This window comes from Sphingopyxis sp. PAMC25046, from assembly GCF_004795895.1.
Lineage (GTDB): Bacteria > Pseudomonadota > Alphaproteobacteria > Sphingomonadales > Sphingomonadaceae > Sphingopyxis.
In genome coordinates this window covers 2,835,330-3,291,253 of record NZ_CP039250.1, presented here as the reverse complement: position 1 = coordinate 3,291,253, position 455,924 = coordinate 2,835,330, and the positions used below count along the sequence as shown (strand labels likewise).

Here is a 455,924-nt window from a genome sequence, read left to right as displayed (position 1 = left end):
GTTCCGCATCCGGACATGGGATCATGCCGCCTAGCCTTATGGCGTGTCGCAGAGGCGATTGATCCAACATGGGTTAAGTCGAGATTTTACCCTCTGTTGTACAAGTAGCGGGCCATTTCGGCAGCGGGGAGAGTGGGTCGTGATCTCCGAAGATGTCTGGGCGGCGATGCTCGAGGCCGAGGACAGCAGGGGCGAGGGCGCCGAGGATTTCGCGGTAGCCCATGCTGCAGCAGCGCGCGCTATCGGCGATATGGAGCAGGCGATCATTTGGGATCAGGCAGCCGCGGAACTCCATATTCTCCATCGTATAAACCGGAAATGGGCGCGTCCGCGGTCAACACCCTTCGGTGGTAATCCGGGGGCCAGCGCCTGACCGTCGAATTTGGCCCCGACAGGGGTGGAATTCTGCGGTTGGCTCGTCTCGCGTTGACCGCGATACTTCGCCGCTACACGGCGGAGCTGTTCTTCTCAGGTAAGAGGATGAGCGTGCGATCTTCGACGCGCCCGGACTTGAGGCTCGACAGGAAATTATTCCCCAGCGGTCGGTATCGCCGCTCGCCGGCGAGATCGCCGCTTTGAAGTTTTTCGCATGCATCGGCCCGATGGCCCTGTGTTCGATCGTGCCCGAATCGGCGCGGACGGTGCCGTTCGCGGTTTTCATAAGAATCGGGACAAGGGTCGGGTCGGGTTCGATAGCTGCGCGCCGCGCGGTGCTCGCCGAGAGCGCAGTCACGCTGGCTCCGCTGTCACCAGCATGCGGATCTTCGTGGCCCCGGTCGTGGCATCGACCCAGAAATGCCCGTCGCGGCCATCGGGATGCGTAATTCTTCGCCGCTGACTTGCTGGCGCTCGATGTCGAGCGCGGCAGTGACCCGGGAGAGGCCGGGGTCCAAGGGAGCCTGCTGGAGGACAAGGAAGATCGCGAAAGCGAGAATGGCGAAGGAGAAGAGCGCGCGCAGTGCGCGGCCGACGTAGGGAATGTTGAACAACAGGATGAGGATGGGCGCGCCGCCCATGTCATATAGGGCGAGCGCGTCCCAGGAAAGGTTCGTGGTAACCGGCATCGCGATGATCTCGGCCAAGGAAGCGTGTCGCGAAGCTGAACAGCTGGCAAAAGGGCCGCGCACGTCGGCGCGACCCAATCTTGCTCATTTGGTTCAGCTGAGTTTCGGACTTACAACGCCGGTCGAATAGCGCAGATTATTTTGCACATGCTTGACCCCGGTGACGTCGTCGGCGAGGTCCTCGGCGCGCCGTTTCGACCGACGATCCTCGACGGTTCCCGCCAGCGTGACTTCGCCGTCGGCGACGCTCACCTCGATCTCCGAAGCGTCGATCCAGACATCCTCGGTGAGCCGGTCGTTGACATCCTCGCGGATCCGCTCGTCGGAACGAATATAGCCTTTCGGGCCGCGCCCGCGATGGTCGAGCTCGCGGCGACGGCGCGCATCACGGTCTCCAAACCAGGAGAGCAACTCGTCTCCGGCGCGGTCGAGAAATCCGCGCTCGTCGGGATCGTAATCGGGACGGCGCGATTGCGGATAATTTCCGTAAGGCGAGTACCCACCCGACGGCGGGTAGCCGAACTCGCTGGGCCAATAGCCGCCTCCGCCTGGACGCCGCTCGCCCCGCGCCTCGGCCGCCGCGTCGTAATAATCTTCTCTCCGGGACGTGCGTTCATAGCGCGGCCAGTCCGAGCGCTCGATGCTGCGGACCGGGCGGCGGTAGTCGCCGGCGCGCTCGTCCTCCCAATTGTCGCGGCGATAGCCCTGCTCGCGATAGGGACGGCGCGGGCGGCGCTGCTCGCGCCCGTCTTCCTCGATCGCCACATAAGCGCGCGAGGCGTCCTCGGCGCGGCTGCGATTGTAGCCTCGAGGCGAGGCGCCGGTGTCGGGGCTGCTGTTGTCGCTATAGTCCCAGAGCGGGGTGCGGTCTTCGAACCTGTCCATGATCCATCTCCTATAGTTGAAGTGGCGGGCAGGTTGCCGGGGAGTTTCAGCAACCCCCCGTCCCACCCAACCGACGCATGGCATCGGGGCAAGTTCCCCCGCCGCCGCGGTATGTCGCGGTCCGGCAACAAGGCATCGGCCGGGCGCGTTGGAACGGCGAACGCCGCGGATGGTTCTTTCGTCGATGGCGTAGGTGCATGGAGGAAGATGATGACCGACTGGGTGACCGATCTTGTCGAACAGATGGGCTATCTCGGCATCATCTTTCTGATGTTCCTCGAAAATCTCTTTCCACCGATCCCGTCGGAGGTGATCATGCCGCTCGCCGGCTTCGGGGCGGCCGATGGCAAATATCATATCGCGCTCGTGGTGCTGGCGGGTCTCGCGGGCACCATGCTCGGGGCGCTTTTCTGGTACGGCATCGCGCGCAGTATCGGCGACAAGCGCCTCCGCCGCTGGGCCGACCGGCACGGGCGCTGGATCACCCTCAGCGGGCGCGATATCGAGAAACTCGAAAAATGGTTCTGTCGTCATGGCACCTGGGCGGTGCCGCTTGCACATCTGATACCGGGGCTGCGCACCCTGATATCGATCCCGGCAGGTGTTTTCGCCATGCCGCTTCCCCGCTTCCTCTTTCTCACTGCGATCGGCGCCGGGATATGGACCGGCGCTCTCGCTGCAGCCGGCTATCTGCTCGGTGCGCGCTTCGAGGGTGTGGAAAAATATATGGGGCCCGTCAGCACCGCGATCATTGGCGCCCTGGTGCTCGTCTATGTCTGGCGCGTGATACGGTTCGAACCCGAACAGGCGGCCTGATCAGTCGATGATCTCGTCGCTCGCCAACGGCGAGCGCAGTGTAAGCGGGCGCGGGCCGGTGACCCGCCAGACGGTGTTCGAGAGATCGTCGGCGATCCAGAGCGCGCTGCGCGCGGGGTCGAAGGTTACGCCGACGGGACGACCACGCGCTTTTCCGTCCTTGATGAAACCGGTCACGAAATCGCGCGGCTTTCCCGAGGGGCGCCCGTCCGCGAAGGGGACGAAGCTGACCTTGTATCCCGCGAGCGTCTGGCGGTTCCAGCTGCCATGCTCGCCGACAAAGGCGCCTCGCTCATAGCCTGGGAACCCCTCTCCCGTTGCAAAGCTCAGCCCGAGCGGGGCGACGTGCGAGCCGAGCGCATAATCGGGCGCGATCGCGGTCTTGACGAGGTCGGGTTTTTGCGGGCGGACGCGCGGGTCGATATTCTTGCCCCAATAGCTGTAGGGCCAGCCGTAGAAGGAGCCCTCGCGCACCGAGGTCAGATAGTCGGGGACGAGTTCGGCGCCGAGTTCGTCGCGTTCGTTGACCACGGCCCAGAGCTGATTGCTCGCCGGCTCGAAGGCGAGGGCGGTCGGATTGCGGATGCCCGAAACATAGACGCGGCTTGCGCCCGAGGCGGCATCGACTTCCCAGATCACCGCGCGGTTTTCTTCGACACTCATCCCGCGTTCGCCGACATTGCTGTTGGAACCGATGCCGACATAGAGCTTCGTCCCGTCGGGACTGGCGGCGAGCGACTTGGTCCAGTGGTGATTGACCGCGGACGGCAGCTTGGTCACCTCTTCGCCCTTGCCGGCGATGCTGGTGACCCCCTCGCGATACGGGAAGCGCAGCAAGGCGCCCTGATTGGCGACGTAAAGACTGTTGCCGACAAGCGCGAGGCCATAGGGCGCGTCGAGGTCCTTGATAAAGGTGGTGCGAAGCTCGGGATTGCCGTCATTGTTCGCATCGCGGAGAAGGGTGATCCGGTCGCCACCCTTCACGCTGCTCTTGCCGAGGCTCTTGATATAGCCCGCGATGACATCCTTGGGCCGCAGCTTCGGTGCATGCCCGCCCGATCCTTCGGCGACGAGAATGTCGCCGTTGGGCAGAACGAGGATCTGGCGCGGAATCTCGAGATCGGCCGCGACCGGCGTGATCGTGAAGCCCGCCGGAACGGTCGGTCGTTCGCCATCCCATCCTTGCGGCCGCGCGATCTTCATTGGCGGGACGAGCGTTTCGTCGAGTGCCGGGAGCTTCGGGTTGGCCCCTGTCTGGTCGAGTTTTTCGCCGCCGCTGCCGCAAGCCGCGAGGCTGACGAGGGCGAGCGATGTGGCAAGGATCGAGGCGCGGCTCATGCAGCATTCCTCCCGCGGCTGTACGCAATGCAGCCTGCTGCGAGCGCGGCGATGGTCGAGACGATCGACAGGAGAAGGCCGGTCGTGCCGACCGAGCTCCAGGCATCCTGGCTGTGTTTGAAGGCATTGACGAGACCCGCGACCCACATGGTCAGGACGAGCAGGAGATAGGCGAGAAAACGTGCCCGGTAGAGGGTACGGCGCCGACGGATGAAGGCGATCGTGGCCCAGAGCAGAACCGGCGCTCCGACGACGAGCGCGCCGGTGATCGCCCACGCCGAGAAATTGCTCCACTGCATCTCGGCGGTGTTCAAATAGGTGATGTCGAGAAGCAGGGCCGAGCTGAACAGCGCGACCGGGAAGGCGAGCAGCAAGCCATGCAGTGGATGAATGCGGCTGTCGCTGCGATCGGGGTGGGTCGCCAAAAATCGTCTCCGGCCTGTTGCAGCCCCCTCTGGAACAATGCGCTTCGGCGCAATTGGTTTCGCGGAGCGCGGAACCCTGATCGAGGCGGGCACGTTGGAATTTCCGGAAAGGGCGCACGTCGGTGCAAAAATGGTTACCCTATTGCGGCGCTGCGCCGGCGCCGGCCGAATGGCTGGCGCGCTGGAACTTCGATCCGCTGCTTTTGTCGGTGTTGCTCTTCGTCGGGCTCTGGGCCGGCCGGCGAACAGATGCCGCAACGACCTTTTGGGCGGGAATGGGAGTGCTGCTTCTCCTTTTCGTTTCACCGCTCTGTGCGCTGTCGTCCGCGCTCTTCTCGGTTCGCGTCGCTCATCATGTCGCGCTGACCGCGATGGCCGCGCCGCTGCTGGCCTCTGGCTGGCGAGGGCTTCCGGCGCCTGATCGCCCCGCCATATGGGCAGCGCTTCATATTCTCCTGTTCTGGTTCTGGCACGCGCCCGCACCTTATGCCTCGGCGCTGGCGAACGATGGCCTTTATTGGGCGATGCAGCTCAGCTTGCTGGCGAGCGCCTTTCTCTTCTGGAGCAGCCTGCGAGCGGCCACGGCGCCGATGGCGATCGGTCTGCTTCTTGTCATGATGGTGCAAATGGGGCTGCTCGGCGCGCTTATCACATTCGCATCCTTCCCGCTCTACCCACCGCACTATGTCTCGACCCAAGCCTGGGGCCTGGCACCGATCGAGGACCAGCAACTCGCCGGGCTGATCATGTGGGCGCCCGCGGCGCTCTTCTATCTCGCCGCGGCGCTCTGGAGAGCATGGGGACTGCTCGCGCCTGCGACAGCGCGGGCGCGATGATCGAGCGCCTCCAGGCCTGGGCCGCGCGCTATGCCGACGATCGCCGCTACTCGCCGGTCGGACAGATATTTCATTGGGTGATGGCGAGCCTGATCCTGTTCCAGCTCGGATGGGGCTGGTACATGAGCCGCATCCCCGCAGGCGGGGAAAAGCTCGACGCCTTCCGCACCCATGCCGAACTCGGCCTCCTCATGTTCGTTCTCGCGGTCCTGCGCGGTACATGGCGGCTGTTCATTCCGGGGCCGATCAACGATGCCGACCGTCTTGGCTGGCAGACCGCCGCCGCCTATGTGACGCATATCCTGTTCTATATCTGCTTCTTCCTGCTGCCGCTGAGCGGCTGGGCGATGTGGTCGACGGTAAAGGGCGAGGAACTGCGCGTCGCGGGGCTCATTCCTTGGCCCTATATGCCGTTCGAGACACTGGCGCCCCGGGTTCAGTGGTGGATCCTCGACTGGGCGGAGGGTATTCACGCCCTGATGATCATCTTGCTGGTTGCGCTGATCCCGGCGCATGTGGGGGCGGCGCTGAAGCATCATTTCTGGGATCGGCACGACGTGCTTCGCGGAATGTTGCCTGACCTTGATGGCGGCCCGCCCCGAGGCCCGAGGCATAGATCGAAACCGCGCGCGCCTCGCGCGCCGAAAGCCGCCGGCTGATTTCGCGCATCTCGCCAAGCGGGTCGTTTTTGCGCTTTGCCGTCCGCCAGGCGATGAGCTGCGCTTCGAGGTAATGAGCTGGTTGTCCAGCGAGCGGGGGATTGGCGGCATCGCCTTCGCCTCGGCCGCCATGGCAACTCGCGCAGGATGGAAGACCGCGAGCCGCGTCGCCCTCGCGATAGAGGCGCCCGCCCGCCGCATCGGCCGCTCGCGCCGGCGCCAGGGGGGAAGGAAGCGCGGCATAATAGTTTGCCACTCGCGACCGGTCGCCATCGCTCAGCTTCAGTGCAATTGTCCGCATGGCCGCGTGATCCCGCCGCCCATTCGCATAATCGTCGAGTTGTCGGTGAAGATAGCCCGCGTCCAGTCCGGCGAGGCGCGGGCTGTTCTTGCCGTCACCTTCCCCCGCAAGGCCATGGCAGGTGAAACAGGCTGCCGCTGCGCCGCCGTCGCCGCCGCTGAACGCGACCGTCTCGCCGTTGGCGCGGAAGCGATCGCGGTAGGGAGGCGCGTCGCATCCCATTAGCGAGACCAAAAGCAGAAGGGAGGCGGCGCGCACATCTGGGGAACCAATTTCGCCGCGAGGTGGTTCCCTTGTCGTGCCTTGGGCGATTGAAAGCTGGATTCAGAAAGGGGGCGCGGCGGTCGTGACTTTACTATCGCTCGCGGCCTGCGACGCCGCACCCATCGAATCTCCGGTGGCCGCCGATGACCAGATCGTTCGCGGCGAAGCTGCGGCGAGGCGCCTCGGCTGCGGGGCTTGCCATGACATGCCGGGGGTCAACTGGCCGAAAGGCAAGGTCGGCCCGCCGCTCGAACACTTTGGCGAACGCGCGTTGATCGCGGGCGCCGTTCCCAACGAACCGCCACTGCTCGCCAAATTTTTGCGCGACGCCCCGGCGATCGTCCCGACAAGCGCAATGCCGGCAATCCCGATGAGCGATACCGACGCCGATGACATCGCCGCCTGGCTCGGAAGCCTGCGTGAGTAGTGCCGGCTCATCGCTGTCGCCGGGATGGCCGCCCGCGGTGCTCGACCCGGCTGGTCCCTATTCGGAGCCGGTGACGACATTGGCCTGGGCCTTGCTTCTTGGCGGCCTGGCCGTTTTCTTGGTCGTGCTGATGGCGCTCGGTATCGCCCTGTTCGGCTCGCAGAAGCTCAAAATTCGGCTGGGCGGCGAGAAGGCGATCTGGATTTTCGGCTTCGCTTTTCCATCGGTCGTCCTGACGGGACTGCTCGTCTGGGGTCTCGTGCTGACCTCTTCGCTCTCGGCAATGCGCATTCCCTCCGATGCGATGCGGGTGAAGGTCATAGGAGAGATGTGGTGGTGGCGCGTTCATTATCTCGACGACGACGGCCGAGAGGTGCTGCGCGACGCCAACGAGCTGCACATCCCCGTCGGACAGCCTGTGCTGCTCGAACTCGAAGCCGCCGATGTCATCCACAGCTTCTGGGTGCCGCGGCTCGGCGGCAAGATGGACATGATCCCCGGCCGTACCAACCGCTTGCTTATCGAGGCGAAGCAGCCGGGCGTCTATAAGGGGCAATGCGCCGAATATTGCGGCGGGCCCCATGCGCTCATGGGGTTCGTCGTCGTCGCGCATGCGCGCGGGGACTTCGAGCGCTGGCGCGCGTCGCGCCGGCCCGCGGTTGCACCTGGCGGGGAAGGGCGGGCGCTTTTCCTTTCGAGCGGGTGCGCGGCTTGTCATACGATCCGCGGCACGGCGGCCAATGGCCTTGCCGGACCCGACCTCACGCATGTCGGTTCCCGGCAAACCCTCGGCGCAGGTATCTTGCCCAACAATCCCGGCACCATGGCAGGATGGATCGCCGACGCTCAGGCGATCAAGCCCCGTAACCGGATGCCCGCCTATCACCAGTTCACCGGCGAGGAGCTTCGCGCTCTCACCGCCTATATGGTCAGCCTCAAATGAAGTCGGAAACGGGATTCGATCCCGCGCAATACGACCGATTTCCGACGACCGAGCCGCGCCCCGCCGGCGAAGAGGAGGCGTTGCGCCGCGTCTGGCACGCCCCTTCGGGTTGGCGGCGGCTGACCGTCGTCAACAATAATTATATCGGCACCTGGTATCTCGCGACGGCCTTTCTCTTCTTCCTGCTCGCGGGGGTGCTCGCGCTTGTGATGCGCGTGCAACTGGCGGCGCCATTGCTCGATATCCTGCCGCAGGAGACCTACAACCAGTTCTTCACCATGCACGGTACGGTGATGATGTTCCTGTTTGCCGTTCCCGCGGTCGAGGCAGCGGGGGTTCTGCTCCTCCCGCAGATGCTCGCGGCGCGGGACCTGCCTTTTCCGCGCCTCTCGGCCTATGCTTTCTGGGCCTATGCGGTCGGCGGCTTATGCTTCTTCGCGTCCTTGTTCGTAGGGCTCGCGCCCGATGGCGGCTGGTTCATGTATCCGCCCTATACGTCGAAGACCTATTCGCCGGGGATCAACACCGATTTCTGGCTGCTCGGAATCGGCTTCATCGAGATCAGCGCAATCGCGGGCGCTATCGAAATCATTGTCGGGGTGTTGCGGACCCGCGCGCCCGGAATGACGCTCGACAAGATGCCGATATTCGCCTGGGCGATGCTTGTCTTCGCGGTGATGATCGTGATCGCCTTTCCCGCCGTGATTTTGGGGACGCTGCTGCTCGAGATCGAGCGCGCCTTCGGATGGCCCTTTTTCGACGCGACCCGCGGTGGCGACCCTGTGCTCTGGCAGCATCTCTTCTGGTTCTTCGGCCACCCCGAGGTTTACATCATCTTTCTTCCGGCGGCGGGAATGATGAGCATGATCATCCCCACGATCGCGCGCACCGAAATCGTCGGCTACCGCCTGATCGTGCTGGCGATGCTCGCGACGGGCTTCATCAGTTTCGGCGTCTGGGCGCATCATATGTTCACCACGGGCATGCCGCCGATGACGACGGGTTTCTTCTCCGCCGCCTCGATGGCGGTCAGCGTGCCCGCGGGCATCCAGGTCTTTTCGTGGATCGCGACGCTCGCGATCGGGAAGCCGCGCTTCAATGCCCCGGGGCTGTTCGCGATGGGCAGCGTCGTTGTCTTCGTGACCGGCGGGCTGACGGGCGTGATGGTCGCGCTCGTCCCCTTCGACTGGCAAGCCCACGACAGCTATTTCATCGTCGCGCACCTCCATTATGTGCTCATCGGAGGTATGGTTTTTCCGTTCTTCGCCGCGCTTTACTACTGGATCCCGATGACAAGCCGGCGCGCCCTGTCGGAGCGGCTCGCCAAATGGATTTTCGGCCTGATGTTCGTCGGGATGAACGTCGCCTTCATGCCGATGCACCTCGCCGGCCTGATGGGCATGCCGCGCCGTATCTACACCTATCTGCCGGGGCAGGGGTGGGAATGGCCGAATCTGATCTCGACCGCAGGCGCCTTCATGCTCGCGCTCGGGATCCTCCTCTTTCTCTACGACCTGGCGCGTAACTTCCGCTTCACGGTCGATGACGATGCGGGCAATGTCTATGACGGCGGCACGCTCGAGTGGCTGCCGACCGGTCTCTACTCGACGCGCTCGATCCCGCTCGTAAAAAGCCGCGAGCCGCTCTGGGACGATCCCGGCCTTGCCGGCGATGTAGCGAAGGGGCGCTATTTTCTGCCGCGTTCGGCGACCGGTCTGCGCGAGACGATCATCACCAGTCCGCTGCGCGCCGAGCCCCAATATCTCCAGATCATGCCCGGGCCTTCGGCCTGGCCGGTCGCCGCCGCCGTCTTCACCGCGGGCTTCTTTCTGGCGCTTACCGTGCAGGCCTACAGCTTCGCCTGGACCAGCGGCATACTTGCCGTGGGATCGGTCATCCGCTGGCTCTGGGAGACCGACCGCCGGGTCGATCTCGAAAGCGTCGATATCGGCGCCGGCATCCATATTCCGACTTATGTGACAGGGCCGCGCAGTCACGGCTGGTGGGCGATGACCATCCTGCTGATCGTACTCGGCATGGTCTTTATCATGGCGCTGTTCAGCCACGCCTTTCTCTGGTCGAACCAGCAGGGCTTCTGGACCGCCCCCCTGCCGCTCTCGGTTTCGATCCCGGCGCTGGCGCTGAACATTCTGGCCGTGGCGGTAGCGATCGCTGCGCGGCCGATGCTCGGTAAGGGGCCGGGTGCGGCGGTCGCGGCCTTGCTGGCTGCAGCAACGCTTGCGGCGGCGGGGCTATGGCTGGGCGCTATCCCTTGGCTCGATGCGGGATTCGATCCCGCGATGAGCGGGCAGGGCGCCACGGCGCTCATGCTGCACGCGCTGCAGGCGAATTCGGTGGCGATTGGCGGGATGCTCGCGCTTTATTGTGCCGCGCGCGCGATGGCCGGACTGCTGGGCGGCCCGCGAAACAATACGATCGACCTTGCGGTGCTTTTCCTCGCCTACACCGGCATTCAGGGATTTGTGGCTGCGCTCTTCCCGCATCTGTTCGCGGCGCTTTGACGATGCGGAGCTGGTTCATCATTTTGGGCGGACTTCTCCTCTGGTTCGCGCATTTCATGCTGCTCTACGCAATCGGCGAATTCGTCGGTGCCGGGGCTGCGGCGCGCCTGCTCGTCGTCGCTGCAACCTTGATCGCGCTGGCGTTGGCGGCGGGTCTTGGTTGGCGGCTTATCCGCAAGAGTTCGTCCGATCCCTTCGATGCGTGGCGCGACCGCCTCGGGCTGGGCGCGCTCGGCCTCGGCACGATCGGCATCGTCTGGCAGGCTCTGCCGGTGCTGTTCGGCAACTGACGCGCTTCAGACGATGAGCCGATCCCATGCGCCATAGCGTCCCCGCACCGGGCCGCGGCGGAAGCAGAGGCCGATGAGCGCCAGTCCGCCGATCACGCTGGCCGCGAATCCCGCCATGTCGGTCTGATAGAAAAAAGGAACCGCGACGAGCACGGCGCCAAGCAGCGCGTTGAGATAGCGAACCGGCCGCGCGACTTCGGCGGCGGCCACCGATATAACGGTGAGCGCGAGGAAGCCGATAAGGTGGTGCGCATTCGCAAGATCGGGATCGGCGCCGATCGTGAGGCGCGAGAAAAGCAATGCGAAGCCGATGAGTCCCGACAGCGCCAGGTTCCATGGCAGGTTGACACCGCCGAGCCACATGTCTCGCATCACCGAAACCGGTCCGGCGTCGAGCGTGTCCACCGGTGCTTCGTCCTTGCCTTCGTCGGTGTCGCCGAACAGGAAGACCCGCAGCATGCTTTTTCCCGCGCGCTTCCGCCGCCGCATGAACTGGAGCGTCGCGAGGAGCTCGTCGAGCGAATAGGGAATCTGAACCAGCATCGCCGCCGCGCCGATCAGCGCAAGCGTGCTCCATGTCCCGATCGAGATCGGCTGGATGATCACGAAGAAGATCGAGGTGATACCGAGCGGAGCGATCATGAGCCCGAAAAGCAGCACCAGCCAGGGCATGGTGCGCCAGCGTCGCTGCGAGCCGACGATTCCGGTCACGATCTCTAGCATATAGGTATAGGCGCCGACCGCGCCGTCCGACACCGGCCAGGCTTCGGACACATGGCTGGTGATGATCTCCTCGGTGCCGTTGCGCGGGTCGTCGGCGCGGCCCGCGAAGAAAGGCTCCCAGACGGCATCGATCGTGCCGAGCTGATAGCCGGCAAGATAGCGTGCGACGATCAGGCCGAGGACGGCGAGCGCGATGATCGGCAGCCGCTGCGTCCACTCCGACGGGTTGTAGCTCCATCCCGGCGGCACGACGGGACCGCTGGAACGCGCAACGATCGACGGGCCGGATTCGGGTTTTGCGCCAACGGCAAATCCGAAAATGAGGGCTCCAACGAGCGTGTCCGACAGATAGGCCCCGCCGTTGCTCGTCCAGAAGAGGAAGGGGGCCGCCATCACCAGCGCGCCGAGCGCGGCGCATGGCCAGCGTGCCCATGCCAGCCGCCACGATAGCGACAACGTCGCGAAGACCATGACTCCCGCACCCAGCAGCGCCTCGCTCCATGCGAGCAGCGGCTCGCTGACCCCGACCAGTGGAGGTTGGAACAGCAGCCAGCAGCCGAGCGCGATATTGACGAAATGGGCCCAGCGATTTTCGGCATGCTCGGCGCGGTATCGCGCTTCGGCATCGCTCCGCAGCGCCTCGGGATCGCGCCCGATCTCATCGGCCTCGAGCACGAAGGGCGGCGGTGTCAGCCCATTCGCCTCGTACCAGCCCTTGGGATCGTCTTGCAGTGCCGCGACCATTGCAGGCAGAGCATGTTTCAGCCGGTGCCGCGGTTCCCACCCGAGCCACTCGCGCGCGCGGCGGATGTCGAGTTCGTAATGATCGTCCGCCATCCGCACCATGAACGGCCGGATGAAGGGACGCTCGCCCTGATCGATAGCGTCGGGGACGACGGGCTCGAGCTTGTCCTGCGCCCAAGCCCCCGCCGCGGCGAGTGGCTTCGGTACGCGGATCGTGGGCCAGTCGGCGCTGCCGTGGAACAGATAGCCGAGTTCGTCCTGCAGCGCGTCATAGCCGACCGCGCGTTCCTCGCCGATCAGGATCACGGCATCGTCGGGCAGGGCGGTTCGGCGCTCGACCGTTCGGCGAAAGGCATCGACCATGTCGTCGCGGTGGACCATCGCCTGGCCGGTGAGCGTCGATCCCGAATAGAGATAGCTTTGCAGATCGCGTTCATAGATGCGCGCGATCTGGTTCGCGAGCGTCGGCACCGACGTCTTTTTATCATAAAGGCCGGCGAGATGGAGCAGGACATAAGAGATCGCGCCATGCTCCTCGCGGATCACTTCTTCCGCGGCGGCCTTCGATTGAGGATAGGCCCAGCGCGGATCGACCGGTTGGCTCTCGTCGATCGGGCGTCCGGGGCTTGTCGGCGCGTGGACGAGCATCGTCCCCGCATAGACGAACTGCTCGACGTCGAAGTCCTGCAGCGCGCGGAGCAGGTGGCGCGTGCCCTCGACATTCACCTTTCGATAGAGCGGATTGTCCTCGCCGGTGAAATCGAAATAGGCGACGAGGTGGATGACGCTGGCTATTCGACCGCCGAATTCACTGCGGAACTGCTCGAGGGCGTCATCGACCGACGCGCGGTCGGTGATGTCCATCGCGATCAACGGGAAGTCCGTCGCCGCATCGGGCTGGTCCAATCCAACGATGCGATAGTCGGGGGCGAGCGCCTGCGCCAGCGAGCAGCCGATATTGCCCGCCGCACCGGTGATCAGCACGATGGGTTTTCCCATGCGGCGCCCCTCCGTTCGCGATTGCCACTCCTTTAAGGACCAATTGGGAGCGGTGTGGGTTCCCTGAAGATTTGAAGCCTTGACCGCTCGGCGGAACATTGGTCGTTGGAAAGCGCTCTAAACGAAGCGGACGCCGACAACCGGTCCGCCAAGACAAGGGCGGTGCAATTGCCGATCGATCTCGCCACGCTGTCGGTACCTTCGCTCGCCGCCATAATGGCGGTGGCAGCCGGTCTCGTCTGGCTTGCGGGCACGAAGGTCACCCATTTTGTCGCAGCAATCGCCCGACGGACGGGTATCGGCGAAGCCTTTGCCGGCATGTTGCTGCTTGGCGGTATCACATCCTTGCCCGAATTAGCGACGGCGGGCACCGCCGCCGCGAGCGGCGATGCCCTCCTCACCGTCAACGACCTGCTTGGCAGTGCGTCAATGAACCTCATGCTGCTTGCTATCGGCGACTTCATATATGGCCGCGACGCCTTGACCTCGGTTGCCGGGCGCCCCGTGACACTGATGCAGGGAACGCTCGGCATGATATTGCTTGCCGGGGTGGCATTCGCGATCGCGACCGGCGACATGGTGGTTCCGCTGCTCGGGGCGGGCCTCGCTACGCTGATCCTTGCGGTCGGCTGCGTGCAATCGCTGCGCATTTCGCGGCGCTTCGTCGATAATCCAAACTGGAAGATCACCAATTTGCCGAGGGTTGATGCGGTCGAAACTCCTGAAACTTCGCTCTCAAATTCGCGGCTCGCGGTCGTGACTTTCGTCGCCGCGCTGGGTGTGCTGGTCGGCGGTGCGGCGCTCGCGATGTCAGGCAGCGCGCTCGCCGACAAGACTGGGCTTGGTAGTTCGATAGTCGGCTTTGTTCTGGTGGGTTTCGCGACCTCTCTTCCGGAACTCAGTTCGGTGCTCGCAGCGCTCCGGCTCCGGCGCTACCAGATGGCCATTGGCGACATATTCGGGACCAACCTGTTCAACATCCAGATATTGTTCGTCGCCGACCTCGCCTATCGCGACGGCGCCCTGCTCAATGCGGCGGGGACGTTCGAGATCGCGGCCTGCTCCCTTGCAGCATTGCTGACAGGCGTTTTTCTGGTCGGCCTGCTCGAACGCAATAATCGGACAATCGGGCGCATCGGCTTCGACAGCGCGGCGGTGCTTGTGCTGTTTGCAGGCGGTATTGTCGCGCTTGCTACGATATAGCCCCTGCCTAACTACGTCGTGGAACGCATCCAACTTGCAGCGGTCAGCATTCACTTGGTGCATGGCAGAAGTACGCCTAGCCGAAAACGCAATCGCACCTGAACCAGATGGCTTGGGCAGAAACGTTCTCGCTTCAAAGGGAGGATGTTTGAGATCGCAGTTCTGATTTCATTTGAATGCTCTCCGTGCCAGCATTTGCGAGATTTGAAGTGATCGATTTCAGTAGGACACTGAGACAGTGTCGCCTGGGCCGGCTGAAATCTGCTGATTTCGCCGTGAGGCGCGAAGTAGGCTCGAGTATTCATCATCCGCATGTTGCAGATAATATGCCTGCTGCGCGCCTCAGCTAAGCCCTAACCTCCTTCGAAACCGCGTCCCGAAAGCGACCGTTCCTTCGGGTCGGAGCGAGAGCTTGGCTTGACGCCCAATTTCGGTCGCTAAAATGGCCGTCAGCGAAAGCCATCTTCAGAAAACCGTCGCGGCACAAATTATCCCCATCGCCATCTCATGCTCGCTTGCAGGGGCCTTGATCTTCCTTGTCCGCAGCTTTGCGCCGTTCATCGCGGCGCTGCGCCATTCGCCGAAGGGGTTCTCTGACAATCGAAGAACATTCCTAAGGCTGCGCGCACGTCCGCAGATCGCGGGCGATCGCCATGCGCGCCAAGGGAAGCGAATTCGCTCGGGCGCCATGGGCTTTCTACAGGGAGTGCATGACATGAAAAAGAATGTTCGCGGGCGCCTGCTGGGTACGGGCGCCGCGTCCTTTGCCATTGGGATGGCGCTGTTTTCGGGATCGGCAGCAGCGCAGGAAGTGGCGGGCGACGGCGCCAGCGAGGGGGAGGCCATCGTCGTTACCGGATCACGGATCGCGCGGCAGGATGTGGATGCCCCGGTTCCCCTGTCGGTCGTGAGCAACACCGATCTGCAATATGACGCGGCGCAGAATATTCAGGACACGCTGAATGAAATGCCGCAGGTGGCGATCGGCCTGACGCGCGCCAATTCGAACTTTCTGATTTCCGGGACCGGGGTGGCGACGATCGACCTCAGAGGGCTGGGGGATTCGCGGACGCTTGTGCTGGTCAATGGTCGCCGCATGGTCGGCGGGCTTCCGGGCGATTCGGCAGTCGACGTCAACAATATCCCCACCGATTTCGTCGAACGCGTCGAGATCGTAACCGGCGGATCGTCGGCGGTCTATGGGTCCGATGCCGTCGCAGGCGTCGTGAACTTCATCCTGAAGGACCGGTTCGAGGGGGTTTCCATCCGCGGTCAGGCGGGCCTTACCGGGCGGGGCGACAATGCGCGCTTTATGACGAGCTTTACCGCTGGCACCAGCTTTGGCGCCGATGATCGCGGCAACATTCTGGTGAACTTCACCTATGACCGCGACGACGGGCTGCTGTCGCGCAAGCGTGCGCGATCGGCGCAGGATTGCGCGGGCCTGATCTGCGGCCCCGCCTCGTACAGCAGCTATGCGTCGCAGGGCTGGTTCAATCTTGTCGATGCCGACGGCGTCGCCAACAACGCCTATCAGGGCGGTAGCCTGTTCACCTTCGATCGTGAGAACGATGTGGTGGCCGGTTTTCCGACCGGTTCGGGTTACAACCGCAACAACGACCGCTATATTTCGGTGCCGGTTGAACGCTATCTTGCCTCGGCCATCGCCAATTTCGAGATTGCCGACGGCGCGAAGCTGTTCGGCGAGCTGACCTATGGCCGGGTTCGTTCAAACAGCCGGATCGAGCCCTTTGCACTTGAATGGACCGACGTCTACACCGGCGCCGACGACCTGGGTATGTCGATCACCAACCCCTTCATTCCCGCCGAGGTTGCGGCGGCGATCGCGGCGCGCAACAGCGACGCCGACCCCGACAATGATGTGGCCGCGATCCAGTTCCGGCGCCGCCAGAACGATGTTTTTGACCGCAGCAACGTCGTGCGGCGCGACACCTGGCGCGCGGTTGCGGGCATTCGCGGCGAGCTGGGGTCGCGGTTCAAATATGAAGCCAGCTATGTCTATGGCTATATGAACGATTACAACGCCAGCGAGGATATCGACAACCGCCGCTATCGCAACGCTCTGAATGCGGTCCGGGTGGGGCCGGGCGATGTTCTGGGCATCGACATCGTCTGCGCCGACGCGGCGGCGCGCGCCGAGGGTTGTATTCCGATCAACCTCTTTGGCTATGACACGGTGGATCCGCGCGCGGCGGCCTATGTCCAGGCCGTTATCCCCAAGTCGCAGGAGATCACGAACCAGCAGCATGTGGCGACCGCAACGATCAGCGGCACGCCGTTCGATCTGGGCGCGGGCGATGTCGGATTTGCAGTTGGCTTTGAATATCGCAAGGAAAAATCGGTCAGCGACTGGGATACGCTGACCAACACGGGCGGCAATTCGGGCAACCAGACGCCGGACCTTGTCGGTAGCTATTCGGTCAAGGAAATCTATGGCGAAGTGAATGTCCCGCTGATCCGTGACAGCTTCGTCGACCATTTCGGCCTGATCGCGGCGGCGCGCCTGTCCGATTATTCGACCGTCGGCAGCGTGCTGAGCTGGAATGTCGGTGCCGAGCTTCAGCCGTTCGAAGGGCTGCGCCTGCGCGGCGTCTATGCCGAAGCGAACCGCGCGCCGAACACATCTGAACTGTTCAGCCAGCCATCCGAAACTTTCGCGTCGGTGGCCGATCCCTGCAATGGTGTGACGGCATCGACGTCGAACGAATATGCGGCGGCCTGCCGCGCGGTCCCGGCCATTCAGGCTGCGATCGCGGCGAACGGCATATTTGAATATACGCTCGCCGACTTGCAGGGAATCAACGGTTTCCAGGGCGGAAACCTGGACTTGCAGGAAGAGAAGGCGCGAACCTTCACGATCGGCGCGGTGATCACGCCGGTGCAGGTGCCCAACCTGTCGCTGACGGTCGATTATTACGACATCGCCATCGACCGGGCGATCAACACGATCGATCGCACCTATTCGATCCAGCAGTGCCTGCTGACCAACCTGCCGCTCTATTGTGACAATGTCGTGCGCAATGCGAACACGGGCCGGGTGACGCGGGTCGACGGCCAGCTGATCAATGTCGCCGGATACAAGAACAGCGGCATCGACTTCGGCCTGCGTTACTGGACCGCGCTGGGCATCGCGCCCGACGACCGGCTGTCGATCACGGCGAACTATACCTACCTGATCGAAAATTCGACGCAGGCCGATCCGGTCGCGCCGGTCGAGGACGCCGCCGGCACGTTCGGGCAGGCTTTCTCGCGCCATCGTTTCACCGGCCGGGCCGCTTATTCCGTCGATGATGTCACCTTCAGCTGGCAGACCAAGTTCATGAGCGGGGGCGATTATGTGCTGAACTTTACCAGCAACAATCCCGACATCCTCGCGCTGAACAAGATCGACGATTATTGGCTGCACGACCTGCAGGTCAGGTACGAGATCGATGACAGGTACAGCTTCTATTTCGGCATCGACAATGTGTTCGACACCCAGCCCCCCTACCTCCCGGGAACCCCTTTCGGGACGCCGACGGGGCTTGAGACGGGCGACGCGTTTGACCTGTTCGGCCGCGCCTTCACGATCGGTGCCAATTTCCGCTTCTGATACGTCACGCCGAAGCGGGAAGGGGGCGGGTTCTCGCGAACCCGCCCCCTTTTTTGTCCTAGGCACATTGAGCGGCTGCAACGAAGGCGGTCGTCAGCGCGCCAGAGCGTCGAGCGTCGAATAACAGCCGTTCGGCCTGAGCTTGTCGAAGGGCCGTTCTTTCTTTCTAACGCCGAAGAAAAGGACGGTGCTTCGACAAGCTCAGCACGAACGGCTTTGGGGCAGTGAAGCCGATTTAACACACCCCGCTCTAATCCCCAGCAGGCGGGCGATATTCCTGGAGCTGGGGGCTTTTGGGTCGCTGCGGAGCGGGCTGTGTATTGGCGCGAGGGGGGAGGACGGGGCCTTCGCCGCCTTCGGGCGTCCCGCGCAGTCGATGGTCGGGATTGGTACCCAGACGCCCCTCATATTCGGAAAGCGGCGGGGACTTCGGGCGCTGTGCGGGATCGTCGCGGCGCGGCAGTTGCGACGGATCGAGCAGGCGCGGGTTGGCCATTCGCCAATCGATCGTTTCGAGCTGCTGCTGGCGCGCCCGATATTCGTCGGGTGCGTTTTCGCGTAGGAACGCCTGATAGCCTTCTTCGGCGAGCCGAACCCTTGTCGCTTCGCGCTCGGCCAACCGGATCAGCTCCTGATTGCCCGGATTTTCGTCGCGCCGCCGCATGGCGTCGGCATATTGGCGGCCCGCCTCGCGCCGGTCGCGTTCCAGCGCCTCGCGTTCCTGAATCGGATTGCGTTTCCTGCGCGGCGTGTCGTCCTGATGCTTTTCTTCGGCAGACTTGCGCTTCACGCCTCTGCGCGCTGGCGGTTGGTTGGGACGCTCGCCGACCGTGATATGCACCGTGTCCTGATCGGGGATAAGGACCGGGCCACCCAGCCACCGGCGCGATCTCGCGTCGTCGCGCAGATCGCGGTTCATTTCCATCAGCACGCCTTCCCAATGGGCGAGGGCGGCGGGATCTTCATTCTGCATCGCGCGCACGAAATCGCGGTCGGTGCCCAGCTGCTGCGGCGACGTGGCCTGCCAGCGCGCGATGACTTCGGGCGGCACGGCCGAGCTTCCGGCCGGGCCCGCTTCGCGGGCGCGCCGGATTTCGCGCGGGTCGATTTCGCCGCGCCTGCCGCGCTCCAGATTCTCGCGCGCTTCGCGCCGGCTGTTTTCGATCTCGCGCCGCGACTCCGCCGCCGCCTGGTTCGGGGTGGGAGGGAGCGTCTGCGCCGCAGCGGAGAACGGCAGGGTCAGGCTGACGAGAAGCTGGGTGCGGGAAGAAAGGGGCATGGGGCGTCCATTACATGATCGATCGAAATGCCAAGCTCGACGCCATGAAAACGGCAACGAGGTCCGCGACGAACGCACGAGCCGGGTGACGAATGGCGGGCGTTTCTCCGCATCCTTGCCTCGATGCAGCGAACCGCGCGCCTTGGTCGCATGAGCGGGCCATTTGTCGCGGCGCCGGTCCCCTTGCCGGTCGAGGGCGGTCATATCCGTGGGTGCCAATAAGCAGTCCCGCTTGAGTGGCGATGCCGGGGAGCGCGGTTCCGCGCGTTCCCCGGCATCATTTCGCTGTCAGCGCAAAGGCCCGGATCGCTTTGCGATCGCCGACGGCGGCATGGCCGTCACGCTGCGCCCGGTTCGAACGGTGCGTATGTCGCCTCGTCATAAGCGCGGAACCTTTCGGATCCGCGCGTTTCGATCCAGCCCACGGACAGAGCGCGCGCGGCGCCGGCGGCGTCATCGGCCAGGAGAGCCTCACGGATTGCGGCACAAGGCACGGCGGCCGCCTCACGGCACACGACCGGGCCGGGCGGCAAGGGCGCTGAGCGCCACAGCAGGCGCAGCGTGGCGGCGCGTGCGGGCTGCGCCGCTTGCAGCTTGCGCCATGGCTCTTCGGCCGATGCCGCAAGATCGGCCCGCCCGGTCAGCAAATCCTGAAGCGCGGCATCATGGGTGCCCGAACGGCGCGTTTCGGCAAAGCGGGCGGGCGAGATGCCAAGCGTGCGCAATTCCGCCGCCTGGACAAGCGCACCCGACGTCGATCCGGGCAAGACTTCGCTGTATCGAATATCGGCCGCCTTTGCGACAAGGTCGCCAAGGCTGGCGATACCGGTATCGGCGCGCGTGAGCAGCACGCCGCGATATTTTTCAAGTATTTCGGGCGGAACGTCGAGCACCGCGACAGCGGTGACGGCAGGACAATCGCGCATCGTGACATAGGCGCCGAGATTGGTCATCGCCACGTCGACCCGACCGTCGCAAACTGCCTGCGACAGCGCATCCGGATTTTCGAACAATTCGATCCGCACCGGCCGTTTTGCGGCCCGTTCGACGCGATCGGCCAGGGGGGCGAGCGCGGCGCGGCGGTCGACACCGGGGTAGTGGTAGGATGCGACAAGGAGCGGCGCATCGGCGGCGGGCTGGACGAACAGGGCGGACAGGAAAGACAGGATCATAGCGCCGCGACTTTCGACATCGCCATCAGGCGAGCAAGGAGAAAGAGTTGCCGAAGTTGTGAAGGAGGACGGGCAAAAGCAAGCTTCCTGTCCGCCGACGCAACCAGACCGCAAGGAACGCGGGAACCGCCGTCAGCGCCATTATGATCGCGTCGAACGAGAATTGCCCGTCCGAATATCCGAAAGCGTGCGCCATCCCGAACAACATACAGGAAAGCACGGCGCCCCAGCCCCAGTCGACACCAAGAAACCGTTTTCGGCCCCGAAACGCCTGGTCGAGAGCGAGCAGCAATATGCCGCGATAGAAGAGTTCTTCCTCGATACCCGGCATGGTCAGCTGAAACGCGGCGGTTTCCACGTCCGCGGGCCCGCCGGGGAAGGCAAGCGCGATGGCGACGAAAAAGGCGCAATAAAGGGCTGCGACCGGCATTGCGGCTCGCAGACTCCCCGGTTCCTGCGAAAGCGTAAAGCCGGCACGGCGCCAGCCGAAGGCCGGCAACGAAGCGATGGCGAGCGTTGCGCAAAGGGCGAGCAGCTTGCCCTGCCAGTTCCACGATCCGCCGATCATTTCGGGAAGCAGCCCATAGGCGCGGGTCAGAAGCAAATCGTTGAGCGCCACGAGCAGGGCCGCGACCAGAAGCCAGCGTAAGGAAAACCGCCGACGATCGGCATAGCCGACCACCAGTCCCACCAGCAGGAGCACTGCCAGCGTTCCTCCCAAACCTATCAAACCGTTCACGCTGCTGCCTTTCGTCCTTGAGAGCGAATACCGGACGGGCTCCCGCGGATGTGCAACAGGTCGGGGCACGGCGGTTGACAAGCGGGTTTGCGACGAACGCTGCGACCATCCGACGAACGGCGCGGGTTCGATCCGTAAACGGCCGCAGCGTCGCCGAAGCGAGTCAGGCGTTCATCAGGGTCAACCGTTCGGCCGGACCTATGCCGATCAATCGCTGCCGAAGCGGTTTCAGATAGGTGCGTCCGACCTGCACCGTGGCGCCCGACCGGAGCAGGATCTGAATATCGCCATATCCGCGGTTGCGGACGGCGCTGATGCGATCGAGCCGGACGATCGCCGAACGGCGAACGCGAACATAGCGGTCATGCCCCAATCGGTCGTGCAGCGCGCCGAGCGTGGTTCGGAGAAGAAACGCGCGTTCGGCGTTGTGGATATGGACATAGTCGCGTTCCGATTCGGCGCGCTCGATGTCGCCGGTGCGCAGCCGCACGAACTCGCTTCCCCGCATCGCCCAGATCTCTTCGCGGTCGCGCAGATCGTGCGGCGGCTCCGACGATATGCGCATTTCCTCGAGGCGCCGTTCATAGTCGCGGGCCTCGGCCGACCGGCGCTGGTGTTGCACCAGTGTGCCGACACGCGCGATGGCCTGTTCGAGCCGCGCATGGGTTACCGGCTTCAGAACATAATCGATCGCCTGGGCCTGAAACGCCGTCACGGCATGTTGTTCGAACGCGGTCACGAAAATGACGAACGGGCGATAGCCCTCCATATGGAGCAGCTTCGTCGCCAGCTCGAGCCCGTTTGTCCCCGGCATTTCGATATCGAGCAGGACGATGTCGGGCTGCCGCTCCGCGATGAAGGCCAGCGCAGCGTCGGGATCGCCGCTCGACCCGATCAGGCGGGTGCCCGGGATATCGCCAACGAGCAGCGCCAGCCGCGCGAGTGCGAGCGGTTCGTCGTCGATCGCGACAATATCCAGCGGCCGTTCGATGCGCCCTTTCATTGCGGGGTCCCCGCAGGTGCGGCGAAACGCCGGTAAGGAATGACCAGTCGGACGCAAAAGCCGTCGGCGAGGACTTCGGTTTCCACATGCCCGCGGCCGGCACCGAACAAGGCCACACGATCCCGAACATTGGCCAGGCCCACCCCGGTGCTGTCGGGGGCGATCCGAGGCGTATCGGCGCCCATGGCGACGCGCCGGTCGGTGACCGTAATGGCGAGCATGTCGCCCGTTCGTTTGACGTCGGTCTGGACATGAATGGCGGTGTGCGGGGCCGCGAGGCCATGTTTGACGGCATTTTCGGCCAGCGGCTGAAGGATGAGCGGCGGGGTGGTGGCGTCCCACGCATCGGGCGCGACGCTGAAAGCAAAGGTCAGGCGATCGCCGAAGCGCAGCCGTTCGATGGCCAGATAGGATTCGGTGGTCGCGATTTCGTTCGCCAGGCTGACGTCGCTTTCCGCGGCCCCCATCATCGTCGCGCGCATGAAGTCGCTGAGGCGGCAGATCATCGCATCGGCGACGCGGTTTCCCCCTGTCGCGACCAGCGCCGCGATCGAATTGAGCGCGTTGAACAGGAAATGCGGATTGAGCTGAAGGCGCAGCGCCTGTGCCTCCGCGCGGCGCCGAGCGCCCAGCGCCTCGTCATGCCGCCGGGCCGCGACTTCGACCGAATGCCGGGCCTGAAGGAGCGTCAGGGCGAGCAGGCAGCACAGGAAATGCAGCGTATAGACATAAATTCCGAAGCCGAACTGTCGGTGCTCGGTCGGGACATAGGCCTGCCAGTCGGGAAACAGCATCGCCGCCGCAACGCGGACGGAGGAATAATCGACCAATCCCTGTACCATCGCGGCGCCGACAGCGGCCGGAATCAGGGCGACCGTCGTCGGAATGGCGCCGAAGGCGAACAGCAGCCGCCGCCGGAGCCATTCGAGCGCCAGTGTCAGGAGCGGAGCGGTGAGCATCATCGGGAGGCTGATGACGATATTGCTGACCAGCGTGGATCGTCCACCGGCCCACATGATCAGGTCGATCGCCAGATAGCTTGCGATCCAGATGGCGAAGACCAACGGATGCGCCGCGGCGGACACGTCGGCGCGCTTTGACTTATGGGAATCGGCAAATGGCTGAATCATGGTGCCCGTCGCTGTTCAATGACGGGTGGCGGTTTGGATTGCCGGCGCCGCAAAAGCCATGATGGCGGCCTGATGGCCGGCTGATTTTCTGACGATATATCGCGTTCAAATCATGATTCTTTTTCGATGAGGTGCGACCATTGATCGCGTGAGTACGCCATTGGTCGCGGCGCCTATCCCGGTAGCGGTGTCGGTCGGCCAATGCGCCGTGCGCCATGTGGACTCCCCGGTCGCGTGGTGATGCCGGAGCGTGCCGTGTGCGCGCTCCGGCAACCATTCAGGTCATTGAAAAGGTCCCCACCCGTGAAACTCACCCACCCCCGCATCGCCCGTCCCCGCGTCTCCTGCGCGCCCAGCCGCACGTCGTTGCTGGCGAGCGCCGCCGGTATATCGATCATCCTGGCTTCGGCGGCACAGGCGCAGACGGTGGATGAGTTTGTTTATTTACCCGAAGGCCAGACGCAGCAGGGCGATGTTGCGACGAGCGCCGCAGGAACGCGCGTCATCCTGGGCCTTGACGGCGGGCGCCTGGACTCGGCGACGGGCGACGTCAATCTGGGCGCGACGCCGACGAGCCCGGAACTGCTGACCGGCGACTTGACGATTTTCGGCGCGGTTGACGAATTGTGGCTCCTAGCGAAAGGCGAGGCGACCGCCAGCGTCTTCGAAGGCACTGCGCGACTCCAGAATGGGCAGGAGTTTGGCTCGGTTGGGTACGAAGCGTCGGGCAATGATTCGATCCTGACGCTCACCGCACCGGAAGCAGGCGTGAACAACGAGATGGAGCAAACGCTCAACCTGGGCGGCGACGGCACGATTTATGTCGATGCGGTGGTCAATACGACAGGCACGCCAGGTCGATCGGCCATCGTGGTTCGTGACGTCTCGACATCGCGAGGGCTTGGCGAAGGGGGCGACGGAAAAATCGACCTTGTCATTCGAGCAAATCAGAGCGGACAGGCGAACAGTGAGTATGCGCTGATCGACGCTCGCAACGCGGGCACCGTGGGCGTCGTGAGCAATGCTACGGTGAGCACGACGAGCGGAACGGCCCTCAACGCGGGTAACGCGACTGTATATCTGGAGGCCGGCTCTACCGTTCAGATTCGCGAAACCTCGCTGACCACTGCCCCGGGATCGGCGGCGATCCGCACCAGCAGTTCGGTCGATAATCTTGGCACGATCTCCGGCATCAACACGCGCGCCGCGGGCGGCACCAACGCGAACGCGATCGATGCAACCGACGCGACAATCGTCAACCGGCGCAACGGCGGCCAGGTCGGCAAGATTCAGGCGTCGGGCGACGCGATCTTCACGCGCGGCGATACGCTGATCCGGAATGACGGCGAAATCTCCAGCCTGTTCGGCGCTGCCGTGCAGGTTCAGGGGATCACTTCGACCACCGTGTTGCGCAACGGAGCGCAGGGATTGATCCGTGTCGGTAGCGCGTTCGAAAGCACGGGCACGAGCACGACAGCCTATCAGGGGGTGAGCGGCACCGACGTAATTGTGAACGAGGGTCAGATCGTCGGCGATATCGACCTTGGCGGCGGCAACGACATCTATCTGGACAAGGGGAATGGCGCGGTGACCGGCGCGATCGATGGCGGCGATGGCGATCACGACGCCTATGGGCGCTCCTTTTCCGAGAGCGGTACCATTGCCCTGGCGAACGGCTCACTCAACGCCAATGGCCGCACCGGCTTCGAAATGCACGGCATTGAGGCGGCAGGGACCGATACGGTCGTTACTGTGACGGCCGAGGGCGCGCTTGAGAACGGCCTGCACATCATCGGCGACGGCACCGTCGTCAACGACGCCGACATCACGGTTGTGGGCGTCAATTACGGCGTGTTCATCCGCGACATCGCGAATGTCGCGGGCAACGGCACCTTCGTCAATCGCGGCAACGTGACCGCCGCCAACTATGCGCTATGGTCTGAAAGCGCCGGCGGCACCATCCGCAACGAAGGCCGGCTCGCCGGTGCGTTCGGCGTCACGATCGACGCCGACGAAGATGCGAGCGGTGACGAGCTGAATTTCGTCAACACCGGCGACATCGAATCGACCTCGGTCACATCGAACACGGTCAACATCTTCCTCGATAAGGGCGATCATATCGCGCGCATTTCGAATGGTGCCGATGGGCGCATCCGCAATCTGGCGGGTGACGCACGCAACGATTCCGCAATTGCGCTCAACGTCCGTTCGCGCGCGCGGGTCGAACTCGACAATGACGGCGAGATCAGCGCGCAAAGCCGCACCGACGGCGGCGCGCGGATCGAGGCGATGTCGATCGACATCGACAACAGCGGCACGATCGAAGGCAGCGGCGCGGGCGGCAGCGGCCTGACACTCATTGCCAACGGCAGCGCATCGGGTAGCGACCCCGAAACCGTGGCGTCGGTTCGCAACAGCGGCATGATTCGCGCGAATGGGGGCAGCACGGGGATCGATGGCGGTACCGGGCTTGCCTATGGCTTTGGCGCCCATCTGCGCGGCGACAATGCTATCGTCGAACTGGACAACGAGGGAGCGATCGATGCGACGGGTGCCGGGTCGGTTGCCGTGCTGGTCCACGCCGACAATCCCGACGGCGCGGGGCGCGCCCACTTTCGCATGACGAACAGCGGCACGATCCGCAGCAGCGGCACCGATACGGTTTTGCCACGCAACGAAAGCGTGCGTCGAACCGCGATGGACATGCCGTCGGCGCTCACGGACGCCGATCTGGATCGCACCGTGGCGAGTGCCATCCAGACCTATGGCACCACCGATGAGATCGTCAACGAAGGCAATATCATCGGCAATATCGACCTAGCCGATGGCGACGACCGCTTCGAGAATCGCGGCACGGTCGAGGGCGATGTGCGGATGGGCGAGGGCGATGACACCTATGTTTTCGCGCTCGGCGGGACGCTGACCGGAACGGCTTTCGGCGGCGACGGCACCGATACGCTGCTGATCGACGGCAGCGGCAGCGAAAATGGTCGGCTCCACGCTGCCAAATATCGCCAGTTCGAGCGGATCGAAGGGCTGGCGGGCGCGCAGCAGGGCACCGGAATCCTGTCGATCGTCGGCGATTTTGACGTCGATACCGTCGGCCTTGCCAATATTTCGGTTCAGGTCGATGCGGGCGACACGGTCAGCAGCCAGGGCGGTGTAACCTTCACCGGCAGCGACGGGGCCGAACGCATCACCAACAATGGCACGATCGCGGGCAGCGTCGATCTGGGGGCGGGCGACGACATCGTCGTCAATTCGGGCACGATCCAGGGTGACGTACTGCTGGGCGCGGGCAATGACCGCTATGTCGCGCGCGCAGGCAGCGTCATCGAGGGCCTGCTCGACGGCGGCGAGGGCATCGACACGTTCGAATTCCTGCTTGCCGGCGACACGGGCAATCTGCCGAGCGGGCTGACCGGGTTCGAATCCTATGCCGCGCGCGGGCAGGGAACGATCAACGTCACGCTCGACCAGGACATCGACACCATCGAACTGCTCGACGGCGCGAACCTGATCCTCAACGACGGCACGGGCACGATCCAGAATATCGTCGGCGACGACAGCAACAATGTCGTGACTGTAACGGGCACGCTGGCGGGCGGCGTGAATCTCGGCGGCGGTGACGATGTGCTGAACCTGACGCTGGCGGGTGTGCTGTCGGGCGCGCTCGACGGTGGGGCGGGCAACGACACGCTCAATCTGACGCTCACCAACGCATCGACGATCAACGGTATGAACGGGTTCGAGGTCGCCAACATTTCGGGCGAGGCCCAGCTGACGCTCGGCAATCTGGGCGCCGGACAGACGGTCAATTTCGACGGATCGGACAATGAGCTGATCATCGCGTCGGGCGCGGCGTTCGACGGCACGGTCAACGGTGGCGAAGGCCGCGACCTGCTCCGTATCCAGTCGGGCGACGACGAAAGCCGCACGGTCATCGCATCGCAGATCCAGAATTTCGAGGATCTGGAGTCCGAGGGGCCGGGCACGCTGGCGCTGCTCGGTGGCGCCTATAGCTTCCAGACCGTCGGCATCGACGGCGCGCTCGAGGTCGGAGCGGGCAGCAGCCTGACGTCGGTCGAGGGCGTCACCTTCGGGTCCGGCGACAACCGCTTCCTTCTCGCCAGCGGCGCGACCGTTGTCGGCGGAGTTGACGGCGGCGACGGCGACGACCTGCTCCAGCTCAACCAAGGCGAAGGAACGGTGCGCACGCTGTCGTCGGTCGGCGCGACCAATTTCGAGCGGCTCGCAAGCTCGGGGGCGGGGGAATTGCGGATCGATCTCGACTCGGCCTTTGACTCGGTGTCGATCGACGGCGGGCAGACGACGATCGTCGCGGGAACGACGCTGACCGCGCCGGTGATCGGCGGAGCGGGTAGCGACACGCTCGCGGTGCTGGGCTCGCTTGTCGGCGATGTCGATCTGGGCGCAGGCGACGACCGTTTGATCCTCGCCAATTTCGATCCGGCCAACAGCTATTCGGGCGGGGCTGGGAGCGACACGATCGAGCTTCGCACGACATCGACCTATGAGAACCCGCTCGCATTCAGCGGCGACGAAGTGTCCGACTTCGAAAGGCTCGCGGTCAGTGGCGGCGTGGTGTCACTCACCGACGATACGAGCTGGGACGGCATTTCGATCACCGGCGGCCGCCTGATCGGTCAGGCGGGCACGACGATCACCTCATCGTCGGCAATCCTTGTCGGGACGGGCGCGACCTTCGGGTCGGCGGGCATCGTCAATGCCGATATCGACGTGCGCGGCACGCTGTCACCGGGCGCGTCGCCCGGCACGATGATGGTGAATGGCGATGTGATGTTCCGCACCGGATCGAACCTGCTCCTTGAACTGACGCCGACGGTCAGCGACCTCTTGAACATTTCGGGGACGATGACGATCGAACAGGGTGCGGCGGTCGACATCACCGGCGTGCTGCAAGGGGCACCGGGCGAGCTGCTCGACCTAGTCGTGGCCGAAGGCGGGATCGAGGGTCGCTTCACCACGATCAACAAGTCCGCCACGATCTTTGGCTTCGTCGTCCAGAACGGCAACCGCCTGCAAATCCGCAGCGAGTTCGAAAATGACGCCGACTATCCGTCGAACGTGCGGACCAGCATCGATTATTCGAACCAGGTGCTGCGCGGCGGTTATGGCGTGCAGGCCTATACCGACGCGCTGAACGTGCTGACCGATGCCGAGGGCCGTGCGAACCAGACCGCCTTTGCACAGCTCACGGGTGAAGCCTATGCCTCCGCGCTCCATATCGGTGCCGATGCGGCGCTGACGCTGTCGGCGAGCACGCGCCAGATGGTCGCCTTTGCGCCGAAGCGCGATGGCCTGTTCCTGTTTGGGCAAGCGGCGATGGGCGACGGCAAGCTGCGCGGAAGCGCGCGGACCGGCGCATCGGGCGGACACAGCAGCACCGACGGCGTCTATGGCGGCATCGGCTATGGTTTCGATGAAAACAGCCAGGCCGGCCTGTTCATCGGCTCGCTCGACACGCGGCAGAGCCTGGGTGCGCTGGGCGCCAGGACAAAGGCCGACGGCTTCGCGATCGGCGCCTATGCCAATGCGCGGCTTGGCGGGTTGGGGATGCACGCGATGATTGCGCGCGTCGGTTCGGATGCGACGACGACCCGCTCGCTGCTCGCCGCGCCCTCGTCCGACGCGGTCGGCCGTTACGACCTCGACAGCTGGGTTGCCGACCTGACCGTCGATTATGGCGTGGCGCTGGGCGACATTCGGTTCGCGCCGCGCGTGGGCCTGACTTATGTTGATACCAAGCGCGATACGGTGGTCGAAAGCGGTGCGGGTGCCTTTGCCCTGTCGATCGACGAAAAGCGTATGCGCGGCCTTTATGGCGACGTCGCGTTGCAGCTCTCGTCGACTATGGATGCGGGCGGCACGGCTTTTACGCCCTATATCGAGATGGGCTATCGCTTCGCGCTCGACGGCATGTCGGCCAGTGCGACCGGCGGCTTCACGGGTGCGCCGGGTGCGGGAATGCGCGTCGACGGCGCGCGGCTCGACCGCAGCGCGGCCAATCTTGCCGCGGGCGCGTCGATCGATCTGGCGCCGTCGGTGCGGGTCAATGTCGGCTATAGCCGCGACCTTGCGAACAATGATCGCGGAACTTTCTCCGGCGGCCTGTCGATCCGGTTCTGATCACCCTTTTCCGTCGCCGGCGCGTCTGGTTCGACGTCCCGGCCCTTGACCCCGGTCGCACCCAGGTGCGGCCGGGGCTTCTTTGTTCGCCCGCTCGTCGCATCGTTCCGCCGTTCGTCGCGCACGTGCTTATGTCGCGCGGCCGGGCAGGGCAGGCGAGACCCGTCCGGCGTGACTGGTAGGGCTTGATGTACCGCCGTCCGCTGATCCCGATCATCACAGGAGATAGCAATGAAACCTGTATTCTGGGTAGCTCTGCCCGCACTTGCCCTTGTCGCACCTGCTTCGGCTGCGACCCCCACCGACGAGCAACCGGCGACGGCTGCGGCGCCCGAGCAAGTCGCCCCGCCCAAGGCGTGCAAGAAGAAAAAGAAGGGCTTGGGCGGACTGCTGCGGGCGGCGCGCAGTTCGGGTCTCGTCAGCGTTGTCGCGGGCAAGGCGGGCACGGGCGGTGCGCTTGTCAATTCGGCCGCGAACACCGCGATCGACGTCGCCGATGCCACCAATCGCATGGCTCCGCCGGCAGAAAAGCCGAAATGCTGAAGCCATCCAAGGCCCTGTTGATCGTAGGCGGTGTTCTGTTGCTGGCCGGGTGCAGCACGGCCAAGAACGATGACGCGAGCGAGCGATCGACGCTGAGCGCGAGCGGTGAACCGCTGCGCGCAGGCCTGTACCGCGTCGTCCAGACCGGCGACGTCGATCATCAAGACGAACGGTGTATCGGCGCGGCGGACGTCGCGGCGGGGCGTTTTGCCGTGCCGGGCACGATCGAGGACGGCTGGACGGTCGACACCAACCGCATGTCGGGCGGCATGATCGAGGTCGCGGCGCGGCATCCGTCGGGCAGCCGACTTAATATCGAGGGGACGTTCCAGAAGGAATCCTTCGATGTCGAAGGCACGATGGAAATGGAGCTGAATGGCGAAACGCACGTCATTCGTACGCGTCAGGTGGGGGAGTTCGTATCACCGGCCTGCCCCGCCGAGGCGGCCTGACGGAACGGGTATCGCGGCGATGCTGATAAGCCGGTACGGCCTTGTGGCCACCGCCGTTTCGTTTGCGCTGGTGCCGGCGAGTGCGATGGCGCGCGCGTGCGAAGACCCGCTCCAGTCAGCGGCAGAAGCAGTGTCGCAGCTGCCCGGCGACGTGCCGTATCAGGTACCGGACGAGCTTCAGGCGCTATATGACGAAGCATCGGAGCTGGCTGAAAGCGACCCCGAGGAATGCCTGGCGGTCGTGCGGCGGATGAATGCGTTGATGGCACGCCACAGCGGAGGCGGCGGCGCGGTGGTCCCCGTCGAGATCGAGGAACCGGCCGACGCGGGAGGCCCCGATGCGATCCTGGCGGATTTGCACCTCAACGACGCGGAACGGCTGCGTCGGCGGATCGAACGCGCGTCGGACGATGAGGGCGAGCAGTTGCAGGCGGTTGGCGACTATCGCGACGCCACGCGGCACTATGCGGGCGCGATGCGTGCTTTTGCGGTGTCGCGCCGGAGCGCCCCGGCGGATCTGGCCGAGATCGAGACCGCCGTCGCGGAGATCGACACGCTGACGAGGGAGTTCGAACAGATCGTCGTCGTGAATGCGCCCGACGATGTGATGCACGCCCGGCTGGAAGATGCGGTGCGCCGCGTGGTCGAGGCGCGTCGCGCGCTCGAACGCGCGTGGCAGCGCTATCACGCCCGTGAGGCCGCAAAAGCCGACGGTTACATCGCGCCACTGGGGTCTCCCGAATTTCAGCCGGCGCCGCTGGTCGATGATTTCATCGCACCGCTGGGCGATGCCGAAACGCGCGCGGCGCAGATCCGGCTACGCAATGCAGAACGCGCGCTGAAACAGGTTCGCAACAGCTGGGACCCACATGTTCACCGGACCGACTGGACATTTCTCGACATGCGCGAGGGGTACAAGCAGGCGTATAAGGACGAATATGCGGCGTTCGCCGACGAGTTGAAGGCCTTCGACGCGACGCTCGACGCCTATATGCCCGATCGCGTCGCGGACTTCACGCGCCGCCGCGTCGAATTGTCGGAACGGCACGAGCGGCGACTCGACGCGATTTTCGAGCGTTATGCCATTCGTTGAATTTCCGAGGGTTTCATGATGTCCCGTTTCCTGTTCGCCGTTGCCCTGCTGTTCGCCGCTCCAGCCGCCGTGCAGGCGCAGGCACCCGTGAAGGGCGCCGTCCAGGGGCAGGTTGCCGATGAGCAGGGGCGGCCGGTCGCCGATGCCGAAGTGACGGTGCGTTATCAGTCGAATCCCGGCGGGGTCAGCATCAGCCGGTCGGCGCGGACCGACCGGCAGGGGCGCTACCGGATCGACCTTCGCCAACTGCCGGGTGTATGGACCGCCCACGCAAAGGCGACGCTAACCATCGATGGATCGCGCATGACGGTCGACCTTGTTCCCGACAATAGCGCGCCCTTTGCCGGCAATGTCGGCGCGGTGCGCAATTTCCGGCTGCGTTTCGTCGAGCAGACGCCCGACGATGCCTATGGCGTCGGCGGGATGCTCGTCGTCCAATCGGCGGTCGGCGATTATACGCCGCTGGACGAGGTGACGGTGACGCTGCATCCCGCCGGCGGCGGCACGCCGGTCGAAAAGCGGCTGCGCAGCACGGGCGAGGGTTGGGTCGTCACAGGACTGCGCCCAGTATCCTATCGCGTCACCGCGAACCATCGCGGGCGGCCAATGCTCGTCAGTGCCGCGCTGACGCCGCAGCGCGACTATGACTGGCAAGCTTCGGTCGTTGGGCGTTTCGAACGGACAGGGCCGGGCATTTACCAGCTGCGGATCGAGGTGCGCAGCCGATGAAACGCGACGATCACTCGAGGGTGATCAGCATCAGGTCGCGGTCGCCGGCGATCAGTTCCGGGGTGACGATATCGCCGTCGGGGGCAATTGCGAACGGCGTACGTGGAGCCTGACGCAGCGCCGCAAGCCGGCGGCTCGCCCCGGCCCATGTCGTCAGCCATAGTTCGGCTGTGAGACCCGCTCCGCGCACATGCACAATGCCATCGGCGCGCGGCGCCCAACTTTCGACCGCTTCGACTTCGATGTTTGTCGGCAGCGGCCGGACGGAGCCCGATGCGGTATCGATTTCGACAATGCTGTTGATGCCCATCCGCCGCGCAAACAAGCGGTCGCCTGCCCGCTCGATGATGGCAATCCCCGCCGTGTTGCGCACCGGGGTGCTGCGCCCCGATCGCAGGTTGTGCCTGACCAGATGCCAGCCCGAACCGCTGACCGAGGTGAAGAAAAGTTGGTCGTGGTTTGGTGACCAGAGGGCGCGTCCCTTTGGTGCGCCGTCGCTGGTGATGCGGGTCAGCCCGGAGCCGTCGTGTCGCATGGAATAGACGTCGGTCTTGCCTTTAACGACAGCCAGAAAAAGAACCTGCTTGCCATCGGCGGACCAGCGCGGCGCGAAAACATAGCTAGCATTCATATCGGTCAGCCGGAGGAGTCGCCCGCCGGATTGGCGTACCCACAATTGGTTGGTGCCGTTGCGATCGGACGCGAAAACCGTCGCGCCATCGGCGCTGACATCTGGATCCCAATCGACGCCTTCGGGAGCGATGAGCGGCGTTGACGATCCGCCATCGCGACCGATCCGCGACAGCGATGCCTGTATTCTGCCCGTTTCGACCGCAATCGATCGCCCCTGCCGATCCGCCGACAACCGCCCGAGCGGCAGCATCCCCAATGTGACGCGGCGCGGTTCCGATCCGCGTACCGTGTCGATGGTCCAAAGGCCAAAGTCGCCGCCACGATTGCTGCTGAAAAACAGCGTGCGCTGGTCATTCGCCCAGGTGAAGCCCGTCGCTTTCCATCCGCCATCGGCCAGCGCTTTTGTCGCTCCGGTCCGTGTATCGAGCACATATATGGAATCGCTGCCGAGGGCAGCGGTGCGGCGAAACGCGATCCGGCGGCCATCGGACGACACCGTCGGAGCGCCGTCGCCGAGCATGTCGGCGGGTGGATTGGTCAGCGCGCGTGCGCGTCCGCTGGTAATGTCGACCGCGATGAGGCGTCGTGCGCGCGATCCCGCTGGCCGGTTCTCGATAACCAGCGCGTTCGGGGTTAGCCAGGCCAGCCCCGCATAGGCATCCGCGCAGCTGCTGACTATGCGTTCCGAACCGTTGGGCGGCGCCATGACGACGACGGAACATTCGCCTGCCGCATCTTCGCGCAGGAAGGCCAGGCGGGATCCGTCGGGACTCCAAGCAGGCGCATATTCATCGGCGTTGGGTGTTTGGGTCAGGCGTACCGGGGTGGCGTCGCCGACGCTGACGTTGCGCAGATAGATGTCGCGCGGTTCCCAGAAGCCTCGCCCGGCGGTGTAGGCCACCGCCAGCCCGTCGGGCGACATGGCGGGAAACATTTCGATGCCGGCTTCCTGTGTCAAGGGGCGTATGCCGCTGGCCGACCAGTGTTTCGGCGCACCGGATTGGAATGCCAGCACGCCCGCGACGCCGACTATCGCCACGACCGCGATCGAGGCAGCGGCCTTTGCGCGGAAGGAAATCCGCGGCCGCGCCGGTGGCGGTTCAGGTGTAGCGGCGGCAGTCTGTGGACTTTCCGGTACTAACAAGCGATAGCCAACGCGCGGGATCGTATCGACCGACACGCCTTCTTCGCCGGCGAGCGCCTTGCGAAGCTGGCTCACGCTGCGGTTGAGCGAATCGTCACCGACGATCCGGCCTTCCCAGCACAGTTCCAGCAGTTCTTCGCGGCTGACCACGCGCCCTTCGGCGCGATGGAGTGCGACAAGCACCTGCATCACGCGCGGCTCAAGCGTCATGACATCGTCGCCCCGGCGCATCTCCAGCGCCGCCGGAGTAACCTCCAGCGTTCGCAACCGAAATGGCAGTTCGATCGCAAGTTCGATCGGACGCGCCGGGATGGAAGACATCTCGTTCATTGCCGCCTGGACCATGCCGAAGGACAAATCGTCAATCGGACCCTGCGTAACGACTTCGTCGGCTGATGAATAGGTGTCGTTGGCCGCCACTATGCGCGGTGGAGCGCGCCGGCCGGAGCCAGACCAGTTCAAGACGCGGGCTTCGCCGGGGGCGATGCGGTGAAAGCTGAACCCACCGAAAGCGTGGCGTCGAATCCTTTGCGGGTGCTGCCCGGTGTGATTCCGCGCGGGCGGCTTTCGCTCTGGACCCGGATGGGCCGGGGACCGCATGTCTCCTCCGCTTCCGGCGTCTCGCGGCTGCAGGCCCAGATCGCACCGCCCTCGACATGAAAGGATATGGCGAGCGTTTTGTCGGCGGGCAGAAGCTGCGACATGGCAGGGAAGGGTGGGCCGAGCGACGTCCATTCGCTCTTCCCCGCATGACCGTTGCCGGTCAGCGCGAGCACCGGCGCGGTGGACCGTTCGCGTTTTGCCGCTAGCAGCAATTCCGCCATGCCCTTTTCGCGCGCCGCCGACGTTCCCGGTCTTTCGCTGGGGTGGTCGAACGCCACCACGGCTAGATCGCCGTGTGTGGCTTTCATCTTTCGCAGAGCCTCGATCAGACCGAAGATCGCCTGACTGGCGCGGCCATCGCGGATCATCCAGGCGGGGGAGGCCAGCAACGCGGCCTTTGCGCCGTCGTCGCCGTTGGAGGCGAGATAGGCGTCGAGCGCCGGTTGTTCGGCGGGCAGGAATTCCAGCCCGACGGTCAGCGGCGTGCCCGCCGCGGCGTAGGCGCACACAAGGTCGGCGAAGGCGGCGGGGATTTCGGCGGTGCCGTGCGCCTCGCCCATGATCACAAAGTCGGGGCGCTGGACATCGCCCAGCGCTTCGACACCCGGCAGAGGCGTGCAGGTTGCTTCGACAGGCTCATCGGATACGGGGGCGGCAATTGCCAAAAGCGATAAAAGGATCGTCTTCATTTCATATCTCCCGAGGCACGATCGCGACGCTTCAATAGTTCATTGTCAGCGACAGGCGGAAAGCGCGGCGGCTGGGGCGGTCGAGCAGTTCGGAGCGCGCCGCGACCCAGCTGTCGGCATTGAACAGGTTTGTCACGCGTGCGCGCAGTGCCACGTTGGCCTTGCCGATCTCGAATCCGTACCGCGCGCCGACATCGGCGGTGGTCAGCGACGGCGTACGCAATCCGCTCCGCGAGGAGACGCGCCTGCTCGACGAATGGTTGATCTGTCCGTCGAACGACAGACCTTTAATCCCGGCAACCGAGTAAGTAAGGCCGGTCATCGCCTGAAATTTCGGCAGGCCGACAGCCTCTTTCGACCACACGCCGGTCTCGACCGGATCGCCGCTGCGCCGGGCGTCGAGCCAGACCGCGCCCGATACGATGCGCAGCCGCGGGGTTATATTGCCTGTCAGCGACAATTCGGCGCCGCGGTGCTGAAGCTGGCCGAACAGCCCGAAGACATTGTTCGCATCGAAACCCGGCGCGGCCTTCTTGATCGAAAAGAGCGAGCCGATCAGCGTCAGCCCTTCGGACGGGCGCCCGCGAAAGCCAAGCTCCTGCTGGGTCGAAATCGCCGGGGGCAGAATGGCGTTGCGGTTGGCGGCATTGTCCGGCGCGGCGCCCGATTCTTCCAGCCCGCGCGTTGCGCTGGCGAATACCGTCCAGTCGCGGGTAAGCGCGAAGGCGACCGATGCGTCATACAGCCACGGGCTTTGCGTCTTGGCCTCGCGCGGGCGAGCCGGGGCGGCGATTTCGCGCTGATGCCACGTCTTCTGGAGGCCGGCCTTCAGCCGGAGCCGCCCGGCCATCAGTTCATAACCGATGGCGCCGCTATACTGGTCGATCGCGTCGAGAGTCGTCGGCAGTGGCGGTAGATCGGGTTCGGGCGACGGCGCGATGCCGCCATCAAGATTGAAAGCGCCAAGATCGACCGAAACGCCGGGGGCGAAGCGGTTGCGCGTCTGGCGGCTGCGCAGTTCCGCGTACAGCCGATGCCCCTCGGCCGGACGCCAGCCGCCGCCGAACGATGCCGACCAGGTCTGATTGTCACGCGGACGGTTCGAAAAGCCGACGGCGCGGCCGACGCCGTCTTCATCGATCAGCAATTGCGTGAAGTCGGCACGGTCGAGATCGAGGCGCGAATAGATGAGCGATCCTTTGATGTCGACGACGTCGGAAATCGGTGTCGATCCTAAAATGCCCAGGTTGAGATCGGCGCCGTCGTGATCGCTCCAACTCGTGACATAGCGGCGGGGATGTTTCATTTTGGGCGGGAGCGCCGCGCCCGTTGCGCTGACGCCGAAGAAGCCCTCAAGGTCGAAGATGTTGAGGGAGGCAAAGCCGGTCAGGCTGGTGCCCTCGGCAGGACGCCACTCGGTCACCGTGCCGAAGCGATAATATTTCGGGGACAGGCCCGACGAGCTTTTGCCAAGCAGCGTCTGCGTTCCGATCAGGCCGCCCAGGCGGCCGTCGGCGCTGGTCTGGGCCAGGCGAAGGTCGTAGGAGCGCCCGCCATATTCTCGGAGCATGACTTCAGCATGGACGGCGGACGCTTCGAAGGGCGAACGCAGCCGATATTCGACCACGCCAGACGGCGCGGCAAAGTCGGCGTCGAGCGCGTTATAACCGACCCGCGTGACCACGCCCGACAGGACTGTGTCGATAAGGCCGCCCGACTTCGCAAAATAGACATCGTCGATCCGGTAGTTGCCGGCATCCTGCAAATTGAATCCGCGCACCTGGGTTTCGTTGTAGAGTCCAATCTGTTCGACACCGATGCGGATGCCGAACGCGTCGGCGGCGCGCTCGACCGCGCGCTCGTCGGCTTCGTCCGCGGTCTGGGCGTGAACGGGAAAAGCGATCATGGCGGCGACAGCCGTCAGCGCGCGGCCTAGCGGCCACGGGGATAAATTGAACATCGTCTATGCCTTTGGTCTGAAATCCGAAAGTGCCGCAGCGGCTATCGAATCGGAGGCACGAGGGCGATGATGGCGGGCTGATGATGTCCCGATATTTTGACGATTATCGTAGAGCGGCCCCTTTTGGGATGGCGACGATCAGCTATCCATCGCCGCACGGTGAAGGAGTATCACGGTGCCTGTCGAGCCCGCGCGCCGGTCGATGGAGATCTGCTGGTATTCCGCGGACTGCATCCATCCTTGGAAAAGCTCCTCCGTTTCGAACTCGATCAGGATGGCTTTCTGCGCGCACCATTCGCCTTCGATGACTTTGGGATTGGTGTCAGCAACCAGAAGGCGGCCGTTGAAGGCTCGAAGAGTTGGCAAAAATGCGTCGCGGTAACGGTTGTACCGGATAGGGTCGGTTATCCTAATCTGAGCCAGCGCATAAACCGTCACGATCTTTCCTCCTGTCGCTTGTCGCCCGCCAGATCGCGGATGCATTGCTCGCGTATCGACCATAATCGCTGGACCGGCATGGAAATACGCTTCTGTTCAGCCCAGATCGCAAGCGCGCCGCGGTGAAGGGCCTGCTTTTGGTCAAGTTGATCGAGTGGCAGCCGTGCGAAGTCGGAATATTCGGGTAACGGATCACTCGGCGGCAAGCCGGTTAGGTCAAATATCTTTCCCTCAAACCCGATGAGGCAATGCGCCTCGCGAATAGACGCCAACCCGGCACGGGCGAGGGTTTCGGCAACGGCCGGATGGGTTTGTCCGCTCATGTCAAAGAAACAGACGAGCAACTGCAAGGGACATCCCTGTTCGTGGCTCAACGCGGCAAGGAAGGCGTGCTTGGTCGTGCAAGTCCCTCGCTGTTCGATCGGTACCAGGCGGTAATCGATAGGCCGACTGTTCCGCCCGTAAGGCAAGTCGGCAATCCAGCGCGCTGCATCATGGAAATTGCCGACATTCCCCAGCAGGCGGACAAGCGGTCCCAGCCTATCCAGCGCGAAATCCGGAAGCTCGTCAAACCGCGCTGACATCGTTTGCTGGTCCCGCCAATGGCTCACTGTTCGTCCGCCTTCGAATCCCACGCTGCCAGGGTGAGTGCCGACCCATGGGCGGCAATTTGGAGAGTTGGACCGCTGAAGCACGGATGGGAATAGGAAAGCTCATATACTCAAGAGGGACGGCACGCGCGCCTAAGCAATCGGGTGGACGACACCTGGCCGAATTCCACGACGAACTCATGAAATAGGATGTAATCGGCGCTCGAACACGTCGATGATGATCATGGTACCGCGACAGCACCGGCAGATTGGCGGAAGCATGCATTGCCTGTAGCCTCCTCGGTCGGTGGAGGAGCGACGTTGAGCAGGCGGCCGACTGTGTCATCTTGCCGAAAAAACGAGCCTACGGCCATCGTTCAGCGCACACAGCCGGGTGAGGAACAGGCAAGTATCGCACCACAGCCAGATTATGCCTAGCGCCAAGATGCTGATCATTGCAGCGCGGCGTGCTTTGACCAGCACAGCCAGGTTTCGTGAACGAAGCCAGCCAGAGCAAAGCTGTGGCGAGGCTGACGAAGCGAAGGCGCGACCGTTTGCTCTTGTCGTACTGGATGGCGACTCTGTGTCAATTTATGAGTTTATTGAACAGCCGCTCGAAATTGCCGCTTGTCGAGAATGTGTTACGAAAACTTCGTGAGATCTGAAGTGATTGATTTCAATAAGACAGAGAGATAATGTCACCCGAATGGCAGAATTCTGCCGTTTTCGCTGCGAGGCGAGAAGTTGATTCGAGTAATCATAATCCGCGTGTCGGGGGTTCGAGTCCCTCCTCCGCTACCAGAAAAATCCCAGCTTTTATGAGGGTTTCAGGGCAAAAATCGCCTTGGAACATTGCCGAAACGGCGTTGCGCTTTGTTGCGCCGTTTTCCGGGCTTTTGTTCCCCTTACGGGCCAGTCCGTGCAACACGAATGCGGGCTTTGTCGCGCTCGGCATCGGCCTGTTCAATTCGATCATGTTCCCGGTCATCTCACCCTGACGCTCGAACGCTCGAACGCTCGAACGCTCGACCGCGCGCGCCGAAGCGACGTCGGGTCCTCCTTTGCACCGCCATCGTCGGGCGGCGCGGCCATCCCCTATCTTGGCGGCTTGCTATCGGACGCCATGGGTTATGGCCTTGCTTTCATCCTCCCCGCCGCGTGCTATGCGGCGCTCTGCCTCTTTGCTATCGCTGCACAGCGCACGCCAGCCCGCCAAGCCAGTGCAGGCGCAACCGTCCACTGATGCGGCCAGTAGCGCTTTCGCCGCCGACGCAGCCCCCGTGCGACTTTGGAGATCCTAATGACCCGTTCGACCTTTCTCCTGCTTGGCGTATCGGCGCTGGCTGCCACGGTGGTGGCGTGCGGCGACGCGAAGATGCCTGGCGATACGCAGGCCACGACCGCGACACCGCGCACGTGCCCGGCGATCGCGGACACACCGGTGCAACTTGCCGGCGGCACCTTCGAAATGGGCGAGGACGACGTCTATGCTGAGGAAGGCCCGGTGCGGAAGACGACGGTCGCGGGCTTCTGGATCGATCCGCACGAGGTTACCAATCGCCAGTTCGCCGCGTTCGTGAAGGCGACCGGCTATGTCACCGTCGCCGAAAAACCCGTCGATCCGAAGCAGTTTCAGGTGCCCGTCGAGCAAATTCCGGCCGATATGCTGAAGGCCGGGTCGGCGGTGTTCACCCCGCCCGATTTTCCGTCGAACAACTATGCCGACTGGTGGAAATATGTTCCGGGGGCGAACTGGAAAAAGCCCTACGGTCCGACCGGTGCGGACCAGGTCGCCAACGAACCCGTCGTGCACTTGGCGTGGGACGATATGGTCGCTTATGCCAAATGGGCGGGCGGGCGCATTCCGACCGAGGCCGAATGGGAATATGCGGCGAGCGCCGGGCAGCGGTCGAAAAACGTCCAGCCTGAAGAAGCGAACAGCTGGCAGGGCGCCTTCCCGAACTACAATGCCGAATCCGACGGCTTCAAGGGCGTGTCGCCGGTCGGTTGCTACCAGCCGAACGCCAACGGCCTCTACGACATGGTTGGCAATGTGTGGGAGGTGACGTCGGACTTCTTCAAACCGGGCCATAACCCCTACGACAAGGATAATCCGAAGGGGCCGAGCGAAAACCACGCCTATGATCCGCTCAACCCGGGGATGCCGTCGCGCACCGTCAAGGGCGGCAGCTATCTTTGCGCGCCCAATTATTGCCAGCGCTATCGCCCGGCCTCGCGGCAGGGGCGCGATCCGGGGCTTGGCACGAGCAACGTCGGCTTCCGCCTCGTCTACGATCAGGCACCGAAGGCGTGAGGCTCAACCGTCGCGACTTCATCGGCAGCGCCGCTGGCGCCGCGCTCGTTACAACGATGGCGCGCGCGGCCGAAACCGAGACGCTCGACGCGATCGCACGGCGGCGCGGGTTGCGCTTCGGAACGGCTGCATCGTTCGACCAGCTTCGCCGTGCCGACAGTCGCGCCCTGATCGCGCGCGAATGAGGATCGCGCTCTCGGCTCCCGTTACGGGTGCGACGCAGTTTACGGCGTATACGTCAGTATCGAACATGATGAAGCCGTTGGGATCCTTGCTTGCAGGCGCGGCTTTCGGTTCTGAAATGACGACGGAGCTATTCTGGGGCGCCATTGTGCTCATATGTTTGTTTTCTGTATTCGTAATAAAAATTTCCAAAAATCCGAGAGTTAATATGCGGGGGCGGTTCAACCTTTTCTTGTAAAAGCCTGATTAAATTCTACCTTCAACGTTATCCATACTATCGTTGCAACCGATTGTTTGTAGCAGAAGCCACGCCGACCACTCTCAACAAGACCTTCGGTATCTCGCGGCTATTGGTCAAACTTACACAGACTCGGCTCGTCTGGTCATGAAAACGCGGCTATTTTGGCCAATATTTGCGGAGGAAAGGGGGTTCCGCCACGGCGGAAATCGCGCCGGACGGAAGGCGCAAGGGCGCAGCGAAAAACCTCTCGCTCATGATGCCGGCGCCATCGGCTCGCCGGTCAATTCGGCGCTTGTGACGCCCTCGTCGCAATTCTCCCTATCGCCGCACTCGCTGTAGCTCTTGCAGATCGCTGCCACGCGGACGTGCAACCGTTCCGACAAACTCTCGCCTTTGGGCATATCGGGTCGGTCGAAGATGACGCGCCGCATTCCGGGTTCGACTGCCTCCCACGCCGCGCGCAATAGCCGCGTTGCGGGGGCGAGTTCCGCCACGCTGGGCCGGCTGGCCGCAGTCTCGCCCGACTCGATATATTTAAGATCGAGCAGAAGGCCCTCAACCTCTTCAAGGCTCGACAGGAAAGCTGTCATATGCCGAGCCAGATTCTGATGCGCGGCAAATTCCTCGGCCAGCGCGACGCCGAGAAATTCGGTGTGATGACCACCTCGCGGCCACCAGATTGCGCCTTCCTCAAACTGTCCCGCCATCGGCGCGAGATCAAGCGGCCGGTTCATGCGCGGCAGCAGTCGGCCGAGGCGAACGATATTCGCTTGCGCCTCATCGTGCAGGGGAGCGAGGGCTTCGCCCAGTCTGCGGGCGCTTCGGCGGCGGCCTGGCTCGCCGCCCGCTCCAACGCGACGAGGAACGCGCCGAAATGGCGGTCGAAATCCTCGAAGCTGTCCTCGACATATTGCGCGGCGGGCGGTTCGCCTGCCCATGCCTCCTGATCGGGATAACAGGCGGGAAACTCCTCGCGTTCATAGGCAGCAAGGTCGACGTCGGTGCAGGCGCCGAGCAGAAGAGCCGCGGGAGCCAGAACCACGGCAGCGAGGGTCTTCCCGATCATCCCGCGGTTTCCTCGTACATTGCCACCACTTGTCGTCGAAGGCGGCTGGCAAGGCCCGTGTGCCAGCCATCATCGAAAATGCGCAATGCCGGCTGCCGAAAATCGGCTTCATAAGCTTCGGCGAGCGCGCCGTCCGCGAGGATGCGCAGCGCGCCGATATCGGTCTCGGGCGCTGCTTGCGAGGGCATTGGTACGGCCAGCATCGCGCATGCGAAGAGGGCGGTCGCGGCCAATTTCGCCCCTGCAACCACACGCGGCCGAAGCGACATCCTATTTTTCATAGGTGTATATCGTCCGGCAAACCCAAGCCCGCTTGCCGCTTTCGCCGGTCGTGCGGCAGCTTCGCATGCCGCGATCGACCACCTTGCCGCCTTCGGCCTCGGCGCGCCGGTCGCCGCGCAGATACAGATAGTTGGCGGCAACGAACTCGGTATCGCCAAAGCCCTCGGCGTCGAACAGAAAGCGGCTCGCGGCGGCCGGTTCGGGCCCATGGGACTCGTCGCTGTCCTGTCCGCGCGGAACCAGATATTTGGCCGACACCCAGCCGGTCAGGCATGGCCCCTCATAGGGGCGGACGCTTCCGACATTTTCTTCGGCGCGACACTTGTCGTCGGCCGGCAAATAGCCATTAGCCTGATAAACGATGCCGATCCAGCTGCCGCTGTCGTTCTGGTCGCAGATATAGACGGGCGCATCGTCCTTCAGCTTGTCGATGCGCTGGGCCTTGACCGTGGGGCCTTCGCGCACGGCAAGGAAGTCGTCGGCACCGCCGGGCAGGTTCGCGACCGATCCGATACCGCGGCACGCATCGGCGTGGGGGCCGCCGGTGCCAACGCGAACGGGACGCCGCAGCGAGGCAGGGACCTTCGCCGGCGCCGGTTCCAAATCCCCCTTTTTCGCCGAAACGCCGGTCGCCGCCGGCGGCTCACGCGGCGGCGCGGCATTTTGCTGTCCGAACAGGTACATGACCGCACCGACGAGCAGTATGATCACCGCGACCAAACCCCCAATTGTCTTGTTCATATGCCTTCACCCCCGATCAGATGCCGAACTCGGGACCGCAGCCATGGCCAGCCGGGCGGCCGCCGCGCTCGTGCCATCGGCGCTCCGCCGCAGCATCATCGCCGCACCCTCACGGATAGCCCGAACCTTGATAGGTCGGGTGCGCAATGCAGCGGCGGCCGTCGAGCGTTGCGTCATAGGTGTAAGCGCCTGCCAGTGATGGCGGACGCCCGTCCGAATACCAGGTGGCGTTGAAGCCGCGCCCGCCATTGGCCCAATGCGGGCAGCGGTAGGCGCTTGAATGGCGGCGGTCGCGGGGATGCCCGTGGCGATATCGCTCGTGCCTCCCGCCATCATGCTCCAGCCGTCGGAGCGCCGCCCGCTTCGCCTCCAGGCACACGCGATCATGTCCGGCGAAACGCCCGTCGCGATAGACCGAGCATTGCTCGTAATCGCCGTCGGAGAGCGACTGGGCGGACGCCGGCATTGCGGACAGCGCCGCAAGGCACAGCATAAGGGTCGCGACGCGTGCGGGCGTCATTTTTTGTGCCGCTCGACATAAACCGGCAACTTGCAGTCCCAGTGCTGGTTCACGCCCGGCGGCGGGGTGTAGATGCACTCGCCGAAACTGATGCTCTTCACCGTATAGTGATTGTAGAGGTTCTTGGCATATTTGATGGCGTTCTCGCGCGCGGCGGACTTTGTCGGCCCGGTCTGAAGTACATATTCCGTGGTGCGCTGGGCCCAAGCGGTAACCGGCAAGCCGGTCAGACATGCTGCCAAAACTGCGATCGTGACCTTGTTCATAATGATTGCCTTTCCTTCGGTGTGAAACTGTCCGAGCCAAGACTTGGTAGTCACCCGGCACTGCGAACGACGACCGCGCCGCTAACCACGGCGCGGCTCGTAATAGATGTTGACGGAGCAGAGGTAGCGGCCTTCCCTGCGGTTCCGCTCGGTGCATTCTCCGCACTGTCCGAAACCCAGAACCTTCACGTCGCGATAGACGCGAAGCCCGCTGGCCGTGGCGCGGTAGCAGGCCTGTTCGTGCGTATCGCCATAGCCGTGAACCTTCTTCACTTCCTCGGCGGCGATCGCTTGAGCCGCGAATGCAGCGCTGAGCGCGCCGAGCGAAAAGAAAATGCGTTTCATGGCAGATCTCCCTCTTTGCAAAAGCGGCGTTTCAACTCCTCGGCCCTCGTCCGCCGCCACGTCCCTCATTGCGAACCCGAGCGCACCAGAACCTCGTAGGTCAGTCGGCAACGGTAACCGGCGGTCGGCCCATCGCCCTTCGACGCAATCGGAACACAGACACAGCGGCCGATGTTCAGCCCGAGATATTTGCGCGCCTCGGCGGCCGCGCGCACGCGCGCGGCGGCGCAGCCCCCCGCTTCGTCGCGCCCTTGTGCATCGACCGCCCGCATCGTCCAGCGCGCGTCCCGCGCGGCGCCGGGATCGGACCAGAGTGCGAGCGGGGCCGAGGCGATCATGACATAGGCAATGCGCGCAGACATCAGCGCGATGATGTCCCCCAGCCGTCGCGTCGCGCGGCATTGGCTTGTTCGATGGAACGCATCAGCCCGTCGTATCTCGACCGCCGAACCATGCCATTGAAGGACGCCCGGCACTGATATTCCTTCATGCGGCCGCTACCGCCGGGCCTCGGCCTCGAGGTACAGGAACAACTTCCCGCTTCGAAAGAGCGCATATCCGCAGGCGACGGATTGCGTGTCGCGATGAGGCACGCTTCCCGTTCGCTGATCGCCCAATAGGATATGCTCGACCCCGAAATAGGGACCATCGGGTCCGATTGCGCCGATGCCGCCCCGGCGCCGACTACGATAGCGGCGGCCGCGGCCACGGCGCTCATCCTGATCAGCTTCATTCAGCATCTCCCCTCGCACTGCGCTCCCCCGCGCCACGAAGAAAATGCTGATGCCTGCCGCGCCAGAAATCTTTGCTTCGCCCCTGAAAAAAGTTGAAACTTGTTTCCGGCAGATTCTGAAAATTTTGAATTACATGCTTTTTCAGCTGGTTGATGGAAATCAACGCATTGCGTTCACATCCGCCCCGGCGAGGCTTTTCGCCTCCGCCAATGCCGGATAGGTCGGCGGAAGCTTGTCGGCAGCGTCCAGCGCCGACAAGCAGGCGCGTCCGGCCTGCCGCGCGGCGGCTGCGTCACGGCGCGCCAGCGCGATTCGGCCGGCAAGGCAATCCAGCCGCGCGCGCCAAGGGTGGTCGGGCATGAAGCCGCCCCGGTCCATCGCCATGTGCGCACGGCGCCGTTCATCTTCCGCCTCGTCGGTCTTGCCGAGCGCGGCGAGCGCACGCGCCCATCGCATGTGGAAATAAGCCGCCTTGGCGTCGCGGCCATAGAGCACCCGCGCACCGATCCGCCGGGCTTCGCGGAGCAAGGCCTCGGCCTGCTCGACCCCGCCGGTCTGCGCCTCGGCCAATGCCAATTCGCCCATGACATAAAGCGTCCAGAAATGATCCGAACCCAGCGTCTCGCGATAACGTGTCAGCATCGGGCGCAGGATCGCGCGCGCCTGATCGGGCTCCCCGCGCCACAGATGGGCGATGGCCCGGCTGTAGGCGGGCGATAGCGATTCGGGATGGTTGCTTCCCAGCGTTGCATTGAAAATCGCCTCCGCGCTGGATAAATGCCGGTCCGCTTTCGCAAAATCTCCGCTTGCCACCAGGAAATCGCCATAGTCGGCATAGGCCCAGGCCGTCAGTGGATGACGGTCGCCCCATGTCGCCTGACGGATGGTCAAATGCCGCCGGTATGCGCCATCGGCCAGTTCAAAGCGTGCGAGTTTTCGCAGCGACAGCGCCTGAAACCATTCCGCATCGGCACGCTCGGCGGGAGACAAGCCCGCGGAATCGGTCAGCACTCCGGCAAGCGCCGTGGCGGCTTCGTCATATTGGCCAACCTCGAACTGCAATTTGGCGCGCACGATCTGCGCCGCGCCAAGCAGCGGCGAGCCCGCCGAGCGGGCAACCTGTTCGGCGCGCAGGCAGATTCGGTCCGCCCGGCGCGTTTCGCCGGCGAGGCGCAGATTCTGGCACAAGGCGATATCGACCGGGATATTCTGCCGCGCATATCCTCCGTGCAGGCGGGTGTTGAGCGCTTGGGCGCGATCGAAATGGCTGACCGCCTTTTCATATTCGCCCCATCCCGAAAAGGCTTGCCCGACCATGCGGTGCAGGACGGCGCGTGTCGCCGGATCGTCGCGCAGCCGGTCGTCCATCGTGGCGGCCGTCCGCTCCACCACCTGCCGCAGCGACCGGTCCTGCTGCGTGGACGCATAGGGATCGGCTTCGGCCAAAAGGTCGGAAGAGAGGAAGGTCAGCAGCGCCTCGACCTCGCGCTCGCGCTCGGCAGCCTGCTGTTGCGCCGTGGACGCCCACCACAGCGCCGCTCCAGCCACGACGAGGCTCAAGCCGAGCGACAGGACGCCCGCCGTCGTCAGCGCCCGCTGACGACTTTCGAACAACCGGGCCCGGAGGCGCGTGGCGATGCCGGCGCCATGTCCCGCCTCGGGAGGCGGACCATGGAGGCGTTCTACCGGTCCGGTCAGCCGGTATCCGCTACCATAGATCGCCTCTATCCGTCGGCCGTCCTCGCCCAGCGCCTGGCGCAAGCGTCCGATTGCCTTGGCGAGCGAATTTTCATGCACGAGCCGCCCCGGCCAGCCGATTTCGAGCAATTCATCCTTGCCGAGAGGTTCATCGATGCGACGCAATAGTGCCGCAAGTAAAGCGGCGCAGCTGCGATCGATCTCGGTCGCCTGCCCGTCGATCGCCAGCTTGCCGCCTGCTTCAGCGAACATGACGCGACCAAAGCGCCACCGACAGGATTCGCTGTCTTCTGCCCCCATGGGCCTTTCATAGCCCCAAATCGCAAACGCACAATGAAGCTTCCCGGCTAGCAGTCAGTTTTACCTTGAAGGAAGGGAGGGTAGTAAAACTGCATCGTAGAATGTTTCAAATCGCAATCTCCAGCGAGCTGGAACAATGATGTGCCAACGGCAACTTGTCGGGGCCCCGTCTTCGCGGGCATGACGAAGTAAGAAATGGAATGATAGTCACCGGCCGATTCTCGCCGCGGCCGCCGGCGACCGCGAACGTCCGCTTCCCGAGTTTCTTCACCCGACAGCCGCCCGTCTCCAACCGGCCAGCGTCCGCGTTACAGTTTTGCGTCAATGGGGTACGGCCCCAAGCTCGAACCCGGTCTTGTCGTGCAGCGCAAATTTGTCGACGATGTCGGCGCTCGCGCGATTGTAGCCAATGACTTCAACTGTGCGCCCTTCACGCCGCAGGCGGGCGATGATCTTATCGAGCGCGCCGACCCCAGAGATGTCCCAGAAATGGGCTGCGGACACATCGATCAGGATTTTGGATGCGCTTTCGTCGTCTTGAAAGCTCCGCGTGAAGCGGTCGACCGACGCGAAGAAGATTTGGCCCGTCACGAAGTAGGTCGCGCTGTTTGCGTGGGGGCCGATCTCGCGCCGCACCTCGAACATCCGCTGCACCTTCGCGGCGAAGAAGATGCCCGATAGCAATACACCCGCGAGCACACCGAGCGAGAGGTCGTGCGTTACCACGACAACGACAACGGTCGTAACCATGACGATCGAAGAGGTCGGAGGATGACGGCGAAGATTGGCGATCGAGTTCCAGCTGAAGGTGCCGATCGACACCATGATCATGACGGCGACCAGCGCCGGCATTGGCATGCGGCCGACATAGGGACCGAGAACCGCGAGCAGGACGAGCAGCGTCGAGCCGGCGGTGAAGGTAGAAAGGCGCGTGCGTCCGCCCGACGTAACATTGATGACCGACTGACCGATCATCGCGCAACCGCCCATTCCGCCGACGAAGGCGGCGGCGATGTTGGCAGTACCTTGCCCGGCGCACTCGCGACGCTTGTCGCTGTCGCTGTGCGTCATGTCGTCGACGATCTGCGCGGTGAGAAGCGATTCCAGAAGGCCGACCGCAGCCATCGTCAGCGAATAGGGAAGGATGATCTGCAGCGTTTCCAGCGTGAGCGGGACGTCGGGCAGGACGATGCTCGGGAGGCCCTCGGGCAGCCTGCCCATGTCGCCGACGGTGTTCACCGGCAGTCCGAAGCCGATGCTGATCACCGACAGGATGAGAATGGCGACGAGCGGTGAAGGGACGGCCTTCGTCAGGCGAGGTAGCAGGTAGATGATCGCGAGACCGCCGACGACCATTGCATAAGCCTCCCACGTCACATTGGTGAGCTGCGGCAGCTGCGCCATGAAGATCAGGATAGCGAGCGCGTTAACGAAACCCGTAATCACCGAGCGTGACACGAACTGCATGACGAGGTCGAGCCGCAGCAGCCCCGCGACGATCTGGATGACTCCCATCAGGATCGTTGCGGCGAAGAGGTATTCGACGCCATGTTCCTTGACGAGAGGGATGACGAGGACGGCGACTGCGGCGGTTGCCGCCGAGATCATGCCCGGACGGCCTCCGGTGAAAGAGATGACGATCGCGATCGCGATCGAAGCGTAGAGGCCGACGCGCGGATCTACACCGGCGATGATGGAGAAGCCGATTGCCTCTGGGATGAGTGCCAGCGCGACGACGATGCCGGCAAGAATATCGGCGCGCGCGGTGGCGCCGCCGGCGAACCATTGCTGGCGGTAAGCGGTAAGTCCGTTGAACATGAAGAGCTCACATCAAGACACACGGCGCCCAGAGTGACGCATTCACTTTATCATGTGCGATGTTGTCCGGCGGATCGGCGGCCGGAATAGCCACCCGGAGTTGCACCGGGTCCTTGCGAATGGCGGCCCTCTATCCTGAGGCCTGCGTGTATTGCAAGTGTGCGCTTACACCGCTGTTTCGAAGTCGCTCGTGGAAACTCGCCGTTTCCAGACGTCGCTTGAGTTCGCTGTGGATCGAAATCAGCGAAAGCCCGCTTTCGTCGAACACGCTCCAAAAGCTGCCTGCCCACTTCCGGCCATTGACGCGGATCAATGACTAACGTCGCAGCGCGTTCCAATCTCGCACCATTGAAGGGAGATTATACGATGCGTAACATTCTGGTTCAGGCTGACAATGACGCAGGCATGGCGACCCGGATCGAAAGCGCGCTGGCGATCGCCCGCCGCTTCGGGGCGCATCTCAGCCTTCTGATCAGCTCGCCCTATCAGCAATTCATCGCTTCAGATCCTTTCGGAGGACTTTATCTCGTGAAGGAACAGCTGGCGCAGGCGCAGGTGGCCGACGCCGAGCTGGAGAAACGGCTGAGCGCCGAACTCGAGCGCGAGGATGTGCCATGGGACGTCGCGGTGGCCGACGGCGATGCCCTGTCGACCCTGTCGCTGGCCGCAACGCTGTCCGACCTTGCGATCGTGTCGCTCGGCGCCTGTGATCGCCGCGGCCATCGAGGCCCGACGATCGCCGCCGATCTGGCGCTCACGGTGCCGGTCCCGGTCCTTGCGCTGCCGCCCGAAGCGGCGCCGTTCTATCTCGACGCACCGGTTATGGTGGCGTGGAACGGCAGCCCGCAGGCGGCCAATGCCTTGCGCGCCGGCGTGTCGCTGATGGGCGATGCCGCGAACGTCACGCTCGTCGCGGTCGGCGATGACGAGGGCCGTGTCCCCGCAGAAGACGCGCTTCGCTATATGTCACGCTACGGCGTGCATGCTGAACTTCGGCGCGAGCCCAGGGGCGCCCACACCGCCGAGGAGGTGCTCGAACGCCTCGCGGCCGAGATCCGGCCCGGCCTGATCGTCATGGGGGCGTTCGGCCGGCCGCGGCTGCGCGAAACCTTGTTCGGCGGCGTGACGCGCTACCTGCTCGAAGCCGCGCCAGCGCCCTTGCTGCTCGCGCACTAGCGCTTCGGCGCGCTTTCCAAACCGGCCGCCTTATTGTACGGCGGACCCGTGACCGATTGCGCAACCTGTGTTGTCCGAAACCGCGCAATTTGCGCGAGCCTCGACGCGGCGGAGCTCGCCGCGCTGGGCAAGATGGGCCGCCGGCAAAAGGTCCGCGCCGGGCAGACCCTCCTTTGGGAAGGCGACGGTGCGCCCGTGGTCGCGAATGTGCTCGAAGGCGTGCTGAAGCTCGTCGTGTCGACCGCCGACGGGCGCGAGCAGATCGTCGGCGTCGTCTTTCCCTCCGATTTCATCGGCCGCCCCTTCGGCAAGGAAAGCCCGTACAGCGTCACCGCGATGACCGACGCCGAGGTGTGCATCTTCAACCGCAATAATTTCGACGAATTTGCGAGCTCGCACCCCGATCTCCAGCAGAAATTGCTCCGCCGCACCCTCGACGAACTCGACCGTGCGCGCCACTGGATGATGCTGCTCGGGCGCAAATCCGCGTCGGAAAAGGTGGCATCCTTCCTGCTCGAAATGTCCGAACGCCTGTCGGGGCAGGGGTGCCAGTCGGGCGCGCGCAACGGATTCGAACTGCCCTTCGGTCGCCAGCAGATCGCCGATATCCTGGGCCTGACGATCGAAACGACGAGCCGACAGCTTACGCGGATGCGCGCCGACGGCGTCGTCGATCTGCCCTCGCGCCGCGAGATCGTGATCAACGACCGTGCGGCGATGGAGGTCATGGCGGGATAGGGCCTCCGCTCAGAAGCGGAAGGCGACCCCGGTGCTGATCACCCACGGATCGAGCTTGTGCCGCGTTTTCAGCACTTCGGTGCCGCCGGCATACCAGGTCGCGGTCGGACGCAGGAAATAGCGTTTGGCGTCGATCGACAGCGCCAGCCCCTTGCCGCCCAGCGGAATGTCGATTCCGGCCTGCAACGCGGCGCCGAGCTTGTCGCCCATCTTTTGCCGCGTCGCGCCCAGCGCGCGCGTCGTCGCGCCCGGCTTTTCGTCGATAAAGATGAAATAGCTGGGGCCGGCGCCGACATAGGGCCGGACGCCGCCGTCCTTGCCGAAATGATATTTGAGCGTCAGCGTCGCGGGCACGATCTTCGCGTTGGACACCAGCGTCGCGCCATCCAGCGCGCCGCGCCCGTCCACATCATGCTGCGTCACCCCGGCGATGGTTTCGAGCGAGATGGCGTCGGAGACGAAATATTCGATCGCGACCGTCGGCGTGACATTGTCGTCGGCCTTGGTCTGCGTGCCCGCGGGCAGGCCGATCAGGTCGGTCTTGACGTCGCTGATCTTGCCGTCGGGGGCGACATAGGTCGCGAGCAGCTTGAACTGGACGTCGCCCGCCTTGGCAAAAGCCTGGCCGGGAAGCGCAAGCGCGGCGGCGAGCGCGATGAGCGGGAGCGTTCTGGTCGTCATGGATGATCCTCCTGTTTGGACGGCGCATCCCTGCGTCGGGTCCGGCTGCCGCGCATTGATGCGGCGCAACAAGTTCGTTGATCCCGATCAATGTTTTGGCCCGAGCCCGCGTCCATGGCTGCGGTGAAGCGCGCGGCAGCAAAGCCGCGCCAAGCAGGGACAGAGATATGGACGGTCTGGTAACAAGGGCGGGGGGCTGGTTGGGATTGACCCTGCTTGCCTTCGTGGCGGCGGCGCTGGCGGTCGATGCGCCGTTTGCGGTGCATATGGTGATCGTCGCTCTCGCGTGCCTCGCGATGCTGTGGGCCACCGTCACGCGCGCCGACTATGGCGCGATTGCGCGCGGGATTTTGAAGATGCCCGCCGACCAGGGCGTCTACGACGACGATCCGGTGCGCTGGGGCGTCGTCGCGACCCTGTTCTGGGGGATCGCGGGGATGGCGGCGGGGCTGTTCATCGCGCTCCAGCTCGCCTTCCCGGCGCTCAACCTCAATCTCGAATATACGACGTTCGGGCGCCTCAGGCCTCTCCACACCTCGGCGGTGATCTTCGCCTTCGGCGGCAATGCGCTGATCGCGACGAGCTTTTACGTCGTCCAGCGCACCTGCCGCGCGCGGCTGGCTTTCCCGGCGCTCGCGCGGTTCGTGTTCTGGGGATATCAGCTGTTCATCGTGCTCGCCGCGACGGGCTATCTGATGGGCGTCACCGCGGCGAAGGAATATGCCGAGCCCGAATGGTATGTCGACCTGTGGCTGACGATCGTCTGGGTCGCCTATCTCGCGGTCTTCGTCGGCACGATCGTCAAGCGCCGCGAACCGCATATCTATGTCGCCAACTGGTTTTACCTGAGCTTCATCGTCACCATCGCGATGCTCCACATCGTCAACAATCTGTCGATGCCGGCGAGCCTGCTGGGATCCAAAAGCTATGCCGCCTTCGCCGGGGTGCAGGATGCGCTGACGCAGTGGTGGTACGGCCATAATGCGGTCGGTTTCTTCCTGACCGCGGGCTTCCTCGCGATGATGTATTATTTCGTGCCGAAGCAGGCCGAACGGCCGGTCTATTCCTATCGCCTTTCGATCATCCACTTCTGGTCGCTGATCTTCCTCTACATCTGGGCGGGGCCGCACCACCTTCATTACACCGCGCTGCCCGACTGGGCGCAGACGCTGGGCATGGTCTTTTCGGTCATCCTGTGGATGCCGAGCTGGGGCGGCATGATCAACGGGCTGATGACGCTGAACGGCGCGTGGGACAAGATCCGCACCGACCCGATCATCCGCATGATGGTGATGGCGCTCGCCTTTTACGGCATGAGCACCTTCGAAGGCCCGATGATGTCGATCAAATGGGTCAACTCGATGTCGCACTACACCGACTGGACGATCGGCCATGTGCACAGCGGCGCGCTCGGCTGGAACGGCATGATCACCTTTGCCTGCGTCTATTATCTCGTGCCGCGCCTGTGGGGCCGTCCGCGCCTTTACAGCCTGCGCATGGTCAACTGGCACTTCTGGCTCGCGACCGTCGGGATCGTTTTCTACGCCGCGTCGATGTGGGTCGCGGGCATCATGCAGGGACTGATGTGGCGCGAATATGGCGCCGACGGCTACCTCGTCTACAGCTTTGCCGAAAGCGTCGCGGCGATGCACCCGATGTACCTGATCCGCGCCGCGGGCGGGGCGATGTATCTTGCCGGCTTCTTGATCATGATCGCCAACGTCTGGGCGACGATCGGCGGGAAGATTCGCGCCGAAAAGCCGATGACCGAAACCCCGTACAGCGCCGCGGCGGACCGCCCGCTTGTGCCCGTTCCCGCCGAATAAGGAGCCTGCGACCATGGCCACCAAACCCGCCGAAAAGGGCTTCAGCCACAAGAAGGTCGAACGCAATGTGACGCTGCTCGGCGCGCTCGCGCTGCTCACCGTGACCATCGGCGGCATCGTCGAGATCGCGCCGCTGTTCTGGATCGACAACACGGTCGAAAAGGTGGAGGGAATGCGGCCCTATACCCCGCTCGAGCTCGCCGGCCGCAACATCTATATGCGCGAGGGCTGCTACACCTGCCACAGCCAGATGATCCGTCCGTTCCGCGACGAGGTCGAACGTTACGGCCATTACAGCCTCGCGGCCGAGAGCATGTACGATCATCCGTTCCAATGGGGGTCGAAGCGTACCGGACCCGACCTTGCGCGCGTCGGCGGGCGCTATTCGGACGAATGGCATAAGGCGCATCTGATCGACCCGCGCAGCGTCGTGCCCGAATCGATCATGCCGCCTTATGCTTTCCTGGCGGAGCGCGACCTCGACACCGGCGACATGGCGAACCACCTGACCGCGCTCTATCGCGTCGGCGTGCCCTATACGACGGCTGATATCGAAAAGGCGAACGACGACATCCGGGCGCAGGCCGATCCCGAAACCGGGGCGGGCGACCTCCAGAAACGCTATCCCAAGGCACAGGCGCGCGACTTCGACGGCGATCCGTCGCGCGTGACCGAAATGGACGCGCTGGTCGCCTATCTCCAGATGCTCGGTACGCTGGTCGATGTCGAAAAGGCGGCGCCGCAGGAACGGTCGGGCGAAACGGAGGCGGCGCGATGAGCTACGACGCGCTGCGCCATTTCGCCGACAGTTGGGGCCTGCTCGCCATGGCGCTGCTGTTCCTCACCCTCATCGCCTGGCCGTTCCGCAAGGGCGCCCGCGCGCGCAACGAAAAGGCCGCGAACATGATCTTCAAGGACGACGAGCATGGCTGAGCACAAGCGCATCGACGAAGCCACCGGGACGACCACGGTCGGTCACGAATGGGACGGTATCGAGGAACTCGACACGCCGATGCCGCGCTGGTGGCTATGGACCTTTTACGCGACGATTGTCTGGGGGCTCGCCTATGTGATCCTCTATCCGGCCTGGCCGATGGTCGACAGCGCGACAAAGGGCGTGCTCGGCTGGTCGAGCCGCGGCGACCTCGAAAAGGAAATGGCGGCCGATGCGAAACGTCGCGCGCCGACGGTGAGTGCGATTGCCGCGACCGCGATCGCCGATCTGCCTGCGAAGCCGGAACTGATGCAGGCGGCGGTGCAGGGCGGCGGCGCGGCATTCCGCGTCCATTGCGTTCAGTGCCATGGCGCGGGCGGGGCGGGGGTGAAGAACCTCTATCCCAGCCTGACCGACGACGACTGGCTGTGGGGCGGCGATCTGGCGAGCATCGAATATACGGTGACGCATGGCATCCGGAACCCCGACCACAAGGACACGCGCACCAGCCTGATGCCCGCCTTTGGCCGCGACGGCATTCTCGACGCAGGGCAGATCGACGACGTCGTCAGCTTTGTGCGGGTGATCAGCCGGCAGGAAAAGGCGGGCGCCGCGTCGGCGCGCGGCGCGACGCTGTTTGCCGACAATTGCGCGGTCTGCCATGGCGCGGGCGGCGAGGGCGGGCGCCAGTTCGGCGCGCCGAAACTGACCGACGCGATCTGGCTTTATGGCGGCGATCGCGCCGGCCTGACCACGACGGTCAACCAGCCGCGCAACGGGGTGATGCCGCGCTGGAACAACCGGCTTGATCCCGTGACGATCAAGATGCTGTCGGCCTATGTCTATTCGCTGGGCGGCGGCGAAAAGGGGCTGGCGCCGGTCGGCGAAGGGCAGGGAGCCGATGGCCAGCCCTGAGGACCTCTCCGGCCAGCCGGCGCCGCTCTACGAAGCGCGGAAGGGCGTTTACCCGAAGGCGGTGAACGGCCCTTTCCGCCGCTTCAAATGGGCGATCATGGCGGTGACGCTCGCAATCTATTATGCGACGCCTTGGATCCGCTGGGATCGCGGCCCGCATGCGCCCGACCAGGCGGTCCTCGTCGATCTTGCGAACCGGCGCTTCTACATGTTCCAGATCGAAATCTGGCCGCACGAATTCTATTATGTCGCAGGACTGCTCATCATGGCGGGGATCGGGCTGTTCCTCGTCACCAGTGCGGTGGGCCGCGCCTGGTGCGGCTATGCCTGTCCGCAGACCGTGTGGACCGACCTGTTCCAGCATGTCGACCGGCTGGTCGACGGCGACCGCAACGCGCAGGCGCGGCTCGCGAACGGCCCGTGGACATTCGAAAAGCTGTCAAAGCGGACGGTCAAATATCTGATCTACCTCGTCATCGCTTTCTGGACCGGCGGCGCCTGGATCATGTATTTCGCCGACGCGCCGACGCTGACGCTGGATTTCTGGACCGGGCAGGCGGCGCCGATCGCCTATGGCACCGTCGCCGTCCTCACCGCCACGACCTTCATCCTGGGCGGCTTCATGCGCGAGCAGGTGTGCATCTATATGTGTCCCTGGCCGCGCATCCAGACCGCGATGATGGACGAAAAATCGCTGCTGGTAACGTATAAGGACTGGCGCGGCGAACCGCGAGGCAGCGTCAAGAAGGCACAGGCGCATCCCGGCGCCTTCGGCGACTGCATCGATTGCAACCAGTGCGTCGCGGTGTGCCCGACCGGGATCGACATTCGCGAAGGGCCGCAGATCGGCTGCATCACCTGCGCGCTCTGCATCGATGCCTGCGACGGGGTGATGGCGCAGGTCGGGCGGCCGCGCGGCCTGATCGACTATTGCACACTCGACGATGCCGCGTCCGAAAAGGCGGGCGGCGTCGCGCAGCCGGTGCGCAAGACGCTGATGCGGCCGCGAACCTTGCTCTATCTCGGCGTGTGGAGCGCGATCGGCGCCGCGATGCTCTTCTCGCTCGGCCAGCGCACCCGCCTCGATCTCGCCGTGCAGCACGAGCGCAGCCCGCTCTACGTCCAGCTCTCCGACGGCCAGATTCGCAACAATTACACGCTGAAGCTGCGCAATATGGAAACGCGGCCGCGCCGGGTGGCGGTGACGGTCAGCGGGCTTCCGGGCGCGGTGCTGTGGACGAATGTCGGCACGCGCGAAAATGCGGCGCAGCGGATCGAGTTGGCGCTGCCCGCCGACAGCGTCACGAGCGTCAAGCTGTTCATCGCGGCGCCCGGCGCGGGCCCGGCGCGGCAGGATTTCACGATCGCCACGCGCGGGCTCGACGGCGATCCGCGCGGCGACAGCGACACCATCCAGTTCGACCGGCCGGAGACAGGACAATGACCGACACCCCGACACCCCGGCGTTTCACCGGCCGGCATATGACGACGATCCTCGTCGCTTTCTTTGCGGTCGTGATCGCGGTCAATGTCACCATGGCGCGGTTCGCGATGTCGACCTTCGGCGGCAAGGTGGTCGAGAACAGCTATGTCGCGAGCCAGAATTACAACCGGTGGCTCGAACGCGCCGACGCACAGGCCCGGCTGGGATGGGATACGGGGGTCACGCTCGACGCGGGCCGGCATGTCCTGCTGACGATCCGCAAGGAGGGCCGGTCGCTGGAGGGGGTTCGGGCCTCCGCGACCGTCAATCACGCCGTTGGGCGCACCGCGCCCGTCGCGCTCCGTTTCGAGCCGGCGGCGGACGGAAGGCTGCGCTCGGTCGAGCCGCTGGCGGTGGGGCGCTGGCGGCTCGACCTCATCGTCCGACGCGGCGCCGACGAAGCCCGCTATCGCGAGGATCTGCGATGAACGCCGCCGCTCTCGTCGAACGCGACTTTGCCGTGCCCGACATCCGCTGTGTCGGTTGTATCGCCAAGCTGGAACAGGGGCTGGTGCGCGACAAGCGCATCGCCGCGGCGCGCGTCAACTTTACCGAAAAGCGCGTGCATCTGTCCTATATGCCCGACACCGACATGCCCGACCTGATCGGCGCTTTTTCGACCCTGGGGTTCGAGGCGCATCCGATCGGGAACGGTCCCGGCGAGGCCGACGCCGAAGCCGAAACGAGCCGCGAACTGCTGCGCTCCGTCGCGGTGTCGGGTTTTGCAATGATGAACATCATGCTGCTCTCCGTATCGGTCTGGTCGGGCGCGGCGGGGGCAACGCGCGACCTGTTCCACTGGCTCTCGGCGGCGATCGCGCTGCCGACCGTCGCCTATGCCGGGCGGCCCTTCTTCCGCTCGGCATGGCGGGCGCTCCGCCACGGCCACACGAATATGGACGTGCCGATCAGCATCGGCGTCGCGCTCGTCTGCGCGATCAGCCTGTACGAGACTGCGACCCGCGGCGCGCACGCCTATTTCGACGGCGCGGTCATGCTGCTCTTTTTCCTGCTTTGCGGTCGCTGGCTCGACAGCGTGATGCGCGACCGCGCGCGCGGCGGCGTGACGGCGCTGCTGCGCAACATGGGAAGCGGCGCGACGGTGCTCGGCGACGACGGCCGCAGCCGCTGGGTCGACGCGACCGCGCTGGCGCCCGAGATGGTGATGCTCGTCGCGGCGGGCGAGCGGCTGGCGGCGGACGGCGTGGTCGTCGGCGGGGACGGCCAGCTCGACCTTTCGCTGCTCACGGGCGAAAGCGCGCCGCAGCCGGTCCAGCTCGACGACAGGGCCCATGCCGGCACGTTGAACCTTGACGCGCCGATCCGCGTGCGCGTGACGGCGGCGGGCGCCGACACTGCGATTGCCGACATCGCCCGGTTGATGGGCGAGGCGGCGCAGGGCAAATCACGCTACGTCCGCATCGCTGACCGCGCGGCGCGGCTTTATGCGCCGGCGGTCCATTGCCTTGCGCTGATGGCATTCGCCGGCTGGATGGTCGCGGGCGCGGGCTGGCACGACAGCCTGCTGATCGCCGCCGCCGTGCTCATCATCACCTGCCCCTGTGCGCTCGGCCTTGCCGTGCCCGCGGCGCAGATCGTCGCGGCGGGCGCGCTGATGCGCGCGGGCGTACTCGTCAAGGACGGCTCGGCGCTCGAACGGCTTGCCGAAGTCGATCTTGCGCTCGTCGACAAGACCGGGACGCTGACGCTCGGGCGTCCGGAGGCCATTGGCCTCGACCGGCTCGACACCGGCACGAAATCGTTGATCCTCGCGTTGTCGCAAGCCAGCCGACACCCGCTGAGCGAGGCATTGACGCGCGGACTACAGCGTTATGACGTGCGTCCCGCCGAGGTGACTTCGATAACGGAGACGCCGGGCTTCGGGATCGAGGCGCAATGGGCGGGCGGCATCGTCAAACTTGGACGGCCACAGCGCGGCGATCTGGGCGACGCGCTCGCGACCGAGTTGTCAGTCGATGGCGACGCGGTCGCGACGATCCGCTTCGCCGACCGCCTGCGGCCCGACGCTGCCGAGGCGATCGACGCGCTGGGGCATCACGGTGTCGAGGCGATGATCCTGTCGGGCGATCGCGCCGAAGCCGTGGCGCCGGTTGCGCGCCAGCTCGGCCTGACCGCGCAGACGGGAATGAGCCCGCAGGACAAGCTGGACGCGATCGAACGCCAGGCCGGACTCGGCCGCAAGGTGCTGATGATCGGCGACGGCCTCAACGACGGCCCCGCGCTTGCCGCAGGCCATGCGTCGATCGCGCCGGGATCGGCGAGCGACGTCGGCAAGAATGCCGCCGACTGCATATTCCTCGGCGACCGGATGATGCCGGTGGTGCAGGCGGTCCAAATGGCGCGGCGGACCCAGACGGTGGTGCGACAGAATTTCCTCCTCGCCATCGGCTATAATGCCGTGGCGGTGCCGCTTGCCTTCATGGGGCTCGTCACGCCGCTCGTCGCCGCGATCGCGATGTCGGGATCGTCGCTGATCGTTGTGGGCAACGCGCTGCGATTGAGGGGGGCGATCCGGTGAACGGCCTGGCCTTCCTCATCCCGATCGCACTTGGCCTGGGGTTGCTCGGTCTTGCCGCCTTTTTCTGGTCGCTCCGCAAGGGGCAGTTCGACGACCTCGATGGTGCCGCGCTCCGTATCTTTGTCGAGGAGGAGGAAGAGTCGGTATGAACGTCCGCAACATCTTTCTCGCGATGGGGGCGGCCGCGCTCATGCAGCCGCCGATCGCGGTCGAGGCGCACATCCTGACCTTGCCGTCGTGCGGCGGCGCGGCGCACCGGATGATCGTTCCGGGCGATCCCGCCGACCCCGACCAGCGCCGCAACTGCGCCAAGGCGTGCCATGCCGTCACCGACCGGCGGAGCAAATCGGACGGCGTCAAAAAGCGCTGCTGTTGATGCGCCTGCGTTGATCCCGGTCAATGACCGGGCGCGGGCGCGGGCGTAGTAGGCCCCTATGTGGTCCTATCACCCCGATCTGCTCGCCAAGCCGGTGCCGCGTTACACCAGCTATCCCACTGCGATGGAATTTACCGGCGACGTGGGCGCCGACGATTATGCGCGCGCGCTCGACGCGATCGAGGCGGCGACCCCGATCTCGCTCTACGTCCATATCCCCTTTTGCGAGCAGATTTGCTGGTATTGCGGCTGCAACACCGGGGCGGCCGGGCGCAAGCAAAGGCTGGCCGACTATCTCGTCGCGCTACGCGCCGAGATTGCCCTCGTCGCAAAACGGCTGGGCGGGCGCGGACGCGTGCAGCGTATCGCGTTCGGCGGCGGCAGCCCGAACGCGATCGCACCGGTCGAACTGGTCCGCCTGCTCGACCGCATCCTAACGGTGTTCGACGCGCACCGGCCCGAGGTGTCGATCGAGCTCGACCCGCGCGGCTTTTCGGCCGAATGGGCGCTGGTGCTCGCGGCCGCGCGCGTCACGCGCGTCAGCCTCGGCGTCCAGACCTTCGCCCCGCACGTCCAGCAGGCGATCGGCCGGATCCAGCCCCTGTCGCATATCGAACGCGTCGTCGCGGCGCTGCGCCTGCGCGATATCGACGCGATCAACTTCGACCTGATGTACGGATTGCCCGGCCAGTCGCTCACCGACCTCGACGCCACGCTCGACGACACGATCCGTCTTGAACCGAGCCGGATCGCGCTGTTCGGCTATGCCCATCTGCCCGACATGATCCCGCGCCAGCGGCGGATCGACGCCAGCGGACTGCCCGACCTGCGGCTTCGGTTCGAACAGGCGGAGCACGGATACCAGCGCCTGACCGACGCGGGCTATATTCCCGTCGGGTTCGATCATTTCGCCCGGCCCGGCGACCCCCTTGCGGTCGCGGCGGCGGAGGGGCGCGTCAGCCGTAACTTTCAAGGGTTTACCGACGATGACGCTCCCGTTCTCCTTGGCTTTGGAGCGAGCGCAATCAGCCGGTTTTCCGACCTTATCGTCCAGAATGAGAAGCGGGCGGGACCGTATCGCGATATGGTCGGTGAAGGCCGTCTGGCCGCCGTGCGCGGCGTATCCATCGACGATTCGCAGCGGATGCGAGGGAAAAATATCCGCGACATTTTATGCGCCGGACGAACCCACGTCGGACCAGAGCGCGGGGAGCGGATACGGGATGTTCTCGCCGATTACGAGCTTCGCGGTGTCGTCGAATGGGAGGCGGGCGATCTGGTGATCCGCGATGAAGGCTTGCCCTATGCGCGCCATGTCGCGGCGCAATTCGACAGCGTGAGAGGGACCATCTAATTCGTTGAGGCTGCGTCTGCTTTTTCCGCCCTCTGGCTCAAAGCGGCCAGTCCGCCCTGGACAAAGGAGACGATGATGACCCTGTATCAGACCACCGATCGACGCAGCTTCCTGGCGCAGGCCCTCGCCGGGTCGGCCGTGACCGCGGTTCTCACGATTCCGGAGCCCGCCCCCGCGCAACGGACAGCAGGTGGCGGCCAACTCGCGGTCGATTGGGTCGAGGCATCGGTCGGGCCATACCTTCGGACAGGGGGGACTGCCGACATCGATAGGCGCGCAGGCGCTTTCGAGTGCTTTGTGGCGCGGAACGGCGAAACTCAAGCGTTGCTCTGGCGGCCGGCGTTGGCCGAAGGAAACAATCATGGGAAGGTCAGGATTTGACCAGGCCCACCGGGGAGCGAATGCTCTGCAGGCGGACAGTCGAGATCTGTCGGGCGTGCAAAACCTGCGGCGCCGCAAGCGCCATTGAAGAAGAATGGAGGATTTCGCCTTGCCATTCATCGTGCAGCATGGAGTTGATCGAATAGGGGGCACGAATGGGAGTTCGGGAAAGTAGCAGGCTGGGGTTCATGTTGGTCTTGGCCGCGGCGGCGCTCGCGAGCGGTCATCCGGCGGCAGCGGAAATCAGCTTTTCGGTGACATTGCCGAAATCCGCTGCCGGTGAACCGGTAACCGGACGACTTATCGTGGTTGCGGCACGCCGCGGAGTCGATGGAGCGCCTGCCAAGGTCGAGCCGCGCCAGATGATCGGCATGAACGGCCCACCGGCCTTCGGCACGGATGTAGAAGGTTTGCGTCCTGGTTCCACCGTGACCATCGATGCAAAATCGGACGGATTTCCGTTCGGTCTCGATCGGCTCCCCGCAGGCGATTACAGCGTGCAGGCCGTGCTCATTCCCTACAAGAAGGCGAAGCGGGCCGATGGGCACACGATCTGGGTGCCGATGAGCGACCAACGCGTCATCGCGCCGATGTTCCCGGGCAACCCCTACAGCAAACCCGCCGATGTCCGGCTTGACCCGGCTGCGAAGGCCCCTGTTGCACTAACGCTCACCGAAAGGATCGGGCCCATCGCGCGCGAGCCCGACACGCCGTGGATCAAACGCGTGCGCATCAAGAGCAAGATTCTGTCCGATTTCTGGGGCATGCCGATGTATATCGGCGCGGAAGTGCTGCTGCCGAAGGATTTCGACAAGCATCTAGGGGCGCGCTATCCCGCCATCTATACCTACGGTCATTTCGGCGGATCGTTCAATTTCGACACCGATCCAGCGAACGATAGCGAGGCCGCACGCCGCGCTGCCGCCGATGCTAACGTCAAGACCGGCTATCAGTTTTCGCAGGAATGGAACGGCGAAAATTTCCCGCGCATGGTTGGCGTCACGCTCGAAACACCCGGACCCTATTTCTTCGAATCCTACGCGCTCAATTCGGCGAACAACGGCCCGTGGGGTGATGCGATCACCCAGGAATTGATGCCCTATCTCGAAAAGACCTTTCGCCTGATCGACCAGCCCTACGGCCGGATCGTCGAAGGCGCATCGACGGGGGGCTGGGAGGCGCTCGCGCTGCAACTCCATTATCCCGACCTGTTCGGCGGTGCGTGGATCTTCAACCCCGACCCGATCGACTTCACCCGCTACCAGCTCACCGACATCTACAAGGAGGACAATATGTTCACCTTGAAGATCAACGACTGGATCACGCAGGAAAAGCCGTTCCGCCGCAGCCGCGAAGGGCATCCGCTCGTCGATCTGCGCACGCTCGCGGCGCTCGAGGGCATGCTCGGGTCGAAAGGGCGGAGCTATTACCAGCTCGGCATCTGGCAGGCGACGCACGGCCCGGTCGGCGCGGACGGCTATCCCGTCATGCTCTATGACTACAAGACCGGGGTCATCAACAAGGACGTGGTCAAATATATGCGCGAGAAGGGCTTCGACCTTTCGGGCTATGCGCGCGACAACTGGGCGACGCTCGGTCCGAAGCTGCGCGGCAAGCTGCATTTCTTTGCGGGCGAGATGGACGATTTCTACCTCAACCTCGCGGTCTACCGGTTCGAGGACATGGTCGCCGAGGTCGCGGGCAAGGACTATCCGATCCGCTTCGAATATGGACGGCCGAAAAAGGGACATAACTGGCACCACACCGACTGGGCGGGTGTCGTCCGCGAGGTCGCCGATCACGTCCGGAAGAATGCGCCCGCCGGCGCACCGGTGGATCAATGGAATTATTGAGGAGACAGCGGGTGGTCGAGATTGCCGGTAAGCGCCTTGCGCTCGTCGCCGCAGGGTTCATCATGGGGGCTGCGGCACCGACCGCGCTCGTGATGGCCGACGGCGGACCGCCGAAGGCCGTGTTCGACGAGATCAGCGTGAAGCGCGTCAACATCGTCGAACCCGACGGAAAATATCGCCTCGTCCTCGCCAATTCCGAACGCTTTCCGGGACTGTTCATGGAAGGCAAGGAATATAAGCACCACAGCCGCGACGGCGGCGGGATGCTCTTCTTCAACGACGAGGGCGACGAGGTCGGCGGGCTGACCTTCGGCAGCAAGACCGTCGGCGACAATCGCCGCGCCTCGGGCTCGCTGATGTTCGACCAGTATAAGCAGGACCAGACCGTCGGCATCCAGTACAGTGAGGCGAACGGCAAACGCACCGCCGGGTTGCGCGTCTGGGACCGCCCCGACTGGTCGATCAAGCCGCTGATGGAAATGAGCGCGCGTGCCGCCGCCGCCGACGACGATGCCGCGAAGAACCGTATCCGCGAAGAAATGCGCGCCTATGCGATGGCGAACGGCGGCCCCGGGGCGGAGCGCGTCTTCGCCGGTAAGGCGACCGAAGATGCGATCGTCCGGCTCGCCGACAAGAGCGGCAAGCCGCGCCTGTTGCTCAAGGTCGGCGCCGATGGCGAGCCGAGCATTGAGTTTCTCGACCCGTCGGGAAAGGTCGTCAAACGCATCACGCAATAAGCGCCGCATCTTCCGCATCGGTTCGGGATCGCGGTTCCCGGGTTCGATGACGCGCGGCTTATTTAAGATATTGATTATTAAGAAAAAAATTCACAATTATGTCATTTTCGCTTGACGCGTGCATCGAATGCTGATGCCATCGGGCCATGGATCGTCAGGCTCGTCTCCGCTGGTTTGCACGCGAAGTGCTTCCGCACGAGCCCGACTTGCGCAAGTGGCTTGGCGGGCGCTTGCGCGGCCTCGATTCCTGCGATGTCGATGAAGTCGTGCAGGAGGCCTATGCGCGTCTATGGACCGGCGATCCCGATACGATCCGCAACGCGCGCGCCTATCTCTTTGTCACTGCACGGCATATCGTCGGCGAACATCTTCGCCGCTCGCGTATTGTTGCGATCGACCTGGTGGCGGATTTGGACTCGCTGAACATCATTGACGAAGAGATGAGTGTGCACCGACGTCTTAGTGGACAGGAAGAACTGGCGCGTTTGTACGAAATATTGCAGACGCTGCCGCCAAAATGCCGACAGGCCTTCGAGCTCAAAAAGTTTCAGGACTTTTCGCAGCGCCGGATCGCCGAACATATGGGAATCGCCGAAAGCACCGTCGAGAAACATCTCGCCAAGGCGCTTCGGCTCGTTTCCGACGCAATGAAAGAGGCGCCAGTGGGCGCACAGGATGGAAGACAGCGTGAGCGCAGGTTCTGGAAATGGGGCTGATATCGACACCCAGGCGACAGCCTGGGCGGTCCGGTCGGCGGAGCGCCCGCTAGACAGCGCCGAGCAGCAGCAGCTCGACGCGTGGCTGGAATCCGACGGCCGGCATCTGGGCGCCTATGTCCGTGCGCAGGCGCTGTGGCTCGACATCGACCGGATCGCGGCGCTCGACGGCGGGACGCAGCGTGATGTTCCCGCGCCTGTTCGCGAGCGTCCCTGGGGACGCTATGCGATGGCGGCTTCGGTCGCGCTGGCTGCTTTCGGCGGCACCGTCGCCTATGATCATTGGGCCGGCCGTATCTCGACCGAGCGGGGCGAGGTGCGCAGAATTGCGCTTGAAGACGGATCGATCCTGACGCTCAACGGCAGCTCGGCGGTGCAAGTGCGGTACGAGGACGATATCCGGCGGATTATTCTTCGCCGCGGAGAAGCGTCATTCGAGGTCGCGCATAACAAGCAGCGGCCGTTCGTTGTCAGTGCCGAAGGATTGGACGTTCGCGCGGTCGGCACCGAATTCGTCGTCGGCATCGAGGATGGCGGCGTCGAGGTCACGGTCGAGGAAGGTGTCGTCGCCGTGGGCGGCAAGGCGAGCGGGGCGGTCCAGCCGCGCTATATTCGCCGCAACGAACAATTTGTCGCCGCCGCGACCGGGCCACGCAAGGCGGTGCTGGATGCCGCCGATGTCGAACGCCGGATTGCGTGGCGCAACGGCGTGCTCGTCTTCAATGGTCAACAATTGGGGGCGGCGGCCGAGGAGGTGAACCGCTATTCCAATTTACGGGTCGTGATCGAGGACCCCACGCTCGCGCGCGCCGAGTTCATGGGCGTTTTCAAACTCGGCGATGCGCAGGCGTTCGCCGGCGCCGCGGCCGAGGCCTTCAACGGCGAGGTCGTGCGTCGCGGGGACGAACTCGTTTTGGTGCGTCAGCAGAATTCTCCGTCGCACTGATAGCGGATTTCCGGATGCCGTCGCTCATTTGCTTATGGAAGCGCAGAATCGCTCCGGGGCATGAGGGAGGCAAGACGATGTGGGGGCAGGCAAGCCGGTTGAACAAGCGCACTGCGCTGATGGTTGGTGTGGCGACGACGATGCTTTGGGCGGCACCCGCCGCGGCTCAGCAGCGGCAAAGCTATTCGATCCCTTCGGGCGATGCCGCGCAGACGGTCCAGCGCCTCGCCGTGCAGTCGGGCGTGCAGGTCATGGTGCCTGACGCCGATCTTGCGGGGATCAAGACGAATGCGGTGAACGGCAACTATACGCCGATCGAAGCGCTCCGGCTGATGCTCGCGAACAAGGGACTCGAAGTCGTCCAGAACGCCAAAGGCGCGGTAGTGATCCGCCGCGCGGCAAGCCGCCCGCAAGCCAGCGTCGGTACCGAAACCACCGGGGAAGAGATCATCGTCACCGGCTCGCGCATCGAGCGCGCAGGCTTCGACACGTTGCAGCCGGCAATGGTCGAGGATGCAGAGGAAATTGAGCGGCGCGGCTACGTCAATGTTGCGCAGGCGCTGGAGGCGAACCCGTTATTCGGGACGTCTGACAGCAGCGCCGTTGGCGGAAATCAGGCGATCAACGGAACCGGGCAGCGGTTCGTGAACATGTTCAGCCTGGGGTCGCAGCGGACGCTGACGCTGGTCAACGGACGCCGCTTCGTTTCGGCGAATTCAGCGGCGGCGAGCGGCAACGCCTCCGCGGGCTCTCAGGTCGATCTCAACCTTATTCCGACAGGGCTGGTCGACCGGGTCGAAACGATCGCGATCGGCGGCGCGCCGATCTACGGCTCGGACGCGATTGCCGGCACGGTCAATATCATCCTGAAGGACAATTTCGACGGGCTGCAGATATCGGGGCTCGCCGGGCTCAACGAAGATGGCGATTCGCACCAATATGCCATCCGCGGACTCGCGGGGACGAACTTTTCCGAAGGCCGGGGCAACATCGTCGTCGGGCTGGAATATTCGAAGCAGAGCGGCCTGCTGTACGGCGACCGCTTCGGCGGTTTCCGGAATACGATCCCCAATCCCGAAAACACCAGTTCGACCGATGGTATTCCCGCCCTCAGTGTCGTCGACGATTATCGCTTTGCCGTGTTCACCGAGGGCGGCCTGCCCTATTTCGATTCGGGTGCCGGAGGACTGCTCGGTGTGGATGGGCCGGGCGTATCATTGCCGGGTTTCGGGATCGCGCCCAACGGTAACTATATCTTCGACGCCCAGGGACGTCCGCTGCAATTCGGTGCGAATGGTGAACTCGTCCCCTATGATGTGGGAACCGTGGTCAGTGATATTCTGGCATCGGCCGGTCTCGGCGCATTGGGCGTCTTTCCGCTCGCGACGTCGGGTGGGGATGGATTCAGTCTCGCCGACAATACCTCGCTGCTCACCCCGACCGACCGGGTGCTCGGAAACCTGCTCGCGCACTACGATGTGACGCCCAATCTGCGCGTCTTTTTCGAAGGCGCCTATGCTCGCAGCAAGGTCGTCCGCCTGTCCGATCTCACCTCCGTGGCCGCGCCCGGCCTGATCGGTGGGCCGAAGCTGACTTTCTCGGTCGACAACCCGTTCCTTTCCGATCAGGCGCGTTCGATCCTGCAGGCGAACGGGCTCACCACCTTCAACCTCAACCGAAACCTCAACGACATCGTCCAGCGCGAGCCGCAACAGACGGTGCAGAACCTCTATCGTTTCGTGGGCGGGCTCGAAGGGCATTTCGACGTCGCCGGCGAACGCTGGAACTGGGACGTCTCCTATAATTACGGACGCGTCCGCAACAATTCGCGGGTGACCTACGTCAATCCCGAACGCTTCCTGGCCGCGGTCAACGCTGTCGAAGCGCCCGACGGCTCGATCATCTGCGGCGGCAACGCGCCGGCGGGCTGCGTGCCGATCAACCTGTTCGGTTACGGCTCTCCGAGCGACGAGGCGGCCGCCTATGTCAGCGAGGCCGGACGGTCGAAGAGCACGAACACGCAGACGGTGCTGACCGCGAACCTCGGCGGCAAGCTGCCCTTCGGCATTTCGAGCGAACGGATCGCGTTCAATATCGGCGTCGAGCGCCGCGTCGAGAAGGCGGTCTTCGCGCCCGACGCCGTCCTCCAGGCCGGCGACCGGCTGCTCGGCGAGGGCATAGGCGCCTATTCGCCGGTTTCGGGCAAGTTCGGGACGAGGGAGGTCTATGGCGAACTCGTCGTCCCGCTGATCTCGGACGACCAGAATTTTCCGCTGATCCGCAGCGCCGAATTCGACGGTTCGATCCGCTATGTCGACCATTCGATTGCGGGCGGCGCGATCACCTGGTCCGCTGGCGGCCGAATCGCACCCAAACTCGGCGGGATCGGCGAAGGGTTGACCTTGCGCGGCGTTTATACGCGCGCGATTCGCTCACCGGCGATCAGTGAATTGTTTGCGGCCAGTTCGCCGGTGACGAACACGCTGAGCGATCCGTGCAGCAAGGATAATTACAATCGCGGCAACAATCCCGACGTCCGCGCCGCCAATTGCGCGGCGGCGCTCGCCGCCGTCAGTGCGCCCGCGCCAAATGCCTTTACGCCCACGACCAATATCCGTTCAGCGTCGGGCAGCCTGTCGGGCAATGAGAATCTCGACAACGAAAAGGCAAAGAGCTGGTCGCTCGGGCTCGTTTATCAGCCGCCCGCGATTCCCGGCTTCCGGTTCGCGGCCGACTGGACCGACGTCCGGCTGACCGGTGGGATCGAAAATCTCGATATCAATTCGCTGATGGCGTCCTGCTATGACAGTGCCAGCTATCCCGCGACCGATGCCTGCGGCAATTTTCGTCGTCTGACTGCCGCGGATATCGCGGCGGGGAACGGCACGGGCGGGGCGCAACGTAATCCCGGCGACATCGCGAACGGCTTCACGACCGGCTTCGTAAACACGTCGACGCTCCACTTCGCCGGATTGATCGTTGCCGCCGACTACGGCTTCGACATCAGCAGCCTGATACCGAGTTCCGGCGGGCGCAACGCGATGCGTCTGGGAACCAAGCTCTTCTACACCGACACCTACGAGCAGGTCCTCTTCGCAGGCCAACCCGTAACGGAAGCGGCGGGGACAGTCGGGCTGCCGAAATGGCGCGTTCAGAGTTATGTCGGCGCGACGCTCGGCGATGTCGATCTCGATGTCCAGGTCCTTTGGCGTGACAAGACCAAGTTCAGCCTTGACCAGACGATCGAGGATACGCCGATCAACGACGTCGGCGCCTATACGCTGGTCAACGGGACGATCGGCTTCAATGTCGGTGAACGCTTCCGGTTGCAACTGATCGTCAACAATATCTTCGATCGCGAGATACCCTATGCGGCGCTCGCCCGCCGCAGCTTCGGGTCGTTCGACTTTCTCGGCCGCGCCTATTTGCTGACCGCGAGCGCCAGCTTCTGACGCTCCTGCGGGGCGGCGCGCCTGCGCCGCCCCCGACACCGCCCATATGGGGAAAATAATGCTTAAATATCTGCTGCTCGGCATCGCGCTGGCCTGCCACGCCGCTCCGGCGTCGGCCGACGAAAAGTCCCCGAAACGCTACACGATCGAACAGCTGATGGATTCGGACACGATCGGCGGTCTGTCCTGGTCGCCCGACGATACGAAGCTGATCTTCACGAGCAACCGCACCGGCATCGCCAATATCTACGAAATGCCATCGGGCGGCGGCGCCGCGACGCCGCTCACCAATTCGGTCAAGGAGACGGTGCGCGCGATCGGTTATTTCCCGAACGACGAGCGCATCCTGTTTTCGAGCGACCAAGGCGGCAACGAACTCGCCCATATCTATGTTCGCGAGCGCGAGGGCACCACGCACGACGTGACACCCGGCGCGAAGCATGTCGCGCGCTTCGTCGAATGGGCGCAGGACGGCAAAAGTTTCTTCGTCCAGACCAACGAGCGCGATCCGCGCTTCTTCGACCTCTACGAGATTCAGGCCGACGGCTACGCCAAGACGCTCCTGTTCGAGAATGACAAGGCCTATCAGGTCCGCGCGGTCAGCCCCGATCGCCGTTATGTCGGGCTCAGCCGCATCGTCGATAATGCGACGAAACATTGCTATGTCTACGACCGCACCGCGGCGAAGCTGATCCAACTCACCGTCGAGGGCAAGCCCGTCGCCTGCGAACCGCAGACCTTTTCCGACAAAGGCGCACAGCTCTTCTACACCACCGACGATGGCGGCGAGTTCGCCTTTCTCGTGCGACAGGACCTTGCGACCGGCAAGCGCGTCACCGTTTTCAAACCCGACTGGGACGTGGAGGGCGCGGACCTGTCGCGCGATGGCAGGACGCTGATCGTCTCGGTCAACGAGGATGCGCGTTCGCGCCCCTATCTGTTCGACGCCGCGACCTTCAAACCGCTGCACCTCGCCGATCCGATGCCGGGCGCGAGCAGCGGCCTGCTTCTCGCCAACCATTCGAAAAAGGCGCTCGTGAGCGCCTCGAACGGTGCCACGCCGGGCGACATCCTGCTGCTCGACCTTGCTACGGGTGAACGGATGCCGCTCCTCAACGCGCGCGCGCCCGGCGTGGCACCCGACGACCTGATCGCGGGCGAGGTCGTGCGCTTCAAATCCTATGACGGCGTCACGGTGCCGGGCATCCTCTATGTGCCGAAGGGCGCTAAGAAGGGCGACGCGCTCCCCGCCGTCATCCATGTCCACGGGGGGCCCGGCGACGAAAGCCGGATCGGCTATCGCCCCTTGCAGCAATATCTCGCCAATCACGGCTATGTCGTGTTCGAGATCAACAATCGCGGCAGCAGCGGGTCGGGACGGACCTTCTACCATCTCGACGACCGCAAGCATGGCGATGCCGATCTCGACGACGTCGTCGCGGCGAAAAGGATGCTGATCGACACCGGCCTTGTCGATTCCGCCAAAGTCGTGATCCAGGGGCAAAGCTATGGCGGCTATATGACGCTCGCCGGGCTCGCTTTCCGACCCGATGCCTTTGCGGCGGGAGTCGACATTTACGGCGTGTCGAACTGGCCGCGCCTGCTCGCCAACACGCCGAGCTGGTGGGAAGATCTGCGCCGGCTGCTGTTTACCGAGGTTGGCGATCCTGAAAAGGACGCCGAATATCTCCGCAAGATCTCACCCGTTTTCCACGCCACGAATATCAAAAAGCCGCTGCTCGTGCTCCAGGGCGCGAACGACCCGCGCGTGCTGCCGGTTGAATCCGAGGATATCGTCGCCAAGGTGAAGGCGAACGGCGTACCGGTCGATTATGTCGTCTTCCCCGACGAGGGGCATGGGTTCCGCAAGAAGGCGAACCAGATTGTCGCCTATCGCAAGATACTGGAATTCCTCGATACACATGTGAAAGGTGCGCCGGCGAGGACGGCCGCCGCCGAAACAACGACGGTTTCGCCGCTCGGCGATTTCCCGATCGGCCAGTGAACGACCTTCGTCTCAGCCGCCGCGAACTGATCGCGGCAGGGGCGCTCGCCGCCGCGACGCCGGTATGGGCGACGGCGCCGCGCGACGAGAGCGCGCGCCTCGATGCGTTCTTCGAAAGCGTCTTCCAGCGCGACCTCGCGCGCAATCCCGCGGCGCAGTCATCGATGGGGATTACGGGCGGCGGCGCGGGCTGGTGGCCCGATGTCAGCCAGGCGCGCGCGGACGAGAATGTCGTGCTCGTGCGGCGCGACCTCGCCGAATTGAAGCGCTTCGATCGCGCGGCGTTGGGTCACGAGGCGCAGCTCAGCTATGATCTGTTCGCCTATGACGCCGAGGAGGCGATCGAGCGCCACCTCTGGCGTGGCAATCATTATCCGGTCTGCCAGATGCGCGGGCCGCAGCGCGACATTCCGCAAACGCTGATCAACAATCATTCGATCGCCAGCGTCGCCGACGCCGAGGCCTATGTCGCGCGCCTCCACGCGGTGCGCTCCTATCTGGCGGCAGTCGTCGCGGGGCTCGAACGGCAGGCGGCGAACGGCGTCGTCCCGCCGCCCTTCTCGGCGCCGCTTGTCATCGGCAATTGCGAGAAGCTGATTGCCGGCGCGCCGTTCCAACCCGGCACCCCCGACAGTCCGATCCTCGCCGATTTCCGTGGCAAGCTGGAGAGTCTTTCGATCGGCGAGGTCGAAAGGGCACGGCTTGTGAAGGCGGCCGAGGCTGGGTTGATCGAAGGGTTCGGTCCCGGTTTTCGTGGCCTCATCGACCATCTGCGCGCGATCAAATGCGGTGCGAACTGCAATGCCGGCGTCTGGCGCCTCCCCGATGGCGACGCCTATTATGCCGCCCAGCTCCGCTGGAACACGACGCTGCCGCTCTCGCCAACCGAGGTCCATCGCATCGGGCTCGAAGAGACTGCACGTCTGCACGGCGAGATGCGCGCGGTGGCCAAGCGCGCGGGATTTGCGGGCACGCTCGCAGAGCTTTTCGAGCATGTTCGCAGCAATGATCGTTTCTATTATCCCAACACCGCTGAGGGAAAGGCGGCCTATCTCGATTCGATGCGCGCGAAAATTGCCGCGGTGACCGCGCGGCTCGGCGAGCTCACCAATCATGTTCCGAGCGCCGACGTGCTGGTGAAGCCGGTCGAGCCCTGGCTCGAAGCGTCGGCGGGCACCGCGGGCTATTTTGCGCCCTCGGCCGACGGATCGCGCCCCGGCATCCTCTACGTCAACACGCGCGACATGCGGAATCTACCGATCTACGAGCTGTCGGCGCTCTCCTATCACGAAGGCGTGCCCGGCCATCATCTCGAAAAGGCGGTGACGCGCGCATTGACCGGGCTGCCGAAGTTTCGCGCCTTCGGCGGCTACACCGCGTTCAGCGAGGGTTGGGCGCTGTTCGCCGAGCAGCTACCGACCGACATGGGGCTTTACGACGATCCGTGGCAGGAGTTCGGGCGCCTTTCGATGGAGTTGATGCGCGCGGGCCGCCTCGTCACCGATACCGGCGTCCATGCGCTGCGTTGGAGCCGCGAAAGGGCGGTGGCGTGGCTCGACGAAAATACGCCGGCGAACCATGCCGACAATGTCACCGCGATCCAGCGCTACATCGTCACGCCGGGGCAGGCCTGCGCCTATGAGATGGGCAAGCTCAAGCTGGTCGAACTGCGCGACCGCGCGCGGACGAAGCTAGGCGACCGCTTCGACCTTCGCGGCTTCAACGACAATGTGCTCGGCAGCGGGCCGCTTCCGCTTCCGATGCTCGAACACAAAATCGATGCGTGGATCGCAGCGGGAGGACAGGCATGATCTGCAGGCGCCACTTCATCGGCTCGGCGGTGCTGGTGGGTGCGACTTTGATCGCGCCGCCGGTCTTTGCAATCCAGACTGACGAGGACGCGCGGCTCGACGCCTTTTTCGAGGCGATCTTTCAGCGTTCGCTGGATCGCAGCCCGACGCGCCAGTCGGCGCTCGGCATTCGCCGCGATCAGGACAAGTGGGACGATATCGGCGAGGCGCGTGAGCTCGAGGACCACAAGCTCCGCCAAGCCGACCGTGCTGTGCTGAAAAGCTTCGATGCCGCGAAGCTGTCACCGCAGGCGGCGCTCAGCCTCCGCATGTTCGCGCGCTCGACAGAGCTTGCGCTCCGTAACTTCAAATGGCGCAACCATGATTATGTGATGACCCAGATGGGCGGCGTGCATACGCGGGTACCGAGCACGCTCACCAACAGCCATCCGATCATGAATAAGGCCGACGCCGAAGCCTATATCAAGCGGCTCGACGCCGTCGCGCCGCTGATGGCGCAGGCGGTTGAGCGGATGGGGACGCAGGAAGCAAAGGGAATCCGACCGCCGCGCTTCGTCTATGGTCTCGTCATCGAACCCTGTCTCAACTTGCTCAAAGGCGCGCCGTTCGCGGGTGAGGGCGACAGCCCGATCCTTGCTGATTTCCGGGGCAAGGTTGCGAAAGCGGACCTGCCCGACGCCGAGCGCGCCGATCTTCTCGCGCGGGGCACGGCGGCGTTGCAAGGCGGCTTTGCTAGTGGTTATCGCGCGCTGATCGCGCATTTGCGTGCGGCCGAGGCGAAAGCCGACGAGACTGCGGGCGTCTGGAAACTGCCGGACGGGCAGACCTATTATGCAGCGCAGCTCGAAAGCTATACGACGCTGCCGCTGAAGGCGGCCGACGTCCACGCGCTCGGGCTCCGCGAGGTCGCAAGCATTCACGACGCGATGCGCGCGATCATGAAACAGGTCGGTTTCGCCGGCGACCTGCCGGCTTTCTTCGCCTTCATGCGCAGCGATCCGCGCTTCTATCATCCCGACACCGATGCGGGGCGCGCCGCCTATGTTGCCGAGGCCGGTGCGCTGCTCGGCGAAATTCGCGCGCGACAAGTCGAACTGTTCGAGCATCTGCCGAAGGCGCCGGTCGAGGTCCGAGCGATCGAGGCGTGGCGTGAGAAATCGGCGCCCAAGGCGCATTATCGCAACCCCCCGCAGGACGGATCGGCGCCGGGCATCTTCTATATCAACCTCGCCGACATGAAGGCTCAGCCGCGCTACCAGCTCGCCGCGACGCTCTATCATGAGGCGATCCCGGGGCATCATGTCGAAACCTGCATCGCGCACGAGATGGAAGGGCTCCCGAAGTTCCGCCGCTTCGCGAGCATCGCCGCCTTTTCGGAGGGCTGGGGTCTCTATTCGGAACTGCTGCCGAAGGAGATGGGGCTCTATGCCGATCCCTATTCGGACTTCGGGCGCCTTTCGCTGTCCCTGATGCGCGCGTGCCGCCTGGTGGTCGATACCGGCATCCATTCGCTGCAATGGACGCGCGAGCAGGGCATTGCCTATTTCGACGCGAACATGCCGTCGAGCCATTACGATAACCAGCGTGAGGTCGAGCGCTATATCGTCATCCCGGGACAGGCGACCTCCTACTATATCGGGATGCAGAAGATCATCGAGCTGCGCGCCCGCGCGCGCGCCGGCCTCGGTGCCCGCTTCGACCTGCGCCGCTTTCATGACGTGGTACTGGGCGCGGGGCCGCTGCCCTTGCCGCTGCTCGAAGAACGTATCGAGGCCTGGATCGCTGGGGGAGGACAATCGGCATGAAGAGACTATTCGCGACCTTGCTGGCGCTCGGCAGCGCGGCCGTCGCGCACGCAGCACCGCCGCATTACGATGTTGCGGCGAAATTCGATCCCCAAGGCGCGCTCGACGCCGACGTCACGATCACGCTCAGCGACGGCGAAGCCGAAAAGGCCTTCCTTCTGTCGGACCGCTTCGCTCTCCAGCCGATGGACCTGCCGCCCGGCGTCACCATGTCCGTCGAGCCGTCGACCTCGCCGATGCCCGCGCTCAACAAATACAGCTTCCGCTTTGCGGCGCCCGCCACGGACCCGGTCAAGCTGCGCTTCCGCTACGCGGGACCGATCCTCACCGAGCATGACAGCGGCAACAAGCCGCTGCGGCCCGAAGGTTATGAGCTGTTCATCGACCATATGTGGTTTCCGGTGGGTGCCGACATCCAGACGCGCTTCACCGTCGACGCGGCGATTGACGGGCTCGACCCCGATCTCGTCGTCGTTGCGCAGGGCGATGTGACGCGGACCGCGACAGGGGTGCGGATCCACCGCGACTTCCTCGACATCGACCTGCCGATGGTCGCGATGCACGGCTTGCAGCGCGCCGAGGCGCATGGCGTCGAATTCTATTCGCGCGACCTGTCGACCCAGCTTTCGGGCTGGTACGTCAAGCATGCCGAGGGCGCCGCGCGCTATTTCGAAGCGATGTTCGGCCCGCTGCCGCGCAAGGTGCGGATGGCGCAGGTCTGGCGCGAGCGTTCGATGGGGTATGCGCGCACGGCCTATACGGTGTTGTCCGAAGGCGGGCGCAACACCCCCGACATCACCGAGGTCAATCCCGGCCGTTATGTCGCGCACGAGATTGCGCACGCCTGGTGGATGCTGGCCAGCCCGCTCACCGACGATTTCTGGCTCGTCGAATCGGCCGCCGAATATATGTCGATGCGCTATGTTGAGCATGCTTTCGGGGCAGAGGAACTGGCGAAGAATATCGCCGCCAAGCGCGACGCTACGAAGGACGCGGGTCCGGTCATGGGGCATGGCCGGCCGAACCGGATTCAGCTTTACGGCAAGGGGCCGCTCCTGCTGCTCGATCTTGAGCATCGCATCGGTCGCCCCGCGATGGACCGGCTGATGATCGCCATGGCGAAGGAGCCCGTCCACACGACGCCGGTCTTCCTGAAGCACCTGACCGCCATCGCCGGCGCCGACGCGGCGCGCGAGTTCGAGAAGGCGCTCCATACATGATCGTCTCGCGCCGCGCGCTGATCGGCGGCGCGGCGGCGCTGGCGTTCGCAGGCCCGGCACGCGGGGCTGATTTCGGCGCGGCGCGCTACGGTAAGGCGATGGTGATCGACGGTCTATCATCGCTGGGCGCGCTCGATCCGAAGGCGCCGGGCATCGCGGCGCAGCTTGCGACCTACCGCGCGTCGGGACTGACCGTGATCCACCAGACGGTGGGTGCTGCGGGCAATACGCCGGGCCGCTATGAGGAAACGCTGCGCCGCGTCGCGCGCTACACGCGCTTTATCGAGGCGCTGCCCGATCATCTGCTGCACGTCCGCACGGCGGCCGACCTCGCGGCGGCGCAGGCGAGCGGGCGGCTCGGTGTCATCTTCGGCTTTCAGGATACGGTGCCGCTCGAAACCGAGGTTGAACGGCTCGACCTGTTCAACCTGCTCGGCGTGCGGATCGTCCAGCTCACTTACAACAAGCGCAACCTCGTCGGCGATGGCTGTCTTGAGTCCGGTAATGCCGGACTCAGCGATTTTGGCCGCGAGGTAGTTGCGGGGCTCAATGCGCGGCGGATGATCGTCGACGCAAGCCACGCCGCGCAGCGCACGATTGCCGAGGCGATTGCGACCTCGTCGGCGCCGATCGCGATCAGCCATACCGGCTGCCGTGCCTTGAACGACGTGCCGCGCAACACGACCGACGCCGACCTCCGCGCGTTGGCCGACAAAGGTGGAGTCGCCGGCATCTATTTCATGCCGTTTCTGCGCGCCAGCGGCCAGCCGCGCGCCGCCGACGTCATCCGCCATATCGAACATGCTGTAACGGTCGCGGGCGAGGATCATGTCGCGCTGGGAACCGACGGCGGCATCCGCGGCATTGAACTCAATGCCGACTATGCCGAAGGTCAGCGCCGTTTCTACGAAGAGCGCAAGGCGCTCGGGATCGCGGCACCGGGCGAGGCTCCCGACGTCTTCAATCTCATCCCCGAATATAACGAGCCCGCGCGTTTCCTGAAGCTGGCCGACGATCTCGCCGGGCGTGGCTGGCCGGCGCGGCGGATCGAAAAGCTGCTCGGCGCCAATTTCGCGCGGCTATGCGCCGATGTCTGGAGCCGCTGACCCGGGGCGCCTCCCTTCGCCGCGGCGGCGCAGCAGCTCTGCCGCGCCCAACAACAGTGTCGAAGCGATAATCAGCAGCGTCGCCGCAGCGGCGATCGCCGGGCTGATTTGTTCGCGTACTCCCTCGAACATCTGGATCGGTAGCGTCCGCTGCTCAGGCCCCGCGATAAACAATGCGACGGTCGTTTCGTCGAACGAGGTCATGAAGGCAAAGACCGCGCCGGCAGCGACCCCGGGGGCAATCAGGGGGATTAGGACACGAAGAAGAACGACGAGCGGCGGCGCGCCGAGGCTCGCGGCGGCGCGCAACAGCTCGGTGTCGAGCCCGCGCAGCGCCGCATGGACCACGATCACGACGAAGGGCACCGCAAGCGCCGTGTGCGCGACGATCAACCCGAGCGAGCCGTTGACGAGGCCGAGTGGCGCGAAGAGAAAATAGAAAGCGATCGCGACCACCACCACCGGCACGACGAGCGGCGCGGTGATCATTGCGACGATCGCCGTCTTGGCGCGCGAGCGCATGTAGGCGAGTCCGATCGCCGCGAGCGTGCCGAGCGGGGTGGCGATCAATGTCGTGGCGACGGCGATCTTCAGGCTGTTGCCGAACGCATGCGTCCATTGCGGTGATCCGGCGAGCGTCCGATACCAGCGCAGCGAAAACTCGCCCTCGGGAAACACGAGAAAAGTGGTCGGATTCAGCGACAGTGGGATCACCGCAAGGATCGGCAGCACCAGAAAGGCGAAGACGAGCGCCGAAAAACCGATGAGCGCCGCACGGCCCGCGCGCTCCGACCGCGAACGACGGGCGCTCATGCCGGCACCGTGCGGACCATCGTCCGCCCCGCGAAGATCATCAGCAACAGCGGGAGCAAGAGCAGCAGGCTGAGAGCCGCCGCCATGCCCCAGTTGAGCGACTGGTTGGTGTAGAAGGCTATCGACGCGCTGATCATCTGGTCGCCGCCGCCGCCGACCAGCGCGGGGGTGACATAATAGCCGAGCGCGAGGGTGAAGACGATGATCGCGCCCGCGCCAACGCCGGGCAATGTCTGCGGCAGATACACCGTGAGGAAAGCACGGAGCGGCGGCGCGCCGAGCGAACTCGCCGCGCGCATCGCGGTCGGCGCAATGCCCTTCATCACGCCATAGAGCGGCAGGATGAAGAAGGGCAGCAGCACATGCGTCATCGCGATATAGACGCCGAGCCGGTTGTAGATGAGCTGGAGCGGCGCATCGATCAGCCCGACGGCCTGCAGCGCTTTGTTCACGACGCCGTTGGTCTGGAGCAGCACCGCCCACGCGGCGGTGCGCACGAGCGCCGAGGTCCAGAAGGGCAGGAGGACAAGGATCAGCAGCGGATTGGCCTTTCGCTCGGGAAGCGAGGCGAGCAGATAGGCGACCGGATATCCGAGCGCGGCGCAAAGCAGCGCGACGATCGCGCTGATCTTGAAGGTGCGTAGATAGATGTTCGCGAACACCGCCTGCTCGGCAGGAACGGTGACGATGCGGTCGTCGGCGTTCAGCCGGCGGTCGAGCGCTGCGAGCAGATAATGGCGGGTGAGCGGTCCGTCGGCGTGGCGCATCGCCGCCCATATCCCGGGCTGCCCCCATCGCGGGTCGATCCGCGCGAGGTCGGCGACGCTCGCTCCCGGCGTGCCCGCCGCCAGCCGATCGGCGGTCGCGTAGAGCAGGCTGCGCGATCCGACCATGTCGTAATTGAGCCGGTTGGCGGCTTGGTTGAGCGTTCCCGCCTGCCGCGCCGCGTTGATTTCGCGCGCGACGGTCGCGGCGAGAGCATCGGGAGGGGCGCCCGCGCCGTCCCACTGCCGGAGCGCCGCCGCGCTGTCGGGCCAGACGCGCTCGAGATCGCGGTCGATCACCGCGCGCGACAGCATCATCAGCACCGGCGCGACAAAGCTCGCGAGCAGGAACAGGAGCAGCGGCGCGACGAGCGCGACACTCCACCAGCGCCGGAGCCTCGGCAGTTTAGAGCGGTTTTCGGCCATTTCATATCACCGTGATTGGGCCAGGCAGTTCGCTGGCGAGGCGCGGCGCGCGGCAGGGGCGGGTCGCCCCTGCAAGCGACGCAACGCGGCCAGCGGACTGCCTGGCCCAACCGCTCCGCGGCGGGCCGATTTTGGCCCATTGCTGCGTCGAGATGTCTTGGAATATCGACATATACCTACGCCATCTCTCCTTGCACTGAGCCAAAATCGGCTCCGTCACGGCGACCTGAAATGGTCGAAAACCGCTCTAGCGCGCGACCCAGGCATTGAACCGCTGGGTGAGCTGGTCGCCATATTCGACCCAGAAATTGGCATCGAGTTCGAGCGCGTCGGCCATGTTCGCCGGGTCGCTTGGCGTGTCGAGCTTGAGTTTCGCATCGACGCGCCGGTTCGCCTCGACATTGGTAAGGCCGGTCGGGATATGGCTCGCCAGTCGCATCTGGTTTTCAGGGCGCGTCATATAGCGGAGCAGCTGCGCCGCTTCGGCCTTGCGCGGGCTGTTTGCGAGGATCACCCAATAGTCGACTGCATAGATATTGCCGTGCCAATCGAGCTTGAAGTTGCGTCCCTCGGTGCGATTGGCGACGATCAGTCGCCCGGGGCTCGTCACCGACATCACCACTTCGCGCGATCCGAGAAGGTCGGGAACCTGCGAAATCGACGACCACCAGACGACGTTCGGCTTGATCTCGTCGAGCTTGCGGAACGCGCGGTCGATCCCCTCGGGCGTGCGTAGCGTCGGATAGACCTGATCGGCCGGCACGCCGTCGGCCATCAGTGCGAATTCGAGCGAATATTTGGGCGTCTTGCGCATACCGCGCTTGCCCGGAAAGCGTTTGATGTCCCAGAAGTCGGCCCAGCTCTGCGGCCCCGGCCCGCTGATGCGGTCGCCGTCATAGCCGATGACATAGGACCAGAGCATCGCGCCGACGCCGCAGTCGTGTACCGCGGCGGGCAGGAAGACGTCGCGTCCGCCCAAGGCCGCCCAGTCGAGCCGCTGGAACAGCCCTTCCTCGCAGCCGAGGATCAGATCCTCGGTCTCCACCTGCACGATGTCCCAGCTCGCGTCTCCGCCGACGACCTTGGTACGGATCACCCCGACGCCGCCGCGCCAGCTATCCTCGCGCAGCGAAATGCCGGTGGTACGCGAAAATGAGGTCCAATAAGCCTTGCGGTGCGCATCCTGCGACGATCCGCCCCAGCCGACGACGGTGAGCGGACGGAGTTCGGAACTCGATCCGCATGCTGCCACACTCGCGGTGAGCGCCGCGATGCCGAGAAGGCGTGCCCAGGCCTTCATGCGACTTCTCTTTGCTGCAAGGCGGCACGATCTTCGGCGGGAAAGGCGAAACAGCGGTCGGTGCACCAGCCGACCGGAATCCGCTGTCCGGGCGCGATCCCGGGTGTGGCGGGCGTCCGGATGAGGAGCGAGCCGCCGCCATCGAGCGCCGCGCGAATGCGGCTGTGATCGCCGTGATAGGCAAGCTCCTCGACCCGCGCTTCGATGGCGTTGCAGCAGGCAAGAGGGGCGGAACCCGTCTCGACATGCTCGGGACGGATGGTCGCGACCACGGCGTCCCCGGCCGTCATAGCGCCCGTCGCCAGCGCGCGGACGATCTGCCCGCCGGGCAGCCGGACGGCGCATCGATCGTCGTGCCGTGTCACCACCGTGCCCGCCAGCATATTGTTCTCGCCGACGAAGCCGGCGACGAAGGCATTGGCTGGCGTTTCGTAGATCGCGTCGGGCCGCCCGACCTGCTGGATGCGCCCCGCCGCGAACACTGCGATCCGGTCGGACATCGTCAACGCTTCGCCCTGATCGTGCGTGACATAGACGATGGTGAGCCCTAGCGCGCGTTGGATCCGCTTGATCTCGATCTGCAGATGCTCGCGCAACTGGCGGTCGAGCGCGCCAAGCGGTTCGTCCATCAGCACGAGGTCGGGTTCGAACACTAGCGCGCGCGCGAGCGCGACGCGCTGGCGCTGCCCGCCGGAGAGCGCATCGGGGCGCCGCGCGCCGAGCCCGTCAAGCTTTACCAACGCGAGCGCATTCGCCACTTTCGTTGTGGTCTCGGCGCCCCTTATCCCGCGCACGCGAAGCGGGAAGGCGACATTTTCGGCGACGCTCATATGGGGGAACAGCGCATAATTCTGGAAAACGACGCCCATGTTGCGCCGATATGGCGGACGGTCCGTGAGCGACGCACCGCCGAGCAGTATCTCACCTGCGCTGGGGGTTTCGAACCCTGCGAGCATCATCAGCGTCGTCGTCTTCCCCGACCCCGATGGGCCGAGCAGCGTCAGAAACTCGCCGCGCTCAATCGCAAGGTCGAGATCGGCGACGGCAGCCGGGCCACCCGCGGCATAGCGTTTCTCGACGCCGCGAAATTCGACGAGAGGGGGCGGCGCGGTCATTGCCCGGTCCGCGCTCTGTAGACGGCGCCCAACCGCCTGATCCCTTCGTCGATCTGTTCGGGGGTGGTAAAGCTGTAGGACAGGCGGATATGATTTCGCGGCGCAGCGGCGCTTTGCGCGGCGAAGAAGCGGCTGCCCGCGATCAGATGGACCCCGGCCTCGTGGGCGCGCGCGGCGAGAAGGTCGCCGTCGACATGCTCGGGTAGCGTCAGCCAGACATAATAGCCGCCCTCGGGCACCGCGACGACCGCACCCCGAAGCTCTCGCATCACGGCCGCAACGATATGGTCCCGGCGTTCGCGGTAGGCGCGCTGCACGCGTGCGATATGGTCCGGGAACTCGTCCGAACGCGCGAATTCGTAAATGATCCGCTGGATGAGCGGCGACGAGCCGCCTTCGGATTTGAGCTGGACCATCCGGGCGACGAGCGCGGGATCGGCGGCGACCCAGCCGATCCGGAGCCCCGGAGCGACGAGCTTGGAGAATGTGCCGAGGTGAAAGACCGCCCCGGAGCGGTCGAGCGCCTTCAGTAAAGGCGCATCGGGCCCATCGAAGCGTACGCGGCGATAGGGGCTGTCCTCGACGATCGGAATGCCGCGCATCTCGGCCAGCGCAACAAGCGCTTCGCGGCGCGCGGCCGGCATCGTCGCGCCGGTCGGATTGTGGAATTCGGGGATGTTGTAGATGAATTTGGGCGGCGCCTTGCCTGCAGCAGCGCGGGCATCGAGCACCGCCTCTAGCGCGTCGGCGTCGAGCCCCGCCTCGTCCTGCCCGATCTCGATGAACTCGGCGCCGTAATTGCGGAAGATCGGGATGGCGGTGAAATAGGTCGGTGCTGTGACGACGATAGCGTCGCCTTCGTCGAGCAGCAGGCGGCAGACGAGGTCTATGCCTTGCTTCGCGCCGTTGGTGATCAGGATATGATCGGCGGTCAGCGCGCAGCCGTCATCGTTCATCCAGTTTGCGAGCCATTCGCGCAAATAGGGCTGACCGCGTCCCGACGCATATTGCAGCACCTCTTCGCGGTGGCCGGTCAGCGCATTGCTGGCGAACCGGCTGAGGTCGGGGAGAAGCTGCGGCGCCGCGAAACCCGAATCGAACAGGATGATCTCGTCGCCGAATTCGGACGGAAAATGGGGAGCGGGAAGCTGCGTCGAAAGATGTGCGGCCCGGCGCGCCAGGCAATTGTCATTCCACAAATTTCAGCCCCTCCATAGCCCCGCCCGCCGCGGAACAACTCACCCTGCCGAGAACGATGATCCAGAGCGGCAAATCCGCCATCGCCGGACGGTCAAAAAACGAGTGGCGGATTTGTGACGCTCGTCGCTCGTTTCAGATGGGGGGAGGCGCGACGAATGGCATCGACGATGAAATATCTGGGCGGCGCGTGCATCGTGCTGATATCGATGGCGACCGTCGGCATTTCGCTCGCAGCCCACGGCGCGCCCGACGATCCCTTTCCAAGCACCTATCATCCCGCCGCATCGGCGCCGCTGGCGATCGTCGGCGCGACCGTGTTGACCGGAACGGGCACCGAAATTGCCGATGCAACGGTGCTGATCGCCGACGGCAAGATCGAGGCGGTCGGACCGTCTCTCCCGGTGCCTAATGGTTACGGCGAGGTCGACGGCCGCGGCAAATGGCTAACCCCCGGCATCATCGATGCGCATTCGCATCTTGGCGTCTATCCTTCGCCCGCGACGCCCTCGCACGAGGATGGCAATGAAGCGGTGTCGCCGAACACCTCCGAGGTTTGGGCCGAACATTCGGTGTGGCCGCAAGACCCGAAGTTCCGCCTTGCGCGCGCCGGCGGGGTAACCAGCCTGATGATCCTGCCCGGTTCGGCCAACCTGTTCGGCGGCCGGTCGGTCACGCTCAAGAATGTGCCGTCGGTGACGACGCAGGGAATGAAATTTCCGGGCGCTCCCTATGGCCTCAAGATCGCGTGCGGCGAGAATCCGAAGCGCGTCTATGGCGGCAAGGGGCGTTCGCCGGCGACGCGGATGGGCAATGTCGCGGGCTATCGTAGGGCATGGATCGATGCCGCCGACTATGTCCGCCGCTGGGACAAATGGGAAGCGGGCGGGAAGGCGGGCGACCCGCCGAAGCGCGACCTGCAGCTCGAAACGCTCGCGGGGGTGCTGCGCGGCGAGATCCTCGTTCAGAATCATTGCTACCGCGCCGACGAGATGGCGGTGATGGTCGACGTCGCGCGTGAGTTCGGTTTCAAGATCCGTACCTTCCACCACGCCAACGAGGCGTTCAAGATCGCGCCCCTGCTCGCACAGGAAGATATTTGCGTCGCGACCTGGGCGAACAGTTGGGGCGCCAAGATGGAATCGCTCGACGGGATCGAGGAGAATGCACCGATGGTCGACGCCGCGGGGGGCTGTGCGATCATTCATTCGGACGATGGCCTTCTGATCCAGCGGCTCAACCAAGAGGCGGGCATCGCGATGACCGCCGCCAATCACACCGGCCTGTCCGTCAGCCGCGGCGAGGCGATCAAATGGATCACGGCCAATCCGGCGAAGGCGATGGGGATCGCCGACAGGGTGGGCACATTGGAGCCGGGCAAGATGGCCGACGTCGTATTGTGGAGCGCGAACCCGTTCAGCGTCTACGCGCTTGCCGAGCGGGTATGGGTCGACGGGGTGGTCCAATGGGATCGCTCCGATCCACGCTATCAACGCCCGTCCGATTTCGTCCTCGGCCAGCCGGGGCAGGGGTTCGCGCGATGATCCGCCTGTTTGCCGCCGCGCTGGCGCTCGGCGCTGCGACGCCGGCCGCCGCGCAGACCGTCGCGATCACCGGAGGCCGCCTGATTACCATGGGACCGGCCGGCGAGATCGAGCGCGGCACAGTCGTGATAACACGCGGCCGGATCGTCGCGGTTGGCGCCGATGTCATGGTGCCGGCCGGCGCGAAAATCGTCGATGCCACCGGCAAGATCGTGACCCCCGGCCTGGTTGCGGCGGGGACGGCGCTCGGGCTGATCGAAGTGCGCGCGGTCGAAACGACCGACGATCGCGCCACCGACGCCAATGAGGTGAGTGCGGCCTTCGATGCCGGCTATGGACTCAACCCCGATTCCTTGCTGATCCCGGTCGCGCGATTGGGCGGCATCACCCGCGCGATCGCGACGCCGGCCTATAAGGACAAGGGCGGGCGCGAACTGCTCTTCGCGGGGCAGGCGGCGGCGGTCGCGCTCGATGGCCGACCGATGCTGATGAAGCGCGGGGTCGCGATGATACTCGACATGGGCGATGCCGGCGCCGAGCGCGCGGGCGGGGCCCGCGCCGCCGAACTGGTCGCGCTACGCGCGCTATTCGCCGAGGTGCGCGATTACAAGGCGCGCCGTGCCGCCTACGACCGCGGTGAGACACGCGACTATATGCTGTCGCGCGTCGACATGGAGGCGCTGATTCCCATCGTTGAGGGCCGCATGCCGCTGCTCGTCACCGTGAACCGCGCCGCCGACATCCGCGATGCGTTGGCGCTTGCGCGCGAGGAGGGACTGCGGTTGATCCTTGAAAGCGCGAGCGAAGGCTGGCGCGTCGCGGACGAGATCGCCGCCGCGGGAGTTCCCGTGCTTTTGACGCCGGTCGAAAACACGCCCGCGTCGTTCGAGATGCTGGGCGCCACCTTGTCGAACGCCGCCCGCCTCGCCGCAGCCGGAGTAGTCTTTGCGATCGAAGGCAACGGCAACCACCGCGAACGCGAGGTGCGATACAATGCGGGCAACGCCGTCGCTAACGGGCTCGACTGGAAATCCGGGCTCGCAGCGATCACGATCAACCCTGCGCACATCTTTGGCCTCGCCGACCGCATCGGATCGCTCGAGCCGGGTAAGGAGGGCGATGTCGTGATCTGGGACGGCGATCCGCTCGATACGCTGTCGCGCCCGACCGCGGTCTTTATCCGCGGCGCGGCGCAGCCGATGACCTCGCGGGCGACCGAGCTTCGCGATCGCTATCTTCCCGCCATATTGCCTTCTGCCAACGGAGAAACACCATGAACGCCAATCGCCTTCTCGCCCTTTATTCGGGCGTGCTTACCGCCGCCGCCGCGGTCGCCGTGGCGACCAGCGCCGGTGCCGACACCCCGCCCGCCAAGGCGGTGTTCGACGAGATCGACGTCAAGCGCATCAACGTCCGCGAAGATGACGGGACGATCCGTATGATCGTGTCGAATACCAGCCGCTCGCCGGGCATCATCATGCACGGCAAGGAACGCCCGCATCCGAGCGGCAACCGTGGCGCGGGGATCATCTTCTACAACAACGAAGGGTCCGAAAACGGCGGCCTGACCTTTAGCGGCCAGAAGGGTCCCGACGGCAAGATATCGGGAGGCGGCCACCTGAGTTTCGACCAATATGAGCAGGATCAGGTGATCCAGCTGACCCAGAACGAATATAATGGGCGGCGCTGGGCCGCGATGGTCGTCAACGATCGTCCCGATGCGGCGCTCGATTTCGACATGGCCGAGCGGCTGTCGAAAATGCCTGACGGCCCCGAAAAAACCGCCGCGCTTCAGAAGGTGCAGGCCGACGGCACCTTCGGCCGCCAGCGGCTCTATGTCGGCAAGACGCGCGACCGCGAGTCGGCGGTCATGCTGAACGATGCGATGGGGCGTCCGCGTATCCTGATGAAGGTCACCCCCGACGGCAAGGCGTCGATCGATTTCCTCGACGACAAGGGCGGGGTGATTCGCTCGGTCACCCCAGACGCCAAATGAGGCACGCCGCGCTCGTCCTTGTCGCGGCAACTGCGCTCGCCGGCTGCGCCGCGTCCGAACGGCGGCCGTCGGCGCCCGCCGCCGACGCGGCGCCCACGATCGACCGCGATGCCTATCCGAGCACCTATCATGCACCTGCCGTAGAGCGTATCGCCTTGGTCGGCGCGACGGTGCTGACCGCGACCGGCGAGGAAATCGTCAATGGGACGGTGCTGATTGAGGGCGGGAAGATCGCCGCCGTTGGTACCGCGCTAGCGGTGCCGAGCGGCTATCGAACGGTGGACGCGCGCGGTAAGTGGGTAACCCCGGGCGTCATCGACGCGCACTCGCATCTCGGCGCCTGGGCACAGCCCGAATCGGTCGAGGCGCATAACGACGTCAACGAGATGACCGATCCCAACACTGCGCAGGTCTGGATCGAACATTCGATCTGGCCGCAGGACCCGGGTTTCGACGCGGCGCGCGAAGCAGGGGTCACCACGATGATGATCCTGCCCGGTTCGGGTAATTTGTTCGGCGGGCGCACGGTGACATTGAAGAATGTGCCTTCGGTAACGATACAGGGGATGAAGTTTCCCGGCGCGCCGCAGGGCCTGAAGATCGCGTGCGGCGAGAATCCCAAGCGCGTCTATGGCGGGCGAGGCCGTTCGCCGGCGACGCGGATGGGCAATGTCGCGGGCTATCGCAAGGCGTGGATCGACGCGCAGGACTATGCGCGCCGCTGGGACAAGTGGGAGAAGGGCGGCCGGAGCGGCGAGGCGCCGAAGCGCGACCTCCAGCTCGAAACGCTCGCTGGCGTGCTGAAGGGCGAGATTCTCGTCCAGAACCACTGCTACCGCGCCGACGAGATGGCGAACATGATCGATATCTCGCGCGAATTCGGGTTTAGAATCCGCGCCTTTCATCATGCCAACGAAGCCTACAAGGTCGCGCCGCTGCTAGCGAAGGAAGATATCTGCGTCGCCACCTGGGCCAGTTGGTGGGGGTACAAGATGGAGGTGTTCGATGCGATCGAGGAGAATGCGGCGCTCGTCCACGCGGCCGGCGGCTGCGCTATCATCCATTCGGATGATCCGATCGTCATCCAGCGTCTGAACCAGGAGGCCGCAGCCGCTTTGTCGGCGGCTTGGCGTGCGGGCATTCGGATCAGCAAGGCCGACGCCATCCGCTGGTTCACCGCCAATCCGGCAAAGGCGCTTGGTATCGCCGACCGCGTCGGAACGCTCCAGCCCGGCAAGAACGCCGATGTCGTATTGTGGAGCCACGACCCGTTCAGCATCTACGCACGGGCCGAAAAGGTCTGGATCGACGGCGGGATCGTCTTCGACCGCGCCGACGCCGGCTATCGCCGCCATTCCGACTTTCTGATCGGCCAACCCGGAGAGACGCGATGACCCGCCGCTTGAACGCCCTCGTCGCACTGCTGCTGGCGACCCCGGCCTCGGCGGAAACGATCGCGATCGTCGATGCGCGGCTGATGACGATGACGGGCGCCGGCGAGATCGGTCGCGGAACGATCGTGATCCGGGACGGGAAGGTCGCTGCGCTTGGCACCGACGCTCCGGTTCCAGCCGATGCGCGCGTGATCGATGGCCGTGGCGGGGTCGTCACACCGGGACTCATCCAGGTCGACAGCACCTTGGGCGCCGTCGAGGTGAGCCAAGTCCCGACCAGCGCCGATCGAGCCACGCACAGCAGGACGATCAGCGCGGGATTCGACATCTCGCAGGGGCTCAACCCTGATTCGATTCTGCTCCCGGTGTCGCGGCTGGCGGGAATCACCCATGCTGTCACGACGCCGCTTTACGATGATCGCGGTGGGCGCTCGCTGCAGTTCGCCGGGCAGGCAGCGGTGATCGATCTCGCGCAGCGCCCGCAAATGGTCACGCGGCCGCGCGCCGCGATGGTGCTCGAAATGGGCGAGGGCGGGGCCGAACGCGCCGGCGGTGCCCGCGGCGCGGCGATCGTCGAACTTCGCGCGACTCTGGCTGACGTCCGCCACTTCGCGGCGCACCGCGCCGCGTACGATCGCGGCGAAGGGCGGCCGCAGGCGCTTTCGCGCGTCGATCTGGATGCGCTGATCCCGGTCGCCGACGGACGCATGCCGCTGATCGTCAAGGTCGATCGCGCCTCAGACATCGTCGAAATGATCGCGCTCGCGCGCGAGGAGAGGCTGCGCATCATCCTCGATGGCGCGGAAGAAGGATGGCGCGTCGCCGACAAGATTTCCGCGGCGAAGATCCCCGTCATTCTCGACCCGCTCGCCGACTTGCCACGCAGCTTCTCCCAGCTTGGGGCGACGATGGAAAATGCCGCGCGACTACACGCCGCTGGCGTCATCGTGATCCTGAAGACGGGGAGCGGCGTCGCGCATCGCGCGCGGGAGCTGCGTTACGGTGCGGGAAATGCCGTCGCCTGGGGATTGCCCCATGATGCAGCTGTTGCGGCGATCACGATCAATCCGGCGCGCGTCTTCGGCGTTGCCGACCGCATTGGATCGCTCGAAGTTGGCCGCGCCGCCGACTTGGTGTTGTGGAACGGCGATCCGCTCGAACCGCTGTCGCAGCCGCAGGCGGTGTTCGTCGAGGGGATCGAGAAGCCGCTTACAGCTCGCCCGCTCGAACTGCGCGACCGCTATATGTCGCCGTCGCCCTGAAAGCCGGCCGGGCTAGGGTAAGGATTTCCCGTCGATATCGACGAGTTCGAGGGTCGGGAAACGCTCGCGGAGCGCCCCCACCCATTGCTTCGAATCGCCCGCGACGACGATCGTGGCCTGATCGGCGCGCAGGTGCGCCTCGATCGCGGCGGCAATGCGCTCGGGTGACGGTGCCAATGGCGAGCGTTCGGCCGCCAGCGTGTCCAGCGCCGCGCCGCTGGAAATCAGCGTTACCAGATAATCGGCAAGGCCCGCGGCGCGCTCGTTTTGTCCTGACAGACCGTTCGCGAGATAGGTGGCGCGCTCGCCCGCGCGCCCGGCGTCGACCGGCTCGCGGCCAAACCGGCCGATCTGGTCGAGAATCAACCCGACGACTTCGTTCGCTGACGCAGTCTTGGTTTGCGTGACCGCCATCAGATATGCTGCGTCGCGGCGGCTGTCGAGCAGGCTGCCGGCTCCATAGGTGAGGCCCCGTTTGACGCGGATCTCTTGCGTAAGCCAGCCTTGGAAGCCGCCGCCGAGCGCGGCGTTGGCGATGCGAAGCGACGGCCAGTCGGCATCGCGTCGTCCGGCGGTCGGCAGCGCCACGATAACGGCGGCCTGCGCCACGCCGGGCATGTCGACCGCGACCACATGCGGGCTTGTCGATACCGTGCCGCGCGGCGTCGCCGTGGGTGCCTTTCCGGCTTTCCACGATCCGAAGCTGCGCTCGGCGAGTGCGAATGCGGCATCGGGGGTCAATGCGCCGGTGACGATCAGCGTTGCGGCATTCGGGATCCATGTTTCGCGCTGCGCCGCCGCGACATCGTCCTGCGTCACGGCACCAAGGCTCGTGGCGGTGGGAACCGCTCCATAGGGCGCCTTGCCGAAGAGCGCGGCGGGGAGGGCGCGGAGCGCCGTCTGCATCGGTTGCTTCGTGGCTACCGCGATCGCGGACAATTGCTGGCTGCGAACGCCGTCTAGCGCATCGGCGGCGAAGTCCGGCCGTGTCGCGACATCGGCGAGGATGCGTGCCGCTGCCTCGATATTCGCGGTCGGCGCATTGACCGAAAAGACCGTCGCGTCGGCATCCGAACCCGCGCCGATTGTGCCGCCGAGCGCCGCGATCTCGCTCGCGATCCGCTCGGCGCTGCGTCCGCCCGCGCCCTTCAGTGCCAGCGCTGCGGCGATGTCGCCGCGCCCGGCCTGTCCCGCCGGATCGGCCGCATCGCCGCCGTCGATCACCAGCCGCACGCTGGCGAGCGGAACCTTCGACGACTGGGCAACGACAACGCGCAGCCCGTTGGTGAGACGGCGTTCGGCCAGCGTGGGCAATGCCGACGGAACGGCTTCGGCTGGTTCGGGACGTGCTTCGCGAGCGCCTTCGCTCGCGATGGCGACCGGCGGCTGGCTCGCGGGCGGGATCGTCGGACCCATCTTCGACACGTCGGGAGAGGCGTCGCCGGCATAGCCCGGGGGGCGCTGGCTTTCGTCGCGATAACGGAGCGTCACCCGCTTCCCGTCGTCGAGCCACTTCTTCGCAACGCGCTGGACGGCGGCGGGCGTCATGCGGCGGATGGCGTCGAGCCGCGCGTCGGCTAGCCCCGGATCGCTGGTCAGCGCGGCGCCGCCGCCCAGTTCATAGGCGCGGCCGCGCGCAGTCTCGCGCCGCGCGAGCGCATCGCCGAACAGGCCGTTCTTGACCGCGTCGAGTTCTTCGGCGGCTAGCGGCGTATCGCGGAGCCGGGCGATCTCCGCGCCAAGCGCCGCATCGGCATCGGCAATCTCGCGCCCCTCGGCAAGCGTCACGACGAGCGCGAAGGCATGGCCGTCCCGCGCGGGAAGATTGTAGCTGGTAATTTCCGAGGCGACCCCCTTTTCGTCGACGAGGTAGCGGCGCAGGCGCGAAGCGGCGCCGCGCGTGAGCACCGCCTCGATCAGGTCGATGCCCGCCGCGTCGGCGTCGGCGGCGAAGGGCGCGCGCCAAGCGAAGGCGACCGCAGGAAGCGGGACGTTCGGCGCATAGGCGTCGATCGTCCGCGCCACGACCGGGCGACCCTTTGCAGGGTCGCGCGGAATGGCGCGGTCGGGGCGCGGTATCGAGCCCAGATAGCGGTCGGCCCAGACATCGAGCTTCGCCGGGTCGAAATTGCCCGACACCACGAAGACCGCATTGTCAGGCCGGTAATAGGCCTCGTGAAACGCTTGCACATCGGCGAGCTTTGCCTGGTCGAGATCGGCGATGGTCCCCCCGATCGGCCGTGCATAAGGGTGACCGTCGAAGGTGAAGGCGGGAAGCAGCATATAAAGAATGCGCCCATAGGGTTTCGAGAGAATGCGCTGACGCAGTTCCTCCTTCACGACGTCGCGTTCGGAGTGGAATGATTTCTCATCTATCACGAGATTGCGCATCCGCTCGCCCTCCAGCCAGAGCATGCCCTCAAGCTGGTTCGCGGGCGCGGTGATATAATAATCGGTATAGTCGAACAGCGTCGAGGCGTTGCTGTTGCCGCCCATCGCATTGACCGCCTCCAGCACGCCGCCGGGCAGGTTGCGTGTCGTCTTGAACATCAGATGCTCGAACAGATGCGCGAAACCGCCGCGCCCCGGCGGGTCGTCGCGCTGGCCGACGTCGTACCAGATGTTGATCGAGACCGTCGCAGTGCCCGTGTCACGGATCGCATAGAGCGTCGCGCCATTGGCAAGGACGCGCTTGGTGAAGTCGAGCCGCGGAACCTCGAGCAGTCGCGGCGCGGTCGTCTCGCTCTCGGCTGCTGCGACGGATGCGAAGGAGAGCGGGCTCGCGGCGAGGAGCAGAACGGTCAAGAAACGGCGCATCGGATTTTCCTCTGCTTTAGTGAAACGGGCCGGTCTTCACCGGAGCAGTGACTGGCCGCCCTGGCGGATCACCCGGCCGCGCTGCATGACGAACAAGGGTTTTTCGGTGACCCGAATATCGGCGATCGGATTGCCGGGCACCGCTACGATATCGGCGGATTTTCCGACGCTGAGCGTCCCGATCTCGGCATCGAGGCCAAGGAGGCGCGCGGCGTTGCTCGTCCCTGCGAGCAGCGCGGCGGCGGGCGGCATGCCGGCGTTGACCATCAGGCTGAACTCCATCGCGTTGCGGCCATGGCCGTCGGGGCGAACCGTCGCATCGGTCCCCAGGGCGATCGGCACGCCGAGGCGCAGCGCGGTCTTGAACATGCCCGTATGCGCTGCGGCGGCGACGCGCGCCTTTTCCGCGATGTTCGAGGGATAAGTGTCGGCGTTCGTCTTGACCCAGTCGAGCGCCATGAAAGTGGGAACGAGGAAAACGCCTTTTGCCTTCATCCGCTTCAGCGTGTCTTCGGACAGGAAGCTGCCGTGTTCGATCGAATCGACTCCAGCCTCGATCGCGAGTCGCGAGGCGGTGTCGCCGTGCGAATGCGCCGCCACCTTGCGGCCCCAATGATGCGCTTCGCCGATCGCGGCGTTGAGTTCCGCGGGCGTGAACTGCGGCACGTCGACGGGGTCGTAGGAGAGCACCCCGCCCGAGGCGCAGACCTTGATGACGTCGGCGCCCCATTTGATCTGGTTGCGCACCGCCTCGCGGCACTGGTCGGCGCCGGTGCAAACGCCTTCGCGCGGTGTCAGCGGCGCGACGCGCTGCGCAGGATAAGGCGCGCGGTCGCAGCTTCCGCCGGTGGCGGTGATGGCGTTGCCCGCCGCGAGAATCCGCGGGCCCGGAGTCAGGTTCGCGGTGATGGCGTTGCGGAGTCCGACGTCGATGAACTCGCGCGCGCCGACGTGCCGCACGGTGGTGAATCCCGCTTCGAGCGTGCGGCGCGCGTTGGCGCCGGCGTAAAAGGCCATTTCGGTCGGATTGCGCATCAACTCGTTGAGCGACTTGCGATAATAATTCTCGTCAGGTTCCAGTGTCAGGTGCGAATGGACGTCGATGAATCCCGGCAGCAGTGTCGCGTCACCGAGGTCGATCGTCCGCGCGTCGTCGGGGATCGCCGCATCGCGACCGACGCCGACAATCCGCCCGGCCTGCACCACCACGACCGCATCGGTGCGCATCCGTTCGCTCGTCGCATCGAACATCCGCGCGGCGCGCAGGACCAGCGTATCCTGCGATTTGTCTTGGGCAGATCCCGTGATCGCCGACCCTGCGCACAGGAATAAGGCGGCGGCGGCAATCGCGCGTGTGATGCTGTGGGCGGTTTTCCGCATGGTTTTCCCCCGCGACGTTCCCGTGCCGAGCGCCGGGATCCGCATGCTGTTGATTATACGAGCGACGATGCGCCCCAATCCGCCATCCTCAATGGCGGATTTCGACGGTCCCACTCATCATTGTGCTTGTCCAACGGCATTTTCAGGGAGGCGCGCCATGTCCAGCACTCGCATCGAGGGGTCTTTCGTCGCGACGGTAACACCGTTCGATCGCCGGGGAGAGATAGATTTCGGCGCCTGGCAGGCGCTGCTCGACCATCAGCGGCAGCACGGAACGCGCGCGATCCTCTTCATGGGGTCGACCGGCGAACCCTCGCTGCTTTTACCCGAGGAGAAGAAGCGCATCGTCGTCGAAACGGTGAAGATGCGGGCGGCCGGCATGGCCTTCTTTTATGGCTGCACCGGGCCGTCGACCGAGCAGGTGATCGAGAATGTTCGCTTCGCCGCGGCGAACGGCGCCGATGGCGCGATCATCGCCGCACCGCCCTATATCTGCGCGTCGGAAGCCGACATCGAGCAATTCTACCTCGAGGTCGCCGATGCGGTCGACTTGCCGCTCGGCATCTATAACAACCCGCCGCGCGTCAAGACCGACCTGCACTGGGAACAACTGCTACGGCTGTTCAGGCATCCCAACATCGTGATCCATAAGGAATCGACCGCACGCGTCGGGCAGATGGCGCAGATTCTGGCCGCGGCTCCCGACGTATCGGTGATGTGCTGCGATTCGCCCAATCTGGGCCTCGTCGTCCCGACGATGGCCCTCGGAGGACATGGAACGGCGAACATGGGGGGCAATATCGCGCCTGCGGAAATGGCTGCAATATCGACCCCGTGGACAGGCGCGAAGGAAGCGGAGACATTTCGCAAGCAATATCTGGCGCTGCTTCCGCTGCTCCATTTCAACTATTCCGCGATCAACCCCGTGGCAATCAAATCGCTGATGCGCGCCTGCGGCCTGCCCGTAGGAGGGTTTCGCAAGCCGCTTCGCGAACTCGGAGACTCGGAACTCGAAGCGGGACTGCGCATAATCCGGAATATTGGTCTGGCAGAGAAATATCGCTATTCTCTCGGCTAGGACGACCGTGAGGGTCAGATTTTTTTGGGAGTTCTGCTTGCCTTCCATCTAAAGCAAACGAGACGCCACAAACAAATTTAATCTAACTAATCCGGCGGGCGCCAGCTCTCCGTCCGGGGTTTGGGATTTTTATGTTTCTTTGGCGCGCCATCGATTCTTTTCCAAATGGATCGTGCGCCGGGATCGTCGACGGGTTCATCGCAAAGCAGGCTGACCAAATTCCGGATTTCGTGGCGCATCTCGTCTGCCGAGCTGTAAGAGTCGGGATAGCCGGTCGCCCCCGATGCCGCTGCTTGTGCCTGTCGTGCCTCTGAACAGCTTTGCGGCGTCTTTACCTTGACCACGGCAGCGGGCGGCGCGCTGTTTGCGGTGGGCGCGATGTCCGCCAACAGCGCCAGGCAAAGAATGATTTTCATCGCGGTTCCGAACGCAGTCGCCAATCGAACGGTGGATTGTGCCCTTGACAGCTCTGGCCAACTCTCCGGAACCTGCGATCGCCTGTTCGAGCCTCCCGCGCGAGAACCTCAGGAAGAAGCGCGATGCACGTCACAGCAAAATCTCCCACAACCAGTCTCCTTTGTCGGATCAATTATTGCCAAGGACGCCGCCGAGGCTGCGGCGGATGGCGTCTTCGGCGCGGCGGCCGACCTCGTCCTCGGCGGCACCTTGGACGCGGGCGCCCAGACGCTTGAGCTCTTCGGGGGTGCGGACCTTTTTCTGCTCGCTAACCGTGCCGGCGCTCGCCATGCCCTTGATACCGGTGATGCAGCAATTGTTCGACGACAGAAGTTCGGGATTGCCGTCCCATTTGAGATAGCAGGTGCTGGCTTCCTGGCTGACAGTCCAGGCCTGGCACCGGCCGTCGCGGTCGCACGCCGCCTTGCAGCTTTTCCAGTCGTCGCGGCGCGCCAAGCCGAACTCGCGGTGATCATAGCCGAGCAGGTTGACGTTGAACATCGGTTGCCATTCCTCGGCCGGCGCCGCGGCGACCGTGGCGGGCCGGACCGGCGTGGCGGGGGCGGCCGCTGCGCCCTGCACCGGCGAGCGCGTGCAGACGATTTCGGCAAGATTGCCCTGGCCGTCGATATTGTAAGCGGACGCGCGCGCAAAGGCACGGCTCTGGCAAAATGCCTGCGCGCTTTCGCCCTGGCAGGCCGCGAGATCTTGCGGCTTCTTCTTGCTACACGCGCGGATCAGCTTTCCCTTGGCCGACAGCGGTTGGCAGAAAAAGCCGGTGCTGGCGCCTTCGCTGTCGACGCACGGCGTGTCGACGGCCTGCGCCGTCGCTGCCGCGCCAACGACCGTGACGGGGGCGATGGGAGTGGCGGTGGAGGCCGTCACGACCATCGACGCGGCAAGGGCAAGACCCGAAAGTCGGATACGGTTCATAATCTTCTCCATCGAAGCGGATTGGAACGGGCGACCGAGACGGTTCGGGCCGCCTTTGCCGCTCTACCTACCAAGCGGCGCGGAACGCTCCCATCCCCAGTTCGTGGGATGCCGCCGCCGCACCGCGCCGCCTATGCCGGGTCCGATTTTGGCCGGACAGGAGTGGTGCATATGGCAAGGTTCCTTGGTCGGGCGGGCTGGGCCGCCGCCGTCGCGATTTGCGCCGCGTCGCCCGTCACGCGCGCGGAACCGGCCCCGGCGCCGGCGATCGATCCCGGGCGCTATGACACGCCATGGGGGGCGGGCGCGATGCGGATGAACGGCTCCACCGCGATCCTGACGCTCGACGACGGGTCGGTTTTCTGGGGTTCGCTCGGTAACGGCGGCCGCAGCTGGGATGGGCGCTGGGTCCGCGCACCGCGATCGGCACGCCCCGACCGCGCGCATCGTCCGTGCAGCGACGCGCGCGGCCCTGTGCCCTCGTCATTCCCGGTGCCTTCGGGCGTTTATTGGGGCCGCTTTACCGCGCATTCGGTGCGATCGACAGGCAACCGCGCGTTGGTGCTGAATTGGAGCAACTGTGCCGAGACACCGACGGGCAGCGCAAACCGTTTCAACATCGTCGAACAGGCGCCGCGTCCATACACCGAAGCGGCGCCGCCGAGTCGCGCCGTGCCGTCGCTGCCCTATGACGGCCCATGCAATTCGATACGCGCTCGTGCGGTTGCGACGATCGCACCTTGCAATCTCGACTTCGCGCGCCCGTTTCGCCTGACCTTGCAGCGCGCGATGCAAAAGCCGGTCGGCCGCATCACCTTCACCCCACTGGTCGACGATCCGGTCGCGGTACTGGCGGCGGTTCGCTCGAACACTGTGCTGCCGGTGCATCCGACCGCGCGCGAGGTCTATCAGGTGGTGCGCGGGGACAAGCTGCACATGCGAGGCAGCTGGGCCGACGTCACCCCGCCAGCGACGATCTGCGAACATGATTTCTGGATCGTCAATGTGATCGACGGGAACGGCCAGCGCCATTCGGGCAATGGCGTCGTCGTGATGAGCTGCGGGCCGCATCGGCTGGGGCGCGAGGGTCCCGTCGCGACCCCGGCGCTTGAACCGGTGCAGCAGCGGCGCGACAAGGGGAAATAGGATGGCCAACCGCACGACGATATTCGCCGGCGCCGCTGGACTCGCGGCATTGCTCGCCGGGCTCGCCTGGGCGGGCGGTGCATTTTCGCCGCCGCCGCTCACGGGTCCGCCGCCACCCGCATCGCGCGGCCCGTTCAGCGGTTGCATCCCGACCGACATGGGCATGGCGACGCGCCCGGTCGACCAGCCGCGCCACGCGGGTGATCGCTATATCTATCGCGACGGGACGCAGGTGCGCGATACCGACCTCGACGGCCGGCCGGCGACGCTGCTTCCCGACGGGTCGCTCCGCTACCCCGACGGTACGACGGTCGCACACAACAGCGATACGGGCGAGACGACGATCACGCGCCCTGACGGGGAGGTGACCCGAACCAATATCCGCATGCCCGCGCTGGTCGATGGTGACTTCGTCTGGGGCGATGGCGTGCGCCTGCCCGGCACCGATCCGCGGGGCGGCGCAGGAAAGATCGCTCCCGACGGCTCGGTTTCCTTTCCGGACGGCACCGTCGTTACGCACGACCCGGCGACCGGGCTGACCAAGACCCGGTATCCCGACGGCCGGATCACCGAAGTGCGGGACCCCGGAACGCGCCGCGGCAGCGACGGCAATCTGCAATGGAATGATGGGTTGACGACGCCGCGAACCGATCCGTCGGGGGGCGAGGCGAGTTCGACCGCCGAAGGGTGGATCCGCTATCCCGACGGTACGATGATCAGCCACGACCCGACCAACGGCGAAACCAAGATCGTCCGCCCCGACGGCAGCATCGTCACGCACAATTCCGACACCTGTGAAACCAAGGTTATCGCCAGTCCCGGCGGGTGCCTCGGCGCACCGCCGGTGATCGACCAGTGCCTGATCGGGAACTGGCGCCAGACCGGCGGCGGCCCGCTCGAATGGGTGAAACGCAATCTGTCGATGGGCAAGGTGCAGATGCCTCGCGCCGAGGTGACTCCGCTCGACCTGACACTGAAATCGGACGGCAGCTTCCAGACCAAGAACGGCTCGATCGACCTCGAATTTTATCGGCCCGATGATCCGACCACGACTTCCGAAGACCCGGTGACCGGAAAGGCACGCGGGCGGATGGCCCCGACAACGGGGTTCTGGAGCGCAAAAAACGGTGAAGTACGCGCCTGCTTCGACAGCGGTGACCGCACGACGGGTGCGGTGACCGGCAGCACGCCCAAACATAGCGTCACGACGCCATTCGGATTTCCGGGCGCGGCAGGAGCCGACGGCGTAGTCAGCTACACTTGCGACGGCAACAGCTTCAAGACCTTCCAACCGATGCCCAAGGGCACCCCCATGGAATATTCGTTCACCCGCATATCGAAATAATGACGGCGGGCCGCCAATCTGTGAAAAGATGCGGCTGGGAGGGCAGGTCATGATACGCATCGCGATCATCGAGGACGACCCGCTGATTCAGGCCGGGCTTGGCACGGCGATAGGCGCGTCGGGCGATTGTGTCGTTGCCGCGACGGCGACCGCCTATGCCGATGGCACGCGGATCGTCGAACATGGGGGTTTCGATGTCCTCGTCTGCGACCTTGGCCTGCCCGACGGCGATGGCATCGATCTGATCCGCCACGCCGCAATGCGCGATCCTGCTACCGACATATTGGTGCTGACGATGTTCGCCGACCATGGCAAGGTGATCGAGGCGATCAAGGCGGGGGCGCGTGGCTATCTGCTCAAGGATCAGCGGCTCGACGATTGTGTCGAGGCGATCCGCGAGATTCGTCGGGGCGGGTCGCCGATCAGCCCGATCATCGCGCGCATCTTGCTCAAGCGGCTGCAACCGGCGGTGTCTGCGGCCGACGAGGACGAGAAGCTGTCCGAACGCGAAAGCGAAACCCTCCGCCTCTTGTCACGCGGCTTCACCTATTCCGAATGCGCCGGGATCATGGCCATCTCGCCGCACACCGTCGGCACGCACGTCAAGCATATCTATCGCAAGCTCGAGGTCACGTCACGATCGGAGGCGGTTTACGAAGCGACGCTTCGCGGCATGCTCGATGACAATTAGGCAGCTGTTCCGGACTATCCTGTGCGTCCTGCTCGCCGTTTCCGGGGCCTCGGCCTTGGGTGCGGCACAGGGCGAGGCGATCAACGGCGCCGCGGCGGACGTCACGGCCCACGGGCGGACGATCCGATTCGCCGATGCCGATTTCGTCCTCGCGGCGCAGGATGTTGTGCCGCGCGAAGGGTGGCACCGGCGGCCGATGCCGCAGATCTGGCTTTCGGGCGAGGCGCGGCGCCTGCAAGCGGAGCGACTCGGTGTCTGGGCGCGTATGCGTTTCGACCGGAGCCGCGTCGATGGCGACCATCTGGCGATCCTGACCGAAAATAACCGCGAGAAGCTCACCGTTTATTTCAACGGCGTCGACATCTATCGCAATTATCGCAGCGAGACGGCTCCTGCGATGGGATGGAACCGGCCCTATCTGATCACCGTGCCCGACGCACTCGTACGCCCGGGGGTTAACGAGATTATCCTTCACGTCGCGTCGCGAAAAGAGTTCAACCTCGGCGTCGGGTCTGTGTCGATAGGGCCACGCGAGACGCTGGCCGCGCGTTATGCCGATCGCTATTTCTGGCGTATCGCGGGCGCGCGCGGCGCCAATTATGCGCTGATCTTCCTCTCAGCAATTATCTTCATCATGTGGCTGTGGCGCCGTAAGGAGATGGAGTTGTTCTGGCTCGCAATGACCGGGCTCGCCTGGTTCGTGCGCGATTATCATTTCTTCGCCGAGGAAGCGCCGTTCGATCCGTGGCTGTTCCAGCAGATCACCTATTATTCGCTCTATCCCGCGATCATATTTTCACTCTGCTTTTGCGTCGAATTCATGAAGCCGGCAAAGCGGCGACGGATCATCGCCGCGCTGCTGGCGCTCGGCGTCTTCCTGTGCCTGTTCCGCATGCTCCTCGTCCGCTCGACCGAAACCGATATTGCGAGCAATTTGATGACGCTGGGGATCGTCATCGCGATGGTCGTCGTCCTGTTCATGGCTTGGCTTCGTCGGCGCACGATGGAGCATCTTGTTCTGATCGTGGCGCTCAGCGTTACGACGGCCTTTGCGGTGCACGACGTCGGTCGCATACCCAACATCCTGTGGTGGGACGGCCTCGGCTTCCACGCTCAGCCTTATACCGGGCTCGCGCTGTTTACCGCGTTCCTGTTCTCGATCGGGCGGCGCATCCTGCGCGCGCTCGATTTGGTCGAACAGACCAATATCGAGCTGGAGCGCCGCGTCGAACGGGCGACGGCGGCGCTGGCCGACAGCGAGAGCGCGCGACGCCGGATGGAGGTCGAGCGAGCGATCGATTCCGAACGCGAGCGGCTGATGCGCGAGATGCACGACGGCATCGGGTCGAACCTGGTCACCGCACTCGCCATTGCGCGCCGCCGCAAGCAAGATCCAGTAACGATCGCAACGCTTGAGCGCGCGATCTCGGACCTCAAGCTGACCGTTGATTCGCTCGCTCCGGTCGATGGCGACGTCGTGACCTTGCTTGCCAATTTGCGGCATCGGATGGAACCCGACTTGCAACAGGCCGGCGTCGCGCTCGAATGGAATGTCGAACCTTGCCCGCCGCTCGAATGGCTCGATGCCGCCAACGCGCTGCACATGCTGCGGATCATCCAGGAAGCACTGAGCAATATATTGACGCACGCGCATGCCAGCCGGATCGTCATTCACCTGCGACCTTTGGCCAGAAGAGCGATCGACGGTGTGTCGATCGATATCGCCGATGACGGCCGCGGCTTTGCGCTGCAAAAATCGGCGACGGGTAAGGGACTGGGCAACATGCGCGCCCGCGCTCGCGCGCTACACGGCGAATGCATACTTGCATCGACGCCGGGCGAGGGGACGCGGGTTACGCTGTGGTTGCCCGTATGCCGGGACGGACTAGTTGCCCAAGCGGGATGATTGCGGTTGGGCCGCGCGGGAGCGGCGTTGGTACGACTGCTTTCGGAGCCCGGCTTCCGCTGAGCAGGCCGTCCGGAATCGGACAATGTCAGTGGAAAGGCTCCCGCCTGATATTCTGGTTGTTTCTAAAGATATTGGCCGGGTCATACCGGTTCTTGAGTGCCAACAGCCGCGTAAAATTGTCACCATAGGCGAACTTTACGGCCTCGGCTCCCTCATCGCCCATCACATTTACATAAGCCCCAGGCCCGGAACCTCGAAGGGAATCGTTCAACTCGGCGATCCACGCGCGCGTTGGGGACAGCGACTCCGGTCCCGCGATTATCGATGTAAGGCCGTAAGCGATGCCCCTTTCGCGTAACGGAAACGCTGTCTTCGATTGCTCGGTAGCGGTCACAGCGCCGTGCAGCGGCACCAGACCATGCATATAGGGGCCAGGCGCCTCGGCAAGGGCCCGAGCGAGCGTATCGATCGCCACCTCATCGAACGCGGCCCGGAATCCAGCGCGATTAGTGGACGGCAGAAGCGGCATTTCTGGCGGTCCTTGCGTTTGGAGATCGGCATAGGGCAGGCGCCCGACACCATTTTCGATGACGTAAGGCGAAGCGACAAGCGGCGCGATGTCTGCGGCCGCCTGTTCGGGTGACCCGAGGTGACAAACCTGGATCATCAGCAAGGGCCGCCCCTCGTCATCGGGCACCAGCATACCGAGCATCACGAGATCGTCGGGAGCCGCTGCGCACAAATCGGCGTAAAGATGCAGCATTGCGCGCGGATCGGCGCTGCGCAGCGTAACGAAGCCGCCGGTGACCAGGGTGACGGGGTGAAGGCGGAAAGTGAGGCGGGTGGCGACGCCGAAATTGCCGCCGCCGCCGCGGATCGCCCAAAAAAGATCGCCGTCGGCTTCCTCGCTAGCGGTCACCACACGGCCGTCGGCGAGCACGATCTGCGCCGAGAGAAGATTGTCGCAGGTCAATCCCAAGCGCCCCATCAGCGGTCCGACGCCGCCGCCGAGCGCAAGGCCGCCGATACCCACCGTCGGGCACTGTCCGAGCGTCGTCGCGCGGCCCTTCGCCGCGGTCGCGCGGTCGATCATGCCCGCCAATGTCCCGCCCCCGACGGTGGCCGATCCGCCATCGGCCGCGATCTCGATGGAGCGGAGGCCCGACAGGTCGAGAACCACGCCGCCGTCGTTGAGACTGTGCCCGGCATAGCTGTGTCCGCCGCACCGAACCGAAAGCGGGGCAGCCGCCTCCCGCGCGGCGAGCACAGCCCGCCGGACATCATCTGCCGAGGTGCAATGCGCGAATAGCGCCGGGCGTGCCGTCGCCCGTGCCTGGTAGATTTTTGAAAGCCGCGCGTAATCGGACGTGTCGGGGCGGAATACGGTGCCGGCAAACCGCCGTTCGAAGTTCGCAAGACCGCCGGACTCGGCGACGGGATTCGATGTCATGGCGTCGCCGCGCGAGGCGCCAGCGAGCCATGATGCGAGCGCCGCGAAAAGAAAGGCGCGCCGGTCGAAACGAGTCGTTGCCACTTGCTCCTCCTTATGTGTCAGCGCCGGACGATCAGCGAGGCCTGGTCGATATAGAGATCGAGACGGTTCGCGTCGCGATGCGGTTCGACGAGGAAGGTGACGCCGGGCCGAGCATTCATGATCGATCCGCCTGCGGTCATCAGATCCACCTCGACCGTCGGGATGCGGGCATAGTCGCAGTTGATCCTTACCCGGCCGGGGCCGATGCGAACGACCGTTATCGTCACATTACCGCGCGAGGAGCCGCGCACGTCGGAGGTAACGTCGCCGTGCCATTCGCCCTCTACCGACCGCGCGAGATCGGCCTTTTGCGGGGCGTGATAGGCAGGCGTGGCGACGGGCGTCATCGTCGGCTGACCGGCGATCGCGGCGGACAGCGGCAGCAGAAGCGACAGGACAGACATATCGGATTCCTTTGATATCTGGCGTTGCGACAATGCACCGGGGGTGCGTAGTGCAAATCATCCGTTCGTAGGACACGCTTGCCGATGGCTGACTAGGACAGCGCGATCATGCGTTGCAGGTCGGTCTGCCGGCGCACGCCGGTCTTGTCGAAGATGCGTTGCAGATGCGTACGCGCCGTCGTCCGCGCTACGCCGAGGCGACAGGCCGCGTCCTTGAGTTCCAGCCCCTCGACGAGGCAGTCGAGCAATCGGTTTTCGGCGGGTGTCAGCCCGAAGCATCGCGCCGCACGTCCGGTGCGTGCGCTCGTCGCGGGCGAACGCGCGAGGAGGATGAAAATGGGTGCGGGCGTGCCGTCGCCCATGCGGATCACTTCGGCTTCGAACGCTCCGGCCGCCAGCGACAGCCCCGCCATGCCATATCGTCGCGCCGCAGCGATCGCCCGGTCGATCCGGATCATGTCGCGCTGGCACGGCGCGGCGAGGCGGCCGAAGCTGCGCTCGACCGGCGCCCCGGCGTCGAGCAGCGCGGCGGCCGGGCGGTTGGCGTCGAGCAAGCGGCGGGCGCCGTCGATCAGGATGATCACGGGTTCGGCCGTGGTTGCGTCGTCATCGGGCCGTGCCGGTGCGACGTCGGCGATCATCGAACGAAGATGCGTCATGGCTCTCTCTCCTCTGCGGTTGGCAAAGGGCGAGACAGGAAGCGCGCGCGAATCCGGCCAGCGGCGGGATAATATTTTTCGCTCTCCTGCAAAGCTATGACGCGCGGCGCCGGCGAAGGCGCCAGCAGAGGGCGCGGCTGCAGGAGAGGGTGCGATGGAACGAAATCGGTGCGAAGGCGGCGCGGCGGACGATAATCGCGCGCTATGGAAAATTCGTGCCAGATGATAGGGTTGGCTCGATGCGGCAGCCCAGTTCATCCGAGTGGTCCACGATCTGGCGCCTGTTCGACCGGCTGGTGTCGCTGCCGGCGGACGAGCAGGAACCGGCACTCGCACGCGCGGCGGTCGAGCCGTTCGTCGCCGACCAGGTGCGCAGCCTGCTGCGCGCCGGCGACAGCCCGGGGCCGCTCGACGGGCAGGCACCCGGCGCCGAGCGGGCGACGACGGCCGAATATTCCTCGCTTGCGTCCGGCACGACCGTCGGCGCGTTCCGCGTCCTCCAGTTGATCGGACGCGGCGGGATGGGCGAGGTGTATCTTGCCGAACGGACGGGGTCGGGGTTCGACCAGCGCGTCGCGCTGAAGATGCTGCGCCCCGAAGCGGTCGCGCGCGCATCGCTTTTCGAATCCGAACGCCAGCTGCTCGCGACACTCGAGCATCCGGGAATCGCGCGGCTGATCGACGGCGGCATCGCGGACGACGGGCGCGCCTATATGGCGATGGAATATGTGGAGGGCGAGGATATCGGACGATGGTGCGCCCGCACCAAGGCGGGGTTGGACGAGCGGCTGCGCCTGTTCCTCGCGCTGTGCGATGCGGTATCCTATGCGCATGCGCGGCTGGTCGTGCACCGCGACATCAAGCTCGCCAACATCCTGATCGATACTGGCGGGCGCCTCCGCCTGCTCGACTTCGGAATCGCGCGTATCGCCGACGAGGCCGCAGGCGATCATACGATGACGCTGGCGATGCTTACCCCCGATTATGCCGCGCCCGAACAGCTCGAAAACGCGCGTGTCACTGTGGCGACCGACGTCTACGCGCTCGGCGCCGTGCTCTACGAATTGTTGACCGGAACCGGGCCGTGGCGCGCCGGCGCGGGATCGGTGTCCTCGATCATCCGCCGCGCGCTGCACGACGACCCGGTGCCGCCGAGCAAGCTGGCGCGCGAAGTCGGGGAGAGCCCGGTGCCCGCGCCGCGCATCGCCGGCGATCTCGACGCCATCGTGATGAAGGCGATGCGCCACGCGCCGGCGGATCGCTATGCGAGCGTCGCCGACCTTGCCGACGACATCCGTCGCCACCAACGGCTGCGCCCCGTGCGCGCGCACGCGGGATCGTCCGCCTATCGCGTGCGCCGCTTTGTCCAGCGCAACACGCTGGGCGTCGTGGCGGGGGGCGCGCTGGCGCTCGCATTGCTCGCGGGGGCGGGCGGCATCGCGTGGCAGGCGCGGCAAGCCGCGATCGAACGCGACATCGCGCGCGCCGAGCTGCGCCGGTCCGAAGCGGCATTCAACGCGATCAGCTATTTGTTCCGCAATGCCAGCGAGACGGGCCAGATCGGGTCGGTGACGGCGCGCGAGATGCTCGATGCCAGCGCCCGAAAGCTGATCGCGACGAGCGACCCCGACGATCCGGACACCGCCGACGCGGTCATCACGCTCGCCGATCTTTATATCCTGACCGAGGATGTTGCAGGAGCCGAATCCTTCCTGCGCCAGGCAATGGATGCGGGCGTGGGCCGGACGGATACTGCGGCGACCGCACGTATCCAGCACCGGCTGGGGCAGGCCTATGCCGCGACCGGCCGGCCCGATGAAGCGCGAGCGCTGCTCGACCGCGCCGACGGCATGTTCCGTGCCGATCCCGAACGCTTCCGCACCGAAAGGGCCGATGCGCTCGGCGCGCGTGCCTATATGTTGCGCGTCGCGGGCAAGCGCGATGAAGCGATCAAGCTGCTCGAAGACGGAATGCCCGCGGCGGAAGCCGCCTATGCCGATAATCCGCGCGAGATGCTCACGCGCTATGCCAACTTGGGCGCGCACTATATCGAGTCGGGGCGCATCGACGATGCCGAACGGATATTGGACCGCGGCGCGGCCTTGGCGACGCGCGAGCGAATGGAGGCCAGCGCGCCGGGGCTGATGATCCTGACCCACCGCGCGACGACGCGGGTGTATCGCGGGGACCTGAAGGGAGGGCTCGCGGGCTATGAGCGCGCCGCATCGCTGCGCCGCGAGCTCTACGGGTCATCGGCCGGGCTGGGGTTCGCACTGATGCAGGCGGGCGGAATCGAGCTGGCACTGGGGCAGGACGCGAAGGCGCTCGCGACGTTCGACGAAGCCTGGCCGATGATCGACAAATATCTCGGTCTGGGGTCGCCGCCCGGCTTGGCACTGCAATCGACGCGGGTCGAGGCGCTCGCCAACCTTGGCCGTCGCGACGACGCGCGGCGCAGTCTGGCCCGTGCCGAAGCCGATTTCGCGAAACTCGGTGCGCCTGCCGATCGGAACCCCCCTTTTTTAAGGGCGCGCGCTGCGGTGCGGATAGCCGACGGCCAATACGATGACGCGCGCGCCGACCTCGATGCGGCGGAGAAGCTGTTGACCGCGCTGGGCCGGGCGGCAGGGCCTTCGCTGCTGATCGTCAAGCAGCACCGCAGCCGGCTGCGCTGACGCCCGCCTCGGCCGGCCGGGCAAAACGCGCGGCGAGGCGCGCGTCCCTCCTTCGAACCTATGATCCGCGCTGCGGCGAGCGGGCCCAGCCTGGCCCATGCTGCTGCGGGCGCCGGTCCGGCGGCGGCGCGTTCCAAGCCGCACGCTTCCGACCGGCGCTACGGAAGCCTGCCGATCATGAAGAGGTGAAGATGCCTAAATTGGTGAAGAAGGCGACAGGCCAGGTCCTGACCGACGTATCGTTCAGCCGGGTGGCGGGGAAAGCCGTCGTGCTGGGTGCCCGCGAGGCGTTGCAGAAGAAATATGACGCGCTGGGCGGCGCGCGGACCTTTGGCAAGCCGCCGCCGCCGATATCCGCGGGGCGCCGCTGGGATTTCGGCAACCAGTGCCTCGTTTACAACCACCGCGCCAAGGCGGCATTTCATATCAAGGGCGCCATCTATGCGAAGTGGAAGGCGCTGGGCAGCAAATGGCTTCCCGAAACCGACGAGATGACGACGCCCGACGGTGTTGGACGTTACAATCATTTCGACGGCGGTATATCGATCTATTGGTCGCCGATGTCGGGCGCCTGCGCGATCTGGGGCGATATCCGCAAACGCTGGGCCGAGCTGGGCTGGGAGCGATCTTACCTCGGCTATCCGACCAGCGACGAAGGCGACATCGACGAAGGCGGCCGGGCCAACAGTTTTCAGCATGGCTGGATCTATTGGTGGAAGGATATGGGCGCGATCGACCTGCGCGACATCGTCGTTACCTATGTAGGAATGCATGCCTATTCGGAATCCGACCAGGACCAGTCATCGGGATCGGATGAGCCTTATATGCTGTTGTCGGTCATCGCCCCGAAAAAGGACGTCGCGACGTTCCGGTCTCAGACGTACGACGGGGTCGACGATCGCACCGTGCGGTCGGACCGGGTCGAACTCTATCGTGGCCCCGCTTATGGGCTGACCATCGGCGTGGTCGGGATGGAACATGATTTCGGCAGCCCGGAAGGCAACCGCAAGGCGATCGAGCAAATCGTGATGACGAACCACGAGGTCGGCAAGTTCCTGCTCCAATTCATCCCGCTCGTTGGTCCGATTATCTCCAAGATCGCCGGGCCGGCTCTCGATGGGGTGATGCCCAAACTCGCGTCGGGGATCGCGGCCCTGCTCGATCTTCAGGACGATTTGATCGGCAGTGATACCATCGCGCTATCTACCAGACGGCTGGTGACGCTCGCCACGCGCGGCAATGTCTACAAGGCGGAAAAAATCCTGCCCTACAAGCTCGAAAGCGCGATGATGGCGGCGGGCGGGGCGCGGTACAAGGCGCTGTTCACAGTCGACCCGGCCTAGTCGGGGAGAGACTATTCGCCCGCCATCTCGCGATGGACCCAGGCGCGCGCCTGGGTCCATCGACGCCGCACGGTGCGTTCGCTGATGCCCATGACGTCGGCGGTTTCGGCTTCGCTGAGGCCGGCGAAGAACCGGCAGTCGATGAGCTTTGCGAGTTCGGCGTCGAGCGCCGCCAGTTCCTCCAGCGCCTCGCCGAGCGCGATCAGCTCGCGATCGTCTTCGGAAAAGACGATGTCGTGCGCCTCGCCGATCGGCATCGCGCGCACGCCGTCGCCGCGCTTTGCCGCCTTGCGCGCAAGCGCCGCGTTCACGAGGACATGGCGGATCGCGGTCGCGGCGGTGCCCAGGAAATGCTCGCGACTTTCCCAATCCTCGCGCTTGTAGAGCTTGATATAGGCTTCGTGCAGCACGGCGGTCGTCTGCAGCGTCATCGGCTGCCCGGCGCGGAAACGTTCGCGGCGCGCGATGTCGCGCAAATCGTCGTACAGCGTTTCCATGATGGCATTGGTGCGTATCATCGTGCGCGTCGCTCCACCGTTCGCGGTATTCCTTATCGCAAATGCTCATAAGCGACCAGCATCATGGAAAAATTCCGCGCGGGCTCCTTCGATCCTATGATTTTCCGGGCGCCCGCCCGCTCTAGCCGTGGCTCCTCTTCAACGCGCCGTACCCGGCGCATCGATCCAGGAGAAGGACAATGGGTAACAAGAGCAAACTCCTCGTCGCGGCTGCGCCGCTTGCGCTTGCCGGACTGGGGCTGATGCCGATCACCGCATCCGCCGCGCCACAGCCATGCGAATATGTCGCCGGCAGCGCGGGAGCCGACAACTCGCCGGGCAACGATGACGATACGCCGCCGACGATCGTGTGCGGCGAATCCTCATTCGGCGGAACCGGCTCGACCGTTGTCGGTCGCGGGGAAGTCAGCAATGGCAGCATCGGGATCGGGCAATTCGTCATCGTCGAGCCCGACACCAACTTCAGCGACACCAACATCTCCAACGGCGCCGTGTTTCCCGACGCCAGCGTCGGGATCGGGTATCGCACGCGCGTCGACGGCGATCGGAACGTCGCGGTCGGCGCCAATTCCCGGATCGGCGGCGTTTTCGGACAGTTCAACAGCGTCAGCAGGGCGACCGCGATCGGATCGACTACCCTGGTGCTCGGCGAGGGCGGCGTCGCGGTCGGCGCGTCTTCACAGGCAATAGCCGACGGCTCGACGGTCGTTGGTACGCAATCGGCCGCCGCCGGCGAAGGAGCAACCGTGCTCGGCTATCAGTCGGGCACCGCCTCCATCGGCGGTGTTGCCATTGGCCGGAACAGCCGTGTCAATGAGACGCAGTTCGGCACGATCAGCACGGTCGAAGTTCCCGACCTGGTGGGCGGGGTTGCGGTTGGCGATCGCTCGCGCGTCTCCGGCAACAATGGCCTCGCGCTCGGGGCCTATTCCGTCGTTGGTATCCGTAACGCCTTCGAACCGGTGGCCAATGGCACTGCGGTCGGTGCGGCGTCGAATGTCGCGGCGGAAGGGGGCACGGCGCTCGGCGCGCGAACAAGCGTTACCGGAGCGAACGGCATCGCGATCGGCAACGGTGTCGGCGTGGCCAACAGCGGTGCGATCGCGATCGGCGCGAGCAGCGCGGCGAGCGCCGACAATGCGACCGCGCTCGGTACCGGTGCGGTAGCGAGCGGGAGCAATGCGGTCGCGCTCGGGGCGGGGTCGGTCGCCGACCGGGCCAACAGCGTTTCGGTTGGCGCAGCGGGCGCCGAACGCCAGATCACCAATGTGGCGGCGGGCACGGCGGCCACCGACGCGGTCAACGTCGGCCAGCTCAACGCAGCCGTCGCCGGCGCGAACGGAAGCTCCGCTGCGGCGCAGACCACCGCCAACGCTGCGCTCGTCGATGCGGCTGCAGCCCAGGCGACGGCCGACGGTGCGCTGGCCGATGCCGCTGCGGCGCAAGGCACGGCGGACACGGCGATCGTGCGCGGTGGCACGCTCGGCCAAAGTGCGGCCGCCGCGCTCGGCGGCGGGGCGACCTATAACGGCGCGACGGGGATGATGACGGCACCGAGCTACGGCGTCCAGGGGGCGAGCTATGCCGATGTCGGTTCGGCGATCGGCGCGCTCGACAGCGGATTGACGCAGCTCAGTGGCCGCGTCGACCTGCTCGAACTCGCAAACGACCGCAGCTTCGATCGCGTGAATGGCGGCATCGCGGCGGCGATGGCGCTGGGCGGCACGATGGTCGTGCCCGACAGCGATGTGTCGGTGTCGTTCAACCTCGCCACCTATCGGGGCGAACAGGGCTTTTCGGGCGCCGTCGTCGTGCGCGCGGCGCCGCGTGTTTATGTCAACGGCGGTTTTGCCGGTTCGACCGTCAAGGGATCGACCGGCGGCAGGGTCGGCGTCGCGTTCGGGTTTTGATAGACCCGCTCCTATTTTCCTCGAGTCCGATGGGAGAGAGGGCGTTCGAGCTTTGAGCTCCAACGCCCTCTCAGCCTGCGATCTCCGCGCCGCAACAAAGTTGGTGCTTCTGCCGCCAGCGTGCTTCTCAGTCTCAGCCTCTCCGGCTATCGTTTCCTTCACGGACATTAAGGGAGCAGTATTCATGACCGGCAATGTCCACGACGCGGAGCGCCGACTGCGACTGGCCATGCTGGCAGGCAATGCGGAAGCGCTCGAGAATATGCTCGGCGAGCGCTTGATCTTCACCGACCAGAATGGGAACCGTTTGTCGAGGGAAGAAGATATAGCGGCGCACCGATCGGGCCTGCTCGACATTACGGCGATCGATTTTACAGGTGCTCCGGTCGTTCACGAATATGGCGACACGGCCACGGTGTGCGTTACCGCCGATCTTGCAGGTTCATATGGCGGGGCAGAATTCTTCGGCACATTCGCTTATTCGCGCGTCTGGCTGCGAACGGATGGCGAATGGAAGATTATCCTGGCGCATTGCTCGGCGCTTCCGTCGGAGGGTTAGCAATTCGCCAAGGCCCCGTGTCATGCTAATGTGTTCGGCCGCGAACCCTTTGCTCGACCGCGTCACGCGGACAAGGCCACCAGTCCGCAATTGGCCTCATCCAAATCTCTGTCTATCCAACGCCTTCCGCACGGCGGCGCTGCGAAGCTGCTTTGCCCTGCGCGTCAAAAGCTTGCGCGGCAATTTCGGGGAAGGCGCCGTTGAAATACGCCGTGGCTTCGGCGCCGATGGACCTCAATTCGTCGACCAGCGCGAGTATGTCCGGACGGCGTTCACCCGCACGGACGGCGAGATAATGTCCCCGCGTGCTGGCTATGGCCGGAAATGGTAGCGGCTGCAGGCTTTTGTCATAAAGTGCCGATGCCGCCATCGGCACGCGCAGCAAGATTACGCCAAGTTCCTGACGGGCGGCTTCGATCGCGACATCGTGATCAAGGAATTGGCGTTTCGATCCCAATAAGGCTCTTTGTATCCCCGCACGACGACCCCATTCCTGCCAATCCGAGCTGTCACCGTCGATTAGCAAAGTCTCTTTCATCAGATCCCGCGCTGAAATCCCGGCCAACCGCGCCGCGAGTTCAGGTGTGGCGGCGGGAATTGCGACGTCGGGGAAAAGGAGATGTGTATCGACACCGGGCCAAGATCCGGTGCCATATCGCACCGCGATGTCCATATCGCGGTTCTGGACTTGCGCCATACGATGCTCGGGAATGATTTCTATCGCGCGCGCGGGAGCGATCGGTTCGAGGCGGCGTAGCTGTGGCATCAGCCATAGCCGGACCATCGATGGAAGTGCGGATATGCGGATGGCGCCGGGATCGCGCCGGCTGCCAAGTTCGGATCGAAGAGCTTCGATCGCGCTTAGCGATCGCTCGGCGCGACGCAGGAAGATAATGCCTTGGGGCGTCGGCCGAACGCCGCGGCCGAGCCGTTCGAACACGGGCGTTCCAAGCCACTGTTCAAGTGAAAGTATCCGGCGACTGACGGCGCCGTGCGTTATTCCGAGGCGTTCCGCCGCAGCAGTCATCGAACCTGTTCGGGCGGCCTCTATCGCCGCGATCAACGCCTCCGAGGTCGGGATATTCAACAACTTCTACTCCTCAGCCCGATAGCAAGGAGTGAGTTTAGAACACAGAAGCATATCGCCTGACAAACTATCTCGACGATCTCCCGATAGATAGGAATGGCGGCGATCGGAGAAGAGATTCATGTTCCAGCCAAAAGGGCTCAGGCCCGTATCATTCGACAGTTGTGAAGCGATCGTCATCGGCCCTGGGTGTATTCGCCGCGATCTGCCCTCGCGTTCCGGCGTCCGCACATGGATTGTCGAAATGGCCCCCGGCAGCGAGTGGCCGCATGTCGACCATCATGGCGACGGGGGAGAGGACGTCTTCATTCTGGATGGGGAAGTTATCGAGGGCGACCAGCGGTTCGGTGTCGGCACCTATCTGCATTTCGATCCCGACAGCCAGCACCAGCCGCGGACGGAGATCGGCGTGCGGCTGATCGGGTTCAATCTCCTGTGACCTTGTCCTCGCCATACCAGATCGATGCAAGCTCAAGCCGGCGCCAAATGATCTGCGGTGGGATGGCTGCGGCAGCGACCGTCGCATCGTTAGGGCGCACTGCGGCGCGCGCGGCGGCGCCGCCGCAACTGCGTGTCCAACGCCTGGCCTGGGCGGGCATGCGCCTTCAGCTGCCTGCCGCGACATTGTTCATCGACCCCCTGATCGATCCGGCTGTCTGGGGTGCTTCGCTTTCCGACAAGCTGATTGCCGTGGACGATCCGGTCGGCGAAACTACCATTTTGATCACCCACAGGCATTCGGATCATGGCGACGCCGTCGCCATTGCAACAGCGCTGAAAAGTGGAGGGACGTTGGCATATGCCGCCGGCACCCCCACTTTCGGCGGGCTTCCGGCCAATGTGCGCCAGCGCTCGTGCCCCCTTTGGGAGCCGCAAATCTTCGGCGATTTTACTGCGACCCCGGTTCCTGCAGCCGATGGTTATGGCGATCTTCAGGTTTCATGGGTCGTATCGGGCGGTGGACGCAGAATATTCCATGGTGGCGACACGATGATGCACGGTAGCTGGTGGCGGATAGGCCGGCAGTTCGGTTCTTTTGACGCTGCGTTTCTTCCCATCAACGGTGCTGCCTTTTCATGGCGCAAGCCTGCGACGGACGAACCCGCCGTGCTCACGCCGAAACAGGCTGTTGCCGCGGCCACAATCCTTGGTGCGGAGCGGATCGTGCCGATCCATTACGGAGTTATTGGCGCCGACGGCTATTCGGAAGTGCCCGATCCCCTTGGCGCCTTGCGAGATGCGAGCCGGCTCGGTGGATCAGCCGTAACAATCCTGAAACCGGGCGAGTGGTTGAATTGGAAAACGTGACCGCTGTCGGAATGCTTTCCTCACCTTCCGGAATAAATCATTGTCCCGCTTCGAAATAAAGCCCTTCTCGCTGACCGTCGCAGAAGATGTCCTTGTCGACTTGCGGCATCGGCTCCGCGCCACGCGTTGGCCCGACGAAGTGAGTGCGCAAGCATGGCAATATGGTCCTCCGGTCTCCTACATGCAGGATGTCGTTCGATACTGGCTCGATCGATATGACTGGCGACAGCAAGAGGCGCGGATCAATGGATTCCATCAATATGTCACCGAGATCGACGAAATCGCGGTCCACTTCATTCACGAGCGAGGAATCGGACCAGACCCCATGCCGCTGGTGCTTACCCACGGTTGGCCCGGAAGCTTCGTGGAGATGTTGGGCATCATTCCGATCCTGACCGATCCCGTGGCCCATGGCGGACGCGCCGAAGATGCGTTTACCGTCATTGTTCCCTCGATACCCGGCCACGGCTTTTCGGGCCGTCCGACGAAACCAGGCATGAACTATTCGGTGGTCGCCGATATGTGGGTCACGTTGATGGAGCGGCTCGGTTACAGCCGATTCGGGGCACAGGGGGGCGACTGGGGATCGTGGGTCAGCGCTGCGTTGGCGTTGCAATACCCGGACCGCATTCGCGGCGTGCATCTGAACTATCTGTCGACCCGCTTCCGGCCGGACATAAGTTCCTCGGACCGGCCTATCGGCGACGAGGAGCAAGATTATCTCGACCGGGTCGGTAAATGGGCCGAAGCCGAAGGCGCCTATATCGCAATTCAGTCGACCAAGCCGCTGACCCTTGCGTACGGGCTCACCGACTCCCCGGCCGGGCTTGCGGCATGGTTGTTGGAAAAATTCAGATCGTGGAGCGATTGCGTATCGGTTCCGCAGGAGGCCATCGCATTGGACGATCTCTTGACGGACGTCATGATCTATTGGGTAACCGAGACAGCCCATTCTGCGGCGCGCTTCTATAGCGGCTCGCGGGAGCGTCCGTTTCATCTCGCGGCCGGTGAAAAGATATTGCCGCCGTGCGGCGTTGTGACCCTGCCGCGCGAATTGCCCATGCCGCCGAGGAGTTGGGCGGAGCGTGCCTTCAACATTGTCCACTGGACCAGCTTGCCACGGGGAGGGCATTTTGCAGCGTTCGAACAGCCCGAGCTGCTTGCCGACGACATACGCGCATTCTTTCGTCCTCTTCGAAAGTGATCAGCCGCGTAATCCGGAAACGGGTCGGGCAAGGGCCTTTTCAACGTTGCTGACGCAGAATGACCGGCGACTATCGGGAAACGCGAGGGAGACCGGTCGGTCTTCCGTGTATTGATCGCAAATGGAGAGGATATATGCCCGAACCGGCCAGCCTTTTGACCTTCGCCGCCATCGCTCTCGGCATGGTCCTGACACCTGGTCCGAACATGATCTATCTCATATCGCGGTCCATCGCTCAGGGTAAGGACGCCGGCTTGATTTCTCTGGGTGGTATTGCGCTGGGTTTCGTTTTCTACATGCTTTGTGCGGCGTTTGGCATCACCGCCCTCGTGATGGCGGTGCCCTTTGCCTATGATGCGATCCGCATCGCGGGGGCGCTCTATCTGCTATGGCTCGCCTGGCAGGCGGTTCGCCCCGGAGGACGCACGCCCTTCGAGGTCAGGAGCCTGCCTCACGACGGCCCCCGCAAGCTTTTTCTCATGGGGTTTCTGACCAATTTGCTGAATCCCAAGATCGCCGTGATGTATTTGTCCTTGCTGCCGCAGTTCATCGATCCGGCGCATGGCAGCATATTGGGGCAGGCGCTTGTTCTGGGCGTGACTCAGATCATCATCAGCATATTCGTCAACGCCGTAATTGCGATCTCCGCCGCGTCGATCGCCGTGTTTCTGACGCGGCGTCCGACATTCGCCATCGTGCAGCGCTGGATGATGGGAGCGGTGCTCGCCGGTCTCGCCGTCAGGATGGCGACGGAAGCTCGCCGATAGGCTGGTCTGTCGTAGCGGGGTCTTGCGTGGCGTGCGAGCGGATATGATCCCATACCCAACGGCCAGCGCATCAACCTAGCGCATGGTTTTGTTACCAAAAAGCAACTGGACGAGCGCGCCTACGGTATCGACTTGCTGGAACTTCGATTTGCGAATGACACGGTGACCTGATCGCTCGCTCTTCTGACCCAAGGCATTGGCCTTCGAATGTCTGGCGACAGTATCACCGGTATCCGGCAAGCCGACTCCCGGAGACCCTCCGAACCAGCGGAACGGACCCAGCTCCAGCGTGTGCGGATCATAATCGAACCACACCACGCAGCCGGATGGTTTGACTGCCAGCCTGGTGTTAAACGTCTCTCGCCCCAATCGGTTGGAGCCCACTCCACAAGTCGCACGGAACCGCGCCGCTTTGCGGCTGGGCTCTTTCACCTTGCTAGAATTGACAGTCCCGCAGGACTATATGGTGCGGTCGAGAAGACTCGAACTTCCACGGCCTTTCGGCCACAACGACCTCAACGTTGCGCGTCTACCAGTTCCGCCACGACCGCACATCATGATGGTCCGGATCGGGTCCGGCACCAGGTAGGAGCGGGCGCCTAGCAAAGCTTTTCGGGCGATGCAAGCGAGCATGGCGCGATTTATTTTTGCGGGGGCGAACCGCGGCGCCGGTGGCCGCTGCCGCGCGGTCCTGCGCTTGTCACCAAATCGACTCAAAAGAGTCACGCAACTGTCACCGCTCTGGCGTCAGACCGTCATCGAATCACCCTAGTGGCGGCGTCACCGGGGGCGAGGGGCAGTTTCGCTCGCCCGCGGCATGTTTTTCATCAGGGGCGCTGCGGCGCACACCGGGAACGGAGATTTTCATGGCGGCTTTCGCACGCATTCGTTTGGTCATGCTCAGCGGCGTGGCCTGTTCTATCCTGGCCGCCTGCGGTGCCGATGGCGTTGCCTCGCCCGGCGAAGGCGTGATTGTCATTCCCGCGCCCACCCCCACGCCCACCCCGACGCCGACCCCCACCCCGACGCCGACCGGCGTGACCCCGGCCGCGAACTGCCCGACGATCGCCGGTCCCGACCAGTTGTCGAACCTCGGCACGATCAGCGGCCCCGGTGGCGAATGGCGCAATTGCGGCTTCCCCGCGCGCTTCACTGCGACGACGGCAATCCCCAAGGTCGCAGGCGTGATCTATTCGCTTCCCGGCCGCGTCGATGTCGGCACCGACCAAGGTGCTGCGAGCACCAACACCGTCGCGACGCTGACGATCGACCCGGGCGTCACCATCTTCGGTTCGACGGGCGTGTCCTATCTGGTCGTCAACCGCGGCAACAAGATCGACGCCGTCGGCACCCCGACGCAGCCGATCATCTTCACTGGACGCGGCAATGTCGTCGGTTCGGCGGGTGACGATACGTCGCAGCTCTGGGGCGGTGTCGTCCTGCTCGGCCGTGCGCCGGTCACCGACTGCCTCGCACCCGGCGCCGCCGAAGGCACCGTCGCTTGCGAACGCGACACCGAAGGCACGTCGAACGCGCTCTATGGCGGTGCGCAGCCGGCGGACAATTCGGGCCGCATGTCCTATGTCCAGATCCGCTTTTCGGGCTTTGTCCTCAGCGCCGACAAGGAGCTTCAGGGCCTGACCCCGTCGGGTGTCGGTTCGGGCACCCAGTTCGACCATATCCAGATCCACAACAGCTCGGACGATGGCATGGAAGTCTTTGGCGGCCGCCCGAACTTCAAGCATATGATCGTCACCGGCGCCGAGGATGACAGCTTCGACACCGACGTCGGTTACAAGGGCAACATCCAATATGCGATCGCGATCGGCCGCGCCGGCGGCACCGTCGGCGACTCGATGATGGAAATCGACTCGGACGGCAACGAACAGGCGGTTCCGCGTCAGAATGTGACGATCTCGAACTTCACCTTCATCCACCGCAACGCGACCAACAGCAATGCGGCCGCGATCCGCATCCGCGGCGGTGCCGACTACACCTTCGCGAACGGCCTGCTGACGAGCGATACGTCGTGCTTCCGCATCGACAGCACGTCGACGACGCAGACGACGGGCACCGACGAACAGGGGCCGCCGCGCTTCTTCTCGGTCTCGGCGAAGTGCAGCGCCGCCCGCCCGTTCCGCGGCGGCGGCAGCCCGGCCGTGACCGATGCCGAAGTCCAGGCGATCTTCACCGCCGGTACGAACAACCGCTTCGACTACACGCCCAGCCTGACCAGCCTGTTCATCAACGGCGCGACCGAGACGGGTTTCGCCGCGTTCGACGCCAAGACGATCAACGCCTTCTTCGACACGACGGCCTATGTCGGCGCGGTCCGCGACGCGAACGACACCTGGTACCAGGGCTGGACCTGCAATTCGGCGACGGCGGACTTCGGCACGTCGAGCGGCAGCTGCAGCGCCATCCCGACGACCTGATCGCTCGCGATCCAAACGGGGAGCGGGCACGCCTGACGGGCTGGCCCGCTCCCTTCCTGCATATTCCTTGGGGATTTTCACCATGACAAAGCGGCCGATCTTCGCCAGCCTGCTTCTCCTTAGTTCCGCGCTCGTCGCGCCCGCCGCGCTCGCGCAGGACGCCGGCGCCGAACCGGCTGCCGATACGCCGCCCGCCGCCGATGCCGCGGCTGCCGACGACACGACGGCGCTCGAAGAAGAAGAAGCGGACATTTCGATTCCGGGCGGCGCCGATCAGGAAATCGTCGTTACCGGGCGCTACACCCCCAATATCGTCCGTGCGACGCCCGAAGTCGTGTCGTCGCTGTCGTCGGCCGACATCGCGCGCACCGGCGAAGGCGATATTTCGGGCTCGCTCCAGCGCGTCACCGGCCTGTCGGTCGTCGGTGGCGGTTTCGTCTATGTCCGCGGTCTCGGCGACCGCTATTCGCTGGCGCTGCTCAACGGTTCGCCGCTGCCCAGCCCCGAACCCTTGAAGCGCGTCGTTCCGCTCGACATCTTCCCCACCAACGTCATCGACTCGACGCTCGTGCAAAAGAGCTTCTCGGTGAACTTTCCCGGCGAATTCGGCGGCGGCGTGATCAACCTCACGACCAAGGCTACCCCGCGCGAAACCTTCCTCACTTTCTCGGGCGGCATCGGCTGGGACAGCGAGACGACCAACGAGCTTGGCTATACCTATTATGGCAGCGACAGTGACTGGACGGGCTTCGACGACGGCACGCGCGACGTTCCGCCGCTGCTGAGCGCCGCGCTGAAAAGCGGCAAGCCGATCCTCGAAGGCGCCGATTTCTCGCAGGACCAGCTCGAAGCGATCCAGATGGAGCTGGTGAACGCCGAAACCACGCTGCTGCAACAGAACAACCATATCCCGGTGAACTGGTCGGCGGGCATCACCGGCGGCACCACGATCCAGCTTCCCGATGGCGAACTCGGAATCATCGCGACCGCGGGCATCAGCAACAAGTGGCGCACGCGCGACACGTTGCAGCAGACCTCGGTCAACGACGACCTCTCGGGCGACCCACAGACGAGCTATAACCGCGTCATCACCGACAATCGCGTCGTGGTGAACGGGCTGCTCGGCTTCGGGCTCGAACTCGGCGATCACAAGATCCGCTGGACCAACCTTTATATCCGCGACACGTTGAAGCAGGCGCGCCTTGCGCTCGGCACCGACGCCAACCAGTCGGACCGCGACATCCTGAAGCAGGATACGGCCTGGTACGAGCGCCAGCTGATCAACACGCAGCTGGTCGGCGAATTCAAATTCGACCGGCTGAAGCTCGACCTGCGCGGCGCCTACGCCAATTCGCAGCGCGAGGCGCCCTATGAGCGCGGCTTTACCTATGTCCGCACCAACCAGCCGGGCGACCCGGTGGGCGACAAGTTCGTCAACGACCTCGGCGGCAACCGCGGCGACGCGACGATCGCTTTTTCCGACCTCAACGAGGATCTGTGGTCGGGCGGGGTCGACCTGTCGTACGAAATCGCGCCGCGCATCTCGGCGACGGTCGGCTATGCCTACACCGACACGCACCGCATTTCGGAACGCCGCACCTTCCAGTTCCGCGCTTCGAACCTGCCGATCGAGGTGCAGCAGCTGCGCCCCGACTATCTGCTATCCGACGCGACGATCCAGCTGTACGACATCTCGCTGCTCGAAACCTCGGCGCAGGACGGCACGGCGGCCTTCGATGCGAAGCTGACCACCCATGCCGGCTATGCGCAGGTCCAGGCCGAGCTGGTGGCGGGCGTCAACGTCAACGCCGGCGTGCGCTACGAAGAGGCGAAGCAGACCGTCGTCCCGATCGACCTGTTCGGCACCGGATCGTCGGCGATCGTCGAAACCAACCTCGACAATGATTACTGGCTCCCCGCCGTCACGCTGACCTGGGAAGTCGCGCCCGATATGCAGCTGCGCCTCAACGGGTCCAAAACGATCGCCCGCCCGCAGTTCCGCGAACTGGTGGCACAGGTCTATCAGGACCCCGAATCGAACCGTCTGTTCCGCGGCAACCCGTCGTTGACCGACAGCGAGCTGTGGAATGCCGAAGCGCGTTACGAATGGTATTTCGACAAGGACCAGCGCCTGACGGTCGCCGGCTTCTACAAGTCGATCGACAATCCGATCGAGACCTATACCTCGATTTCGGACTCGTCGGTGAACAGCAGCTACGCCAATGCACCGAAGGCGACCCTGTATGGCGCCGAGGTCGAGGTGCAGAAATATGTTCCGCTCGACACGCTGTCGGATTCGCCCTTCTGGCAGAGCCGCCGTCTCGTGCTGATCGGCAACTACACCTACACCAAATCGGAGATCAAGGTCGGCGACGGCGACACGACCGTCATCAACGGCGTGGTTCAGGATGCGGCGAACTTCTTCTTCGACGGCGCGCCGCTCACCGGTCAGTCGGACCATCTGGTCAATTTCCAGATCGGGCTCGAAGATCAGGACAAGCTGTCGCAGCAGACCCTGCTCTTCACCTATGCCAGCCCGCGCGTGACCAGCCGCGGTCCGTCGGGCCAGCCCGACCTCAAGGAAAAGCCCGGTATCCAGCTCGATTTTGTCGCGCGGCAGGGGATCAACCTGCTCAACAAGGAAATCGAACTGAAGTTCGAGGCGCGCAACCTCACGGGGCGCAAATATCAGGAAGTCCAGACGTCGGGCGACAACAAGATCTTTTTCAACCGCTACAAGCTGGGCCGGACCTTCTCGCTCAGTGCTTCGATCAAATTTTGAGGCGTAACCTCCCCCCTGCCGCGAAGCGGTGGGGAGGGGGACCGCGCGCGTAGCGCGTGGTGGAGGGGCTCGGGCGCGGCCCCACGGCCCCTCCGTCAGCCCTGCGGGCTGCCACCTCCGCACCGCTTTGCGGCAGGGAGGATCATACCCCGCCCACCGCACCGGACTCGCCCGGCTGACAAAAAACTGTAATCTTGCCGTCAACTGATTGTCACCAATCGCCCCTAGGCGATTCGCGAGACCGCTTCTTCAGTTTGGGGGACAGGGAAAACTTCATGGCAACGCTGATGTCCGGATCGGCCGTTCGGCTGCCGCGCGCGCTGCCTTCATGGCTCCGCGTCCGCAGGCGGACCCCGCGCGAAATCTGGCCGCACCTGCTCGTCGGTCTGCTCGGCGCGCTCCTGGTCTGGCAAGGCGTCCGCCTGCTGTGGACGCTGCTGACGCCGCTGTCGCCGCTCGGCGCATGGCAGCCGCAAACCGCCGTCATCGCATCGCCCGCCGAACGGCGCGCGCTTTTCACCAGCCTCGATCCCTTTTTCCGCGGCCAAATCCAGGGTCCCGCCGCCGCGACCGTGACCTCGGCGGGGCTCACCCTCTTCGGGATCAATCTCAACGAAGCGACGGGTGGCGGTTCGGCGATCATCGCGGGCGAGGACGGGGTGCAGACGAGCTACGCCGTCGGCGACGAGATCGCGCCGGGCCTGAAACTCGCCGGCGTTGCGTTCGACCACGTGCTCCTCGACCGTGGCGGCGCGCGCGAAAGCCTGTTTCTCGACCAGAGCGGCGAGGCGCCCGTCGCCGCCGCGGGGACCGCGCTTCCGGCGCCGACGCCCGAAATCGGCGCGGCGCCGTCGGCCACCAGCGGGGAAATGACCCCCGCGGCGATCAAGGCGGGCGTCGCCTTTGCGCCGCGCACCGAGGAGGGCCGCGTCACCGGCATCGTGGTTCAGCCGCAGGGCGACGGGGCGACCTTCCGCGCTGCGGGCCTCCGCCCCGGCGACGTCATCCGCTCGGTCGGCGGCCGCCCGATCACCTCGGCCAGCGACGTCGCGGGGCTCGCCAATCAACTGGCCCCGGGCGGGCGCCTCGCGCTCGAGGTCGAACGCGGCGCCAGCGTCGTTCCCGTCGCCATCTTCCTTTCAAAGAATTAGGTTCTATGCGTCTCAAACTGTCCTTGATGCTCGCCGCCGCGCTCGTTTCCGCCACCCCGGCACCCGCGGTCGCCCAATATACGCTGAACGTGCGCGATGCGGACATTCGCGCCTTCATCCAGGATGCGGCGCGGATCACCGGGCGCACCTTCGTCATCGACGGGCGCGTCAACGGCAAGGTGTCGGTCGTCACCGACCGGCCGCTGTCGCGCAGCGAATATTTCGAGATTTTCCTCGCGACCCTGCGTTCGAACGGCCTGGTCGCGGTGCCGGGCCCGAACGGCAGCTACCGCGTCCAGCCGATCGACGGCGCCGCGGCACAGCCCGGCCGCATCGGCAGCGGCGGCGCGGCGCAGAACCAGTTCGTCACCGAAATCATCCGTCTGAGGCACATCGACGCGGTTGCGGCGGTCGAAACGCTGCGCCCGCTCGTCAGCGCGCAAGGCTCGCTCACCGCGAACCGCAACGCCAACAGCCTCGTCGTCGCCGACTTTGCCGACAATATCCGCCGTATCCGCGCGCTCGCGAGCAGCATCGACCGCGACAGCTCGAGCAGCCAGATCGTCACGCTAAAGAACGCCGGGGCACGCGAAATCGCCGCCGCGCTCGCCGCGCTTGTCCCCGCGGCGGGGGAGGGCGCGCGCGCGCCGGTTGCGATCGTCCCGATCGACAGCAGCAACGCGATCGCGCTCAGGGGCGACCAAGCGCTCGTCGCGCGCTTCGTCGCGATGGCGAACGATCTCGATGCGAAGGCGGCCGGCGGCACCGAACTGCGCGTCTATTGGCTCGAACACGCCAATGCCGAAACATTGCTGCCGACGCTCCAGCAGCTGATCGGCGGCGGCAGCGATCCGGCGCAAAAGGTAGGGCTGCCGCCGGCGTCCTCATCGACCTCGTCTTCGGACGGTGGTAGCGCACCCGCCCCGGCCGCCGCTGCGCCCGCCTCGACCGGCGCAGGCGGCAGCGGCAGCATCTCGACGCGCGGCCCGGCGATCGTCACGCGCTACGAAGGCGCAAACGCGATCATCGTCGCCGCGAACAGCGAAGTGCAGCGGATGCTCGGCGAACTGATCCGCCAGCTCGACAGCCGGCGCCAACAGGTTCTCGTCGAGGCGATCGTCGTCGAGATCGGCGACGATGCCGCGAAGCGCCTCGGCGTCCAGTTCCTCCTGGGGGGCAAGAATATCCCGTTCGTCGCGACCAGCTACAGCAATGCGCAGCCGAACATCCTGACACTGGGCGGCGCCTATGCTGCGACCAAGCTCACCGAGGACAAGACGACGGTCGACGGCGAAACCGTCGTTACCCAGACGACGAGCGCACTCGGCAACAGCCTGCAGGAAGCCGCCGCCGCGTCGCTGCTCGGCGCGAGTGGCGGTTTCGCCGGCTTCGCGGGCGACATCGGCAAGAATACGGTCTTTGGCGCGATCATCAACGCGGTGAAATCGGATACGACGTCGAACCTGCTCGCGACCCCTCATATCGTCACGCTCGACAATCAGGCGGCGAAATTCCTCGTCGGGCAGGAAGTGCCGATCACGACGGGCGAAGCGCTCAGCGACAATTTCGACGAAGCCTTCCGCACCGTCCAGCGCGAAGAGGTCGGCATCAAGCTCGACGTCACGCCGCAGGTCAACGGCGCGGGTGAGGTCAAGCTCTTCCTCCGTCAGGAAGTGTCGAGCGTCGCGGGGCCGGTGTCGTCGCGCAACAGCGACCTCATCATCAACAAGCGTGCGTTCGAAACCGTGCTGACCGTCGACGACGGCGAGATTCTCGCGATCGGCGGCCTGCTCAACGATGACGAGCGCAAGACGATCGAGCGCATCCCGCTCCTCAGCGATATTCCGCTGATCGGCGAATTGTTCAAATCGCGCAGCCGGACGCGATCGAAGACCAACCTGATGGTCTTCATCCGCCCGACGATCCTCAAGAGCCGCGAAGACAATGCCACGCTCACCGCGCGCCGCTACGGCTATATCCGCGACTTCCAGCTTCAGCGGAATCCCGATGTCGAACCCGCGATCGACACGCTGGTGCGCGACTATATGGGGACGACCCCGCCGTCGTCCCCGACGCCGGCCGACGTGACGGTCGGCCCGGTCAACCTGCCCGAACTGCGCCGCCCCGATGGCAGCGTGGTGACGACCGATGTTCCGCCCTCGACGTCCGAGGCGCCCGCGTCCCCTGCCGGAGACTATCCGTGACCGACATCGAACCGGCGGCGCCTCCCCCGGCGCCGGTTGATATTCCTTATGGTTTCGCGCGCGCGCATGGCGTCGTCATCGCGCCGGGCGAAAACGGCGTCTGGCTCGCGACGCTGCGCGAGGGCAGCGATCCCGCCGTGCTGATCGAGGTCAAACGCTATCTCGCGCAGCCGCTGCGCGTCGCGACCGCCGACGTCGCCGATTTCGACCGGCTGCTTTCGGATCATTATGCGGTCGACAGTTCGGCCGCCGCGATGGCGGGGTCGATGGGCGACGGCGATCTCGACCTCGGCATCCCGAGCGCGGAGGATCTGCTCGACAGCGCCGACGATGCCCCCGCGATCCGCCTGATCAACGCGATCATCGCGGAGGCAGTGCGGCAGGGGGTCAGCGACATCCATATCGAGCCATATGAAAGCGGGCTCGTCGTGCGCATGCGCGCCGACGGCGTGCTCCGCGAACATCTGCGCATGCCGCCGCACGTCGCCCCCGTCGTCGTCAGCCGTATCAAGGTCATGGCGCGCCTCGACATCGCCGAACGCCGCGTGCCGCAGGACGGCCGCATCGGCCTGACGCTCGCCGGCAAGGCGGTCGACGTCCGCGTTTCGACCTTGCCCAGCCGCGCGGGCGAGCGCGTCGTGATGCGTATTCTCGACAAGGACAGCGCCGGGATCGACTTCGACGTGCTCGGGCTGTCGGGTGCCGCCGACCAGATATTGCGCGAGGCGCTCGCCGAACCCAATGGCATCATCCTCGTCACCGGCCCGACAGGCTCGGGCAAGACGACGACGCTCTACGCCGCCTTGAAGCAGCTCAACGACGGCCAGCGCAACATCCTGACCGTCGAGGATCCGGTCGAATATGCCGTCGACGGGGTCGGCCAGACGCAGGTGAACGCCAAGGTCGGGCTCGATTTCGCCGCGGGCCTCCGCGCGATCCTGCGCCAGGATCCCGACGTCGTGATGGTCGGCGAAATCCGCGACCGCGAGACCGCCGACATCGCGGTGCAAGCCTCGCTCACCGGCCACCTCGTCCTCTCGACCGTCCATACCAATGACGCTGTCGGCGCAATAACGCGACTTAAAGATTTGAAAGTAGAGCCTTTTCTTCTGGCATCGACCCTCCGCGCCGTCCTAGCGCAGCGCCTTGTGCGCAAACTTTGCGACAATTGCCGCGAACCGGTCCAGGCCGACAACAGCGTCGCCGCGATGCTCGGCCTCGACATCGGCACGGTGATCTGGCGCCCCAAAGGCTGCGAGGCGTGCGGCGGAACCGGCTTCAAGGGCCGCATCGGCGTGTTCGAGGCGATCAAGGTCGACGAGACGGTGCGCCGCTACATCTACGCCGGCGGCGACGAGGCGATGATCGCCAAGCACGCCTTCCTCAAATCGCCGACGCTCGCCTCGGCGGCGCGGTCGATGGTCGCCAAGGGGCTGACGACCGCAGAAGAGGCGATCCGCATCGCGCGGCGCGAGGATGTCGATGCCTGATTATCGCTATGTGGCGATCGATCCGCAGGGCCGCGAGCGCAAGGGACGGCTGACCGCCGCGAACGACGAGGCCGCGCGCGCCGATCTGGTGCGGCGGAAATTCCACATCGTCGCGGTCGAAGCCGCCGGAGCGAAACCCGCCGGCCGCTCGCTGCTCGCGTTCCGCAAGACCAAACTTTCAGCCAAGGAACTGGCGCTTTTCACCCGCCAGCTCGCGACGCTCGCCGAGGTCGCGCCGCTCGAAGAGGCGCTGCGCACGTTGACGCGTCAGAGCGAGGCCGAAAGCGCGCGTGCGATTATCGGCGACGTCCACGCCGGACTGCTCGAAGGCCGCCGTCTCGCCGACGCGATGGGGCGCCAGCCCGCCAGCTTTCCCCCGCTCTATCGCGCGATGGTCGCGGCGGGCGAAACGACGGGGAGCCTCACCATGATCCTCGCGCGCCTCGCCGATCTGCTCGAGCGCCAGGCCGAAGTGCGCGGCAAGCTGATCGCCGCGCTCGCCTATCCGATCGTGCTCGCGGTCGTTGCGATCGGGGTGGTCGCGGCACTGATGATCTTCGTCGTCCCGCGTGTCGTCGAGCAGTTTACCGACACCGGCCAGCAGCTGCCTTTCCTGACCCGCGCGGTGATCGCCATCTCCAGCTTCGCCGCCAATTGGTGGTGGCTGATCGCGCTGCTGATCGCCGCCGCCGCATTCGGCTGGACCGCCGCGCTGCGCCGTCCGACGTTCAAGGCGGCGGTCGACGCCCGCCTTCTCCGCCTGCCGCTTTTGGGACGCCTTCTCCGCGACCTTTACGCGGCGCGCTTCGCGCGTACGCTGTCGACGATGGTGTCGAGCCGCCTGCCGCTCGTCGAAGGGCTGAAATTGACGGTGCCGACGATCCGCAATGCCGCGCTCGCCGGCGCGACCGCCAATATCGTCGATCAGGTGCGCGCCGGCGGCGGTCTTTCGGCCGCGCTCCGCGATGCCGGCGTCTTTCCGCCGCTGCTCGTGTATATGACCGCCAGCGGCGAAAGCGCGGGCCGGCTCGAAGTGATGCTCGAACGTGCCGCCGATTATCTCGAACGCGAATTCGACCGCTTCACGGCCGCGTCGATGGCGCTTCTCGAACCTGTCATAATTGTCGTTATGGGGTCGTGCGTTGCCCTTATCATCCTCGCCATTCTGCTTCCGATCCTTCAGTTGCAGAATCTAGCCGGACTATGAAAATGTCGCTGATGAAGCTATTCCTCCACCTGATGCTCGATACATCCTTTTCGGATCGGGGCCGTCCCCCCGTGCACCGCCGCCGCAAGAAGGACGAGCGCGGCTTCACGCTGACCGAACTCATGGTCGTCATCTTCATCATCGGACTGCTCGCGACCGTGGTGATGATCAACGTCCTGCCGAGCCAAGACCGCGCGATGGTGACCAAGGCGAAGGCCGATATCGCGACGCTCGAAAATGCGCTCGAACAATATCGCCTCGACAATCTGGTCTATCCAGCCTCCACCGACGGGCTGAACGCGCTCGTCACCGCGCCTCCGGCGCTGGCCCAGCCCGAACGCTATCGCCGCGGCGGCTATATCAAGAAACTGCCCGCCGATCCGTGGGGGCGCCCCTATAATTATCAGGCGCCGGGGCCGAACGGGAAGGCGTTCGACGTCTGGTCGCTCGGTGCCGACGGCGCCCCCGGCGGGACCGACGATAATGCGGATATTCGCAGCGACGCCTGAGGCGCGCCCGCGTCCTCACGCCAACGGCTTCACCCTCGTCGAACTGATGGTCGTGCTCGCGATCGTGGCGCTTGCCGCGACCGCGGTCGTGCTCACCATTCCGGGCGAGGAACGCACGGTGCGCAGCGAAGCCGACCGGCTCGCGGCGCGCCTCGCCGCGGCGCGCGATGTCGCGGTGATCGAGGGGCGCGGCGTCGCGGTCAATTTCGCGCCCTCGGGCTATGGGTTCGAACGGCGGATTGCCGGTGAATGGCAACCATTGCCGGGCCGTGCCTTCGAACAGCGAAACTGGCCCGGCGACGTCCGCTTCGCTGCGGGTGACGGACGCGGCGCGGCGCGGCTGCTCTTCGACCGCGTCGGCACCAGCCCGACGCCGCAGGCCATCGTGCTCGCGGGGGGGGATGCGCGCGAGGTCGTCCGCGTCTCCGCGACGGGGGAGGTCAGCCGTGGCCGGTGAGCGTGAAAGCGGATTTACGCTGCTTGAAATGCTGGTCGCGCTCAGCGTCATCAGCATAGCCGCACTCGCGCTCGTCCGCCTCGACGCCTATGCGGTGCGCACCGCGGGCGACCTCGACGAAAGCACGATGGCGGGCATCGTCGCGCAAAACCGCGCGGTCGAGTTATGGACCGACCCCGCGCCGCCGACGATCGGCAACAGCGCGATCGGCGTCGCCAATGCCGGGCGCAACTGGCGCGTCGAACAGCGCGTCGCCAAGACCGCCGACGACGCGTTGCTGCGCATCGATCTGCTCGTGCGACCCGAAAGCGGGCGGGGACAGGCAGCGTTGACGATCATCCGGCCGTCGCGATGAGATTGGGCGTCGTGTCTATTTTCCCGTTCGCCCTGAGCTTGTCGAAGGGCCGTTCCTTCTTTGCGAAGTCGAAAAGGAAGAACGGTGGTTCGACACGCTCAGCACCGACGGACGTGGGGGCAGCGCTAAACGGCTTCACCCTCGTCGAGATGCTCGTCGCGCTCTCCATTTTCGCGGCGATCGCGGCGATGGGCGTCGCTCTCCTGCGCAGCAGCGTCGACACGCAGGACGCGGTGCAGGAACGGCTCAAGGCGATGGGCGGGATCAACCGGCTCCGTGCAGTGATGGCGAACGATCTCGCGCAGGCCGTCCAACGCTCGACGCGCGGTCCGGCGGGCGAGGCCATTCCGGCCTTCATCGGATCGTCGAACGGGTTTGCCTTCGTTCATGGGGGCGCGGGCGCACTCGCTGGTAGCCCGCGTCCCGACGTCGAACGTGTCGGCTATGCACTTATAGGGGGCGAGTGGCGCCGCGCGACGCAGCCGATGCTCGACGGCACCGCGCTCGGCGACGGCGACCGGCTCGTCGACGAGGTTGCGGCGGTGGCGGTGCGCTATCGCGACGAACGGGGCGCTTGGAACGAAAACTGGACGTCGGAGCCGGGCGACCGGTTGCCCCGCGCGGTCGAGGTGCGGCTGACGCGCGTCGGGCGCGAGGCGCTCGCGATGACGTTCCTGACGGCTCCGACCCTTCCGCCGCCGCCCGCCGCCGAGGTGCCGGCACCATGAAGCGTCAGAGCGGGGATGAGCGCGGCGCGGCGCTGCTCAGCGTATTGCTGCTCGTCGCGGTGATGGCGGTGATCGCGGCGACCGCGCTCGACCGCTTGACGCTCGCGACGCGCATAGCGGGCAGCGCGGCGACGGTCGATCAGGGGCGTGCCTATGCCTTTGCCGCCGAACAGATTGCGCTGCGCCGGGTCGCCGATCTCGTCGGGCGCGACCCGGCCAAGCTGACGCTCGCCGGCAATTGGCTAGGCCGCGATTTCACGCTGCCGCTGCCCGGCGGCGAAGCGCGGGCGAAGCTCACCGATGCGAACAATTGCTTCAACCTCAACAGCCTCGTTGCCGAAACGGTGCCGGGACGGTTCAGCCAGCGGTCGGGCGCGATGCGCCAGTTCGGCGAATTGATGACGCTGCTCGGCATCGAAACGGGTGAGGCGCAGGCGATTGCGGGCGCAGCGGCCGACTGGATCGACAGCGACAGCAACGAAGGCCGGCTGGGCGCCGAGGATAATGTCTATCGATCGATGCAGGGCGCCTATCTGCCCGCCAACCGCAAGATGGCCGATGTCAGCGAATTGCGCGCGGTGCGCGGGGTCACCCCGAAGATCTATGCGCGGCTGAGGCCCTGGATCTGCGTGCTGCCGGTGACCGATCCAGTAAAGCTGAACGTCAATACGCTTGCGCCCGAACAGGCGCCGCTGGTCGCGATGCTGCTGCCCGGCGAAATCGGTATCGCCGACGCACGGGCGGCGCTGGCGGCGCGCCCCGCGGGCGGCTATGGCAGCAGTGTGCGATTCTGGGAGGCGAGTGTGTTCGAAGGCCGCAAGCCGCCGAACGATGTCGCCGAACAGGCGGGCGTGACCAGCCGCTGGCTTGCGCTGACGACGAACGTGACGATGGGGGACGGTTTCTTGACCGCAGTTTCGCTGATCGATGCCAATGGCGGAGCGCCGTCTGCCGGAATGACACCGCCGGTGATCGTGCGCCGCGATTGGGGCGAGGCGGACTAGGGCATGAATCCGCATACGGCACCGTCGAGGTTTGAAGCGATTTTGTTCAGGGCAAGGAAGCGAGACGCAGGCATATGAGTATATTCCAAGGCTCGCTGACGCAGCCATGGACAAAATCGGTCAAATCCCGGAGGGACGCCGAAATGGCTTCGATCTCGTCTCCGCGCGGCCTTGCAGACGGAACCACCGTCCGCTGCGGCCACGCGAAGCCGATATCTTCGCCATTTCGGCGCCTCGACGGCGCCGTATGCGGATTCATGCCCTAAATGTCGCGCACGCTGGTTCTCTGGCTGCCCCCGGTGGCAGCGCTCGGCGAGGAAGGTGCGCCGCACCCCGCGTGGCTGCGCATCGATGATGGCGTGATCGTCGATTCGGGACAGGACGACGGCTGGGTCGGCGCCTGGGAAAAACCGGAGGACGACGATGCCGACGACCGGCTGGTCGCGCTGGCGCCCGCGGCCGACGTGCCGCTGCGCTGGCTCCACTATCCCGACGCCGCACCCGCGCAAGCCGCCGCCGCGGCGCGGATCGACGTGCTGAAAGACAGCTTGGGCGATGCGGCATCGCTGCATGTCGTCACGGGTCAGCCGGCGAGCGAGGGGCAGGCCGTCCCGGTGGCGGTCACGACCCATGCCGCCATGGCCGCGTGGACCGACTGGCTGAAGGCGCGCGATCTGGCGCCCGTCGCCGTCATCCCCGCCGCCGCCGCGGTGCCGCCGCCCGAGCCCGATATGCTGTGGACCGCAGAGGTCGGCGGCGAGCAGATCGTGCGCAGCGCCGACCGCGCCTATCGCTCGGATCCCGAGCTCGACGCGCTGATTGCGGGTAGCCATGACATCGCCCCGCTAGACCCCGACAAGATGCGCGAGGCGCTGCTGCTAACGCTCGCCGCGCCGCCGCTCGATCTGCTCAGCGGCGGATGGAAGCCCAAGCGAAGCTGGGCCGTCGATCCGGCGCTGCTGCGGATAGCGAAATATCTGCTGATCGCGCTCGTCGTCTTGAGCCTGCTCATTCCCGTCGTCCATGCGGTGCGGCTCGTTTCCGATACCGGCCGCGCCGACGAGGCGGTCGTGGCGATGGCGAAAAAGGGCGGCGTGACGGCGAGCGACGCCGCCGCAGCGGAGGCGGAACTCGACCGCCGCCTTGCGGCCGCCGGCGGCGGACCGCTCGCTTTCTCGGTTCCGGCCTCGGCGCTTTACGATGCGATGAGCGATGCACCCGGCGTGTCGCTCAAAACCCTGTCGCACCGCACCGACGGGACGTTGACGACGACGCTCGCGGCGCCGCGCGTCGAGGATATCAACCAGGTGCTGTTGGCGCTGCAAGCGCGCGGTTACCGCATCACCGCGCAGCCGATGGCGGGCAGCGATGGCCAGCAGATGGCCAATATAACGATCCGGGCGGTACCATGACCGACAAGCTCAAAAATTGGTGGAGCGGCCTTTCGCTACGCGAACGCTGGCTTGTCGGCGTTGCGGGCGTGCTGGCGCTTGGCGTGCTCGTCTGGGGTCTCGCCCGTCCCGCGGTTGCCGCGTTCATCGATCTCGAAAGCCGGCATCGCGCGGCGATCGAGCGCGAGGGACGGGTCAAGGCGAAGGTGCAATTGCTCGCCCGACGCCCGGCGAAATCGGTCGCGACGGCGGTCGATGCCGTGGCAGTCGACCAGTATCTTGCGCAATCGGCGGGTGAGATCGGGCTGACGCTCGACCGCAACGAAGCGCGGGGCGCCGGGCAGGCGACGATCGCCATCGCGACCGCCAAGGCGCCGGTGTTGATCGATTGGCTTGCTTCGCTCGAAGCGCAGGGCTTCGTCGTCGATCAACTGACGATCACCCCCGCCGCCGATGGCACCGTCGGGTTGACCGCCGAACTTCGGAAGGGCGGGCGATGACGGCGCGCAGAGGATGGGTCATCGCTGGGGTGGTGTTCGCGCTGCTGCTGCTCATTGCGACCTTTCCGATGCGGCTCGCGCTTGCCTCGTCGGGCGCGACCGATGCGGGGGTTGCGGCGCGCGACGTTCGCGGCTCGGTGTGGTCGGGCGAACTCGTCGAAGCGCGGTTCGGAGCCTTGCCGCTCGGCACGGTACGCGCAAGCCTCTCGCCGATCGCGCTTCTCGGCGGGAATGTCGAGCTGGCTTTCGCGCGCACCGACGACAGATTGGGGGCGCTCGCCGGGCGCCTCCATGGCAGCGATCCGCGCGGAGTGTCCGATGTCAGCGGCACGACGGCGATGGCGGGCGGGCTGGGCGCGGTCCCGGTGGACAGGATCAGCTTCGAAGGCGCGACGGTGCGTTTCGACGATACGGGCAAATGCGTCGTCGCCGGCGGCCGGATCCGGCTTGTGGTCAGCGCGCCCATCGCGGGCCTCGATCTGTCGCGCGGCCTGTCGGGTCCGCTCAGCTGTGCGAACGGGCGTGCGCAAGCTGCACTTGCCAGCCAGTCGGGAATGGAACGGCTGACGCTGTCGTTCGACGGCAGCGGCGCGTATCGCGCGCAATTCGCGATCAATGTCGACCGCGACCCGGCAATGGCCGCGGCGCTAGCCGCGCTGGGGTTCCGCGCCGGCGTAGGCGGCTTCGTGCTGGCGACCGCGGGCCGCTTCTGACGTGACCCTCCTCGATGCCTTGCCCTTCGGCATGGGCATCGCCCTTGCTGCGCTGGCCGGGCTGATCCTCGGCAGCTTCATCGCGACGCTGGCGCTGCGCTGGCCTGCGGGCCGATCGGTGTCGGGACGATCGCAGTGCGACGCGTGCGGACGGCCACTCGGCGTGCCCGATCTCATCCCGCTGCTTTCTTTTCTAGCTGCGCGTGGGCGCTGCCGCACCTGCAGCGCGCCGATCGATCGCTTTCATTCGCTTGTCGAGGCGGGGTCCGCGCTGATCGGTGCGGTCGCGCTCGCCCTGATACCCGGGACCACCGGCTGGCTATGGGCGTTCTTCGGCTGGTTGCTGCTGCCGCTCGCACTGCTCGATGCGCGACACTTCTGGTTGCCCGACCGACTCAGTGCGCTGCTGGCGGTCGCGGGATTGCTATTGGCCGAGCCCCTGTTCAACGCCGCCCTGTTCGATCGCTGGATCGGTGCCGTTGCGGGCGGAATAGTGCTCGCGTTTCTGGCCTGGGCTTACGGGCGGACGCGCGGCGCCGAGGGCATGGGCGGCGGCGATCCCAAGCTCGTCGCGGCGATCGGTTGCTGGACCGGATGGCAGGCATTGCCGCTGCTGCTACTGCTCGCCAGCGCCGGGGGGATCGGCTGGGCATTGTCCTTGCAGCGAAAAGGGGACCGGTCGCTTGCCGAGCGACGGATCCCCTTCGGTGTCTTCCTGTGCGCCGCAGCGTTCGCCGCGGTGCCGGTCTGGCGCTGGGTTACTGGCCGATAACGACCGTCACCGCGCGGCGGTTCTTGGCATAGGCTGCTTCGGTCGAACCGAGTTCGGCCGGACGTTCCTTGCCATAGCTGATGACGTTGATGCGGCTCGGGTCGATACCGAGCGACGCAAGATAATTTTTCGCGGCGTTGGCGCGGCGTTCGCCGAGCGCGATGTTATAATCGCGGGTGCCGCGTTCGTCGGCATGGCCTTCGAGCGTGACGCGAACCGCGGGATTGCGCTGGAGCCACTGCGCTTGGCCCTGCAGCGTCGCCTGGTCCTGCGCGTCGACATTATACTGGTCATAGTCGAAGAAGACGCGGTCGCCTTCGAGGCCGACGCTGGCGAGGAAATCTTCCTGCGATCCCGGGATTACGCCGGTACCGGTTCCGGCGCCGGGGTCGGTTCCGGTGCCTTCGGGGGCGGGTGGCAGCGTGTCAGGGGCCTTTTTCGCGCAGGCGCCAACAGCAAGCATGGTGATCGCCGCGATCATCGCGGTGCTTTTCCGTATCGTCATGTTTTCTGTCCTCTTGTTGTTGTTGGTAAAATCATTCTGCGGGCAAAAAGAACCGGCTGGACGCGATATTTGAACCCGAGCCGGGCGTTTTGGTTCCGCGCCGCTCAAGGCAGGACGGGACCCCAGCTTGGATCCGATCCGTCCTGCGGCGTCGGCAGGCGGCGCAGGTTCACGCCGGTCAGGTCGACCTGCCACAGGCTCGACTTGCCTTCGCGCCCGCGCGTCGTGCGGAAAAACTGGATGACGCGGCCGTTCGGCGACCAGGTCGGCGCCTCGTCCTGCCAGCTGTTGGTCAGCATCCGCACCCCGCCGCCCGACGGGGTCATCACGCCTATGCGGAACTCGCCGCCGCCCATGCGGGTAAAGGCGATCAGGTCGCCGCGCGGCGACCATTCGGGAGTCGCGGCACGGCCGCCGCCGAAGCTGATCCGCTGCTGGTTCGATCCGTCGATGTTCATCGTATAGATTTGCTGACCGCCCGACCGGTCGCTTTCGAACACGATCTTCCTGCCGTCGGGCGAGAAGCTGCCGCCAACGTCGATGCCCGGCGTGTTGGTGAGGCGTACCGGCGTGCCGCCGTTGGCCGAAATGCGATAGATGTCGGTGTTGCCGTTCACGGCCATCGAATAGAGGATCTGCGTGCCGTCGGGCGACCAGCGCGGCGCGAAGGTCGCGTTCGAGCTTTCGGTCACCAGCTTTTGCGACCCCGACGCGACGTCGTAGATGAAGACGCGGACGCGATTGTTCAAATAGCTGACGTAAACGATCTTCTTGTAATCGGGTGAGAAGCGCGGGCTGATCGCGAGCGCCTGACCGTTGGTGATGAAGCGGTGGTTGCCGCCGTCAGAATCCATGATCGCCAGCCGTTTGATGCGGTTCCCCTTGGGTCCGCTCTCCGCGATATAGGCGACGCGGCTGTCGAAGAAGGGCGCTTCGCCCGACAGGCGCGAATAGATCGCGTCGGCGCATTTGTGCGCTGCGCGGCGCCAGTCTGCGGGCTGGATCTCAAACCCCTTGCGCACCAGCTCGCTGCCGAGCGCGGTGTCGTAAAGATAGCAGCCAACGATCAGGCTGCCGTTCGACCCGGCATCGACGAAGCCGTGAACGACGTTCTCGGCGCCGCGCGTCTGCCATTCGGCAAAACGCGGCGCCTGAACCTCGGCGCGGGTGATCGCGCGGACCCCGTTCGGACCGATCGGTTCGTAAAGGCCGCTGCGCTCGAGGTCGGCGGCGATGACTTCGGCGATCTGGCGGCCGAGGCTGTCGGTGCGCAAACCCGCGACGGTCTGTACCGACGCGGTGGCGAGCGGCGGGATGCCGATGACCGTGCGTTCCTGCGACAAGGTGCCCTCGATCGTCTCGCGCGGTGTGGTCGTCGGCGTAACCGCGGGCGGCGTCGGTGCGGTCTGGGCGAACACCGGGGCGGTGGTCAGCAGCAGCGCTAGCGAAAGGCTGATCGGACGGAGAAGCATGTCTCTTACCTCTTGATGAAATCGAGCGTGTAATTCTGCCAGAAGCTGTAATTTTCCTCGGGCAGTTCGAAGGGGGCGGCGAGTTCCACCGCGCGTTTCGCGCATTCCTGATGGCGCTGGATCTGGAATTTGTTGCTGTCGTTCTCGCCCGACGTGGTGACGCTGGTGAAGCCGGCGAGAGCGCCCGATGGGGTCAGGCGGAACTTCACGACCGTCTTGAGCTGGTCGACATCGACCCCCGAAACCCGGCAGCTGTTCCAGCGTGGCGCGACCGCCGATTTGATGCTGACGTCGATTGAGCGGCGAACCTCGGCGGCGGTGGCTGAGGCCGGAGCACCCTTGCTCGACGGCGATTTGGGCTGGGACTTCGAAAGCCCTTCGGCGATGCCGTCGAGTCTCCCGGTCGGGCGCGCGGTGCGGTCCTTTGCGGGCGGCGCCTTTGGAGCAGCCTTGGGCTGCGCCGTTTTCGCTGCAGGGGGCTGTTTCGGTGCTTGTTTCGGGCGTGCTACCTGTTTGGGCGTTGGGGCTGGAGTCGGCCGCACCACGGGCTCGGGGAGCGGCGGTGTCGGCATGGGCTCGGGCGCGGCGATATCGACATCGTCCTCTTCGCCCAGTCGGGCAGCGGGCGGCGTCTCGCTAATCACCGGCGCGGTCGATCGAACCGCGGTTTCGGCGATCAGATCGACTTCCATAGGCGGATTGTCGAAGCGCCGCTCGCCGGCGGTCCATTGGACCGATAGCAAGCCGATGATCAGGACATGCGCGCCCACCGCGATGGCAAAGCCGCGTCCTTCCTTCCCCCTCACTGCCCGGTGTTCGGCCATCGTCCTAACCTAGGTCCCGGTTTCTGAACCGTCGGTGACCGCCGCTGGGGCGGCCGGTTCGGCGTTGGCGCCGGTGGTAACCAGCGAAATCCGCGTCAGGCCGGCGCGGTTGAGCTCGCCCATCACGCGCATCACGCGGCCATAATCGAGCCCCTTGTCGGCGCGGAGCATGATCTGGCGCGGTTTGTCCTGGCCTTCATTCTCGCGCGCGATCGCATCGAGCCGGGCAGGCAGTTCGGCCTCGGGCACCACCTCTTCGCCAATATAGAGCGTGTCGTCGGCACCGACCGACAGCTGGATCGGCTCCTGATCCTCGGTTTCAACCGGCTTAGCCCGGCTTTCGGGCAGGTCGATCGGCACGGCGGAGGCGAGCAGTGGGGCCGTGATCATGAAGATGATCAGCAACACGAGCATCACGTCGACAAGCGGGGTGACGTTGATCTCGGCCATGGGCGCGCGTCGGTTGCCACGGCCGCGCCGGCCGCCAACGCCGCCCGAGGATCCGGACATCGCCATCAGGCTTCGACCTCCAGTTCGCGGCTGAACGTCGCATGCAGCCCGTCGGCGAAGCGGCCGAGCCGCGATTCGAGCCGATTCAGCCGCTGCGAAAAGGCGTTATAGGCGATGACGGCGGGAATCGCCGCGAACAGCCCGATCGCGGTCGCGAACAGTGCTTCGGCGATGCCCGGGGCGACGACGGCAAGACTGCTGTTATTTTCCGCCGCGATCGCGGTGAAGCTGCGCATGATTCCCCAGACAGTGCCGAACAGGCCGACGAAGGGCGCCACCGAACCGATCGTCGCCAGCGTCCCGATCTTTTCGGCAAGGCGGTCGACTTCGCCCGCGACTGCGCTGTTCATCGCGATGCCGAGGCGTTCGCGCGTTCCGTCGCGATCGATAGTCTTCCCCTTGGTCGACCGGCGCCACTCGCCGATACCGGCCGACAGCACTTTCGCGCTCGGGAGGTCCTCGTCGCTGTTCTTGTCGAAGAACTTGTCGATATTGTCGGCGCGCCAGAAATCGCGCTCGAAACGTTCCGACGCACTCATCAGCTTGCCGACCCCGCGGCCGTGGGTGAAGATCACCGCCCAGACATAGATCGACGCGAGGAGCAGGCCGATCATCACCGCCTTCACGATGATGTCGGCCTGCAGGAACAGCGCCACGGGGGACAAAGTCGCCGCGTCGGCGGCCAGCGAGATATTGTCTAGCAAGGGAAAGTCTCTCCATTCATGATGGCGGTAAATCGGTCGGCCCACCCCGCGGGCTGGCGGCGCGGCCGGCCCCCCGGCGACAGAAAGGCAGCGGTGACCTGCCCGTCGGTCAATGTCTCGCCGCTTAACGTGTCAGTTCCGCGAAGGATGCGCTGCGCGATAATCACGCTGGCTCCGCGCACGGCTTCGACGGTGCTGACGACAAGCAAATCATCGTCGAGCCGGGCGGGATTACGGTATTTGATGGCGAGAGCGGTCACCGCCCAGGCGCCTTCACCGCTCTCCATCGCCGCGCGCTGGTCGATGCCGGCGAGGCGCAGCATGTCCGACCGCGCGCGTTCCATATAGCGCAGATAATTGGCGTGATAGACGATGCCTGAAAGGTCGGTGTCTTCGAAATAGACGCGCGCCCGGTAATGATGCTCGGCCGCGACGAAGGCGCCGGGGACAAAGGGAGGCGGGGCGTTTACCATCGTCCCGACCGATAGCCTCGCAACGACTCGTCGCAAAGCCCTCATAAACGATTCGTCGCAGATCGGGAGCAGTTTGCGGAATGAAAGCCGCAGAAAACCGCCTATTTCGCCTGATCGAAAAGTCCGTCCTGCGACCCCGCGGGCGGATTGAGCCCCAGATGCTTCCACGCGCTGGCGTTGAGCATGCGCCCGCGCGCGGTGCGCGCGATGAGTCCGGCCTGCAGCAGATAGGGCTCGATCACATCCTCGATCGTGTCACGCGGTTCGCTGAGGCCCGCCGCCAGCGTCTCGACGCCGACCGGACCGCCGCGATAGATGTCGGCGATCATCGTGAGGTAGCGCCGGTCCATCGCATCGAGTCCGAGCGCGTCGACTTCGAGCCGGTTGAGCGCCGCATCGGCGGCTCCCGCGTCGACGACCGCATGACCCGCCACGGTTGCGAAATCGCGCACGCGCCGCAGCAACCGGCCCGCGATGCGCGGCGTCCCGCGCGAGCGTTTGGCGATTTCGAGCGCGCCGTCGGACGCGATCGGCAGCGCCAGCAGGCGCGCGGCGCGCGAAATCACCTGTTCGAGTTCGCCATGGGTATAGAAGTTGAGCCGCACCGGAATGCCGAAGCGGTCGCGCAGCGGCGTCGTGAGCAACCCCTGCCGCGTTGTTGCGCCGACGAGGGTGAATTTCGGTAGGTCGATCCGCACGCTGCGCGCCGAAGGCCCCTCGCCGATCATGATGTCGAGCGCGCGGTCCTCCATCGCGGGGTAGAGGATTTCCTCGACCGCGGGCGACAGGCGGTGAATCTCGTCGATGAAGAGGACGTCGCCATCCTCGAGATTGGTGAGCAATGCTGCAAGGTCGCCCGCCTTCGCGATCACCGGGCCGCTGGTCGAGCGGAAACCGACGCCGAGTTCCTTGGCGACGATCTGCGCCAGCGTCGTCTTCCCCAGCCCGGGCGGCCCATAGAAAAGCACATGGTCGAGCGCATCCGAGCGCGCCTTCGCCGCCTCGATGAAGATGCGCAAATTCTCGCGCGCCGCCGCCTGTCCGACGAACTCGGCGAGCGACTTCGGCCGCAGCGCGGCGTCGGCATCCTCGGGGGTGCGGATGGGGGTGGTGAGGGCGGGCTCGGTCATAAACGTTCTATTGCCTCGCCGACGATGCAAACCCAAGGTTCCTGACGATCCTCATAGACCGAAAATTGCAGCTCGAAATCATGGCCCGGTTCGAAATTGCCGATCGGCACGGCGTAGCTGTCCATCTCCGGACGGTTCAGGAACCAGAGCGTCGAGCCGCAATTACCGCAAAAATAGAAGTCCGCGAGAGTGCCGCTGCCGCCGGGGTGCTGGTACAATTTCGCTTCGCCCTCTGTGCGGATATTCTCGACGGGGAAGCGCGCTTGCGCGGCAAAGGCGCTGCCGCTCCGCGCCTTGCAATTGCGGCAGTGGCAGACCGAGACGCGGATTGGCTCGCCGGTGCAGGCGATGCGGAGCTGGCCGCAGCGGCACGAGGCGTTACGGATGCGCTCGGTCACTTGGCAGCCTTTTTGAGCGCGACGCGGACGAGCGCGTCGAGGCTGGCGCCCGCGCCCAATTCCTCGTTGGCAGCCGCAACCGCTGCGCTTGCTTCGCCGGGTTTGAAGCCGAGGCCGGTGAGGGCAGCGGCCGCATCGCCGAGCGGGCCCGATGCGGCGGACAGGGTGGGACTCGAACCGGCAATGCCGCCGAGCGCCCCCGCCTTGTCCTTCAGCTCATGCGTGATGCGCTGCGCGAGTTTCGGCCCGACGCCGTTCGCGCGCGCGATCATCGCGCTGTCGCCGCTGGCGAGCGCGCGCTGCAGGTCGCCGATTTCGAGCGCCGAGAGGATGGCGAGCGCGACCTTCGCGCCGACGCCCTGCACGCTGGTGAGCAGGCGGAACCAGTCGCGTTCCTCGGCCTTGGCAAAGCCGAGCAGGCGCAGGAAATCCTCGCCGACGAGCATTTCGGTGTGGATGGTGACGTCGCCGCCGACCGGGCCCAGTGCGTCCAATGTGCGCGCCGATGCTTCGACCAGATAACCGACGCCGCCGACGTCGATCACCGCATGGCCAGCGCCGCTGGAATCGAGCCGTCCGGTGAGTTTCGCGATCATGCGCTCCTGCCTAGCGCGAGGAGAACGAAAAGGGAATCATTATCGCTTGGTCGAACGATCAGGGCTCGTCGCGTGTTCGAGAGATGGACAGCCCGAAAGGATCGAAAATGAGCTACGCCCGCTTTGGCGCCATGATCGCTATATCCACGGTCGTTATGTTCGGCCTCATGTACCTGAACAGCTATGCGCTCGATCATCAATATTTCAGCCAGACGCGAATGTGGATGGCGCTATTGATGGGCGCCACCATGGCAATCGTCATGATCGGCTTCATGTGGCGCATGTATCGGGGCCGCCGCGTCAAGATCGCCATCGTGACCGCGTCGCTGCTGATCGGCGCCAGTTCGCTTTGGCTTGTGCGAAGTCAGCAAGCCGTGGGCGATGTCGCCTATATGAAGGCGATGATCCCGCATCATTCGATCGCGATCCTGACGAGCAGCCGTGCGCAGATTCGCGATGCGCGGGTTCGCGAGCTAGCCGACGAGATCATAGCGGCCCAGGTGCGCGAGATTGGCGAAATGAAGGCGCTGATCGCCGATATCGAGGCGCATCCAGTTCCGGACAATGCGCGCGAACGGCCGCCGGTAGCCTTGGAGCCCTAGCGCCCGCGGTGGTTCGCGTGGCAGATTGCGACGGCGAGCGCATCAGCAGCATCGGTCCCTGCGACTTTCGCGCCGGGGAGCAGGACGCGCAGCATTGCCTGTACTTGCTCCTTTGCCGCTCCGCCGGTTCCGACGATCGCCTTCTTGACGAGGCGCGGCGCATATTCGGCGACGGTCAGCCCGCCGCGCGCGCAGCCGAGCAGCACGACGCCGCGTGCGTGGGCGAGCTTCAGCGTCGATTGCGGATTGTCGTTGACGAAGACTTCCTCGACCGCGGCGCACCCGGGTCCATAATCGGCGATCACTGCCGCGAGCGCGGTGTCGAGGTGCGCGAGCCGGTCGGGCAGGGGCGCCTTGGCGTCGGTCTTTACCTGTCCGTTGGCGATATGGCTGATCCGGCTGCCCTCGATGCGGATGACGCCCCAGCCGGTACAACTGAGCGACGGGTCGAGGCCGAGGATGATCATGATATTTCCTCTCCCCTTGGGGGAGAGGGATGCGCAGACTTGTGGGCTTTGCCCGCTAGTCGCAGCTGGGTGAGGGAAGAGCCACGCCACATTCTCTCACCAAGCCAGACAAGCCGGCAAGCCTTCCTATCCTCTCCCCCGAGGGGAGAGGATTTCATCAACCCAGTTTCTCCATCACCGCGTCGGGGATTTCGTAATTGCCCCATACGGTCTGGACGTCGTCGTCGTCGTCGAGCGTGTCGATCAGCTTGAACAGCGTCTGCGCGACGCTCTCGTCGGCCACTTCGCTCTTTAGCGTCGGGCGCCACGCGAGCTTGACGCCTTCGGCTTCGCCGAGCTTGCCCTCGAGCGCCTTTGCGACTTCGTGCAGGCTGTCGACGCTGGTCCAGATGTCGTGGCCGTCCTCCGACGATTCGACATCGTCGGCGCCCGCGTCGAGCGCGGCTTCGAACACCGTGTCGGCGTCGCCGGCGCCGGTGCCGTAGTTGATCAGGCCGAGCCGGTCGAACCCGTGGCTGACGCTGCCCGAGGTACCGAGATTGCCGCCATTCTTGCTGAACGCAGTGCGGACGTTGGTCGCGGTGCGGTTGCGATTGTCGGTCAGCGCCTCGACGATCAGCGAGACGCCGCCGGGGCCATAGCCCTCGTAGCGGATTTCCTCGTAATTATCGCCGTCGTTGCCCGCAGCCTTGTCGATCGCGCGCTGGATATTGTCCTTCGGCATCGACTGCGCCTTGGCGGCGTTGACAGCCGCGCGCAGGCGCGCGTTCGCGTCGGGATCGGGCAGGCCCATCTTCGCCGCGACGGTGATTTCGCGGCTGAGCTTCGAAAAGAGGCTGCTGCGCTTTTTGTCCTGCGCACCCTTGCGGTGCATGATGTTCTTGAATTTACTATGGCCGGCCATGGCTCTCTTCTTTGGGTCTGGGAGGAACTGGAGGCGCGCTTACATCAGGACCGAACGTCAAAGCAACCGCTGCCACCACCCGACATCGCGCCAGCTACCCATTTTCCAACCGACCTCGCGGTAGATTCCGATCGGGGTGAAGCCCATTGCTTCATGCAAGCCGATGCTGGCGTCATTCGGCAGGGCAATTCCGGCAAAGACTGCATGGACATTGCGATCCTTGAGAATTGGAAACAGCGCCTCGTAAAGTTGCCGTCCAATTCCCGTGCGGGCGAAAGCCGCATCGAGGTAAATCGCGACATCGGCCGAGGTCGCATAGGCTTCTCGCGTGCGGTGCGGCGATCCGTAGGCATAGCCTGCAATTTGGCCTTCGACCTCCGCAACCAGCCAGCCATGGCTTGCCCCGTAATCTTCTATCCGGCGCGCCATTTCAATCGCTCCGGGCGGATCGCATTCGAAACTGACCCAATTGTCGATGACATAGGGCGCATAAATCTCGGCACAGCGCGCGGCGTCGGCCAACGCAGCTGGACGGACGTGAGCACTCACCCCAGGCTCACCCCAGCGTCACCGCCGTTCCCGACGCGCTGACCATCAGCATCGAGCCATTCTGGCCGAGCACCTCGTAATCGAGATCGACGCCGATCACTGCATTGCCGCCGAGGCGCGCGGCTTCGGCTTCCATCTCGGCAATTGCTTCCTTGCGCGCGCGGGCGAGGACATCCTCATATTTTCCCGAGCGGCCGCCGACGATGTCGGTGATCGACGCGAACAGGTCGCGGAACAGGTTGGCGCCGACGATCACCTCGCCGGTGACGATGCCCAGATATTCGCTGACCGGGCGGCCCTCGACATTGTTCGTGGTGGTGCTGAACATCGTCACTCTCCTGTTGGTTGCGTCGGCGTCAGTCGATTCCGAGCGCCGATTTGTAGACGTCGAGAATCGCTTCCATTTCCTTGCGGTCGTGCACCGGCAATTTGCGCAGACGCACGATCTGGCGCATGATCTTCGGATCATAACCCTGCGATTTCGCTTCGTTATAGGTGTCGCGGATGTCGTCGGCGATGCCCTTTTTCTCTTCTTCCAGACGCTCGATGCGCTCGATGAAAAGGCGCAGTTGTTCGTCGGACACGGTGGCTTCGCTCATTTTATACTCCGCTGGATTGGATGGATTGGAGGCGAGAATCGCCTCGGCGCGTCCCTAGCGAGGTCAGGGATTCTTCGCCATGCTTTCTTCCATCCGCGCGAGCTGTTCGGGCGTGGCGGCGGTATGATGGCGTGCTTTCCACTCGGCAGTCGGCATGCCGTGGACGATCGCGCGGCCCGCTTCCTTGTCCATATTCCCCGCCTCCGCGATCCAGTCGCCGAGGCAGTTGCGGCAAAAGCCCGCGAGCCCCATCAGGTCGATGTTGGCGGCATCGCTGCGATGCTGGAGCAGGCGGACGAGGCGGCGGAATGCGGCCGCTGCAACCGCGTCGTCAAGCTCGTCGAGCGCATCGCCGCCGGTCGTCTGATCGTCGCTACAGGACATGGTTCCTCCGTTGAATGATTGAATAGCTATACGGTTGTTGCCTAGACAGCATCAAGGCGGCATTGCCCTAGCGCCCTATAATCATCGGAGCATTTGTGGTTCAGAGCTTTACCCCCCGCCAGCGCAAGGTTCGCATCCTGGCGACCCTCGGTCCCGCGAGCGCCAATGCCGAGATGATCGCCGAACTGCACCGCGCGGGGGCGGACGCCTTTCGCGTCAATATGAGCCACGGCGATCATGCCGGCCACGCCAAAGTTATCGCCGCGATCCGTGCGCTCGAAAAGGAGACCGGCCGCCCGACGACGATCCTCGTCGATCTGCAGGGGCCGAAGCTGCGCGTCGGCACGTTCAAGGACGGCCCCGCCGAACTGGTGAAGGGCAAGGCCTTCGTGCTCGACGCCGACAAGACGCCGGGCGACGCGACGCGCGTCCACTTGCCGCATCCCGAATTGTTCGCGGCGGCCGAACCCGATACGCGCCTGCTGATCGACGATGGCAAGCTGGTGCTCCGCGTGAAGAGCGTGGCGCCGGGCCGGATCGAAACGATCGTCGAGGTCGGCGGCAAGATTTCGGACCGCAAGGGGGTCAATGTTCCCGACGTCGTCGTCCCGCTCGCGGCGCTGACCGAAAAAGACCGCAAGGACCTGGCCTTCGCGCTCGAACAGCATGTCGACTGGATCGCGCTGTCGTTCGTCCAGCGGCCCGAGGATGTCGCCGAGGCGCGGCGGCTGATCGGCGGCAAGGCAGCGTTGCTCGTCAAGTTCGAAAAACCGTCGGGCGTGCAGCGGATCGAGGAGATTCTCGAGCTCGCCGACGCAGCGATGGTCGCGCGCGGCGATCTGGGCGTCGAGTTGCCGCCCGAGGCGGTGCCGCCGCTGCAAAAGCGGATCGTCGCCACCGCGCGGCGCATGGGCAAACCGGTGGTCGTCGCGACGCAGATGCTCGAATCGATGATCGTTTCGCCGTCGCCGACGCGCGCGGAAGTGAGCGATGTTGCCACGGCGGTGTACGACGGGGCCGACGCGATCATGCTGTCGGCCGAGACCGCAGCGGGCGCCTGGCCGGTGGAAGCCGTCACCATGATGGATTCGATCGCGCGCTCGGTCGAAAGCGATCCCGATTATTTTCGCCGCCTGCATTTCACCGAGACGGTGCCCGATGCGACGACCGCTGACGCGCTCGCCGAAGCGGCGGGCAGCATCATCACGACGATCGCCGCCGATGCGATCATCTGCTTCACCGCGTCGGGATCGACCGCGCGCCGCGTCGCGCGCGAGCGGCCGGGCGCGCCGCTGCTCGTGCTGACGCCGAAGCGCGAGGCGGCGCGGCGCATGGGTCTGCTGTGGGGCGCGCATGCGGTGCCGACGAAGGACATCGGCAGCTTTGAGGAGATGATTGCCAAGGGCAAGCGCATGGCGCTGCGCCACGGCATCTGCAAGGCGGGCGCGAAGCTCGTGATGATGGCGGGCGTTCCGTTCGGCACGCCGGGGTCGACCAACGTGCTCCACGTCGCGACGCTGACCGGCGACGAGCTTCGCGGGTATAGCTGACAAATAGTTCCTCCCTGCCGCGATGCGGTGGGGAGGGGGACCGTTCGCGAAGCGAATGGTGAGGGGGCGCGACGTCGCGCCATAAGCCCCTCCGTCAGCCCTTCGGGCTGCCACCTCCCCATGGCTTCGCCACAGGGAGGATCGTTCAGCCATAGTCGATTCAAATCGGCACAAAAGTTACCGGCCGATTCACAAAATTTTCGGCGTGATTCAGAACGGGACGTTTAAAAATGGTAAATGGACTTTGCACCATTGACGCCGCGCGGCATAGTTGGTGCAAGTAGCGCGTCGGACCCGCGTTGGGGGGCTCCGCATCGCCATTTCGGAGGTCCATTTCGCGTGTCCGCACCGTTCCGTTTTCCGCGCTTTTTTGTCACCAGCCCGGCGCCTTGTCCCTATCTGGCGGGCAAGACCGAGCGCAAGGTGTTCACCGAACTCAGCGGTAATAACGCGAACGAGCTGAACGACGCGCTCGGCCGTATCGGGTTCCGCCGCAGCCAGTCGGTCGCCTATCGCCCGAGCTGCGCCGATTGTTCGGCATGCGTCTCGGTGCGCGTCTGCGCGAGCGAATTCACACCGAGCAGCTCGCAGAAGCGCAACCTGCGCCGCAACGGCGACCTGGTCGCCACGGCGTGCAAGCCGTGGGCGACCGAAGAACAATATGCGCTGCTCCGCTCCTATCTCGCCTCGCGCCATCCCGACGGCGGCATGGCCGACATGGACGAGCAGGATTTCGCCGACATGGTCGAGCAGACCCCCGTCGATAGCTATATGATCGAATATCGCGAGCCGACGACCGACGGCAGCAAGGGGCGCCTCGTCGGCTGCTGTTTGACCGACCGGCAGGGCGACGGCCTTTCGATGATCTACAGCTTTTTCGACGCGCACCATCCGATGCGCGAGGGGCTCGGCACCTATATCATCGCCGACCATGTCCAGCGCGCGGCGCGCGCCGCGCTGCCTTATGTCTATCTCGGCTACTGGATAGAAGGGTCGGCGCGCATGGCGTATAAGGCGCGCTTCCGCCCGCTCGAAAAGCTCGGCCCCGACGGCTGGTCGCGCGTCGAGGAAACGCAGTCCGACCGCATCGCGGCGATGTTCGAACTCGCCTGAGCCACTCTCCTTGTCGAGATAGTTGATAATGGCTCGCAACTGCCGATTCTGGCGGCCGGGCGGTTGACCTTTTCCCGCTTTCAAGCGCATAGCTCGTCGCGAGGACGATAAGTCCGGGTCGCATCCGTGGTTAGCGTCGCTTAGGGGTTAAGCGATTGGGGGGAATGGGATGCCCGTGTATGCGTTCACCGGTATCTTGATCATTCTCCCTTGGCGAGGGGATGTTTCCGCATGAGCGAGGCGGTCAAGGTCGCGATCATCGGCTCGGGGCCCGCAGGCCTCAGCGCCGCGTCGCGCGCGGGGCAGCTCGGGCTTAGCCACATCCTGCTCGAAAAGACCGATCACCTCTCCGACACCATCTTCAAATATCAGAAGGGCAAGCGCGTGCTCGCGACCCCCGAGCGGCTCGACCTGCGATCCGACTGCCGCTTCGCCGAAGGTGCGCGCGAATATATCCTCGACAATTGGGACGAGGATGCCGCGAACAACAAGGTCGAGGTCGCCTATCACGCCGAAGTCGCCGAAGTGAGCGGCGAGAAGGGTGCCTTCGCGATCAAGACGACGAAGGGCGACGTCTATCGGGCAGAAAATATCGTGCTCGCGATCGGCACGCAGGGCAATCCGAACCGGATGCGCTGCGAAGGCGCCGACTTGCCGCACATCATCTATCAGGTCGACGATCCCGAGGATTTCAAGGACAAGCATATCACCGTCGTCGGGTCGGGCGATGCGGGGATCGAAAATGCGCTCGGCGTTGCCGAGGAAGCACTCGAAAACACTGTCACGATCCTCAACCGCTCGAAGGATTTCGCGCGCGCCAAGGCGAAGAATGTCGCCGACATGATGGAGGCGGGCGAAAACGGGCTGATGAGCATCCGCACCGAGACGCAGCCGAAGAAGGTCGAGCCCGGTTTCCTGACGCTCGAGACACCCGACGGTGACGAGACGATCCCGTGCGACGTGATCGTTGCGCGGCTGGGGTCGGTCGCGCCGCGCGGCTTCGTCGAGTCGATGGGGATCGAGTTCACCGGGCCCGATCGGGAGGCCTTTCCCAAGCTGTCGCCGACCTTTGAATCGACGGTGCCCGGGATCTTCGTGATCGGCGCGCTCGCGGGTTATCCGCTGATCAAGCATTGCATGAACCAGGGCTATGACGTCGTCGAGTTCATCAATGGCAATAATGACCTGACCCCGGCGGACGAAAAGGATCTGGCGGCAATCCTTGCCGACCTGCCGCAGAAGAAGTCGGTCAGCGAGTGGCTCGACTATCTGCGCACGCGCGTCAGTATCTTCAACGACGTGTCGCCGCTGCAGATGCGCGAATTCATGCTCGATTCGACGGTCGCCTTCTACCGCAAGGGCGATGTCGTCTTCGAGAAGGGCGAACCCGGATCGTCGCTGTTTGCGATCGCCGACGGCTTTGCCGAGGTCGAGGTCGGTCCGGGCGTGACGGTGCCGATCGAACAGGGGTCGATATTCGGCGAGGTCGGGCTGATCTCTGGCCGCAAGCGCGGCGCGACGATCCGCGCGGGTGCGGACGGCATCTTCGTCGAGGTGTCGCGCACCGCGGCCTTGAAGTTGATGGCCTCGGTCCCGGGCGCGAAACGCGCGATCAACCGCATCTCGCTCGAACGGCAATTGCTTCAGATCTTCAAGGGCGGGCTGACGGTTGACGATCTCGGTCCCGTCGTCGACACCGCCGAGGTCGAGCGTGTGCCCGCGGGCAAGGTGGTGCTGACCGAGGGCGAGCAGGGCGACGACGTCTATGTCATCCGGTCGGGGTCGATGGTGGTCGAGAAGGACATCGGCGGCAAGCCGATCTTCCTCCGCTATCTGCCCGCGGGCAGCTTCTTCGGCGAAATGGGCGTGCTGAGCGGAGCGCCGCGCAATGCCACGGTCAAGGCCGCCGTCGGCGCCGAGCTGATCAAGCTGACCGGCGAGAGCTTTCGCAAGATGCTCGCCGCGCGGCCGCAGGTGCGCGAGGCGACCGAGGCGGCGGTGGCCGAGCGCGCGGCGATGAACAGCTTCATCGAATCGCGGAAAGCGACCTATTCGAGCGTAGTCGATCTTTATTCGGACACCGCGAGCTTCATCATGAAGGAGGGGCTCGGCGAGGCAACCGACGCGCTGCTGATCGACGAGAATCTGTGCGTCGGCTGCGACAATTGCGAAAAAGCGTGTGCCGACAGCCACGAAGGCCTGTCGCGGCTCGACCGCGAGGCGGGCAAGACCTTCGCGCATCTGCACGTGCCGACGAGCTGCCGCCACTGCGAGCATCCGCATTGCATGGCCGACTGTCCGCCGAACGTGATCCACCGCGGTCCCGACGGCGAAGTGTTCATGGAGCCCGGCTGCATCGGCTGCGGGAACTGCATGCGCAACTGCCCCTATGGCGTGATCCGCATGGAAGCGGCGCCACCCGAGAAACCGAGCCTGCTGCGCTGGCTGCTCACCGGTTTCGGCCCCGGGCCGGGCGAGCCGTCGGCCAAATGGACCAAGAAGCAATTGGGCGACGAGAAGCCCAAGAAGATCGCGGTGAAGTGTGACATGTGCAAGGGCATATCGGGAGGTCCCGCGTGCGTCCGGGCGTGCCCGACCGGCGCCGCGATCCGCGTGTCTCCCGAGGAATTCCTGTCGATCGCGCGGCTCGAGGAGGATGCGGACTGATGGCGACGCTTTTCGAGCGACGCCGTAACAAGGCGACGCAGACCGAACGTGTCCGCGAACGGCGGCACGAGGGTTTCCTTCGCTATGCGGGCTTTCGCTGGGCGAAGATTTCGGGCGGGCTGTGCCTGCTGATCATTGTCTCCTACGCGCTGATCGACGTCACGCCGCGGCATAATGGCGGCAGCTGGTACGGCTATACGCTCGGCACGATCGGGGCGTTGCTGATCCTGTGGCTGACCGCGCTCGGCTATCGCAAGCGCAAGATGACGAGCAGCCACTGGTCATTGAAGGCGTGGACGTCGGCGCATGTCTACCTCGGGCTCAGCCTGATCGTCATCGGCACCTGGCACACGGGGTTCCAGCTCGGCTGGAACGTCCACACGCTCGCCTGGGCGCTGATGATGCTGGTGATCCTGTCGGGTCTTTACGGCGTGATCGTCTATGCGACGCTGCCGCAGGCGCTGTCGAACAATCGCGACGAGATGACGCAGATGCAGATGCTCGAGGCGATCCGCGCCTTCGACCGCCAGTTGCACAGCGCCGCGCAGCCGCTGACCCCCGAAGATACCGCGCCGGTGCTCGCCGCGCTCGACGAGGATCCGTTCGCGGGCGGCGTCCGGGCCCGGCTGAGCGGGCGTTACCGCAATTGCGCGACCGCTGCCGCCCATCGCGCCCTGTCGGCGTCGCGCAGCAGCGAGCCCGAGGTGCGCGAAAAGGTCGTCGGGCTATTGTCGCAGAAGCAGGCCGCGCTCGCCCGGCTGCGCAAGCATCTTCGCATCCGGGCGCTGCTCGAAATCTGGCTCTATGTGCATGTGCCGCTGACCTTCGCACTGATTGCGGCGCTGTCGGCGCACATCATCAGCGTCTTCTTCTATTGGTGAGGCGCGGACGATGAGCTTCATTCTCCGCCGCATCGCGACGACCAAGACCGGCAAGCAGATCGTCCGCGATCAGGCGCTGCCGGGCGACACGATCACGCTCGGGCGCGAGAGCGGCAATATCATCCACGTCGCCGACCTGGCGGTGAACCCGCACCATGCGACGATCAGCAGCGCCGACGGGCGTCATGTGCGCGTCGCGGCGCTCGAGGGGCTGGGCTTCGATTTCAACGGCCGCAGCGTCGATGTGGCCGACATCGACAGCGCGGCGGGCGCCGAACTGCGCTTCGGGGGGCACCGGCTGACGATCGCGCGCGAGGATGACAAGATCATCCTGCTGGTCGAACGGATAGACGAACTGTCGCAATCGTCGAAGGACGTCGACGAGGCGAAGGCCTTTTCACTCGCGGGGACGATGCCCGGCAAGCGCATCGCGGCGTGGGCGTTCGGCCTGTTGATGCTGCTCGCCTTCCTGGTCGGGCCGATCTGGGCGTGGTACAGCTACCGGCAAGTGGACGAGCGTCCCGACGGCTATCATGCCGATAGCGCGTGGCTCTCGGGCCCATTATCGAGCGCGCACGCGAGCCTGAAGAACGACTGCCAGTCGTGCCATGTCGAGCCCTTCGTTGCGGTGACCGACAAGGCGTGCGTGGGGTGCCACACCGGCGAGCACAAGGCGATGAGCGCAGCGCACGCCAATGCACCGACTGCGATGCTGCTCGCCGCGCGCCATCCGCCGGGGGTGGGCGAGCGCATCCTTGCTGGGTTCGCCAAAACCTTCAACAAACCGCAAGGCCGGTGCGTCGATTGCCACACCGAGCATGAGGGCGCGGGGCCGATGGCGGCGACACCGCAGAAATTCTGTGCCGATTGCCACGACGGCATGTCGGCGCGGCTCAAGATTGCCGGGCATCCGACGACGCTTGCCGACGCCAGTGATTTCGGGACGAGTCATCCCGAATTCCGCCCCCTCGTGCGCCCCGGGCCGGGCGGCAAGCTGGTGCGCACGACGCTGGCCAAGGGGACCGTCGATTACAACGGCCTTAAATTCCCGCACGACATGCACTTGCAGGCGACCGGCGGGGTCGCGCGCATGGCGGCGAGCTTCCGCGGCCGCCATGATTTCGGCAAGAAGCTCGAATGCGAAAATTGCCATCGCGTCGAGGCCGATGGCGTGCGGGTCAAGCCGGTCGAGATGGAGCGCGACTGCGCGATGTGCCACAGCCTTGCTTTCGAGACCGTGGGAGGGGTGACGCGAACTTTGCGGCACGGCGACCCCGGGCAGGTCGTCGCGGACCTTACCGCTTATTACCGCTCGGCGCCGCCGGCGCGGCCACTCCAGCTTGGCGGGATGCAACGGCGGCGGCCGGGCGCTTATGCCGAGGGGCAGGTCTATAATATTTATTTCAACGAGGTCGCGGTGCGACCGTCGCGCGCAGGAGATGCGGTGCGCGCGGTCTTTTCAAAGGGCGGCGCCTGTTACGATTGTCATACGATCTTCGCGCCGCAGGCCGGGAACAGCTGGCGCGTCGCGGCGGTGAACCAGACGCCGCGCTATCTGCAAAAAGGCTGGTTCGACCATGACGCGCACAAGGAAACCGCCTGCGCCGATTGTCACGTCGCGGCGCCCGCGTCGAAGGCGTCGACCGACCTGCTCGTGCCGGGCGTCCGCCAGTGCCGCGACTGCCATGTGGGCGAGAATGGCGCGCGGCTGGTGAAGGTCGAAACCGCAACCGAATCGCCGTGCGCGATGTGTCACGAATATCATTCGGACGGTGGCAAACCGTGGATGCCGCAGCGCCAGCGCAAGAAAAATGTGACCGCAATCACAAATAAACCTCTGCGCGCTACCTATGGTGTGAGCCTGATCACAGGAACCGGGGGGCGGGGCCTTTACGAAGTGACGTGGCGCACACCCGCCTTGCATGGGGCCAGACGGGGCGGATAGGTTTTGGGCGGCAGGGGGCAGGGGCCGATATGCTGATCGCACAGATCACAGATATCCATATCGGGTTCGATCCGGGCAATCCGGCCGAATATAATCGCGAGCGGCTCGACCGGGTACTGGACATGCTGATCGACGGGCCGAACCGCCCCGACCTGCTGCTCGCGACCGGCGACATCACCGACCGCGGCGACGGGGAAAGCTATCGCGAACTCGCGGAGATTTTCGCGCGCTGCCCTTTCCCGGTCTGGCCGAGCGTCGGCAACCACGATCTGCGCGACAGTTTCTACGCGCACTTCCCGGATTTCGACGACGGCAACGGCTTCGTTCAATATACGGTCGAGCTTCCCGAGCTCCGGCTGGTTACCGTCGACACGCTCGAGGAAGGGCGCCATGGCGGCGCCTTCTGCGAAAGGCGCGCGGCGTGGCTCGACGCCGAACTTGCGAAGGATAGCGCCAAGCCGACCTATATCGTGATGCACCATCCGCCAGTCGAAAGCGGGATCGAATGGATGAACACCAACCCTGACGAACCTTGGGTTGCGACCTTCACCGAGGTCGTGCGCCGCCACAACCAAGTGCGCGGTCTGATCTGTGGCCACCTCCACCGCAGCGTGACGGTGGCGTGGGAGGGGCGGACCATAGCGATCTGTTCGTCGACAGCGCCGCAGGTGTCGCTCGATCTTCGCCCGATCGACGAGAATCGTCCCGACGACCGCCCGATGATCGTTGCCGAAGAGCCCGCCTATGCGCTCCACCGCTGGAACGGGCGCGAACTCGTCAGCTTTTATGACAATGCGGGCGCGCGCCCGACGCTCGCCAAATATGACATGCGGTTGCAGCCGCTGGTGCGCGAGTTGAAGGCCGAGCGGCCGGGTCAGTAACCCAGCGTGAGGTCCACGCGCGGTTCGACGGCTTCGCCCTTTTTCCAGCGACCCAGATTTTCGAGGAAGCGCTGCGCCGAGCGGACGAACATCTTGTCCTGCGCGCGTCCTGACAGATGCATCGTGATGTGCGCGTTGTCGAGGCTCCACAGCGGGTCGTCGGCGGGCAGCGGCTCGGGCGTGGTGACGTCGAGGAAAGCCGACGCGATCTGCTGGCCGTCGAGCGCGGCGACGAGCGCGTCCTGATCGACAACGCTGCCGCGTGCGATGTTGATGAGCGTCGCGCTCGGCTTCATCGTGGCGAGTTCGGCGGCGCCGATCATGCCATCGGTTTCGGGTGTGGCGGGGACGGCGAGGATCACCCAGTCGAAACCGCCGAGCCGTTCGCGCCACTGATCGGGGGAGAGCGTATTCGGACCGGGCGAACGGCGCACCACGGTGACGTCGACCGCGAACGCCTTCAGTCGTTCTTCGACCAACTTGCCGATCGCGCCATAGCCGAGCAGCAGCGCCTTCGACCCGAACAGCTCGACCTTGCCCGGCGAGTCCATAAGCCATTCGCGGCGTTCCTGCGCGCGGACGACGTCGCGATAGCCTTTGGCGACGGTGAGCATGCCCATCACGACATATTCGGCGATGGTGATCGCGTTGATTCCGGCGCCGTTCGTCACGATCGTCCCGCGCGCCTGCAGCAGGTCCAGCGGCATGCCGTCGACCCCGGCGTAGATCGAATTGAGCCATTTGAGCTGCGTCGCGGCGGTGATGACCGCGGCCATATCCTTCTTGTCGTACATGTCGAACCAGCCGATCTCGGCCCCGGGCGCCAGTTCGAGCGCCTCCTCCTTCGACGCGAAAAAGCGCGGTTCGACCCAGTCGGGCAGGCGGTTTTCGACGAGCGGGCGGATCAGGCCCGACAGGACGGTAACGGTTTTCGACATTTGGCCTCTCTTCGGTTCTGTTCTGCAACCGATCATGGCGGGCGAGAAGCTAGTTGTCGAGCCGCCACTCCCAGCCGAGCGGATCGCCGTCCATGACTTCGACCCCCGCGGTGATGAGCGTGTCGCGCAGCGCGTCGGAGGCGGCGAAGTCCTTGGCGGCGCGGGCTTCCTTGCGTTTATTCAAGGTCGCTTCGATTTCATCCTCGCCGATCGCGGCTGCCTTGGGGCGCACGCGCAATTCGCTGCGATCGATCGTAAGGAGGTCGAGGCCGAGCACCGCGTCCATCGCGGCGAGCGCGCCGCGTTTCTGGCCGGCGTCGATCTTTTTCATCGCCGCCGTTTCCTCGAGCAACGTCAGCGCGACCGGCGTGTTGAGGTCGTCCGACATCGCCGCGTCGAACCTGTCGAGCAGATCGGCGAGGCGGCGGTCGGTTACCTCGGTCGCTTCGGTCTCGCGAACCGGCGCGGCGGCCATCACCAGCCGCTTCAATCGCGTCAGCGCCGCACCAAGCCCCTCCCATGAAAATTCGAGCTCGCTGCGATAATGCGCCTGCAGGCACATCAGGCGATAGGCGAGGGGGTGATAGCCCTTGTCGATGAGCAGCTGAACGCGCAGGAACTCGCCGCTCGACTTCGACATCTTGCCCGAGCGTTCGACGAGAAAATTATTGTGCATCCAGAAGCGCGCGCCGCTGGCGTCGCTGCAACTGTGCGCCTGGTTCTGGGCGATTTCGTTCGGATGGTGGATCTCGCGGTGGTCGATCCCCCCGGTGTGGATGTCGAAGGGGAAGCCGAGCAGCGCCTCGGACATCACCGAGCATTCGAGGTGCCAGCCCGGCGCGCCTTTGCCCCACGGCGAATCCCATTCCATCTGGCGTTTTTCGCCCGGCGGCGTCCTGCGCCATATCGCGAAGTCGGCCGGATGGCGCTTGCCGTCGACCGGGTCGATGCGGCTCTCGCCCTCATCGGTGCCGTGGCGCGCGAGGCGGCCGTAATGGCTGACCGTCGACGTGTCGAAATAGAGGCCGCTTTCGAGTTCGTAGCAATGCTTGTCGGCGATCGCCTTCGCGAACTCGATCATCTGCGGCACATAGTCGGTCGCGATCGACCAGTGCGCGGGCTGGCGGATATTGAGTGCTTTCACGTCGGCCCAATAGGCCTTGGTGTAATGCCTTGCGATGTCCCAGATCGACTGGGCTTTCTCAGCCGCCATCTTTTCCATCTTGTCCTCGCCCGCGTCGGCGTCGTCGGTCAGGTGGCCGACATCGGTGATATTGATGACGTGGGTGAGTTTGTAGCCCTTGTACGACAGCGTGCGGCCGAGCGTGTCGGCAAAGACATAGGCGCGCATATTGCCGATATGCGGGTAATTATAGACCGTCGGACCGCAGCTGTAGACGCGCGCTTCGCCGGGGTGGACGGACTCGAAGATTTCGAGGCTGCGCGTCAGGCTGTTGAACAGCTTGAGCGGAAGGGCGGGGGCGTTGGTCATGACCGCGCCCATGCCTTGCTACGCCGGTCGACGTCAACCGAAACGCTTGTTACTGCGCGGGCGGCGTCCAGAGATCGTCGTTGCCCGCGCCGGTCACCGGATCGTCGAGAAGCGGTGCGCCGGTTAGCGGGTCCACCTCGCGCATCGTGATCAGCGGCTGCGGCAGGGTGTTGCCTTCGCCTGCGCTGTCCTCGTCGCCGTCGATCTCCTCGATGACATCCTGCACCGGGAAATTATTGTCGAAAACGACGGTGGCGCAGACGTTCGGGCTAGAGATAAGGCAGCCGTTGACCGTCGACCCCCGATCATAGCTGCCGACGGTCGGCACCGCGCCGGCGACGGTCAGAAGCTGGAGCGTGTCGAGGCCGGTCACCTGGCCGTTCGGGCCAAGCTGCACGCCGTTAACGACGATGCGCGAGCGCCCCTGGGTGACGACGTCGAGCCCGCCGGTGCCGAAGGTCAGCCCGCGGCGCTGGGCGAGGTCGGTTCCTGCCCCGCTGTTCTGGACATAGAAGCCCCCGACTACCTCGGCGCGGATGCCGCGTGCGAAGAGTGCGCCTTCGTCGAGGAGGACGCCGTCATTCTGTGCGAGCCGCGTGTTGATCGCGCTGGTCGAGGTGGCCGCGCCGACATCGGCGATGGCTCCGGCGGTGGCGACGATGACGTCTTCGGAGACCATGTTGAGCTGCCCCGCGGGGCCGGCGCCGTTCACGAGCCGCACGCTTCCTTGGCCGAGGACGACTTCGAGCGCATCGCCCGCGACGAGATTGAGCGTGTTGGCGTCGGTGAGACCGGTCAGTTCGGCATTGCCGACCACGCGCATCTTGCCCGGCGTGCGGATGGTCAGCGCGCCGTTCGCGCCGAGATTCGAGTTCGATGCACCTCCCGCCATGGTGAAAGTGTCGACGATGAGGTCGGGCGGGGCCGCCGACCCGACCGAGGTTCCGCCGGCGGCCTGTACCGCAGGCGCGAAGATTTCGATCTGGCTGCCATAGAGGCGGGTCAGCTCTTCGGCGTCGATATGATAGCCCGTGACACTCGTGCCCGATGCGCCGCCGACGAAGGTCTGGTTGTCGCTATTGTTGTTCGCGACCGACAATTGCTGGGTTACGCCCGCGGTGCCGACGCGGCCCGCCGAGCCTATCGCTATGTTCGCCGAGGCGAGCGCGATCGACTGGCCGGTGACGACGCCGGTGATGCCGAGCGATGCGAGCGCGCTCGCGTCGATGCTGCCCGCGACGGTCACGCTGTCGAGATTGAGGAACCCGCCCGAATTGGCGAGGATCGCGTTGGCGGCTGTGAGCGTGCCGATGCTCATGCCTTCGGCTTGCGTTCCGAAGTCGGCCGTTCCGGCGACGTCGGCGCTTGCAATCGACAGATCGCCCGTCGCCCGGACGTAAGCGTCGCCGACGTCGGTGTTGAGGGACGCAAAGGCCAGGTCGCCGCCGCCTTCGATGCGGATCGCATCGGCGCTGGCATCGATCGGGCCTGCGGCGAGCAGGCTGCCAATACGGATATCGCCGTCGCTGCTGTTCAGGCTGGTCGCGCCGAGCACATTGGCCGCATCCACATCGATGCCGGTCGCGCCGGTCAGCGCGACATTCTGGCCTTGGACCGAGGTGAGACCGATGGCGTTGCTCGCCGTCAGCGTCACGTCCCCGAGCGCGCGAACGCCGCCGCCCGCAATGCCCGCCGTCGACGACATCACGATGTCGGCGCCGCTTCCGTCGCCGACGCCGATGGTGAAGATCGGACTTCCCGAACCCGAGGACAAGCTGAGGATACGCGTGTCGGCGCCCGCGCCGGTCGCGCTGACATTGACTGCGTCGATGTTTCCCGGCGCGTTGACGGTGAGGTCGTCGCCTACGCTGACGTCGGTCAGGCTGGCGGTCGTTCCGGCGACGACGAGCATGTCTTCGCCCGCGATGCCGCCGTCGATCGATGCGCCGCCCCCCGCGCTTATGCCGAACATGCGCGCCGCGGAGCTGTCGGTCAGCGCGGCGTCGCCTGCGGCGATGATGAACAAATTGCCTTCGGTGACGAGACCGTTGCCATCGACATAGCCACCGTTCGCCTGCGCCGAGGCATCGATGTTGCCATCCGAATTGAGAAAGATGTCGCCGCCCGCGATGAAGCTGCCCGAAAGATCGTCGGCGGAGAAGATCGAGATCGTGCCGGCGACGTCGGCGCCGTTCACCGAAACCGCGCCGCCGGTGCCGAAGGCGAAGAAGGAGGCGTCGCCCGTCACCGGGCCGCTCAGCGCGATGCTGTTCGCGAACAGGTTGATGTTGCCGCCGGCCGCGATCGATCCGCCGCTGATACCCTCGGCGCCCGGCGCCGTCCCGTCCGCCGACAGACCGACCGTCAGGCCCGCGTCGATATTGTTGAACGCAATCGATTGCCCCGAAACCTGGACGAAGCCGCCCGCGCTCGAATTGCCGAGATCGACCGCGCCGGGCGAGGTGATATCGATATTGCCGCCGGTGATAATCGAATTGAGGCCGGTTGCGAAGCTGGCGGCGTTCGCGGTGAAATCATTGACGGCTTCGGCATGTTCGACGGTCGTCGCGCCGGTGCTGGTGAGCGTGATGTCGCTGCCGGCGAGGCCGTCGACGCCGATCGTTCCGTCGGTGGTCAGCGACAGCGCGCCGCCCGCGGCGATCAGGCTGTCCGGCGCGCCGCTGATGCTCGTGACCGCATTTGCGGTCAGGCTGTCGCTTGCGCGCAGCGTCGGGCCGCCGCCTTCGCGCGCATCGTGGCGGATGTCGATCTGGTCGCCCGCGTCGATGGTCAGAATGCCGTCGACATCGACGATGCCGTTCGACTGGGCATGGACGCCGACGGAGCCGTCTGTGGTCAGCGAGACGTCGCCCTGGCTGACGATCGTGCCGCCGGTCGGCGCGACGAAGATTCCCGCGAGCGCGGTGTCGGTGTCGTTGTTCGTTGGGGCGGCGATCCCCAAAGCTTCGGCATCGAGGCCGGCGAAGCTGATCGTGCCGCCCGCACGCAATTCGATGCGCCCGGCAAAATCGCCGTTCGCCGCAATGCTCGTAGGGCCGAGGTCGATCTGGCCGGCACCTGAAGCGCCGACCGCCGTTTCGATCACGACGCGGCCACCTGTGGTCTGCCCCGAAATGCCAAGCGCGCCATCCACGCCGCCACCTTGGCCGTTGCCGCCGCTGCCGCCCTCGCCCGAAAGGCCGCTCGAAGTGATATCGACCGTTTCGCCGTTCGAGGTGATCGTCCCGCCGGTTGCGGCAAGGCGAACGGTGCCGCCGGTTCCCGCGCCGCCGTCGCCGCCGTTGCCCGACTGATTTCCCTCACCGAAGCTGCTGTTGCTGCCGAGGCCGCCCGCGCCGCCGGAGCCGCTGCTCGATAGCGAGACGGCGTCGTCGCCGCTGTCGAGGCCAAGTGCTACGGTGCCGCCTTCGTTCGCCGCAATCTCGATCGCGCCGCCTTGCCCGTTGCCGCCGTTGCCGCCGTCGGGGGCGGCCGCCGGGAAGGAGCTGAAACCCAGCCCGCCCGCGCCGCCGTTGCCGCCGATGCCGCCGGATACGAGGTTGCTCTGGATCGCGGTCAGGCTCGCTCCCGCGCCCTCGGCCGCGATGCGCGAGGTGCCGCCGGTGCCGTTGCCGCCGCCGCCGCCCGCGCCGTCGGCACCATTGGCGCCATTGCCGCCGGTGCCGGTCGAATCGATAATGACCGCGAGGTCGCCGGCCTCGAAGCCGGTGACGATCGCCTGCGCCGTCCCGCCGAAGCCGTCGCCGCCATTGCCGCCGACATTGTGATCGCCGCCCGCGCCGCCGGAACCGAGCGCGACGCTGCTCGCCGCGCCGACGCCGTCGATGGCGGTTTCGAGCGCGATCGTCGCGGTGCCGCCACGGCCGGTGCCGCCGGTGCCGCCGACGCCGATGCCGGTCGAGGGAGCGCCGCTGCCCGAGAAAAAGCTGTAGCCGCCATCGCCGCCAATACCCGATGCGTCGGCGATCACGCTGCTCGCGGTCGTCGTGCCCCCGCGCACATTGACGGTCGCCTCGCCGCCGATGCCCTCGCCCGCGTTGCCTGCGTCGCCCACTATCCCGTTGAAGAAGCTGTCGAATTGGCCGCCGTCGCCGCCCGTGCCGAGCGCATTCGCCTGAATGACGCTGGCATCGACGACCGCTGTGCCGTCGATGCTGATCGTTGCGGTGCCGCCACGGCCGACGCCGCCATCGCCGCTCGCGACGATGTTGAGTGGGTCGAAATCGTCACCGGTCACACCGATACCGCCGGTGCCGCTGGCCGAGGCGATAATGTCGGCCGCGGTGATCGTGCCGCCCGACAGGTCGATCGTCGCGATACCGCCGACGCCGGTTCCCGACGTGCCTTGCACGGCGCCACCGAAGCCGTCGGCGGCAACGCTTATGTCACCAACCGACACGGTCCCGCCCGTTTGGCTGAAGGTGGCACTGCCGCCGGTTCCCGTTGCGCTGTCCGCCCCGCCGCCGCCGAGGCCATTCGCCGAGAGATCGAGGACGCCGCCGGTGAGGGTGCCGCCCGCGACCTCCACCGTCATCGTGCCCCCCTGGCCGTTGCCCGCGGGAAGTTCGACGCCGGGCGGTGTTTCGCTCTCGGCCTGGGTCTGGCCGCCGGCCGACGCGAACAGGTCGCCCGTGTCGATGCGGCTGCTGTCCGTCGCATCGGCTTCGACGCGGATCAGGATCGCGCCACCGGCGCCGGTCGGATCGGCCGCGCCGGATGTCGCCGCGCCGCCCGAGCGGCCGTCGGCGAACAGGTTGGCGCCGATACCGAGGTCGATCGTGCCGGCGTCGGCGATCAGCTGGATCGTGCCGCCGGTGGCCGCCGTGCCCGCCGCGCTGATGCCCGTCGTGGCGCTGGCGTCGAAACGGTTGGTCGCGTCGAGCGTTGCGACAAACTGTCCGCCGTTCTGCGCGAAGATGTCGATCGTGCCGCCCTGCGCCGTGCCGCCCGTGCCGGTAACATTGGCTGTGTTGCCGCTGGCATCCACGTCATAGACCTCGGCCTGGATCGTTCCGCCATCGGCGAGAAAATCGACATTGCCGCCGATGCCGTCGCCGGCGCTTTGCCGGACGGTGTCGGACATGCTTCCGCCCATCGCCTGTGCGGTGAGGCGGTTGCCGGTGGTGATCGTCCCTCCGGCGGTCGCGCTCACCGCGATATTGCCGCCCGTGCCCGCTCCAAAATTCTCACCGGCGGGGTTGAACGGATAGGGGTTCATGCCGACGGCGAAAAGGTTGATGAAGCCGCTGCTGCCGATCGTCGACCCGTTCGTCGCGGTCAATGTCACATCGTTCGCACGCGCGTTGCCCGACTGGCCGGTCGTGCCGCTGGGGGTGGTGGCGGTTCCGGCAGCCGCGGACGCGTCGAGCACGACCTGGGTGAACTGCGCGTTGGCGCCGCCATCGACGATCAAGCGGGCCGAACCGCCCAGCGCGTCGCCGCCGGTCGTATTCTCGCTTCCTCGAGCGTTGCCGCCACTCCCGATACCGAAGGCGCCGAGATTGCCCAGCGACACGACCGAAGTCGCGTCGGCGTTGATCAGTATTTCGGCCGTCCCGCCCGTTCCGTTGCCGCCATTCTGGGTCTGGAAGCTACCAAAACTCCCGCCGCCTTCGCCCGTCGCGTCGACGAAGCTTTGCGTTGCCGAGAGGAAGGATCCCGCGCCCGACACCGCGATGCGCGCCGTGCCGCCGGTGCCGTCGCCCGACTGGGTCAGGCCGAAGCCGCCAAATCCGCTCGCGTCGAGCGAAAGCAGGGCTGCCGGTCCGACGCTGCCGCCGCCCGCGACCGTCAGGCTGGCGGTGCCCCCGGTCCCGCTGCCGTTGACGGCGGGAGCGGTGCTGAAGCTGTTATCCCCGCTTCCGACCGCGTTGATGAAGATATTGCCGGCGGTCAACGAGCTGCCGCCGTTGCTCACCGAAATGCTGGCGCTGCCCCCGCGTCCGTTGCCGCTTGTGCCGCCCGCGTCGAGGTCGCCGAAGCCATTGGCTTCGACCGTGACCCCCGCGGTCGTCACGCTGCCGCCCGTGATCGTCAGGCTGGCGGTGCCGCCCTGCGCATCGCCGGTGACCGCGTCGGGCGTGCCCGAGGCCGAGATGGTGAGCGCGCCGGGCGTCGAGAGCGTCCCTCCGGTGACGTTTATCGCGGCGTTGCCGGGCGTTCCGCCACGGCCGCCCGACTGGACCGTGAGGGTCCCCGTCGCGCCGCCCGACTGATTGGCGCCGATAGAAACCGTCGCGCTGGCGTCGCCGATGAAGGTCCCGCTGCCTTCGACGAAGAACTGTCCTTCCGCTGACAGCGGCGTGGGCGATCCGGGCAGCACCTGTGTCGGCCCGGCGGCAAAGGTGCCGCTGGCGCGCGCGATCGTATTGCTGCGGAACAGCGTATCGCTGGCGGCGATGTTCGCCGCGGTCGCATTGGCGGGCGCCGCGGCGATTTCGCCGCCGACGATATTATAGCCCGCCGACAGGCGCACCGCACCGTCGGGATCGACCTGCGCCGACAGTGCGTCGTCATAGCCGATCGCGCCCGAAACCAGCATCGTCACCGCGTCATTCTTGGGAATGGCGACCATATAGATACGGCTCTGGTTGCCATTGGCGTCGAGGTGCGCCGGACCGGTGGTCGTGCCCGTATGGGTGATCGCGTCACCGCCTTCGGCGCCGACGGTCACGTCGATGTCGAAGAGGCCGCCGTTGATGCGGATATTCGCCTGCTCGGCGGCGACATAGGCGGCCGATCCGTCGACGCGGACGGCACCGGCCTGCACCACGCGCGGCGCGACCAGCGCGACATAGGAGCTGCCGGGACTGCCGACGATATCCGCATTGATCGCGCCGTTCACGGTGATCGCCGACGTGCTGCCCGACGCGCCGCTGAAGCGGATCGTGCCGCCGGGACCGAACAGGCCGCCGGTCGTCACGATGTCGTTCGTCGTGAGCAGCAGGCTGCCGACGTTGACCACTCCGCTGGCGCCGATCAGGATGCCGCCCGCGTTGTAGAACCAGATATTGCCCCCGCGCGGGCCGCTGGTTGATCCCGTATAGGAGTTAACCGTCCCGTTGAGGGCGATCTGGCGGCCGAGCGATCCGCCGCCGCCGTTCACGAAGCGGTTGAGGACGGTATAGTCGCCGGTGCCGACGAAATTCATATTCTCGCCAGCGGGCAGAAAATCGATCGCGCCGCCCGTCGGCGCGGTGTCGGTCGGCACCCAGTTGATGATGCTTTCCGTCCCGCCGACATTCACCGTCGTCGTGTTGGTCGCGCCATCGTTGCCGATCGAGCCCGTGCCCGATACGAAGCTGCCCGAACCGGCCACTTGCGCTTGCGCCGGGCCGCCATGGGCAAGCGCGGCGATACCGGCGGCGATCGCGCAACTGGTCAGCAGGTGCTGCTTGCCTTTACGGACGGGCGAGAAGGTGGCGGTGGCACGCATGGCAGTGGTCCTCGATGCAAAGATCATGGTCAGCGCGCCCCTACGCCGAATTGGGTGGTCAGCGACACGAGCAGTCGCGGATCGGGCCGTTCGGTGAGGAAGCCGCCGCGGTTGAGCGGTACCGCGAGCGTGACGTCGAGCCGGCCGAGGTTGCCATAAGCGACACGCACGCCGCCGCCCGCTGAATAGAGTTTTTGCGGATCGAGTCCGTCGAAGGCGGTATCCTTGTTCCACACCCAGGCGGCGTCGAAAAAGACGAAGGGCTGAAAGGCGAAGGCGTTCGTATTGGCGGGAACGAACGAGCCATAGCGCGCTTCGAGCGCCACCGCGACGCCGCTGTCGCCGATCACCGTGCCGGGGTCGAAGCCGCGCCCGACGGTGAAATTGCCGCCCGAAAATTCTTCATAGGCGAGCAGCGGGTCGGCCGCCCATTGCGCGCGCGGCGCCGCCGACAGTGTGAACGCTTTTGCGGGCCGCCATTCGGCGAGCGCGTTGGCTCGAACGAGGAATGCGTCGGGCTTGCCCTCGATGCGCGTCAGCGGCACCGCGCCGGGCAGGAAACAGGCCGTGCCGCCCGGGCCGCAATCGTCGCTGGCGCCAAGGAAATCCAGACCCTGCCGCGCTTCGAGCGAGGTGGCGAGCGACCAGCGTGGTTCGCCGGGGTTATAGCCGCCGCGACCAGCGATCGAGGCGGGGTCGATCCAGCTGGCGTCGGCGCGCAGGCCCAAGACACGCAGCCGGTCCTTGTTGAGCGGCACCCCGGTCAGGCTGATGTCCTGATCGATGATGTCGAGCCCGCCGCCTACGCTCAAGCGCCGCGCCTGCGTCAGCACGAGCGGATAGGAACCGAACAGGCTGACGATCTGGGTATTCGACTTGATCGGCAGGCCAGCAAGGTCGGGACGTGTCCAAGCATAGGTGTAGCTGGCGCCAAGGCGCAATCCTTCGCCGCCGACGCGGAACTCGTGCGACGCCTGGACCACTTTCTGTTCGTCGAAATCGGGCGTCGCATAGAAGCTGACCGTGGTGAGGTCGCCCATGCCGGTCAGGCCGGCGAAGCGCGCGCGTGCATTGCCGCCCCAGCGGCCGACGTCGCGCGATCCCATATTTTGCGCATTGAAGTCGAAGGTTACGGGCGTGCGCGTGACGGTCACTTCGCCGATGACCTCGCCGGCAACCGCGCCGGGACGTAGCGTCAGCCGTGCGTCCATCCCCGGGATGTCGCGCGCCAGCAGCAGGTAACGTTCGGCATCGGCGATATTGAACACCGGCGCGTCGTCGAGCCGCGCGAGATAGCGTTGCAACAGCCCTTCGTTAGCGCCCGCGTCGCCGCGCACTTCGATGCGCGTCATCCGCGCCGAAAGGATGTCGAGCCGGACGATGCCGTCGCCGATCGTCTGCGGCGGCACGCGGACCGCGGCGAGATAGCCCTGCGACCGCAGGATCGTCGCGGCGCGGTCGCGAATCTCGCACACCGCGGCAATCGACAGCTCCTGTCCGACGCGATCGGACCAGCTCGGAGCGAGCAGGCTGTTGTCGATGCCTTCGACGCGCGAAAACTCGACCCCGCGCAGCGTGAAGCGGATATTCGCGAATTCGGGACTGGCAAGCGGGCAGGGCGCGCGTTCGATGCCGTCGTCGATCGCGACGATCTGTTCGCCGGGCTGCGCGGCGGGGGGCAGCGCCGGGCGCTGGATTTCTTCGCGCGTCGGGATTTGCGGCGTTGCCTGTGCCCATAGAGGGGCAGGCAGCGCGGCCGCGATCAATCCCGCCGAGCCGGCCAATAGCCTGCGGATCGCCGCGTGCCTGGACCTTGCGGCCCCATGAAATCCCATATCCCCCGACACGGCCATCACCACCCCTTGCGTTCGGGCGCACCCGATTGCGGGGCGCCCATTTCATTGGCTCCGCCGATAGCCCGACGCAGCGAATTTCGACCCAGGGAAGGTTCCGCCACGCGACAGGCGGTATTTCCCGGGAATAATATCAGACGGATAGGGCGCGTTCAATCGCGGCCTTTACCTCTGCTCAACCCGCCTCCGCTTCCGACATCGTATCGACGAGGCGGTTGAGCTGCGGCGTGCAACCCTTGCTCATCAGCATGTCGACCGACCCCTCGGGCGTATCGGGGGCGTTTTCGACAGCGGCGAAACGCACCGTCACCGGCTGCGCCAGCCCGCCGCCCGAAAGGCGGTATTCGGCGCCATATTGCACCGGCAGGACGTCGGTCGGCCATTTGCGAAAATTGGCGCCATCGACGATCGCGACGGTCGTCTTCTTGCCGCCGCTTTCGATCTCGAGCGCGGTATCACCCTGCATATTGGGGCGCCATAGCATCAGCAATGCGGGATCGAGGACGCAAAAGGTCCCACCCTCGCGATAGTCGAGGAGCCAGAGATTGGGCGCGCGATGCTCGGCCGGGATCGGGTCGTCGGGGCCGCGCGAAAACCCGCCGCGCGACCGCATCGTCGGCCCCTTGGCGAGCATCCGGCTGACATTGCCGCCCAGCGACTGGCTCGCCTGCACGGTGCCGGTGGCGCCAAAGGTGCCGGGACCGGACAGCGTCCGCGTCTTTCCCGACTGCATCAGCACGATCCGGTCGCCGGCGACGAGGGTCAGCTTGTCGGTCGATTTGAGCCGCGCGCCGGCCGGATATTTGGCGGCCGACGGGCCGGTCGAGCGGACGACCATCGATTGCGCGGCGGCGGCGGTGACCATGGTCATGGCGGCGACGGCAGCAGCGGCGGTCAGGCCGAGGCGGCGTATCGGGAAGTCAGGAAAGGACATAGCTTTCTCCCTTTTCGGTCTCGTTCAGGCGTTCGATCAGGAACAGGATGGAAGCGTCCTGGGCGAACTCCGCGGCCAATGCTGTGGCGGCGGTCACATAGGCATTTTTATCGCCCGCCGCGTGCGCCGCGACAAGCGTGGCGATGCGGGCGCGCCGTTCCGGGACAAGATCGGGGCGCGGGGTGAGGACGTCGACCGGCTGCGCCCTTCCGCGCAGCGTCACGCGGCCCATCGGGACGAGATCGTCGCGGCCCGAACGGGCGGCCGCCTCGGCAGAAATCAGCACGCCGGTCTTCAGGCCCTTGTTCGCCGCCTCGAGCCGCGAGGCGGTGTTCATGCTGTCGCCGAGCGCGGTGTACTGGATGCGCCCTTCGCCGCCGAAATTGCCGACGATCGCGTCGCCGACATGTAGGCCGACGCGCGTCATGCCGATCGGGGGCAGGTCTTCGGCGGCGAGATCGGTGCGGAATTTTTCGCCCGCTTCGTACATTGCCAATGCCGCGGCGGCCGCCCGCTCGCCGTCGTCGGCGCGGCTGAGCGGCGCGCCCCAGAAGGCGACGATGGCGTCGCCGACGAACTTGTCGATCGTCCCCCCGTGGTCGAGCACGATGTCCGAAAGGCGATCGAGATATTCGTTGAGCAGCCGCGCGACGGTCTCCGGCGTTACCGCGTGGCTCAGTTTGGTGAAGCCTTCGAGGTCGGTGAAGACGCAGAAGATGTTGCGTCGCTCGCCGTGCAGCGAAAGCTGGTCGGGATCGCGCAAGATCTGCGCCGCGACGTCGGCGGGCAGATATTTGCCGAGCGCCGACTGGGCGAAGGCGCGCTGGCGCGATCCTATCGTGCGCGCCGCGGTGCCCACCGCGGCATAGCCGAACAGCCAGCCGACCGCCCAGCCGAAGGTCGGCAGCGTCGTCGTGTCGATGCCGCGCCCGTGTAGCCAGAAGGGGAAGGCGACGAAGAAGGTCATCTGTCCAAGGAAGGCCAGTGCGACCCACCGCGCGCGCAGGTCGATCAGGCTGGTGAGTCCGCCTGCGGTGACGATCAGGATCGCGAGCACCCAGAGCGCCGGCGCCCCTATCGGGCGCGGCCACGCGTTATCAAGCTGTTGCGCGAGCATATGCGCGTGCACCTCGAGCCCGATCATCGTTTCATGCTGGCCGGTGATCGCGTCGGGAAAGCGGCTCAATGGCGTATTGAACTGGTCATTGTCGATGATGTCGCCACCGATCAGCACATAGCGCCCCTTCACCAATTCGGCGAAGCCCGCGCGCATTTCGGCATCCATCGGCATCGCGAAGGTATCGATCGGGATGTTGGCGAACACCGGCTCTTCCTGCCCCGCGGCGGCGCGCGCGGGGACAAGAAAGCGGATGCCGCCCTGATAATCGGCGTAGGCCGGATCGACCGGGGCCAGCGCGTTCGCCATCAACGGGGGCAGATTTGCCGGTCGATGGGGCCATTTGCGGATCACGTCGTCTTCGTCGGTACGGAACAGGACGCTCGTCGGCCCGGTCTTCGCGGTCGTCACGTCGGCTATGAAGGATTCCAGAAACTTCTGCTGCTCGTAAAAGATGGTGTTCGGGTTGCTCGCCTGTTCGGCATAGGCGAGCCATGTCGGCGTCCGCATCGCGCGGAGCTGCGCCTTCAGCGCTTCGTCGTCGGGACGCGGCGAATCGAACGCGATATCGATGCCGATCGCCTTCGCGCCCATCTGGTCGAGATTGCCGAGCGCGTTCGCGAGCAATGTCCGGTCGAGCGGCGAGCGGATGCCGGTGTTGAACAGCGTTTCGTCATTATAGGTGACGAGGGTGATGCGCCTGTCCTGTTCGACCTTGGGCGCCATCAGCGTTGCGCGCGCATCATAGAGCGCACGCTCGGCGGCGTTGATCAGGGGCATCTGCCAGCTGAAACGCGCGATCAGGATCGCGACGACCAGAAAGGCGATCGTCGCCGCCATCCGTGACGGACCGAGCTGTACGACCAGCCGCCGCACACGCTTGCCGAGCGGCACCGTAGCGCGCCGGTCGTCCTGCGCGAGCGAGTCCGGGGCGGGGATGATGGTTTCGGGCGCGTTCATCGGATTAGCGGCCGGCGCGGCCGGCGGCCTCTCCCCTTCGCGCGGTGGTTGTGACGCGGTCGAGCAGCTTTTGACCGCCGTCGCCGATGATCGCGAAGCCCGCCCAATAATAGGGGTGCGAGGTCTGCTGGTCGTCCATCAATCGCATCTGCGTCGCCCACAATGCGTCGGCAACGCTTGCCCCCTCGCCGGCGGTGAACAGGCCCCCGATCAGCCTTTTGGTCGCGTCGAAATCGTCGGGCGCGGGCCAGTGGCTGGCGATCACCGAGCGGCCGCCGGCGCCGATGAAGCTGCGCACGAGCCCGTCGAGCGCGCTGCCGCCGCCCGAAAGCCCCGTCTCGCGCGTCGCCGCGACGCTCGCCGCCCCGGCGGTATCGCAGGCCGACAGGATGACGAGGTCGGCGTCGATCCGGAGGTCGAAGATTTCCTGGAAGGTGAGGAGGCCGTCCGACTCGCCGCCGCCGAACGAGGTGACGAGCGCCGGGCGCGCCGGACATGACGGGCGCGGCGCGGTGACGAGGCCGTGCGTCGCGAAATGAATGATGCGATAGTCGGCGAGGTCGGCGCGGCTCTTGACCGCCGTGTCGGTGAAGGCGCCTCCCGTGAGAAGGGTTCCGGCGGCGCGGCCGACGGCATCGCGCGCGGTGATCAGCTCATCGGCCGAGATCGGGCGGCCCCATTGCGCGACGTCCCACAGGCAGTCGGCGTCGACGCTGCCGTCCGCCGCGCCGCGGGTGCCGAGCGAGGGTAGGCGGCCCTCGACGGGCAGATTCTCGCCGAGCCCGAAATATTGACGGTTCGCCTTGGACGGCGGCGCTTGCCGCGCGTTGCGAAAACCGAGCGTCGATACCGCGGTGCTTGGCCGTGTGGCGCGGCCGAGCCAAGCGATCTGGCGCATGTCGAACGGATCGGCGTCGGGGTCGAGTTTCCGCTGTTCATAGTCGGCGAGCCCCGTGTCGGCGGTGATCAGCAGATTGATCGGCAGTCGCAGCATCGCGCCGTCAGGTTCGAAGATCAGGTGCGGCACCGCCGGTAGCTTTGCAGCGACGGGACCGAAGAGCTGGCCGTAGAGCTTGTACGAGGTTGCGGCATCGAAGGGATAGGTAACGCGGCGGCCATTTTCGACGATCGAGATCGTCGATCGGATCGTGTCGACCGCCCGGTCGAGCTCCGACGCGCCGATGTCCGATTTCCAGAGTTGCGCGCCATCCGGTTCGATCAACAGCGCATAGACGCCCTCGCCGACGACGAGCATCTTCAGATAGGCTTCGTCCGGCCGCAGCACCTGCTGCAATTCGGCAAGGTCGAGCTTGCCCGACGCGACGACGCGATATTGCGGAAAGGCCGCCAGCTGGACGAGGGTTTCGGACTGCTGGAACGCCAGATTGTCGAGCTGCGTCCTGATGTCGGCGCGCAGCGCACCCACTTCGGGCGTTTCGGGAAGCTGCGCGAGGCGGGCGTCTTCGATCCGTGCGCGCTCGATGTCGCGGTTCAGCGTCGTCGCCTGACGGAACAGCCGCGCGCCGTCGTCGCTGCCACTCGACAGTTCACGCGCCAGCACCGCCTGCGTATCGGCGACGCCGGGGCGGATCTGAAGCTGGCTCGCGACAAAGAATTCGCCGACCGCGGCCGGGTCTGTCGCCGCGCGGTTCGCCAGCAGCCGGTAATAGGGTGCCATCATATTCGCCATGCCCGCGGTAGAACGCTGCGAGTTCGCGAGCGCGGTGACGACCTCGCCATAGATTCCTATCGCCTTTTCGTCCTGCGCGTGACGGGTGAGGAAGGCGGCATAGCGCGCGCGCGCCGAGGCGAGCGCAGTGGTTTCGGGATATTCGACCGCGAGCAGGTCGACCGATTGGGTGAAACGCGCGTCGGCGCTGCCGATGTCGCCGATCGCTTCTTCGGCCAGGGCGAGTTCGCCGAGCATCTGCGAGCGCAGCCGGATGATTGAGGTCACGCGGCCCTGACGCACGGCCAGCGCGTCGCCGAGTCCTTTCAGTTGGGCGGTTTTCGCGGCCTCGGCATTGCCGCGGAGCCGTTCGACGGTGCCGAGCAGGTGGACCGCCTGCGCGTCGATGATTTGCGCGCGCTCGGTCGGGGTAAGCCGCTCGCGATCGTTCGCCTGACGGACGAGGCGGGCATTGTCGCCGCTGTTGACGCCGGCGACGATTTCGGGGGTCAGTGTTACCGCGTCGCCTGCAACCGTCACGCCGGTGGTCAGCGGGGCGATCGGCGCCTGGAGCAGTACCGCCGCGCGATCATAATCGCGCTGGTTGAGCGCGTTGATCGCGCGGAAATTGCGGCGGAGGCGGAGCTGGACCGGGTCGCCGGTCGGGATCGCCTCGACCTCGGCGAACAGGCGCTCGGCTTCCGCGAATTCGCCAAGGTTCGAGCGTTGCAGCGCGCGGTTCAGCGTGAATTCGGTAGGGTCGATGCCGGCCGCTGCCTGTTCGCCCTCCGCCCGGCGCGACAGCGCCTCGAAAAATTCGGCGGCCTCGGCATAGTCGCCGCTATGGTTGCGGCGATATCCCTCGGCGAGCGCCTTGTCGATGTCGATCGTCCCCGCGAGCGTGCGCGCGAAGCCGTCATTGTCGCCGACCGAGATTGTCGCGACCTTGATCACGCCGGGGGCGACCCGGCGCTGGCGCACCGATTCGAGCGCGATCCTGAGTGCATCGTCATAGGCGGCGAAGCCTTCGACGCTGTAGCTTGTGTCGCCGTCGGTTTCGACCCGCGTCGTCCACGCGACGTCGCTGTTCGCGATCTTGCACGTGCCATCGGCGGCGCAGACGATCGTGCCCGCACGGGCGCGTTCGATCCGTGCGCGCGCCGTATCGGCGTCGGCGCGCAGCACGCGCACCGTGCCGACGGGCTGGCTGGCATCGCGGCAGATGATCGTCCAGGCGCGGTCGAACATGCCCTCGATCACGCGGTCCTGGACGGTGGCCTGCACCTCGCACAGCGAGCCGCCCTGTTCGCCGATCGCAAAACTGTCGCGGAGCGTCGGATCGCCTCCCTGCGCCCGCGCAGTTCCCGGCGCGGCCAAGGCCAGCGCAGCCAGAACCGGCGCGAAATGCGAACGTCGAGCGGCCATTACCCAATCCCCCAAACACAAGCGCGAAGGCGCCGTGCCGACGCGATGCCGGCAAGGCGCAGTCTCCATTGCTGCGGTACGACCCATTCCCTTGACGACAAACCCTAAACCCTTCGTAAGCGAAAGGGAAGTGATCTGCCGCACAGGCGGCTTGCGCCGCCGGGGTGGCCGACCTATCTGCAAAGGGAGATTCATTGGCACGAGGACAAGATGAGCGCATTCGACGATCGGGAACGGGCTTTCGAAACGAAATTCGCACGCGACCAGGAGGTGCAGTTCCGGATCACCGCGCGCCGTAACCGGCTGCTCGGTGAATGGGCGGCCGAGCGCATGGGACTGACCCCCGAGGAAACCGACGCCTATGCCAAGGCGGTGGTGCAGGCCGATTTCGAGGAAGCGGGCGACGAGGACGTTATCCGCAAGCTTGCGGGCGACCTGACCGCCGCGAGCGTCGAGATCAGCGACGCCGAAATCCGCGCTGCGCTGAACGACAAGACCGCCGAAGCGCGCCGCCAGTTCATCGACAGCCAGAACTGAGGCGATCGTCATGGGAATGCGCGAGGATGATCTGCGGGCGATGATCGTCGCGGCCTTTCCCGACGCGGAGGTGACGATCACCGACCTCGCCGGCGACAACGACCATTATGCGGCGCATGTCGTCAGCGCATCCTTTCAGGGAATGACCCGCGTCGCGCAGCACAAGGCGGTTTATGCCGCGCTCGGCGGGCGCATGGGCGGTGAACTTCATGCCTTGCAATTGACGACCGCGATCCCCTCATAGGGGGAAGATGTTTTGCGGGCGCGATGGCGCGCCTGACCGGAGACCGACAATGACCGACCCCGCTACTCACGACCGCATCGCCAAGCTGGTCGCCGACAACCCCGTGCTGCTCTTCATGAAGGGCACGCCGCTCTTTCCCCAGTGCGGCTTTTCCTCGCGCGCGATCGCGATGCTCGACCGGCTCGGTATCGCATATGAAACCGTCGACGTGCTGCAGGACATGGAAGTCCGCCAGGGCATCAAGGAATTTTCGGACTGGCCGACGATCCCCCAGCTTTATGTGAAGGGCGAGTTCGTCGGCGGCAGCGACATCATGATGGAAATGTGGGAAGCAGGCGAACTGCACACGTTGATGGACGGGATTCCCACGCGCGCCGAATAAGGGGGCGTTCCCGGAGAACAAAAGCCCGCCGGAGCTTCGGTTCCGGCGGGCTTTTTTGTCCGCTTTGGGGTGGTGAGTGGATGACGACATAAGGAGGCTTCGGCGTCTTCATATTCATAGGCGAGAATCTCGGCGGCGAGGCGCTTCGGCCGTTGGCCGCTCGTCTGCGCGGCGCGATCGAACATCGCTTTGATCTCTTCATTCTCGAACAACCGCGCGTACATCGCCGTGGTGATCGCGAGGCCGTGTTTTTCGAGCGCGGGGGCGGTCGATTTGACGGTCGCCTGCGTGTGGACTGCCAGGCGCGCTCGCCGAGGCGCTCGCCGCGTTCATGACGGTGCTCGACCGCTACAGTCCGGCCGACCTCCTTTCGAAGCGTGCGAACCTGGCCGCTCTGTTCGGCATGCCAGAAGTTTCGAGGGGCTGAAAAAGCGTCCGGGGGGCGGGGCCTTTCGGCCGCTCCGCCCCCCGTCTGCATCGGGGGTAAGTGGGGTTTTCCCGGGCGGGGGCAGGGGGCATCAGGGACCAGACCGATGCCCCCCACCGCTCCATTTGAGCGGAACACTCGGGAACACATGATAATATACAAGTGCTGTGCCAGTTTCGGGGCTTTGCGGATTCCGGCGCAAGACGCTGGTTAGCAATTTCTTACCGATGACGAACGGTGTCAAATATTCCGACACAATACCGTTCAGCTTCGTTCAGCAAGCGTTCAGCCCTTTGACTACATTTGTAGTCGCATCAGATCGACGGGTGCCAATGGGAGGGGTCCGCATGGCAGAACGAGCAAGCGAGTCGGAGATGCAGGTGCTGTCGGCGCTGTGGGACAAGGCCCCGCAGACCGCCGCCGACCTGACCCGGCGTATCGGCACCATCAACGGCTGGACGCAGGCGACGGTCAAGACGCTGCTCGCGCGGCTGGTCCAGAAGGGTGCGGTGACGGCCGAGGCCGACGGCCGGCGCTATCTCTACAGCCCCGCGATCGAGCGCGCCGACGCCGTCGGCGAGGAATCGCAGCGTTTCGTCGATCGCCTGTTCGGCGGCCGCGTCAGCCCGCTGATCGCGCATCTCGCCGACCGCGAGGCGCTCTCCGATACCGACATCGCCGAGATCGAGGCGCTCTTGAAGAAGCTCAAGTCGTGAGCGCCGCGCTGCTGCTGGGCGCGTGGGGCGACACGCTGATGACCACGGCGGTTCTCGTCCTCCTGGTCCTGATCATCCGCAAACCCTTTGCACGGCATTTCGGCCCGCGGCTGACCTATGCCTTGTGGGTGGTGCCTGCGCTGCGGCTGGTGCTGCCGCCGCTGCCTTTCGCCGACCCGGTGATGGTGATGTCCGCGCCTGTGGCTGAGGCGGTAGAAATTGCGCCGGTCGGCTTGCCGGTCGCCGCGCCCGGAGCGGTCGCCGAGCCCTTCTGGTCGCTCGCCGAACTGACCCCGCTCCTCTTCGCCATTTGGGCGGCCGGAGTGGCTGCCGTGCTGGCCGCGGCGATGGTGTCGCACCGCCGCTTTCGGCGCGAGGTTCTGAACGATGCCGTCGAACTGAAGCCCATCGGGGCCATCCGGCTGGTGATGTCCGATGCGGTCGACGGCCCGGTCGCCTTTGGCCTGTGGCAGCGCTATGTCGCGGTGCCGCACGATTTCTTCGCGCGCTATGTTGCCGAGGAGCGCGCGCTGGCAATCGATCACGAGCTGTCGCACCATCGCCACGGCGATCTTTGGGCAAACAGCGTGGCGCTCGTGCTGCTCGCGACCCAATGGTTCAACCCCTTCGCCTGGCGCGCGATCCGCGCCTTTCGCTTCGACCAGGAGGCCGCGTGCGACGCGCGCGTCCTGAGCATGGTCGATCGGGAGGAGGCCGATCGGGAGGGTCGCGACCGGACGGCGAGCTATGCGACCGCGATCGTCAAGGCGGCGGTCGGCCCGCGCCTGTCGCTCGCCGCACCGATGGCGGTGCACGACAATCTGCAGGAGAGGCTGACGATGTTGACGCGGCAGGATATTTCGAAAAAGCGCGGCCTTGTCGGCCGGCTGCTCGTCGGCGGCGCGACGCTGGCGGTGCTCGCGACGACCGCGACGCTCGTTCCGGCGGGCATCGTCGTGGCAAAGGCGCAGACGGCCGATGTCCCCGCGCCGCCCGAAGCGCCGCTGCCGCCCGAAGCCCTCGAGGCCCCGGGCGTCATGGTCTTCACCGAGCATCGCGACGATGTCACGAACGACGAGGGCGGCAAAAAGCGCGAAGTCCATCGGATCGTGATCCGCGAGGACGGCAAAAAGGCGCCCGCCGCCATGTCCGCCCGCATCGATGGCAAGGACGAGGCGCGGCGTATCGAAATCCGCACCCCCGGCAGCCTTTCGCGCGACGATGTCCTCGCGACGCTCAAGGAGCAGGGCATCTCGGGCAAGCGCGCCGAAGCGATCGCCGACAGGCTGGAGGCGAAGCGCAAGGAACGGATCCGCACGGTCATGGCGCCGATGCCCCCGATGCCGCCCCTGCCGCCGATGCCGCGCGTCGCTTGGTCGATGGACGGCAAGACGGTGATCATGGGCAAATGCGGCGACGGCACGAAGGCAGCGCCGCTCGTCAAGCAGGAAGAGACGGACGGCAACAAGCACAGCAGCGTCCATATGTTCTCCTGCGGCGACACGGCGGAGAGTCGGGCAGCACGGCTGTCGGCGCTCAAGAAGGCGCGCGATAGCTTCGCCCAGGCCAAATGGGCGCACACCATGTCAGAGGAGATGCGCGCCAAGGTCGCCGCCGATCTCGAAAAGGCGATGGCCGATATGGAGAAATCGGGCCACTGAGCCCGACCAGCTTCGACGCCGGCCTTTGCTCCCCGGTGGGGCCGGCGGCAGGGGCGGGGAAGGGAGCGGCCCATGTCGCTCCCTTTTTCGCGTCCCGATTTTTGGCCTTCGTCCCTTTTCCTTCGCGGCGTGCGATGCCACATGGGCGGCATGAGCGACGAAAAGCCATGGCCCGACAGCATCCGCGCCGGCGAGTGCGAACAGCATGAGCCGCTGGTGCGCCGCGTGCTCGCGCCGAACCCCTCACCCTATACCTTCACCGGCACCCAGACGTGGATCGTCGGCGCGGGCAGCGATGTGGCGGTGATCGATCCGGGTCCGACCGGCTCGGGGCTGAGCATCGGCGATCCCGCCGACATCAACGGCGCGGGGCATGTCGATGCCATCCTGCGCGCGGTGGAAAGCCAGCGCGTCGCGGCGATCCTCTGCACCCACACCCACCGCGACCATTCGCCTGCCGCCGCGCCGCTTAAGCAAGCGACCGGCGCGCCGATCATCGGCTGCGCGCCGCTGGCGCTCAACGACGATGGCCCGCGCGCCGATTCGGCGTTCGACTCCGACTATGCGCCCGACCGGATCCTGACCGACGGCGAGCGGATTTCGGGCGACGGCTGGACGATCGAGGCGGTCGCGACGCCGGGGCATACGTCGAACCACCTTTGCTTCGCGCTCGTCGAAACGGGCGCGCTGTTCACCGGCGATCATGTCATGGCCTGGTCGACCAGCGTGGTCAGCCCGCCCGATGGCGACATGGCGGCCTATATGGCGAGCCTGTCGAAACTCTATGATCGCGGCGACCGCGTCTATTACCCCGCGCACGGGCCGGCGGTCACCAAGCCGCGGCAACTGGTGCGCGGGATGCTCGGCCATCGCAAGCAGCGCGAGCGGCAGATATTGCGGGAACTCGAAAAGGGCACAAGCGTCATCCCCGATATGGTAAAACATATGTACAAGGGGCTCGACCCGCGGCTCACGGGGGCAGCCGGCCGTTCGGTGCTCGCGCATCTGATCGATCTTGAAAATCGTGGCCGCGTCGCGCGCGAGGCCGAAAGCTGGAGGCTGGTGGCGTGAGCAAAGGCCTTTTCCGCGCGGTCCTTGTCGTGCTCCTCGCGCTGGCGCTGTTCTTCGGCTGGCGTGCGTGGCAGGACTGGCAGCGCGGCTATGATCCCGAAACCGTCGTCGCCGCGAGCCTGCAGGGATTGCAGGAACAGAATGTGCTGGTTCCCTTCACCGCGCGCTATGTCGCGGTGGTGACCTCGACGCAGAGCCGGCTCGGGCTCAGCGCGAAGAAGACGCTGATCATGCCGGGAACGGTCCGCTACGAGCTCGACCTCGGTAAGCTCAAACAGTCGGACCTCGACTGGGACGCGACGACCAACGCGCTGACCGTCACGCTGCCGCCGCTGCGCCTCGCGGGTCCCGAGATCGATATCGATGCGATCAGCGAGTATCGCGACGGCGAAATCCTGCTGACGCTGACCGACGCCGAACAGACGCTTGACGCCGCCAATCGCAAGCGCGCGCAGGAAGAGCTGATCAAGCAGGCCAGGGGCACGACGCCGATGCGCCTCGCGCAGGGCGCCGCGCGCACCGCGATCGAGCAGAGCTTCGCGATGCCGCTCAAGGCCGCGGGCATCGACGCGAAGGTGACCGCGCGTTTCGCCAACGCATCGGCTGGGTAAAAACCGGGCTTTTCGTGCTTTTTCGGCCACGCTATTCTCCCGCCGGGTCGGGTAGGGGAAACGGGCATGGCTACAACGACAGGCGGCGCCGCGCGCGTCGAGCTTTTCTGGCATCGCATGGCGATCGGCCTCGCGATATTCATCATATTTGGTTTTCTGCAATTTGCGCTGCGCGGCTTCGTCGATCCGGTCGCGGCGCCGTTTTGGGTGCATGTCCACGGCGTGGCGATGCTGGCGTGGCTGGCGCTGCTGATCGCGCAGCCTACGTTCGTTTCGCGCGATAATCTGGCGCGGCACCGCCAACTGGGGCGGATCGGCGGGCTGCTGGCGATCTTTATCACCGGCCTCGGCATCTTCACCGGCGTCGCATCGCTTATCCTGAACCGCTTCCCGCCCTTTTTCACGCCGCCCTATTTCCTCGCGCTGACGGTGACCGAGTCGTTGGCCTTCGGTGCGATAGTCGCGTGGGCGCTCCGGCGGCGGCGCGCGACCGACTGGCACCGGCGGCTGATGATCGGGGCGACCATCGTGATTCTCGAACCAGCGCTGGGGCGGCTGCTCCCGATGCCGCTGATGATAGGCTGGTCGGACATTCCGGTCGGACTGGTGCAACTCGGCGTCGTCGGCATCGTCGCGCTTTACGACCGCCGCACGCTTGGCCGGGTGCATCCGGCGACGAAGGCGGTCGCGGCGGTTGTCATCGCGGTGCGGCTCACCATTTATCTCCTGTCGATGACGCCCCCCGTCATCGCGCTCGCGGAGCGGCTGGCTGGCGGTTGACCGCGTTGCCCTGTCGCGGGGCAGGGTGTAGGGGGGCGCCAAGGCTAAGCCATATAAGGAAATGCCATGACTGCTCCCATCCGCGAGAATCTCTCGGGCCTCGACCTTCGCGCCGAAATCGAACGCCTCCGCAAGGAACGCAACGCCGTCATTCTCGCGCATTATTACCAGAAGCCCGAGATTCAGGACCTCGCCGATTTCGTCGGCGATTCGCTCGAGCTGTCGCGCAAGGCGGCGGATACCGATGCCGAGGTCATCGCCTTTTGCGGCGTAAAGTTCATGGCCGAGACCGCGAAGATATTGTCGCCCGAAAAAACCGTGATCCTGCCCGACATGGACGCGGGTTGCAGCCTCGAGGACAGCTGTCCGCCCGCACAGTTCAAGCGCTTCCGCGAAGCGCACCCGGATCATATCGCGCTGACCTACATCAATTGCTCGGCGGCGGTGAAGGCGCTCAGCGACATCATCGTCACCTCGTCGAGCGCCGAGACTATCATCAGCCAGATCCCGCCCGAACAGAAGATCATCTTTGGCCCCGACCGCCACCTCGGCGGCTATATGAATCGCAAGTTCGGGCGCGACATGCTGCTGTGGCCTGGCGTGTGCATCGTCCATGAGGCGTTCAGCGAGACCGAACTTTTGAAGCTGAAGGCGCAACACCCGGGCGCGCCGGTCGCGGCGCACCCCGAATGCCCGCCGCACATCGTCGACCATGCCGATTATGTCGGCTCGACGAGCGGTATCCTTCAGTTCGCGAAGAGCTTTCCCGGCGACACGCTCATCGTCGCGACCGAGCCGCACATCATTCACCAGATGGAACTCGCACTGCCCGAGAAGAATTTCATCGGCGCGCCGGGAGCCGACGGCAACTGCAACTGCAACATCTGCCCCTATATGGCGCTCAACACGATGGAGAAGCTCTACCTCGCGCTACGCGACCTTCAGCCGCGGATCGAGATGGACGAAGACCTCCGCCTCGCCGCGCGCAAGAGCCTCGACCGGATGCTCGAAATGGCGTCGGGCACGGTGGGCAAGGGCGATCTGGGGCGCGCCTGACGCGCGAGTCGTCGACTCGATTCGGGATGAACAAGCCGATTCGTGTTTCCCGGTCCGCGTCGGCGAATCCGAAAATGCTGCGGCGCTGTTACAAAAATGCTGCGGCGAATCCACTTGTTGCTAATGCCGGACTTATCCACAAGCGTGGGCCCTTTTGGGCGGCTTTCGGCGCATTTTTTGTTGGCGGCCCGAACGCTTCATGTCAGCTTCAAATCATCGGACGATAGAGACGTCGGACCACCGGGACATCAAGGGTAGTTGCAAGACTAGCCGGAAGAGAACGGACGGACAGACGAGGAAATCGACCGGTAGCCTGATCACGGAACGTAGCGATTCCCACGAGTTGATACGAACCCGATCGGGTACAGGAAATGCAGTCCATCGCTTGGACAGCGACCGCTTCGGCGGACGCAAGAAGAGATGATGAAGGGCTTTCCAGGTGCGGCCGGCCCCCGAAAGGGGGCCGACCAAACCGTCGCCGGATTGCTCCGGCGGGCATCGCGACGCATCGTTTTGCGGGCCGCTGATCGCGAGAGAAGCGGACCGGGATGAAGCGAAACGGAGCCGGCAGGGCAAAACCGGATAGTGGGGGTTGGCAGCGATGTCGGCCCCCATTTCGCATGGCCGGCCGGTCCGGCGTCACGCGGCACGGCATCGCCTTCTTTCCTAATTTGCTCCGCGCCGCACACACGCGCTCCTCGAGCCGTTGCCCCCTCAATTATTTTCGCGGCGGTGACGTTCGTCACACCAGCGTCAAATGCGGCTGCTTAGTGCCATAGCGCGACCCGGAGACGTTCCCGATCAGGAACCGATCCCCCTTTTCCCGGCCGCGCCCAGACGGGCCGGCCGGGAACCTTTCGATCCCCGACGGCATTGTCCCGTTATCGCTGAAGCGATGTCCGGACACGACCGGACGTTTCGATAATTGCCGGCCGTCGGCGCGCGCCCGGCCGGTTCAGGGAAGGGAAAATCATGGGTTTGATCATCACATTGATCGTCGGCGGTATCATCGGCTGGCTGGCAAGCATCGTCATGCGCACCGATGCGCAGCAGGGCATCATCCTGAACGTCGTCGTCGGCATCGTCGGCGCGTTCCTCGGCAATTTTCTCGGCAGCTTTTTCGGTATGGGCGCCAGCCTCGACACCTTCAGTCCAATCGGGCTCCTCTGGGCGTTCATCGGCGCGGTGGTGCTGCTCGGCATCATCAATCTGATACGGCGCGGCAGCGTCCGCTGACTGGCGCGGCGGCGGGTCACCGCCGCCATTCCGCTAGGCGATTTCATATATTTGGGTTACCAATGACAGGCCTGCAGGGTCAGGCGCCAACACGATCGTAGGGGTGATCTTATGACTTGGATTATTGCAATCATCATGGGCGGCATCATCGGCTGGCTTGCCAGCATAGTGATGCGCACCGACGCCCAGCAGGGCATTTTCCTCAACATCATCGTCGGCTGCGTCGGGTCGATCCTCGGCCGTTTCCTGTTCGGCAGCTTTCTTGGCGGCGGCCACCTGCGTGGGGACGCCTTCGATCCGATGACCTTGCTTACGGCCTTTATCGGCGCCGTGATCCTGCTTGCGATCGTCAACCTCTTGCGCCGCGGACGCGTACGCTGACCGCCGAACGGCGATAGCCGGCCCCGGCGGGGCCGGCGCGGAAAAGAGGGCGGTCGCCGCAAGGCGGGCCGCCCTTTTTCATGCCCACAATCACTGGAATTCGCGCGAGAATGCGTCTATGGCGCGTGCTCCGGGGCGCAGGGGGGATGGCGAAGTTTCGCCTCTTGCCAGTGGTGATTTAATTAGGTAATACACCTACAGAGGATTGATCCTGTTGTGCGGGATCGGGAGGGCAGGCGCGTCCGCGCCTTCCGCGTCACGATGCCGCGCAGGGCAGGGAGGGTTTTGGGCGTGAACTACGAGCGGAAAGTGGATTCGATGGACAGCCTGGCGGGCACGCAAAGCTTTTACGAAGAGGTCGACGGCAGCCGACGCAAGCGGACGCGGCTGATCATTGCGGTCGTGCTGATCGTTGTGGCGCTGGCGGCCGCCTACTATGCCTATTCAAGCGGCAAGGGCGCTGCCGATGCCGGCGGCGGCGAAGCGGCAGCGGTTCCGAACATCACCGTGATCATTCCGGGCCGGGTATCGGTCGAAGCGGCCATTGCCGCAAACGGCACGATCGCGGCGCGCCGGGAAATGCCGGTCGGCGTGGCCGGGGAGGGCGGACAGGTCGTCCGCGTACTTGTCGAGCCCGGCCAGTGGGTCGGCGCGGGACAAACGCTCGCGGTGATCGACCGTTCGGTGCAGGCGCAGCAGGCGGCAAGCCTCGCGGCGTCGATCCGTGTCGCGCAGGCCGACGCCGATCTCGCGCAAGCCGAACTCGAACGCGCGCAGGCGCTGGTCGGCCGCGGCTTTATTTCAAAGGCCGATATGGACCGCAAGCGCGCGACCCGCGATGCCGCAAATGCGCGCGTGCGCGTGGCGCAGGCGCAATATGCCGAAGCGACGGCGCGCAATGACCGGCTCAACATCGTCGCGCCGGCGGCGGGGCTGGTGCTGACGCGGCAGGTCGAACCCGGTCAGATTGTCGGTTCCGGCAGCGGTGTGCTGTTCCGTATGGCGCGCGGCGGCGAGATGGAGATGCTCGCGCAGATGGCCGAGGCCGATCTGGCGCGCGTCAAGGTGGGGACGCGTGCGACCGTCACCCCGGTCGGGACCGATGCACAGATCGCGGGGCAAGTGTGGCAGGTGTCTCCGGTCGTCAACATGGATACGCGCCAGGGCATGGTTCGCATCGCGGTTCCCTATTCATCGGTGCTGCGTCCGGGCGGTTTCGCCGACGCGCGGCTCGTGTCGGGCACGGCGGAAGCGCCGCTGCTCCCCGAAAGCGCCGTGCAGAGCGGTGCCGAAGGCAATTTCGTGCTGATCGTCGGCAAAGACGACAAAATCGAGCGCAAGCCGGTGAAGGTCGGCGCCGTCAGCGATGCCGGCGTATCGATTGCGTCGGGACTCACGGGCAACGAACGGGTGGTGACGCTCGCCGGCGCCTTCCTCAACGTCGGCGACAAGGTGAAGCCGGTACTGCAGAAGTCGTCGTAATAATCCGGTCATCGGTATCGCATTCGCACAAGGGCGTCTGAGTCATGAGTTTCCGCAACATTTCCGCTTGGTGCATTCGCAATCCGGTGCCGCCGATCGTCCTGTTCGTGCTGCTGTTGCTCGCGGGGCTCGTCAGCTTCAACCGGATGGACGTCAACGACAATCCGGATGTCGAATTTCCGGCTGTGCAGGTGATCGTCAGCCAGCCCGGCGCGGCGCCGACCGAGCTGGAGACGCAGGTTACCCAGCGCGTCGAGGCGGCGGTTCGCGGCGTGAGCGGCGTCGACGAAATGTCGTCCTACGTCAGCGAGGGCAGTAGCCGGACGATGGTGCAATTTGCCATCGGTACGCCGATCGACCGCGCCTATAATGATGTCAACCAGGCCGTGCAGCAGATCCGCAGCGACCTGCCCGACGGCATCCTCGAGCCGCAAGTCGTGCGCGTCGATATCGCCGGCGGCCCGATCACCTATTTCGCGGTCGAGGCGACCGACATGACGCTGGAGCAGCTGTCGTGGTTCGTCGACAATACGATCGCGAAGGAGCTGCTTTCGATTCCGGGGATGAGCCAGGTCCGCCGTTCGGGCGGTGTCGATCGCGAAATTCGCGTGATCCTCGATCCCGCGCGCATGCAGAGCTATGGCCTGACCGCGAGCCAGGTGAACCAGCAACTGCGGCAGGTAAATGTTAACGCCGCGGGCGGGCGCACCGAGATTGCGGGCTCCGAACAGGCGGTGCGCGTGCTCGGCAACGCGGGTAGCGCGTATCAGCTGGGCGAGACGCGCATTTCGATCGGCGATGGCCGCACGATTCGCCTCGCCGACGTCGCCAAGGTCACCGATGGCTATGCGGAGCAGCGCAACCTTGCGAAAATCGCGGGACGCCAAGTGCTCAGTTTCTCGATCGAGAAGGCGAAGGGCGCGTCGGACGTCACGATCCATGACGAGACGATGAAGAAGCTCGAAGAGATCAAGAAGAACAATCCCAAGGTCGACTTCAAGATCCTGTTCACGCGCACCGAATATACCAAGGAGCAATATCGCAGCTCGATGGCTGCGATGATCGAGGGCGCCGTGCTTGCGGTCGTCGTGGTCTTCCTGTTCCTGCGCGACTGGCGCGCGACGCTGATCAGTGCGCTCGCGATCCCGTTGTCCGCGATCCCGACCTTCTGGTTCATGGAGATGATGGGCTTTTCGCTGAACGGCCTGTCGCTGCTCGCGCTGAGTCTGGTGGCTGGGGTGCTCGTCGACGACGCGATCGTCGAGATCGAGAATATCGTTCGGCACATGCGCATGGGCAAGACGGCCTATCAGGCATCGATCGACGCCGCCGACGAGATCGGGCTGGCGGTCGTAGCGACGACGATGTCCATCGTCGCGGTGTTCCTGCCCGTCGCGCTGATGCCCGGCGTGTCGGGGCAATTCTTTATCCAGTTCGGGATGACGGTCGTCTTCGCGGTGCTGATGAGCCTTGCCGTCGCGCGCATGATCACCCCGATGATCGCGGCCTATTTCCTGTCGGCGCAGGGCGAGCAGAGTCACGCTGAGGGACCGTGGATCGATCGTTACGAACGGATTCTCGGCTTCACGCTCGACAGCTCGAAGCAGAAGGTCGTGAAGTCGGGGTACGAGGCGTTTCCGACGCGGCTGACCTTCTTCCTGGCGCCGTTAATCGTGGCTGGCATCGCGGTGCTGGCCTTGACTTTCCAATATTTCCAGCCGGTCCCCGCAGGTCAGGATGCGCCCAACCCGGCGCTGCATTTCCTGCTGATGACGCCGCTGTCGGCGATCATGGCATTCTTGTTGACCAGCCTGTTGATGATTTTGGGCGGGGCGCTTGCTTATGCTGCGGGTATGCGCGGTTTTGCGTTCACCAATTGGGCGAAGTTCATGCTCCAGCGCGCCTATGCGCGGTTGTTCGACCATCGCGTGTGGATCGTGGGCATCGGCATCCTCGCCTTTGCGTCGAGCATCGGGCTGTTCATGATCCTGCCACAGCAGTTCCAGCCGACCACGAACAGCGATTACAGTCAGATCCGCTATGAACTGCCGCCGGGCTCGACGCTTGCACAGAGCGAGACGATCGCGGACCAGATCAACGCCATCCTGCGCAACGACCCGGTGGTCGAGAATGCCTTTTACGACGTCAATGTCGGCGGTGGGAATGCGTTCCTGACGCTGAAGAAGGATCGGCCGGTGACGAGCGTCGAATGGGAACGCGGCCTGCAGCCCAAGATGGCGGCGATCCCCGACGCGCGCGTGTCGTTCCAGAGTCAGTCGGGCGGTTTTTCGGGCCGCGACATCACTTTCATCGTCGGCGGCGACGATCCGGTGGCGCTCGAACGCCATGCGCGCAAGATCGTCGATGAGATGAGCAAGCTTAAGGAATTGCGGGCGGTTCGGGTCGAGGGTGATATTCCGCGCCCCGAAATCATCGTTAATCCGCGCATGGACCTCGCCGCCGAACTGGGCGTGACGACCGCCGCGCTCAGTCAGACGATCCGCATCGCGACGCTCGGCGACATCGACCAGAATGCGGCGAAATTCTCGCTGTCCGATCGCCAGATCCCGATCCGCGTGCTCCTGTCCGAAGATTCGCGGCGCAGCCTTGCGACGATCGAGAATCTGCCGGTTCCGACGTCGCGCGGGACGACGGTCCCCCTGAAGGCGGTCGCCGAGATCGGCTTCGGTGCCGGGCCGACCGAGCTTCGTCGTTACAACCAGACGCGGCGCATCGTGATCGGTGCCGACCTCGCACCCGGGCTGGTGACGGGCGATGCGCAGAAAAAGATCGACGCGTTGCCGTCGATCAAGAAAATGCCGCAGGGAATCCGCAAGGTCATCCAGGGCGATGCCAAATGGCAGGCCGAAATGCTGCAGAACTTCATGATCGCGGTCGTGTCGGGCCTGATGCTGGTGTTCGCGACGCTGGTGCTGCTCTATCGCCGCTTTCTGTCGCCGCTGGTCAATATGTCGTCGCTGTTGCTGGCGCCGCTCGGCGGCCTGCTCGGCCTGCTGATCACGGGCATGGAAGTGTCGATGCCGGTGTTCATCGGCCTGCTGATGCTGCTCGGTATCGTGGCCAAAAACTCGATCCTGCTGGTCGATTTCGCGATCGAGGAAATGGACAAGGGCATCGGCAAGACCGCCGCGCTGATGGATGCCGGCCGCAAGCGCGCGCAGCCGATCGTGATGACTACGGTCGCGATGGTCGCAGGCATGATCCCCACGGCGATATCGCTGTCGGGTGACGGCGCGTGGCGCGCGCCGATGGGGGTGGTCGTGATTGGCGGGCTGATCCTGTCAACGCTGCTGACGCTGCTGATCGTGCCGGCAGGCTTCAGCCTGGCCGACAGCATCGAAAGGCGCATGGGCCGCTTCTTCTCGCGCAACCTGCTTACGTACAAGCCGGGCGACGACACGCGGCCGCACGCGGCGCCCGCGCCAGATCCGGCGGAGTGACATGAACGGCAACCGGCGCGGTGACCGACCGCGCCGGTTGCAACCTTTGCCCTGTTTCGCCATTTGGTTTCCATGACCGATATCGCTTCCAGCCGGCCGATGGGCGTCGCCATCGCGGCGAAAGGCTCCAATATCCGCGTCGTTGCGACGGGCATGCTGATCGTGATGGCGCTCGTCTTCATCGGCGCCAAATATTATCAGGACGTCCATCCCGCGATCGGATTCGTCCGCGCCTTCGCCGAAGCGGCGATGGTGGGGGGACTCGCCGACTGGTTCGCGGTTACCGCGCTGTTCCGCCACCCGATGGGTCTGCCGATCCCGCACACCGCAATCATCCCGCGCAACAAGAACCGCATCGGCGATACGCTCGCGCGCTTCCTGCTCACCAATTTCCTGCTGCCGCGTCTGATCGCGCGCAAGATGCAGACGGTCGACGTCGCGGGTGCGGTCGGCAAGTTCCTGTCCGAGCCGGGCGAGGGCGGCGGGCGGCTGCGGCTCGGCGCGTCGCGGATCATTGCGGATGCCTTGGGCGCGCTCGACCAACAGCGGCTCGGCGGCATGGTCAAGTCGGCGATCGCCGATCGGCTTCGCGAACTCGACGTCGCACCGCTGCTCGGACAGGCGCTGCAGGCGGCGCTCGCCGAGGGGCGGCATCAGCCTTTGCTCGACGCGATGGTCAAATGGGGATCGAAGACACTCGAACTCAATGAGCATCTGATCCACCAAATGGTCCACGACAATAGTAACGCGATCGTCCGCTTCACCGGGCTCGACGAGAGCATCTCGAACCGCATCGTCGCCGGCCTGTCGAAACTGCTGAGCGAAATGGCGGTCGACGAGACGCACCCGCTGCGTATCCGCGTCGAGGAAGGGCTCGCCAAGATGGCGCTCGACCTCCAGCATGACCCCGAGGTCAAGGCGAAGGTCGCCAAGGTTCGCGACGAACTGCTCGAGAACAAGGCTGTCAAACGCTGGCTCGACGGCCTGTGGGAGCAGGGGCGCACCGCGTTGCTCAAGGCTGCGCGCAACCCCGACACGATGCTCGCGGGCCGGATCGGCGAACTTGTCACCCAGTTTGGCGCGATGCTGGGCGAGGATGCGGGCATCAAGCGCACACTCAACCGCTATGCGCGCCGCGCCGTCGTCGGTATCGTCGACAGCTATGGCGAAACCGCGCTCAAGCTGGTGTCGGACACGATCCGCGGCTGGGACGCGAAGACGATCACCGACCGGCTGGAAAATGCGGTCGGCGACGACCTTCAATATATCCGCATAAACGGCACGCTTGTCGGCGGGCTCGTCGGGGTGCTGATCCACACCGTCGACGTGTTGATCTAGGCGCTTGCCGCCAACCCTTCGCGGAAAGTGGGATAGCGCGGCGTCCAGCCGAGCAAGCGTTTAGCTTTGCCGTTCGCGACGCGGCGGTTCTCGGCGTAAAAGGCACGCGCGGCGGGCGAAAGGCCGGCTTCTTCGAGCGATTGTAGCGGCGGCAACGGCGCATCCAGCATTGCGCAGCCCCATTCGACGAGCCGGTTCTGGTGGCAGGGTTCGTCGTCGGCAAGATTGTAGATGCCCGCGGGCCCCCGGAATGAGGCGATCACGCCTCTCGCTATATCGTCGATATGGATTCGGCTGAAAATCTGGTCGGGCAGGTCGATCCGGTGCGCGCGACCTTCCCGGATGCGATTGAGGATCGAACGTCCGGGCCCGTAGATGCCGGGCAGGCGGAAGACGCACACATCGCTGCGCAACGCCGACCATGCCGCATCGGCGGCGTTGCGGTCGGCGCGGCGGCCTTTTACCGGCGCGCTCTCGTCGACCCACGCGCCGCGCGTATCGCCATAGACACCGGTCGAGGAAAGATAGCCCGTCCATGTCGCGGGCGCGAGCGCGATGGCCCCGCCATAGCGGTCGAGCACGGGATCGCCGCCTTCGGCCGGGGGGACCGACGAGAGGATATGCGTCGCGCCGCGCAATGCCTTGTGCACTGCGCGCTCATCGTCGAAGGCGATGCCGCCTGCGCGCCCGTCGCGCGTCGTTCCTTCGACGTCCCACCCGCGCGCGCGCAACCGTCCGGCAAGATGGCTCGCGGCATAACCCATTCCGAAAATCAGCATATGGCTCATCGCGCGCCTTATTGCGCGTCGGCGGCGTCCTGCCTAGATCGATTGGATGACCGACCTCTCTTCCACGCCCGCCATTCCCGTCACCATCCATCGCGGCGATTATCGCCCGCCCGAGTGGCAGGTTCCGGACATCGCGCTCGATTTCGTGCTGGGGCTCGACGAAACGAAAGTCGCTGCGGCGCTGTCGGTCGTGCGCCATGCCGATGCGCCCGCGCCGCTCATGCTGCGCGGCGACGGGCTGACGCCCGCCGCGATGCGCGTCGACGGCGAGAGCTGGAACGACTGGCGCATGGATGGTGACGACCTGATCGTCGATCTGGGTGAGCGCACCGCGGCGACGGTCGAAATCGAGACCGTGATCAACCCCGCGGCGAATACCCAGTTGATGGGCCTTTACGCCTCGAACGGCATGCTCTGCACGCAATGCGAGGCCGAGGGTTTTCGCCGCATCGCCTTCCACCCCGACCGGCCCGACGTGCTGAGCCGCTACAAGGTTCGATTGGAAGGCGACAAGGCGGCGTTCCCGATCCTCCTGTCGAACGGCAATTGCGTCGATCGGGGCGACGGGGAAGGCGGCACGCACTGGGCTTTGTGGGAAGATCCATGGCCGAAGCCCTCCTACCTCTTTGCGCTCGTCGCGGGCGATCTCGTCGTCAACAAGGACAGCTTCACGACGATGTCGGGGCGCGTGGTCGAACTCGGCATCTGGGTGCGCGTGGGCGACGAGGGTCGCACCGGCCACGCGATGGACGCACTCAAGAACAGCATGAAGTGGGACGAGGAGGTTTATGGCCGCGAATATGACCTCGACCTGTTCAACATCGTCGCGGTCGGCGATTTCAACATGGGGGCGATGGAGAATAAGGGGCTCAACATCTTCAACACCCGCTACATCCTCGCCGACCCCGATACCGCGACCGACCTCGATTATGACGGGGTCGAGGGCGTCGTCGCGCACGAATATTTCCACAATTGGTCGGGCAACCGCGTCACCTGCCGCGACTGGTTCCAATTGTCGCTGAAGGAAGGCTTCACCGTCTTTCGCGATCAGAATTTCTCGGCCGATATGGGATCGCCGCCGGTCAAGCGCATCGAGGATGTTCGCCTGCTCCGCGCGGCGCAGTTTCCCGAGGATGCGGGGCCGCTCGCGCATCCGATCCGCCCCGACAGCTATCAGGAGATCAGCAACTTCTATACCGCCACCGTTTATAACAAGGGCGCCGAGATCATCCGGATGATGCACACGATGGTTGGCGCCGAACGGTTCCGCAAGGGCACCGACCTCTATTTCGAGCGCCACGACGGCGAAGCGGCGACGTGCGAGGATTTCGTCCGCGCGATCGAGGATGGCGCCGGCTTCGACCTTACCCAGTTCCGCCTGTGGTATGGGCAGGCGGGCACGCCGCGGATCACCGCGCGGATCGAAACCGACGCGGCGACGGGCGATCGCACGTTGCATCTGGCACAGCTCGTCCCGCCGACGCCGGGACAGCCCGACAAGGCCCCGATGCTGATCCCGCTGCGTATCAAGGCTTATGATCCAGACGGCCGCGATGGCGATGAGGCGGAGCAACTCGTGCTGCTCGATCGCGCCGAAATGGCGGTGCCGCTGGGCCAGTACCGCAGCCGGCCGATGCTTTCGATCAACCGCGGTTTTTCGGCGCCGGTGATTGTCGATTTCGCGCGCGAGGACGGCGAGCTCGCCTGGCTCGCCGCGCACGACGACGATCCGTTCGCGCGCTACGAGGCGTTGCAACAGCTGATGCTCGATACACTTGTTGCCGGGGTTTCGGGCAAGGGCGGTGGCAGCGGCGCGTTGATCGAAGCCGTGGCGCAGACGCTGGCGGGCCGCGCCGACGACCCCGCCTTCGTCGCCGAAGCGGTACTGCTTCCCAGCGAAGCCTTTATCGGCGACCAGATGGTGACGGTCGATCCCGATGCGATCCGCCGCGAACGGCTGGCGTTGCAGGCTGCGATCGGTGCCGCGCTCGAAAAGGAATGGCGTGCGGTCCTCGCGGGCGATGCGCCCGCGGCGACCGACCTGTCGCGCGCCGCCAAGGGCGGACGGCGCCTGCGCGGTGTGGCGCTCGCCTATCTCGCGGCGGCGGGTCTCGACGATGCCGCGGCGCTGGCTTTTCGCATCTTTTCCCGCGCCGACGGGATGACCGAGCGGCAGGCGGCGCTCGCGACGCTTGCGCATGGCGATAGCGAAGAGCGGGTAGCGGCGCTCGACATCTTCTATCAGCGTTATCGCGACAATCCGCTGGTGCTCGACAAATGGTTCCAGGTGCAGGCCTGGTCGCTGCGCCCCGATACCGTCGATGCGGTGAGGGAACTCGCGCGGCATCCCGACTTCACGCTCGCGAACCCCAACCGCGTGCGGTCGCTCTATGGCGCGCTGACAGGCAACCAGGCCGCGTTCCACCAAGCTGACGGCGCGGGCTATCGGCTGATCGCCGATCTCGTCATCGCGCTCGATCCGAAGAACCCGCAGACCGCGGCGAGGATGATCCCGCCGCTCGGCCGCTGGAAACGGTTCGACGAGGAACGGCAGGCGCTCATGCGTGCCGAGCTTGAGCGCATCCTCGCACAGCCCGGGCTGTCGCGCGATGTGACCGAGCAGGCGTCGAAAAGCCTGGCCGGCTGATCCTACCCGTCAGGCGGGGGCGAAGAGCTTCGTCCCCGCGACGCCGATGACGATCAGCGCCATGAAGCCAAGCTGTACCGCGCTCACCTTCTCGCCGAACAGGATGATACCGCCGACGATCACGCCGATCGCGCCGAGCCCGGTCCAGATCGCATAGGCGGTCCCGGCCGAAATGCCGCGCATCGCAAAAGCGAGCAGCGCCATGTTGAGAAAGCTCAGCGAAACGGGAACGATCGAAGCCTGCCAGCTGCCGATCGTCGCCGCCCATTTCAGGCTGAGCGCCCAGATGATTTCGGTAACAACGGCGATCGCGAGGATGACCCACGCCATGGCATGGTCCTTTCAAGTCTGCGGGCTCGAAAGGACGGGCGCAGCCGGAAACCCGAAAGAGGCTGCACGCAGCGGCAGCGACCTGCCGCGGCCGCGCCTCTAGGCGCGCCGTGCGCCAAAGGCAAGCGGCGCGTGCTCAGCCCTTCGCCAGCCAGGCGAGGAGCTCGGCGTTCAGCCGTTCGACATGCGTGAGCGGCAAGCCGTGTGGGGCGCCCCCGTAGATGCTGAGCGTCGCGTCCGGAAGGAGCGCGACGGTCGCCCTTGCCGTCAGTGCGAGCGGCGCCGAGGCGTCGCGGTCGCCGTGGATGACAAGCGTCGGGACATTGATTTTCCGCACGTCGGTCCGGAAGTCGGTGGCGAAATTCGCTTGCGCGAGCTGCGCCGCGCCGAGCAGCGAGGTCGACATCATCATATTCTGGCCCCACGTCACCATCGCAGCAGAGGTCTCGGAGGTGAAGAAGGGTTTGGTGTTGGCGGCAATCCACGCCGGGAAGTCGCGCGCAAGCAGGTCGGCGCCCGCAGCGAGTGTCGCCGGATCGATGCCATCGGGATTGTCGGGACGCTTCACCAGGCAAGGCGTGATCGTGCCGATGAGCACGACGCGCGCGACGCCGCGGCCGCCATGCCGCGCAAAATAACGCGCGACCTCGGTGCCGCCCATTGAATGCGCGACGATGGTCACGCCGTCGAGCTTCAGCCCGTCGATCACCGCCGCCAGATCGTCGGCGAGCGTGTCATGGTCATAGCCGCGCCCCGGATCGGCCGAGCGGCCGTGCCCGCGCCGGTCATAGGCGATCGCGCGATAGCCTTTGCGCGCGAGTGCGAGCATCTGGTAACCCCAGAAATCGGACGGCAAAGCCCATCCGGAGAGAAATAGCACGGGCCGACCCGCGCCCCAGTCGCAGACGAACAGCGAGGTCCCGTCTTTTGCGGCGACGAAGCTCTCGGCGGGCCGTTTGGCGTCCGGGATTTCGGCAAACGCGCGCGCCGGCGCGAAAAAGGCGCCCGCCGTGGCGATGGCTGCCAATGTCATGATTTCGCGTCTGTGCATCCGTCCCTCCTGTCGATCTGATGGAGCGACGATAGGGCAGAGGCGAAGGCTAAGCGATTACCTTAGGGGTAATCGAAATGGATACGGGCGACGGAAAAGACTCCTAGCCGCCGAGCCAGCCCGCGACGTCGACCGCGACCTTGTTCGCGGCGCGGGTCAGCGCCTCGCCGACGGGCTTCGCCTCGACCTTGCCGCCGATCGGCTCGCGCGCCTCGAAGCGGCGCTGGGTGACCGTCTTGCCGCCCGCCGCGACGAGCATCGCCTGATAGGCGACGACCGCCTCGTTCGCGCGCGCATCGACGCCGAACTCCATGAGCTGGCCCGCAAGCTGTTCGCCCGGCGCGGTCAGATATTGCCCTTCGTCGAGCACGACGCGCGAGGTTCGCGCTGCGACGGTCTCGGACACCAGGCGCTGGAACAGGCGCTGCGGCGCCTCCACCCATTGCGCGTCCTTGACATAGGCGATGCTTGCGTCGTCCTGTTGAACCGGAATGCGCTGGGTGCGCAGTTTCTGAGGCGCGGTCGGAATCAATATCGTCAGCGTCGATGCTTCGGCCGCTGTGCGCGCCGCCCCCGCCGCGGGCGCCGTATCGGGATCGAGCGTCAGCAGGAAGGGAGGGGGCTTGCCGCCTAGACTGAAGCAGGCCGAAAGCGTTGCCGCGCCAAGCATGGCGAGCAGGGGGGTGCGTAGGCGGCGGATCATGGCGGTCGTCATTCCTTGTAATCGGGGAGCTTGCTGCCGCTGATTACAGCGCCCGCACCCTGTTGGTCGAGCTTGTCGGTCAGGCTCGACAGCGAGGTTGAAGTACGGCGCAGGTCGCGAATCAGCGCGTTGGCTTCGGGGATCGTCGTTTCGCTGAAGGTCTTTAGGCCGGGCCGCGCATCGGCAATCGCGCCCTCCAGCGTCTTCATCGATTCGTTCGCGGAGGCGAGCGTGTCGCGCAGATTGCGCATCGCGGGGTCGACGTTGCGGTCGATCGTCCCCTGCGTCGCGGCGGCGAGGCTCCCGATCTGCTCGGCGGCCTGACCGGCCTGCTGAACCGCGATCCGGGTGTCGGCGAGCGCGCGTTCGAGCGCCGGGCCATTGCGCGCGAGCGTCGCGGTCATTGCTTCGACATTGTTCAGGATATTGGCGAAGCTTTCCTGATTCTTGTCGTCGGCGAGTTCGGCAAGGCGTTCGCTCAGCGTCGATAGACGTTGAAGCAACTGCGGCGCAGTGTTGAGCAGTTCACCGAGCCCGCCTACGCGCGTCGGGATTACCGGCTTGCCCGCCGGCCCCTTGTCGGTGATCGGCGGCGCGCCCTTGACCGCACCGTCGAGCGAGATCTGCGACACGCCGGTGAAACCGACTCCTTCAAGCGCGGCGGTCGTGCCCTGCAGCACCGGGACGCCTTCGTTCACCTCGATCCGTACGCGCACGAACTGCGGATCGTCGGGCCAGAGGGCGATCTCGCGCACCTGACCCGACGGAACACCGGAGAATTGCACCTGTGCACCCTTGTTAAGACCGTCCACCGACTGTTTGAAAAATATGTCATACTCGCGCTTCGTTCCGCCGCTGTCGTTGGCGAGCCAGACGACGAACACCGCGAGCGCCGCGGTGAAAAGGAGGACGAAGGCGCCGACGAGGACGTTGTTCGAGCGTGTTTCCATCAGCTGTTCCTATCGCGCGCGCGCGGTTTGGTTCCCGCCCGCCGCAGCACGGCCGCGCGGCCCATTGAAATAATCCTGTATCCACGGATGCTCGGTGGCGAGCAGTTCGGGAATGGTGCCCACCGCGATCACCTTCTTTTCAGCGAGCACCGCGACGCGGTCGCAGGTGGCGTAAAGCGTGTCGAGATCGTGCGTGATGAGGAAGACGGTCAGGCCCATCGTGTCAGCCAGCTCGCGGATCAGCTCGTCGAACTTGGCGGCGCCGATCGGGTCGAGACCCGCGGTCGGCTCGTCAAGGAAGAGCAGCGCCGGATCGAGCGCGAGCGCGCGCGCGAGGCCTGCGCGCTTGACCATCCCGCCCGACAGCTCGGCCGGATATTTGGGGCCCGCATCGGGCGGCAAGCCGACCATCTCGACCTTGTAAGCGGCGATCTCGTCGAGCAGATTCGCGTCGAGCCGGGGATAATATTCGCGCAATGGAACCTGGATATTTTCGGCGACGCTGAGCGTCGAGAAGAGCGCGCCGCCCTGGAACATCACGCCCCAGCGCCGCCGCAGGTCGCGCGATTCCTCTTCGTCGGCGATCGTATCGAGCGTCTTGCCATAGACTTCGATTTCGCCCGCGGCCGGCGTCTGCAGCCCGATGATCGAGCGCATCAGCACGGACTTGCCGGTGCCCGACCCGCCGACGACGCCGAGAATCTCGCCCGAGCGCACGTCGAGATCGAGCCCGTCGTGGATCACCGCGTCGCCGAACTGGTTCTTGAGTCCGCGGATACAGATGGCGCGCTCGAACTTTTCGGGCCGCACGGCGTCGGCGGCGGCAAGCTCCTCGCGGATTTCGATGTCGGTCTCTTCGGCCATCAATTCCATCCCAGCGACGAGAAGAAGACGGCGAACATCGCGTCGAGGACGATGACGAGGAAGATCGCGGCGACAACGGCCGAGGTCGTGCGCTGCCCGACCTCTTCGGCATTTTGGCGCACCTGCATTCCCTCATAGCATCCGGTGACGCCGATCAGGATGCCGAACACCGGCGCCTTGATCAGCATGATCCAGAAATCGGTCATCGGGATGATTTCGCGCAGACGCTGAATATAAGTGAGCGGCGGAATGTCGAGCCCGACCCAACAGAAGAGACCGCCGCCCGCGATCGCGCACAGGCTGGCGTAAAAGCCGAGCAGAGGCATGGTGATCGTCGACGCGGCAACGCGGGGCAGCACGATCGCCTCCATCGGCGACACGCCGATGGTGCGCATCGCATCGACCTCTTCGGTCAGCTTCATCGTGCCGATTTGCGCGGCAAAGGCCGAGCCGGAGCGGCCCGCGACCATGATCGCGGTCATCAAGAGGCCGAGTTCGCGGATCGAGGCACGGCCGACGAGATTGATCGTAAACACCTCGAGCCCGAATTGTTCGAGCTGCACCGCGCCCTGCTGGGCAATGACAATTCCGATCAGGAAGCTCATCAGGCCGATAATGGGCAAGGCGTCGACGCCGACAGTCTGGAAGCGCGTGACGATGGCATTCCAGCGCAGACGGCGGCGTGCGCGAATCTGGTTGAAAAGGGCGACGATCATAGCGCCGAAAAAACCGATGATGCCGAGCAGTTCATGCCAGATCGCGACGCTTGCCGTCCCGACTTGTTCGAGCATCCGCATCCACGCCGGGCGGCGGTCGCGGTGGACGCGATATTCGCTCTTGTCGCTGGCGAGCGCGTCGAGCAGGCGCTCGGCCTCGGCGCTCGCGCCGACGACCTGCGAACCATGTTCCTTGGCGGTGCGCGTCACGATCCACGCGCCGACGGTGTCGATCCGGTCGATCGCCGACAGGTCCAGCGTCGCGATCGCGCCGAGCGCGTCGAGCCGCGCCGGCACGTCGCCCAGGCGGGCGAGCGTCAGCCGGCCTGTAAAGCGGACTTCGGCGCCATCGGCACCATCGCTATGTTCGAAATCCGCCCTGGCCACCATCGTGCGGGCGACATTGTATTATTTGCCCCACCACGGCAAGCGAATCCATGGTCGGGCTTGTCGGGTCTTGGCGGTGAGATGTCCCCCAACTAAGGAACAGGGATGGACGATCCGCTTGTCACCGCCGTTCCTGATTATACGCATCGCGTCGCGGTGTACGACATGGACCGGACCATAACGCGTTCAGGGACTTACAGCGGGTTCCTCATCCATGTTGCGCGGCGTCGTCAGCAATGGCGGCTGTTGCTGCTGCCGCTGGTCGCGCTCGCGGGCGTGGCCTGGTCGCTGCGCTTGATCGATCGGTCGCGATTGAAGGCGATCAACCTTCGTTTGCTTGTCGGGAAACGCTTTCGCCGCGCCGAGATCGCGCCGCTCGCCGAAAGCTATGCCGACAAGGTGGTGTCGCGCGGCTTGCATCCGGCGGCGCTCGAACAGATCGCAGCCGACCGGGAGGCGGGATACCGGCTGCTGCTCGCGACGGCGTCCTTCCACCTCTATGTCGACGCGATCGCGCGGCGGCTGGGGATCGACGACGTGCTCGCGACGCGGCTCGACGAGCCCGACGGCGCCGACCATATCCACGCGCGGCTTGCCGGCGACAATTGCTATGGCGACGCCAAATTCGCGCGCATTTCCGACTGGCTCGCCGCGAACGACATCACCCGCGAGGCGGCGCATGTGCGCGCCTATTCGGATCATGTCTCGGACCATCCGATGCTGTATTTCGCCGACGAGGCGGTCGCCACCACGCCGTCGCGAGGGCTCAAGCAGCTCGCGCCCAAAATGGGCTGGCAGGTCGTCGACTGGCGCGCAAGGCGCGGGCGTTAGACCGCGTCCAGCGCCTGTGCGAAGTCGGCGATCAGGTCGTCGGCGTCCTCGATCCCGATCGACACCCGCACCAGATTGTCGGTGATGCCCAGCGCTTTCTTGCGCTCGTCGGGGACCGACAGGTGGGTCATCGCGGCGGGGTGGCTCGCGAGCGTTTCCGTGCCGCCGAGGCTGACCGCGAGCTTTGCGATCTTGAGCGTGTCGAGGAAGCGGAAGCTTTCGGCCTCGCCGCCCTTGATGAAGAGCGAGAAGGTCGATCCGGCGCCGGTACAATGGCGGTCGAAAATATCCTTCTGGCGCGGATCGGTGATGAAGCCGAGATAGCCGAGACCCTCGACCTTCGGATGATCGCGAAGATAGGTGCAGACCTTCAGCGCATTCTCGCCCGCGCGGCTCATGCGCAGCTCGAGCGTTTCGAGGCTGCGGAGCAACATCCAGGCGGTGTTGGGGTCGCAGATCGTGCCGATCGTGTTGCGCATCGGGCGGATGATGTTGATCAGCGCCTGGTCGCCCGACACGCCGCCGGCGACGAGGTCCGAATGGCCGCCGGCATATTTGGTGAGGCTGTAGACGACGAGCTCGGCGCCCTGCTTCAGCGGCTTTTGCCACAGTGGCCCGAGGAAAGTGTTGTCGATCGCGATCGCGGGCTTCGTATCGTCGGCGAAGGCGGCGTCGCGCGCGGCGCGAACGGCCTCGACATCGACGAGCGCGTTGGTCGGGTTCGCCGGGCTTTCGAGATAGACGAGCGCAACCTTGCCACCCTTTTCGTCCGCAAGCGCTCTGGCGCGCGCGAGGATTGCGTCGAGTTCGTCGCGCGTCGCACCCGCCGGGAAGTCGACGAAGCTGACGCCGAAGCGCGACAGTATGCGCGCGATCAGCGTTTCGGTCGCTGCATAAAGGGGGCCGGAATGGACGATCACGTCATTCTGGCCGACGAGCGCGAGGAGCAGGGTGGCGATCGCCGACATGCCGCTGGAAAAGACGAGGCTGTCGTCGGCGCCGTCCCATACCGCGAGCCGGTCCTCGAGGATTTCCTGATTGGGGCCGTTGAAGCGCGAATAGACGAGGCCGTCGGCGGGCCCTTCGCGCTTGCCGGTGATATGTTCGAAGAAGCGCTTGCCCGCCGCCGCGCTTTCGAACGCGAAGGTCGAGGTCAGGAAGATCGGCGGCTTCAGCGAGCCTTCGGAGAGCACGGGATCGTAGCCGAGTCCCATCATCAGCGTTGCGGGGCTGAGGTCCTTGTTGCCGATTTTCTTCGTGTTCGTCTTGGGTTTGCCGCGCATGGCCATGGGGGAATGCTCCTTGATTGTCGCGGTCCTTATAGCGCGCAAAGTTTCGTTTGAAACTATATTGCGTGGCTCAGGTGACCGCCGCGATGGCCCAGATCACCCCGATGAGGAGCGGAACGCCGATGATGTCGAGTGCAATACCCGCCTTCAATATGCGCGGCAGCGCGATATGGCCGGTCGCCCAGGCGAGCGCGTTCGGGCCGGTCCCCGACGGCAGCATGAAGCCCCAGCTGGCGGCCATCGCGACGGGCAGCGCGAGCAGGATCGGGTCGACCCCCGTCGCCGCGATCAACGCTGCGAGCACGGGCATGATCCCGCTCGCGGTCGCGACATTGCTGGCAAATTCGGTGATCAGGATGGTCAGCGCGACGATCGTCGCGGCGAGCAGGATCGTCGGCACGCTGCCGAGCGGCGCAAGCACGGCGCCGAGCCAGGCTGCGAGGCCGCTCGCGGTTATTGCTGCGGCGAGTGCGAGGCCGCCGCCGAACATCATGATGACGCCCCACGGCGCGCGGTCGGCCTCTTTCCAGAGGAGGAGCGGGCGCCCGGTGCCGTCGGGCAGGATGAAGAGCAGCAGACTGCCCGCAACGGCGATCGTGCCGTCGGTGAGCGCGCCGTCGGGCAGCATCGGTTCGAGCCACGGCTGCGCGATCCAAGCGACGAGAACGAGGAGGAAGATCGGGACGACGCGGCGCTCGGCCGCCGACCAGATCGCCTGATTGCCCAGCGCGGTCGCTGCGGCGGTACCGTCGAAAGGATGCTCGGCAAGGCGTTGGACACGCGCGAGAATCCACATCGCCATGGGCACCGACAACAGCACGATCGGCACGCCGTAGATCGCCCAGTCGAGGAAGGAGATGCGCATGTCGAGCGCCTTTTCGATCAGCCCAGCGGCGATCGCGTTGGTCGGGCTGCCGACGAGCGTGCCGAGCCCGCCGAGCGAGGCGGCGAAGGCGATGCCCATCATCACGGCGCCGGCGAAACCCTCGGTCTCGCCGTCCTGCACGCCGCCCGCGCGCACGACGGCGAGCGCGATCGGGATCATGATCAGCGTCGTCGAGGTGTTCGAGATGAACATGCTGAGTAGCGCGGTCGCCGCCATGAAGGCGAAGAGCAGGCCCGATGCGGTCGGCGACGCGCGCTTGAGCAATGCGAGCGCGAGCCGCCGGTGCAGCCCGACGCGCTCGATCGCGAGCGCGAGGAAGGCGCCGCCGAGGATCAGGAACAGGATCGGCGAATAATATTCCTTCGCGATGTCATTGGCGTCCATCACGCCGAAGGCGGGCACGGTGAGGAAGGGGAGGAGCGCGGTGACGGTGAGCGGCAGCGCCTCGGTCATCCACCAGATTGCCATCAGCACGGTGAGCGCCGCGACGCGCCAAGCGGTGATTTCCATTCCGGCGGGGGCCGGGAGCAGAAGCATGATGCCGAAGACGACGAGCCCGCCGATCAATCCCAGCCAGCGCGTGCGCGTCATCTTGCCTCTTATCCTCCCGCCAGTCCGATCACCGATAGCTGGCGGCCATAGGTATTTTCCCCCTTATGGCACGCGCGGCGATAGCTGAAATAATCCTGGGGATTGGCATAGGTGTCCTGCCCGCCGATGGCAATTCGCGTGACGCCCGCCGCGGCGAGGCGCGCCGCGACATAGGCGGCGATGTCGAACATCGCGTGGCCGGGCTTGCCGGCGGCGAAGAAGCGTTCGTTCGCGGGATCGTCGCCGACGAAGCGCTGAACGAAGCCATCGTCGACCTCGTAGGAGGCGCGGCCGATGCAGGGGCCGATCGCGGCGGCGATATGGGCTCGGCGGGCGCCGAGGCTTTCCATCGCATTCAGTGTCGCGTCGGTAATCCCGGCGAGCGCGCCTTTCCAGCCCGCGTGCGCCGCGCCGACGACGCCGGCGTCGCGGTCGGCGAAGAGCACGGGGACGCAGTCGGCGGTCAATATACCGAGCAGGATGCCGGGCGTGCGCGTCGCATGGGCGTCGGCTTCGGGGCGTGCGGCGAGATCGCTGCCCGCATCGACGATCGCGCAGCGATTGCCGTGAACCTGATAGAGGCCGGAGAGTGCCGCATCGGGCAACGCAGCATCGACCACGCGTCGCCGGTTCTCGCCAATCAGCACCGGATCGTCGCCCGAGCCGAGGCCGCAGTTGAGCGAGGCGAGATCCCCGCTCGACACGCCGCCGCGGCGGCCGAAGAAACCGTGCGCGACGCCGTCCAGCGTGGGCGCGGTGACGAAGGGCGCGGTCACAGGTCGAGCCGGAAGATGCGGTCCTCGTCGACATGATTGCCGACGCGAAAGGCGTTGCGGCCGACATCGACGAAACCGTAGCGACGGTAAAAGGCCTGCGCGCGCGGATTTTCAGTGAACACCGAAAGATAGAGGATCGACGCGCGCGCGCGCGCCCATTCGATGCCCCAATCCATCAGCGCGACGGCGATGCCGGTGCCCTTCGCGGCTTCTCCGACATAAAGCTGGTGGAGTTCGGTGGCATCGTCGCCCGGCTGACCCTCAGGCAATTCGAAATCGATCGGGCCCATCTTGATGAAGCCGGCGATCGCGCCCGCATCGTCATGGGCCAAGGCAATCGCCCAGCCGGGATCGGCGATCTGGTCGCGTATGCGTTCGGGCGGGTTCCAGCCCGCGAGGAAGGCCGCAAGGTCGGCGGGATCGTAGATATGCCCGAAAGTGTGGGTGAAGGCCGTGCTCGCGAACAGCGTCAACTCGCCGACGTCCTCGTCGCGGGCCAGAGTGATGGTCGTCATGCCGGTTCCTCGATTGCCCCGAAGCCTTGGGGTCGCGGCCAGCCGGGGGCGGTGGCGGCCATAACCTTGAACAATTCGCCCATCGCTTGCGGCTCGACGAGCCGGTCGCGTTGCGCCCTCAGCTCGTCGGCGCGGCCGGGTGCCGTGCTCGCGAGCGCCCGCAACCGCGCGTCGATGCCCATCGCCTGCAGCCATGCGCCCTGGCCGACCGGGCCGGTCACCACGACCCCGCCGCGCCGCGCCGCATGCGCGAGCGGCGTGAAATCGACATGGGTGGTAAGGTCGACGTTGCCGGGATCGGCGAAGGGATCGGCGAATCGATGCGCCTTCACCGCCTGCAACGTGTCGCCGGCGGCGGGCCCGCGATAGCCATAGTCGACGACCAGCATCGCGCCGCCGTGACGGACGAGGCGAAACGCGCAGTTCTGCATGATCGTCGCCGATGCGGGGGCGGTTTCGACGATATCCCCTTCGCCACGGCCGCGTAGAGCCACCGGAACATGATCGTCGGCGGGGGCGGCACCGGGCACGGCCGTCAATTTGCCGTCGACGCGCTCGACCATACGCTCGCGCCAACCATCAGCGGTGCGGACATATTGATGCGCCGGCAGCGCGTCGAAAAATTCATTGGCGATGATGACGATCGCGTCTTCGCCCGGCAGGTCGGCGATGTCGTCGTGGTGCATCGCCGCCGGCAGGCGCGCCGACTGCGCGGCTCGCAGCGCCGGGCTCGTCTCGACGAGATGGACGCCCTGCGGCGTGCATCCGAAGCGCGCCATCGCGCGCAGCGCATCGGCAGCAAGCGTGCCGCGGCCCGGGCCGAGCTCGGCATAGCGGAACGCCGGACTGCCCGCGCGCGACCAGAGGTCGGCGATCCAGATGCCGATCATCTCGCCGAACATCTGGCTGATCTCGGGCGCGGTGGTGAAATCGCCGGCGGCGCCGAGCGGATCGCGTGTCGCATAATAATGCGCGTTTGCGGCCGCGATATAGTCGGCAACGGTCATCGCTCGCGCCGCCGCGATGTCGCCGATCAGCTGCTCGGGGTTCGGCGTCCCGTCACGCAACGCTGTCGAGTCCGGCGACCGGTTCGACGCGCTGGCGGCGCCCCTTCGCGGTCGCGACGAGCCATGCGCCGGCGAGAAGCATCGGGATGGTCAGCGTCTGCCCCATCGTCAGCCCCCACGACAAGGTGCCGAGCTGGACGTCGGGCTCGCGCACGAACTCGACCGCGAAACGGCTGAGGCCATAGATGATCGCCGCCATGCCGAACAGAAAGCCGGGCTTGTAGCGCGCATCGGTGCGCCAGAAGAAGAAGGCGAGGATTGCGAACATCAAGAGCCCTTCGAGCCCGGCTTCGTAAAGCTGGCTCGGGTGGCGCGGATCCATCGTGCCGCTGCCCGGAAAGATGATCGCCCACGGCACGGTCGTCGCCCGGCCCCACAATTCGCCGTTCACGAAATTGGCGAGGCGGCCGAAGAAGAGGCCGAAGGGGACGACGCAGGCGATATAGTCGCAAAAGCGCAGGAAGCTGAGCTTTTCCTTCTTCGTCACATACCAGATCGCCACCAGCACGCCGATGACGCCGCCGTGGAGTGACATGCCGCCGTCCCACAATTTGAAGATTTCGAGCGGCTTCTGGATATAATTGCCGAGGTTGTAAAAGAGCACATAGCCGAGCCTGCCGCCGAGGATGATCCCGAGCATCGCATAGAAGATCATGTCGTCGGCATGGCGCCGCGCCATCGGCGCGCCGGGCTGCGCGATCAGCTTCAACAGATACCAGTAACCGACGAAAATGCCGGCGAGATAGGCGAGCGCATACCAGCGGATGGGGAGGCCGAAGACGCTGAATGCGATCTCGCTGTTCGGCCCCATCAAATCCTGAAAGTTAAGATATTGCGTTGCTTCGGCTAAGGTTGCAAAAAGAAACATATCGTCGCGCTGTCCTTCCCCAGGAGAGGCCTCCCCATAAGGGGTAAGGCGAGCGAGACCAAGAGGAGAGATACACGATGCCATCTGCGCTCGATTTGCGCCTGGAAGCCGCTTACAATCTGATCACCGGCCCGGGCGGACCGATCCAGGTCGGGTCCGTCGAACGCTTTGGCCGCGAGCTGCCCGTCATCACCAACGCGCCGACGAATCTGGCCGACTATTTCGCCTTTTTTTGTGCGCAGCATGGCGATGCGACCTTTCTGGTCGAGGGCGACGAACGGCTGAGCTTCAAACAGGTCTATGCCGCTGCGCGCAAGGTCGCCGCGGCGCTCGTCGAAGGGCATGGCGTCGAGCGGGGCGACCGCGTCGGCATCGCGATGCGCAACGCCAATGCCTGGTGCGTCTCATACCTCGGCGTGTTGATGGCGGGCGGCTGCGCGACGCTGCTCAACGGCTGGTGGCAGGGCGGTGAGCTCGCCGCGGGCATCGAGGATGCCGAAGCGAAGCTGGTTATCGCCGACGTCCAGCGCGCGGCGCGGCTCGCGGAACCGGGCGTCAGCCATGGCGCCAAGGTCATCACCCTCGATCTTTCAAAGCCGATCGACGAAGCGATCGCCCCGATCACGAGCGCGGGCGGCAGCGCCGGGACGGCCTTGCCCGCCCTCACCGGCGACGATCTTGCGACGATCCTTTTTACCTCGGGTTCGACGGGCCAGTCGAAGGGCGCCTATTCTCGCCATCATGCGGTGGTGCAGGCGATCTTCAACTATGTCACCCAAACCGCAAGCATCGTCCATCTGCTCACGCAGGACGGGCTGATGTCGGACATCCAGCCCGCGACGTTGATCTGCACCCCGCTGTTCCACGTCACCGCGGAAATTCCGGTATTCCTCCAGAGCATCGCGATCGGGCGCAAGCTGGTTCTGATGCCCAAGTGGAATGCGGACGAGGCGATGCGGCTGATCCAGGATGAGAAGGTCAATTATTTCGTGGGCGTTCCGCTGATGAGCTATGAGATTCTCGTCAGCCCGAACCGCAAAAATTATGATTTGTCGACGTGCAAGAGCTACGCCGGCGGCGGCGCGCCGCGTCCGCCTGAACATGTGCGGCGCCTTGCGTCCGAAATGGGTGAGGCAAAGCCGCTGCTCGGTTACGGTCTGACCGAAACCAATGCGGTCGGCTGCGGCATCATAAACGAGAATTATGTCGACAAGCCGCTGTCGACTGGCCCCGCGTCGAAGCCGCTCGTCGATCTTGCGATCCTCGACGACAATGGCGAACCGGTGGCGCAGGGCGGCGTCGGCGAAGTCTGCATCCGGTCGGTCGCCAATTTCGAGGGCTATTGGAACAATGAGGCGGCGACGAAGGCGGCCTTTTTCGACAATGGCTATTTCCGTTCGGGCGACCTCGGCTATCTCGACGAGGACGGCTATCTGTTCATCGTCGATCGCAAGAAAGACATCATCATTCGCGGCGGCGAGAATATCAGCTGTCAGGAAGTCGAGGCCGCGATCTACGAGCATCCCGAGGCGAACGAATGCGCGGTGTTCGGGCTTCCCGACGAGCGGCTCGGCGAATGCGTCGGCGCGGTGGTGTGGATGAAGCCGGGCAGCAGCGTGACCGCCGAGGATCTGGTCGCCTTCCTCAGCGCGCGCCTGGCGCCGTACAAGGTGCCGTGCAAGATCTGGATGTCGAACGACGCGCTGCCCAAGCTCGGCAGCGAAAAGATCGACAAGGTCAGCTTGCGGAACCGCTATCGCGACGAATATGCTGCGGAGGTTGCCGCGTAACCAATCTAAGGAAGGAAGCGAACCGGGACCATGGCCGAGGCTGAAACTCCCGTCGCTCCCGAAAAGCCCCAGCCGGTGCGCGTTTATCGCCACCGGCTGCCGACGCGCATCTGGCATTGGGTCAACGCCGCCACGCTGCTGATCCTCCTGATGAGCGGGCTGATGATCTTCAACGCGCATCCGCGCCTCTATTGGGGCGACTATGGCGCCAATTTCGATCGCGCATGGTTCACGATCGGATCGACCGCCGACACGGGCTATCTGCGCATCAGTGACTGGAAGATCGATACGACTGGCGTGCTCGGCCGCTGGACCAATGCCGCGGGTGTGGAAAAGACCTGGGCCTTTCCGGGCTGGGCGACGATCCCGACGAGCTACAGCCTCGCCGACGGGCGGCGCTGGCACCTGCTGTTCGCGTGGATATTGTCGGTCGGGCTGGCGCTCTATATGCTGTGGATGCTCTTTGCCGGGCACTTGCGCAAGGACCTGCACGTCCGCCGCGCCGAATGGTCGCCGCGCCACATCTGGCACGATGTGAAGGAGCATGCGCGGCTGCGCTTCCCGAAGGGCGAGGCCGCGGCGCGTTACGGCATATTGCAAAAGCTCAGCTATATCGGCGTGATCTTTCTCGCGCTGCCGCTGATGATTGCGACGGGGCTCACCATGTCGCCGGGAATGAACGCGGCCTGGCCGTGGCTGCTCGATATCTTCGGCGGGCGCCAGTCGGCGCGCTCGATCCACTTTATCATCGCGTGGGCGCTCGTGGCATTTTTCGTCGTCCATATCGCGATGGTCCTGCTCGCGGGGCCGGTCAACGAACTGCGCTCGATGATCACCGGATGGTTTCGCCTGCCACCCGAGAAGGATGAGCGCGCATGAGCGATATCATCCTCCCGCGCCGCCAACTCATCGCGCGCGCCGGCGGACTGGCCGCAGCGGCGCTGCCGTTGTTGTCGGGCTGCGACGCGATCAACGACGCGCCGGTCGTCCGCAAGATATTGTCGATGGGTGAGGAAATGAATCGCGCTAGCCAGCGCGCGCTGATCGATCGCGATGCGCTCGCGCGCGAATTCAGCCGCGCCGACCTGTCGCCCTATTTCCGGCCGAACGGTACGCGCCTCCCCGCCGGAGCCGACTATGCCGCCCATGCCGCCAGCGGCTTTACCGACTGGCGCGTTCGGGTCTCCGGTCTCGTCGCGCGTCCGCTGTCGCTGTCGATGGCCGACATCCGCGCGATGCCGCAGCGCACGCAGATCACGCGTCATGATTGCGTCGAGGGCTGGAGCGCGATCGGACAATGGACGGGAGTCCAGCTTGGCCGCATCCTCACAGCGGCCGGGGTAAGGGAAAGCGCGCGCTATATCGTCTTCCGCTGCGCCGACCGACTCGGCGACGCGCCCTATTATGAAAGCTGCGACATGGTAGATGCCTTGCATCCGCAGACGATTCTCGCCTGGGCGCTCAACGATGCGGTGTTGCCGATCGCCAACGGCGCGCCACTGCGCCTGCGCATCGAGCGTCAGCTCGGCTATAAGCACGCCAAATATGTGAACGCGATCGAGGCGGTCGCGAGCCTCGACGGCGTCGGCGCGGGCAAGGGCGGCTATTGGGAGGATCGCATCGATTATGAATGGTATGCCGGAATTTGACCTCGGCCCCGTCGCGGTGCAAATATTCGGCGCATAAATATGTCGATTCTGCGTCCGTTTCTCTCCCGGATCATTCGTCAGGGGCGGCTTGTCGTTGTCGCTCCCGATGGCTCGCGCGAGGAATATGGCCTGCCGGCCGACGGTCTCCCAAATGTCACGATCCGCTTCACGAGTCGCAAGGGGATGCACCGCATCATTCTCGACCCCCGCCTCGGCGCCGCCGAAGCATTCATGGATGGCGAGATGGAGCTGGTCGAGGGCGACATCATGGAACTCGTCGCGCTCATTCGCTCGAACACGCCATGGGACCGCGGCGCGAAGCTGCACGACAAGACGTGGCTGGGCCGGCGCGCCGAGTGGGTGAAAACGCGGATCGGCTCGATCAACCGCCGGCGCCAGTCGCGCGCCAACGTCAAGCATCACTACGACATCGGCAACGATCTCTATCGCCTCTTCCTCGACGAGGACATGCAATATAGCTGCGCCTATTGGCCGCGGCCCGGCATGACGTTGGAGGAGGCGCAGGTCGCGAAAAAGGCGCATATCGCGGCGAAGCTTGCGCTCGCGCCGGGGCAGCGCATCCTCGACATCGGTTGCGGCTGGGGCGGGATGGCGATCACGCTGGCGAAACTCGAAAAGGTCGATGTCCTCGGTATTACCCTGTCCGAAGAGCAGCTGGCGCTCGCGCGTCAGCGCGCGCAAGCGGCGGGGGTCGCCGACCGGGTGACCTTCGAACTGATCGACTATCGCGACCTCGCCGCGCGCGAGGCGGGGCGTTTCGATCGCATTGTGTCAGTCGGCATGTTCGAGCATGTCGGCGCCCCCAATTTCGACACTTTCTTTCGGGCCGCCGCCAATCTGATGACCGCCGAAGGGGTGATGCTGCTCCACACGATCGGGCGTTTCGGCAAGCCGGGATCGACCGACGCCTTCACCCGCAAATATATCTTCCCCGGGGGCTATATCCCCGCGCTCAGCGAGACGTTGGCGGCGAGCGAGAAGAGCCGGCTTATTGCGACCGATATCGAAACGCTGCGCCTGCATTATGCGCTCACCCTGCGCCAATGGTATGCGCGCACGCTTGCGCACGAGGACGAGATCGTGGCGACGATGGGCGTTCGCTTCTTTCGCATGTGGTGCTTCTATCTCGCCGGCGCGACATCGGCGTTCGAAAGCGGCGGGATGGGCAATTACCAGATCCAGTTCGCGCGTAGTCGCCATGCGCTGCCGCTGACCCGCGACTATATGGGCGAGGCCGAGCGAGGCTATGTCGGGTAGCGCTCGTTCATGACGTCCCAACTCAGCGTAACAAGCTGTTCGAGCACGTCGATGTCCACATCGGCGAGCTTGTTGATGTAAAGGCAGGATTTGCCCGCCCTGTGCTTGCCGAGTCTGGCAAGGAGCGCGTCGGCCTCGGGCTGGCGATCGCAGTAATTTCCCATCAGATAGAGCGTCGTCGCGGCCTTGCGGGGTGAGAAGCCGGCGCGGCACATCGTTCCCGAATGGCCGCTATCATAGACATAGTCATAGCTGCCATAGCCGATGATCGACGGACCCCACATCTTGGGCGGCTGGCCGGTGACGCGTCGGTGGATCGCATCGATGATGGCGGCTTCCTCACGGCGCCTCGCGTCGGGCACCGCGGTGATGAAATCGGCGACCGAAACCTCGGTCGCCTGGGTCTTGATTTCGGCTTTGGTCATGGCGTTTCTCCCGGGCGCCGACGATAGTCTGCGCGCGGCGGAGCGCCAAGCCGGTTGCGCGTTCGCCGGCTCCCTGCTAGCCGCGCCCGCGTCTTTCCCTCGCCAAAGGTGCACCATGTCCGAGTCCTTCAAGCGCGTCGTCCTCGCCTATTCGGGCGGCCTCGATACCAGCGTCATCCTGAAGTGGCTGCAGGTCACCTATGGCTGCGAGGTGGTGACCTTCACCGCCGACCTCGGGCAGGGCGAGGAACTCGAACCCGCGCGTGCCAAGGCCGAACTGATGGGGATCAAGCCCGAGCACATCTATATCGACGATCTGCGCGAAGAATTCGTGCGCGACTTCGTCTTCCCGATGATGCGCGCCAATGCGCGTTACGAAGGCGATTATCTGCTCGGTACGTCGATCGCGCGACCGCTTATCTCGAAGCGGCTCGTCGAGATCGCGCGCGAGACGGGCGCCGACGCGGTTGCGCATGGCGCGACAGGCAAGGGCAACGACCAGGTGCGCTTCGAACTCAGCGCCTACGCACTCAACCCCGACATCAAGGTGATCGCGCCGTGGCGCGAATGGGACCTGACCAGCCGCACCGCGTTGATCGACTTCGCCGAGAAGAACCAGATTCCGGTGCCCAAGGACAAGCGGGGCGAAAGCCCCTTCTCGACCGACGCGAACCTCCTCCACACCTCGTCCGAAGGCAAGGTGCTCGAGGATCCGTGGGAAGAGACCCCCGACTATGTCTATTCGCGCACCGTCAATCCCGAGGACGCGCCCGACACGCCCGAATATATCACGATCGATTTCGAAAAGGGCGACGGCGTCGCGCTCAACGGTCGGGCGATGTCGCCCGCGACGTTGCTTGCGGCGTTGAACGACCTTGGCCGCAAGCATGGCATCGGCCGCCTCGATTTGGTCGAGAACCGCTTCGTCGGCATGAAGTCGCGGGGGATGTACGAGACGCCCGGTGGGGAAATCTATGCCCGCGCCCATCGCGGCATCGAAAGCATCACCCTTGATCGCGGCGCCGCACACCTGAAAGACGAGCTGATGCCGAAATATGCCGAGCTCATCTACAACGGCTTCTGGTTTGCGCCCGAGCGCGAGATGCTGCAGGCAGCGATCGATCATAGCCAGGCAAATGTCACCGGCACCGTGCGGCTCAAGCTCTACAAGGGCAACGCGAGCGTCGTCGGCCGCAAGTCGCCGTTCAGCCTCTACAGCGAACGCCATGTGACGTTCGAGGACGATGCCGGCGCCTATGACCAGAAAGATGCGGCGGGCTTTATCAAGCTCAACGCCTTGCGCTTGAAATTGCTCGCGAAACAGGGCCGATAAGGCGCGCGACATGACCGCGACCCGCTTCTTCTCCGACAATGCCGCGACCGTCCATCCGGCGGTGATGGAGGCAATGGCCGCCGCCAATCGGGTTGATACGGCCTATGACGGCGACGCGCTCAGCCAGTCGCTCGACGCGGCCTTTTCAGAACTTTTCGAGACGGATTGCGAGGTTGTGTGGATCCCGACAGGGACCGCAGCGAACAGCATCATCCTCGCGCATTTCGTGCGGCCGTGGCAGGGCATTCTTTGCTACGAAGAGGCGCATATCGAGGTCGATGAATGCGGCGCGCCGACCTTTTATTCGGGAGGCGCGAAGCTGATGCCGCTGCCGGGGCGCGGCGCGAAGATCGATGCCGCCGCCCTGAAGGCGCGGATCGCGGGAATCCGTCAGGACGTGCATCAGGTTCAACCGGCGGCGGTCAGCATTACCAACGCGACCGAATATGGCCTCGCGTGGCGTGCCGACGAGATCGGCGAGATCAGTGCGATCGCGAAAGGTAAAGGGTTGAAGTTGCATATGGATGGCGCGCGTTTTGCCAACGCTGTCGCCTTTCTCGGCTGCGCGCCCGCCGACGTCACATGGCGCGCCGGGGTCGACGCGCTGTCGTTCGGCTTCACCAAAAACGGCGCGATGATGGCCGAGGCGATCGTCTTTTTCGGCGGCAGCGGCGGCCCCGGTGTGCGTGAGCTCAAGAAACGCGGCGGCCACCTGCTCAGCAAGGGGCGCTTCGTTGCAGCGCAGATCCGCGCGATGCTGCGGAACGATCTGTGGTTGGCCAATGCACGCGCCGCCAATGCCGGCGCGGCGAAGCTGGCGGCGGCGTGCGGCAACCGCTTGATGTATCCGGTCGAGGCGAACGAACTGTTTGTCCGTATGACCGCAGAAGAGGCCGCCAAGCTGCGCGCCGCCGGGTTCGATTTCTACGACTGGGGCGAAGGCGCCGCGCGCCTGGTCGTCAGCTGGGATCAGGATGCCGAAGCGGTCGCGCCGCTGGCGGCGGCGATCGGCCAGCTATGAGCGACGAGCAGCCGACGCTGCTCAGCCCCCGCGTCCTGTTGCCCTTCGCGCTGGTCACGTTGATCTGGGGGTCGACCTGGATCGTAATCAAGGGGCAGCTCGGCGTCGTTCCGCCGAGCTGGTCGGTGACCTATCGTTTCGCTGTCGCGGCGATCGCGATGTTCGTCTTTGCCGCGATGCGGCGCGAGCAGATATGGATCGGGGCCCGCGCGATGGTCTTTGCGGCGGTCCTCGGTGCCGCGCAGTTCGCGCTGAACTTCAACTTCGTCTATCGCGCCGAGCAGCACATAACCTCGGGCCTTGTCGCGGTGCTCTTCGCGTTGCTGATCGTGCCCAACACCTTGCTCGGGCGCGCCTTTCTGAAGACGCCGCTCGAAGGGCGCTTCCTCGCGGGGGCGGGCATCGCGATCGTCGGGGTCGGGCTGATGATCCTGCACGAATATCGCGCGGCGGCGGTGGGGGCGGGCGAGGTCCTGCTCGGCACCGCATTGACGCTTGCTGGCGTGATGAGCGCGTCGACCGCGAATGTGATGCAAGGTACGGTCTTCGCGCGCGCGCAGTCGATGGTGGTGATGATCGCCTGGGCGATGCTGTTCGGCGCACTCGCCGACGGCAGCTATGCGTGGATCACCACCGGCCCGCCGGTGATCGAGTCCACGCCCGTCTATCTTGGTGGCGTGCTTTATCTCGGCATCATTGCGAGCGCGGTGACCTTTCCGCTCTATTTCAACGTCATCCGGGCGGTCGGGCCGGGGCAGGCGGCCTGGTCGAGCGTACTGATCCCGATCATCGCGATGGGGTTTTCGACCGTATTCGAAAATTATCATTGGGCGGCGCTGTCGATCGCCGGCGGCATCGTCGCGTTGATTGGGCTGGTTATCGCGGTCGCAAAGCGGCCCGAGCGGCCGTCGGTCAGCGGAAATACGGTATCGATGCCGGTGCAGCAAGAAGACCGGTTGCCATAGCTGTATTGCTGTAATAATACGGTGATGTGAAAATGTTTGCCAGCACGTTGTTGCTCCTCGCCGCGCTTCCGGGCGCACCGGCTTTCGCGCAAGGCGCTTGCCAGCCCGGCACTTATGCGGCCCCCGATGGCGATTTCGTGGTACTTGCGAAGCTCCCGTCGATCCAGGCGCCGGGGCTGCGCTACCTGTTCCGCGATGGGCGGCGTGGCGCGACATCGGACCCGGATGCGCCACTCGCTTGCGATGCCGGTCGGGTGAATGTGAAAAACACGGCCTGGCAACCGGTCGCGTTCCGCGAGACGCCGGCGAGTTTTGACAGCGTCGGCACGAAAATGGCGGGCATGCTCATCGAGCCGCCGGGCGCGGACCCGATGCGCCCGCTCGTCGTGATGGTGCATGGGTCCGAACGAAGTTCGCCGATCGGGGGCCTCTATGGATATGCGATGGCGGCACAGGGTGTTTCGGTCTTCGTCTATGACAAGCGCGGAACGGGGGGATCCGATGGCGAGTATACGCAGAATTTCGAACTGCTCGCTACCGATGCGGCGCATGCGCTCGAAAAGGCGCGGGAGATGGCGGCGGGCCGGTTCGGTCGCGCGGGCTTTTTCGGCGGCAGCCAGGGCGGCTGGGTCGCCCCGCTCGCGGCGACGTTGACAAAGGCCGACTATGTGACCGTCGGCTTCGGGCTCGTTGCATCGCCGATCGAGGAAGACCGCGAGCAGATGGTGTCCGAAGTGCGCGCAGCTGGGCTGGGCAAGGATGCCGAGGCGCTGGTCAACCGCTTGTCGCAGGCTACCGCAGGGCTGCTGCTGTCGGATTTCGACACCGGCTACGAAGCGCTGGACGCCGTACGGCGCGAGATGGCGGACAAGGCATGGGCGGCGAAGATCGAGGGCGAGTATAGCGGGGCGATCGCGCGCATGCCGAACGAGGAGCTGAAGCGGATCGGGCGGGCGCGCTTCGACAACCTCGAACTGATCTGGGACTATGACGCGGTTGCGGCGCTACGGAAACTCGATACGCCCTTGCTGTGGGTGCTTGCGGGCGATGACCGCGAGGCGCCGATCGAAACCACGCGCGGCGCGTTGCTCGAGCTGGCGAAGGAAGGCAAGCCGTTCGACGTCTATCTCTTCCCTGGCACCGATCACGGCATGTTCGAGTTCACGACCGCCGCCGATGGATCGCGCACGATCACCCGCATCACCGACGGCTATCTGAAGCTGCTCGGGGACTGGATCAAGGGCAGCGCAAGCGGGGCATATGGCCGCGCGGAGAGACTTACCCAGCGCTGATCCGTTCGATATCGGCGCCGACGGCCTGGAGTTTTTCCTCAAGCCGCTCGTAACCGCGATCAAGGTGATAGACGCGATTGACCTCGGTCGTTCCTTGGGCAGCCAGGCCCGCGATGATCAGGCTCATCGAGGCGCGCAGGTCGGTCGCCATCACCGGCGCGCCGACGAGATGGTCGACGCCGCGGACGATCGCGGTGCGGCCCTTGACCTGGATGTCGCAGCCCATGCGCGCAAGCTCGGGGACGTGCATATAGCGGTTTTCGAAGATCGTTTCGGTGAACAGCGAAGCGCCCTTGCCGAGCGTTGCCATCGCCATGAACTGCGCCTGCATGTCGGTCGCGAAGCCGGGGTAGGGCGCCGTCGAGAGCGTGACGGGTTCGGCGCGGCCCGACATCGCGACGCGGATGCCCGCCTTGGTCTCCTCGACCGTCGCACCGGCGTCGCGCAGCGCGGCGAGCGTCGCGTCCATCTCGTCGGCCTTCGCGCCGACCAGCTCGACATCGCCCTCGGTAATGACCGCGGCGCAGGCATAGCTGCCCGCCTCGATGCGGTCGGCCATCACGCGATAGGTCGCGCCGTGAAGCCGGTCGACGCCCTCGATCGTCAGCGTTTCGGTGCCGATCCCGTCGATATGCGCCCCCATCGCGACGAGGCAGTTGCACAGGTCGACGATCTCGGGCTCGCGCGCCGCATTTTCGAGCACGCAGGTGCCCTTGGCGAGCACTGCCGCCATGACGGCATTTTCGGTCGCGCCGACGGACACGACGGGGAAGGTGAACTTGCCGCCGGGGAGGCGTCCGCCGCCGGGCGCGCTCGCCTTCACATAGCCCGACGCGAGCTCGATCTCGGCGCCGAAGGCTTCGAGGGCCTTGAGGTGCAGGTCGATCGGACGGTTGCCGATCGCGCAGCCGCCGGGAAGCGACACGGTTGCCTCGCCCGCGCGCGCGAGCAGCGGGCCGAGTACCAGAATCGAGGCGCGCATCTTGCGCACGATGTCATAGGGGGCGACGGTTGAGGTGAGGGTGGTCGCGCGCGCGGTCATCACGCGGCCGAAATCCTCGGGTCGCGATCCCTCGATCGTCGTCGAGCAGCCGAGCTGGTTCAAGAGATGGCCGAATCCGTCGACGTCGGCGAGCCGCGGCAGGTTCCTGAGCGTAAGCGGCTCGTCGGTGAGCAGCGCGCAGGGCAACAGGGTAAGCGCCGCATTCTTGGCGCCGGAGATGGGGATACGGCCCTTGAGTCGCTGGCCGCCGCGAATGACGATCTGATCCATCGGCTGTCTTTAGCGCATGCGCGGGACCGCGCAAGCGGACTGGCCATGCCGGCGATGGCGGCCGCCGCACGGTGCCGCGAGGATAGTTAAGTTGCGGTACGAGCGAATAGCTTTCGTCGTGGCTTTCCCATGGAAAATGTGAAACTATTCGTGCCCATATCGGGCCTCGACAATCGCAGCGTTTACGTAAAACGACTTTTCACAGGGGAGAAGGTCATGCGGAATAATGTCGTCACGGTCGTGACTGCGGCCACTTTGATTGCCAGCCAACTTGTGGTGCCCGCGATGCCGCAAGCCACGACCTTGCCCTATCCGCCACCCGGCGGCCCGCAGATCCAGCCGCCGCGCCCCGGCTATGGCGATGGCCATGCCGGAACGATTCGCTGCGAATCGCGGAACAACCGGGTCCAGCGCTGCAACGTCCGGACGAACAATCGCGTCGAATTGATGCGGGTCATCGGCGGGCGCTGTTCGAAGGGGCGCGACTGGGGTTTCACCGCGACGCAGATCTGGGTGTCGGGCGGGTGCCGCGCCGAGTTCCGCTACGGCTATGCCAATAATGGCGGCAATCCGGTGCCGTTGCCGCAGCCGGTCGACGATTATGCGGGGACGATCCGCTGCGAGTCGCGCAGCAACCGCTATCAGCAGTGCAATGTCGCGACGAACGACCGCGTCGAACTGGTGCGCCGGCTCGGCGGGCGCTGCAACGCCGGGCGGCAATGGGGCTACACCTCGAGCTATGTCTGGGTGAACAACGGATGCCGCGCCGACTTCGGCTATGGCTATCGCAACGTCCGGCCGCCCGAGAAGGACAAGGACAAGGGACCGAGCACCGGGCTGATCATCGGCGGCATCGTCGTCGCGGGCGGGCTGCTCGCCTTGCTCGCGAGCCAGGGCAAGAAGAAGAAGGCCGAGGCCGGCGAGCCGGTGCAGGATGACACGGCCACGCCGACCTATCCGGCGGGTCCCCCCGCGACGCTCAGCGCCAATCTTTCGTCCTTGCTGAGCGCGGCGCGGCCATCGGTGCAGAATTGCATGAACGATGCGGCGCGCCAGATCGGGGTGACCGGCGGCACGCGGCTGTCGTACGACCGGTTGGTCCACCTCGAGCAGGGCAATGGCGGCTGGCGCATCCGCGCGGCGATGACCGCCACCTATCCCGATGGCACCAAGCAGATCGAAATGTATTGCCGCGCGACGCCGACGCAGATCATCCAGCTCGACTTCAGTTAGACAGGAGGCGGGCGCCCGCTATTCGGGTGACGAATTTCGGGTGAAGGCGGAGCGGCGGAATGATGAAGGAAGGCGGTGCGGCCGCGGCGATTTGGTCGCGGGCTTATCCGTTGCTGACGGTAACCGCGCTGTTCTGGGCGGGCAATTCGATCGTCGGGCGCGCCGCACGCGACCTGGTGCCGCCGGCTGCCTTGTCCTTCTGGCGCTGGACCTTCGCGCTTTTGCTGCTGCTGCCGCTCGCATGGCCGCATCTGAAGCGCGACTGGCCGGTGCTGCGCGCAAACTGGCCGATCGTCGCGCTGCTCGGCGCGCTCGCCATCGGATCGTTCAACATTCTGCTCTATACGGGGCTGCAGAGCACGACCGCGCTCAATTCGATGCTGATCCAGTCGGCCCAGCCCGCGCTCGTGCTGATCGCCGGAGCGCTGGTTATGGGCGATCGCACCAGCTTGCGGCAGGTTGCGGGGGTGCTGATTTCGCTTGCAGGCGTGCTCGCGATCATCGGGCGCGGCGATCCCGCGATGCTGTGGGGCCTCCGGCTCAATATCGGGGACGCGATCATCAGCATGGCGGTCCTGCTCTGGGCGCTTTATTCGGTGCTGCTCCGCCGCCGCCCTGAGGTGCATCCGCTGAGTTTCCTCGCCGCGTCGATGGTCGTCGGCGTCGCGGTGATCGCGCCTTTTTACGCGCACGAACTTTGGTCGGGGCGGCTGATGGTTCCGGCGATGGGGAGCGCGCTCGCGATCGCCTATGTCTCGATCTTCCCGTCCTTTCTCGCCTATCTTTTTTTCAATCGCGGGGTCGAACTGATCGGGTCGGCGGGGACGGGGCAATATATGAATGTCATGCCGCTGATGGGCGCGGGGCTTGCGATGCTGTTCCTCGGCGAGGCGTTGCACCTGTTTCATGTCGCCGGGTTGGCGCTGATCGTTGCCGGCATCCTCGTCGCCGGGCGCCCGCCGCCGGCGGCGCAAGCCTAATCTTTGGCTTGGCCGAGCACTTCTTCGACCTGCGCAAGCCGGTCCTTGCCAAAGAACATCTCGCCGCCGACGAAGAAGGTCGGAATACCGAAAACGCCGCGCGAGACCGCGGCTTCGGTATTTGCGGCCAGCTTTGCCTTGATCGCGGGCTCTCCCGTGCGCGCGAGCAAAGCCGGGCCGTCGAAGCCGTTCGCCGAGAGGTAGGGCGCGATTATCTCCGGATCGTCCATCTTCAGGCCTTCTTCCCACATCGCGCGGTTCACCGCGTCGACATAATCGTCGAGATTGCCCTCCTCCTCGGCGACGATCGCGCCGCGCATGATGAGCAGCGTGTTGACCGGAAAATGCGGGTTGATGCGGAATTTGACGAGGCCGTGCTTCGCGATGAAGCGGCGCATTTCGAGATTCTCGTATGCGAGCTTCGCGGGCGCGTCGGCGTACTGGATCATCGGCGCCTTGTTGCCCGTCGCCTTGAAGATGCCGCCCAAAAGACAGGGGGTGATGACGAGGTCGGCGCCCGTGCGATCGAGCAGGTCGGGAAGCGCCTTCATCGAGAGATAGGCGTTGGGGCTACCGAAGTCGAAGATGAGTTCGAGCGTTTTGGTCACCATTTTTCTCCCCACGGACGAAGATCGAGTTCGTGCGTCCACGCGCTTTTCGGCTGTTTATGGAGCATTACATAATTGGCGGCGATGGCTGCGGGATTGAGGATCAGATCCTGTGCTTTCGCATTGTCAAAATCGGGGTGGCGGCCTTTGATAAATTCGGTGTCGATCGCGCCGTCTATCACGGTGTGCGCGACATGGATGCCCTGCGGCCCCAGCTCGCGCGCCATCGACTGCGCGAGCATGCGGAGCGCGCCCTTGGCGCCCGAGAAGGCTGAAAAGCCCGAGCCGCCGCGCAGCGATGCTGTCGCTCCGGTAAAGATTATCGTGCCGCGGCCGCGCGGCATCATGCGTTTCGCTGCTTCGCGGCCCATCAGGAAGCCGCCAAGACACGCCATTTCCCAGACCTTGGTGTAGACGCGCAGCGTCGTTTCGGTGATCGGGAAATTCACATTGGCGCCAATGTTGAACACCGCGACCTCGACCGGCCCGATTTCGGCTTCGACCTGGTCGAAGAGCGCGATCATCGCCTCTTCGTCGCGCGCGTCGGCGGGGAAGGCGTGGGCGCGATGCCCTTCGTCACGGATCGACTGCGCGAGCGCTTCGAGTTGCTCGGCGTTTCTTGTCCTGCGGTTGACGCAGGCCGTGAGGCCTTCGGCGGCGAAGGCGCGCGCGATCGCGCCGCCGGTGGCGTCGCCGGCGCCGATAATGACGGCTGCGGGATTGGGCATGATCGACTCTCCTCTTGTGCTACATAGTAACTATGATAATCATAGTGACAAGAGGATAAGGTGACACGTGCCAAAACGCGCCGATCTGTCGGATACATATTGCCCCGTCGGGCGGTCGGCCGAGCTGCTCGGCGACCGTGCGGTGCTACTGATCCTGCGCGATCTGTTCTTCGGGCGACGGAGGTTTGAGGCGATCGCCACGAATACCGGGCTCGGGCCACAGCTCGTTTCGGCGCGGCTCAAATTGCTCGAGGGCGAGGGCGTGGTCGAGCGCCACGCCTATCAGGACCGTCCGCGGCGCCACGAATATCGGCTGACCGACAAGGGCAAGGACTTGTTCGGCGTGCTCTACGCGATGCGTGGCTGGGCCGAGCGCTGGGCGTATCAGGATGGCGAGACCGGCGACGGGCCCGCGATGCGCTACATTCACCGCGCGTGCGGCGCAGACGTCGGGACGGCGCTGGTGTGCCCGGGGTGCGGCGCCGCGCTGGGCTATGGCGATCTGAAGGGCGAACCCTCGCCGGCGCTCAAAGCCGAGCAGGCCGCAAAATCTGGCTGATCAGGCCTTTTCCAGCGTGCATTGCAGCGGGTGCTGGTTCTGTCGCGCCGCGTCCATCACCTGGTTCACCTTGGTTTCGGCGACCTCGTAGCTGAAAACGCCGCATACGCCGACGCCCTGCTGGTGGACGTGCAGCATCACCTGCGTCGCCTGTTCGATATCCATGTTGAAGAAACGCTGAAGCACCATCACGACGAATTCCATCGGCGTATAATCGTCGTTGAGCAGCAGCACCTTGTACATCGACGGCTTCTTCGCCTTGGCGCGGGTGCGCGTCGCGATGCCGACGCCCGGGCTGCCGGACGAGCCTTCGTCCTTGTCCGCCATGGCGCGGACATTCTTTGACTCCGCCATGGCGCGGACCGGCTGGATGGTCGAAACTGGAAACATCATCGCAGGAATATCGCAAGCCGCTGCCGAAGCGCAAGGGGCGCGGTCGTGGATTTTAACCTCTTGTTCGCCAGCGGGTCGCGCAAAGCAAGAACCGCCCGCCTCTGAAAAGAAGCGAGCGGCCCTGGTGTGTCGGCGCAGGCGGGGAGAGGGAGGGGAGTTGCCCGCGCCAACGATGGAAGAGAGGTCGCTTAGGCGGCCTTCATCTTCGAAGTGATGACCGAAACGCGGTTGGAGATCGGCGCGAAGCTGTCGTTCGTCAGCTTGACGACGAGCTCGCTGGTCTTCGAAGTCTGCGCAACGGCGGCGTCGAACGCCTTCTTGCTGTTTTCGGCATAGAGCTTGAAGAAGTCGGCCGGGGTCTTGACGGCGGTGTAGCCCTTCAGCGCGGCGGTCGTGTCCTCAAAGCTCTTGCGAGCGAAGGTGACGCCTTCCTGGCCGAGCGTTTCGATGCCCTTGGCAGCGATCTTGCCCGATTCGACGAGGGCTTCGACGTTCGCCTTGTTGAATTCGACGGCTTCTTCGGCGAGTTTGCTCGACTTAGCGAACGCTTCCTTGGCCTTCTCGTTGAAGTCGGCGGTCATGGCTTCGGCGCGGGTCTTCGCTTCGTCGGCGAACTTCTTGACGGTGTCGTTCATGGTCTTCAGTCCTTTGGTTGCGAGGGCGGCCGGCTTCGGCGCGGCTTTCGCGGGCTTGGAGGCAATGGTCTTCGCAGTCGCCTTCTTGGGGGCGACCTTCTTGGATGCCGGCTTTGCGGCTTTCTTTTGGACCGGCTTGGCCTTCGCCGCGACAGTCTTGGTTTTCACGGGCGCCGCGGCCTTCGCTGCGGGGGCAGCTTCGGCGGGAGCGGCAGGAGCAGCCACCGGCTTGGCGGCGGTTTCCAGCGTCGCGGCTTCGAAAGCCTTTTCGGCACTATCCATCTTGGTAGCCATCGGGACAACTCCTTTATGTTGCACTGCACAATATAGGAGTGGATCGGTGATTTCAAGCAAAAATTTGTGCAGCGCACAAAAATAATCGCAGCACCGGCCCGCGGGCAATATATTCGTGAGATATTACCGCTGTTTGACGTAGCGTCCCGGGGCGTCCTCGATCGCCTTTTTCTTTCCTTTCCCGGGGATCCGCGCGCCCTTGACGGCGCTTTTTTCATCATCCTGCTGCGCGATCCAGCCGATCCAGTGCGGCCACCAGCTGCCCTTGGTCTCGGACGCGCCCGCAACAAAATCGTCGAGCGACGCGGCTCCATTGTCGCCGGTCCAATATTGATATTTGCCCGCCGCGGGCGGGTTGACCACGCCGGCGATATGTCCCGAGCCCGCGAGGATGAAGGTCTTGGGCCCCGACAGGTGTTCCATCAGCCGCCACACGCTCGCAAGCGGCGCGATATGATCCTCGCGGCCCGCCTGGATATAGGCGGGGGTCTCGATCTTTCTGAGATCGATCGGCGTGCCCATCACCTTCAGGCTGTTGGGGACCACCATGCGATTGTCGCGATAGAGGTCGACCAGATATTGCCGGTGCCATTTCGCGGGGAGGTTGGTGACGTCGCCGTTCCAGTAGAGAAGGTCGAACGGCGGATAGTCGTTGCCGAGCAGATAATTGCTCACCACATAGTTCCAGATGAGGTCGCGCCCGCGCAGGCTGTTGAAGGTCGCGGCCATATAGCGCCCGTCGAGGAAACCGCCGGCTGAAAGCTGCTGGAGGAGCGTAAGGTAGCTTTCGTCGACGAACATCTTGAGGTCGCCCGCAAGCTCGAAGTCGACCTGTGCTGTGAAGAAGGTCACCGACTTGACCTTGTCCGCCTCGCCGCGCGCCGCGAGCATCGCGAGCGTTGCGGCAAGCGTCGTGCCCGCGACGCAATAGCCGATGGTGTGGACATGCGCCACGTCCAGCAGATCGCGCACGGTATCGATCGCGTCGACCTGCGCCGCGACATAATCGTCCCAAGCGACTTCGCTCATCGACGCGTCGGCCGACTTCCACGACACCATGAACACGCTGAGCCCCTGTTCGACCGCCCAGGCGACGAAGCTTTTCGCGGGGTTGAGGTCGAGGATGTAGAAGCGGTTGATCCACGGCGGGAAGATGACGAGCGGGACGGTGAAAACCTCCTTCGTCGTCGGGCTGTACTGGATCAGCTGATAGAGATCGGTTTCGTGGACCACCTTGCCCGGTGTGGTCGCGATATTCACCCCGACTTCGAACGCGTCGGGGTCGACATGGCTCAATTGCCCGCGCGACAGGTCGGCGAGCATATTCTTCAACCCCTTCAGCAGGCTTTCGCCGCGCGTCTCGACCGCACGCCTGATCACTTCGGGATTGGTGATCGCAAGGTTCGAAGGCGACAGCGCGTCGGTCATATTTTTCGCGGCGAATTCCATCTTCGCGCGCGCATGCTCGTCGAGCCCCTGCATCGTGCGGGTGGTCGTAAGTAATTGTTCGGCGAGCAGGCCATAGGTTTGGCGGATAAGCGCGAAGACCGGGTTGGCGGTCCAGTCGGGATCGGCGAAACGCTTGTCTTTCGGCGCATCGGCGTCCGGCGCGAACGACGGCTGGATCGTCGCGAGCGAGGTCCAGAAAGCGACGCCCTGTTCCCACAGCTTCGAGGATTGTTCGGCCCACAGCTGGGTGGTCGGATTTTGCAGCCAGCTCGCGGGGTCGAACATACCCGCTGCGGCGCTGTTGCCCTGATTGGCTTGCCCCAGCGCATATTCGAGCATCATCTGCTGCGCGCGGCCCATGACGCTGGCCCAATGCTGCAGGTCATCGGGCGACGGCATGAAGGGGTTCGGTGCTTCTTTCGTGTCGTCCTTACCCGTGTCGCTCATGCTCGTTCCTGCTGGTCAGTGCGGATATAATGCCTATAACAAGCCGTGATGCGGCTGGCGAGATTGCCGCGCGCGTCAATTCAATATGTAACGCAAAGGAGTTGTTCTAGTTTCCCATGTCCGAAGATGAATTCTATCGCATCAAGCGCCTGCCGCCTTACGTCATCGCCGAAGTGAATGCGATGCGTGCGGCCGCCCGCGCCGCGGGAGAGGACATCATCGACCTGGGGATGGGCAACCCCGACCTGCCGCCGCCCGCGCATGTGATCGAGAAGCTCTGCGAAGTCGCGATGAAGCCCGATGCGCACGGCTATTCGCAGTCGAAGGGCATTCCGGGCCTCCGCCGCGCGCAGGCCAATTATTACGGCCGCCGCTTCAACGTGGAACTGGATCCCGAGACCGAAGTCGTCGTCACCATGGGGTCGAAGGAAGGGCTCGCGAGCCTCGCGACCGCGATCACCGGTCCCGGCGACGTCGTGCTCGCGCCGAACCCGAGCTATCCTATTCATACTTTCGGTTTCATCATCGCCGGCGCGACGATCCGCAGCGTGCCAACGACGCCCGACGAGAATTATTGGCGCGCGCTCGACCGCGCGATGGCGTTCACGGTGCCGCGGCCCTCGATCCTCGTCGTCAACTATCCGTCGAACCCGACCGCCGAAGCCGTCGACCTCGCTTTCTATGAGCGGCTCGTCGCATGGGCGAAGGAGAATAAGGTGTGGGTCCTGTCCGACCTCGCTTATTCCGAGCTTTATTACGACGGCAATCCGACGCCTTCGATCCTGCAGGTGCCGGGTGCGAAGGACGTTGCGATCGAATTCACCTCGATGTCGAAAACCTATTCGATGGCAGGCTGGCGCATGGGCTTCGCGGTCGGCAACAAGAAACTGATCGCCGCGATGACACGGGTCAAATCCTATCTCGACTACGGCGCCTTCACCCCGATCCAGGCCGCGGCTTGCGCTGCGCTCAACGGGCCGCAGGACATCGTCGCGAAGAACCGCGAGCTGTACCAGAAGCGCCGCGATGTGATGGTCGAGAGCTTCGCGCGCGCCGGCTGGGACATTCCGAGCCCGCCCGCGTCTATGTTCGCCTGGGCGCCGCTGCCGCCCGCGCTCAAGGAAATGGGCAGCCTCGAATTCTCGAAGCAATTGCTGACCCACGCCAAGGTCGCGGTTGCGCCGGGCGTCGGCTATGGCGAGGACGGCGAAGGCTATGTCCGCATCGCGATGGTCGAGAATGAACAGCGCATCCGGCAGGCCGCGCGCAACATCCGCAAATTCCTCGCCATGCACGGCGTCAACACACCGTCGGTCGCGGCAGGCGGCGGCGCGTAAGTGACGCCGGACGCGAGTGCCATCGCGCAGACGATCCAGCTGTCGGTCACGCCGGTGTTCCTGCTGGTCGCGACCGGGAGTCTGCTCAATGTCATCGCGGGCCGCCTAGCGCGCGTCGTCGATCGTTCACGCAATCTGATGGAGCGCTGGGCCGAGACCGAAGGCCTCGAGCATGAGCGCATCGTGGCCGAGCTGCGCATCGCCGACCGAAGGATGGGGATTATCAACAATTCGATCCTCTCCGCTGTCGCCTGCGGGATCGTGGTCTGCCTGCTCGTGGCGCTGCTGTTCACCCAGGCGTTTACCGGTGCCAACCTCGGCGTTGCCGCCTCCTGGGCTTTTGCGGCGGCGATGCTGTTGCTGCTCGTCTCGCTGATCCTGTTCCTCGTCGAGGTCCGGCTGGCGGTACGCGCGATCCATGTCCCGATGGAATTGCTGGAGCTGGAGGGCCGGGATCGGAAGCCGCGGCGCGATCGCCCCTGACCGGCCGAAAAATATTTCCACGCGCTGCACGGCAGGCGCCGTAACGGCAATTGTGAGCGGGCATTTCCGGCGCGACGGATGGACGTTGACACCGGTCCCTCGGGTCTGCTCCCATGGCGGCGGGAGATATAAATGACTGACAAAGCCTCGCCGGCCCCGGGTATCGCTTCGCCGTCAGCCGATGGCATTTCCGCGCAAACGCGGACGATGCTGTGGATCCTGTTGATCGTCTATATCTTCAACTTTCTCGATCGGCAGATCGTCAATATCCTCGCCGAACCGATAAAGGCCGACCTCGGCCTTTCGGATACCGAACTTGGCCTGCTCGCCGGCCCCGCCTTCGCCGTTTTCTATGCGCTGCTTGGCATCCCGATCGCGCGCTATGCCGACCGGGAGGGGACGAACCGCGTCCGGCTGATCGCCCTCGCGCTCGCCATCTGGTCGGCGATGACCGCGGTGTGCGGGTTGGCGCAGAACTTCGTGCAATTGCTCCTCGCGCGCATCGGCGTCGGCGTGGGCGAGGCAGGGTGCACTCCCGCCGCGCATTCGCTGATTTCGGACAGTGTTGCGCCCGAAAAGCGCTCGTCGGCGATCGCATTTTATGGCCTCGGCGTCCCGATCGGTTCGCTGCTCGGGCTGATTCTCGGCGGCATCGTCAACGATCTCTACGGCTGGCGCATCGCATTGATGCTCGTCGGGGCGCCCGGTCTGCTGCTCGCGCTGGCGGTGCTGTTCGTGATGCGCGAACCGCGGCATCACCGACCCGTCGAGACGACGGCGGAGGCTGCGCCGGCACAGCTTCCCGCGCGCGAGGCGATGCGCGAAATCTTTTCGTCGCGCGCGTTCCTCTACATATTGATCGCGGCGTCCGTCACCGCCTTCCTCGGTTATGGCAAGGCGCTGTGGACGATCAGCTTTTTCATCCGCAGCCACGGCCTGTCGACCACCGAAGCGGGGCTGTCGATGGCGGTGGTGCTGGGGCTGGCAGGGGTATTCGGTACTTGGCTCGGCGGCAAATGCGCCGACATTTTCGGCAAGCGCGACAAGCGACATATTCTGACCTTGCCCGCCTATGGCATGGCCGTCGGCGCCCCGATCCTCTTTCTCGGCTATCAAATGGACGACTGGCGCGTCGCGGTGGCGCTGCTCATCGTCCCGACCATCCTCAATTCAGCCTATTATGGCCCCGCCTATGCCTGCGTTCAGGGGCTGGTGCGGCCGCAGGCGCGCGCGGTCGCGGCGTCGATCATGCTGTTCGGTCAGAATCTGATCGGGCTCGGATTCGGCCCCTTCCTCTTTGGCGTGCTGTCGGACGCACTCGCGCCCGCCTATGGCGAGGAAAGCGTGCGCTACGTTCTTTATGGCGCGGCGTGGCTCGGCCTCATCCCCGCTTTCTTCTTCTGGCGCGCCAGCCTGCTGCTCGCCTCCGAACTCAAGTCGGGCTAGCACCGACTCAGTAGGGCGGATCGGCCTTCGCGCGTTGCGCCTTGGCGGCGTCGATCCACCAATTGAGGTCTTCGGCGAAGCGGGGAAAGCTCTTCTCCAGCCGCGCGCCGTCGTCGCCCGTCGGATTGCCCTCGGCGTCGAACGCGCCGCCGATCCGCCCAACCGGCAGGATCGATGACGTGACCGCCATTCCCATCTCGCCGAGCGTGTCGCGCCAGCCCATCATCGCGCGCACCCCCGACCACGGGCCCGCCGAATAACAGGCGATCGCGGCGGGGCGCCAGAACCATTCCTCGAGATAATGGTCCGTGAGGTTCTTGAGCCCCGGCTGCGGCCCCCAATTATATTCGCCGGTAACGAACAGAAAGCCGTCGGCGGCGCGGATCTTCCCCGCGAGTTCCTCCATCGCCGTGGGCGCTTCGCCCTTCGGATATTCCTTGTACATCCGGTCGAGCATCGGCAGGCCGACCGCTTTCGCGTCGATCAGTTCGGCGCTGTCGCCGCGCGCATCGATGGCATCGACGAGCCAGCGCGCGAGCGTGATGCCCTGCCGGTCGCGGCGATAGCTGCCGTAGAAGATGAGGATATGTCGGGTCATGCCGCAATCTGGCATGGCTTGTGCCCAAACGGAAGCCGCCTAAGCTGCAATCGACCATGGGTGGGGGAGAATATGATGCGTGTCTATCGTACGTCTGACGAGCGTTTTGCGGAGCTGGCCGACTGGCCCTATGCGCCCGAATATGTCGAGATCGCCGACGGGCTTCGCGTTCATTATGTCGATGAAGGGGCGAAGGATGCGCAGCCGGTGCTGATGCTGCACGGCGAGCCGACCTGGTCCTATCTGTATCGCCATATGATCGGCCCGGCGACCGCGGCGGGCTTTCGCGTCGTCGCGCCCGACCTGATCGGCTTCGGCCGGTCGGACAAGCCGCTCGACCGCGGCGCTTACAGCTATGCGGCGCAGGTCGCGTGGATGCGGCAATGGGTCGAGGCGCTCGACCTCAAAAACATGATCCTCGCTTGTCAGGACTGGGGTTCGCTGATCGGGTTGCGGCTCGTTGCCGAAATGCCCGAACGGTTCGCCGGGGTCGCGCTGTCCAACGGCGGCCTGCCCGAAGGCCAGCCCGCCCCGCGCGCGTTTGCGATCTGGCGCGCCTTTTCGCGCTACAGCCCGGTCTTCCCGATCGGGAGGATCGTTGGGGCCGGCGCAAAGCGTGAACTGAGCGCTGCCGAGATCGCGGCTTATGACGCGCCGTTCCCGACGCGCGGATCGAAGGTCGCGGCGCGCATCTATCCGTCCTTCGTGCCGCTTGGCAACAATGTCGCGGTTCCGGACCAGAAGCGCGCATGGGCGGCGCTCGAGGCGTTCGACAAGCCCTTCCTCTGCTGCTTTTCCGACGGCGATCCGATCACGCGCGGCGGCGATGCGCTGTTCACGGCGCGGGTGCCGGGCGCGCAGGGCATGGCGCACCGCACGCTGAGGGGCGGACATTTCATCCAGGAAGACGACCCGGCGGGCTTCGTCGCGGCAATTCGCGATGTGGCAGCGGCTGGCAAATAATCCTCCCTGCGCCGTGGGCGTGGGGAGTAGTGGAGGGCCGCGACGTCGGCGCCAAAGCCCCTCGGTCAGCGCTTCGCGCTGCCACCTCCCCATGGCTTGGCCACAGGGAGGATCGTTCTAGTCGCTGAACGGATCGCGGATCAGGATCGTGTCCTCGCGTTCGGGGCTCGTCGAGACGAGCGCGATCGGCGTTTCGATCAGCTCCTGCACGCGCTGGATATATTTGATCGCCTGCGCGGGCAGGTCGGCATAGCTGCGCGCGCCCGCGGTCGATTCGTGCCAGCCGTCCATTTCTTCGTAGATCGGTTCGACCTCGGCCTGATCGGCGGCGTGCGCCGGAAAATAGTCGAGAATCTTGCCGCGAAGGCGATATCCCGTGCAGATGCGGATCGTATCAAACCCGTCGAGCACGTCGAGCTTGGTCAGCGCGATGCCGGTGACGCCCGACACGGCGCAGCTTTGCCGCACGAGCACGGCATCGAACCAGCCGCAGCGGCGCTTGCGGCCGGTGACGGTGCCGAATTCATGTCCGCGCTCGCCAAGACGCTGGCCGGTCTCGTCCTCAAGCTCGGTCGGGAAGGGGCCGCTGCCGACGCGCGTCGTATAGGCCTTGGCAATCCCGAGCACGAAGCCGACCGCCGAGGGGCCGAGGCCTGAGCCCGACGCCGCGGTGCCGCTGACCGTGTTCGAGCTGGTGACGAACGGATAGGTGCCATGATCGATATCGAGCAGCACGCCCTGCGCGCCTTCGAACAGGATGCGTGCGCCAGCCTTGCGGACCTTTTTCAGACGCTTCCAGACGGGCTGGGCATATTCGAGCACATAGTCGGCGATCTCGCGGAGGTCGGCGACCAGGCGCTCGCGGTCGATCGGCGGTTCGCCGAAGCCGGCGCGCAGCGCGTCGTGATGCGCGGTCAGGCGGTCGAGCTGCGGTTCGAGCTTGTCGAGATGCGCAAGGTCGCAGACGCGGATCGCGCGGCGACCGACCTTGTCCTCATAAGCGGGGCCGATGCCGCGCCCGGTGGTGCCGATCTTGCCCGCGCCTGCGGCGGTTTCGCGCAGCGCGTCGAGGTCGCGGTGAAAGGGAAGGATCAGCGCGCAATTGTCGGCGATCGCGAAATTGTCTGCATTGATCTCGACGCCTTGACCGCGCAGCTTGGCGATCTCGTCGCGCAGTGCCCATGGATCGAGCACCACCCCGTTGCCGATGATCGACAGCGTCCCCGTGACGATGCCCGAGGGAAGCAGCGAGAGCTTGTAGACCTGCTCGCCGACGACCAGCGTATGGCCGGCATTGTGACCGCCCTGGAACCGGACGACGGCGTCGGCGCGGCTGGCGAGCCAGTCGACGATCTTGCCCTTGCCCTCGTCGCCCCATTGCGACCCGATGACGGTAACATTTGCCATGATGCTGTCCTGCTGATTGGCGCCTTTCGGCCCGGCGCGGCCTTAGCGGATTTGGCCGTAGAGGCAAGGGATGGTGGCAAGTTTTTGCGACAAATCCGGGCGAGAAGCGCATGTGCAGGGATAGCGGAGAGCGCCGATGAACAAGCGAAAATGGATTAAGTATGCGGGCGTCGCCGTCTTTGCAGTGGCGAGTCTCGCCGTGCCCAGCCCCTTTGCCGATGCGCGCGAGACGGTGCGCGAGCGGATCCGCGAGCGGATGGCAGAGCGCATGGGCGCCGATACGGGATCGAAGGTGCCGGGGAGCGAGACGCTCGCCTATGGCGATGACGCGTTGCAGCGCTTCGATGTCTGGCGCGCGAAGGGTACGAAGTCGCCGGCGCCGCTGGTGATATTCGTTCATGGCGGTGGTTGGAAACGCGGCAGCAAGGACAATGCGACCGGACGCTTCAAGGCCGAACATTATCCGGCGGCGGGCTATGCCTTCGCGTCGATCGATTACCGGCTGGTTCCGGCGGCGACCGTCGAACAACAGGCGGCGGACGTTGCGTCGGCGGTCAGGGCGCTCATCGATCGTGCCGGCACGCTCGGTATCGATAGGCGGCGCATCGCGTTGATGGGGCATAGCGCGGGCGCACATCTCGTCGCGCTGGTCGGGACCGACGAGCGCTACCTGCGCGGCGCGGGACTGTCGTTCTCCGATATCGCCGGAGTGCTCCCGATCGACGGCGCGGCCTATGACGTGCCTGCGCAGATGAAGGACGGACCGCCGATCATGCAGGCGACATACAAGCAGGCGTTCGGGACCGATCCCGCGCGGCAAAAAACATTGTCGCCGGCAATGCACGCTGGGGCGCCCAACGCCCCGCAATTCCTGCTCCTCTACGTCCAGCGCCCCGATGGCGTGCGGCAGGCGAAGGCGCTGGGCTCGGCGTTGGAAGCGGGTGGGAGCCGGGTCGAGCATGGCAGCTTTCCGGGCGAGGGGTTGCAGGGGCATGCCGAAATCAACCGGCGGCTGGGCGACCCATCCTATGCGCCCACGACAGCGGTCGACGCCTGGCTGAAACGGCTGTTCGCTCGCTGATCGTTGCGATAGGGAGGGGGGATGACGAACCTCGACGCCCGCTATCACGCCCATATCTATTATGACCTCGCCGAGCGCCCCGCTGCGGCGGCGCTGCGCGACGATTTTACCCGCGATCCCGCGATCCTGTTCGTCGGGGCGATGACCGACCGCGCGGTCGGTCCACACCCGATCGCGCAATATGAGGTGCATTTTCTGGCCCGGTCGCAGGATGCCGTTATCGCGGCGATCGAGCCGACAGGGCTGCGCGCGCTGGTTCACCCGCTGACCGACGACGACCTTGCAGACCATACCAGCCTTGCGCGCTGGATCGGCGAACCGATCGATCTCGACGTCACCGTGCTCGACCCTCCGGGAGCGAATCAGGGCATGGCCCGCTTCGGCGGCGCGGACTTCTAAACTTCCACGGGCCCTTCGGGGCCGAGAATGAAACCACAGCCGAGCGCGCGGGCGTCGTCGCTGTCGGAGAGCGCCGCCACTGTCTGCCAGTCGTCCGCGCGCAAACTTGCAGCGAGCGCCGCGTCGTGGCCGAGCGGCAGGAAGATGCGGCGTTCGCGATCATTCTCGGCGCCAAGTCCGGCGTCGATCAGCGGATCGGGGTAGAGCGAAAAGCCGACCGCCGATTCCTCCTGTTCGCCGACGGGAATCGAATAGCCGCCACCGCGGCCGACCGCATCGCCCTGTCCCGGCACGAAGACCTGAAAGCCGAACCAGCTTTGATAGGCGAAGCCGTGGCGCTCGGTCGGATCGAGCGTCAGCGTCACACGATCGCGGATCGGCGCGGCAATCGCTTCGAGCGCGTCGATGCGGGCGGTGAGAACTCCGCCGGTATCGAAAGAGCGAAGATCGGCGATCGCCTGATCGAACGGGCCGGTCGCGCGGAGCAGCGGCAGATAGGCGGTTGCGCCGATCCGCGTCAGCGCGCCGGCATCCTTGGCATCGAGTTCGTCGCGTAATTGCTGGATGTCGGCTTCGACAGGCAGCGGTCCGCTTGCGAGCAGGTCGACGACGTCGGGCAGGGTGAAATCGATCGTGACCGGGCCGATACCAGCGGCTTCGAGCGCGTCGATAGCGACCGTCACGATCTCGCGCGCCGCGGCGACGCTGTCGCTGCCGATCAGTTCGGCGCCGACCTGCAGCATCTCGCGCGCGGGGCGGAGCTGGCTGGCGCGAAGCTTCACGACTTGCCCCGCATAACAGAGACGTAGCGGGCGGGGCGCACTGGCGAGCAGCGAGGTGGCGATGCGGCCAACCTGCCGCGTAATGTCGGGGCGTAGCGCCAGCGTGCGCTGCGACACCGGGTCGGTGAAACGCAGCAGGTCGCGCGTCGAGCGTTCGTCGTCGCCGCCGAGCGTTTCGCGGAACTCGGCGAGCGGCGGCGATACGCGACCATAGCCGTGCGCGCACATCGCATCGACGAGCGCGCGAGTGACGCGCGAGGCGGCCTCCGCTTGGCGGGGGAGGCGGTCGCGGAGGCCTTCGGGCAGCAGGGCGGGGGCCTTGGTCATGGGTGGCTCTCCTACGCGGTGAATGCCGCAAACGAAAGCCCCTCCCCTTCAGGGGAGGGGTTGGGGTAGGGGCTCGCGGCGTTTTGCAGGGCCGATGTCCCCCGCCTGCTGCGACTAAGCCAGCAAGCTGGCAAGTCTCGCTGCCCTTCCCTGAAGGGGAGGGCAGAACAGGCTCAGAATTTCAAACCCTTCACCGTCTTCACGCCCGGAAGCTGGCAGAGCTGCCACAGGAGCGGTTCGGGCATCGGCGAGTCGAGGCTGAGCAGCAGCACCGCTTCGCCGCCCGCGGCCCGGCGTCCGAGGTGGAAGGTGCCGATGTTGAGGCCTGCATCGCCCAGCGCGCCGCCGATGCGGCCGATGAAGCCCGGGGCGTCCTCGTTGACGATATAAAGCATATCGCCGTCGAGATCGGCCTCGACCTTGATCCCAAACATTTCGACGAGGCGCGGTTCGTTGTTACCGAACAAGGTGCCCGCGACCGAACGGTCGCCCGCTTCGGTCGCGACGGTGACGCGTACGAGCGTGTGATAGTCGCCTTCGCGATCATGGCGGACTTCGCGTACATCGAGGCCGCGCTCGCGCGCGAGATGGGGGGCGTTGACCATGTTCACGCTGTCCGAATAGCGGCGCATCAGGCCCGTCAGCACCGCGGCGGTGATCGGCTTGAGATTGAGCTCGGCGGCGGCCCCTTCTACCTCGATCGAGATGGTGGTTAGATTGTCGTGCGCGAGCTGCCCGACGAGGCTGCCCAATTTTTCGGCGAGGCTCATATAGGGGCGCAGCTTCGGCGCTTCCTCGGCCGACAGGCTGGGGACGTTGAGCGCGTTGGTGATGCCGCCGGTGAGCAGATAGTCGCTGATCTGCTCGGCCACCTGGATGGCGACATTGACCTGCGCCTCGTCGGTCGATGCACCGAGGTGCGGCGTGCAGATGAAGTTCGGGGTGCCGAACAGCGGGTGGTCGGCGGCCGGGGGCTCGGCCTGGAAAACATCGAGCGCCGCGCCCGCGACATGGCCGCTGTCGAGCGCCTCCTTCAGCGCGGCTTCGTCGATCAGCCCGCCGCGCGCGCAGTTGATGATCCGCACGCCCTTCTTGGTTTTGGCGAGATTCTCCTTCGACAGGATATTGCGCGTCTGGTCGGTCAGCGGTGTGTGCAGCGTGATGAAATCGGCCTTGGCGAGCAAGGTGTCGAGGTCGGCCTTTTCGACGCCCAGCTCGATCGCGCGTTCGGGGGTCAGGAAGGGGTCGAAGGCGACGACTTTCATGCGGAGGCCCAGCGCGCGTTCGGCGACGATGCTGCCGATGTTGCCGCAGCCGATCAGGCCGAGCGTCTTCGAGGTGAGTTCGACCCCCATGAAGTCGTTCTTCGGCCATTTGCCCGCCTGCGTTCCGGCATTGGCTTCGGGGATCTGGCGCGCCAGCGCGAACATCATCGCGATCGCATGTTCGGCGGTGGTGATGCTGTTGCCGAAAGGCGTGTTCATCACGATGACGCCCTTTTTCGACGCCTCGGGAATGTCGACATTGTCGACGCCGATGCCGGCGCGGCCGACGACCTTGAGATTCGTCGCCGCGGCGAGGACGTCGGCGGTGACCTTGGTGGCCGAGCGGATCGCGAGGCCGTCATAGGCGCCGATCATCGCGATCAGCTCGTCCTTGGTCTTGCCGGTGATGACGTCGACGTCGATGCCGCGTTCCTTGAAGATCGCTTCGGCTTTGGGGTCCATTTTGTCGGAAATGAGAACTTTGGGAGCGGTCATTGGAATTGCTTTCAAAAACTCCGTTCGCCCTGAGCTTGTCGAAGGACAGTTCTTCTTTTGGACGTCGGAAGAAAAGAGCCGCCCTTCGACAAGCTCAGGGCGAACGGAAGAGGGGAGGCGTCAGGCCGAAAGGCTTGCGTAAGCCCAGTCGAGCCACGGGCCGAGTGCCTCGATATCGGCGGTGTCGACGGTCGCGCCGCACCAGATGCGCAGGCCCGGAGGTGCATCGCGATAACCCGCGATGTCATAGGCCGCGCCTTCCTTTTCGAGCAGCCCAGCGAATTTCTTGATGAAATCCGCATCGGCGCCCGCGACCGACAGGCAGACCGAGGTCTTCGAGCGGCTGGCGGGATCGGCGGCGAGGTGGCTGAGCCAGTCGCGGTCGGCGACGATCTTGTCGAGCGCCGCGGCGTTCGCGTCGCTGCGCGCTTTCAGGCCGTCGAGACCGCCCAAGGACTTCGCCCATTCGAGCGCGAAGATCGCGTCCTCGACCGCAAGCATCGACGGGGTATTGATCGTCTCGCCCTTGAACACGCCTTCGGCCAGCGCGCCCTTGCTGACGAGGCGGAAGACCTTCGGCAGCGGCCAGGCGGGGGTGTAATTCTCAAGCCGTTCGACCGCGCGGGGGCCGAGGATCAGCACGCCGTGGCCGCCTTCGCCACCGAGCACTTTCTGCCAGCTGAAGGTCGCGACGTCGATCTTGTCCCACGGCAGGTCGTAGGCGAACACCGCGCTGGTCGCGTCGGCGAAGCTCAGGCCCTCGCGATCGTCGGCGATCCAGTCGCCGTTCGGGACGCGGACGCCACTGGTGGTGCCATTCCAGGTGAAGAGCACGTCGTTCGACCAGTCGACCTTGGAGAGGTCGGGAAGCTGGCCGTAATCGGCGCGAATGACGGTCGGGTCGAGCTTGAGCTGCTTGGCGGCGTCGGTAACCCAGCCCTCGCCAAAGCTCTCCCATGCAAGCGTCGTGACGGGACGGCCGCCGAGCATCGTCCACATCGCCATTTCAAAGGCGCCGGTGTCGGAGCCCGGAACGATGCCGATGCGGTGCGTGTCGGGAAGCTGCAGCATCTCGCGCATCAGGTCGATGCAATATTGGAGGCGCGTCTTGCCGATCTTGGCGCGATGCGAGCGGCCCAGCGATTCGGTGTTCAGTTTTTCGGGGGACCAGACCGGCGGCTTGGCGCAGGGTCCGGAAGAAAAATAGGGGCGCGTCGGGCGCACCTGTGGCGTCGTCACTTCACTCATCATAGTCTCTCCTTGCAGAGAGCTCGCGCGGCGTTGGGACCGCGTGGCCCGACGCCGCGTTTAGGGCGGACGCGCTGGCTGTCAAACAAATTGCACGGACCGCGCGAAATTTTCGACGAGTGGAGAAAATAGTATACAGCTTGTTAACCATTTCGTCGGTATTTTGACGGCCATGCCGATCCCGACGTTCCTGAAGCCCCGGATCCTGATCGCCGCTACCGCGGCGCTCGCACTTTCCGCATGTTTCGGAACGCCCGAGGCGATGAAGAACAGCGGCGGGAAACGGACGTCGGCGAGCAAGCCTGGCCGCCCGCAGGCTGTCGGCACACCCTCCTTCACCAGCGCCGAAGCGCAGCAATGCGCCTTCGACCTCAAGCAGGCCGGCGTGCGATTCACACCGCTCCCCAATCAGGATCATGGCGGGGGATGCACCTCGATCGATTCGGTGAAACTGCTCGACGTCGGTGTTCCGGTGTCGGGGCTGGGCGCGATGACCTGTCCGCTCGCAAAGAATTTCGCCGCCTGGGCGCAATATGCGGTGAAGCCCGCGGCGCGGAAATATTTCGGCACCGAGGTCGTGAAGATCGAGACCTTCGGCACCTATAGCTGCCGCAACATCTATGGCGGGCGTTCGGGCCGACTGTCTCAGCACGCCTATTCGAACGCGATCGACGTGTCGGGCTTCATCCTCGCCGACGGGCGCCGCGTCATGCTCGACGGCGGCTGGGACGGCGATAAGCCGTCGCAGGACTTCCTCCGCGCGCTCCATAAATCGGGCTGCCGCCGTTTCGGCACCGTGCTCGGCCCCGATTACAACGCGGCGCACTATAATCATTTTCACTTCGACATGAGCGGCAACGGCTACTGTCGCTAGAGGGCGGCGCGTCTTGGCAAAGCCATATGAAACGGGTAGCCGCTCGTTAATGGCAGAAGATAAACAACCCCATCGTTCGCGTTTCCATAAAGCCAAGGACGACGCGCAGTTCGCCGAACAGGCGACCACCACCCCGCAGACGGCTCACCCCGCCTATAAGCTGGCATTTCAGGACAATGATTTCCTGCTGCGCGAAGATTTGCGCCCCGTCCGTTTCCAACTCGAACTGCTCAAGCCCGAATTGCTGCTCGACGAGGCCGGGATCGAATCGACGCTGGTCGTCTATGGTTCGGCGCGCATTCCCGAACCGTCGCAGGCCGACGGGCTCGAAGCCGCGGCGACCGACGACGCGCAGCGCAACATCGCGCGCCGGCTGAAAGCGAAAGCCAAATATTATGACGAGGCGCGCGCGCTCGCGCGTCTCGCGAGCCAATATCCGTGCGACGACAAGGGTTGTCGTCATTTCGTCGTTTGCTCGGGCGGCGGGCCATCGATCATGGAGGCTGCGAACCGCGGCGCCGACGACGAGGGCCGCGAGTCCATCGGGCTCAATATCGTGCTGCCGCACGAACAGGCGCCGAACCGCTTCGTGACGCCGTCGCTGAGCTTTCAGTTCCACTATTTCGCGCTAAGGAAGATGCACTTCCTGCTTCGCGCGCGCGCGGTCTGCGTCTTCCCTGGCGGCTTCGGCACCTTCGACGAGATGTTCGAACTGTTGACGTTGATCCAGACGGGCAAGATCAAGCCGATCCCGATCGTGCTGTTCGGCAAGGAATTCTGGCAACGCGTGGTCAATTTCGAGGCGCTGGTCGAAGAGGGCGTGGTGAGCGCGCGCGATCTCGAACTCTTCCGGTTCGTCGAGACCGCCGACGAGGCGTGGAAGATCATCACCGATTTCTACGCGAGCATCGACGAGCATCATTGAGAGACGTCGCCGCCCCTGCGCAGGCGGGGGCCGCGATCGGTCTTAAACCGCAATGCCGTTAAACCTCCGTCGGACCCTGTCTTTGCGGGGACGACGATTTATTTCTGTTCTTCCAGAAACAGGATCAGCGCCTTGCGATCCGAGGGGTCGATCACCCCGGCAAAGGCCATTCGCGTGCCGGGGACATTCTTCATCGGCGCCGTCAGATAGGCGTCGAGCGCGGCTTCGTCCCAGACGCCGCCTTTCGCTCTCATCGCGCCCGAATAGGAGAAATCGGGCTTCGCTGCTACGGTCGCGCCGACGATGCCGTGCAGATTGGGGCCGATGCCGTTGGACCCGCCCTTTTCGACGGTGTGGCATGCGACGCAGCGCCGGAAGACCTGTTCGCCCATCGCCGCTGTCGGCGCGACGGTAGGGGTTTCGACCGCGGCTTCGCCGCTCGCGGCCGCGTCGTCGGCGGGGGTTTCGCCCTTGCCGCAGCTGGCGAGCGCCAGTGCGCTCGCCAGCAGCAAGGGCGCGATCCGCATTATTTCTTGGCTTCGGCCGGGGCGGGGGCTGCTGCGTCCGCAGCCGGAGCGGGGGCGCCTTCCTCGGCCGGCGCGGCGGCGACCGCTTCGCCTTCGGCCGGCGCGGCGCCCGCTTCTTCGGTCGCGGGTGCGGCTTCGGCGGCGGGCAGCGGCAGGTTCGAACCCTGGCTGTTCAGATAGACGATCAGATTGGCGCGATCTTCGGGGCTGCTGAGGCCCGCGAACGACATCTTGGTGCCCGGCGCATATTTGCGCGGGCTCTTCAGCCATTCGTTCATGCCGGCGAAGTCCCAATTGCCCGGCACGCCCTTTAGCGCTGCCGAATAGTCGAAGCCCGGAACATGGCCGTGCGGCTTGCCGAGCGCGCCCCACAGATTCGGGCCGATACCGTTGGCGCCGCCCGAATTGACAGTGTGGCACGCGGCGCATTTCGCGAACACCGCTTCGCCCTTGGCCGGGTCGGCGGCGGCGAGCAGGTTGGGGAGCGGAACGGCCGAATCGCCGCCACCGGCGCCGGCTTCTGCGTCTTCGATCGGATAACCGGGCTTTTCGGGGGCGTGGCTGGCGAACAACATCTGCGACCCGATCGTCAGGCCCAGTGCGCAAATGCCGGCGAACAGTACCCAGCCGGCAATAGTATTGTTGCGATCGTCCATGCTCTAGCAGCCCCGTTAGCTGGCGCCCGCTAGCCGGACGCATATTTGATTTGGAGGCTCCCTTAAAGGCGCGGCGACGGCGGCGCAAGGGGATGAAATCGCCCGACGAGCCGAATGCCGCAGGTCCGGTTGCGCGCGGCAGTCGGGACGGCTATGCGCCGCGGCTCCACCCTGGGAAGGCAATCGATGGGCAGCTATTCGGCTTCGGCGCAGCATCTGGTCGACGAAATGCGGGCAGTGGCGCTCGCCGAGCCCGGACGCGGACTGTCTTTCCAGGGCGCGCCTGGCGCGAACAGCGATCTCGCCGCGCGCGAATATGACCCGAATTCGCTGCCGATGCCCTGCTATGCGTTCGAGGACGCGATCGACGCCGTGCGCGAAGGCCGCGTCGATCGCGCGATCATTCCGATCGAGAACAGCCTGCACGGCCGCGTCGCCGACATCCATTTCCTGCTTCCCGAATCGGGCCTGTCGATCGTCGGCGAGCATTTCCTCCCGATCCGTTACGGCCTGATGAGCCGCGACCTTGGTCCGGTAACGCGCGCGATGAGCCACGAACAGGCGCTCGGGCAATGCCGCCACTGGCTGCGCGCGAACAATATCGCGCCCGTCGCGCACAGCGACACCGCGGGCGCGGCGGCATGGGTCGCCGACAGCGACGAAGTGGGGCTCGCTGCGCTGGCGCCGCCCCACGCGGCCGAACTCTATGGCCTGACGCTGCACGGCACGGGCATGGAGGATGCCGACCATAATACGACGCGCTTCGTCGTGCTCGCGCGCGAACCGCTCGCCGACTTCGCGGCGATTCCAGGGCCGCTGATGACGACCTTCATGTTTGAGGTGAAGAATATCCCCGCCGCGCTCTACAAGGCTCTCGGCGGCTTTGCGACCAACGGCGTCAACATGACCAAGCTCGAAAGCTATCAGACCGGCGACAGTTTTGCGGCGACGAAATTCTATGCCGACATCGTTGGCGCGCCGGGCGACGAGCGGATCGACCGCGCGCTTGAGGAGCTCGATTTCCAGACAAAGTCGCTGCGCCTGCTCGGCACCTATGCACAGGCGCGGACTCGTCCCTGAACGTCGGCGGTCGGCGCCGCTGTTTCGATCTCAGTTGCCCCGGCGGCGGAGCATCCGCGCGGTTGCCGAGGTCTGAACGATGAACAGCGTGACGAGGATGCTCGAGACGACGATCGCGAACAGGTCGAAGACGGAGAAATTGGTGCCTTTTATGTCGGCCCCGCCGATGATCGGCATCGCAATCGTCATCGCCATCAGCATCAGTCGCAGCTCGGTCGGGCCGCCCGCCATGTAGGACAGGCGGAATTCGCCGAGGATTTTGGCCGAAATGAAGGTGTGGATCGACAGCAGGAAATAGCCGATCACCCCCATCAGCGCGACGTCGAGCCGCATATAGGGGCTCATGCCGATCGCGCTGATCATCAGCAAGGTTGCGATCGCATCGACGCTGTGATCGAGGAAATAGCCGTAATTCGGGCGTTCGATGCCGCGCCAGCGCGCGAGGCTGCCGTCGAGCGAATCGCCGAACCAGTTTACGATATAGCCGGCGAGCGACAGGCCGAGCCATTCGCTGTCGAACCAGCTGAGCAGATAGCCCGCCGCGACGAGCACCGCGCCGGCGAACCCCAATGTGGTGAGCTGGTCGGGCGTGACCCAAGCGGGCAGGCGCGCGCACAGCCAGTTGAGAAGGCGGCGCTCGCTGCGCGCAAGGATATTCTGCTGAATGCGGACCGGCGCCTTGGCGACGGGTTCGAACTTGCTCATGGGGATCCTTTGTTCCGGCCGTCACAAAAATGCCGGTCGCATGTCATCGATCCGTCATAGAGGCAAAGTCGTGAGGGCGAAAGGGTGGCGCGGTCGGCGCGACGTGCCTTTGTGCCAGTCAATCGCGCCAGGGGCCGATTTCGCCGACCTCGCCGATCGTGCGGAAACGGACCGCGCCGTCGATCCAGGCAACCTCCCACATCGGGGCGGGGCGCGCCCATTCGCCGATCACGAACAGCGGCAGCCGGTTCGCCTTCACGAAGGCAAGGTCGTCGGTTGTCGGGCCGGGAACCACCGTTTCGGACCGCTGGTGCAGCCGGACGACGGCCAGCGTCCCGACGGGCGGCGCGGGAAGCGACTGGCGCACCGGGAAGCCCATGCTCGCAACTATGACCGGATAGCCCTTGTCGTCGCGGCGGATCAGCAGCACCTTGTCGGCGTTCGCATAAGGGCCCTCGACCGGCCGCCCGGCGACCTTGCGTCCCGCGATCGCGGCGAATTCGCGCAGGTCGGTGTCGGCGATTGGCGACGGGCGCGCGGGCGTAGAGGCGGGGGACGCCGCCGTCTCCTGCGGCACAGCCGCAGGCTCGGCGGCGAGCGCCGCGACGAACAGCAGGGCGCCGATCAATGCGCTTCGCCCCAGCTCTTCCCCGTGCCGACCTCGACCTCCAGCGGAACCGACAGCTCGAGCGCCGGTTCGGCGGCGCCCGACATCACCGCGCGGATGACGTCGCCCGCCGCCGCCGCCTTGTCCTCGGGTGCTTCGAACACCAGCTCGTCGTGAACCTGCAGCAGCATGCGGACGTCGGAAAGCCCCGCATCCGCTAACGCATTCGGCATCCGTGCCATCGCGCGTTTGATCAGGTCGGCGCTGGTACCCTGGATCGGCGCGTTGATCGCGGCGCGTTCGCTGCCTGCGCGTTCGTTCTGGTTCGCGGCCTTAATACGCGGGAACCAGGTTTTCCGCCCGAACAAAGTTTCGGTATAACCCTTGGCGCGCGCATTCTCGAGCGTGTCGGTGATATAGTCCGAAATGCCGGGGAAACGCTCGAAATAGCGCGCGATCAGCGCCTGCGCCTCGTCGGGCGTCACTTCGAGCCGGCCCGCGAGGCCCCAGCGCGAAATGCCGTAGAGGATCGAGAAATTGACCGTCTTTGCCTTGCCGCGCGTGTCACGGTTGACCTCGCCGAACAGCTCGATCGCGGTCGCGGCGTGGATGTCCTGCCCCTGCGCGAAGGCGGTCTTGAGTTCGGGGACGTCGGCCATATGCGCCGCTAGCCTCAGCTCGATCTGGCTATAATCGGCGGCGATCAGGACATGACCGGGCGCCGCGATGAAGGCGTCGCGGATCTGGCGGCCGGTCTCGGTGCGGATCGGGATGTTCTGGAGATTGGGGTCGGTCGACGACAGCCGCCCGGTCTGCGCGCCGACGAGGCTGTAGCTGGTGTGGACGCGGCCGGTCGTCGGATTGATCTGCTGCTGCAGCGCGTCGGTATAGGTCGACTTGAGCTTCGCGAGCTGGCGCCATTCGAGGATTTTGCGCGCGATCGGTACGCCGTCGCGTTCGAGCCGTTCGAGCTCGCTCTGGTCGGTCGACCAGTCGCCCGACTTTCCCTTGCGTCCGCCTTTCAGGCCCATCTTGTCGAACAATATTTCGCCGAGCTGCTTGGGGCTGCCAATCGCGAAGGGCTGTCCCGCGAGTCCGTGAATCTCGCCTTCCATGCGCAGCATGTCGTTCGCGAACTCGCCCGACAGGCGCGCGAGATAGTCGCGGTCGACCATGATGCCGGCACGCTCCATGCCCTCGACGACGGCGGCGAGCGGACGGTCGACCATTTCATAGACGCGCGTGCCGCCCTCGATCGGCAGGCGGAGCTTGAGCAGCTTCCACAACCGCCACGCGACCTCGGCATCCTCGGCCGCATATTGCGTCGCGCGGTCGAGCGGCACTTCGGCGAAGCTGATCTGCGACTTGCCCGTGCCGCACACGTCCTTGAACGAGATGCAGACATGGTCGAGGTGCAGCTTCGCCAGCTCGTCGAGCCCGTGCTGATGCTTGCCCGCGTCGAGCGCGAAGCTCATCACCAGCGTATCGTCATAAGGCGCGATGGTGATGCCGTGCTGCGCGAGCACGCCGATGTCATATTTGAGGTTGTGCCCGACCTTCAGCACCGCTTCATCCGAAAAAAGCGCATGCAGCCGGCCGATCGCGTCGGCGAGCGGTACCTGCTCGGGCTTTTCGGCGAACATGTCGGTTCCGCCATGGCCGAGCGGGATGTAGCAGGCGCGCCCCGGGCCGGTCGCCATACTGACGCCGACGAGCGTGCCGGTGACGCTGTCGAGGCTCGCCGTTTCGGTGTCGATCGCGACGACATGCGCGGCGCGCGCTTCCTCGATCCAGCGGTCGAGCGCCTCGATCGTCGTTACCGTTTCATAGAGGGCGCGGTCGATGGCGGGCATCGGGGGCAGGGTAGGGGTCGATGGGCCCGCTGCGGATGCCGCCGGCGCTGCGCTCGCGCGCGGCAGGGTCGGCGGTCCGCCCGGCGTGCCGCCGAGGTCGAGCTTGGCCGAAAGCGAACGGAAACCATGCTCGTCGAGGAAGCTTTTCAGCGGCAGCGGCGGGATCGCGCCGAGCTTCAATGCGTCGAGCGCGTCGGGCAGCGGGCAATCGCGCTTGAGGTCGACGAGGATACGCGACAATTCGGCCATTGCGCGATGCTCGATCAGATTGTCGCGCAGCTTCGACGCCTTCATCGTCGTCGCCCCGTCGAGCGCGGCGGTCAGATTGCCATATTCCTGGATCAGCTTGGTCGCGGTCTTCGGGCCGATGCCGCGTACGCCGGGAACATTGTCGACGCTGTCGCCCATCAGCGCAAGCACGTCGCCGACCAGATCGGGGGTGACGCCGAACTTCTCGTTCACCGCTTCCAAACCCATCCGGACATTCTTCATCGTGTCGAGCATGTCGACCTGCGGGCCTTCGGCGGGTTCGCGGATCAGCTGCATCAAATCCTTGTCCGACGACACGATCGTAACGTCCCAGCCCTCGCGCACCGCGGCTTCGGCATAAGAGGCGATGAGGTCGTCGGCCTCGAAACCCTCCATCTCAATGCACGGCAGCGAGAAGGCGCGCGTCGCGTCGCGGATCAGCGGGAATTGCGGGCGCAGATCCTCGGGCGGCTCGGGGCGGTTCGCCTTATATTGGTCGTAAATCTCGTTGCGGAACGACTGGCTCGAATGATCGAGGATGACGGCGAGGTGCGTCGGCCCGTCGGCGTCGTGCAGATCCTTCGCGAGCTTCCACAGCATCGTCGTATAGCCATAGACCGCGCCGACGGGCACGCCCTTGGGGTTCGTCAGCGGCGGCAGGCGGTGATAGGCGCGGAAGATGTAGCTGGAGCCATCGACCAGATAGAGATGATTCTTCTCGGACATGGCGCGGGGTGTAGCAGCGGCGGCGCGGACGGCCTAGCGCGATGTTCCCGCTTTCTTCTTCTCAGCCGCGCGGGCGTGGCGGCAGGTCGAAATGCAGGACCTCTTCGCGGGTGCCGAGTTTGGTGTATAGCGCGATCGCTGGCGGATCAACATAATCGGCCTGGACGAAGACCGCCCACGCGCCGGTCTCGGCGGCGATATGCTGGAGTTCGGCGATCAGCGCGGTGGCGATGCCGCGGCGGCGGTACGCTTCGTCGACCGCGAGATCGTAAAGATAGATTTCGCTGCGCGCCGCCTCGATCTTGGGAAGATCATAGGCGGTGAGGCCGCCGACGACGACACCGTCGCGCTCGGCGACGAGGATGATGACACCGTCGCGGCCGAGCTGGCGTGCGAGCCAGGCGTCGTCGGGCCGGTCGGCGCGGTAGGTGACGGGATCGTCGAAGGCGGCGGCGTAGACGGTGTTGAGCGCGCGCGCCGCCGCGACGTCGCCCGTTCCCAGCCGGCGGACGATCATTGGGCGATGGCCTCCGCGACGGCCGATGCAGGGGTGACCGTATCCCACCAGTCGCCGAGCGCGTCGATCAGCGGAACGAGCCGCTCGCCGTCCACCGTCAGATCATATTCGACACGCCGCGGATAGCCGTCGAACTCGGTGCGCCGGACGATCCCCGCATCCTCGAGCTTGCGCAGCTCGAGCGTCAGCATCTTGTGCGAGATCGTCGGATTGTCGCGGCGCAAGTCGCTGAACCGCTTCATCCCGTCGCTGAGATAATAGATCAGCAAGGTCGGCCAGCGGCCGCTCAATAGCTGCATCACTTCCTCGATCGGACAACGCGAAACCAGATCCTTCATCATCGTCCCCATGGTTACAAAAAGGTGCGTAATTTACGCGGGCGCCGGGCGCCCTATATCTCAAACCGCTGCGCAGCTCCCCCCTTCAAGAAGACGATGGAGCAATACATTGGAACCGATCCTTATCTATGGCTTCCCGCTGGGAAGTTCCATGGGGCTTGTCGCGGCCCTCGAATGGCTGGGCAAACCCTATCGCCTGTGCCGCGTCGACATGCTCGGCGAAATGCGCGAGCCGGCCTATGCCCGCATCAACCCACGGCACGAAACGCCGGCGCTGATCACGGACGAGGGCAAGGTGCTCACCGAAACGATGGCGATCGCGCACTGGCTCGCCGCGCGCGACGATGAACGGCGGATCAGCCCCGATCCGATGTCGTCCGAAGGCGACCGGATGCGGCAGATCATGGCGTTCATCAACACCGGCTTCACTGGTGCCTTCACCCCGCTGTGGGTCGCGCTCGAAATGGACCCGCCGCGCCCGGCACTGCAGGCATCATTGCGCGAATTTGGCAAGGAGGCGGTGATCGGGCGCCACGACAAGCTCGAAGCAATGGTCGGCGAAGGTCCCTATCTGGTCCGAGACCGGCCGACGCTGGCCGACGCGCTGTTCGTTGGAATCGCGCGCTGGCTCGAGTTCCACGAGGTCGCCGAGCCCGTGCATTGGCCGAAACTCGCGGCGCTGCGCGCGCGATTGGAGGCCGATCCGGCGGTCGTCTATGCGACCGCGCTCGAAAGCGGCGAAAGCGCGGTCGGCAGCGGCGTCTGTCTCGGCCATGTTCCGCTCGCCGAGGTGGTCGAGCGTTACGGTGCCTGATGGGGCGGTTGCGCGGCGCATCGTCGCCGCGCAACCACTCCCCGCGCGCGCCATTGTGAGCGCGCGCCGCCTTGTGATAGCAATGCGTCATGGACAGGATCGAAACACAGGCGTCGGGCGGCTGCCAGTGCGGCACGGTGCGCTATCATGTCACCGCCGTGCTCGACACGTCGCACATCTGCCATTGTCGCATGTGCCAGAAGGCTGCGGGTAATTTCTTCATCGCGCTGATTGGTGTGCCGCGCGATGCGATCACGTGGACGCGCGGCGCGCCGACATGGTTCAAAAGCTCCGAAAAGGCCGCGCGCGGATTCTGCCGGACATGCGGCACACCGCTTGCCTATGATTATTTCGACAGCAAGCATATCAACCTGACCACCGGATCGTTCGACGAGCCGTCGCAATTCCCCCCGCGCGTGCAGTTCGGCCTCGAAGGCCAGCTATCGCTGTTCGAGAATCTGCCGATCAAGGCCGAAGGCACGACCGAGGAAACGATGGCCGCCTATGTCGGCGCGATCAAGGCAAGCAACCACCAGCATCCAGACCATGACACGGAGAGGTGGCCGGAGGCGTGAGCTTGCTTGGGCTCGTCAGGCGCCCGACCGGATCAGGTGATCGAAGGCCGAGAGCGATGCCTTTGAGCCTTCGCCCATTGCGATGACGATCTGCTTGTAGGGCACAGTCGTCACATCGCCCGCGGCGAATATGCCGGGCTGGCTCGTCGCGCCGCGCGCATCGACCTCGATCTCGCCGCGATCGCTGAGCGCCACCGCATTGCCGAGCCATTCGGTGTTCGGGATGAGGCCGATCTGGACGAAGATGCCTTCGAGTTCGACCAGATGCTCCTCGTCCTTGTTGCGGTCGCGATAGCGCAGGCCGACGACCTTCTCGCCATTGCCGAGCACTTCGGTGGTGAGCGCCGAGGTGATGACCGTGACGTTGGGCAGGCTCTTGAGCTTGGTCTGCAGCACCGCGTCGGCGCGAAGCTGGCTGTCGAACTCGATCAGCGTCACATGCGCGACGAGCCCGGCGAGGTCGATCGCCGCCTCGACGCCCGAATTGCCGCCGCCGATCACCGCGACGCGCTTGCCCTTGAACAAGGGACCGTCGCAGTGCGTGCAGTATGCCACGCCCTTGTTGCGATATTCGGCCTCGCCGGGGACGCCCATCTGGCGCCAGCGCGCGCCGGTCGACAGGATCACCGTCTTGCCCTTCACGCTCGCGCCGCTCTTGAGCTTCACTTCGTGCAGGCCGTGCGCGCCGCCCGGGATCAGCTCGGCGGCTTCCTGCACGTTCATGACGTCGACGTCATAGTCCTTCACATGCGCCTCGAGCTGCGCCGCGAGCTTCGGCCCCTCGGTGTGCTGGACCGAGACGAAATTCTCGATCCCCAGCGTGTCGAGCACCTGCCCGCCGAAGCGTTCGGCGACGATGCCGGTGCGGATGCCCTTGCGCGCGGCATAGATCGCCGCCGCGGCGCCGCCGGGGCCGCCGCCGACGACGAGCACGTCGAACGGCTCCTTCGCGCCGATCTTTTCGGCCGCGCGCGCGACCGCGCCGGTGTCGAGCTTCGCAACGATCTGCGCGAGGTCCATGCGGCCCTGCCCAAAGGGTTCGCCGTTCAGGAAGACGGCCGGAACAGCCATCACCTGACGCCGCTCGACTTCCTCCTGAAACAGCGCGCCGTCGATCGCCGTGTGGCGGATATTCGGATTGAGCGCCGCCATGATGTTGAGCGCCTGCACGACGTCGGGGCAATTCTGGCACGAGAGCGAGAAGAAGGTTTCGAAGACGAAGTCGCCTTCGAGCGCGCGCGCCGCGCCGAGCAGCTCGGCGTCTTCCTTGGGCGGATGGCCGCCGACATGGAGCAGCGCGAGGATCAGCGAGGTGAATTCATGCCCCATCGGCAGCCCCGCGAACACCGCTTCGGCGCGACCCTCATCGGCGCGGATCGCGAAGGACGGGCGGCGGGCGTCGTCGCCGTCGAAGCGCGCGGTGACGAGGTCCGACTGCGCCGCGACCTCTTCGACAAGGCTGCGCATCTCGGCCGACTTGGGTGAGGCGTCGAGGCTCGCGACCAGCTCGATCGGGCGACGGAGGTTGCCGAGATAGGTTTTGAGCTGGGCGGTCGTGTTGGCGTCGAGCATCGGCATGGGGAGAGCCTTTCGGACAGGGGCAAGGGTTCGCCACGGGAAGCGGCGTCAGAATCTTATATTTTCAGGGAGCGAAGACCGGGCGAGCGCCGCCCGCCCGGTCCTGCAATTCGGCTTAGATCTTGCCGACGAGTTCGATCGAGGGCGCGAGCGTTTCGGCGCCCTCTTCCCACTTCGCCGGGCAGACCTGGCCGGGGTTGGCGCGGACATAGACCGCGGCCTTGATCTTGCGGACGAGTTCCTCGGCGTTGCGGCCGACGCCTTCGCTGGTGATTTCCATCACCTGAATCACGCCGTCGGGATCGACGACGAAGGTCGCGCGGTCGGCAAGGCCCGAATCTTCACGCAGCACGCCGAAATTGTTGGCGAGGACGTGGTTCTGGTCGCCCAGCATGTGATAGTTGATCTTGCCGATCGCCGGCGAGCTGTCGTGCCATGCCTTGTGGCTGAAATGCGTGTCGGTCGACACGGCATAGACTTCGACGCCGAGGCCTTTCAGCGTTTCATACTGGTCGGCGAGATCTTCGAGCTCGGTCGGGCAAACGAAGGTGAAGTCGGCGGGGTAAAAGAAGAAAACGCCCCACTTGCCCTTGGTGTCGGCGTCCGACACGGGGACGAACTTGCCCTGATGGTACGAGGTGGCGTTGAACGGCTTGATCGAGCTTCCAATGATACCCATGGGAGAGTGTTTCCTTCTGTTTGCTGCACTGCAAAATGATTTGCAGGTGCCAGCTATAAGGACGGGCGTCCGCACTCAACCCCAATTTTCTGGGCACACTTATCGGTTCACTCGATCAAAGCGCGTAGTTCGCGCAAAACTGCGATCAGCGGCAGACATCCTTCGCGCCCGCGAGTAAATCCGCGCCCGCGAGTAAATCGATCACTTCGGCATCGAAATCGTCGGGCGCACCCGGCGTGATCTTGCGGAAACGGCGCGCGCAATAGGCAGCGCGCGGGCCGAGGTCGGGCACGTCGCGAAACTTCAGCGCGGTGCCGGACGTCCCGCCAACAAGGTCGGGCATATCTGTCCACACGGTGCGCACCGTGAAGACGGCGCCCGGGCGAACCTCGGGCGGGTAGCGCTCGTGCCGGCTGATGCACAGCGCCAGGTCATCCACTCGCCAATCGTCCGTCATAATCAACCTCATGGTTGTTACGCAGCGTTGGACGAAGGCTATCACATAAGCGTCGCGGTGCGAAGCGCCCGATCGCGCGCGATGATGGGCGCGATGGCGAGCCCCGCGATCCCTTCGCTCGGCGTGAGGCCGAAGACATGGCGAAACACGCGCGACAAATGCGCGGTGTCGGCAAAACCGGCATCCATCGCGGCGGTGCGGACGAGTGCGCCGCCCACCATCTGCTGCGCCGCAAATTGCAGCGCCGACCACAGCTTGAACTCGCGAAAGCCCTGTCCTGTCGACCTGCGGAACGTGCGCAGCGCCTGCGTCCGTTCCATGCCGAGCCGTTGCGCCAGATCGTCCTGCGACATCCGCCACATCGGGTCGCCGTGGATCGCGCGAACCACCGCCGCCATGTCGGGGGGCAATGCCGGCTCGCGCGGCGGTGCGAGGCGATCGCGCAACTCGGCAATCGCCGCCGCATCGCAGTCAACCGCAGCACGCGCAACGCGGGCCAACGCGCCGTCGAGCGCCACGGCGAGCGGCGCATCGAACGGAAAGGCCAGCCCGTTGAGGTAAAGGACGTCGGCGCCGCGCTCGGCGAGCGCGACGCCGTGGACGATGCCCGGCCGGACGAGCAGCAAATCGCCCTCGACCCAAAGGCCGCCGCGTTCGAGCCGCAGCGGCCCCGACCGGCCGGCGAGCACCGCCGTCACCAGATTGGCATGCGGCGCGAGCGCGCGCGTCCCCACCGGAAAACAGCTGGTGAGGAAAGGCGCCACCGGGTCAGGCATGGGGGCGATTATTCACCCGCCGGGGTCGGCGCGCAAGCATGGCGGCGACGCCATCTAGCGCGCGATTCCCGCCCGCGCGAAGGCCGACTCCATCCGCGCGATGTCGGGGTAGACATGCTTGCTCGCGACCTCGCCCTCGGCATTGACCGTGATCACGTCGAGCATGCCGACGTGGGCGACAAAGGCAGTGCCGCCCGGCATCGCGAGCGTCAGGACCATCGTCCAGTCGAAGGTCCAGTAATCGCGGCCGAAGATCCTTTTGCCCATCAGCATCGAAAAATCATAGGTCGCGAACAGATGCCGGCAATGCGCGCGCAGCGCCTCGCGTCCCTCGACCGCGGGCGATCCGTCGTGGAGCCGGAAAATGGTGTCGGCGGAGTGCAGCGACGCGATCAGGTCGGCATCCTTTGTCTCCCAGCCGACATGATATCGGTCGAACAGCGCCTCGGTCGGTATCGTGCGTTCAAGCTCGGCAATCGCGTTCATCGGCTTTCTCCTGTGTCCGGCGCGATCCATTCTAATGCGGGGGCGGCCGGACGCGTTGAACAAACGTGCATTGCGCGGCGGCGCAATATCGGCTGTGGAGGCGCTTCAGATTCGGAGCTGTCCCTATGACCCCCACCGCAAAGATACTTCTCCTCGGCTCGGGCGAGCTCGGCCGCGAATTCGTGATTTCGGCAAAGCGCCTCGGTTGCCATGTCGTCGCGTGCGACAGCTATGCCGACGCTCCCGCGATGCAGGTCGCCGACGAATATGAGGTTTTTTCGATGCTCGACGGCGATGCGCTCCGCGCCGCGATCGAAAAGCACAAGCCCGATCATATCGTCCCCGAGGTCGAGGCGATCCGCACCGAGATTCTCGCCGAAGTCGAGGCCGAAGGCTTCCACGTCGTTCCCTCGGCGCGTGCGGCGCAGCTGACGATGAACCGCGACGCGATCCGCGATCTCGCGGCAAGCGAGCTTGAGCTCACCACATCGACCTTCGAATATGCCGAGACGCGTGAGGAATTGCAGGCTGCGGCCGAGCGCATCGGCTTCCCGCTCGTCGTCAAACCCGTGATGTCCTCGTCGGGCAAGGGCCAGAGCACGGTGAAGGACGCCGTCGGGGTCGATGCGGCGTGGGACTATGCTGCCGCCGGGATGCGCGGCGACCGGCTGCGCGTGATTGCCGAGGCGTTCATCGATTTCGATTACGAAATCACGCTGCTCACCGTGCGGCACAAGGACGGCGTCGCCTTCTGCCCGCCGATCGGCCACCGGCAGGAACGCGGCGATTATCGCGAAAGCTGGCAGCCCGCGGCGATGTCGGACGCGGCGCTGGCGAGCGCGCAGGATATGGCGACCAAGGTGGTCGATGCGCTCGGCGGCCACGGCATCTTCGGGGTCGAATTTTTCGTGAAGGGCAACACGGTGATCTTCTCCGAGCTCAGCCCGCGCCCGCACGACACGGGCATGGTGACGCTGATCTCGCAATCGCTCTCCGAATTCGACCTCCACGCGCGCGCGATTCTCGGCCTGCCGATCCCCGCGATCGCGGTTCCCGACGCGAGCGCCAGCGCCGTGCTCCTCGCCGACCGCGACGCGTCCGATTTCGCGATCACGGGGATCGGCGACGCATTGACGCCACCGAATGCTGCAACCTCGGTCGATGTCCGCATCTTCGGCAAGCCGGTGACGCGACCCTGGCGCCGGATGGGCGTGGCACTTGCCAAAGTGGCGGGCGGTACGGCCGACGACGCCCGCGCCGCTGCCGCTGCCGCCGCGGAGAAACTGGCGATCGACTACCGCTAGCAAACGTCGGCTCGCCGCGTCCGCTGCACGGCCGGGCAATATCGCATTTGGTGTGCCGCGGCGCGATGCGGCACGGGCGGTCATTCTTGTTCGACAGGAGTGTTTCATGCCCAAATTCTTCGGCCCTATCGCCGCGCTGTGCCTTGCGAGCGCGATCCCGATCGCCGGTCCCGCCGCGCATGCGCAAGAGGCCGCGCCCGCCGCGTCGCTCGTTGCCGGCGCCAAAGTCTATGACCAGGATGGCGAAGAAGTCGGCCAGATCGCCAAAGTGTCGGGAGACAGGGTTGCGGTTTCGATCGACGGCAATGGATTGGTCGTCCCGAAGAAGGCCTTTGTGAAGGGCGCCAAGGGCCCGGCGCTGAAGGCACCCAAGGCGAAGATCGTTGCGGTGCTGAAGCAGGCCGAGGCCGATGCGGCGGCGGTCGAGGGCGTCTTGAAGCCGGGCGCGGAAGTGCGCAGCGCCGATGGAGCAGCGGTGCTCGGCAAGGTCGCGGCGGTGGCGCCGCAGGGCGCGGTGCTGGCGACCAGCGAAGGCAATATCACCATGCCGCGCGCCGCCTTTTTCATATCGAAGAAGGGATTGGCGGTGAAGGTCAATGAAAAACAGTTTCTGGCGGGGGTCAAGGCGGCGCGCGCACAGAAGGAAGGTGGTTGATCAGCTTCCGTTCGGAAGGAGAATGCGATGGCACTAGAGGAGGAGCTTTACGACATCGAGCAGGGATTCTGGCTCGACGGGAAAGAGCATTTTCTGACCCATGTCGATGTCCGGTGCCTGCTCGCCTTTCCGCAAGCGGGAGAGATGCACGGCGTGCATTCGCGCGAGGAGGTGGCGGCAACCGCCACCAACGCCAACCGCTGGCGTGACCTGAGGATGGGAAATCGCCAGTTTCTGAACGGCGGCGACGATTTTGCGATCATCAGCTACCGCGCGGATGTGACGCGTGCCGATGGTGAGCCCTATGCCGCGCTTGTCAGTTCAGCCTATGTGCGGCGTCCCGAGGCCTGGAAACTGGTATTGCATCAGCATTCGCCGATCTGATCGGGGGCTCGCCAAAGCCCGGTCCCCGGCCCCGCTACAGAAGCTCGAACACATCATAGCGGACGGCTCCGCCGACGCTTGCGCCCAGCCCGACCGCGACGATGTCGTTGAGCCAGGAATAGCGCTCGTCGCCGGTTTCGAACATCGGGGTCGTGCGGAAATAGATCTCCTTGCGCTCGGCCGCGGTTTGCGGACCGCCGCCTCGGGCATGCCGATGCGCCACCGACAGCGGCCGCAGCACGCCGCGATAGGATATATAGATCAGCGCCCCGTCGTGCGTTTCGAAGGTGATCCGCGCGTCGAGGCGTAGCGTATCCCTGTCGTCGATCGTCGCCCAGTCGCCGCCGCTCGGCATGACGCGGCCGCGCAGCCGTTCGCCTTCGACTTCGCCGCCGGTGAGCGCGGCGATCATACGGCGGCCGAAATGCGCGGTCCCGATCTGCTGCTGGGGTTCGGTGAAGGTGGCGCGATAGGAGCAGAGGTAGCGGAACTCGGGCTGGTCCATCATCAATCCTTTCGTTGAACGGGGGAGGGGGCGGCGGGGAAGTCCTCCCCGCCGCGCCGCGGATCAGATCTTGAATGCCATGGTGACGCCATAGGTGCGCGGCGGCGCATAGGGTGTCAGTATCTGGCGGTATGGGCCGAAATAGGTGACGTAGGTCGGAACCAGCTCGTCGGTGAGGTTCTTGCCCCACAGCGAAAGCTCCCACCGTTCGTCGGGACCCGCGATCGACAGGCGCGCGTCGAGATTCTCGTGGCTCGGCCACAATTGTTGCGGGATGTTCGACGCTTCGAAAAAGGCGTCGTCGACCCAGCTGTAATCGACCCGGAGCTTGGCCGACAAATCGCCGATCGGTGTTTCATATTGCCCGCCGACGTTGAACTTGTTCTTCGGCGATCGGGGCAGGCGATTACCGGTATAGGCCTGGCCGGGGATTGAATATTCGGTGAACTTCGCGTCGAGCCAGGCATAGCTGCCGTCAAGCTGGAAGCCTTCGAACGGGCGTGCGAGGACTTCGACCTCGGCGCCCTTGATTTTCGCCTTCGCCGCGTTGCTGACGACGACGCAGCAGAGCGGGACGAGCTGCGACACCTGAAGATCCGAATAATCGGTCTGGAACAATGCGACATTGAACCGCAGTCGCCGGTCGAACCATTCGGTCTTGGCACCGACCTCGTACCCCCAGGCGAATTCGGGGTCATAGGGGGTCGATGCGCCCGCTGCGGTGCCCGAAAGGCCTTGAAACCCTCCGCTCTTGTAGCCGCGCGCCGCCGACGCATAGAGCAACACATCGTCCGTCGCCTTCCAGTTCAAGGCGAACCGCGGAGTGAAAGCTTTCCATTTCTGGCTCGCGGTCACGTCATAGCCGGCCGGCGTGCCGAGCGGCGGCGGCACGCCGGGGCCGTTGTCGCCCTTGTAGCCCGCGAACCGGCCGCTCTTTTTCTCCCATGTCATTCGCGCGCCCAACGTGGCGGTCAGCGACGGGACTATTTCGTAATCGAGCTGCCCGAAGATCGCGAAGCTGCGCGCGTTGACCGACTGCGGAAATATGCCGATGCCGCTGATCGCGGGCGTCGCGAAATCCTGGATCTGTCCCTGAATGCGATCGGTGTCCTCTTTCAGATAATAAAGCCCCGTCTGGCCGTTCAGCCGGCCGTCGAACGCATCGAACGCCAGCCGCAATTCCTGGCTGAACTGCGTGTTGTCCTCGTCGCCGAAATCGGTCGATTCGATCTGGTTCGGCGGGTTGACCGGATTGCTGAAAAAGGGCGTTTCGAACTGGAAATCGACCTTGCGGAGCGCGGTCAGCGAGGTGAGCGTGCCGAAGGGCAGGTCGAGGTTGATCTCGGCCGAATAGGACTGGATCGTCCGCTTGATCATGCCGTCGATATAGGCGTTCACCACGCGCGGATCGGGGTTGATGCCCACGCAGTGGACGCCGCCGTTGAAACTGGCGTCGCAATTATTGTGGCGCGGATTGCCCTTCTGGTCCTGCCGCGAGATGTCGGCGCGAAGTATGATGTCGAGTGTGTCGGTCGGCACCAGCCGCAAGGCGAGGCGTCCTGTCGTCAGGTTCAGGTCGTTGACGTCATTGCCCGTCGTCTCGTTAAATTCGAAACCGTCGCGTTGCTTGTGCGAGAGGCCTGCCGACAGATAGATTTTATCGGTCAGCGCCATATTGCCGCGCGCGACGACGCCGACGCGGTCGTAATTGCCGTAAGTGCCCTCGAAATAGAAGCTGGTGTCGGCCGACGGCTTGCGGCTGACGAACTGGATCAGGCCGCCGATGGCGTTCTTGCCGAACAGCGTTCCCTGCGGACCGCGGAGCACTTCGACGCGTTCGAGGTCGAGGGCGTCGAGATCGGGGGTGCTGCCGCGACCCGCATAGACGCCGTCGACGAAGACGACGACCGAGGGATCGCCGCCGGCATTCTGGCTGATGCCCGGCGCACTGCCGATACCGCGCATCGCGAAATTGGTGTTGATGGGGTCGACCGCGCTTGCGGCCAATCCCGGCGTGCGGAGCGCGATGTCGGCGACGGTCTCTATATTGTTCGCGCGAAGCTGTTCCGAACCGAAAGCGGTGACCGATACCGGAACGTCCTGCAGCTTCTGCTCCTGCCGCTGGGCGGTGACGATGATATCGCCGTCGGCGCTCTCCTCGTTATCCTGTGCCGCGGCGATGGCGGGCATCGTCAGCAGGGCAATCCCTGCCAACAGCCGTGACGACGGGTTCAGTATTTTTCTGACCATGAATCGCTCTCCCATTATTTTAAGTTCGTTTTTCGTTGTCGCGTTCGTGAGTTCCTGCTTGACTGACACTGTCAAATACTTAGTTAGCTAAGTATCTACTTCATATCGCAGCACGCCCCGCGGTGCAAGGGGGCGGCTGCGGGTGGAGCGAAAGCCGGGAGAGGATATGGCGACCGAGCGAGCGAGCGGCGATGCGACCAGACAGGCGAGTGCTGGGGAACGGGAACCGCCGCCCTGGCCGCGTCCGGCCTATAGCTGGTACGTCGTGGCGATCCTTCTGTTCGCCTATACGCTGTCGTTCGTCGACCGCATGATCCTCAGCCTGCTGGTCGCGCCGATCCGCGCCGCGCTCGATATCTCGGATACGCAGGTCAGTCTGCTCATCGGACTGGCCTTCGCCCTTTTCTATACGCTGCTCGGCTTGCCGCTCGCATGGATCGCCGACCGCTATAACCGCCGGAACCTCATCGTCGCGGGAATCGCGGTGTGGAGCGTGATGACGGCCGGTTGCGGCTTTGCGGGAAGCTATGCGTCGCTCTTCGCTGCGCGCATGGGCGTCGGCGTGGGCGAAGCGACGCTATCACCCGCCGCCTATTCGATGCTCAGCGACTATTTTCCGCGCGACCGGCTGGCGCGGGCGATGGCGGTCTATTCGATCGGCGTCCCGCTGGGTTCGGGCGTCGCGATGATCCTAGGCTCCTTCGTCGTTCAGGCGGTGCTGGCCGCGCCGACGGTCGATGTCCCCTTCTATGGTCCGATGGATGCGTGGCGGTTGATTTTCGTCTGGGTGGCGGCGCCGGGAATATTGGTCGCGCTGCTCATGCTGACCGTGCGTGAGCCTTTTCGCCGCGGGCGGGCGGCCGCCGCGGTGATGCCGGATGCGCCGGCCGACGCACCCGGTCTTGTCGCGCACATCGGCGGACAGCGGGCGGCGCTCGGTGCGCTGTTCGGCGGCATGTCGCTGATCGGTCTTGTCATGTATGGCGCGATCGCGTGGATACCGACCTTCTTCGCGCGCAGCTACGGCATGGAGGTTGCGCAAGCGGGCCTGTGGTTCGGCGTGATCATGGCGGTGGGCGGCGCCGTCGGGTTGATTGCGGGGGGCGCGCTCGCCGACCGTTTGTTCGTCAAAGGGGTGGGTGATGCGCATTTGCGGGTGATGCGGCTGTCGATCCTGCTCGGCGGTCCGCCGCTGGCAGCGATGGCCTTGATGCCCGATCCGGCGCTGGCGTTCGCGATGCTGGGATTGGCCTTCCCATGTCTGACGATGCACGGCGTGGGCGGCGTCGCCTTGCAACTGATCACGCCGAACGAATATCGCGCGCGGATGACCGCGCTCTATTTCTTCGTCGTCAATCTGGTCGGCCTCGGCTTCGGTCCGATGCTGATGGCACTGCTGACCGACAATCTTTTCCAAGACGAATCCGCGCTGCGCTACTCGATCGCCGTCGTCGCGGCGGTCGCTTTCCCGCTCGCCGCAATCATCCTGACATGGGGGTTCAAGGGCTATGCGCGCGAACTGGCCCGGAGTTGACGGGACGCCACGGCCGACGCCCATTTTCGCAAAATCATATGCAAACACTATGTAGGGGGTGATTTCACTCTCTCGAATTCAAACGCGCGCCTGAACTAATTGATGCTCCGCAGACGACCCGCGCCACCTTTGTGGCGGGCGCCTTGCTGGAGCAAATCATGCAGGATATTCTCTGGATCGGCATCATCCTCGCGCTTCTGGCGGCAAGCCTCGGCTATGCGCGCCTTTGCGACGACGCGTGAGGTAACGCCATGACTCTCGACCTATGGCTCGCCGGCGCCACCGCGATCGGCCTTCTCGTCTATCTCGTCGCCGTGCTCGCACGGCCCGAACGCTTTTAGGGGAGGCGGCGCCATGACCTTTCAGGGATGGCTTCTCATCATCGTCTTCGTCGGGCTTTTGCTTGCGATCACCAAGCCGATGGGCCGCTGGCTCTTCGCGCTCTATGACGGGCAGCGCACGCCGCTGCACCGCCTGCTGGGGACCGTCGAGGCGGGTTTCTATCGCCTGGCGAGCATCGACCCGAACGAGGAGCAGAGCTGGCGCCGTTACGCGGTCCATATGCTGATTTTCAACGCCGTGCTGCTGCTCTTCACCTATGCGGTGCTGCGCCTGCAGGGCGTGCTGCCGCTCAACCCTCTCGGTTATGAAGGGGTCGGCACGGATGGCGCGTTCAACACCGCGATCAGCTTTGCGACCAACACCAATTGGCAATGGTATTCGGGCGAGGCGACGCTGTCGAACCTCAGTCAGATGGTCGGGCTCACGATCCAGAATTTCCTGTCGGCAGCGACGGGCATTGCGCTCGCCTTTGCCTTTTTCCGCGGCTTCGCGCGGCGCAGCGCCGCGACGCTCGGCAATTTCTGGGCCGACGTCACACGCGTCACGCTCTACCTGCTGCTGCCCATCTGCATCGTCTATGCGATTTTCCTGATTGCGAACGGCGTGCCGCAAACGCTCGCGGGTTCGGTCGAGGTGTCGACGCTCGAGGGCGTCAAGCAGACGCTCACGCTCGGCCCCGTGGCGTCGCAGGAAGCGATCAAGATGCTCGGCACCAACGGCGGCGGCTTCTTCAACGCCAACTCGGCGCATCCGTTCGAAAATCCGAACGCGGTCACGAACCTCGTCCAGATGCTCTCAATCTTCGCGATCGGTTTCGGCCTGACCTGGACCTTCGGCAAAGCGGTCGGCAACCAGCGTCAGGGCTGGGCGATCCTCGCCGCGATGCTCGTCATCTTCCTTGCGGGCGTCAGCGTCGTCTATTGGCAGGAAGCGACCGGTAACCCGATCCTCCACCAGCTCGGCGTCGCCGGCGGCAATATGGAGGGCAAGGAAGTCCGCTTCGGCATCTCCGCCTCGTCACTGTTTGCAGCGGTCACGACGGCTGCTTCGTGCGGCGCGGTCAACGCGATGCACGACAGCTTCACCGCATTGGGCGGCATGATCCCGCTGTTCAACATGCAGCTTGGCGAGGTCGTCATCGGCGGCGTCGGCGCGGGCATTTACGGCTTCCTCCTCTTCGCGATCCTCGCGGTGTTCGTCGCGGGGCTGATGGTCGGGCGCACCCCCGAATATGTCGGCAAGAAGATCGAGGCGCGCGAGGTCAAGCTCGCGGTGCTTGCGATCGCGGTGCTGCCGCTGATCATTCTCGGCGGCACGGCGATCGCGTCGGTCACCGAGGCGGGGCTTGCCGGACCGCTCAACAAGGGGCCGCACGGCTTTTCGGAAATCCTCTATGGTTTTACGAGCGCGGTCGCGAACAACGGGTCGGCCTTTGCCGGCCTGACCGCGGGCACGTCCTTCTACAACGGAATGCTCGGTGCCGCGATGTGGCTCGGCCGTTTCTTCATCATCATTCCCATGCTGGCCATCGCGGGCAGTCTGGCTGCGAAGAAATATACCCCGGCAACGGCGGGCAGCTTCCCGACCACTGGCCCGCTGTGGACAGGCTTGCTTGTCGGCATCGTGCTGATCGTCGGCGGCCTGACTTTCCTTCCCGGCCTCGCGCTCGGTCCGATCGCCGATCATCTCGCGATGATCCGCGGCCAGCTTTTCTAAGGATTAACGCATATGGCTCGGTCTGAAACCAGGTCGCTGTTCACGGCGGATCTGATCGTCGCGGCGATCGGCGATGCCTTTCGCAAACTCCATCCCAGGCAATTGATCCGCAACCCGGTGATGTTCACGACCGCGGTCGTCGCCGCGCTGCTGACCATTTTGCTGATGGTCGGGCAGGACGGTCTTGCGACCGGCTTCAAGCTCCAGCTCGTTATCTGGCTGTGGCTGACGGTGCTGTTCGGTACCTTTGCCGAGGCGCTCGCCGAAGGACGCGGCAAGGCGCAGGCGGCATCGCTGCGCGCGACCAAGGCCGAACTGACCGCCAAGCGCCTGAAGAGCGAAAGCAAGGCCCATGAAAATGTGCCCGCGAGTGCGCTGAAGGTAGGCGACATCGTGCTCGTCGAAACCGGCGACCTCATTCCTTCCGACGGCGAGGTCGTCGCGGGCGTCGCATCGGTCAACGAAGCGGCGATCACCGGCGAAAGCGCCCCGGTGATCCGCGAGGCGGGCGGCGACCGCAGCGCGGTCACTGCGGGCACACGCGTTATCTCGGACGAAATCCAGGTGCAGGTTACGGTCAATCCGGGACAAGGCTTTCTCGACCGGATGATCGCGCTCGTCGAAGGCGCCGAGCGGCAAAAGACGCCGAATGAGATCGCGCTGACCTTGCTGCTCGTCGGTCTTACGATCATCTTCCTGATCGCGGTCGGGACGATCCCGGGTTTTGCGAGCTATGCGGGCGGCAGCATCCCCGTCGCGATTCTTGCGGCGCTTCTGATCACGCTCATTCCGACGACGATCGCGGCCCTGCTCTCGGCGATCGGCATCGCGGGCATGGACCGGCTCGTGCGCTTCAACGTGCTCGCGAAATCGGGCCGCGCGGTCGAGGCGGCGGGCGATGTCGACGTGCTGCTGCTCGACAAGACCGGCACGATCACCGTCGGCGACCGGCAGGCGACCGAACTCCGCGCTGTCGGCGGTCGCTCGGCGGCCGAGCTCGCCGAGGCGGCGCTGCTCGCGAGTCTCGCTGATGAAACCCCCGAGGGACGCTCGATCGTCGTGCTGGCGCGCGAGAAATTTGGCCGGACGGCGGACCTGCCGGCGGGCGCCGAGATCATCGCCTTCACCGCGCAGACCCGCATTTCGGGCATCCGGATCGGCGACTGTATGATCCAGAAGGGCGCGGTAGACTCGATCCTGCGCGCCAACCCGGGCGCGGGCACGACCGCCGCGGCGACCGAGCTTCGCCGCATCACCGACGAGATCGCCCGCGCCGGCGGCACGCCGCTGGCGGTGGCGAAGGACGGCGAGCTGCTCGGCGCGATCTTTTTGAAGGACATCGTAAAGGCGGGCGTCCGCGAACGCTTCGGCGAGCTGCGTGCAATGGGTATCCGCACGGTGATGATCACCGGCGACAATCCGCTCACCGCTTCGGCGATCGCCGCCGAGGCGGGGGTCGACGATTTCCTTGCGCAGGCGACGCCCGAGGACAAGCTCGCACTGATCCGCAAGGAGCAGGCGGGCGGGCGGCTTGTCGCGATGTGCGGCGACGGCACCAACGACGCGCCCGCGCTCGCGCAGGCCGACGTCGGCGTGGCGATGAACACCGGCACGCAGGCGGCGCGCGAGGCGGGCAATATGGTCGACCTCGACAGCGATCCGACCAAGCTGATCGAGGTGGTCGGGCTCGGCAAGCAGCTGTTGATGACGCGCGGTGCGCTCACGACCTTTTCGGTCGCCAACGACGTCGCCAAATATTTCGCGATCATCCCGGCGATGTTCGTCGCGCTCTATCCGGGGCTCGGCGTGCTCAACGTCATGGGTCTCGCGACGCCCGAGAGCGCGATTCTTTCGGCGATTATCTTCAACGCGCTGATCATCCCATTGCTCGTGCCGCTGGCGCTTAAGGGCGTGACCTATCGTCCGATGGGTGCGGGACCGCTGCTCGCCCGCAACCTTGCCATCTACGGGCTCGGCGGCCTCGTCGCGCCCTTCGTCGGCATCAAGCTCATCGACCTCGCCGTCGGCGGCCTGGGTCTGGTCTGAGGAAACCGAAATGAACAAGGATTTTATCAGCGCGCTGCGTCCGGCGCTTGTGATGACGCTGCTCTTCGCGGCGCTGCTCGGCATCGCCTATCCGCTCGCACTCACCGGAATAGGGCAGGCGCTCTTCCCGAGCCAAGCCAACGGCAGCCTGGTGCGTGAGAATGGCCAGGTCGTCGGCTCCGAACTCGTCGGCCAGGCTTTCGCCTCCGAACGCTATTTCAACACCCGCCCGTCGGCGGCGGGCGATGGCTATGACGGGCTTGCCTCGTCGGGTTCGAACCTCGGACCGACCTCAGAGCTGCTCGCCGGTCGCGTGGCAGGCGATGTCGCAAGGCTTTCCGGAACCTCGCCGGGCCAACCCGTTCCTGCCGACCTGGTGACGACCTCCGCTTCGGGGCTCGATCCCCATATCAGCCCCGAAGCGGCCTTTTTCCAGGTCGATCGGGTGGCCGACGTCCGCGGCCTCGATCGGGCGGCCGTTCGAAGGCTTGTCGACCAGAGCGTGGAACAACCGCTGCTCGGCTTTCTCGGCGAACCGCGCATCAATGTGTTCAAGCTCAATCGACGACTCGATGCCTTTGAGGCTAAATCCTCCGCGTGATCGAAACCGACCGACCATCACCCGAGGCTTTTCTGCGTCAGGCGGCGCAGGAAGGCCGCGGCCGTCTCAAGGTCTTCCTTGGCGCCGCACCCGGCGTCGGCAAGACGTGGGAGATGCTGACCGGCGGCAGGCAGAAGCGCGAGGCCGGGGTCGACGTCGTGATCGGTGTGGTCGAAACGCACGGTCGCCGGGAAACCGGAGCGCTTGCCGAAGGGCAGGAAATCATTCCGCGTCGCGAGGTCGATCACCAAGGGCACAGCCTTGGCGAGATGGATATCGACGCGATCCTCGAACGGCGGCCGCAACTGGTCCTGGTCGACGAGCTTGCGCACACGAATGCTCCGGGCAGCCGGCACCCGAAACGCTATCAGGATGTCGAGGAATTGCTCGACGCCGGGATCGACGTCTATTCGACGCTCAACATCCAGCATGTCGAGAGTCTCAACGACGTCGTCGCTTCCTTCACGCGCGTCCGCGTGCGCGAGACGGTGCCCGACTCGATCCTCGAAAATGCCGAGATCGAGGTCGTCGACATCCCGCCCGACGAGTTGATCGAGCGGTTGCGCGAGGGGAAAGTCTATATTCCGCAGGAAGCCACGCGCGCTCTCACGCACTTCTTTTCCAAATCGAACCTGACGGCGCTGCGCGAACTGGCACTGCGCCGCGCGGCGCAGGCGGTCGATGCGCAGATGCTCGACCACGTGCGCAGCCATGCGCTGGCGGGCAGCTTCGCGGTCGGCGAACGGATCGTCGTCGCCGTGAGCGAACTCCCCGTCGCCGCCGAACTCGTCCGCGCGGGAAAAAGGCTCGCCGATGCGCTGAAAGCGCCATGGAGCGCGGTCCATATCGAGACGCGGCGCAGCCACGGCATCTCGGACGAGGATCGCCGGCAGCTCGCCGACACGCTTGCACTAGCCTCGCGGCTCGGTGCCTCCACCGCGACCGTTCCCGCGGCCAGCGTGGTCGAAGGCCTGCATGCCTTCGCGCGCGACGCACGCGCGACCCAGATCGTCATCGGCAAATCGGCGCGTCCCTGGTGGTTCGAGATGCGCCACGGCTCGGTCGTCGACCAGTTGGTGCGGACGATCGACGATGTGGCGGTGCACGTCCTGCCGGGCGAGCCCGACGCGCGCACGGCGCGGCGTAGCGGAACCGGCGCACCGGGACGGTGGGGCGAGCCCGCGGATTATCTGTGGTCGTTGGCGATGGTCGCGGCGATGACCGCGCTCGGCCGCCTGCTCCGCGCCGCGCTCGATCTCGGCAATATCGCGCTGCTCTATCTGATCCCGGTGATGTTCGCCGCGGCGAGCTTCGGTCTGCGCGCCGGGCTGTTCGCGGGGCTCGCATCGAGCCTTGCCTATAATTTCTTCTTCCTGCCGCCAACCGGCACGCTCACCGTCAACAATCCCGAAAATGTCGTCAGTATATTGGTGTTGCTCGGCGTTGCCGTGGTCACCAGCCAGTTCGCCGCACGCGTGCGCGCGCAAGCCAATCTGGCGCAGTCGAGCGCGCGCCAGAATGCCGCGCTCGCAAGCTTCTCGCGCCAGCTCACCGTTGCGCCCGATCAGGATGCGTTGATGCACGCTATCTGCGCCGAGGTCGGCCGGCTGCTCGATGTCCGCACTGCGTTGCTGCTCCCGTCCGCCGATGGGCCCATGCTACGCGCCGCAGTGCCGCCGGAGGACCGGCTCGAGCAAATTGAGCGCGCCGCGGCGCAATGGGCGATGGACAATGACCAGCCGGCCGGGCGCGGGTCGTCGACGCTGACCGCATCGGACTGGCTGTTCCACCCGCTCCGCACGACGCGCGGCGTGCTCGGCGTGCTCGGTCTGACGCGCGACGATGCCCGCGAGCCCGTCCGTTCGGATCAGGTGCCGCTGCTGATGAGCCTGCTCGACCAGGCGTCTATCGCGCTCGACCGGATGGAACTCGAGGAAGCGTCGCTGCACGCACGGCAGATCGACGAGCGCGACCGGCTGCGATCGGCGCTGCTCTCGTCGGTCAGTCACGACCTTCGGACCCCGCTCACGACGATCCTGTCGGCGGCGCAGGAGATGCAGCGCCAGCCCTCGCCGGGCCTCGCCGAAACGATCGAGGCCGAAGCGCGGCGGCTCAACCGTTTCGTCTCGAACCTCCTCGACATGGTGCGCGTCGAGGCGGGCGCGCTGCCGATGAAGGCAGAGGCGACCGACCTGTTCGATGCCGCCGCGAGCGCCGCGCACGACACGCGCGCCTCGCTCACCGGGCACGAGGTAAAGGTCGACATTCCATCCAATGTCCCGCTCGTCCGCGTCGATCCGGTGCTTCTGCACCATTGCCTCATCAACCTGCTCGATAACGCCGGGCGCTATGCCGACCCCGGCACGCCGATCGTCATCCGGGCGCAGCGCACGTCCGATGCCATCCTTCTTTCAGTCATCGACGAAGGCCCGGGCATCGCACCGGGGAACGAAAAGCGGGTGTTCGAGACCTTCACCCGGCTCGAGGGCAGCGATCGGGCCAAGCATGGCACCGGCCTCGGGCTCGCGATCGTCAAGGGCTTCGCCGAAGCAATGGGGCTCGCCGTCGAGGCGGGCAACAACGAGGAGCCGCACGGCGCGCGCTTCACGATCCAGATACCGGAGGTGCTGATCATCGCGCCGATGAGTGACAAGGAAATCCCATGAAAGTGCGTCACAAGGTCTTGGTGATCGACGACGAACTCCACATCCGGCGCCTCATCCAAGCGGCGTTGGCGAGGAACGACTATGCGATCGTCGAGGCCGAGACCGCGCGCGGGGCACTGGAGCAGCTTCGAGCCGAGCGTCCCGACATCACCTTGCTCGATCTCGGGCTTCCCGATCGCGACGGGCTCGAACTAGTACCGCTGTTCAAACAGCAATCCGACACAACGCTGATCGTCGTTTCGGCGCGCGACGCGACCGATCAAAAGGTCGCCGCGCTCGACCTCGGCGCCGACGATTATCTCACCAAACCCTTCGATACCGACGAGCTGCTGGCCCGGGTCCGCGTCGCGCTGCGCAATCGGCTGACCCGCGACGGGGGAACGCTGGCGCTCGCGGTCGAGGATGTGACGATCGACCTCGTGGCGCGCACCGTGACGAAGGCTGGGCAGGAGATCCATCTGACCCCCAAGGAATATGGCGTGCTCGCGCAGCTCGCGAAATTTCCGGGGCGGGTGATCACGCACAAGCAGATCATGGCGGAGGTCTGGCCGCACGAGCATGAACATCATGTCGAATATCTGAGGGTGCTCGTGCGAACGCTGCGCCAGAAGCTCGAAACCGATCCGCAGCAGCCGCGGATCATCAGCAACGAGCTTGGTATCGGCTATCGGCTGCGGCTCGGCAACGACGCGTTGGCGGAGGATGGCAAACCGTCGCGCTGGAACATATGAAAACACTGTGGGGGACGCGGCCGGTCGCGTTCCTTCTGACACCGCCTGCTGGAATTCGGCCTGCGATTTCGACCATCGCCAATCCTACGCGATCTCAACGCCCATCCCCTTTTCCCGATCTCGATTTCCTATGCGGCCGTGCGTAATTGAGCGGCCTCCCGATGGAGGATCGAATGACGAAATGGCATGAAAGTGCCGCAGCCAATTTCGGCCTGCGCGCCACAGGTCTGTCGCTTCTCGCCGTGGCCTGGCTGGTGGCGGTCAGGCTCCACCAAATGTTCCATACGATTTCGCCGCGCGACGCGACCCCGCTGGTCATGTTGCTCTCGGCGATCCTCTTTCTCTGCGCGAGTGCGGGCAGCGCACTATCGTTCGTCGGCCCCGGTCTTTGGGAACCGGTCGAGATTTCGGAGCGGTGGCGACGTTTGCCGCTGCCCGGATCCGAAGCCGCCGAAGCTTTCGACGGTATCCCTTCTGGCACTGCATCGCGCCCGGAGGACGGTGCATCGAGCCTTACGGTCGCATTTTAGCCGCCGGTCGGTCCGACCCCGCTTGTTGGGTCAATCCTCGTCGCCCAGCTCGCTCGGCGTCGGTGCAACATAATCGGCGCGCCTGTATTCGCGGCCGCGCTTCACGGTCATCTCGATCCGTTCGATATTGTCGATGTCGGCCAGCGGGTCGGCGGCCAGCACAACGAAGTTCGCGAGCTTGCCCGGCTCGATCGACCCCATATCCTTATCCTGCCCGGCCGCGCGCGCGCCGACCAGCGTCGCCGAATGGATGACGGCGAGCGGCGGCATGCCGACATCGTGCGCCAGATAGCGCAGCTCGGCATGGACTTCGGGCCAGGGGTTGCTCGCGGGGTCGACGAAATCGGTGCCCGTTGCGATCGGAATGCCGGCGCGCCACGCCTGCTGCGTCAGGCGGATCGTGCGCGCGCCGCCGCAACGCAGCGGCTTCGCCTTTGGATCGGCCTTGCGCGCCGCCTCGAACTTCACGAACAAGCTGCCCGTCGCGTCGAGGATCGTGCCCTGCTTCGCCATCGCCCGGTAGAGGCCGGCGACGACGGGGTCGTCGCCCGTCGGCGCGAGGCGCGTCTCGTCGACCGGCGTGCGGTCCTCATAGGCCGCGAGCATCTGCGGCTGCGCTTCATAGCCCAGATAGCAGACATGGCTGACGACGTCGGCGCCCGCGGCGATGACGTCGGCGGGGCGGGCGGGGAAGATCGCGCTGTGCGCCCAGATCATCATCTTCTGGCGGTGCGCCTCGGCGGTGATCGCGGTGACGCGCTCTGCCGGAAGGTCGGCATAGATTTTGATCGCGGTCGCCGACGTGCCGCGGGCCAGCGTCACTGCGGTGCGCAGATCGGTGTCCGCATCGATCGCCTGCATCCAGGGCGCGGTTCCCGGCGCGAAGCCTCGGCTGACCGACAGGACGCGTGGGTCTTCGAAAAAGGGCGGACCCGCCATCAGCGCGGCATAATAGATGTCGGGCGCGGCGATCTCCCCCACGAGCGAAGCGCGCGCCAGATCGCCCACCGCGCGCAGATCGTCGGCCATGTCGCGCACCGCGGTGACGCCGCCGTAAAGCTGGCGGCGCAGGATCGCCTCGGCGCGTTTCCGGTTCGGCGGCGTCGCGAGATGGACGTGGCTGTCGATCAGTCCCGGGATGACGAAGCGACCCGATAGGTCGACCCGCCGGGCCGTTCCGGCCCGCGACGCCAGCGCATCATGCGCGCCGATCGCCACGATACGCTCGCCCTCGACCAATATGTCCTGACCGGCGCGCGCCGCGCCGCCGGTGCCGTCGATGACGGTCGCACCCGTATAAAGCGTCGCTTCGGACGCTGCCGTCGGCGACGGCGCGAGGCCGAGCGCGGCAATAGCGGCGATGACGGCGAGGCGGCGGGAGCGGGGCTTGATCATGCACGGTTCGCTAGCCGGACCGCTCCCTGTCCGCAATCGATCAACGAGTGGTAGTGATTGCGCGGAAGCGGGCGGCGGGTACAAGCAACGCATTCGACAGGAGAATTTTCATGCGTTTCGCCGTTGCTCTGATGCTGATGCCGCTGTTGCCGCTCGCCGTCCTCCCCGCCCCGGCGATGGCCGAGACCTCGCCGGCGGCGACGCAGGACGAAGCGCTGCTCCGCTTTCTCGACGACGCATTCGATACGCGGATCGCGCTCCAGCCCGAAAGTCAGACGCATCTCGGGCTCAAGACCGATTACGACCGGCTCGACGATTATACCGACGCCGCCGCAGTGCGCGAGCAGGCGTTGCTCGAGCAGCAGCTCAAGGAGATGCACGCGCGCTTTCGCCCCGAACAATTGGGCGCGAGCGCGCGCGTCAGCTATCGCCTGTTCGAATATGACGTCGAGCGCCGCCGCGCATCCTTCCCTTTCCGCAAGCTCCGCTTCCCGGTGACGACCAACGGCAGCCCGGCGGGGGATATTCCGGTATTGCTGATCAACAATCACAAGGTCGATAGCGTCGCCGATGCCGAGGCCTATATCGCACGCCTTCGCGACACCGACCGCGTAATGCGCGAGGTCGCCGCAACGATGCGCGAGCAGGCGGCCGCAGGGGCCGTGCCTAACAAGGTCAATTTCGCGCCCGCGCGCGCTGATGCGAAGAAGATCCTCGTCGGCGCGCCGTTCGACGGCGGAGCGGATTCGACGCTGCTCGCCGATTTCCGCAAAAAGGTCGGCGCGCTCGATGCGCCCGATGCGGTCAAGGCGAAGTTGATCGCCGATGCGACCGCGGCGCTGACCGGCCCGTTCAAGCACGGCTATGACGTGCTGATCGCCGCGATCGACGAGATCGAACCCCAGTCGAAGGGCAATTTCGGCGTGTGGAGCCTGCCCGACGGCGCGGCCTATTATGCCGACCGGCTCAAGAATTCGACGACCACCGACCTGACCGCCAACCAGATCCACGAGCTGGGGCTGACACAGGTTGCGGCGATTCGACAGGAAATGGAAGCGATCAAGCGTGAGGTCGGTTTTACGGGCACGCTCGAACAGTTTTTCGACCATATCCGCACCGACCCCAAGCTCAAATACCCGAACACCGCCGCCGGCCGCGAAGCCTATCTGACCGATGCGCGCGCGGTGATCGCCGCGGCGATGGCGGCGGCGCCGCGCTATTTCAGCGTGCTGCCCAAGGCGGCGCTGGAGGTGCGCGCGGTCGAGAAATGGCGTGAGGCAACCGCATCGACCGCTTTTTATAATCCGCCCTCGGCGGACGGGTCGCGGCCGGGCATCTATTATGTCAATCTCGTCGACATGAACCAGACGCAAAAGGTTCAGGTCGCGGCGATCGCCGCGCACGAGGGCGCGCCGGGCCATCATTTCCAGATCGCGCGGCAGCAGGAACTGGCCGGCATCCCGAAGTTCCGCAAGTTCGGCGGCTATGGCGCCTATATCGAGGGCTGGGGGCTCTATTCGGAGCGGCTCGCGAACGAGATGGGGGTCTACAAGAATCCCTACGACCGGTTCGGCATGTTGTCGCTGCAGGTATGGCGCGCGATCCGGCTGGTGCTCGACACCGGCATCCATTCGAAACGGTGGACGCGCGAGCAGGCGATCGCCTATTTCCGCGCGAACAGCTCGGTCGCCGACACCGACATCGCGCGCGAGGTCGACCGCTATTTCAACTGGCCGGGGCAGGCGACGAGCTATATGGTCGGGCAATTGAAGATCGCCGAACTGCGCGAGCGCGCCGAACGCGAACTCGGACCGCGTTTCGATATTCGCGATTTCCACGAAGCGGTGCTGGGCGAAGGCGCGCTTCCGCTCAGCATCCTCGAGGAACAGGTCGGTACCTATATCGCGACGAAGCGATGAACTTCGATACCCAGCCGATTGACAGCGGGGCGGCGCTTCGCTTTATCTAAAATCTAATTATTAAAGCATATATATTTATGGCATGAGTCTGTTTGGCGGGGGGCGCCGGGCATTCGAACAAGCTTGGAGGACAGTCCTGCAATGAGTCTCAACCTTCCGGGTCGCGACCGCCGCCAATCGGCCACGAGCGGCCCCGAGGCGCGCGACGCGCGGCTGACGCTCAGCCTGTCGGGCACCAATCTCGAGCGCGCCGGCGACTATAACCAGCGGATCGTGCTCCAGGCGATCCGCCTGACCGAAGAGACGACGCGCAGCGACCTCGCGCGCGTGACCGGCCTCACGCCGCCGACGATCGTCAACATCACGAAGCGGCTGATCGACCTCGGTCTGGTCAAGCCCGCGGGGCGCCTGCAGGGCAAGCGCGGCCAGCCCGCGATGCGGATCGTCATCGATCCCGACGGCGCCTTCGCGATCGGGCTCAACATAGACCGCGATCATATCACGCTGGTGACACTCGACCTTGCCGGCAAGATTCGCAGCCGCCACACGCGCGAGATCGCGTTCGCGCTTCCTGGAACGGTCGTCGACCATGTGCGCGAAATATTGCCCGGTCTGCTCGAGGAGGGCGGGGTCGACCGGGCACGCATCCTGGGCGTCGGGGTGGCGCTTCCCGACGACCTCGGCCGCATCGCGCTGCCGCATCGGCCGACGGAATATGACGCGTGGGATGGAATCGATCTTGGTGCGCTCCTCGGCGAGGTGCTCCCGTGGCCGCTCCATGCCGACAATGACGCCGCTTCGGCGGCGCTCGGCGAAGTCCATCTCGGCAATGGCATCGCGCTGCCGAGCTTCTTCTACCTGCTGATCAGCGCCGGCCTCGGCGGGGGTCTCGTCATCGACCGCAGCTATGTCCGCGGCGCCGACTCGCGGTCAGGCGAGATTTGGGCGATGCCCGATCCCGAACGCGGCGACGGAGCGAATGTGCAGGACACGGTTTCGTTGTCGGCGCTTTACGCGCGGCTCGAAGCCGCCGGGCATGGCATCGAGGCGCCCGACGCGCTGCTCGGCAGTTCGCCCGATGCCGAGGCGGTGATCCTGAAATGGCTCGACGATGCCGCAGACGCGCTCGTCCAGCCGCTGATCGCGGTCAATTGCCTGATCAATCCCGCCGCGATCCTGATCGGGGGGCGGCTCCCCGGCAAATTGGTCGACGGTCTCGTCGAGCGGCTCAACGCCCGGATGGCGGGGCGCCAGCTTCCGGCCGTAGCGCCTGTACGGCGGGCGGGCGCGGCCGAAGACGCCTCGGCGATCGGCGCCGCGATCATCCCCTTCCTCGACCATATCCTGCCGTCGGAATCGATCCTGATGCAGGCGGGGCGCTGATCGGGCCCTAATCTATCCGCTGCGCCATGTCGTCGAGATCGACGCCCTTCGTTTCGGGAAAGACCGCCGCGACGACGACGAACTGAACGACCATCGCGGCGGCGAAGATGACGAAGGGGGCGCCGGGCGACCAGGCGATCAGCACCGGGAATATCCCGGCGATCAGCGCGTTCATCAGCCAGTGCGTGCTGGCGCCGAGCGCGCTGCCGCGTGCGCGCACCGGGGTCGGGAAAATCTCCGAAATATAGACCCAGATGACCGCGCCCTGACTGGTCGCGAAAAAGGCGATGAACCCGATCAGCGCGGGCAGCATCAGACCCGTGCCGAGCGCGCCGAACAGCACCCCGGCCGCGGCGGCGAGGCACAGCGTCATTCCCGCCGCGCCCGCGAGCAGCAGCGTCTTGCGCCCGAGGCGGTCGATCAGGGCCATGCCGGCGAGCGTGAAGACGAGGTTGGCGATGCCGATCATCACGGCTTGCCGGTCGGGCGATAGCGACCCAGCGCGCGCGAAAATATCGTTCAGATAATAGAGGACCGCGTTGATGCCCGCGAGCTGGTTGAACATCGCGATCAGGATGGCGAGCAGCATCGGCCGGCGGTGCCGGCGCCACGACAATTTCTCGCCCGGCGGATCGCGTTCGAGCGCTTCTTCGATCCGGTCGAGTTCGGCGCTCGGTGCACCGATGCGGGCCATCGCCAAGCTCGCTTCGCCGCGGCGCCCCTTGGTTATCAGCCAGCGCGGGCTGTTGGGAATCGCGAAGAGCAGGATGAAGAAGAGCAGGGCAGGGGCGGCGGTCACACCCAGTTTCCAGCGCCACGCCGCCTCGCCGCCGATTAGCCCCGCGATCGTCGCATTGCTCAGATAGGCGACGAGGATGCCGGTGACGATCATCAGCTGGAACAGGCCGACGAGAAAGCCGCGGTGCCGCGGCGGCGCGATCTCGGCAATATAGACGGGCGCCAGCACCGACGAACCGCCGATCGCCAGCCCGCATATGAAACGGAAGACGAGAAATGCCGTCCAGCTGGGCGCGAGCGCGCAGCCGAGCCCCGCGACGAAATAGAGGACGGCGAGCACGCGCAGGCTGTCGCGGCTGCCGAAGGCGTCGCCCGGCTTGCCCGCGAACAACGCGCCGACCAAGGTTCCCCAGAGCGCGGCGGACACGGTGACGCCGAGCGTTTCGGGGGTGAGGGCGAAGAGACGCGTGAGGTCGCCGGTCACGCCGGCGATGACCGCGGTATCGAATCCGAAGAGGAGTCCGGCGAGCGCCGCTGTTCCGATCGCAGCGGCCAGGACGCCTCGGCGTGCACGGGGCTGCGCGTCAGCGCCGGAAAAGGCTGCGCTCTCGGGCGTATCCGTCAATTTTTCTCTCCCGCAGGATCGACGTCGGCGCCGTCCTCTTTCGCCTGGACATGCCACAAACGCACCTTCGATCAAATAAATTAATTTTCATTATTATCTTGACGCCGACGGCGTGCACGGGGCAGGCTGCGAAAAATCGGCCGCCGGAATGCCTTCGGGTGGCGGCGCTCCCGACCCGGAAAGGCGGGCGGGGCAATGAAGGAGGGGATTGGTGCCAGCGACCTTGCTTGCGACTCACCGGGTGGAAAAGCCCTGGGGGCGGCGCGAATTGCGGGCTCCGTTTTGCGATTCGCCTGCGAGCGGCGAGCCGGTGGGCGAAATATGGTTCCAGGCGCCCGGCGATGCGGCGCCCGACCTGCTGATCAAATATCTGTTCACCAGCGAAAAACTGTCGGTGCAGGTCCACCCCGACGACGCGCAGGCGCATGCCCGCGGATTGCCGCGCGGCAAGGACGAATGCTGGCTGGTCCTTGGCGCCGAGCCCGGCGCGACCATTGCGCTCGGGACGAAGGCGCCCGTCGACGGGGAGAGGTTGCGCGCGGCCGCGCTCGACAGCAGCATCGAACAATTGCTCGACTGGAAACCCGTCAAGGCGGGCGATTTCTTCTACGTCCCCTCGGGCACCGTCCATGCGATTGGGGCCGGTCTGACGCTGATCGAGGTGCAGCAGAACAGCGAAACAACCTATCGGCTCTACGATTACGGTCGTCCGCGCGAGCTGCATCTCGATGACGGCGTCGCGGTTGCCGACCCGCGGCCCTATACAGCTTATCCCTCGCCGGGCCGCGTCGACGACGACCGCGAGATTCTGGTCGATGGTCCGAAGTTCGTGCTCGAACGGCTCGCGGGCGGGGCACGGACGATCGCGCTCCCCGATGGCATCACCGCGTGGTTGATCCCGGTGGCCGGAAACGGGCTGGCTGACGGCGTGGCTTTCGCAGCGGGCGAATGTCTCACGCTCACCGGCACGGTGCAGATCGCGGCCGACGCGGGCGCCGACCTGTTGCTGGCCTATCCGGGAGAGGGGCGCCTGCCATGACCGCTGGCCGCTCGGGCACGGGCTGGACCTTCGCCTATGTCACCATGCTTTTCTTCGTCTGGGGCGCGGTCACTGCGGTCAACGATATCCTGATCCCCGCGGTGAAGGCGATCTTCGCGCTCAGCGATACCGAAAGTTTCCTTACCCAATTCGCCTTTTTCATGGCCTATGGCGTCGTCTCGCTGCCCGCGGCGGCGCTGATGGGGCGGCTCGGCGCGGCCAATTCGATCATTGTGGCATTGGCGACAATGATCGTCGGCTGCCTGATCATGCCGCTCGCGACCGTGGTGCGCGAATATGCGATGGTGCTCGTTGGCCTGTTCGTGATCGCCTCGGGCATCACGCTGCTGCAGGTTGCTGCCAATCCGGTTTCGGCCTCGCTCGGCCGCCCCGAACGCTCGCATTTCCGGCTGGTTTTGAGCCAAGCGTTCAATTCGCTCGGCACCGTCGTCGCGCCCTATCTCGCCGCGCGGACGCTGCTCCAGGGCGGACTGTTCGAGGATGGGCCGGTGACCGAGGCGAAGATCGCCTATTCGCTCGGCCGGATCGACGTCGCCTATGTCTTCATCGCGGCGGTGATCGCGGTGCTCGCGGTCTTCCTCTATCGCGTCCGGCACGAGATCGCCGCCGCCGCGCCGCCGCCCGAAAAGAGCGCGCGCATCACGAGCGCCTTTGCCTCACCCTGGGCGCTTGCGGGGGCGCTGTCGATCTTCCTCTATGTCGGCGCCGAGGTCGCGATCGGCAGCGCAATGGTCAATTTCCTCGAACAGCCCGACGTATTCGCGATCAGCGCGGTCGAGGCGGGCAGCTTCGTCAGCCTTTATTGGCTCGGCGCGATGATCGGCCGCTTTATCGGTTCGGGCCTCCTCTACAAACTACCCGCGGGACCGCTGCTCGCGGTGGCGGCGGTCGCCGCGGCGCTGCTCTGCCTGACGATCAGCCAGATCAGCGGGCCCGCAGCGGGCGTGCTCGCCATCTCGGTCGGGCTGTTCAACTCGATCATGTTCCCCGTGATCTTCTCGCTGACGATCGAGCGTTCGACCGCGCCCGCGTCGGCGACCTCAGGGCTGCTCTGCATGGCGATCGTCGGCGGCGCGCTCGTGCCGCTCGCCTTCGCGCAGGTCGCCGACGCCAGCGGCAGCCGCTTCCTCGCCTTTCTGGTGCCGATGGCCTGCTACCTCGTCATCGCGCTGTTCGGCTGGTTCGCGGCGCGCGCGCCGGCGCGAAACGGAGTGCTGCAAAGCGCGCCTCACTGAGGCGCAATCAACGAAAGATTGTCAGGGAAGAGGGTCGCAATGAAAAAATACGGGGTTTCGAGCGGTTGGCAGCGTCGTCTGCAAAGGATCGGGAGCGTCATGGCGTCGTCGGCCGCGATACTGGCCTTTTCGTCCGCAACGGCGCAGTCGCCGGTCGATCTCGCCAACCCGCTCGTCGGCACCGCGCCGCTCGACGATCCGGCGGTGATCGGCAATGCGCCGCCGCCGGGCGAGCCTGTCTATTCGGGGCAGACGTCGCCGGGGGCGCGCCTGCCGCACGGCTCGGTCGAGGCAGCGCCGGTCAATAACAATATCGAACTTCTCTATCCGAACGGCGTCCCCGTTCCCTATTATTACACCAACCCGACGATGATCGGCTTCACCGGCGGCGGCGGCTCGACCTATGGCGGCGGCGCCGAGCCAATCATCATGCCCGTGGTCGGCGATTGGTCGCCGCCGCCCGCCTACAGCCAGTCCTGGTACGACAAGTCGCGCGAGAAAGCGTCGCCGGGTTATTATTCGGTCTATCTCGACACCTTCCGCACGCAGGTCGAACTGACCGCGACGCGCTGGGCGAGCGTGATGCGCTTTACCTTCCCCGAAAGCCAGCGGTCCAACATCATCGTCAACCTGCCGCGCCACGGCGGCTCGGTCGAGGTCGTTGGCGACCGCGTCATACGCGGCATATCGAAGGACAAGCGCAGCACCGACGGCGCCTATTTCGTCGCCGAATTCTCGAAGCCCTTCGCGGCGCTCGGTACCTTTCGCAAATCGCCCGGCGACAATGAAGGCTGGGGCATCGGCACCAGCGACGTGCAGCCCGGTGGGCGCGAGATGACGGGCAGCTATGCCGGCAGCTACGTGACCTTCAAAACGACGGCAGGCGAGCAGGTGCTGATGAAGATCGCGCACGGCACCAGCTATGAACAGGCGGCCGAGCGGCTCGCCGCCGAAGTGCCGGGCTGGGATTTCGACGGTGTTCACAAGGCGGCGCGCGACACCTGGGCGCAGCTCTTGAACCGCGTCCGCGTGACGGGCGGCACCGACAAGCAGCGGAAGCTCTTTTACTCGACGCTGTTCCAGTCCTTCGCCTCGCCGCGTCTGATCGCGCAGAAGGGCGAGAAATTCGCCGACACCAACGGCAAGGTCCAGACCGCGACGCACGACCGCTACGGCCCGGTTCCCTTCTGGGACACGGGGCGCAACCAGATCGTGCTGCTCGAACTGATGGAGCCCGAGGCGGTCCAGAATATCATGGCCTCCGAACTCGCGATGGCGCGCGAGAAGGGCTATATGAACACCTCCTTCCACGGCGACAATGCGGTGTTCCTCTTCCTCGGCGCGTGGGAACGCGGCATCGAATTCGACTACGAAGCCGCCTATGAATATTTGCGCAAGAATGCGACCGATCCGAAGGGACCGCGCGGCTATCTCGCCGAATATATGAAGCAGGGCTGGATTTCGGACATCGTGCCCGATCACAATCCCAGCCCGCCCTATGCCGGCGGCAAGGCGGGCGCCGACAAGACGCTCGAATATGCTTGGGACGATTATGCGCTCGCGCTCTACGCGAAGAAGCTCGGCAAGGATGCCGACTACCGGATGTTCCTGAAGCGCGCGAGCAATTACGCCAATGTCTTCGACAAATCGATCGGGTTCATGCGCGGGCGCACCGCCGACGGCAAATGGATCGCACCCTTCGATCCACAGGAGCCCTATTATAACTTCATGATGAAGGAGGCATCGGGCTGGTCGACTTTGTGGCTCGTCCCGCACGATGTGCAGGGATTGGTCGGCCTGCTCGGCGGACGCGACGCGTTCAACGCCAAGCTCGACGAATTTTTCACCAAACCCTATAATCCGACGGGCATCTGTCGCGACTGCACGGGCGTGATCGGTCAATATGTCCACGGCAATCAGCCCGACCAGCAGGCCCCCTATTATTACAATTGGAGCGGGCAGCCGTGGAAGACTCAGGCGCTCGTCCGCAAAATCCTCGAAAAAACCTACGCCAGCGACGCCGCGGGTTACGGCTATCCGGGGATGGACGACCAGGGCGCCACCTCGTCCTGGTACGCGCTTTCGGCGCTTGGCTTCTATCCGGTCGATCCGTCGAGCCAGGATTATATCATCGGCAGCCCGCTGTTCGACGACGCCAGCCTCGACATGGGCAATGGCAAGACGCTGCGCATCGTCGCGAAGAATAATTCGGACGCGAATATGTACATCCAGTCGGCGACGCTCGACGGCAAGCCGTGGAACAAGCCGTGGTTCCGCCACGACGATGTCAAGGACGGCGCGACCTTCGTTTTCACCATGGGCCCCAAGCCCAACAAGGCGTGGGGTGCCGCGCCCGGCGCCGCCCCTCCTTCGATGTCTCGAAAACGTTGATTAAACGAGCCCCTCGCCCCCGTGTCCTCCGCGGGGGCGCGAGCCCGGGATCCGCCTTCCCCCTTGGGTCCCGGGCTCCCCTCTTCAACAGGAGATACCATGCGCAGCCTTCCGATCACCGCATCGCTTCTTGTCCTCGCGCCGCTCGCGGCGCAGGCCCAAACCGCCGAAGCGCCCGCCACGGCGCCCGCGGGCGACGCCGTCTACAACGGCGAGCTCATGACGCGCTGGGGCAAGGAGGTGACGCCCGAAAACGCGTGGCGCCTCTATCCGCGCCCGCAGATGGTGCGCGAGCGCTGGGTCAACCTCAACGGCCTGTGGGATTATGCGATCGCCCCCAAGGCGGCCGACCAGCCGCAGGCGATGGACGGGAAGATTCTCGTGCCCTTCCCGGTTGAATCAAAGCTCTCACGCGTCGCGCGCAAAGTCACGCCCGATGACCGCGTCTGGTATCGCCGCAGCTTCACCGTCCCCGCCGACTGGCGCGGCGAGAATGTCATGCTCAACTTCGGCGCGGTCGATTATGAGACGACGGTGCACGTCAACGGCTCGGTCGTCGGCTCGCACAAGGGCGGTTTCGACGCTTTCGGTTTCGACATCACCCCCTATCTGAAGGACGGCGCGAACGAACTCGTCGTCGAGGTGCTCGACCCGACGAGCGCGGGGACGCAGCCGCGCGGCAAGCAGATCCTCGACCCCGCCGGCATCTGGTACACTGCGGTCAGCGGTATCTGGCAGACGGTGTGGATCGAGCCGGTACCGAAGCTTCACATTGCCGAAGTGCGCGCCACGCCCGACATCGATCGCGGCACCGTCGACGTCGCGGTGGCATTGAGCGGCTGGGCGAACGATACCGACGCGGTGCGGCTGACCGCGAGCGCGGGTGGCAAAGCGATCGCCTCGACGATCATCCGCGCCAACCGGCGGGCGACGCTGGCGATCCCGAACGCGCATCTCTGGTCGCCCGATGATCCGCATCTTTATGACCTCAAGGCCGAACTGGTGACGATCGCGGACCCTTATGCGGGCGAGGCCGAGCGCGACCGCAAGGCCTACGACTCGCGCTTCACTGACCATGAAAGCCGCGTCTATGCGAAGGCGCAGGTCCAGGGCGCGCCGCGCGACAGCGTTGCCGCCTATTTCGCGATGCGCAAAGTGTCGATCGGACCCGGCCGCGTCGCGGGGCAGCCCGCGATCCTGCTCAACAACAAGCCGCTCTTTCAGCACGGCACGCTCGATCAGGGCTGGTGGCCCGACGGGCTTTACACGCCGCCGTCGGAAGAGGCGATGAAGAGCGACATCGTCTTCCTGAAGAAGGCAGGGTTCAACATGCTGAGGAAGCATATCAAGGTCGAACCCGCGCGCTATTATCACGACGCCGACCGGCTCGGCATGCTGATTTGGCAGGACATGCCTTCGGGAGGGGGCGAGGACCAGTATCTCGCGGGAACGAGCCAGTATCAGGCGATCTTCCCGTCCGAGACGCTCGCCGAGCAGCAGAAGCAATTGTCCGAGATGGTCGGCGAGCTCCGCGCCTTTCCGTCGATCGTCACCTGGGTCGTCAATAACGAGGGGTGGGGCCAATATGATTCGGCGACGCTCGCGCACTTCGTAAAGGGGCTCGATCCCTCGCGGCTGGTCAATGCCAATTCGGGCTGGGTCGACGTCGCGCCGGGCGTATCGGAAATGCTCGACATCCACACCTATGAAGACGTGCCACGGACGCCGCCGCTCCAGACGAACCGCGCGGTGGTGCTTGGCGAATATGGCGGCGTCGGCTTCCCCGTGCCGGGCCATATCTGGAAGCCGGGTAAGGACAATTGGAGCTATCAGGTCGCGAAGGACGAGAAGGAATATCTCGTTCGCTTCCGCCGCAAGATGGAGAGCGTGATCCGCCAGGCGAAGGAAAATGGCCTCAGCGCTTCGGTCTACACCCAGACCACCGACGTCGAGGACGAGATCAACGGGCTTTTGACCTACGACCGCGCGGTGCCGAAAGCGCCGGCGGAGGCGCTGGCGGACATCGCCGCGCCGCTGTGGACGACTCCGGCGCCCGACTGACGGGCGACGAGCGAAGAGCGAGACGGCATCCGCCATCCCGGGCCGGGGATGGCGGATGTCGAGTCGTGGGGCAGCCTATCCGGCGGCAAGAAACCACGAAAAATTGCGGATTTTTGATGGGTTGGCAACGGTTCATCGCGTCTCGCTCCCGGCTTGAAAAATTTATTTTGACAAATTGTTTTTTATATTCTGATAGAGGCTCAACGGGTCGGACGATCCGCGGCTCGGTGACCTTGAGGGCGCCGGATAACAAGCGGGGGCGAACAGCCCCTCGAACAGGGAGGTCGATGTGATGAAGGCAGGACAAATCCATTCAGCGAAGACGAATCGGCGTGCGGCGTTGGTGCGCGAGCTGATGCTGAGCGCGGGCGCGATGGCCGCATTATGTGGTGCGGGGCAGGCGCATGCACAGGCAGCCCCCGAAGCGCCGCCCGCGGACGACGCGGCAGCGGAGGCACCCGGCGACGCGATCGTCGTCACCGGCTATCGCCAGTCTATCGAACAGAGCCTTGAGCAGAAGCGCGAAGCCAATTCGCTGATCGAAGTCATCACCGCCGAGGATATCGGCAAATTCCCCGACAAGAATGTCGCCGATGCGCTGCAGCGCGTCCCCGGCGTGATCATCACCCGCGACGGCGGCGAGGGCAGCCGCGTCAGCATCCGCGGCCTCCAGTCGGATCTGACGCTCACGCTGCTCAACGGCAATTTCATCGCGGGCGCCGACAGCGGCGATCCGTCGCGCTCGTTCAACTATGTCCTGCTGCCGTCGAACTTCATCGCCAGCACCGAAGTCTATAAATCGGCCGAAGCGCGGCTCGAGGAAGGCGGCGTCGGCGGTACGGTGATTCTCAACACCCGCCGTCCGTTCGACCTCCCGGCCTGGTCGGGCTTCGTCTCGGCCGAAGGCACCTATTCGGACACCACCAAGAAATTCGATCCACAAATCGCCGGCCAGATTTCGTGGAAGGACCCCGAAGAACGGCTCGGCTTCCTCGTCGGCGCGACCTATCAGGAACGCTCGAACCGCGAACTGCGCGGCTCGACCGAAACCTGGCGCTGGTGGAGCGATCGCGATGACGACGGCAACATCCTGACCCCGGCGACCGACGTCAACGGCAATCCGTTCGAAAATGACGACGCGATCTCCTATTGGCCAGGCGAGGGCGTGACCGCGCAGGACGGCACGCATTATTCGGGTCATTGGGCGCCGCAGTCGGTCAACGCCGAAGTCTTCTCGCAGCATCGCAAGCGCCTCGGTATCCAGGCGACCGCGCAGATGCGGCCGTTCGACAATCTGACCGTCACCGCCAATTATTTCCGCTTCGACTATAGCAGCAATTTCCAGAGCAATGTGCTGAAGATCCCCGAATGGGGTTACGGCAACTTCTTCACCGGCCCGACTTTCGACGAGAGCGGCACGATCTTCCAGTCGGCCAATTTCCAGGTGCCTGCGGCGGGAACTGGCTGCCTTGTCAATACGCCGCCCTGCACGATGGAAACGCCGCAGATCGCGGGGACTTACAGCCGCGAAAAGCAGGTTTCGAACACGTTCGAGACCGAGGTCGCGTGGAACACCGATAATTTCGACGCTGTGGCGAAGTTCGGCAAGACGCGCGCGACCGGCGGCCCGTCGATGCGCTTCGGCGTCGCCGCCAAGCCGCGCCTGACGGTGACGGGCGAGGAGCAGAACGGCAACTTTCTGAGCTTTTGGGATTTCACCGGCGGCAATCTCAACATGGAATTCTCGCCCGAGCTGCAGGAGAATATCAAGAACGGCATCGCCCAGATCGACGTCGGCTCGACCGGATCGGGCTTCACCAACAGCGCGATTTCGCAGCGTTACGCCCAGCTCGATCTCGTCCGCCGCTTCGACAGCTTTTTGAGCGCCTTCCGCGTCGGCGGCAAATGGCGCGAGATGAGCATTCACCGCGAAACCGGCCGCAACGAATGGTATGCCGACCCGGCGACCAAGCGGCGCTATCAGGACACGCCCGAGGGCGCGGTCGCGCGGCCCGAATATTTCTATGACAATCCGATCGGCAACATCGCCGGCGGGTTCGATGCGAACCTGTTCCCGGGCATCAATTTCGAAAATTATCTCGACTATATCAACGACACCTATGGTCCGTCGGTGCGCGTGCCCGAGCCGAACAACACCTATGACCTCAAGGAAAAGGTGTTCGCCGGCTATGTGCAGGCCGATTTTGAAAGCGGCCCGCTGCGCGGCAATATCGGCCTGCGCGTTGCGCACACCAAACAGTCGGGCGTGACCTCGGATCGCCTGCAATATCTCAACGATTATTGCGTCGACGGTCCCGGCGGCCCGTTCGACCCCGATGTGCCGCTCGGCCCCGACGGCAATTGCCAGGTGCGGCCGCTCGACGAGCGCGAGGAGATCGTCAACACGCGCATCGATCAGTCGAAGAGCTACACCGACTGGCTCCCCAGCCTGAACGTCGTCTATGAAGTCGTGCCCGACGTCGTCGTCCGCGGCGCGGTCGCAAAGGTGATCTCGCGTCCCTCGTTCAACGATCTGGGGTCGCAGCGTTCGCTGACTTATCGTTCGGCCGCCTACGCTTTCGACCGCGGCCAGTTCGGTGAATTCGAAGGCTGGTCGGGCAGCGGCGGTAACGCCGACCTCCAGCCCTTCTCGGCGTGGCAGTACGACCTTGGCGTCGAATGGTATTTCGACCGCGGCTCGGTGCTCGGCGTTGGCCTGTTCCGCAAGGACGTGTCCGACTTCGTCGTCCCGCTCGTGCTCGACGTGACGCGCGAAGTGAATGGCGAACAGGTGCTGATCCAGCCCTATTCGACCGTCGCCAACGGGTCGAACGCCCGGTCGCAGGGCGTCGAAGTCTATGCCCAGCATACGCTCGACTTCGGCCTCGGCGCGCAGGTGAACTTCACCTATAACGACACGTCGGTCGCCGACATTACGCTCGATGGCGAGACGGTCGGCAAGTCGGCGCTCGTCGGCAGCGCGAAGACGCAGGTCAACGCTTCGGTCTTCTATGAAACCGACAAGTTCCTCGTCCGCGCCTCGTATAACCGCCGCGGCGAAGTCGTCGGCGGGCTCGCCTCGGGCCTTAACGTCTACACCGACCCCTATGAACAGGTCGACATCAACGCGTCGTACGAGCTGATGGACGGCCTGATGCTCACCGCCTCGGTCATCAACCTGACAAAGTCGGAAGAGCGTCAGCACCTCGGCAACGACACCAAGGCGCGCTTCGTCCGCAGCAACTATTTCGGCCGCCGCGCTTACGTCGGCGTTTCGTACAAGTTCTGATGGGGCGCATAGCCCAGCTCTCCCCCTCGGGTGGCTCCGCAAGGAGCCACCCGCCTCTTTCGGGGCGAGCTGGAAAATGCTTCGGTGGTTCGTAACGCGAAAATGGGGGAGGGACGCGAAGTGCGTGTCGGGTTGAAATCGCTGCTTCTGGGCATGGCACTGCTGACGGGCGGTCCAGCCGCGGCGGAGAATCCGATCGTCCCCGGCTGGTACGCCGATCCCGAAATCCGCGTCTTCGGCGATCGTTACTGGATTTATCCGACCTATTCGGACCATGGCGAGACACCCGATCTGTCCGAGCATTTCAACGAGCAGCAGAAAAAGCTGCGCGAACAGAAGACGGTCCGGCCCTCCTATCATTTCCAGACCTTCTTCAACGTCTTTTCATCGCCCGATCTCGTTCACTGGACAAAGCATGACCACGCCCTCGACATCGAGAATGTGGCGTGGGCCGCCTATGCCGTGTGGGCGCCGTCGGCGATCGAGAAGGACGGAAAATATTATCTCTTCTTCGGCGCCAACGACATCCAGTCGGACGATCAGCTCGGCGGCATCGGTGTCGCGGTCAGCGACCGGCCCGAAGGACCGTTCAAGGACGCGATCGGCAAGCCGCTGATCGATGCCTTCCACAATGGCGCGCAGCCGATCGACCAGTTCGTCTTCCGCGACGACGACGGGCAGCATTATCTCTATTATGGCGGCTGGAAGCATTGCAATGTCGTCCGGCTGGGCGACGACCTGACCTCGATCGTCCCCTTCTCCGACGGCACGACCTTCAAGGAAATCACGCCCCCCGGCTATGTCGAGGGCTCGTTCATGGTGAAGCGAAAGGGCGTCTATTATCTGATGTGGTCGGAAGGCGGCTGGACCGGTCCCGACTATTCGGTCGCCTATGCGATGGGTCCGTCGCCGACCGGGCCGTTCAAGCCGATGGGCAAGATTCTTCAGCAGGATTTCAAGATCGCGCGCGGCGCGGGCCATCATTCGGTGGTCAATGTGCCCGGCACCGACGACTGGTACATCGCCTATCACCGCCGCCCGCTCGATGAGGATTCGGGCGAGCGGCGCCAGCTCGCGATCGACCGCATGATCTTCAACGCCGACGGCACGATCGCGCCGGTAAAAATGACGAACGAGGGCGTCGCCGCGCGCCCGCTGCCGGCCCGAGAGGCGAACAGGGGAGAGACGAAGTGAAGACGATCCGCCAGATGATGCTGGGCGCCGCCGCAAGCGCGCTCGTGCTGACCAGTGTCAGCGCGCCCGCGGCGCTCGCACAATCGACCGCCAGCCAGGTCGCGCTCGTCGATTACGTCAACCCGCTGATGGGCACCGATTCGAGCTATCGCCTGTCCTACGGCAACACCTATCCCGCGGTCGCGGTGCCCTTCGGTATGAACAGCTGGACCCCCGTGACCGGCGAGCCCGGCAGCGGCTGGGGCTATACCTATGATGGCGAGAAGATCAGCGGCATCAAGCAGACGCACCAGCCGAGCCCGTGGATGAACGACTATGCCGCCTTCGCGCTGATGGCGGAAACCGGGCCGGTGAAGGTCAAGCAGCAGGAACGCGGCAGCTGGTTCAGCCACAAGGCCGAGGTCGCGCGCCCCTATTCGTACAAGGTCTATCTTGCCGACTATGATGTGACCGCGGAGGTCGCGCCGACGATGCGCGCCGCGCAGTTCCGCTTCACCTTCCCCGAAAGCGACGACTCGCACATCCTGCTCGACGGGCTCGCGGGCGGCTCGATGGTCAAGGTCGACGTCAAGAACCGCCGCATCACCGGCTATGTCCGCAACAATCACGGCGGCGTGCCCGACAATTTCCACAATTATTTCGTCGCCGAATTCGACCGCGACTTCACCCTCGCGCGCACCTGGGCAGGCGAAAATGCGCCGACGAACGAGCTCGCGCGCGAAGGCGACCATGTCGGCGCGGTGTTCAGCTTCAAGACGAAGAAGGGCGACAAGGTCCACGTCCGCGTCGCCTCCTCCTTCATCAGCCCCGAACAGGCGCTCCGCAACCTGCGCACCGAAATCGGCAACGACAGCTTCGACACGACGCAGGCCAAGGCGAAGGCGGAGTGGGAGAAGGAACTTTCGCGCATCCGCGTGACCGACCCCGACGCAGAAAAGATCCGCACCTTCTATTCGGCGCTCTACCGGATGCTGCAATTCCCGCGCACCTTCTATGAAAAGGACGCGAACGGAAAGATCGTTCACTACAGCCCGTACGACGGCAAGGTGCACGACGGTTACATGTTCACCGACAACGGTTTCTGGGACACCTGGCGCGCGGTCTTCCCCTTCTTCGCGCTGATGTATCCCGAACGCGACAGCCAGTTCATGCAGGGGCTGGTCAACACCTACAAGCAGGGCGGCTGGCTGCCCGAATGGGCGAGCCCCGGCTATCGCAACGTGATGATCGGCTCGAACTCGGCGAATTTGATCGCCGACGCCTATTACAACGGCGTGCGCGGCTTCGACGTCGAGACGCTTTATGAAGCGATGATCAAGAATGCGACGACGAGCGAGGGCCGCCCGAAGGACAAGGCGGGCAAGGTCATCGCCGCCGTCGGGCGCGAGGGCGCAGAATATTACAACCGCCTCGGCTATGTCCCCTATGACGTCGACATCAACGAAAATGCCGCGCGCACGCTCGAATATGCGACCGCCGACTTCTCGATCGCGCAGCTCGCCAAGCTGCTCGGCAAGGATGCCGATGCGAAGAAATATATGGAGCGCGCGCTCAACTACCAGAAGCTCTACGACAATCAGAGCGGCTGGATCCGCGGCCGCAATCAGGACGGTTCGTGGGCGACGCCGTTCAATCCCTATAAGTGGGGCGACGCCTTCACCGAGGGCAATGCGCTTCACTATAGCTGGGCGGTGATGCAGGACGTCCACGGGCTGATGGAACTGATGGGCGGACGCGAGAAATTCGTCGAGCGGCTCGATGCGATCTTCACCACCCCGCCGATCTTCGACGAAAGCTATTATGGGCAGGTGATCCACGAGATCCGCGAGATGCAGATCGTCGACATGGGCCAATATGCCCATGGCAACCAGCCCATCCAGCACATGCCCTATCTCTATAATTGGGCGGGTGCGCCGTGGAAGACGCAGCATCATGTGCGCGACATCATGGCAAAGCTCTATTCGTCGGCGCCCGACGGCTATCCGGGCGACGAGGATAATGGCCAGACCTCGGCCTGGTATGTCTTCTCGGCATTGGGCTTTTATCCGGTCGCCTCGGCGACGGGCGAATATGCGATCGGCAGCCCGCTGTTCCAGAAAGCCGAGCTGACGATGCCCAATGGCAAGACGCTGACGATCAATGCGAAGAACAACAGTGACGCCAACATCTATCTTCAGTCGGTGGCGCTCGGCGGCAAGCCGCAAACCAGGACCTATTTCACCCACCGCGCGCTGTCTGAGGGCGGAACGGTCGATTTCGTGATGGGTGCCAAGCCCAACAAGCAATGGGGCACCGCCCCTGCCGACGCACCCTTCTCGATCAGCGCGCCTTCCAAATGAATTCGGAGATGAGCATGACCCCTAATCGCCGCGAAATCATGGCCAGCGCCGGCGCGCTCGCGCTCGCCGCGGCGATGCCGGCCGCCGCGCGGGCCGCTGCCGCCCGCAGCTTCGCCAGCAAGCGCCCCGCGCCCGGCGAGCGCGCCTTCACCAGCCCGGCGATCGAGGCCGAGATTTCGCGCGTGAAGGCGAAGATCGCCGACCCCGAACTCGCGTGGCTATTCGAAAATTGCTACCCGAACACGCTCGACACAACGGTCCAGACAGGCACGCTCGACGGCCGCCCCGACACCTTCGTCATCACCGGCGATATCGAGGCGATGTGGCTGCGCGACAGCTCGGCGCAGGTGCAGCCTTATATCCATCTCGTCGCCAAGGATGCCAAGCTCAAGCGGCTGTTCCAGGGGCTGATCCAGCGGCAAGCGCGCTGCATCCTGATCGATCCCTATGCCAACGCCTTCGACAAGGATCCGACCGCGCCGTCGAAGCTCGAATGGTCGCAGACCGACAAGACCGAGATGAAGCCCGGCGTCGCCGAGCGCAAATGGGAAATCGACTCGCTCTGTTATGCGATGCGCCTGTCCCACGAATATTGGACGCGCACCAAGGACAAGGCGCCGTTCGACGACACATGGTCGCGGGCGATGAAGCTCGCGGTCGCGACCTTCCGCGAGCAGCAGCGCAAGGACGGGCCCGGGCCATATAAATTCCAACGCCCCGCGCTCCAGCCGTCGGACAGTCTGATGCTCGGCGGCTATGGCCGACCGACGAAGAAGATCGGGCTGATCCACTCGATGTTCCGCCCGTCGGACGATGCCTGCCTCTATCCCTTCCTGATCCCGTCGAACCTGTTCGCGGTTTCGGTGCTGCGCAAGGTCGCCGCCGTCCACCGCGAAGCGCGCGGCGAGAATGCGGCGGCGACCGATGCCGAGGCGCTCGCCGCCGAGGTCGAGGCGGCGCTGAAAGCGCATGCGCTGATCGACGACGGCAGGGGCGGTCAGGTCTGGGCCTATGAGATCGACGGCTTCGGCAATTATGTTTTCATGGACGACGCCAATGTGCCAAGCCTGTCGGGCCTGCCGCTGATCGATGTCGTCGACAGGAACGACCCGCTGTTCCGCCGCACCGCCGAACTCGCCTGGTCGGACCGCAACCCCTATTTTTTCAAGGGCAAGGCGGCCGAGGGCATCGGCGGCCCGCACATCGGCCTCGACATGATCTGGCCGATGTCGATCATCACCCGGGCGATGAACGCCGACGACGATGCGACGATCCTGCAATGCCTGCGCTGGCTGAAGACGACGCACGGCGGCACCGGCTTCATGCACGAAAGCTTCCACAAGGATGATCCCAAGAATTTCACGCGCAGCTGGTTCGCCTGGGCGAACGCGCTGTTCGGCCAGCTGATCGTCGAAGTCGCCGACAAGCGCCCCGCGCTGCTGTCGCGGCCGCTGTGAGCGGAGGGGCGACGATGATCACGACCAGCCGCCGCCAGCTTCTTGCCACCACCGGCCTGCTCGCGCTCGGCGGCGCGATCCCGGCCGGCTGCTCGCGCGTCGCGGGCGGGGGCGGCGAACTCGCCGTCGGCAAGCCCAATCTTTTCATCGGCACCGGCGGGCACGGCCACACCTTCCCGGGCGCGTCGCTGCCGTTCGGGATGGCGCAATTGAGCCCCGATACGAATACCCACGGCTGGGATGCTTGTTCGGGCTATCACCAGAAAGATGGCTCAATCATGGGGTTCAGCCATACGCACCTCTCGGGCACCGGCATCGGCGACATGCTCGACGTGCTGGTCGTGCCGACGCGGCGCGAATTGAAGCTCGAACCGGGCACGATCGAAAAGCCGGGCGAGGGCTTTCGCCAGCGTTATTCGGACGAACATGCCGAGCCCGGCTATTATCGCGTCAAGCTCGAGACGGGCGTGCTCGCCGAGCTGACCGTCACCGAACGCTGCGGGCTGCACCGCTATCATTTCGGGCAAGGGGCAGGGCATATCCTGATCGATTTCGCGCACGCGATCGAGGATGACTGGGACAAGGGCATTGTCGTCGAAAAGGCGTCGCTCGACATCGGCGAGGACGGGGCGCTCACCGGCAGCCGGCAGGTCAATCGCTGGGCCAAGGGCCGGCACATCCATTTCGCGATGCGGATGTCGCGGAGGCCCGACCGCGTCCAATTCTTCGGCGACGACGGCAAGCCCGCCGCCGACGGGGCGAAGTCGATCAAGGGCAACAAGCTCAAGGTCGCCTTCTTCTTCGACGATGCCGGTGGTCCGCCGATCATGATCAAGACCGGCCTTTCGGCGGTCGACGTGAAGGGCGCGCGCGATGCGTTGGAACAGGAGGCGCCCGCCTGGGATTTCGATGGCGCGGTGAAGGCCGCGCGCGCGACATGGACGAAGGCGCTCGGCGGCGTCCGCGTGTCGGGCGGCACCGAGGCGCAGCGCGTCATCATGGCGAGCGCGCTCTATCACGCGCAACTCGCGCCGACGCTCTTCACCGATCGCGACGGTCGCTATGTCGGGCTCGACCGGCAGGTGCATCAGGCCGCGAAAGGCGAGGAGGCGTTCAGCACCTATTCGCTGTGGGACACCTATCGCGCGCTCCACCCGCTCTTGACGCTGATCGATCCCGATCGCGCTGCACTCCTGACCCGCGATATCTGCCGCCAGACGGCGCAAAGCCCAGCGGGCCCGCTCGTCTGGCCGCTGCAGGGGGTCGAGACTGCGTGCATGATCGGCTGGCACGGCGTCTCGGTGCTCGCCGAGGCGCACGCCAAGGGCATCGAGGCCGACTATGCCGCCGCCTGGCCCAATATCCGCCGCCGCGCTTTCGACCGCGATTACAAGGATATCGACAGCACGCTCGGGCGCGGCTTCTACTATGATCTCGGCTACATTCCGTGCGACGAGATATGGGAGTCGGTCAGCCGGACGCAGGAATATGCCTATGACGACTGGGCGATGGCGCATCTCGCCGACGCGGTCGGCGCCAAGGAAGATGCAGCGGCGCTGCGCAAGCGCGCACAGAATTACCGCGGCGTCATCGACCCCGAAACGCGCTTCGCGCGCCCGCGCTTCAAGGACGGAAGCTGGTGGCAGGATTATGATCCGGTCCAGATCGGCCACAATGTCAAGAAATGGCGCGATTATACCGAGGCGAACGGCTGGCAGGCGACCTTCCTCAACCAGCATGACGTCTACGGCCTGATCGAGCATTTCGGCGGCGACGCGGCGTTCGAGAAAAAGCTCGATGCCTTGTTCAACGCGCCCTCGACCCTGCCCGACAATGCGCCGCCCGACATTTCGGGGCTCGTCGGCCAATATGCGCATGGCAACGAGCCGAACCATCATGTCGCTTACATGTACGCCTATTGCGGCGCGCCCGCGAAGGCGCAGGCGATGGTCCGGCGGCTCTTGACCGAAATGTACAAGAACGACCCGGACGGGGTGATCGGCAACGACGATTGCGGCCAGATGAGCGCCTGGTTTATCCTCTCGGCGCTCGGCTTCTACCCGGTCGATCCGGTGAGCGCAGTCTATGTTTTCGGCTCGCCCTTGTTCGATGTGGCCGAAGTCACGGTCGGCGCGGGCAAGACGCTGACCGTCCGCGCCGAGGGCAATGGCCCCGATCGTCCTTATGTCCAGGCGGTCACCTGGAACGGCAAGCCGTGGAGCAAGAACTGGATCGCGCATTCCGACCTGATCGGTGGCGGCGAACTCGTCTTCGAGATGGGCGCCAAGCCGTCGCAATTCGGCACCGCGAAGGTCGCCCGCCCGCCTTCCTTCGGCTCGGCCCCCGCATGACGCAAATTTGCGACAAGTTTTTGATAGCGAAAAGAAAATGATAAGAACGGAATGCGTTGTGAAATCTCTCCAAATCCCGCCATGTTCGGCCTGCGCTGCAGCCCGGCGCCCTCCACAAGCCGGGCCGATCGGGCGAAGGGGTGGCGCTGATGGATAGCCCTGTAACAGACTGCGGCGAAGTGCGCCTGTTCGCCGGCATCGAGCTGGGCGGCACCAAATGCATCTGCACGCTCGCTGCAGGTCCGGGCGACATCCGCGATCAGCGCACGATCGCGACGACCGTGCCTTCGGAAACGCTGCCCGCGATCCTGGCGGTGCTGGATGGCTGGGCACGCTCGCCCGGTTTTTGCAGTATCGGCGTCGCGTCCTTCGGTCCGATCCGGGTCGATCCCGCCAAGGCCGACTATGGCCGCATCGGCGCTACGAACAAGCCCGATTGGGAAGGCGCCGACCTGCTCGGTCCACTGAAATCGGCCTTTCCCGTTCCGATCGGTTTCGACACCGACGTCAACGGCGCCGCGCTCGCCGAAATTCGCTGGGGCAGCGGCCGCGGCCTCGACGATTTCGCCTATGTCACTGTTGGAACCGGGGTCGGCGTCGGGCTGGTCGTCCATGGCAAGCCGACGCGCGGCTTCAGCCACAGCGAGATCGGTCATATCCTCGTCCCGCGCCTCGCGGGCGACGAGGTGCCGAGCGTCTGCCGCTTCCACGACGATTGTGTCGAAGGCCTCGCCTCGGGCACCGCATTGAAGGCCCGGCTGGGCGGCCGGTCGCTGGCCGACGTGGCGGCGGACGATCCGGTGTGGGAGCCGATCATTCACACGCTGGCATCGATGGTCCATTCGCTCGCTTGCACGACTGGACCGATGCGCGTCGCGATGGGCGGCGGCGTGCTCGCCGGCCAGCCGCAATTGCTCCCGCGGATCAACGCGCGGCTCGAGGCGAGCCTCGCGGGCTATATGCAGGTCCCCGGCGGTGGCGCCTATGTCATCGCGCCCGAACTCGGGACGATGGCGGGGCCGCTCGGCGCCATCGCGCTCGCGATGGACGCGGTCGGGGTCGCAGCGTGAGCAGGGCGAGCGCCGCGCCGTTGGACAGGGCGGTGCCTTCGCGGCACACGGGCGCGATGAAACGCCTGACGACCGCCGCGCTGCTCGCCCTCTTGCCGATCCAGTCCTTCGCCGAACAACCGGCGCCCGATCCGCTCGCTTTCGTCGATCCGATGATCGGCACCGGCCCCGAGGGACACACCTTCCCCGGCGCGACCGCGCCCTTCGGCATGGTCCAGCTATCGCCCGACACCGACGCGACTTGCCAGATCCGCGACTGCTACGATCATGCCGCGGGCTACAGCTACAACGACCCGACGATCCAAGGTTTCAGCCACACCCATTTCTCGGGCGCGGGCCATTCGGACCTTGGCGACATCCTCATCATGCCGCAGGTCGGAGAAGTGAAGCTCGATCCGGGCGACCCGAAGCAGCCGGGCGCGGGCTATCGCCAGCGCTTCAGCCATGACACAGAAAAGGCGAGCCCCGGCTATTATGCCGTGACGCTCGCCGACAGCGACATCCGCGCCGAACTCACCGCGGGCACGCGCGTCGGCATCCACCGCTATAGCTTCCCGGCGGGCAAGCAGGCACATCTGCTTCTCGACCTTCGCTCGTCGCTCTACGATTATCCGGGCAAGATCCTCTGGTCGGGCCTGCACCTTCGTCCCGACGGCACGCTCACCGGTTTCCGCGAAACGCGCGGCTGGGCGCCGGGGCGCAAGCTCTTTTTCGCGATGCGCTTCTCCGCGCCGCTTAAATCCCACGCCTTCCTCGATCGCGACGAAAAAATTCCCTACAAGGGTTTTCAGGCCCCCGGCCGCGGCAGCGATGCGCTCGCCGAAAAGCTCGGCAAGGCGCTCGAAGCGCGGCTCGATTTCGGGGAACTCGCCGGTCCGCTCGAAGTGCGTGTTGCGCTCTCCGGCGTCGACGAGGCGGGCGCCGTCGCCAACCTGGACGCCGAAAGCGCCGACTTCGATACCGTCCGTGCGCGCACGGAAGGCGAATGGCGCAAGGCTTTGGGCGCGCTTCAGATCGAAGCGCCGGCGCCGATGCGCACCAACCTCTACACCGCGCTCTACCATAGCCTGCTCGCGCCGAGCGTATGGAGCGACGTCGACGGGCGCTACCGGGGCCCCGACGATGCGGTCCACAGTGCCAAGGATTTCACCTTCCGTTCGACCTTCTCGCTCTGGGACACCTTCCGCGCGCAGCACCCGCTATTGACGCTTGTCGCGCCCGGCCAGACGAACACCGACATCGTCAAATCCCTTGTCGCGAGCCGCAAGGCGAGCCCGCACGGCATCCTACCCGTCTGGCAATTCCACGGCCGCGAAACCTGGACGATGATCGGCTATCACGCCGTCCCGGTGATCGCCGACGCCTATATGAAGGGCGTGGGCGATTTCGACGCGAACGAGGCGCTCGACGCTATGGTCGCGAGCGCCGAATATGCTCCCTATGGCGGGCTCGACGACTATATGAAGCTCGGCTATGTCGCGATCGACCGCGAGCCCGAGGCGGCGTCGAAGACGGTCGAATATGCCTATGACGACTGGACGATCGCGCGCATGGCCGAAAAGATGGGCCGCAAGGACATCGCCGACCGTTTCTACAAGCGCGCCGGCTACTGGCGGAACAGCTTCGACGCTAAGACCGGCTGGCTCCGCGCGCGCAAGGCTGACGGCAGCTTCCGCACCCCCTTTGACCCGACCGCGATCAACTATGGTTCGGACTATACCGAGGGCAACGCCTGGCAATATAGCTGGTTCGTCCCGCAGGATCAGGCCGCGCTCTTCCGCATCCTCGGCGGCGATGCCAAGACGATCGCCAAGCTCGACGCGATGTTCGACTATGATATTTCGAAGCTCGACTATAGCCATGCCGAGGATATCGCGGGACTGATCGGCCAATATATCCACGGCAACGAGCCGAGCCACCATGTCGCCTATCTCTACGCTTACGCTGGCGCGCCGTGGCGGACGCAGGAGCGGCTGAAGCAGATCGTCGACAGCCAGTATAAGCCCGCCCCCGACGGCCTGTCGGGCAACGATGACCTCGGCCAGATGTCGGCCTGGCTCGTTTTCACGGGCCTCGGTTTCTATCCCGTCGCGCCGGGGTCGAACCAATATGTGATCGGGCGCCCCTTCGTCGATCGTGCGGTGCTGGGCCTGCCCGGCGGCAAGCGTTTCACCGTCGAGACGGAAGGTCTGTCCGACGCCAATCCCTATGTCGGCCGGGTCGAGCTCAACGGCAAGCCGCTGACGCGCAGCTGGATTTCGGACGCCGAGATCCGCGCGGGCGGCACCCTCCGCTTCACGATGCAGGCGAAGCCCGATGCCGCGTGGGGGAAGGCGGCGGACGCACGGCCTTATTCGCTGTCGACCGCCCGTCATACGCCCTGACGCGCCGCCGCCGTGCCCGGCGAAGGGCGTCGACCGGACCTTTATCCCCCGCCCGCCACGCTCGGCAGCCGCGACGGGGGATGAGGTTCGTTGTGCACAAGAAGAACATTAAGAGAACAAAGCAGCTTCGTCAACCCCGTATCTCCCTTTCCCCGTGGCCCTGCCCGTTGACGTGAACGTCAATCGCGACCAAATGCATAGCAAGCGAAGGAAAGGGAAGATGATGTCCGAGCAACCCAAATTCGATCTGACCGGGCGCGTCGCGCTGGTGACGGGCGCTTCCTCGGGGCTCGGCGCAGGTTTTGCAAAAGCGCTCGCCGCTGCGGGGGCGAAGGTCGTGCTCGCCGCGCGGCGCGCCGACAAGCTCGCCGAACAGGTAGCCGCGATCCAGGCCGCGGGCGGGCAGGCGGTTGCCGTCAGCATGGACGTCACCGACGAAGCGTCAACCAAGGCCGCCTATGATGCCGCCGAGGCCGCGTTCGGCACGGTCGATACTGTCGTTGCGAACGCTGGCGTCGCGACCGAGAAGATGGCGATGGGCCTGTCGGTCGACGAAGTCGACTTCCTGCTCGCCGCCAATGTCCGCGGCGTCTTCCTGACCGCGACCGAAGGCGCGAAGCGTCTCGACAAGGCGGGCAGCCGCGAAAGGCAGCACGGCCGCATCGTCCTCATCGGCTCGATCACGGCCGAGAAGGTGTTTCCCGCGACCTCGGTCTATGGGGCGACCAAGGCGGCGGTGCGCCATCTGGGCAAGGCGCTCGCCCGCGAATGGGCGCGGCGCGGGATCAGCGTCAATGTGATCCAGCCGGGCTATTTCGATTCCGAAATGACCGCCGAACTGTTCGACAGCGAAGCCGGCGCGGCGATGGTGAAGGGCTTCCCGCGCCAGCGGATGCGCCCGCCGAGCGATCTCCACGCGCCATTGCTCCTGCTCTGTTCGGATGCCGCGCTCGGCATCACCGGCAGCGTCATCACCGTCGACGACGGGCAGACCTTGTGAGAGAGCTGCTGGTCGAACGCCGCGGCGCAGTCGAAATCGCGACGCTCAACCGGCCTGAACGGCTCAATGCGCTGAACGAAGGGCTGGTCGACGAACTCAATGCCTATTTTGGCGGGCTTGCCGAACGCACCGATGTTCGCGTCGTCATATTGCGCGGCGCCGGGCGCGGCTTCTGCGCCGGGCTCGACATCCAGGAGGACCGTTCGTCCGACGAGACGCCGGTGCTGCGCACGCTGCGCACCCAGACCAGCATCGGCAACATCTATCGCAAGATGCGCGCCTGCCCGCAGCCGATCGTCGCGCTCGGCCACGGCGCGGCGTGCGGCGGCGGGCTGTCGCTGCTGCTCGCGTCCGACGTCCGCTATGCGGCGCCGTCGTTCCGCTGCAACGCCGCCTATATCCGCATCGGCCTCGGCGGCTGCGACATGGCCTCCAGCTATTTCCTGCCGCGCCTCGTCGGCGTTAGCCTCGCGTCCGAGATGATCCTGACCGGCCGCTTTATCGACGCCGAACGTGCGCTGCGCGCCGGGCTGGTCAGCGAGATCGTCGAGGAAAAGGCGCTGCTCGACCGCGGGCTCGCGCTCGCCGAAGAGATGCTCGCGACCTCGCCCTATGGCCTCCGCCTCTCGAAACAGGCGCTCAATCTCAACATCGACGCGCCCGGCCTCGAGGCCGCGATGGCGATCGAGGACCGGCAGCAGGTTATCCTCTCGGCGACCGAGGATCATCGCGAGGCGCTCGCCGCCTTCCTCGAAAAGCGCGCGCCGGACTATCGCGAACGTTGAGATCGAGGTCGCTCGCATCGCCCCATTGACTCCCCAATATATTGACATAGTAAGTGTCACATCCCGAGGGGGTGGGAGTGATGGCAGTACGCAGGAGGACCACTAAATGCTGGGTCGCTTAGGCGGGTCCCGGCGTGCTGCCATCATCGCAATCAGCGCGCTGATCGCCTTGGCGCCCGCGCAGGCGCAACCTGAAAAGCCTGCGCCGGGCCGTCCGAACATCGTCATCCTGCTTGCCGACGACTGGGGCTTTTCGGACGTCGGCTCCTTCGGCGCCGAATTCGCGACCCCCAATATCGACGCGCTCGCTTATGCCGGGATGCGCTTCTCGAATTTCCATGTCGCGGGGTCCTGCTCGCCGTCGCGCGCCATGCTGCAGACGGGGGTGATGAACCACCGAAACGGCCTCGGCAACATGCCCGAGACGATCCCCGACGAACATCGCGGCAAGCCCGGTTACGACACGGTGATGAATCACCGCGTCGTGACGATCGGTGAGCTTTTGAAGGCGGCGGGCTATCGCACCTATCTTACCGGCAAATGGCATCTCGGCAGCGACGCCACGCGGCTGCCGCACGCGCGCGGCTACGATCGCGCCTTCAGCTTGGCCGACGCGGGCGCCGACAATTTCGAACAGCGTCCGATCGAGGGCATGTACGACAAGGCGAACTGGACCGAGAACGGCAAACCCGCGACTCTACCGAGCGATTATTATTCGTCGCGCTTCGTCGTCCAGCGGATGATCGATTATATCGAGGAGGGGCGCGCGAGCGGCAAACCCTTCCTCGCCTCGATCAACTTCCTCGCCAATCATATTCCGGTGCAGGCGCCCGACAGCGACATCGCGCGCTATTCGGCGATGTATCGCGACGGCTGGACCGCACTCCGCGAAGCGCGCGCGAAACGCGCGGCGGCGCTCGGCATCGTGCCTTCGGGTGTGCCGATGGTCACCATGCCGACGACGCCCGGCTGGAAGAAGTTGGGCGACGAAGAGCGCGCCGCGGCGGTGCGCGTGATGCAGGCCTATGCCGGCATGGCGACCGCGATGGACCGCGAGGTTGGCCGCCTCGTCGCGCACCTCAAGGCGGCCGGCGACTATCACAATACGATCTTCGTATTCCTCTCGGACAATGGCGCCGAGCCGACCAATCCGTTCAATAGCCTGCGTAACCGGCTGTTCCTAGGCATGCAATATGACCTGTCGATCGCGAACATCGGCCGGCGCGGAAGCTTTTCCGCAATCGGGCCGGGGTGGGCGAGCGCGGCGGCGTCGCCGCTTTCGGGCTACAAGTTCAGCGCGACCGAGGGCGGCCTGCGCGTCCCGCTGATCATCGCATGGCCCGGCCATGCCGTCATTCGCGCGGGCGGCATCAGCGACGGCCTCGCGCACGTCACCGACATCTTGCCGACGCTGACCGAGCTTGCCGGGGTGCCCGGCCACGGCGGACGCTGGCGGGGCAGGGCGGTCGAGCCCGTGACCGGTCGCAGCCTCGTTCCGATGCTGAAGGGCGGCGCGGGAAGCGTCCATGGCGACGCGCCGCTCGGCTATGAGCTGTCGGGCAATGCGGCACTGTTCCGCGGCGACTACAAGCTGGTGCGCAACCTCGCGCCGACCGGCGACGGCGAGTGGCGGCTCTTCAACCTCAAGGCCGATCCCGGCGAGACGCGGGACCTTGCCGCCGCCGAACCCGACCGCTTCAAGACGATGATGGCCGACTATCGCGCCTATGCGAAGGCGAACGGCGTGCTCGACATGCCCGCGAGCTACACCGCCGACGAACAGATCAACCGCTACGCCTTCGAACAACAGGGCAAGCCGCGCCTGATCCGCTTCGGTCTGTGGGTGGGCGCGTTCGCCCTCCTGCTATCGGGTCTGATCTGGGCTCTGCGCCGCCGGCGCCGCGCACGCAGATAGGCATTTCAATCGGCGGCGATCGCCGCCATCTGTGCCTCGACCATTCGCTCCATCACCGTTCCCGCATCCTCGGCCGACAGGCTCTGGTCGTGGCGCAGCGTGCGCCAGCTATGAAAGGAAAGCGCAGCGCACAGCGCCTCGACGCCGATCCGGTCGGCGCGCACCGCCGCCGGCAACAGCCGCAGGATCAACTCGCGCTCCAGCATCACGACGCGGCTATACTGCCCCATCAGGAAGGGAGACTGATAGCGCTTGATATTGGCGGCGAGGCGAAAGGGCAGCGTCGTTTCGAACACCCGGACGCGGCGGCCGACGAGCTCGCGGATATTGTCACGCCACGGCTGGTCGGGATAGGGCGCCATCACGATCGGCATCACCTCTTGGGTGATCGTCGCGGTGATCTCGGCATACAGCGCATCCATATCGTCGAAATGGCGGAACACGGTGCGCAGCCCAATGCCTGCCTCTTCGGCGACGCGCGCCGCGCTCGGCGACAGGTCGCCCCCGACGATCAGCTCCATCATCGCCTCGACGATGCGCCGATGGCTCGACCGCCCGCGTTCGCGGCGCCCGTCGACCCGCGGCGATGCGACCTCGTGCGCGCTCGATTTTTCCAGCTCTGTCGCCATGGCACCCCTGCTGGCCCGACTTGACGCCGGCGTCAAACAATCTTGCGTCCCGGTCAATATAGTGACACATATAGTGTCAATTGTTTTGTGGCAATTTGACACGCGATATGGGTGAAGATGATGAAGAAGAGATGGGCGGCCCTCTCCGCATGGCTACTCGCCGGCGCGGGCGGATATTGGGCGTATGAGGCGAACAAATATCGCCTCCCCGGCATCCTTCAGGATTGGAACGATCCCGTTCAGCCGAACCGTGCGATCGCTTGGCAGCAAGGCCCGGCGAAGGCGCCGGAAGGAAAGCGCCCGCCGAACATCATCCTGATCGTCGCCGACGATCTCGGCTATAACGACATCAGCCTGAACGGCGGCGGGGTGGCGGGGGTCGTGAAGACGCCGAACATCGATGCGCTCGCGCGCGAAGGCGTCGATTTCACCACCGCCTATGCCGCGAACGCGACCTGCTCGCCGTCGCGCGCCGCGATGATGACCGGGCGCTATCCGACGCGTTTTGGTTTCGAATATACGGCGGTGCCCGTCGAGTTCGCCGAAAATCTGGCGCATGGCGAGGGCGTCGGGCCGCACCGCGCGATCTTCCACGACGAGCTGATCACCCCCGACATTCCCGCCTATCCCGACATGGGCGTCCCGGCGAACGAAGTGACGATCGCCGAGGCGGTGAAGGCGGCGGGTTATCACACGCTCCACATCGGCAAATGGCATCTGGGCGAGGCGCCGCAGCTCCAGCCGCAAGCGCAGGGCTTCGACGAAAGCCTTGCGATCCTTGCAGGCGCCGCGATGTTCCTGCCCGAGGACGATCCGGACAGCGTCAACGCCAAGCTGCCGTGGGATCCGATCGACCGCTTCCTCTGGGCGAACCTCCGCCACGCGGTCACCTTTAACGGCCGCAAGCGCTTCCATCCCAAGGGGCATATGACCGACTATTTCGCCGATGAGGCGATCGAGGCGATTGAAGCGAACAAGAACCGTCCCTTCTTTTTGTATCTCGCCTTCAACGCGCCACATACACCACTGCAGGCGACGAAGGCGGACTATGACAAGCTGCCCCAGATCAAGGATCACAAGACGCGGGTTTATGGCGCAATGATCGCGCAGCTCGACCGCCGCATCGGCGATGTGATGGCCAAGCTGAAAGAAGCCGGGATCGACGACAATACGCTCGTCATCTTCACCAGCGACAATGGCGGTGCCTGGTATAATGGCATGCCCGATCTCAACGCGCCTTTCCGCGGCTGGAAGGCGACCTTCTTCGAGGGCGGGATCCGCACGCCCCTCTTCATGCGCTGGCCGGGCGGGATTGCAGCGGGGACGCAGCGCGCCGATGTGACGGGGCATCTCGATATCTTCGCGACGATCGCCGCGGCGGCGGGCGCGACCCTGCCGCAGGATCGGACGATCGACAGCGAGGATGTCCTCGCCGGGCCCGCGAAGCGTCCCGCGATGTTCTGGCGCTCGGGCGATTATCGCGCTGTGCGCGCAGGCGACTGGAAATTGCAGGTGACCAAGCGCCCGGAAAAGGCGCGCCTCTACAACCTTGCCGACGACCCGACCGAGCGCCAAGATCTCGCTGCAAGCGAACCGCAACGCGTCGCTGCGCTCCGAAGCTTGATCGAGGAGCAGAACAAGGGGATGGCGAAACCGATCTGGCCGGGTCTCGTCGAAGGGCCGGTGCGTATCGACGTGCCGCTAAACGCGCCGTGGAAGGATGGCCAAGATTATATCTATTGGACCAATTGAGACAAGCCGGGCCGGCGCAGAAAAAGCGAACAGAGCTGCCTGCTGGGTAATTGGCGGCTCACGTCCTTTGTGGCAGGTCGGGGCATTCCTCCCCTCGCGCACTGGAGACATCATGCGAGCCCTGCTGCTTTCGATCGCCTTGCTTACGCCCTCGGTATCTGCCTTCGCGCAGAACGCCGTCGTCGACACCCATGTTCACTTGCACAAAGGCGCGGCGTCGCTCGCCGAATATCGGGCGCAACTGAAAGCCGCGAACCAATCGGTCGACGCCTTCGGGGCGATGTGGTTCGGTGGCCCGAATCAGGCGCTCGCGGGCAATCCCGCCGACATAGCCCAGCGCAACGACGCGCTGATCGCGCTGGCGGCGAAGAATCCCGACATGATCGCCATCGCGACGGTCCACCCCTATGACGGCGACGCTGCGCTCGCCGAAGTCGACCGCGTTGCCGCTCGCGGTGTCCGCCTGCTCAAGATCCACCCGCACACGCAGAAATTCGACGCTGCGGACCCGCGTGTGCTCACGCTCGTCAAGCATGCGGGCGACAAGGGCATGATCGTCATCATGGACAATGCCAGCATCGTCCCCAGCGACAATGAGAAACTCTTCAACCTCGCGCTTGCGGCGCCGAAGACGAAGTTCATTTTCGGCCATATGGGGGGGCTCGGTTTCCGTTTCTGGAATATCCTCGCGCTCGCGCGCACCGCCGAAAATCTCTTCGCCGACAATATCTATTTCGACATTTCGGCGAGCGTGATCCTCGCGGCGGACTCGCCGATCGAGGAGGAATATGTCTGGACGATCCGCAACGTCGGCGTCGACCATGTGCTGCTTGCTTCGGATTTCCCGCAAATTTCGCTGCCCAAGACGCTGGAGGCCTTCGCGAAGCTCGACCTGACGGACGCGGAGCGCGCGCAAATCCGCTCGGGCAACGCGCGCAAGCTGCTCGGGCTCTGACCGATGTCGGTCCATCTTCCCGCGCCCGCCGCTGTGGATATCGCCGGGCACGCGGTCGCGCCCATCGCCTGGGGCATGTGGCGCTTCGCCGGCGTCGATCTTGCGACCGCCCGCGCGCGCATCGACGCGGCGTTCGAGGCGGGCGTGACGCTGTTCGACACCGCCGACATCTATGGCTCCGACACGCCCGGCGGCTTCGGCTCGGCCGAAACCCTGCTAGGCGAGGTCTTCGCCGACGCTCCCGGATTGCGCGAGGCGATGGTCCTCGCAACGAAGGGCGGGATCATCCCGGGCGTGCCTTATGACAGCAGCGCGCCCTATCTGGCGTCGGCGATCGATGCTTCGCTCCGCCGCCTGCGTACCGACCGGGTCGAGCTGTGGCAGATCCACCGCCCCGACCTGCTCGCCCACCCGCAGGAGGTCGCCCGCGCACTCGAAGAGGCGCACCGCGCTGGAAAGATCGGGGCGATCGGCGTCTCCAACTTCACGCCTGCGCAGACATCGGCGCTCGCTCGCTTCCTTCCCGTCCCGCTGGTCAGCCACCAGAGCGAATTTTCGCCGCTTCACCTCGCCCCACTCTTCGATGGCCTTTTCGACCAGTCGATGGAGCAGGGCATGGCCTTCCTCGCCTGGTCGCCGCTTGGCGGCGGCCGCCTTGGCGATCCGGCCGACGAACGTGGTCAGGCGGTCGCCGCGCTGCTCGACGCGAAAGCCGCTGAACATGGCGTCTCGCGCGCTGCGGCGACCTATAGCTGGGTAATGGCGCACCCCGCGCGTCCGATCCCGATCGTCGGCACGCAAAAGGCCGAACGGATCAGGGAAATCCCGCAGGCATTCATTCCGCGCTGGACGCGCGCCGAATGGTATGCGGTGCTGCAAATCGCGATGGGAGAGCGGCTGCCATAACGGCTACGCCTGACGGTTTGCCGGACCCGCAATGACGAGATTTTTGAAAGAGATGCCCCGCCTCCACATCGAGACGTAGGAGAGCGGGAGGCGGGGCGAGCGCGCTTAAGCAGGGCCCGGCTTTCCGGTCAATGAACGGATAGCAAATTTCGGCGATGCTGTGAGGTTTGTTTGCTTGCCGCGCGATGATATGCCTTCGCGTCATGGAACGCACCGCCTCCTGTCACTGCGGCAAGCTGGTCCTCACCTGCACCGGTGATCCGGCGAAGGTATCGCTCTGCCATTGCTTCGATTGCCAGCGGCGAACCGGATCGCTCTTCAGCGTCGCGGCCTTTTTTCCCCGTGAGCGTGTGAAATTGCCCGTCGCGGGCGCCAAGGCGTTCAAGCGTCCGTCGGCGAGCGGCCGCGACGTATCCTTCTATTTTTGCTCCGACTGCGGATCGTCGCTGTGGTGGGAGCCCGACCGGCTTCCGCACCTGATCGGCGTCGCGGCGGGGGCGTTTGCCGATTCCGGCTTTCCGATGCCCGAACAGGCGGTCTGGGCCGAGCATCGGCACGGTTGGCTCGACCTTCCGCTGCCCGAGCACCAGCGCAATCCGGTAAAGCGGGCGCCCGGCGACTGAACCCCCGCTAAAGCCGCCGCCCTAGGCTGATGCGGTCCTCGACCGCATATCCCAGCGAGCTGTAAAATTTGACGACCGCTTCGTTCGCCGCGCGGACCTGCAGGTTGATTTTTTCGCATCCGAGCGCGCGCAGCGCCCGCTCAGCTTCGCGGACGAGCGCCGTTCCCACGCCACCGCGCTTGCACGCCTGCCGCACCGCCACCGAATAGAGCCAGCCGCGATGTCCGTCGTAACCTGCCATCACAGACCCGATTACCGCGCCCCCGTCCACCGCGACGAAAAACAGGTCGGGCTGGAAAGCGAGCTTGGCCGGGATCGCTACGTCGGCACGGTTCCACGGCGGATCGTTCGGAAACGCCTCTTCCCAAAGCGCTTTCACCCCGTCGAAGTCGGATGCCGCATAGCGCCGGATTTCCATCGCTAGCTTGCCCAGACCTGCGCATAGAGCGCCGCCATCTCCTCGGCATCGGGCACGCGCGGGTTGTTTGCGGGCGATCCCGACGCCGCCGCCTGTGCGCACATCGTCGGGACCAGCGTGTCCCAGCGCGCCGCGTCGATCCCCCACGCCGCCGGTCCCGGCACCTCGAGTTCGCGGTTCAAGGCCGCCAGTTCGTCCAGCAGCCGCGCCACCGCCGACTGGTCACCCTCGGCCTCATCGGCGACTCCCATCGCCCGCGCGCAGTCGGCATAGCGGGTGAGCGCGGCAGGCGCCGACCAAGCGGTCACCGCGGGCAGCAGCATCGCGTTCGACAGCCCGTGCGGCACATGGAAATGCGCGCCGATCGGCCGGCTCATCCCGTGGACCAGCGCGACCGAGCTGTTCGAGAAAGCGATCCCCGCCTGCGTCGCGCCCAGCATCATCGCCTCGCGCGCCGCTGCGTCCATCGGGTCGGCACACACGCGTCGCAAATTGGGTGCGATCGCGCGCATCGCGAGCAGCGCCATGCCGTCGCTGAACGGGTTTGCGCGCTTCGAGACATAGGCCTCGATTGCGTGGGTCAGCGAATCGATCCCGGTATCGGCGGTCAGCCGCCTCGGCTTCGTGAAAGTCAGCTCATAATCGACCAGCGCCGCGACCGGCAGGTAAGCGAGCCCGGGGCACAGCATCTTCTCGTCGGTCGCCTCGTCGGTGATGATCGTGAAACGCGTCGCCTCCGACCCCGTGCCCGCGGTCGTCGGGATCGCGATCACCGGCAGCCCCGGCGCGTCCTGAACATGCGGCGCCTTGTAATCCGCCATCGCCCCGCCGTGCTGGCCGAGTAGCGCGATCGCCTTCGCGCTGTCGAGAGGGCTGCCGCCGCCGAAGCCGACGACGCAGTCGTGATCGCCTTCCTTTAGGAACGCCACCCCGGCATCGATCGACGCCACCGTCGGGTCGGGCACGGTATCGGCGAACACACGCGCGGCGATTGCCGCCGCCGCCAGCCCGCCGGTCAACTCGGCGGCGCGCCCGCTGCTGACGAGATAGGTGTCGGTCACGATCAGCGGCCGCGACAGGCCAAGACTCGCGAGCACTTCGGGCAGCTGTTTAGACGCGCCGCCGCCGATGCGAAGGATGCGGGGCAGGGCAATGCTGGCGACACTCAACGGACCATCTCCTTGGCGATCGGGCGGCGCGTCAGGCGCCGCAGGATTCGCGCACAATCAGATGCGTCGGCAAATAATCAAGATATTGTTCGGCGTGCGGGTCCATGACCTGCGACACCAGCCGACGCCCCGCCTCCAGCGTGTCTTGCTGGATCGTCGTCAGCGCGGGGGTGCTGAGCCGCGCGAGCAGCATGTCGTCATAGCCGACGACCGACACGTCCTTGGGCACCGACAGATTGGCCTTGCGCAGCGCGCGGATCGCGCCGAGCGCGATCAGGTCGCTCGACGCGAAGATCGCGTCGGGCCGGCGGCCGCGCGCGAGAAGCTGGCCGAGCGCGCGTTCGGCCGATTCGAAGCCGAAATCGACGCGCACGTCGAGCGCAGGGTCGGCGTCGAGTCCGTTCGCATCGAGCGCTTCCAGATAGCCTTGGCGGCGCTGCATCGCCTCGGGATCGCTCGACCCGACGAAGGCGATCGCCCCCCGCCCCAGCCGCGCGAGATGCAGCGTCGCGCGGCGCCCGCCGAGCACATTGTCCGACCCGACCGAACGATATTTCTGCCCCGGCATATGCGCGCCCCAGACGACGAAATTGCTGTTCGCGTCGGCGAGCTGGTTGAACCCTTCGTGGAGCATCGCCTGGCCGAGGAAGATCACGCCATTGGCGCGGCTGCTGTTCATCACCGTCAGCAGGTCGTCGACGTCGCGCGGCGCGGTGTGGCTGACGGTGAAGTCGCAGTCGCGCGCGCGCGCCGCTTCGCCGATGCTCGCGAGCAGTTCGAGGAAAAAGGGATGCGACAGCGGCAGCGGGCGGCCTTGCATATGCGGCGTGACGACGACGATCGAACCTTCGGCGCCGACCGGTGCGGCGGACATATGGCTGCGAAACGGATAATTATGCTCGCGCGCGAGCGCCCAGATCTTCTTCTTGGTGGCGAGGCTGATCAGCGGATGGTCGTTGAGCGCGCGCGATACCGTCGAGATCGACACGCCGGCCATCCTTGCCAAGTCTTCCAATCTCGTATTGTTGGTGCTCATAAGCTTGCCATCCATGTTCGACGCCGACATGCGTTTAGCACGATTAGGGGGAAGGAATGCAAGATTTGCATGTCGATAACCCGCGGAAGCGTCAAGGGAATGAAGTTTCGCGCAGCGCTCACCGGGCAAATTTGCACATCTGGAACATGTGCTTTGCATTGTTCGGCATCCAGATCGTCTGGGCGCTCCAGAATGCCAACACGACGCGGATTTTCCAGACGCTCGGCGCCGACGTCGCCGCGCTCCCCGCGCTGTGGATCGCGGGGCCGATCACCGGGCTGATCGTCCAACCCATCGTCGGCCATCTCAGCGACGGCTCGCGATCGCGCTTCGGCCGGCGGCGCCCCTTCCTGATCGCCGGCGGGTTGCTGACGGCGCTCGCGCTGCTGATCATGCCCAATGCCGCGACCTTGTGGGCGTCGGTCGCCGCGCTCTGGCTGCTCACCGCCTCGAACAATATCAGCATGGATCCGGCGCGCGCGCTCGTCGCAGACAATCTGCCCGAGGCGCAGCGCGCGAGGGGCTATGCGATCCAGGTCTTCTTCATCGGCGCGGGCGCGGTCGTCGCCTCGTCGCTGCCGTGGGCGCTCGTCAACTGGTTTGGCGTATCGGGAACCGCGCCGCCGGGCGCCTTGCCCCCCGCGGTGCGCTACGCCTTTTACATCGGCAGCGCCTGCCTGCTGCTTTCGGTCTTCTGGACTGCGGCCTCGACCCGCGAACGGCCGGTGAGCCTCGCTGCAGCGCCGCCGGGCGGCCGCCAGCCCGATGCGCGGGTCGATGGCCGGGCGGACCCCGCGAGCGGCCGCCTGCTCGTCTTTGCCGGCGCGGGCTTGCTGCTGGTGGGCATCGTGCTGCGCTGGCGTTGGGAAGTGCTAGTTCTCGGGGCGTCGGCGCTGATGATCGGGGCCGGACAGATGGCGGCGGCATGGCGCCGGGCGCGCGGTGCCGACGCGCTCGGACTGCTCCAGATCGGCGAGGATTATGCGCATATGCCCGCAGCGCTGAAACGCCTCGCGCTCGTGCAATTCTTCACCTGGTTCGCGCTGTTCACGCTGTGGATCTACGCGGCGCCGACCGTCGCGAGCCGCTATTATGGCAGCAGCGACCCGGCCTCCGCCGCTTATTCCGCGGCGGCCGACTGGGTCGGCATCCTGTTCGCGGCCTATAATGGCGTCGCCGCGATCGGCGCGCTCGCGCTGCCCGCGCTGGCGGCGCGGACCGGCGAGCGCCGGGCCTATGCGCTCTGTCTGCTGTGCGGCGCGGCGGGGATGGCGGGCTTTGTGCTCGTGCCCGGCGCGGAGTGGCTGTGGGTCGCCGCGGCGGGCATCGGTATCGCCTGGGCCGCGATCCTGTCGCTGCCCTATGCGATCATCGTCAACGCCGTGCCGCCCGGGAAGGTCGGGGTCTATCTCGGCATCCACAATATCTTTCTCGTCGTACCCCAGCTCGTCGCGGCGATCTGCCTCGGCGCCGCGGTGCAGCATCTGTTCGGTGGCCAGCCGGCGCCGGCGTTAGCGCTCGCCGCCCTTTTTCTCGGCGCCGCCGCGCTCGCTGCCCTGGCGATTCCCGCCTCGCGATCCTGATCTTCGGTCCGTTCGCTTCGCTGCTTTATGCAATAATTTGCATAAAGTAAACCGCGCGCAAACGTATGCGGCCTTTGTTCGCAATGCACCTGTTCCGCACTACAAATCTCATTAAATAGCTGATTTAGATATATATTCTCCAGCATATGCCTCTCGCAAAAGGTGCTTGCCATTTGTGCAACAATGAGCAAAATTATGCAAATGCTGAGCGGGACGCTTCTCGCCGTCGGCAACGGAAGCCTCCGCAAAAGGAGGCGCCATGGGAAGGGGAGAGAGATGAGGCTCAAGGGATTCGCGATTTGTCGGGAGCGCATGCTGCGGGGCGCTTCGCTGCCAGTGGTGGCCGCCGGCCTGTTGATGGCGTCGCCGGCGCTGGCGCAGGATGTGCCGCCTGCCGACGACAGCGCGGCGGCCAGTGACGAGATCGTCGTCGTCGGCGTCCGCGCGGCGCTGCAGGACGCGCAGGACCGCAAGCGCGACGCGCTGACCGTCGTCGATTCGATCACCGCGACCGACATCGGCGCTTTCCCGGACAATTCAGTGGCGAGCGCGCTTCAGCGCGTTCCCGGCATCACCGTCTCGCGGCTGCAGTCGACCGACGACAGCACCCACCCCTCGGGCGAGCCCGCCGGCGTGCTGATCCGCGGGCTCACCTTCGTGCGGACCGAAATCAACGGCCGCGACAGTTTTTCGGCCGACAGCTATCGCGGGCTCAACTTCAACGACATCTCGCCCGAACTGATGTCGCGCGTCGATGCCTATAAGAACCAGACTGCCGACATGATCGAAGGCGGCATCGCCGGCACCGTCGACCTGCGCACGCGCTTGCCGCTCGACGAAAAAGGGCTGGTCGTCGCGGCGAATGCGAAAGCGACCTATGGCGACCGGTCGGACAAGTGGAACGGTGAATTTTCGGTGCTGGTCAGCAAGGCCTTCGACACCGACATCGGCCGCTTCGGGCTCATGGCCGACTATGCGCGCAGCCACCTCGTCACGCGGACCGAAAGCGTGATCATGGACAAGATCCGCACCTATTGCTCGGCGGGCGCGGTCGATGCCGAAGGCAACGGGATCGTCAACCCCGACGGCAGCGTCGCTTGCACCGCGAACCCGTTCGGCGGGACGGGCTGGGCCTATCTTCCCGACGGCATCCGCTATTCGCAGGTCGATTACGACCGCACGCGTGAGGGGATCGCGCTCGCGGGGCAATATGAAAGCCCGGCGGGCGACGTCCGCGCGACGGTGCAATTCATCAAATCCTCCTACGACAATGCGTGGCTCGAAAATGTCTCGCACGCGAAGCTCGAGGGCACCTATTACGGCACGCCGGCGTTCAACCCCGTCGGATCGACGATCCTCCGCACGCCGACGGGCAATGCGGGCTTTACCTTCGGCCCTGACGGCATGCTGCGCTCGGCGACGCTCAGTCAGGGCTATGGCAGCTGGCGCGGCAGCTTCGGCAGCGAGGCCGAGATGATCGACACTGGCTCGGCGGTACCCGGCCTGCCCTTCGTCAATTATTGCGGCCCCGGCTCGGCTTGCGCGGTTCCCGACCGCAACGGCCTTTATTTCGAGAATGAGGCGCGCAATTTCGACCATCGCGAAAGCACGCGCGACCTGTCGGCAAACATCCAGTGGGACGTGACCGACCGGTTCAAGCTCAATTTCGATGCGCAATGGATCAAGGCCAAGACGACGAACGACGACATCCTCGTCGCGACCGCGTCGGCCGCCGATTACGAATATAGCGTCAACAAGGACGGCACCCCGAACATCAAGCTGCTACCCGGCACCAACATCAACTATGCCGACGGCGGCCTCGCCAATCCGCACAATTACTGGATGCCCTTCATCCAGGCGCACCTCGAGGACAATGACGCCGAGGAACTCGCGCTCAAGGCCGACGCCGAATATGATTTCGACGGCAATGACTGGATCGATTCGCTGAAGGTCGGCGTCCGCTACGCCGACCGGAACCAGAATGTCCGCTATTCGACCTTCAACTGGACGCCGATCGCGCAGCCATGGAATTGCAACGGGCCGGGGTTCAACGTCGATAACAGTTCAGCGGCGCCCTATCCCGCCGGATGCGGCGCGCGTCCGGGTTTCAACGGCTATGGCGAGGGGCTGTTCGAACCGGTGAACCTCGGCGGCGGCTTCTATAACGGCAGTGTCTATGACAATGGCGAACTCGTCTATCTGAGCCGCGATGCGCTGCGCGACCGCGACCGGCTCGTCGAAGGATTGCGCGGGTCGAACGTCAGCCCGCCGATCCTGCCGGGCTGGACCCCGATATGCGATAGGACCGAAGCGACGGTCGGTTGCTTCACCCCGTCGGAGGTGATGGAGGTCACCGAAAAGACCAAAGCGGCCTATGCGATGCTGGGCTTCGGCGGCGACAATGCAATGCTGGGCGGGGTGAACGTCCGCGGCAATATCGGCGTGCGCGTCGTCCGCACCGACATCGACAGCGTCGGCAATGTCGGCTTCCCGCAATCGTCGATCTTCACGCCGGTGCTCAACCGGCCGTGCGGAACGCCGCTGCCACCGGGCGACGTCGTCAACCCGGCCTGTTTCCTGACGCCCGAGATATTGGCCTTTGCCAATGGGGCGGCCGTGCCGAACAATCTGAAGGCCGATTACACGACGGTCCTGCCCAGCTTCAACGTTCGCTTGGGGCTCGACGACAATAATTTCATCCGTTTCGCCTATTCGCGGGCGATGGCGCGGCCCGATTTCGGCCTGCTCCGGAATTTCGTCGCGATCCAGACGCCGTCGTTCGATGCGTCCGCCGACAGCCCGAACATCGTCCGCGACGGGGCGGGCAACATCACCGGCTATAATTTCACCTTCCGCGCCGAATCGGGCTTTGCCGGGCTGAAGCCGATCCTTGCCGACCAGTTCGACCTCACTTTCGAACATTATGCCGGCAGCACCTCGTTCCACGCCGACATTTTCTATAAAAAACTCCGGAACACCGTGGCTTACGGCGAATTCGAGCGCGTCTTCACCAACAACGGGTCCGAACAGACGGTGCTGATGCGCGGACCGCGCAACGTGAAGGACGGCGGCGAGCTCTACGGCTTCGAAACGGGTTTCCAGACCTTCTTCGACTTCCTGCCCGGTCTGCTCAGCGGCCTCGGCGCGCAGGCGAACTACACCCACGTCCGGCAGAGCGGGATCAGCAACTCGAATCTGGTGACGCAGGGCGCGCTCGATGGTGGCGGCACCGGCGGCTTCGGCGCCGGGCTCGACGTATCGGGCGGCCGCGGCGTAGTGATGGACTCGCACCGTCTCGCGGGCATATCGAAGCACACCTTCAACCTCGTCGGCCTTTACGAAAAGGGCCCGGTCGCCTTCCGCGTAGCGTATAACTGGCGCTCGCGCTTCCTGACCAACAACCTCGACTGCTGCATCGGGCTGCCGGTGTTCCAGAAATCGGTCGGCTTCCTCGACGCGTCGCTCCGCATCTCGCCGACGCCGTGGCTCGAGCTGTCGGTCGAGGGTCAGAATCTGCTCAACACGACGACGGTCTATCAGCAGCAGATCTTCGGCGACACGCCACTGACCCCGGGGGCGAAGCCCGTCTATCGCGATGCGAACTGGGGCCGTGTCGACCGCCGCTTCCAGTTAGGCGCGCGCGTGAAGTTCTGATAGCCCGGCGGAAGCGCGGCCGCTCGTTCGAGCGGTCGCTCTTCCGGCCGGTTCTGCGGGAGCGACCGAACGGCCATGGCGGAACCCTATCGCATCGTGATCCTCGGCGGCGGCACCGCGGGCTGGATGTGCGCGTCGGGCCTTGCGGGCCTGCTGGCGGCGTCCGATTACGACATCACATTGATCGAAAGCGATGAGATCGGCACCGTCGGCGTCGGCGAAGCGACGCTGCCGCACCTCAAAAGCTTCAACGACATGCTCGGCATCGACGAGGCCGAGTTCATGCGCGCGACCCGCGGCACCATCAAGCTAGGCATCGAATTCACCGACTGGCTGCGCCAGGGTGCGCGCTATATCCACCCCTTCGGTACCTTCGGCGATCGGTGGGGAGGCGCCGACTTCCAGCATCACTGGGCACGTGCGCGGCTCTCGGGGACAGACAGCCGCTCGCTCCAGGACTATAGCTTCGCGGTCGCCGCGGCGCGCGCCAACGGCTTCGAACATCCGAACACCGATCCCAAATCGATCCGATCGACCTACAGCTATGCCTATCATTTCGACGCCGGACTCTACGCCGCCTTTCTGCGCACCTGGGCGACCGCGCGCGGCATCCGGCGTCTCGAGGGCAAGGTCGTCGATGTCGTGCGCGATGCGCAAAACGGTGACGTCGAACGCCTGACTTTGGCCTCAGGCGCCGAGGTTGCGGGCGATCTCTTCATCGACTGTTCGGGTTTCCGCTCGCTGCTGCTGGGTCAGACGATGGGCGTGCCGTGGCTCGACTGGAGCGCGTGGCTCCCCTGCGACCGCGCGCTGGCGGTGCCGTGCGCGAGCGTCGAACCGCTCACCCCCTATACGCGCGCGACGGCGCAGCGCGGCGGCTGGACGTGGCGCATCCCGCTTCAGCACCGGATCGGAAATGGCTATGTCTTTTCCAGCGCCTTCTGCGGCGAGGACGAGGCGCGGCGGACGCTGCTCGGCGCGCTCGACGGCGAGGCGCTCGACGAGCCGCGCTTGCTGCGCTTTCAGGCGGGGCGCCGCGCGGCGGGCTGGGCTGGCAATGTCATCGCGGTGGGGCTCGCGAGCGGCTTTCTCGAACCGCTCGAATCGACGAGCATCTTCCTCATCCAGGCCGCGACGGTCGACCTCGCCGCGCTGATGCCGCGGCGCAGCGAGCGCGTCGATCCGCGCATGGCGCGCGAATTCAACCGGCTGTTCGAAATTCACTACGACCGCACGCGCGATTTCCTCATCCTCCACTACACCGCGAACGCGCGCGCCGGCGAACCGCTCTGGGACCATGTGCGGACAATGGCGCTGCCCGATAGCCTGGCGCACAAGATCGCGCTGTTCCGCGAAAGCGCGGCGGCACCCGATTACAAGCTTGGCCTTTTCTCGCGCGACAGCTGGCTGTCGGTGCTCGAGGGGCAGGGCGTTCTGCCGTCGGCGGCGAGTCCGCTAACCCATCGTCTGCCGGCGGCAGATTTGCAGGCGCGGCTCGACGATCTGGCGGAACGGATCGCGGTCAACGCCGACGACATGACGCCGCATGCCGATTTTATCGCGGGCTATTGCGCGGCCGGAACCGCGATCCAGCCCGCAACGAGCGCGGCATGAGCGGCGCGCGCGCCATCACGCTGGTCGGCCGCGACGCGCCGCTGTGGATCGCGGCGGCGGCGCTGCGGCGCGCGCTCGCGCCTGCGGGCGTTACGGTGCGCGCGGTCGAATTGCCGGCGGAGGCGGGCGTGGCGGACGTCTACGCTACCTTGCCTGCGATTGAGGCGCTGCACGTCCAGATCGGCATCGACGAGGCGGCGTTGCTGCGGAGCGCACGCGGCGCGTTCACGCTCGGGCAGAATTTCGTCGACGCGAGCGGCGCGGGGCGACCGTCCTTCCTCCACAGCTATGGCGCCTTTGGCACCGGGATCAACGGTGGCGATTTCTTCCCGCACTGGGTCAAGGCGCGCCATCATGGCCTTGGCGTCGGGCTCGATGATTTCTCGCTGACCGCGAGCGCGGCGCTCGGCGGGCGGATGTTCTTCCCCGACACCGACAGCGAAGTCTACGGCCGCAGCGATTATGGCTATCATCTCCCCGCCGCCGCTTACGCCAAAAGCCTGAAGGCGATCGCGCGGCACCTCGGCGTCGAACTTTTCGAGACGGCGACGATCGCGGTCGAGCGCGGCGACGACGGGATCGCGGCGCTGCGCCTCGACGACAAAAGGCGGATCGAGAGCGCGCTGTTCGCCGACCTGACGCGCGAGCGCATGCTGCACGGCAGCCGCGGTTTCGAGGCATGGGACACGCCCGGTGACCGGCTATTGCGCGCGCTCGCGCCGCGCCCCGCCGCGCTCCCCGCCTATGCCGAGATACGCGCGAGCGCGGGGGGGTGGACCGGCCTGTTCCCCAGCCTAACGCATATTCATGTCGAGCATGTCTTTTCGCATGCATCGACGACCGATGAGGCGGCGCGGCAAACCGCCGAGGCGGCGTGCGGCCTGCCGCTCGACGCGGTGACGATCCGCCCGTTCGCGGCGGGCGTCGCGGCGGCGCCATGGACGGACAATGTCATCGCCCTCGGCGACGCGGCGTGCGTCTTCGATCCTGCCCACGGCTTCGCGCTGCATGGGCTCCAACTCGGCATCGTCCATCTGCTCGCCGCCTATCCCGCCAACGGCGCCGGCTATGCCGCACGGCGCGCCGAATATAACCGCGTCTTGCGCTCGCATTTCGCCCGCGTCGCCGAGTTTCAGGCGGCGCATCATGCGCTTCAGCGCTATTCGGGGGCCTTCTGGGACAGCGCGCGCGCACTGCCGATGCCCGACGAACTCGCGCACCGGATCGACCTCTTCTCGGCACGCGGCGAACTTCCGCCGCTGGAGGATGAAAGCCTGCCGCCCGACAGCTGGCGCGCGCTGCTCGTCGGGCACGGGATCATGCCCCAAAGCTGGCGTCCCGCCGCCGACCGGCTGCCCCCCGACGAAGTGAAGGCGCATTTCCGCAAGATGCTCGGTTTTGTGCGCGAAGCGGTGCTGCGCCAGCCGACGCACGATGCCTGTCTCGCGCTCATCTTGCAGCCCGCGCATGGTTGAACCTGCGCGCCTCGATCGCTCTATGGCGCCGCGCTCGCCGCTCGACCCTTTGCCGCGCATCGGGGCGCGCGGGGCGTCCGCGCCCACCGACTTCGCCGCGCTCGTCGCGTCCGAAACGCCTGCCGTCGTCAAGGGGTTGTTCGACGACTGGGTCGCGCTGGCGGCCGGGCGCCATTCGCCCGGCCGCCTCAACACCTATCTGGCAGGCATGGACCGCGGGTTGCCCGTGCCGGTGATGGAGGCGCCCGCGCGGGCGCGCGGCCGCTTCGCCTATCGCACCGACCTGCGCGAATTCACCTTCACCAAGCGGCAGGCGCCGCTGCGAGATACGCTGGCGCGGATCGAAGGATTGATCGGACGTGGTGATGTCCCGACGCTCGCCATCCAGATGCTGCCGCTAGCCGACGCGCTGCCCGATTTCGTCCGCCAGAACCCGATGCCGCTGCTGCCCGCCGATGTCGGTCCCAAACTGTGGCTCGGCGGCGCGGTGAAGACCCAGACGCACAACGACCGCGATCATAATCTCGCCTGCGTAATAGCGGGGCGGCGGCGCTTCCTCCTGTTCCCGCCCGATCAGGTCGCGAACCTTTATATCGGGCCGCTCGATAATCCGCCGCCGCTGTCGCTCGTCGACCCGGAAGACCCCGATTTCGATCGTTTCCCGCGGTTTCGCGAGGCGCTCGCCGCCGCGCGCGTCGCGATGCTCGATCCCGGCGATGCGATCTTCATCCCCCGCTACTGGTGGCACCATGTCGCCTCGCTCGACCCCTATAATGCGATGGTCAATTATTGGTGGGGCGATGCGGCAATTGGCGTTGAAAAGCCGAACAATGTCTTCCTCGCGGCGCTGCTCGCGCTTCGGGACCTGCCGCCGGGCGAACGCGCTTACTGGCGGGCGATGTTCGACACCCATGTGTTCGGGGATCCCGAACTGTCGGCGGCGCATATCCCGGAGGCGCTCCGCGGGGCGCTCGGCGCGATGCGCCCCGACGCGCGCGTGGCGTTTCGGCGGCAGCTGACCGCCGCTTTCCGGACATAACGACCTTCCCCCCAGCATGAGAGACAATATGATCCTGAAGACGCTTCCCATGTTCGGCCTCTCGATGCTCGCGATGGCTTCGCCCGCCGCGGCGCGCGAATGTGCGCAGTCCCCTGGCAAGATACTCGAGCTGTGCGTTTCGGTCGAAAATGGCGAGGCGCTTTATCGGGTGACGCGCGGCGACGTGACGGTCATCGCGCCGTCGCGGCTCGGGCTGCGCTTCGCGGGCGAGGCCGATCCGCGCTTCGCGGGCCTCGGCGCCGCCAGGCGAAGCGCGGTCGATACGACATGGGAACAGCCGTGGGGCGAGCAAAGGCTGATCCGCGACCGTCACAATCAGCTGTCGGTGACGCTCGCGGGCGACACGCCGCTCAACCGGGCGGTCGGCGTGACCTTCCGCCTCTTCGACGACGGCTTCGGCTTCCGTTATGATTATGGCGCGATCCCTGCCGGGCAGGCGGTGTCGGTGGTCGCCGACCACAGCCAGTTCCGCACCGTCGGCGCCTATCAGGCCTGGTGGTACGAAGGGCTGGGACAGGAACGCGACGAATATCTCTATAAACAGACCGACGCTCGGCGCGTCACGCTGGCCGAAACCCCGCTGACGCTGAAGGGTGACAACGGCCTCTATCTCAGCTTTCACGAGGCCGCGCTCGTCGACTTTCCCTCGATGCTGCTTCGGGGCGACGGCGCGGGCACCTATGATGCGTGGCTGATGCCCTGGCCCGATGGCGTGCTCGAGAAAAAGACGGGACCGTTCACAACGCCGTGGCGCACGGTGCTCGTCGGCGAAACGCCCGGTGCGCTCGTCGACAGCCGGATCACGCTTAACCTCAACGAGCCGAGCCAGGTTCCGACCATCGGCCAATGGTTCAAGCCGGGCAAATATGTCGGCATCTGGTGGGAAATGCATCTCGAGAAGTCGACCTGGGGCAGCGGGCCGAAGCACGGCGCGAACACCCCGAATGTGAAGCGATACATCGACTTCGCCGCCCAATACGGCTTCGACGGCGTGCTGGTCGAAGGGTGGAATAAGGGTTGGGACGGCGACTGGATCGCCAATGGCGACAAATTCAGCTTCACCCGCGCCTATCCCGATTTCGACCTTGCCGAGATCACCCGCTACGGCAAGGCGAAGGGCGTCAAGCTGATCGGCCATCACGAAACGGGCGGCGGGGTCGAAAATTATGCGCGGCAGCTGGGCGCTGCGCTCAAACTCTATGCCGACCATGGCGTGTCGTTGATCAAGACCGGCTATGTCCGCCACAGTGGGACGATCGTCGACGGCGACGGCGGGATGCAATGGTTCGCCGGCCAATATATGGTGCGCCACCATCTCGACGTCGTGAAGCGCGCGGCAGAGCGTCGCATCGCGATCAACACGCACGAGCCGGTGAAGGATACCGGGCTGCGCCGCACCTGGCCCAATTGGGTGAGCCGCGAGGGCGCGCGCGGGCAGGAGTTCAACGCTTGGGGCAATCCGACCAATCCGCCCGAGCATATGACGATCCTGCCCTTCACGCGGATGCTCGGCGGGCCGATGGATTATACTCCGGGTATCTTCGACATCGCGCGCGGCGGCATCGATCTGACGCGGCGCGTGCAATCGACGCTTGCGACCCAGCTCGCCGAATATGTCGTCATCTATTCGCCGATCCAGATGGCCGCCGACCTCCCCGAAAATTACGAGGCGCGCCCCGACGCCTTCCGGTTCATCCGCGACGTCCCCGCCGATTGGGAACAGTCGAGGACGCTGCAGGGCGCGATCGGCGACTATGTCGTCGTCGCGCGGCAGCAGCGCGGCAAAACCGATTGGTATCTGGGCGCGATCGGCGACGAAGAGGCGCGCGAATTGCGGCAGCCGCTGGCCTTCCTCGCGCCGGGCGCGCGGTACGAGGCGCAAATCTACGCCGACGGCCCCGGCGCCGATTATCGCAGCAACCCGGGCGCGCTGACGATCGAAAAGCGCATGGTCACCAGCGCCGACACGCTGACATTGCGCCTCGCGCCGGGCGGCGGCACGGCCATCCGGTTCCGCCGCGTCGATTAGGGTCGCCGGAACGGTCGGCGAATGCCGCCCCTACTGAAGTTGGCAGATGTCGAGGATGTTCATGTCGTCATAGTCCTGGTTCTCACCCGCCATGACCCAGATGAACGCGTAGGCACTGGTCCCCACGCCCATGTGGATCGACCAGGGCGGAGAGATCACGGCCTCGCCATCCGTCATTACGATATGACGCGTGGCGTCGCCTTGCCCCATGAAGTGCATCACGCGGCCCTGTTCGGGATCGTCGAGATCGAAGTAGAAATAGATCTCGCTCCGGCGTTCGTGCACATGCGGCGGCATCGTGTTCCACACGCTTCCCGGCTTGAGGATCGTAAGACCCATCGCCAGCTGCGCGCTATCGCACACGCCGGGGATGACGAGCTGGTGGATCGTCCGGTCGTTGGCGGTCGCCAAGCTGCCGCGCTCGAGCATCTTGGCGTCGGCGAGCGGCAGTTTGCGTGTATCGAAGGCACGATGCGCGGGGGAGGAGGCGAGATAGAAGCGGGCGCCGTCGCCGGAGAAGCTGACGTTCTTCGCGCCCATCGTGACATACAGGCTATCCTTCGCGCCGAGCACGAACAGCTCGCCGTCGACGGTCACGGTTCCATCGATCCGGCCAACATTGACGATACCGAGTTCGCGTCGCTCGAGGAACGGGTGGCCGGCTGCCGAAGGGGGCTCCGATTGATCGGGTAGCTTGACGCTCCCGCTCTCGACCAGCACGCCGCCGATCACCAGCCGGTCGGCATGCGTATAGTTGAGCACGCACCGGTTTGGGCGGAACAAATTTTGAATGAGATAGCGATCGCGCAGTTCGTCATTGGACACGCACGCCATCATGTCCGGATGAGTGGCGTAATAGGTTCGATCGAACATGACTGCTCCAAAGAAGGGCCGGGCCGGCGCACCGGGAGCCCGGTCCGATTCAAAAGGGCCGCGTGCAGTCGCCAGAGCGCGAAGCGCTGACGACTGCACGGGCAGGGGGGAGGGCTATTTCGTTTTCCGGAAGACCGGCGGCGTGAACGCGCCGTTCGTCGCGACGTCCCACACTTCGATGCGCGCCCATTTGCGGCCGCTGAGATCGAGGCGCTTCTCGATCGTGCGGCTTCCGAAAGGGGCGGCGCCGGTGAGGTCGATGCGCTCACGATAGACCTTGCTGCCGTCGCCGCTGACGATCTCGGCGAAGGCGGGCGGGAAGGTCCATTCGATCTTCGCACGCACCGTCGTATTCCGCCCAAAGGCGGCTTCCCCGCCGCTCTTCGCGCCGTCGATCGTGAATTCGGGGATCAGTACCTCGCCGGTGGTGGTGAAGAAGTGCCCCCCGCGCAGCGCGTCGAGCACGCTCTGCCAGCCATCGGAATAGCGCGGCAACGGCCCGTCGAGCCGCAGGTAGTTGATATTCATATGCGCATAGAGCTCGCTCTCTTCGGAGAGCTGGAACACGTCGACCTCGCCGGGGGTGAACTTGCGCTCGGACGGTTTCGTCGCCCAATTGTTCATGTCGTCGAGTGTATCGAGCACGCGCCAGCCGAGGCGCGGCTGCGAATAGTCCACCGGCATATTCTTCCACGCGCCGCCGAGGAAGCGGTCGCTCTTGAAGAAGGGTGTGTCCTTGTGCTTGTCGGGGAAGCCCAGCGAGCCCTTGATCCGCGGGTGCGCGGTCCACATCAGGCCCTTCTCGTCCTGCATCAGCTTCAGGACATCCGCCTGCGAGCCGACATGATAGACCTTGCCCAATTCGGGATCACTTTCGACGAAGGGCTGCCCTTCCTTGCGGTCGAGCGTCCAATAGACCGGCTTGGGGAAGAAGCTGATCCAGTGCCCGCCGAGATGGACGTTGGGTTCCTCGCCCGGGAGCAACAGCAGCTTGTCGTCCGACAGCCGCGCGGTCTCCGCGTGCATCGTCTTGAGCAAGGTCAGCCGGTCGCCGGCGCGATCGAGCGCCTCGCGCCCCAAGTGAAGCTCGGCCAGGTGGACGATCTCGACGTTCATGTTCTTGAAGCGTTTGACGAACTCGGGCGCCTCGAGCCCGTCGGGCACCCTCGTCGATTGCTGGAAGCGCTGCGTGTTCAGATAGGCTTCGGTGTGCTCGACATGATAGTGGCTGGTGAAGGTGCGGTGCCCGTCGAGCGCCTTGAAGCGATCGCCGCGGGTATAAGCGAGCGCAGCCTTGGTGACGCTGGCCGCATCTCCGCTGTCGGGCAACAGGAACACGCCCATGTCCTGCATCGTGCCGGGCGGCGCGTTCACCCACGGCACATAGCGCCGGTCGCCTTCGAGAGTCTGGCGTACGCCGAAACTCGTGCGGCCGTCGAGGTTGCGATAATCATTGCCGTACCACGCCGAATTGTCGTTGTTGGCATAGTCGAGCGGGTAGTAGAATTGGTGCGGCGGCGGGACGATGCCCAACGATCCGCCCGACGGTCCTTCCGCGACGATCATTCGCGCACGCACCTTGGGCGAGATCGCGGGCCCCCGCGAAGCATCGCCTTTCTTGCGTACCATCGTATCGCTGGTGTCGGTGAAGGCGATCGAGCGCCACGGCAGGGCGGCCGAGGAAGCGACGCCGAGACCGGCATCGAAGGTGTAGGCGGTGGCCTCGCGCTTGGTCGACATCACCATCGCGGCGCGGACGAGCCTTGAGCCCGGATAGATGGTGAATTCGTAGGTGCCCGAGAAGGGGCCGGCCGCCGCGCCGCCGACGATCACCTTGGTATTGCCGCCCTCCGCGCGGACGCTGATGTCGCTGCGCGACAAGGTGAGCGGGAAGCTTTCGAACGGCCGCTTGCGGGGGTTGTCGAAAAAGATCGTCCAGCCCTGCTTGAGGTCGCGGGTGCCGACGGTTACGACACCGGCGGGATCGAGGCCGCCGAGCACCGGCCTGCCGGCTATCGAGACCGCTTCGATCAGCGGTTTGCCCGGATCGAGCGACAGGACAAGCTGCGCTCGCTCATCCTGCGCCGACGGCCAGTCTATCGTCACCGAATCCTGCGTCCGCGTGGCGCGCACGCCGCCGGGCAATGCCTTGCCGGGCTGGTTGAGAATCGTGGCCGCCGTCTGCGCCTGCGCCGCACCTGCGAGGGCAAAGCTGCCGGCGGTCAAAGCCGTCGCTAGCCCGAGCGCCGCGAACATCCGTTTTCTGTTCAAGTCATCCTCCTTTTTATGCCGGCATTCACGTTCAGGCTCAGAAGTTGAAGCGTACGCCGAGCGAGTAGGTTGTGTCGTCGTTCCGCACTTCGCGAACGAAATCCTCACGCGATTCGAAGTTGCGCGTCTTCTGGCCCGTGATGTTCGTACCGGCGAGGCTAACCGTGATGCCCGGCGCCACGTCGTAGTTCAGGCCGAAGTCAAGCCGTCCGGCGGCGCGAATGCCGTTGAGTCCCACGGGAATCGAAACCGGCCGGAGCGAGAGGCCGTTGGTAATGTCGCCGTCGAAATATCGGGAGCGATAGGTATAGATCATCCGCGCCGAAATGCCGTATTTCTCGTAAATCAGGCCGATATTGTAATTGTATTTGGAGACGCCGAGCAGCGGCAGGCCCTGAAGCCGGTCGCCGGGGGTCGTCACCTCGCTGTCTATGACCGTGAAGTTTCCGATCACGCCTGCGCCGTCGAGTCCTTCCGGAAGGAAGTCGAGGAACAGCTGGCCGCCGACTTCGACGCCCTTGATCTTGGCCGAACCCAGATTGCGAGGTGTCGAGATCACATATTGCAAACCATCGATCGTCCGGACCTCGGTCCCGTTGATGATCCGGTCCTTGATGTCGCGATAGAAGCCGACGACCGAAACATAGTTGCTGCGGCCGAAATAATATTCGAGCGATGCGTCGAAGCTGTCGGCTTTTTGCGGCCGCAGGTCGGGGTTGCCGCCCGATCCGGAATTCTGGATCGTGTTGACGTAAGAGACAACATAGCTGAGGCCCGGGTTGAGCTGGCCGAAGCTGGGCCGCGAAAGTGTCTTCGAATAGTTGAAGCGCGACTGGAGGCCGCCGCCGAACTGGATGCGCGCGCTGGCGTTGGGCAGCAGGTCGGTGTCGCTGGTCGAGCGCCGGACGAGTTCGACGCGCGATGTGCCGGTCGCGGGATCGGTCACGCGGCCCGAACCCGCGATGTTGCGATCGGTGCGGGTCAGGCGCGCGCCGACCATGCCGTCGATCGAAATCGTATCGGTCAGCGCGATGTCGTAACCCGCCTGCAGGAAGCCGGCATAGCTTTTTTCCTGCGCATCATAGTCGCGCGTCGGGTCGAACGCCGGCGTGTCGGGCGAGATGCCGTACAGCGTCCTGAGCTGTCGCTTGATCGATTCCTGAACCAGATAGTCGGGGTCGAGCTGCAGGAAGGAGGCGCCGCCGTTCATTTGCGGAACGCCGGGGGCCTGCGAAAGAATATCGCCGGGAAGACCCGCGCCGTCGAGCGGCGTCACAAACGAGCCGCCCGGGGCCGGCGGACCGCCAAGATATTGCTCGAACGCGGCCTTGCGTTTCGCAACGCGCACGCCCGCCTGGACATAGTCGAGGATCCCGTCGAAATCATATTTGGCGTCGCTCATGACGGCCCACAAAGTGCCTCGGCTGCGGTTGATATTTTCGCTCATGCCGTTGGCGAAGGCGAGGCCTTCGGGATCGTTCATCGGATTGCCTGGCATCGTCGCCTCGACCTCATGGTTGACGTCGCGGACCAGGACCAGTTCGTCGATGCGCTTGCCGATATCGACGCGGAAGCTGTCGTTCCGGTTGGTCGAGGATTCATAGGAGATGTCGGTATTCCAGGTGAGCGCGCCAATCTCCTTGTTGAAGCCAGTGGCGATCACATAGATGTCGGTGCTCGACTTGTTCGCGACGGTCGCGGTGTAATATTCGATATTGCGCGCCGTATAGCCTGTGGCGTTGCACAGTTCGCGGATCGTGCCGGTCCCCGTCGGGTTGTCCGGGCTGCGCACATTCCCCGAATAATAGCCGTCGGGGCCGACGGCGAAATCCTCACAGGTGTCGCCCGCGGTCGCCTCGAGCGAGGTGCCGGTGAAGGCGCGGAAGGTCGGGCGCGCCTGGAAGACGTCGCCGCGATAGCCCGCGAACAGCCCCTCGGCGTAGATTGTCGTGTCGCTGTCGGGCGCCCATTCGAGCGAGAAATTGGCCTGCGGTCGCTCATATTTGCCGAATTCGATGGCGGCGGCGAAGCCGGTGGGCGCGTGCAAATTCTGCGGCGAGCCCGCGGGGCCCGCGCTCGTGGCGCGTGTCCAATCGTTCCACGCGATCGGCCGGGCATATTTGTTGCGCTGATAGGATATGCCGACCATCGCCGCGATCTCGCCCTCACCCGCGGCCCAGCGGTTGGCGACGAGCAGGCTCAGCGCGGGATTGATCGTGTTCTTCGAACCGGCTTCCTGCAGATAAGTCGCGCGCGCGCTGCCCGCGATCGTCAGCTCCTTGAAGTCGAGCGCGCGGCGCAGGCGCATATTGACGCCGCCAGCGACGCCGCCTTCGATCCGTTCGGCCGAATTGGACTTGTAGACATCGACCCCCGCAAGGGCTTCGGCCGGGAGATCCTGAAACGAGAAGCCGCGGCCGACGCCGGTGAAAATCTCGCGCCCGTTGAGCGTGGTGACGATGTCGTCGAGGCCGCGAATGCGGGCGCCGACAATCTCGTTATTGCCGCCGACGACGACCTGCACGCCGGGTACGCGCTGGAGCGCCGAGGCGGTGGTGAGGTCGGGAAGCTTGCCGATATCCTCGGCGACGATCGAATCGACCACCGCGGTCGACTCGCGCTTGATCTCGGCGGCGCGCGAAAGGCTCTGGCGGATGCCGGTGACGACGATGTCGCCCGACGTGTCCTGCCCTTCACCCGCGGCCGGATCGGCGGCTGGCGCGGTTTGCGCAATTGCCATGGGTGCACCCGATACGAATGCGATCAGCGCCACGGAGGCGCGAAGACTGACCTTCAATGGACCTCTCCCTATAAGACATCATACAAGTTTGGCAGATTGATCTGATTATTCTGCCGGACGTAATTCGGCGCCTGAGTTTCTTCTGCAGGTCTGTGTTTTGGTCTGGTTCAGCCCGTCGGGTTGTTGGACGACATGAAGTCGTGAAGTTCGCGGTGCCGTTTTAAGCTGCCGCTCATATGGGTTCGCGCCGCCACCCGCGCGGCGTCGGAATCGCGGTGGATGATGGCATCGAGGATCGCCTCATGCTCGGCGCTGATCACCGCCTTGTAACTGTCGCCGATATAGGCCTGGCCTTGTCGCAGATAGAGCGAGCGCGGCGGAACGAGGCGGACGCCGAGGAAGTCGATCAGCTTGGCGTAATAGGTGTTCTTGCTCGCCCGGGCGATGGCGTTGTGGAATTCGACATCGGCCTTGACCGAATCCTCAAGGCCGACCGCGGCCTCGCCCAGAATCCTGATCTGCTGGCGCATATTCATCACGTCGACCTCGGTGCGCCGCTCGGCCGCCAGCGCCGCCATCTCGGTTTCGACGCAGAGCCTGAGTTCGAGGAGCTGTATCACATCGCTGAGATTCTCGACCTCGTCGCGCGTGACCTGGAAAGCCTGGTAACGCGCGGTCTCGCTGACGAAGAGCCCTTTCCCCTGCCGGGCCTCGACCAGTCCCGCCGCCGCGAGACGGGCGATCGCTTCGCGAATCACCGTCCGGCTCACGCCGAGCACATCGACGAATTCGGCCTCGGTAGGGAGCTGGGCGCCGGGCGGATGCACGCCCGACATGATGCTGGTGCGGATATGCTCGCACGCGGCGTCGACGAGGGACGGCCGCCGTTTGCGAAGCGCAAGCCTGTCGTCATGCACAGCGTCGCTGCCAGCCTGCCTCACGCGCCCGTCCTCCCGTTTTCGGCACATTGTGCGCCATATCCGCTTGAGTGTAGCGATTATAAGTCATATGACAACTTAAATAATTTCATTTCATTTTAAAAATTTGGTCCATCAGGCCACGAGTCATGGCTGCAAGGGTGCCTCATCGTCGCACAGCGTGACATAAGGCGGGTTCGTCGCCCGATCGGATCGCTGCCAGGGAGAAAGATATGACGCGGATTTCGACCATCTGGAAAAAGGGGCGAGCCCCGGCGACTATGGCCTTCTTGCTTGCGGTGGCGCCGGCGATGCCTGCGGCGCAAGAGGCCGGGACGCCGGACATGCCGGCGGTCGCGGGGCCGCTCCCGCCGCCACCCGACCGGGAAGCTCAGGCCGCGGTCGTCCGCGCCGACTATCGCTACGACGACCTATTGTGGGAGAATGATCGCACCGCGCACCGGATTTACGGCCATGCGCTCGAAGCGGCGGAACCGCCCTCGGGCTCGGGAATCGATTCGTGGGGCAAGAACGTGCGCTGGCCCTTCGCCGATCGCCAGCTGCGCAGCGGCGACCAGCACAGCTATCGCGGCGAGGGCCTCGACTTCTACAATGTCGGTTCGACGCGCGGCGCCGGCGGGCTCGGCATCTGGCACGACAACAAGTTGTGGACGTCGCGCAACTACGTCCGCCACCGCATCCTGTCCGCAAGTGGGCAGGCCGCCGATTTCACCGTCGATTATGCGCCCTGGCCGGTCGACGTGGATCGCAAGGTCTGGGAGACGCGCCGCTTCACGCTTCCGCTCGGAACGCATTTCACCCGCATGGTCTCGACCATCTCGTCCGACAGCGACGAGCCGTTGCTCGTCGGGATCGGCATCGGCAAGCGGACCACGGGGCAGGGCGCCGGCGAACTCACGGTGGACCGGGCGAAAGGACTGCTTTCGTGGTGGGGACCCGCGGACGGCGATCATGGACGGATGGCGATCGCGATTCGGGTTGATCCCGCGATGATCGCCGAAATACGCGCCGACGCGGACAATCAACTCGTCCTGCTACGCGTCGCGCCCGGAAAGCCGTTCGTCTATTTTTCGGGTTCGGCATGGGACAAGGGACAGGGCGGCTTTCGCACGCGCCAGGCATGGAATGCCTATGCGGCCGGCGAGAAGCTGGATTTCGGAGTCCCCAGATGATCCCGCAACCGGTCGCGTCCTTCTATCGCGCTTTAGGCGAGGTGCGGGGTGGAGACCATGTCGACTGCCGGCACCGACGGTAAGAACGTCAGCGCCTTCACGAACTGCGCGGTGCAATTGGGCCAACTGTAGCGCGCGCCGAGCGCCGCTGCGTCTTTCCGGTCGCATAGCAGCGCGGTGTCGATTGCGCGGCCCAGGTCCTCGTCGAGCGCGCCGGCTCGGTCGCGCACGATGTCACCCGGCCCGGGCACCGGATAGGCGGCGACGGGGGTGCCGCAGCTCATCGCCTCGATGATCACCAGCCCGAAGGTGTCGGTGCGGCTGGGAAAGACGAAGACGTCGGCGCCGGCATAAGCGGCCGCGAGTATTTCACCGCCCAGCTTGCCCAGGAACAGCGCATCGGGATGTCGCGCCTTGAGTTCGGCGAGCGCAGGCCCTTCGCCGACGACGACCTTTGAACCCGAGCGATCGCTGTCGAGGAAAGCGCTGATATTCTTTTCCACTGCGACGCGGCCGACATAAAGCTGGATCGGCCGCGCGAGTCCGTCATACGCTGGATGCGGCGCGCGGTCGGGGCGGAACAGCTTGTGATCGACACCGCGCTCCCACATCATTGTCTGGTCGAGACCCTGCCCGGCGAGTTCGCGCGCAAGGCTGCGCGTCGCGACCATGATGTGCGCCGCCGGGCGATGGAACCAGCGGATGAAGCGCCAGACGAGCGTTGGTGACACCGGCAGCCGCGCCGCGACATATTCGGGGAAGCGCGTGTGATAGGCGGTGGTGAAGGGAAAGCCGTTCCGCAGGCACCAGCGCCGTGCGGCCAGGCCGAGCGGCCCCTCGGTCGAGATGTGGATCGCCTGCGGGGCGAAGGCGCGGATACGGCGTCCCACCGCGCGCCGGCCGGCAAAGGCGAGGCGGATCTCGGGGTAGGAGGGGCAGGGAACCGAACGGAAGAGATCGGGCGAGATCACCCCAACCTCATGCCCCGCCGAGCGCAGTTCGCCGATCGTTGCCTGCAGCGTGCGGACGACGCCGTTGACCTGCGGCTCCCACGCGTCGGTGACGATCAATATCCTCATGCGGCGGCGGGCAGCGCGAGCTTCGTCGGGGCGCTCCGCGCCGCGACCTCCTCGGCCCAGTGCAGGATTTCCATCGTTCCGTCATGATGTTCGACGAGCGCGGTGCAGCCCTCGACCCAGTCGCCGTCGTTATAATATTCGGTGCCCTCGATCTCGCGCATCTCGGCGCTGTGGATGTGACCGCACACGACGCCGTCGACCCCGCGCGAGCGCGCGGCGTGGGCGACGACTTCTTCGTAGCGACCGATGAACTGGACGGCGTTCTTGACCTTGTGCTTGGCGACCATCGACAGCGACCAATAGGGCAGGCCGAGCTTGCCGCGGACCCAATTGACCACGACATTGCACTTCATCAGCGCGGTGTAGGCGGCGTCGCCGACGAAGGCGAGCCAGCGGTGCGCGAGCATCACGGCATCGAATTCGTCGCCATGGACGATGAGCAGTTTGCGGCCGTCGGCGGTTTCGTGGATCGCCTCGCGGCGGATCTCGACCCCGCCGAAATCGAAGCCGTCGAACGGGCGGACCATCTCGTCATGGTTGCCGGGGACATAGACGACGCGCGTGCCGCGCTTCGCGCGCTTCAGAACGCGCCAGACGACGTCATTATGTTCGGGCGGCCAGAAGTGGCGCTTCTTGAGGCGCCAGCCGTCGATGATGTCGCCGACGAGATAGAGCGTCTCGCAGTCGACATGGTCGAAGAAATCGATCAGCAGCGGCGCGTTGCAGCCGCGCGTGCCGAGGTGGATGTCGCTGACCCATATGGTGCGATAGCTGCGGCGTTCGCCGATCACGCGCTCGGGAATATGGGGATCGGTGGTGAACGGGTCGGGAAACCGGGCGGGGATCGGCAGGGTCGAAATCGAGGCCATGTCGTGCTCCGTAAACAGCTTTTGGCTGCCCACGGCCTAGACAGGAGTTTTGTTACAGCGTGCGATTCAAACTCGCGACAGTTTGAAGAAAGTTTGAAGGCGCTTTGGTGACATTGCCTATTTGACACATATCCGGTTAACCATGATCCAATCAGGTTCGCCGGATCACCAAATTCCTGATTTCGCTCATATCTTCCATCGCAAAGCGGATCCCTTCGCGGCCCAGCCCGCTGTCCTTGACCCCGCCATAGGGCATATTGTCGACGCGGTAGGAGGAGACGTCGTTGACGACGATGCCGCCGACGTCGAGATGATCCCACGCCTCCAGCACCTTGTGGATGTCGCTGGTGAAGAGGCCGGCCTGCAGCCCGAACTTGCTGTCGTTGATCTCGGCAAGCGCTTCATCCCAGTCGGTGAAGCTCGACAATATGGCGAGCGGGCCGAAGGCTTCCTCGCGATAGGCATCGGCGCTGCGATCGACATCTTCGAGCAGGGTCGCCTGCAGCATTGCGCCCTCGCGCTTGCCGCCGACGAGCAATCTCGCGCCGCCTGCGACCGCGGTCTGGATCCAGTCGTCGAGCCGCGCGGCTTCCTTTTCGGAGATCATCGGGCCGATGAAGGTGTCACGGCTTTTGGGGTCGCCCGCGACCAGCGTCTTGGTCTTTGCGACGAGCATGTCGCGGAACTTGTCGTAGATGTCGGCGTGGATGATGATGCGCTGGACGCCGATGCACGACTGGCCCGACTGATAGAAAGCGCCGAAGATGATCCGCGCGAGCGCATGGTCGAGGTCGGCGTCCTTGTCGACGATCACCGCGGCATTGCCGCCGAGTTCGAGCACGACCTTCTTCTTGCCTGCCTTGGCCTTCAAATCCCAGCCGACGCCGGGCGAGCCGGTGAAGCTCAGCAATTTCAGCCGTTCGTCGGTGGTGAACAGGTCGGCGCCGTCGCGCGTCGCGGGCAGGATGCTGAACGCGCCCTTGGGCAAGATGTCGCATTCGGCGAGCACCTCGCCCATGATGATCGCGCCCAATGGCGTCAGCGACGCGGGCTTCATCACAAAGGGGCAGCCCATCGCGATCGCCGGCGCGATCTTGTGCGCGGCGAGGTTCAATGGGAAGTTGAACGGCGAGATGAAGCTGCACGGCCCAATCGGCACGCGCTTCCACATCCCCATATAGCCCTTGGCGCGCGCCGAAATGTCGAGCGGCTGGACCTCGCCATAGTTGCGCGTCGCTTCCTCGGCCGCGATGCGGAAGGTGTCGATCAGGCGCGTGACCTCGCCCTCTGAATCGGCGATCGGCTTGCCCGCCTCGACGCACAGCGCATAGGCGAGTTCGTCGAACCGTTCCTGAAAGCGCCCGACGCAATGGGTCAGCACGTCGCGCTTCTCGAAACTCGCGAGCCGCGCCATCGGTTCGGCGGCGCACACCGCGCCGGCGATGGCTTCGTCGATCACGTCGGGGGTCGCGAGCGCGGTCCGGAACGCGACCTCGCCGGTGAACTTGTCGATCACCTTCAGGTCGGTGTTCGGCTGCACCGCCTTGTTGTTGAGGTAGAGCGGATAGACGTCCTTGAGTTTCATGTCGTTCTCCCCCCTCCCGCAAGCGGGAGGGGTTGGGGGTGGGCCGGCAGCGGTGCGGTTGCCCACCCCGCCGCGACTAGCGAGCAAGCCTCGCGACCCCTCCCGCCTGCGGGAGGGGGCACAGCTTTACAACTGCTTCGACAGCTTCTTGATGTCGTTGTTCAAAATCTGATCATTCTCGGAATAATCCACTGGACAATCTATCAGGTGGACGCCCGGTGTGTTGCAACAATGCGCGAGTAATTCCTTCAAATGCGCCGCACTTTCGACGCGGTGCCCCTTGGCGCCATAGCTTTCGGCATATTTAACGAAATCGGGGTTGCCATAGGTCAGGCCCCAATCCTTGAAGCCCATATTCGCCTGTTTCCAGCGGATCATGCCATAGCTGTTGTCGTTGAGGATCAGCACGGTGATGTTGAGGCCGAGGCGCACAGCGGTCTCCATCTCCTGACTGTTCATCATGAAGCCGCCGTCGCCGCAGATCGCCATGACCTTGCGCTCCGGATAGAGCATCGCCGACATCATCGCCGACGGCAGCCCCGCGCCCATCGTCGCGAGCGCATTGTCGAGCAACACGGTGTTCGGCTTGCACGCGGTATAGCCGCGCGCGAACCAGATTTTGTAGACGCCATTGTCGAGACAGATGATCCCGTCGTCGGGCATCGCGTCGCGGACCGACTGGACCAGGTGCGGGGGAAAGATCGGGAAACGGTCGTCCTTCGCCAGCGGCGCAGTATGCTCAACCTCGGCTTGGCGATAGGCGAGCAGATGGTCGAACTTCCACCCGCCGTTGGGGACAATATCCTCCTTCATCTGCCACACCGCATTGGCGATGTCGCCGATCACCTCGATTTCGGGGAAATAGACGGGGTCGACCTCTGCGGTCTTGGTCGACACATGAATGACTGTGGGTTCCCCGCGCTGCATGAAGAAGGGCGGCTTCTCGATCACGTCGTGACCCAAATTGACGATGCAGTCGGACGCTTCGACCGCGCGGTGGACGAAATCGCCCGACGACAGCGCCGCGCAGCCGAGGAATTTCGGATGCCGCTCGTCGATCACGCCCTTGCCGAGCTGCGTCGTCAGGAAGGGGATGCCGGTCTTCTCGATGAATTGCAGCAGCATGCGGCTGGTCATCGTGCGGTTCGCGCCCGCCCCGATCACGAGCACCGGCGACTTCGCATTCTCTAGCGCCTTCACCGCCTCGCGGATCGATTTGCTATCGGCGTTGGGGCGGCGCGAATGGCTGCGCTTCAGCGGCGTCGAGTCGGTGTGTTCGTCGGCGATATCCTCGGGCAGTTCGATATGCACCGCGCCGGGCTTTTCCTCTTCGGCGAGGCGGAAGGCCTCGCGCACGCGGCTCGGGATATTGTCCGACGAGGCCATCTGGTGGGTATATTTGGTGATCGGCCCCATCATCGCGACGACGTCGAGGATCTGGAACCGGCCTTGCTTCGATTTCTTGATCGGCTTTTGCCCGGTGATCATCATCATCGGCATGCCGCCAAGCTGGGCATAAGCGGCCGCGGTGACGAAATTGGTCGCGCCGGGGCCGAGCGTTGCGAGGCAGACGCCCGTCTTGCCGGTGTGGCGGCCATAGGTCGCGGCCATGAAGCCCGCGCCCTGTTCGTGGCGGGTCAGGATCAGCTTGATCGTCTTCGAGCGCGAGAGGCTGTCGAGGAAATCGAGATTTTCTTCACCCGGAACGCCGAAAATATACTCGACGCCTTCTTCCTCGAGACATTCGATGAACAGGTCGGATGCTTTTTTCATGCTACAGTCGCCCCCCAGCCTCGCACCCCATCGGTGCGGCCCCAAGTCATGCCGGCGACCCCTCAGCATCATGTCCGTTGCAGCGGCGCTCGTCATAGGCCGCGAGTCCCTGCTGCATCGGGAAGGATTTGTAACGAGGGGCAAAGGGCTTGTCACCCCGACCCATTAAGGATCAATCGATGTCGAACAATCCCGCGAGCTGTTCGACCATCGTGCCGCCGAGTTGCTCGGCGTCCATGATCGTGACGGCGCGGCTGTAATAGCGCGTGACGTCGTGACCGATGCCGATCGCGCACAGCTCGACCGGCGAGCGATTCTCGATCCATTCGATGACCTGCCGCAAATGCTGGTCGAGATAGGCGCCATGGTTCACCGACAGCGTCGAATCGTCGACGGGCGCGCCGTCCGAAATCACCATCAGGATGCGGCGCTCCTCGGGACGATTGATGATCCGCTGATGCGCCCACATCAGCGCCTCGCCGTCGATATTTTCCTTGAGCAGCCCCTCGCGCATCATCAGGCCCAGCGACTTGCGCGCGCGGCGATAGGGTTCGTCGGCGGGCTTGTAGATGATGTGGCGGAGGTCGTTGAGGCGGCCGGGGTGGGCGGGGCGTCCCGCGGCGAGCCAGTCCTCGCGGCTCTGTCCGCCCTTCCACGTCCGCGTCGTGAAGCCGAGGATTTCGGTCTTCACGCCGCAGCGTTCGAGCGTGCGCGCAAGGATGTCGGCGCTGATCGCCGCGATGCTGATCGGTCGCCCGCGCATCGAGCCGCTGTTATCGATGAGCAAGGTCACGACCGTATCGCGGAAATCGGTATCGCGCTCGATCTTGTATGACAGCGACTGGCCCGGCGAGACGATCACGCGCGCGAGCCGTGCGGCGTCGAGTTGGCCTTCCTCCTGGTCGAAATCCCACGCGCGGTTTTGCTGCGCCATCAACCGGCGCTGGAGCCGGTTCGCGAGCTTGGTCACCGCGCCCTGCAGATGCGACATCTGCTGGTCGAGATAGGCGCGCAGCCGTGTCAGTTCGTCGGCGTCGCACAGCTCGGTCGCGGCGATAATCTCGTCATGCTTTTCGGTGAAGCGCAGATAGTTGAAATCGGGGATGTCGCTCGGCAGGCGGTTGGGGCGCACGGGCAGCATGCCCTCGTCGCCTTCGCCGCCCATTTCGGGCTCGCCGTCGGCTTCCATCTCCTGCGCGTCGGGGTCGCTGTCGCCATCGTCGGCCTGATCGCCCGCCATTTCTGCGCGCGCGTCAACCTGGCTTTCGCCGGCACCGCCGTCTTCGCTTTCCTGCTCTTCCTGACTCTCTTCGGCTTCGGTCTCGTCCCGCTCACCGCCGTCTTCGCTGCCTTCTTCGAGCGGTTCGTCGCTGTGGATCAGGTCGAGGTGGCGAAGCGCGAGCTTCGCGGTTTCGGCAAAGGCCGCCTGATCGTCGAGTTGCATCGACAGCGCGGTGAGGTCGCCGCCCGCTTCCTTGCTAATCCATTCGCGCACGAGCGACAGGCCGGTTTCGGTCCCCTGCGGCGCCTGCTCGCCGGTCAGCGCCTCGCGCAGCATCAATTCGAGCGCGCTCGAAATGGGTACGTCTTCGCGGTTCTGCGCGCGGCTGATCGGGTCGCTGCGCATCCGCATCATCAGGCTGGCGGCCAGATTGCCGCGCATCCCGGCCATGTGGCGCGCGCCCAATGCCTCGATCCGCGCGCGTTCCATCGCGTCGAATGCTGCGGCCGCAATCGGCTCGGCGGGGCGCGCGGCATTGTGGATCTTGTCGCTGTGATGCTTCATCCGCAAAGCATAAGAGTCGGCAAAGCCGCGTGCTTCGGCGACCTGATCGGCGGGCAGCGTGCGCGACGGAGTCGGTACCTTGATCGCCTTGCCGATCTGCGCCGGGGCGTCGGCGGTAAAGCCGACCTCGACCTCGGCATCGCGGGTGACCGCGCGCGCAACGCTCGACAGCGCGGCCTTGAAATCGTCGAGGGGAGATTGGGCAGACATTTCGACTCGGCTCTAACCAGCTTTGATGCGGGAAGGAAGAGAAGAGCAAGGCTTATTGCAATCGTCACCCCGGACTTGATCCGGGGTCCGTTCCGCGGGTGAAGCCATGGACCCCGGATCAAGTCCGGGGTGACGAAAGAGCGAATGGGCGCGACCATAGCTATGCTCGCTTGACGGGCACGGAAGGTGGGCGCATCGCCGCGACATGAACTCCCCCGCACTCTCCCCCATGAAGCGCCCGTGGATCGTCATCGCCTGCGCCGCCTTCATCGTCACGCTCGCGATGGGCGTGCGTCAGTCGTTCGGACTTTTCCTGCCGCAGATGAGCGTCGATATCGGCATCAGCCGCTCCGACTTCGGGCTCGCGATGGCGCTCCAGAACCTGCTTTTCGGCCTCGTCCAGCCGTTCGTCGGCGCGCTCGCCGACAAGCATGGCGCGGGGCGCGTCGTCTTTTTCGGTGCGTTGCTCTATGCGCTCGGGCTGATCGGCGCCGCCTTCGCGACCGATGCGATCGGGCTGCATATCAGCTTCGGTATCTTCATCGGCATGGCGCAGTCGGCAACGACCTTCGTCGTGGTTTTGGGCGCGGTCGGTCGCGTCGTGAGTCCGGAAAAGCGCAGCGGCGCCTTCGGCATCGTCACCGCGGGCGGGTCGCTCGGCCAGTTCCTCGTCGTGCCGCTCGCGTCCATGCTGCTCGGCGACGTCGGCTATCACCAGACCTTGTGGATCATGGCGGGCCTCGTCGCGCTATGCGGGCTGCTCGCGATCGGTGTCGCGGGGCGCACCGACACGCCGGGCACGATGCAGGCCGAGGAGCAGACCGCGCGCGATGCGCTGCGCGAAGCGTCGACGCACCGCGGCTATTGGCTGCTCAACGCGGGCTTCTTCGTCTGCGGATTCCACATCGCCTTCATCGCGACGCATCTCCCCGCCTATCTTGACGACAAGGGGCTGGGGATCGAGATCGGCGCGCAAGTGCTCGCGCTCGTCGGCCTGTTCAACATCCTGGGCTCGTACGTCTTCGGCCGCGCCGGCGATCTGTTGCGCCAGAAATATGTGCTGTCGGCGCTCTATACGGCGCGCTCGGCGGTGATCGCGCTCTTCCTGTTCCTGCCATTGAGCCACGCGAGCGCGCTCGTCTTTGCGGGCGCCATGGGTTTCCTCTGGCTCGGCACCGTGCCGCTCACCAGCGGCATCGTCGGGCGCATCTTCGGCATTCGCTACCTCTCGATGCTCTACGGCATCGTCTTTCTAAGCCACCAGCTCGGCAGCTTCTTTGGCGCGTGGATGGCGGGGCTGATCTTCGACGCCACGGGCAGCTACAATATCGCCTGGGGCTTCTCGATCGCGCTCGGGCTGCTCGCGGGGCTCGTCCACCTGCCGATCGCCGACGCGCCGGTCAAACGGCCGCAATCGGCATGAAGCTCGCACGGCAGGACTGGATCGCGCTAGCGCTGTTCGTGGCTGTCGCGCTCGGCGGGCTGTGGCTCTGGACCGGCGAAGGGCCGGTCGTCTGGCTCACCAACTTCGCGATCATGTGCGGCTTTTAGGGGCTATTCCGGCGCTTCGGCCTCGGGCGTCCGGTGACAGATCACGTCGTCGCCGCCCTTCGGCACCGCGGGATCGGGAACCAGCCGGAAGACATGCGTGAGATGCGTCGCGACGCGTTCAGGCCGGGCCTGTTTGTTCGCAACGACGTCGATGAAATCGCGGCACACGACCGCGCTGCGCAGAAAATTGCTGTGTCCGGTCGACCCGCGCGACACGTCGGTCGTGTCGATCACGGTGAAGCCCGGGCGCGAGACGGGGTAACAGCGCTCGGGGAGTCCCTTCGCCTTCAACTCGTCGGCCTCGAACGGATTGAAGCAATAGGGCGAACCGAGCCGCGGATAGCCATGGATCGCGCGCGAGGCGGCGAGCGCCTTGTCGGCGCGCGAGACATAGGCGGTGATCCGGCGACCCACCGCGACGCGCCGCGCCGACAGCACTTCGTCCTCTATATCGCGCTCGAACGTCTCGCGGTCGATGTCGGGAGAGGCGAGGATGACGTTCGAAATATTGCTGCTGTCGGCGCTGCTCGAAGTGCGGTCGACATAGGCGATGGCGGGGATCACCAGCCGCGCGCCGAGCGAGTGCGAGACGACGACGATTTCCTTGACCCAGCTCTGCTCGGCCAGCGATTTCAGGAAATCGCGGAAATTGCGGACGTCGTGATACATGTTCGTCTCGTCGACGACATAGCTCAGAAACTTGCCTTGCGACGGCCAGCTATATTCGATGATCGGGCCGTCGAAACCCGTCATCCGCGCGATCTGCGCCGCGTCCTTCGACGTCGTGGAGAAATTTTCGCGATAGCCGTGGATATAAAGCAGCACGCGGCCCTGTCTGCGGTCGGTCTCGGCCTGCAGCGCGCGCCACCAGTCGGCCGGCGTCTGGAAGGCGAGTGGGGGCAGGAAGCGCTTTTTCTTGCCAACAACGACCTCGCGCGGTGCGTTGAAGCGGCCATAGCGGATGCGGTCGCCGCGATGACGGAGCAATTCGATCTCGCTGGTGCGGCAATCGGGCAGGCGGCTCGTCGCGAAGAAATAGGGCAGCGCTTCGCCATCGACGGCCGCGCCCGGCTGCGCGGTGCAGCGCGGGTCGGCGACATATTCGGCGTGGCGGATCTTGCCATAATCGACCGCCGCGATGCTGCAGCCGCCGAGCGACAGAGCGGCGGACGCCACCAGAAGGTGGCGCTTGCGTATCACTTGCCGATGACGCCTTCGGGCAGGTCTTCGCCAAATACGCGCTGATAATATTCGGCAACGATCATCCGCTCGGCCTCGTCGCACTTGTTGAGGAACGAGAGGCGGAAGGCGAAGCCGATATTATTGAAGATCGCGGTGTTCTGCGCCCAGCTGATCACCGTGCGCGGCGACATCACGGTCGAGATGTCGCCGTTGATGAAGCCCTGCCGCGTCAAATCCGCGACCTTCACCATATTGGCGACGGTGGCCTCGTCGGTATCGGGCACCTTGGCGAGAATGATCGCGCTTTCGGTCGCGGCGGGCAGATAGTTCAGCGTGACGACGATGTTCCAGCGGTCCATCTGGCCCTGGTTGATCTGTTGCGTCCCGTGATAAAGTCCGCTCGTGTCGCCCAGCCCGACGGTGTTCGCGGTCGAGAAGAGGCGGAAATGCGGGTTCGGGCGGATCACCCGGTTCTGGTCGAGCAGCGTGAGCTTGCCCTCGGTCTCTAGCACGCGCTGGATCACGAACATCACGTCGGGTCGGCCCGCGTCATATTCGTCGAAAACCAATGCCGTCGGCGTCTGCAGCGCCCAGGGCAGCAGGCCCTCCCGGAATTCGGTGACCTGCTGACCATCGCGCAGCACGATCGCGTCGCGCCCGACGAGGTCGATGCGGCTGATATGCGCGTCGAGGTTGACGCGGATGCACGGCCATTTGAGTCGCGCGGCGACCTGTTCGATATGCGTCGACTTGCCGGTGCCGTGATAGCCCTGCACCATCACGCGGCGGTTGTATTTGAAGCCGGCGAGGATCGCGAGCGTCGTGTCGCCGTCGAAGACATAGGCGGGGTCGAGGTCGGGCACGCGCTCGTCGGCCTCGCTGAACGCCGGTACCTTCATGTCGATATCGACCCCGAAGACTTCGCGCGCGTCGACCTCGACGTCGGGCGCCGCAAGCAGCGTCGAGCCGTGGTGATCGGGAAGACTGTTCGGAATATCGGTCATCTTCGTCGCTTTCAAATCTCATTCCTTTCTCCCTTGAGGGGAGAAGGATACGCAGCCTTATCGCGAAGCGATTAGTCGAAGTTGGATGAGGGTGGGCGAAGCGGAGCTTCGCGCGAGCCCGGAGGCTCGCATACCCCTCACCCAGCTTCGACTAGGCAGCAAGCTGCCAAGTCTTCGCAACCCTCTCCCCCAAGGGGAGAGGGATATGGGGAGAGTCGCCGCGGGGCGGCGCTTCGGCTGTCGCGGTATAGCGACGGGTTGCGCCTTGCAACGCCTTTTCAGAAGAGGCCGAGCGCCTTCATCACCGCCGACTGGTCGTAATAGGGGCGCTCACAAACGATCTTGTCGCCACCCGGCGCGAATTCGAAGCTGGCCGCCATGCGGATGCGGAAGGCCTTGCCGGTGGGTTCGATCGTGCGCAGACCAAGCTTGAGCGGGCCGGTGTGCGTGCCGGTCAGCCAGAATTCGACGAGCACGGTGTTCGTCGCGGCGTCGGCGGCGATCGCGATGACCTCGTTCGCCTGGTCGGGAAAGGGTTCGCGCGACGACGCGAAATAGGAGCGCACCGCGGCCTCGCCGTCGAAGATCGTCCCGGGGCCCATCAGTTCGTAACGCGGATGGTCGAAGGTCGCGAGGACGCCGTCCCAGTCGTGCGTGATCTCGAGCGCCATGTGGCGGCGCACCACCTCGATCCGTGCTTCGTCCAGGTCGGTCATTGCGGCTCTCCTATGCGAACGCCTTGCTCTTCCTGAGCAACTGATAGGCCTCGACTACCGCACCCAGCCGCGCTTCGAAACTGCGATCGCCGCCATTCCGGTCGGGATGATATTTGCGGACGAGTTCGCTGTAACGGCGGCGGAGCGCCGCGCGGTCGGCGTCGGCGGGCAGCGCCATCAACTGCATCGCGTCATGTTCCTCACGCGACAGGCGGGGATTTGCCGCTTCGCGCCGCGCCTCGTCCATCCGCTGGCGAAAGCGCGCGCCGAGCGCGTCCATCGGGTCCTTGAAATCGGCCCAGCGTGGCGGCAGGTCGGCGCTGCCCGCGGGGCGGAAGGCGCGGCTTTCGGTTTCCCAGCCGGCGGTCGGCGATTGCGCCGCCATGATCTGGTCGGCGCTCATCCCCTCGAAGAAATTATAACCCGCGTTGAATTCGCGCACATGGTCGAGGCAGAGCCAGCGGTACGGCGGCGGCCCGTCGGGCGATCGGTGCGACGAGACGGGGGCGCGAAATTCGCCGGCCTCGGCGCATCCGGGCGCGGCGCAGCGCTCTTCGCGCGGGACGCGGCCATGGAATCGGGAAGGGCGGGCGGAAGACGGCAAAGCGGGCTTTCGGAATCGGCGTGGGGCGTTGGTAGCCGGAAGGCCTTATAATTTGGCGATGAAGGGCCTATGGTCAAGCCCATGAGCAACAAAGGCCCCGTACAGCAAGAGATGGAAAGCCTGCTCGCCGCAGCCTTTCCCGACGCGAATTTCACCCTCAGGAACGACAGCGCCAGCCACCATGGCCATACGGGCGACGACGGCAGCGGCGAGTCGCATTTCAGCCTTGCGATCGAATGGGCAGGCTTCGCCGGAATGAACCGCGTCGCACGCCAGCGCACGGTCAACAAGGCGCTCGGCGACCTGCCGGGACAGCGCGTCCATGCGCTCGCGATCAAGGCCGTCGCGCCGGGGGAATGAGGATGCCCTACAAGGTCAATCTCGCCGAAGCCTTCGCCAAAATCACCGACGCATGGAACCCGCGCGTCGCGGGCGACATCAATGATTTTCAGGTCAAGCTGGTCAAGCTCGACGGCAAGTTCGACTGGCATCACCACGACCATGAGGACGAACTGTTCCTCGTCGTCGCGGGGCGGATGAAGATGGGGCTTCGGACCGGCGACGTCATCGTCGAGCCCGGCGAATTCATCATCGTGCCGCATGGCGTCGAGCATTGCCCCGAGGCGCTGAACGGCGAATGCCATGTCGTGTTGCTCGAACCCAATTCGACGCTGAACACCGGCAATGTCGAAACCGGCAAAACGCGAAAGACGCTCGAAAGGCTGGACTGACCGATGGACATCATCACCCCCTCGACCCACGACCTCGGCGACTTCGCGGTGCGGCGGACCTTGCCGAACAAGGCGCGCACGATGGTCGGTCCGTTCATCTTCGTCGACCAGTTCGGCCCGGCGCGTTTCGACATCGGGCAGGGGATGGACGTCCGCCCGCATCCGCATATCAACCTCGCGACCGTGACCTATCTCTTCGAAGGCGCGATCGATCATCGCGACAGCCTCGGCACCTATGCGACGATCCGCCCCGGCGCGTGCAACCTGATGACCGCCGGGCGGGGCATCGTCCATTCGGAACGCACGCCGGCGGCCGAGCGCGCCACCGGCTCGCCGATCTCGGGCATGCAGACCTGGCTCGCGCTGCCCGACGGCAAGGAGGAGATAGATCCCGCGTTCGAACATGCCGCGAAGGACGACTTGCCCTTGATCGAGGACGATGGCGTGTCGGCGCGCGTCATCATGGGGCAATTGTGGGGCGCGACCTCACCGATCACCCAGCACGCCGCGACGATCTATGCCGACATATTGATGAACGCGGGTGCGAGCGTGCCGATCGAGGCCGAGGCCGACGAGCGCGCCGTGCTGGTAGCGCTGGGCGACGCGAGCCTCGACGGCGAGGCGCTCGATCGCCATAGCCTCTATATATTGAAACCCGGGCAGGCGATGACGCTGCGCGCGTCGAGCGACGCCAGGGTGATGCTGCTCGGCGGCGAGGCCTTCACCACCCCGCGCCACGTCTGGTGGAATTTCGTCAGTTCGAGCCGCGAGCGCATCAACGCCGCGAAGCACGACTGGAAGGACGGCAATTTTCCGCTCGTTCCCGGCGATAGCAAGGAATTCATACCCATCCCCGAAGTGCCGAAGACAGTCAGCTATCCCTGAGCCTGTCGCTCGCACCGGCGTTGTCCGCGGTTGCGCCGCTGGCGGCTTTGGGGTGGAGAGCAGTCGAGCGGTTTCCGGCGAAAAATCTGACACGGCAGACGGTGATCATTGCGGATCTGGTGGAACTGCCATAACGCTCTGGCTTACGCAGAAGCCAAAGTTCGATGATGAAATCCAACAACGTCAGTGTAACAGTGGCAAGCCGGCCCGACTTAAGTCATGATTATAGCTCGCTCCGCTTTTTTAACTTCGGCATTAACCTGTTTAGATTGACACCAGAGACCGGCAGCGTTTCCCAAACTGGGCCGCACATATTTCTCTACATTCCAGGTGGTGTTGTAATTGATTGTTTCGAACGCGACATTTCTGTTATCAAATTCGAAGGACCATGCATTGGAACTCTTCGTGAACGCGATGGATTATCGGCGTATGAGTACGGCGGATTTCTCGAGCACGCCGTTTCTGAACTGATCTTGACGTTCAACGTCGATCTGCAAGCCGAGGAATTTCGCTTGCAAGCATCTGGTAAGCTCTCATCCAAGCGCCAAACTAAGGATGAATGGCGAAAGCCGAAAAATCTGTCTGATTTTCAGATTGACGCTCGCTTCGCAATTGAGGAAGTGGGGTCGCTATTTGAAGGCAAGTCGGACGAAATGCAGGCGACTGTCGATAGGGCTTTAGTGCGACTTGCCGAAAGCAAAGCATGATCTGAGAAGTCAGTCGGTTTGCGGTCGTGTTGGCCTGCGCTCCACCCGAATTTGCTATTCGGCGACTGCCGGACAAACAGGTTCTTCTCGTCATTGACGGCTCTCCGGGGCGTCACGAGCCGCAACAAATGACTGGCATCGGTCGAATGCCGTCTTCCGAATATTTCGCGCAGAGGCACAGATATCGCAAAGAGGGAAGCTTTTCACCTCTGCGCTCTCTGCGTCTCTGCGCGAATCTTATTCGAAGCCGCCTATGCGGCCATGCCAGCTACCGGCCGTTGCCATTATCTCATTTTTCGCCGCAGAAATCCCTTTCCTAAAAAATCCGGCCCTGATCTACCCTGCCGGATGACCCCACCACCTCCGTGCCGCCCCGATCCGTTTCTGCGACAGCGATTACCCTCTCGTGCGCGCGATGGGGCGTCAACTTCGTCAACTTCCAAACGCGACTATCGATCGCGGAACCGCCGTACCAAAGCGATCACAACGCCGCTTGCCAGCCGCCCAGATCCGCGCCAACTTGGTTTCGAAACGAAACCAAAGGAGCAGGGTGGATGATCGGCGATTTCGAACAGCAGCGCGTAAAGCTTTCGACCGGGGTCGAACTCGACGTCGTCGACATGGGGCCGCGCGATGCTCCGGTGCTGATCTTCCTGCACGGCTTTCCCGAATCGCACCGCACCTGGCGCCATCAGTTGCCGCATTTCGCCGAGCGTTTCCGTTGTATTGCGCCCGACCAGCGCGGCTATCGCGGTTCGTCGAAACCACAGGACGTCGAATCCTACACGCCCGACAAACTGATCGCCGACATCTTTGCGCTCGCCGACGCGCTCGACGTCGATAAATTCACGATCATCGGTCACGACTGGGGTGGGGCGATCGCGTGGGGGGTTGCACTCGGCGGCCAGCCTGGCGGGCTGCATCCGGCGTGGGCAGGGCGCGTGACGCGCGCGGTGATCGCCAACGCGCCGCACCCCGGCATCTTTCAGCGCCTGCTCGCGACGAACGAAGCGCAGCGCGCGGCCAGCCAGTATATCCGGACCTTTCGCGATCCCGCGAGCGACTCGATCATCGAAGACTATGGCGTCGCCGGCATCCTCGCCCACGCCTTTGAAGGGCGCGTGCCGAGCGGCGGCCTTCAGCCCGCCGACGAAATTTCGCGGCTGCTCAAGGATTGGGAAGATCGCGACGCGTGCCGCGCGATGATCAACTGGTATCGCGGATCGCCGATCACCGTGCCCGCAATGGACGAACCCTATGCCGAACCGCCCGCCGTCGCCTTTCCGAAACTTGCCATCCCGACGCTCGTCATCTGGGCACTCGACGATGTCGCGCTGCCGCCATGCAATCTCGATGGAATGGAAGAATTCGTGCCCCACGTAACGATCGTCGAGGTTCCCGATTGCGGCCATTTCGTACCTTGGGATGCGCCCGAAGCCGTCAATCGTGCGATGGATGATTTCCTCTCGCAAAGTTGAGCCAACAGTCTCGCCGCAAAAAAAGCGGCGGGCGGCGATGGCGCCGCCCGCCTTTTAGAGGGGTCTGTCGCTGCGTGTTTTGGGGCACGCAAACATTGTCGTCCACACCCTCTTTTCCCCGACAGCGACCGAGGTCAGGGGTTTTTAGGTGGGGCGATTTAACCATATTATCGGCGAATATAGCAGGCTTTCACATTCTCCCATTCTTGCCATACTTCGGTCATGGAAGTGGGTGGACTCAGGGTTGCCTCGATCACCGACCGGATCGATGGCCCTTCGAACTGGACGATCCAACGCGATGTCCATGCGCTGATACTTTACGAAGCGGGGAGTTATCACTGGCTCGAAACCTGGCTGGGCGCGATGCAGACGTCGCTCGGCGACCCGCTTCCGGGCGAGATGTGGCTCGTCCCGGCGGGGCTTGTGTACCGCGCTACGGCGAAAGGGGGCGCGGTTCGCTACACCGAAGTCGAGATTCCCCTGCCGCTGCTTTCGATTGCGCCCCATACGCGGGCGCTCGCGGCACATTACGACCTCGCGATTGCAGCACTCGTCCGCGCGCTCGTGGCGGGCGATTCCTCCGCCGCCGGTCCGCTCGTTGCGATCCTGGCCAAGACGCTGGACCATATGATCGGTCGCGCCGAATCCCCGGCCATGATTCAGCGGATCAACCAATTGATGATCTTCATTCAGGCGCAGCTCGAAACGCCGCTTACGGTGGAGGATATGGCGGCCGAGGCGGGCATGTCAGCGAACAGCCTGATCGTTCATTTCGCCAGCGTGACCGGGCGCACACCGGCGCAATATGTGCTGCGCCAGCGGCTGCGCCGCGCCTGCTGGTTCTTGATGAACCGTCCGCTGTCGATCGCCGAAATCGCCTTTGCCACCGGATTTTCGAGCCACGCCCATCTGTGCGCGACCTTCCGGAGCAAAGTCGGCATGTCGCCCGGCGAGTGGCGACGCCGTCACCGATCGGCTATTCTGCCGGCAAACGGGGAGGAATAGGGGATGCCACACACCGCCGTCATGCTGCTGGCGGGGCAGAGGAAGCGCTGATCTGGTTGCTCGTCTTCGGCGCCCCCGCGGCGGTTGCATTCGCCGCGCATAGTTTCAGCCGCTAATTTTCGGGTCGCATCAAACAGCCGCTCGCCCCAGCATAGCGCGCGCTGCGCGAGGCGAGCAGCGGGACGCTGCCTTTGACGGTCTTGGTCGCCGTATCTTCGCTGAGCGACACCATCTCCATCCCCGGCTCAAAATCGCTCTGACAGCTTTCGATGCTGCGGCCCTGAACATAGCGGCACGAACAACCGACACGCGCGGCATAGGCCGATCCCAGCTCGGCCTGCGCTTTGAAAGAGGGGAACTTCCAGATCGTGAAGACGGCAAGCAGCACCGCGGCGACGATCGCCCAAGGCAGGCAGCCGCCCCAGCGGCCGGGTTTCTTCGGCGACGGCGACGGCGACGGCGACGCGTCCGCGGGCGGCGGCGCAGGGGTGGGCGTCTCGCCCGTTGAAGGGTTGGTCGGATTGATGTTATTCACCCAGACCATGATCACGAAAAAACGGCTGCTGGCAAGTGGCGCCCTTGCGATGCTCGGCGTCTGGTCGCTCGGCCAAGCGACGGGGCAAGGCAATATGGCGCCCGCATCGCCGACGCCCAGATTTGGTGTGTCGCTGGACGATCTGGCCTCGGCCGACACGCGTCGTGCGCCGCCCGCCTTGCCCGCCGCGATCAGGACGCGTGCCGACGCGCTGTTCGCCGATGCCGACGGTGTCGGGGAGACACGCGCGCTGCTCGTGCTCCGCGACGGCGAGTTGATTTACGAACGCTATGGCGCGGGTTTCGGACCCCAAACCAAGCTGATCAGCTGGTCGATGGCGAAAAGCATCACCGCGGTGCTCACCGGCTTCCTCGTCGCCGACGGCCAATTGTCGCTCGACGGGCCGGCGCCGGTGGGGGCGTGGCAGCGCAGCGGCGATCCGCGCGGTGCGATTACGCTACGCAACCTGTTGCACATGTCGTCGGGACTCGAGCATATCGAAAATGGCGACCCGATCTGGCAGGGCGATACGGTCGCGATGCTATTCGGCGACGGCGCGGCGGACATGGCCGGTTTTGCCGAAGCCAAACCCGCGGCGGCGCAGCCGGGCGAGGTCTTCAACTACAGCTCGGCGACCAGCGTCATCCTCTCGGACATCCTCGCCGACACGCTGACGCCGTCACCGAATCCCGACGCGCGGCGCGATGCGATGCGCGACTTTATCGGCGGACGGCTGGTCGAGCCGCTCGGCATGGCCAGCCTGACCCCCGAGTTCGACGCGCAGGGCACGATGATCGGCGGGTCGATCATGCACGCGACCGCGCGGGATTACGCAAGGTTCGGCGAATTTCTGCGCAATCGCGGCGTGGTTAACGGCCAGCGGCTGCTCCCCGAAACCTGGATGCGTTTCATGCTGACGCCATCGCGGAATGATGCGGGCTATGGCGGCCATATCTGGCTGAACCGCAAGCGTCCTGCCGGCGTCACGCCGGCGCTATGGCCCGATCGTGGTCCGAACGACCTCTTCGCCTGCATCGGCCATCAGGGCCAATATATCATCGTCTCGCCGTCGCAGCGGGTAACGATCGTCCGGCTCGGGGTGACGACCGATGAGCAATTTCCCGAATTGCGGCGACATCTCGCCGATCTGACCGAAAGCTTATAGCAGAAAGTCGCCCACGACAGTGGTGACGCAGCTGCCCGTAAGCTCGACCATGTCGCCATCAAGGCGACAACCGACATGGCCGCCGCGCGCGCTCGCCTGATAGGCCGCGAACGCGTCGCGGCCGAGGCGCGTCGTCCAATAGGGCGTCAGCACGCTGTGCGCCGACCCGGTAACGGGATCCTCGGGGATGCCGGCGCCGGGCGCGAAGGCGCGGCTCACTACGTCAGCGGCCGACGGATCGCCGGCGCCGGGTGCCGTCGCGATATAGAGAATGTCGCCTTTGCCGAGCGTCGCGAGATCGGGCGTCAGCGTCCGGACCTCTTCGGCGCTACGATAGACGATCAGCGCATAGCCGCCCTCGTGCCACAGCGTTTCGACGACGTCGCCGCCCATCGCGTCCGCGATATCGGGTAGCGGCTTCGATTCTGTCCGATAAGCGGGCAACTTCATTCGATAGCCTTCGTCATCGCCGTCACGCCTGACCTGCAAGATGCCGGCCTTGCGCGTGCGAAAGCGCATTTCGCTCCGCCATTGCGCCGCCGACAGCAGCACATGTCCGCTCGCCAGCGTCGCGTGGCCGCAGAGCGCGACTTCGATCGTCGGCGTGAACCAGCGCAACTCGTAATCGGCCTCGTCGCTGTCGTCGGGCACGAGGAATGCGGTTTCGGCGAGATTATTCTCGGCCGCGATTGCCTGAAGGGTCGCGTCGTCGAGCCATTCCTCGAGCGGCATCACCGCCGCGGGGTTGCCGGTGAAGGGCCGGTCGGCAAAGGCGTCGACCTGCGTGATCGGAAGGCGGCGGGCGGCGCTCATGGATACAGATATCCTCTCGTCCAACTGTCGCCGGCGCGCCGGAACAGCGTGCGTTCGTGCAGACGGTGGGCCCGGTCCTGCCAGAATTCGATAGCCGAAGGATTAACGCGCCAGCCCGACCAGCGCGGCGGACGCGGCACGTCCTGTCCGTCGAAGCGCGCCTGCATCTCGGCGAAACGTGCCTCGAAGGTTTCGCGGCGGTCCAGCGGACGCGACTGGTCGCTCGCCCAGGCGCCGAGCTGGCTGTCGCGGCTACGCGTTGCGAAATAGGCGTCGGCGGTGGCATCGTCGACCGGGGTCGCTATGCCCTCGATACGAATCTGCCGGCGCAGCGACTTCCAGTGAAAGAGCAAGGCGACATGGGCGTTTGCAGCGAGTTCGCCGCCCTTGCGGCTGTCTAGATTGGTATAGAAGACGAAGCCGTCGGGGCCATGACCTTTCAAAAGCACCATGCGCAGCGATGGCCGACCGTCCGGCGTCGCCGTGGCGAGCGCCATCGCATTGGCGTCATTGGGTTCGCTGGTGCGCGCTTCGGCGAACCAGCCGTCGAACAGTGCAAAGGGATCGTCCGTCATGCGCGCGTTCATAATGCGCGCTGCGTTCGCGGTCGAGCGGGATCTATGTGGAACTTGACCGTTCCCCGGCACATTACCACATGGCGCACCAATGGGCCTTCACGGCCAGTCACTTATCGGGCTACAGGAGCAAAATGGCCGATCCCTATTCCACCCTGGGCGTTGCGAAGACTGCAAGCGAAGCGGAGATCAAGTCCGCCTATCGCAAGCTCGCCAAGGAACTGCATCCCGACAAGAACAAGGATAATCCGAAGGCGTCGGAGAAATTCTCGGATGTCACCAAGGCGTATGACCTCTTGTCCGACAAGACCAAGCGCGCGCAATATGACCGCGGCGAGATCGACGGCGACGGCAATCCTGCCATGCCCTTCGGCTATGGCGGAGGAGGGGGCTTTCGTGGTGATCCGCGCGGGCAGGGCGGTTTCGGCAACGAGGGTGCCGATTTCGGCGACATTTTCGAAGGGCTGTTCGGCGGGCGCGGCGGTGGCGGGCCGTTCGGCGGCTTCGGCGGACGCAGCGCGCCGCCGCAAAAGGGCGCCAATGTTGCTTATCGCCTGTCGGTCTCCTTTATCGACGCCGCGACGCAGGCGCCGCAGCGTATCACGCTTGCCGACGGGGGTACGATCGACCTGAAACTACCTGCCGGGGTCGAGACGGGAACGCAGATGCGGCTCGCCGGAAAGGGGCAGGCGGGGCCGGGCGGCACCGGCGACGGCATCGTCACGATCACCGTCAAGGACCATCCCTTCTACGAGCGCGAGGGCGCCAACATCCGGCTCGACCTGCCGGTGACGCTGAACGAGGCGGTCAAGGGCGCGAAGATCAAGGTGCCGACGGTCGACGGCCCGGTGATGCTGTCGATCCCCGCTGGCTCCTCGTCGGGCAAGGTCATGCGCCTCAAGGGGAAGGGCTTTAGTCAGAAAAGCGGCGGCCGCGGCGACCAGCTCGTGCGGCTGATGGTCGACCTGCCCGCCGACGATGCGGCACTGATCACACTGCTCAGCGAATGGACCGATCCGCGGAACGTGCGGGCGGATCTCGGCGTGTGATGCGTGGCTGAAACCCACGAAAAGAAGATCGTCGCCGCGCTCGAGCGCGAGGTCGCCGACGAGGTCGGCAAGGAATTTATGGCCGAGGGCCATTCGCCGCATTCGCCGGAAGCGCGTGCCGAGCGCGCCAAGCGTGTCAAGCTGCGCACTCGCGCCGAGGGGCTGATCGAGCGCGGGCGCGAACAGCTCGGTCCCGGCACGCGCGCCTATCATATTGTCCGCCGTGTCGTTGTCGGCACCTATACCGACGGCTTCATCCACGCCGGCAATCTCGCCTATCTCGCGTTGATCGCGCTCTTTCCATTCTTTATCCTGCTCGCCGCCGCGCTGTCGATCTTTGGCGGCAGCGTCGGCGGCGAGCGGGCGGTCGAGGCGGTATTTTCCACCATGCCGCCGACGGTCGCCAAGGCACTGTCGGGGCCGATCCGCGAGGTGATGACCGCGCGCACCGGTATCTTTCTGTGGCTTGGCGCCCTCGTCGCGCTGTGGACGGTTGGAAGCCTGATCGAAACGGTGCGCGACATCCTCCGCCGCGCATACGGCACGCATTTCTCGAAGGGCTTTTTCCACTACCGGCTGATGTCGATCGGCATCATCACCGGCGCGGTCGTTCTGATGCTGTTGTCGTTCAGTATGCAGGTGCTGATCGTCGGCATCGAACAGTTCGTCACCCGCGTGCTGCCCGAGCAATATCAGGCGTGGGGGGTCGTGCTGATCTCACGCGGCGTGTCGGGCGCGGGGTTGTTCCTCGCGATCTACATGCTCTTCTACAGCCTGACCCCGTCGAAATACCGGCGGCTCAAGAAATGCCCCAAATGGCCGGGCGCGCTGTTCACGACCTTGTGGTGGATCGGGGTCACTCTCGCGCTGCCGCCGCTGCTCGCGAGCCTGCTCAGCTACGACGCAACCTACGGCAGCCTTGCGGGTGTGATGGTCGCGCTTTTCTTTTTCTACCTCGTCGGATTGGGTATGGTGATGGGCGCCGAACTCAACGCCGCACTCGTCGAGGTTGAGGATTTGGGCCACGACGCTATTGGGCGCGTGGACGACATCATGGTCGAATCGGAAAAGGCCGGAGAAGAAAAATGACGGGTCTGATGAAGGGCAAGCGCGGGTTGATCATGGGCCTCGCGAACGACAAATCGCTCGCTTGGGGCATAGCCAAGGCACTGCACGCGCACGGCGCCGAACTCGCGATCTCCTATCAGGGCGATGTGATGCTGAAGCGTGTGAAGCCGCTCGCCGACGAGCTTGGCTGCGATTTCCTGATCGATTGCGATGTCGCCGACATGGACAATCTCGACGCGGCGTTCGCGACGCTTGTCGCGCGCTGGCCGACGATCGACTTCGTCGTCCACGCGATCGGCTATACCAACAAGGAAGCGTTGCGCGGCCATTATGCCGATGTGACGCTCGACGATTTTCTGATGACGATGAATATCAGCGTCTACAGCTTCACCGCGGTCGCCCAGCGCGCGGCGGCGATGATGACGCCCTTCGATCCCGAAACGGGCAAGGGCGGCGGTTCGCTGCTGACCTTGAGCTATTATGGCGCCGAGAAGGTCATCCCGCATTACAATGTCATGGGCGTCGCCAAGTCGGCGCTGGAGACGAGCGTCAAATATCTCGCCAATGATTATGGTCCGCAGGGGGTGCGCGTGAACGCGATCTCGGCGGGCCCGATCAAGACGCTCGCGGCGTCGGGAATCGGCGACTTCCGCCTGATCCTCAAATGGAATGAATTTAACGCCCCGCTGCGCCGCAACGTCACGATCGGCGACGTGGGCGGCTCGGCGCTCTATCTTTTGAGCGACCTTGCGAGTGGGGTGACGGGCGAAACGCACCATGTCGATGCGGGCTACCACACGGTCGGAATGAAGCAGGAAGACGCCCCGGACATCGCACTTGCCTGACGGCCCCGTCATCCGTCCCGCACGCGCGGAGGATGCCGAAGCCATCGACAACGTCATTCGCGCGGCCTTTGCCGGCACCGAATTCGGTCATCAGGGCGAAGCCGAGCTCGTCCGGATGATCAAGGCCGACGGCGATGCGCTGGTATCGCTGGTCGCCGAGCGGGAGGGCGTGATCGCCGGGCATGTGCTGTTCAGCCGGATGGATGTCGAGGCGGACGGCACGCCGCTTTCCGGCGCGGGCCTCGCGCCTGTCTCGGTCGCGCCCGAACGGCAGGGACAAGGCATAGGCGGCGCGCTGATCCGTGCCGGGCTGGAAGAGTTACGCGCGCAGGGCGTGGCCATCGGCTTCGTTCTCGGCCATGCGGATTATTATCCGCGCTTCGGTTATTCGCCCGATCTTGCTGCACACTTCGCATCGCCCTTCGCGGGGCCGCATTTCATGGCGATGATGCTGGACTCGGGCGCGGCTTGGCCGCTAGGCGGACGCGCGGATTACGCGCCTGCGTTTGGCCGGATGGGATAGGGCAATGAGTTTCAACAGCTTCGGACGCGTTCTTCGCTTCACGACTTGGGGGGAAAGCCACGGCCCCGCGCTCGGCGCGGTCGTCGATGGCTGTCCGCCGCGCCTGTCGCTGTCCGAAGCCGATATTCAGCCCTTTCTCGACAAACGCCGTCCGGGTCAGTCGCGCCATACCACGCAGCGGCAGGAACCCGACCAGGTGCGCATCCTGTCGGGCACCTTCGAGGGCAAGACGACGGGCACGCCGATCAGCCTGATGATCGAGAATGTCGACCAGCGGTCGAAGGATTATGGCGAGATCGCCCAGGCCTATCGCCCCGGTCACGCCGATTACGCCTATGACGCCAAATATGGCATTCGCGACTATCGCGGCGGTGGCCGGTCGAGCGCGCGCGAGACGGCGGCGCGCGTCGCCGCGGGCGGGGTCGCGCGGCTCGTGATCCCCGAGGTGCAGATCCACGCCTGGGTCGCCGAGATTGGCGGCGATGCGATCGATCCTGCCAACTTTGACCTCGAAGAAATTGATCGCAATCCCTTTTTCTGTCCCGATCCCGCTGCGGCGCAGCGCTGGGAAGGATTGATGGATGCCGCGCGCAAGGCGGGCAGTTCGCTCGGCGCCGTCATCGAATGCGCGGCGAGCAGCGTTCCCGCCGGCTGGGGGGCTCCGATCTATGCCAAGCTCGACAGCGACCTTGCCGCCGCGATGATGGGGATCAATGCGGTGAAGGGCGTCGAGATCGGCGCCGGTTTCCACGCGGCGCGCCTTCGCGGCGAAGAAAATGCCGACCCGATGCGCCCCGCAAGCGATGGCAGCAATCGGCCCGATTTCCTCTCGAACAACGCTGGCGGTATCGCCGGTGGCATCTCGACCGGCCAGCCGGTCGTCGTGCGCGTCGCCTTCAAGCCGACCAGCTCGATTCTCACGCCCGTCCCGACAGTGAACAAGGCAGGCGAAGCGACCGACATCGTCACCAAGGGCCGCCACGACCCTTGTGTGGGTATTCGCGGTGCACCGGTGGTCGAGGCGATGATGGCGCTGGTCCTCGCCGATCATAAATTGCTCCACCGGGCGCAGAACGGCTGACATGATCGAAGCGATCCGGGCATTCATCGAGGCGCATCAGGCGGTCCTGTCGCTGTTCATTCTCGCCGCGATGTTCGTCGGCTTTCTGATGGAACGGCTGCCCGCGACCGTCATCGCGATCCTCGGCGCCTGCACCTACCTCGCGCTCGGCATCCTCGATGCCGACGGGCTCTATTCGGTTTTTTCGAACTCGGCGCCGATCGTCATCGGCGCGATGTTCGTGTTGTCGGGTGCGCTCATCCGCACCGGCGTGATCCAGCGCGTCGCCGATGCGATCATGAAGCGTGCCGAGAAACACCCGCGGCTTGCGATCGTCGAAGTCCTGGTCGGCGCGCTTTTCGCGTCGGCTTTCCTAAACAATACGCCCGTGGTGGTGGTGCTCATCCCCATCATGATGAAGCTCGCGGAGGTGACAGGCGTCAGTGCCAAGAAGCTGCTCATGCCGCTGTCGATCGTCGCGGTGCTCGGCGGCACGCTGACCTTGATCGGCACATCCACCAACCTGGTCGTCGACGGCATCGTGCGTCAGGCGGGGATGGAGCGTTTTGGCATTTTCGAGATCACACCGATCGGCCTCGTTACCGCCGCATCGGGGATGATCGGCCTCGCGCTGATGTGGTGGCTGCTGCCGGCCGACAAACCGATCAAGGGGCCCGCCGGGACGCACGACGCGCATCAATATCTGACCGAGCTGGTGCTGGAAGAGGATGATTATCTCGTCGGCATGACGGTCGAGGCGTTCCGCGACCTGCCGCGCTCGGGCCGTGTCGTCGGAGTCCGCCGCGGTTCGGTGGTCGTCCACGGCGCCGAACTCGAGCATTGGACGCTCGCAACCGGCGACCGGATCATCCTCCGCGTCGATGGCGCGACCTTGATGACCTGGCGCGAGCAGGGGCGTTTCCGGCTTGGCATCGGCAGCGGCGATCCGGACCAGAATGACATGGTCGTCGAGACGATGATCGCGTCGAACCACCCGGCGATCGGTCAGCGACTGGTTGACATTCCTTTCCTGCAAAAGGTCCGCGCGCGGATCATCGGCCTCGACCGTCCGGCGCACGAACCGGGCCCCGACCTTGCAAGCGTGCGTATCCGCCCCGCCGACCGCCTGCTCGTCGCTGGTGGTCCGGGCGAGGTCGAGGCGCTGCGCGACAATCCGCACCTGATCGGCGCCGATCTGGCCAAGGTGCGCGCCTTTCGCCGCGGCAAGGCGTGGATCGCCATGCTGTGCATGTTTTCGGTCGTTGCGCTTGCCGCGCTCGATATCATGTCGATCGGTGTCGCCGCGATCATCGCGATCGGCGTGATCCTGGTGACGCGCTGTATCGATAGCGAGGAAGCATGGGGCACGATCGACGGCGACGTGCTGGTCCTGATCTTCGCGATGCTCGCGGTCGGGCTCGCGCTCGAACAGAGCGGGGCGGTCGCAATGATGGTCGGCTGGGTCAAGCCGGTGCTGGCAGGACAGCCGATGTGGGTGCTCGTCTTCGGCATCTACTTCTTCGCACTCATTCTCTCCGAACTACTCAGCAACAATGCGGTCGCGGCGTTGATGACGCCGGTGACACTCGCGATCGCCGCCGAACTCGGGGTCGATCCGCGTCCGCTGGTGATCGCGCTGATGATCGGCGCGTCGGCCTGCTTCGCGACCCCGATCGGCTATCAGACGAACACGATCGTCTATGCCGCGGGCGATTATCGCTTCGTCGATTTCGTGAAGATCGGGGTGCCGCTCAACATCATCACCGGCATTTCGACCTGTTTCGCGATCGCCTTCTTCATAACCTGACGGCATAGCGGCCGAACTGCCAGCCCCCTTGACGCTGCGGCTCGCGGTCGGTCAAAGGGGGCGGAGAATCCGGCCGGTCACGGCGCGCCAATAATGAATTTTCGGGGGACGGCCGCATGGACCGCAAGCTTACACTATATATTCTCGCGGGCATGGTGCTCGGGATCGCGGTGGGATATGCGGTCCGCATCGCCGTGCCCGCCGACAGCCAGGCGTTCGAATATTGGCTGCGCAGCTTCGGCACGCTCGCCACCATCTTCCTCAACCTCATCAAGATGCTCGTCGCGCCGCTGATCCTCGGCACGCTCGTCACCGGTATCGCGCATATGGGCGACAGCTCGGCGCTCGGCCGCATCGGCACGCGCGCGATCGCCTGGTTCATCGTCGCCAGCCTGATCTCGATCAGCCTTGGCCTGATCATGGTCAACCTGCTCCAGCCCGGCGTCGGCATCGACATGGCCGCCTCCGCCCAGTCGGTGGGCGAGGTCAAGAAGCTCGATATGTTCGAGTTCATCGAACATGTCTTCCCCAAGAATGTCATCGCCGCGATGGCGGAGAATAATGTTCTTCAGATCCTCGTCTTTTCGCTTTTCGCCGGCGTCGGGCTGACTGCACTCGGCGAAAAGGGCAAGCCGCTGGTGCGCGGCGCCGAGGCGCTCGCCGAACTGATGCTGCAGATCACCGGTTATGTCATGCGCCTCGCGCCGCTCGCGGTGTTCGGGGCGCTGGCCAAGGTCGTCGCAGAGCAGGGTCTCGGCATCCTCGCGACCTATGCCGAACTGCTCACCGAATTCTACATCGCGCTCGTGCTGCTCTGGGTGCTGTTGCTCGCCGCCGGCGCGATCTTTTTGCGCGGACGCATCATTCAGCTGATCCGCTACATCCGCGAACCGCTGCTGATCGCCTTTTCCACTGCCTCCTCCGAGGCCGCGATGCCGAAGCTCTTCGAACAGCTCGACCGGTTCGGGGTACCGCGCCGCATCTCGGGCTTCGTGCTGCCGCTCGGTTACAGCTTCAACCTCGATGGGTCGATGATGTACGCGAGCTTCGCGACGATCTTCATCGCGCAGGCCTATGGCATCGAATTGTCGATCGGCACCCAGATACTGATCCTGCTGACGCTGATGGTATCGTCGAAGGGTATCGCGGCGGTGCCGCGCGCCAGCCTCGTCGTTATCACCGCGACGCTCGCGATGTTCGACCTGCCGGTCGAGGGCGTCGCGCTCGTTTTCGCGATCGACCATTTCCTCGACATGGGCCGCACCGCGACCAATGTCGTCGGCAATGCGGTGGCGACGAGCGTTATCACCAAATGGGAAGGCATGCTCGAAGTGCCCGAACCCGCCGATGCCGAACGTCCGCATGCGCCTGCGCATACGCCGCATCATGGAACCCGCGGGCTCGATCTTCGTGATACGAATGACGCGGGGGATAATAAGCCAGCGGCCGATAACGCCTAGCGCGCGAGCTGCCGGCCGCCCCATGGGGGCGAGCAAGGAGCCGAGCCATGGCCGAAACAGCGGCAATCGACGAAGCCGAGCGTGACGAGGCGCGCGCCCGACGGCTCCGCTGGCGAATGCTCGTCGGCTTCCTCGCCGGCCTCGCCATTGGGCTGGCGGTCCATTATGGCGCGCCGGACGCGGCGTGGGTCGAAACCGTCACCACCTATGTGACGGGGCCGCTCGGGCAGATATTCCTGCGGCTGCTTTTCATGCTCGTCATTCCGCTGCTCGTTTCGGCGCTGATCGTGGGGGTCGCCGAAATGGGCGAGATGCGCGCGCTGAAATCGGTCGGCTTGCGCACGCTGGTCTATACGATCGCAGTATCGACGATATCGGTTGTCATCAGCCTTCTCGCTGTCAACCTGCTTCAGCCGGGCGCCGGGGTCGATCCCGCGCTGGCGCGCTCGCTGATGGCGGAAGGCGCCGCGGGGGCGCAGGCGATCGCCGATCGCGCGGGCGAATCGAAATCCGGGATGGACGCGGTGGTCGCGATCGTCCCCGACAATATCTTCGCCGCGATGGGCGCGAACGACGTGCTCGCGGTGATGTTCTTTGCGCTTTTCTTCGGCATCGGGCTGATGCTGGTGAGCACGCCGCGCACCGAGACGTTGAAGACCGCGATCGAAGGGGTGTTCGAGGTGGTGATGAAGCTGATCGGCCTCGTCATCCAACTCGCGCCCATCGCCGTCTTCTGCTTCATGTTCAACCTCGCCGCGCAATTCGGCTGGGATCTGATCATCCGCCTGTCGGCGTTCGTCGGGGTGGTGCTGCTCGCGCTCGCGCTCCAGATGTTCGTCGTTTTCCCCGTGCTGCTCAAGACGCTCGCCCGAAAATCGCCCGTCGCCTTCTTCCGCGAGACGCAGGAGGCCTTCGTCATGGCCTTTGCGACCGCCTCGTCGAACGCGACGCTGCCGACCGCGCTGCGCGTCGCGCACGACCGGCTGCGCCTGCCCGACCGGGTCGCGCGCTTCGTGTTGACCATAGGGGCGACGGCGAACCAGAACGGCACCGCGATGTTCGAGGGGGTGACCGTAATCTTCCTCGCGCAATTTTTCGGTATCGACCTGACGCTTCAGCAGCAGATCGTCGTGATGCTCGTCTGCATTCTCGGCGGGATCGGGACCGCGGGCGTGCCCGCGGGTTCGTTGCCCGTGATTGCGCTGATCCTCGCCTCGGTGGGCGTGCCGCCCGAAGGAATCGGCTTGATCCTCGGCGTCGACCGTTTCCTCGACATGTGCCGCACGACGCTCAATGTCATTGGCGATCTGGTCGCAGCGACGGTGGTATCGGCGGGCGTGAAGGATGGTCCGGCGGCGCAGCCCGCACCGTCGGCCTGAGGTCAGTCGGGACGAGTTTTATTCGCGCGATCGCTGCGTGAGCGGCCGGCCGGCGGCGTCGATGTCGCGCGCTGTGCGGGCGCGCTGCGAACCGCCGGTGCCGGGCGCGGGCCACGGTCGGGCCGGGCCGAGGGCGCGGGCGACGGTGCGGAGATATCACGGCCCGGGCGCGGGCGAACCGCGCCGGGGCCGCGATCGGGACGTCCCGGATTGCCCGCGACCGGCGGCCTTTCCGGACGCCCCGGGCGCGTGCCGCGCGGGCCGTCGTCGTCGCGGTCACCGCGGTGCCAGCCGCCGGGGCGGCCCGGGCGGCCGTCGCCCGGCCTGCCGTCGCGGTCGCCGCGATGCCAGCCAGGCCGGCCGGGCTTCCAGTCCTTGCGACCGCCATGATGCTTCCACCAGGCGCGGCGCCCACCCCAATAGTTGAGATACTGGCCGCGGAGCGGATAGCGGTTGCGGTAATTGTCGAACATCCACATGCCGTAGCCGGGATAATAATAATCGTCATACCAGCCGCCACCGAAGCCGATGTTCACGAAACCGCTGCCATAGTCCGACGCGTCGTAACAGTCATAGCCGTAGCCGTCGCCATAAGCATAGCCGTCATAGTCGTAATAGGCGTCGCCATAGCGCGCGGCGCAATCGCCGCCAGACGCATAGCTCGCCCCATAAACATCGCCGTAATAGCAGCCGCCGAGCGTAGTCGCGGCGAGCGCGCCGAGTGCGATGGAAAAGGGACGCTTCAAACTCTTCGCCATGGGCTTTTTCCTTTAAGGGCCAACGGTTGCGACCCGTCATTCGATCGGCAAATTGCACGAGTCGAGTTGAATTTGCGGTGAATGGTGCCTCGCGCCCGAAAAGGCGTTACTTGCATCGATGTCAGTAGTTGGTTACGCCTAGGGTCGAGACATGATGGACGAGGATCGACCCGATGAACGCGCCGACGAATATGCAGCCTGCGAAGAGTGAGTGGTCCGAAAAGCGCTTCGGCCCGGAAACGCTGCATTGGCTGCCGCGCAACCCGGATAGCGCGATCGACCATATCCCGGGCGAGGACGGCATGCCGCTGCTCGGCAATACGCTCGAGCAGCTTCGCGATTATCCCGCCTTCACGCGCCGGATGGTCGCCAAATATGGCCGCGTCTATCGCAACAACAGCTTCGGCGGGCGCAGCGTCGCGCTTCACGGGCCCGAGGCGAACGAACTCGTCATGTTCGACCGCGAGAAGATATTTTCGTCCGAACAGGGCTGGGGGCCGGTGCTCAACCTGCTCTTCCCGCGCGGGCTGATGCTGATGGATTTCGAAAAGCATCGCGCCGACCGCAAGATATTGTCGGTGGCGTTCAAGCCCGAACCGATGCGCCATTATGCCGAATCGCTGAACCGGGGAATCCGCGACCGCATCGGCAAGTGGAGCGGCAAGACGTTCAAATTCTATCCGGCGATCAAGGAACTGACGCTCGACCTCGCCGCCACGAGCTTCCTCGGCATTCCGTGGGGTCCCGAGGCGGACAAGGTCAACAAGGCTTTCGTCGACATGGTGCAGGCGTCGATCGGCGTCGTGCGCGTGCCTTTGCCCTTCACCGCGATGGGGCGCGGCGCGAAGGGGCGCGCCTATCTGGTCGATTATTTCGGCAAGATGGTCCCCGAACGGCGCGAGGGAAGCGGCGAGGACATGTTCAGCCAGATATGCCGGACAAAGGACGATGACGGTCAGTATATGTCGGTCGAGGCGATCGTCGATCACATGAACTTCCTGATGATGGCGGCGCACGACACGATCACGAGTTCGATCACCACGCTCGTCTGGGAGCTCGCGCGCCATCCCGAATGGCAGGATCGGCTGCGCGAGGAGATGCTGAGCGTTGCGCCTGCGGGCGAGGGGGTCGGGCACAACAGCCTCGGCCAGCTCGAAATGACCGAATGGGCGTTCAAGGAAGCGCTGCGGCTCGTGCCCCCGGTACCGAGCTTCCCGCGCCGCGCGCTCAAGGATTTCGAATATGGCGGCTATCGCATCCCCGCCGGCACTTCGGTCGGCGTCAGCCCCGCCTATACGCACATGATGGAGGAGCATTGGCCCCAGCCCGAGAAGTTCGATCCGATGCGCTTCTCGCCCGAGGTCGCGCGTGAGCGGCACAAATATGCGTGGGTCCCCTTCGGCGGGGGGGCGCATATGTGCCTCGGACTGCACTTCGCCTATATGCAGGCGAAAATCTTCTTCCACCATGTCATCACGACGCACCGCATCACCATCGCCGACGGCTATGCGCCCGAATGGCAGGTGTTGCCGATCCCCCGGCCGAAGGATGGGCTGACGGTGCGCTTCGTCCCGCTCGGCTAGCTGCTTCGCCGGCCCTCCCGCGGGACAATGAAGGGAAACGGCGGATCGTTCGATGCTGACGGCTGCCGATGATGCGCGAGCCTATCGCGTCCGGCAAAAATCTCCTATGAGAGCGTTCACATAGGACTATATTGTTTGAATGGCCCGGTGCCATGACAATGGACGAGTCGGTTGCGCGCGGGGGCCGGGCATCCTGCAATAATACCAGTTACAGACTTTTGTTGCTTTCGCCATCCGATCGTGTCTCAGTAGTGCCGGGTTTACAGAGGGGCGTGCCTGGGGTCCGCATCAGGGCGGCAGGGTAATGTGGAATTGGTATTGAATATGTTCGATGAGCTGATTCAGTCAATCGGTGACGTCATGGGCGCACACGGTCCGGCGATGAGCGTCACGGCCAGCTACACTCCGACCGATTTAAGTATCCATTTCTTCCTCCAGATCGCGGTCATCCTGTTCGTCTGCCGCGTCGTCGGCTGGATTGCAAACCGCTACATGGGGCAACCGCAGGTCGTGGGTGAGATGATTGCCGGCGTGGTGCTTGGTCCCTCGCTCTTCGGCCTCCTCTTCCCTGAGTTTCAGGCGGCGCTGTTCCCCAAGGAAACGCGCAATATCCTTTATGTCGGCGCTCAATTCGGCGTCGGCCTTTACATGTTCCTCGTCGGTACCACGCTGCGTCTCGACCATTTCCAGTCGAAGGCGAAAAGCGCGGTCGGCGTCTCGGCCGCCGGCATTGCCGCGCCTTTCCTGCTCGCGGCGCTGATCACGCCCTGGCTGCTCGATATCCCCGGCCTGTTTGCCGACGGGCTGGGGCAGGGCGGCGCGACGCTGTTCATGGGGGCGTGCATCGCGCTTACCGCTTTCCCGATGCTCGCGCGCATCATCAACGAGCGCGGGCTTGCGAATACCTCGCTCGGCACCCTGTCACTCACGGCTGGTGCGTTCGACGACGCGGTGTCGTGGTGCGTGCTCGCGATCGTGTTGGCAACGTTTGGGGGCGGGCCGGGTATCGCGCTCCTCGCGATCGTCGGCGGGATCGGTTTCGCGCTCTTCATGTTCTTCGTCGGCCGCAAGCTGCTGATCCGGCTCGGCCGCGCGGTCGAGGCGAAGGGCGAACTGACGCACACGCTGCTCGCCGTGGTGCTGATGCTCTATGCCATGGCCGCCTTCTTCATGGACGCGGTCGGCATCCACGCGGTGTTCGGGGGCTTCCTGCTCGGCGCCTGCATGCCGCGCGGCCTTTTGACCGAGGAGATCAGGAAGAAGGTCGAGCCGATGACCGTGGTCTTCCTTCTCCCGATGTTCTTCACCTACTCGGGCCTCAATACCCAGCTCACCACGGTGAACAGCCTGTCAATCCTCGGCGTCGCGCTCGGCATATTGCTCGTCTCGATCGCGGCAAAATTCGGCGCCTGCTGGCTTGCTGCGCGGCTTGCTGGCGAGGATAATCGCACTGCGATGGGAATCGGCGCACTGATGAACGCGCGCGGGCTGATGGAACTGATCATCATCAACATCGGCCTGCAAAAGGGGATCATTGGCCCGACGCTGTTCGCGATCATGGTGCTGATGGCGATCATCACCACGGTGATGGCAGGGCCCCTCTTCGAAATCGTCTATGGCCGCAAGGCGCGCGCCGAAGGGCGGCTCGGTGCGCTCGAAAGCGAAGAGACGGAAAGGGACGGGCGCCGCGATCGCGACGCCACTCAACTCGCCTGACCCTAATGATCGGGCGGGGTTGTGTGAAAAGGCTCCGCGCGTCACTAAGGCGCCGTGAAGAGCATACGCCCCTATCTGATCTGGTTCGCTGTCGCGGTGCTGCTGACGATCGGCGCGATCTTCGGCATGCAGTGGGTGCGCGATCATCCCGAACATTTCCCCGGCGCGCGTTTCGAACTCGCGCATCCACAGGGATGGGCGACGCACAGCAAGCTCGTCGCACTTGCGAGCGACGACGCGGCCTGTTTCGCCGTCCTCGACCGCGCAGGCGTGGGCTATCTGCGACGGCCGCCCATCGGTAACGGGATTTGCCGGGCGAGTCAGCGCATGATCCTGACCGGCGATCGTTTCGTGCCGACGATGCGGCCTGCCAATGCGGCGCCCGGCTGCGCGGTAACCGCCGCGATGGCGCTATGGAATCGCGACGTGGTTCAGCCGCTCGCGCGAAAATATTTCGGACAGAAAGTGATCGAGATGGAGAATCTCGGCAGCTATAATTGCCGCAAGATCGCTGGCGAGCAGGCGCAAAGCCAGCATTCGACCGCGAACGCGATCGACATCTCGGCCTTTATCCTCGCCGACGGGACACGCATTGCTCTGATCAACGACTGGCCGCCTGGCGACAACCGCAGCGAATTCTTGCACGGCATTCGCGACGAAAGCTGCGGCCTGTTCAGCACTGTCCTGTCACCCGATTATAACCGCGCGCACGCCGACCATTTCCATCTCGACATGGCGGCACGGACCGCGGGCTGGACGGTCTGCCGCTAGCGGCCGCCGCCGATCCGCGGGACGAGCATGCCGACGCGCCGACGATAGCTTACATAAGCTTCGCCGAAGACATCGATCAGGTCGCGCTCCTCGAACCGGATTGCTATCAGCATATAGAGAGAAAGGCCGGCGGCGAGCAGCAGGTGGCCGGCGGTCATCACGGGCGTCGCCCAGAAGGCGAGGAAGAACCCCGCATATAACGGATGCCGCACGAACCTGTAGAAAAGCGGCTGGCGCAGCACCGGCGGCGCGGCCGCTTTCGCGCGCACGGCGAACCAGGCTTGCTGCAAACCGAACAGCTCGAAATGGTTGATCAGGAAGGTACTGGTGAGGACGATCAGCCAGCCGAGGCCGAAGAGTGCCCACAGGACCGCGGCGCCCGCTACATTGGTTACCATCCACACCGGTGTGGTCAGTTCGTGCCAGAACAGCATCAGAACGATCAGCGTGAGGCTGGCGAGCAGCACATAGGTACTACGCTCGATGGGGGCAGGGACGATACGCGTCCATGCCGCCTTGAACCCGGGGCGGGCCATCGCGCTATGCTGAACGCCGAACAGCGCGATCAGCGCGGCATCGATCAATACCGTTCGCCCGGGCGGCGCTTCGCGCGCGAAATCGACCGTTGGCTCGACGACGGGCAGATTGCCGACGAAGGCGATAAGGTACAGGAATGTCGCAAAGAATATCGCATAGCAGATGGCCGCATAGGCCAGATAGAAGGCACGGATCATGATGCTGCCCCTTCTTTGGAGGAGCCATCATAGCATGTTTTTTGCGGAAAAGCGCCCTTTAGACGGTAAAACTCTCGCCGCAGCCGCACGCGCCCTTGGCGTTCGGATTCTCGAAGACGAAGCCCGCGGCAAAATCATCCTCGACCCAGTCCATAACGCTGCCGATCAGATACAGGACCGACGCGCCGTCGATGTAGAAGACGCCGCCGGGGGTCTCGATCTTCTCGTCGAACTTCACCTCTTCGGTTACATAGTCGACCGAATAGGCGAGCCCCGAACAGCCGCGGCGCGGGGTCGACAGGCGCACGCCGATCGTGCCCTCCGGCGCCGACGCCATCAGTTTCGCGATGCGTTCCTCGGCACCGGGGGTGAGCGTCACTGCTGCCGGGCGGACGCGGGTCTTGGTATCGGTCATCACAGCATCCCCAATTCGAGCCGCGCTTCGTCGCTCATATTCTGCGGCGACCACGGCGGGTCCCAGACGAGATTGACCTCGGCGTCGCCGACGCCGGGCACCGCGCCGACGCGCAGTTCGACCTCGGCGGGCATCGACTCCGCGACCGGGCAGTGCGGCGTGGTCAGCGTCATCGTGACGAGCACATGGCCCTCGTCGATCTCGACATTGTAGATCAGGCCGAGGTCGTAGATGTTCACGGGGATTTCGGGGTCGAAAATCTCCTTGAGCGCGTCGATCACCGACTCATAAAGGTCGCCGCCGACCGCGCCGGGCGCTACGTCGGCGGGCTTGGCCGCGAGGAAGCCTTCGAGATAGTCGCGCTTGCGCTCGAGCTTCTCGGGCGCGGTCTCGATATCTTCGACGCGCGCTTTCGGCGGCGCGTCGACGCTCGTCACTTCTTCGACCTTGATCATGCGGTCCTCGTCGCTCATCCGAAAATCCTCTCGACGCGGGCGAGGCCGTCGATCAGCGCCGCCACATCGTCGTCATTGTTGTACACACCGAAGCTCGCGCGCGCGGTCGCGGGTACACCCAGATGCTCCATCAGCGGCTGCGCGCAATGGTGCCCGGCGCGGATCGCGACCCCGCTTTCGTCCAAGATAGTGCCGATGTCGTGCGGATGAACCCCCGTCATCGAAAAACTGACGATTCCTGCACTATTTTCAGGGCCATAGAGCGTGATGCTGTTCTTGCGTGCGAGGGCTTCGCGCAAGCTCCCGACGAGCGCGCATTCATGCGCATGGACCCTGTCGATGCCCAGCGCCTCGACATAGTCGACGGCCGCGGCGAGCCCGATCGCTTCGACGATTGCCGGAGTGCCGGCTTCGAAGCGGGTGGGGGCGGGGGCGTAGCTCGTCTTGGCGAAGGTCACGCGGTCGATCATCGATCCGCCGCCCTGCCACGGCGGGAGCGTGTCGAGCTTGTCGCTCCACAGCACGCCGATGCCGGTGGGGCCGTAGAGCTTGTGGCCCGAGAAGGCGTAATAGTCGCAGCCCAATGCCGCGACATCGACGGGCAGGCGCGGAACCGCCTGACAGCCGTCGATCAGCAGTTCGGCGTCGACACGGTGCGCGAGCTCGGCGGCGCGCGCAACGTCGAGCGGGCTGCCGAGCACGTTCGAGACATGGGCGAAGGCGACCATCGTGTGATCGGGGGTGAGCAGCTTCTCGGCGGCGTCGAGGTCGATGCAGCCGTCGGCGGTCAGCGGGCAGACATCGACCTGCCAGCCCGCGAGCTGCCAGGGCACGATATTGCTGTGATGTTCGAGCATCGACAGCAGTACGCGGCCCTTCTTCGGATGCGAGTAGGCGACGAGATTGATCGCCTCGGTCGCGCCCCGCACGAAGGTCACGTCATTCTCGCGCGCGCCGATAAAGCCCGCGATCCGCCGCCGCGCCGCCTCATAGGCGAGCGTCATATCGGCCGAGCGTGCATAGACGCCGCGGTGCACGGTCGCATAGTCGCGGCCCATTGCGTTCACCGTCGCGTCGATCACCGCCTGCGGCTTCTGCGCGGTCGCGGCGGTGTCGAGATAGTGCCAGCCTGGCGTCAGGCCGGGGAACTGGTCCCTGATCCCGTTCGTGTCGAGCGAAGTCGAGACACGCTGGCGCCCGGCTTCGCGTCCCTCGACTTCGCTCGGGACGAACGGGGAAGAGAGGCTGCTCACACCAACTCTCCCAGCTTGGCGAGCGCGAGCGCTTGTAGCTTTTCCTCGTCCTCGGCGCCGTCGAAGACGCCGGCAACGAAGGCCTGCAGCAATATCTTCTTCGCCTCGGCGGGCGGAAGGCCGCGCGACTGGAGATAATAGAGGCTCATCGCGTCGAGCTCGCCGATCGCGCAGCCGTGCGCGCATTTGACATCGTCGGCGAAGATTTCGAGCTCGGGCTTGGCGTTGGCGGTCGCGCTGCGGTCGAGCAGCATCGCTTTCACGTCCTGCTCGCTGTCGGTCTGCTGCGCGTCGCGCGCGACGGCGACCTTGCCGAGATAAGTGCCGGTCGCAGTGCCGCCGAGCACCGAGCGGATCATCTGCCGCGAGGTCGCGCCGGGTTCGGCGTGGGTGACGGTGGTGACGATCTCAAGAGTCTGTTCGCCGCCGCCGATCTGCGCGGCGCCGAGGGTGAAGTCGGCGCCTTCGTGCAGCGTGACGTTCAGTTCGATGCGGCCGTATACACCGCCGATGTTGAGGATATGCAGCGACGCGGTCGCACCGTTGCCGATGCTCATCTCGACCTGCTGGATCGTCCCTGCATCCTGCACGATCGCGCGCTTGAAGTCGCTGCCCGCGGGCACGACGATGCTCTCGGGCGCGGGCAGCGGCCATGCCGCGGTCACCGCGTCGATATTGCTATAGCGCCAGGCTTCGTCGCGGCGCGTGGGGAGGGTGGTCATGATCCCTCGCCCCTTGGGGGAGAGGGCTGCGCAGACTTGCGAGCTTGCTCGCTAGTCGAAGCTGGGTGAGGGGTATGCGATCGCCATGCGATCGCGCGAGCCAAAGGCTCGCCCACCCTCATCCAACTGCGCCTAGACGCCTTCGGCGCCAAGGCTGCGTATCCTTCTCCCCTCAAGGGAGAAGGGAGTAGGGCGCGCGCGCTCATCACGCTGCAATCTCCGCATAACCATGTTCTTCCAGCTCAAGCGCCAGCTCAGGACCGCCCGACTTGACGATGCGGCCGGCCGCGAGGACGTGGACGAAATCGGGCCGCACATAGTCGAGCAGGCGCTGATAATGTGTGATCAGCAGCACGGCCTTGTCGGGGCGCCGCATGATCGCGTTGATCCCGTCGCCGACGATGCGCAGCGCGTCGATGTCGAGGCCCGAGTCGGTCTCGTCGAGGATCGCGAGCTTGGGGTCGAGGATGCCCATCTGCACCATCTCGTTGCGCTTCTTCTCGCCGCCCGAAAAGCCGACGTTCACCGGGCGCTTGAGCATATCCATGTCGAGCTTGAGCAGCCCCGCCTTCTCGCGCGCGAGCTTCAGGAAGTCGCCGCCCGACAACGGCTCTTCGCCGCGCGCCTTGCGCTGGGCGTTGAGGCTCTCGCGCAGGAACTGGACGTTCGACACGCCGGGGATCTCGACCGGATATTGGAAGCCGAGGAACAGGCCCACCGCGGCACGCTCGTGCGGGTCCATGTCGAGCAGATCCTGCCCGTCGAACGTCGCCGACCCTTCGGTGACCTCATAACCGGGGCGCCCGCCGAGGACATAGGAGAGGGTCGACTTGCCCGCGCCATTCGGCCCCATGATCGCATGGATTTCGCCCGCGTTGATGTCGAGCGACAGGCCCTTCAGGATCGGCTTGTCGGCGACGGTGGCGTGGAGGTTTTCAATCTTCAACATCATATTTCCTATAGAACCGGACAGCCGCCGGGGCTCAGTTCGCAACTGAAGGAACCCGCAAATGATTTCCGATAATGTGCAAGGCGCCCGTCAAAATCGGGGATCCACTCGTCATTCGAGATCGATCCGCGGAAACTCGACAGAGGCCGTTTAGCCATGGATTGGGCGACCTGTTCCAACTCCATGGGGCATTTCTGCCCGAACTCGTCAATTTGACGATCAGACAAAGCGGGCCCGCGCTTTGCCAAAGCGATGTGCGGTTGCATGCATTTGTTGAACGTCTTGATTGTCTCGTAAGATGTGCGCTCCGAGAGCGACATGTCTGCCAGCACCTCGGCTTCGCCATCGGAACACGCGGTGACAATGAAAATGAAGGCGAAAGCCGCTCTCACCCCACGCTCCCCTCAAGGCTGATCCCCAACAATTTCTGCGCCTCGACGGCAAACTCCATCGGAAGCTGCTGCAGCACTTCCTTGGCAAAACCGTTGACGATCAGCGCCACCGCTTCTTCCTGCCCCAGCCCGCGCTGCATTGCGTAGAAAAGCTGGTCGTCGCTGATCTTGCTCGTCGTCGCTTCATGCTCGACGGTCGCGCTCGGGTTGCGGACCTCGATATAGGGGACGGTGTGCGCACCGCAGGTGCTACCGAGGAGCAGGCTGTCGCACTGGGTGAAGTTGCGCACGCCCTCGGCATTGGGCGCGACGCGCACGATGCCGCGATAAGTGTTGTTCGACTTGCCCGCGCTGATCCCCTTGCTGACGATGGTCGAGCGCGTGCGCTTGCCATTGTGGATCATCTTGGTGCCGGTGTCGGCCTGCTGGAAATTGTTGGTGACCGCGACCGAGTAGAATTCGCCGACGCTGTCGTCGCCGTTGAGGACGCAGCTCGGATATTTCCACGTGATCGCCGAGCCGGTTTCGACCTGCGTCCACGACACCTTGCTGCGCTTGCCCTGGCACAGCGCGCGCTTGGTCACAAAATTATAGATGCCGCCCTGGCCCTCGGCATTGCCCGGATACCAGTTTTGCACCGTCGAATATTTGATCTCGGCATCGTCCAATGCGATCAGTTCGACCACCGCGGCGTGGAGCTGGTTCTCGTCGCGCATCGGCGCGGTGCAGCCTTCGAGGTAGGAGACATAGGCGCCCTTGTCGGCGACGATCAGCGTGCGCTCGAACTGACCGGTATTTTCGGCATTGATGCGGAAATAGGTGCTGAGTTCCATCGGGCAGCGCACGCCCTCGGGCACATAGACGAAAGTGCCGTCGGAGAAGACCGCGCAATTGAGGGTCGCGAAATAATTGTCGTGCATCGGCACGACCTTGCCGAGCCACTTCTTCACCAACTCGGGATATTCGCGGATTGCTTCGGAGATGGAGAGGAAGATCACCCCCGCGCGCTTCAACTCCTCGCGGAAGGTCGTCGCGACGCTGACGCTGTCGAACACCGCGTCGACCGCGACCTTGCGCGCGCCCTCGACGCCCGCGAGCACCTTCTGCTCCTCGATCGGGATGCCGAGCTTTTTATAGACCTCGAGGATTTCGGGATCGACCTCGTCGAGGCTGCTCAGCTTCGGCTTCGCTTTGGGCGCCGCATAATAATAAGCGTCCTGATAGTCGATTGGCGGCACGTTGAGCTTCGCCCAGTCGGGGGTCTCCATCGTCTGCCAGTGGCGGAACGCCTTCAGCCGCCAATCGAGCATCCATTCGGGCTCGTTCTTCTTGGCCGAAATGAAGCGGACCGTATCCTCGGTCAGCCCCTTGGGCGCGAAGTCGGTCTCGATGGCGGAGGACCAGCCATGCTCGTAATCGGCAACCTTCGCCGCGGCGTCGTGCGCGGCCTGGTCCTTGACGGGGAGTTCGGTGTTGTCGGTCATATTCTGATCTCGTCGCCGGCAAGCGCCGGGGCAGGCGGGGTGAAGGAGAGTTTGGGTGCAGCGGCAAGGCTCGCAAGGCTGATGTTCGCCAGCGCACCGCGCACCGCGCCATTCACGACGCCCCAATGCGGCTGCACCTTGCAACTGCCCTCGAGCGAACAGTCATGGCGTCCTTCGGCGACGCAGGAGGTGAGCGCGATCGGGCCTTCGACGGCTTCGATGATGTCGGCGACATTGATCGCCGCCGCGGGCCGCGCGAGTCGCACCCCACCGCCGCTGCCGCGCGACGCGACGAGCAGCCCGGCGCGTGCGAGCTGGCTCACCAGCTTCTGCGCCGTCGGTCCCGGGATGCCGGTCTGCTCGGCGAGCATGCCCGCGTGGATGGGCCCAGAACCGTAATGGGACCCGCATTGGCGGGCAGCGGCGCTCATAAGCACCACGGCATAATCGGCAAGGTTGGACAGGCGCATGTTCTTTTCCGTCGCAATTGCGAACGATTCTTAACTGGAGTAAATTACTCCACTTATATAAGCGAGAGGCCAGCGAGGTGCAAGCAAGCCGTGGTTGGGCGGGGTAAAGATGAGGGTGGGGCGGCCGGTTGCGACCGTTTGCTGCCGTCTCATTATTCGTCACCCCGGACTTGATCCGGGGTCCCGCTTGATGCCGAAGACCGGTCGACGCCCCAAAAAGCGGGATCCCGGATCAAGCCCGGGATGACGGAAGTGGAGAAGAGCAACTACAGCTCTCCACCCCAAAGCGGCTGCCCGATACGCGCCAAAAAAAAGGCACCCATCCGGCCGAAGCCAAATGAGTGCCAAGATGAAGGTCTCAAGTCCTCGTAAGAGGATGAGCTCTTCTGGGTCGCAAGGGGGAATTATTCCCCCGCGCCGATTCGCGATTGTATGGAAACGCCAAAACGACCGGGCGCGCAATTTTTGAAGGTTAATAGCGGCTCACGTCTCGGAGACGATCGGGCTGACCTTGCCGGCGAGCTGCTTGCGGCCCTTGGTCGTCGCTTCGGTGTAGGTGGTCGGCTTGCCGAGCTGGCCCGGGGTCGCGCCGGCGAAGCGCTTGATCTCGCGGATCAGGTGCGACTGATCATAAAAGGCGTCGCCGAGCTGCGCCGCGTCGAGCCCTTCGCCGCGCGCGAGCGCCGAAGCGGCGCGCACCGCGCGATATTTGCGCGCGAGCATCCGCGGCGACAGGCCGTAATAATGTTTCGTCATCCGTTCAACCGAGCGGATCGACATGCCCGTCGCCCCGACCAGTTCGGGCACTTGCGGCGAGGGCGATGCGGTCAGCCATTCGTCGACCGTGCGGATAAACCACATCGGCGGCTGTTCGTTGCGCGTCAGCACCTCGCGCGCGAAATTATTGCCGATGACCAGCTTTTCCTCGACCGTCGCGGCCTTTTCGAGCGCGGCGGCGACGTCCTCGATCCACGGGCCGAACAGGTCGGCGGCATCCATCGCGCGGTCGGTCAGCTTGTCGGCGTCGTCGCCCATCAGCGCCGCCCAGCCCGCGGGGAGCATGCCGAACCCGAACATCTGCGTCGGGCAATTACTGATCGCGCGCACGCGGCCGCTGGTCGGGCCGACGATATTGGCCTTGCAGACCGGCGCATGATGGCCGTCGGCGAAAATATACTCGCCGTCGGCGGCGGTCACGAAGCGGAATTGCGGGCGGTCGGCGCGTTCATATTCGTCGAACCGCGGCATGTTGACGCGCGCAAAATACAGGCTCGACACCATTTCCGCCAGATCGGGATCGGGCGGAAAATAATGTAGTTCGAACGGCGCGCTGCCGTCCACGCCCACAGGCGAGGTAGAAGATTGCGACATCAGACCCAGACCTCTGGCCACCGTGACCCGGCGCCTCATTTATCTGGGATAAATCATTTGCGTTTCAGTCCCGCGCGTCAAGCGCCAATCGTCAATTTTCTTCACCCTTCTGCGCCGTGATCCACGCGTCGACACGCCGTTCGAGCACGTCGAGCGGCACCGGCCCTGATTCGAGCACGACATCGTGGAAGGTGCGAAAATCGAACTTGTCGCCGAGCGCCGCCTGCGCGCGGCCGCGGAGTTCCATGATCTTGAGCTTGCCGATGAGGTAGGCGGTCGCCTGTCCGGGATAGACGATATAGCGTTCGATCGCCTTTTCGATGTCGCCGTCGGGGTTGGGCGTATTATCCTTCAGATACTGGATCGCCTGTTCGCGGCTCCAACGCTTGTCGTGGATGCCGGTGTCGACGACGAGGCGGCACGCGCGCCACAGTTCCATGCCGAGGCGGCCGAAATCGCTATAGGGGTCGGTGTAGAAGCCCATGTCCTTGGCGAGTTCCTCGGTATAGAGGCCCCAGCCCTCGGTATAGGCGGTGAAACCGCCGAAGCGGCGGAAGGGCGGCAGGCCGGTGAGTTCGGTCTGCACCGCGCGCTGGAGATGGTGCCCCGGCACGCCTTCATGATAAGCGAGCGCCTCGAGCTCGTTCTTCGACATGTCGCGCAGATCGTAGAGGTTCACATAGTAAGTACCGGGGCGCGAGCCGTCGGGCGAGGGCGACTGGTAAAAGGCCTTGCCTGCCGATTTCTCGCGGAACGCCTCGACTGCCTTCACCTGCAGATGCGCCTTGGGGAGCGTGTTGAAGAAGGCGGGGAGGCGCGCCTCCATGGCCTTCACACGGCTATCCACCTCGGCGAGATAGGCCTCGCGCGAGGTGTGGAAATATTGCGGGCTGGTGCGCAGGTGAACGAAAAACTCCTGCAAGCTGCCCTTGAAGCCGACCTTCGCCATGATCTGTCGCATCTCGCCGTGGATGCGCGCGACTTCAGCGAGGCCCAGTTCGTGAATCTCGGCCGCGGTCATGTCGGTCGTCGTGTAATTGGCGAGCAGCGCCTTGTAATAGGCTTGGCCATCGGGCAGCCGCCATACGCCGTCGGCGGTCGGCGCGCCGGGCTGCTGGCGTTTCATCTCGGCGAGCAGACGCGTGTAGGCCGGACCGGCGCTCGTCGACCACGCCGATTTGGCGGCGTCGAGGAGGCGCGCCTTTTCGGCGGCCACGATGTCGAGCTTGCCGACCTTGGTGCTGATATCCTCGATCAGCGCATTGTCGGGCTTCAGCAGATTCTGAATGTCCGAGATGACATAGGCATAGACCCATTTGGGCGGCTGAATGCCCAGCGTCACGCGCTCGGCCGACTGCGCGGTCAGCGCGTCGATCACCGGACCCATGCCGCGGATGCGCTCGACATAGGCTTCGGCCTCCGCGACGTTCGACACGCGGTGGATGTTGATCAGGAACGCCGGCATCTGGCTCTGCGCGCCGCGCATCTGGTTGAACAGATAATCATGGTGGCGATAGGGAAAGAGGCTTTCTTCGCGCGCGGCCTGCGCGTTGAACAGTTCGAACGACAGCGCATCGTCGGGCGACAGATTGGCGGGGTCGTAGCTTGCCCGCATCGCGGCGGCGGTCGCCTGTTGCAGCTTGTTTCGCGCGACCTCGGCCTCGTCGCTTACATCGTCCCATTTGCCGTAGTCGCCGTCGCGGATGCCGCGATAGGCCTTGGTCTGCGGAGACAGCGATAGTTGCGCCTCGTCATATTTCTCGAAGAATTCGGCGAGCGGGGCGCCGGCGGGCACCTCCAAAGGCGTCGTCGCGGCGGGCGTCGAGGCAGTCGCGGGTGCCTGATCGATCGCGGCGGGGGCGCAGCCCGCCACGGCGAGCAGCAGCAGGCCGGTGGACATTCTGGCGGCAAGGCGAAGGTGCGACACGATTTTCTCCCGGTTTTTCCGATGCGTTTATGCTGGCCCGCGGGGGCTTGCCATAGCGTCCGGCTCGGCGCAATGGCGGGCCATGTCGCTCTTCGCCTCGCTCACCGATGCCGCCTATGCGTTCGTCCGCCCGATCGTTCACGCCACCGACGGCGAGGCGGCGCACAATCTGACATTGAATGCGCTCGCGCCCTTGCCGCGCGCCCGCCATGCGCTGACGAGCCCGGTGCTGGCGACCGATTTCGCGGGGCTCCACTTTCCCAATCCCGTCGGTCTCGCGCCCGGCTTCGACAAGGATGCCCGCGTCGCGCACGCGATGCCCCACTTCGGCTTCGGTTTCGTCGAAGTCGGCACGTTGACCCCGCTGCGGCAGGAGGGCAACCCGCGCCCGCGGCTGTTCCGATTGGTCGAGGACCGTGCGGTGATCAATCGCATGGGCTTTAACAACGGCGGGCAGGCGGCGGCGGCCGAGCGGATACGCTGCCTTCGCCGTTTCGGACTGCCGGTGCCGCTCGGCATCAATATCGGCGCGAACAAGGACAGCGCCGACCGCATCGCCGATTATGCGAAGGGCGCATCGGCGATGGCGCCGCTCGCCGACTATCTGACGGTTAACATCAGCTCGCCGAACACGCCGGGGCTGCGCGCGCTGCAGGACAGAGGCGCGCTCGAGTCGCTGCTCGACGGCGTCGCGGCGGCGCAGCCCGCCGGGGCGGCGAAACCGGTTTTTCTGAAAGTCGCCCCCGACCTCGAACCCGCCGACATCGACGACATCGTCGCGGTCGCGCTCGACAAAGGGCTGGCCGCCGTCATCGTATCGAATACCACGATCGAGCGCCCGGTCCTCGCTTCGCGCCACGCGGGGGAGGCGGGCGGGCTGTCGGGCGCGCCGCTTGCCGAACTGGCGCTTCGGCGCGTCCGCGATTTTCACATTGCGAGTGGCGGCCGATTGCCGCTGGTTGCTGCGGGCGGGATCGCATCGGCGGACGACGCGTGGGGGCGTATCCGCGCCGGGGCCGGTCTTGTGCAGATCTATTCGGCGATGGTCTATGAAGGCCCGGGTCTCGCGGCGCGGATCGCACATGGCCTTGAAAAGCTCGCCGCGCGCGAAGGTTTCGCGCGCGTAGCCGATGCGGTGGGCACCGCGCACTGACGGGGTTGCGTTGGCCCGAGGGCCACGCCAATGTCGCGGCCATGTTGAAAAGATTCCTCCCGCTCGCCGCGCTCGTCACCCTCACCCTCCCATCGCTCGCCGCTGCGCAGGGCGTCACCTCGTCGGCCGATCCGCGCGCGACCGAGGCGGGGCGCGAGATTTTGCATCAAGGCGGCACCGCCGCCGACGCAGCCGTTGCCATGGTCGCGGTGCTGACGCTGGTCGAGCCGCAGTCGAGCGGCATCGGCGGCGGCGGCTTCATGCTGCATCACAATGCGAAGGACGGCAGCATATCGACGATCGATGGCCGCGAAATGGCGCCGGCAGCGGCGAAGCCCGAACGCTTCCTCGGCCCCGACGGCACGGCGCGGGGCTATATGGACGTCATTCCCGGCGGGCTGTCGGTCGGCGTGCCGGGCAATATGCGCCTGATGGAAATGGCGCATAAGAAATGGGGCAAGCTCGAATGGAAGGCGCTGTTCGCGCCCGCGATCAAGCTTGCCGAAGAAGGCTTCATCGTCACGCCTGTGCTCCATAACTGGCTCATCGAATTCGAGCCGATGTGGAAGGATTTTCCCGACGCGCGCGCGATCTATTATGTGGACGGCAAGCCCGCACCCGTCGGTACGCGGATCAAGAATCCCGCCTATGCCGCAACCTTGCGCGCCATTGCCGAGCGGGGCCCCGACGCCTTTTATTCGGGCGCCAATGCCAGGGCAATCACCGACGCAGTGGCAAAGGCGCCGCGCAACACGGCCGCGCTCACCGCGAAGGATCTCGCCGCCTATCAGGCGAAGGAACGCCCCGCCGTCTGCACCAGCTATCGCGTCTACAAGGTCTGCGGCATGGGCCCGCCCTCATCGGGCGCGACGACCGTTTTCGGCATTCTCGGCATGATCGAGGGCTGGGACATGAAAGCGATGGGCAAGGACAATCCGATGAGCTGGCATTTGCTCGCCGAGGCGATGCAGCTCAGCTACGCTGACCGCGCCGCCTATCTCGGCGATGGCGATTTCGTCGACGTTCCGGTGAAGGGGCTGCTCGACAAGAGCTATCTGGCGGAACGCCGCCAGCTCATTTCGCCCTATCGCGCCGCGGGCCGCTACGAACCCGGCACGCCGCCCGGCGCGAAGCCGCGCGCCGCGGCGCCCGCGATTCCCGAACAGGGCACGACGCATTTCGTCACCGTCGATGCGGCGGGCAATGTCGTGTCGATGACCTCGACCGTCGAAAGCATTTTCGGCAGCCAGCTGATCGCGGGCGGATATTTCCTCAACAACGAACTCACCGATTTCGACCTCGCTCCGACGCAGGGCGGTGTGCCGACCGCGAACCGTGTGCAGGCGGGCAAGCGCCCGCTGTCGTCGATGTCGCCGACGATCGTTTACGGCCCCGACGGCAAGGTCGTGCTCGCGGTCGGTTCGGCGGGGGGCAAGCGCATCATCATGCACGTGACCAAGGTGCTGGTTGGCGTGCTCGACTGGGGGCTCGATGCAAAGGCGGCGATGGAACTGCCCAATCTTTTCTTCGGCAAGGCCGGTGTGCTGATCGAAAATAATGAAGCGGGGCAGGCGATCGCCGCGAAGATGAAACCGTTCGGTTACAGCTTCACCGCCACCGGGCTCGGGTCGAAACTCAACGCGGTCGAGCACACCGCGGCGGGCTATCGGGGCGCCGCCGATCCGCGCGGCCCCGGCAGCTCGTCGATCGACGGCGCTCCGGCACAGAATTGATCAACGATAACAAAAGAAACATCGAAATCTCCCTGGAGAGAGGCAGAATGAGGCTGGAAAATCCCCATCTCGACCATTTTCCGAGTCTGGTCGCGATGTTCTTCGACCGCGCGGGGCGCGGCGGCGAAGATCCCTTCCTGTGGCGCAAGGCCGATCGCGCGTGGCAGCCGCTGAGCTGGCGGCAGGTCGCCAATCAGGTCGCTGCGCTCGCGCACAATCTGCGCGAACTCGGCCTCAAGGAAGGCGATCGGGTGGTGCTGGTCAGCGAGAACCGGCCCGAATGGTGCATCGCCGACCTTGGCATCATGGCTGCGGGCTGTATCGCCGTGCCGACCTATACGACCAACACCGAACGCGATCATCAGCACATCCTCGACAATAGCGGCGCGAAGGCGGTGATCGTGTCGACCGCGAAACTTGCGCGCACATTGATGCCTGCAGTGATGCGGTCCGAGGCGCATATCGTCATCACGATGGAAAGTCTGCGCGTCGGCCAGCAGGGCGAGGTGTCGGTGCACGACTGGGCGCCGCTCGTCGAAGGCGGCGAGGCTTACGTCGAGGAAACCAAGGCGCGCGGGCTCGGCGTCAAGCGCGAGGACACCGCCTGCCTCATCTACACCAGCGGTACCGGCGGCGCGCCGCGCGGCGTGATGCAGCATCATGGCGCGATCCTGCACAATGCGGCGGGCGCCGCCGAAGTGCTCGTCAACGATTTCGGCATCGGCGAGGAAGAGGTGTTCCTGTCGTTCCTGCCCCTCAGCCACGCCTATGAACATTCGGGCGGCCAATTCCTGCCGATCATGGTCGGCGCGCAAATCTATTATAGCGAAGGGCTCGAAAAACTCGTCTCGAACATCGAGGAGACGCGCCCGACGATCATGGTCGTCGTGCCGCGCCTGTTCGAGGTGATCCGCGCGCGGATGATCAAGGCGGTCGAAAAACAGGGCAAGCTTGCGAACTGGATGCTGAATCAGGCGCTGCGCGTCGGCGAGAAGGATTATGAGCGGCGGATGGGCGTGTTCGACCGGCCGGTCGACCTGATCCTCGACAAATTATTCCGGCCCAAGATCGGCAAGCGCTTCGGCGGCCGGATGAAGGCGTTGGTGTCGGGCGGCGCGCCATTGAATCCCGAAATCGGGGTCTTCTTTCATTCGATCGGGCTGACCTTGCTTCAGGGCTATGGGCAGACCGAGGCGGGGCCGGTGATCAGCTGCAACCGCCCGAGCGCGGGGATCAAGATGGACACGGTCGGCCCGCCGTTGATGAATACCGAAGTGCGCATCGCCGACGATGGCGAAATCTGCGTGCGGGGCGAGCTCGTCATGAAGGGCTATTGGCGCAACGATGCCGAGACCGAGCGCGTGCTGATCGCCGACCCTGCCGACCCCGGAGCCGGGCCGTGGCTCCACACCGGCGATATCGGGCATATCGACGACAAGGGCCGGATCGTCATCACTGACCGCAAGAAGGATCTGATCGTCAACGACAAGGGCGACAATGTCTCGCCGCAGCGGGTGGAGGGAATGCTGACGCTCCAGCCTGAAATCTTGCAGGCGATGGTCTATGGCGACAAGCGCCCGCACCTCGTCGGTATCCTCGTCCCCGATCCCGAATGGGCGACCGAATGGGCCGAGACTGAAGGACTGCCCAAGGATCTGAAGCTGCTGCGCGAGCATGAGAAGTTCCGCACCGCCATCCGTACCGCGGTCGATCGCGTCAACGGCCAGCTTTCGGTGATCGAAAAGGTGCGCAAGTTCGACTTTGCCGACGAAGCCTTCACGATCGAAAACGAACAGATGACGCCGTCGATGAAGATCCGGCGGCATGTGCTGAAACAGGTTTATGAAGACAAGATAGCAGCGCTGTATAAGGCTTAGCTGTAAAGCCCTGATCGTCACCCCCGCGAAGGCGGAGGTCCGTGGAGGCCTGTTCCGGCATCGCTGCGTAGACCGGCGGCCCCCGCCTTCGCGGGGGCGACGGTTCATCTATAGCAGGCGGGGGTGCGACCCGAAGAGCTCGGCGCAAACCGGGCCCCGCCTGCGACTGAACCAGCGGCTCAGCCTTTGTCCCCCTCCGGTTTGCGATAGGGGACGAACTCGCCAAACACACATGTCGGTCCGCGAATGCCGCTCGACCGGTCAACGAGATGGAAGAAATCGCCTTCGCAGGTCGACGACCCGAACTGGCGCACCACCATGATGTCGCTGTCGCGCGCAAGGCCCGGGCAGCTGCTCTTTAGATCGTTGCGATACACCAGATTGCCGCCCGAGCGATAGAGCAGGATGCTGTCCGACACGCGGATCGTTTCGTTGGTACGATAGCTTGGCAAGCATTTCATCGGCTTGCCCGGAACCTTGCCGGCGAGCTGCTTGTCGAGCCGTTCGGCCTGTTTGGGCGTGAGCGCGGCGGCGCCCGGCTCGCTCGACCCCGCAGGTGCGCAGCCGGCGACCAGCGGCATGGCCGCGGTCAACAGCGCGGCAACCATCAGGTTCAGCTTCGCCATGAAATCGCTCCTTGAGATCGGCCACTTTCGCCGTTGCAGATGAATGGGCGCTGAAGCGGCATCAGGCCGTCCTTCAGCGCGCGGATACGCGCGAGTTCGGCCGCGTCGGGCGCGCGGAAAAAGGGGTTGGTCGCCCGTTCTTCGCCGATGCTGGTCGGCACCGTCGCTTCACCCGCCGCGCGCGCCGCTTCGACCGCCGCCAGCCGGGCCGCGAGCGCGTCGTTATCGGGATCGACCGTCACCGCGAAGCGCGCGTTTGACAGCGTATATTCGTGGGCGCAGTAAACGCGGGTCGCATCGTCGAGCGTGCCGAGCTTCTGCATATTGGCGAACATCTGTTCGGCTGTGCCTTCGAACAGCCGGCCGCAGCCCATCGCGAACATCGTGTCGCCGACGAAGATCGCAGCGTCCGCAGCGAAGTGGTAGGCGATGTGGCCCGCGGTGTGCGCCGGCACGTCCCAGACGTCGGCGACATGTTCGCCGAGCTTCACCTTGTCGCCGCCCTTCACCTGGACATCGAGCGTCGGGATGCGCGCATATTCCGCCGCGGGGCCGGTGATCGTGCAGCCGGTGGCTTCCTTGATCGCGGTATTCCCGCCGGTGTGGTCGGGGTGCCAGTGTGTGTTCCAGATGTCGGTGATCGTCCAGCCGCGCGCCGCGGCCGCCTCCAGCACCGGCTCGGCGAGCGCGGGATCGACGACCATCGTCGCCTGACTGGCGGGATCATGGACCAGCCAGACATAATTGTCGCTGAGGACGGGAATTCGGACGATGTCCAGCGCAGCCATTTCATCTCCTTTCCAGCGTCTCGCTCTTTCAAGACGGAGCGGGCGCCAGCGGGCCTTGGTTCTCCTGCTCAGGTCAGAAGGGCGTCATAGCCCCGTTCGTTGAACGCGATCAGGCAGAATCCGTTGCCGAACGGATCGGCGAACATCGCCTGTCTGCCATAGGGCAGGTCCAATGTCTCGCTCTCCTGCACCGCGCCGGCGGCGATGGCTGTCGCGATCGCTTCGTCGAGATTTTCGACCGAAAAATCGGGATGCACCGGCGTCCAGTGCCGGTTGTAGCGACGAAAATCTTCGCTGTCGGGGCCGATCATCGACCCGGCGGGCTTGGCGATCAGGTAGATCGGGATTTCGCATCCCGTCAGCTCGACGATATCGTCGCCCAACCGGCGCGTGGCGGACAGGCCGAGCGCCGCGGTGTAGAAATGCTCGGCGGCGGCAAGGTCGGGCACGTCGATGTTGATCAACAGGCCCGGCATCGCGCGGCGCTTACCAGCTGCCCGTGTTGGGCATCGACGCCCAGGGCTCGGCGGGGTCGAGATATCCATCCTGCAAAAGCTCGACCGAAATGCCGTCGGGCGAGCGCACGAAGGCCATATGGCCGTCGCGCGGCGGGCGGTTGATCGTCACCCCGGCGTCCATAAGCCGCTGGCAGGTCGCGTAGATATCGTCGACCCTGTACGCGAGGTGGCCGAAGTTGCGGCCGCCCGTATAGGCTTCGGGTGCGCTGCCGTCGGCGGGCGGCCAGTTATAGGTCAGCTCGACCTCGGCCACGTCGCCCTGTCCGGGCGCGGCGAGGAAGATCAGGGTGAATCGGCCGCCCTCATTGTCGAAACGGCGCGTTTCTTCCAGCCCGATCAGCTTGAAGAAGTCGACGGTGGCTTGCGGATCCGACACGCGGATCATCGTGTGAAGATATCTGGTCATGGCGTCCTATTTAGGCGCGAAGGGGCCGCGCTTCAAACGCTTCGAACAGGAATAGGAATTCGTCCGGCACCGGCGCCGGCGCGCCCTGCGCCTCGGCGACATGGACGTTGACGAGCTGTCCTGCGGCGCGCAGGTCGTCCCTCCCTGCGCCGTGCAGTTCGAACAGGAAGGTCATCGAGCTTTTTCCGACGCGCGACGCGCGCACGCAAATGTCGATCTCTTCGTCGAGCAGGATCGGAACCTTGTAATCGACCTCGGCGCGCGCGACGTGGAATTCGGGGCTGCTGTGGTCGGGCCAGCGGTCATAGACGCCCGCGGCGCGCCAATATTCGGTGATCCCGATGTCGAAATATTCGAGATAGCGGCTGTTGAACACGACGCGCTGCGCGTCGATCTCGGCATAGCGGACGCGCTTGGTGACGTGGAACTTGAAGTCGCTGCGGGCCATGATGTTCCTCTAATTCGTCGCGAGGCGTGCGACGGTTTCTAGTTTGTCGCGAGGCGCGCGACGGTATCGATCAGCAGCGCGATATCGGTATCGCGCGACAGGCGGTGGTCGCCGCGCTTCACTAGCGTGACCTGCACATCCTCGCTCGCGAGTGCGGCCGACAGACGCAGGCTGATGTCGGACGGAGCGTCGCCGTCATCCTGTCCGTGGAGCAGGCGCACGGGGCAGGCGAGGGGGATTTCGCCGTCGAGCAGGCGGTTCGCTTCGCCCGACTGGAAAAAGCCGCGCGTCGTCACATAGGGCTGGTCGCTGTAGGGCGTTTCCTCGATTAGCGCGCCTTCGGCGAGGATGACCGCCTTTTCTTCCGGCGTGAAGCCCCAGTCGGTGAAATCGGGTGCCGCCGCGATCCCGACAAGCCCGGCGACGCGGCCGGGCCCGTCGCGCTGCACGAGCGCGAGCGCGGTGAGCAGCATCAGCCAGCCGCCCATCGATGATCCGGCGAGGACGACCGGCCCTTCGGCCTTCGCGTCGATCAGGTCGAGCACATCGCCGCGCCAGTCGAGGAGGGTCTGGTCTGCGAAAAGGCCGTCCGACAGGCCACATCCGGCATAATCGAGCAGCAGACAGGCGTGGCCTTCGCTCGCCGCCCAGTCGAAGAGCGCCGTCGCCTTGCCGCCCGCCATGTCGGACATATAGCCGGGCAGGAAGACGATCGTCGGGCCAGCGCCCGGCGTATGGCGATAGGCGAGCCGCGGGCGGCCCGAGCGTTCGAGATATTCGGGAACGGCGTCCACCGCGATCAGATGACCCAGTCGATCGTGCTCATCTGCATCACGGCCTGCCCTTTGGCGCGCCGCTTTTCGACCATGATGTGGTTGAGCCGCTGGATCGTGTCGCTGCCCGTGGTGATGCACCAGCCGGGGACGACCGCATGGACCAGCGCGCAGAGCCCGCCCCAGATCATCGTCACGCCGAATTTCGACGCGACGCCGAAATGTTCGATGTAATTTTCATCGACGCTCTTCGGATGGTCGACGAACAGGCGCTTGAACATGGCGGTGGGCTCCTTTCCGGCTGCCGCCGCCGTAGCGGGCGCGGAGGCGGCCTGCAAGGCTCGCCCGCGCGATTATTGCTCTCGCAGGAAAATCGATTCGATCGGCAGGCCGAACAGGTCGGCGATGCGGAAGGCGAGAGGGAGCGACGGGTCATATTTGCCCGTCTCGATCGCATTGACCGACTGGCGCGACACCTCCAGCCGCTCGGCGAGATCCTGCTGGCTCCAGTCTCGCTCGGCGCGCAGGACTTTCAGGCGGTTCTTCACGCGCAAGGTCCGGCGTCGCCGATGGTCAGTCTGTTGACGAGTGATCCGACCGCCAGCCCGAGGCACCAGACCGGGAAGACAAAGAAAAGCGGCACCTTCGGCACGTCGGTGAACAATTCCAATATGCCCCAGCCGCTTGCCAGCGCCAACGTAAGCCCGGTGGCTACCAGAATCTTGCGGATCTCAAGCATGCGCACATATTCGTCGGTGAGCTCGGCCAGATAGCGCGCCATTGCCCAGATAAACCCCGAGGTAGCGAGCGCGGGAACCAAAGCTACCGCAACGGTCAGTGGCGTCGCCGCGGCGTTATCCGGAATGATCCAACTCGCCAGCATCACCGCCGCGATATAGGCGATCGAAATCGGGATCATGCGGCCGACGTAACGGCGCTGTGCGGGGTTCGTCGCCATCGGTCAGGCTTTCCGGCAGACCGCGCGCGGCGTGGTTGCGAGCATAACGATGGGCAAGACGAGAAGGAGCGTGCTGGCAAGCGGCGACGGAATAAGGTCGGCGATCCAGCCGAGGGCGACGGCGAAGCTGGGAATAGCCCAGAGCAGGGCACGGAATACAGGCGACATCGGTCAAGCTTCCTTGTTAATTAGTAAAGTAACATTGACATAAAGTGATCCGAGAGTCAAGCGTCATTTACATCGTGACAAGGGTGCTTGGTGGTTTAGCCGATGAGATGGCTGGGCCACCCGACGCGCACCAGCGCCTCGTCGGGATCGGACAGCGCGAATTCATACATGCCCCATGGCTTGTGCGTCGGCGCTTTTTCGCGATCGAGGATGCGGTCGCGCGCTCGTTCGGCGAGTTCGGCTACCTGTTCGGTATAGAGGTAGAGGCCGAAGGGATTCTGGTCGCGCTCGGGCCAGGTCGGGCCGGATTCGTTTGTCAGGTGCAATTGCCAGCCTTTGCCGTCGGCGAGCAGGCGATAAGTGCCATGGTCGCTCACGACTTTCAGGCCCAGCATTTCGTAGAATGCGGTGCTGGCGTCGAGGTCGCTACAGGGGAGAATGGCGGCGATGCTGTGCGTCGGTGCGTGGGACATGATGAAACTCCCGGAAGGCCGAAGGTCAGCATAGGTTTCCGCCGGATGATGACAAAGGCTTTTGCGCCGCCTATGTGGACGGAATGACGCGGACGCCGATCACGACCCGGACCACCACTACCCCCGCATGTCGGGGGCGGTCGGCCGCGGCCTGAGCCCGCGCCGGCTGCCGCCCGGGTTCGGGTGGCGCGGCGTCCCTCCATCCGAATTTTCGAAAGCTGGACGCGGCCTCTTCCGGTGCGCGCCGCCTTGTGCCATGGCGCGGACCAAAGCGATGAAAGACGGATTTCGATGAGTGAGATGCTGAAAATCAGCCTTCCCGATGGCTCGGTGCGCGAAATGCCCGCCGGTTCGACCCCGGCCGATGTCGCGGCGGCGATCGGTCCCGGCCTCGCCAAGGCCGCGATCGCGGCGCGCGTCAACGGCGAGCTCCGCGACATCATGCGCCCGTTCGAAGGCGACACCGAGCTCGCGCTGGTCACGAGCCGCGACGAGGCCGACGCGCTCGAACTCGTGCGTCACGACTATGCGCATGTGCTGGCGGAAGCGGTGCAGACGCTGTTTCCGGGCACGCAGATCACCTTCGGCCCGTCGACGAACGACGGATTCTATTACGACTTTGCGCCGGCCGCCGAGCATGGCCCGTTCCGCGACGACGAGCTGCCGCTGATCGAGGAGGAGATGCGCAAGATCATCGCCGCCGATCTTCCCCTCACGCGCGAAGTGTGGGAGCGCGACAAGCTGATCGCCAAATGGGCGGCCGAGGGCGAGACCTTCAAGGCCGAATGGGCGGCCGAACTGCCGCAGGGCGAGGAACTGACCGTCTATCGCTCGGGCGATGGCTGGATGGACATGTGCCGCGGCCCGCACCTCGCCTCGACGGGCAAGCTCGACCCCGCCGCGTTCAAGCTGACGCGCGTTTCGGGCGCCTATTGGCGCGGCGACCAGAAGAATGCGCAGCTTTCGCGCATCTACGGCACTGGCTGGCTCAACAAGAAGCAGCTCGCCGAACATCTCGTTCGGCTCGAGGAGGCCGCGAAGCGCGACCACCGCAAGATCGGGCGCGAGATGGACCTGTTCCACCTGCAGGAAGAGGCGCATGGCAGCGTCTTCTGGCACCCCAAGGGCTATCGCATCTATCGCGAGCTCGAGGCCTATATGCGCCGCGCGATCGACGGTTCGGGCTATCAGGAGGTAAAGACCCCGCAAGTGATGGACGCCAAGCAGTGGGAACAGTCGGGTCACTGGGGCAAATATCGCGAGAATATGTTCGTCATCCCCGACGAAATCCCGAACATCGAGGATGAGGGCCCGATCGTCTCCGACGATGCCGAGTGGATGGCATTGAAGCCGATGAACTGCCCGGCACATGTCCTGATCTTTCGTCAGGGCATGAAGTCGTACCGCGACCTGCCGCTGCGCATGGCCGAAATGGGCTGTTGCCACCGCAACGAGCCGCACGGCGCGCTGCACGGCATCATGCGCGTGCGCCAGTTCACGCAGGACGACGGCCATATCTTTTGCCGCGAGGACCAGATCGTCGAGGAAGTGCGCGCTTTCTGCGAATTGCTCGACCGCGTCTATCGCCAGCTCGGGTTCGAGAAATATGCGGTGAAGCTCGCGCTGCGCCCCGAAAAGCGTTTCGGCAGCGACGAAATGTGGGACAAGGCCGAGGCCGAACTTCGCGAAGCGGTCGCGCGCGCCGGCATGGCGAACGAGGATTATGGTTGGGAAGAATTGCCGGGCGAGGGCGCCTTCTACGCTCCCAAGCTCGAATTCCACCTGACCGACGCGATCGGCCGGACGTGGCAGTGCGGGACGATCCAGTCCGACCGCGTGATGCCTGAACGGCTCGACGCGAGCTATATCGGCGAGGATGGCGAGCGCCATCGCCCGGTGATGCTGCATCGCGCGATCCTCGGCACCTATGAGCGCTTCATCGGCATCCTGATCGAGCATTTCGCGGGCCGCTTCCCGACCTGGCTCGCGCCGGTGCAGGCGGTCGTCGCGACGATCGTCAGCGACGCCGACGATTATGCGAAGGATGCGGTCGCGCAGCTCACTGCGGCGGGCATCCGCGCCGACAGCGACCTTCGCAACGAGAAGATCAATTACAAGGTTCGCGAACACAGTCTTGCAAAAGTCCCCTATCTGCTCGTCGTCGGGAAGCGCGAGGCCGAGGAAGGGACGGTCGCGATCCGCACGCTCGGGCAGGACGGGCAGCGCATCATGCCGCTCGCCGAGGCGATCGCGATGCTGAAGGGTGAAGCGACGCCGCCGGACCTCAAGGATTGAGCGCGAAGCCGCGGCGGCGATGGCTGCGCTGGGCAGCGCTGCTCGCGCTGTTCTGCCTGCTGTTGCTCGCCAAGGGCTATTGGAACGCGACGCGCGATCCGGTCGTCCGCACCGCGACGGTCGCGGTCGCCGACTGGCCCGCGGGTCAGGCGCCGCTGAAGGTCCTGCTGATTTCGGACACGCATGTCGCCGGGCCCGACATGCCGCCCGAACGGCTGGCGCGCATCGTCGGCGAACTCAACCGGCTGCGGCCCGATATCATACTTGTCGCCGGCGATCTGGTCAGCGCGAAGCGGATCGCGACCCATATTTATACCGCCGACGAGGTGGTTGCGCCGCTTGCCGGGCTGCAAGCGCCGCTCGGCGTTGTCGCCGCGCCGGGCAATCACGATCACTGGTTCGAACCCGATGCGCTGCGCGGCGCGCTTGAACGTCATGGGCTTCGCGTCTTGCAGAATGAGGCGGTCAAGCTCGGGCCGCTGATCGTCGGCGGGGTCGATGACGAACATTCGGGGCATGACGATGTGCCCGCGACGCTCGCCGTGATGGACCGGCTGGGCAAGGGCATCCCGCTGATCCTGTCGCACAGCCCCGACATCGTGCCGGCGGTGAAGCGACCGGTCGCGGCGATCCTCGCCGGACATACGCATTGCGGCCAGATCCGCTTCCCCCTCATCGGGGCCCTGACTTATGTATCGCGCTACGGCGACCGCTTCGCTTGCGGTGATATCAATGACGATGGCCAGCGCGTCTTCGTCGGTGCGGGGCTCGGGACCAGCCTCTTGCCGCTCCGTTATCTGACCCTGCCCGACGCGTGGTTGATCACGCTGGAACCGAAAGATCCGCGCCGATGATCGATACCCCGCATCTTTTCGGCTTCGCGCCGCTGACGCTCGTCGGCGCGGCGGCGATGACCTTTGGCGCCGCCTATGTGCGCGGGCTGACCGGGTTCGGCATGGCGATCATCCTCGTGCCGCTGCTCGGCATCCTGATCCCGCCGGGCGAGGCGGTGGTGATGGGCATATTGTTGCAACTGCTGATCGGTCCCGTCGGGATCGGGCATATCATCGCCGACGCCGACCGCGAGACCGCGCTGCCGATCGGCCTCGCAGCGATGGCGACGACGCCGATCGGCATGTATGTGCTCGACCTGACCCCCGCCGACATCGCGCGGCTGCTGATCACGCTCGCCGCTGTGGGGGCCTTCGTCGCCGTCCTGCTGCCGAAAAAGCCCGAGGGGCATCGCCCGGGGCGGCTTGCCGTCGCGGGGACGGGCATCACATCGGGTATCCTTACCGGTTTTGCAGCTATGCCCGGGCCGCCGGTCGTGCCCTTTTACCTGCGCCGCCGGATCGACCCGAAGGTCGCGCGGGCGTCGATGCTGATGATCTTTTTCATGACCGCGATCGCCGGGACGCTCGCGTCGCTGTGGCTCGGCATCGCGACCTGGCGGCTGTTCCTGATGGCGGTGCTGCTGTTCGTGCCGATGTGGCTCGGCAACCATGTCGGAGCAGGCCATTTCGGCCGCGTGCCGCCGCATATCTGGCAGGCGATGGTCGCGGTCGTGCTCGGCGTCGCGGCTGTGTCGGCGGTGGTGCGCCTCTTGCACTAGAGGCTGCGCAGCGCCTGCGCGGGCTTGGCCGAGAGCAACGGCCAGCTTCCCGCGATGCCGATCAGGAAGGACAGGCCCGCGCCGCCAAGCAAGGTCAGTCCGACGACCAGCGGGTCAGGCGCGAAGTCGAATTCGAACAGCTGCGTCACGACATACCAGGCGCCCGCGAGGCCGAGTCCGAGTGCGAGCACGGCGAGAATGCCCGCGAGCACCGCATATTCCATGCCCTGCGCGCCCAAAATCTGGCCGCGCGTTGCACCGAGCAGCTTCAAGATCACGCTGTCATAGACGCGCCGCTCGCGGCTCGCGGCGATTGCGCCGATCAGCACCGCGATGCCCGCGAAGATCGCGATGCTCGCGGCGGCGGCGATCGCCTGGCTCATCTGGGTGAGCAGGGTGGTGACCTGGCTCACGACATCGCGTACCGCGATCAGCGAGGCGGAAGGAAAGGTGCGCGGGATGCTGCGCGACAGGGCGGTTTCGGCTTCGGGCCCCACCGCGACCGTTGCGACCATATTATGCGGCGCCGCGTCGAAGGTGCCGGGCGAGAAGACGAGCACATAGTTGAGCCCGAAATTGTCCCAGTTGACTGTGCGGAAGGAGGCGACCTTCGCCTGCACCTCGACCCCCAGCACATTGACCGAGAGCGTGTCGCCAAGCCCCAGCCCGAGCGAGGTCGCGACCTCCTGCTCGACGCTGACCAGCGGCGGTCCCCGGTAATCGGCCGCCCACCATGCGCCGCCGACCAGTTCGCTGCCGTTCGGCAGGACGGGACTATATGTCAGCCCGCGGTCGCCGCGCAGCACCCATGCGCCTTCGGGCAGTTCGGCGAGTTCATCGACGCGCTGGCCGCGAAATTCGGTGATGCTGCCGCGCAGCGCGGGGATCATGTTGATTTCTGCCTTGGCGTCTGCGCCGGTCACGAGCGTGCGAAAGCGTGCGGCGTCGACGCGCGGCACGTCGAGCACGAAGAAGCTCGGCGCGCGCTGCGGAACGGTCGAGCGGATTTCGGCGGTGATGCTCGTCTGGATCGCCGCGAGCGTGACGAACAGCGTGAGGCCGAGCCCGAGCGCAACGACGAGCGCACCCGTCGCGGCGCCGGGGCGGTGCAGGTTCGCGAGCGCGAGGCGGAACAGCGGGCGCCGGGGGCGCGGCAGGCGGCTCGCGGTGCGGCGCACGAGCCAGCCGAGCGCGACGAGGATCAGGAGCAGCCCGATCGCCGCGCCGATAAAGCCGAGCGCGAACAGCGGCTCGCGCGCCGTGCCGACGGCGAGCGCGATGATCGCGGCGAGCGCGGCGGCAACCGCGATGACGGTGCGCCGGTCAATCCGCGCCGCGCCGCTGACCGTCGCGCGGTAGAGGCCTGCGGCGGGGACATGGCGCGTCGCCGCAAGCGGGGGCAGCGCGAAGGCGATCGCTATGAGCAGGCCGTAGGCGGCGCTGACGGCGAGCGGCAGCGGATAGATGGCGATGCCGGGTTTGACCGGCAGCACATCGCCCGCGATCCAGCCTATGATCGCGGGGGCGAGCGCTCCCACGATCAGCCCGGCGATAATCGACACCGCCGCAACCGCCAGAATCTGCAACCCATAGATGCGCGCGACGGTGCCGCTGTCGGCGCCGAGCACTTTCAGCGTCGCAAGGCCGGGGCGCTTGCCCGCAAGGTAACTCGCCACGCCATTGCCGACGCCGATCCCGGCGATCACCAGTGCTGCCAGCCCGACGAGCGACAGGAATTGTCCCATGCGTTCGATGAAGCGCCGCGTTCCGGGTGCGCCGTTGCTGCTGTCGGTGATGTCCCAGCCCGCGTCGGGAAACTCGGCAGTCAGCGCCTTGCCGACGGCTTCGGGGTTCGCGCTTTCGGCCAAGCGGATGCGATATTTGCTTTCATAGAGGCTGCCCGGCTGGATCAGCTGCGTCGTGGGCAGGTCGGCGAGGCCGATGATCGCGACTGGACCCAGCGTGAAGCCCTCACCCAGCCGGTCGGGCTCCTCGGCGATGATGCCGTCGATAAGGAACGCTTTTTCGCCAAACTTTACGCGCTCGCCCACATCGAGCTCGAGCCGCGTGGCGAGGTCCTTGCCGATCCAGATTGCGCCCGATGGCGGCGGACCGTTGCGCGCGCCGCTCTCCAGTCGCATCGTGCCATAGAGCGGATAGGCGCCGTCGACCGCCTTCAGCTCGGAGAGCAAGGCCTCGCCGTCGGGATCGTTCGCCATCGCGCGCAACCTGATCGTCGACGACGGCGTGCCGGCGCGGCGGAAGCCCGCCATTTCTTCGGCGCTCGCTTCGCGTTGCGGCAGGCTGAATTCGATATCGCCGCCGAGGATCGTCTGCCCTCGCACCTCGAGTTCGGAGGTGATGCCGCGCGTCAAGCTACCGATCGCCGCTAGCGTCGCGACGCCGAGGAACAGGCAGACCGCGAGCAGGCGCAGGCCCCGGATGCGCGTCGCAAGGTCGCGCCGCGCAATCCGCCAGAGGGAGGCGAGGGGGAGCACCTAGGCCGCCCGCTCTTCGATCTTGCCATCGTGCATCACGACGACCCGGTCGCAATGTTCGGCGAGTTCGGGGTCGTGGGTGATGATGAGCAACGTCGCGCCGAGCGCGGCGCGGCGCGCGAAGATCAGCTCGATGATCGCGTGTCCCGTCGCGGTGTCGAGATTGCCCGTCGGCTCGTCGGCGAAGATGATCGCGGGCGAGCTTGCCATCGCGCGTGCGATCGCAACGCGCTGCTGCTCGCCGCCCGAAAGCTGCCCGGGATAATGGGTGAGACGGTGGCCGAGGCCGACGGCTTCCAATTCGGCGGCGGCGCGGCCGAACGGATCGGGTAGCCCCGCGAGTTCGAGCGGCACCGCGACATTTTCGAGCGCGGTCATCGTCGGGAGCAGGTGGAAGGCTTGGAGCACGATGCCGATGCGGCCACGCCGCGCGCGCGCGAGGTCGTCCTCGTCCATCGCCGCAAAATCGAGCCCCGCGACATGGATGCTGCCGCCATTGGCGCGCTCGAGCCCCGCGAGCACCGCCATCAGCGAGCTTTTGCCCGATCCCGAGGGGCCGAGCAGCGCGACCGACGTCCCCGCCGCAACCTCCAGGTCGACTCCGCGCAAAATTTCGACGGGGGCCTTGTCGCTCCCCAAAGTCAGCGTCACATTATGGGCGGCGATCGCCAGATCGGGCGATTGTCGTGGGGTGTCGGGCAAGGAGAGGACCCTTTGGAATGAAAACGGCCGGATGGCGTTCTGCCTTGATATATGGTTGCGTGATTGCGCTTTGCCAACCGCTCGCGGCGTGCGGGTCGGCGGAGGCGCCATCAGCATCGACGAACGACAAGGCGGCCGCTCCCAAAACGGCGGCGATCCCCGCCGACGCGCCGCTCGTGATCGCTTTCGGCGACAGTCTTTATGCGGGTTACCAGCTCGGACCGAAAGAGGGCCTCGCGCCAGCATTGCAGGCCGCGCTTGCCAATGATGGCGTCGTCGCGCGCGTCCAGAATGCGGGCGTTTCGGGTGATACGACCGCGGCGGGGCGCCAGCGGCTGACCTATGTGCTCGACAATGCCAAGATCAAGCCCGCGCTCGTCGTGCTCGGGCTTGGCGGGAACGACATGCTGCGCGGGATTGGCCCCGACCAGACGCGCGCCAATCTCGATGCGATGCTCGCCGAACTCAAGAAGCGCGACATCCCCGTGCTGCTCACCGGCATGATGGCGGCGCCGAACCTTGGCAGCGACTATGCGAACAAGTTCAACCCTATCTATCCGGCACTTGCGTCGAAATATGAGGCGAGTTTCTATCCCTTCATCCTCGACAATGTCGTTACCGATAAATCGCTGATGCTGGGCGACAATCTCCACCCGAATGCCAAGGGGGTGAAGGTCGTGGCCGAGGGGCTGGCGCCGCTGGTCGAACAGGCGCTGCCGGGCGCTGAATAATAAGATCCTCCCTGTCGCGCAGCGATGGGGAGGGCGACCGCCGCGAAGCGGTGGTGGAGGGGCCGCGAGGTTGCGCCATTGGCCCTTCCGTCAGCGGCTGCGCCGCTGCGACCTCCCCATGCCTACGGCACAGGGAGGATTGAGGATTCAGCTACCCCGCGGCCCGAACAATATGATCGCCGCTCCGCCAAGGCACACGGCGCCGCCGATCAGATCCCAGCGGTCGGGCTTCGCACCCTCGACCGCCCACAGCCACAGCAGCGCCGAGACGATGTAAACACCGCCATAAGCGGCGTAGGTTCGCCCTGCATGCTCGGCATCGACGAGCGTGAGCAGCCAGGCAAACAGTGCGAGCGATGCCATCCCGGGCACGACCCACCACACCGACTTGTCGAGCCGCAGCCACGCCCAGAAGGCGAAGCAGCCCGCGATCTCCGCCAGCGCCGCGCCGATATATGCAAAAGCCGTCATCGGCGTACCGTGGCCAGATCGCGGACAAAAGAAAAGGGGCGACCCGATGGGCCGCCCCTCTCTTCGTCTCGCTAGTCCGAAAGGATCAGAAAGCGAAGCCGAGGCCGACGACGAAGGTGTCGAAGTCACCGAAGTTGTCGATGAACTGGTGACGATATTCGCCCTTGGCATAGACATTCTGGGTCAGCTTGTGCTGGTAGCCGGCGCCGACATAGGGATCGTCGACGTCGCCGAAGGTGTAACCGCCGGTGGCATAAAGCTTGCCGCTGGCGCCGATCTTGGCACCAACGCGGCCGCCAGCCGAAAACTGGACGTTCGCGCCGTCGACGAGAACCTTGTCGCCCGCGATTTCGGCGCCGACGAAGGTCGAGCTGCCGAGGTCGAAGTCATAACCGGCGGCGGCGCCGAGCGTGGCTTCGTCCTGGCCGTTGCCGGTGATCAGACCGCCGCGAACTTCCACGCGGCCTTCGCCAGCGGGGGCCGCGAGGGCGGGGGTTGCGACGACGGCCGAGAGGAGAGCGGCTGCAACTGCGAATTTTTTCATTTTTCGTTCCTTCATTCAAAACGGACCACGCCCTTTGGGTCGCGGCCCGGCCCTTAAATGGCGTCGGCGCCTGTCGCTTCAATGAATGGATCGTTCAGAATGTGACAATTTTCTTACCTGTGTTATTTTTACCACACGGTATAGAATAGCTATGCAGGATACCTTCCGCGAAACCGCAGACTTCCAACTGTTTCAATGAAGCGAAACTCGGGGGCGAAGGGCGCTCAGCCCAGCCCGGCCTGCTTTTCCTCGGCGATGCGGTCGAGTTCGGCGCGCGTCGGCTTGGTTGCGGCGCTCTTCAATTGCCCGCACGCCGCCATGATGTCGCGCCCGCGCGGGGTGCGCACCGGCGCCGAAATGCCGGCCTTGAAAATGAGGTTGCTGAAAGCGCGTACCCGCTCGGGCGTCGAACATTCATAGGGCGCGCCGGGCCAGGGATTGAAGGGGATCAGATTGACCTTGGCGGGAAGATTATATTGCTTGATCAGCCGCACGAGTTCGCGGGCGTCCGCGTCGCTGTCGTTCTTGTCCTTGAGCATCACATATTCGAAGGTGATGCGCCGCGCATTGTTGGCGCCCGGATAGTCGGCGCACGCCTGCAACAGTTCCTCGATGCCATATTTGCGGTTCAAGGGCACGATTTCGTCGCGGATTTCCTTGTTCACCGCGTGGAGCGAGACCGCGAGATTGACGCCGATCTCCTCGCCCGCGCGCGCCATCATCGGCACGACGCCGCTGGTCGACAGCGTGATCCGCCGCTTCGACAGCGCGAGCCCGTCGCCGTCCATGACGATCTTGAGCGCGCCCTTGACCTCGTCGAAATTATAGAGCGGTTCGCCCATGCCCATCATCACGATGTTGGTGAGCATGCGGCCGTCGGCGGTATAGTGCCCGGCCTCGTCATCATAATCCTCGTCCTCGGGATCGGCGCCGAAGCCCGCCATCGTGCCTTTGGGCCATTCGCCGAGCGCATCGCGCGCCAGCAGCACCTGCCCGACGATCTCGCCCGCGCCGAGGTTGCGGACGAGGCGCATCGTACCCGTGTGGCAGAAACGGCAGTTCAATGTGCAGCCGACCTGGCTCGACACGCACAGCGTTCCCCGATCGGCGTCGGGGATGAACACCATCTCATATTCCTGGCCATCGGCGGCGGCGAGCAGCCATTTGCGCGTGCCATCGCTCGACACCTGCGCCTCGCGCACGGTGGGGCGGCCGATGATGAAGCGGTCGGTTAGCCAGGGGCGCATCGTCTTGGCGATGTCGGTCATCGCCTCGAAATCGGTGACTCCGCGGTGATAGATCCAATGCCAGATCTGCTTGGCGCGCAGCTTCGCTGCCTTTGCATCCAGTCCGGCCTCGACGAGCACGCCGCCGACCGCGTCGCGCGTTAGCCCGACGAGGTCGATGCGGTTGCCGCCGCGCAGCGGGACGGTGCCCGTCGTGACGGGATCGATATGGCCGGGAATCTGCATGATGCGCGGCCATATAGTGGCAAAGGGTCGTTTGCGCCAGTCCCGGCGAAAAACGGCCCTTTTTGGCCGATTACAGTGACTTCAGCATTGCCAGCATCTGCGGCACGGTGCCGCTGGCCTCGGCCGTGCGGAGCGGCAGGACGTTCTGCACCAGAATCTCTTCCGGCGTCGGCGTCTTCGCGAACAACGCCATCACCTCGTCGGCGAAGTCGCCCAGCGGCATATAATGCTCGCGCGTCGACTGGCCGGGGGTCAATTCGGTGCGCACCGCGGGCGGCGCGAGTTCGATCACCTCGACCTGGCCCTCGAGCTGGATGCGGAGCGCGACCGAATAGCTGTGCATCGCCGCCTTCGTCGCCGAATAGGTCGGCGCCTTGGGAAAGGGGACGAAGGCGAGCCCCGAAGTCACATTGATGATCGCGCTGTCGGCCTGCGCCGCGAGATGATCGACGAGCGCGTCGATCAGCCGGATCGGGCCGAGAATGTTGGTGATGACGGTCGCCTCCGCGCTTGCGAGGTCGCGCTTCGCGCTCGCATCCTCCGCGCTCATGATGCCGGCATTGTTGACGAGGATGTTGAGGTCGGGGTGCTTGGCGACGATCTCTTTCGCAAAGGCCGCAATGGCGTCGGCGTCGGTGACGTCGAGCGACATTGCCGACATGTTCGGGCGTCCGGCGATCGCCGCGTCGAGTTTGACGGCGTTGCGGCCGGTGACGATGACCTTGTTGCCCGCGTCCTGCCAGCGCTGCGCGAGCGTGAGGCCGATACCCGAGCCGCCGCCGGTGACGAGGATGGTGTTGCCGCTGGTCTTCATGGCGCTTCTCCTTGGGGGTGGTGAGGAGGCCTAGATATTCCTATACTCTCCAGAAGAAAGAAGGCACCCAAAAGTGCCATAGTTACCCGAAAGAGAGAATTGGATTTTCTGTCATGCCCGCGCCTGAAAAAATTTCATATGATCCGCATGCGCCCGTCGATCCGCGCGTCGAGGCGCTCGTGAACGAACTCATCGGCCGAGTCGCCGACAAATGGACGCTCCTCGTCCTCGAGGAACTGGAGGATCATGGAACGTGCCGCTTCACCGAATTGTCGCGGCTCGTTCCCGGGATCAGCCAAAAGATGCTGACGCAGACATTGCGGGCGATGGAGCGCGACGGTCTGCTGGTGCGCACGGTCCATCCCGTTGTCCCGCCGAAGGTCGAATATTGCCTGACCGATCTCGGCCACAGCCTGGGTGAAGCCTTTTGCGGCGTCTGGATCTGGGCCGAAACCAATCTCGACCGGATCGAAAAGGCGCGATCGGCCTTCGACGCGCGCGGGTAAAGGGTTACCGTTTGCGTCCGAATTGCCCCGGCAGGGCGGTTGCCCGGGTGAGGCCGGGGCGCCAGGTGTCGACGCGCGGCGGAGGAACGATCTGGAAATCGGCCATGCTGTCGGCCGCGATGATCGTGTCGTTATGCGCGGCGCGCAGGCGCATGGTCTGGATTTCGCGGTCGGTCTGAAGGCCGAAACGCGTTCCCGCAACCCACCGCACCGTTCCGAGCATGGGCTCGTGGCCGGGCAGGAACAGCGTCATGCGCTCGCCGATCTGCAAGATATGGGGACCCTGCCCGCCGACGCCTGTCAACGAGACGTTTCGCAGGGTTACGTCGAACCGGCCGAGCCTCTGACAGGCGAGCGCGGCCTTGACCAGACGCGACTGCCGCGGCTGGCGCTTTTCATCGGGGGCCGGTGAGGCAGGGGACGCCTCGGGATTCGACATGCGCGACTCAAATATCTGCCGCCCGATTCCCACCTCGGACGGTTGTCTTATTGGTCCCGGGGGCGAGTCCTAAACAGGGAAGGTAAATTTTCGTATATCGTGTTTGATAATTATGCGGAATTATTTGGTCGCCCGCGTGCCTCAATAGGCGAGCGCACACCCGTCGGCGCGCATCTCGCTCGCCGCCGCATAGACGCGCGTGTCCCCGTCGATGCGATGCTCGACGCATTGGTAGCGCCCGAACCCGCCATCGGGTTCGCCCAGCGTCCAGCCGATATCGGCGAGCCGTTGCCGGGTCGCTTCGGGGACGCCACTTTCGAGCCGCAACATGCCGTTCGTGCCGAGATCCGGCGAATCCTCGCCCATCGTTTCGGACGACCCCTCATGGTGCCAGCGCGGCGAATCGCCCGCCGACTGGATTTCGAGCCCGTAATCGACGCGGTTGATGACGATCTGCGCCTGTCCCTGCGGCTGCATGTCGCCGCCCATAACGCCGAAGCTCATCCACGGCACGTCGCCGCGCGCTGCGAAGCCCGGGATGATCGTCTGGAACGGCCGCTTGCCGGGCGCATAGATGTTCGGATGCCCGTCCTGCAGGCTGAACAATTGCCCGCGATCCTGAAACATGAAGCCCAGTCCGTCGGCGACCAGCCCCGACCCCATGCCGCGGAAATTCGACTGGATCATCGACACCATCATGCCGTCCTTGTCGGCGCAGCTGAAATAGGTGGTGTCGCCGCGGCTCGGCGCCTGGCCCGGATGAACGGGCGTGAGCAGGCGGTCGGGGCGGATCAGCTTGGCGCGTTCGGCCGCATATTCCTTTGAAATCAGCCATTCGACCGGCACGTTCGAAAAATGCGGATCGGCGTAATAACGCGCGCGGTCCTCATAGGCGAGGCGCTTCGCCTCGGCCTGCAGATGGATCGACAGCGCCGACTGGAAGCCCGCGCCCTTCAGGTCGAAATGCTCGAGAATGTTGAGCATCTGCAAGGTGGCGATGCCCTGCGTATTCGCGCCGAGCGCATAGATGTCGGTGCCGCGATAGCCGGTCTTGTACGGTTCGATCCATTCGGACTTGTGCGCGGCGAGATCCTCGTAGCGCAGCCAGCCGCCAATCCGTCTGAAATAGGCGTCGATGGTGCGTGCGATTTCGCCTTCGTAAAAGACGTCGCGTCCGCCTTCGGCAATCAGGCGAAAGGTGCGCGCGAGGTCGGGGTTGCGGAAGATCTGTCCGGCGGCCGGGCCTTTGCCGTCGTTCAGTCCGTACGTGCGGATCGCATTGTCGATTTCTTCGATCCCGCGGCCGGGCTGGCGGAAGCCGGCAAGGCTGCGGCGGATATAATAAGCGATCATGTCGGGCACCGGCGCGCCCGCCTCGGCGTGGGCGATAACCGGCTCGAACAGTTCCTTCCACGGCAGCTTGCCGTAACGCTGGTGCATCGTCCACCATCCGTCGACGGTGCCCGGCACCGACACGCTGATCGCACCATAGGCGGGCAGGGTGCCGCCCTTGGCGCGGCTTCGCACCGTCGCGAGGTCGAGCGAGCGGGGGCTCTTGCCCGATCCGGCGAGCCCGGCGAGCTTCTTGGTCTTCGGGTCCCAGATCATCGCATAGACGTCGCCGCCGATGCCGTTCGCGGTCGGCTCCAGCAGGCCGAGGCACGCGTTGATTGCGATCGCCGCATCGACCGCCGAGCCGCCGCGCTTCAAAATGTCGATCCCCGCCTGTGTCGCGAGCGGATGCGCGGTTCCCGCCGCGCCGCTGAGGCCATAAGCGGCGGTGCGCGACGCGAAGCTGGCGCCGACGGGGCGGTCGCCGCTTTGGACGTCGGGTCGCACGAAGCGGTCGGCACCGGCTTCCCAGACCGGCGGCATCGAAGCATTCGCCTTGGGGGCGGCGGGCGCCGTCTTGGGCTTCGTGCCCTCGGCGAGGCCGGCCGTCGGCAATAGCGCGGCGGCGGGAACGGCGGCGAGAAGTGTACGGCGACGCATGGGCTCGGGATCCCCCTGAGGAAAAACCTGATTTTTGCGGTATATGCCCGCGATGGCAAGGCCGGAGTCGGTATCCGATGCGGTAAACGGGCGTCGGGCGCAACAAAAGGCCCGCCGCGTGCCGGAGCACGGGCGGGCCGATTGTCGCATTCCGGGGTGTTAGCGCAAACCCGAGAAACGGATGTCGTGAATGCGGCCATAGCGGATGTCGCAAGTGAACTTGCCCTTGTCATACGATCCGCCGCGACCCCAGCGGCCCCGCCAGCCGTCGTTGACGACGACGCGGCCCTTGACGCGATAGCCGTCGCGCTTGCGGTCGATGTCGGTCACCTGGGTGACGTCGGTGCGGCCATAACGGCGGCTGCCACGTTCGACCGCGTTCACGCACTGGCTGACTGCGCTGCGGCTGTTGCCGTAACGGTTGTAGTCATAGCCATAGCCGTAGCGCGGGTCGTTATAGCGACCGCGATAGCGATCATCATAACGATCATAGCGGTCGTTGTCGCCGCTCGACAGGATCGCCGCGAGGCCGCCAAGGACGACGGCACCGGCGATGATTTCGCCCGCGCTGATCCCGTCGCGGTCATACCGGTCGCGCGCTGCGGCGGGGGCGGCGCTCATCAGCATCGCGCCGGCGGTGGCCGCACCAATTGCGGCCTTGGTCAGGTTGGTCTTGATAGCCATGGTTCGGTCTCCTCAAACAACGCAGGCGGCATGGGGCAGCCTGTTGAGGATGGTTCTAGCGAACCGGCCGTGACGCGGTGCTGAACCCGGCGCTTATCTGGCGTTCAGCCTTGGTTTTGCTGGCGTTCATCTCACGGGCCTTTGAGCGGAGGCGAAAAAGCATGGGGCAAAAGGGAAAGGCCCGCCATCCAGTGGATGACGGGCCTTGAGACCAGTTACAGGTGACCAGACCTATTTCATGAACTTCAGCAGACGCAGCGGGGTACCGGCTTGGGTTTCGGCTTCCATTTCTTCTTTGCGACATAGCGTTTCCGCACCGGCACATTTTCATAATAGGTGCGCGTCGATGTCTCGACCGTTTCGGTCACCACCGGCGGGCCGTTGATGATCGTCGTGACGACGACGCCGGGCGTATAATAGCCGTAGCCGTAACCGCCGTGATGATAGGTCGTCGAAGTGCCGCCGGCGTAATAACCGCCCTGATAATAGCCATCCTGATAGCGCGCGCTGCGGCTCGACCACCATTGTTCGCATTTCTTCTTGTCCGCGGCACTGCCGATAGCCGATCCTGCGAGGGCGCCGACCCCGGCGCCGATCAGCGTGCCGGCGGTGCGGTCGCCGCGTCCGGCAATGCGGTTGCCGGCGATACCCCCCACGAGCCCGCCGACAACCGCGCCGCCTACTGTGCCCCCCCGGCCACAGCGGCGTTCCATTTCCGCTTCGTAACGCGGGTCGTACCCGCCGCTATAATATGGATCATATGCGGGCGGCGGCGGATAGCCGGCGCCATGGCCCTCGACCGTGCCTTCATAGCGGCCTTCGTAGACGCGGCCGTCGGGCGCTTCATAGGTGCCGTCCCACGTGCCGGTCCAGCGGCCGTCGGCGTCATAGGCGCCGTTCACGGTGCGATAGTCGACTTCGCTCGGTACGCGGTCGGGATAGCCGGTGTAGACGCGCGTATCGGGATCGGCGGGGATGCCATAGTCGAGCGCCGGCTGTTCGGCGCGGGCATGCCCCGCCAGCAACAGCGACCCTGCGGCCAATCCCAACAACACGAACGTGCGCATGATTTGCTCCCTGTTCCCTCGGCCCGAACCGATTGGTTAACAGTTTGTTAGCAAAAATGACGCGCCTTCGCGATTCCGTTAACCTTGAAGAATTCGTCCCGTTTTGGGTCAGGAGGCAAGCGCCGCCGCGATGCGTGCGACGAGCGCTTCGGCGCCCGCCTGGTCTGCGGCGGTGAAGCGCGCAGGCGAAGGGCTGTCGAGGTCGAGCACGCCGACGAGCCGGTCGTCGGCGATCACCGGGACGACCAGTTCGCTGCGGCTGTCGGCATCGCACGCGATATGACCGGGAAAGGCATGGACGTCGTCGACGCGCTGCGTCGCACGCAGCCGCGCGGCAGCGCCGCACACACCCTTGTCGAGCGCGATGCGGATGCACGCCGCCTTGCCCTGAAACGGACCGAGCACGAGTTCGCTGCCGTCGAAGCGGTAGAAGCCCGCCCAGTTGAGGTCAGGGATTGCCTGCCAGATCAGCGCCGCGACATTCGCCATATTGGCGACGCCGTCGCGCTCGCCCGCGACGAGCGATGCGGCGGCGTCTCCCGCCTCGGCCCATAATTCGGCGGGATCGGTGGCCGAGAAGGAGAGGGCGTAACTCATTACTCGACGTTCAATCCGGTCCACTTCGCCGCGAAGGCATATTTGTCGGCGGCTTCGGCGATGATCTTGTCGGTCGGCTTGCCGCTGCCGTGGCCGGCGCGGGTTTCGACGCGAATCAGGTGCGGCTTGTCGCCCGCGTCGGCGTGCTGGAGCGCGGCGGTATATTTGAAGCTGTGCCCCGGCACGACGCGGTCGTCGGTGTCGGCGGTCGTCACCAGCACCGCCGGATAGGCCGTTCCGTCCTTGATATTATGATAGGGCGAGTAGGCGAGGAGGTTCTTGAAATCGGCCTCCTTCGACGGATAGCCATAATCGTCGACCCAATAGCGTCCCGCGGTAAAGCGGTCGAAGCGCAGCATGTCCATCACGCCGACCGCGGGCAGCGCCGCGGCGAACAGGTCGGGGCGCTGGTTGGTCACCGCGCCGACGAGCAGGCCGCCGTTCGACCCGCCCTCGATCGCGACCTGGCCCTTGCCCGCAATGCCTTCGGCGATCAGATATTCGCCCGCGGCGATGAAATCGTCGAAGACATTCTGCTTCTTGTCGAGGCGGCCGGCGTCGTGCCACGCCTTGCCATATTCGCCGCCGCCGCGCAGGTTTGCGATCGCGAGTACGCCGCCCTTGTCGACCCAGGCGAGCCGCGTCGGCGAGAAGGCCGGGGTCATCGACACGTTGAAGCCGCCATAGCCGTAAAGCAGCGTCGGCGATCCCTTGCTGCGGTCGAGCCCCTTTTTCATCACGACGAACATCGGCACCTCGGTGCCGTCCTTCGACTTGTAGAAACGCTGCTCGACAGTGAAATCGGCGGGCTTGAAGGTCAGCTTCGGCTCGGCGAAAATCTCGCTCTTCCCGGTCTGGGTGTCGAAGCGATAGATGGTCGTCGGCCGCGCATAGCTCGAAAAGGCGTAGAAGGTTTCGGGATCGCTCGACTTGCCGCCGAAGCCCGACGCCGATCCGATGTCGGCGAGGTTGATGTTGGCGATCGGCTTGCCGTCCAAGGCGACCATCCGCGCTTCCGACTTCGCGTCGCCCAGATAGGAGAGGATGATGCGATTGCCGACGCGCGACGCGCCCACCAGCGTCGCGTCATTTTCGCCGACGATCTGGGTCAGCTCGCCGGGTTTCTTGATGTCGAACGAGACGATCCGTGCGCGCGGCGCCTCCTTGTTGGTGAGGAAGGTGAAGCGCGTGCCCGCGTTGGTCACATATTCCCAGTTGTTCGCATAATCGTCGACGAGGGTGATCGGCTTCGCGCCGGGCTTTCCGATCGGGTGGAGCGTCAGGCCATAGCGTTCGTCGGTGCCTTCGGACGAGACGACGAGCAGATATTTGCCGTCGTCGGTGACGATCGCGCTGTTGTTGAGCTTCGGCTTGTCGGGGGTCGCGTGGATCAGCACATCCTCGCTTTGCGGCGTGCCAAGCTTGTGGAAATAGACGCTGTGATTTTCGTTGAGCGACTGAAAGGCCTCGCCTGCTTCGGGTTCGGGAAAGCGCGAATAATAAAAGCCGCTGCCGTCCTTCGCCCAGTCGAGCGCGGAGAATTTCACCCAGCGCACCTCGTCGGCCAAATCCTGCCCGGTCGCGACATCCTTGACGCGCACGATGCGCCAGTCGGTGCCGCCATCCTGCACCGAATAGAGGAGATGCTTGCCGTCCTCCGACGGCTCCCATTCGGCGAGCGCGGTCGCGCCGTCCTTGGCCCAGAGGTTGGGGTCGATGAGGACGCGGCCTTCGCCCTTCAGTCCTTCGCGGACATAAAGCACCGACTGCGGCTGCAGTCCGTCGTTGCGGCTGTAGAAATAGCGCGACCCCGCCTTGGTCGGCAGGCCGAAGCGTTCATAATTGTAAAGCTCGGTCATCCGCGCCTTGAACGCGTCGCGGCCGGGCAGCGTATCGAGATAGGCGTCGGTGACCTCGTTCTGCGCCGCGACCCAGTCGGCGACCTTCGGATTGACGCGGACATCATCCTCGAGCCAGCGATAGGGATCGGCGACGTCGACGCCGAATTGCGGGTCGACCGTATCGCCGCGTGCCGTGTCGGGATAGATGAGCGCCGGGGCGGGGGCCGATGCCGCCGCCGCTTCAGCCGCTTGGGCCGCCGTCGGCGTCATGGCAAGAGCAACCAGCGCGAGCGGGGCGGACAAGCTTTTACGGGGCATGGCAAGGCGACCTCATTTTTCTGCAAGGAAATATTCGTGCGCCTGTATGTAAGGATCGGCAAGGGGTGGGCAAGGGATTTAGTGCGCGTCACGCGGGTTCGAGCGATCCGCGGTAGGCAACGATCAATCCGGTAAGCGGCGTGGCGATTTCGACGTCGAAACCGAACCGACCGCCGGTTTCGGTCTCGAAACTCGTACCGTACGGCATCAGCCAGCGCGGCATTGGTACGCCGAAAGCCGACCAGCGCCGTGGAACCAGATGGAGCCGGTCCCGCTCGACGACCAGCGCCATCGCAAACGACAGTACCCCGAAGCGTTCGACCAGCAGATATTCGTTCCGGCCGCTGCCGCGCGATTGGTGCGACGAAAAGCACTTGCCGGCGAAATCGCGGGTCCAGCGTTCGCCGCCGGTTTCGGGGGCGAACGCGACGTTGAGGGGCGCGCGCTCGGTCGCCTTCGGAAAGCGCATCGTTGCGGCCGCGATCCGTGCGAGCAGGCCGGTGCCCCGGCGGACTTCGGCATGGCCCTGCCACCGGCGCGCGGCCTTGCTGCCGTGCAGTTCCTTCAGCCGCGGCGGCAACGTGTCGAAAGCGGGACCGAGTATTCGGCGATAGAGCGGCGCGTCGGGCTCTTCGCTGCGAAAGCCGGTGTGGATCGAGCGGCCAGCGAACAGTGCGTCATAATCCGCCAGCGTCAGCGCATCGACGCTCGACCGCGCGCCGGCGGGGGGACGATCACCGGCGAGCCATTTGCGGATGATCGCCTCGATCGCCATCGACGGAATATAGGGGCCGTCATCGCCTTCGGCCAAAAGATGCCAACTGCGTTCGACTGTTCGGCCGTCTGCGACGCCATATGCGCGAACGAACATGCCGCCGCGATGCTCGCCGAAGCGCATCCGGTTGAGCACGGCATAGAAGAGGCGCGAAAATGGCTCGAACGACGGCAGGTGGAAGCGCCTGCGAGCCTTGGCGAGCAGGTTGAGGATGCGGTGCAAAATTTCGGGCACCGGTCCCGCACCCATCCAGATATCGGTCATCGCCGGATAGGCGCGCGGCAAAAGCTGGAGGTCGGGGACATCGACGAGCGAGAAGTGAATATTGCGCAGCGGCAAACGGCCGGGCACCGCGACGGTGAAGCGCATGCTTTCGGCGAGGCCGATCCCGTGCGAATCCTTTCCCCCGCGGCGCAGCTTCACCGGCGCGCCGGCGTAGCCGACGACCGCGCGCATGACGTTGAGGCCGATACCGGCAAAAGGCGACGGCGCGATGCCGCCTTCGACGCTGCGAATATCCATGGTCTGCGCCATTTCCTGCAGCACCGCGCCGGTCAGCGCTGGGAAGCTGCTGACCCCCGACAGGACAAAGACGCCCCGTGCCTTGGCTGCCGCATCGAAGCGATCGATGCCGAAGACGAAATCGGCACCATCGGCAAAGTCGAGATAGTCGATACCCGCCGCGATGCACGCCTCGACGACATGGTAACGACCGGCGCCATAGTTCTGAAACGGGCCCGAGGCGTCGACGACGAGATCGGGTTTCAAGCGTCGCAGGGCGTCGGAGATGTCGCGCCGGTCAAGGACGCAGGGAACCACGCGCGGATTGCCTTGGTAGCGGGCACAGAAGGCTTCGGCGCGGACGGGGTCGCGGCCGCAGACCAGCAGGTCGACGTCGGGGCGATCGGCCAGCAATTCGGCGAGCCGCCCGCCGAAGACGCCATAGCCGCCGAGAATCAATATCCTCATCGTCACAATATGCGGTCCCTATATTCGGGCGGGGCGGTCCAGCAGCTTTGGCGCTTGCCGAAGAAGCGGTATCGGTTGCGCGCGATCCAGCGATAGACGCGATCGCGCAGCGCGGCGGGGATCAGACGGAAGACGCCGGCGAGTGCCCATGGAAATCCGAGCCCCTGATAGATGGCGAGGATGGCATCGCTGTCGCGGCGCACCCGTGCGCCTTCGACGACGAGGAGCGTCGTCGGATCCTCGGGATCGACGCCGTGGCGGCGGCAGATCGCTGCGCCGGCGAAGCTTTGGACCGAGGCGAGCTGGAACCGTGCCGTCTTGTCGTGGCGCAGAATGAAGCGGGCGTTCGCCGAACAGAGGACGCATGCGGCGTCGAACAGGATGACCGGACCGTCAGCCATCACGAAACAAGGCGTGCTGATTGAGGAGTTCACCCAGGCGCGGGTGGGTCACCCTGAGATCGAAGGCGAAGCGGCCGGCGCCCAGATGCTGGTGCGTCACGATCGTGGTCCCCGGCGTCAACCAGCGCGGAAGGCGGAAACGGGCGCGGCCGAGCTGCCAGAAATAATGGTCGGAAGTGAAGATCAACGCGTCGGCCTCGGCACGCACGGTCAGCGCCATGCCGAACCCACCGCCGATATGCTCCTCGAGTCCAGTCGGGCCGGCGAAGCTTTTGGCGCTATGGATCACCTGCGGATGCCCGCTCGCGCGGCCATAGAGGCGCGACCAGCATTGGCCGCCGTTCGCCCGATCCTCGCTCACCGCGACCGTTGCGGGAGCGGGGCCGCTCGGTGCGAGCGGGAGCGGCGCGCCGATCGGGCGGCAGAATTGCGCGAGCAGCCAGCCTGAGCGGGACAGGCGCGTCCAGACGATCTCGCCGCTGTAGGTTGCAACCGTGGTGCCCGTAAGACGCTTGCTGAAACGGCGCCGGACATCCTGCGGGAGTGCCTCCCATGCGGCGGGCGCGACGAGGCGACGAAAGCGATAGTCGTAGAGCGTATCCTCGTCGTCCTGCACAGCGCGTGCTTGCGCTTGGATCAGTCTTTTCGCTGTGCCACGCATCGCCCTCCTCCTATCCCGCGCCCTTGCCCTTGCCAGGGCGCCAGTTGATCAGCTTCGTCACGCCCGCGCCCAATTTGATCAGCCGCATCAGCGCCGGTTTGGGTACGCCGAGCATCTCGTCGTGCCAGCGGCCCATCGTCGTCACGAAGTCAAGCATGTCGGCAAGCCGCGCCTTGGCCCCCGCGCTCAATTGCGGGTCGTCCGCCGCGCGCGCGACGCACGCTTTCAGCGCGGCTTCGGCGGGATCGATCTCGCGCGCCTTGCGCCCCGCGGCGATGCGGGTGACCATTTCCCATATGTCTTTCTCGGCGGAGAAATGGTCGCGCCGGTCGCCGAGCAGGGGGACGCGTTCGATCAGCCGCCATCCGAGGAGTTCCTTGATCGAATTGGAAACGTTCGAACGTGCGAGGCCGAGCATCTCGGCAATCTCCTCGGCATGCAGCGGACGGTCAGAGATGAAGAGCAGCGCATGGATCTGCGCCACCGAGCGGTTGACGCCCCATTGCCCGCCGAGATTGCCCCAGTGGAGAATGAACTCGGTCGCGGCGGGAGGCAGTTTAGATGGGGGTTCTTTAATTTCTGTCATAACAGAAATATCGGACACAAGCGATTTTGAGTCAAGCGGGTTTCTCGGCGATCCGCACAGTCCGGTTTCGACCGGTAGTGGACGCTCAATCCTCCCTGCGGCGAAGCCGTGGGGAGGGGAACCGCCGCGAAGCGGTGGTGGAGGGGCAGAGACGTCGAGTCATAAGCCCTCCGTCAACGCTTCGCGCTGCCACCTCCCCATCGCTTCGCGATAGGGAGGAGCTTAAGGCCACGCCTCACTCCAAAACAGTCGCGCCGTATCCACGCCGCAGCTATACGGAAGCTGGACAGAACGCCGGGACGGCGACCGTGCCCGGATCGCCGTCCCAGCTATCGGGGACCTGCAACAAGGGCCCGCAGATTATTTGCGGATCGAACTCACCTGGATGTTCTGGTCGCGCGACGCATCGGCGATTGCGAGATCGGCCTGCGCGGAAGCGACGCGCCGCGTGTCGCGCCTGCATTCGCGCACCTCATTCTTTCCTTCGATGTCATAATCGGGGGCGGTGCCGCACACCGCGACGACGGCGCGCCAGATCCGGCGGTCGAGCGTCTTGGCGCCGGCCTCGGTCCTGAGGTCGAGGTCGCGATGTGCGACGGCGACGCTGGGGTTCGCAGGGGCGGTTTGCGCCGATACGGGCTGGCCGGTCGATACGGCAGCGAGGGCGGCGAGGATCAGAAGCTTTTGCATCTTGTATCTCCATCGTCCGGCTCGGGGAGGAGGGGAGGAAGCCGGTCAGATAAAAATAAGCGATCGTCCGGGGTGAAAGGAGCAACGATGTTGCCGAGGCATTCTGCAAAATTGCAGAATGAGGCCGGGGCGATTATGACGCACAAGGCGTCATGTATGATTGGAACGACCTCAAGGCCTTTCTGGCGGTGGCGGAAACGGGCAGCACCCTGTCCGCCGCGCAGGCGCTGCGCGTCAGTCAGACGACCGTTGCCCGGCGCATCGCGGCGCTGGAGGCGGCGACAAGTCTGAACCTGTTCGAGCGGCGGCAGGCGGGCTACGCGCTGACCCCTGTCGGCGAGGCGATGCTGGCGAGCGCGATTGCGGTGCGCGATGCCGCCAACCGCTTCGGCGAGGCGGCGGGCGCGCGGTCGCGCGATGCGGGCGGGACGGTCAGCCTGACGACGATGGAAATCTTTGCCGTGACGATCCTGCCGCCGATCCTCCGCGACCTTCGCGCCGCGCATCCGGCGATCCATATCCATCTCGACACCTCGGACGAACCGCGCGAGCTTGCCGCCGGCGCGGCTGACATCGCGATCCGCAGCAGCAAGCAGCCGACCGGCGCGGGCCTCGTCGGGCGGCGCATCGCGGACAATCCCTGGACTGTCTATTGCAGCCGCGACTATGCTGACCGGCATGGTATTCCGCACACGCGCGACGAACTCGCCGCCCATCCCTTCATCGGCGGTGGCGGCGGGGTGTGGGAACCCTATCAGGCTTGGCTGCGCCAATATGGGCTCGAGGAGTCGGTCGTGATGCGATATGACACGGCGTCGGGCCTGCTCGCCGGGGTTCGCGCCGGCATGGGCCTCACCGTCCTGCCAGCCTTCCTCGCCGATCGCGAAGCCGACCTGATCCGCTGCCTCCCGCCGAAAAGCGAAGATAGTACGGGGCTGTGGCTGCTGACGCACGAACGGCTGCGCCATGTTCCGCGGGTGCGGCTGGTTCTCGACTTTCTTGCGACCGAACTTGCGAAGCTGGGACGGGGCTAGGTCGCCTCAGCGCAGCCTGGCACACCCCAGCGCCGCGGCGTCGATCGCCGTTGCGGCGCCGCGCAGGCGATAGGTGTCGGCGATTGCGCGCCCGTCGGGCGTGCCGCTCTCGACGCTCATGCTCGGTGCCGAGCGCATCGCGGCGACAATCGCCGCGTCCATGCGCGCGTCGCTCGCCCAGCCGTGCGCGCCGTTGCCGGTCAGGATGAAGCGGCGGCTGCCGATCGTCAGGCGTAGCTCGCGGTCGCGCGCGCGCGTTTTCGACAGGCGGACATAGAATTGGCCGCGGATACGCGACTTCGGCCAATAACCGACACTGGCATAGGCCTTTACCTGCGGTCTGCCCACTGTCGCGGCGGGCGCGGCGAGGGCGTAACAGCGCGGGGTGGCGGGATCGCGGAAGGCGCCCCAGCCGTCGAAAATGCCCAGCGCAACGGGCGGCGCGGCGAGCGCCGCGACGGGCGTCGCCATCGCCATCAGGAAAAGAATGCCCCACCGCCGCATCGCGCTTCGTTCGCGCGATTGCCGCCGCTTTGCAAGCATGGCTTGCGCCCGCCGATGCGTGCGTTAAGGAAGGTGGACATTTTCAGGGGCCAGAATCGGGGTGCGAATCGCCTCCGACGGTCTGTCCCTCAGGGACTTTTCCCGCGGAAAGCACAGGGATGGCGATTTAGAATGAAAGCGACGATCGAACGCGCAGTGTTGTTGAAGAGCCTCGGCCACGTCCAGTCGGTGGTCGAACGGCGCAACACGATCCCGATCCTCTCGAATGTCCTGATCGAAGCCGACGCGTCGGGTCAATTGAAGCTGATGGCGACCGACCTCGACCTGCAGGTGGTCGAAACGATCGCCGCGAAGGTCGAAACGCCGGGCACGACGACGGTGTCGGCGCACACGCTCTTCGAAATCGCACGCAAGCTGCCCGAGGGGGCCGAGGTCAGCCTGGCAGCCGCCGAGGGCAAGATGCAGGTCAAGGCCGGCCGGTCGAACTTCAACCTGCCGACGCTGCCGCGCGACGACTTCCCGGTGATTGCCGAAGGCGACCTGCCGACCAATTTCGAGCTGCCCGTCGCCGAACTCATCCAGATCATCGACAAGACGCGTTTCGCGATCTCGACCGAGGAAACGCGCTATTATCTGAACGGCATATTCTTCCACGTCGCCGAGGATGCGACGGGGCCGGTGCTCAAGGCCGCGGCGACCGATGGTCACCGCCTCGCGCGCTATACCGTCACGCGCCCCGACGGCGCCGCGTCGATGCCCGACGTTATCGTGCCGCGCAAATGCGTCGGCGAGATCCGCAAGCTGCTTGACGAGGCCGAAGGCAATGTCGAAATCAGCCTTTCGGCCAGCAAGATCCGTTTCCAGCTCGGCCACGCCGTGCTGACCTCGAAGCTGATCGACGGCACTTTCCCCGATTACAGCCGCGTGATCCCGACTGCGAACGACAAGTTGCTCAAGGTCGATCCGAAGAGCCTGTTTCAGGGCGTCGACCGCGTTTCGACGATCGCGAGCGAAAAGACGCGTGCGGTCAAGGTCGGGCTCGACAAGGATCGTATCACGCTGAGCGTTACCAGCCCCGAGAATGGCACCGCGGCCGAAGAGCTGGCGGCGGGTTATGACAGCGACGCGATGGAGATCGGCTTCAACGCCCGCTACCTCAGCGACATTTTGGGACAGGTCGACGGCGACAATGTCGAACTTCACCTTGCCGACGCCAACGCGCCTACGCTGATCCGCGAGAGTGAAAAGAGCCCGGCGCTCTATGTGCTGATGCCGATGCGGGTCTGACGGCCCGCCATTGCGTGAAACGGACAAGGCCCCGCGACTGCGGGGCCTTTTCTTATCCGGCCTTCGCGACCCGCCAGATCACGCCGCCGGTGTCGTCGGCGACGAGCGCGCTGCCATCCTTTGCGACCTTGACGTCGGCCGGGCGGCCGCGAGTGGTCTCGCCATCCTTGCCGAGGAACTGGTCGAGCAAGGTGACCGGCAGCGCGTTGACCGGCTTGCCGTTGGCGCCGAACTTGACGAACACCACATCATAGCCCGTGACGGGCTCGCGGTTCCACGAACCGTGGCGCGCAATCAACGCGCCGTTGGCCCAGCGTTCGCCGAGGTCGAGACCTTCGGTAAAGGTGAAACCGAGCGGCGCCGTGTGCGCGCCGAGGCCATATTCGGGGCGCTTTACATATTGCCGGCGATCCTCCGCCTCGGGCTCGACGCGCGGGTCGATGAAGCCGCCCCAATAATACCAGGGCCAGCCATAGAAATCGCCCTCGTCGAGGTCGGTCAGATAGTCGGGGACGAGGTCGCTGCCGAGCATGTCGCGTTCGTTGACGACAGTCCACAGCCGGTCGGAACCGGGGTAGAAAGCGAGGCCGACGGGGTTGCGGATGCCCGCGGCAAAAGTGCGCATATATTTATTCTCGGGCCGCACCTCGAGCACGCTGGCGCGGCGGAACTCGCGGTTCATGCCTGCCTCGCCGATGTTCGAATCGGCGCCGACGCCGATATAGAGCCAGCCATTGGGCGCCGCGACGAGGCTCTTGGTCCAGTGGCGGTTCGTGCCCTTCGCGGGCAGATCGACGACTTTCACCGGTTTGCCGCTCATCTTCGTCTCACCCTCGACATAGGGAAAGGCGAGCAGCGCGTCGGTGTTGGCGACATAGAGCGTGCCCTCCACCAGCGCCATGCCATAGGGCGAGTTGAGACCGGTGATGTAGACGGTCTTCACCTCGGCCTTGCCGTCGCCGTCGGCGTCGCGCAGCAGCGTGATGCGGTTTGCCGACGGTTTGCGTCCCGCGCCGCCTTTGCCCATCAGGCTCTTCATTACCGCGCCCTGCACGCCGCCGTCCTTGCGCGGCGGGCTCTGCGATTCGGCGGCGAGCACATCGCCATTGGGCAGCACCAGGATCGTGCGCGGATGGTCGAGCCCGTCGGCAAAGCGCGCAACCGTCAGCCCCTGTGCGGCGCGCGGCGCCTGGCCCGCGGGCCAGTTCGTCGCCTCGGGCACATTGATCGTAGGAAATGTCTCGGTGCGCTGCGACGCCATCACCGGCACGCGGCCGCTGAGTTCGGCGGTCGAGAAGCGCGCCACATCGGGCCGCGACATGACATAGAGCGTGACGCCGCCGGCGATCAGCAGGAGCAGCAGGGTGAGGGCGGCATATCTCAGGATCTTGCGCATGGTGTCTTGTCTACACGGGCGGCGCGCGGCGTCAAAGGGATAGCGCGCGCGGACGAAGGGTTAACCGGCAAGGCCCTACGATTAACCTTACCTGCCCGTTTATCACGGTTGGGAACGACGCGGTGAGGTGCGGCGCGTAGGAGAAGGGTTCGAGTAACGGACCAGGAACCGATGCACCTGCCAGCCCCCTTTCTTGCCGATCGCGCCGCGGTCGAGGATGCCCATGCGCTGATCACCCTGCATGGCGAGGAAGCCGGGTTCGCGGCTGCCGCGCGCGCCGAGCAATATCGCGCGCTCGGCAATCATCTCCATTTCGCACGCTGGCGCCAGATCGAGCGGCTGATCACCTATTTGTCGGTCGAGGATGTCCTCGACACGGTGCACTAGGACTTTACAGCCGCAGGCCCGCGGTCTCCGGCAAGCCCGCCATGATGTTGAGATTCTGGACGCACGCGCCGCTCGCCCCCTTGCCCAGATTGTCGAGCCGCGCGACGAGCCGCGCCTGGCTGGCGTCTGCATTGGCGAGCACGAACAATTCAATGCGGTCGTCGCCGGGGTCAGACGCGCGGAGCAGCATTTCGCCGCTTTCGGGCGCGGCGCCCATGACGACGATGGGGCTCGCGCCGTAGAAATCGGCGAGCGCGGCGCGGAACGCGTCGGGTGCCGCGGCGGTCGGCATCGCGTTCAGCGGCAGCGGCACCTCGACGACCATGCCGCGATGCGCTGGGATTACGGCGGGCGAGAAAAGCGGGCCGACCGACAGGCCGCACTGTGCCTGCATTTCGGGGACATGCTTGTGACCGAGCGTCAGCGCATAGCCGCGCCATGCGATGTCCCGGTCCTGTTCGAACCGTTCGATCAAGGCCTTGCCGCCACCCGAATAGCCGCTGACCGCGTGGCAGATATAGGGCCAGTCGGCGGGAAGCAGGCCCGCGCGCACTAGCGGCGCGACGAGCGCGATGAAGCCGGTCGAATAGCAGCCGGGGTTTGACACGCGCGCCGCCTCCGCGACGGCGTCATGGCCGCTGACTTCTGGAAAGCCATAGACCCAGCCCGGCGCGACCCGATGCGCGGTCGATGCGTCGATGACGCGCGTGCGATCGTTTCCGATCATCGCCACCGCGTCGCGCGCCGCGTCGTCGGGCAGGCAGAGGATGACGAAATCGGTGTCGTTCAGCGCCTCGCGCCGCGCCGCGGCATCCTTGCGGCGCGCCTCGTCCAGCGCGATTAGCGAAAATTCGCTCCGCCCTGCAAGGCGCTCGGCGATTTCGAGGCCCGTCGTTCCCGCCGCGCCGTCGATGAAAACCGTCTGTGTCATATGTTATCGCAGTCTTTTATATCCGCTCACCGGCGGATCATGATCCTTCGCGGCCGAACGCGCGATGACGTCGGCCAGCGGCTCGGCCTTTACCGCCATCCATCGTCGGCTGGCATGGATGATATTCTTTTCGTCGGCCATGATGCCGACATGGCCGGGAAAGAAGACGAGGTCACCGCGTGCGAGCGTCGCCGGATCGACATCCTTGTCGGGGCCGAGGGCCGCAAGCTGGAGGTCGCTGTCGCGCGGCAATTGAACCCCCGCCGCGCCCCACACGAGCTGGACGAGGCCCGAGCAATCGATGCCCTTCGCCGTGCGTCCGCCCCAGAGATAGGGCGCGTCGATCATCTGCTCCGCCAGCTCGGCGGGATCGCGGTCCTCCGCCGCCACGTCGGCGAGCGCGGCAAGCGGTAGATAGCCGTGCGAGGTCGCGAGCCATTCGCCCTCGACTTCGCCCATCACCAGCGCACCGCGCGGCAGCACGGCGGGGCCTCCGCTCGCGGCATCGGGCGCACTGTGGAGCATCGCTTCGATCATGTCGACGCGGTGCGTCGGCGCGATCGGCGCGGCCAGCGCTTCGGCGGCGAGGTAGCCGACATAATGGTCGGCGAGGCAATAGCCCCACGCCCAGCCGCCGGTGAGGTCGAGCAGGGCAAAGCCTTCGCCGAACAGCAATTCGCTCGTCTGGTCGGCATCGACCGACGGCGAAGCCCGCAGGGGCGCGGCCGGCAGAGCGCCGCTGCGCATCATTGGCGCGGCATAGTGCGGGGCGAAATGCGTGCCGGCGACGGCAATATCGGCGAGGTCGGGACGGATCGCGACGACGCGCGGATTGAAATCCTGCGACGTTCCGGTCAAACCGAACCGGTCACGGCCTGCGCCGACGGCGCCGGGACGCCCCATGCGCACGCGATTTGCCGCTGAATGTTCGCCGCTATCTGCTGTCACTTGCCGTCCTGTTGAAACCCGAGGTCCGCCGGACGCGGACAATCGCGGGCCATTAGACCAGCAGGGCCTGCATTATCAAGAATGATCAGCTTTTCGCACGCCGGTCGTAGCGCGCCTGAAGCATCGCCCACGCTGCGCGCAACCCAAGCGCCGCGCCGCCTTTGGGCCGGCCGGGCTTGGCCGAGGGGCGCCAGGCGAAGGTGTCGAGATGCGCCCAGGCGGTGCCTTCGGGGACGAAGCGTTTGAGGAACAGCGCGGCGGTGATCGAGCCGGCGAAGGGCGAACTGCCCGCATTGCCGAGGTCGGCGATGTCGGTTTCGAGCAGGTCGGCATAGGGATCCCACAGCGGCATGCGCCACAAGGGGTCGTCGCGCTCGATCCCGCCCGCGAGCATCTCCTCGGCCAGATCGTCGTCGTTGGCGAACAGCGGCGGCAGGTCAGGGCCGAGCGCGACGCGCGCGGCGCCCGTCAGCGTCGCGAAATCGACGATCAGCTCGGGCTTGCCTTCGCCGGCCTTCGCGAGCGCATCGCCGAGCACGAGCCGGCCTTCGGCATCGGTGTTGCCGATCTCGACCGTCAAACCCTTACGGCTTTTCAGCACGTCGCCGGGGCGGAAGGCGTCGGACGAGATCGCATTTTCCGCCGCGGCGACGAGGCAGTGGAGGCGCACCGGCAGCCCGCTTGCCATCACCAGTTCGGCGAGCGCGAGCACATGCGCGGCGCCGCCCATATCCTTCTTCATCAGCCGCATTCCCGCCGCGGGCTTGATGTCGAGCCCGCCGCTGTCGAAGCTGATCCCCTTGCCGACGAGCGCGACGCGCGGATGACCCTCCTTGCCCCACTCGATCTCGATCAGCCGCGGCGCGTGATGTTTGGCGGCGGCGCGGCCGACCGCGTGGATCATCGGATAGCCCTGTTCGAGGCCTTCGCCCTTGGTGACGGTAAGCTGGCCGCCGTGCGCTTTGGCGATGCGCTCGGCGGCTTTCTCGATCGCGGCGGGTCCCATGTCGGCGGCGGGCGTGTTGACGAGGTCGCGGACGAGCGCAACCGCACGCATCTCGGCGACCAGGGGCGCGATCGCGCCGACGTCGGTCGTCAGCAGAACGCGCGGACCTTTCGCCGGCGCATTCGATTTATAGGCGTCGAAGCGATATTGGGCGCTCATCCAGCCGAACAGCGCCTTGCCTGGCTGCTGGCCTTCGAGCCGGTAGCGGCCCTCGGGCAAAATCTGCCCCAGCTTCGCGAGACACCAGGCCGACAGGCTGTCGACCTTGGCAACTGTCGTGACCACCGCCCATTTCTCGGGATCGTCGCCGGGCAGGATCGCGTGGACGAACGCATCGGGTTTGAAACCAACCGCCGCCAGATGTGCGCGTTCGCGAGCGCTGCGGCCTTTCAGCCATTCGTCATAACCCTTTTTGTCGACGAGATGGATGGTGCGGGCATCCTGTCCCTTGTCGGGCTGGATCAGGTCGGAATAGTCGGTCATACGGGCCGTGCTAGGCCGCCGTGGATATTTTGTCGATTCCCGGCGTTATGCCAGCATGATCATCGACCTACATTGGCGAAACGCCATCCCAATCCTTGCCGGCGCGCTGTTGCTGGCGGGCTGTTCCGAAGACGAGCCGACGAAAGCCGAAAAAGTTGCGGCTGCATCGGTGCCCGGCGCGCCGCCGGACGCCGCCGCGGATGAAGTGGCGAAGGGCGCGGGAGCGTCGAACGTCAGCGAAAATACGGACCTCATCGAATTCGCATACGCCTATCCCGCCGACGCCGCGCGGATTCCCGAACTGGCGAAAATGCTCGACGAGGACCGGGCGACGAAACGCGAGGCGCTGATCGCGGCGGCGCGGCGCGACAAGGATGCGGCGGAAAAGGAAGGCTTCCCTTATCGCAAGCATAGCCACCTTCAGACTTGGCAGCGCGTCACCAGCACCCCGCGCTTTCTGAGCCTGTCGGCGGAGATCGAAACCTATGCCGGCGGCGCACACGGCATGCAGACCTTCGATACGCTGATCTGGGACCGTAACCGGCGCAAGCGGATGAAGCCGGTCGACCTGTTCGAGAGCAGCGCGGCATTCGACGCCGCGATCCGCGGCTCCTTCTGCGCCGGGATCAAGCGCGCCAAGGCGGCAAAGGGCATCGAGGAAGCGCCCGACAGCGTTTTTGCCGAATGCCCGCCGGCGTCGGCGCAGACGGTGTGGCTCGGCTCGTCGGACGGGCGCTATCTCGACCGCCTCACGATCGCGATCGCGCCTTATGAGATCGGTGCCTATGCCGAGGGGAGCTACAAGATCAACGTCCCGATGACGGGCGCGCTCGTCAAGGTCGGGAAAGACGAGTTCGCGCGCGACTTTCTCCCCATCAACTGAATAAGGACAAGCCATGGCGAAGCAGCCCAAAGCCGGCAAAGTCGGCGAAAGCGCGAAGGAAAAGAAGGGCAAGCGAAGCGCGGCGGCGAAGCTGCGCCGCGACGTGGGCAGCGGTAAGACGATCGCCAAGCCGCCGTCCGACCGTGAAGCCGACCTCGATCGCGCGCCGAAATGGCAGCCGCGCTATCCGGGATCGGGCCGGCTCGACGGCAAGGTGGCGATTGTGACCGGCGGCGACAGCGGCATCGGCCGTGCGGTATGCGCGCTGTTCGCGCGCGAGGGCGCCGACGTCGCGGTCGTCTATCTCAAGAACCGGGCCGATGCCGTCGAAACCGCCGCGATCGTCGAGGCCGAAGGGCGCCGCGCGATCGCGATCAAGGCCGATGTCGGCAAGCCGAAGGCCGGCGAAAGGATCGTCGCGCAGACGGTCGAGAAGCTCGGTCGTCTCGACATCCTCGTCAACAACGCTGGAGAGCAGCATCCGGCGGCGGATATCCGCGACATCAGCGAGGATCAGCTGCAACAGACCTTCGCGACCAATATCTTCGGCATGTTCTATCTGGTGCAGGCAGCGCTACCGCACCTTAGGAAAGGCGCGACGATCGTCAATTGCACCAGCGTGACGATGTATCAGGGCTCGAAGGGTCTGCTCGACTACAGCGCCACCAAGGGCGCTATCACCGCCTTCACCCGTTCCTTGAGCGAAAATCTGATCGAAAAGGGCATTCGCGTGAACGGCGTTGCGCCCGGCCCGATCTGGACCCCGCTCAACCCGCGCGGCGGCGCTCCTGCCGAGAAAGTAGCCACCTTCGGCGAAAACACGCCGATGAAACGGCCGGGCGAGCCCAATGAGGTCGCGCCTTGCTTCCTGTTCCTCGCCTGCGACGACAGCAGCTATATGTCGGGTCAGGTGCTGCATCCCAACGGCGGCACAATCGTTAATGGCTAGTGGGGCGGCAAAGGAGAAACGCCATGCCAGCCAAATCGAAAGCCCAGCAGAAAGCCGCAGGCGCCGCATTGAGCGCCAAGCGCGGCGACACGCCCAAGTCAAAACTCAAGGGCGCGTCGAAAAAGATGGTCGACAGCATGACCGAAAAGCAGCTCGAGGATTTCGCCAAGGGCACGACCAAAGGCAAGCCCGAGCACGCTGACTAGCGATTATTCGGCGGCTTCGAGCTCCGCGGGGGCTGCCGTCACCGCGGCCTTCGCGTTGCTGAAGGTCAGCACGCCGTCAGCAATCGCGCCGGTGCGCATGTCGACGCGGTCCTGCACATAATTCTGGCTGAGGCGCCACGGCAGCGACGCCGTGCTCTTAGGCATGATGTGTAGCGACCGCTGGATATAGCCCGACGAGAAGTCGAAGACATTTTCCTCTTCGAGGCCGGCCGGATCGGCGAGCGCGGGGGTCGCAACAGTCGTCCCCGTATCGCGCATATGGTTGAGCACGCGGCAGACATATTCGGATACGATGTCGGCGCGCAACGTCCAGCTCGCGTTGAGATATCCGAACACCGCCGAGAAGTTCGGGACGTTCGAGAACATGCACGCCTTGTAATAGAAATGATCGTGCCAATCGACCGGCTCGCCGTCGACGCGCACCGGAATCTTGCCCGCGACCGTGAGCTTCAGGCCCGTCGCGGTGATGATGATATCGGCGTCGAGATGCTTGCCCGACTTTAACTGGATGCCCGAGGCGTCGAACTTCTCGATATGATCGGTCACGACCGATGCCTGGCCCGCTTTCATCGCTTCGAAGAAATCGGCGTCGGGGACAAGGCAGAGCCGCTGTTCCCACGGGTTGTAAGGCGGGGTGAAGGCTTGCGCGTCATAATGATCGCCAAGGCTCGCCTTCAGCTTCTTGGTCAGGAACTCCTTGACCTTCTCGGGCTTCTCGCGGGCGCGGCGAAACGCGATGTCCTGCAGCCGGACATTCTTGAAGCGCGTGATCTTGTAAGCAAGCTTTTCGGGCAAAATTTTGCGCAGGAAGTTGGCGAAGCCGTCCTTGGCCGGGCGGATGAAATACCAGGTCGGCGTGCGCTGGAGCATCGTGACGTGCGCCGCCCCCTTCATCGAAGGGACGATCGTCACCGCGGTCGCCCCCGACCCGATCACGACGACCTTCTTGCCTTGATAGTCGAGATCTTTCGGCCAGAATTGCGGGTGGATGATCTGGCCCTGGAAATCCTCGCGCCCCGCGAACTGCGCGTCGAAAGGCTCGTCATAGTCGTAATAGCCCGACCCGAGATAAAGCCAGCGCGCGGTCGTCGTCGAGGTCCTGCCTTCGCTGTCCTCCATCGTCACCGTCCAGCGCGCGCCGGCGCTGTCCCAATCGGCGCCGATCACCTTGCGGTCGAAGCGGATGCGTTCGCGGATATGGCGCTCGTCTACGATGCGGTTTAGATATTCGAGGATCGCCGGGCCGTCGGCGATCGATTTTTCATGCTTCCACGGTTCGAAGATGAAGCCGAGAGTGTGCATGTCGCTGTCCGAACGGATGCCCGGATAGCGGAAGAGATCCCATGTGCCGCCAAGCTGTTCGCGGCGTTCGACGAGCGCGAAGCTGCGATCGGGGCAATTCATCTGAAGATGCACGGCCATGCCAATGCCCGAAATGCCGGCACCGACGATCAATACGTCCTGATCGATCGGTGCAGCCTTCGCGCCTAGGGGGCGTTCCATCGTCGCCGTGCCTGCCATCATCTCGTCTCCCGTTTGTCTTTGGGAGGTAGCTTACGCACAGCGTTGCATTTTGCAATCGAATTGACAGCCCTGAAAGTAGGGACTTGGGAGGCTCCGTCCCTTGTGGCTGTCACATTATTGTCATAGGGGCGAAACCCAATTGTCATCATTTTGGCATCGCGCCGTATCAACTGTAGGAAAGGATTGATCTAAATGCGTCAGATCGCGGTTCTTCCCTATCGATTCGGTGGTCCCGCGCAGGACGGCCCGACCGAAATCCTGCTGATCACGTCGCGGGAAACGAAACGCTGGGTGGTGCCGAAAGGCAATCCGCTCAACGGGATGACGCGCCACGCCGCCGCGGCGATCGAGGCTGAGGAAGAGGCGGGCGTCATCGGCGCGGTCTGCCCGACGCCGATCGGCAGCTATGAATATCGCAAGCGCCGCGCGAACGGCGCGTCGATCATGTACAATGTCGAAGTCTTTCCGCTCGCCGTGACCAATGAACTGGCCGACTGGAAGGAAATGGACGAACGCGATCGCAAATGGTTCTCGTTCAGCGATGCGGCGTCGGCGGTTGACGAACCCGATCTGCAGGCGCTGATCCGGTCGTTCGGCGACAGCGGGTTCCGTGCCGTCGCGCAGCCACGCGACGTGGTTCAGAACATAAGTGACAAGACAGGGGTAAGCCGCATGTTCGCATGGTTTCAGCGTTTGCTGCCGCGACAGGGAAATTTCTTCGAATTGTTCGAAGGCCACGCGGCGACGCTCGTCGCGGGGGCGAACGCGCTGTCGCGGATGTTGCAGGGCGGCGAGGGCATGGCCGACCATGTCCAGGAAATCATCGAGCGCGAGCATGATGCCGACGCGATTACGCGCGAAGTGCTTCAGACCGTCCGTCGCACCTTCCTGACCCCGTTCGACCGCAGTGCGATCACCGACCTCATCGCCTCGATGGACGATGCGATCGACGAGATGCAGAAGACCGCGGGCGCGGTCGACCTCTACGACGTCACAGAGTTCGAGCCCGAGATGCGCGACATCGCGGGCATCATCGTCGATGCAGCGCGCCTGACCGCCGAGGCGCTGCCGCTGCTCCGCAACATCGGCGCCAACGGCGCGCGGCTCCACGAACTCACCGAACGGCTGGTGCGGATGGAGGGCCATGCCGACGAAATCCACGCCGCGGGGCTCAAGCGTTTGTTCCGCGAACATGGCGAGGCGAATCCAACGCGCTTCCTGATCGCGCGCGAACTCTTCCGCCATCTCGAACGCGTCACCGACAGTTTCGAGGATGTCGCGAACGAAATCGACGGCCTGGTCATCGACCACGCATAAGCGGGGGCGTTCTTCATGCACGAACTCGCTTTTCCGCTCCTCGCCGGCCTTATCGTTCTCGCGCTGGCGTTCGACTTTCTGAACGGTCTGCACGATGCCGCTAACAGCATCGCGACCGTCGTCGCGACGCGTTTGCTGCGTCCGGTGCAGGCGGTGCTGTTCGCCGCCTTCTTCAACTTCGCCGCCTATTTCCTGAGCCTCGCCTTTCCGGCGCTGCACAAGGTCGCCGAGACGATCGGCGCCGGACTGATCGACAAGGATCTGGTAACCCCCGCGGTCGTGTTCGGCGCGCTCGTCGGCGCGATGTTCTGGAATGTCGTGACCTGGCTCAAGGGCATTCCCTCGTCGTCGAGTCATGCGCTCGTCGGCGGCATCGTCGGCGCGGGCGTGGCCCATGCAGGGTTCGAGGGCATCCAGTGGACCGGGCTCAACAAGACGGTCATCGCGATCTTCCTGTCGCCGATGCTCGGCATGTTCCTCGCGATGCTGGTGATGCTGATCAGCAGCTGGGCGCTCCGCCGCGCCACCGCAAAGTTCGCGGAGAGCACGTTCCGTACTCTCCATCTCTTCTCGTCGGCCGCCTATTCGCTTAGCCACGGACTCAACGACGCGCAGAAGACGATGGGGATCATCGCGGTGCTTCTCTATTCAACAGGCTATCTGTCGGGCGAGTTTCACGTCCCGCACTGGGTCGCCTTCGCCTGTTATATCGCGATCGCGTTGGGCACGCTCTCGGGCGGGTGGAAGATCATCGAGACGATGGGCGGCCGCATCACCAAGCTGTCGCACCATCAGGGTTTCGCCGCCTCGACCGGGGGGTCGATCATGGTGTTCACCGCGAGCCTGCTGGGCATTCCGGTTTCGACAACGCACACGATCACCGGCAGCATCATCGGCGCCGGTGTCGCCCGCCGCGCGAGTGCGGTGCGCTGGGGCGTCGCGGGCAATGTCGTCGCGGCGTGGTTCATCACCATCCCGGCAAGCGCGATCGTCGCCGCGGTCTTCTATGCGATTACGCGCCTCTTCTGATCATTTCGCGGGTCGATAATCGACGCTCGCCCCGCCGACCATCCGCACCGGCAGATAGAGGCCGTCGCCATAGGCCTTGATCGCGCCGGTTTCGAAGCGGTCGATGCGTGTGCGGATGACGAAGGCGCCCTCGCGCCGCCGGTCGACCGCGCGTTTGATCTTGCCCTGCAACTCTTCCAGGTCGTGGGTGAAGTTCTGCGTCAGCGCCGCGGCGATCAGCGGGGCGAATTCAGGGCTGCGGCCGAGCAGGATGAGCAGGTCGCCGCCGACACCGTCGGTATCGCCGTTGATCACGAGGCCGGTGAAGCGGACTTCGGCCGAACCCGGCTCGTTGACAGGAATCGCTGTCATCCAGATGCGTCCGCGTGTCGGCGCGCCAGTCCGCGCTTTCAGTTTCGCGTCGACGTCGACGCCGACCGCGATGCGTCCGCCGGGAGCCCCATAGATCGTCGACTTACCGAATTTGACCGTCATCGGACCGACTTTCGGCAGCTCGAAGGGACGCGCCGCGCGCTTGGCAAGCGCGCGGTCGACGACCGGCCGCAACTGCGCATAGTCGGCGATCACGGGCACGCGCACGTCGAAATGCGGTTTCGGCGTTTCGCGCACGAGGCGAGGGAGCGGCGTGGGCGAGGGATCGGCGGGGCGTCCCGAAACAAAGGTCTCGGTAATCGCCTCGAGCCCGAGGTTGAGGTTGATCTGCTGCCCGTCGAGCCGGTAGCCACCATAGAGAATGCGCTGCGGCGTGATGCGCATCCACACCGGCGGGTTTTCGCGGTTGAGTTCGAGCGACGTAAAGGCCTGCTGCCAGATGTCGGCGGCCTGTTTGCGGATATCGATTTTCGCGACCTCGCGATTCACCTCGCGCTCGACGCTCGCCACCACGGGTTTGAGCTTCGCGTCGGCCTCATCGGTGAAGGTGATGCGACGCCCAAGGAAATCGATCCCCGGCGCCTTGGTCCAGCCATAGGTGATGCGCGCCTTGCCCTGGGTGCGCCAGTCGGGGGTCAGGTCGATGCGGACGCGTGCATGCGCCATCGCCGCGCCGGTCGCGGTCTCGCCTTTCAGCACCCCGCCGACGTCGCGGGCGGCGATCCGGGCATTCAGCGGCACGTCGACCACAATTTCTTTGCCTTCGCCGCGCAGCCGCAGCGGCCCGCGCGTCACCTGTCCGACGATAGTGCAGGCGATCGGCGGCGTGACCTTGACCTTCTTTTTGAAGAGCTTGACGCGCTGCGGCTTGACGCATGCGCGCTCGCGCTTGTTGATCGTCCACAGCGTTTTCGGCACCGTGCGTTCGAGCGTCTGCTTGAGCGAGGCGGTGCTGGCGTGGATCGGCACCGCGATCAGCGATGTCTGCTTGGGGGAGGGCGCCATGTCGGTCGCATGTGGCGGCGGTTCGACGGCGGTTTTGCGGTCGCAGGCGGTAAGCGATCCGAGCAAGATCAGTGCGGCAAGCGTCGATATACGCATGAACGGCCCCTGTTCGATGTCTTGGGATAACATCGAAATGGTAAAGCCGTTCCCATCGGATGCGTCAGTTCGTCACGACCCCGAACAGATCATGCTCGTCGGCGTCCTCGATCTCGACGTCGACGAGATCGCCTGCTTTCAGCGTCGCCGCGACGTCGCGGAGGTAGACGTGGCCGTCGATCTCGGGCGCGTCGGCCTGTGACCTGCCGGTGGCGCCGATGCTGCCGTCGTCATCCGCTTCGCCGACTTCGTCGATGATCACGGGCAGCGTGCGGCCAATCTTGGCTTCGAGCTTCGCGGCGCTGATTGCCGCGGTTTTCGCCATGATGCGCCGGTAGCGTTCTTCCTTGACCTCTTCGGGCACCGGATCGTCGAGCGCATTCGCCTGCGCGCCGGCGACGGGTTCGAAGCGAAAGGCGCCGACGCGGTCGAGCTGGGCTTCGTCGAGCCAGTCGAGGAGATATTGGAAATCCTCCTCGGTTTCGCCCGGGAAGCCGACGACGAAGCTCGAGCGGATCGAGATGTCGGGCGCAATGTCCCGCCACGCCTTCAGCCGTTCGAGCACCTTCGCTTCGTTCGCGGGGCGCTTCATGCGCTTGAGGACGCTCGGGCTCGCATGCTGGAAGGGGATGTCGAGGTAAGGCGTCAGCAGCCCTTCGGCCATCAGCGGGATCACCGCGTCGACGTGCGGATAGGGATAGACATAATGGAGGCGCACCCACGGGGCGCGGCCTTCGCTGGTCTTCAATTGGCCGAGTTCGCGCGCGAGGTCGGTCATGTGCGCGCGCACTTCGCGGCCGCGCCATTGGCGCGGGTCGTGGCGGATGTCGACGCCATATGCCGAGGTGTCCTGGCTTATCACCAGCAGTTCCTTCGTCCCCGCGGCGACGAGCTTTTCGGCCTCGCGCAGAACCGCGTCGATGCGGCGGCTGACGAGCTTTCCGCGCAGGTCGGGAATGATGCAGAACGAGCAGCTGTGGTTGCAGCCTTCGGAAATCTTGAGATAGCTGTAGTGGCGGGGCGTCAGTTTCAGCCCGCCCTCAGGGACGAGGTCGATGAAGGGGCCCTGCGTCGGCGGCGCGGCGTCGTGGACGGCGTCGACGACCTGCTCATATTGATGCGCGCCGGTAACCGCGAGCACCTTGGGGAAACGCGCGCGGATGACCTCGGCCTCGTTGCCCATGCAGCCGGTGACGATGACGCGGCCATTCTCGGCCATCGCTTCGCCGATCGCCTCGAGGCTCTCTTCCTTTGCCGAGTCGAGGAAGCCGCAGGTGTTGACGAGCACGACGTCGGCGCCCGCATAATCGGGCGAGAGGCCATAGCCGTCGGCGCGGAGCTTGGTCAGAATCCGTTCGCTGTCGACGAGCGCCTTGGGGCAGCCGAGCGAAACCATGCCGACCTTCGGCTGGGTGGGGAGCGTTTTGACTGTCATGATTGGCGGCGCCCATAGTCGATTTCGCAGCCCTTGTCACGCGCGGCGCTTATGGGCATGGAGCGCGCGGTTCGGACAAAAAGGGTGAACATATGGCGATCGGAGCATTTGCAGCGATTTCGGCAGCGATGGCGGTCGCCGCTGGGGCGTTCGGTGCGCATGGCGCGTCAGGGCCGCAGGAAGCCGAATGGCTGCGTACCGGCGGCGTCTATCAGCTGGTCCACGCCGTCGCGGCGCTAGCGATCATGGGATTCGCGCGCGGGCCGGCAATCATGCTGCTGGCCGGTGCGGCGATCTTTGCAATCACCCTCTATGCGATGGCGCTGGGCGCGCCGCGCTGGCTCGGCGCGGTGACGCCGATCGGCGGCGGCCTGCTTATCATCGGCTGGCTGTGGGCCGGCTGGCTCTACTGGCGGGGCTAGCGCCAGCCTAGCCGCCGGGAACGCTCGCTTCGCTGTCTTCGCAGCGGACGACCTCGACGATCATGTCGCCATGCGCGAGTTGCTGTGCTTCGGGTTCCCAGAAGCCATAGGGCTTGCCACCGCGATAGATGCGCAGGCCGCGCCCGCCGCTGGCGAGCTGGTCGATGCTAAGCCCGACCTCTTCGGCTGTGATCCGCCGTTCGCGAAGCTGGACCCGACCGCCGATGCTGGCAAGGTCGGCCATATATTCTGCGACATGCGCACCCTGTGCCGAACCGGCAAGCAGCAGGCCGGTGAAACTGACCGGGTTGATTACGTTGTTCGCGCCCGCCTGCCGCGCGAGCAGTTCGTTGTCCTGCGCACGGATGACGACGCTGATGGGCACGTTCGGCGCAAGATGACGGACGGTGAGCACGATCAGGATGGAGGTGTCGTCGCGTCCCGCCGAGACGAGCACCGATTGCGCCTCGTTGATCCGCACGTCGACGAGTGTGTCGTCGTTCGACGCATCGCCCTCGAGCACATTGCAACCCGCGGCTTCGGCGGCATTGATTCGGTTGCGTGCCTGATCGATCACGACGATGCATGACGGGTCGGTGCCACGTTCGATCAGTTCGTGCACGGCCTCGCCGCCGCTGACGCCGTAGCCGAGTACGACGATATGGTTGGTGAGTTTGGACTGAATGCGGGCCATACGCCATTTTTCCCAAGTGCGCTTGATAACGAAATTATACGCAGTGCCGACAAAGATGAAGAGGACCGCGATGCGGATCGGCGTGACGATCACGGCTTCGATCAGCCGCGACCGGTCCGATATCGGGGCGATATCGCCGAACCCGGTCGTGGTGACCGAGATCATCGTGAAATAGACGACGTCGAGGAAGCTGATCTTGCCATCATGATGGTCGACCAAACCATCGCGATCGATCCAGTGGACGAGCACGACCACGCCGATCAACAGGAAGGCGACGCCAAGCCGGGTGATAAGGTCGGCCCAGACCGGCCATTTGCTCGCGCGCTTCAGCAGGTGGAAACCGCTCTGGATCTGAAGCTTGGGGTTCGGCCGCTTGCTCATCGCGGCCCTTGTGCCAAAGCCGCGCACCTAAGGCTAGCCGCCATACGCGCCGCGCAGCGCGGCGAGCGAGGCGTCGTGGGTCAGGTCGAGCTGGAGCGGCGTGACCGAGATATAATGGTCGTCGATCGCTTCGAGATCGCTGTCGTGGCCGAGGCTGTGTTCGATGCCGTGCAGGCCGAACCAATAATAGCGGTATCCGCGCGGGTCGGTGCCCTCGACGATCGACCCGCGGCCATAGTCGTGGAAACCCTGCCTTGTAACGCGAATGCCCTTGACCTCGGCGGCGGGCAATGCCGGGAAGTTGATATTGATGAGCGTGCGCGGCGCCATGTCCATGTCGAGCAGCGGGCGCAGCACCCTTGCGCCCCATTGCTCGGCGGCTTCGAAGGGAACGCTGTCGCCCATGCCCTCTCGCGCATAGACTTGGCTGAGCGCGATCGCCGGAATGCCCGCGAGCGCGCCTTCGATGGCTGCCGAAACGGTGCCCGAGTAAGTGACGTCGTCGCCGAGGTTGGCGCCGCGGTTAACCCCCGAGAGGATCAGGTCGGGCTTTTCGGGCATCAGCTTGCCGATCGCCATCATCACCGAATCGGTCGGGGTGCCACTGCACGACCAGCGACGCTCGCCATGCTCGCGGATGCGGACGGGGCGTGAGAGGGTGAGCGAGTGGCCGGCGCCCGATTGTTCCTCGGACGGGGCGCAGACCCAGATGTCATCCGAAAGCTGGCGCGCTATCGCCTCCAGCACCGCCATGCCGGGGGCGTGGTAGCCATCGTCGTTGGTGAGGAGGATGCGCATTATTGTGACTTTCCTTGCTCGTCACCCCGCACTTGATCCGGGGTCCATGACGCCGTCGCCGAATGGATGCCGGATCAAGTCTGGCATGACGAAAATGTTAAATCGCAGGGATAAGTTTCGTGATCCCGCCCATATAGGGCAGCAGCACATTCGGAATATCGACGCTGCCGTCGGCCTGTTGGTAGTTTTCGAGGATCGCGACGAGCGTACGGCCGACCGCAAGGCCCGAGCCGTTGAGCGTATGGACGAACTCGTTGCCCTTTACATCCTCTCGGCGGAAGCGCGTGTTCATGCGGCGCGCCTGGAAGTCGCCGCAGTTCGAGCAGCTCGAAATCTCGCGGTAGCTGTCCTGTCCCGGCAACCAGACTTCGAGGTCATAGGTCTTGCGCGCGGCGAAACCCATGTCGCCTGCGCACAGCAGCATCTTGCGATAGGGGAGTTCGAGGGCTTCGAGGATTTCCTCGGCAGCGCGCGTCTTGCGTTCGAGTTCGGCCTCGCTGTCCTCGGGGCGGACGATCGAGACGAGTTCGACCTTCCAGAATTGATGCTGACGAATATAGCCGCGCGTGTCGCGTCCCGCCGATCCGGCCTCGGAGCGGAAGCAGGGGGTGAGGGCGGTCATGCGGACCGGCAGATCGGCCTCGGGCAAGATTTCCTCGCGCACCGCGTTGGTCAGGCTCATCTCGGACGTCGAGATCAGCCAGCGGCCGTCGGTGGTCTGGAACAGGTCCTCGCGGAATTTCGGGAGCTGCGTCGTGCCGAACGCCGCCTCGTCGCGTACCATCAGCGGCGTCGCGCATTCGGTATAGCCCGCCTCGACCGTCTGCCTGTCGATCATGAACTGGCCGAGCGCGCGTTCGAGCCGCGCCATCTGGCCTTTCAGGAACGCGAAGCGCGCACCCGACATCTTCGCTGCAGTCTCGAAGTCGAGCCCGAGCGCGGGCGCGAAGTCGGCATGTTCCTTTGGGTTGAAGTCGAAGCTGCGCGGCGTGCCCCAGCGCGAGATTTCGACATTGCCCGCTTCGTCTTCGCCATCCGGAACGTCATCGGCGGGGAGGTTCGGGAGCGCGGCGAGCCTGTCCTGCAGCGCGGCGAGCTGCTCGCGCTCGGCCTCTTCCTTAGCGGGAAGCGCGGTCTTCAATTCGGCGACCTCGGCCTTCAGCGCCTCGGCCTTGTCCTTGTCGCCCCCGGCCATCGCCTGTCCGATCAGCTTCGACGCCTCGTTACGGCGCGCGAGCGCACCCTGAATTTCGGTCTGGAGCGCGCGAAGCGATGCGTCGGCGGCAAGGATCTCGGCGGATAGGGGGGCGAGGCCGCGGCGCGCGAGGCCGGCGTCGAAAGCTGCGGGATTGTCCCGGATCAGGCGGATATCGTGCATGCGCCGCGCTATGGCGGGGCCGCCCGCGCGGCGCAAGCCCGTCTTAGCGTTCGACGAGTACCGCGAGCTGGCCGATCGCCATGCCCCAGCCTTCGTGGAAACCCATTTCCTTGTGCTTCGCGCTGTCTTCGGGGTTCTTGTGCAGCACGCGCGCCGAATAGAGCGTGCCGCCGTCCTTCGCCTCGAAGGTCAGGATCGCGGTCAAAGCGAGCCATGGGTCGACGGGCTGCCAGCCTTCGGTCAGCACCGTCGTGAAGACGAGGCGTTCGTTCGGGATCGCTTCGAGGAAACAGCCATCGACATGCGGCTGGAAGTCGCCGCCGCCCTCGCGCATTCGCGTCACGAAACCGCCGCCGGGTTTGAGGTCGAGTTTATCGACTGCATTCGATCGGCGCGGGGATCCACCATTGCGCAAGCTTGGCGGGGTCGCTCCACGCGTCCCAAACGGTCGATGGCGGCGCGGCTATTTGGCGCGCGATGCTGAGTTCGCTCTTGCTCATGATTTTTCCTCCGGGGGATTTTGCAATTCGACGAAGGCAGCGAGGCGGTCGGTGCGGCCATGCCAGATGGCGCGTTGCTCCGCGAGCCAGCCCTCGGCCGCCGCGAGCCGCGCGGCATCGATGCGGCAGGTGCGGACACGGCCCCGCTTTTCGGTGTGGATCAACCCCGACGCTTCAAGAACCGAGAGATGCTTCAGGAAGGCGGGAAGGCCCATTTCGAACGGTTCGGACAGCCGCTTTACCGGGGCGGCACCTTTGAGCAGCCGGCTGACGACAGCCCGGCGCGTCGGGTCGGCGAGCGCATGGAAAACGGTATCGAGGGCTGTTTGTTGGTTCGCAATATGGTGAACTATAGAAATAGTTTTCTATTTGGCAAACTAATTAGCGAAGGCGTTAAAAAAGGGCCGCCCCACGGGGGCAGCCCTTAGTTCGGTGGTCCGGGTTAGCCCCCCTGACCGCCAGTGGATTTCTCAAGCCGCGTCGGCGTCGTCGTCGTTGCGATTCGCCGCGCGGCGACGCGCGACGAGCGCGGCTGCTGCTGCGCCGAACAATAGCATCATCGGCGGCGCGGGAACAGGGGTTGGATCGCCCGACGAGCCATGGCTGCTGCTGCCGCCCGAGCTCGAAGAGGAACTCGACGACGAGCTGCTGCTCGACGAGGAGGACGACGAGCTGGTGCTGCCGGTGGACCCGAAGCTGCTGCTGCCGCCGGTCGCGCCGCTCGACGTGCTGCTGCTCGACGACGATGAGGATGAGCTGCTCGACGACGAGCTGCTGCCCGAACCGCCCGAGCCCCCCGAAGAGCCATGCGACGATCCGTGCGATGAGCCGCCCCAGCCAGAACTGCCCTTTGACGAGCCGCCCGACGATGAGGAACTCGACGAGGAAGATGAAGACGACGAGGAAGAGCTCGACGACGAGCTGCTGCTCGACGATGACGTGCTCACGCTCCCGGTCGAGGTCGACACGTTGCCCGACGAGGTCGAGGTGGAAACGCTGCCCGTCGACGTCGAGACATTGCCCGAGGAGGTGCTGACGCTGCCGGTTGAAGTCGAGACACCGCCGGTCGAGGTCGAGACGCCGCCCGTCGAGGTGGAGACGCTGCCGGTCGAGGTCGAAACGCCCGACGAGGTGCTGGTCGAGGTCGAGACGCCGCCCGTCGTCGTCGACGTGACGACGATGCTGCCGCTGCTGCCGCCGCCCGAGCTGCCGCCGAAGAAGCCCCCAAAGAAGCCGCCGCCGAACCCGCCGCCAAAACCGCCGCCGATGACCGTCACGCCGCCGCCGCTACCGCCGCCGCCTTCCCAGCCCGATTGCGGGAAGGGCGCGTAGGGGATCGGGGGCAGGGGGATCGTCTGCGTCACCACCTGCGTCTGCGGGGTCGCGGTGCGGATCACCTTCTTGGTGGTGACGACGCGGCGGACGCGCTTCACGGGCTTGCGCGCCGCGTGGCGTTTGCGCACGACCTTTTTCTTGGCGACGCACGGCGAGCAGGACTGCACTTGCGCCCGCGCCTTCGGAACGTCGGTGATCTGCATCGCGCCGCTACCGATGATCGCCCCGCCGCAGGTGCAGGCGCAAAGCTTGGCAAGGGCCATTCGGACAGACATAGGCTTCTCTTTCTTTCCCGTTGCAGGTGCGAAGCGCCAGCGACCGACACCCCCCAATCACCTTCGCTATAACCCAAAAGGCCAAAGCTTTGTGAATGCGGCAATTCCGTTAACCGCGTTTGTCTGTCCGAGAGCGGGAAAAGACACCCGGAATCAACAAAAAACGCACACTCTGTCCCAAAACAGCACGGAATATGCTGTGATTCTGCGCCGTTGGTTAACTTCCGGACCTAAATCGCGCCTCTTTCCGACCGTGATCGCGAAGCTGATCGCGTGTCGGAATCACTACCGGTGCGAGGACGGTTCATCGCCGCTTCACGCCTTGTCGCTATCGGCAGCTTCGGCGCTTGTATCGTTGCCGGTGGCTGGGTATAGGCGCGCCACTCCCCGAGCCGCTTGCGGCCTGCCGGGTGACAGGAAAGGACGCGAGAGCCCCTCATGCCGACCAAGATTGCCGATGTTGGCGCAGACGCGCTTCGTGAAGCCAGGTCCAATCTCGATTCGGATTATGTCCCCAGCGACGACGAAGAGTTTATGAACGAGCGGCAGCAGGATTATTTCCGCGGCCTGCTCCTCGCTTGGAAAAAATCGATCCTGTCCGAATCGGAATCGACGCTGGCGCATCTGCAGGATGGCCCGCTGCGCGAGCCCGACCTTGCCGACCGCGCCTCGAGCGAGACCGACTGGGCGATCGAGCTGCGCACCCGCGATCGTCAACGAAAACTGATCGCCAAGATCGATTCGGCGATCCGCCGCATCGAAGAGGGCGAATATGGCTATTGCGCGGTGACTGGCGAGCCGATCTCGCTCGCGCGGCTGCAGGCCCGGCCGATCGCGACGATGACGCTGGAGGCGCAGGAGCGCCATGAGCGTAACGAGCGGATTTCACGCGAAGATTGATCGCAGGGTCCTGTATCCATTTACGATTCGGCAACCGCTGGCCCCTAGATTCCGCGCCTCGATACGAACGAAACGGGGCGCAAATGGATTCGCAAAGACCGACATCGGTGGACGAGGAAGTCGCGGCGCTGTCGCGCGCCGCCGATCGCGACAGCCTGTTCATGCAGGCCGAGCTGGCGCAGCCAGGCAGTGCGTCCGTCACCGTGCGCGTACGCAACCTTTCGCCCGGCGGGATGCTTGCCGAGGGCAAGGTTACGGTCGCGCAAGGGGCGGCAATCGAGGTCAACCTGCGTAATATCGGCCCGGTAGCCGGGCGCGTTATCTGGGTCGGCGAAGGCAAGTTTGGCATTGCCTTCGACCGCGCGATCGATCCGCAGGCGGTTCGTCGTCAGGTGGTCTTGCAGTCTGATTTGCCGCCGCATCTGCGGCGCACGGGTCTCGAGAGGGGGCCACTCTATCGCCGGCGCTGATGCGTCCTTGAACAGGGTAGCATCAGCGGGGCGATAGTGCCGGCGATCAGCCGATCGCGAGCATCTCTTCCTTGAGTTTCAGTTTCTGCTTCTTGAGCTGCGCGACGACTCCGGTATCGGGGGCGGGACGGCGCTCTTCATTCGCAATTTTCGCATCGAGGTCCGCGTGGCGGGACTTCAGGGTGGAAAGGTGCGACGTGCTCATTGGCATTCTCCTTTTCGACTCGATGGGCAGGGCGAAGTAAAACATGAAACCGCCGCGATGTCGTGACGATTCGCTCAGACGGTCCCCGTTGCGGACCAGTGGTGAACGTGGCAGGGAGGCCATGTGAGCCCCGAGGAAATTAGCCAGCGCCTGGAACTGCTTCGCGTCGAGCATCGTGATCTCGACGCCGCGATCATCGCGCTCGGCGAGGGGACGGCCGCTGACCAGTTACAGATCGCGCGGCTGAAAAAGCGCAAGCTCAAGCTGCGCGACGAGATCGCCTGGTGCGAGGATCAGCTGCTGCCCGACATCATCGCGTGAACCAACCGCCTGAATCAAAACGGGACAGCCGCGGCAAATGATGGTTACCGCGATTGCGGACCCGCCGCGATGCGTGGCATCGCTTCGGTCATGATCGGCGGGGACACGAACATGATGGCGATCGATGTGCCGGTGCAGCGCGCGCAAGTCGAAAATCTCTATGTCGAGGCGATGCTGCTCGCCGACGAGGCGCACGCGGCCTTTGCCGCGCAGCGCGACCTCGGCAGCGTTCGCGGCAACGCGGCGGCGCAGATCGGTCTGGCCTGTGAATCGCTGAAGACGACGACGCGGCTGATGCACGTCATCGCCTGGCTGCTCCACCGCCGCGCGATGTTCGCGGGCGATCCGGGCGCCGGGCCGCACGACAGCGCGGCGCGCATCGGTGAGCCGGTCGCGGCCGACTGGGGTGTTTGCGAAGGATTCGACGCCTCGATCCGCCGGATCATCGCCGCCAGCGAGCGGTTGTTCGAGCGGATCGCGGTGCTGGAGGCCGGCTGGAAAGCGCCGGCGGTGACGCCGGTGCAGACGCTGCTGGCGCGGCTGGAGGCGCGGCTTTGAAGCATTGGACGCGGGTTGCGAACGGCAGCTAACGGCCGTTAGTGGCCGTCCCTTATATCGTCATCCCGGACTTGATCCGGGATCCATTCTCGCAGCGTTGAAGGAATGAATCCCGGATCAAGTCCGGGATGACGAATATTGGGGAGCATCCGCTTCCCACGCCAAAGCTGATCCCGTGTTCGGAACTACACTAGCCACTCGACCCACGCGCCATGCGCATGTGCGTGGGCCAGCTTCTTTGGCGCCTCGCCCCCCGGCCAATATCGCACCACCAGTTCATGGTGGTGCACCGTCCGGTTCGCCTCCAGCGCGACCCACGCCACCGGACGCTCGGGCGTCGCCCGCGCGCCGGCTTCTTCCATCGCGGCGGTGACGCGCGCCTGCTGGTCGGCGGGGACATATTGCCAGACGATCGAGTGCATGAGCAGACGCGTCGTGCCCGCGGCCTGCGGCTTCGCGAGCTCGGCTTCGACGAAATCGGCGGCGTTGGCGTGCGCCAATTTCGGCTTCGCCTCTTGCGCCTCGGCGATCGCGGACTCGATCCGCGCGAAACGGATTTCATGCTCGGGCCAGATATAGGCTTTGAGCCGCAGCGCCTGCGCGGGGTCGGTCAGGTCTACGGGTGCGACGTCGCAGCCCTTCAGGCTCGCGATCTCGATCTTGTGCATGGGCGGATGGTTGCCGCGCCAATCGGGAGCGAAGGCGATCGCGCCCGGCTGCGGCCCGACATGCACGCCGCCAAGATCGTAATGATAGCGATCGATCATCAGATTGATCCCGGCGCTAGACCCGATCTCCATGCATTCGAAGCGCGGCGGCAGGCCTTGGTCGGCGAGCCAGAGCATCGCGGCGATGAAGTTCGAAGAGCGCCCCGCCTCGTTCGTCTGTGGCGGGCCGGCGAGCCAAGGGAGGAGCACGGCGTCGTGCCGCCGGACGACGCCCGCGATGACGGCTTCGTCATTGATATCCTCTGAATCGGCGTAGATGGGGGCGAGTTCGTGCGCGGCCTCCGACAGGTGGAGCGCATGGATGCCGCCCGCGGCGCGCAGGGGCAGGGCGTCGGCGAGCGGAGCGCCTTTCCACCCGGCGATGCGGCGCGCGAATTCGCTTTCGGGCTTATCGAGCAGTGATGCGAGCGCGGCGACGACGCGCGCGGTCACGCGCGCATCATTGGCGCGGCAATAGGCGACCTGGTTGGCGAAAGCGGTGCGGACGGCCCTCGGGCCCGTTTCGTTCATGTCAATGAACTCGTAACGCTCGCTCATTGCCCTTTTTCCTCTCGCCGCTTATGGGCGCGCAAGCTTATGCCCGAACCGATCATCTTTGCCATCCCGAAGGGGCGTATCCTCGATGAGGCGTTGCCCTTGCTTGCGCGCGTCGGGATAGAACCGTCCGACGAGTTTTTCGACAAGAAAAGCAGGGCGTTAGTTTTTGGGACAAATCAGCCGCATATCTCGCTGATCCGCGTGCGCGCGTTCGATGTCGCGACCTTCGTCGCGCATGGCGCGGCGCAGCTCGGCATCGTCGGGTCGGACGTCGTCGACGAGTTCGATTATTCGGAACTTTACGCGCCGGTCGACCTTGGTATCGGCCACTGCCGCCTGTCGCTCGCGGGACCCGAGGGCAGCGCGCCGCCGGGGCTCGGCGAAAGCCATATCCGCGTCGCGACCAAATATCCCGGAACGACGCGCCGCTGGTTCGAGGCGCAGGGCATCCAGGCCGAGTGCATCAAATTGAACGGCGCGATGGAGATCGCGCCGAAGCTCGGGCTCGCGTCGCACATCGTCGACCTCGTCTCGACCGGGCGCACGCTCGTCGAAAATGCGCTCGCCGAGCAGAAGATCATCAGCGAGGTGTCGGCGCGGCTTATCGTCAACCGCGCGGCGTTCAAGCTGCGCTCGGCCGAAGTGCCGGCGCTGGTCGAGAAATTCCGCGAGGCCGCAGCCGATGCGGCGGCTTGACGCTTCCGATCCCGGCTTTGCGGCCGAGTTCGACGCGCTGGTCAACGACCGGCGTGAGAGCGCGTCCGACGTGTCGGCCGACGTCGCGGCGATCATCGCGCGGGTAAAGGCCGAGGGCGACGTGGCGCTCGCCGATTATACCGCGAAGTTCGACCGCTTCGATTTGGGCGCGAGCGGGTGGAGCATTTCGAAAGCCGAATGCGCCGCAGCCTATGAGGCGCTCGCGCCCGGGCTGCGCGATGCGCTGAACCTCGCCGCGACCCGCATCCGCGCCTATCACGCCGCACAGCTTCCCGAAGACCGCGACTATCGCGACACCGCGGGCGCGCGCCTTGGGGCGCGCTGGCGCGCGGTTGACGCGGCGGGTGTCTATGTCCCCGGCGGGCGCGCGGCCTATCCCTCGTCGGTGCTGATGAACATTCTCCCCGCCAAGGTCGCGGGGGTCGAGCGGATCGTGATGATGACCCCGACGCCGGGCGGCGAGACCAACCCGGTCGTGATGGCCGCGGCGCATATTGCCGGGGTCGACGAGATCTGGCGCGTCGGCGGCGCGCAGGCGATAGCGGCGCTCGCCTATGGTACCAACCGCATCGCGCCGGTGGATGTCGTAACGGGGCCGGGCAATGCGTGGGTCGCCGAGGCAAAGCGCCAACTCTACGGCGTCGTCGGCATCGACATGGTCGCGGGACCGAGCGAGATCGTCGTCGTCGCCGACGCGGAGAACGAACCGCATGTGATTGCTGCCGACCTGCTCAGTCAGGCCGAGCATGATCCGACGAGCCAGTCAATTCTGTTCACCGACGACGGCGATTTCGCCGATGCCGTCGCGGCGGCGGTCGCGCATGTCATCCCGACGCTCAGCACCGCATCGACGATGCAGGCGAGCTGGGCCGACAATGGCGCGGTGATCGTCGTGCCGAGCCTCGCCGACGCGATTCCCTTGTGCGACCGGCTCGCGCCCGAACATCTCGAACTCGCGGTCGATCCCGCCGAGGCCGACGCGCTCTTCGCCAAGGTGCGCCACGCGGGCTCGGTCTTCCTTGGCCGCCAGACGCCGGAGGCGATAGGCGATTATGTCGCGGGGCCGAACCATGTCCTCCCCACCGGCCGCCGCGCGCGCTTTTCGAGCGGGCTGTCGGTCACCGACTTCATGAAGCGCACGAGCTTCCTCGCGCTCGATGAAGCGTCGCTGGCCGCGATCGGCCCCGCCGCCGTCGCGCTCGCGCGTGCCGAGGGGCTTCCCGCCCATGCGCTCAGCGTCCAGAATCGATTAAAGTAGAAAAGCCATGAACAAACGCGCCCAATCCCGCTCCGCCGCCCGCCTCGCCGCCGTGCAGGCGCTCTACCAGCACGAGATGGAGGCGACGCCGGTTGCGCAGCTCATCCACGAGTTCCACCAGCACCGCATCGGCGCGATCATCGAGGACGCCGAATATGCCGACGCCGACATTCCCTTCTTCGACGATATCGTGAAGGGCGTGCTGGCGCGCGCGGACGAAATCGACGCTGCGATCGTCGCGCGGCTCGCGAGCGGCTGGACGATGGATCGGCTCGACCGTACGATGAAGGCGATCCTGCGCGCGGGCACCTATGAACTGATCGCGCGCGGCGACGTGCCGGTCGGCGCGGTGGTCAGCGAATATGTCGATGTCGCCAAGGCCTTCTTCGACCAGCGCGAGGCGGGGTTCGCGAACGGCCTGCTTGACGCGATCGGTAAGGATGTGCGGGGAACCGGCGCATAAGATATCCGTTCGCATCGAGCGAAGTCGAGATGCCCCTCGGCTTGGCGCTACGGCGATGGGTGTCTCGACTTCGCTCGACACGAACGGACAGAGAGCATCCCTCGAACGAGAGGGTAATATGAGCGAAGCCGATTTCATCGCCCGCCTGCGCGCCATCGCGACCCATCCCGCCGCGCGCGGGCTTGCCGACGATGCGGCGGTGCTGGGCGACCTCGTCCTCACGCACGACATGATCGTCGAGGGCATCCATTTCCTTCCCGACGAGCGGCCGCAGGATGTCGCGTGGAAACTCGTCGCGGTGAACCTGTCCGATCTGGCCGCCAAGGGTGCCCGTCCGCTCGGCGTGCTCGTCGGGTATAGCCTGACCGGCGACGAATATTGGGACGCAGCTTTCGTCCGCGGTCTCGGCGAAGTGCTGCGCCGATACGAGGTGCCGCTGCTTGGCGGCGATACGGTGGGCGTTCCGGCGGGTACGCCGCGAACCTTCGGGTTGACCGCCGTCGGAAAAGCGCCCGCCACCGGCGCGCCTGCCCGAAATGGTGTACGACCCGGCGACCAGATCTGGGTGACCGGGACGATCGGCAATGCCGGGCTCGGGCTCGCGATGCGGCTCGGGCAGGAGGATGCGAACGAAACCTGCCTGACGGCCTACAACCGGCCCGAGCCGCAATTGGGGTTCGGACAGGCGGTCGCAAACCACGTCCATGCGATGATGGATGTGTCCGACGGTCTGCTCATCGATGCGCAGCGGATGGCCGCGGCGAGCGGGTGCGAAATCGGCATCATGCTCGAATCGATCCCCCTGTCGGCGGCGCTGCTCGCGGTGCGGCCCGATGTGCTCGACACGCGGCTCGCCGCCGCCAGCGCGGGGGACGATTACCAGCTCCTGTTCGCCGCCGACCCGGGTGTGGCTGGACAGATCAGGGATATCGCGGACGGGCTGAATGTTGCGGTGACCCCGCTCGGCCATGCCGGGGTGGGTGCGGGAATCGCGCTCACCCACCGTGCGCAGCGCATCGCCCCGCCCGAGCGCCTCGGCTTCATGCACTGATCCGAAAGCGCGCAAGAGCGCCGAATAACCGGGCTTGCCCTTGGCAATCTTTCTTCCCATAACTCGGCGTCCAAATTTGGGGCGGTCGCATCAGGGGAGAGAGCGAACCGGCATCAATAAGTCGGACGTGCTCGACTGCTATCTTCTGCGTCGCCCTTCTCATGGGAAGGAAGCAACACGCATGAATCCGGTTTTGATCGCGATAGCGTGCGGCCTTTTGGCTGTGCTCTATGGGTTCATTACCTCGCGGCAGGTGCTCAGCGCATCGGCGGGTAATGAGAAGATGCAGGAAATTGCCGGCGCCATCCAGGAAGGCGCCAAGGCCTATCTGGGCCGCCAATATCGTACCATCGCCATCGTCGGCGTCGTCGTCGCCATATTGGTCGGGCTGTTCCTCGGCCCGATCTCGGCGACCGGCTTCGTCATCGGCGCCGTCCTGTCGGGCGTCGCCGGTTTCGTCGGCATGAACATCTCGGTCAAAGCGAACGTCCGCACTGCGGCCGCGGCGCAGACCGGGTTGCAGGCGGGCCTCACCATGGCATTCCGCGCCGGCGCGATCACCGGCATGCTCGTGGCGGGCCTTGCCTTGCTCGCGATCTCCGTCTTCTTCTGGTATCTGATCGGCCCCGGCGGCTACACCGTCGGCGGTGAGGACCGTACCGTCGTCGACGCGCTCGTCGCGCTGGCTTTCGGCGCGTCGCTGATCTCGATCTTCGCGCGCCTCGGCGGCGGCATCTTCACCAAGGCGGCCGACGTCGGCGCAGACCTTGTCGGCAAGGTCGAGGCCGGGATTCCCGAGGACGATCCGCGCAACCCCGCGGTGATCGCCGATAACGTCGGCGACAATGTCGGCGACTGCGCGGGCATGGCGGCCGACCTTTTCGAAACCTATGTCGTCACCGTCGGCGCCACGATGGTGTTGATCGCGTTGCTCTTGAAGGGCGCCGGCGACATGCTGTTGCCGCTGATGACGCTGCCGCTGCTCATGGGCGGCGTGTGCATCGTTACCTCGATCATCGGCACCTACTTCGTGCGTCTCGGCAGCGGGACGAACGTCATGGGTGCTATGTACAAGGGCTTCCTTGTCACCGCAGTCCTGTCGATCCCGGCAATCTGGTTCTCGACCAGCTATGCGCTGGGCGGTGATATGACCAGCAACATCACGGGCACCGAGTTTAACGGCAGCGACCTTTTCTATTGCTCGCTGCTCGGTCTCGTCATCACCGGGCTGATCATCTGGATCACCGAATATTACACGGGCACCAACTATCGCCCCGTGCGCAGCATCGCCAAGGCGTCGGAAACGGGACACGGCACCAACGTGATTCAAGGCCTCGCTATCAGCCTTGAATCGACCGCGCTGCCGACGCTCGTCATTTGCGTCGGCATCATCGTTGCCTATCAGACCGCCGGCATCATCGGCATCGCATTCGGCGCCACCGCGATGCTCGCGCTCGCGGGCATGGTCGTCGCGCTCGACGCCTATGGTCCTGTCACCGACAACGCCGGCGGCATCGCCGAAATGGCGGGCCTCGATGATTCGGTTCGTGAAAAGACCGACCTGCTCGACGCCGTGGGCAACACGACCAAGGCGGTGACCAAGGGCTATGCCATCGGTTCGGCGGGGCTTGCGGCGCTGGTGCTGTTCGGCACCTACACCGCCGACATCGCCGAATATTCGGCGAAGCTCGGCATCGATGCGCCGCTGACCTTCTCGCTGTCGTCGCCTTATGTCATCGTCGGGCTGCTGCTCGGCGCGCTCCTGCCTTACCTTTTCGGGGCGATGGGCATGACCGCGGTAGGCCGCGCCGCGGGCGACGTGGTGAAGGACGTCCGCGACCAGTTCGCGAACAACAAGGGCATAATGGACGGCACCAGCCGCCCCGACTATGCCCGCACCGTCGACCTCGTCACCAAGGCGGCGATCAAGGAAATGATCGTGCCCAGCCTGCTGCCGGTGCTCGCACCGATCGTGGTGTTCTTCGTGATCCGCGCGGTCGCCGGTCCGGCCGCCGCGCTCGAGGCGCTCGGCGCACTCCTGCTCGGCGTGATCGTCGGCGGGCTGTTCGTCGCCATCTCGATGACCTCGGGCGGCGGCGCGTGGGACAACGCCAAGAAATATATCGAGGACGGCAACCACGGCGGCAAGGGCAGCGAGGCCCATAAGGCCGCTGTCACCGGCGACACTGTCGGCGATCCGTACAAGGATACCGCGGGTCCGGCGGTCAACCCGATGATCAAGATCACCAATATCGTGGCGATCCTGCTCCTCGCGGCACTGGCGCACGGCGCGGCGTAAGCTGCACTGCTCTCGGGTAAAAAAGGCCCCGTCGGAGCGATCCGGCGGGGCCTTTCTTGTCGGCTGTGGCGTTAGAGAGCGGATGTTGACGATTGAGGCCCGCACAAATGCCTGTGCCCGCAATCTACCAGCGCAAGCGATGCTTGATATGGCCCCACAGGGATAATCGCTCATTCCCATTTACAGGAGTGCCGCCAAGACGAGCGGCGGGCTGACCAGCAAAGACGACGTTGAGCATTCCCCTGGTCAGATCTTCAGGAACAGCGATAGTTGCCGACCCGGAATCTTGGAGCAAACCGTCGATGAAAACCTCTACGGTTGGAGCACTTGCCCACACGATGAGATGATCGGGTGTCCATTCAACCTCACCAAGGGGGCGCCCACCGGACGGTCTCATGGCGACGGTTGATCTAGCCGGTATGACAAACTCTTCGGCCCATGGTTCAAGCCACAACAAAAGCTCGTCACGTCCCGGGTTAGAGAGGCTCCATTGATTGTCGAGGTTGGCCATCGCGATCAGCACCCCAGTTTGATCCGCATCCGCATCCGCTCGCCAGCCGTCCTTCAGGATGCCGAGGTTGCGTTCATCTGCCGGGCATAGCCCGCCTGCACCATCGCGCTCATCCGGTCGAACAGCGCGTCGGGATCGCCGCGACGCATCGCCGCGATCGCCGCCTCGGCGCCTTCGGCGACCACCAGTTCGCGTACGCCGGCATCGGCCGCGGCGAGCATCTGCGCCGCTGCATCGTCGGGCGACAGGCCGTTCTCGATCGCGGCGTCGCTTTGCCCGCGTGTGCTGCCGTCGGCGTTGAGCGCATTTCGGCTGACGTTGGTTCGCACCGATCCGGGCGCAACGACGAGCACTTTCAGCCCCAGATGTTCATTCTCGGCGCGCACCGCGTCATGATAGCCGATGATTCCGTGCTTTGCCGCCGAATAAGCGCTGCGCAGCGGCACGCCGGCGATGCCCGCAACGCTTGAGATCGCGATGATCTGTCCGCCCCCTGCCTCGACCATGCGCGGCAGCAATTGCTGGGTGAGGGCGATGGGGGCGAGCAGGTCGACCGCGATGATCCGCTCATAAACTGAAAAGTCGGTTTCGATCGCCAGGCTGCGCTGCGAGATGCCGGCGTTGTTGACGAGGCCTTCGACACCGCCGCGCCACGCCCAGGCCTGCTCGGCGATCGCGGGGAGGGCGGCATAGTCGGTTGCCTCGAACGGCAGGACCAGCGTCTCGGTCGCGCATTCGGCTGCGACGGCTTCGAGCGCGGCGACATTGCGCCCCGACAGGATCAGCTTCGCGCCGCGCGCCGACAGCGCTTTGGCGAGCGCCGCGCCGATGCCCGACGACGCCCCGGTGACCCACCAGACTTGATCCTTCATAACGGCTCTCCATCTATGATTTCGTTTCAACCTGAAACGGGTGTGAGGAGCCGTCAAGGCGCTGACCCGCGCATTTCCGCGCGGGGGTGGCAATTTTGTTGCGAATCTGTTATAATAAATATCAACACGCCGACATTGTGCCTCTTCCCGCCGCTTGGGCTGGGGCACGCTTGGCGTTTCCGATGGAGCCCATTCCTTGTCACGCTGATTGGCTAGCGCCGCCCTACCAGCCCAATCCCCCTCCGATAGAGGGCCGGATACAGAGCTGTTCACGCGCTTCCCCGTCTCCCCGGCAAGGCCACTGAAAGGAACTTGAATGTCCGCAAGCACTCCCGTTTTCGAAGTCGGTGACTATGTTGTTTATCCGAAGCATGGCGTGGGGCGCGTCATCGAGCTGCAAAAATCCGAAATCGCCGGCATGCAGCTGGAACTTTATGTTCTCCGCTTCGAAAAGGAAAAAATGACCCTTCGCGTTCCGACGAACAAGGCCGAAGGCGTCGGCATGCGCAAACTGTCGTCGGACAAGACGCTGAAGGAAGCGCTGCAGGTCCTGACTACCAAGCCGAAGGTCAAGCGCACCATGTGGTCGCGCCGCGCGCAGGAATATGAAGCGAAGATCAATTCGGGCGACCTCGTGTCGATCGCCGAAGTGACCCGCGACCTGTTCCGCGCCGACGACCAGCCCGAACAAAGCTATTCGGAGCGCCAGATCTTCGAAGCGGCGTCGAGCCGGCTCGCGCGCGAACTCGCCGCGATGGAAGAGAGCGACGAAAAGACCGCGCAAGCGAAGATCCTCCAGATCCTCAACGAGCATGCGCCGCTCTACTACGCCGAAAAGGTTTAATCGCGTCCACTGCGATGAAGGAAAGGGCGGTCTGGTAGGGCCGCCCTTTTTCGTTCAGGGATAGGTAGCGCTCATGAAATAGAGCCCGTCGGGCGGCGCATTCAGCCCCAGTGCTTGCCGGTCCGCCGCGTCGAGCGCGGCCTTCAGGTCGCGGGCCGACCATTTGCCGTGACCGACCAGCGTCAGGCTGCCGACCATCGAGCGCACCTGATGGTGGAGGAAGCTGCGCGCCGCGGCCTCGACGATCACTTCCTCGCCGTGGCGGCTGACGCTGAGCTTGTCGAGCGTCTTCACCGGGCTTTGCGATTGGCAGTGCGCCGAGCGGAAGGTGGTGAAATCGTGGAGGCCGATGAGTTGCTGCGCGGCGGCGTGCATCGCGTCGGTATCGAGCGGGCGTGCGACCTGCCAGGACAGGCCCCTGTCCCACGTCAGCGGGGCGCGGCGGTTGACGATGCGATATTCGTAGGACCGCCCGATGCACGCGAAGCGCGCGTGCCAGTCGTCGGCAACCACTTCGCACCCGACGATGGCGACCGGCGCCGGCCGCAATTGCGCATTGAGTGCCTCGGTCAGCTTGAACGGGGTCAGCGGCTTTTCGATATCCACGTGCGCGCGCATCGCGATGGCGTGGACGCCGGCGTCGGTGCGTCCCGCGCTCAGCACCTGCACGTCCTCGGCGGTGAAGCGGTGGATCGCTTCCTCGATCACCTGCTGGACGCTGGGGCCATGCGCCTGCCGCTGCCAACCCATATAGGGGCGGCCGTCATATTCGATGGTGAGGGCGAAGCGGGTCATGCGACGCGAGTTCCAGCGGGAATCGCGCGGCCGCGCAGCAGTTCGGCGGCGTCCATCGCGGGCTTTCCCGCGCGCTGGACGCGCGTTGCACGGATCGCGCCGGGGTTGCAGGCGATGGCGAGCGCGTCGTCGAGCGTGACGCCGGGCGCGGCACCCGCGACCGTATCCGACGGATGGACCACGTCGGCCCCCAGCATCTTGTATCGTTCGCCTTCGAGTTCGAAGAAGGCGCCCGGCACCGGGTTGAACGCGCGCACCTGCCGCTCGACCTGCACCGCGCTGGTCAGGAAATCGAGCCGCGCCTCGCTCTTGTCAATCTTCGCCGCGTAAGTGACGCCCTCATCGGGTTGGGGTACGGGTGGGAAGGCGTGGAGGTCGCTCAGCACGCGCCGCATCATCAGCGCGCCCATTTCTGCGAGTTCGTGGGTGAGCACGCCTGCGCTCTTGCGTCCGGTCGGCGTCTTCTCGATCAGCCGCATCGCGCCGGTGTCGAGCCCCGCGTCCATCTGCATGATCGTCACGCCCGTCTCGGCATCGCCCGCGAGGATCGCGCGCTGCACCGGCGCGGCGCCGCGCCAGCGCGGCAGGATCGAACCATGGACGTTGAGGCAGCCTTCGCGCGGGGCATCGAGCACCGCTAGCGGCAGGATCAGGCCATAGGCCGCGACCACCGCGACATCGAGATCGAGCGCGGCGAATTCGGCCTGCGCTTCCTCGCTCTTCAGGCTCTTCGGCGTGCGGACGGGGAGGCCCTGCTCCTCGGCCCAGACCTGCACCGGGCTTTTCTGCAATTTCTTGCCGCGCTGCGCGGGGCGGGGGGGCTGGCTATAGACCGCCGCGATGTCGTGCCCCGCCGCGTGGAGTGCGGCGAGCGTCGGCACCGCAAAGGGCGGCGTTCCCATGAAGGCGATGCGCATGGGCGGCGCTTTGGCGGAGGATGCGGCGCGGCGCAAGGTCAACGCTCCCCACTTTCGTCATCCCGGACTTGATCCGGGATCCCGCTCGGCGACGGCGGAAAGCTGGACCCCGGATCAAGTCCGGGATGACGAAAGTGGGGCAAGGGAGGGATATTGTGCAGCGTTTGCACACCCACTACCAACGGAGCATGGCCTCAACCGAAATCGAAGCGCTCGTCCAGCAACTAGCCCGCCTGCCGGGGCTCGGCCCGCGTTCGGCGCGGCGCGCGGTGCTGCACCTGATGAAGAAGCGCGAAAGCAGCTTCGCGCCGCTGCTCGCGGCGCTCCAGACGGTGTCCGAACGGCTCGTTACCTGCGGGATCTGCGGAAATGTCGACACGCAGGATCCCTGCGCGATCTGCGCCGACCCGCGCCGCGACGCGCGCAGCCTGTGCGTCGTCGAAGAAGTCTCCGACCTCTGGGCGCTCGACAAGTCGCGACTCTTTCCTGGCAAATATCACGTCCTAGGCGGGCGACTCTCGGCGCTGGAAGGCGTTCGCCCGCAGGATCTCAGTATCGACGCTTTGGTGACGCGCGTCGCCGCAGGCGGGATCGACGAAGTCGTGCTCGCGATGAATGCGACGCTGGAGGGGCAGACGACCGCGCATTATCTGGCCGAGCGGCTGGAGGGCTATCCGGTGCGACTGACGCAGCTCGCACATGGCCTGCCGGTGGGCGGCGAGCTCGATTATCTCGACGAAGGGACGCTGGCGCAGGCGCTGAGGGCGCGTCGACCGGTGGGTTGACGTCGAGCATCGGAGTTCATACCTGCACGCCATGGCCATCCTACCCATCATAGAGACCCCGGATCCCCGGCTGCGCGTCATTTCGAAGCCCGTCGAGACATTCGATGCTGAGCTGAAGACGCTGGTCGCTGACATGTTCGAGACGATGTATGACGCGCCCGGCATCGGGCTCGCCGCGATCCAGGTCGGGGTCGCGAAGCGCATCCTTGTCATCGATCTGCAGGAAGCCGATCCCGAGGACCCCGAGGGCAAGAAGGTCATCCGCGAGCCGCGCGTCTTCATCAACCCCGTCTTTTCGGACGAGAGCGAAGAGCATAGCATCTATTCCGAAGGCTGCCTGTCGGTCCCCGAGCAATATGCCGATGTGACGCGCCCCGCCGAGGTTACCGTCGACTGGCAGGACGAGGACGGCAAGCATCATCAGGAACGCATGACCGGGCTGATGGCGACGTGCATCCAGCACGAGCATGACCATCTGGAAGGCATTCTCTTCATCGACCATCTGTCGCGGCTGAAGCGCGAGATGGTGCTGAAGAAGCTCGCGAAGCTCCGCAAGGCGGCTTGATCGAACAAAAACCCCGGCGAAAGCCGGGGTTTCTTTTGTCTGCAATGTGCGGCGCGTTTTATCCGGCCTTCGCAACGCCCACCATCGCGGGGCGCAGCAGCCGGTCCTTCAGCATATAGCCCGCCTGCATTTCCTGCACGATCGTGCCGGGTTCCTTGTCGCTCGGGATTTCGAGCATCGCCTGATGCTGGTTGGGGTCCAGCGGCAGGCCGATCGCGGCGATGCGCGTGATACCGTTGCGCTCGAAAACGCTAAGCAATTCGCGCTCGGTCGCCTCAAGGCCGGTGATCAGCGGTTTGATCGCTTCGTCGGCGCGCTGTTCCTCGCTCAATGCAGCGAGCGCGCGGCCGAGATTGTCGGCAACCGACAGGATATCGCGCGCGAACTTCGTCGCGGCATAGGCGTGCGCGTCGGCGATTTCCTTGTCCTTGCGGCGCGTGACATTCTGCACCTCGGCGCGCGCATAGAGCAGGTCCTGCTGAAGCGCGGCGACCTGTTCGGCGAGATGCGCCAGCTCTTCATTCTCGCCCTGTGTGGGCGCGGCGCCTTCGGCGGTTTCGGTGTTCGCGCCGTCGTCGACCGGCGTGTCGTTTTCAATGTTCGTCATAAACCTATCGTATCAGTCTGGAGAGCGATTGTGCGGTGAAATCCACCATGGGAACGATCCGGGCATAGTTCAAGCGCGTGGGGCCGATCACCCCGACCACGCCCACCACGCGCCCGTCCGCGCCGCGATAGGGCGCCGCTATCACGGACGAGCCCGAAAGCGAGAATAATTTATTTTCCGACCCGATGAAAATCCGGGTCGCGCTGCCCTCCCGCGCGCTGTCGAGCAGTTGCGCGATGTCCTGCTTGGTCTCGAGCTCGTCGAGCAATTGGCGGACGCGGTCGAGGTCGCCGACCGCGCTCTCGTCGAGCAGGTTCGCTTGCCCGCGCACGATCAACACCGGACGGTCCGTGCCGTCGGACGACCATATCGCGAGGCCGCGGCTCACAAGGTCCTGCGCCGCACGGTCGATTGCGATCCGCTCGGCTTCGATCTCGTGGCGCACCCGTGCCATCGCTTCGGTCAGCGTCAGCCCGCTGAGCATCGACGAGATATAATTGCCCGCCTCGACCAGCGCCGACGGGGCAAGGCCCGCGGGTATGTCGATCACGCGATTCTCGACTGCCCCGTCGCCCGCGACGAGCACGACGAGCGACTGGTTCGCCGACAGCGGCACGAAGGCGAGCTGCTTCAGAACCCGCTCATGTTTGGGAACGAGCACGAGGCCCGCGCATGCCGACAGCCCGGAAAGAGCGGAGGTCGCCTGTGCGAGCGCGCTTTCGATCGGACCGCCTTCGGACAGGCTGGCCTCGATCTGCGCGCGGTCTTCGGCGCTGGGCTCGGCAACCTGCATCATCCCGTCGACGAAGAGGCGGAGGCCCTGTTCGGTCGGCAGCCGCCCCGCGCTGGTGTGGGGGCTGGCGAGCAGGCCATATTCCTCGAGATCCTGCATCACGTTGCGAATCGACGCGGGCGAGAGGTTGAGCGTCGCGAGCTTCGACAAGGTGCGCGACCCGACCGGTTGGCCGGTCTCCAGATAGGCATCGACCACCAGCCGGAACACATCGCGCGCGCGCGTGGTGAGTTCGGTGATCGGGGGCGTGGCCATGCTGTGGATCTAGGGACTCGCGCGAGCGAGGGCAAGCTATGCTCTGGCCAAGCGGGGTCTGCGCGGCTAAGCGCGCCGCACACATTCAGGAGAATCCCGACATGCGCCCTTCCGGCCGCGCGCCCGACCAGATGCGCCCCATCGCCATCGAAACCGAATTTACCATTCACGCCGAGGGCAGCGTGCTCGTCAGCTTCGGTAATACGAAGGTGCTCGTGACCGCGAGCGTCGACGAGAAGGTGCCGTCGTGGATGCGCGGCAAGGGCGCTGGTTGGGTGACCGCCGAATATGGCATGCTGCCCCGCGCGACGCACACGCGCGGCAGCCGCGAAGCCGCGAAGGGCAAGCAGTCGGGCCGCACGCAGGAAATCCAGCGCCTGATCGGCCGCAGCTTGCGCGCTGTCGTCGATATGAAAAAGCTTGGCGAGCGCCAGATCATCATAGATTGCGACGTGATCCAGGCCGACGGCGGCACGCGCACCGCCTCGATCTCGGGCGCTTGGGTCGCGATGCGGCTCGCGGTCGACAAGTTGCTCGCGGCGAAGATGCTGGCCGAGGATCCGATCGAGGACAAAGTCGGCGCGATTTCGTGCGGCATCTATCGCGGAACGCCCGTGCTCGACCTCGATTACGACGAGGATTCGACCGCCGAGGCCGATGGCAATTTCGTGCTGACCGGCAAGGGCCAGATCGTCGAGGTGCAGGCGAGCGCCGAGGGCGCGACCTATGACGAAGAGGGCCTGCTGCGCCTGCTCCGCCTCGCGCGCATCGGCTGCGGCGAGATTTTTGCGGCGCAGGATAAGGCGACGGGGCGCTGATGACGCGTAAGCTCGCGCCCGGCAAGCTCGTCATCGCCAGCCATAACGCGGGCAAGGTGCGTGAGATTCGCGCGCTGCTCGAACCCCTTGGGATTGAGCCGGTGTCGGCGGGAGATCTCGACCTGCCCGAGCCCGAGGAGACGGGGAAGACCTTTCGCGAAAATGCGCTGCTGAAGGCGCATGCGAGCGCGACGGCGGCGGGCCTGCCGGCGCTCGCCGACGACAGCGGGCTCGAGGTCGCAGCGCTTGGCGGGCGGCCGGGGGTCTACACTGCCGACTGGGCCGAACGCCAATGGTTCGAGGGCAACGCCGGGCGCGACTGGTATATGGCGATGGGCAAGGTCGAGGGCCTGCTCGCCGAACAGGGGACCGAGGTCGATCGCAGCGCCCGCTTTGTCTGTACCCTGGCCCTCGCCTGGCCTGACGGGCATGCCGATGTTTACGAAGGTGCCGCGGAGGGTAGTCTGACCTGGCCGCCGCGCGGGAAGCTGGGGTTTGGTTATGATCCAGTCTTCGTTCCGTCAGGTAACACGTTGACTTATGCTGAAATAAGTCCGGCAGAGAAGCATGCGATCAGTCATCGGGCCGATGCCTTCGCCAAACTGGTGGCGGGGGCCTTCGATTTGCGGTAATTTTACCCGGGTGATATTTACTCAAGTTTTACCCGGGTATAAATGGCAGGCATGATTGATGATCTTGCCACCGTCACCGCCTTCCTTGGCGACGCGCAACTCGCTTCGGGCAGCCGCCAAAGCGTCACCCGCACGCTCGAGGATCGCTATCCCGCCGATCTCGGCGCGGTCCTCGTTTTCGACGATCGCAGCGGCCGCTTGACCGACCTCGACTATTGGGATGCCGCCCAGCGAACGCCCGCGCCGGCGGCCGGGCGCCCGCGGCTGGGCGTCAAGGCGCGCGAAGTCACGCTATTGCCACGGCATTGGGACTGGCTCGCCGCGCAGCCGGGCGGCGCGTCGGCGGCGCTGCGGCGATTGGTCGAAGCCGCGAGCAAGGGCGAACCCGACACGAAGCAGCGCCGCGACGCGGCTTATCATTTCATGAGCCACGTCTGCGGCGACCGGCTGGGTTATGAGGAGGCTCTGCGCGCGCTTTACCGCGACGATGATGCGGGCTTTGCCGCGTCGATCGCCGAATGGCCCGCCGATATCCGCGCCCATATCGTGCGATTGCTCCAAGGCGGCTGACATCCGCGCGGCAGCCCCTATATCGCTGCCCATGGCCGAACCGCTCGCCCTTTATGTCCATTGGCCGTTTTGCGTGTCGAAATGCCCCTATTGCGACTTCAACAGCCATGTGCGCGAGCGCGTCGATCAGGCGGCGTGGCGCGACGCGTTGCTGGCGGATTTGCGGCATGAAGCCGCATTGCTGCCCGGCCGCACGGTCGGCTCGATCTTCTTCGGCGGCGGCACGCCCAGCCTGATGCCGCCCGCAACGGTCTCGGCGGTAATAGCCGAGGCGGAGGCGCTGTGGGGGCTCGCCGGCGATGTCGAGATTACACTGGAAGCGAACCCCAACTCGGTCGAAGTCGCCAATTTCGCCGATCTCGCCGCCGCGGGGGTCAATCGCGTTTCGATCGGCGTCCAGAGCTTCGATGCGCAAGTGCTTGAATTTCTGGGGCGTGCGCACAGCGGGGACGAGGCGCGGCGCGCGATCGCCGCGGCACAGGCCAGTTTCGACCGCGTCAGCTTCGATCTGATCTATGCGCGGCCGGGCCAGTCGCTCGCCGCTTGGGAAAGCGAGTTGGCGGATGCGCTCGCGTTCGGCACCGATCATCTCTCGCTCTATCAGCTCACGATCGAGCCCGGCACGCGTTTCGCCACGCTGGCGGCCAGAGGCGACCTCACCATCCCCGATGGCGATGCCGCCGCCGACCTGTTCGACGCGACACAGGCGATGACGCGCGCCGCCGGCCTGCCGCGCTACGAGGTGTCGAACCATGCGCGCATCGGGCAGGAAAGCCGGCACAATCTCGCCTATTGGCGCTATGCCGATTATGCCGGCGTCGGGCCCGGCGCGCATGGCCGGCGGCTGGGACAGGCGACCGAACGGCACAAGAAGCCCGAGAATTTCATCGCGGCGGTGACGCGCAACGGCCATGGGCTGAAAGTCGAGGCCGATCTGCCGCCGCACGAACGCGCGACTGAGGCGATGCTGATGGGGCTGCGGCTGAACGAGGGTGTCGACCTGGCGCGGATCGAGGCGCGGAGCGGGCTGGGGCGCGCGGCGTTTATCGATGCCGATGCGGTGGCGCGGCAGGCGGGACAGGGGCTGATGCGCAGCGCGGGCGACCGGTTGGCGGTGACCGACGAGGGTATATTGCTGCTCGACTCGATCCTTTCCGAGGTGGTGAAAACCCACTAATCTCTGTCCACCGTTGGCATGAGGCGCCAGCGTGTCTCGACTTCGCTCGACACGAACGGGACTAGAGGGAGCTTTGGTGGCGCAAGACATGATCCGCGACTGGGATGCCCACCTGGCGCACGAAAAGCGCCGGTCGGAGCATACGCGCCGCGCCTATATCGCGACCGCCGAGCGCTTTCGCGCTTTCCTGTCGCGCCATCGCGGCGGGGCGGTCGACGCGCGTTTGCTGAAGACGCTGACGCCGAACGATTTGCGCGCTTATCTCGCCGAGCGCCGCGCCGAAGGCCTTGGTAACGCGTCTGCGGCGCGCGAGCTTTCGGCGCTGCGCAGCTTCCTGCGCTTCGTCGGCGGATCGAACGCCAGCGTGCCGCAGATGCGTGGGCCGCGCGTCAAGAAGGGCCTGCCGCGGCCGGTGGCGCCCGCCGAGGCGTTGCAATTGGCGCAGGATGTCGAGGACAATGCGCGGGAGGGCTGGGTCGGTGCGCGCGATTTCGCGCTGCTGCTGCTGCTCTATGGCGCGGGGCTGCGCATCGGCGAGGCGCTGTCGCTGACCGGCGCGGTGCTGCCGTTGGGCGATACGCTGCGCGTCACCGGCAAGCGGGCGAAGACGCGCATCGTGCCGATCCTGCCCGCGGTGGCGAGTGCCGTGTCGCGCTATGTCGCGGCCTGTCCATACCCGATCGCGAAGGAGACGCCGCTGTTTCTCGGCGCGCGTGGCGGGCCGCTCCAGCCGGGCGTGGTGCGGGCGAGCGTGCGGTCGGCGCGGCGCGCGCTGGGCCTGCCCGAACGCACGACGCCGCACGCGCTGCGCCACAGCTTCGCGACGCACCTGCTCGCGGGCGGCGCCGATCTGCGGAGTTTGCAGGAATTGCTCGGCCATGCGAGCCTTGCCTCGACGCAGGTCTATACGGCGGTCGATGCCGCGCATTTGCTCGACATTTATCGGAGCGCGCATCCGCGGGCGTGAGAGCCGCTTTGAGGTGGGGGGCTGCCATTGCATGCTCTCACTTTCGTCATCCCGGGCTTGACCCGGGACCCGCCTTTTCTTCCTGACGACGGCGAAAAGGCAAGGCAGGCCCCGGGTCAAGCCCGGGGTGACGGTAATGGGAATGCCCTCTTCCGGTCGGTTGCGGACGCTCGCATCGGAGAGGAATGAACCTTGGAAATTGGAGTGAACCAACATAACGTTCCGACGATGAAACTTGCAACACTATGCGTTCTTCTGGTCTTTCTGTCGGCGCCAGTTTGGGGGCAGGCGCAAGACGAGAAGATTGGCGATCAGTTTCGAATTACTTTGTTCCATCAATCTGAGAGTAAGGGAGAGAACGGTTCATCCTCGAGCAGCAGCGGCGGGCATGAATATCTCGAACAGATTTTGGCTCTCCGCGACAACGGAGTCGAACGGCTCTATGAAATAGCTGAGCCTGACGACAAAGCACGCCTCATCAACTGGCAATTTCCGGTGCGCATTTTTGAGGCCAGCAATGGTAGCATGAAGCTTCTCAATCGAGGCGAGTTAGAAGAGCGTCGCGACGCATGGCTCAAAGCCGCTGAAATTCCCGTGGATGCGTGTGGCACTTGGTACTTCACCTGGAATGCGTTCCAGGTGGAATGCGATCCCGATGCCATCCTGGAAACGATCCGGGCCATCAAGATTCAGCCGGATCATTTAATTGAAGGGGCGACCTTCAGCCACCCCGCAGCCATCGATTCTGGCCGGCTTCAAAGTGTCGATGGCGAGAGCCATACATTCTCCGTCGATATGGCTGCTAACGAGGATTATTTTCATCGTGCTGACGCGCAAAGCGATGTCATCGTTGGTAAAATCATGGGGAAGCCAATCTCCTTTGAAGAGGCATACGCGAAACGAAAAGCTGAACAGGTTACCGGCACGATCGAAGTGATCCTGAGAGCGAATGCGCAGGGCCGAGTTTGGAAGCGAACGATCTCAATTGAAAAAACGAAGACCGAAGCCGGTGGCGAGGTCGAGCGTGAGGTCATGACGGAAACAGTTGAGCGGGCGCGAATTTAGCGGCGTAGTTCGCAGCGTAGATTTGAGCCGGTTTAGCTAGGAGTGCTACGCCCGCTTTCCACCCCGTTTTGGTCGATCACGGCCGATCGGGATGCGATGGCCGCTAACAACCGATAGCAGCCGTCGCCGCTGCGGCAAAAGGCCAGTCATTCGCCCTTCGTTTTCGACTTCCAGGTGACGACCCGGTAGATATAGAGCGCGATCAGCGAGCCGATCGCGACTAGCGCCACCGGGCCGACAAACGCGTCTAGATTGGCGAACTTCCCGCCGAACCAGTTGCCCGCGCCGGCGAGCGCGGCGATCCAGATCGTCGACCCGGCGGCGGTCCAGATCAGGAATTTCAGCTGGTTCATCCGCACCATGCCCGCGGGCAGCGATACCATCGTTCGCGCGACGGGCATGAAACGCGCGATGAACACGATGGCCGGGCCATATTTCAGGAAGAAATTGTGCATCCGTTCGACTTCGTCCCAGTCGAGCGTCAGCCAGCGGCCGTGGCGGTCGATGAAGGGTTTGAGCCGCTCATACCCGATCCAGCGCCCGATCGCGTACCAAATCCAGTTGCCGGCAGTCGTGCCCGCGACCGCGACCGCGACGAGCGTCCAGAAATCGAATCGGCCCTGCGCGACGGCGATCCCGCCCAGCCCCATGATCACTTCGGACGGGATAGGCGGAAACACGTTCTCGATGAACATGAGGATGAAAATCCCCGCATAGCCCCAGCTCTGGATCAGGTTCAGGATGAAATCGGTCATGGGGGAGCAACGCTTCGCGCGGTCAGCCGATGCGTCGCTTGATCGCGTCCCAGATCATTCCCGCCGTATCGCTGTTGTTGAAACGGTCGATCGCGACGATACCGGTGGGTGAGGTGACGTTGATCTCGGTCAGCCACTCGCCGCCGATCACGTCGATGCCGACGAAGACCAGCCCGCGTTCGCGCAAGGCGGGCCCGAGCACGTCGCAGATTTCCTGTTCGCGTGGGGTGAGTTCGGCGGCCTCGGCATAGCCGCCGACCGCGAGGTTCGAGCGGAACTCGCCTTCGCCGGGCTTGCGGTTGATCGCCCCCGCGACCTCGCCGTCGACGAGCACGATGCGCTTGTCGCCTTGGGCAACGCTGGGCAGGAATTGCTGGACCATGAAGGGTTCGGGCCACACCTGTCCGAACAGTTCGACGAGCGCGCCCAGATTGCCGCCGTCGGCGTCGATGCGGAACACCGCCTTGCCGCCGTTGCCGTGCAGCGGCTTGACGACGACCGCGCCGTGGCGCGCCTGAAAATCTTTCACCGCGTCGAGATCGCGCGTGACCATCGTCGGCGGCATGAACTCGGGAAAGTCGAGGACGAAGACCTTTTCGGGCGCGTTGCGGACCGAGACGGGATCGTTGACGACCAGCGTCTCGCCCGCGATGCGTTCGAGCAGCCAGGTGCCGGTGAGGTAACCGAGATCGAAGGGCGGGTCCTGCCGCATCAACACGACGTCGATATCGCGGCCAAGGTCGAGCGTCACCGGGTCGCCGAAGCGGTAGTGATCGCCAGCCTCGCGCTTTGCCTCGACGATGCGGTGCGCCTTGGTGGTCAGCCGCCCGGCCTCCCACGTCAGGCCGCGGACGTCGTAGTGATAGAGTTCGTACCCGCGCTCGAGCGCCTTCAGGATCAAAGCAAAGCTGCTGTCGCCCCCGATATTGATATTGTCCATCGGGTCCATTTGTACCGCGGCGCGCAGGGTCATGCTTTTCTCCATCTTCAAGGCCGGCGTCCTCACAGCTGCCAGACGTGGACCAGATGGCGCGGCAGGCGGCGCGGTGCAAGGAGCATCACGTCGATCCGGATGTCGTCGCGCGGGCCCGCGAAGCGCGGGGCGAGCATTTCCGCGGCCGCGGCGACGCGGCGGAGGCGGTACGGGTCGATCGCGAGGTCGAGGTCTTCCGCGCGGTCGCGCCATTTGACTTCGACGAAGGCGATCATCCGCCCGCGCCGGGCGACGAGATCGACTTCGCCGACGGGGACGCGCAGCCGCTCGCCGATTATGCGCCAGCCGTGAAGACGCAGCCACCAGGCGGCGCGACGTTCGGCCTTGCGCCCGCGCGCTTCGGCGGCGGCGCGGTTCAAGCCTGTTCCTTTAGTGCGAGCGCGCGGGCGTAGATGTCGTGCCGGTCGAGGCCGAAGCGTTTGGCGACCGCCTTGGCCGCCTGTGCGACGGGCTTGTCCGCCATCGCCTCGCGCAGCGCGGCGTCGAGCGTCGCGTCGTCGGCGTCTTCGGCCTTTGCCTCGCCCGGCGGGCCGACGATGACGACGATCTCGCCTTTGGGTGGCGCGTCGGCATAGCGCGCGGAAAGCTCGGTTAGCGTGCCGGTGACGCATTCCTCGAACATCTTGCTGATCTCGCGCGCGACCGCGGCCTCGCGGTCGCCCAATCCCTCGGCGAGCGCGGCGAGCGCGGCGGTGAGGCGCGGGCCGCTTTCGTAGAAGACCAATGTTGCGCGCAGGGCGGCGAATTCGGCGATCGTGTCGGCGCGCGCCTTTGCCTTGTTGGGGAGGAATCCCGCGAAGAGAAAGCGGTCGCTCGGCAGACCCGACAGGGTGATGCCCGCGATCGCGGCGCAGGGGCCGGGCAGGGTGGTGACATGGCGCCCCGCCGCGCGCGCGTCGCGGACGAGCTTGTAACCGGGGTCCGAAATCAGCGGCGTGCCCGCATCCGACACCAAAACGACAACTTCCCCTTCCATGCGCGCAACCAGCGCGGCGCGGGTGCGTTCGTCGCTGTGATCATGATAGGGGGTCATCGGCACACGCAAACCCAGATGCGACAGCAGTTTCGCGGTCACGCGCGTATCCTCGGCGGCGATCACGTCGGCGGAGGCGAGCGTGCTGGCCGCGCGCGCGCCGATGTCGCCGAGGTTGCCGATGGGCGTCGCGACGATATAGAGACCGGGCAAGGGAGAATCTGAGATGTTCGAATCTGGCATGACGCCGAAAATGGCAGAAACTGCCCCAGACTGCCATGGTGGCGCGCGCCAGGCGAATGCGTCGCCGCGTCGCGCGATGCTGCGCGGGCTCGGCGTGATGGCGATGGCGGGGCTGCTCGCGGCGTGCCAGGTGGTGCCGAAGACCGGCGGCCCGGCGACTCCGCCGCCACCGACCGACCCGACCGACAATGTCGGCCCCGGGCTGCCCACCGATACCGATCGTCACCGCGTCGCGCTGCTCGTGCCGCAGACGGGCGCCAATGCCGACGTCGGCAACGCGATCGCCAATGCGACGACGCTGGCGCTGCTCGATACGCGCACCGAGCGCGTGCGCATCACGACTTACGACACCGCGCTCGGCGCTGCCGCGGCGGCGCGGCAGGCGGTCGCCGACGGCAACAAGCTGATCCTCGGCCCGCTGCTCAGCGAGGATGTCTCGGCGGTTGCGCCGGTTGCGCGCGCGGCCAAGGTTCCGGTGCTGAGCTTCTCGAACGACAGCAGCGTCGCGGGCAACGGCGTCTTCATCATGGGCTTTGTCCCCGGCCAGTCGGTCGAGCGTATCGTCGCCTTTTCGCGATCGAAAGGCCATCAGCGCTTCGGCGCGCTCGTGCCCAAGAATGTCTATGGCGACCGTTCGGCCGCCTCGTTCCGCGCCGCGGTCGCCAAGGCGGGCGGCACGCTGGTCGCGGTCGAAAGCTATGACCGCAGCGCGACCGCGCTGTCGGGTGCGGCGCGGCGGCTCGCCAACGCGGGCGCGATCGACGCGGTGCTCATCGCCGACAGCGGCGGCAATGCCATTCGCGCCGTGCCGGTGATCAAGGGCACGGGGAGCAAGCAGATCCTCGGCACCGAGCTGTGGAACACCGACGCGGCGCTGGGCAGCAATGCCGCGATGCGCGGGGCATGGTTCGCCAGCGTCTCCGACGGCCTCTACGGCCAGCTCGCGACCAAATATCGCACCCGTTTCGGCCGGCCGCCTTACCGGCTCGCCAGCCTCGGCTATGATTCGGTGCTGCTGACGGTGCGCATCGCGCGGGACTGGAAGCCGGGGAGCAATTTCCCGACGAGCCGCCTGCTCGCCGCCGACGGCTTCGGCGGGATCGACGGCATCTTTCGCTTCAGCAACCGCGGCATCGCCGAGCGCGCGCTCGAGGTCAGCGAAATCGGGGCCGGCGGCTTCCGCGTTATCGACGCCGCGCCGACCAAATGGTGAGCCGCGATTGAGCGTGGCAGACCGGCCACAGTCGGCCGAAAACCGCTATCGGAAAAGCGCGGCGGCCTTTACGCCCGCCGCGCGATCACTATATGACAGTCGCGCGTGTATCGGCGTCGATTCCGCGCGCGCGTTTAATATGTTTCAGGAGATACAGCTATACCACCGCCCATGACCCGTCGCCCGATGGCGCCGATGCCGCCCAAGAACGGCCCGCGTTACAATGAATTCATCGCCTCTCCCAAAGTCCGCGTGATCGATGAGGAAGGCGAAAATCTGGGCGTCATGCTAACAGCCGAGGCGATCGAGCAGGCGGCCGAGGTCGGGCTCGACCTGGTCGAAGTATCTCCAAACGCCGATCCGCCGGTGTGCAAATTCCTCGACGTCGGCAAGTTCAAATACGAGGCGCAGAAAAAGGCGAACCTCGCACGCAAGAGCCAGAAGACGCAGGAAATCAAAGAGATCAAGATGCGTCCGAACATCGACGATCATGATTTCGACGTGAAGATGAAGAAGGTCTTCGACTTCCTCGAGGAAGGCGACAAGGTCAAGATGACCATGCGCTTCCGCGGCCGCGAGATGAGCCACACCCAGCTGGGCCTCAACGTGCTCCAGCGCGTCGCCGAGATGACCGCCGAAGTTGCGAAGGTCGAGGCGCACCCGCGCACCGAAGGCCGCCAGATGCTGATGGTGCTCGCGCCGAAATAAGTTTCGCCGGCTCAGCCGAGTTGAAATTCGAGGGCGGTCGTTCCAGCGGGACGGCCGCCCGCTTCATATCGGCGCTCGGTCATCCGGACCGCGCCATTCGCCGCGATCAGCACGAGCGTTGAGGCGCGCGTGCCATAGACGTCGCCGCGCAGGAACAGCGCGGGGTCGTCCTCGGCCATCAGCGTGTCGAGCAGGCCGGCGGGATCGGCGCTCGCCTCGACCGTAGCTTCGAGCGCAGCGCGCAAGCGCTCGGCACGCGGACAGGGGGCGTCGACGGGTTCGTTGGCGAGCGCGTGGACGCCGGGTTCGAGCGGCATGATCAGCGGGACAGGCCGGTTGGTCAGCAGCCGCGCCGCGCTGCCGTCCACGGCGAACAGGTTGAAGGCGTTGAAGCGCGGCATGTCTTCGGCAGCCGGATCGGCGAAGCGCCCTTCGCCGCGCAGCAGGTCGGATACGAGCGCGCCGCGCGATTCCTTTGCGGGATCGGGCATTGCGCCGCGGACGTTGGTGACGACGACGGCGCGGCCGCTCGGGCGATGGACGCCGAGCCAGGTGCCACCAGCCTGCAGGTCGCGCCCGGCGACGAGGCCGCTGCCGTCGTCCCACTCATGAAGCGGCGCGGCGGGGCGTTCGTGAAACTCGTCGCGGTTGCCGATGAGGATGAGCGGCCAGTCGGGATGGACGCGGTGAGCAAGGGCGACGACACACATGGGGCGCATATCGGGTTGTGGGGCGCGGTTGCCAAGTCTCTTGACAAAATGCTTGGTTGAATGTTCAATCAACTCATCTTGACGAGGGAGGACGGCCATGGCCGACGAATTCGAGAAGATGGGCGAGAATTTGCGGGCGAAGACCGGCAAGGGACTCGATGAATGGGTCGCCACCGCGCGCGCGACGGGAATCGCCGGCCATATGGCGCTGGTGAACCATCTCAAATCCGAACATGGGCTTGGCCACGGCTATGCCAATATGATCGTTCATGCCGCGAACGCCTCCTCGTCGCTGTCGCAGGACGATGAGGCGCTGGTCGAAGCGGCGTTCGACGGCGCGAAGGCGCATTGGCGGCCGCTCTACGACCGGCTGATCCTGCTCGTGCAGGGTTTCGGCGATGACGTCGAGCTGGCGCCGAAGAAGGGCTATGTGAGCCTCCGCCGCAAGAAGCAGTTCGCGCTGCTCCAGCCCTCGACCAAGGATCGCTTCGACATCGGCCTCGCGCTCAAGGGCGAGGAGCCGGCAGGCAAGCTCGAACTGGCGGGAAGCTGGAACGCGATGGTGTCGCATCGCGTGCGGATCGCGGCGGGTGAGGATGCGGAAGGCGATGTCGCCGGCTGGCTCCGCGCCGCCTATGACCGGGCGGGATAGGCATGAACGCCGCCGACACGCGCCAGCGCATCCTGATGACCGCGATGGAGCTGTTCTGGGAGAAGGGCTATCTCTCGACCTCGGTGGCCGACATCTTGTCGCGCAGCCAGGTCCATTCGGGCAGCCTCTATCATTTCTTTCCGGGCAAGCAGGACGTGCTCGTCGGCGTGCTCGAACTCTATCGCGACGGCATCGACGCGATGCTGCTCGCACCCAATTGGGCGGGTGTCGACGATCCGATCGAGCGCATCTTCGCGCTGCTCGCGGGCTATCGCACGCATCTGATCGTCACCGACTGCACCTATGGCTGCCCGATCGGCAGTCTCGCGCTCGAAATCCACGAGCCCGATCCGGTGGTGCGCGAACTGATGGCGGCGAATTTCAGCAATTGGTCGGCGGCGATCGCGAACTGCTTCGAGGCGGCCGCCGACCGCCTGCCCAAGCGCACCGACCGCAAAGCGCTCGGCGAGTTCGTGCTGACGGTGATGGAGGGCGCCGTGATGCAGGCGCGCACCTATCGCGACATCGGCTATTTCGACCGCAATATCGCTGTATTGCGCGACTATATCACCATATTGCTGGCGACGGCAAAGGATGATAGTTTCGCCTGATCTTTCTGGAGGGGGAGGTGATTATGACCGAAGCCGTGAAAACACCGTGGCACCTGTGGGCCGTCGGCGTCGTATCGCTGCTGTGGAACGCTTTTGGCGCGTTCGACTATGTGATGACCAAGATGGGCAATGCCGAATATATGGCCGCCTTTACGCCCGAACAACAGGCCTATTTCACCAGCTTCCCGCTGTGGGCCAATGTCGGCTGGGCTTTGGGAGTGTGGGGATCTGTACTTGGATCGCTTCTGCTGCTCGCGCGCAGTCGTCACGCCGTAACCGCTTTCCTACTGTCGCTTGTCGGCCTCGCGATCAGCAGCATCTATCAGTTCGGGATGCACTATTCCGATCTGGAGCGGATGTTCGGGACTTTCCCGATGATCTTCACCGCGGTGATCTGGGTCATCGTAATCGCACTGTTCCTTTACGCTCGGGCGCAGACGTCGAAAGGCGTGCTAAGGTGATATCCGCTTTGGGGCGATGAGCGGTAAGATCATGTACCCCGGCGGCGCAGACTGCGCGGACGCCAATTATTGCCCATAGGCCGCGAGCGAGCTGTTCGCGGGTAGCGCTGCGGCGCCGCCGGCGACCATCACGGCAGCGCCGACCAGAATGAGCGTCGGGGCGCCGGCGGCGAAGGATTTGGTCGCAAGGTCGAGAAGATCGAGCCGGGTGACGAGCCGCCGCTCGCCGGGGCCGCTGGCCTCGTATGCGATCATCACCGGCATTTCGCCCGGCATCCCCGCCCGCATCAGGCCGCGCCGGATTTCGCCCGCGGCCTCGCAGCCCATGTAGAAGGCGAGGGTCGATCCACCGCGCGCCAGCGAAGACCAGTCGATGTCGAGCGCGGCGCCGCAGCGGCTGTGCGCGGTGACGAAGCGAACCTCACGCGCGACGCCGCGCAGCGACAGCGACATGCCCGCCGATGCGGTGGCGGCGCTCGCGGCGGTGATCCCGGGACGGATTTGGACATGAAAGTCGCGCCTTACGCGGAGATGTTCGAATCTTCCAGCACCATCCTGTTCGAGGCGCCGAAAGAATGGCTTGATGGCCCAGACGGAACATTTCCGTTGCGGGTCCGGCCGGTGTCCACGGTCACGCCGAACGCATCTTGCGAATTGACCCGGTCTTGTCCAACGACAAGCGGCCATGACCTTTTCCGACCCCAGGACTCCCGCCCGCGGAACGATCGATTTGCTCGCGCTCGGCGCGCTGTTCCTGTCGCTCGTGTCGGTGACGGGCGGTGCGGCGCTGGCGAAGAGCCTGTTCCCGCTGGTCGGGCCGGCGGGGACCACGGCGCTGCGCCTGATTTTCGGCGCGATCCTGCTGTCGGCGGTGCTCCGCCCGTGGCGGCTGAACTATCGTGCGGGCTGGCGCTCGATCCTTGCCTATGGCGTCGTGCTCGGCGCGATGAACCTCAGCTTCTATAATGCGCTGAGCTATATTCCGCTCGGCATCGCGATCGCGATCGAATTCATCGGTCCGCTCAGCGTCGCGGTGCTGACCTCGCGTCGGCGCGCGGATTTCCTCTGGATCGGGATCGCGGTGTTCGGCCTGCTGCTCCTGCTGCCGATTCGTGCGGGCACGGCGCATCTCGACTGGCGGGGCGTCGCGCTGGCGCTGTTCGCGGGCCTCTGCTGGGCCGCCTATATATTGCTCGGCAAGCGCGCAGGCGCGCAGCACGGGCCCGCTGCGGCGGCGGGCGGCACGATCGTCGCGGCCGTCGTCGCGGCGCCAGTCGGCGTCATCCAGGCCGGCGCCGAATTGCTCCAGCCGGAGATACTGGCGCTGGGGCTGGTCGTCGGCCTCGTTTCGAGCGCGATTCCATACGGATTCGAAATGGTCGCGCTGCGCCGCCTGCCGCCGAACAGTTTCGGCACGCTGCTCAGCGCCGAACCCGCGGTCGGGGCGCTGATGGGTTTCTTCCTTCTCGGCGAATTGCTTTCGTTCACGCAATGGTTTGCGATCGGCCTGATCATATTGTCGTCGATCGGCACGGCGAAGGGCGCAGCCAATTATTCGCGGGCCGAACCGCCCTTCGACGGCGAATAGCACCGAGGCCGGGCGAGGCTGTCCCACGCGTCGAGCGGATCGGCGCAGTCGCGGGCGAAACCGAACCGCGCTTCGTCGATTGACGCCAAATCTGTTATTCGGCCTGTCGAGCTGGCTTGCCGCGAACCGATTCCTCGCTTATAGTTAGCATACTAAGTAAAGTGTCGGGCGACGGGGGTGGGAAGCAAGGGCTATGCGCGAGATACCGACGAAACCCGATGCTGCGCCGGCCGCCGGCCCTGTGACGGATTTCTCCGATCTGCTTTCCCTGTTGATGCTGCGTATCGTTGGCGCCGGCGCGCTTTCCGGCTTATCGCGCCTTTCGGGCGGCGCGAATATGGAGAGCTGGTCGTTCGACTGGGAGGCGGAGGGCCGGACGGCGGGTTATGTCCTGCGCCGCGCGCCATCGGCCGCTTATATGGCCGATCGTCCGTTCGGCCATCGCGACGAGGCGGCGCTGGTGATGGCGGCCTTTGCGGCGGGGGTTCGGGCGCCGGAGGTGGTGGGGGCGCTGGAGCCGGGCGACGCTCTCGGCACCGGCTATGTCATGCGGCGGGTGGTCGGCGAGGTGTCGCCGGCGAAGATACTGGCCGATCCGCCCGCGTCGTTGCTCGGCGATCTCGGCCGCGAGCTGGCGCATATCCACGCCATTCCGCTGGATACGGTTCCCGACGCGATCCCGCTGATGGACACGGGCGCAGCGCTCGCCGAGCTCAAGGCGCGCTTTCTGTCTTACGGCGGCGACCGCCCGGCGATCGCGCTCGCGATCCGCTGGTGCGAGGATCATCTGCCCGACCCGGCGCCGCCGGTGCTGGTGCATGGCGACTACCGGATGGGCAACGTGATGGCGGGGCCGGATGGCCTGGCCGCGGTGCTCGACTGGGAGCTGGCGCACCGCGGCGACGCGCACGAGGATCTGGCGTTCGGCTGCATGAGCGTGTGGCGCTTCGGGCAGCTCGATCGGCCGGCGTTCGGGCTCGGCAGCCTCGATGACTATTTTGCGGCCTATGAGGGCGCGGGGGGCGTGAAGGTCGACCGCGACCGCTTCCGCTTCTGGCTGATCTACCGGACGCTCTGGTGGGCGCTTGGGTGCCTGCAGATGGGGCAGGCATGGCGGAGCGGCGCCGACAGGACGATCGAGCGCGTTGTCGTCGGGCGGCGGACGGCCGAGCAGGAGCTCGACCTTGTCCGGCTGCTCGAGGTGGAGGCGCCCGATGCCGAGCGCGACCGGGCACTTCCCGCGTCGCCGGAGGCCGCACACGCGCCGACGGGCGAGCCGACGAACGCCGAGATGGTCGAGGCGGTGCGGGGTTGGATCGAAGGCGCGATCAAACCGGGTGCGCAAGGCCATGCCAAGTTCGAGGCGGTGGTGGCGATGAACGCGCTCGGCATCGTGCTGCGCGATCTGGGCGCCGGATGCCGCGCGGAGGACAAGGCGCTCGCGGATGCGCTGCTGTCGGGCGAGCGGACGCTGTCCGAACCCGCGCTGCTCGCAAAGCTGCGGCGCGATGTGCTGAGCAAATGCGCGGTCGACAGCCCCAAATACGCGCCGCTGGCCGCGGCGCGCGCGGCGTGGCGCGGATAAGATAGATCAGGGAGAGAGACGATGGATTTTGCGATGCCCGCCGACCTTGCGGCCTATCTGGAAGAACTCGATCGCTTTATCGCGGCCGAGATCAAGCCGCTCGAGCTTGCAGACGACAATATCCGCTTCTTCGACCATCGCCGCGAGCATGCGCGCACCGACTGGGACAATCAGGGGTTGCCGCGGCACGAGTGGGAAGAGCTGCTCAAGGCCGCGACGCGCAAAGCCGACGCCGCGGGCCACTGGCGCTTTTCGGCGCCTAAGAAATATGGCGGCAAGGACGGTAGCAACCTCTGGATGGCGGTGATCCGCGAGCATCTGGCGGCGAAGGGGCTGGGGCTCCACAACGACCTTCAGAACGAGCACAGCATCGTCGGCAACTTCCCCTTTGTGGAGATGTTCGAGCAGTTCGGGGTCAGCGACGAACAGAAGGCCGAGTTCATCCTCGGCGGGTTCGAGGGCAGGCGGCGCACCGCCTTCGGCCTGACCGAACCCGATCACGGCAGCGACGCGACGCATATGGAGACGCGCGGCGTGCGAGAAACGCGCGATGGCGTCGACGGCTGGCGCATCGACGGGCGCAAGATGTGGATCACCGGCATGCACGTCGCGACGCACTGCGCGACCTTTTGCCGCACGAGCGGCGCCGACGGCGAGGCGAAGGGCATCACCTGCCTGCTCGTTCCGACGGGAACGCCGGGAATGAGCGTCGACGAATATATGTGGACGTTCAACATGCCGACCGACCATCCGCGCATGACGTTCACCGATGTGTGGGTGCCCGACAGCGCGCGGCTCGGCCCCGAGGGCGGCGCGCTCGCGATCGCGCAAAGTTTCGTCCACCAGAATCGCATTCGCCAGGCGGCAAGCTCGCTGGGCGCCGCCGTCTACTGCATCGAGGAAAGCGTGAAATACGCCCGGACGCGCAAGCCGTTCGGCGAGGCGCTGGCGAAGAACCAGGCGATCCAGTTCCCGCTGGTCGAGCTGGCAACGCAGGCCGAGATGCTGCGCCTGCTCATCCGCAAAACCGCGTGGGACATGGACAACACGCCGCACAAGGAAATCGAGCGCACGCTGTCCGACAAGGTCAGCATGTGCAACTATTGGGCGAACCGCCTTGTCTGCGAAGCCGCCGACCGCGCCATGCAGGTCCATGGCGGCATCGGATACTCGCGCCACAAACCCTTCGAACATATCTACCGCCACCATCGTCGCTATCGCATCACCGAAGGCGCCGAAGAGATCCAGATGCGGAAAGTCGCAGCCTATCTCTTCGGTTATCTGGGGCCCCGGAAAGAGACGCTGGGGAAATTGTGACCCGCCCGCGCACGCTTTACGACAAGATATGGGATGCGCACGCCGTCGCCGAGGACGATGGCGAGACCCTGCTCTATATCGACCTGCATCTGCTGCACGAGGTCACGTCGCCGCAGGCCTTTGCCGGCCTTGCGGCCGCGGGGCGGGCGGTGCGGCGTCCCGAGCGCGCGCTGGCCCTGTCCGACCATAATGTCCCGACGGCGGGGCAGGCGGCAGGCCCCGCCGGCGTCGCCGACCGCGAGGCGCGGGCGCAGCTGGAGGTGCTGGTCGAAAATACGGGCCGCTTCGGCATCGAGAATTTCCCGATGGGCGATCCGCGCGGCGGGATCGTCCATGTCGTCGGCCCCGAACAGGGGCGCTCGCAGCCCGGGATGACGATCGTCTGCGGCGACAGCCACACCTCGACCCACGGCGCGTTCGGCGCGCTCGCCTTCGGGATCGGTACGTCGGAGGTCGAACATGTGCTGGCGACGCAGACGATCCGCCAGCGCCGCTCGCGCAACATGCGCGTGACCGTCGAGGGCGCGCTGGCGCCGCATGTCCATGCCAAGGACCTCGCGCTTCATTTGCTCGGCGCGATCGGCGTCGACGGCGCGGGGGGGCATGTCATCGAATATGCCGGCGAGGCCGTGCGCGCGCTGTCGATGGAAGCGCGGATGACGCTGTGCAACCTCAGCATCGAGATGGGCGCGCGCGCCGGGCTGGTCGCGCCCGATGCGACGACGCTCGCCTATCTGAACGGGCGCCCGGCGGCGCCGCGCGGCGACGCGTGGGATGCGGCCGTGGCGCGCTGGGCGGCGCTGGCGAGCGACGCCGACGCGGCGTTCGACCGCGAACTGGAATTTGATGCGCGCGACGTGCGGCCGATGGTGAGCTGGGGGACCAATCCGTCGCAGGTCGTCGCGATCGACGATCCCGTTCCCGACCCGGCGGCGCTGGCCGATCCCGACGCGCGCGCCGCGGCCGAGCGCGCGCTCGCCTATATGGACCTTGCCCCCGGGCGGGCGATTGCCGGCCAGCGGCTCGACCGCATTTTCATCGGCAGCTGCACCAACAGCCGGATCGAGGATTTGCGCATCGCCGCCGACATCGTGCGCGGACGCCGCATCGCGCCGCACGTCCGCGCGATGGTCGTGCCGGGATCGGGGCTGGTCAAAAGGCAGGCCGAGGCGGAGGGTGTCGCCGACACGCTGCGCGCCGCAGGTTTCGATTGGCGCGAACCGGGTTGTTCGATGTGCGTCGGGATGAATGCCGACCGGCTGCAACCCGGCGAACGCTGCGCCGCGACCTCGAACCGCAATTTCGAGAATCGCCAGGGGCGCGGCGGACGCACCCACCTGATGAGCCCGGCGCTGGCGGCGGCGAGTGCGATAGCGGGCTGCGTCGCGTCGCCGACGATGCTCGACTAGGTTGCGGCCTCGAACCGCGCGATGGCGTCGGCGTGACGCAGCGTGCGGGCGATATCGTCGAGCCCCTCCATCAATATGCGCCGGTCGTCGGGATCGACCTTGAAAGCGATCGTCTCACCCGAGACGAGGCGGATGCGCTGCGTTTCGAGGTCGACCTCGATGGGCGCATATCGGGTATATTCGATCTCGCTGCGCAGGCGGGCGCAGCTATCGTCGGGCAAGCGGATGAGCAGTAGGCCGTTCTTGCGCGCATTGCCGGCAAAGATATCGCCGAAACTCGGCGCGATGATGCAGCGAATCCCGAAATCGGTGAGCGCCCACACGGCATGTTCGCGCGACGAGCCGCAGCCGAAATTGCGGTCGGCGACCAGAATCCGCGCGTCGCGGCAGGCAGGCCGGTTGAGGATAAAATCCCCGCGTTCACGGCCATTCCCGTCGAAGCGCAACTCGCGGAAGAGATGGCGACCAAGGCCCGAACGCGTCAGCGCCTTCATATATTCGGCGGGAATGATCATGTCCGTGTCGACATTGGCGAGCGGCAAGGGCGCCGCGACCGCTTTCGTCCGAATGAATCTTTGCACATCGCCTCCATTAGCTTAGTATTCTAAGTATATTGATTGGCGAATCTTGTCCAACATTATCGCGGGGTTGGAACGGTGACAGGACAGGACGCGGCGACGAAGATGGTTGCCGCGCGAACCTTCGCGTCCTAAGATTTGACACGCGGTGGGGTCGGCACCCGGCGCTGCGACAGGGGAGCAGGATTTTGATAAAGAAAACAAAGGATTATAGGCATCCCGCCGAATATTATACCGATCCTGAAAACAGCATCGGCTACCTCGCGCGCGTCGTCTTCCGTTCCTTTTCGCGGTTGCTCGAACGCCGCACGCTGACGCACGACGTTTCGGCGGGGCAGTGGCGTTTCCTGCGCCAGCTCTGGCGCGAGGACGGCATTACCCAGCGCGAACTGAGCGAACGCGTGGGGATGCGCGAGCCGACCACCGTTGTCGCGCTGAAAGGGCTGGAAAAGGCAGGGCTGATCACGCGCAAGAAGACGACCGACGACCGGCGCAAGACCTTCATTCATCTGACCCCGCATGCGAAGAAGCTCGAGCTGATCCTCGCGCCGATGAACGCCGAGATTCACGAGATCGCGACCAAGGGCATGAGCGACGAGGAGGTCGAAGTGCTGCAGGGGCTGATGCGCCGCGTGATCGACAATCTCGCCGACGAAACGCGCAAGCTCGCGGTGCTTTCGGACATCAAGGCCTGAGCGCTTGATCTTGCCGCGACCGGACAATAGGTTAGTATTCTAATTATATTGTCCGGGAGGGAAAATGACCAGCATCGCCGTCATCGTCGGGAGCACCCGAGAGGGGTCGTTCAATCGCGCCTTGGGCGAACTCGCCGCCGCGAGCCTCGAAGCGCAGGGCGCAAGCGTCACGCGGGTCGATCTCGCGGCTTTCGACCTGCCGGTCTATTCGGCGGCGCTCGAAGCCGGCGCCTTTCCGCCTGGCGCGTTGAAGCTCAAGACACTGTTCGCCGCGCAGGACGGGCTGCTGTTCGTGTCGCCCGAATATAATGGTTCGCTGTCGCCGCTGCTCAAGAATGCGATCGACTGGGCATCGCGGCCCACCGGCGACGAGAGCCTTGTCGCGCTTTCCGCCTATCGCGGCAAGGCGGCGGCGATCATGTCGGCGTCGATCAGCCCCTTTGGGGGGCTGCGCGGGCTGATGCACCTGCGCCAGATTTTGTCGACGATCCAGATGCTCGTGATTCCCGAACAGGTGCTGGTGCCGAACGCGCACGCGGCCTTTGCCGACGATGGCAGTCTGAAGGAGCCGTTGCCCGCGTCGCTGGTGGATATGACCGCCGCGCGGCTGGTCGCTGTCGCGAAGGCGCTTGCCGTCTAGCGAGTGCGCGAAGCCGCGCGCGCGATATTGTCGCCCCAGTCAGCCTCGAGCGCGGCGAGCAGCGCGTCGAACTTGTCCTGACCGAGGCGGTCGGCGATCTGTGCGGTGAGCGCGTCCATCGATCGCTGCGCATCCTTGCGCATGCGTGCGCCAAGGTCGGTCAGCGACACGATCATGTGGCGGCGGTCGTCGGGATCGACGTCGAGCCGAACGATGCCGAGCTTCACCATCTGGTTGATAGTGCTGTGGACCGCCTGCCGCGACACGCCGAGATTGCGCGCGATGTCCGACGGGCGCACGACGCCGCTGACGATATTGGTCATTATCATCGATTGCGGACGATTGACATCGGGCCAGCCATGATCGTGAAGCCGCGCCTGCAGCCCTTCGTCGAGCCAGCAGAAGCGTTGAAAAAGCGCGATGATAAGCTGGTTTGTGCGCATATGACGCTATGTTGTGCCCCTGTTGCCGGCGGGTGTCGACGCCGTCACGCTAGAAGAGCGATGCGGGCGAAGCAAGGCCGGGCGGCGTTGCAAAGGTAAAATACTTAGTATACTACCTATTCAACGACGAGGGAGAGTGCCGCATGGACGGGTTGATGCAGAATGTGCCGCTGACGGTCGACCGGATCATCGACCATGCGGCGACCTGGCACGGCGCGCGCGAGGTGGTGTCGCGCGATGCCGAGGGGCGTGTCACCCGCGCCACCTATGCCGACGTCCATGCCGACGCGAAGCGCGTGTCGAATGCGCTCGCCGCCGAGGGGATCAAGCCGGGCGACCGCGTCGCGACGATGGCGTGGAACGGCGCGCGGCACCTTGGCGCCTGGTATGGCGCCGCGGGCATGGGGGCGGTGCTTCACACGCTCAATCCGCGGCTGTTTCCCGAACAGATCGCCTATATTGCGAACCATGCCGGCGACCGATTGCTGATCGCCGATCCGGCGACCGCCGATCTGGTGGAAGAACTGTTGCCGCAGGTGCCGAGCATCGAGAAGGTGATCTTCTTTTGCGACGCTGCGTCGATGCCCGAAACCAGCTTTGCCGCGGTCGCGTTCGACGATTGGATCGCGGGCCATAGCGACGAATATGATTGGGGCGGGTTCGGCGAAAATGCGGCGTGCGGGCTCTGCTACACCAGCGGGACGACGGGCAATCCGAAGGGTGTGCTCTATTCGCACCGTTCCAATTATATCCACGCGCTGATGACCTTGCAGCGCGACGCGCTCGCGCTGTCGGCGCGCGATACGGTGCTGCTGGTCGTGCCGATGTATCATGCCAATGCGTGGGGCGTGGTCTATTCGGCGCCCGCAGTCGGCGCGAAGCTCGTGCTGCCCGGGCAGCGGATGGACGGCGAATCGATCTATAATCTGATCGAGCAGGAAGGCGTCACTTACTCGGCCGCGGTGCCGACGGTATGGCAGATGCTGCTCACCTATATGCAGGAAAATGGGAAGCGTTTCACGACTTTGGAGCGCGTGACGATCGGTGGGTCGGCGTGCCCCGAATCGATCATCCGCACCTTCCGCGACGACTATGGCGTCGACGTCGTCCAGGGCTGGGGCATGACCGAAACCTCGCCGCTCGGGACCGTGTCGGTCCCCAATGCGTCGGTTGCTGCGAAGGGCGATGACGCGCAGATGGCGTACAAGCTCAAGCAGGGGCGGTTGCTCTGCGGGCTCGAGATGAAGCTAATCGACGACGCGGGAAATCGCCTGCCGCACGACGGCACGACGCCGGGGCGGCTGATGATCAAGGGGCCGACGATCGCGGGCGCCTATTATGGCGGCGAGGGCGGCGAGGTGCTCGACGACGAGGGCTTTTTCGACACCGGCGACGTCAGCACGATCGACGCCGAAGGCTATATGCAGATCACCGATCGCGCGAAGGATGTCGTGAAGTCGGGCGGCGAGTGGATCAGTTCGATCGAGATCGAAAATATCGCGATGGGGCATGAGGCGGTCGCCAACGCCGCGGTCGTCGGGGTTGCGCATCCCAAATGGGACGAGCGGCCGATTCTGTTGTGCCAGTTGAAGCCCGGCGCCAGCGCCTCCGCCGACGACCTCAAGGACTTTCTCGACGGCAAGATCGCGCGCTGGTGGATGCCCGACGACGTGCTGTTCGTCGCGGATATCCCGCTCGGGCCGACGGGCAAGATCGACAAGAAGGCAATCCGTGCGGGGCTGGCAGGCTATGAGCTGCCCTTTGAAGTCACCCGCTGACATAATTACAAACAGGAGAGACGATGATGGACCCGAACGGGATCGAAGGACTGG

Annotated in this window: 419 protein-coding genes, 1 tRNA gene, 2 pseudogenes and 1 other annotated feature (1 of these 423 only partly in view); of the genes and pseudogenes, 225 read left to right on the top strand and 197 right to left on the bottom strand. The window is 65.1% G+C overall.

Going from position 1 to position 455,924, the window contains the following annotated elements; all coding sequences use genetic code 11:
- Window positions 1–139 precede the first annotated feature (139 nt).
- Window positions 140–373 (top strand): hypothetical protein, encoded by a 234-nt coding sequence (locus E5675_RS15485; protein ID WP_136175314.1) that lies wholly within the window; start codon window positions 140–142, stop codon window positions 371–373.
- On the opposite strand, the gene E5675_RS21790 is transcribed toward E5675_RS15485, so the two are convergent.
- The 3 genes and pseudogenes from E5675_RS21790 to E5675_RS21780 form a co-directional block, all read right to left on the bottom strand.
- The gene (locus tag E5675_RS21790; protein WP_247594642.1) at window positions 335–733 is read right to left on the bottom strand and encodes a retropepsin-like aspartic protease; all 399 of its coding nucleotides are present in this window, start codon (window positions 731–733) and stop codon (window positions 335–337) included. The two genes, E5675_RS15485 and E5675_RS21790, sit on opposite strands and share 39 nt — an antisense overlap.
- Window positions 734–746: 13 nt before the next feature.
- Window positions 747–1,082 carry a hypothetical protein gene (locus tag E5675_RS21785; RefSeq protein ID WP_247594641.1) on the bottom strand — a complete coding sequence of 112 codons (336 nt, stop codon included), beginning with the start codon at window positions 1,080–1,082 and terminating at the stop codon, window positions 747–749.
- A gap of 105 nt (window positions 1,083–1,187) precedes the next feature.
- Window positions 1,188–1,532 (bottom strand): annotated as a pseudogene (locus E5675_RS21780) (BON domain-containing protein); the annotation flags it as partial.
- Window positions 1,533–2,156: 624 nt separating this feature from the next.
- On the opposite strand from E5675_RS21780, the gene E5675_RS15470 reads away from it, so the two are divergent.
- On the top strand, window positions 2,157–2,765 hold the full coding sequence (locus E5675_RS15470; protein WP_348769806.1) for a DedA family protein: 609 nt from the start codon (window positions 2,157–2,159) through the stop codon (window positions 2,763–2,765).
- On the opposite strand, the gene E5675_RS15465 is transcribed toward E5675_RS15470, so the two are convergent.
- Window positions 2,766–4,103: a sorbosone dehydrogenase family protein gene (locus E5675_RS15465; RefSeq protein WP_136175312.1), complete on the bottom strand. Its 1,338-nt coding sequence runs from the start codon at window positions 4,101–4,103 to the stop codon at window positions 2,766–2,768.
- Window positions 4,100–4,528, bottom strand: a complete 429-nt coding sequence (locus tag E5675_RS15460; RefSeq protein ID WP_136175311.1) for a DUF2231 domain-containing protein — start codon at window positions 4,526–4,528, stop codon at window positions 4,100–4,102. The genes E5675_RS15465 and E5675_RS15460 overlap by 4 nt, the downstream gene beginning before the upstream one ends.
- A gap of 122 nt (window positions 4,529–4,650) precedes the next feature.
- Between E5675_RS15460 and E5675_RS15455 the strand changes: the two genes are divergently transcribed.
- The 7 genes from E5675_RS15455 to E5675_RS15425 all read left to right on the top strand — a co-directional run bounded on the left by E5675_RS15455 (window position 4,651) and on the right by E5675_RS15425 (window position 10,770).
- On the top strand, window positions 4,651–5,364 hold the full coding sequence (locus E5675_RS15455; RefSeq protein ID WP_136175310.1) for a cytochrome c oxidase assembly protein: 714 nt from the start codon (window positions 4,651–4,653) through the stop codon (window positions 5,362–5,364).
- Window positions 5,361–6,023 carry a cytochrome b gene (locus E5675_RS15450; protein ID WP_247594640.1) on the top strand — a complete coding sequence of 221 codons (663 nt, stop codon included), beginning with the start codon at window positions 5,361–5,363 and terminating at the stop codon, window positions 6,021–6,023. Before E5675_RS15455 ends, E5675_RS15450 begins: the two co-directional genes overlap by 4 nt.
- Window positions 5,950–6,549: a hypothetical protein gene (locus tag E5675_RS21775; RefSeq protein ID WP_247594912.1), complete on the top strand. Its 600-nt coding sequence runs from the start codon at window positions 5,950–5,952 to the stop codon at window positions 6,547–6,549. The genes E5675_RS15450 and E5675_RS21775 overlap by 74 nt, the downstream gene beginning before the upstream one ends.
- 172 nt (window positions 6,550–6,721) lie before the next feature.
- A complete protein-coding gene (locus E5675_RS21525) occupies window positions 6,722–7,015 on the top strand; it encodes a c-type cytochrome (protein ID WP_168707885.1) in 294 nt (97 codons plus the stop codon).
- Window positions 7,008–7,958: a cytochrome c oxidase subunit II gene (gene coxB / locus E5675_RS15435; protein ID WP_348769805.1), complete on the top strand. Its 951-nt coding sequence runs from the start codon at window positions 7,008–7,010 to the stop codon at window positions 7,956–7,958. Before E5675_RS21525 ends, coxB begins: the two co-directional genes overlap by 8 nt.
- Entirely contained in the window at window positions 7,955–10,480 is a 2,526-nt protein-coding gene (locus E5675_RS15430; protein WP_136175306.1) for a cbb3-type cytochrome c oxidase subunit I, read from the top strand. Before coxB ends, E5675_RS15430 begins: the two co-directional genes overlap by 4 nt.
- Window positions 10,481–10,482: 2 nt before the next feature.
- Window positions 10,483–10,770, top strand: a complete 288-nt coding sequence (locus tag E5675_RS15425; protein WP_136175305.1) for a hypothetical protein — start codon at window positions 10,483–10,485, stop codon at window positions 10,768–10,770.
- 6 nt (window positions 10,771–10,776) lie between these two features.
- Here the strand turns inward: E5675_RS15425 and E5675_RS15420 are convergent, their stop codons facing one another.
- Entirely contained in the window at window positions 10,777–13,236 is a 2,460-nt protein-coding gene (locus tag E5675_RS15420; RefSeq protein ID WP_136175304.1) for an NAD-dependent epimerase/dehydratase family protein, read from the bottom strand.
- A gap of 162 nt (window positions 13,237–13,398) precedes the next feature.
- Between E5675_RS15420 and E5675_RS15415 the strand changes: the two genes are divergently transcribed.
- Together E5675_RS15415 and E5675_RS15410 are read left to right on the top strand one after the other, a co-directional pair.
- The gene (locus tag E5675_RS15415; protein WP_247594639.1) at window positions 13,399–14,439 is read left to right on the top strand and encodes a sodium:calcium antiporter; all 1,041 of its coding nucleotides are present in this window, start codon (window positions 13,399–13,401) and stop codon (window positions 14,437–14,439) included.
- 715 nt (window positions 14,440–15,154) lie between these two features.
- Window positions 15,155–18,052 carry a TonB-dependent receptor gene (locus E5675_RS15410; RefSeq protein ID WP_168707884.1) on the top strand — a complete coding sequence of 966 codons (2,898 nt, stop codon included), beginning with the start codon at window positions 15,155–15,157 and terminating at the stop codon, window positions 18,050–18,052.
- 250 nt (window positions 18,053–18,302) lie between these two features.
- Here E5675_RS15410 and E5675_RS15405 read toward each other — a convergent pair whose 3' ends face one another.
- The 5 genes from E5675_RS15405 to E5675_RS15385 form a co-directional block, all read right to left on the bottom strand.
- Window positions 18,303–19,331, bottom strand: coding sequence for a hypothetical protein (locus tag E5675_RS15405; RefSeq protein WP_136175302.1), 1,029 nt, complete (start codon window positions 19,329–19,331; stop codon window positions 18,303–18,305).
- A gap of 338 nt (window positions 19,332–19,669) precedes the next feature.
- A complete protein-coding gene (locus E5675_RS15400) occupies window positions 19,670–20,503 on the bottom strand; it encodes a phosphate/phosphite/phosphonate ABC transporter substrate-binding protein (protein ID WP_136175301.1) in 834 nt (277 codons plus the stop codon).
- Window positions 20,504–20,528: 25 nt separating this feature from the next.
- Window positions 20,529–21,242, bottom strand: a complete 714-nt coding sequence (locus tag E5675_RS15395; protein ID WP_136175300.1) for a CPBP family intramembrane glutamic endopeptidase — start codon at window positions 21,240–21,242, stop codon at window positions 20,529–20,531.
- A gap of 163 nt (window positions 21,243–21,405) precedes the next feature.
- The gene (locus E5675_RS15390) at window positions 21,406–22,245 is read right to left on the bottom strand and encodes a LytTR family DNA-binding domain-containing protein (protein WP_136175299.1); all 840 of its coding nucleotides are present in this window, start codon (window positions 22,243–22,245) and stop codon (window positions 21,406–21,408) included.
- Window positions 22,242–23,330 (bottom strand): histidine kinase, encoded by a 1,089-nt coding sequence (locus E5675_RS15385; RefSeq protein WP_168707883.1) that lies wholly within the window; start codon window positions 23,328–23,330, stop codon window positions 22,242–22,244. The genes E5675_RS15390 and E5675_RS15385 overlap by 4 nt, the downstream gene beginning before the upstream one ends.
- 348 nt (window positions 23,331–23,678) lie before the next feature.
- Here E5675_RS15385 and E5675_RS15380 point away from each other — a divergent pair, with 348 nt between their 5' ends.
- From E5675_RS15380 to E5675_RS15360, 5 genes are all read left to right on the top strand, one after another.
- Window positions 23,679–29,546: an autotransporter outer membrane beta-barrel domain-containing protein gene (locus E5675_RS15380; protein ID WP_168707882.1), complete on the top strand. Its 5,868-nt coding sequence runs from the start codon at window positions 23,679–23,681 to the stop codon at window positions 29,544–29,546.
- A gap of 231 nt (window positions 29,547–29,777) precedes the next feature.
- Entirely contained in the window at window positions 29,778–30,089 is a 312-nt protein-coding gene (locus tag E5675_RS15375; RefSeq protein ID WP_136175296.1) for a hypothetical protein, read from the top strand.
- Window positions 30,083–30,541 carry a hypothetical protein gene (locus tag E5675_RS15370; protein ID WP_136175295.1) on the top strand — a complete coding sequence of 153 codons (459 nt, stop codon included), beginning with the start codon at window positions 30,083–30,085 and terminating at the stop codon, window positions 30,539–30,541. The genes E5675_RS15375 and E5675_RS15370 overlap by 7 nt, the downstream gene beginning before the upstream one ends.
- 19 nt (window positions 30,542–30,560) lie before the next feature.
- Window positions 30,561–31,634 (top strand): hypothetical protein, encoded by a 1,074-nt coding sequence (locus tag E5675_RS15365; protein ID WP_168707881.1) that lies wholly within the window; start codon window positions 30,561–30,563, stop codon window positions 31,632–31,634.
- A 15-nt stretch (window positions 31,635–31,649) separates the two neighbouring features.
- A complete protein-coding gene (locus tag E5675_RS15360) occupies window positions 31,650–32,363 on the top strand; it encodes a carboxypeptidase-like regulatory domain-containing protein (RefSeq protein WP_136175293.1) in 714 nt (237 codons plus the stop codon).
- A 10-nt stretch (window positions 32,364–32,373) separates the two neighbouring features.
- On the opposite strand, the gene E5675_RS15355 is transcribed toward E5675_RS15360, so the two are convergent.
- From E5675_RS15355 to E5675_RS15330, 6 genes are all read right to left on the bottom strand, one after another.
- A complete protein-coding gene (locus E5675_RS15355; protein WP_247594895.1) occupies window positions 32,374–34,329 on the bottom strand; it encodes a winged helix-turn-helix domain-containing protein in 1,956 nt (651 codons plus the stop codon).
- 269 nt (window positions 34,330–34,598) lie between these two features.
- Entirely contained in the window at window positions 34,599–35,432 is an 834-nt protein-coding gene (locus tag E5675_RS21770) for a hypothetical protein (RefSeq protein WP_247594638.1), read from the bottom strand.
- 31 nt (window positions 35,433–35,463) lie between these two features.
- On the bottom strand, window positions 35,464–37,392 hold the full coding sequence (locus tag E5675_RS15350; protein ID WP_136175291.1) for a TonB-dependent receptor: 1,929 nt from the start codon (window positions 37,390–37,392) through the stop codon (window positions 35,464–35,466).
- Between the two features lie 138 nt (window positions 37,393–37,530).
- Window positions 37,531–37,830 (bottom strand): DUF1330 domain-containing protein, encoded by a 300-nt coding sequence (locus E5675_RS15345; RefSeq protein ID WP_136175290.1) that lies wholly within the window; start codon window positions 37,828–37,830, stop codon window positions 37,531–37,533.
- Window positions 37,827–38,441, bottom strand: coding sequence for a hypothetical protein (locus tag E5675_RS15340; protein WP_168707880.1), 615 nt, complete (start codon window positions 38,439–38,441; stop codon window positions 37,827–37,829). Before E5675_RS15340 ends, E5675_RS15345 begins: the two co-directional genes overlap by 4 nt.
- 736 nt (window positions 38,442–39,177) lie before the next feature.
- Window positions 39,178–39,396: a hypothetical protein gene (locus E5675_RS15330; RefSeq protein WP_136175287.1), complete on the bottom strand. Its 219-nt coding sequence runs from the start codon at window positions 39,394–39,396 to the stop codon at window positions 39,178–39,180.
- Window positions 39,397–39,720: 324 nt separating this feature from the next.
- Between E5675_RS15330 and E5675_RS15325 the strand changes: the two genes are divergently transcribed.
- Window positions 39,721–40,734 carry a formylglycine-generating enzyme family protein gene (locus E5675_RS15325; RefSeq protein ID WP_136175286.1) on the top strand — a complete coding sequence of 338 codons (1,014 nt, stop codon included), beginning with the start codon at window positions 39,721–39,723 and terminating at the stop codon, window positions 40,732–40,734.
- On the top strand, window positions 40,731–40,919 hold the full coding sequence (locus E5675_RS15320) for a hypothetical protein (RefSeq protein ID WP_136175285.1): 189 nt from the start codon (window positions 40,731–40,733) through the stop codon (window positions 40,917–40,919). Before E5675_RS15325 ends, E5675_RS15320 begins: the two co-directional genes overlap by 4 nt.
- A 490-nt stretch (window positions 40,920–41,409) precedes the next feature.
- Here the strand turns inward: E5675_RS15320 and E5675_RS15315 are convergent, their stop codons facing one another.
- The 10 genes from E5675_RS15315 to E5675_RS15270 all read right to left on the bottom strand — a co-directional run bounded on the left by E5675_RS15315 (window position 41,410) and on the right by E5675_RS15270 (window position 48,928).
- Window positions 41,410–41,892 (bottom strand): hypothetical protein, encoded by a 483-nt coding sequence (locus E5675_RS15315; RefSeq protein ID WP_136175284.1) that lies wholly within the window; start codon window positions 41,890–41,892, stop codon window positions 41,410–41,412.
- Window positions 41,889–42,224, bottom strand: coding sequence for a hypothetical protein (locus tag E5675_RS15310; RefSeq protein WP_136175283.1), 336 nt, complete (start codon window positions 42,222–42,224; stop codon window positions 41,889–41,891). The genes E5675_RS15315 and E5675_RS15310 overlap by 4 nt, the downstream gene beginning before the upstream one ends.
- A complete protein-coding gene (locus tag E5675_RS15305) occupies window positions 42,221–42,457 on the bottom strand; it encodes a hypothetical protein (RefSeq protein WP_136175282.1) in 237 nt (78 codons plus the stop codon). Before E5675_RS15305 ends, E5675_RS15310 begins: the two co-directional genes overlap by 4 nt.
- A gap of 37 nt (window positions 42,458–42,494) precedes the next feature.
- A complete protein-coding gene (locus tag E5675_RS15300; protein WP_136175281.1) occupies window positions 42,495–43,247 on the bottom strand; it encodes a hypothetical protein in 753 nt (250 codons plus the stop codon).
- Between the two features lie 109 nt (window positions 43,248–43,356).
- Window positions 43,357–43,767: a hypothetical protein gene (locus tag E5675_RS15295; RefSeq protein ID WP_136175280.1), complete on the bottom strand. Its 411-nt coding sequence runs from the start codon at window positions 43,765–43,767 to the stop codon at window positions 43,357–43,359.
- A complete protein-coding gene (locus E5675_RS15290; protein ID WP_136175279.1) occupies window positions 43,764–44,033 on the bottom strand; it encodes a hypothetical protein in 270 nt (89 codons plus the stop codon). Before E5675_RS15290 ends, E5675_RS15295 begins: the two co-directional genes overlap by 4 nt.
- An 81-nt stretch (window positions 44,034–44,114) precedes the next feature.
- On the bottom strand, window positions 44,115–44,378 hold the full coding sequence (locus tag E5675_RS15285; RefSeq protein ID WP_136175278.1) for a hypothetical protein: 264 nt from the start codon (window positions 44,376–44,378) through the stop codon (window positions 44,115–44,117).
- Between the two features lie 65 nt (window positions 44,379–44,443).
- Window positions 44,444–44,740: a hypothetical protein gene (locus tag E5675_RS15280; protein ID WP_136175277.1), complete on the bottom strand. Its 297-nt coding sequence runs from the start codon at window positions 44,738–44,740 to the stop codon at window positions 44,444–44,446.
- Window positions 44,741–45,271: 531 nt separating this feature from the next.
- Window positions 45,272–47,062 (bottom strand): tetratricopeptide repeat protein, encoded by a 1,791-nt coding sequence (locus E5675_RS15275; RefSeq protein WP_168707879.1) that lies wholly within the window; start codon window positions 47,060–47,062, stop codon window positions 45,272–45,274.
- Between the two features lie 369 nt (window positions 47,063–47,431).
- A complete protein-coding gene (locus E5675_RS15270; RefSeq protein ID WP_136175275.1) occupies window positions 47,432–48,928 on the bottom strand; it encodes a SulP family inorganic anion transporter in 1,497 nt (498 codons plus the stop codon).
- A gap of 60 nt (window positions 48,929–48,988) precedes the next feature.
- Window positions 48,989–49,044, bottom strand: a sequence feature (sul1 is cis-regulatory element that is thought to sense ions involved in sulfur or methionine metabolism; They are found in Alphaproteobacteria).
- A 250-nt stretch (window positions 49,045–49,294) separates the two neighbouring features.
- Between E5675_RS15270 and E5675_RS15265 the strand changes: the two genes are divergently transcribed.
- On the top strand, window positions 49,295–50,104 hold the full coding sequence (locus E5675_RS15265; RefSeq protein ID WP_136175274.1) for a universal stress protein: 810 nt from the start codon (window positions 49,295–49,297) through the stop codon (window positions 50,102–50,104).
- A gap of 48 nt (window positions 50,105–50,152) precedes the next feature.
- A complete protein-coding gene (locus tag E5675_RS15260; RefSeq protein ID WP_136175273.1) occupies window positions 50,153–50,842 on the top strand; it encodes a Crp/Fnr family transcriptional regulator in 690 nt (229 codons plus the stop codon).
- Window positions 50,843–50,851: 9 nt separating this feature from the next.
- Here E5675_RS15260 and E5675_RS15255 read toward each other — a convergent pair whose 3' ends face one another.
- The gene (locus E5675_RS15255) at window positions 50,852–51,523 is read right to left on the bottom strand and encodes an OmpW family outer membrane protein (RefSeq protein ID WP_136175272.1); all 672 of its coding nucleotides are present in this window, start codon (window positions 51,521–51,523) and stop codon (window positions 50,852–50,854) included.
- Window positions 51,524–51,690: 167 nt separating this feature from the next.
- On the opposite strand from E5675_RS15255, the gene ccoN reads away from it, so the two are divergent.
- From ccoN to hemN, 10 genes are read left to right on the top strand one after another with little or no spacing between them, the layout of a single operon-like run.
- The gene (gene ccoN, locus E5675_RS15250; protein WP_136175271.1) at window positions 51,691–53,349 is read left to right on the top strand and encodes a cytochrome-c oxidase, cbb3-type subunit I; all 1,659 of its coding nucleotides are present in this window, start codon (window positions 51,691–51,693) and stop codon (window positions 53,347–53,349) included.
- Window positions 53,350–53,362: 13 nt separating this feature from the next.
- A complete protein-coding gene (gene ccoO, locus E5675_RS15245; protein WP_136175270.1) occupies window positions 53,363–54,127 on the top strand; it encodes a cytochrome-c oxidase, cbb3-type subunit II in 765 nt (254 codons plus the stop codon).
- On the top strand, window positions 54,124–54,282 hold the full coding sequence (locus E5675_RS15240) for a cbb3-type cytochrome c oxidase subunit 3 (RefSeq protein ID WP_136175269.1): 159 nt from the start codon (window positions 54,124–54,126) through the stop codon (window positions 54,280–54,282). Before ccoO ends, E5675_RS15240 begins: the two co-directional genes overlap by 4 nt.
- Entirely contained in the window at window positions 54,275–55,198 is a 924-nt protein-coding gene (gene ccoP / locus E5675_RS15235) for a cytochrome-c oxidase, cbb3-type subunit III (RefSeq protein ID WP_136175268.1), read from the top strand. Before E5675_RS15240 ends, ccoP begins: the two co-directional genes overlap by 8 nt.
- Complete coding sequence (gene ccoG, locus E5675_RS15230; protein WP_136175267.1) at window positions 55,185–56,642, top strand: cytochrome c oxidase accessory protein CcoG; 1,458 nt, start codon at window positions 55,185–55,187, stop codon at window positions 56,640–56,642. Before ccoP ends, ccoG begins: the two co-directional genes overlap by 14 nt.
- On the top strand, window positions 56,639–57,109 hold the full coding sequence (locus tag E5675_RS15225; protein WP_136175266.1) for a FixH family protein: 471 nt from the start codon (window positions 56,639–56,641) through the stop codon (window positions 57,107–57,109). Before ccoG ends, E5675_RS15225 begins: the two co-directional genes overlap by 4 nt.
- Window positions 57,106–59,220, top strand: coding sequence for a heavy metal translocating P-type ATPase (locus E5675_RS15220; protein ID WP_136175265.1), 2,115 nt, complete (start codon window positions 57,106–57,108; stop codon window positions 59,218–59,220). The genes E5675_RS15225 and E5675_RS15220 overlap by 4 nt, the downstream gene beginning before the upstream one ends.
- Complete coding sequence (gene ccoS / locus E5675_RS15215) at window positions 59,217–59,369, top strand: cbb3-type cytochrome oxidase assembly protein CcoS (protein ID WP_058803274.1); 153 nt, start codon at window positions 59,217–59,219, stop codon at window positions 59,367–59,369. Before E5675_RS15220 ends, ccoS begins: the two co-directional genes overlap by 4 nt.
- Window positions 59,366–59,596, top strand: coding sequence for a hypothetical protein (locus E5675_RS15210; RefSeq protein ID WP_136175264.1), 231 nt, complete (start codon window positions 59,366–59,368; stop codon window positions 59,594–59,596). The genes ccoS and E5675_RS15210 overlap by 4 nt, the downstream gene beginning before the upstream one ends.
- Before the next feature lie 58 nt (window positions 59,597–59,654).
- Window positions 59,655–60,950 (top strand): oxygen-independent coproporphyrinogen III oxidase, encoded by a 1,296-nt coding sequence (hemN, locus tag E5675_RS15205; protein WP_136175263.1) that lies wholly within the window; start codon window positions 59,655–59,657, stop codon window positions 60,948–60,950.
- A 370-nt stretch (window positions 60,951–61,320) separates the two neighbouring features.
- Here the strand turns inward: hemN and E5675_RS21520 are convergent, their stop codons facing one another.
- Entirely contained in the window at window positions 61,321–61,521 is a 201-nt protein-coding gene (locus E5675_RS21520) for a hypothetical protein (protein WP_168707878.1), read from the bottom strand.
- On the opposite strand from E5675_RS21520, the gene E5675_RS15195 reads away from it, so the two are divergent.
- The 10 genes from E5675_RS15195 (at window position 61,520) to E5675_RS15150 (ending at window position 76,982) form a co-directional block, all read left to right on the top strand.
- Window positions 61,520–63,184: an alpha/beta hydrolase-fold protein gene (locus E5675_RS15195; RefSeq protein ID WP_168707877.1), complete on the top strand. Its 1,665-nt coding sequence runs from the start codon at window positions 61,520–61,522 to the stop codon at window positions 63,182–63,184. The two genes, E5675_RS21520 and E5675_RS15195, sit on opposite strands and share 2 nt — an antisense overlap.
- Window positions 63,185–63,195: 11 nt before the next feature.
- Complete coding sequence (locus tag E5675_RS15190; RefSeq protein WP_136175260.1) at window positions 63,196–63,921, top strand: hypothetical protein; 726 nt, start codon at window positions 63,196–63,198, stop codon at window positions 63,919–63,921.
- Window positions 63,922–64,067: 146 nt separating this feature from the next.
- Window positions 64,068–64,637, top strand: a complete 570-nt coding sequence (locus E5675_RS15185) for a sigma-70 family RNA polymerase sigma factor (RefSeq protein ID WP_136175259.1) — start codon at window positions 64,068–64,070, stop codon at window positions 64,635–64,637.
- Window positions 64,609–65,583 (top strand): FecR domain-containing protein, encoded by a 975-nt coding sequence (locus E5675_RS15180; protein WP_168707876.1) that lies wholly within the window; start codon window positions 64,609–64,611, stop codon window positions 65,581–65,583. Before E5675_RS15185 ends, E5675_RS15180 begins: the two co-directional genes overlap by 29 nt.
- Before the next feature lie 14 nt (window positions 65,584–65,597).
- On the top strand, window positions 65,598–69,035 hold the full coding sequence (locus tag E5675_RS15175; protein WP_136175257.1) for a TonB-dependent receptor: 3,438 nt from the start codon (window positions 65,598–65,600) through the stop codon (window positions 69,033–69,035).
- Window positions 69,036–69,093: 58 nt separating this feature from the next.
- Window positions 69,094–71,040 carry a S9 family peptidase gene (locus E5675_RS15170; protein ID WP_168707875.1) on the top strand — a complete coding sequence of 649 codons (1,947 nt, stop codon included), beginning with the start codon at window positions 69,094–69,096 and terminating at the stop codon, window positions 71,038–71,040.
- On the top strand, window positions 71,037–72,851 hold the full coding sequence (locus tag E5675_RS15165; protein ID WP_136175255.1) for a DUF885 domain-containing protein: 1,815 nt from the start codon (window positions 71,037–71,039) through the stop codon (window positions 72,849–72,851). Before E5675_RS15170 ends, E5675_RS15165 begins: the two co-directional genes overlap by 4 nt.
- Complete coding sequence (locus E5675_RS15160) at window positions 72,848–74,656, top strand: DUF885 domain-containing protein (protein WP_136175254.1); 1,809 nt, start codon at window positions 72,848–72,850, stop codon at window positions 74,654–74,656. Before E5675_RS15165 ends, E5675_RS15160 begins: the two co-directional genes overlap by 4 nt.
- Complete coding sequence (locus E5675_RS15155) at window positions 74,653–75,876, top strand: M1 family metallopeptidase (RefSeq protein ID WP_136175253.1); 1,224 nt, start codon at window positions 74,653–74,655, stop codon at window positions 75,874–75,876. The genes E5675_RS15160 and E5675_RS15155 overlap by 4 nt, the downstream gene beginning before the upstream one ends.
- The gene (locus E5675_RS15150) at window positions 75,873–76,982 is read left to right on the top strand and encodes a membrane dipeptidase (protein WP_136175252.1); all 1,110 of its coding nucleotides are present in this window, start codon (window positions 75,873–75,875) and stop codon (window positions 76,980–76,982) included. Before E5675_RS15155 ends, E5675_RS15150 begins: the two co-directional genes overlap by 4 nt.
- On the opposite strand, the gene E5675_RS15145 is transcribed toward E5675_RS15150, so the two are convergent.
- From E5675_RS15145 to E5675_RS15125, 5 genes are all read right to left on the bottom strand, one after another.
- Window positions 76,956–77,795, bottom strand: a complete 840-nt coding sequence (locus E5675_RS15145) for an ABC transporter permease (RefSeq protein WP_136175251.1) — start codon at window positions 77,793–77,795, stop codon at window positions 76,956–76,958. The two genes, E5675_RS15150 and E5675_RS15145, sit on opposite strands and share 27 nt — an antisense overlap.
- Window positions 77,792–78,985 carry an ABC transporter permease gene (locus tag E5675_RS15140; protein ID WP_136175250.1) on the bottom strand — a complete coding sequence of 398 codons (1,194 nt, stop codon included), beginning with the start codon at window positions 78,983–78,985 and terminating at the stop codon, window positions 77,792–77,794. The genes E5675_RS15145 and E5675_RS15140 overlap by 4 nt, the downstream gene beginning before the upstream one ends.
- 247 nt (window positions 78,986–79,232) lie before the next feature.
- The gene (locus E5675_RS15135; protein ID WP_136175249.1) at window positions 79,233–80,285 is read right to left on the bottom strand and encodes an ABC transporter substrate-binding protein; all 1,053 of its coding nucleotides are present in this window, start codon (window positions 80,283–80,285) and stop codon (window positions 79,233–79,235) included.
- On the bottom strand, window positions 80,282–81,400 hold the full coding sequence (locus tag E5675_RS15130) for an ABC transporter ATP-binding protein (protein WP_136175248.1): 1,119 nt from the start codon (window positions 81,398–81,400) through the stop codon (window positions 80,282–80,284). Before E5675_RS15130 ends, E5675_RS15135 begins: the two co-directional genes overlap by 4 nt.
- On the bottom strand, window positions 81,397–82,599 hold the full coding sequence (locus tag E5675_RS15125) for a PLP-dependent aminotransferase family protein (protein ID WP_136175247.1): 1,203 nt from the start codon (window positions 82,597–82,599) through the stop codon (window positions 81,397–81,399). Before E5675_RS15125 ends, E5675_RS15130 begins: the two co-directional genes overlap by 4 nt.
- 156 nt (window positions 82,600–82,755) lie before the next feature.
- Here E5675_RS15125 and E5675_RS15120 point away from each other — a divergent pair, with 156 nt between their 5' ends.
- From E5675_RS15120 to E5675_RS15100, 5 genes are read left to right on the top strand one after another with little or no spacing between them, the layout of a single operon-like run.
- Window positions 82,756–84,141, top strand: a complete 1,386-nt coding sequence (locus E5675_RS15120) for an amidohydrolase (RefSeq protein WP_247594637.1) — start codon at window positions 82,756–82,758, stop codon at window positions 84,139–84,141.
- The gene (locus E5675_RS15115; RefSeq protein ID WP_136175246.1) at window positions 84,138–85,418 is read left to right on the top strand and encodes an amidohydrolase family protein; all 1,281 of its coding nucleotides are present in this window, start codon (window positions 84,138–84,140) and stop codon (window positions 85,416–85,418) included. Before E5675_RS15120 ends, E5675_RS15115 begins: the two co-directional genes overlap by 4 nt.
- Window positions 85,415–86,137, top strand: coding sequence for a hypothetical protein (locus E5675_RS15110; protein WP_136175245.1), 723 nt, complete (start codon window positions 85,415–85,417; stop codon window positions 86,135–86,137). The genes E5675_RS15115 and E5675_RS15110 overlap by 4 nt, the downstream gene beginning before the upstream one ends.
- Window positions 86,134–87,531, top strand: coding sequence for an amidohydrolase (locus tag E5675_RS15105; protein ID WP_136175244.1), 1,398 nt, complete (start codon window positions 86,134–86,136; stop codon window positions 87,529–87,531). Before E5675_RS15110 ends, E5675_RS15105 begins: the two co-directional genes overlap by 4 nt.
- Window positions 87,528–88,793: an amidohydrolase family protein gene (locus E5675_RS15100; protein ID WP_136175243.1), complete on the top strand. Its 1,266-nt coding sequence runs from the start codon at window positions 87,528–87,530 to the stop codon at window positions 88,791–88,793. The genes E5675_RS15105 and E5675_RS15100 overlap by 4 nt, the downstream gene beginning before the upstream one ends.
- Before the next feature lie 12 nt (window positions 88,794–88,805).
- On the opposite strand, the gene E5675_RS15095 is transcribed toward E5675_RS15100, so the two are convergent.
- On the bottom strand, window positions 88,806–91,610 hold the full coding sequence (locus E5675_RS15095; protein WP_136175242.1) for a pitrilysin family protein: 2,805 nt from the start codon (window positions 91,608–91,610) through the stop codon (window positions 88,806–88,808).
- A 36-nt stretch (window positions 91,611–91,646) separates the two neighbouring features.
- Window positions 91,647–92,990 carry an amidohydrolase family protein gene (locus E5675_RS15090; RefSeq protein ID WP_136175241.1) on the bottom strand — a complete coding sequence of 448 codons (1,344 nt, stop codon included), beginning with the start codon at window positions 92,988–92,990 and terminating at the stop codon, window positions 91,647–91,649.
- 157 nt (window positions 92,991–93,147) lie between these two features.
- On the opposite strand from E5675_RS15090, the gene E5675_RS15085 reads away from it, so the two are divergent.
- On the top strand, window positions 93,148–94,068 hold the full coding sequence (locus tag E5675_RS15085; RefSeq protein ID WP_136175240.1) for a dihydrodipicolinate synthase family protein: 921 nt from the start codon (window positions 93,148–93,150) through the stop codon (window positions 94,066–94,068).
- An 86-nt stretch (window positions 94,069–94,154) separates the two neighbouring features.
- Here the strand turns inward: E5675_RS15085 and E5675_RS15080 are convergent, their stop codons facing one another.
- Window positions 94,155–94,484 carry a hypothetical protein gene (locus E5675_RS15080; RefSeq protein WP_136175239.1) on the bottom strand — a complete coding sequence of 110 codons (330 nt, stop codon included), beginning with the start codon at window positions 94,482–94,484 and terminating at the stop codon, window positions 94,155–94,157.
- A gap of 169 nt (window positions 94,485–94,653) precedes the next feature.
- On the bottom strand, window positions 94,654–95,457 hold the full coding sequence (locus tag E5675_RS15075) for a PAN domain-containing protein (protein WP_136175238.1): 804 nt from the start codon (window positions 95,455–95,457) through the stop codon (window positions 94,654–94,656).
- A gap of 171 nt (window positions 95,458–95,628) precedes the next feature.
- Between E5675_RS15075 and E5675_RS15070 the strand changes: the two genes are divergently transcribed.
- The 4 genes from E5675_RS15070 to E5675_RS15055 are packed head-to-tail and all read left to right on the top strand — an operon-like array spanning window position 95,629 to window position 100,545.
- Window positions 95,629–96,603 carry a hypothetical protein gene (locus tag E5675_RS15070; protein ID WP_136175237.1) on the top strand — a complete coding sequence of 325 codons (975 nt, stop codon included), beginning with the start codon at window positions 95,629–95,631 and terminating at the stop codon, window positions 96,601–96,603.
- 1 nt (window position 96,604) lies between these two features.
- Window positions 96,605–97,948, top strand: a complete 1,344-nt coding sequence (locus E5675_RS15065) for a hypothetical protein (RefSeq protein WP_136175236.1) — start codon at window positions 96,605–96,607, stop codon at window positions 97,946–97,948.
- Between the two features lie 49 nt (window positions 97,949–97,997).
- Window positions 97,998–98,639 (top strand): response regulator transcription factor, encoded by a 642-nt coding sequence (locus E5675_RS15060; protein ID WP_210727545.1) that lies wholly within the window; start codon window positions 97,998–98,000, stop codon window positions 98,637–98,639.
- Complete coding sequence (locus tag E5675_RS15055; protein ID WP_136175234.1) at window positions 98,629–100,545, top strand: ATP-binding protein; 1,917 nt, start codon at window positions 98,629–98,631, stop codon at window positions 100,543–100,545. The genes E5675_RS15060 and E5675_RS15055 overlap by 11 nt, the downstream gene beginning before the upstream one ends.
- An 88-nt stretch (window positions 100,546–100,633) precedes the next feature.
- On the opposite strand, the gene E5675_RS15050 is transcribed toward E5675_RS15055, so the two are convergent.
- The 3 genes from E5675_RS15050 to E5675_RS15040 form a co-directional block, all read right to left on the bottom strand.
- Window positions 100,634–102,082: an FAD-binding oxidoreductase gene (locus E5675_RS15050; protein ID WP_136175233.1), complete on the bottom strand. Its 1,449-nt coding sequence runs from the start codon at window positions 102,080–102,082 to the stop codon at window positions 100,634–100,636.
- A gap of 17 nt (window positions 102,083–102,099) precedes the next feature.
- On the bottom strand, window positions 102,100–102,486 hold the full coding sequence (locus tag E5675_RS15045) for a hypothetical protein (RefSeq protein ID WP_136175232.1): 387 nt from the start codon (window positions 102,484–102,486) through the stop codon (window positions 102,100–102,102).
- Between the two features lie 92 nt (window positions 102,487–102,578).
- A complete protein-coding gene (locus E5675_RS15040) occupies window positions 102,579–103,145 on the bottom strand; it encodes a helix-turn-helix transcriptional regulator (RefSeq protein WP_136175231.1) in 567 nt (188 codons plus the stop codon).
- Window positions 103,146–103,384: 239 nt separating this feature from the next.
- On the opposite strand from E5675_RS15040, the gene E5675_RS15035 reads away from it, so the two are divergent.
- Both E5675_RS15035 and E5675_RS15030 read left to right on the top strand, forming a co-directional pair.
- Entirely contained in the window at window positions 103,385–105,820 is a 2,436-nt protein-coding gene (locus tag E5675_RS15035) for a serine/threonine-protein kinase (protein WP_136175230.1), read from the top strand.
- Between the two features lie 191 nt (window positions 105,821–106,011).
- Window positions 106,012–107,163: a hypothetical protein gene (locus tag E5675_RS15030; protein WP_136175229.1), complete on the top strand. Its 1,152-nt coding sequence runs from the start codon at window positions 106,012–106,014 to the stop codon at window positions 107,161–107,163.
- An 11-nt stretch (window positions 107,164–107,174) separates the two neighbouring features.
- Here E5675_RS15030 and E5675_RS15025 read toward each other — a convergent pair whose 3' ends face one another.
- On the bottom strand, window positions 107,175–107,681 hold the full coding sequence (locus E5675_RS15025) for an ECF-type sigma factor (RefSeq protein WP_136175228.1): 507 nt from the start codon (window positions 107,679–107,681) through the stop codon (window positions 107,175–107,177).
- Window positions 107,682–107,860: 179 nt separating this feature from the next.
- Here E5675_RS15025 and E5675_RS15020 point away from each other — a divergent pair, with 179 nt between their 5' ends.
- Both E5675_RS15020 and E5675_RS21515 read left to right on the top strand, forming a co-directional pair.
- Window positions 107,861–109,591 carry a YadA-like family protein gene (locus E5675_RS15020; RefSeq protein WP_136175227.1) on the top strand — a complete coding sequence of 577 codons (1,731 nt, stop codon included), beginning with the start codon at window positions 107,861–107,863 and terminating at the stop codon, window positions 109,589–109,591.
- A gap of 184 nt (window positions 109,592–109,775) precedes the next feature.
- A complete protein-coding gene (locus E5675_RS21515) occupies window positions 109,776–110,150 on the top strand; it encodes a nuclear transport factor 2 family protein (protein ID WP_168707874.1) in 375 nt (124 codons plus the stop codon).
- Between the two features lie 112 nt (window positions 110,151–110,262).
- On the opposite strand, the gene E5675_RS15010 is transcribed toward E5675_RS21515, so the two are convergent.
- Window positions 110,263–111,240: a LysR substrate-binding domain-containing protein gene (locus E5675_RS15010; RefSeq protein WP_136175225.1), complete on the bottom strand. Its 978-nt coding sequence runs from the start codon at window positions 111,238–111,240 to the stop codon at window positions 110,263–110,265.
- Between the two features lie 241 nt (window positions 111,241–111,481).
- On the opposite strand from E5675_RS15010, the gene E5675_RS21620 reads away from it, so the two are divergent.
- The 4 genes from E5675_RS21620 to E5675_RS14990 all read left to right on the top strand — a co-directional run bounded on the left by E5675_RS21620 (window position 111,482) and on the right by E5675_RS14990 (window position 114,516).
- Entirely contained in the window at window positions 111,482–111,676 is a 195-nt protein-coding gene (locus E5675_RS21620; RefSeq protein WP_210727544.1) for a cupin domain-containing protein, read from the top strand.
- Window positions 111,677–111,738: 62 nt separating this feature from the next.
- Window positions 111,739–112,545, top strand: a complete 807-nt coding sequence (locus E5675_RS15000) for an MBL fold metallo-hydrolase (RefSeq protein ID WP_210727543.1) — start codon at window positions 111,739–111,741, stop codon at window positions 112,543–112,545.
- 40 nt (window positions 112,546–112,585) lie between these two features.
- Window positions 112,586–113,749 carry an epoxide hydrolase family protein gene (locus E5675_RS14995; protein ID WP_210727542.1) on the top strand — a complete coding sequence of 388 codons (1,164 nt, stop codon included), beginning with the start codon at window positions 112,586–112,588 and terminating at the stop codon, window positions 113,747–113,749.
- A 134-nt stretch (window positions 113,750–113,883) separates the two neighbouring features.
- Window positions 113,884–114,516 carry a LysE family translocator gene (locus E5675_RS14990; protein ID WP_136175222.1) on the top strand — a complete coding sequence of 211 codons (633 nt, stop codon included), beginning with the start codon at window positions 113,884–113,886 and terminating at the stop codon, window positions 114,514–114,516.
- A 464-nt stretch (window positions 114,517–114,980) separates the two neighbouring features.
- On the opposite strand, the gene E5675_RS14980 is transcribed toward E5675_RS14990, so the two are convergent.
- Window positions 114,981–115,067 (bottom strand) — tRNA-Leu (locus tag E5675_RS14980).
- 315 nt (window positions 115,068–115,382) lie between these two features.
- Here E5675_RS14980 and E5675_RS14975 point away from each other — a divergent pair.
- The 15 genes from E5675_RS14975 (at window position 115,383) to E5675_RS14905 (ending at window position 132,214) form a co-directional block, all read left to right on the top strand.
- The gene (locus E5675_RS14975; protein ID WP_136175220.1) at window positions 115,383–116,951 is read left to right on the top strand and encodes a hypothetical protein; all 1,569 of its coding nucleotides are present in this window, start codon (window positions 115,383–115,385) and stop codon (window positions 116,949–116,951) included.
- Between the two features lie 82 nt (window positions 116,952–117,033).
- Window positions 117,034–119,733: a TonB-dependent receptor gene (locus E5675_RS14970; RefSeq protein ID WP_136175219.1), complete on the top strand. Its 2,700-nt coding sequence runs from the start codon at window positions 117,034–117,036 to the stop codon at window positions 119,731–119,733.
- A gap of 275 nt (window positions 119,734–120,008) precedes the next feature.
- Window positions 120,009–120,884 (top strand): type II secretion system protein N, encoded by an 876-nt coding sequence (locus E5675_RS14965; RefSeq protein WP_136175218.1) that lies wholly within the window; start codon window positions 120,009–120,011, stop codon window positions 120,882–120,884.
- A gap of 5 nt (window positions 120,885–120,889) precedes the next feature.
- Entirely contained in the window at window positions 120,890–123,088 is a 2,199-nt protein-coding gene (gene gspD / locus E5675_RS14960) for a type II secretion system secretin GspD (protein WP_136175217.1), read from the top strand.
- Window positions 123,085–124,578, top strand: coding sequence for an ATPase, T2SS/T4P/T4SS family (locus E5675_RS14955; protein WP_136175216.1), 1,494 nt, complete (start codon window positions 123,085–123,087; stop codon window positions 124,576–124,578). The genes gspD and E5675_RS14955 overlap by 4 nt, the downstream gene beginning before the upstream one ends.
- The gene (gene gspF / locus E5675_RS14950) at window positions 124,571–125,785 is read left to right on the top strand and encodes a type II secretion system inner membrane protein GspF (protein ID WP_136175215.1); all 1,215 of its coding nucleotides are present in this window, start codon (window positions 124,571–124,573) and stop codon (window positions 125,783–125,785) included. The genes E5675_RS14955 and gspF overlap by 8 nt, the downstream gene beginning before the upstream one ends.
- 2 nt (window positions 125,786–125,787) lie before the next feature.
- Window positions 125,788–126,294 (top strand): type II secretion system major pseudopilin GspG, encoded by a 507-nt coding sequence (gene gspG / locus E5675_RS14945; RefSeq protein ID WP_136176511.1) that lies wholly within the window; start codon window positions 125,788–125,790, stop codon window positions 126,292–126,294.
- A complete protein-coding gene (locus E5675_RS14940) occupies window positions 126,269–126,751 on the top strand; it encodes a GspH/FimT family pseudopilin (RefSeq protein WP_136175214.1) in 483 nt (160 codons plus the stop codon). Before gspG ends, E5675_RS14940 begins: the two co-directional genes overlap by 26 nt.
- Window positions 126,741–127,106 carry a type II secretion system minor pseudopilin GspI gene (gspI, locus tag E5675_RS14935; RefSeq protein ID WP_348769804.1) on the top strand — a complete coding sequence of 122 codons (366 nt, stop codon included), beginning with the start codon at window positions 126,741–126,743 and terminating at the stop codon, window positions 127,104–127,106. Before E5675_RS14940 ends, gspI begins: the two co-directional genes overlap by 11 nt.
- A 113-nt stretch (window positions 127,107–127,219) precedes the next feature.
- Window positions 127,220–127,834 carry a type II secretion system minor pseudopilin GspJ gene (gspJ, locus tag E5675_RS14930; RefSeq protein ID WP_247594636.1) on the top strand — a complete coding sequence of 205 codons (615 nt, stop codon included), beginning with the start codon at window positions 127,220–127,222 and terminating at the stop codon, window positions 127,832–127,834.
- Window positions 127,831–128,838 (top strand): type II secretion system minor pseudopilin GspK, encoded by a 1,008-nt coding sequence (gene gspK, locus E5675_RS14925; protein WP_136175211.1) that lies wholly within the window; start codon window positions 127,831–127,833, stop codon window positions 128,836–128,838. The genes gspJ and gspK overlap by 4 nt, the downstream gene beginning before the upstream one ends.
- Before the next feature lie 266 nt (window positions 128,839–129,104).
- Complete coding sequence (gene gspL, locus E5675_RS14920; RefSeq protein ID WP_136175210.1) at window positions 129,105–130,250, top strand: type II secretion system protein GspL; 1,146 nt, start codon at window positions 129,105–129,107, stop codon at window positions 130,248–130,250.
- On the top strand, window positions 130,247–130,729 hold the full coding sequence (gene gspM / locus E5675_RS14915) for a type II secretion system protein GspM (RefSeq protein WP_136175209.1): 483 nt from the start codon (window positions 130,247–130,249) through the stop codon (window positions 130,727–130,729). The genes gspL and gspM overlap by 4 nt, the downstream gene beginning before the upstream one ends.
- The gene (gene gspN, locus E5675_RS14910) at window positions 130,726–131,442 is read left to right on the top strand and encodes a type II secretion system protein N (RefSeq protein ID WP_136175208.1); all 717 of its coding nucleotides are present in this window, start codon (window positions 130,726–130,728) and stop codon (window positions 131,440–131,442) included. Before gspM ends, gspN begins: the two co-directional genes overlap by 4 nt.
- Before the next feature lies 1 nt (window position 131,443).
- Entirely contained in the window at window positions 131,444–132,214 is a 771-nt protein-coding gene (locus E5675_RS14905) for an A24 family peptidase (RefSeq protein ID WP_247594635.1), read from the top strand.
- Here the strand turns inward: E5675_RS14905 and pal are convergent.
- The 9 genes from pal to ruvA all read right to left on the bottom strand — a co-directional run bounded on the left by pal (window position 132,201) and on the right by ruvA (window position 138,826).
- The gene (gene pal / locus E5675_RS14900; protein WP_136176509.1) at window positions 132,201–132,713 is read right to left on the bottom strand and encodes a peptidoglycan-associated lipoprotein Pal; all 513 of its coding nucleotides are present in this window, start codon (window positions 132,711–132,713) and stop codon (window positions 132,201–132,203) included. The genes E5675_RS14905 and pal overlap by 14 nt on opposite strands.
- A 110-nt stretch (window positions 132,714–132,823) precedes the next feature.
- A complete protein-coding gene (gene tolB / locus E5675_RS14895) occupies window positions 132,824–134,191 on the bottom strand; it encodes a Tol-Pal system beta propeller repeat protein TolB (protein WP_136175207.1) in 1,368 nt (455 codons plus the stop codon).
- A 5-nt stretch (window positions 134,192–134,196) separates the two neighbouring features.
- On the bottom strand, window positions 134,197–135,015 hold the full coding sequence (locus E5675_RS14890; protein WP_136175206.1) for a hypothetical protein: 819 nt from the start codon (window positions 135,013–135,015) through the stop codon (window positions 134,197–134,199).
- A gap of 9 nt (window positions 135,016–135,024) precedes the next feature.
- Window positions 135,025–135,531: a protein TolR gene (gene tolR, locus E5675_RS14885; protein WP_136175205.1), complete on the bottom strand. Its 507-nt coding sequence runs from the start codon at window positions 135,529–135,531 to the stop codon at window positions 135,025–135,027.
- Window positions 135,531–136,229, bottom strand: a complete 699-nt coding sequence (gene tolQ / locus E5675_RS14880; protein ID WP_136175204.1) for a protein TolQ — start codon at window positions 136,227–136,229, stop codon at window positions 135,531–135,533. The genes tolR and tolQ overlap by 1 nt, the downstream gene beginning before the upstream one ends.
- Window positions 136,223–136,702: a YbgC/FadM family acyl-CoA thioesterase gene (locus E5675_RS14875; RefSeq protein WP_136175203.1), complete on the bottom strand. Its 480-nt coding sequence runs from the start codon at window positions 136,700–136,702 to the stop codon at window positions 136,223–136,225. The genes tolQ and E5675_RS14875 overlap by 7 nt, the downstream gene beginning before the upstream one ends.
- 101 nt (window positions 136,703–136,803) lie before the next feature.
- The gene (gene ruvB, locus E5675_RS14870; RefSeq protein ID WP_136175202.1) at window positions 136,804–137,832 is read right to left on the bottom strand and encodes a Holliday junction branch migration DNA helicase RuvB; all 1,029 of its coding nucleotides are present in this window, start codon (window positions 137,830–137,832) and stop codon (window positions 136,804–136,806) included.
- Window positions 137,829–138,230 carry a GFA family protein gene (locus E5675_RS14865; RefSeq protein WP_136175201.1) on the bottom strand — a complete coding sequence of 134 codons (402 nt, stop codon included), beginning with the start codon at window positions 138,228–138,230 and terminating at the stop codon, window positions 137,829–137,831. Before E5675_RS14865 ends, ruvB begins: the two co-directional genes overlap by 4 nt.
- On the bottom strand, window positions 138,227–138,826 hold the full coding sequence (gene ruvA / locus E5675_RS14860) for a Holliday junction branch migration protein RuvA (protein WP_136175200.1): 600 nt from the start codon (window positions 138,824–138,826) through the stop codon (window positions 138,227–138,229). The genes E5675_RS14865 and ruvA overlap by 4 nt, the downstream gene beginning before the upstream one ends.
- 107 nt (window positions 138,827–138,933) lie before the next feature.
- Between ruvA and E5675_RS14855 the strand changes: the two genes are divergently transcribed.
- Window positions 138,934–139,428 carry a DUF305 domain-containing protein gene (locus E5675_RS14855; protein ID WP_136175199.1) on the top strand — a complete coding sequence of 165 codons (495 nt, stop codon included), beginning with the start codon at window positions 138,934–138,936 and terminating at the stop codon, window positions 139,426–139,428.
- Here E5675_RS14855 and ruvC read toward each other — a convergent pair.
- From ruvC to E5675_RS14825, 6 genes are all read right to left on the bottom strand, one after another.
- Window positions 139,425–139,895 carry a crossover junction endodeoxyribonuclease RuvC gene (gene ruvC / locus E5675_RS14850; RefSeq protein ID WP_136175198.1) on the bottom strand — a complete coding sequence of 157 codons (471 nt, stop codon included), beginning with the start codon at window positions 139,893–139,895 and terminating at the stop codon, window positions 139,425–139,427. The genes E5675_RS14855 and ruvC overlap by 4 nt on opposite strands.
- Window positions 139,896–140,052: 157 nt before the next feature.
- The gene (locus E5675_RS14845) at window positions 140,053–140,799 is read right to left on the bottom strand and encodes a YebC/PmpR family DNA-binding transcriptional regulator (protein WP_136175197.1); all 747 of its coding nucleotides are present in this window, start codon (window positions 140,797–140,799) and stop codon (window positions 140,053–140,055) included.
- A gap of 57 nt (window positions 140,800–140,856) precedes the next feature.
- Window positions 140,857–141,321 carry an arsinothricin resistance N-acetyltransferase ArsN1 family B gene (locus E5675_RS14840; RefSeq protein ID WP_168707873.1) on the bottom strand — a complete coding sequence of 155 codons (465 nt, stop codon included), beginning with the start codon at window positions 141,319–141,321 and terminating at the stop codon, window positions 140,857–140,859.
- Window positions 141,322–141,355: 34 nt separating this feature from the next.
- Window positions 141,356–141,676, bottom strand: coding sequence for a heavy metal-binding domain-containing protein (locus tag E5675_RS14835; RefSeq protein ID WP_136175195.1), 321 nt, complete (start codon window positions 141,674–141,676; stop codon window positions 141,356–141,358).
- Between the two features lie 28 nt (window positions 141,677–141,704).
- The gene (locus E5675_RS14830; protein WP_037555168.1) at window positions 141,705–141,947 is read right to left on the bottom strand and encodes a DUF2312 domain-containing protein; all 243 of its coding nucleotides are present in this window, start codon (window positions 141,945–141,947) and stop codon (window positions 141,705–141,707) included.
- Window positions 141,948–142,010: 63 nt separating this feature from the next.
- Window positions 142,011–142,331, bottom strand: coding sequence for a DUF1244 domain-containing protein (locus tag E5675_RS14825; RefSeq protein ID WP_136175194.1), 321 nt, complete (start codon window positions 142,329–142,331; stop codon window positions 142,011–142,013).
- A 95-nt stretch (window positions 142,332–142,426) separates the two neighbouring features.
- Between E5675_RS14825 and pyk the strand changes: the two genes are divergently transcribed.
- From pyk to E5675_RS14795, 6 genes are all read left to right on the top strand, one after another.
- Entirely contained in the window at window positions 142,427–143,881 is a 1,455-nt protein-coding gene (pyk, locus tag E5675_RS14820) for a pyruvate kinase (protein WP_136175193.1), read from the top strand.
- A gap of 339 nt (window positions 143,882–144,220) precedes the next feature.
- Entirely contained in the window at window positions 144,221–144,994 is a 774-nt protein-coding gene (locus E5675_RS14815; RefSeq protein WP_136175192.1) for an arginyltransferase, read from the top strand.
- 231 nt (window positions 144,995–145,225) lie between these two features.
- Window positions 145,226–147,661 carry an NAD(P)-binding domain-containing protein gene (locus E5675_RS14810; RefSeq protein WP_136175191.1) on the top strand — a complete coding sequence of 812 codons (2,436 nt, stop codon included), beginning with the start codon at window positions 145,226–145,228 and terminating at the stop codon, window positions 147,659–147,661.
- Window positions 147,661–148,542 (top strand): hypothetical protein, encoded by an 882-nt coding sequence (locus E5675_RS14805; RefSeq protein WP_136175190.1) that lies wholly within the window; start codon window positions 147,661–147,663, stop codon window positions 148,540–148,542. The genes E5675_RS14810 and E5675_RS14805 overlap by 1 nt, the downstream gene beginning before the upstream one ends.
- A gap of 10 nt (window positions 148,543–148,552) precedes the next feature.
- The gene (locus E5675_RS14800; RefSeq protein ID WP_136175189.1) at window positions 148,553–150,487 is read left to right on the top strand and encodes a cytochrome c3 family protein; all 1,935 of its coding nucleotides are present in this window, start codon (window positions 148,553–148,555) and stop codon (window positions 150,485–150,487) included.
- Window positions 150,488–150,516: 29 nt separating this feature from the next.
- The gene (locus tag E5675_RS14795) at window positions 150,517–151,368 is read left to right on the top strand and encodes a metallophosphoesterase (RefSeq protein WP_136175188.1); all 852 of its coding nucleotides are present in this window, start codon (window positions 150,517–150,519) and stop codon (window positions 151,366–151,368) included.
- On the opposite strand, the gene E5675_RS14790 is transcribed toward E5675_RS14795, so the two are convergent.
- The 7 genes from E5675_RS14790 to E5675_RS14760 form a co-directional block, all read right to left on the bottom strand.
- Window positions 151,362–152,306: a D-2-hydroxyacid dehydrogenase gene (locus E5675_RS14790; RefSeq protein ID WP_136175187.1), complete on the bottom strand. Its 945-nt coding sequence runs from the start codon at window positions 152,304–152,306 to the stop codon at window positions 151,362–151,364. The genes E5675_RS14795 and E5675_RS14790 overlap by 7 nt on opposite strands.
- Before the next feature lie 49 nt (window positions 152,307–152,355).
- Window positions 152,356–153,798, bottom strand: coding sequence for a cysteine--tRNA ligase (gene cysS / locus E5675_RS14785; protein WP_136175186.1), 1,443 nt, complete (start codon window positions 153,796–153,798; stop codon window positions 152,356–152,358).
- Between the two features lie 49 nt (window positions 153,799–153,847).
- Window positions 153,848–161,254, bottom strand: coding sequence for a hypothetical protein (locus E5675_RS21920; RefSeq protein WP_136175185.1), 7,407 nt, complete (start codon window positions 161,252–161,254; stop codon window positions 153,848–153,850).
- A gap of 29 nt (window positions 161,255–161,283) precedes the next feature.
- Window positions 161,284–163,020, bottom strand: coding sequence for a ShlB/FhaC/HecB family hemolysin secretion/activation protein (locus tag E5675_RS14775; protein ID WP_247594634.1), 1,737 nt, complete (start codon window positions 163,018–163,020; stop codon window positions 161,284–161,286).
- 262 nt (window positions 163,021–163,282) lie between these two features.
- Complete coding sequence (locus E5675_RS14770; protein ID WP_136175183.1) at window positions 163,283–164,041, bottom strand: hypothetical protein; 759 nt, start codon at window positions 164,039–164,041, stop codon at window positions 163,283–163,285.
- The gene (locus tag E5675_RS14765; protein ID WP_136175182.1) at window positions 164,028–166,118 is read right to left on the bottom strand and encodes an adenylate/guanylate cyclase domain-containing protein; all 2,091 of its coding nucleotides are present in this window, start codon (window positions 166,116–166,118) and stop codon (window positions 164,028–164,030) included. The genes E5675_RS14770 and E5675_RS14765 overlap by 14 nt, the downstream gene beginning before the upstream one ends.
- Window positions 166,119–166,122: 4 nt before the next feature.
- Window positions 166,123–169,212 (bottom strand): CHAT domain-containing protein, encoded by a 3,090-nt coding sequence (locus tag E5675_RS14760; RefSeq protein ID WP_136175181.1) that lies wholly within the window; start codon window positions 169,210–169,212, stop codon window positions 166,123–166,125.
- 210 nt (window positions 169,213–169,422) lie between these two features.
- On the opposite strand from E5675_RS14760, the gene E5675_RS14755 reads away from it, so the two are divergent.
- The 3 genes from E5675_RS14755 to grxD are packed head-to-tail and all read left to right on the top strand — an operon-like array spanning window position 169,423 to window position 170,375.
- Complete coding sequence (locus tag E5675_RS14755) at window positions 169,423–169,749, top strand: DUF1476 domain-containing protein (RefSeq protein WP_136175180.1); 327 nt, start codon at window positions 169,423–169,425, stop codon at window positions 169,747–169,749.
- Window positions 169,750–169,759: 10 nt separating this feature from the next.
- Window positions 169,760–169,993, top strand: coding sequence for a BolA family transcriptional regulator (locus E5675_RS14750; protein ID WP_136175179.1), 234 nt, complete (start codon window positions 169,760–169,762; stop codon window positions 169,991–169,993).
- 49 nt (window positions 169,994–170,042) lie between these two features.
- Window positions 170,043–170,375: a Grx4 family monothiol glutaredoxin gene (grxD, locus tag E5675_RS14745; protein ID WP_136175178.1), complete on the top strand. Its 333-nt coding sequence runs from the start codon at window positions 170,043–170,045 to the stop codon at window positions 170,373–170,375.
- 116 nt (window positions 170,376–170,491) lie between these two features.
- Here the strand turns inward: grxD and E5675_RS21760 are convergent.
- Window positions 170,492–170,677, bottom strand: a pseudogene (locus E5675_RS21760) (hypothetical protein); the annotation flags it as partial.
- Window positions 170,678–171,149: 472 nt separating this feature from the next.
- On the opposite strand from E5675_RS21760, the gene E5675_RS14730 reads away from it, so the two are divergent.
- The 11 genes from E5675_RS14730 (at window position 171,150) to E5675_RS14680 (ending at window position 184,595) form a co-directional block, all read left to right on the top strand.
- Entirely contained in the window at window positions 171,150–171,518 is a 369-nt protein-coding gene (locus E5675_RS14730; RefSeq protein WP_037555531.1) for a BlaI/MecI/CopY family transcriptional regulator, read from the top strand.
- Complete coding sequence (locus E5675_RS14725) at window positions 171,515–173,179, top strand: M56 family metallopeptidase (RefSeq protein WP_136175177.1); 1,665 nt, start codon at window positions 171,515–171,517, stop codon at window positions 173,177–173,179. The genes E5675_RS14730 and E5675_RS14725 overlap by 4 nt, the downstream gene beginning before the upstream one ends.
- A 150-nt stretch (window positions 173,180–173,329) precedes the next feature.
- On the top strand, window positions 173,330–174,250 hold the full coding sequence (locus E5675_RS14720) for an MBL fold metallo-hydrolase (protein ID WP_136175176.1): 921 nt from the start codon (window positions 173,330–173,332) through the stop codon (window positions 174,248–174,250).
- Window positions 174,247–174,861 carry a DUF4230 domain-containing protein gene (locus tag E5675_RS14715; RefSeq protein ID WP_136175175.1) on the top strand — a complete coding sequence of 205 codons (615 nt, stop codon included), beginning with the start codon at window positions 174,247–174,249 and terminating at the stop codon, window positions 174,859–174,861. The genes E5675_RS14720 and E5675_RS14715 overlap by 4 nt, the downstream gene beginning before the upstream one ends.
- A gap of 66 nt (window positions 174,862–174,927) precedes the next feature.
- Window positions 174,928–175,641 carry an adenylate cyclase gene (locus tag E5675_RS14710; RefSeq protein WP_136175174.1) on the top strand — a complete coding sequence of 238 codons (714 nt, stop codon included), beginning with the start codon at window positions 174,928–174,930 and terminating at the stop codon, window positions 175,639–175,641.
- Window positions 175,642–175,707: 66 nt separating this feature from the next.
- Window positions 175,708–176,697 carry a quinolinate synthase NadA gene (gene nadA, locus E5675_RS14705; protein ID WP_136175173.1) on the top strand — a complete coding sequence of 330 codons (990 nt, stop codon included), beginning with the start codon at window positions 175,708–175,710 and terminating at the stop codon, window positions 176,695–176,697.
- Between the two features lie 972 nt (window positions 176,698–177,669).
- A complete protein-coding gene (locus tag E5675_RS14700; RefSeq protein ID WP_039572182.1) occupies window positions 177,670–177,933 on the top strand; it encodes a GlsB/YeaQ/YmgE family stress response membrane protein in 264 nt (87 codons plus the stop codon).
- Window positions 177,934–178,044: 111 nt separating this feature from the next.
- A complete protein-coding gene (locus E5675_RS14695; RefSeq protein ID WP_136175172.1) occupies window positions 178,045–178,314 on the top strand; it encodes a GlsB/YeaQ/YmgE family stress response membrane protein in 270 nt (89 codons plus the stop codon).
- 318 nt (window positions 178,315–178,632) lie between these two features.
- Window positions 178,633–179,796: an efflux RND transporter periplasmic adaptor subunit gene (locus E5675_RS14690; protein ID WP_168707977.1), complete on the top strand. Its 1,164-nt coding sequence runs from the start codon at window positions 178,633–178,635 to the stop codon at window positions 179,794–179,796.
- 44 nt (window positions 179,797–179,840) lie between these two features.
- Window positions 179,841–183,257, top strand: a complete 3,417-nt coding sequence (locus E5675_RS14685) for an efflux RND transporter permease subunit (RefSeq protein ID WP_136175170.1) — start codon at window positions 179,841–179,843, stop codon at window positions 183,255–183,257.
- A 72-nt stretch (window positions 183,258–183,329) separates the two neighbouring features.
- The gene (locus E5675_RS14680; RefSeq protein WP_136175169.1) at window positions 183,330–184,595 is read left to right on the top strand and encodes a DUF445 domain-containing protein; all 1,266 of its coding nucleotides are present in this window, start codon (window positions 183,330–183,332) and stop codon (window positions 184,593–184,595) included.
- Here E5675_RS14680 and E5675_RS14675 read toward each other — a convergent pair.
- On the bottom strand, window positions 184,592–185,383 hold the full coding sequence (locus E5675_RS14675; protein WP_136175168.1) for an SDR family NAD(P)-dependent oxidoreductase: 792 nt from the start codon (window positions 185,381–185,383) through the stop codon (window positions 184,592–184,594). The genes E5675_RS14680 and E5675_RS14675 overlap by 4 nt on opposite strands.
- 46 nt (window positions 185,384–185,429) lie before the next feature.
- Here E5675_RS14675 and pepN point away from each other — a divergent pair, with 46 nt between their 5' ends.
- A complete protein-coding gene (pepN, locus tag E5675_RS14670) occupies window positions 185,430–188,030 on the top strand; it encodes an aminopeptidase N (RefSeq protein ID WP_136175167.1) in 2,601 nt (866 codons plus the stop codon).
- A gap of 9 nt (window positions 188,031–188,039) precedes the next feature.
- On the opposite strand, the gene E5675_RS14665 is transcribed toward pepN, so the two are convergent.
- The 6 genes from E5675_RS14665 to E5675_RS14640 all read right to left on the bottom strand — a co-directional run bounded on the left by E5675_RS14665 (window position 188,040) and on the right by E5675_RS14640 (window position 193,034).
- Complete coding sequence (locus E5675_RS14665) at window positions 188,040–188,360, bottom strand: SMR family transporter (RefSeq protein ID WP_136175166.1); 321 nt, start codon at window positions 188,358–188,360, stop codon at window positions 188,040–188,042.
- A 136-nt stretch (window positions 188,361–188,496) separates the two neighbouring features.
- Entirely contained in the window at window positions 188,497–189,411 is a 915-nt protein-coding gene (locus E5675_RS14660; RefSeq protein WP_247594633.1) for an alpha/beta hydrolase, read from the bottom strand.
- Window positions 189,412–189,514: 103 nt separating this feature from the next.
- Entirely contained in the window at window positions 189,515–190,114 is a 600-nt protein-coding gene (locus tag E5675_RS14655; protein WP_136175165.1) for an ABC-type transport auxiliary lipoprotein family protein, read from the bottom strand.
- Window positions 190,115–190,122: 8 nt separating this feature from the next.
- On the bottom strand, window positions 190,123–191,064 hold the full coding sequence (locus E5675_RS14650) for an MlaD family protein (protein WP_136175164.1): 942 nt from the start codon (window positions 191,062–191,064) through the stop codon (window positions 190,123–190,125).
- Window positions 191,065–191,073: 9 nt separating this feature from the next.
- Complete coding sequence (locus E5675_RS14645; protein WP_210727539.1) at window positions 191,074–191,928, bottom strand: ABC transporter ATP-binding protein; 855 nt, start codon at window positions 191,926–191,928, stop codon at window positions 191,074–191,076.
- The gene (locus tag E5675_RS14640) at window positions 191,928–193,034 is read right to left on the bottom strand and encodes an ABC transporter permease (protein ID WP_136175163.1); all 1,107 of its coding nucleotides are present in this window, start codon (window positions 193,032–193,034) and stop codon (window positions 191,928–191,930) included. The genes E5675_RS14645 and E5675_RS14640 overlap by 1 nt, the downstream gene beginning before the upstream one ends.
- A gap of 102 nt (window positions 193,035–193,136) precedes the next feature.
- On the opposite strand from E5675_RS14640, the gene E5675_RS14635 reads away from it, so the two are divergent.
- Window positions 193,137–193,862, top strand: a complete 726-nt coding sequence (locus tag E5675_RS14635) for an HAD-IB family hydrolase (protein WP_136175162.1) — start codon at window positions 193,137–193,139, stop codon at window positions 193,860–193,862.
- On the opposite strand, the gene E5675_RS14630 is transcribed toward E5675_RS14635, so the two are convergent.
- The 6 genes from E5675_RS14630 to lgt all read right to left on the bottom strand — a co-directional run bounded on the left by E5675_RS14630 (window position 193,859) and on the right by lgt (window position 199,797).
- Entirely contained in the window at window positions 193,859–195,151 is a 1,293-nt protein-coding gene (locus tag E5675_RS14630) for a cystathionine gamma-synthase family protein (protein ID WP_136175161.1), read from the bottom strand. The two genes, E5675_RS14635 and E5675_RS14630, sit on opposite strands and share 4 nt — an antisense overlap.
- 70 nt (window positions 195,152–195,221) lie before the next feature.
- Window positions 195,222–196,628 (bottom strand): DASS family sodium-coupled anion symporter, encoded by a 1,407-nt coding sequence (locus tag E5675_RS14625; RefSeq protein ID WP_136175160.1) that lies wholly within the window; start codon window positions 196,626–196,628, stop codon window positions 195,222–195,224.
- 8 nt (window positions 196,629–196,636) lie between these two features.
- Window positions 196,637–197,404 (bottom strand): peptidoglycan editing factor PgeF, encoded by a 768-nt coding sequence (pgeF, locus tag E5675_RS14620; protein WP_136175159.1) that lies wholly within the window; start codon window positions 197,402–197,404, stop codon window positions 196,637–196,639.
- Window positions 197,401–197,919: a GNAT family N-acetyltransferase gene (locus E5675_RS14615; protein ID WP_136175158.1), complete on the bottom strand. Its 519-nt coding sequence runs from the start codon at window positions 197,917–197,919 to the stop codon at window positions 197,401–197,403. The genes pgeF and E5675_RS14615 overlap by 4 nt, the downstream gene beginning before the upstream one ends.
- Window positions 197,916–198,986, bottom strand: coding sequence for an SAM-dependent methyltransferase (locus tag E5675_RS14610; RefSeq protein ID WP_348769803.1), 1,071 nt, complete (start codon window positions 198,984–198,986; stop codon window positions 197,916–197,918). The genes E5675_RS14615 and E5675_RS14610 overlap by 4 nt, the downstream gene beginning before the upstream one ends.
- Window positions 198,979–199,797, bottom strand: coding sequence for a prolipoprotein diacylglyceryl transferase (gene lgt, locus E5675_RS14605; protein WP_247594893.1), 819 nt, complete (start codon window positions 199,795–199,797; stop codon window positions 198,979–198,981). The genes E5675_RS14610 and lgt overlap by 8 nt, the downstream gene beginning before the upstream one ends.
- 134 nt (window positions 199,798–199,931) lie before the next feature.
- On the opposite strand from lgt, the gene E5675_RS14600 reads away from it, so the two are divergent.
- Genes E5675_RS14600 through E5675_RS14585 form a run of 4 tightly spaced genes read left to right on the top strand, consistent with a single transcriptional unit; the run spans window position 199,932 to window position 204,571 of the window.
- Window positions 199,932–201,644 carry a class I adenylate-forming enzyme family protein gene (locus E5675_RS14600; protein ID WP_136175156.1) on the top strand — a complete coding sequence of 571 codons (1,713 nt, stop codon included), beginning with the start codon at window positions 199,932–199,934 and terminating at the stop codon, window positions 201,642–201,644.
- A gap of 30 nt (window positions 201,645–201,674) precedes the next feature.
- On the top strand, window positions 201,675–202,523 hold the full coding sequence (locus E5675_RS14595) for a cytochrome b/b6 domain-containing protein (protein ID WP_136175155.1): 849 nt from the start codon (window positions 201,675–201,677) through the stop codon (window positions 202,521–202,523).
- Window positions 202,520–203,293 carry a molybdopterin-dependent oxidoreductase gene (locus E5675_RS14590; protein ID WP_136175154.1) on the top strand — a complete coding sequence of 258 codons (774 nt, stop codon included), beginning with the start codon at window positions 202,520–202,522 and terminating at the stop codon, window positions 203,291–203,293. The genes E5675_RS14595 and E5675_RS14590 overlap by 4 nt, the downstream gene beginning before the upstream one ends.
- Before the next feature lie 39 nt (window positions 203,294–203,332).
- Entirely contained in the window at window positions 203,333–204,571 is a 1,239-nt protein-coding gene (locus E5675_RS14585; RefSeq protein WP_210727538.1) for a cyclopropane-fatty-acyl-phospholipid synthase family protein, read from the top strand.
- On the opposite strand, the gene E5675_RS14580 is transcribed toward E5675_RS14585, so the two are convergent.
- Window positions 204,559–204,996 (bottom strand): DUF1801 domain-containing protein, encoded by a 438-nt coding sequence (locus E5675_RS14580; RefSeq protein WP_136175152.1) that lies wholly within the window; start codon window positions 204,994–204,996, stop codon window positions 204,559–204,561. The genes E5675_RS14585 and E5675_RS14580 overlap by 13 nt on opposite strands.
- A 115-nt stretch (window positions 204,997–205,111) precedes the next feature.
- Between E5675_RS14580 and E5675_RS14575 the strand changes: the two genes are divergently transcribed.
- Genes E5675_RS14575 through E5675_RS14560 form a run of 4 tightly spaced genes read left to right on the top strand, consistent with a single transcriptional unit; the run spans window position 205,112 to window position 209,607 of the window.
- Window positions 205,112–206,329: an argininosuccinate synthase gene (locus E5675_RS14575; protein ID WP_136175151.1), complete on the top strand. Its 1,218-nt coding sequence runs from the start codon at window positions 205,112–205,114 to the stop codon at window positions 206,327–206,329.
- A 10-nt stretch (window positions 206,330–206,339) separates the two neighbouring features.
- Window positions 206,340–207,350 carry a beta-eliminating lyase-related protein gene (locus E5675_RS14570; protein ID WP_136175150.1) on the top strand — a complete coding sequence of 337 codons (1,011 nt, stop codon included), beginning with the start codon at window positions 206,340–206,342 and terminating at the stop codon, window positions 207,348–207,350.
- Entirely contained in the window at window positions 207,347–208,315 is a 969-nt protein-coding gene (locus tag E5675_RS14565; protein WP_136175149.1) for a DMT family transporter, read from the top strand. Before E5675_RS14570 ends, E5675_RS14565 begins: the two co-directional genes overlap by 4 nt.
- Window positions 208,316–208,347: 32 nt before the next feature.
- Entirely contained in the window at window positions 208,348–209,607 is a 1,260-nt protein-coding gene (locus E5675_RS14560; protein ID WP_136176505.1) for an alpha/beta hydrolase, read from the top strand.
- Here E5675_RS14560 and murA read toward each other — a convergent pair.
- Window positions 209,594–210,880: a UDP-N-acetylglucosamine 1-carboxyvinyltransferase gene (gene murA, locus E5675_RS14555; protein WP_136175148.1), complete on the bottom strand. Its 1,287-nt coding sequence runs from the start codon at window positions 210,878–210,880 to the stop codon at window positions 209,594–209,596. The genes E5675_RS14560 and murA overlap by 14 nt on opposite strands.
- 216 nt (window positions 210,881–211,096) lie before the next feature.
- Here murA and E5675_RS14550 point away from each other — a divergent pair, with 216 nt between their 5' ends.
- Together E5675_RS14550 and E5675_RS14545 are read left to right on the top strand one after the other, a co-directional pair.
- The gene (locus E5675_RS14550; RefSeq protein WP_168707872.1) at window positions 211,097–212,113 is read left to right on the top strand and encodes a DUF3011 domain-containing protein; all 1,017 of its coding nucleotides are present in this window, start codon (window positions 211,097–211,099) and stop codon (window positions 212,111–212,113) included.
- Window positions 212,114–212,172: 59 nt separating this feature from the next.
- Window positions 212,173–213,093, top strand: a complete 921-nt coding sequence (locus E5675_RS14545; protein WP_136175146.1) for a DMT family transporter — start codon at window positions 212,173–212,175, stop codon at window positions 213,091–213,093.
- Here the strand turns inward: E5675_RS14545 and E5675_RS14540 are convergent.
- Entirely contained in the window at window positions 213,090–213,704 is a 615-nt protein-coding gene (locus tag E5675_RS14540; RefSeq protein WP_136175145.1) for a 2-hydroxychromene-2-carboxylate isomerase, read from the bottom strand. The two genes, E5675_RS14545 and E5675_RS14540, sit on opposite strands and share 4 nt — an antisense overlap.
- Window positions 213,698–214,429: an SDR family oxidoreductase gene (locus E5675_RS14535; RefSeq protein ID WP_136175144.1), complete on the bottom strand. Its 732-nt coding sequence runs from the start codon at window positions 214,427–214,429 to the stop codon at window positions 213,698–213,700. The genes E5675_RS14540 and E5675_RS14535 overlap by 7 nt, the downstream gene beginning before the upstream one ends.
- A gap of 67 nt (window positions 214,430–214,496) precedes the next feature.
- On the opposite strand from E5675_RS14535, the gene E5675_RS14530 reads away from it, so the two are divergent.
- On the top strand, window positions 214,497–214,988 hold the full coding sequence (locus E5675_RS14530) for a helix-turn-helix domain-containing protein (protein ID WP_136175143.1): 492 nt from the start codon (window positions 214,497–214,499) through the stop codon (window positions 214,986–214,988).
- Here the strand turns inward: E5675_RS14530 and clpS are convergent, their stop codons facing one another.
- The 3 genes from clpS to phaC all read right to left on the bottom strand — a co-directional run bounded on the left by clpS (window position 214,989) and on the right by phaC (window position 218,206).
- Window positions 214,989–215,315, bottom strand: coding sequence for an ATP-dependent Clp protease adapter ClpS (clpS, locus tag E5675_RS14525; RefSeq protein ID WP_136176504.1), 327 nt, complete (start codon window positions 215,313–215,315; stop codon window positions 214,989–214,991).
- Between the two features lie 254 nt (window positions 215,316–215,569).
- On the bottom strand, window positions 215,570–216,310 hold the full coding sequence (locus tag E5675_RS14520; protein ID WP_136175142.1) for a phasin family protein: 741 nt from the start codon (window positions 216,308–216,310) through the stop codon (window positions 215,570–215,572).
- 123 nt (window positions 216,311–216,433) lie between these two features.
- Window positions 216,434–218,206: a class I poly(R)-hydroxyalkanoic acid synthase gene (phaC, locus tag E5675_RS14515; RefSeq protein ID WP_136175141.1), complete on the bottom strand. Its 1,773-nt coding sequence runs from the start codon at window positions 218,204–218,206 to the stop codon at window positions 216,434–216,436.
- 116 nt (window positions 218,207–218,322) lie between these two features.
- On the opposite strand from phaC, the gene E5675_RS14510 reads away from it, so the two are divergent.
- The 3 genes from E5675_RS14510 to E5675_RS14500 all read left to right on the top strand — a co-directional run bounded on the left by E5675_RS14510 (window position 218,323) and on the right by E5675_RS14500 (window position 221,472).
- Window positions 218,323–219,543 carry an LL-diaminopimelate aminotransferase gene (locus E5675_RS14510; RefSeq protein ID WP_136175140.1) on the top strand — a complete coding sequence of 407 codons (1,221 nt, stop codon included), beginning with the start codon at window positions 218,323–218,325 and terminating at the stop codon, window positions 219,541–219,543.
- The gene (locus tag E5675_RS14505) at window positions 219,544–220,026 is read left to right on the top strand and encodes a DUF2721 domain-containing protein (RefSeq protein ID WP_136175139.1); all 483 of its coding nucleotides are present in this window, start codon (window positions 219,544–219,546) and stop codon (window positions 220,024–220,026) included.
- Between the two features lie 132 nt (window positions 220,027–220,158).
- Complete coding sequence (locus tag E5675_RS14500; protein ID WP_136175138.1) at window positions 220,159–221,472, top strand: MFS transporter; 1,314 nt, start codon at window positions 220,159–220,161, stop codon at window positions 221,470–221,472.
- Window positions 221,473–221,479: 7 nt separating this feature from the next.
- Here E5675_RS14500 and E5675_RS14495 read toward each other — a convergent pair whose 3' ends face one another.
- Window positions 221,480–222,070 carry an NADPH-dependent FMN reductase gene (locus E5675_RS14495; protein ID WP_136175137.1) on the bottom strand — a complete coding sequence of 197 codons (591 nt, stop codon included), beginning with the start codon at window positions 222,068–222,070 and terminating at the stop codon, window positions 221,480–221,482.
- A gap of 72 nt (window positions 222,071–222,142) precedes the next feature.
- Between E5675_RS14495 and E5675_RS14490 the strand changes: the two genes are divergently transcribed.
- Complete coding sequence (locus E5675_RS14490) at window positions 222,143–223,033, top strand: haloalkane dehalogenase (RefSeq protein WP_348769802.1); 891 nt, start codon at window positions 222,143–222,145, stop codon at window positions 223,031–223,033.
- A 117-nt stretch (window positions 223,034–223,150) separates the two neighbouring features.
- Here E5675_RS14490 and E5675_RS14485 read toward each other — a convergent pair whose 3' ends face one another.
- Window positions 223,151–224,440: an adenylosuccinate synthase gene (locus tag E5675_RS14485; RefSeq protein ID WP_136175136.1), complete on the bottom strand. Its 1,290-nt coding sequence runs from the start codon at window positions 224,438–224,440 to the stop codon at window positions 223,151–223,153.
- A gap of 136 nt (window positions 224,441–224,576) precedes the next feature.
- Here E5675_RS14485 and E5675_RS14480 point away from each other — a divergent pair, with 136 nt between their 5' ends.
- Window positions 224,577–225,521 carry an alpha/beta hydrolase gene (locus tag E5675_RS14480; RefSeq protein ID WP_136175135.1) on the top strand — a complete coding sequence of 315 codons (945 nt, stop codon included), beginning with the start codon at window positions 224,577–224,579 and terminating at the stop codon, window positions 225,519–225,521.
- A 21-nt stretch (window positions 225,522–225,542) separates the two neighbouring features.
- On the top strand, window positions 225,543–225,920 hold the full coding sequence (locus tag E5675_RS14475) for a DOPA 4,5-dioxygenase family protein (RefSeq protein ID WP_136175134.1): 378 nt from the start codon (window positions 225,543–225,545) through the stop codon (window positions 225,918–225,920).
- Here the strand turns inward: E5675_RS14475 and E5675_RS14470 are convergent.
- From E5675_RS14470 to E5675_RS14460, 3 genes are all read right to left on the bottom strand, one after another.
- Entirely contained in the window at window positions 225,917–227,029 is a 1,113-nt protein-coding gene (locus E5675_RS14470) for an ATP phosphoribosyltransferase regulatory subunit (protein WP_136175133.1), read from the bottom strand. The two genes, E5675_RS14475 and E5675_RS14470, sit on opposite strands and share 4 nt — an antisense overlap.
- A 173-nt stretch (window positions 227,030–227,202) precedes the next feature.
- On the bottom strand, window positions 227,203–228,789 hold the full coding sequence (serA, locus tag E5675_RS14465) for a phosphoglycerate dehydrogenase (RefSeq protein WP_136175132.1): 1,587 nt from the start codon (window positions 228,787–228,789) through the stop codon (window positions 227,203–227,205).
- A 120-nt stretch (window positions 228,790–228,909) separates the two neighbouring features.
- Complete coding sequence (locus tag E5675_RS14460; RefSeq protein ID WP_136176502.1) at window positions 228,910–230,037, bottom strand: phosphoserine transaminase; 1,128 nt, start codon at window positions 230,035–230,037, stop codon at window positions 228,910–228,912.
- Between the two features lie 172 nt (window positions 230,038–230,209).
- On the opposite strand from E5675_RS14460, the gene E5675_RS14455 reads away from it, so the two are divergent.
- Both E5675_RS14455 and E5675_RS14450 read left to right on the top strand, forming a co-directional pair.
- Complete coding sequence (locus tag E5675_RS14455) at window positions 230,210–230,911, top strand: extensin family protein (RefSeq protein ID WP_136175131.1); 702 nt, start codon at window positions 230,210–230,212, stop codon at window positions 230,909–230,911.
- 49 nt (window positions 230,912–230,960) lie between these two features.
- The gene (locus E5675_RS14450) at window positions 230,961–231,836 is read left to right on the top strand and encodes an LOG family protein (protein WP_136175130.1); all 876 of its coding nucleotides are present in this window, start codon (window positions 230,961–230,963) and stop codon (window positions 231,834–231,836) included.
- A 98-nt stretch (window positions 231,837–231,934) separates the two neighbouring features.
- On the opposite strand, the gene E5675_RS14445 is transcribed toward E5675_RS14450, so the two are convergent.
- Both E5675_RS14445 and E5675_RS14440 read right to left on the bottom strand, forming a co-directional pair.
- Window positions 231,935–232,363 carry a cytochrome c family protein gene (locus E5675_RS14445; protein WP_136175129.1) on the bottom strand — a complete coding sequence of 143 codons (429 nt, stop codon included), beginning with the start codon at window positions 232,361–232,363 and terminating at the stop codon, window positions 231,935–231,937.
- The gene (locus E5675_RS14440; RefSeq protein ID WP_136175128.1) at window positions 232,363–233,019 is read right to left on the bottom strand and encodes a cytochrome c family protein; all 657 of its coding nucleotides are present in this window, start codon (window positions 233,017–233,019) and stop codon (window positions 232,363–232,365) included. The genes E5675_RS14445 and E5675_RS14440 overlap by 1 nt, the downstream gene beginning before the upstream one ends.
- A 186-nt stretch (window positions 233,020–233,205) precedes the next feature.
- Between E5675_RS14440 and E5675_RS14435 the strand changes: the two genes are divergently transcribed.
- Entirely contained in the window at window positions 233,206–234,099 is an 894-nt protein-coding gene (locus tag E5675_RS14435) for a prephenate dehydratase (protein WP_136175127.1), read from the top strand.
- A 30-nt stretch (window positions 234,100–234,129) separates the two neighbouring features.
- Here the strand turns inward: E5675_RS14435 and E5675_RS14430 are convergent, their stop codons facing one another.
- The 5 genes from E5675_RS14430 to E5675_RS14410 all read right to left on the bottom strand — a co-directional run bounded on the left by E5675_RS14430 (window position 234,130) and on the right by E5675_RS14410 (window position 239,097).
- Window positions 234,130–234,804 (bottom strand): CDP-alcohol phosphatidyltransferase family protein, encoded by a 675-nt coding sequence (locus E5675_RS14430; RefSeq protein ID WP_136175126.1) that lies wholly within the window; start codon window positions 234,802–234,804, stop codon window positions 234,130–234,132.
- Window positions 234,805–234,922: 118 nt separating this feature from the next.
- Window positions 234,923–235,432, bottom strand: a complete 510-nt coding sequence (locus tag E5675_RS14425) for a hypothetical protein (protein WP_136175125.1) — start codon at window positions 235,430–235,432, stop codon at window positions 234,923–234,925.
- Window positions 235,429–238,239: a DNA polymerase I gene (gene polA, locus E5675_RS14420; RefSeq protein WP_136175124.1), complete on the bottom strand. Its 2,811-nt coding sequence runs from the start codon at window positions 238,237–238,239 to the stop codon at window positions 235,429–235,431. Before polA ends, E5675_RS14425 begins: the two co-directional genes overlap by 4 nt.
- 61 nt (window positions 238,240–238,300) lie before the next feature.
- Complete coding sequence (locus E5675_RS14415) at window positions 238,301–238,756, bottom strand: AAC(3)-I family aminoglycoside N-acetyltransferase (RefSeq protein ID WP_136175123.1); 456 nt, start codon at window positions 238,754–238,756, stop codon at window positions 238,301–238,303.
- Window positions 238,753–239,097 (bottom strand): helix-turn-helix domain-containing protein, encoded by a 345-nt coding sequence (locus tag E5675_RS14410; RefSeq protein WP_247594632.1) that lies wholly within the window; start codon window positions 239,095–239,097, stop codon window positions 238,753–238,755. Before E5675_RS14410 ends, E5675_RS14415 begins: the two co-directional genes overlap by 4 nt.
- Window positions 239,098–239,203: 106 nt before the next feature.
- Between E5675_RS14410 and E5675_RS14405 the strand changes: the two genes are divergently transcribed.
- Entirely contained in the window at window positions 239,204–239,908 is a 705-nt protein-coding gene (locus E5675_RS14405; RefSeq protein WP_136175122.1) for a glutathione S-transferase family protein, read from the top strand.
- Between the two features lie 89 nt (window positions 239,909–239,997).
- Window positions 239,998–240,483, top strand: coding sequence for a GFA family protein (locus E5675_RS14400; RefSeq protein WP_136175121.1), 486 nt, complete (start codon window positions 239,998–240,000; stop codon window positions 240,481–240,483).
- Window positions 240,484–240,498: 15 nt separating this feature from the next.
- Here the strand turns inward: E5675_RS14400 and ahpF are convergent, their stop codons facing one another.
- The 5 genes from ahpF to E5675_RS14375 form a co-directional block, all read right to left on the bottom strand.
- Window positions 240,499–242,055 (bottom strand): alkyl hydroperoxide reductase subunit F, encoded by a 1,557-nt coding sequence (gene ahpF / locus E5675_RS14395; RefSeq protein WP_210727679.1) that lies wholly within the window; start codon window positions 242,053–242,055, stop codon window positions 240,499–240,501.
- A 121-nt stretch (window positions 242,056–242,176) separates the two neighbouring features.
- The gene (gene ahpC / locus E5675_RS14390; protein ID WP_136175119.1) at window positions 242,177–242,740 is read right to left on the bottom strand and encodes an alkyl hydroperoxide reductase subunit C; all 564 of its coding nucleotides are present in this window, start codon (window positions 242,738–242,740) and stop codon (window positions 242,177–242,179) included.
- Between the two features lie 145 nt (window positions 242,741–242,885).
- Window positions 242,886–243,197: a hypothetical protein gene (locus E5675_RS14385; protein WP_136175118.1), complete on the bottom strand. Its 312-nt coding sequence runs from the start codon at window positions 243,195–243,197 to the stop codon at window positions 242,886–242,888.
- Window positions 243,198–243,238: 41 nt separating this feature from the next.
- Window positions 243,239–243,973 (bottom strand): AraC family transcriptional regulator, encoded by a 735-nt coding sequence (locus E5675_RS14380; RefSeq protein ID WP_136175117.1) that lies wholly within the window; start codon window positions 243,971–243,973, stop codon window positions 243,239–243,241.
- Between the two features lie 54 nt (window positions 243,974–244,027).
- On the bottom strand, window positions 244,028–244,459 hold the full coding sequence (locus E5675_RS14375; RefSeq protein WP_168707871.1) for a nuclear transport factor 2 family protein: 432 nt from the start codon (window positions 244,457–244,459) through the stop codon (window positions 244,028–244,030).
- Between the two features lie 125 nt (window positions 244,460–244,584).
- Here E5675_RS14375 and purT point away from each other — a divergent pair, with 125 nt between their 5' ends.
- From purT to E5675_RS14360, 3 genes are all read left to right on the top strand, one after another.
- Entirely contained in the window at window positions 244,585–245,763 is a 1,179-nt protein-coding gene (purT, locus tag E5675_RS14370; RefSeq protein WP_136175115.1) for a formate-dependent phosphoribosylglycinamide formyltransferase, read from the top strand.
- Between the two features lie 106 nt (window positions 245,764–245,869).
- Window positions 245,870–246,418, top strand: a complete 549-nt coding sequence (locus E5675_RS14365; protein ID WP_136175114.1) for a hypothetical protein — start codon at window positions 245,870–245,872, stop codon at window positions 246,416–246,418.
- Window positions 246,419–246,445: 27 nt separating this feature from the next.
- Window positions 246,446–246,802, top strand: a complete 357-nt coding sequence (locus E5675_RS14360) for a hypothetical protein (protein WP_136175113.1) — start codon at window positions 246,446–246,448, stop codon at window positions 246,800–246,802.
- 34 nt (window positions 246,803–246,836) lie between these two features.
- Here E5675_RS14360 and E5675_RS14355 read toward each other — a convergent pair whose 3' ends face one another.
- The gene (locus tag E5675_RS14355) at window positions 246,837–247,310 is read right to left on the bottom strand and encodes a DUF3237 domain-containing protein (protein ID WP_136175112.1); all 474 of its coding nucleotides are present in this window, start codon (window positions 247,308–247,310) and stop codon (window positions 246,837–246,839) included.
- A 60-nt stretch (window positions 247,311–247,370) separates the two neighbouring features.
- On the bottom strand, window positions 247,371–249,557 hold the full coding sequence (locus E5675_RS14350; RefSeq protein WP_168707870.1) for a TonB-dependent receptor: 2,187 nt from the start codon (window positions 249,555–249,557) through the stop codon (window positions 247,371–247,373).
- A 166-nt stretch (window positions 249,558–249,723) separates the two neighbouring features.
- On the opposite strand from E5675_RS14350, the gene E5675_RS14345 reads away from it, so the two are divergent.
- The 8 genes from E5675_RS14345 (at window position 249,724) to E5675_RS14310 (ending at window position 259,723) form a co-directional block, all read left to right on the top strand.
- Complete coding sequence (locus E5675_RS14345; protein WP_136175110.1) at window positions 249,724–251,091, top strand: MFS transporter; 1,368 nt, start codon at window positions 249,724–249,726, stop codon at window positions 251,089–251,091.
- 251 nt (window positions 251,092–251,342) lie between these two features.
- Entirely contained in the window at window positions 251,343–251,432 is a 90-nt protein-coding gene (gene kdpF / locus E5675_RS14340) for a K(+)-transporting ATPase subunit F (protein WP_037556432.1), read from the top strand.
- 13 nt (window positions 251,433–251,445) lie between these two features.
- On the top strand, window positions 251,446–253,149 hold the full coding sequence (gene kdpA / locus E5675_RS14335; RefSeq protein WP_136175109.1) for a potassium-transporting ATPase subunit KdpA: 1,704 nt from the start codon (window positions 251,446–251,448) through the stop codon (window positions 253,147–253,149).
- 12 nt (window positions 253,150–253,161) lie between these two features.
- The gene (gene kdpB / locus E5675_RS14330; RefSeq protein ID WP_136175108.1) at window positions 253,162–255,195 is read left to right on the top strand and encodes a potassium-transporting ATPase subunit KdpB; all 2,034 of its coding nucleotides are present in this window, start codon (window positions 253,162–253,164) and stop codon (window positions 255,193–255,195) included.
- A 10-nt stretch (window positions 255,196–255,205) separates the two neighbouring features.
- Window positions 255,206–255,796: a potassium-transporting ATPase subunit KdpC gene (gene kdpC, locus E5675_RS14325; RefSeq protein WP_136175107.1), complete on the top strand. Its 591-nt coding sequence runs from the start codon at window positions 255,206–255,208 to the stop codon at window positions 255,794–255,796.
- The gene (locus tag E5675_RS14320) at window positions 255,793–258,462 is read left to right on the top strand and encodes a sensor histidine kinase KdpD (protein ID WP_136175106.1); all 2,670 of its coding nucleotides are present in this window, start codon (window positions 255,793–255,795) and stop codon (window positions 258,460–258,462) included. Before kdpC ends, E5675_RS14320 begins: the two co-directional genes overlap by 4 nt.
- The gene (locus tag E5675_RS14315; protein ID WP_136175105.1) at window positions 258,459–259,193 is read left to right on the top strand and encodes a response regulator; all 735 of its coding nucleotides are present in this window, start codon (window positions 258,459–258,461) and stop codon (window positions 259,191–259,193) included. Before E5675_RS14320 ends, E5675_RS14315 begins: the two co-directional genes overlap by 4 nt.
- Window positions 259,194–259,366: 173 nt before the next feature.
- A complete protein-coding gene (locus E5675_RS14310; RefSeq protein ID WP_136175104.1) occupies window positions 259,367–259,723 on the top strand; it encodes a hypothetical protein in 357 nt (118 codons plus the stop codon).
- Between the two features lie 30 nt (window positions 259,724–259,753).
- Here E5675_RS14310 and E5675_RS14305 read toward each other — a convergent pair whose 3' ends face one another.
- Window positions 259,754–261,118, bottom strand: a complete 1,365-nt coding sequence (locus E5675_RS14305; RefSeq protein WP_136175103.1) for an amidohydrolase family protein — start codon at window positions 261,116–261,118, stop codon at window positions 259,754–259,756.
- Between the two features lie 110 nt (window positions 261,119–261,228).
- Between E5675_RS14305 and E5675_RS14300 the strand changes: the two genes are divergently transcribed.
- Both E5675_RS14300 and E5675_RS14295 read left to right on the top strand, forming a co-directional pair.
- Window positions 261,229–263,037 (top strand): DUF885 domain-containing protein, encoded by a 1,809-nt coding sequence (locus E5675_RS14300; RefSeq protein ID WP_210727537.1) that lies wholly within the window; start codon window positions 261,229–261,231, stop codon window positions 263,035–263,037.
- Between the two features lie 141 nt (window positions 263,038–263,178).
- Window positions 263,179–264,420, top strand: a complete 1,242-nt coding sequence (locus E5675_RS14295; protein ID WP_136175102.1) for an ROK family transcriptional regulator — start codon at window positions 263,179–263,181, stop codon at window positions 264,418–264,420.
- A gap of 7 nt (window positions 264,421–264,427) precedes the next feature.
- Here E5675_RS14295 and E5675_RS14290 read toward each other — a convergent pair whose 3' ends face one another.
- Window positions 264,428–265,783, bottom strand: a complete 1,356-nt coding sequence (locus tag E5675_RS14290; RefSeq protein ID WP_136175101.1) for a sugar porter family MFS transporter — start codon at window positions 265,781–265,783, stop codon at window positions 264,428–264,430.
- Between the two features lie 211 nt (window positions 265,784–265,994).
- Between E5675_RS14290 and E5675_RS14285 the strand changes: the two genes are divergently transcribed.
- The 14 genes from E5675_RS14285 to E5675_RS14220 all read left to right on the top strand — a co-directional run bounded on the left by E5675_RS14285 (window position 265,995) and on the right by E5675_RS14220 (window position 290,314).
- Window positions 265,995–266,822, top strand: coding sequence for a class I mannose-6-phosphate isomerase (locus tag E5675_RS14285; RefSeq protein ID WP_136175100.1), 828 nt, complete (start codon window positions 265,995–265,997; stop codon window positions 266,820–266,822).
- Window positions 266,819–268,078 (top strand): sugar MFS transporter, encoded by a 1,260-nt coding sequence (locus tag E5675_RS14280; protein WP_136175099.1) that lies wholly within the window; start codon window positions 266,819–266,821, stop codon window positions 268,076–268,078. The genes E5675_RS14285 and E5675_RS14280 overlap by 4 nt, the downstream gene beginning before the upstream one ends.
- A 99-nt stretch (window positions 268,079–268,177) precedes the next feature.
- On the top strand, window positions 268,178–270,469 hold the full coding sequence (locus tag E5675_RS14275) for a GH92 family glycosyl hydrolase (RefSeq protein ID WP_168707869.1): 2,292 nt from the start codon (window positions 268,178–268,180) through the stop codon (window positions 270,467–270,469).
- A gap of 99 nt (window positions 270,470–270,568) precedes the next feature.
- The gene (locus E5675_RS14270; protein ID WP_210727536.1) at window positions 270,569–272,530 is read left to right on the top strand and encodes a sugar-binding domain-containing protein; all 1,962 of its coding nucleotides are present in this window, start codon (window positions 270,569–270,571) and stop codon (window positions 272,528–272,530) included.
- Between the two features lie 292 nt (window positions 272,531–272,822).
- On the top strand, window positions 272,823–275,819 hold the full coding sequence (locus tag E5675_RS14265; protein WP_247594892.1) for a TonB-dependent receptor: 2,997 nt from the start codon (window positions 272,823–272,825) through the stop codon (window positions 275,817–275,819).
- A 120-nt stretch (window positions 275,820–275,939) separates the two neighbouring features.
- Window positions 275,940–277,013: a glycoside hydrolase family 43 protein gene (locus E5675_RS14260; RefSeq protein ID WP_247594631.1), complete on the top strand. Its 1,074-nt coding sequence runs from the start codon at window positions 275,940–275,942 to the stop codon at window positions 277,011–277,013.
- A 14-nt stretch (window positions 277,014–277,027) separates the two neighbouring features.
- Entirely contained in the window at window positions 277,028–279,352 is a 2,325-nt protein-coding gene (locus E5675_RS14255; protein WP_136176497.1) for a GH92 family glycosyl hydrolase, read from the top strand.
- Between the two features lie 14 nt (window positions 279,353–279,366).
- On the top strand, window positions 279,367–280,809 hold the full coding sequence (locus E5675_RS14250; protein WP_136175096.1) for a glycoside hydrolase family 125 protein: 1,443 nt from the start codon (window positions 279,367–279,369) through the stop codon (window positions 280,807–280,809).
- Between the two features lie 14 nt (window positions 280,810–280,823).
- Window positions 280,824–283,160 carry a GH92 family glycosyl hydrolase gene (locus E5675_RS14245; protein WP_136175095.1) on the top strand — a complete coding sequence of 779 codons (2,337 nt, stop codon included), beginning with the start codon at window positions 280,824–280,826 and terminating at the stop codon, window positions 283,158–283,160.
- A 149-nt stretch (window positions 283,161–283,309) separates the two neighbouring features.
- A complete protein-coding gene (locus E5675_RS14240; protein WP_136175094.1) occupies window positions 283,310–284,230 on the top strand; it encodes an ROK family protein in 921 nt (306 codons plus the stop codon).
- Between the two features lie 56 nt (window positions 284,231–284,286).
- The gene (locus tag E5675_RS14235; protein WP_136175093.1) at window positions 284,287–286,614 is read left to right on the top strand and encodes a GH92 family glycosyl hydrolase; all 2,328 of its coding nucleotides are present in this window, start codon (window positions 284,287–284,289) and stop codon (window positions 286,612–286,614) included.
- 223 nt (window positions 286,615–286,837) lie between these two features.
- Entirely contained in the window at window positions 286,838–287,614 is a 777-nt protein-coding gene (locus E5675_RS14230) for an SDR family NAD(P)-dependent oxidoreductase (protein WP_136176496.1), read from the top strand.
- Window positions 287,611–288,399, top strand: coding sequence for an enoyl-CoA hydratase-related protein (locus tag E5675_RS14225; RefSeq protein WP_136175092.1), 789 nt, complete (start codon window positions 287,611–287,613; stop codon window positions 288,397–288,399). The genes E5675_RS14230 and E5675_RS14225 overlap by 4 nt, the downstream gene beginning before the upstream one ends.
- A gap of 106 nt (window positions 288,400–288,505) precedes the next feature.
- Window positions 288,506–290,314 carry an arylsulfatase gene (locus tag E5675_RS14220; protein WP_136175091.1) on the top strand — a complete coding sequence of 603 codons (1,809 nt, stop codon included), beginning with the start codon at window positions 288,506–288,508 and terminating at the stop codon, window positions 290,312–290,314.
- 5 nt (window positions 290,315–290,319) lie between these two features.
- Here E5675_RS14220 and E5675_RS14215 read toward each other — a convergent pair whose 3' ends face one another.
- Complete coding sequence (locus E5675_RS14215) at window positions 290,320–290,943, bottom strand: TetR/AcrR family transcriptional regulator (RefSeq protein ID WP_136175090.1); 624 nt, start codon at window positions 290,941–290,943, stop codon at window positions 290,320–290,322.
- Between the two features lie 117 nt (window positions 290,944–291,060).
- Here E5675_RS14215 and E5675_RS14210 point away from each other — a divergent pair, with 117 nt between their 5' ends.
- From E5675_RS14210 to E5675_RS14195, 4 genes are all read left to right on the top strand, one after another.
- Complete coding sequence (locus tag E5675_RS14210; protein WP_247594630.1) at window positions 291,061–292,695, top strand: sulfatase-like hydrolase/transferase; 1,635 nt, start codon at window positions 291,061–291,063, stop codon at window positions 292,693–292,695.
- Window positions 292,696–292,807: 112 nt separating this feature from the next.
- A complete protein-coding gene (locus tag E5675_RS14205; protein ID WP_136175089.1) occupies window positions 292,808–293,650 on the top strand; it encodes an amidohydrolase family protein in 843 nt (280 codons plus the stop codon).
- A 3-nt stretch (window positions 293,651–293,653) separates the two neighbouring features.
- Entirely contained in the window at window positions 293,654–294,556 is a 903-nt protein-coding gene (locus tag E5675_RS14200) for an aldo/keto reductase (RefSeq protein ID WP_168707868.1), read from the top strand.
- A gap of 203 nt (window positions 294,557–294,759) precedes the next feature.
- Complete coding sequence (locus E5675_RS14195) at window positions 294,760–295,179, top strand: GFA family protein (protein WP_136175088.1); 420 nt, start codon at window positions 294,760–294,762, stop codon at window positions 295,177–295,179.
- A gap of 7 nt (window positions 295,180–295,186) precedes the next feature.
- Here E5675_RS14195 and E5675_RS14190 read toward each other — a convergent pair whose 3' ends face one another.
- Genes E5675_RS14190 through E5675_RS14180 form a run of 3 tightly spaced genes read right to left on the bottom strand, consistent with a single transcriptional unit; the run spans window position 295,187 to window position 297,763 of the window.
- On the bottom strand, window positions 295,187–295,597 hold the full coding sequence (locus E5675_RS14190; RefSeq protein WP_136175087.1) for a GNAT family acetyltransferase: 411 nt from the start codon (window positions 295,595–295,597) through the stop codon (window positions 295,187–295,189).
- 2 nt (window positions 295,598–295,599) lie between these two features.
- Window positions 295,600–296,766: an iron-containing alcohol dehydrogenase gene (locus E5675_RS14185; RefSeq protein ID WP_136175086.1), complete on the bottom strand. Its 1,167-nt coding sequence runs from the start codon at window positions 296,764–296,766 to the stop codon at window positions 295,600–295,602.
- Window positions 296,767–296,797: 31 nt separating this feature from the next.
- On the bottom strand, window positions 296,798–297,763 hold the full coding sequence (locus E5675_RS14180) for a LacI family DNA-binding transcriptional regulator (protein WP_247594891.1): 966 nt from the start codon (window positions 297,761–297,763) through the stop codon (window positions 296,798–296,800).
- Window positions 297,764–297,948: 185 nt separating this feature from the next.
- Here E5675_RS14180 and E5675_RS14175 point away from each other — a divergent pair, with 185 nt between their 5' ends.
- The 6 genes from E5675_RS14175 (at window position 297,949) to E5675_RS14150 (ending at window position 309,217) form a co-directional block, all read left to right on the top strand.
- Window positions 297,949–299,385, top strand: coding sequence for an MFS transporter (locus E5675_RS14175; RefSeq protein ID WP_136175084.1), 1,437 nt, complete (start codon window positions 297,949–297,951; stop codon window positions 299,383–299,385).
- A 312-nt stretch (window positions 299,386–299,697) separates the two neighbouring features.
- A complete protein-coding gene (locus E5675_RS14170) occupies window positions 299,698–303,039 on the top strand; it encodes a TonB-dependent receptor (protein ID WP_247594629.1) in 3,342 nt (1,113 codons plus the stop codon).
- Window positions 303,040–303,114: 75 nt separating this feature from the next.
- A complete protein-coding gene (locus tag E5675_RS14165; protein ID WP_136175082.1) occupies window positions 303,115–304,653 on the top strand; it encodes a tryptophan halogenase family protein in 1,539 nt (512 codons plus the stop codon).
- A complete protein-coding gene (locus tag E5675_RS14160; RefSeq protein WP_136175081.1) occupies window positions 304,650–306,128 on the top strand; it encodes a tryptophan 7-halogenase in 1,479 nt (492 codons plus the stop codon). Before E5675_RS14165 ends, E5675_RS14160 begins: the two co-directional genes overlap by 4 nt.
- A complete protein-coding gene (locus tag E5675_RS14155) occupies window positions 306,121–307,167 on the top strand; it encodes a cupin-like domain-containing protein (RefSeq protein ID WP_247594628.1) in 1,047 nt (348 codons plus the stop codon). The genes E5675_RS14160 and E5675_RS14155 overlap by 8 nt, the downstream gene beginning before the upstream one ends.
- Window positions 307,168–307,195: 28 nt before the next feature.
- The gene (locus E5675_RS14150) at window positions 307,196–309,217 is read left to right on the top strand and encodes a glycoside hydrolase family 97 protein (RefSeq protein WP_136175080.1); all 2,022 of its coding nucleotides are present in this window, start codon (window positions 307,196–307,198) and stop codon (window positions 309,215–309,217) included.
- 30 nt (window positions 309,218–309,247) lie between these two features.
- Here E5675_RS14150 and kduI read toward each other — a convergent pair whose 3' ends face one another.
- The 4 genes from kduI to E5675_RS14130 all read right to left on the bottom strand — a co-directional run bounded on the left by kduI (window position 309,248) and on the right by E5675_RS14130 (window position 316,042).
- On the bottom strand, window positions 309,248–310,090 hold the full coding sequence (kduI, locus tag E5675_RS14145) for a 5-dehydro-4-deoxy-D-glucuronate isomerase (protein WP_136175079.1): 843 nt from the start codon (window positions 310,088–310,090) through the stop codon (window positions 309,248–309,250).
- A 114-nt stretch (window positions 310,091–310,204) separates the two neighbouring features.
- Complete coding sequence (locus E5675_RS14140; protein ID WP_136175078.1) at window positions 310,205–312,361, bottom strand: hypothetical protein; 2,157 nt, start codon at window positions 312,359–312,361, stop codon at window positions 310,205–310,207.
- Between the two features lie 37 nt (window positions 312,362–312,398).
- The gene (locus E5675_RS14135; protein WP_136175077.1) at window positions 312,399–315,101 is read right to left on the bottom strand and encodes a TonB-dependent receptor; all 2,703 of its coding nucleotides are present in this window, start codon (window positions 315,099–315,101) and stop codon (window positions 312,399–312,401) included.
- A gap of 167 nt (window positions 315,102–315,268) precedes the next feature.
- Window positions 315,269–316,042 (bottom strand): FadR/GntR family transcriptional regulator, encoded by a 774-nt coding sequence (locus E5675_RS14130; RefSeq protein ID WP_247594627.1) that lies wholly within the window; start codon window positions 316,040–316,042, stop codon window positions 315,269–315,271.
- A 209-nt stretch (window positions 316,043–316,251) separates the two neighbouring features.
- Here E5675_RS14130 and E5675_RS14125 point away from each other — a divergent pair, with 209 nt between their 5' ends.
- Window positions 316,252–317,211 carry a DUF4861 family protein gene (locus E5675_RS14125; protein WP_168707867.1) on the top strand — a complete coding sequence of 320 codons (960 nt, stop codon included), beginning with the start codon at window positions 316,252–316,254 and terminating at the stop codon, window positions 317,209–317,211.
- Window positions 317,212–317,243: 32 nt separating this feature from the next.
- Here the strand turns inward: E5675_RS14125 and E5675_RS14120 are convergent, their stop codons facing one another.
- From E5675_RS14120 to cobT, 5 genes are all read right to left on the bottom strand, one after another.
- Window positions 317,244–318,290, bottom strand: coding sequence for a glycosyltransferase family 1 protein (locus tag E5675_RS14120; protein WP_136175074.1), 1,047 nt, complete (start codon window positions 318,288–318,290; stop codon window positions 317,244–317,246).
- Window positions 318,287–319,159, bottom strand: coding sequence for a UDP-2,3-diacylglucosamine diphosphatase (locus tag E5675_RS14115; RefSeq protein WP_136175073.1), 873 nt, complete (start codon window positions 319,157–319,159; stop codon window positions 318,287–318,289). The genes E5675_RS14120 and E5675_RS14115 overlap by 4 nt, the downstream gene beginning before the upstream one ends.
- Window positions 319,160–319,310: 151 nt before the next feature.
- Window positions 319,311–320,744, bottom strand: coding sequence for an aldehyde dehydrogenase family protein (locus tag E5675_RS14110; protein WP_136175072.1), 1,434 nt, complete (start codon window positions 320,742–320,744; stop codon window positions 319,311–319,313).
- Between the two features lie 126 nt (window positions 320,745–320,870).
- Window positions 320,871–322,517, bottom strand: a complete 1,647-nt coding sequence (locus E5675_RS14105; protein WP_136175071.1) for an acetolactate synthase large subunit — start codon at window positions 322,515–322,517, stop codon at window positions 320,871–320,873.
- A gap of 172 nt (window positions 322,518–322,689) precedes the next feature.
- Window positions 322,690–324,513: a cobaltochelatase subunit CobT gene (gene cobT, locus E5675_RS14100; RefSeq protein ID WP_136175070.1), complete on the bottom strand. Its 1,824-nt coding sequence runs from the start codon at window positions 324,511–324,513 to the stop codon at window positions 322,690–322,692.
- 205 nt (window positions 324,514–324,718) lie between these two features.
- On the opposite strand from cobT, the gene E5675_RS14095 reads away from it, so the two are divergent.
- Together E5675_RS14095 and E5675_RS21915 are read left to right on the top strand one after the other, a co-directional pair.
- Complete coding sequence (locus tag E5675_RS14095) at window positions 324,719–325,936, top strand: MFS transporter (protein WP_136175069.1); 1,218 nt, start codon at window positions 324,719–324,721, stop codon at window positions 325,934–325,936.
- Window positions 325,933–326,064: a hypothetical protein gene (locus E5675_RS21915; protein ID WP_268746863.1), complete on the top strand. Its 132-nt coding sequence runs from the start codon at window positions 325,933–325,935 to the stop codon at window positions 326,062–326,064. The genes E5675_RS14095 and E5675_RS21915 overlap by 4 nt, the downstream gene beginning before the upstream one ends.
- 3 nt (window positions 326,065–326,067) lie before the next feature.
- On the opposite strand, the gene E5675_RS14090 is transcribed toward E5675_RS21915, so the two are convergent.
- From E5675_RS14090 to E5675_RS14075, 4 genes are all read right to left on the bottom strand, one after another.
- A complete protein-coding gene (locus tag E5675_RS14090) occupies window positions 326,068–327,264 on the bottom strand; it encodes an alpha/beta hydrolase (RefSeq protein WP_136175068.1) in 1,197 nt (398 codons plus the stop codon).
- Entirely contained in the window at window positions 327,261–328,250 is a 990-nt protein-coding gene (cobS, locus tag E5675_RS14085) for a cobaltochelatase subunit CobS (RefSeq protein ID WP_136175067.1), read from the bottom strand. The genes E5675_RS14090 and cobS overlap by 4 nt, the downstream gene beginning before the upstream one ends.
- A 278-nt stretch (window positions 328,251–328,528) precedes the next feature.
- Complete coding sequence (locus E5675_RS14080) at window positions 328,529–328,966, bottom strand: nuclear transport factor 2 family protein (protein ID WP_037556481.1); 438 nt, start codon at window positions 328,964–328,966, stop codon at window positions 328,529–328,531.
- Between the two features lie 10 nt (window positions 328,967–328,976).
- Window positions 328,977–329,570 (bottom strand): J domain-containing protein, encoded by a 594-nt coding sequence (locus E5675_RS14075; protein WP_136175066.1) that lies wholly within the window; start codon window positions 329,568–329,570, stop codon window positions 328,977–328,979.
- A gap of 111 nt (window positions 329,571–329,681) precedes the next feature.
- Here E5675_RS14075 and E5675_RS14070 point away from each other — a divergent pair, with 111 nt between their 5' ends.
- The 6 genes from E5675_RS14070 to E5675_RS14045 all read left to right on the top strand — a co-directional run bounded on the left by E5675_RS14070 (window position 329,682) and on the right by E5675_RS14045 (window position 334,376).
- On the top strand, window positions 329,682–329,930 hold the full coding sequence (locus tag E5675_RS14070; RefSeq protein ID WP_247594889.1) for a BolA family protein: 249 nt from the start codon (window positions 329,682–329,684) through the stop codon (window positions 329,928–329,930).
- A 2-nt stretch (window positions 329,931–329,932) separates the two neighbouring features.
- Entirely contained in the window at window positions 329,933–330,301 is a 369-nt protein-coding gene (locus E5675_RS14065; RefSeq protein ID WP_210727533.1) for a cupin domain-containing protein, read from the top strand.
- 3 nt (window positions 330,302–330,304) lie between these two features.
- Window positions 330,305–331,186 carry a pirin family protein gene (locus E5675_RS14060; protein WP_136175063.1) on the top strand — a complete coding sequence of 294 codons (882 nt, stop codon included), beginning with the start codon at window positions 330,305–330,307 and terminating at the stop codon, window positions 331,184–331,186.
- 164 nt (window positions 331,187–331,350) lie between these two features.
- Complete coding sequence (locus E5675_RS14055) at window positions 331,351–331,893, top strand: hypothetical protein (RefSeq protein ID WP_136175062.1); 543 nt, start codon at window positions 331,351–331,353, stop codon at window positions 331,891–331,893.
- Between the two features lie 554 nt (window positions 331,894–332,447).
- Window positions 332,448–333,371, top strand: a complete 924-nt coding sequence (locus E5675_RS14050) for an alpha/beta hydrolase (RefSeq protein ID WP_136175061.1) — start codon at window positions 332,448–332,450, stop codon at window positions 333,369–333,371.
- Between the two features lie 222 nt (window positions 333,372–333,593).
- The gene (locus E5675_RS14045) at window positions 333,594–334,376 is read left to right on the top strand and encodes an AraC family transcriptional regulator (protein ID WP_136175060.1); all 783 of its coding nucleotides are present in this window, start codon (window positions 333,594–333,596) and stop codon (window positions 334,374–334,376) included.
- Window positions 334,377–334,488: 112 nt separating this feature from the next.
- Here E5675_RS14045 and E5675_RS14040 read toward each other — a convergent pair whose 3' ends face one another.
- Complete coding sequence (locus E5675_RS14040; RefSeq protein WP_136176492.1) at window positions 334,489–334,920, bottom strand: hypothetical protein; 432 nt, start codon at window positions 334,918–334,920, stop codon at window positions 334,489–334,491.
- Between E5675_RS14040 and E5675_RS14035 the strand changes: the two genes are divergently transcribed.
- Window positions 334,919–336,076, top strand: a complete 1,158-nt coding sequence (locus E5675_RS14035; RefSeq protein WP_136175059.1) for a serine hydrolase — start codon at window positions 334,919–334,921, stop codon at window positions 336,074–336,076. The genes E5675_RS14040 and E5675_RS14035 overlap by 2 nt on opposite strands.
- On the opposite strand, the gene E5675_RS14030 is transcribed toward E5675_RS14035, so the two are convergent.
- Both E5675_RS14030 and pdxH read right to left on the bottom strand, forming a co-directional pair.
- Entirely contained in the window at window positions 336,071–336,889 is an 819-nt protein-coding gene (locus E5675_RS14030; protein WP_136175058.1) for a PhzF family phenazine biosynthesis protein, read from the bottom strand. The two genes, E5675_RS14035 and E5675_RS14030, sit on opposite strands and share 6 nt — an antisense overlap.
- Window positions 336,886–337,464 (bottom strand): pyridoxamine 5'-phosphate oxidase, encoded by a 579-nt coding sequence (gene pdxH / locus E5675_RS14025; protein WP_247594626.1) that lies wholly within the window; start codon window positions 337,462–337,464, stop codon window positions 336,886–336,888. Before pdxH ends, E5675_RS14030 begins: the two co-directional genes overlap by 4 nt.
- A gap of 134 nt (window positions 337,465–337,598) precedes the next feature.
- Here pdxH and E5675_RS14020 point away from each other — a divergent pair, with 134 nt between their 5' ends.
- The 8 genes from E5675_RS14020 (at window position 337,599) to E5675_RS13985 (ending at window position 346,655) form a co-directional block, all read left to right on the top strand.
- Window positions 337,599–338,513 (top strand): J domain-containing protein, encoded by a 915-nt coding sequence (locus tag E5675_RS14020; RefSeq protein ID WP_136175056.1) that lies wholly within the window; start codon window positions 337,599–337,601, stop codon window positions 338,511–338,513.
- A gap of 3 nt (window positions 338,514–338,516) precedes the next feature.
- Window positions 338,517–339,602, top strand: coding sequence for a YihY/virulence factor BrkB family protein (locus E5675_RS14015; protein ID WP_136175055.1), 1,086 nt, complete (start codon window positions 338,517–338,519; stop codon window positions 339,600–339,602).
- Window positions 339,599–340,426: an SDR family oxidoreductase gene (locus tag E5675_RS14010; protein ID WP_136175054.1), complete on the top strand. Its 828-nt coding sequence runs from the start codon at window positions 339,599–339,601 to the stop codon at window positions 340,424–340,426. Before E5675_RS14015 ends, E5675_RS14010 begins: the two co-directional genes overlap by 4 nt.
- On the top strand, window positions 340,419–340,949 hold the full coding sequence (locus tag E5675_RS14005) for an N-acetyltransferase (RefSeq protein WP_136175053.1): 531 nt from the start codon (window positions 340,419–340,421) through the stop codon (window positions 340,947–340,949). The genes E5675_RS14010 and E5675_RS14005 overlap by 8 nt, the downstream gene beginning before the upstream one ends.
- Window positions 340,950–340,953: 4 nt before the next feature.
- Window positions 340,954–342,030 (top strand): chorismate synthase, encoded by a 1,077-nt coding sequence (gene aroC, locus E5675_RS14000; RefSeq protein WP_136175052.1) that lies wholly within the window; start codon window positions 340,954–340,956, stop codon window positions 342,028–342,030.
- A gap of 1 nt (window position 342,031) precedes the next feature.
- Window positions 342,032–343,816 (top strand): SLC13 family permease, encoded by a 1,785-nt coding sequence (locus tag E5675_RS13995; RefSeq protein ID WP_136175051.1) that lies wholly within the window; start codon window positions 342,032–342,034, stop codon window positions 343,814–343,816.
- Between the two features lie 116 nt (window positions 343,817–343,932).
- Window positions 343,933–345,276, top strand: coding sequence for a dicarboxylate/amino acid:cation symporter (locus E5675_RS13990; protein ID WP_136175050.1), 1,344 nt, complete (start codon window positions 343,933–343,935; stop codon window positions 345,274–345,276).
- Window positions 345,277–345,323: 47 nt separating this feature from the next.
- Window positions 345,324–346,655 (top strand): dicarboxylate/amino acid:cation symporter, encoded by a 1,332-nt coding sequence (locus E5675_RS13985; RefSeq protein ID WP_136175049.1) that lies wholly within the window; start codon window positions 345,324–345,326, stop codon window positions 346,653–346,655.
- 2 nt (window positions 346,656–346,657) lie between these two features.
- On the opposite strand, the gene E5675_RS13980 is transcribed toward E5675_RS13985, so the two are convergent.
- The gene (locus E5675_RS13980; protein ID WP_136175048.1) at window positions 346,658–347,413 is read right to left on the bottom strand and encodes a peptidase; all 756 of its coding nucleotides are present in this window, start codon (window positions 347,411–347,413) and stop codon (window positions 346,658–346,660) included.
- Between the two features lie 173 nt (window positions 347,414–347,586).
- On the opposite strand from E5675_RS13980, the gene E5675_RS13975 reads away from it, so the two are divergent.
- From E5675_RS13975 to E5675_RS13965, 3 genes are all read left to right on the top strand, one after another.
- Entirely contained in the window at window positions 347,587–348,996 is a 1,410-nt protein-coding gene (locus E5675_RS13975) for a cytochrome P450 (protein ID WP_136175047.1), read from the top strand.
- Between the two features lie 324 nt (window positions 348,997–349,320).
- Window positions 349,321–350,712, top strand: coding sequence for a cation:proton antiporter (locus E5675_RS13970; RefSeq protein WP_136176491.1), 1,392 nt, complete (start codon window positions 349,321–349,323; stop codon window positions 350,710–350,712).
- Window positions 350,713–350,766: 54 nt separating this feature from the next.
- Complete coding sequence (locus E5675_RS13965) at window positions 350,767–351,483, top strand: extensin family protein (RefSeq protein WP_247594625.1); 717 nt, start codon at window positions 350,767–350,769, stop codon at window positions 351,481–351,483.
- Here E5675_RS13965 and mddA read toward each other — a convergent pair.
- From mddA to E5675_RS13910, 11 genes are all read right to left on the bottom strand, one after another.
- Window positions 351,480–352,217 carry a methanethiol S-methyltransferase gene (mddA, locus tag E5675_RS13960; RefSeq protein ID WP_136175046.1) on the bottom strand — a complete coding sequence of 246 codons (738 nt, stop codon included), beginning with the start codon at window positions 352,215–352,217 and terminating at the stop codon, window positions 351,480–351,482. The genes E5675_RS13965 and mddA overlap by 4 nt on opposite strands.
- A 58-nt stretch (window positions 352,218–352,275) precedes the next feature.
- Complete coding sequence (locus tag E5675_RS13955) at window positions 352,276–352,632, bottom strand: iron-sulfur cluster assembly accessory protein (protein WP_210727531.1); 357 nt, start codon at window positions 352,630–352,632, stop codon at window positions 352,276–352,278.
- Entirely contained in the window at window positions 352,632–353,105 is a 474-nt protein-coding gene (locus E5675_RS13950) for an SUF system Fe-S cluster assembly protein (RefSeq protein ID WP_136175044.1), read from the bottom strand. Before E5675_RS13950 ends, E5675_RS13955 begins: the two co-directional genes overlap by 1 nt.
- Window positions 353,102–354,226 carry a cysteine desulfurase gene (locus E5675_RS13945; protein WP_247594888.1) on the bottom strand — a complete coding sequence of 375 codons (1,125 nt, stop codon included), beginning with the start codon at window positions 354,224–354,226 and terminating at the stop codon, window positions 353,102–353,104. The genes E5675_RS13950 and E5675_RS13945 overlap by 4 nt, the downstream gene beginning before the upstream one ends.
- Before the next feature lie 110 nt (window positions 354,227–354,336).
- A complete protein-coding gene (locus tag E5675_RS13940; protein ID WP_136175042.1) occupies window positions 354,337–355,062 on the bottom strand; it encodes a SufD family Fe-S cluster assembly protein in 726 nt (241 codons plus the stop codon).
- Window positions 355,063–355,267: 205 nt separating this feature from the next.
- On the bottom strand, window positions 355,268–356,011 hold the full coding sequence (gene sufC, locus E5675_RS13935; protein ID WP_136176489.1) for a Fe-S cluster assembly ATPase SufC: 744 nt from the start codon (window positions 356,009–356,011) through the stop codon (window positions 355,268–355,270).
- A gap of 8 nt (window positions 356,012–356,019) precedes the next feature.
- Window positions 356,020–356,403 carry a hypothetical protein gene (locus tag E5675_RS13930; RefSeq protein ID WP_136175041.1) on the bottom strand — a complete coding sequence of 128 codons (384 nt, stop codon included), beginning with the start codon at window positions 356,401–356,403 and terminating at the stop codon, window positions 356,020–356,022.
- On the bottom strand, window positions 356,400–357,887 hold the full coding sequence (gene sufB, locus E5675_RS13925; RefSeq protein WP_136175040.1) for a Fe-S cluster assembly protein SufB: 1,488 nt from the start codon (window positions 357,885–357,887) through the stop codon (window positions 356,400–356,402). The genes E5675_RS13930 and sufB overlap by 4 nt, the downstream gene beginning before the upstream one ends.
- The gene (locus E5675_RS13920; RefSeq protein WP_136175039.1) at window positions 357,884–358,357 is read right to left on the bottom strand and encodes an Rrf2 family transcriptional regulator; all 474 of its coding nucleotides are present in this window, start codon (window positions 358,355–358,357) and stop codon (window positions 357,884–357,886) included. Before E5675_RS13920 ends, sufB begins: the two co-directional genes overlap by 4 nt.
- 483 nt (window positions 358,358–358,840) lie before the next feature.
- Entirely contained in the window at window positions 358,841–359,728 is an 888-nt protein-coding gene (locus tag E5675_RS13915) for a helix-turn-helix domain-containing protein (protein WP_136175038.1), read from the bottom strand.
- 91 nt (window positions 359,729–359,819) lie between these two features.
- Window positions 359,820–361,655, bottom strand: coding sequence for a DUF885 domain-containing protein (locus E5675_RS13910; RefSeq protein ID WP_136175037.1), 1,836 nt, complete (start codon window positions 361,653–361,655; stop codon window positions 359,820–359,822).
- 82 nt (window positions 361,656–361,737) lie between these two features.
- Here E5675_RS13910 and E5675_RS13905 point away from each other — a divergent pair, with 82 nt between their 5' ends.
- The 3 genes from E5675_RS13905 to E5675_RS13895 are packed head-to-tail and all read left to right on the top strand — an operon-like array spanning window position 361,738 to window position 366,418.
- Window positions 361,738–362,808, top strand: coding sequence for a quinone-dependent dihydroorotate dehydrogenase (locus E5675_RS13905; RefSeq protein ID WP_136175036.1), 1,071 nt, complete (start codon window positions 361,738–361,740; stop codon window positions 362,806–362,808).
- A gap of 41 nt (window positions 362,809–362,849) precedes the next feature.
- On the top strand, window positions 362,850–364,541 hold the full coding sequence (gene ggt / locus E5675_RS13900; protein WP_136175035.1) for a gamma-glutamyltransferase: 1,692 nt from the start codon (window positions 362,850–362,852) through the stop codon (window positions 364,539–364,541).
- A gap of 47 nt (window positions 364,542–364,588) precedes the next feature.
- On the top strand, window positions 364,589–366,418 hold the full coding sequence (locus tag E5675_RS13895; protein WP_136175034.1) for an AMP-dependent synthetase/ligase: 1,830 nt from the start codon (window positions 364,589–364,591) through the stop codon (window positions 366,416–366,418).
- 179 nt (window positions 366,419–366,597) lie between these two features.
- On the opposite strand, the gene E5675_RS13890 is transcribed toward E5675_RS13895, so the two are convergent.
- The 11 genes from E5675_RS13890 to E5675_RS13845 form a co-directional block, all read right to left on the bottom strand.
- Window positions 366,598–367,044 (bottom strand): hypothetical protein, encoded by a 447-nt coding sequence (locus tag E5675_RS13890; protein WP_136175033.1) that lies wholly within the window; start codon window positions 367,042–367,044, stop codon window positions 366,598–366,600.
- Window positions 367,032–367,832: a hydroxyacylglutathione hydrolase gene (gloB, locus tag E5675_RS13885; protein WP_247594624.1), complete on the bottom strand. Its 801-nt coding sequence runs from the start codon at window positions 367,830–367,832 to the stop codon at window positions 367,032–367,034. Before gloB ends, E5675_RS13890 begins: the two co-directional genes overlap by 13 nt.
- A 68-nt stretch (window positions 367,833–367,900) precedes the next feature.
- Complete coding sequence (locus E5675_RS13880; protein ID WP_136175032.1) at window positions 367,901–368,308, bottom strand: VOC family protein; 408 nt, start codon at window positions 368,306–368,308, stop codon at window positions 367,901–367,903.
- 10 nt (window positions 368,309–368,318) lie between these two features.
- Window positions 368,319–368,756, bottom strand: a complete 438-nt coding sequence (locus tag E5675_RS13875; RefSeq protein ID WP_136175031.1) for a VOC family protein — start codon at window positions 368,754–368,756, stop codon at window positions 368,319–368,321.
- 10 nt (window positions 368,757–368,766) lie between these two features.
- Window positions 368,767–369,204 (bottom strand): thioesterase family protein, encoded by a 438-nt coding sequence (locus tag E5675_RS13870; RefSeq protein ID WP_136175030.1) that lies wholly within the window; start codon window positions 369,202–369,204, stop codon window positions 368,767–368,769.
- A gap of 38 nt (window positions 369,205–369,242) precedes the next feature.
- The gene (locus E5675_RS13865; protein WP_136176488.1) at window positions 369,243–370,007 is read right to left on the bottom strand and encodes an alpha/beta hydrolase; all 765 of its coding nucleotides are present in this window, start codon (window positions 370,005–370,007) and stop codon (window positions 369,243–369,245) included.
- Window positions 370,004–370,258: a DUF6356 family protein gene (locus E5675_RS13860; protein ID WP_037556512.1), complete on the bottom strand. Its 255-nt coding sequence runs from the start codon at window positions 370,256–370,258 to the stop codon at window positions 370,004–370,006. The genes E5675_RS13865 and E5675_RS13860 overlap by 4 nt, the downstream gene beginning before the upstream one ends.
- Before the next feature lie 72 nt (window positions 370,259–370,330).
- Window positions 370,331–370,525, bottom strand: a complete 195-nt coding sequence (locus E5675_RS13855; protein ID WP_136175029.1) for a helix-turn-helix transcriptional regulator — start codon at window positions 370,523–370,525, stop codon at window positions 370,331–370,333.
- Entirely contained in the window at window positions 370,522–370,935 is a 414-nt protein-coding gene (locus tag E5675_RS13850) for a hypothetical protein (protein WP_136175028.1), read from the bottom strand. Before E5675_RS13850 ends, E5675_RS13855 begins: the two co-directional genes overlap by 4 nt.
- Window positions 370,936–370,938: 3 nt before the next feature.
- A complete protein-coding gene (locus tag E5675_RS21510; protein ID WP_168707866.1) occupies window positions 370,939–371,103 on the bottom strand; it encodes a hypothetical protein in 165 nt (54 codons plus the stop codon).
- A 95-nt stretch (window positions 371,104–371,198) separates the two neighbouring features.
- On the bottom strand, window positions 371,199–371,576 hold the full coding sequence (locus tag E5675_RS13845) for a VOC family protein (RefSeq protein ID WP_136175027.1): 378 nt from the start codon (window positions 371,574–371,576) through the stop codon (window positions 371,199–371,201).
- Between the two features lie 291 nt (window positions 371,577–371,867).
- On the opposite strand from E5675_RS13845, the gene thrS reads away from it, so the two are divergent.
- The 3 genes from thrS to E5675_RS13830 are packed head-to-tail and all read left to right on the top strand — an operon-like array spanning window position 371,868 to window position 375,483.
- Window positions 371,868–373,871: a threonine--tRNA ligase gene (thrS, locus tag E5675_RS13840; protein WP_136175026.1), complete on the top strand. Its 2,004-nt coding sequence runs from the start codon at window positions 371,868–371,870 to the stop codon at window positions 373,869–373,871.
- Window positions 373,868–374,725 (top strand): metallophosphoesterase, encoded by an 858-nt coding sequence (locus E5675_RS13835; protein ID WP_247594623.1) that lies wholly within the window; start codon window positions 373,868–373,870, stop codon window positions 374,723–374,725. The genes thrS and E5675_RS13835 overlap by 4 nt, the downstream gene beginning before the upstream one ends.
- Entirely contained in the window at window positions 374,722–375,483 is a 762-nt protein-coding gene (locus E5675_RS13830; protein ID WP_136175025.1) for a sulfite exporter TauE/SafE family protein, read from the top strand. Before E5675_RS13835 ends, E5675_RS13830 begins: the two co-directional genes overlap by 4 nt.
- Here E5675_RS13830 and E5675_RS13825 read toward each other — a convergent pair.
- Window positions 375,480–377,981, bottom strand: coding sequence for an FtsX-like permease family protein (locus E5675_RS13825; protein ID WP_136175024.1), 2,502 nt, complete (start codon window positions 377,979–377,981; stop codon window positions 375,480–375,482). The two genes, E5675_RS13830 and E5675_RS13825, sit on opposite strands and share 4 nt — an antisense overlap.
- Window positions 377,982–378,683 carry an ATP-binding cassette domain-containing protein gene (locus E5675_RS13820; protein WP_136175023.1) on the bottom strand — a complete coding sequence of 234 codons (702 nt, stop codon included), beginning with the start codon at window positions 378,681–378,683 and terminating at the stop codon, window positions 377,982–377,984.
- A gap of 17 nt (window positions 378,684–378,700) precedes the next feature.
- On the opposite strand from E5675_RS13820, the gene E5675_RS13815 reads away from it, so the two are divergent.
- The gene (locus E5675_RS13815) at window positions 378,701–379,414 is read left to right on the top strand and encodes an arylesterase (RefSeq protein ID WP_136175022.1); all 714 of its coding nucleotides are present in this window, start codon (window positions 378,701–378,703) and stop codon (window positions 379,412–379,414) included.
- Between the two features lie 147 nt (window positions 379,415–379,561).
- On the opposite strand, the gene E5675_RS13810 is transcribed toward E5675_RS13815, so the two are convergent.
- The 4 genes from E5675_RS13810 to E5675_RS13795 all read right to left on the bottom strand — a co-directional run bounded on the left by E5675_RS13810 (window position 379,562) and on the right by E5675_RS13795 (window position 382,715).
- The gene (locus E5675_RS13810; RefSeq protein WP_136175021.1) at window positions 379,562–379,885 is read right to left on the bottom strand and encodes a YnfA family protein; all 324 of its coding nucleotides are present in this window, start codon (window positions 379,883–379,885) and stop codon (window positions 379,562–379,564) included.
- 85 nt (window positions 379,886–379,970) lie between these two features.
- Window positions 379,971–380,429 (bottom strand): outer membrane beta-barrel protein, encoded by a 459-nt coding sequence (locus tag E5675_RS13805; protein WP_136175020.1) that lies wholly within the window; start codon window positions 380,427–380,429, stop codon window positions 379,971–379,973.
- A gap of 224 nt (window positions 380,430–380,653) precedes the next feature.
- Window positions 380,654–381,901, bottom strand: a complete 1,248-nt coding sequence (gene rlmN, locus E5675_RS13800; protein ID WP_210727530.1) for a 23S rRNA (adenine(2503)-C(2))-methyltransferase RlmN — start codon at window positions 381,899–381,901, stop codon at window positions 380,654–380,656.
- A gap of 70 nt (window positions 381,902–381,971) precedes the next feature.
- Window positions 381,972–382,715 carry an SDR family oxidoreductase gene (locus E5675_RS13795; RefSeq protein ID WP_136175018.1) on the bottom strand — a complete coding sequence of 248 codons (744 nt, stop codon included), beginning with the start codon at window positions 382,713–382,715 and terminating at the stop codon, window positions 381,972–381,974.
- 113 nt (window positions 382,716–382,828) lie between these two features.
- Between E5675_RS13795 and E5675_RS13790 the strand changes: the two genes are divergently transcribed.
- Window positions 382,829–383,221 carry a helix-turn-helix domain-containing protein gene (locus E5675_RS13790; RefSeq protein WP_136175017.1) on the top strand — a complete coding sequence of 131 codons (393 nt, stop codon included), beginning with the start codon at window positions 382,829–382,831 and terminating at the stop codon, window positions 383,219–383,221.
- A gap of 4 nt (window positions 383,222–383,225) precedes the next feature.
- On the opposite strand, the gene E5675_RS13785 is transcribed toward E5675_RS13790, so the two are convergent.
- The 11 genes from E5675_RS13785 to E5675_RS13735 form a co-directional block, all read right to left on the bottom strand.
- Entirely contained in the window at window positions 383,226–383,660 is a 435-nt protein-coding gene (locus E5675_RS13785; protein ID WP_136175016.1) for a PilZ domain-containing protein, read from the bottom strand.
- A 141-nt stretch (window positions 383,661–383,801) separates the two neighbouring features.
- A complete protein-coding gene (locus E5675_RS13780) occupies window positions 383,802–385,652 on the bottom strand; it encodes a gamma-glutamyltransferase family protein (protein ID WP_136175015.1) in 1,851 nt (616 codons plus the stop codon).
- A gap of 159 nt (window positions 385,653–385,811) precedes the next feature.
- Window positions 385,812–386,336 carry a hypothetical protein gene (locus E5675_RS13775; RefSeq protein WP_136175014.1) on the bottom strand — a complete coding sequence of 175 codons (525 nt, stop codon included), beginning with the start codon at window positions 386,334–386,336 and terminating at the stop codon, window positions 385,812–385,814.
- 245 nt (window positions 386,337–386,581) lie between these two features.
- The gene (locus E5675_RS13770) at window positions 386,582–387,403 is read right to left on the bottom strand and encodes a glycine zipper 2TM domain-containing protein (protein ID WP_136175013.1); all 822 of its coding nucleotides are present in this window, start codon (window positions 387,401–387,403) and stop codon (window positions 386,582–386,584) included.
- A 108-nt stretch (window positions 387,404–387,511) separates the two neighbouring features.
- On the bottom strand, window positions 387,512–388,000 hold the full coding sequence (locus E5675_RS13765) for a GAF domain-containing protein (RefSeq protein WP_136175012.1): 489 nt from the start codon (window positions 387,998–388,000) through the stop codon (window positions 387,512–387,514).
- Window positions 388,000–390,159 (bottom strand): prolyl oligopeptidase family serine peptidase, encoded by a 2,160-nt coding sequence (locus E5675_RS13760; RefSeq protein ID WP_210727529.1) that lies wholly within the window; start codon window positions 390,157–390,159, stop codon window positions 388,000–388,002. The genes E5675_RS13765 and E5675_RS13760 overlap by 1 nt, the downstream gene beginning before the upstream one ends.
- Window positions 390,160–390,247: 88 nt before the next feature.
- The gene (locus tag E5675_RS13755) at window positions 390,248–391,903 is read right to left on the bottom strand and encodes an SDR family oxidoreductase (RefSeq protein WP_136175011.1); all 1,656 of its coding nucleotides are present in this window, start codon (window positions 391,901–391,903) and stop codon (window positions 390,248–390,250) included.
- A gap of 2 nt (window positions 391,904–391,905) precedes the next feature.
- Window positions 391,906–392,304 (bottom strand): DCC1-like thiol-disulfide oxidoreductase family protein, encoded by a 399-nt coding sequence (locus E5675_RS13750; RefSeq protein WP_136175010.1) that lies wholly within the window; start codon window positions 392,302–392,304, stop codon window positions 391,906–391,908.
- The gene (locus tag E5675_RS13745) at window positions 392,297–392,965 is read right to left on the bottom strand and encodes a DUF4166 domain-containing protein (protein WP_136175009.1); all 669 of its coding nucleotides are present in this window, start codon (window positions 392,963–392,965) and stop codon (window positions 392,297–392,299) included. The genes E5675_RS13750 and E5675_RS13745 overlap by 8 nt, the downstream gene beginning before the upstream one ends.
- A 10-nt stretch (window positions 392,966–392,975) precedes the next feature.
- The gene (locus E5675_RS13740) at window positions 392,976–393,551 is read right to left on the bottom strand and encodes a MarR family transcriptional regulator (protein WP_136175008.1); all 576 of its coding nucleotides are present in this window, start codon (window positions 393,549–393,551) and stop codon (window positions 392,976–392,978) included.
- Between the two features lie 360 nt (window positions 393,552–393,911).
- Window positions 393,912–394,241, bottom strand: a complete 330-nt coding sequence (locus tag E5675_RS13735; protein WP_136175007.1) for a UrcA family protein — start codon at window positions 394,239–394,241, stop codon at window positions 393,912–393,914.
- 152 nt (window positions 394,242–394,393) lie between these two features.
- On the opposite strand from E5675_RS13735, the gene E5675_RS13730 reads away from it, so the two are divergent.
- Window positions 394,394–395,275 (top strand): LysR family transcriptional regulator, encoded by an 882-nt coding sequence (locus E5675_RS13730; protein ID WP_136175006.1) that lies wholly within the window; start codon window positions 394,394–394,396, stop codon window positions 395,273–395,275.
- Window positions 395,276–395,281: 6 nt separating this feature from the next.
- Here the strand turns inward: E5675_RS13730 and E5675_RS13725 are convergent, their stop codons facing one another.
- A complete protein-coding gene (locus E5675_RS13725; protein ID WP_247594622.1) occupies window positions 395,282–395,818 on the bottom strand; it encodes a hypothetical protein in 537 nt (178 codons plus the stop codon).
- 132 nt (window positions 395,819–395,950) lie between these two features.
- Between E5675_RS13725 and dnaN the strand changes: the two genes are divergently transcribed.
- The gene (gene dnaN, locus E5675_RS13720) at window positions 395,951–397,066 is read left to right on the top strand and encodes a DNA polymerase III subunit beta (RefSeq protein WP_136175004.1); all 1,116 of its coding nucleotides are present in this window, start codon (window positions 395,951–395,953) and stop codon (window positions 397,064–397,066) included.
- 52 nt (window positions 397,067–397,118) lie between these two features.
- Here the strand turns inward: dnaN and E5675_RS13715 are convergent, their stop codons facing one another.
- Complete coding sequence (locus E5675_RS13715; RefSeq protein WP_136175003.1) at window positions 397,119–398,462, bottom strand: sorbosone dehydrogenase family protein; 1,344 nt, start codon at window positions 398,460–398,462, stop codon at window positions 397,119–397,121.
- 171 nt (window positions 398,463–398,633) lie between these two features.
- Between E5675_RS13715 and E5675_RS13710 the strand changes: the two genes are divergently transcribed.
- Entirely contained in the window at window positions 398,634–398,849 is a 216-nt protein-coding gene (locus E5675_RS13710; protein ID WP_209023732.1) for a hypothetical protein, read from the top strand.
- A gap of 4 nt (window positions 398,850–398,853) precedes the next feature.
- Here E5675_RS13710 and argC read toward each other — a convergent pair whose 3' ends face one another.
- The 3 genes from argC to E5675_RS13695 all read right to left on the bottom strand — a co-directional run bounded on the left by argC (window position 398,854) and on the right by E5675_RS13695 (window position 402,217).
- The gene (gene argC, locus E5675_RS13705; protein WP_136175002.1) at window positions 398,854–399,780 is read right to left on the bottom strand and encodes an N-acetyl-gamma-glutamyl-phosphate reductase; all 927 of its coding nucleotides are present in this window, start codon (window positions 399,778–399,780) and stop codon (window positions 398,854–398,856) included.
- A gap of 3 nt (window positions 399,781–399,783) precedes the next feature.
- Window positions 399,784–400,728: an NlpC/P60 family protein gene (locus E5675_RS13700; protein ID WP_247594621.1), complete on the bottom strand. Its 945-nt coding sequence runs from the start codon at window positions 400,726–400,728 to the stop codon at window positions 399,784–399,786.
- An 85-nt stretch (window positions 400,729–400,813) separates the two neighbouring features.
- A complete protein-coding gene (locus E5675_RS13695; protein WP_136175001.1) occupies window positions 400,814–402,217 on the bottom strand; it encodes a leucyl aminopeptidase family protein in 1,404 nt (467 codons plus the stop codon).
- A gap of 55 nt (window positions 402,218–402,272) precedes the next feature.
- Here E5675_RS13695 and E5675_RS13690 point away from each other — a divergent pair, with 55 nt between their 5' ends.
- Genes E5675_RS13690 through E5675_RS13680 form a run of 3 tightly spaced genes read left to right on the top strand, consistent with a single transcriptional unit; the run spans window position 402,273 to window position 404,255 of the window.
- Window positions 402,273–403,100, top strand: a complete 828-nt coding sequence (locus E5675_RS13690; protein WP_136175000.1) for a DUF4163 domain-containing protein — start codon at window positions 402,273–402,275, stop codon at window positions 403,098–403,100.
- 13 nt (window positions 403,101–403,113) lie between these two features.
- Window positions 403,114–404,049 carry an SDR family oxidoreductase gene (locus E5675_RS13685; protein ID WP_136174999.1) on the top strand — a complete coding sequence of 312 codons (936 nt, stop codon included), beginning with the start codon at window positions 403,114–403,116 and terminating at the stop codon, window positions 404,047–404,049.
- Between the two features lie 23 nt (window positions 404,050–404,072).
- Window positions 404,073–404,255 carry a DUF3008 family protein gene (locus E5675_RS13680; RefSeq protein ID WP_136174998.1) on the top strand — a complete coding sequence of 61 codons (183 nt, stop codon included), beginning with the start codon at window positions 404,073–404,075 and terminating at the stop codon, window positions 404,253–404,255.
- A 3-nt stretch (window positions 404,256–404,258) separates the two neighbouring features.
- Here the strand turns inward: E5675_RS13680 and E5675_RS13675 are convergent, their stop codons facing one another.
- Window positions 404,259–405,797 (bottom strand): NAD(P)/FAD-dependent oxidoreductase, encoded by a 1,539-nt coding sequence (locus E5675_RS13675; RefSeq protein ID WP_247594887.1) that lies wholly within the window; start codon window positions 405,795–405,797, stop codon window positions 404,259–404,261.
- Window positions 405,798–405,992: 195 nt separating this feature from the next.
- Here E5675_RS13675 and E5675_RS13670 point away from each other — a divergent pair, with 195 nt between their 5' ends.
- Both E5675_RS13670 and E5675_RS13665 read left to right on the top strand, forming a co-directional pair.
- On the top strand, window positions 405,993–407,117 hold the full coding sequence (locus tag E5675_RS13670) for a DUF47 family protein (protein WP_136174997.1): 1,125 nt from the start codon (window positions 405,993–405,995) through the stop codon (window positions 407,115–407,117).
- 15 nt (window positions 407,118–407,132) lie between these two features.
- A complete protein-coding gene (locus tag E5675_RS13665; protein WP_136174996.1) occupies window positions 407,133–408,146 on the top strand; it encodes an inorganic phosphate transporter in 1,014 nt (337 codons plus the stop codon).
- Here the strand turns inward: E5675_RS13665 and E5675_RS13660 are convergent, their stop codons facing one another.
- A complete protein-coding gene (locus E5675_RS13660) occupies window positions 408,147–409,619 on the bottom strand; it encodes a DUF4403 family protein (RefSeq protein WP_136174995.1) in 1,473 nt (490 codons plus the stop codon).
- A 64-nt stretch (window positions 409,620–409,683) separates the two neighbouring features.
- Window positions 409,684–411,054, bottom strand: coding sequence for a 30S ribosomal protein S12 methylthiotransferase RimO (gene rimO / locus E5675_RS13655; protein ID WP_136174994.1), 1,371 nt, complete (start codon window positions 411,052–411,054; stop codon window positions 409,684–409,686).
- A gap of 92 nt (window positions 411,055–411,146) precedes the next feature.
- On the opposite strand from rimO, the gene E5675_RS13650 reads away from it, so the two are divergent.
- Window positions 411,147–411,476, top strand: coding sequence for a DUF423 domain-containing protein (locus E5675_RS13650; RefSeq protein WP_136174993.1), 330 nt, complete (start codon window positions 411,147–411,149; stop codon window positions 411,474–411,476).
- Window positions 411,477–411,483: 7 nt separating this feature from the next.
- Here E5675_RS13650 and E5675_RS13645 read toward each other — a convergent pair whose 3' ends face one another.
- From E5675_RS13645 to E5675_RS13625, 5 genes are all read right to left on the bottom strand, one after another.
- A complete protein-coding gene (locus E5675_RS13645) occupies window positions 411,484–412,551 on the bottom strand; it encodes a potassium channel family protein (protein ID WP_136174992.1) in 1,068 nt (355 codons plus the stop codon).
- A 33-nt stretch (window positions 412,552–412,584) separates the two neighbouring features.
- Complete coding sequence (gene surE, locus E5675_RS13640; protein WP_136174991.1) at window positions 412,585–413,349, bottom strand: 5'/3'-nucleotidase SurE; 765 nt, start codon at window positions 413,347–413,349, stop codon at window positions 412,585–412,587.
- A gap of 97 nt (window positions 413,350–413,446) precedes the next feature.
- Entirely contained in the window at window positions 413,447–414,727 is a 1,281-nt protein-coding gene (gene serS / locus E5675_RS13635) for a serine--tRNA ligase (RefSeq protein ID WP_136174990.1), read from the bottom strand.
- A 43-nt stretch (window positions 414,728–414,770) separates the two neighbouring features.
- On the bottom strand, window positions 414,771–415,061 hold the full coding sequence (locus tag E5675_RS21910; protein ID WP_281727867.1) for an SRPBCC domain-containing protein: 291 nt from the start codon (window positions 415,059–415,061) through the stop codon (window positions 414,771–414,773).
- A 162-nt stretch (window positions 415,062–415,223) separates the two neighbouring features.
- Complete coding sequence (locus E5675_RS13625) at window positions 415,224–415,490, bottom strand: hypothetical protein (protein WP_247594886.1); 267 nt, start codon at window positions 415,488–415,490, stop codon at window positions 415,224–415,226.
- A 232-nt stretch (window positions 415,491–415,722) separates the two neighbouring features.
- Here E5675_RS13625 and E5675_RS13620 point away from each other — a divergent pair, with 232 nt between their 5' ends.
- From E5675_RS13620 to E5675_RS13610, 3 genes are all read left to right on the top strand, one after another.
- Window positions 415,723–416,559: a hypothetical protein gene (locus E5675_RS13620; protein ID WP_210727526.1), complete on the top strand. Its 837-nt coding sequence runs from the start codon at window positions 415,723–415,725 to the stop codon at window positions 416,557–416,559.
- Window positions 416,560–417,275: 716 nt separating this feature from the next.
- Window positions 417,276–417,737, top strand: a complete 462-nt coding sequence (gene dksA / locus E5675_RS13615) for an RNA polymerase-binding protein DksA (RefSeq protein WP_037556559.1) — start codon at window positions 417,276–417,278, stop codon at window positions 417,735–417,737.
- Window positions 417,738–417,844: 107 nt separating this feature from the next.
- Complete coding sequence (locus E5675_RS13610) at window positions 417,845–418,207, top strand: PilZ domain-containing protein (RefSeq protein WP_247594620.1); 363 nt, start codon at window positions 417,845–417,847, stop codon at window positions 418,205–418,207.
- 46 nt (window positions 418,208–418,253) lie between these two features.
- On the opposite strand, the gene E5675_RS13605 is transcribed toward E5675_RS13610, so the two are convergent.
- Complete coding sequence (locus E5675_RS13605; protein ID WP_081933159.1) at window positions 418,254–418,412, bottom strand: DUF465 domain-containing protein; 159 nt, start codon at window positions 418,410–418,412, stop codon at window positions 418,254–418,256.
- Window positions 418,413–418,535: 123 nt separating this feature from the next.
- Between E5675_RS13605 and E5675_RS13600 the strand changes: the two genes are divergently transcribed.
- Both E5675_RS13600 and E5675_RS13595 read left to right on the top strand, forming a co-directional pair.
- Entirely contained in the window at window positions 418,536–418,733 is a 198-nt protein-coding gene (locus E5675_RS13600) for a DUF465 domain-containing protein (RefSeq protein ID WP_136174988.1), read from the top strand.
- A gap of 69 nt (window positions 418,734–418,802) precedes the next feature.
- Entirely contained in the window at window positions 418,803–419,291 is a 489-nt protein-coding gene (locus tag E5675_RS13595; protein WP_247594619.1) for a DUF1465 family protein, read from the top strand.
- A gap of 185 nt (window positions 419,292–419,476) precedes the next feature.
- On the opposite strand, the gene E5675_RS13590 is transcribed toward E5675_RS13595, so the two are convergent.
- A complete protein-coding gene (locus E5675_RS13590; protein ID WP_136174987.1) occupies window positions 419,477–420,556 on the bottom strand; it encodes a DUF2332 domain-containing protein in 1,080 nt (359 codons plus the stop codon).
- Between the two features lie 39 nt (window positions 420,557–420,595).
- Here E5675_RS13590 and hisG point away from each other — a divergent pair, with 39 nt between their 5' ends.
- From hisG to E5675_RS13565, 5 genes are all read left to right on the top strand, one after another.
- Window positions 420,596–421,252, top strand: a complete 657-nt coding sequence (hisG, locus tag E5675_RS13585) for an ATP phosphoribosyltransferase (protein ID WP_136174986.1) — start codon at window positions 420,596–420,598, stop codon at window positions 421,250–421,252.
- Complete coding sequence (gene hisD, locus E5675_RS13580) at window positions 421,239–422,531, top strand: histidinol dehydrogenase (RefSeq protein WP_136174985.1); 1,293 nt, start codon at window positions 421,239–421,241, stop codon at window positions 422,529–422,531. The genes hisG and hisD overlap by 14 nt, the downstream gene beginning before the upstream one ends.
- Before the next feature lie 7 nt (window positions 422,532–422,538).
- Window positions 422,539–422,994 carry a transcription antitermination factor NusB gene (gene nusB / locus E5675_RS13575; protein ID WP_136174984.1) on the top strand — a complete coding sequence of 152 codons (456 nt, stop codon included), beginning with the start codon at window positions 422,539–422,541 and terminating at the stop codon, window positions 422,992–422,994.
- Window positions 422,995–423,112: 118 nt separating this feature from the next.
- Entirely contained in the window at window positions 423,113–424,045 is a 933-nt protein-coding gene (gene thiL / locus E5675_RS13570; RefSeq protein WP_136174983.1) for a thiamine-phosphate kinase, read from the top strand.
- 181 nt (window positions 424,046–424,226) lie between these two features.
- Window positions 424,227–426,344, top strand: coding sequence for a sodium-translocating pyrophosphatase (locus tag E5675_RS13565; protein WP_136174982.1), 2,118 nt, complete (start codon window positions 424,227–424,229; stop codon window positions 426,342–426,344).
- A 124-nt stretch (window positions 426,345–426,468) separates the two neighbouring features.
- Here the strand turns inward: E5675_RS13565 and E5675_RS13560 are convergent, their stop codons facing one another.
- Both E5675_RS13560 and E5675_RS13555 read right to left on the bottom strand, forming a co-directional pair.
- Entirely contained in the window at window positions 426,469–426,855 is a 387-nt protein-coding gene (locus E5675_RS13560) for a hypothetical protein (RefSeq protein WP_136174981.1), read from the bottom strand.
- Between the two features lie 53 nt (window positions 426,856–426,908).
- On the bottom strand, window positions 426,909–427,727 hold the full coding sequence (locus E5675_RS13555; protein WP_136174980.1) for an SDR family NAD(P)-dependent oxidoreductase: 819 nt from the start codon (window positions 427,725–427,727) through the stop codon (window positions 426,909–426,911).
- 316 nt (window positions 427,728–428,043) lie between these two features.
- Between E5675_RS13555 and E5675_RS13550 the strand changes: the two genes are divergently transcribed.
- The gene (locus E5675_RS13550) at window positions 428,044–428,571 is read left to right on the top strand and encodes a CarD family transcriptional regulator (protein ID WP_037556573.1); all 528 of its coding nucleotides are present in this window, start codon (window positions 428,044–428,046) and stop codon (window positions 428,569–428,571) included.
- Window positions 428,572–428,625: 54 nt separating this feature from the next.
- On the opposite strand, the gene truA is transcribed toward E5675_RS13550, so the two are convergent.
- The gene (gene truA / locus E5675_RS13545) at window positions 428,626–429,366 is read right to left on the bottom strand and encodes a tRNA pseudouridine(38-40) synthase TruA (protein WP_136174979.1); all 741 of its coding nucleotides are present in this window, start codon (window positions 429,364–429,366) and stop codon (window positions 428,626–428,628) included.
- Window positions 429,363–430,283: a methionyl-tRNA formyltransferase gene (gene fmt, locus E5675_RS13540; protein ID WP_136174978.1), complete on the bottom strand. Its 921-nt coding sequence runs from the start codon at window positions 430,281–430,283 to the stop codon at window positions 429,363–429,365. The genes truA and fmt overlap by 4 nt, the downstream gene beginning before the upstream one ends.
- Before the next feature lie 188 nt (window positions 430,284–430,471).
- Here fmt and recR point away from each other — a divergent pair, with 188 nt between their 5' ends.
- Both recR and def read left to right on the top strand, forming a co-directional pair.
- The gene (recR, locus tag E5675_RS13535) at window positions 430,472–431,068 is read left to right on the top strand and encodes a recombination mediator RecR (protein ID WP_136174977.1); all 597 of its coding nucleotides are present in this window, start codon (window positions 430,472–430,474) and stop codon (window positions 431,066–431,068) included.
- Window positions 431,069–431,099: 31 nt separating this feature from the next.
- A complete protein-coding gene (def, locus tag E5675_RS13530; protein ID WP_136174976.1) occupies window positions 431,100–431,633 on the top strand; it encodes a peptide deformylase in 534 nt (177 codons plus the stop codon).
- A 58-nt stretch (window positions 431,634–431,691) separates the two neighbouring features.
- On the opposite strand, the gene grpE is transcribed toward def, so the two are convergent.
- Window positions 431,692–432,240, bottom strand: a complete 549-nt coding sequence (gene grpE, locus E5675_RS13525) for a nucleotide exchange factor GrpE (RefSeq protein ID WP_136174975.1) — start codon at window positions 432,238–432,240, stop codon at window positions 431,692–431,694.
- Window positions 432,241–432,244: 4 nt separating this feature from the next.
- Window positions 432,245–433,288 (bottom strand): heat-inducible transcriptional repressor HrcA, encoded by a 1,044-nt coding sequence (gene hrcA / locus E5675_RS13520; protein ID WP_136174974.1) that lies wholly within the window; start codon window positions 433,286–433,288, stop codon window positions 432,245–432,247.
- A gap of 101 nt (window positions 433,289–433,389) precedes the next feature.
- Between hrcA and rph the strand changes: the two genes are divergently transcribed.
- The 6 genes from rph to E5675_RS13490 all read left to right on the top strand — a co-directional run bounded on the left by rph (window position 433,390) and on the right by E5675_RS13490 (window position 438,517).
- Window positions 433,390–434,106, top strand: a complete 717-nt coding sequence (gene rph, locus E5675_RS13515; RefSeq protein WP_136174973.1) for a ribonuclease PH — start codon at window positions 433,390–433,392, stop codon at window positions 434,104–434,106.
- On the top strand, window positions 434,106–434,738 hold the full coding sequence (rdgB, locus tag E5675_RS13510) for an RdgB/HAM1 family non-canonical purine NTP pyrophosphatase (RefSeq protein ID WP_136174972.1): 633 nt from the start codon (window positions 434,106–434,108) through the stop codon (window positions 434,736–434,738). The genes rph and rdgB overlap by 1 nt, the downstream gene beginning before the upstream one ends.
- Window positions 434,739–434,789: 51 nt before the next feature.
- Window positions 434,790–435,308 (top strand): DUF2239 family protein, encoded by a 519-nt coding sequence (locus tag E5675_RS13505; protein ID WP_136174971.1) that lies wholly within the window; start codon window positions 434,790–434,792, stop codon window positions 435,306–435,308.
- 31 nt (window positions 435,309–435,339) lie between these two features.
- Window positions 435,340–436,485 carry a radical SAM family heme chaperone HemW gene (gene hemW, locus E5675_RS13500; RefSeq protein WP_136174970.1) on the top strand — a complete coding sequence of 382 codons (1,146 nt, stop codon included), beginning with the start codon at window positions 435,340–435,342 and terminating at the stop codon, window positions 436,483–436,485.
- Between the two features lie 88 nt (window positions 436,486–436,573).
- Window positions 436,574–437,452, top strand: coding sequence for a tyrosine recombinase XerC (locus tag E5675_RS13495; RefSeq protein WP_136176479.1), 879 nt, complete (start codon window positions 436,574–436,576; stop codon window positions 437,450–437,452).
- A gap of 204 nt (window positions 437,453–437,656) precedes the next feature.
- On the top strand, window positions 437,657–438,517 hold the full coding sequence (locus E5675_RS13490) for a hypothetical protein (protein ID WP_168707865.1): 861 nt from the start codon (window positions 437,657–437,659) through the stop codon (window positions 438,515–438,517).
- A gap of 146 nt (window positions 438,518–438,663) precedes the next feature.
- Here E5675_RS13490 and E5675_RS13485 read toward each other — a convergent pair whose 3' ends face one another.
- The 4 genes from E5675_RS13485 to rsmI are packed head-to-tail and all read right to left on the bottom strand — an operon-like array spanning window position 438,664 to window position 441,482.
- Window positions 438,664–439,272 carry a DedA family protein gene (locus E5675_RS13485; protein WP_136174968.1) on the bottom strand — a complete coding sequence of 203 codons (609 nt, stop codon included), beginning with the start codon at window positions 439,270–439,272 and terminating at the stop codon, window positions 438,664–438,666.
- Window positions 439,273–439,294: 22 nt separating this feature from the next.
- On the bottom strand, window positions 439,295–440,245 hold the full coding sequence (gene gshB, locus E5675_RS13480; protein WP_136174967.1) for a glutathione synthase: 951 nt from the start codon (window positions 440,243–440,245) through the stop codon (window positions 439,295–439,297).
- Between the two features lie 29 nt (window positions 440,246–440,274).
- Window positions 440,275–440,625: a YraN family protein gene (locus tag E5675_RS13475; RefSeq protein WP_136174966.1), complete on the bottom strand. Its 351-nt coding sequence runs from the start codon at window positions 440,623–440,625 to the stop codon at window positions 440,275–440,277.
- On the bottom strand, window positions 440,622–441,482 hold the full coding sequence (gene rsmI / locus E5675_RS13470; RefSeq protein WP_136174965.1) for a 16S rRNA (cytidine(1402)-2'-O)-methyltransferase: 861 nt from the start codon (window positions 441,480–441,482) through the stop codon (window positions 440,622–440,624). Before rsmI ends, E5675_RS13475 begins: the two co-directional genes overlap by 4 nt.
- Before the next feature lie 76 nt (window positions 441,483–441,558).
- On the opposite strand from rsmI, the gene E5675_RS13465 reads away from it, so the two are divergent.
- Both E5675_RS13465 and infC read left to right on the top strand, forming a co-directional pair.
- Entirely contained in the window at window positions 441,559–442,695 is a 1,137-nt protein-coding gene (locus E5675_RS13465; RefSeq protein ID WP_136176478.1) for a penicillin-binding protein activator, read from the top strand.
- A 171-nt stretch (window positions 442,696–442,866) separates the two neighbouring features.
- Window positions 442,867–443,403 carry a translation initiation factor IF-3 gene (infC, locus tag E5675_RS13460; protein ID WP_037556593.1) on the top strand — a complete coding sequence of 179 codons (537 nt, stop codon included), beginning with the start codon at window positions 442,867–442,869 and terminating at the stop codon, window positions 443,401–443,403.
- An 11-nt stretch (window positions 443,404–443,414) separates the two neighbouring features.
- On the opposite strand, the gene E5675_RS13455 is transcribed toward infC, so the two are convergent.
- Window positions 443,415–444,113, bottom strand: coding sequence for an NRDE family protein (locus E5675_RS13455; protein WP_136174964.1), 699 nt, complete (start codon window positions 444,111–444,113; stop codon window positions 443,415–443,417).
- 97 nt (window positions 444,114–444,210) lie between these two features.
- On the opposite strand from E5675_RS13455, the gene E5675_RS13450 reads away from it, so the two are divergent.
- From E5675_RS13450 to E5675_RS13440, 3 genes are read left to right on the top strand one after another with little or no spacing between them, the layout of a single operon-like run.
- Window positions 444,211–444,765, top strand: coding sequence for a DUF4287 domain-containing protein (locus tag E5675_RS13450; protein WP_136174963.1), 555 nt, complete (start codon window positions 444,211–444,213; stop codon window positions 444,763–444,765).
- Between the two features lie 2 nt (window positions 444,766–444,767).
- Window positions 444,768–445,376: a TetR/AcrR family transcriptional regulator gene (locus E5675_RS13445; protein ID WP_136174962.1), complete on the top strand. Its 609-nt coding sequence runs from the start codon at window positions 444,768–444,770 to the stop codon at window positions 445,374–445,376.
- A gap of 23 nt (window positions 445,377–445,399) precedes the next feature.
- Entirely contained in the window at window positions 445,400–445,837 is a 438-nt protein-coding gene (locus E5675_RS13440) for a hypothetical protein (RefSeq protein WP_136174961.1), read from the top strand.
- Window positions 445,838–445,903: 66 nt separating this feature from the next.
- On the opposite strand, the gene E5675_RS13435 is transcribed toward E5675_RS13440, so the two are convergent.
- On the bottom strand, window positions 445,904–446,524 hold the full coding sequence (locus E5675_RS13435; RefSeq protein ID WP_136174960.1) for an SAM-dependent methyltransferase: 621 nt from the start codon (window positions 446,522–446,524) through the stop codon (window positions 445,904–445,906).
- Between E5675_RS13435 and E5675_RS13430 the strand changes: the two genes are divergently transcribed.
- The 4 genes from E5675_RS13430 (at window position 446,523) to leuC (ending at window position 451,736) form a co-directional block, all read left to right on the top strand.
- Complete coding sequence (locus E5675_RS13430; protein ID WP_136174959.1) at window positions 446,523–447,425, top strand: EamA family transporter; 903 nt, start codon at window positions 446,523–446,525, stop codon at window positions 447,423–447,425. The two genes, E5675_RS13435 and E5675_RS13430, sit on opposite strands and share 2 nt — an antisense overlap.
- A gap of 193 nt (window positions 447,426–447,618) precedes the next feature.
- Complete coding sequence (locus E5675_RS13425) at window positions 447,619–449,010, top strand: phosphotransferase family protein (RefSeq protein WP_247594618.1); 1,392 nt, start codon at window positions 447,619–447,621, stop codon at window positions 449,008–449,010.
- 21 nt (window positions 449,011–449,031) lie between these two features.
- A complete protein-coding gene (locus E5675_RS13420; RefSeq protein WP_136174958.1) occupies window positions 449,032–450,327 on the top strand; it encodes an acyl-CoA dehydrogenase family protein in 1,296 nt (431 codons plus the stop codon).
- Window positions 450,324–451,736 (top strand): 3-isopropylmalate dehydratase large subunit, encoded by a 1,413-nt coding sequence (gene leuC / locus E5675_RS13415; RefSeq protein WP_136174957.1) that lies wholly within the window; start codon window positions 450,324–450,326, stop codon window positions 451,734–451,736. Before E5675_RS13420 ends, leuC begins: the two co-directional genes overlap by 4 nt.
- Here the strand turns inward: leuC and leuD are convergent.
- Window positions 451,733–452,317, bottom strand: coding sequence for a 3-isopropylmalate dehydratase small subunit (gene leuD, locus E5675_RS13410; protein WP_136174956.1), 585 nt, complete (start codon window positions 452,315–452,317; stop codon window positions 451,733–451,735). The two genes, leuC and leuD, sit on opposite strands and share 4 nt — an antisense overlap.
- A 185-nt stretch (window positions 452,318–452,502) precedes the next feature.
- Between leuD and E5675_RS13405 the strand changes: the two genes are divergently transcribed.
- On the top strand, window positions 452,503–453,009 hold the full coding sequence (locus E5675_RS13405) for a MarR family transcriptional regulator (RefSeq protein ID WP_136174955.1): 507 nt from the start codon (window positions 452,503–452,505) through the stop codon (window positions 453,007–453,009).
- Window positions 453,010–453,073: 64 nt separating this feature from the next.
- On the top strand, window positions 453,074–453,649 hold the full coding sequence (locus tag E5675_RS13400) for an NAD(P)H-dependent oxidoreductase (RefSeq protein WP_136174954.1): 576 nt from the start codon (window positions 453,074–453,076) through the stop codon (window positions 453,647–453,649).
- Here E5675_RS13400 and E5675_RS13395 read toward each other — a convergent pair.
- A complete protein-coding gene (locus tag E5675_RS13395; RefSeq protein ID WP_136174953.1) occupies window positions 453,646–454,092 on the bottom strand; it encodes a MarR family transcriptional regulator in 447 nt (148 codons plus the stop codon). The genes E5675_RS13400 and E5675_RS13395 overlap by 4 nt on opposite strands.
- 143 nt (window positions 454,093–454,235) lie before the next feature.
- Here E5675_RS13395 and E5675_RS13390 point away from each other — a divergent pair, with 143 nt between their 5' ends.
- On the top strand, window positions 454,236–455,870 hold the full coding sequence (locus E5675_RS13390; RefSeq protein WP_136174952.1) for a long-chain-fatty-acid--CoA ligase: 1,635 nt from the start codon (window positions 454,236–454,238) through the stop codon (window positions 455,868–455,870).
- Window positions 455,871–455,893: 23 nt separating this feature from the next.
- Window positions 455,894–455,924, top strand: the 5' portion of a protein-coding gene (locus E5675_RS13385) for a lysophospholipase (protein WP_247594617.1). 1,100 nt of this gene lie beyond the right edge of the window; the window shows 31 of its 1,131 coding nt (coding positions 1–31); its start codon is at window positions 455,894–455,896; its stop codon lies off the right edge, out of view.

Excerpts from the sequence above, each read along its gene's own strand:
- E5675_RS14560 (WP_136176505.1), top strand. The coding sequence starts at position 208,348 with ATGTTTGCCAGCACGTTGTTGCTCCTCGCCGCGCTTCCGGGCGCACCG.
- E5675_RS14760 (WP_136175181.1), bottom strand. The coding sequence starts at position 169,212 with ATGGCCGCTCGACGTTCGCATTTCGCGCCGGTTCTGGCTGCGCTGGCC.
- phaC (WP_136175141.1), bottom strand. The coding sequence starts at position 218,206 with ATGAGCGACACGGGTAAGGACGACACGAAAGAAGCACCGAACCCCTTC.
- rimO (WP_136174994.1), bottom strand. The coding sequence starts at position 411,054 with ATGACAGTCAAAACGCTCCCCACCCAGCCGAAGGTCGGCATGGTTTCG.
- E5675_RS15145 (WP_136175251.1), bottom strand. The coding sequence starts at position 77,795 with ATGAGCGCCCGTCGTTCGCGGTCGGAGCGCGCGGGCCGTGCGGCGCTC.
- E5675_RS14795 (WP_136175188.1), top strand. The coding sequence starts at position 150,517 with ATGCTGATCGCACAGATCACAGATATCCATATCGGGTTCGATCCGGGC.
- E5675_RS15000 (WP_210727543.1), top strand. The coding sequence starts at position 111,739 with ATGGCTGCGGCAGCGACCGTCGCATCGTTAGGGCGCACTGCGGCGCGC.
- E5675_RS13715 (WP_136175003.1), bottom strand. The coding sequence starts at position 398,462 with ATGCGCAAGATCCTGAGATATGCCGCCCTCACCCTGCTGCTCCTGCTG.
- E5675_RS14965 (WP_136175218.1), top strand. The coding sequence starts at position 120,009 with ATGGCAACGCTGATGTCCGGATCGGCCGTTCGGCTGCCGCGCGCGCTG.
- lgt (WP_247594893.1), bottom strand. The coding sequence starts at position 199,797 with ATGGGGCCGAACAGCGAGATCGCATTCAGCGTCTTCGGCCTCCCCATC.
- E5675_RS13390 (WP_136174952.1), top strand. The coding sequence starts at position 454,236 with ATGGACGGGTTGATGCAGAATGTGCCGCTGACGGTCGACCGGATCATC.
- E5675_RS13420 (WP_136174958.1), top strand. The coding sequence starts at position 449,032 with ATGGATTTTGCGATGCCCGCCGACCTTGCGGCCTATCTGGAAGAACTC.
- E5675_RS14480 (WP_136175135.1), top strand. The coding sequence starts at position 224,577 with ATGAACAAGCGAAAATGGATTAAGTATGCGGGCGTCGCCGTCTTTGCA.
- tolB (WP_136175207.1), bottom strand. The coding sequence starts at position 134,191 with ATGCTTCTCCGTCCGATCAGCCTTTCGCTAGCGCTGCTGCTGACCACC.
- E5675_RS14020 (WP_136175056.1), top strand. The coding sequence starts at position 337,599 with ATGGCCGATCCCTATTCCACCCTGGGCGTTGCGAAGACTGCAAGCGAA.
- E5675_RS15240 (WP_136175269.1), top strand. The coding sequence starts at position 54,124 with ATGAGCTACGACGCGCTGCGCCATTTCGCCGACAGTTGGGGCCTGCTC.
- kduI (WP_136175079.1), bottom strand. The coding sequence starts at position 310,090 with ATGTTCGATCGAACCTATTACGCCACTCATCCGGACATGATGGCGTGC.
- E5675_RS14755 (WP_136175180.1), top strand. The coding sequence starts at position 169,423 with ATGAGCGCATTCGACGATCGGGAACGGGCTTTCGAAACGAAATTCGCA.
- E5675_RS14615 (WP_136175158.1), bottom strand. The coding sequence starts at position 197,919 with ATGACGACCATCACTCTGGCCCGCGACGAGGACGTCGGCGAGTTGACG.
- E5675_RS15390 (WP_136175299.1), bottom strand. The coding sequence starts at position 22,245 with ATGAAAGGGCGCATCGAACGGCCGCTGGATATTGTCGCGATCGACGAC.
- E5675_RS14645 (WP_210727539.1), bottom strand. The coding sequence starts at position 191,928 with ATGGCCGAAGAGACCGACATCGAAATCCGCGAGGAGCTTGCCGCCGCC.
- E5675_RS15365 (WP_168707881.1), top strand. The coding sequence starts at position 30,561 with ATGCTGATAAGCCGGTACGGCCTTGTGGCCACCGCCGTTTCGTTTGCG.
- gspK (WP_136175211.1), top strand. The coding sequence starts at position 127,831 with ATGAAGCGTCAGAGCGGGGATGAGCGCGGCGCGGCGCTGCTCAGCGTA.
- E5675_RS15020 (WP_136175227.1), top strand. The coding sequence starts at position 107,861 with ATGGGTAACAAGAGCAAACTCCTCGTCGCGGCTGCGCCGCTTGCGCTT.
- ahpC (WP_136175119.1), bottom strand. The coding sequence starts at position 242,740 with ATGGGTATCATTGGAAGCTCGATCAAGCCGTTCAACGCCACCTCGTAC.
- E5675_RS13745 (WP_136175009.1), bottom strand. The coding sequence starts at position 392,965 with ATGCGTGGCACAGCGAAAAGACTGATCCAAGCGCAAGCACGCGCTGTG.
- E5675_RS13650 (WP_136174993.1), top strand. The coding sequence starts at position 411,147 with ATGGCGATCGGAGCATTTGCAGCGATTTCGGCAGCGATGGCGGTCGCC.
- E5675_RS15090 (WP_136175241.1), bottom strand. The coding sequence starts at position 92,990 with ATGCGGAAAACCGCCCACAGCATCACACGCGCGATTGCCGCCGCCGCC.
- E5675_RS14135 (WP_136175077.1), bottom strand. The coding sequence starts at position 315,101 with ATGGCAATTGCGCAAACCGCGCCAGCCGCCGATCCGGCCGCGGGTGAA.
- purT (WP_136175115.1), top strand. The coding sequence starts at position 244,585 with ATGACCCCCACCGCAAAGATACTTCTCCTCGGCTCGGGCGAGCTCGGC.
- E5675_RS14160 (WP_136175081.1), top strand. The coding sequence starts at position 304,650 with ATGAGCGGCGCGCGCGCCATCACGCTGGTCGGCCGCGACGCGCCGCTG.
- E5675_RS14305 (WP_136175103.1), bottom strand. The coding sequence starts at position 261,118 with ATGATCAAGCCCCGCTCCCGCCGCCTCGCCGTCATCGCCGCTATTGCC.
- E5675_RS14750 (WP_136175179.1), top strand. The coding sequence starts at position 169,760 with ATGGGAATGCGCGAGGATGATCTGCGGGCGATGATCGTCGCGGCCTTT.
- kdpA (WP_136175109.1), top strand. The coding sequence starts at position 251,446 with ATGACCTTTCAGGGATGGCTTCTCATCATCGTCTTCGTCGGGCTTTTG.
- E5675_RS14300 (WP_210727537.1), top strand. The coding sequence starts at position 261,229 with ATGCGTTTCGCCGTTGCTCTGATGCTGATGCCGCTGTTGCCGCTCGCC.
- E5675_RS14105 (WP_136175071.1), bottom strand. The coding sequence starts at position 322,517 with ATGAAAAAAGCATCCGACCTGTTCATCGAATGTCTCGAGGAAGAAGGC.
- E5675_RS15315 (WP_136175284.1), bottom strand. The coding sequence starts at position 41,892 with ATGAACCGGCCGCTTGATCTCGCGCCGATGGCGGGACAGTTTGAGGAA.
- E5675_RS13565 (WP_136174982.1), top strand. The coding sequence starts at position 424,227 with ATGAATCCGGTTTTGATCGCGATAGCGTGCGGCCTTTTGGCTGTGCTC.
- murA (WP_136175148.1), bottom strand. The coding sequence starts at position 210,880 with ATGGATCAGATCGTCATTCGCGGCGGCCAGCGACTCAAGGGCCGTATC.
- pdxH (WP_247594626.1), bottom strand. The coding sequence starts at position 337,464 with ATGACGGACGATCCCTTTGCACTGTTCGACGGCTGGTTCGCCGAAGCG.
- E5675_RS14080 (WP_037556481.1), bottom strand. The coding sequence starts at position 328,966 with ATGACCGACCTGGACGAAGCACGGATCGAGGTGGTGCGCCGCCACATG.
- surE (WP_136174991.1), bottom strand. The coding sequence starts at position 413,349 with ATGCGCATCCTCCTCACCAACGACGATGGCTACCACGCCCCCGGCATG.
- E5675_RS15155 (WP_136175253.1), top strand. The coding sequence starts at position 74,653 with ATGAAGAGACTATTCGCGACCTTGCTGGCGCTCGGCAGCGCGGCCGTC.
- gspD (WP_136175217.1), top strand. The coding sequence starts at position 120,890 with ATGCGTCTCAAACTGTCCTTGATGCTCGCCGCCGCGCTCGTTTCCGCC.
- E5675_RS14690 (WP_168707977.1), top strand. The coding sequence starts at position 178,633 with ATGGACAGCCTGGCGGGCACGCAAAGCTTTTACGAAGAGGTCGACGGC.
- E5675_RS14640 (WP_136175163.1), bottom strand. The coding sequence starts at position 193,034 with ATGGTGGCCAGGGCGGATTTCGAACATAGCGATGGTGCCGATGGCGCC.
- nusB (WP_136174984.1), top strand. The coding sequence starts at position 422,539 with ATGAACAAACGCGCCCAATCCCGCTCCGCCGCCCGCCTCGCCGCCGTG.
- E5675_RS14045 (WP_136175060.1), top strand. The coding sequence starts at position 333,594 with ATGGAAGTGGGTGGACTCAGGGTTGCCTCGATCACCGACCGGATCGAT.
- serS (WP_136174990.1), bottom strand. The coding sequence starts at position 414,727 with ATGCACGATATCCGCCTGATCCGGGACAATCCCGCAGCTTTCGACGCC.
- E5675_RS13560 (WP_136174981.1), bottom strand. The coding sequence starts at position 426,855 with ATGGCCAACCTCGACAATCAATGGAGCCTCTCTAACCCGGGACGTGAC.
- gloB (WP_247594624.1), bottom strand. The coding sequence starts at position 367,832 with ATGGCTGCGCTGGACATCGTCCGAATTCCCGTCCTCAGCGACAATTAT.
- serA (WP_136175132.1), bottom strand. The coding sequence starts at position 228,789 with ATGACCGCTCCCAAAGTTCTCATTTCCGACAAAATGGACCCCAAAGCC.
- E5675_RS13765 (WP_136175012.1), bottom strand. The coding sequence starts at position 388,000 with ATGAGTTACGCCCTCTCCTTCTCGGCCACCGATCCCGCCGAATTATGG.
- E5675_RS21620 (WP_210727544.1), top strand. The coding sequence starts at position 111,482 with ATGGCCCCCGGCAGCGAGTGGCCGCATGTCGACCATCATGGCGACGGG.
- E5675_RS15430 (WP_136175306.1), top strand. The coding sequence starts at position 7,955 with ATGAAGTCGGAAACGGGATTCGATCCCGCGCAATACGACCGATTTCCG.
- E5675_RS13505 (WP_136174971.1), top strand. The coding sequence starts at position 434,790 with ATGATTGATGATCTTGCCACCGTCACCGCCTTCCTTGGCGACGCGCAA.
- E5675_RS15045 (WP_136175232.1), bottom strand. The coding sequence starts at position 102,486 with ATGTCTGTCCTGTCGCTTCTGCTGCCGCTGTCCGCCGCGATCGCCGGT.
- E5675_RS13485 (WP_136174968.1), bottom strand. The coding sequence starts at position 439,272 with ATGACCGATTTCATCCTGAACCTGATCCAGAGCTGGGGCTATGCGGGG.
- grpE (WP_136174975.1), bottom strand. The coding sequence starts at position 432,240 with ATGACGAACATTGAAAACGACACGCCGGTCGACGACGGCGCGAACACC.
- polA (WP_136175124.1), bottom strand. The coding sequence starts at position 238,239 with ATGTCCGAGAAGAATCATCTCTATCTGGTCGATGGCTCCAGCTACATC.
- E5675_RS15115 (WP_136175246.1), top strand. The coding sequence starts at position 84,138 with ATGATCCGCCTGTTTGCCGCCGCGCTGGCGCTCGGCGCTGCGACGCCG.
- E5675_RS13995 (WP_136175051.1), top strand. The coding sequence starts at position 342,032 with ATGATCGAAGCGATCCGGGCATTCATCGAGGCGCATCAGGCGGTCCTG.
- E5675_RS14150 (WP_136175080.1), top strand. The coding sequence starts at position 307,196 with ATGATCCTGAAGACGCTTCCCATGTTCGGCCTCTCGATGCTCGCGATG.
- E5675_RS14625 (WP_136175160.1), bottom strand. The coding sequence starts at position 196,628 with ATGACGCGCACGCGCTGGCTGGGATTGATCGGCGGGCTCGTCGTCTTC.
- E5675_RS13455 (WP_136174964.1), bottom strand. The coding sequence starts at position 444,113 with ATGTGTGTCGTCGCCCTTGCTCACCGCGTCCATCCCGACTGGCCGCTC.
- E5675_RS14435 (WP_136175127.1), top strand. The coding sequence starts at position 233,206 with ATGGGCAGCTATTCGGCTTCGGCGCAGCATCTGGTCGACGAAATGCGG.
- E5675_RS13675 (WP_247594887.1), bottom strand. The coding sequence starts at position 405,797 with ATGGCAGGCACGGCGACGATGGAACGCCCCCTAGGCGCGAAGGCTGCA.
- E5675_RS14565 (WP_136175149.1), top strand. The coding sequence starts at position 207,347 with ATGAGCGACGAGCAGCCGACGCTGCTCAGCCCCCGCGTCCTGTTGCCC.
- E5675_RS14450 (WP_136175130.1), top strand. The coding sequence starts at position 230,961 with ATGGCAGAAGATAAACAACCCCATCGTTCGCGTTTCCATAAAGCCAAG.
- E5675_RS14730 (WP_037555531.1), top strand. The coding sequence starts at position 171,150 with ATGGCAGAACGAGCAAGCGAGTCGGAGATGCAGGTGCTGTCGGCGCTG.
- E5675_RS14265 (WP_247594892.1), top strand. The coding sequence starts at position 272,823 with ATGAAGGCAGGACAAATCCATTCAGCGAAGACGAATCGGCGTGCGGCG.
- E5675_RS13980 (WP_136175048.1), bottom strand. The coding sequence starts at position 347,413 with ATGGCGAAGAGTTTGAAGCGTCCCTTTTCCATCGCACTCGGCGCGCTC.
- ggt (WP_136175035.1), top strand. The coding sequence starts at position 362,850 with ATGTTGAAAAGATTCCTCCCGCTCGCCGCGCTCGTCACCCTCACCCTC.
- E5675_RS15150 (WP_136175252.1), top strand. The coding sequence starts at position 75,873 with ATGATCGTCTCGCGCCGCGCGCTGATCGGCGGCGCGGCGGCGCTGGCG.
- clpS (WP_136176504.1), bottom strand. The coding sequence starts at position 215,315 with ATGGCGGACAAGGACGAAGGCTCGTCCGGCAGCCCGGGCGTCGGCATC.
- E5675_RS15470 (WP_348769806.1), top strand. The coding sequence starts at position 2,157 with ATGATGACCGACTGGGTGACCGATCTTGTCGAACAGATGGGCTATCTC.
- E5675_RS13735 (WP_136175007.1), bottom strand. The coding sequence starts at position 394,241 with ATGCAAAAGCTTCTGATCCTCGCCGCCCTCGCTGCCGTATCGACCGGC.
- E5675_RS14415 (WP_136175123.1), bottom strand. The coding sequence starts at position 238,756 with ATGATCGTCCGCCGGCTGGGAACGGGCGACGTCGCGGCGGCGCGCGCG.
- gspG (WP_136176511.1), top strand. The coding sequence starts at position 125,788 with ATGTCGCTGATGAAGCTATTCCTCCACCTGATGCTCGATACATCCTTT.
- E5675_RS14700 (WP_039572182.1), top strand. The coding sequence starts at position 177,670 with ATGGGTTTGATCATCACATTGATCGTCGGCGGTATCATCGGCTGGCTG.
- E5675_RS14190 (WP_136175087.1), bottom strand. The coding sequence starts at position 295,597 with ATGGAAATCCGGCGCTATGCGGCATCCGACTTCGACGGGGTGAAAGCG.
- E5675_RS14665 (WP_136175166.1), bottom strand. The coding sequence starts at position 188,360 with ATGGCGTGGGTCATCCTCGCGATCGCCGTTGTTACCGAAATCATCTGG.
- ruvC (WP_136175198.1), bottom strand. The coding sequence starts at position 139,895 with ATGATCATCCTCGGCCTCGACCCGTCGCTCAGTTGTACCGGCTGGGGC.
- E5675_RS15025 (WP_136175228.1), bottom strand. The coding sequence starts at position 107,681 with ATGATACGCACCAATGCCATCATGGAAACGCTGTACGACGATTTGCGC.
- E5675_RS15310 (WP_136175283.1), bottom strand. The coding sequence starts at position 42,224 with ATGATCGGGAAGACCCTCGCTGCCGTGGTTCTGGCTCCCGCGGCTCTT.
- E5675_RS14595 (WP_136175155.1), top strand. The coding sequence starts at position 201,675 with ATGGCCGAGGCTGAAACTCCCGTCGCTCCCGAAAAGCCCCAGCCGGTG.
- E5675_RS14940 (WP_136175214.1), top strand. The coding sequence starts at position 126,269 with ATGCGGATATTCGCAGCGACGCCTGAGGCGCGCCCGCGTCCTCACGCC.
- tolR (WP_136175205.1), bottom strand. The coding sequence starts at position 135,531 with ATGGCGATGTCCGGATCCTCGGGCGGCGTTGGCGGCCGGCGCGGCCGT.
- E5675_RS15085 (WP_136175240.1), top strand. The coding sequence starts at position 93,148 with ATGTCCAGCACTCGCATCGAGGGGTCTTTCGTCGCGACGGTAACACCG.
- gspL (WP_136175210.1), top strand. The coding sequence starts at position 129,105 with ATGTCGCGCACGCTGGTTCTCTGGCTGCCCCCGGTGGCAGCGCTCGGC.
- E5675_RS14315 (WP_136175105.1), top strand. The coding sequence starts at position 258,459 with ATGAAAGTGCGTCACAAGGTCTTGGTGATCGACGACGAACTCCACATC.
- E5675_RS14990 (WP_136175222.1), top strand. The coding sequence starts at position 113,884 with ATGCCCGAACCGGCCAGCCTTTTGACCTTCGCCGCCATCGCTCTCGGC.
- E5675_RS14170 (WP_247594629.1), top strand. The coding sequence starts at position 299,698 with ATGCTGCGGGGCGCTTCGCTGCCAGTGGTGGCCGCCGGCCTGTTGATG.
- E5675_RS14240 (WP_136175094.1), top strand. The coding sequence starts at position 283,310 with ATGGATAGCCCTGTAACAGACTGCGGCGAAGTGCGCCTGTTCGCCGGC.
- E5675_RS14770 (WP_136175183.1), bottom strand. The coding sequence starts at position 164,041 with ATGTCCTTTCCTGACTTCCCGATACGCCGCCTCGGCCTGACCGCCGCT.
- E5675_RS15270 (WP_136175275.1), bottom strand. The coding sequence starts at position 48,928 with ATGTTCAACGGACTTACCGCTTACCGCCAGCAATGGTTCGCCGGCGGC.
- E5675_RS13850 (WP_136175028.1), bottom strand. The coding sequence starts at position 370,935 with ATGGCGACGAACCCCGCACAGCGCCGTTACGTCGGCCGCATGATCCCG.
- E5675_RS14040 (WP_136176492.1), bottom strand. The coding sequence starts at position 334,920 with ATGGTCTGGGTGAATAACATCAATCCGACCAACCCTTCAACGGGCGAG.
- E5675_RS14575 (WP_136175151.1), top strand. The coding sequence starts at position 205,112 with ATGTCCGAGTCCTTCAAGCGCGTCGTCCTCGCCTATTCGGGCGGCCTC.
- dksA (WP_037556559.1), top strand. The coding sequence starts at position 417,276 with ATGCCGACCAAGATTGCCGATGTTGGCGCAGACGCGCTTCGTGAAGCC.
- hisG (WP_136174986.1), top strand. The coding sequence starts at position 420,596 with ATGCCCGAACCGATCATCTTTGCCATCCCGAAGGGGCGTATCCTCGAT.
- E5675_RS15185 (WP_136175259.1), top strand. The coding sequence starts at position 64,068 with ATGGATCGTCAGGCTCGTCTCCGCTGGTTTGCACGCGAAGTGCTTCCG.
- E5675_RS14385 (WP_136175118.1), bottom strand. The coding sequence starts at position 243,197 with ATGACGGACGATTGGCGAGTGGATGACCTGGCGCTGTGCATCAGCCGG.
- E5675_RS14030 (WP_136175058.1), bottom strand. The coding sequence starts at position 336,889 with ATGAGCGCCGCCCGCCGCCTTCCGATCACGCAGGTCGACGCCTTTGCC.
- gspF (WP_136175215.1), top strand. The coding sequence starts at position 124,571 with ATGCCTGATTATCGCTATGTGGCGATCGATCCGCAGGGCCGCGAGCGC.
- E5675_RS14585 (WP_210727538.1), top strand. The coding sequence starts at position 203,333 with ATGTCGATTCTGCGTCCGTTTCTCTCCCGGATCATTCGTCAGGGGCGG.
- E5675_RS14310 (WP_136175104.1), top strand. The coding sequence starts at position 259,367 with ATGACGAAATGGCATGAAAGTGCCGCAGCCAATTTCGGCCTGCGCGCC.
- E5675_RS14275 (WP_168707869.1), top strand. The coding sequence starts at position 268,178 with ATGGCGTCGTCGGCCGCGATACTGGCCTTTTCGTCCGCAACGGCGCAG.
- E5675_RS13950 (WP_136175044.1), bottom strand. The coding sequence starts at position 353,105 with ATGAGCGACGAGGACCGCATGATCAAGGTCGAAGAAGTGACGAGCGTC.
- E5675_RS14380 (WP_136175117.1), bottom strand. The coding sequence starts at position 243,973 with ATGCCTGACCCGGTGGCGCCTTTCCTCACCAGCTGTTTTCCGGTGGGG.
- kdpC (WP_136175107.1), top strand. The coding sequence starts at position 255,206 with ATGAACAAGGATTTTATCAGCGCGCTGCGTCCGGCGCTTGTGATGACG.
- E5675_RS13975 (WP_136175047.1), top strand. The coding sequence starts at position 347,587 with ATGAACGCGCCGACGAATATGCAGCCTGCGAAGAGTGAGTGGTCCGAA.
- E5675_RS15110 (WP_136175245.1), top strand. The coding sequence starts at position 85,415 with ATGAACGCCAATCGCCTTCTCGCCCTTTATTCGGGCGTGCTTACCGCC.
- E5675_RS14355 (WP_136175112.1), bottom strand. The coding sequence starts at position 247,310 with ATGATGGACCAGCCCGAGTTCCGCTACCTCTGCTCCTATCGCGCCACC.
- E5675_RS14470 (WP_136175133.1), bottom strand. The coding sequence starts at position 227,029 with ATGACCAAGGCCCCCGCCCTGCTGCCCGAAGGCCTCCGCGACCGCCTC.
- E5675_RS14055 (WP_136175062.1), top strand. The coding sequence starts at position 331,351 with ATGATGAAATCCAACAACGTCAGTGTAACAGTGGCAAGCCGGCCCGAC.
- E5675_RS15035 (WP_136175230.1), top strand. The coding sequence starts at position 103,385 with ATGCGGCAGCCCAGTTCATCCGAGTGGTCCACGATCTGGCGCCTGTTC.
- E5675_RS13970 (WP_136176491.1), top strand. The coding sequence starts at position 349,321 with ATGTTCGATGAGCTGATTCAGTCAATCGGTGACGTCATGGGCGCACAC.
- E5675_RS13750 (WP_136175010.1), bottom strand. The coding sequence starts at position 392,304 with ATGGCTGACGGTCCGGTCATCCTGTTCGACGCCGCATGCGTCCTCTGT.
- ruvA (WP_136175200.1), bottom strand. The coding sequence starts at position 138,826 with ATGATCGCGAAACTCACCGGACGGCTCGATTCCAGCGGCGCTGGCCAT.
- E5675_RS15255 (WP_136175272.1), bottom strand. The coding sequence starts at position 51,523 with ATGACGACCAGAACGCTCCCGCTCATCGCGCTCGCCGCCGCGCTTGCG.
- E5675_RS13985 (WP_136175049.1), top strand. The coding sequence starts at position 345,324 with ATGGCCGAAACAGCGGCAATCGACGAAGCCGAGCGTGACGAGGCGCGC.
- E5675_RS14430 (WP_136175126.1), bottom strand. The coding sequence starts at position 234,804 with ATGAGCAAGTTCGAACCCGTCGCCAAGGCGCCGGTCCGCATTCAGCAG.
- E5675_RS13915 (WP_136175038.1), bottom strand. The coding sequence starts at position 359,728 with ATGTCGCAATCTTCTACCTCGCCTGTGGGCGTGGACGGCAGCGCGCCG.
- E5675_RS14970 (WP_136175219.1), top strand. The coding sequence starts at position 117,034 with ATGACAAAGCGGCCGATCTTCGCCAGCCTGCTTCTCCTTAGTTCCGCG.
- E5675_RS13660 (WP_136174995.1), bottom strand. The coding sequence starts at position 409,619 with ATGCGTATATCGACGCTTGCCGCACTGATCTTGCTCGGATCGCTTACC.
- E5675_RS15170 (WP_168707875.1), top strand. The coding sequence starts at position 69,094 with ATGCTTAAATATCTGCTGCTCGGCATCGCGCTGGCCTGCCACGCCGCT.
- E5675_RS13805 (WP_136175020.1), bottom strand. The coding sequence starts at position 380,429 with ATGAAAAAATTCGCAGTTGCAGCCGCTCTCCTCTCGGCCGTCGTCGCA.
- E5675_RS15450 (WP_247594640.1), top strand. The coding sequence starts at position 5,361 with ATGATCGAGCGCCTCCAGGCCTGGGCCGCGCGCTATGCCGACGATCGC.
- E5675_RS14155 (WP_247594628.1), top strand. The coding sequence starts at position 306,121 with ATGGTTGAACCTGCGCGCCTCGATCGCTCTATGGCGCCGCGCTCGCCG.
- E5675_RS15330 (WP_136175287.1), bottom strand. The coding sequence starts at position 39,396 with ATGATCGAATTGAACAGGCCGATGCCGAGCGCGACAAAGCCCGCATTC.
- E5675_RS14490 (WP_348769802.1), top strand. The coding sequence starts at position 222,143 with ATGATGCGTGTCTATCGTACGTCTGACGAGCGTTTTGCGGAGCTGGCC.
- E5675_RS13645 (WP_136174992.1), bottom strand. The coding sequence starts at position 412,551 with ATGAGCAAGCGGCCGAACCCCAAGCTTCAGATCCAGAGCGGTTTCCAC.
- E5675_RS21770 (WP_247594638.1), bottom strand. The coding sequence starts at position 35,432 with ATGAAGACGATCCTTTTATCGCTTTTGGCAATTGCCGCCCCCGTATCC.
- E5675_RS14685 (WP_136175170.1), top strand. The coding sequence starts at position 179,841 with ATGAGTTTCCGCAACATTTCCGCTTGGTGCATTCGCAATCCGGTGCCG.
- E5675_RS14630 (WP_136175161.1), bottom strand. The coding sequence starts at position 195,151 with ATGGCCATGCGCGGCAAACCCAAGACGAACACGAAGAAAATCGGCAAC.
- E5675_RS14650 (WP_136175164.1), bottom strand. The coding sequence starts at position 191,064 with ATGGAAACACGCTCGAACAACGTCCTCGTCGGCGCCTTCGTCCTCCTT.
- E5675_RS14125 (WP_168707867.1), top strand. The coding sequence starts at position 316,252 with ATGACGCGGATTTCGACCATCTGGAAAAAGGGGCGAGCCCCGGCGACT.
- E5675_RS13435 (WP_136174960.1), bottom strand. The coding sequence starts at position 446,524 with ATGGCCGCTTGTCGTTGGACAAGACCGGGTCAATTCGCAAGATGCGTT.
- E5675_RS14245 (WP_136175095.1), top strand. The coding sequence starts at position 280,824 with ATGATCACGACCAGCCGCCGCCAGCTTCTTGCCACCACCGGCCTGCTC.
- E5675_RS13400 (WP_136174954.1), top strand. The coding sequence starts at position 453,074 with ATGACCAGCATCGCCGTCATCGTCGGGAGCACCCGAGAGGGGTCGTTC.
- E5675_RS14365 (WP_136175114.1), top strand. The coding sequence starts at position 245,870 with ATGCCCAAATTCTTCGGCCCTATCGCCGCGCTGTGCCTTGCGAGCGCG.
- ccoG (WP_136175267.1), top strand. The coding sequence starts at position 55,185 with ATGGCCAGCCCTGAGGACCTCTCCGGCCAGCCGGCGCCGCTCTACGAA.
- E5675_RS14350 (WP_168707870.1), bottom strand. The coding sequence starts at position 249,557 with ATGGTCAGAAAAATACTGAACCCGTCGTCACGGCTGTTGGCAGGGATT.
- E5675_RS21910 (WP_281727867.1), bottom strand. The coding sequence starts at position 415,061 with ATGCGCGAGGGCGGCGGCGACTTCCAGCCGCATGTCGATGGCTGTTTC.
- E5675_RS14545 (WP_136175146.1), top strand. The coding sequence starts at position 212,173 with ATGATGAAGGAAGGCGGTGCGGCCGCGGCGATTTGGTCGCGGGCTTAT.
- E5675_RS13860 (WP_037556512.1), bottom strand. The coding sequence starts at position 370,258 with ATGTTCAAGCGCCTGTTCGTCGACCATCCGAAGAGCGTCGATGAAAAT.
- E5675_RS14475 (WP_136175134.1), top strand. The coding sequence starts at position 225,543 with ATGACGAACCTCGACGCCCGCTATCACGCCCATATCTATTATGACCTC.
- gshB (WP_136174967.1), bottom strand. The coding sequence starts at position 440,245 with ATGACCCTGCGCGCCGCGGTACAAATGGACCCGATGGACAATATCAAT.
- E5675_RS14520 (WP_136175142.1), bottom strand. The coding sequence starts at position 216,310 with ATGGCTACCAAGATGGATAGTGCCGAAAAGGCTTTCGAAGCCGCGACG.
- truA (WP_136174979.1), bottom strand. The coding sequence starts at position 429,366 with ATGACCCGCTTCGCCCTCACCATCGAATATGACGGCCGCCCCTATATG.
- E5675_RS15100 (WP_136175243.1), top strand. The coding sequence starts at position 87,528 with ATGACCCGCCGCTTGAACGCCCTCGTCGCACTGCTGCTGGCGACCCCG.
- E5675_RS14765 (WP_136175182.1), bottom strand. The coding sequence starts at position 166,118 with ATGAACGCGCCCGAAACCATCATCCCCGCCCCGGACTCGCTCGCGCAG.
- infC (WP_037556593.1), top strand. The coding sequence starts at position 442,867 with ATGACCCGTCGCCCGATGGCGCCGATGCCGCCCAAGAACGGCCCGCGT.
- E5675_RS13685 (WP_136174999.1), top strand. The coding sequence starts at position 403,114 with ATGGCGAAGCAGCCCAAAGCCGGCAAAGTCGGCGAAAGCGCGAAGGAA.
- E5675_RS14460 (WP_136176502.1), bottom strand. The coding sequence starts at position 230,037 with ATGAGTGAAGTGACGACGCCACAGGTGCGCCCGACGCGCCCCTATTTT.
- E5675_RS15120 (WP_247594637.1), top strand. The coding sequence starts at position 82,756 with ATGGCATCGACGATGAAATATCTGGGCGGCGCGTGCATCGTGCTGATA.
- E5675_RS15290 (WP_136175279.1), bottom strand. The coding sequence starts at position 44,033 with ATGAACAAGGTCACGATCGCAGTTTTGGCAGCATGTCTGACCGGCTTG.
- E5675_RS14120 (WP_136175074.1), bottom strand. The coding sequence starts at position 318,290 with ATGAGGATATTGATCGTCACCGACGCGTGGGAGCCGCAGGTCAACGGC.
- E5675_RS15220 (WP_136175265.1), top strand. The coding sequence starts at position 57,106 with ATGAACGCCGCCGCTCTCGTCGAACGCGACTTTGCCGTGCCCGACATC.
- E5675_RS15175 (WP_136175257.1), top strand. The coding sequence starts at position 65,598 with ATGCCGTCGCTCATTTGCTTATGGAAGCGCAGAATCGCTCCGGGGCAT.
- E5675_RS13425 (WP_247594618.1), top strand. The coding sequence starts at position 447,619 with ATGCGCGAGATACCGACGAAACCCGATGCTGCGCCGGCCGCCGGCCCT.
- E5675_RS15075 (WP_136175238.1), bottom strand. The coding sequence starts at position 95,457 with ATGAACCGTATCCGACTTTCGGGTCTTGCCCTTGCCGCGTCGATGGTC.
- E5675_RS13815 (WP_136175022.1), top strand. The coding sequence starts at position 378,701 with ATGAAAACGGCCGGATGGCGTTCTGCCTTGATATATGGTTGCGTGATT.
- cysS (WP_136175186.1), bottom strand. The coding sequence starts at position 153,798 with ATGACCAACGCCCCCGCCCTTCCGCTCAAGCTGTTCAACAGCCTGACG.
- E5675_RS14270 (WP_210727536.1), top strand. The coding sequence starts at position 270,569 with ATGCGCAGCCTTCCGATCACCGCATCGCTTCTTGTCCTCGCGCCGCTC.
- E5675_RS15420 (WP_136175304.1), bottom strand. The coding sequence starts at position 13,236 with ATGGGAAAACCCATCGTGCTGATCACCGGTGCGGCGGGCAATATCGGC.
- E5675_RS13870 (WP_136175030.1), bottom strand. The coding sequence starts at position 369,204 with ATGGCCCGCAGCGACTTCAAGTTCCACGTCACCAAGCGCGTCCGCTAT.
- E5675_RS13920 (WP_136175039.1), bottom strand. The coding sequence starts at position 358,357 with ATGCGCCTGTCCAACCTTGCCGATTATGCCGTGGTGCTTATGAGCGCC.
- E5675_RS13690 (WP_136175000.1), top strand. The coding sequence starts at position 402,273 with ATGATCATCGACCTACATTGGCGAAACGCCATCCCAATCCTTGCCGGC.
- E5675_RS14060 (WP_136175063.1), top strand. The coding sequence starts at position 330,305 with ATGGACATCATCACCCCCTCGACCCACGACCTCGGCGACTTCGCGGTG.
- E5675_RS14205 (WP_136175089.1), top strand. The coding sequence starts at position 292,808 with ATGCGAGCCCTGCTGCTTTCGATCGCCTTGCTTACGCCCTCGGTATCT.
- E5675_RS14675 (WP_136175168.1), bottom strand. The coding sequence starts at position 185,383 with ATGAGCCATATGCTGATTTTCGGAATGGGTTATGCCGCGAGCCATCTT.
- E5675_RS14570 (WP_136175150.1), top strand. The coding sequence starts at position 206,340 with ATGACCGCGACCCGCTTCTTCTCCGACAATGCCGCGACCGTCCATCCG.
- rph (WP_136174973.1), top strand. The coding sequence starts at position 433,390 with ATGCGCCCTTCCGGCCGCGCGCCCGACCAGATGCGCCCCATCGCCATC.
- E5675_RS15095 (WP_136175242.1), bottom strand. The coding sequence starts at position 91,610 with ATGCGCCGTTTCTTGACCGTTCTGCTCCTCGCCGCGAGCCCGCTCTCC.
- E5675_RS14655 (WP_136175165.1), bottom strand. The coding sequence starts at position 190,114 with ATGATCCGCCGCCTACGCACCCCCCTGCTCGCCATGCTTGGCGCGGCA.
- dnaN (WP_136175004.1), top strand. The coding sequence starts at position 395,951 with ATGAAAGCGACGATCGAACGCGCAGTGTTGTTGAAGAGCCTCGGCCAC.
- E5675_RS13680 (WP_136174998.1), top strand. The coding sequence starts at position 404,073 with ATGCCAGCCAAATCGAAAGCCCAGCAGAAAGCCGCAGGCGCCGCATTG.
- E5675_RS21515 (WP_168707874.1), top strand. The coding sequence starts at position 109,776 with ATGACCGGCAATGTCCACGACGCGGAGCGCCGACTGCGACTGGCCATG.
- E5675_RS13430 (WP_136174959.1), top strand. The coding sequence starts at position 446,523 with ATGACCTTTTCCGACCCCAGGACTCCCGCCCGCGGAACGATCGATTTG.
- nadA (WP_136175173.1), top strand. The coding sequence starts at position 175,708 with ATGACTGCTCCCATCCGCGAGAATCTCTCGGGCCTCGACCTTCGCGCC.
- E5675_RS13880 (WP_136175032.1), bottom strand. The coding sequence starts at position 368,308 with ATGCCGGGCCTGTTGATCAACATCGACGTGCCCGACCTTGCCGCCGCC.
- E5675_RS13445 (WP_136174962.1), top strand. The coding sequence starts at position 444,768 with ATGAACGCCGCCGACACGCGCCAGCGCATCCTGATGACCGCGATGGAG.
- E5675_RS14550 (WP_168707872.1), top strand. The coding sequence starts at position 211,097 with ATGCGGAATAATGTCGTCACGGTCGTGACTGCGGCCACTTTGATTGCC.
- E5675_RS15070 (WP_136175237.1), top strand. The coding sequence starts at position 95,629 with ATGGCAAGGTTCCTTGGTCGGGCGGGCTGGGCCGCCGCCGTCGCGATT.
- E5675_RS15410 (WP_168707884.1), top strand. The coding sequence starts at position 15,155 with ATGAAAAAGAATGTTCGCGGGCGCCTGCTGGGTACGGGCGCCGCGTCC.
- E5675_RS14835 (WP_136175195.1), bottom strand. The coding sequence starts at position 141,676 with ATGTTCAGCACCACCACGAACAATGTCGAGGGCCGCCCGGTCAGCGAA.
- E5675_RS13740 (WP_136175008.1), bottom strand. The coding sequence starts at position 393,551 with ATGACAGAAATTAAAGAACCCCCATCTAAACTGCCTCCCGCCGCGACC.
- E5675_RS21915 (WP_268746863.1), top strand. The coding sequence starts at position 325,933 with ATGAAGCTCGCACGGCAGGACTGGATCGCGCTAGCGCTGTTCGTGGCT.
- fmt (WP_136174978.1), bottom strand. The coding sequence starts at position 430,283 with ATGCGCATCGCCTTCATGGGAACGCCGCCCTTTGCGGTGCCGACGCTC.
- E5675_RS15285 (WP_136175278.1), bottom strand. The coding sequence starts at position 44,378 with ATGAAACGCATTTTCTTTTCGCTCGGCGCGCTCAGCGCTGCATTCGCG.
- E5675_RS13795 (WP_136175018.1), bottom strand. The coding sequence starts at position 382,715 with ATGAAGACCAGCGGCAACACCATCCTCGTCACCGGCGGCGGCTCGGGT.
- E5675_RS15405 (WP_136175302.1), bottom strand. The coding sequence starts at position 19,331 with ATGCCCCTTTCTTCCCGCACCCAGCTTCTCGTCAGCCTGACCCTGCCG.
- sufC (WP_136176489.1), bottom strand. The coding sequence starts at position 356,011 with ATGTTGAAGATTGAAAACCTCCACGCCACCGTCGCCGACAAGCCGATC.
- E5675_RS14720 (WP_136175176.1), top strand. The coding sequence starts at position 173,330 with ATGAGCGACGAAAAGCCATGGCCCGACAGCATCCGCGCCGGCGAGTGC.
- E5675_RS13890 (WP_136175033.1), bottom strand. The coding sequence starts at position 367,044 with ATGGCGAAGCTGAACCTGATGGTTGCCGCGCTGTTGACCGCGGCCATG.
- E5675_RS14975 (WP_136175220.1), top strand. The coding sequence starts at position 115,383 with ATGGCGGCTTTCGCACGCATTCGTTTGGTCATGCTCAGCGGCGTGGCC.
- E5675_RS14580 (WP_136175152.1), bottom strand. The coding sequence starts at position 204,996 with ATGACCAAAGCCGAAATCAAGACCCAGGCGACCGAGGTTTCGGTCGCC.
- E5675_RS15195 (WP_168707877.1), top strand. The coding sequence starts at position 61,520 with ATGTTGGTCTTGGCCGCGGCGGCGCTCGCGAGCGGTCATCCGGCGGCA.
- cobS (WP_136175067.1), bottom strand. The coding sequence starts at position 328,250 with ATGACCGATATTCCGAACAGTCTTCCCGATCACCACGGCTCGACGCTG.
- E5675_RS13845 (WP_136175027.1), bottom strand. The coding sequence starts at position 371,576 with ATGTCCCACGCACCGACGCACAGCATCGCCGCCATTCTCCCCTGTAGC.
- E5675_RS15295 (WP_136175280.1), bottom strand. The coding sequence starts at position 43,767 with ATGACGCCCGCACGCGTCGCGACCCTTATGCTGTGCCTTGCGGCGCTG.
- E5675_RS15160 (WP_136175254.1), top strand. The coding sequence starts at position 72,848 with ATGATCTGCAGGCGCCACTTCATCGGCTCGGCGGTGCTGGTGGGTGCG.
- E5675_RS21775 (WP_247594912.1), top strand. The coding sequence starts at position 5,950 with ATGGCGGCCCGCCCCGAGGCCCGAGGCATAGATCGAAACCGCGCGCGC.
- gspM (WP_136175209.1), top strand. The coding sequence starts at position 130,247 with ATGACCGACAAGCTCAAAAATTGGTGGAGCGGCCTTTCGCTACGCGAA.
- E5675_RS15105 (WP_136175244.1), top strand. The coding sequence starts at position 86,134 with ATGAGGCACGCCGCGCTCGTCCTTGTCGCGGCAACTGCGCTCGCCGGC.
- E5675_RS14540 (WP_136175145.1), bottom strand. The coding sequence starts at position 213,704 with ATGGTGACCAAAACGCTCGAACTCATCTTCGACTTCGGTAGCCCCAAC.
- sufB (WP_136175040.1), bottom strand. The coding sequence starts at position 357,887 with ATGACCGACAACACCGAACTCCCCGTCAAGGACCAGGCCGCGCACGAC.
- E5675_RS14790 (WP_136175187.1), bottom strand. The coding sequence starts at position 152,306 with ATGTCGAAAACCGTTACCGTCCTGTCGGGCCTGATCCGCCCGCTCGTC.
- E5675_RS15465 (WP_136175312.1), bottom strand. The coding sequence starts at position 4,103 with ATGAGCCGCGCCTCGATCCTTGCCACATCGCTCGCCCTCGTCAGCCTC.
- ruvB (WP_136175202.1), bottom strand. The coding sequence starts at position 137,832 with ATGACCGAGCCCGCCCTCACCACCCCCATCCGCACCCCCGAGGATGCC.
- E5675_RS15265 (WP_136175274.1), top strand. The coding sequence starts at position 49,295 with ATGCGTAACATTCTGGTTCAGGCTGACAATGACGCAGGCATGGCGACC.
- E5675_RS15400 (WP_136175301.1), bottom strand. The coding sequence starts at position 20,503 with ATGATCCTGTCTTTCCTGTCCGCCCTGTTCGTCCAGCCCGCCGCCGAT.
- E5675_RS13830 (WP_136175025.1), top strand. The coding sequence starts at position 374,722 with ATGATCGATACCCCGCATCTTTTCGGCTTCGCGCCGCTGACGCTCGTC.
- rlmN (WP_210727530.1), bottom strand. The coding sequence starts at position 381,901 with ATGCAGATTCCCGGCCATATCGATCCCGTCACGACGGGCACCGTCCCG.
- E5675_RS14050 (WP_136175061.1), top strand. The coding sequence starts at position 332,448 with ATGATCGGCGATTTCGAACAGCAGCGCGTAAAGCTTTCGACCGGGGTC.
- E5675_RS14635 (WP_136175162.1), top strand. The coding sequence starts at position 193,137 with ATGGACGATCCGCTTGTCACCGCCGTTCCTGATTATACGCATCGCGTC.
- def (WP_136174976.1), top strand. The coding sequence starts at position 431,100 with ATGGCCATCCTACCCATCATAGAGACCCCGGATCCCCGGCTGCGCGTC.
- argC (WP_136175002.1), bottom strand. The coding sequence starts at position 399,780 with ATGACACAGACGGTTTTCATCGACGGCGCGGCGGGAACGACGGGCCTC.
- E5675_RS13775 (WP_136175014.1), bottom strand. The coding sequence starts at position 386,336 with ATGGCTATCAAGACCAACCTGACCAAGGCCGCAATTGGTGCGGCCACC.
- E5675_RS14250 (WP_136175096.1), top strand. The coding sequence starts at position 279,367 with ATGACCCCTAATCGCCGCGAAATCATGGCCAGCGCCGGCGCGCTCGCG.
- E5675_RS14255 (WP_136176497.1), top strand. The coding sequence starts at position 277,028 with ATGATGCTGGGCGCCGCCGCAAGCGCGCTCGTGCTGACCAGTGTCAGC.
- E5675_RS14180 (WP_247594891.1), bottom strand. The coding sequence starts at position 297,763 with ATGGCCGGCGTGTCGATCTCGACGGTATCGCGCGCGCTCAACGACCAT.
- E5675_RS14200 (WP_168707868.1), top strand. The coding sequence starts at position 293,654 with ATGTCGGTCCATCTTCCCGCGCCCGCCGCTGTGGATATCGCCGGGCAC.
- E5675_RS15210 (WP_136175264.1), top strand. The coding sequence starts at position 59,366 with ATGAACGTCCGCAACATCTTTCTCGCGATGGGGGCGGCCGCGCTCATG.
- E5675_RS14175 (WP_136175084.1), top strand. The coding sequence starts at position 297,949 with ATGTGCTTTGCATTGTTCGGCATCCAGATCGTCTGGGCGCTCCAGAAT.
- E5675_RS15065 (WP_136175236.1), top strand. The coding sequence starts at position 96,605 with ATGGCCAACCGCACGACGATATTCGCCGGCGCCGCTGGACTCGCGGCA.
- E5675_RS13990 (WP_136175050.1), top strand. The coding sequence starts at position 343,933 with ATGGACCGCAAGCTTACACTATATATTCTCGCGGGCATGGTGCTCGGG.
- gspN (WP_136175208.1), top strand. The coding sequence starts at position 130,726 with ATGACGGCGCGCAGAGGATGGGTCATCGCTGGGGTGGTGTTCGCGCTG.
- E5675_RS14855 (WP_136175199.1), top strand. The coding sequence starts at position 138,934 with ATGAGCTACGCCCGCTTTGGCGCCATGATCGCTATATCCACGGTCGTT.
- E5675_RS14345 (WP_136175110.1), top strand. The coding sequence starts at position 249,724 with ATGGCGACCGAGCGAGCGAGCGGCGATGCGACCAGACAGGCGAGTGCT.
- E5675_RS13710 (WP_209023732.1), top strand. The coding sequence starts at position 398,634 with ATGCACCTGCCAGCCCCCTTTCTTGCCGATCGCGCCGCGGTCGAGGAT.
- E5675_RS13905 (WP_136175036.1), top strand. The coding sequence starts at position 361,738 with ATGTCGCTCTTCGCCTCGCTCACCGATGCCGCCTATGCGTTCGTCCGC.
- aroC (WP_136175052.1), top strand. The coding sequence starts at position 340,954 with ATGAGTTTCAACAGCTTCGGACGCGTTCTTCGCTTCACGACTTGGGGG.
- E5675_RS13395 (WP_136174953.1), bottom strand. The coding sequence starts at position 454,092 with ATGCGCACAAACCAGCTTATCATCGCGCTTTTTCAACGCTTCTGCTGG.
- E5675_RS15360 (WP_136175293.1), top strand. The coding sequence starts at position 31,650 with ATGATGTCCCGTTTCCTGTTCGCCGTTGCCCTGCTGTTCGCCGCTCCA.
- E5675_RS13665 (WP_136174996.1), top strand. The coding sequence starts at position 407,133 with ATGCACGAACTCGCTTTTCCGCTCCTCGCCGGCCTTATCGTTCTCGCG.
- E5675_RS13810 (WP_136175021.1), bottom strand. The coding sequence starts at position 379,885 with ATGACGGCTTTTGCATATATCGGCGCGGCGCTGGCGGAGATCGCGGGC.
- E5675_RS21520 (WP_168707878.1), bottom strand. The coding sequence starts at position 61,521 with ATGAACCCCAGCCTGCTACTTTCCCGAACTCCCATTCGTGCCCCCTAT.
- E5675_RS13595 (WP_247594619.1), top strand. The coding sequence starts at position 418,803 with ATGCGTGGCATCGCTTCGGTCATGATCGGCGGGGACACGAACATGATG.
- E5675_RS15135 (WP_136175249.1), bottom strand. The coding sequence starts at position 80,285 with ATGAAGGCCTGGGCACGCCTTCTCGGCATCGCGGCGCTCACCGCGAGT.
- E5675_RS13555 (WP_136174980.1), bottom strand. The coding sequence starts at position 427,727 with ATGAAGGATCAAGTCTGGTGGGTCACCGGGGCGTCGTCGGGCATCGGC.
- E5675_RS14495 (WP_136175137.1), bottom strand. The coding sequence starts at position 222,070 with ATGACCCGACATATCCTCATCTTCTACGGCAGCTATCGCCGCGACCGG.
- E5675_RS15280 (WP_136175277.1), bottom strand. The coding sequence starts at position 44,740 with ATGTCTGCGCGCATTGCCTATGTCATGATCGCCTCGGCCCCGCTCGCA.
- E5675_RS15030 (WP_136175229.1), top strand. The coding sequence starts at position 106,012 with ATGCCTAAATTGGTGAAGAAGGCGACAGGCCAGGTCCTGACCGACGTA.
- E5675_RS14890 (WP_136175206.1), bottom strand. The coding sequence starts at position 135,015 with ATGGCCGAACACCGGGCAGTGAGGGGGAAGGAAGGACGCGGCTTTGCC.
- E5675_RS14070 (WP_247594889.1), top strand. The coding sequence starts at position 329,682 with ATGGAAAGCCTGCTCGCCGCAGCCTTTCCCGACGCGAATTTCACCCTC.
- thiL (WP_136174983.1), top strand. The coding sequence starts at position 423,113 with ATGAGCGAAGCCGATTTCATCGCCCGCCTGCGCGCCATCGCGACCCAT.
- E5675_RS13465 (WP_136176478.1), top strand. The coding sequence starts at position 441,559 with ATGCTGCGCGGGCTCGGCGTGATGGCGATGGCGGGGCTGCTCGCGGCG.
- E5675_RS13760 (WP_210727529.1), bottom strand. The coding sequence starts at position 390,159 with ATGCCCCGTAAAAGCTTGTCCGCCCCGCTCGCGCTGGTTGCTCTTGCC.
- E5675_RS13605 (WP_081933159.1), bottom strand. The coding sequence starts at position 418,412 with ATGAGCACGTCGCACCTTTCCACCCTGAAGTCCCGCCACGCGGACCTC.
- E5675_RS14710 (WP_136175174.1), top strand. The coding sequence starts at position 174,928 with ATGGCTACAACGACAGGCGGCGCCGCGCGCGTCGAGCTTTTCTGGCAT.
- E5675_RS13495 (WP_136176479.1), top strand. The coding sequence starts at position 436,574 with ATGATCCGCGACTGGGATGCCCACCTGGCGCACGAAAAGCGCCGGTCG.
- E5675_RS13895 (WP_136175034.1), top strand. The coding sequence starts at position 364,589 with ATGAGGCTGGAAAATCCCCATCTCGACCATTTTCCGAGTCTGGTCGCG.
- E5675_RS14535 (WP_136175144.1), bottom strand. The coding sequence starts at position 214,429 with ATGCCCAATCCCGCAGCCGTCATTATCGGCGCCGGCGACGCCACCGGC.
- E5675_RS14295 (WP_136175102.1), top strand. The coding sequence starts at position 263,179 with ATGAGTCTCAACCTTCCGGGTCGCGACCGCCGCCAATCGGCCACGAGC.
- E5675_RS14805 (WP_136175190.1), top strand. The coding sequence starts at position 147,661 with ATGGCGACGCTTTTCGAGCGACGCCGTAACAAGGCGACGCAGACCGAA.
- E5675_RS13790 (WP_136175017.1), top strand. The coding sequence starts at position 382,829 with ATGCCCGCGCCTGAAAAAATTTCATATGATCCGCATGCGCCCGTCGAT.
- E5675_RS14810 (WP_136175191.1), top strand. The coding sequence starts at position 145,226 with ATGAGCGAGGCGGTCAAGGTCGCGATCATCGGCTCGGGGCCCGCAGGC.
- E5675_RS13755 (WP_136175011.1), bottom strand. The coding sequence starts at position 391,903 with ATGAGGATATTGATTCTCGGCGGCTATGGCGTCTTCGGCGGGCGGCTC.
- E5675_RS15130 (WP_136175248.1), bottom strand. The coding sequence starts at position 81,400 with ATGACCGCGCCGCCCCCTCTCGTCGAATTTCGCGGCGTCGAGAAACGC.
- E5675_RS13875 (WP_136175031.1), bottom strand. The coding sequence starts at position 368,756 with ATGACCAGATATCTTCACACGATGATCCGCGTGTCGGATCCGCAAGCC.
- E5675_RS15080 (WP_136175239.1), bottom strand. The coding sequence starts at position 94,484 with ATGAAAATCATTCTTTGCCTGGCGCTGTTGGCGGACATCGCGCCCACC.
- E5675_RS21510 (WP_168707866.1), bottom strand. The coding sequence starts at position 371,103 with ATGTCGCCTGTATTCCGTGCCCTGCTCTGGGCTATTCCCAGCTTCGCC.
- E5675_RS13780 (WP_136175015.1), bottom strand. The coding sequence starts at position 385,652 with ATGCGTCGCCGTACACTTCTCGCCGCCGTTCCCGCCGCCGCGCTATTG.
- E5675_RS15225 (WP_136175266.1), top strand. The coding sequence starts at position 56,639 with ATGACCGACACCCCGACACCCCGGCGTTTCACCGGCCGGCATATGACG.
- rdgB (WP_136174972.1), top strand. The coding sequence starts at position 434,106 with ATGACGCGTAAGCTCGCGCCCGGCAAGCTCGTCATCGCCAGCCATAAC.
- E5675_RS15370 (WP_136175295.1), top strand. The coding sequence starts at position 30,083 with ATGCTGAAGCCATCCAAGGCCCTGTTGATCGTAGGCGGTGTTCTGTTG.
- ccoN (WP_136175271.1), top strand. The coding sequence starts at position 51,691 with ATGGACGGTCTGGTAACAAGGGCGGGGGGCTGGTTGGGATTGACCCTG.
- hisD (WP_136174985.1), top strand. The coding sequence starts at position 421,239 with ATGCGGCGGCTTGACGCTTCCGATCCCGGCTTTGCGGCCGAGTTCGAC.
- E5675_RS14590 (WP_136175154.1), top strand. The coding sequence starts at position 202,520 with ATGAGCGATATCATCCTCCCGCGCCGCCAACTCATCGCGCGCGCCGGC.
- E5675_RS13785 (WP_136175016.1), bottom strand. The coding sequence starts at position 383,660 with ATGTCGAATCCCGAGGCGTCCCCTGCCTCACCGGCCCCCGATGAAAAG.
- E5675_RS15040 (WP_136175231.1), bottom strand. The coding sequence starts at position 103,145 with ATGACGCATCTTCGTTCGATGATCGCCGACGTCGCACCGGCACGGCCC.
- E5675_RS14230 (WP_136176496.1), top strand. The coding sequence starts at position 286,838 with ATGTCCGAGCAACCCAAATTCGATCTGACCGGGCGCGTCGCGCTGGTG.
- E5675_RS14220 (WP_136175091.1), top strand. The coding sequence starts at position 288,506 with ATGCTGGGTCGCTTAGGCGGGTCCCGGCGTGCTGCCATCATCGCAATC.
- E5675_RS14445 (WP_136175129.1), bottom strand. The coding sequence starts at position 232,363 with ATGCGGATCGCGCCCTTGCTGCTGGCGAGCGCACTGGCGCTCGCCAGC.
- E5675_RS13725 (WP_247594622.1), bottom strand. The coding sequence starts at position 395,818 with ATGCTTGCAAAGCGGCGGCAATCGCGCGAACGAAGCGCGATGCGGCGG.
- E5675_RS13440 (WP_136174961.1), top strand. The coding sequence starts at position 445,400 with ATGACCGAAGCCGTGAAAACACCGTGGCACCTGTGGGCCGTCGGCGTC.
- E5675_RS14845 (WP_136175197.1), bottom strand. The coding sequence starts at position 140,799 with ATGGCCGGCCATAGTAAATTCAAGAACATCATGCACCGCAAGGGTGCG.
- mddA (WP_136175046.1), bottom strand. The coding sequence starts at position 352,217 with ATGATCCGTGCCTTCTATCTGGCCTATGCGGCCATCTGCTATGCGATA.
- E5675_RS14165 (WP_136175082.1), top strand. The coding sequence starts at position 303,115 with ATGGCGGAACCCTATCGCATCGTGATCCTCGGCGGCGGCACCGCGGGC.
- hrcA (WP_136174974.1), bottom strand. The coding sequence starts at position 433,288 with ATGGCCACGCCCCCGATCACCGAACTCACCACGCGCGCGCGCGATGTG.
- E5675_RS13695 (WP_136175001.1), bottom strand. The coding sequence starts at position 402,217 with ATGACCGACTATTCCGACCTGATCCAGCCCGACAAGGGACAGGATGCC.
- E5675_RS15300 (WP_136175281.1), bottom strand. The coding sequence starts at position 43,247 with ATGAACAAGACAATTGGGGGTTTGGTCGCGGTGATCATACTGCTCGTC.
- kdpB (WP_136175108.1), top strand. The coding sequence starts at position 253,162 with ATGGCTCGGTCTGAAACCAGGTCGCTGTTCACGGCGGATCTGATCGTC.
- E5675_RS14455 (WP_136175131.1), top strand. The coding sequence starts at position 230,210 with ATGCCGATCCCGACGTTCCTGAAGCCCCGGATCCTGATCGCCGCTACC.
- E5675_RS15350 (WP_136175291.1), bottom strand. The coding sequence starts at position 37,392 with ATGTTCAATTTATCCCCGTGGCCGCTAGGCCGCGCGCTGACGGCTGTC.
- E5675_RS14375 (WP_168707871.1), bottom strand. The coding sequence starts at position 244,459 with ATGAACGCGATTGCCGAGCTTGAACGCACGATACCGACCGAGGCGCTG.
- E5675_RS15355 (WP_247594895.1), bottom strand. The coding sequence starts at position 34,329 with ATGCAGGTGCTTGTCGCACTCCATCGCGCCGAAGGGCGCGTGGTCAGC.
- E5675_RS14825 (WP_136175194.1), bottom strand. The coding sequence starts at position 142,331 with ATGTCCTGTAGCGACGATCAGACGACCGGCGGCGATGCGCTCGACGAG.
- E5675_RS14280 (WP_136175099.1), top strand. The coding sequence starts at position 266,819 with ATGACCGCTGGCCGCTCGGGCACGGGCTGGACCTTCGCCTATGTCACC.
- E5675_RS14035 (WP_136175059.1), top strand. The coding sequence starts at position 334,919 with ATGATCACGAAAAAACGGCTGCTGGCAAGTGGCGCCCTTGCGATGCTC.
- pepN (WP_136175167.1), top strand. The coding sequence starts at position 185,430 with ATGACCGACCTCTCTTCCACGCCCGCCATTCCCGTCACCATCCATCGC.
- hemW (WP_136174970.1), top strand. The coding sequence starts at position 435,340 with ATGGCCGAACCGCTCGCCCTTTATGTCCATTGGCCGTTTTGCGTGTCG.
- E5675_RS13550 (WP_037556573.1), top strand. The coding sequence starts at position 428,044 with ATGTCCGCAAGCACTCCCGTTTTCGAAGTCGGTGACTATGTTGTTTAT.
- E5675_RS14065 (WP_210727533.1), top strand. The coding sequence starts at position 329,933 with ATGCCCTACAAGGTCAATCTCGCCGAAGCCTTCGCCAAAATCACCGAC.
- ccoO (WP_136175270.1), top strand. The coding sequence starts at position 53,363 with ATGGCCACCAAACCCGCCGAAAAGGGCTTCAGCCACAAGAAGGTCGAA.
- E5675_RS13590 (WP_136174987.1), bottom strand. The coding sequence starts at position 420,556 with ATGAGCGAGCGTTACGAGTTCATTGACATGAACGAAACGGGCCCGAGG.
- E5675_RS14410 (WP_247594632.1), bottom strand. The coding sequence starts at position 239,097 with ATGATGAAGGATCTGGTTTCGCGTTGTCCGATCGAGGAAGTGATGCAG.
- E5675_RS14695 (WP_136175172.1), top strand. The coding sequence starts at position 178,045 with ATGACTTGGATTATTGCAATCATCATGGGCGGCATCATCGGCTGGCTT.
- E5675_RS14510 (WP_136175140.1), top strand. The coding sequence starts at position 218,323 with ATGTCCGAAGATGAATTCTATCGCATCAAGCGCCTGCCGCCTTACGTC.
- E5675_RS13450 (WP_136174963.1), top strand. The coding sequence starts at position 444,211 with ATGGCCGACGAATTCGAGAAGATGGGCGAGAATTTGCGGGCGAAGACC.
- E5675_RS15325 (WP_136175286.1), top strand. The coding sequence starts at position 39,721 with ATGACCCGTTCGACCTTTCTCCTGCTTGGCGTATCGGCGCTGGCTGCC.
- E5675_RS14215 (WP_136175090.1), bottom strand. The coding sequence starts at position 290,943 with ATGGCGACAGAGCTGGAAAAATCGAGCGCGCACGAGGTCGCATCGCCG.
- E5675_RS14800 (WP_136175189.1), top strand. The coding sequence starts at position 148,553 with ATGAGCTTCATTCTCCGCCGCATCGCGACGACCAAGACCGGCAAGCAG.
- thrS (WP_136175026.1), top strand. The coding sequence starts at position 371,868 with ATGAGTGAGATGCTGAAAATCAGCCTTCCCGATGGCTCGGTGCGCGAA.
- E5675_RS15425 (WP_136175305.1), top strand. The coding sequence starts at position 10,483 with ATGCGGAGCTGGTTCATCATTTTGGGCGGACTTCTCCTCTGGTTCGCG.
- E5675_RS14115 (WP_136175073.1), bottom strand. The coding sequence starts at position 319,159 with ATGGCCTCGATTTCGACCCTGCCGATCCCCGCCCGGTTTCCCGACCCG.
- E5675_RS14400 (WP_136175121.1), top strand. The coding sequence starts at position 239,998 with ATGGACAGGATCGAAACACAGGCGTCGGGCGGCTGCCAGTGCGGCACG.
- E5675_RS13770 (WP_136175013.1), bottom strand. The coding sequence starts at position 387,403 with ATGCGCACGTTCGTGTTGTTGGGATTGGCCGCAGGGTCGCTGTTGCTG.
- E5675_RS13670 (WP_136174997.1), top strand. The coding sequence starts at position 405,993 with ATGCGTCAGATCGCGGTTCTTCCCTATCGATTCGGTGGTCCCGCGCAG.
- E5675_RS14485 (WP_136175136.1), bottom strand. The coding sequence starts at position 224,440 with ATGGCAAATGTTACCGTCATCGGGTCGCAATGGGGCGACGAGGGCAAG.
- recR (WP_136174977.1), top strand. The coding sequence starts at position 430,472 with ATGGCCTCAACCGAAATCGAAGCGCTCGTCCAGCAACTAGCCCGCCTG.
- E5675_RS14600 (WP_136175156.1), top strand. The coding sequence starts at position 199,932 with ATGCCATCTGCGCTCGATTTGCGCCTGGAAGCCGCTTACAATCTGATC.
- E5675_RS14875 (WP_136175203.1), bottom strand. The coding sequence starts at position 136,702 with ATGGTAAACGCCCCGCCTCCCTTTGTCCCCGGCGCCTTCGTCGCGGCC.
- kdpF (WP_037556432.1), top strand. The coding sequence starts at position 251,343 with ATGACTCTCGACCTATGGCTCGCCGGCGCCACCGCGATCGGCCTTCTC.
- E5675_RS13730 (WP_136175006.1), top strand. The coding sequence starts at position 394,394 with ATGTATGATTGGAACGACCTCAAGGCCTTTCTGGCGGTGGCGGAAACG.
- E5675_RS15140 (WP_136175250.1), bottom strand. The coding sequence starts at position 78,985 with ATGGCCGAAAACCGCTCTAAACTGCCGAGGCTCCGGCGCTGGTGGAGT.
- E5675_RS14195 (WP_136175088.1), top strand. The coding sequence starts at position 294,760 with ATGGAACGCACCGCCTCCTGTCACTGCGGCAAGCTGGTCCTCACCTGC.
- E5675_RS14235 (WP_136175093.1), top strand. The coding sequence starts at position 284,287 with ATGAAACGCCTGACGACCGCCGCGCTGCTCGCCCTCTTGCCGATCCAG.
- E5675_RS14110 (WP_136175072.1), bottom strand. The coding sequence starts at position 320,744 with ATGAAACTCAAGGACGTCTATCCGCTCTACCTCAACAACAAGGCGGTG.
- E5675_RS15060 (WP_210727545.1), top strand. The coding sequence starts at position 97,998 with ATGATACGCATCGCGATCATCGAGGACGACCCGCTGATTCAGGCCGGG.
- E5675_RS14440 (WP_136175128.1), bottom strand. The coding sequence starts at position 233,019 with ATGGACGATCGCAACAATACTATTGCCGGCTGGGTACTGTTCGCCGGC.
- E5675_RS14830 (WP_037555168.1), bottom strand. The coding sequence starts at position 141,947 with ATGAGCGAAGCCACCGTGTCCGACGAACAACTGCGCCTTTTCATCGAG.
- cobT (WP_136175070.1), bottom strand. The coding sequence starts at position 324,513 with ATGTCTGCCCAATCTCCCCTCGACGATTTCAAGGCCGCGCTGTCGAGC.
- E5675_RS14360 (WP_136175113.1), top strand. The coding sequence starts at position 246,446 with ATGGCACTAGAGGAGGAGCTTTACGACATCGAGCAGGGATTCTGGCTC.
- hemN (WP_136175263.1), top strand. The coding sequence starts at position 59,655 with ATGTGGTCCTATCACCCCGATCTGCTCGCCAAGCCGGTGCCGCGTTAC.
- E5675_RS21920 (WP_136175185.1), bottom strand. The coding sequence starts at position 161,254 with ATGCGTGCCACCGCCACCTTCTCGCCCGTCCGTAAAGGCAAGCAGCAC.
- E5675_RS14095 (WP_136175069.1), top strand. The coding sequence starts at position 324,719 with ATGAACTCCCCCGCACTCTCCCCCATGAAGCGCCCGTGGATCGTCATC.
- E5675_RS15375 (WP_136175296.1), top strand. The coding sequence starts at position 29,778 with ATGAAACCTGTATTCTGGGTAGCTCTGCCCGCACTTGCCCTTGTCGCA.
- rsmI (WP_136174965.1), bottom strand. The coding sequence starts at position 441,482 with ATGCCAGATTCGAACATCTCAGATTCTCCCTTGCCCGGTCTCTATATC.
- ccoP (WP_136175268.1), top strand. The coding sequence starts at position 54,275 with ATGGCTGAGCACAAGCGCATCGACGAAGCCACCGGGACGACCACGGTC.
- E5675_RS14660 (WP_247594633.1), bottom strand. The coding sequence starts at position 189,411 with ATGCACAGACGCGAAATCATGACATTGGCAGCCATCGCCACGGCGGGC.
- E5675_RS13955 (WP_210727531.1), bottom strand. The coding sequence starts at position 352,632 with ATGACCGATACCAAGACCCGCGTCCGCCCGGCAGCAGTGACGCTCACC.
- E5675_RS15275 (WP_168707879.1), bottom strand. The coding sequence starts at position 47,062 with ATGTTCGCTGAAGCAGGCGGCAAGCTGGCGATCGACGGGCAGGCGACC.
- E5675_RS15055 (WP_136175234.1), top strand. The coding sequence starts at position 98,629 with ATGACAATTAGGCAGCTGTTCCGGACTATCCTGTGCGTCCTGCTCGCC.
- E5675_RS14010 (WP_136175054.1), top strand. The coding sequence starts at position 339,599 with ATGACGGGTCTGATGAAGGGCAAGCGCGGGTTGATCATGGGCCTCGCG.
- grxD (WP_136175178.1), top strand. The coding sequence starts at position 170,043 with ATGACCGACCCCGCTACTCACGACCGCATCGCCAAGCTGGTCGCCGAC.
- E5675_RS14500 (WP_136175138.1), top strand. The coding sequence starts at position 220,159 with ATGACTGACAAAGCCTCGCCGGCCCCGGGTATCGCTTCGCCGTCAGCC.
- E5675_RS14210 (WP_247594630.1), top strand. The coding sequence starts at position 291,061 with ATGATGAAGAAGAGATGGGCGGCCCTCTCCGCATGGCTACTCGCCGGC.
- ahpF (WP_210727679.1), bottom strand. The coding sequence starts at position 242,055 with ATGCTCGACGCCAACACGACCGCCCAGCTCAAAACCTATCTCGGCAAC.
- E5675_RS13940 (WP_136175042.1), bottom strand. The coding sequence starts at position 355,062 with ATGACCACCCTCCCCACGCGCCGCGACGAAGCCTGGCGCTATAGCAAT.
- E5675_RS14680 (WP_136175169.1), top strand. The coding sequence starts at position 183,330 with ATGACCGATATCGCTTCCAGCCGGCCGATGGGCGTCGCCATCGCGGCG.